The following is a 461,373-nucleotide window of genomic DNA, read 5'->3' on the forward strand; positions in this document are numbered from 1 at the left end:
TCTGGATGTACATCTCTATCCCGAAAACGTTCTTCCCGGAACAGGATACCGGAGTGCTGATGGGCGGCATTCAGGCTGACCAGAGCATCTCGTTCCAGGCGATGCGCGGTAAATTGCAGGACTTTATGAAAATCATCCGCGAAGACAAAGCGGTGGATAATGTCACCGGGTTTACCGGCGGCTCACGCGTGAACAGCGGGATGATGTTTATTACCCTCAAGCCCCGGGATGTGCGCAACGAAACCGCGCAACAGGTTATCGACCGCCTGCGTCTGAAGCTTGCCAAAGAGCCGGGGGCCAATCTGTTTTTGATGGCCGTTCAGGATATCCGCGTGGGTGGACGTCAGGCCAATGCCAGCTATCAGTACACCCTGCTGTCTGACGACCTTGCCGCCCTGCGCGAATGGGAGCCAAAGATCCGCAAAGCGCTGGCGGCGCTGCCTGAACTGGCAGACGTGAACTCCGATCAGCAGGACAACGGCGCAGAGATGGATCTGACCTACGATCGTGAAACAATGTCACGGCTGGGCATTAACGTAGAAGCCGCTAACAGCCTGCTGAACAACGCCTTTGGTCAGCGTGAGATCTCCACCATTTACCAGCCGATGAACCAGTATAAGGTGGTGATGGAAGTGGATCCGCGTTACACCCAGGACATCAGCGCGCTGGACAAAATGTTTGTGATCAACAGCGATGGCAAGGCTATCCCGCTCTCTTACTTCGCCAGCTGGCAGCCCGCAAACGCCCCGCTCTCTGTTAACCATCAGGGGCTTTCCGCGGCCTCGACCATTTCGTTTAACCTGCCGACCGGGTCGTCGCTGTCTGAGGCGAGCGATGCCATCAACCGCACCATGACCCAGCTTGGCGTGCCGTCCACCGTGCGCGGCAGTTTTGCCGGCACGGCGCAGGTATTCCAGGAGACGATGAACTCACAGGTGATCCTGATCCTGGCGGCCATCGCCACGGTGTATATCGTGCTGGGGGTGTTGTATGAAAGTTACGTTCATCCGCTGACTATCCTCTCAACCCTGCCTTCAGCGGGTGTGGGGGCGCTGCTGGCACTGGAGCTGTTTGGTGCCCCTTTCAGCCTAATCGCGCTCATCGGTATCATGCTATTAATAGGCATTGTGAAGAAAAACGCCATTATGATGGTCGACTTTGCGCTGGTTGCGCAGCGCCAGGGCAATCTGAGCCCGGAAGAGGCTATTTTCCAGGCCTGCCTGCTGCGTTTTCGCCCGATCATGATGACCACGCTGGCGGCGCTGTTTGGCGCCCTGCCGCTGGTGATCTCCGGTGGCGACGGCTCAGAGCTGCGTCAGCCATTGGGGATAACGATTGTCGGTGGTCTGGTGATGAGCCAGTTGCTAACGCTCTATACCACCCCTGTGGTCTATCTCTTCTTTGACCGCCTGCGGGTGCGTTTTTCGCGTAAAAACAGAGAAACGGTAAACGGGTAAATGACAGAACTTCCCAAAAATGTCCGCTGGCAGTTATGGATTGTCGCCTTCGGCTTCTTTATGCAGTCGCTGGATACGACCATCGTTAATACCGCCCTCCCCTCTATGGCGAGAAGCCTGGGGGAGAGCCCGCTGCACATGCATATGGTGATCGTCGCTTACGTACTGACGGTTGCCGTCATGCTGCCTGCAAGCGGCTGGCTGGCGGATAAAGTGGGGGTGCGAAATATCTTTTTCACCGCCATCATCCTGTTTACCGCGGGCTCGCTGTTTTGCGCCCAGGCCAACACGCTCAATGAGCTGGTGATGGCCCGTGTCCTTCAAGGGGTTGGCGGGGCGATGATGGTGCCCGTCGGTCGGCTGACGGTGATGAAAATCGTCCCGCGCGAACAGTACATGGCGGCGATGACCTTCGTTACCCTGCCCGGCCAGGTCGGCCCGCTGCTCGGCCCTGCGCTGGGCGGTGTGCTGGTGGAATACGCCTCCTGGCACTGGATTTTCCTGATCAACCTGCCGGTGGGTATCGTGGGAGCTATCGCCACGCTGGTGCTGATGCCTAACTACACCATGCAGACCCGGCGCTTTGATTTCGTTGGCTTTATCCTGCTGGCCGCCGGTATGGCAACCCTGACCCTGGCGCTCGACGGGCAAAAAGGGCTGGGGATTTCCTCCCTGACGCTGGGCATTCTGGTCGCTATCGGCGTGATGTCCGTGCTGTGGTATCTGTACCATGCCCGGGATAACGATCAGGCGCTGTTCAGCCTGTCGCTGTTTAAAAATCCCACCTACCGTCTTGGCCTGTTTGGCAGTTTTGCCGGGCGCGTCGGCAGCGGCATGTTGCCGTTTATGACGCCAGTGTTTCTCCAGATTGGGATGGGCTTTTCGCCGTTCCACGCGGGCTTAATGATGATCCCGATGGTGCTTGGCAGCATGGGGATGAAACGCATTGTGGTGCAGGTGGTGAACCGCTTTGGCTACCGTCACGTGCTGGTCACAGCCACCCTGGGGCTGGCTATCATCAGCCTGCTGTTTATGGGTGTGGCGCTGATGGGCTGGTACTACGCACTGCCGCTGGTTCTGTTCTGCCAGGGCATTATCAACTCGATGCGCTTCTCGTCGATGAACACCCTGACGCTGAAAGACCTGCCGGACGAACTGGCCAGCAGCGGCAACAGCCTGCTGTCGATGATCATGCAGCTCTCCATGAGCGTGGGCGTTACCGTGGCGGGCCTGCTGCTCGGCATGTACGGACAGCACCATCTCAGCGTCGACACGCCGGTCGCGCATCAGGTGTTTTTATATACCTATCTCAGCATGGCGGTGATTATCGCCCTGCCCGCGTTTATCTTCGCCAGAGTACCGGACGATACCAGTAAGAACGTTGTTATTCGTCGTGGCAAAAGGAGTGCATCATGAAATTCTGGCGTCCCGGGATCACCGGAAAGCTGTTTGTGGCGATTTTTGCCACCTGTATCGTCCTGCTGGTCACGATGCACTGGGCGGTGCGGGTCAGCTTTGAGCGCGGTTTTATTGACTACATCAAGCACGGGAACGAACAGCGTTTACAGGGGCTGAGCGATGCGCTGGGCGATCAGTATGCCCTGCACGGCAACTGGCGTTTTCTGCGTAATAACGACCGTTTTGTTTTTCAGATCCTCCGCTCGCTTGAGCACGATACCGATGACGATCGTCCCGGCCCCGGGATGCCGCCGCACGGCTGGCGCACACAGTTCTGGGTCATAGACCAGGACATGCGCGTGCTCGTGGGCCCGCGTGCGCCCGTCCCGCCTGATGGCACAAAGCGCGCCATTACCGTGAATAACGCGACGGTCGGCTGGGTGATCGCCTCCCCGGTTGAACGTCTGACGCGCAACACGGATATCAACTTCGACAAGCAGCAGCGTCAGACCAGCTGGCTGATTGTCGCACTTTCGACGCTGCTTGCCGCGCTGGCCACCTTCCCGCTGGCACGCGGGCTGCTTGCACCGGTTAAACGGCTGGTAGAAGGCACGCACAAGCTGGCGGCCGGGGATTTCTCAACCCGCGTGGACACCCGCAGCCAGGACGAACTGGGCAAGCTGGCGCAGGACTTTAACCAGCTGGCCAGCACGCTTGAGAAAAACCAGCAGATGCGCCGTGATTTTATGGCCGATATTTCGCACGAGCTTCGCACGCCGCTGGCGGTCCTGCGCGGTGAGCTGGAAGCCATTCAGGACGGCGTGCGGCAGTTTACCCCGGAATCTGTCGCCTCTTTGCAGGCCGAAGTCGGCACGCTGACCAAGCTGGTGGACGATCTGCATCAGCTTTCGATGTCCGACGAAGGGGCACTGGCCTACCAGAAAGCGCCGATAGACGTGATTAACGTGCTGGAAGTCGCCAGCGGCGCCTTCCGCGAACGTTTTGCCAGCCGCAACCTGAAAATTGACCTCTCACTGCCGGACAGCGCCATCGTGTTTGGCGACCGCGACCGCCTGATGCAGTTGTTCAACAACCTGCTGGAAAACAGCCTGCGCTATACCGACAGCGGTGGCGGGCTGCATATCTCCGGCAAGCATGGAAACGGGCGCTTTGCCCTCACCTTTGCGGATTCCGCACCTGGCGTGCAGGATGCGCAGCTGGAAAGGCTGTTTGAGCGTTTTTATCGTACAGAAGGTTCGCGTAACCGCGCAAGCGGCGGCTCCGGGCTGGGGCTGGCGATTTGCGTCAACATCGTTGAAGCCCATAACGGCACAATCCGCGCCGCCCATTCGCCTTTTGGCGGGGTAAGCATTACAGTAGAGTTACCGCTGGAACGGGATATATCGAGAGAAGTATGACCGAGTTACCGATTGACGAAAACACACCACGTATTCTGATTGTGGAAGACGAGCCTAAGCTTGGGCAGTTGCTGATCGACTATTTACGTGCGGCCAGTTACGCCCCATCGCTTATCAGCCATGGCGATCAGGTGTTGGCCTATGTGCGCCAGACGCCGCCGGACCTGATCCTGCTGGATCTGATGCTGCCAGGCACCGACGGTCTGACGCTGTGCCGGGAAATTCGCCGTTTCTCTGACGTGCCTATCGTTATGGTGACCGCCAAAATCGAAGAGATCGACCGCCTTCTGGGCCTGGAAATCGGTGCCGACGATTACATCTGTAAGCCTTACAGCCCGCGAGAAGTGGTAGCCCGCGTGAAAACCATTCTCCGCCGCTGCAAACCGCATCGCGAATTGCAGGCGCTGGATGCCGAAAGCCCGCTGATTGTGGATGAAAGCCGCTTCCAGGCGAGCTGGCGCAGCAAGCTTTTGGATCTCACCCCCGCCGAGTTCCGCCTGCTGAAAACCCTCTCTCACGAGCCGGGAAAAGTGTTCTCCCGCGAGCAATTGCTGAATCATCTGTATGACGATTACCGCGTCGTCACCGACCGCACCATCGACAGCCACATCAAAAACCTGCGCCGCAAGCTGGAGGCGCTCGACGCCGACCAGTCATTTATTCGCGCGGTGTATGGTGTGGGCTACCGCTGGGAAGCGGATGCGTGCAGGATTGCCTGACTACATTCTTCTCATTCTGAGCCTCTCCCCTGCGGGGCGAGGGGCAAAAACTTTACCTCCCTGCCCCGCAGCGCTACAATGCCCGCCCTTAATGTGGGGGATCTCCCCTTACCGCTGCACCAGGTGTACGCGGATCTGACCTGTCATCAGAACGAGAACAAACATGTTTAAACCGGAACTCCTTTCCCCGGCGGGAACGCTGCAAAATATGCGTTACGCTTTCGCTTATGGTGCCGACGCTGTTTACGCGGGCCAGCCGCGCTACTCACTGCGCGTGCGCAACAACGAATTCAACCACGAGAACCTGCAGCTCGGCATCAATGAAGCACATGCCCTGGGCAAAAAATTCTACGTGGTGGTAAACATCGCGCCGCACAACGCCAAGCTGAAAACGTTCATCCGGGACCTCAAGCCGGTAGTGGATATGGGGCCAGACGCGCTGATTATGTCAGACCCGGGTTTAATCATGCTGGTTCGGGAGAACTTCCCGGAAATGGATATTCACCTCTCGGTGCAGGCTAACGCCGTCAACTGGGCAACGGTGAAATTCTGGAAACAGATGGGGCTGACCCGCGTCATCCTGTCTCGCGAGCTTTCGCTGGAAGAAATTGAAGAGATCCGCACCCAGGTGCCGGAAATGGAAATCGAAATTTTCGTTCACGGCGCACTCTGCATGGCCTACTCCGGCCGCTGCCTGCTCTCTGGCTATATCAACAAGCGCGACCCGAACCAGGGCACTTGCACCAATGCCTGCCGCTGGGAATACAACGTCCAGGAAGGCAAAGAGGATGACATCGGGAATATCGTGCACAAGCACGAGCCTATCCCGGTCACCAACGTCGAACCAACGCTCGGTATCGGCGCACCAACCGACAGCGTGTTTATGATTGAAGAGGCCAAACGTCCTGGCGAGTACATGACCGCCTTTGAAGACGAACACGGCACTTACATCATGAACTCCAAAGATCTGCGCGCAATCGCCCACGTTGAACGCCTGACCCAGATGGGCGTGCATTCGCTGAAAATCGAAGGCCGTACCAAGTCCTACTACTACTGCGCCCGTACTGCGCAGGTTTACCGCAAAGCCATCGACGATGCGGCGGCCGGTAAACCGTTCGACACGTCCCTGCTGGAAACGCTGGAAGGCCTGGCACACCGCGGTTATACCGAAGGCTTCCTGCGCCGTCACACCCACGACGACTACCAGAACTACGAGCACGGCTACTCGATCTCTGAGCGCCAGCAGTTTGTCGGCGATTTCACCGGCGAGCGCAAAGGCCCGCTGGCTGCGGTTGCCGTGAAAAACAAATTCACCAAAGGCGACAGCCTGGAACTGATGACCCCGCAGGGCAACATGAACTTCCGCCTGGAGCATCTGGAAAACAAGAAAGGCGAAGCGATTGAGGTGGCCCCGGGTGACGGTCACGTTGTCTGGCTGCCTGTCCCGGAAGAGGTGGATCTGGAATTTGCGCTGCTGATGCGTAATTTCGACGGAGAAAGCACCCGTAATCCGCACAACAAATAGTTAATAATGGGTATTTTTTCAGGTTGGGATGATTCTTAGAATCGGATCACATACCGCTTCGTTCAATACGGGTATTATCCACAGCGCTGAAAAACATAACCCATAAATGCTAGCTGTACCAGGAACCACCTCCTTAGCCTGCGTAATCTCCCTTACGCGGGCTTATTTTTTTCCTTTCGTCCTGTTCTTACCCGCTTTTTTCCTCCCTGAGATACACTTCTGATAAAGCAAAAAAGGGAGCAATGCGGATGGCAACCTATCCAGCCAGTTTATTAATTCTGAACGGCAAGAGTGCCGGTAACGATATCCTGCGTCAGGCCGTTGTTAACCTGCGAAACGACGGCGCCTGTATTCACGTTCGTGTCACGTGGGAAAAAGGCGATGCCGCCCGGTATATTGCCGAGGCGTGCGAGCTTGGCGTGGACACCGTGATATCCGGCGGTGGCGACGGGACCATCAACGAAATTGCCACCGCGCTGATTCATCTTGAGACGGCCCAGCGCCCGGCCATGGGCATTTTGCCGCTCGGAACGGCAAACGATTTTGCCACCAGCGCCGGGATCCCGGAGGATTTGGCGAAAGCGCTCCAGCTGGCCATTCTTGGAAAAGCCACTGCTGTGGATATCGCTCTGGTGAATGATAAGACCTGTTTTATCAATATGGCGACGGGAGGATTTGGTACGCGGATCACCAGTGAAACACCGGAAAAACTGAAAGCGGCGCTTGGCGGTGTCTCTTATCTGATCCACGGCCTGATGCGGATGGACACCCTGAAACCGGATCGCTGCGAAATCACCGGAGATGATTTTCACTGGCAAGGGGATGCGCTGGTGATCGGTATCGGCAACGGGCGTCAGGCAGGCGGCGGGCAGCAACTGTGCCCGGGAGCGCTGATTAACGACGGTCTGTTAGAACTGCGTATTTTCACCGGCGACGGGCTATTGCCTGCGCTGTTCACCACGCTTACTCAGCCGCAGGAAAGCCCGAATATTATCGACGGTCAATCGGCCTGGTTTGAGGTGAAAGCCCCGCACGGCATGACCTTTAACCTCGACGGCGAGCCGTTGAGCGGAGAGCGGTTCCGCATCGAAGTTTTGCCTGGCGCGCTACAGTGCCGGTTGCCGCCGGACTGTCAGCTTTTGCGCTGATGGTTTGCCGGGTGGCGCTGCGCTTACCCGGCCTACGCGTTCGGTAATGTAGGCCGGGTAAGGCGTCGCCGCCACCCGGCTAAAGACCGCCCAAACCTAATACACCGCCACCTCCCGCGCCATCTCGCGGCTGTACTGCTGGCTGGCATTCACCAGCATCCGCGTATAGTCGGTTTGGGCCTGCCCGGCCACCAGCTCGTCCACGGTCAGGCTTTCGAGGATTTTACCGTACTGCATCACCGCCACCTTCTGACACAAATGTGCAATAACGCCTAAATCGTGCGTCACCATCAGGTAGGTCAAATTCGACTCCCGCTGCAACTCCGCCAGCAGATTCAGGATCTCCGCCTGGACCGACACGTCCAGCGCCGAGGTTGGTTCGTCCAGCAACAGCACCTGCGGCTCCAGAATCAGCGCTCTGGCTATCGCCACCCGCTGGCGCTGCCCGCCGGAAAGCTGATGCGGATAACGGTCGCGAAAGGCCCGGTTTAACCCCACCTTATCCAGCAACGTATGAATACGTCTGTCGCGATCTTTTATGCCGTGGATCTGCAGCGGCTCTTCCAGAATATCGCCAATGGTATGACGCGGATGGAGCGAGCCGTACGGATCCTGAAACACCATCTGCACCCGCCGACAGCGTTCCTGGCTGATACGTTTTTCCAGCGGCTTACCGTCAATCGCCAGCTCGCCGTCCCAGTGAGTGAACAGCCCGGCCAGGCATTTGAGTACCGTGGTTTTACCCGAACCGGACTCCCCTACCAGACCGTAAATCTCGCCCTCTTTCACGCTAATATTTACGTCATCCAGCACCTGATTTCGCTTCTCTCCCTCGCCGAATGCCAGGTTGAGGTGTTTAATCTCGATCATCTCTGCTCCTTACTCGGTGAGCCAGCTGGCCTGACGCTGCAGGACCGGCAGCGTCGGGCGGCGATGGTTGATTTCCGGCAGCGCGCTGATTAAGCCCTGCGTATAAGGGTGCTGCGCATTGTGCAAATCTTTCGCCGCAATGGACTCCACCACGCGCCCGGCGTACATCACCAGCACCCGGTCGCAGAAACTGCGCACCAGGTTGATGTCGTGGCTGATAAAAATCAGCCCCAGACCGCGGGACTGCACCAGATCGTCTAGCAAACCCAGCACCTGCAAGCGCACCGACACGTCCAGCGCCGAGGTCGGTTCGTCGGCAATGACCAGCTCCGGGTCAGTTATCAGCATCATCGCAATCATGATGCGCTGCCCCTGCCCGCCGGAAATCTCATGCGGATAGAGGTGATACACACGCTCCGGCTGACGAATACGCACCACGTCGAGCATCTCCAGCACTTTGGCTTTCGCCTCCGCTTTACGCCCCGGATGGTGAGTCAGCCAGGCTTCAGCAATCTGGTCGCCCACGCACACCACCGGGTTGAGCGAGTATTTCGGGTCCTGCATGATCATCGAGATCCGCTTGCCACGAATGGCGCGCATTTGCGCCTCACTCACGCTCCGCAAATCGACATCGCCAAACTGCATCCGCGTAGCACTGATTTGCGCTTTCGCCGGATGCAGGCGCAGCAGTGCCCGCCCGACGGTGGATTTCCCGGAACCGGATTCGCCGACAATCGCCAGCTTTTCACGCCCGAGCTGGAAAGAGACACCGCGCACGGCGTGAGTCACTGCCCCGCCGTTGATAAAATCGACGTGGAGATCGCGCACGTCGAGCAAAGGGTTATTCGCTGCGAGGATCGAGGATGTCACGTAAGCCATCTCCTAAGAAGTTAAACGCCAGGCTGTTAATCAGAATTGCCAGCCCCGGAATAGTCACCACCCACCAGCACTCCATCATGTAGGTGCGGCCGCTTGAAATCATCGCCCCCCACTCTGGCTCCGGCGGCTGTGCGCCAAGGCCGAGGAAACCCAGCCCTGCCGCGGTCAGGATGATCCCCGCCATGTTCATGGTGATACGGATAATCACCGACGGCAGGCACAGCGGCACGATATGGCGCCACAACACGCGTACCGATGAAGCCCCCTGCAAACGCACGGCGGAGATAAAATCAGCCTGCCGCAGGGAAAGCGTTTCGGCACGCGCCAGGCGGGCAATCGGCGGCCAGGCGGTCAGCGTAATGGCGATAACCACGTGCTCCAGCCCGGGCCCGAGCGCCGCCACAAACGCCAGCGCCAGCACCAGGCTTGGGAAGGAGATAAAAATATCGGTGACGCGCATCAGCACCGCATCCACCTTGCCGCCAAAATAGCCAGCGGCCACACCCAGCAGTAGCCCCAGCGGCCCCACGGTGACGGAGACCAGCAGCACGATATAGAGCGTGATGCGCGAGCCATACACCAGGCGGCTGAAGATATCGCGGCCAAACTCGTCGGTGCCGAACCAGTGCTGCGCATTCGGTGCAACCAGCGCATTGTTCAGGTCCTGCACCAGCGGGTTATAGGGCGCAATCAGCGGCGCAAAAGCTGCGACAATCAACAGCAGCAGGATAATGCCGCCGCCAATAGCGGTGAGCGGATTGCGCGCCATTTTGCCGATAAAACCAGCGGCACGGGCAAACGCGCGTTTGATACGCTGGCGGCCTTCAGACTGCCCGGCTCCCAGCGGCGTATCCAGAGAAACGGTCATGATTTCGTCCTCGGGTCAAAGAGTTGATAAAGCATGTCGGAGAGCAGGTTGAGCATCACAAAGATAATGCCCACCAGCAGCACGCAGCCCATTACCGCATTCATATCGCCGAGCAGCAGGCTGCCGGTGAGATACGAGCCAAAGCCTGGCCAGGAGAAGACGGTTTCAATCAGCACCGCCCCTTCCAGCAGCGAGCCGTAGGCCAGCGCGACAACCGTCAGCAACTGTACGAGGATGTTGCGAAACGCGTGATTCCAGATGACCTGGCGCTCGGTTAAGCCTTTTACCCGCGCGGTGATGATGAACTCCTGCGACAGCTGCGCCAGCATAAAGCTGCGGGTCATACGGCTGATGTAGGCCAGCGAGTGAAAACCGAGCAGCGAAGCCGGCAATACCAGGTGGTTAATGGCGTTCCAGAACACCGCACTGTTTCCGGCCAGCAACGCATCGATGGTCATCAGCCCGGTGCGACGCGGAACTACCCCGTCCAGCCCCAGATCCAGACGCCCTGCACCGCCTACCCAGCCAAGCCAGGCGTAGAACAGCAGCAGGCCCATCATCCCCACCCAGAAAATCGGCGTGGAGTAACCTGCCAGGCTGATGATACGCACCACGTAATCGGAAATGCTGTTGCGACGCGCCGCCGCCAGCACGCCCAGCGGGATGCCAAGACCTGCGCCGACGATAATCGCCATCGTTGCCAGCTCCAGCGTGGCCGGGAAGACGCGCAGGATATCTGCCGTCACCGGTTTGCCGGTCAGCAACGCATTGCCTAAATCACCGTGCAGCAGGTTATTCAGGTAAATGCCAAACTGGGTCAGCAATGATTTATCAAACCCCAGCTGGTGATACACCTGCTGATAGGTGCTGTGGTCGGCATCCGGGCCGACTATCGCCAGCACCGGATCGACAGGCATTACGCGGCCGATGAAAAAGGTCAACAGCAGCAGGCCAAACAGCGTAATGACGACCTGCGTCAGCCGTTTTGAGAAGCGCCGGGTACGGGAGCCGGGCGCGAGGATCGCCACACTCATTGTTCACCTCCGGTTTTGTAGACTTCACGCAGGAAGGTGGTGGCCGACGGGTGCGACTGGAAGTTTTTCACCTCGTTGCGCACCACCACGGAATCCACCATTTGTGAGAGCGGGATCATCGCCGGGATCAGCGCGTCGTAACGCACCTGGATCTGCTGGTAATCGGCTACCTGTTTTTGCGGATCGCGCTCCAGCAGAGCTTTATCGATCATCTCGTTGAGCGGTTTATCGTAGAAACTGGTGCGCCAGCCCTGGAAATTGGTCAGCCGGGCTTCATCGCTGTTGTCCGGGTTGTAGACCAGCGCGCGCAGGCTGGAGTGCGGATGTGGCTCAACCCCGCTGCCGCCGCGCCCCACCAGCATGTCGAACTTACGCTCGCGCATGGCACCGTAAATCTGGTTGCCGGTGCCGGTGATGATTTTGGCGTTGATCCCCGCCTGCATCAGGGTGGACTGCACGGCGATGGCAATATTGAGGAACGGCTGATCCGCCAGCACGCGCAGGGTGGTATCGAATCCGTTCGGGTAACCCGCCTCTGCCAGCAGCTTTTTGGCGCGCGGAATATCAAGCCTGTAGCCAGGGTCCGGCAGCGTGGACGGCATCCCCGCTTTGATCGGACGCTGGTGTAGCACGCCGTAACCTGGCATCAGCGCTTTATTGATGCCCTGATAGTCAATCAGATAGCGCACGGCCTCGCGCACTTTGGCGTTGGCGAAATGCGCCTCTTTCATGCTCATCGCCACATAGTAGACCGTGCCTTTCTGTACCGCTTCAACGGTGAGCTGCGGGTCTTTACGCAGGGCATTGATGTCCGCCACCGCCATGTTGTTGGCAATGTCGAGGTCGCCTTTTTCAATCATCAGACGCAGGGTTTGCGACTCCTGAAAATGGCGCAATACCACGCGGCTCATCTTTGGCTCGTCACGCCAGTAGTGCGGGTTACGCTGCATCCTCAGCACATCTTTCGCCTGCCAGGTTTCCAGCATAAACGGGCCAGAGCCTGCTTCGTTGGTGGTGAGCCAGCGGTTGCCCCAGTCGTTGTTGGCGGCGTGCTGCTGCACGGTTTTGCTGTCGAGCACGCCCAGGTTACCCAGTGCGCCAAGGGAGTAGATCACCAGCTGCGGGTCATTGGCTTTAGGCAGGACGATTTGTACGGTGTAATCATCCGGGGCGCTGACCTGTTTATCGATATTTTTCTTGCTGAAACCGTAGGACTTCCACACCGATGCCTGGGCAAGGTTAAGGTGCAGCAGGCGGCGCATCGACCAGACCACATCTTCCGCCGTCAGCGGATTGCCGGAGTGGAATTTCACGTCGTCGCGCAGGTGGAAAGTCAGGGTTTTACCGTCCGGGGCAATATCCCAGGACTTCGCCAGCGCCGGCCTGACGTTGGTGAGTTCGTTCGGATCCAGCTCTACCAGGGAATCGTAGAGGTTAACCACAATGCCGACCACTTCGTTACCGGTCATTGCCGCCGGGTCAAGCGTCAGCAGGTTGTTCATATTCATACCGATGATGAGCTGGTCTGGCGGCGTTTTTGCGTACGCCGCGCCGCTCCCCATCATCAGCGCGAGCGCGAGTAAACACGCTCCGGCCAAGGGAGTTCGTTTCATGTATATATCGCCTGTAGGGTACGTTTTTATCTGTCAGTCGTGGCTGACGGTATTGGCTTCGATATATGCAAAATTAATGTCTTCGCCCAGTCCCGGGCGGGTCGGCAGGCTGACCATGCCGTTTTCATCCATCGGGTCGACCAGGCTGTTGAGGTACGCCGCCGGTTCGTCGTAGTCGAGGAACGGGTGCAGCAGGCCACGCTCGTACCAGCGGCAGTTTTTGATTGCGCCGATCACCGCCAGGCTTGCCGCGCCGTTACCGTGAACTTCGCAGTCCATCCCGAACGACTCGGCCAGATGCGCCACTTTCAGGGTTGGGGAGATGCCGCCCACGCCGTTTGCCCCGGCACGCAGGATGTCGCACGCCCCGGCTTTGACCCAGTCCGCACGGCTGTGGTGTTTTCCGCCCAGGCTTTCCGGCCCGATAATCGGGATCGACAGGTTTTCCGCCAGCCATACGTAGGAGGCCATGCTCTCTTCTTCCATTGGCTCTTCAAACCAGGCGAAGTTGAGTTTTTCCAGCTCTTTACCGATGTAGAGCGCTTCCGCACGGCTGTACCAGTGGTACCCGTCGATCATCAGGTCAATATCCGGGCCGACGGCTTCACGCACAGCAGCACAGGCTTTGACGTCCATTTTCGGGTTTGGGGCGAAGGAAACCGGCGGCATCCAGGTGTGCAGCTTGATGGCCTTATACCCACGTGCCACCAGCTTTTCGGCAAAACTGGCGTACTCTTCCGGAGTCGACAACCCACCGGGCAGATCGTCGCCGCACATGGTGCTGCCATAGGCCGGGACTTTGTCACGGTAGCCTCCCAGCAATTTCCAGACCGGCACGTTGAGTTTGCGACCAATGAGATCCCACAGCGCCTGTTCTACGAAGCCCAGCGCACGCTCGGTCAGCTGATGTGCACTGCCGCGCTGCCAGTGCGCCAGATCCTGCCAGATGCGTTCGCGGTTGAACGCGTCCTGCCCGACCAGCACTTTGCGAAAGAAGGTATTGACCACAAAGGGACGCACCACTTCCGGCGGCGCGAAGGAGTACCCTTTGGTGCCATCGTCTGCCGTGATGGTCAGCATCGCCATTTTGGCCATGCTTTCCGGCCCCGGATGCGAATGCCCGGCGCTGTCGGAAACCCGACGCGTCGGGTACTGGAAGACGGTGACGTTTACAGATTCTATTTTCATTATCAGTCCTTAACACTACAGAGGTTCAGAGCGATTTTGTAATTTGAAAAGCTGTTTCGAAACTAACTTTAAGCGCAAAATTCGTCCGCTGCCTTAGACAAATTCCGCTAAGCATCGGCCATTTTTTGTGCATATGCACGGGAAGGAGTGACAGTTTTCACAAAAGGGATCTGAAATGTGATGTCGATCGGGACGGGTGTTTGAATGAAATGAAATGTTATTTCGAATTGAGTTGGATGGTGTCTGATGCCCTCATGCCAGCCCTCTCCCTGTGAGAGAGGGCGAAGTCAGAGATTATGCTATGGTCACTTTGCTATCCAGATACACATCCTGAACCGCATTAATCAGCTTCACGCCGTCGGCCATCGATTTCTTAAACGCCTTACGGCCGAGGATCAGCCCCATGCCACCCGCGCGTTTATTAATAACCGCTGTACGTACCGCGTCTGACAGATCCGTTTCACCGCCTGCCGCACCGCCGGAGTTAATCAGCCCTGCGCGGCCCATATAGCAGTTCGCCAGCTGGTAGCGCACAAGATCGATCGGATTATCGGTGGTCAGTTTGCTGTAAACACGGTCGTCGGTATAACCGAAATTCACCGCCTTATAGCCGCCGTTATTCTCGGCCATTTTCTGCTTCACGATATCTGCGCCAATGGTCGCCGCCAGATGGTTTGCCTGGCCGGTCAGGTCGGCGGAGACGTGGTAATCCACACCGTCTTTCTTGAACGCGTTGTTTCGCAGATAGGCCCACAGCACGGTCACCATTCCCAGCTCATGCGCACGCTCAAAGGCGGCTGAAATCTCTTCAATCTGACGACGAGACTGCTCAGAGCCAAAATAGATGGTCGCTCCAACCGCCACCGCCCCCATGTTGAAGGCCTGCTCAACGCTGGCATACAGCGTCTGGTCATATTCGGTTGGGTAGCTCAGGGTTTCGTTGTGGTTCAACTTCACCAGGAAAGGAATGCGGTGCGCGTAACGGCGGGACACCGAGGCCAGCACGCCGTAAGTCGACGCGACACAGTTGCAGCCCGCTTCAATCGCCAGCTCTACAATGTTCTTCGGGTCGAAATAGAGCGGATTCGCCGCGAAGGATGCCCCCGCAGAGTGCTCAACGCCCTGGTCAACCGGCAGAATGGACAGATACCCGGTTCCGCCCAGACGCCCGGTGTTGTAGAGCGTCTGCATGTTTCGCAGAACGGCTGGCGGGCGGTTGTTGTCTATCATCACGCGGTCGACATAGTCGTGACCGGGCAGATAGAGATGGTCGGCTGGAATGGTCATACAACGATGCTGTAAAAGGCTGTCGGCGTCTTTGCCAAGCAACTGCGCAATATCAGTCATAGTGATGCTCCCGTAATTCCGACGTCGTGTCGGTGAGTGATATCCAGACCCACATTTTTGCGGGCAGACTAAGCCTGGTACTGACTTAACAGATTTTCCACCAGCCGGGATTTTTTTCAGCACAATCTGCTGGCTCGATTCGTGTACAACAAAAATGTTACATCGATCAAACAATCACCACAAAGGTATTTAAAAGGTATTATTGAATGGTATGTTAAAGGAGTACCCTCTCTGACATGCAGGATTAAACAATGAAAACGAAAGTCCAACTGTCATTCATGATGTTTGTTGAATGGTTTATCTGGGGCGCGTGGTTTGTGCCGCTGTGGCTGTGGCTGAGTAAAAGCGGCTTTAGCGCCGGGGAAATCGGCTGGTCTTATGCCTGTACCGCGATCGCCGCGATCCTCTCGCCGATCCTTGTCGGCTCACTGACCGACCGCTTCTTTGCCGCCCAGAAAGTGCTGGCGGTGCTGATGTTTGCCGGTGCCGTACTGATGTACTTCGCCGCGCAGCAAACCCAGTTCGCCACCTTCTTCCCGCTGCTGCTGGCATATTCCCTGACCTATATGCCCACTATCGCCCTGACCAACAGTATCGCCTTCTCTAACGTGGACGATGTTGAGGCCGATTTCCCGCGTATCCGCGTGATGGGCACTATCGGCTGGATCGCCTCCGGCCTGGCCTGCGGTTTTCTGCCGCAGATGATGGGCTATAACGATATCTCGGACACCAATATCCCGCTGCTGATGACCGCCGCCAGCTCCGCGCTGCTCGGCGTGTTTGCGCTGTTCCTGCCGAATACGCCACCGAAGAGCACCGGCAAACTGGACATCAAAGTGATGCTGGGGCTTGATGCGCTGATCCTGCTGCGCGACAAGAACTTCCTGGTGTTCTTCTGCTGCTCGTTCCTGTTCGCCATGCCGCTGGCGTTTTACTACATCTTCGCCAACGGTTATCTCACCGAAGTGGGCATGAAAAACGCCACCGGCTGGATGACGCTTGGCCAGTTCTCTGAAATCTTCTTTATGCTGGCGCTGCCGTTCTTCACCAAACGCTTTGGTATTAAGAAGGTATTGCTGCTGGGGCTTATCACCGCCGCCATCCGCTACGGCTTCTTTGTTTACGGCGGCGCAGAGCAATACTTCACTTACGCCCTGCTGTTCCTCGGCATTCTGCTGCACGGGGTGAGCTATGACTTCTATTACGTGACCGCGTACATCTATGTCGATAAAAAAGCGCCCGCGCATATGCGTACTGCCGCACAGGGCTTGATCACGCTGTGCTGTCAGGGCTTTGGTAGCCTGCTGGGTTACCGCCTGGGCGGCGTGATGATGGAAAAAATGTTCGCATACAAAGAGCCGGTGAACGGGCTGACCTTCAACTGGGCCGGAATGTGGGCATTTGGTGGGATCATGATTGCCGTGATCGCCGTGATGTTTATGCTGTTTTTCCGCGAATCGGATAAAGAGATCACCGCAATTGAGGTGGTTGATGGCGATACCGCGCTGACACAAGGGGAAGTTAAATGAAACACGAACGTGTTCTCGGTGCTCTTTACGGGCAGGCGTTAGGGGATGCGATGGGGATGCCATCGGAACTGTGGCCAAGAAGTCGTGTGAAAGCCCACTTCGGCTGGATAGACCGCTTCTTACCGGGGCCGGCCGAGAACAACGCGGCCTGCTATTTTGACCGGGCAGAGTTTACCGATGACACCTCAATGGCGCTGTGCCTGGCCGATGCGATTATCGAATGCGACGGGCAGATCAATGCGGATGTCATCGGCAGACATATTCTGCACTGGGCCGAATCATTCGACGCGTTTAACAAAAACGTACTTGGCCCAACGTCCAAAATCGCGCTGAATGCCATCCGCGATGGTAAACCGGTGAGTGCGCTTGAGAACAACGGCGTAACCAACGGCGCGGCCATGCGCGCATCCCCGCTAGGATGTTTGCTGCCCGCCACCCGTCTTGAACACTTTGTCGAACAGGTAGCGCTGGCCTCCAGCCCCACGCATAAATCTGACCTCGCGATTGCCGGGGCGGTGGTGATTGCCTGGGCGATTTCACGCGCCATCGACGGCGAGCGCTGGCAGAACATCGTTGATGCCCTGCCCGGTATCGCCCGTTACGCTCAGGAAGCGAAGCCCACCACATTCAGCGCTTCTCTGGCCGCGCGTATCGAACTGGCACTACACACCGTGCGTAATGCAAAAGGGATCGAATCCGCCAGCGAGCAGGTTTATCAACTCGTCGGTGCAGGCACCAGTACCATTGAATCGGTTCCGGCTGCCATTGCGATGGTTGAACTGGCAGGAACCGATCCGAATCGCTGCGCCATTTTATGTGCCAACCTGGGCGGTGATACTGACACCATCGGGGCGATGGCAACGGCCATCTGCGGCGCGCTGCATGGCGTGCAGGCGATTGATCCGGCGCTTAAGGATGAACTCGATGCCGTTAACCAGCTCGACTTTGGTCATTACTGCGCAAAATTACTGCACTACCGGGAGCAAAGGGAGGGCGTATGACGTCAGATTTTGCCCGTCACCTTGAGACATTACAGGCTACACGCCCGGTAACGGTGCTGGGTGCGGCAGTGATTGACGTCATTGCTGATGCCTACGCCCTGCCGTGGCGCGGGTGTGATATCGAGCTCAAACAGCAGGGCGTGAACATTGGTGGCTGTGCGCTGAACATTGCCATTGCGCTGAAACGGCTTGGCATTACCGCGCAAAACGCATTGCCCGTCGGCCACGGCGTATGGGCGGACATCATCCGTAACGCAATGGCAAAACAGGATCTGCACAGTGCGGTGGAAGCCGAAACGGGCGACAACGGCTGGTGTCTGGCGCTGGTCGAGCCTGACGGGGAACGCACGTTTATGTCGTTCAGCGGCGTGGAAAACCAGTGGCAACAACCCTGGCTGGATGCGCTCGACGTACCGCCCGCAAGCCTGGTGTATTTATCCGGCTACCAGCTGGCGTCACCCTGCGGCGAGCTGCTCACGACATGGCTGGAAGGTCTGCACAACGTGACGGCGTTTATCGACTTTGGCCCGCGCATTGCCGATATCCCCGATACGCTGATGGCGCGCATTATGGCGTGTCAGCCTATTGTGTCGCTTAATCGCCAGGAGGCAGAGATTGCCGCCGAAAGGTTTGGCATGGATCCGGAGTCATTAGGCGCGCACTGGCAAAAGCGGTTCGCCTCTGCGCTGATCGTGCGTCACGATAAAGACGGCGCAGGGTATTTTAACGGGGACGATAGCGGGTATGTTCCGGCCTTCCCTGCCACGGTGGTGGACACCATCGGCGCAGGCGATAGCCATGCGGGCGGTACGCTTGCCGGGCTGGCGGCGGGATGGAGCCTGGCCGATGCGGTGCAGCTTGGCAACGCGGTCGCAGCGTGGGTGGTCAGCCATCGGGGCGGTGATTGCGCCCCTACGCGGGACGCGTTACTCCTCGCACACAAAGACGTATAGATCGCTTCGGCAATAGCTGATGCTGTACTCAATGGGCCGGTGTTGTTGGTCAAGCGCAACCTGCTTTATCACCAGCACCGGTATTTTATCGTCCATTTTGATATGTGCCTGAAATTCGCTGTCCGGCATCCGGGCGCTGACGCGGGAACGGGTGCGCTGCGGGAAAATATTCTGGCTGCGGAAATAATCGTACAGCGAAATACCAATCGCATCCGGGTCGTGAATTAATCCTGCCGGAACCCAGGACTCCTCAATCGACACGGCGTCATCATCCACGTAACGAATACGCTTAAGTAAGAAGACATCGCTTTGCGGCGCAAGTGACAGCTGGCTGGCGACCTCTTCCGGACATTTCACCACTCGCTTATTGACCCACAGCGTATTGGGCTTTTTCCCGCGTAACACCACCTGCTGAGAAAATCCGCGCGCCTCTTTGAGGGAATATTCAAAGATATTATTAATTTGCGTGCCGTAACCCCGGGCGCGCGTGACCACGCCCTCTTCTTCCAGCGCTTGCATCGCCTTACGCACAGTGATGCGCGACACCCCGGTCAGCTGGCTCAGATCGCGTTCGCCCGGCAAAATATTCCCGTGCTCCAGCACGCCGCTGCGCACGGCATTTTTGACCGTTTCGGCAAACTTAAGGTACAGCGGCGTGTTGTCCGGCGCGGCGATCCGTTCGTTAAGCTGCTCGATTAACCGGGTATGCGCTTGTTCCATCTGTGTTTTCTCAGGCGTGGTGTTTACTGCCAGTATACGGCTTACCACCATGCATGAAAATGATGAACCGGCCCAATACCGTGACCCACTTCCAGAGTATCGGCTTTTGCCAGCGCCGCAGAGAGCCAGGTTTTGGCTTCCTGCACCGTATCTGCCCAGGAATTATGTCGCGGGCGCAGCGCCGCCAGCGCCGCCGAGAGCGTACAGCCCGTACCGTGCGTGTTTTTGGTCTGCACCCGCGGCGCGGTAAAACGCATTTCCCCGTCGCGGGTAAAGAGCCAGTCCGGGCTTTCAACATCATCGAGATGGCCGCCTTTCATCAGTACCGCGCCGCAGCCCATGGCCAGCAGCGCGCTGCCCTGCTCTTTCATTTCGCGTTCATTACGCGCGTGCGGCGCATCCAGCAGCGCTGCGGCTTCTGGCAGGTTTGGCGTGATCAGCGCCACCTGCGGCAGCAGTTTTTGTCGCAGCGTCTCGACAGCAGAAACAGGCAGCAACGGATCGCCGCTTTTGGCCAGCATCACGGTATCAAGCACCACGTTTTGTATCTGGTAACGTTTAAGCCGCTCAGCCACCGCTTCAACAATATCTGTCTCCGCCAGCATCCCGATTTTTGTGGTGTCGATGCGCACATCGCTGAACACCGAGTCCAGCTGTGCTGCGACAAAATCAGGCTCAATGCGATAAACCGACTGCACGCCACGCGTGTTTTGCGCCACCAGAGCAGTGATCACCGAGCAGCCATAGGCCCCCAGCGCCGAGAAGGTTTTCAGATCGGCCTGAATACCCGCGCCGCCGCTTGGGTCAGTGCCGGCAATGGTCAGTGCATTAATCCGCTTCATGCCTGTTCCTCCAGGGTGTAAAGCGCATCGAGAAACGCACTGGCAAAGCTGCCGGGACCGCGGGAATGTTGAATGGCGACCGTTCCTGCGCGCTTCATAAACCCACAGGCTGCTGCCACGTTATCCAGCCGGTCACCCGGCAATGAACAGCTGGCAGCCACCACCGCCGAAAGCGCGCATCCGGTTCCCACAACGCGTGTCATCAGCGGATCACCCCCTGTAACCGTATGGGTTCGCAGCCCGTCAGTGACGTAATCGACTTCCCCTGTGACCGCCACGATGGCGTTGGTCTGTCGCGCCAGCGCCTGCGCCGCGGGCAGTGCGCTTGCGGCCGTATCGGTGGTATCAACGCCACGGCCACCGGCGCTCATTCCGGCAAGCGCCAGAATTTCCGAGGCATTACCGCGAATAGCAGCAGGTTTGAGCGCGAGGATTTGATGGCAAAAACGGGTGCGGAACGTGAGCGCGCCGACCGCAACCGGATCCAGCGTCCAGGGTTTACCTGCGGCAACGGCACTCTCTATCGCCCGGCGCATCGACTGCGCGCGCGGGGCGGTCAGTGTGCCGACATTAATCAGCAGCGCGTCTGCAAAGGCGGCGAACTGTTCAGCTTCTTCCTCTTCAATGACCATCGCCGGAGAGGCGCCAAGCGCCAGCAGCACATTAGCGGTAAAGGTTTGCACGACATCGTTGGTCATGCAGTGCGTGAGCGGGGAACGGGTTCGGAACTGATGTAAAACGTGTAAGTCGAGCAGGTCAGGCTGCATGATTTCGCTCCTGCCTTGCGTGAAGAAGCGATGACCGGGAAGGCATCTGACTTCCCTACGCTGGCATTATCCAGATCAGGTAATACGGGTATTTCTCAGCCTTCACAAAGAAGGGCACCCCGAGTCAAATTACACAAAATGCTGTAACAGGGGCAGACTAAGGTAAGCGACACGTAATAGCAAGCCCTGTCCCTTTCGGCTCCCTCAGTGATACCAACGCTAAACAATCAAATTTTTATCCATTATTTTTTGCTGCAACTATATTTAAATGCATACATTTAATGTTATTGATTTATGAGTAATTAAACGTTCAGCCTGATTTACCCCGCTTGTACGCCACTCACCAATACCCATCAAAAACAACATGTTATGGATGTAGCATTTATATAATCATGGGCTTATCTAATAGTGACAAAGGTGATCTACATCAAAATGGAGACCGTCCTGATATTGGATAGTTGTCCTCCGTTATCAGTGTTGCTACTAAAGAAACACACACTCAAACAGGTTCTACGATAATTTATAATATTTACGACGTTCCTTACTCGTCATATTGATATTAATTCGATGAAATTAATCATATATAGCGCAATAGTGTCTTTATGCCTGGTTGCGACGGGCATTTTTATTGGCGTGATTTATTTTACGCAAATAAACCAGTGCTTATAGCGGCCAGGTAAATAAACGAATTGATTCTGTGTCGTTTTCAATAATCAAGGTCATATAATGAAAAAGTTAGTGATGATAGCCGTGACCCTTTCAACGCTGGCGGGTTGTACAACCCAGGCGGATCGGATGGCGAAATGCGAAGCGCAGGGCATCAGCCGCGATACCTGCTACCTTGCCGAGCAAAACCGGACGGCAGCGGTAAACGCAGCGGCTGAAAAGCAAGCGATGGAGAATGCCGCCGCAGCAGTACAACATGCGCAAGAAGCTAAGGTCCACGATCCCCTGCGTGAAGCGTCGTTTTCCTCGAACGAACTGAATGCCACTCTTTCGAATGGCTTTTTTAGCGCAACGGTAAATGGTAAAAAAGCGACCGTTAAACGCCTGAATGCTAATTTTTATGAAATACATGGTAACGGATTTGTTATATCCATTAGCCTTGATGAGAACGGTATTACGGATGCTTCGTGGAATAAAGCCAAAGGACGCGAGCACGGACTTTTGCAGGTGACACAGAAATAACGAAGCGGAGGAGGCATTAAGCCTCCTTTTCCGGCAAAAAAAGGCACGATTTGTAACACTCTATCCCCGACTTTTACAGTCACGACGAAGTCAGCGTAACATGCTGTTTTTATTAATCAGAATTCACTACTTTCTTTCTCAAAACGAGGATATTCCTCCCCCTGAGCGCCATGTAACAAAACAGTAAACAAATTAACCATTGAGCCCCGTGGCAAAAGGCTCTATATTGGCGGCGTTTTTTCCAGGCCCCCATCTGTTTTTTAACTTTTTATTCAATCGTGGCGCATAACGAAGCTGCGGTTGTAGGAGTGATATGATGACGGATAAAGTCCGTATTGACACCGTAGATGCCCATAAAAGCAACGAAACCTATCTGGCCCGTCAGGCCGAGTTTGAATCTAACGTCAGGAGTTATCCGCGCAAGCTGCCTTTAGCTATCACTAAAGCAGACGGCGTGTGGATCACCGATGCAGATAATAAAGAATACCTTGACTGTTTAGCAGGCGCAGGCACCCTTGCGCTTGGCCATAACCACCCTGATGTGCTGAAAAGCATCCAAAATGTCATTACCAGCGGCTTGCCGTTACATACATTGGATCTGACTACGCCGTTGAAAGACGCGTTCTCCGAATATCTGCTGTCTCTGCTGCCTGGTCAGGGCAAAGAGTATTGCCTGCAGTTCACCGGCCCATCTGGCGCCGATGCTGTTGAAGCAGCACTGAAACTGGCGAAAAAAGTCACCGGCCGTAGCGGTATCATCAGCTTCTCTGGTGGTTACCACGGTATGACCCACGGCGCACTGTCCGTGACCGGCAACCTGTCTCCGAAAGAAGCGGTTGACGGCATGATGCCAGAAGTTCAGTTCATGCCTTACCCGCACCAGTACCGTTGCCCACTGGGTATCGGCGGTGAAGCGGGCGTGAAAGCGCTAACTTACTACTTCGATAACCTGATCAACGATGTAGAAAGCGGCGTGCGCAAACCTGCTGCCGTTATTCTGGAAGCGGTTCAGGGCGAAGGCGGCGTGAACCCGGCTCCGGCTGAGTGGTTGCAGCGCATCCGTAAAGTGACTCAGGAACACGGAATTCTGCTGATCCTCGACGAAGTTCAGGCAGGCTTTGCCCGTACCGGTAAATTCTTCGCCTTCGAACACGCAGGCATCGAGCCAGACATCATCGTGATGTCCAAAGCTGTAGGTGGCGGTCTGCCACTGGCCGTGCTCGGTATCAAAAAGCAGTTCGACGCATGGGCTCCAGGTCACCACACCGGTACTTTCCGCGGCAACCAGCTGGCGATGGCAACCGGTCTGACGACGCTGAAAATCCTCAAAGACCAGAACATCGCGGGCAAAGTGGCTGCGCAAGGCGAATGGCTGAAAGCACAGCTGGCTGAGCTGCAAAAACGTTATCCGGTAATCGGTCACGTTCGTGGTCTGGGCATGATGATCGGTATCGAGATCGTTAAGCCACACGAAGCGGCTGACCACATGGGTTGCTACCCGGGTGATGGCGAGCTGTCTGCGTTGATTCAGAAGAAGTGCTTCGAAGCCGGTCTGATTCTGGAACGTGGCGGTCGTAACGGCATTGTGCTGCGTCTGCTGCCTTCTCTGCTGATCAGCGATGAAGAGCTGAAGATCTTCCTGGATAAATTCGAGCAGGCACTGCTTGCTGCGGGCGTTCGCCCGGCGTAACCGGAGTTATTGATTACGATGTCTGATTCAAACCCAATTTTGTTCTCCTCTGCGCAGAGCATTGAAGCTTACCAGCAGGCGATTGAACAAAGCACTCAGGCTGTGATGCAGTGGCTGAAACAGCCTGAGATGTATCAGGGCAAAACGGTCGCGGAACTGCGCGACCGTATTAAGCTGGATTTCAACCCGAAGGGGTTGGGCAACGACGCGGCGATTGAACGTGCCGTTGAGTTCTTCCTGAAAGACAGTTTGTCCGTTCATCACCCGCAGTGTGTTGCGCACCTGCATTGCCCAAGCCTGGTGGTAAGCCAGGCAGCGGAAGTGCTGATTAACGCAACTAACCAGAGTATGGACTCCTGGGATCAAAGCCCGTCCGCAACCATCATCGAAATCAAACTGATCGAATGGCTGCGTACCCGCGTGGGTTATCAGGCTGGCGACGCAGGTGTCTTCACCAGCGGCGGCACCCAGAGCAACCTGATGGGGCTGATGCTGGCACGTGATGCGTTCTTTGCGCGTCTGGGCCACTCTGTCCAGCAAGATGGTCTGGTTGGCGATCTGCGTAAAATTCGCGTGCTGTGCTCCGAAAACGCGCATTTCTCCGTGCAGAAAAACATGGCGCTGATGGGCCTGGGTTACCAGTCCGTGGTGCAGGTGAAAACTGACGAATTCTCCCGTATGGATCTGAGCGATCTGGCGGCGAAAATTGAGCAGTGCAACGCCAACGGCGAACAGATCCTGGCGATTGTCGCGACAGCAGGTACGACCGATGCCGGTGCTATCGATCCGCTGCGCGCGATTGCTGAGCTGGCGGCGAAGCAGAATATCTGGGTACACGTTGATGCGGCCTGGGGCGGCGCGCTGCTGATGTCTGAGCAGTATCGTCACTATCTGGACGGCATCGAGCTGGTGGATTCCATTACCCTGGACTTCCACAAGCAGTTCTTCCAGACCATCAGCTGCGGCGCGTTCCTGCTGAAAGAAGCGCGTCACTATGAGCTGATGCGCTATCAGGCGGCGTACCTGAACTCTGAGTTCGACGAAGAAGCTGGCGTGCCTAACCTGGTATCCAAGTCTCTGCAAACCACGCGTCGTTTCGATGCGCTGAAACTGTGGATGAGCCTGGAAGCACTGGGTCAGGAGCAATACGCTGCGATCATCGATCACGGTGTAACCCTGGCACAGCAGGTTGCTGCGTATGTGAAAGAGCAGTCAGCTCTTGAACTGGTGATGCAACCTCAGCTGGCAAGCGTGCTGTTCCGCTTCCGTCCGCAGATGCAGATGGATGACGCGGGCATTGCGCTGCTGAACCAGAAAATCGGCGATGCGCTGCTGGAATCCGGCCGTGCCAACGTCGGTGTCACCGAGCATAACGGCGTCACCTGCCTGAAGCTGACTCTGCTGAACCCAACCGTGACGCTGGAGGACATCAAAGTCCTGCTGTCTCTGGTTGAGCGTACTGCGCAGGAAGTTCTGGCGAAGTAATATTGCTAACGGGTGCGGGCATTCGCCCTCACCCGTTTCTTCTTACCTACCCTTTATCTGTTTCCCGCCCTGCGTTTTTTCCCTTTCACGTAAGTGACCTTCTCATCATCATCGCCATGCAGGTTGTAGCCAGCGCTGTAATAACTCACCGCCGATCTCACCACGTCATTGACGATAACGCCCTTAATATTCACGTTCATTTTTTGCAGTCGTCGCGTGCAGGCAAGCATCTCTTTCACACTGGTGACGTTATAGCGCGCCACTAACAGCGTCGATGCGGCAAGGCTGCCAACCAGTGCCGCATCCGTCACTGCCAGGACAGGCGGTGTATCAACAATCACCATGTCATAGCGTTCACTGGCCCACTGGATAAATTTACGAAAGCGTTCGTGCATCAGTAGTTCCGCAGGATTTGGCGGGATCTGCCCGCAAGTCACCACGTCAAATTTCCCATTTTCATAGGTCTGGATGGCCTGCTGGAACGACACTTTCCCGGACAGGACTTCGGATAATCCCGCATCATTTTTCAGCGGGAAAATGTTGTGAACATAGCCCTTGCGCATGTCGGCATCCACCAGCAATACCTTCTCCCCCACCTGAGCCACCAGTGCCGCCAGGGTGGTGCTGACCAGCGTCTTGCCGCAGTTTTGCGTCGGCCCGCTGAACATCAGAATGTTGTTTTCAGCATCCATCATCGCAAAGTGCAGGCTGGTTCGCAGCCCACGCACCGCCTCAACGAAAATATCCAGCGGTCTGTCGATGGGTAAAAATGGCACGTTGGTGGTTTTGTGTTTCTCGGCAGCGCCAAAGAGATGCATTTTCGGGATCCGGGTTTTATCCCGCAACCAGGATGAACGAGGCAGAGTGGCATAGACGTTAATACCATGCGCCTCCAGCAACTCCGGGGAATCTATCCCTTTCTTAAAAACCGCCCTGGCCATTACCGAACCGGCCGACAGGATCAGGCCCGTCAGCGTTGAAAGGACCACTATCAACAGCTTACGCGGCTGAACAGGCTCAGGAGACATGAGCGCCTCATCGATAATGCGCACATTGCCTATCGTACTTGAGCGGGAGATATTCAGCTCCTGCTGGCGAGTCAACAGCTGCTGATAAATAGCACGGCCTGAATCGACGTCCCGGCTAAGACGCAATATCTCTTGCTGCATTGCGGGCATTTCCGTAACACGCCGGCTCAGGCGGGTGCGATCCTCCTCCAGCGTGTGTCGTTTTTCACGCAGGGCGCGGTAGCTGGGGTGGTCTTTCTTGAAGTGCTGCGAAATTTCCGCCTCGCGGAAGGTCAGTTCATTGAGCTGATTATCCACATTCACTATCTGCTCGAGCACCGACTTTGCCTCAAGGCTCAGGTCAACTGAGTCGCGCTGCTGGCGATAAGTGTTCAGGCGCTTTTCTGCCTGCTCCAGCTCCCCACGCACGCTGGGCAGCTGTCGTTGCAGGAAATCCAGACTTTGCGAATCCTGGGCTGCCTGGCGGGCGATATTCTGCTGAAGATAGTTTTCGGCAATGCTTTTCAGAGTCCGGGTGATAAGCTCCGGGCTGGTGCCCGTCAGGCTCAGGCTCAGAATGCCGGTGTCTTTTCCCATCTCCTTTACGTTAAAACGCTTGCTCAGATCATTAATGGTTTGCGGCAAAGAGAGCTGTTTTACCTGAAAGCGCGTGCCCACCGGGGCGTTTACTTCGCTGACCAGAAGCGAGACACCCGCCATTTTCAGCAGCCTCCCTGTGGTTCCCTGAGCACGGAACCCCGCGCCTTCGACCCGAAAACGGTTTTGGCCTTCCACAATGACAGCCAGGCTGTTGTCACCGGTGTGATGAGCCGGGAATTGCAGAACTGTCAGGCTCAGTACGCCAGGTTTTTCACCGGTAAGCCTGGCCCAGCCGTTGCCCACTAGCGGGAAGCGTGACTGAGTGACCTGATAACGTAAACCGAGATCGTCGATGGTTTTTCCAAGGATCATCCGTGACTTTAACAGCTGTATTTCCGCCATTGCGTCTGGCATATAGCCTGGTGTCAGCTGGTTAAGGGACTTCAGCAGGCTGTTTTGTTGTTTATCCTCAATCTGGATCAGAGCATCAGCACTGTACAGCGGCGTTGAAAACAGCGCGTAAGTCACCCCAATAAAAGCAAAGCACAGGGTGACAAAAATAATGCACAGGCGATGGTCAAACAGTTCGGCGAAAAGACGCCCCAAATCCAGCTGCTGGATCTCAGTAGATTCGCCCCAGGCATATTCATTTTTCGATAACATAGGTGAGTCCTTTACCTGTTGAGCCGTCTGGCCCACTCCTGACTTGCCCTGACCAGCAGGTCAAAAACGTATTCAAATGCATCCTGACTTTTACCGTAGGGATCGGGTATTTCTTTGTTATCAAGCCACCGCCCAAACAGCAGGCTTTTGCCTCGTATTTCGGGGGCCATCGCTGAGATATGATTTATCTGCCCGCTCTCCATCGCCAGGATCAGGTCGGACTGGCGCAGCATCGTGTGCGTCAATTGACGCGCCACGTGCCCCTGAAGCGAAACACCGTACTGGCGGATCATATCCGCCGCGCGGCTGTCAGCAGCCTGACCTTCAAGGCCATAAATGCCGGCGGACTCAATGCGGATAACGGGCAGATATTTTTGCAGCAGACGCTCCCCTGTCGGCGAGCGGCAGATGTTGCCAGTGCACACGACCAATATCGACTGGATAATCATTGCGGCCATGACCTGATATAACGGACCGTTTCGGTCAGATCGTGAACACCGCTAATCGTTGGCACCAGCTGGCTGACGATGCGATTCCAGCGCGAAAGCGGAGCCGTGGTGACATAGACAATATCGTAGGGTTCCAGCTGAAATTCCGCGCTCAGAACCATTGCTGACGCATCCCGTGCGTTCAGCTGATACACCCTGGCTATTTTCTCTTTGTCGCTGGCCGGTAATACGGAACGAATGACAAAGATCCCACTGGCATCCGCCATATTCTGATTTAACCCACCGGCATTTCCTAACGCCTCGGCAAGGGTCATGCCACTGCGATCCATTTTGAGGGTGCTCTGTTTAACCACCTCTCCCATAACGAAGACCTTCAGAGCATCGTTACGGGGAATAAACAGAATATCGCCCGGCAGCAACAGGTGATTCTGTGTTAAATCGCCATGCTGCATCAGCGCATACAGCGAAATGGACGCGTCTTTACCGTCATGGGTTAACACCACGTGGCGCCAGTCAGCATCAGCAGACAAACCGCCCGCTGCGTTCACCGCATCCATCACGGTCAGCGGGATGTTGGTGATCGGCTGCTGTCCTGATTTCACCACTTCGCCGGTGACATAGGCTTTTTGCGAGCGGAACGCGGCAATGCTGACATCCACCTGCGGGCTTTCAATCACCTGCTCCAGGCGAGCGGTAATACCGTCGCGCACCTCTGCTATCGTTTTACCTGCTACCGACATTTTCCCCACGTACGGGTAAAACAGCGTACCGTCAGCCCCAACCCAGTTGCCGGTATCGCTGGCGCTACGGTACTGCCCGGCAGGCGTTGTTAGCTCGGGGTGATCCCAGACGGTAATCATCAGTACATCCCCCGGGCCAATACGGTATTCCCACCGACTGAGCTGTTCATCGAGTCCAGGATTAGTCTGTGATTTCAGCGGTACGCTACGAAGGCTTTCAATAACTGACGGTGTAAGAGGATAAATATCGACTCTTTTATTCAGATCAAATTCTTCGTCAACAACCGCGGGTTTATTTTTTCCGAAAGTATTTAAATGCTGCCCAGGCGCCATCTGGCAGCCCGCTATAAAGACGGCCGATATAAGCAAGACAATTCGACTTATTTTCATTTTTATATTGATAACAGATATGGGTTAATCGCCTGAATTATTTAGGAAATAAATATTAAATAACCGGCGAGTGATTAAGCCTGCATCCTAAGTTAGAGGATGTACTAATACAAGAATTGCGTCCGGCAATAATAGAAATTCAGAAAGCGACCCGAAATACTATCCAAAAAACAGGCAGGAAATAGAAAATAACAGAACGGCCGCGGGGAAAATAAGCAGAGTATGGCTGAGGACGGAATGTTCATTCGACTGAGTACCTGTGCGATCGCACCACTCGTTCTGATAAAGACAAAACACAACCATTTGTTACATTTTTTCTTAAACGAGCCACACCGCCAGTCATAAGATACACTGTTTCTGGCTGGTTAAGGAACCACAGGCCAGATTATCGCTAAATGAAACATCGGAGAAACAATGTCGAAAGGTAAATTACTGCTTCTGGGCGCATTGATGTCAGTTGCAGGTATCGCGTTTTCCGCACCCGAAGCGGCAGCAGCTCCTGCGGGCATCCAGGCATACGCAGAACAAGAGTTCATTGCCGATTTCACGAAATTCAAGATCGGTGACACCGCGCCTGCGCTGTACCAGACACCGGAATACACCATCAAACAGTATCAACTGCGTAACCTTCCGGCACCGGATGCAGGCACGCACTGGACCTATATGGGCGAGAATTATGTTCTGATCGGTGATGCCGATGGCAAAATCTATAAAGCGTACAATGGAGATATTTTCTATCACCGCTGATGCAATAACGATCCGCCCGTGGCAGGAAAGCGACCGGCCTTTCCTGCGCACACTATACCTTCACGCGCGTCGCGATGCCTGGCCGTGGTTAAACCGTTCGGAGTGGCAGCTCGAAGACTTTGACGCGGCAACCCGCGACGAAGAGATTTGGGTCGCCGAACAGAACGGCCACCGCCTGGGCTTTGCCTCTGTCTGGACGAACGATAACTTTCTGCACAACCTGTTTGTTGACCCGCAGTACCAGAGCCTGGGTGTGGGACGATTGCTGCTGGAGCAGGTGCAAAAGACGTTTACCAGCACCGGGGCATTAAAGTGTCTGGTGAAAAATGAACGGGCTATCGCGTTTTACCAGCGCCACGGCTGGCATATTGAGGCTTCGGGGGATTCTCCGGACGGAGAGTATTTCTTGATGCACTACCGGCTTGGGTAAAGTCAGGTGGCGCTTCGCTTACCTGACCTACAAAACCGTATTTCGTAGGCCGGGTAAGCGAAGCGCCACCCGGCACTAAAGCAAAGAGGATTTACACCGCGCGGAAGGCAATTTCACCCGGAATGACTTCACCCTGCCAGTAGAGTTGCGCCGCAACGCGTCCCGCCAGCTGGCGATACATATCAGCAAACTCACTTTCAGGGCGGCTCACGACCGTCGGTTTACCGCTGTCCAGATCTTCACGCAGCGTAATGTGCAGCGGCATCTGGCCAAGCAACTGGGTGTGATACTGCTCAGCCAGTTTCTCTGCGCCGCCGGTGCCAAAGATTGGCTCGTGATGCCCGCATTTGCTGCAAATATGCATACTCATGTTCTCGACAATACCGAGCACTGGCACCTCTACTTTCTCGAACATGACGATGCCTTTTTTGGCATCAATCAGCGCGATATCCTGCGGCGTGGTTACCACAACGGCGCCGGTAACCGGAATGTTCTGCGCCAGGGTGAGCTGAATGTCGCCCGTACCCGGTGGCATATCCAGGACCAGGTAATCCAGATCGGGCCACATGGTTTCCTGCAACATCTGCATCAGCGCTTTGCTGGCCATCGGGCCACGCCAGACCATCGCGTTATCGTCGGTCACCAGATAACCAATCGAGTTGGTTGCCAGGCCGTGCGCCATAATTGGCGCCATGTGCGTACCATCTGGCGAGGTTGGACGTTGGTTTTCTGCACCCAGCATGTTGGGAATCGACGGACCGTAGATATCGGCATCCAGAATACCGACTTTTGCCCCTTCGGCAGCCAGCGCCAGCGCCAGGTTTACCGCAGTGGAGGATTTACCCACCCCACCCTTACCAGAGCTCACCGCGATGATATTCTTCACACCATTCACGCCCGGATGGTTTTTCACCCGCTTGAGCGTGGCAATGCTGTGGGTCAGCTTCCAGTCAATGGCTTTCGCACCGGTGATGCGCAGCAGATCAGAGCTGCACTCCTCTTTTAACGTATCGAAGGCACTGGTGAACACGAACGGCATTTGCAGTTCGATATGCAACGTGTCATCCAGCCAGGCGACATGATGCAGCGCTTTCAGCGTAGTGAGATTGTGCTTCAGGGTTGGATGCTGAAAATTAGCCAGTATCCCGGCAACCATTGCTCGTAAGACTTCCGGTGATTTGGCCTGGGATTGCGAACTCATCCCGACTCCTTTGTTCTTGTGAATAAGACCTTAGTTGAACAAGTTTACCTGAAAGGCCGCGGTTTGTGCTTACTTAATAATGCCCCATTTGGTAATATCAAAAACCCTTTTCACAGTTAAAAGAAGTAATGACTACTATGACTCAAGTCGCGAAAAAAATTCTGGTAACGTGCGCACTGCCGTACGCCAACGGCTCAATCCACCTCGGCCACATGCTGGAGCATATCCAGGCTGATGTCTGGGTCCGTTACCAGCGAATGCGCGGCCATCAGGTCAACTTCATCTGCGCGGACGATGCCCACGGCACGCCAATTATGCTGAAAGCACAGCAACTGGGTGTTTCTCCAGAGCAGATGATTGCCGAAATGAGTCAGGAGCATCAGACTGATTTTGCTGGCTTTGACATCAGCTACGACAACTACCACTCCACGCACAGCGACGAGAACCGTGAGCTGTCGGAGCTTATCTACACGCGTCTGAAAGAGAACGGTTTTATTAAAAACCGCACCATCTCTCAGCTGTACGATCCAGAAAAAGGCATGTTCCTGCCGGATCGTTTCGTGAAAGGCACCTGCCCGAAATGTAAATCACCAGACCAGTATGGCGATAACTGCGAAGTGTGTGGCGCAACCTACAGCCCAACCGAGCTTATCGAGCCAAAATCTGTGGTGTCAGGTGCTACGCCGGTGATGCGTGATTCCGAGCACTTCTTCTTCGACCTGCCATCCTTCAGTGAAATGCTGCAAGCCTGGACCCGCAGCGGTGCGTTGCAGGAGCAGGTTGCCAACAAAATGCAAGAGTGGTTCGAGTCTGGTTTGCAGCAGTGGGATATCTCCCGCGATGCGCCGTACTTCGGTTTTGAAATCCCGAACGCGCCGGGCAAATATTTCTACGTCTGGCTGGATGCGCCAATTGGCTACATGGGCTCGTTCAAGAACCTGTGCGACAAGCGCGGCGACAGCGTCAGCTTTGACGAATACTGGAAGAAAGACTCTGATGCCGAGCTGTATCACTTCATCGGCAAAGACATCGTGTATTTCCACAGCCTGTTCTGGCCGGCAATGCTGGAAGGCAGTAACTTCCGCAAGCCAACCAACCTGTTCGTGCACGGTTATGTGACGGTCAACGGCGCGAAGATGTCCAAATCTCGTGGTACCTTCATTAAAGCCAGCACCTGGCTGAACCACTTCGACGCGGACAGCCTGCGCTATTACTACACCGCAAAACTCTCTTCACGCATCGACGATATCGACCTGAATCTGGAAGATTTCGTGCAGCGTGTGAACGCAGACATCGTGAACAAAGTGGTGAACCTGGCTTCCCGTAACGCGGGCTTTATCGCCAAACGCTTTGACGGCGTGCTTTCTGCCGAACTGGCCGATCCTGAGCTGTATATAACCTTCACCGATGCCGCCGCTGCGATTGGCGAAGCCTGGGAAAGCCGTGAATTCGGTAAAGCGATTCGTGAAATCATGGCGCTGGCCGATGTTGCCAACCGCTATGTGGACGAGCAGGCTCCGTGGGTTGTCGCAAAACAGGAAGGCCGTGACGCCGATCTGCAGGCCATCTGCACCATGGGTCTGAACATGTTCCGCGTGCTGATGACCTGGCTGAAACCGGTTCTGCCGCAGCTTTCTGCCCGTGCAGAAGCGTTCCTGAACACTGAGCTGACCTGGGATGCGATTGCTCAGCCGCTGCTTAGCCACAAAGTGAACACCTTCAAGGCACTGTATAACCGCATTGAGATGAAACAGGTTGAAGCGCTGGTTGAAGCGTCTAAAGAAGAAGTGAAAGCCGCTGCTGCACCGGTTACCGGCCCGCTGGCTGACGATCCGATTCAGGAAACCATCACCTTTGATGATTTCGCAAAAGTTGATCTGCGCGTTGCGCTGATTGAAAACGCGGAATTTGTCGATGGCTCCGATAAACTGCTGCGTCTGACGCTGGATCTGGGCGGCGAGAAGCGTAACGTCTTCTCTGGCATCCGTTCTGCGTATCCTGACCCGCAGGTACTGATTGGTCGCCAGACCGTGATGGTTGCTAACCTGGCACCGCGTAAAATGCGCTTTGGCATCTCCGAAGGCATGGTAATGGCCGCAGGTCCTGGCGGGAAAGATATCTTCCTGTTAAGCCCTGATGAAGGCGCGAAGCCTGGTCAGCAGGTGAAATAATAAAAAAGCCGGAGATAATTTCCGGCTTTTTTTTGGTCTTTTTACCAGGCACCCGGCCTGCAATCTACGCTTTTTTCGCGTGCTCGCGCACCGTCAACCCGCGTAAAAAATAACGCATAAACTGGTCGCCGCACTCGCGGTAATTTTTATGATCCGGGGCGCGCATCATGGCGGTGATCTCCGGCATCGACACGCGGAATTTCTGCTCGGTCATGATCGCCAGAATATCGTCGGTTTTCAGTGAAAACGCGATACGCAGCTTTTTCAGCGCCGTGTTATTGTTCACACGGCGCTCCAGCGCCAGCTCAGGCGCAGACTCATCTTTGCCGCGCTTATGGTAGATAAGGCCGTTCAGGAAACCAGACAGAATGATGTCCGGGCAACGCACGAAGCCCTCTTCATCTTCTTTGGTCATCCAGGTGTCAAAACCGGCTGACGTGGATTCCATATCGGCCAGCGCAAGAATGCGCACCATATCGTTGTTGTTTGCTTTCAGGGTGTAGCGCAGGCTACGGAGTATATCGTTACTGAGCATAGAGCCTTCGAATGTCGATGATGCAATGGCGCGCAGTGTACCAGCTTTACAGGCCAATCGCCTCTTTCAAACTTTTCAGATAGCGACGGCTCACCGGCACGGTTTGCCCGGCGCGCAATACCAGCTCTGCCTGGCCGTTATCTTCCAGGCGGATCTCTTTCAGGTGCGCCATGTTCACCAGATACTGACGATGGCAGCGAATCAACGGCGTGCGGCTTTCCAGGGTGCGCAGAGTCAGCTCGGTAAAGCCTTCGTTACCTTCGGCGCTGGTGACAAATACGCCGCTCAAACGGCTACTGACAAAAGCCACATCGTCCATTTGCAGCAGATAAATTCGGCTGTGCCCGGTGCAGGGAATAAACTTCAGCGGCTGCTGGTTTTCCGGTAGCAGGGTTACATCCTGCACGGTACGCTCCTGGCGCAGGCGGGTAAGCGTCTTTTCCAGCCTTTTTTCTTCTATCGGTTTGAGCAGATAATCAAAGGCATGTTCTTCAAAGGCTTTGACGGCGTATTCGTCAAACGCCGTCAAAAACACAATGTACGGGCGGTGTTCCGGGTCAAGCATCCCGACCATCTCCAGCCCACTGATACGTGGCATCTGGATATCCAGAAACAGCACGTCCGGGCGCAGTTTATGTACGGCCCCAATCGCTTCAATGGCGTTAGCACACTCACCAACGATCTCGATATCGCTTTGCTCCTGCAACAGAATGCGCAGGTTTTCCCGTGCTAACGGCTCATCATCAACAATCAGCACTTTCAACATGCGTTTTCCTCCAGCGGTAATCGTAAAGTAATGCGGGTAAATCGGTCCGGCTCACAGGCGACGGTAATGCCGCACGCATCGCCGAAGTGAGCACGCAGGCGTTTATCCACCAGGCTCATCCCCAACCCGCCAGAGGCAGTTGGCTGATAGAGCCCGGCGTTATCTTCAATATCCAGCACCAGATGGTGATTAAAACGGCTCGCCGCTATGCTTATCTCCCCGATGCCCAGCAGCTGTGACGTGCCGTGCTTGATGGCATTTTCCACGATAGGTTGCAGGGTAAAGGCAGGAAGATGCTGATACGCCAGCTCATCCGGCACGGATAACGACACGTGCAGCCGCGACTGAAAACGCGCTTGCTCGATTTGCAGATAGGCGTTCACATGCTCAATTTCATCGGCCAGGGTGACAATTTCCGAAGGGCGTTTGAGGTTCTTACGGAAAAATGTCGATAAATACTGCACCAGCTGCGCGGCCTGGTCGCTGTCACGGCGAATCACCGCTTTTAGCGTATTCAGGGCATTAAACAGGAAGTGCGGGTTCACCTGCGCATGGAGAAGTTTGATCTCCGACTGGGTTAACAGCGCCTTTTGTCGCTCGTATTGCCCGGCCAGGATCTGCGCCGAAAGCAGCTGTGCAATCCCCTCCCCCAGCGTGCGGTTGATTGAGCTGAACAGCCGGTTTTTCGCCTCGTACAGCTTGATGGTTCCCATTACATGCTGGTTTTCACCACGCAGCGGGATCACCAGAGTGGAACCCAGTTTGCAGTGAGGATGCAGCGAGCAGCGATACGGCACTTCGTTACCATCGGCATACACCACTTCGCCGGTTTCAATAGCGCGCAGCGTATAAGCGGATGAAATCGGTTTGCCTGGCAGGTGATGGTCGTCCCCTGTTCCGGTAAACGCCAGCAACCGCTCGCGGTCGGTTATCGCCACCGCGCCAATATCCAGCTCTTTATAAAGAACCTGCGCCACCTTCATGCTGTTTTCTTCGTTAAACCCCTGGCGAAGAATACCTTCCGTAGAGGCGGCCACCTTGAGGGCGGTCGCGGAAAACGCCGAGGTGTATTTTTCAAACATCGCGCGCTTGTCCAGCAGGATGCGCATAAAGAGCGCCGCACCCACGGTGTTCGTCACCATCATCGGGGCGGCGATACTGCCCACCAGATGCAGCGCATCTTCAAACGGACGGGCAATCAGCAGAATAATGGCCATCTGCGCCATTTCCGCAATGAAGGTAATAGCGCCCGCGGTAATGGGGCTAAAGACTTTATCCGGGCGACCGCGCTTGATCATGTAGCTGTGAACCAGGCCGCCGAGCAGCCCTTCGACGATCGTCGAGATCATGCAGCTTAGCGCCGTCATGCCGCCCATCGAATAACGATGCAGGCCGCCTGTTAACCCGACAAGGCCGCCAACGACAGGCCCCCCGAGCAGCCCGCCCATCACCGCACCGATGGCGCGCGTATTGGCGATCGAATCTTCGATATGAAGACCAAAGTAAGTCCCCATAATGCAGAAAATAGAGAAGGTAACGTAGCAGAGGAGCTTGTGCGGCAGACGTACGGTAACTTGCATCAGCGGGATGAACAGGCGCGTTTTACTCATCAACCAGGCGATGACCAGGAAAACACACATCTGCTGAAGCAGCAGCAACACCAGGTTAAACTCGTACATACTCGCAAACCGCACGTTCTAAAAACGCGTAACATACACTGATGTGGTTAAACTTTCTTTGAAGCGTACCGAAAAAGGTGTAATTCGTGTTCGGTATCACATCTTTTGCTGAACATAACCTAACCTCAGCATTATTTGTTCAAAAAGTCGCCAATCCTTCCTGGTTCACCAATCTGGGTCTACAGTTAAGCTGGGGACGCGTAAGCCAGGGGGCGAATATGGCGCTTTACACAATAGGTGAAGTGGCACTCCTTTGTGATATCAATCCCGTGACCCTACGGGCTTGGCAACGACGATACGGATTACTGAAACCGCAGAGAACAGACGGTGGTCACCGCCTGTTTAATGACGCGGATATCGACCGGATCCGCGAGATCAAAAGCTGGATCGACAACGGTGTTCAGGTTGGGAAAGTGAAATCGTTGCTCAGCCAGGACGATCCTGACACGCAGCATATCTGGCGCGAACAACAAGAAACCCTGCTGCGCCTGTTGCAGGCGGGGAATCTGCAACGCCTGCGTGTGTGGATTAAAGAGCAAGGTCGCGACTACCCTGCGCAAACCCTGATTACGCATCTTTTTATCCCGTTACGCCGCCGTCTGCAGTGCCAGCAGTCCACCTTGCAGGCGCTGCTGAGTATGCTGGATGGCGTACTGATCAATTACATTTCCGTTTGCCTTGCCTCGGCAAGAAACAAAAACGGAAAAGATGCGCTGGTCGTTGGCTGGAATGTGCACGATACCACCCGTCTGTGGCTGGAAGCGTGGATAGCCACCCAGCAGGGCTGGCGCGTGGATGTACTGGCGCACTCTCTGGCGCAGTTTCGCCCCGAATTTTTTGACGGGCAGACGCTGCTGGTCTGGTGTGGCGAAGTCCCGACAGCCTCGCAGCAACAGCTGCTGACGGAGTGGCGCGAGCACGGCTACCCGGTTTATTCGCTCGGTCCGAATGAGTCGTAACGGCATTTAATGGTTCATTAACAGCTGCGCTTCACCGTATAATTGCTCTGTTAACAACAGGAGCACATTTATGAAGGCAACTAAACTGGCCGTGATCACCCTTTTCGTCCTGATGGCCGTCAGCGGGATCGGCGGCGTTATGCTGGCAGGTTATTCGTTTATTGTTCGCGGCGGTGTCGGCTGAGGTAACTCGCCAGGCGCTCGAAACCGCGGTCAACCACAATGGCCGCGAGCGCAACCAGCACTGCTCCCTGAACAATATAAGCCGTATTAAATCCGCTTAAACCGATAATGATCGGCGTGCCCAGGGTGTTTGCCCCCACCGTGGAGGCAATTGTCGCGGTGCCGATATTGATAATCACGGATGTGCGGATCCCCGCAATTATGACCGGCGCGGCCAACGGCAGTTCAACGTTGCGCAGCCGCTGCCAGGCGCTCATTCCCATCCCTTCCGCCACACTCATCACCGATGCGGGCACGGCCGAAATCCCTGCAAGCGTCCCCTGTAAAATGGGCAGCACGCCATACAAAATCAGGGCAATAATTGCAGGCTCCTGACCAAAACCTATCACCGGAACGGCGATTGCCAGCACGGCCACGGGAGGAAATGTCTGGCCGATGGCGGCGATGGTTTCAACCAGCGGGCGAAACTCCCTGCCCGACGGACGCGTGACCACAATCCCGGCCCCCACGCCAAGCGCAATCGCCAGCACACTGGATACTGCCACCAGCCAGAAGTGCGCCAGCGTCAGATTAATAAAGCTTTCCTGCTGGTAGACCGGGCGCGGCAGCCCGGGAAAGAGCGCGCTGAACACCCCGGCGCTGTGCGGCATCAGGATTAACAGTGCGACAAAGAGCAGCACCAGCCAGATAAGCGGATCACGCATCCACTTCACGCGCCACCTCCCCCGCCAGCAGATCGCGAAAATGGAGCGTGCCGCAGGATTTCCCCTGCGCGTCTGCCACAGGCAGCACTTCACACTGCCGGGCAACAAAAACCGATAACGCATCGCGCAAGCTCATGTGTTCCAGCAATGGTTCACCGCCGGTCTGCGTCTCCTGCCGACGCATCGCCTCCCCGACGGTGCGCAGCGAAAGCAGGCGCACGCCCAGTTCGCTGCGGCCAAAAAACTCGCGCACAAAATCGTTCGCCGGACGCGTGAGGATCTCAAGCGGCGTGCCCTGCTGAATGACTTCGCCGCTGTCCATCAGGACCAGCCGGTCAGCAAGCTGAAGCGCCTCGTCGATATCGTGGGTCACGAGGATTATCGTTCGCCCCAGAATGCGGTGAATACGGGTCATCTCCGTCTGCAACGCGCTGCGCGTTACCGGATCCAGCGCACCGAAGGGTTCATCCATCAACAGCACCTGCGGATTGGCCGCCAGCGCCCGCGCCACGCCAACCCGCTGCTGCTGCCCGCCGGAAAGCTGATGCGGGTAACGCTCGCGCAGGGCTGGCTCTAACCCGAGCAGCGCCATCAGCTCATCCACACGCGCATTGATTTTTTGCCGCGACCATTTTTCCAGCTGCGGCACGGTGGCAATGTTCTGCGCCACCGTCCAGTGGGGAAACAGGCCAATGGACTGAATGGCGTATCCCATTCGTCTGCGAAGTTCGAGCACAGGCAGGCTGCGGATCTCTTCGCCGGCAAAACGGATCAGACCGCTGTCGTGCTCTACCAGCCGGTTGATCATCTTAAGCGTGGTGGATTTTCCCGAACCCGAGGTGCCAATCAGTACGGTAAATTCCCCCTCCTCAAAATGCAGATTCAGGTGGCTTACCGCCGGACGCCCCGCAAAGGTTTTACTTACATCGTGGAATTCAATCATTCTCCCTCCCCCTGAGCAGTGCGAGCCACAGGGCAAACAGCGCATCCACCACCACCGCCAGAGCAATCGCCGGAACAACGCCCAGCAGCACTAAATCCAGTGCGCTGCTGAGCAATCCCTGGAATACCAGTGCGCCAAACCCGCCTGCACCAATCAACGCCGCGATCACCGCCATCCCTACCGTCTGCACGGCCACCACCCGCAGGCTGCGCAACAGCAAGGGGAGCGCGATGGGCAGTTGTACCTTCCAGAAGCACTGACGCGCGCTCATCCCCATCGCCTGAGCGCTTTCCAGCACATCCGGCGCAACCTGGCTTAGCCCCGCCACCACACCGCGTACCAGCGGCAGTAGCGCATACAGCACCAGCGCAATCAGCGCCGGGGTTAATCCCGTACCGGCGATGCCTATTGATGAGAGCAGCGGGAATGATTTAACCAGGCCTGCCAGCGGTGCGATCAGCAGGCCAAACAGCGCCACCGACGGAATAGTCTGGATGACGTTCAGCAGTGCAAAGACCGAGCCCTGGCGCGCGGGATGGCGATAACACCACATCCCCAACGGCAGCCCCAGCAGCAACGCCGGGAACAGCGTCCCGAACAGAATCGTCAGATGCTGCGCCAGGGCATCATCGAAGATGTCCTGGCGGTTGGCATACTCTTTTAACAATGAGAGATTGTTCAGCGCACCGCTGAACAGCAGCAATAGCGGGATAAACCAGATCTGTGCATTAAGCCCCCAGCGCCAGACGGCGTGCGGCGTAAGACGACGAATGGCATCACTACTGGCCAGCAGACAAAGTGCAAGCCACAGCCACAGGCCGCTGCCCACAGAGGTTCGCGCCAGCGGGCTTTCGGCAGAAACCATCAGCGTTGCCGCAAGGCCTGCGCCCCAGAACAACACAATAAACAGCGCTTCGCAGAGGATAAGCGTCAGCCACTGGGCTGCACGTCCTTGCCAGAGCGATAACGCGATAACCGCGCCCAGCGCCCCCGCCAGCAGCAGCGGCGCAAATGACCAGACCTGCCAGAGCGCGCGCCCTTCACCTGACACCAGGCGGTTGGGCGCGACATTCACAAACGGCAGCGCAACGGCCGCGATGGCGACACAGGCCAGCATCAGCAGCACGCGGTTATGACATTTTATTGGCACAGCCCTGTCCTGTTACTTCACAAGCCCTTGTTGTTTCAGGAAGTCGGCAGCCACTTTTTTGGCATCCAGCCCCTCGACGGCAATACTGGCATTGAGCTGTTGCAGCGTTTTCTCATCCAGTTTTTCAAACACCGGCTTGAGCCACGCACCAATCTCCGGGTATGCCTTCAGCGTGGCTTCACGTACCACGGGCGTCGGCGCATAAATCGGCTGAACGCCTTTCGGATCGGTCAGGGTTTGCAGGCCAAGCGCCGCAACCGGGCCATCGGTCCCGTAGGCCATGGCGGCATTCACGCCAGAGGTTTGCTGCGCCGCCGCTTTGATGGTCACCGCCGTATCGCCCCCGGCCAGAGAGAGCAACTGGCTTTGATCAAGCTTAAAGTCGTAGGCTTTTTCAAACGCCGGAAGCGCGTCTGGCCGCTCGATAAACTCAGCGGAAGCGGCGAGCTTAAAGTCGCCCTTCTCTTTCAGGTAACGACTCAGATCATCAAGCGACGTCAGCTTGCCTTTTTCGGCAAGATCTTTGCGCACGGCGATGGTCCAGGTGTTGTTGGCAGGCGCTGGCGTCAGCCAGACCAGCTTGTTCTGATCAGCATCCAGCTTTTTGACCTTCTCATAGCCAGCCTGGGCATTTTTCCAGGCAGGATCGTTGTCATCTTTGAAGAAAAAGGCCCCGTTACCGGTGTATTCCGGGTAGATGTCCAGCTCGCCGGAGGTAATCGCTCCGCGCACAACGGGCGTTGTGCCAAGCTGTACTTTATTGACCGTTTTAACACCGTGGCTTTCCAGTACCTGTAAGATGATATTGCCAAGCAGCGCACCTTCGGTATCAATCTTAGAGCCGACTTTCACCGGCTCTGCCGCCTGTAGCGGCAGACTCAGCGCCGCCAGAAGTACCGCTGAGCCTGTGATCCCCTTTGCAATCGTCATTGGGCTTTCCTCATTATTTTGCCGCCTTTTTCATAGGCTTGAGAGAAAAGCGTAGTCTAAAAACCAGAATTCAGCCTTCTTCCGGTAAGGTCAGCGGCACGCTCAGCAGGCTGGCGGCAAAATAGAGAATGGCGATCACCCATAACGTGCCCTCCACACCAAGCGGGACAACGCAGAGCGTGACAATCAGCGGCCCGACAAAGTTGCTTAACCCGGAGCCCAGATTCAGGCAGGAGATGGCCGCCCCTTTGTTTTGGGGTAACAGAGAAGGGATCAGCGCGCTCAGCGGGCCAAATGCCCCAAGGCCAATGGCATATAACACCAGCGCCATAAACAGGGCCGTTTCACTGTTGCCAAACCACACCGGCGTGTAACAGACGGCAAGCATCGCCAGCCCGCACAGCGTGCCGGAGAACCAGACAACCGTCTTACGCCAGCCGATAGTGTCCCCCAGCCAGCCGAAGAAGTAGTTGGCGAAGATATTGACCACGTTCACCAGCCCCCAGATGGCCAGCCACTGGGCGATGCTGAAACCAAAGCGCGGCAGGTAGACCGGCATCAGGATCACCAGCGAAAACTTGCCGATGTCATTGATGGTTTTGACGATTACCGCAAGGCGCATTTTGGGCTCGCGTACCAGCACCAGTAATCCTTCCGCCAGCGCCGCGCCAAGCCTGCCATCGCGTTGCCACTGCGGGCGGTCGCGGTTGAGCACCAGCGCGCAAAACGCCCCCAGCACCACAAATACAAAGCCGCTAAGCAGCGTGGCGGTTTCGCCGATCACAGGCAACATCACACCGGAATACCACGGCCCGACAATGGTCATCCCCACGCCGAAGGCAATCCAGAACCAGGAGACCGCGCGGCCAAGAATGCCCGGCTCGCAGCGCTGGTTGACCCACACCAGAAACGAGTAGGCAAACAGAGGATACGCCACGCCGCGCAGGGCATAGCTCGCCACCATCAGCGGGTAATGTCCCTGCGGCAGTGCCCAGCCGATAAAAGGGATGGAGCCGATAAAGTAAATCAGCGTAGCGGCCCACATCAGACGCCGCAGCCCGAGCACACCCGCGCCAATGCCGGAGAACCACGACACCAGCGCCACACACAGGCCAAAAACCGATGAAAGCAGGCTGATATGCACCGCATCAAAACCCCGATGCTGTAACAAAGAGGCGAGCCAGCTTTGTTCGATAGTCGCCCCGGTAATAAACAGGAAAATGCCCAAAAACCCCCAGCACAACTCACGGGGCAGCCCTAACCGGGCCCAGATCCCCTGCTGGATAATCATACTGTGTTCTGTCATGTCAGTTCATCTTAAGCAGGCCGGGTGCTGGCCCGGCCAAATCAGGAATTCAGGCGTTTTCCAGTTGCCCGGCCAGTTTGCGGGCAAGCATCCGCTTGCGATTGAGGTAGCCGACGGTGTTTTCACCCCAGCAATGTTCGTATGGCATCCCGGTCAGGCTTTCGATCACCGCCCGGTTTTCCGCGCTCACGGTGGCTTTGCTGCCGCCCTGTTTCAGACGCGCGACTTCTTCATTCAGAATGGCGTGCGTGCGGCTGTTTACCCTGAACTGGAAGGCAGACCAGATCCCCCACAGGGTGAGGACGACCGGCAGAGCAATCATGATAATCATGATCATGCTGATCGCTGACTGCGGCTGAGAGCTCTGCCCGGAAACGAAGCCTGACATCTGCAACGCCACCCCGACCAGGAAGATAGAGAGCGCCTGAGACGCTTTGCGCAGCAGGCTCATAAACCCGGCAAAGATCCCCTCACGACGATTCCCGGTGAGGATCTCATCCACATCGGCCACAAAGGTGTAGTTGTTCCACGGAATGGCATAAATCCCGCCGCGCGCCAGACCAGCCACCGCAGCGCCCGCATACAGAATGGTCATTCCCCCCACGCCGCTGATGTATGCCGAAACAAACAGGGCAAAAGCGACCAGCGCCATAGTGGCCTGAGTGGCAAAAGCCCGGGAAGGCGAGAAGCGCAGCGTCAGCCAGGTGGCGATACCAACGCCAAAGAATTGCAGGCCGTTGATCACCCCCAGCAGGTTAGAGGCCATCACGGATGAGGTCATCATCGCGAAGACCACAAAATAGGTGAACACCGAGTTGAAGATGTCCTGCGCGACGGAGCCGCCAAGGTACATGCCCAGATGCGAACGGAAGGTTTTTATCTTAAGCGTTGAGACAAAATCGTAGTAGATATGGAAGATGCGGGTCCCGAATGGCTCTTTTTCCTCGTCTTCCGCATGGTGCTCGTTTTGCTGAATTTCTTCCAGCGAACGCTCCCAGGTGCCGAAATAGACAAAGAACAGCACTATCATGAACGACACAGTGAAAATGGCCCCGGTGTAGAAAAAGGAATCCGAAGAGTCCTGGCCGAAGTAACCCACCAGCCGCCCGGGCAGAAATGCCGCCGCAAACCCGGCCAGCTGGGCAATGTACATGCGGGCGCTGGTCAGTTTTGAGCGCTTTTTGAAATCAGAGGTCATCTCCGCCGACAGGGTGTCGTACGGGATGATTATCATGGTGTAGACGATTTCGAAGAGGATATAGAACAGCAGATACATCCAGTAGTTAAACCCTTCAACCCACAGCAGGCTGTAGACCGACACCAGCGGAATACTGGCCAGCAGGAAGAAACGGCGGCGGCCAAACCGACGTCCGAGCCGGGTTTTATGGAAGTTATCGGAAACGTAACCGATAACCGGGCACATAATCACATCGACAATCCTTGCCACTGCAAACAGCGACCCCGCCTGGATAGGCGTCAGGCCGCAAAATGTGGTCAGGAAGAACAAAAGCCAGGCGCTGACAAGCGTAAAGGCCCCAGAACCAATCACATCCGCCAGCCCGTAACAGACGTAGTTACGCAGCTTTATTTCACGTATTTTTTTTATCATTTTTGTCCCCTGAATTTACCGTGTTAAACCCGGATTTCCTCAGCATCCCAACCCGCAGGCAGCGGTGAAGGACGCGTTATGTGTAAATCACGTAATTGCAGCCGGCTGACACCGCTGGCGAAAATCGCAGGTAGCCCTTGCGGATAGCGCTCTACACCGTGGGCGCGCCCGGTAGTGGGGTTCACCTTATAGGCGTTATCCAGCCCCATTCCGGTGGGTCGTTCCGGGTTGCACGGTGGGCGCACGTCGTAGCAGCCCTGCTCGTCTGATGGCCCGCAAATTTGGTTGAAGGTCACTCCGCTGAAGGTGATACCGGAAATGGCATCAGGTATTTCGCTGTGAAGATTGATGGCGCCCTCGCCCACGCCATTCAGGCCGGAGAAGGTGATTTGGCTGATATTGCCGGGCCGGACATCCGGCGCGCGGTAACGCAGGGAGACAAAGACCGGATCGGCTTTCCCCCAGTGACAGGGATCGCCGTGGCGGCAGTCAAACAGGATATTGCTAAAGACCATCTGGCTGAACACGCCGCCATCGCGGGAGACCAGGCCGATGCCGCGATTGGATTCAAAAATCACGCAGTTATTGACGGCGATATTGCGGATATCGGCGTGAGTTTCAGTCCCGACTTTAATCGCGCAACTTTTAGAGCGAATAATGCAGTTATTCACCGTGACGTTATAAATCGCCTGCTGGAGTTCAGGCGCTTTGGCCGTTGTTTTCAGGCAGATGCCGTCATCGGCAGCGCTGAAGTAGCTGTCACTGATGTGCACATGCTGGCAGCTGTCGATATCCAGCGCGTCGGTGTTGGAGAGCGTCAGGTCGTTATCGATGGTGAGATTACGGATAAAGACGTGGTTGCAGCTCACCAGATGAGCGGTCCACATGGGTGAGTCATACAGGGTGATGTCACTGATACGCACCTGCTCGCAGCTTTCGAACACCACCAGACGAGGACGGTGGTTTTTCGGCTGGCGATACCCCTGCGCATCCGCCTGCGGTTCAAACCAGGCGGTGGCATTCCCGTCAATACAGCCCGCCCCGCTCAGCGTCACGCCGCGCGCGTCACGGGCGTATATCAGCGCCATGTGCGAAAGCTCCGCCATGCTTTGCGTCACCGCTGCCTGGTAATCCTCTTCGCGATGGCTGGCAAGCAGCCGTGCGCCTGCTTCCAGATGCAGCGTGATGTGTGAGGACAATACCAGGGTTCCGGTCAGATAGATGCCTGGCGTGACCACCAGCGTGCCACCCCCGGACATCGCCAGCTCGTCGAGTAAACCCTGTAGGATCGCCGTCACGAGCGATGCCCCGGTACGGTCCAGTTCGACGTTTTCTAATGTGAGATTCATGTCGTTACCTGTCTGCGTTGTTTTAACAGGCATTAAACGGGGATTTCAGCGTGTGCTCCCTGCGCATTCAGCGGGAATTTATATGAACAGTGAAGGTCATCACGCCTGTCTGAGGGCATTGCCGGTACTTTTGACGTTGTTCACGTTTTCGCCCGGGGCGCAAAAAAGAAGTGTGAAAACTTTCACATTTCAGGGGCGCAGAGCGGGGAAAAAAGCGGAGTTTGAGGTTTTTTGTCGCGAGAAGTAAGAAAAGTTGTGTTGTGGATCACGGAACAGCAGGAATGAGAGGACGGTAGGGTTGCCAGCGCGGGTGAATACCCGCTCCCTCCAAAGGAGAGAGCGGGCGGGAAAATTTACTGCAATTCAAACTCGCCTTTATTCACGCGAGCGGAATCCACCCCGATAAACACATTGAATTTGCCCGGCTCAGCATCGTACTTCATCTGCTGGTTCCAGAACTTCAGTGCATCCACATCGATCGGGAAGCTGACGGTTTTGGTTTCACCCGGTTTCAGGTTCACCTTATCAAAGCCGCGCAGCTGTTTCACCGGACGGCTCATGGAGGCGGTGACATCCTGAACGTACATCTGAATAACCGTTGCCCCTTCACGTTTGCCGGTGTTGGTCACCTCCACGCTGGCGGTCACTTTGCCGTCACGCTTCAGTGCTGGCGCAGACATTTTCACGTCAGAAACCCTGAAAGTGGTGTAGCTCAGGCCATAACCAAACGGATACAGCGGGCCGTTAGCTTCATCGAAGTAGCGCGAGGTGTACTTGTTCGGCTTGTCGGCATTGTACGGACGACCGGTGTTCAGGTGGCTGTAGTAAACCGGGATCTGCCCAACCGATCGCGGGAAGGACATCGGCAGCTTGCCTGACGGGTTGTAATCGCCAAACAGCACGTCAGCAATAGCGTTACCGCCTTCGGTACCGGCAAACCAGGTTTCCAGAATGGCGTCGGCCTGCTGATCTTCTTTCACCAGCGCCAGCGGACGGCCGTTCATCAGCACCAGCACCAGCGGTTTACCGGTGGCTTTCAGCGCCGCAATCAGGTCGCGCTGACTTTGCGGAATGGTGATGTCGGTACGGCTGGACGCTTCATGCGCCATCCCCTGCGCTTCGCCGACCACGGCCACCACCACGTCGGACTGCTTCGCAGCGGCCACGGCTTCGTCGATCATCTCTTTCGGCGAGCGAGGATCAACTTTCACCGCCTCTTCGTACTGATTCAGGAAGGTGACGATATCTTTATCGTTAGTGACGTTCGCCCCTTTGGCGTACACCACTTTACCGTTGTCACCGATGGCGTTTTTAATGCCGGTCAGAACGGTCACGGACTGATCGGCCACACCGGCCGCAGACCAGCTGCCCATCACATCACGCTTGCTGTCGGCCAGCGGGCCAACCACGGCAATAGTGCCGGATTTTTTCAGCGGCAGCGTTTCCAGACGGTTTTTCAGCAGCACCAGGCTTTCGCGCGCCACGTCACGCGCTTCTTTGCGGTGTAGGCGGCTTTCAGCGTTGGTATCCACCGGGTCGGAATCTTTCGGCCCCAGGTGGCTGTACGGGTCGTTAAACAGCCCCATGTCATATTTCACGTTCAGCACGTGGCGGGTGGCGTCGTCCAGCTCTGCCATCGTCACTTTACCGCTCTTCACCAGCCCCGGCAGGTATTTGCTGTAATACTCGTCGCTCATACTCATGTTGATGCCGGACTTGAGCGCTACGCGCACCGCATCTTCAGGGTCAGACGCCGTACCGTGCTTGATCAGTTCTTTAATCGCGCCGTGGTCAGACACCGTGATGCCTTTAAAGCCCCACTGGTCGCGCAGCACGTCTTTCAGCAGCCAGGCGTCAGAGGTAGCAGGCGTGCCGTTGAGCGAGTTCAGCGCCACCATCACCGCGCCGCTGCCCGCATCCAGACCCGCTTTGTACGGCGGCATATAGTCGTTGAACAGGCGCTGCGAGCTCATGTCGACGGTGTTGTACTCTTTCCCGCCTTCAACTGCGCCGTAAGCCGCGAAGTGCTTGACGCTGGTCATGACCGAATAGCGATCCGCCGGGCTCTTGCCCTGCATCGCTTCAACCATGGTTTTGCCCATCGTCGAGGTCAGATAAGTATCTTCACCAAACCCTTCAGAGGCACGACCCCAGCGCGGATCGCGCGAGACATCCACCATCGGCGCCCAGGTCATGTTCAGGCCGTCATCCGCCGCTTCATAGGCAGAAATACGCCCGACGGTGTTAACCGCGTCGAGGTTAAAGGAGGAGGCTAAGCCCAGGCTAATCGGGAAGACGGTACGCTGGCCGTGCAGCACGTCATAGGCGAAGAACAGCGGGATTTTCAGGCGGCTGAGTTCCATCACCTGATCCTGCATTTTGCGGATATCCTGGCGGGTGACGGTGTTAAAGATCGCCCCGACCTGGCTATCTTTAATCATTTCGCGGATGGCCTCTTTCGGGTTATCCGGGCCAACGCTGATAAGACGAAGCTGACCGATTTTTTCATCGACCGTCATCTTCTTGAGCAATTCAGTGACAAATGCATCACGAGCTTCCGGCGTTAGCGGGTGATTGCCAAACAAATCATCTGCCAGTGCAGGCTGTAACGCCAGACTGACGGCGACCCCTACAGAACAAAGCCATTTCATGTTGTTTTACTCTCTCATCAATAACCGCCGGAAGATCTCGGCCAAACCGTGCGAAAAGCGCAGTTTGCCACAAACCCTCTGAACCTTGCAGGGTTATTCTCTGATTTTTCTCATGAATACTAGACCGCTTAACAGTTTATCGCGCTATGCTTTACAGCGAGAAATTTGCCCCACCACAAGGAGTGGAAGATGTCTTCTGTTCGAACCTACGATAACAATACTTTTATTACCGAACTGTCGCGCCTGGTTGGTCACTCTCACCTGCTCACCGAGCCGGCCAAAACGGCCCGCTACCGCAAGGGATTTCGTTCCGGTCAGGGCGATGCGCTGGCGGTGGTCTTCCCCGGCACGCTGCTGGAACTGTGGCGAGTGCTAAGCGTCTGCGTGGATGCCGACAAGATTATACTGATGCAGGCGGCCAACACCGGCCTGACCGAAGGCTCGACGCCAAACGGCAACGATTACGATCGCGACATCGTGATCATCAGCACCCTGCGCCTGGACAAACTGCACCTGCTGGACAAAGGCGAACAGGTCCTCGCCTTCCCTGGCACCACGCTTTACTCGCTGGAAAAAGCCCTGAAACCGCTGGGACGCGAACCGCATTCGGTGATTGGTTCCTCCTGCATTGGCGCTTCAGTTATTGGCGGCATCTGTAATAACTCCGGCGGCTCGCTGGTGCAGCGCGGTCCCGCGTATACCGAGATGTCGCTGTATGCCCGTATCGATGAAAACGGCAAGCTGACGCTGGTTAACCATCTGGGGATTGATCTGGGTGTGACCCCGGAACAGATCCTCAGCAAGCTCGATGATGACCGTGTAAAAGACGCCGACGTTCAGCATGACGGCCGCCATGCACACGATCATGACTACGTAACGCGCGTGCGTGATATCGACGCCGATACGCCAGCGCGCTATAACGCTGACCCGGACAGGCTGTTTGAGTCTTCCGGCTGTGCAGGCAAACTGGCGGTGTTTGCGGTGCGTCTGGACACCTTCCCGGCAGAGAAAAAACAGCAGGTGTTTTATATCGGCACCAATCAGCCGGACGTGCTGACCGAAATTCGTCGTCATATTCTGGGGGAATTCACCCACCTGCCGGTTGCCGGCGAGTATATGCACCGGGATATTTACGACATCGCCGAGCGCTACGGGAAAGACACCTTCCTGATGATCGACAAACTCGGCACCGACAAAATGCCGTTCTTCTTCACCATGAAGGGCCGCACCGATGCAATGCTCGATAAAGTGTCGCTGTTCAAGCCCCACTTCACCGACCGTTTTATGCAGAAACTGGGCAACGTCTTCCCGGCGCATTTACCGGAGCGGATGAAAACCTGGCGTGATAAATACGAGCACCACCTGCTGCTGAAAATGGCCGGGGACGGTATCGAAGAGGCGCAAACCTGGCTGACGGAGTTCTTCAAAACCGCCGAGGGTGATTTCTTTGCCTGTACGCCAGAAGAAGGCAGCAAAGCCTTCCTGCACCGTTTTGCCGCCGCGGGCGCGGCGATCCGTTATCAGGCGGTTCATGCCGAAGAGGTGGAAGACATTCTGGCGCTGGATATTGCCCTGCGTCGTAACGACACCGAATGGTATGAGCATCTGCCGCCGGAAATTGACAGCAAGCTGGTGCATAAGCTCTATTACGGCCACTTTATGTGTTATGTCTTCCATCAGGATTACATTGTCAAAAAAGGGGTGGACGCGCATGAGCTGAAGGAGCAAATGCTCGCCCTGTTACATGAGCGTGGCGCGCAATATCCGGCCGAACACAACGTCGGGCATCTGTATAAAGCACCAGAAACGTTAACGCGCTTTTATCGCGAGAATGACCCAACAAACAGTATGAATCCCGGCATTGGTAAAACCACGCGGCATAAACACTGGAAAGAGCAGACTGAAACCGTGGATCCTGATACACAAAACATTGATTAATCTGTACAGCCATTTTTAAGAGATTGTTAAGCGTTCCTCAATCGTACTAGAGTAAACGACCGACGCCGGAGAAACGTTTCTCCGGCTTTTTATGACGAGGAGCAAGCACATCATGTCGGCCGTCGATATTTTATCCGAAACCGAAGTTGAAGTGCGCGATGCCCTACCCGACGATGTGCACGCTATCTCGGCAATCTATGCCTGGCATGTACTCCACGGACGCGCGTCGTTCGAGGAAGTTCCCCCTGCGATTGACGAAATGCGCCAGCGAATGAAAAGTGTTGCTGACAGCGGTCTGCCGTGGCTGGTCGCGCTGTATCGCGGCATTGTGGTGGGTTATTGCTATGCCACCCCTTATCGTCCACGTCAGGCCTACCGATATACCCTTGAAGAATCTATCTATGTGGATGCCAGCACCACTGGTCGCGGTTTTGGCACGGCGCTGATGGACGCTCTGATCGCGCGTTGTGAAGAGGGACCATGGCGGCAAATGATCGCCGTTGTCGGCGACGGAAATAACAACCCTGGCTCGTTGCGATTGCATAAAAAGCATGGCTTCGAAGTGGTCGGGCAGTTGCGCAGCGTGGGTTATAAAAAAGGTGACTGGCGGGATACGATTATTATGCAGCGGTCACTGAACGATGGTGACTGGACGCTGCCGGAATAAGCCGCTGTTGCCCGGTGGCGCTACGCTTACCGTGCCTACGGTTTTGTAGGCCGGGTAAGGCGAAGCCGCCACCCGGCACAGACAAACGACTCAGTCGTTTTGCGCGGTAGCCATCTGTTCAGCTTTTTGCTTTTTGTAGCTCAGCGCCGCAGCCGGCACCGGTTGCACTTTCCCGGTTTCAATCCAGGTACGCAAGCGGCTTGCATCCGCGAAGTGGGTATATTTGCCAAAGGCATCCATCACCACCAGCGCCACCGGTTTACCGTTAAACACGGTACGCATCACCAGACAGTGACCCGCCGCATTGGTAAAGCCCGTTTTGGTTAACTGGATATTCCAGTTTTCGCGATACACCAGATGGTTAGTATTACGGAACGGCAGCGTGTACGCAGGATTTGTAAAGGTTGCCATCTCTTCACGCGTAGTGCTGAGCTGGCCAATCAGCGGATACTGTTTGCTGGCAATCAGCAGCTTCGTCAAATCACGTGCGGTAGAGACGTTGTGAATCGACAGCCCGGTAGGCTCAACATAATGGGTGTTGGTCATGCCAAGCGATTTGGCTTTTGCATTCATTGCGCGAATAAACGCGTCATAACCGCCCGGATAATGGTGAGCCAGGCTCGCCGCCGCGCGGTTTTCAGAGGACATCAGCGCCAGCAGCAGCATATTCTTACGGCTGATTTCGCTGTTCAGACGCACGCGAGAATAAATCCCTTTCATTTCTGGCGTCTGGCTAATGTCTACCTTCAGTTTTTCATCCAGCGGCAGTCGTGCATCAAGCACCACCATCGCGGTCATTAATTTGGTGATTGACGCAATCGGGCGCACCAGATCCGGGTGGCTGGAGTAGATCACCTGGTTGGTGTTCAGATCAACAATCATCGCGCTGCCGGAGGCAATTTCCGGTTGTGCAGCGGTGGTCACTGCGGGCGTTTTGGCTAACGCTGGCACAGCAACAGGTGCGCCAAAAATCAGCGCAAGGCTAAGTAAAGAAACTCGGAATTTCAGCATGGTGAGACTTCTGATAATTATTCACGCACGTAATGACGTACACCGCCTGTGTTGAAGGATAAGCACAGGCTGGCTTCGGCATCATAGCGGTCACCGTGCTTTGTCGCCAGCGAAGAATCATGAACAGATGCTGCATTGCTGGCATTTACGCCAGCAATGCAGTGAACTTAAAAGAGACGATATCCATAACCCCAAAGAATAACTGTCAGGGCAAGTAAGGCTTCCAGCACCAGCACACCAATCGCCAGTGTTGAACTGGAGAAGCTAAGCCCCTCTTCTTTGTTGATATTCAGGAAGGTTGGAACCCCCAGATACAGCAGATAACCTGTGTAAAAGAGAGCAATAGTACCGATCAGTGCGCACAGCCAGACCAGTGGATAGAGCGCAACAATACCGCTTAAGAACAGCGGAGTCGCGACATATCCGGCAAAGACCATACAGTGTGCCAGCGACGGGCGTTGTGGATAGTTACGCGCCATCCAGTGAATGACCCGCCCCATGACGGCCACCCCCGCCAGCATGACGCCGTAGAACAGGACGGCAAGATACAGCCCGGTAAACCAGTTAAGCTTCACAACGGTGCCATCACCGAAGTTCCAGCCAATTTGCGTGGTACCTATAAATGCGCAGATCACCGGCACTGCCGCCATCAGCAGCACATGGTGCGTGTAGTGATGCGCAACCGTTTCGTTCTCGCTTCTTATCACGTGCATTTCACGGTCGGGATGGGAAAAGAGTCCCCAGACATGGTTCATAGCGCCCCCTTGTTGTCGGCCCGTCAGCGATACTTCAAGTATAATGCAGGCTTCAGATTATTTTATGTACAACGCTAAAAATGCCGCTTCGGGCAATCTGCTTTCATTGCGCCATTATTGATTCATGGGGTGTATGATTAATGCAGATACTGGCAGGGAGACTACGCTGACTCTATGGATATCAATGGTCTAATTGAACAGTACGGCTACGCAGCGCTGGTGATAGGCAGCGTGGCCGAAGGTGAAACCATCACGCTGCTTGGCGGTGTGATCGCGCATCAGGGGTTGTTGCGTTTCCCGCTGGTGGTGGCTGCCGTGGCACTGGGCGGCATGATTGGCGATCAGCTGCTCTATTTTCTGGGGCTGCGCTTCGGGCCTGCCCTGCTGCAACGATTTTCAAAACACCGTAAGAAAATCCGCCGCGCCCAGCGGCTCATTCAGCGTCATCCGTACCTGTTTGTGATTGGCACGCGCTTTATGTACGGCTTTCGCATTATCGGGCCGATCCTGATTGGCGCCAGCCGTCTGCCGCCTAAAATTTTCCTGCCGTTAAATATTCTTGGCGCCATCGCCTGGGCGTTGATTTTTACCACGCTGGGCTATCTCGGCGGTGAGGTCATTGGCCCGTGGCTGCACAACCTTGATCAGCACGTTAAGCACTGGGCATGGCTGATTCTGGTGGTTGGGGCGGTGATTGCCGTGCGCATCTGGCTCAAACGCCGCGACGATAAGCGGGAGTGAAAATGAGCTCCCGCCACGCCCGTTACCCGTGGTGATAGCCCCCGCCCAGCGCGGAGGTCAGCTGGAGCGATGCGTCCAGGTACTGCCCTTTCAGGGTCAGCCCGGCAATTTTTTCCTGTAGCGCGGGAATTTTGGCCTCGCTGACGCGTGAACCGGCAATTAACCCGGCGCTAAAGCGCGCCTGAGCAAGGTTCACCACCCGTGCAGCATCGCGTTCCACTTTCTGCTGCTGCTGATTTTTGCTGGCCAGCGTTTCAACTTCACTGGCGGTTCGCGCCACCTGATTCACCGCATCCACGACGGCTTTGTTGTAATCGGCAACGCTCAGGTTGTTTTGCGCCTGGGCAATATCCAGCTGTGCATTCAGCCGGCCGCTATCGAAGATAGGCAGCGTAAACCCGGCCGTGACGCCCATCTGCTGTGCAGAGTGGCGGAACAGGTCGCTCAGGTGCAGGGCATCCTGTTGCAGGAAGGCCATCAGGTTGAAGTCCGGGTAGAACGCCGCTTTGGCGGCATCAACATTGCTCATGGACGCTTCAATGTACCAGTGTGCTTCCTGAAGATCCGGGCGACGCGCCAGCAGCTCATAACCCAGCGTTGTCGGTAACGCGGCCTCAACCGCAGGTAAATCATGGTGGGCCAGTTTCACCGACGACGAGTTGGTCAGCGCCTGTAATCTCGCCTCAATGACTTTCATCTTGCCGCTCACTTCGGCAATACGCTCATCAGTTTTGCTGGCGTTAATATCTGTCTCCACCCCTTCGATGGATGACGTGATCCCGTGCTGATAAAGCTCTTTATCCGCTGAGATAATCGAATTTTGTTCCTGCCTGATGTCGCTTAACACGGTGTTGATCGCCGACTCGGTTTGCCACTCCCAGTAAAGCCGTGCCACGCTGCTGGCCAGCAGTTGCCGGGTCTGTTCCAGCTCGGCTTTCTGAGCGTTAATTTTACCGATACGCGCCTCAACGAGATCGCGGTTTTTACCCCACAGATCCAGGTCCCAGCCCGCCGTCACGCCAAAGGTGCCGTTGGTATACCACGGGCCGGTCGTACCCGCTGCCGGGTCGGTTATCGCGAAGGGCCCCATTAACCCTTCGGCAGACATTTTTTGCCGTTCAACATCTGCGGATATATCGATCTGCGGGCCATCGGCGGCCATGGCGGCTTTAGCCTGCGCTTCCGCAAGCGTAATGCGCTGCCGGGCGATTTGCATATCTGGCGCATCGTTCAGGGCTTTCGTAATCAGCGCGTTAAGCTGCGGATCGCCATAAGCTGTCCACCATTCGCTTTTCGGCCAGTCGGTATGGCTCAGCTGTGTTGCCACCGAGGCGTTTACCGCTTGTGTTCCGATGGGGGCTACCGTGGAATGTTGCGGTGCGCAGGCGGTAAGAATAAATAAAAGAGGAGCACTCAGAGATATAAAAAGAGACGGTTTCATTACGCCATTCACTCAAAAAATAAAGGCGCAAATTACCCCTGTAAAACTTCTTTTTTTTAGGAAACTGTGGCAATCCGTAATTTGTTATACAAATTCACGTTTAGAAAAATATTCAGCGCACGAATTAATTAAATATATTTTATATCCAAACTAATTATTAACCCGACAGAAATAAAACCTGCCGGGTTAATAACAATTATCTTACACTTTCAGTGACGCACCTTTTGTGGCAATCACTTCTTTATACCAGTGGAAACTTTTCTTACGGCTGCGCGCCAGCGTCCCGTTTCCGCTATCGTCACGGTCGACATAAATAAAGCCGTAACGTTTAGACAGTTCTGCTTTCGAGGCACTCACCAGGTCGATTGGCCCCCAGCTGGTATAGCCCATGACCTCTACGCCATCGTCAATCGCCTCGCGCACCTGGACCAGGTGATCGTTGAGATAGCTGATACGGTAGTCGTCCTGCACCACGCCGTCGGCATCTGGTTTATCTTTCGCACCCAGACCGTTTTCCACAATGAACAGCGGCTTCTGATAGCGATCCCACAGCACGTTCAGCAGGGTGCGCAGGCCAACCGGGTCAATCTGCCAGCCCCACTCGGAGCTTGCGAGGTGCGGGTTTGGCACCATGCTCAGGATATTGCCGCGCGCCTGCTGGTTCAGCGCTTCATCGGTGGTCACACAGCCGGTCATGTAGTAGCTGAACGAGATGAAATCGATGGTCGATTTCAGCGCATCGCGATCCGCATCGGTAATCTCCAGCTGAATGCCATTATCACGGAAGAAACGCAGCATGTAGCCCGGATAGGCGCCACGGCACTGCACATCGCCGAAGAACTGCCAGGCGCGGTTTTCCTGAAGCGCTTCCAGCACATCTTCTGGTTTACAGGTCAGCGGATACATCAGGCCGCCCAGCAGCATGTTGCCAATTCTGGCGTCAGGGATAATGTCATGGCAGGCTTTTACCGCCAGCGCGCTGGCCACCAGTTGATGGTGGATAGCCTGATACACCTCACCTTTACTGCTGGTTTCCGGCAGGCCAACACCGGTCATCGGCGCGTGCAGAGACATGTTGATCTCGTTGAAGGTCAGCCACAGCTTGACCTTCTCTTTGTAACGCGAAAACACAGTGCGGGCGTAACGTTCGAAGAAACCAATGACCTGACGGCTGCCCCAGCCGCCATACTGCTTCACCAGTCCCCACGGCATTTCATAGTGCGACAGCGTAACCAGCGGTGTGATGTTGTGCGCGGCCAGTTCGTCGAACAGCTTGTCGTAAAACGCCAGGCCCGCTTCATTTGGCTGTTGTTCATCCCCGTTCGGGAAGATACGCGTCCAGGCAATCGAGACACGCAGGCAGCTAAAGCCCATCTCGGCAAACAGGGCGATGTCTTCCGGGTAGCGGTGATAGAAATCGATCGCCACATCTTTAATGCCGTTGTCACCCGCCACACGCTCCACTACCGGGCCAAACACCCCCTGCGGCTGGACGTCAGAGGTGGACAACCCTTTGCCATCAGTCAGGTAAGCACCTTCTACCTGATTCGCGGCTACCGCGCCGCCCCATAAAAAATCATCCGGGAAAGTTTTCATCACGTTCTCCTGTTATTGATGGCTTACGCTGAGTAACGGGGTTCCGGCGTTGACGGACGTCGCCGCCACGGTCACCACTTCACGGTACTCGTCGCTGTTACTGATAATAATCGGGGTCGCCAGATCGTATCCGGCATCAAGAATGGCCTGACGATCAAACTCCAGCAGCAGGTCGCCCGGTTGTACTTTGTCTCCCACCTTCACGTGGGCAGTAAACGGCTTGCCGTCAAGTTTCACGGTGTCGATCCCCACGTGGATCAACACTTCAATGCCACTTTCACTGAGCAGACCGATGGCATGTTTGGTCTGGAACAGCGAGGCCACTTCACCGGCAAATGGCGCAATCACCTTGTTATCCGCCGGAATAATCGCCGCACCGTTGCCCAGCAGGCCGCTGGCAAAGGTGGCATCCGGCACCTGGTCCAGCGCCAGCACGGTACCGGTCATCGGCGACAGCACATCGTTTTCACCCACGCTCGCCGGTACGGCCGTTTCCGGCGCGGTACGCCCTGGCATTCCCGCCACCAGCGTCAGACCGCAGCTCAGCACCAGTGCCACAACGGTACCGATAATGCCGCCCCAAAGGGTTGCATCCACGCCACCTGGCGGGATCATCTGCGCGATGGTAAAGATATTGGCGAAGCCGAACGAATAGACATGGGTATCGCTAAATCCAACAATCGCCCCGCCAATCGCCCCGGCCACACAGCCAAAGATAAACGGGCGACGTAGCGGCAGGTTAACGCCATACACCGCCGGTTCGGTAATCCCGAAAATCCCTGCCGTCACGGATGACCCCGCCAGCATTTTCTGGCGTGCATCACGGGTACGCAGGAAGATGCCGAGCGCCGCGCCTACCTGCCCGAACACCGCAGGCAACAGCATCGGCAGCATGGAGTCGTGACCCAGCACGGCCAGGTTGTTGATCATCAGCGGCACCAGCCCCCAGTGCAGACCGAAGATCACGCAGACCTGCCACAGCGCGCCCATAGCCGCGCCCGCCAGCCACGGCGCCAGCACGTAAATCCACTGGTAGCCGTTCGCCAGCATCTGGCTCAGCCAGGTCGCCAGCGGGCCAATCACCAGGAAGGTCAGAGGCACGGTAATGCCTAAGCAGATCAGCGGCGCGAAGAAGTTTTTCATCGACGGCGGCAGAAGCTTCGTGCTCTGTTTTTCCAGCCAGCAGCTCACCCAGGCTGCGAGGATAATCGGGATAACCGACGAACTGTAATTGAACCAGGTCACCGGAATACCGAGGAATGCATCAGCCACCGCACCCGGCTGCTGGCTGGCGGTAAACGCCGAGATCATCAGTGGGTGTGTCAGTGCGCCACCAATCACCATGGTAATAAACGGGTTGCCGCCAAACTTCTTCCCTGCGGTGTAGCCCAGCACCAGCGGGAAGAAGAAGAACAGTGCGTCACTGGCCGCAAACCAGATTTTATAGGTCCCGCTGTCTGTTGTGAGCCAGCCGCACACCACCGCCAGAGCCAGCAGACCTTTCAGGATCCCCGATGCCGCCAGGATGCCGATAAACGGCGTGAAAATCCCGGAGACGATGTCAATCAGACGTCCCAGCAGGTTACCCTTTTCACCCTTATCTTCCACGACCGGCGTATCATCCGTCAGCCCTGCTTCGCTACGCACCGCTTTCCAGACGCTGTTCACATGGTTGCCAATCACCACCTGAAACTGGCCGCCGCTTTCGACAACCATAATCACGCCCGGATTTTTCTTCAGCCCTTCGGCGTTCGCTTTTTGATTGTCTTTCAGTTTGAAGCGCAGTCGGGTGGCGCAATGCACCAGACTGACAATGTTCTCTTTTCCGCCAACGTGGCCGAGAATATCCTTCGCTAAAGCCTGGTATTCCATCTCGATTTCCTTACATCTGATGCCCGCAGGCACCTGTTGACTGAGTATAAAAATAAAAAAACCCGAGAACGTCCTCCTTTCGAAGGCCGCGCTCAGGTTTTGCCTGCGTTATGCAGTAACAATCCAGATTTTGAGGCTTAACGCCCCTCTTTTCTCACCCGTTCAATATGAATGGCGAGGAACATAATTTCTTCGGTTGTCAGCTCACGCTGATAACTTTTCTGCAAATGCTGCGCGATTTTCTCGGCGCACTTCCAGGCTTTTGCGTAGTTGTCTTTCACCGCCGTATGCAGTGATACATCATCGTCTTCCACCACGGTGCGGGTGAGCATCCGCTGAGCAAAGAACTTCAGATGAGTCACAAAACGCTGATAGCTTAACGACTCTTCGTCGTACTCCAGATGCAGCTGGTATTTCACCAGTTGCAGGATCTCCTGCATGACCCGGGTAACGTGCATCACTTCCGGCATTTCGCTGTTCAGCTGCGCGGTCACCAGATGCAGCGCGATAAACCCGGCCTCATCCTCCGCCAGTTCGACATTCAGGCGTTTGGCGATAATGGCCCGCGCCTCCTGCCCCAGTTCGAACTCTTTTGGATACAGGCGTTTAATATCCCACAGCAGCACGTTTTTGATTGCCAGCCCTTTCTTTTGCCGTTCAATCGCAAAGTAGCAGTGGTCGGTTAAGGTGATATACAAACTGTCCTGCAATTTCCCTAACCGCTGCGCGGCCAGCCCAATAATGCGGTCACAGGTGGTCATCACTTCCAGCGGGATCTGGCTCAGCAGTTCCCCCAGTCGACGCACCAGTTCGTCACTTTGCAGCGCGAACACTTTTTCGACAAGCGCAGTATCCAGCTCTTCACCGACGCGTTTCTGGAAGGCCAGTCCTCGGCCCATCACAACCTGTTCGCGCCCGCGTTCATCCTGAACAACCACCACATTATTATTAAGAATTTTGGCGATTTTCATCGGAACCCCAGAAACAAAAAAACCTGACCTCCGGCAGATGCCAGAAAATCAGGTTTTGCCTGCCTAAGCAGTAACAATCCAGTTCTGGCACTCTATCAGTTTCATTCGTAGCCTCAATGTGTCACGAGCAAAAACGTGACGCAGATCGTACTTGCTACGCTTTAATCAGAAGGTCACGACGGTTTTCAGCTCGGTTACCCATGCATCCTGAGTGCGGGCAACCCCGCCCGGATGGTGCCAGTACTGAATACCCGGCTGCAGCTCCAGCCAGGATACCGGGCGGAAGCGGTAATAGAATTCACCGTTCACCGAGTGACCCGGAACCGGGTGATACGCCGGATCGTTATAGTCAGAAACACCGCTCAGGGAATTCAGATAGCGCTGGTTACGCGCGTACTGGCTGCTCATATCAATCCAGGTCAGACCAAAGCCAATCCAGTCATCCGGGCGGGCGTCAAACAGCCCACGGTAGCGCAGCGAGGCGGCGTAGACCTGGTGCATATAGTTACTGCTTTGGTCGGCAAGGCTCATGCTGACAGAGGTGCTGAGGCCGCGATTAGGATCGTCCTGATGCCGCGTCAGCTGTTGGTTCAGCCCGGCATACATAAACCATGTCCGGTTGTGCTCTTCGTAGCCTTGCGGGTCACTTGCCCCTGCACCACCCGATTTTCCGCGATAGAGGTCAGCCTGCGGCGCATTGGTAAATACTACTCCCAGGTTGTACGCCCCCGGCAGGCCGTTAATCAGCGGACGGGCTTCGATTTCAACCGGCAGTAAGACGCCCTGGCTGCCTTTCGTCGACCAGCTCCAGGCGTGGTTACGGCTGGAGGCATCCGGGTTTTGCTCCATCACGCCGCCTTTTAAGGTGACGGTTGGCGTCACTTTATACTCAAGTGTGGTGCCCCAGGTGTGGACGTTCCAGTTGTTCCAGGTCAGCGAGTTGGCCGATTTCCCGCCGCACTGGGAGAGCATCTGGAAGTCGCACGGGATGATTTGGTCGAAGGTTTGCACCTTGTTCATCATCCCGATACGCCAGGTCAGGCGGCGGTCGTCGAAGCTACGGGCAAAGGTTAGCCAGCCCAGACGGGTAATGGATTGCCCTCCCCAGCTCTCCTGGGTCAGGTCGTTAAAGTTAACGCGCGGATCCTGCACACGTTTGGTGGTGAGATCGTCATTGTGGTTACGGTTGACGATATTCCCTTCAATACGTGCATCCGGGATACCGGTCCAGCGCTCCAGATCCTGATTGAAGGTCAACGCAAACTGGTCAATGTAGGCCACATGGGAGTCGTGGTTGTATCCCCCGCCGCCATTCCAGGCGATTTCATTCAGATACCCCAGGTTGTAGGTAAACCCGTTGTCATTGAGGATCTTACGAATGCCGAGCATATCGCCCAGGATCGGGTCGGGCGGCGCTTCAAAACCTAACACCGTCCCGTTCCACTCCTGCGCCATCGACAAAGGAGAAACCGTCAATAAGGCAAGTGCGCACAGCTTATAGTGAATATTTTTATATGCCATAATTAAACCTGTGATTGAGTATTTAGTGCGTAACCGGTCGCAGGCAATTTATATATCGCCTGTCATCATTAAATTTATTTTGGTAATAGCAGTCCGTGCAGTTATTCAATAACCACAAATGTCGCCCTGCTTTATTTCTTCGTTTCGCGTTAAGGCAAATGTCTCTCCTGCGTAAATGACAGGCAAAAAAAAACCTAAGCGCTCCACAGCGATGAGTGCCGTGGAACGCTTAGGTTTTGCCTGTTAACCAGTAACAATCCTGCGTTGAAAACAGTGGCACCTTAACACCCTCGTGCCACATTGAAAACCGGATTTGTTTTATATTTTAAAAAAGTGTGAGCAAATTAACGCTTATTATTTTGACTGAATGACGCGCGCAATATCGGCCGATGTCTGTAACGTGCGGATCTCCTGGAATAATCCCAGCGCCTCAGAATATTCTTTACGCAAATAGCTCAGCCACTGTTTAATTCGCGCGACGTGATACAAACCGGTATCCCCCTGCTTTTCCAGGCGGGTATATTTTTGCAGTAAGGTGACGACATCCCGCCAGGCCATGCGCGGCTCGTTGTATTTCACTACCCTGCTGAGGTTGGGCACGTTAAGGGCGCCGCGACCAATCATCACCGCATCACAACCGGTCTCTTTCAGACAGGCCTGCGCGCTGGCGTAATCCCAGATTTCGCCGTTGGCGATAACGGGAATGGTAAGTCGTTTGCGGATCTCGCCAATTGCCTGCCAGTTGATGCGTTCGGCTTTATAGCCATCTTCTTTGGTACGGCCATGTACCACCAGTTCGCTAGCCCCGGCCTGCTGCACCGCATCGGCAATTTCGAACTGCCGTGCATCACTGTCCCAGCCCAGACGCACTTTTACCGTCACCGGCAGATGCGTGGGCACGGCTTCACGCATGGCTTTCGCGCCACGGTAAATCAGCTCCGGATCTTTGAGCAAGGTTGCCCCGCCGCCGCTACCGTTCACCAGCTTAGACGGGCAGCCGCAGTTGAGATCAACCCCATACGAGCCCAGCTCAACCGCGCGGACGGCGTTTTCCGCCAGCCATTCAGGGTACTGACCCAACAGCTGAATACGCACCAGCGTGCCGGAGGTGGTACGGCTCTGACGATGCAGCTCCGGGCAGAGTCGGTAGAATGATTTTGCTGGCAGCAACATATCGACCACGCGCAAAAACTCCGTCACGCAGAGATCGTAATCGTTCACCTCGGTCAGAAGCTCGCGCACAAGAGAGTCGAGCACGCCTTCCATTGGGGCCAGTAAAACACGCATATCAGTACCTGTGAAAAAAGACGCGCTATGGTAGCCGCTCTCTATAGCGCTGGGAAGCCCTTCTGCTCAGGAAGAAATTCCCCGGGCGTAGCCCCCATAACCGAACGAAACGCCGCAGCGAATGCCGCCGGGCCGGAAAACCCCAGTTTCCAGGCCACCTGCTTTACCGGCATGGCGTTGGCCAGGAGATCGAGCGAGGCACAAATCCTTGCACGCTGGCGCCAGACGCGGAAGCTGAATCCGGTATCTTTGATAAACAGCCGCGTAAAAGTGCGCTCTGACATCGTCGCCCGTTCCGCCAGCTGTTCCATCGGCACAGTCCAGAGATCGCCGGCAATGATGTCACGGGCAACCCGGTGCAATCGCTCATCGACCGGCATCGGTAGCTCCGCTGAAATGTGCTGCGTTTCACTGAGGATCTCCAGCAGTAAAACGGCCATACTGCGCTGGCTCGTTGGCCGGTACTCCGCGCTGAACAACCCGGCAATCAGCTCCTTAAACAGCGGCGTTGCCATGATCACGTGAACCTCGTCTCTGCGCATAAACGGCTCGCAGCGAGCGATAAGCGTGGGGCTGAACCACACCGCGCGCAGTTCCGTGGCGGACAACACGCTGTAGGTATGTTCCTGAAAAGGCGGGATCCACAATGCGCGCTGCGGGGGGATCACCCAGCGTTTGCTGCCCGTTTCCACCAGCATGACCCCTTTGGTGGCAAACAGCAGCTGGCCTTGCGGATGATGATGCGGGGGATCCACTTCGCCACGCGCATAGCGAATCGCCCCTCTCGACCAGCCGATGGCATCGTCGTGAATTGGCGTTCTGTCTATAATGGTTGGCATTTCGCAATCCTCCCTTCCCGTTAAGATGCTGCTTGTACACTTAACCTGAAGGATACGCAATGCACATCCATTTTATTATTCACGAGCATTTCGAAGCGCCCGGCGCTTATGAGATCTGGGGTAAACAGCATGGTCACACCCTGACCTGCTCCAGAGTCTATAAAGAGGAGCCCTTGCCGGAAAAGCTGGACGACATCGATATGCTTATCGTGATGGGCGGACCGCAGTCGCCAGCAACCACGCTTCAGGAGTGCCCGTGGTTTGACGCCAGGGCAGAGATGGCCGTCATTCGCCGCGCCATTCAGGCAGGTAAAATGGTGATTGGTGTTTGTCTCGGCTCCCAGCTTATCGGCGAGGCTCTGGGGGCCACGTTCAGCCACAGCCCGGAAAAAGAGATCGGTAAGTTTCCCATTACCCTCACTGAGGCGGGTAAAGCAAACCCGCTGTTCGCCGGGTTTGGCAGCAAACTGGCGGTGGGCCACTGGCATAACGATATGCCAGGGTTAATGCCACAGGCGAAAATCCTGGCGTACAGCGAAGGTTGTCCGCGCCAGATAGTGGAGTACAGCGAGCGGGTTTACGGTTTCCAGTGTCACCCGGAGCTGACGCCAGAGGTGGTTGAACTGCTTATCGCGCATTCGCAAAGCGACTTACGCCAGGCGGGGGAATTGCGCTTTGTAGAAACGCCTGAACAATTACGCTCGCATGACTACCAGGAAATGAATCAGGCGTTGTTTTCGTTTCTGGATAAGCTCACCGCCCGCTACGGGGGTTAATCCGGGATCGTCTCGTCAGGGCGCAGCGTCAGCACTTCAAAGCCATCGGCTGTAACGGCAATGGTATGCTCCCACTGGGCCGACAGTTTTTTATCGCGGGTGACCACCGTCCAGCCATCTTTTTTGGTTTTGATCCGGCTGTCGCCCTGATTCACCATCGGCTCAATGGTAAACACCATTCCCTCTTTCAGCACCGCGCCTTCACCCGGTTTGCCGTAGTGCAGTACCTGCGGATCTTCGTGCATCTCTTTGCCCACGCCGTGTCCGCAATATTCGCGCACCACACTATAGCCATTGCCTTCAACATGTGACTGAATAGCGTGTCCAATGTCCCCAAGCGTTGCGCCAGGTTTCACCGCCTTGATCCCTTTCCACATCGCTTCATAGGTTTTTTTCACCAGCCGACGCGCCAGCGGTGACACGTCACCAATCAGGTACATTTTGCTGGAGTCGGCAATCAGGCCGCCTTTCTCAAGGGTGATATCCACGTTAACGATCGACCCGCTTTTCAGGTGCTCCGACTCTTTCGGGATCCCGTGGCAAACAACCTCGTTCACTGAGGTGTTCAGCACGTATGGAAAGTCATACTGCCCTTTACTGGCCGGGCGAGAGTGCAGCTCATTGACAATAAAATCTTCCACCCGGTTGTTGATTGCCATTGTCGTGACGCCGGGCTGGATAAATCCGTCTAACATGGTAAACACGGAGGCGAGCAGTTCACCGGCATGGCGCTGTGTTGCCAGCTCGTCAGCGGTTTTAATGATTATTGACGGCATTGATCACCTCCAGCAGACGGTCGGATCCTGATTTCAGCATCATCATCTTAATTTGTTGGTAGTTAAGTTCAGGATAGAGTTCGCACAGCATCCCCAGACGGAGCCAGTATTCGGCCTGTGCGTTCACCGAACGCGACATAGCCTTGCTGGCATCACGGATGTCGTCATGCAGCAGGTCAGATATTTTTACGATTCCCATTTATACATACCGTAACGATTCATATATGAAACATATATTCTCATTTAACCGGCGCGCTGTCCATTTGTGGAAATGCCCGACGTTCCATTCAGGAATGTCTGGTATGCTCAAAATTCATGATGTGATCCGTGGCACATTTCTGGGTTTAATTGTATGATGAATGCGTTTCATCAAGGACTTTCACCATGAGCAAATCATTGAATATCATCTGGCAGTACTTGCGCGCATTCGTCCTGATTTACGCCTGTCTCTACGCCGGGATTTTCCTCGCGTCGCTGCTCCCTATCACCATTCCTGGCAGCATTATCGGAATGCTGATCCTGTTTGTGCTGCTGGCGCTGCAAATCCTGCCGGCAAAATGGGTCAACCCGGGCTGCTTCGTACTCATCCGCTATATGGCCCTGCTGTTCGTACCTATCGGTGTCGGGGTGATGCAGTACTTTGATTTGCTCAAAGCGCAGTTCGGCCCCATTGTGGTGTCTTGCACGATAAGCACGCTGGTGGTTTTCCTGGTAGTCAGCTGGAGTTCGCATCTGGTTCATGGCGAACGTAAAGTGGTTGGGGAGAAAACAAAAAAATGATGGCCAATATCTGGTGGTCGCTGCCGTTAACGCTGGTTGTGTTTTTCGCCGCGCGTAAGCTTGCCGTACGTTTTAAGATGCCATTGCTTAACCCGTTGCTGGTCGCAATGGTGGTGATTATTCCTTTTCTGCTGCTGACGGGTATCCCGTACGAACGCTATTTCGCGGGCAGCAAAATTTTAAACGACCTGCTGCAACCTGCCGTCGTCGCCCTTGCCTTTCCTTTATATGAACAGTTACACCAGATCCGCGCGCGCTGGAAATCCATCATCACCATCTGTTTTGTCGGCAGCCTGGTGGCGATGATCACCGGGACATCCGTCGCACTGCTAATGGGGGCATCTCCGCAAATTGCTGCCTCAATCCTGCCGAAATCCGTCACCACGCCTATCGCGATGGCCGTGGGTGGCAGCATCGGCGGCATTCCAGCCATCAGCGCCATGTGCGTCATTTTCGTCGGTATCCTTGGCGCCGTATTTGGCCACAGCCTGTTAAATGCCATGCGTATTCGCACCAAAGCGGCCCGTGGTCTGGCGATGGGGACAGCGTCGCACGCTCTGGGTACCGCGCGTTGCGCTGAACTGGACTACCAGGAAGGCGCATTCAGCTCGCTGGCACTGGTGATCTGCGGGATTATCACCTCCCTGATTGCTCCGTTCGTCTTCCCGATTATTCTGGCCGTTGTGGGCTAAAATTTGCGATACGTCGCGCAAATTTTATTTTGTTTTCATAAGTTGCATACATAATGAGAAGTGGATCACATATTAAGCCCTAACGGCTCCGTACACTACCGATCCATTAACCTTTATGAGGCATCGCCATGCATCCACGTTTTCAAGCCGCTTTCGCCCAGCTTGCAGAGAATTTGCAGTCAGCCCTGGCCCCGGTTCTGGCGGATGAGCATTTCCCCGCCCTGCTGACGGCAGAGCACGTCACGACGCTCAAACAGGCGACGGGGCTGGACGAAGACGCGCTGGCTTTCGCACTGTTGCCGCTGGCTGCCGCCTGTGCCCGCGCCGATCTCTCCCACTTCAACGTTGGTGCCATTGCACGCGGCGTGAGCGGAACCTGGTATTTCGGCGGGAATATGGAATTCCTCGGCGCGACCATGCAGCAAACGGTTCACGCAGAGCAGAGCGCCATCAGCCACGCCTGGCTTCGCGGCGAAACAGCGCTGAGCGCCATTACCGTTAACTACACCCCGTGTGGCCACTGTCGCCAGTTTATGAATGAACTGAACAGCGGGCTGCAACTGCGTATCAACCTGCCGGGCCGTGCACCGCACACGCTGGGGGATTACCTGCCAGACGCCTTTGGCCCGAAAGATCTGGATATCAAAACCCTGCTGATGGACGAGCAGGATCATGGCTTTGCGCTTTCCGGTGATGCACTGAGCGAAGCGGCAATTACTGCCGCCAATAAAAGCCATACCCCGTACAGCAAATCTCCAAGCGGCGTGGCGCTTCAGTGCCGTGATGGCCGCATCTTTAGCGGCAGCTACGCTGAGAATGCGGCATTCAACCCAACGCTGCCGCCTCTGCAAGGCGCACTGAACCTGCTGAGCCTGAACGGGTACGATTACCCTGATATCCAGCGCGCGATTCTGGCAGAAATTGCCGATGCGCCGCTGATCCAGTGGGATGCAACCGCCGCCACGCTGAAAGCGCTCGGCTGTACCACCATTGACCGCGTACTGCTGGCGTAATACTGAGTGCGGGCAGAAATGCCCGCCCATCTGATGAAAAACCCCTCAGTTGAACCGCTGTTTCTTGCTCTTACCGGACGGGTAAAGTAGCCTGAGTGAAATCTCATCTGCGGAACGAGCCATCTGTATGTTAAAGCGCGTTTTTTACAGCCTGTCTGTCCTGGTCGGCATACTGCTGTTGACTGCGCTTGGTCTCGACCGCTGGATGAGCTGGAAAACCGCCCCCTACATCTTTGATGACCTGCAAGACCTCCCTTACCGTCAGGTAGGCGTGGTGCTTGGCACCGCCAAGTACTATCGCACTGGCGTTATCAATCAGTATTACCGTTACCGTATTCAGGGCGCGCTGAACGCCTACAACAGCGGCAAAGTGAATTACCTGCTGCTTAGCGGTGATAACGCTCTGCAAAGCTACAACGAGCCGGTTACGATGCGTAAGGATTTGATTGCTGCTGGCGTTGATCCGGCGGATATCGTGCTCGACTACGCCGGTTTCCGTACCCTCGACTCTATCGTGCGGACCCGCAAGGTTTTCGACACTAACGACTTCATCATCATTACCCAGCGTTTCCACTGTGAACGCGCGCTGTTTATCGCGCTGCATATGGGTATTCAGGCCCAGTGTTATGCCGTGCCATCACCAAAAGATATGCTTAGCGTGCGCGTGCGTGAATTCGGTGCCCGTTTTGGTGCGCTGGCTGACCTGTACATATTCAAACGCGAACCGCGCTTCCTGGGCCCGCTGGTGCCAATCCCGGCGATGCACGAAGTACCGGAAGATGCGCAGGGTTACCCGGCGGTCACGCCAGAGCAACTGCTGGATATGCAGAAAAAAGAGAAAAAGTAGCCCTCTTTTATTCTTTCTTTACGCCACGAGCCTCTCTTTTTATCCCGCCTTTACGCCCGCCCTTTTAAGCTGAGTTCACTGCCGTTACGGCTTCATTGAAGAATGACTATGAACTCAATAATGAATGCTTTTTTCCTGAAAAATATCCGCCAGTACTTCAACTTTCCGGGGTTATCTCTTCCGGGGACACATAATTCCGGCCTCTATTTCGATGAGAAAATGGCTGCCATGACGCGCACGTTTTCGGTGGAAGTGGCGGATTATCTGGAGCGTTATCCGCAGACAAAACACATTGACGTTTACCTGAACGATATCAATGGCATTATGCGCGGTAAGCGGCTTTCAGTGGATAACATGCTGAGTCTCGGGAACGGCTGCTATTTTCCCCTCTCGGTCTATTCGATGGATCAGAAAGGGAAGATTGCCGCACCGCTTGATGATGAGCCAGACCGGTTATGCGTTCCGGTTGCCGGTTCCCTGCGCCCTTCGTTACACGATCCGCAGCACAGCGCGCAGATCCTGCTGACGATGAAAGACAGTAACGGGGAAAGCTGCCCGTTTGAACCCCGCGTGATATTGCAGAACGTCCTCGAACGCTTCCACCAGCACGGGCTTTTCCCGGTGATTGCGCCGGAAGTTGAGTTCTATCTGACAGGGAAAGGCGCTCAGGATCCGCACAATCAAGGCTGTTTTCAAATGGACACCTCAACAGCACACGCGGCGCTGTTTGATGAGCTGGAACAGCTGGCACAAAGCCAGCATATCCCACTCACCGGGATCGTAGCTGAGGCTGAATCTGGTCAGTTCGAACTGAACCTCAGGCACAGTCATCGGGTGGTTGAGACGTGCGATAACGTGCTGGGATTGCGCCGTTTGACCCGCTTTGTCGCCGAAAAAAACGGTCTTCAGGCCAGCTTTATGGCTAAACCCTTTAGCCTTCTGTCAGGCAGCGGTCTGCATTTCCATTTCAGTCTGAATAATATTCATGGCGAAAACGTGTTTGCTTCACCCGCTGAGGAACTCAATGGCATGATGCGTTTATGTATCGCAGGCCAGCTGGCGCTGATGCCCGCATCCATCGCCATCTTTGCTCCAGGTGTTAACGGGTTTCGCCGTTTGCGTAAAAACCTGACCGAGCCATTATTCAACTCCTGGGGCTATAACACCCGCTCTGCCGCGCTACGCATCCCCTGCTCGGACGAAGGCAATCGTCGTATTGAATATCGGCTGGCGGGTGCAGATGCCAATCCCTATCTGGCGGTCGCGACCATCCTGACGGGTATGCTGTATGGACTGGAAAACATCGATGAGCAAGATTTGCCTGAAGCGCAACATGATGAGCCTGTACTCCCGCTTTTCCAGCAGCACGCTATCGAGGCATTTTCCGGCAACCAATATTTGATTGATAGCCTGGGCGAGGCCTTTTCACAACAGTGGATTGCCTGCAAACTTTCTGAACTCGAAGGGTTTGAACGTATCGTCACCGAACAAGAACTGACGCTTGCGTAAAATAAAAAAGCCCGCTCAGAGAGCGGGCCAGATAATGCAGAGCGTGTTTATTTCTTACGGGCGTATTTCAGTGAATCCAGCGCGACCGCGAAGATAATGATTGCGCCTTTGATGATGTACTGCCAGTACGGGTTCACGCCGATATAGGTCAGACCGTAGTTGATAACGGTGAAGATAATTACACCGGTTACCACGCCGAGAACCGTACCCACGCCGCCGCTGAAGGAAACGCCGCCGACCACGCACGCTGCAATCGCATCCAGTTCGTACATGAAGCCGAGGTTGTTGGTTGCAGAGCCGATACGGCCCGCTTCCAGCATCCCGCCGAAGGCGTAGAACACACCAGACAGGGCATAAATCATCAGCAGGTTCAGCGCCACGTTTACGCCAGAGACTTTCGCCGCTTCCGGGTTACCGCCGATTGCAAAGATGTTCTTACCGAAACGGGTTTTGTTCCACAGGACCCAGACGAAGGCCACCGCAATCAACGCATAGAAGGTGATATACGACAGACGGAAGCTGCCCAGCGCGATAAACCCTTGCGTAAAGGTCGAGAAGCCGCTGTCGAAGCCTGAAATTGGGGACGCACCCACAAAGTCGTAGTACAGGGAGTTGATACCGTAAACGATGATCATCGTACCTAAGGTAGTGATGAATGGCGTTACGTTCAGATAAGCGATGATGATGCCGTTAATCAGGCCAATGATTGCACCGATGGCACACACAATCAGGATCACCACGAAAATCGGCATGGTTGCCATTTCCGGGAACACTTTGTTGGCGTTTTCCATCGACTGCAACATAGTAGCGGCGATAACCGCGGCAAGGCCAACCTGACGCCCTGCGGAAAGGTCAGTACCCTGGGTCACAATCAGACCTGCCACGCCGAGTGCGATAATAATACGCACGGAAGACTGGGTCAGAATGTTACTCAAGTTCAGCAGGCTTAAGAACGTAGGGTCCTGGAAAATGATAATGGCCAGTAACACTAAAAGAACAACGTAAATACCGCCGTCTTTCAGATAAGTGAGAAAACTTTTTTTATTTAACGCACTCATGAGGAGCCCCTGATCTTAAAGGTGCAAAGACGCAAGACGGAGAATTTCGTTTTGCGTTGTCGTTTTGGTGTCAACAATACCGGCAACGAGACCATTGCTCATAACCAGAATACGATCTGTGATCCCTAACAATTCCGGCATTTCGGAAGAAATAATAATGATCCCTTTATTCTTTTTAGCCAGCTCAGCAATCAGCTGATAAATCTCAAACTTTGCACCCACATCGATACCGCGGGTTGGTTCATCCAGCATCAGAATTTCTGGCTGGGTTAATAACCAACGACCGATAATCACTTTCTGCTGGTTACCACCTGACAGAGAGCCGATTTGTGTACGGTGGCCCGGCGTTTTAACACGCATGGAGTCAATAACCCACTGGGTATCACTCTTCATGCGGGAATTATCCAGCAGACCGACTTTGTTCTTATAATTACGAATATTAGAAATTAACGAGTTAAAGTTAATATCCAGATAAGCGTAAATACCGGTAGAACGACGTTCTTCCGTCACCAGCGCAAAACCATGGTTAATGGCTTCGTTAGCGTTGTGGTTGTTAATTTTTTTACCGTGCAGCGTAATGGTGCCGTCGGCTTTTTCGCGAATACCAAACAGGGTTTCGACGATATCGGTACGTTTAGCACCGACCAGCCCTGCGATCCCCAGAATTTCGCCTTTATGCAGGTCGAAGGAGACATCGCGAATGGACGGTTGACGCAGCGAGGTCAGGTTACGCACCTCAAGGATCACTTCACCCGGCTTGTTCTCACGGTCCGGGAAACGCTGGTTCAGCGAACGGCCAACCATCATGGCGATGATCTTGTCCATGTCCAGCCCTTCGAGCGGTTGAGTGGCAATCCACTGGCCGTCACGCAGAATGGTGATTTCATCGCACAGCTGGAAGATTTCTTCCATTTTGTGCGAGATATAGACAATACCGCAGCCACGATCTTTGAGTTTACGAATAATGGTAAAAAGGTGGTTAACCTCTTTTTCCGTTAATGACGATGTCGGTTCATCCATGATGACGATTTTTGCATCATAGGAGAATGCTTTTGCAATTTCGATCATCTGCATCTGGGAGACCGATAATGTACCGACGCGGGCGCGCGGATCGATATCAATATCCAGCTCATCGAAAATGGCTTTGGTGTCGCGATACATTTTATCCTGATCGACAAATACACCTTTGGTTGGATAACGACCCAACCACATATTATCCATTACCGAACGTTGCAGTACCAGGTTCAATTCCTGGTGAACCATCGAGATACCATTTTCCAGTGCTTCTTTAGCCGAATGGAAATCGATCTCTTTCCCCTGAAAAAGAATGCTGCCAGAATCTTTTTGATAGATCCCAAAAAGACATTTTAATAATGTTGATTTACCTGCACCGTTTTCACCCATCAAAGCATGAATAGAGTGAGGACGAACTTTTAAATTAACATTATCGAGTGCCTTAACACCGGGAAAAGACTTGTTGACACCGGTCATTTCCAACAAGTATTCACCGGACGACTGAGTATTTGTGCTGACCATAATTATACCTTGTTGGCCTCGCATATCGCGTTATAAAAGGGCGCAACGAATTGCGCCCAGTGGAGACAGTACTAATTACTTATTTACCGATAAACTCAGCCAGGTTGGACTGGTCTACGCCCACGTATGGAACGCGAACGATTTTGTTTTCAATCTTCCAGTTGGTGCCATCAGCTGCACCTTTACCGTCGGCCAGGTTTTTCGCCAGATCGAAGGTGGCTTTCGCCTGGTTGTTAGCATCGTTCAGAACGGTACCGGCCATTGCGCCAGATTTAACCAGCGCCAGTGCTTCTGGCAGGGCATCCACACCGAACACAGGAATGGAAGATTTGTTGTGTGCTTTCAGCGCTTCTACTGCACCCATTGCCATCGCATCGTTGTTGGCGATAACCACTTCGATTTTGTTAGCGTTCGGGCCAGACAGCCACGCGTCCATCTTATCTTTCGCCTGAGCGGTATCCCACATTGCGGTATCTAACGCCAGCTGCTGAGTTTTCAGGCCTTTTTCGTTCAGTTCTTTGATAACGTAAGTGGTACGTGCTTCAGCATCCGGGTGGCCTGGTTCGCCTTTCAGCAGAACGAACTGGATCTGACCGTCTTTGTTCAGGTCCCAGTTAGGGTTTGCCGCCCAGTGTTTAGCAATCAGATCGCCCTGGATAATACCGGACTCTTTGGAGTCAGTACCCACGTAAAACGCTTTGTCATAGCTGTCCAGCGCTTTACGAGAAGGTTCTTTGTTGAAGAAAACGATTGGCACATTCTGGCCACGCGCTTTCTCGATAACTGTGCCTGCCGCAGCTGGGTCAACCAGGTTGATTGCCAGTGCTTTCACGCCTTTCGCCAGCAGTACGTCGATCTGATCGTTCTGCTTGGACTGGTCGTTCTGGGAGTCATTCATCAGCAACTGAACGTCTGGCGCTGCTTTAGCATCTTTCTCGATAGCTTTACGAACAACAGACATGAAGTTGTCGTCGTATTTGTAGATTGTCACACCAATACGGGTATCCGCAGCGTGCGCTGTTGCACCAAAAAGCATACTTGCCATAACAGCAGACAGAGTCAACACCTTCTTATTCATGGTATCTCCGGTTTTTTTATGCAGGGTAGTTCTTGTGAATAACGGTCGGCGGGCAGGTGTTAAGAAAACGTTACTGACAGCCGAAGTTCACTTATAAAATTTCTATCTTCCGTGTTCGGTAACGCTCCAGAAATGCGTTTTATTGGTTGTTTGCGGCACTTTGGCTATAGTGAAAGTGATTAATCACCGTTACATAGCGTTTCAGCTCCTAAAACGCTGACATCATAGTAAGCGCCTTGTTAAGATACTGTGAATTTACTCACAGATTGAAAACGGTTACATCGACCTGCGTAATCAGTTAGTGATCGGAACCACAGTTTGTCGAATAGATACCGAATGGCGACGCACTAAAGTCGGCATGAAACAGTGTGTTGCTCCCGGATCCAGCTGCCCTGCCGCGCCTTGTAACGCCAGCTCAGTCGCCAGTTTTGCCATTGAGGCAATCGGGTATCGCACCGTGGTCAGTTGCGGATCGGTGTAACGGGCAATCGGGATATCGTCAAAGCCAATCAGCGACAAATGCTGTGGCACCGCAATACCGTTGTCTTTCAGCGCCGTAAGCGCACCCGCCGCCATGTTATCGTTGTAGGTAAAGACCGCTGAAAGCTGAAGATTGCGCCCCAGCAGTTCCACCATCGCGGCTTCCCCACCCTGCATATCCGGCGAGCCCGTGCCCACCCAGCTTTCCAGAGGCGTAATGCCGTGTTCTTTCAGCGCCCGCTGCCACCCTTCACGGCGCATCGCATCGTCTTCAATATGATGGCTGGACGCCAGAAAGCCGATACGCTGATGGCCATTGTTAATCAGCATCCGCGTGGCCATCATGGCACCGCTGATGTTATCCAGCCCGACACAACGGTGGGCGTAACCCGGCACAATTCGGTTGATTAGCACCATGCCAGGGATCTGTTCCATAAACCCGGCCAGCTCCTCATCACTCAAGGCTTTTGAGTGAACAATCAAGGCGTTACATCGCTGGCGGATCAGAACTTCAATCGCATGACGCTCTTTTTCAGCCTCGTGGTAGCTGTTGCCTATCAGCACATACTTCTGGTGCTGCTGTGCGACAACGTCGACCGCTTTGACCAGTGCGCCGAAGAAGGAGTCCGATACGTCCATCACCACCACACCAATAGTGTCGCTGACCTGGGTAGCTAACGCCTGGGCATTGGCATTCGGCCTGTATCCCAGCTGCGTGACGGCTTTCATCACGGCTTCACGGGTTTCAGGGCTGACCAGCGCGCTGTTGTTCAGCACGCGCGAGACAGTAGCAACAGAAACGCCCGCCAGGCGGGCGACGTCACGAATGGTGATCATATTCACCATCCTTAATAGGATTGCAGCAACTCACAGACACCCCCTGTGTTAAGCAAGGTGGCTATTTTGGCAGCGAGAGAAAGGGGACTACGTGAAGAAGCTCACACGGATGAAAACGCTTACATCCGTTTTGTTAATGATTGTGATCCAGATCGTTATCTGGATGTATTACTCAATGATACACCCGAAGCATGTGCGGTTAATTGCCGCCATAGCCATTCCAGTGGTCCCTGGCGGAAATAACGCAGCCAGATAACCGAAAACGCCACATTCACGACCCAGACCGGAATAACAAACGCCAGCAGTTCGAGTCGGTCGAATTTCATAAACAGACCAAAACGATAGAAAAGCGTGGTGCAAATCAGCGTTTGCAGAATGTAATTGCTCAGCGCCATTCGCCCAACACAGGCAACAGCACTCACTAACCAGAAGCGGCACAGCTGTGGCCAGAAGCCGTAAATCAGCGCCGCATAGCCAATGGTCTGGAACGGTGCGCCAAGCTCGCGTGGCACCTGAAGCAGAAAGGCGCACCAGCGGTAATTCCAGTCGAGATGCCACTGCATCACGATGGCCGGAACGTTAATCAGCACGCCAATGGCTACCAGTCCGGCCCCGACACGACGATAATGACGAAGGCTGAATTCGCCTTTCAGCCAGCCCGTACGCATCAGCGAGGCCCCCATCAGCATCATTCCCGCCAGCTGCCAGCCGTACTGTGCACCCAGCGCCAGAAGATTGTCGCCGAGCATATCTGCCCGGTTGCTAATGGCTTCCGCGCCGCCTTTCAGCTTCCAGAACTGTTCATACTGGAGGTTAGCCGCATCCGGGATCCACGACCGATTGGTGGCGTCGCCCGAAATCATCCCCAGCAGGATCAGCACGCCAATGCCCATGAGATACAGCATCACGCCGGTGTTAAAGAGGCTTTTCACGCTGTGCGCATCGCGGATCAGTCGCCAGCAGATTAAGCCGACTAACCCATAAGCCAGCAGAATATCGCCGTCCCAGAAAAGCAGGCCGTGGATAAAACCCAGGATCACTAACAGAGTCAGACGTGACTGTATCCAGCGCGTACCGCGCTTTAACAGCAACTGAAGACCAGCACCAAACAGCAGTGCGAAGAGGGTAAGGAATTTAACCTGGGCGAAAAGATCGAGGAACGCCCATGTCCAGGCATCGCTACGGGTGATGTCGCCGTACCACGCCGGGTTGAGATAAGCGGCCTTTGGCAAACCAAAGGCGCTGATATTGAGCAGCAGGATACCGAGAATGGCGACGCCGCGAACAAAATCGAGCGTGACATTTCGCTCCATGTACCCTGCCCTGCCTGATTAGTTGTGGTGACGTACCGCGCGCAGGAACTCCTGGCGAGTATTCTGGCTGGATTTAAACAGGCCGCCCAGAGACGTGGTCGTGGTCGCGCTGGTTGCATCGCGAACGCCGCGCGCTTTCACGCAATAGTGAACCGCATCGATAGACACCGCTACGTTATTGGTCCCCAGCAGCGTTTGCAGCGCAGTAAGGATCTGTTGCGTCAGACGCTCCTGTACCTGCGGGCGCTGCGCAAAGAAACGCACAATACGGTTAATCTTAGACAGACCAATCACCGTATCTTTCGGAATGTAGGCCACGGTGGCTTTACCGTCGATGGTGACGAAGTGATGTTCGCAGGTGCTGGTCAGCGTAATGTCGCGAACCGTTACCATCTCATCAACCTTCATCTTGTTTTCGATAACGGTGATTTTCGGGAAGTTAGCGTAGTCCAGACCTGAGAAGATCTCATCGACATACATTTTCGCGATGCGGTGAGGGGTTTCCATCAGGCTGTCATCGCTCAGGTCGAGGTTCAGCAGTTGCATAATCTCGGTCATATGGCCGGAAATCAGACGTTTACGTGTTTCATTGTCCATCTCCTGAACGGGTGGACGCAGAGGCGTTTCAAGGCCGCGCGCAAGCAGGGCTTCATGAACCAGGGCAGCTTCTTTACTGAGTGATGACATTTATTTTCTCCCGCAGGTGTGGCTGTCTTCTGCCCTCGTTGTGGCAAAAGTGTGCGCTCATTGTGCGTGAGGCGGCGCACATAATCCAGTATTCACGACGATAATTATTGCAATTGCTGTTGCCTTTCAGCCTGACGGTTCCAGACTAACGCGCCGCCAATAAACAGCGCAATACCAGCAAGCCCTAACGCAGGCTCCAGCTGATGCAAAAACCAGGTCGATAATGCCGAGGTCACGGGGCCAATGAGTTGTCCAACAGCATAGCCCGTGGTGAGCAACCCTGCCATGTAGCGCGTATGCTGAGGCGCCAGTTCCCGGCCATATAAAAGGGAAAGCTGAACGGCGCACAGGAACCCGCCGCCCACCAGCAATCCGCCCAGCAATAAGCCCGCGATACCCGGCACCAGCCAGGCCGCCAGCACGCCGACACCCTGCAACCACAGCACAATGGCCAGCCTGCGGTTAGAAGATGAGAAGTGACGCAACATAATGCTGAGCCCAATCCCCACCACGGATGCCGCGCCAAAGAGCGGCCAGACAAACTGCGCAAACAGGCTGCCCGGGAAACGCGCGACCGCCATTTGCGATAAAAATGTCGCAGGCAGGATATACCCAAAGCCCGCCAGGCTATAGCTCCAGACCAGACGCCGCAGATTGGTGGTCAGGACCAGCGGTTCAGGCGCCGTCTCAGGGCGGTGAAGCTGACCGCCACGGGGAAGATAGCGCGCCACCAGCGTCACCAGGATCAGCGCCAGTACGCCATAAATCTGCCATGCGGCACCCGCCGGGATCGCCCTGCTCTGGATGTAGACCGCCAGCAAACCGCTAAGCGCGATACCCGCGCCCGGCCCGGCAAACACCGCCGCACTCAGCCCCGGTTTGCCCAGATATCCCAGCCGCTCGTTGGTCCACGCCGCAATCAGCACCATTGACCAGCCGCTCATACAGCCGATGGCAAACCGCATTACGCCGTGAACTATGGCGTTATCCGCAACCGCTGAGAGCAGGGTCAGCGCAACCGCACCGGTGATCCCGACCCAGAGTCGCGCTTCCACAAAACGATGCGCTCGCATGGCATCCCAGGCCCCGGCCAGATAGCCGAGGTAGTTCATCGCCGCCACCAGCCCGGCGCTCGTCAGCGTAAGTTGTCCGTCCGCAATCATCAGCGGCACCTGCGGAGTGAAGGCGAAGCGCCCAATCCCCATCGCAACGACCAGAACGACAAATCCGCTGAGCGCAATACGCAGCGCCATGACCACTCCAATTGTTAAAAATAAGTTAATTTATGATGCAGTATCTTGCTGCTAAGCGGAAGTGAAAGTTACTCACAGGTAAATGAAAACTCTGTATTATGGGTTTAATGAATACCACTTCGTATAAGGAGCCTTGCATGGAACTGCTCGAAGAGCACCGTTGTTTTGAAGGTCGACAGCAGCGCTGGCGGCACGACTCCACCGTACTGAACTGCGCCATGACGTTCAGCATTTTCCTGCCACCTGCAGAAGAGGGAGCGAAACCACCCGTTCTGTTCTGGCTGTCGGGTTTAACCTGTAACGACGAAAACTTCACCACCAAAGCGGGTGCGCAGCGCATTGCCGCTGAACTGGGCATTGTCCTGGTAATGCCGGACACCAGCCCGCGCGGTGATGATGTTGCCGATGACGCCGGATACGACTTAGGTAAAGGCGCAGGCTTCTATCTGAACGCCACTGAGCAGCCTTGGGCCAGCCATTACCGCATGTATGATTATGTCCGTGACGAGCTGCCGGCCTTGATTCAGGCCGAGTTTGCGGTCAGCGATCGTTGCGCGATCAGCGGTCATTCTATGGGCGGACACGGCGCGCTGATCATGGCGCTGAAAAATCCAGGTAAGTTCACCAGCGTTTCAGCATTTGCACCCATTGTGAACCCAACGCACGTGCCGTGGGGGCAGAAAGCCTTTACGCAGTATCTGGGGAATGATGCCGAAAAATGGCAGGCATGGGATAGCTGTGCACTACTGCTGGCAAGCAATGCTGAAGATGCGATCCCGACGCTTATCGATCAGGGTGATGCCGATCAGTTCCTGGCCGGACAGCTACAGCCTGCGGTGTTTGCTGAAGCAGCACGCCAGAAAGGCTGGCCGCTGACGCTGCGTATTCAGCCGGGATACGATCACAGCTATTACTTTATTGCGTCCTTTATTGAGGATCATCTCCGCTTCCATGCGGAGCATTTGTTCGGGTAAGTGCGGCCTTTCATGCCCGGTGGCGCTTCGCTTACCGGGCCTACGGGTTTGTGCTGTTTTGTAGGCCGGGTAAGGCGCAGCCACCACCCGGTACATTACCGCATCAGAACTTATAATCCACGCCCACAAAGTAACGGCGGCCATCTTCCGTGTAGCTGTAATCGTCACGGCTCAGGTCTTTATCCAGCAGGTTCTGCACGCCGGCACGCAGCTTCACGCTTTTCGTTGCCTGCCATGCCGCACCGGTGTTCCAGATAACATAACCACCCGGCGTTGCTTCGCCCGACGTCAGCGCACGCTTCTCACCGGTGTAGTTCCCCTGGACATAGAACGACCAGTCCTGCGTTGCCTTCCAGTCGACGGTACCATTGGCGGTGTGGAACGGCAGTTCGGACAACGGTTTGTTACCGCCGTTGCTGATATCACGGCCATCGTTATAGGTGTAGTTCAGCGTCACTTTCCAGTCTTCTGCCACCGGGAACTTCAGCTCGGTTTCTACCCCACGGATGCGGGCCTTATTGACGTTGTAATAACGGAAAATAGGTTCGCCGTCGGCGTTCAGCCCGACATAGTTCGGGTAGCTCTGAGCCTGATTGACGTTAGCCGTACGGCTGATGCTGATCCGGTCATCCACGTCGTTCTGGAACGTGGTAATGCTGGCCTGCACGCCTTCTAACCAGCCCTCTTCTCCGCTGTAGTACAGCCCGAGCTCGAAGCTTTCGCTGGTTTCCGGTTTCAGATCCGGGTTACCGATAATTTCACAGGCACCACGGCATGAACCCGTCACCCAGTCCGGGCTAAGTTGCAGCAGCGATGGCGCTTTAAATGCGGTTGCCCAGCCCCCTTTCACCGTAACAGTATCGGTCGCGTTGTAGACCAGATAGGCACGCGGGCTCCAGTGATCGCCGTAGGTTTCATGGTCATCCATACGGATGCCGGTGGTCAGCGCCAGCGGTTCAAAGATGCGCCATTCGTCTTCCAGGAAGAGCGCATACTGGCTCGCAGATGTCGCACTGCTGGAGCCGCCCGTCAGGTTGACCGGATCTTTCAGCTTGTCGTGACGCCACTCCCCGCCAAAGGTCAGAAGCTGGTTGATCTCAGACAGCGGCAACACGTATTTACCGTCAACGGAATTGCTTTCGGAGGTGATAGTGCCTGTGTTCCCCGGGTTCTTGTTATCCACTTTTTCGCCGTAGAATTTGAGCTCGCTATTGCCCATCCCCCAGCGGCCATTGTGGCTCAGGGAGTAGTTCTGGCGCTCCAGGCGGTTCTGGTCCAGCGAGTCGGAGTCACGATCCTGGCGATCGAAACCATAGCCCGCGGTAAAGTCATGATTTTCATTTGGCGTCCAGGCGAACTCAACGTTGGCATCCCGGCTGGTGAAGCCCTCAATACGCGGCGTTTCCCCGGAGGCAGTCGTGGAAGATTCTTGCTGGTCGTCTTTTTCACGCTTAGACAGGCTTCCGTAGGCTTTCAGCCCCAGAACGCCGTCCACCAGCGGACCGCTGGTATAGAACTGGCCGTTGTAGGTGTCGCCACGATCGCGGTGTTCCTGAATGGTGGAGTCCGCACTCAGGGTTCCGGTCCATTTCTGGCCGATTTTTTTGGTGATGATGTTCACCACCCCGCCCAGGGCGTCGGAGCCGTACAGCGAAGACATCGGCCCACGCACCACTTCGATGCGCTCGATGGCATCCACCGGTACCCAGTTCAGGTCAAAATCGTTGTGACGGAAAACCGCATTGCGGGAGTTCACGCGTTTTCCGTCGACCAGGATCAGCGTGTAGCTGCTGTCCAGGCCACGGATGCTGACCCCTTTACGGTTATCCCCTTCGTTGGTGAGCTGTACGCCTGGCACGTCCTGTAACACATCTTTCAGGTTCTGGACGGGTTTACGCTGCAAATCTTCCTGAGTAATGACGCTGATACTGGCCGGGGCGTCTTTCAGGTTTTGCTCGGTAGCGGCGGCCGTCACCACCATTGTGTCGCCGGATTCGGCTGCGATGACAGGCAGTGCCAGGGACATTGCGGACGCACAAAGTCCTCCCCTGACGAAGGGATTCAACCTAAACATTCCATATCTCCATGAGGTAAATACAACTAAATCAAATAATTATTGCTCGCAATGCCTTGCTGCCCGCCCGCATCTCCGGCTGGTCGGGTTCCTGCTTATTTTTCCGTAACGATAAAGCAAACGATAACTATTATCAATTTAATTGTTAAGAAATATATCTGTTCTTCATAATGTGGAGATAAAAAAACCCGCTCAGTTGAGCGGGTTAAAAAGAGAGGAAGTGCGATTATTTTTTAAATCGTTCCGGGAAATCCATTTCGCTGTAGCGAACGAATTGGGTGCCTTTCGTCAGTTTGTAACCAAACCAGATGACCAGGAACAGCGGGATACCAATGTACGTGGCCGTTACTGCGCCCCAGTCAATGGTGTCCGCAAGGAAGGCTTCATAGTTCTGACCAAGAGTAATAATCAGGCACAGAATGAAGGCGAAAATCGGCCCCAGCGGGAAGAAACCTGAGCGATACGGCAGGTTGTTAATGTCATGACCTTGCATCACATACCCGCGACGGAAGCGGTAATGGCTGATAGCAATCCCCAGCCAGGCAATGAAGCCCGTCATACCGGAGGTGTTAAGCAGCCACAGGTAGACCGTCTGGTTGCCGAACATCGAGGTCAGGAAGCACAGGCCCGCAATCACAGTAGTCGCATACAGCGCGTTACGCGGTACGCCGCCACGGGACAATTTCGCGAAGATGCGCGGCGCTTTACCGTCGCACGCCAGGGTATAGAGCATACGGGTTGAGGCGTACATACCTGAGTTACCCGCAGACAGCACCGCGGTCAGGATAACGGCGTTCATCACCGCAGCCGCAGAGAGCAGACCCGCGTGCTGGAAGACCAGCGTAAACGGACTCACGCTGATGTCTTTCACATCATTACGCAGCAGGCTCGGATCGGTATAAGGAATGATCAGGCTGATAATCAGGATGGCGAACACATAGAACAGCAGGATACGCCAGAACACCTGACGCACCGCGCGTGGAATGTTCTTCTCTGGATCTTCAGATTCACCTGCGGCGATACCGATAAGCTCTGTCCCCTGGAAGGAGAAGCCAACAATCATCGCCACGCCAATCATCGCTGAAAGCCCGCCCGCGAACGGCGCATCGCCAATCGACCAGTTGCTCCAGCCCGCAGGTTCAGCACCTTTGAAAATACCGACGATCATTGCCACACCGACAACGATAAAGATAATGACGGTCGCCACTTTGATCAGAGAGAACCAGTATTCTGCTTCACCAAAACCGCGAACAGAGATGTAGTTCAGCAGGAAGATCACGCACAGGAAGAGTGCGCTCCAGATCCAGCCCGGCGTATCCGGGAACCACCAGTTCATGACCAGCTGTGCAGCCACCAGGTCAACGGCGATGGTCACCGCCCAGTTGTACCAGTAGTTCCAGCCCAGCGCGAAGCCAAAGCCTTCTTCAACGTATTTTTGACCGTAGGTTGAAAACGAACCCGACACTGGCATGTATGCCGCCAGTTCGCCCAGACTGGTCATCAGGAAGTACACCATCAGGCCAATCAGGATATAAGAAAAGAGTGCCCCACCCGGGCCTGCCGCGGAAATCGTTGCGCCAGAGGCAACGAAAAGACCTGTACCGATAGAACCGCCGATAGCGATCATCGTCAGGTGACGCGCCTTAAGTTCGCGGCGTAGCGCGGGCGCTTCTGTGGTTTTAATTTCTGAAACCATGTGAAAATGCTGTCCATTTAATAAATGAGGCGCGATTGTAACAGACGATAAGCGTTCCTTCTGGCAGAAATACCCAGTTATAAGAGAGCTTCATGACTCAGCCTGGATTATAAGTAACGCAAAAAAAGGCAGGATAAAAAGAGGCCCATCCCCGGCCCGCAAAGCGCCACCGGGGAGAGAAATTCAGATTTCGCAGTAACGCAGAAAACGCTGGAGCGAGCTGGAAAGATGCTTCTGGCGATGATGAATGCACCACAGGGTTCGTACCAGTTTAGGCAGCGGCACCGGAATTTCGACCAGGGTGCCGGATTCAAGCTGTTCGGCAATCACCCTGCGGGAGAGACAGCTTATTCCTAATCCGTGGCGCACCGCGTGTTTGATGGCCTCGGAATTCCCCAGCTCCATTCCCAGCTGAAACTGCGGCAGATGGGATAACAGCAGATAATCAACAATTTCACGCGTCCCGGAGCCGTGTTCACGTAAGATCCACTGCGCCTGAGCCAGACGATCCAGGGTTACCTCTCCTTCAAATAAAGAAGAAGCAGGAGACGCAAAGACCACCAGTTCATCTTCCAGCCAGGGTTCAGCAATCACATCCACGTTATGACAAGGCCCTTCGATAAGACCGATGTCCACGCGAAAATCGATCACCGCATTAATGACGTCCTGGCTGTTTCCCACGCTCATCTCCAGAGGCAAGGTGGGGAAATCACGACGATAGCGGGCAATCACTTCCGGGAGGATGTAGTTACCGATCGTACTGCTGGCGTAAACGCGGATCGCGCCGTTGTCTTCGCGGAACAGCTGCTCGATTTCTGTCGCCTGTTCCAGCAAGGCCAGCGCGCGCGGGTAAAGCAGACGGCCGTGTTCGTTTACCACCAGGCGCTTCCCTACCCTGTCGAAGAGCTGAACGCCGAGCTGCCCTTCAAGATCGGTCAACGCTGCACTGACCGCAGACTGAGACAAAGCCAGCATCTGCGAGGCCTGGGTAGTTGACCCGCTTTTCAGCACCTCGGCAAAAACTTCCAGCTGACGCAATGTAATGTGCATGGTTGCTTACCACTTATAAAGATTAATTATAAATATATAATCAATTTTATTTTTAAGCCAGGCCGCCGTAACCTTTTAGCCAGAGAAAGGAGAAGGTTATGACAGAACTCACCCTACAGAATCATCGTACAGTGTGGCACTTCGTGCCCGGTCTTGCGCTCAGTGCCGTTATCACGGGCGTGGCATTATGGGGCGGCAGTATTCCGGCGGTTGCTGGCGCAGGTTTCAGCGCATTAACGCTGGCCATTTTGCTGGGTATGGTCGTCGGGAATACCGTCTACCCGCATATCTGGAAATCCTGTGATGGCGGCGTTATCTTCGCCAAGCAACATCTGCTGCGCCTGGGGATCATCCTGTATGGCTTCCGCCTGACCTTTTCGCAGATTGCGGATGTCGGCGTCAGCGGTATCGCCATCGATGTGCTCACGCTGACCAGTACCTTTTTACTGGCCTGCTTTATCGGGCAGAAAGTCTTCGGGCTGGATAAACAAACCAGCTGGCTTATCGGTGCGGGCAGCAGTATTTGCGGTGCCGCCGCCGTGCTGGCAACCGAGCCAGTAGTTAAGGCTGAATCCAGCAAAGTGACCGTGGCCGTGGCGACCGTTGTCATCTTCGGTACGCTGGCGATATTCCTCTACCCGGCCATGTATCCGCTGGTTGCCCACTGGTTTACACCTGAAACCTACGGCATCTACATTGGTTCAACCATGCATGAGGTTGCACAGGTTGTGGCCGCGGGTCATGCCATTAACCCGGATGCAGAAAACGCGGCGGTGATTGCCAAGATGCTGCGCGTAATGATGCTGGCACCGTTCCTGATTATCCTGGCGGCACGTGTTAAACAGCTGGCTCCGGCGGGCAACAGCCAGAAAAGCAAAATCACGATCCCGTGGTTCGCCATTCTGTTCATTGTGGTGGCGGTGTTTAACTCCTTCCATCTGTTGCCTAAAGCCGTGGTTGATATGCTGGTTACGCTGGATACGGTTTTACTGGCGATGGCAATGGCTGCGTTGGGTGTCACCACCCACGTCAGCGCGCTGAAAAAAGCCGGTGCTAAACCGCTGCTGATGGCGCTGGTTCTCTTTATCTGGCTGATTGTGGGCGGCGGTGCAATTAACCTGGTCGTTCACAGTTTGATGGCATAAACCACCTCGTCCTTCTCCTGTTAACCCGCTATCATAAGCATTTCGGGTTAACAGGAGTTCTTGTATGAAATATGTTGGAGCGCACGTAAGCGCTGCCGGTGGCCTTGCGAATGCCGCCATTCGTGCTGCTGAAATCGACGCGACCGCTTTCGCTCTGTTCACCAAGAACCAGCGCCAGTGGCGCGCCGCCCCGCTCACCCGTGACGTCATTGATGATTTCAAAGCCGCCTGCGAGAAATATCACTTCGGGCCGGGCCAGATCCTTCCCCACGACAGCTATCTGATTAACCTCGGTCATCCGGTTGAAGAAGCGCTGGAGAAATCCCGTGAAGCCTTCCTCGATGAAGTGCAGCGCTGCGAACAGCTTGGCCTGACGCTGCTGAACTTCCACCCGGGCAGCCACCTGACGCAAATAGATGAAGATGCCTGCCTGGCGCGGATTGCAGAATCCATCAACATTACGCTGGATAAAACCAAAGGCGTGACGGCGGTTATCGAAAATACCGCCGGTCAGGGCAGTAACCTCGGGTTTAAGTTCGAGCATCTGGCGGCTATCATCGACGGCGTGGAAGACAAGACCCGTGTGGGCGTGTGTATTGATACCTGCCACGCTTTCGCCGCCGGTTACGATCTGCGCACTCCCGAAGAGACCAAAAAGACCTTCGACGAATTCGAGCGCATTGTCGGCTTTAAATACCTGCGCGGGATGCACTTAAACGATGCCAAAAGCGCCTTTGGCAGCCGCGTTGACCGCCATCACAGTCTGGGCGAAGGCAATATCGGTCATGACGCTTTCCGCTTTATCATGCAGGACGCCCGGTTTGATGGTATCCCGATGGTGCTGGAAACCATTAACCCGGATATCTGGGCAGAAGAGATTGCCTGGCTGAAAGCACAGCAGACTGATAAGGCGGTTGCGTAATAATGAACGACAGAGAGAAGCAGATACTCAAGATCCTGCGTCGTAATCCTCTTATCCAGCAAAACGAGATCGCCGATATTTTGCAGATCAGCCGATCACGCGTAGCGGCACATATCATGGATTTGATGCGCAAGGGGATGATCAAAGGGAAAGGCTACATCCTGACCGAGCAAGAGTACTGTGTGGTGGTCGGCGCGATTAACATGGATATTCGCGGCGTGGCGGATATCCATTATCCGCAGGCAGCGTCAAACCCCGGGAACATCCAATGTTCGGCGGGCGGCGTGGGTCGCAACATTGCGCATAACCTGGCCCTGCTGGGTCGCGATGTGCATTTGATCTCCGCCGTAGGCAGCGATTTTTACGGCGAAACCCTGCTGGAGCAGACCCGCCAGGCCGGGGTGAATATCTCCAGTTGCATCCGTCTGCACGGGCATAACACCTCTACCTATCTCTCCATTGCCAACCAGCAGGAAGAAACGGTTCTGGCGATTAACGATACCCATATTCTGGAAAAACTGACCCCGCAACTGCTGAACGGATCCCGGGATCTTATCCGCCATGCCGGAGTCGTGCTGGCTGACTGCAACCTGACGGCTGAAGCTATCGAGTGGGTATTTACTATCGCCGACGATATCCCGGTCTTTATTGATACCGTTTCTGAATTTAAAGCAGAAAAAATCAGGACCTGGTATTCGCGGATCCACACCCTGAAACCAACGCAAAAAGAGCTGGAGATCCTGTGGGGCCAGCCCATCCACTCCGATGCCGACCGCATAAAAGCGGTAACTGCGCTGCATCAGCAGGGTGTTGAGCACATTTATGTGTGCCTGAAAGATGAGTCGGTCTTTTGCAGCAAGAAAAATGGCGAGCAGTTCCTGCTCACGCCCCCTGCACACACGGTGGTGGACAGTTTTGGCGCCGATGATGGCTTTATGGCCGGGCTTATCTACAGCTATCTGGAAGGGAGCGATTTTCGCGACAGCGCACACTTCGCCATGGCCTGTGCCGCGTTATCGCGCGCCAGCGTCAGTATTAACAACCCAACGCTTTCCGCGGATAACGCTGTTTATCTGCTGCAAACCGCCCAGGCGTGATGCCCGGGCGGTTTCGTTACAAACCAATAAAGAACCCGGCAATAGTGGCGCTCATCAGGTTAGAGAGCGTTGCTGCTGCCAGGGCGCGCATTCCGAGCTGGGCAATTTCCGGCGCGCGTTGCGGCGCAATGGCGGAAAATGCCCCCACCACCACACCAATAGAGCCAAAGTTGGCGAAGCCACACAGCGCAAATGAAATAATCGCAATCGTTTTAACATCCAGCGCCCCCGCCGTTTGCAGGTATGGCGAAAGGTTGAGATAGGCCACGAACTCGTTAATCGCCAGCTTTTGACCAATCAGGCTGCCGGCAAGCGTGGCATCGCTCCAGTCCACGCCCATAATCCAGGCCAGCGGCGCCAGCATGTAACCGAAGATCCCTTCCAGAGTGGCATGGCCGTAACCAAACCAGCCGCCCACGCCACCGATAATGCCGTTAATCAGCGCAATAATCGCCACAAACGCCATCACCACGGTCGCCACGCCAGCGGCAATTTTTAACCCGGTCATCGCCCCGCTTGCCGCGGCTTCGATAATGCTTTTAGGCGGTGATTCGGTGAATGACAGATTCTCAAAAGAGACGTTCGACGCTTCCGTGGCCGGGCTCAGTATGCGGGCAAACAAAATCCCGCCCGGGATCGCCATCAGCGAGGCCGCCAGCAGATAATCAATCGGTACACCCATTCCGGCGTAACCTATCATCATCGATCCGGCAATCGAGGCCATTCCGCTGCAAATCGCGGTAAACAGCTCATTGCGGTTGAGGCGATCGATAAAAGGTTTCACGATAGCCGGGATCTCGTTTTGCCCGAGAAATATCGTGGTGACCGCCACAAAAGATTCAATCTTGCTGATGTTCAGCGCTTTCTGAAAAATCCCGCCAAGAACACGGATGAGCAGTCCCATCACGCCAATGTAATAGAGCAAACTGATAAGCGCGGTGACGAAGATAATGGCAGGCAGCACGCGGAAGGCAAAGATAAAGCCGGCGCCGTCAAACAGCACATCCATCTTAGGCCCTACCAACGAGCCAAAAATAAAGGCGCTTCCCGCATCGCTATAGGACATCACCTTATGAACGCCGAACGCAGCCTGCTCTACCAGCCATTTCCCCGGTGGAAAATAGAGCATGATTCCGCCGATAGCGATTTGTAGCACCAGCGCCGCCCCCACGGTTCGCAGGCTGATGCGCTTTTTATTGACTGACAACAGGAAAGCAATTGCCAGTAATACCACCATTCCCACAACACTTCTCATTATGTCCATTGTGAATTCCCTTCATGCCAGGAAACCCGGCGCTATCGCCAGGTTTTGGTATGTTTGCAATTCGTGGGCGACCGCTTTCTGCCCGCGCGGTGTTATCAGGCGAGGCGTTGATATTCTTTCGCTATCTCGCAGGCCAGCACGGCGTTATTAAAGACCAGCTGAATGTTGGATTTCAGGCTGTCGCCACCGGTCAGGTCAGCGACGCGCGCCAGCAGGAACGGCGTGCTGTCTTTGCCCACAATGCCCTGCTCTTGCGCTTCCTGTACGGCCTGGTCGATCGCCGCATTGATTTTCCCTTCCGCCATCGCAAACTGCTCCGGGATCGGGTTTGCCACCACCAGACCGCCTTTCAGCCCGGCCTGCCATTTCACCGCCATCGCGCGCGCAATTTCTTCGGCGCTGTCCAGGCGAATGCTCACCTCAAACGGGCTGGTACGGCAGAAAAAGGCCGGGAGTGCTTTGGTCTGATAGCCAATAAGCGGCACGCCGAAGGTTTCTAAATATTCGGTGGTTAATCCCAGGTCGAGAATAGATTTTGCCCCGGCACAGACGACCGTGACATTGGTATGCGCCAGCTCCTGAAGATCGGCAGAAATATCAAAGGTGTGTTCCGCACCACGGTGCACACCACCAATCCCGCCGGTGGCAAAGACTTTAATTCCGGCCAGAGCAGCAATAATCATGGTTGAGGCCACGGTTGTTGCGCCATTTTTTTTCGCGGCGACCACAAAAGGTAAATCGCGACGGCTGACTTTTGTCACGCTATGCCCTTCGCGGCCTAATAATTCAATTTCTTCTTTGCTCAGGCCAACTTTCATCACGCCGTTAATAATAGCGATAGTTGCCGGAACCGCGCCGTGATTACGAATAGTCTGTTCGACTTCAATTGCCGTTTGCGCATTCTGCGGGAATGGCATCCCGTGAGAAATAATAGTCGACTCCAGCGCGACAATCGGTTTTTTATTCTGGATAGCTTCCTGCACTTCGGGTGAAATTTGTAATAATTCAGCGTTCAGCATTAATTCAGACATTCTGCGTTCTCCACTAAGGATGTAACATTTTCAACAGACAAATCAGGGTTATTGGTATATTCACAGGCCAGCGCCATGGATGAGCAACCCTGTGCAAATCGAACGGAGTCAATAAAAGGCATTCCATCCACCCAGCAGGAAACCAGCCCCGCCATCATGGCATCCCCGGCGCCGGTAACATTTATTACCTGCGTTTTAACCGGTAACGACCAGCCGCTTTCACCGTTGGCATGGCTGTAATACACGCCGTCGCCGCCCATGCTCAGCACCAGACGCGTTAACCCGTTGTCATGAAACCAGGCGGCGACCTTTGCCACATCATCCCGGCCGGAAAGCGTGATACCGCTTAGGGTTTCGGCCTCCAGACGGTTAGGTTTCAGGGTGTGTATTTTGTTAAGCCGCCCGCGAATTTTGACGCACTTCCAGGCAGATACCGGGTCAACAAAGACCGGCGCATCACCTGAATTTTCCAGCAGCCATGCCAGGGTTTCTTCGCTGATATTACAGTCCGCAATAATCGCCGCGGCACTGCGAATAAAATCCAGATGTTTTTCTAAAAACGCGACTGATATCTGTTCCGATATCGTCATATCATTAATTGCCACCAGCATTTCGCCGGTATTATCGAGCAAGGATAAATAACACGAGGTATTTTCACCCGGTACCAGAAAACATTTATCGACATGCACGCCATATTGCCGGGTTTGAGCCAGTAATGACTGCCCGTAAAAATCATCACCCACCGCCGTCAGAAGCCAGGAGTTTTTCCCGAGCAACGCCAGATTATGTGCAATATTCCGCCCCACGCCGCCAGGGGTAAACTTTATTTTCCCGGGATTGGAATCTGCATAATTCAATGAAGCATGTGAATACCCGGCCACATCCATATTTGCCGAACCGATCGTAACGATGTATTCCTTTCCACGCATAGCACATCCTCTGGCAATAAAACGCCATAACAATGAGTTCGTTAAGAATAATTGTCGTAACCGACACTACGATTTAGATCATGTGTTCACATATGAACATGTGTTTATAATATGCATGTTTTTGGCAAAGTAAATCCGCCTGCAAGTGCGAAAGCGAATAGATATGAACAGAGTCACATTTTTTTATAGATACAATTCAGGCGGGGAAACAAAGTTGAGAAGTGAGGCACAAAACGAGGACATAAAAAAAGGGCAGAGAAATCTCTGCCCTTGCGAAGTTGAGTGGGATCAGGCAACTTTTGCCACGGATTCCACTTCCGGACGTTTCAGCACTGCATAAGACACACCAGCCACCAGCGTACCGGCAATGATCGCCATCAGATAACCCAGAACCGGGGTGATAGCGCCTGGGATCAGCAGAACAAACAGACCGCCGTGTGGTGCCATCAGTTTCGCGCCAATCGCCATGGAGATTGCACCTGTCACTGCGCCACCGACGATACAGCATGGCAGTACACGCATCGGATCGCGCGCTGCGAACGGGATTGCACCTTCAGTGATGAAGCACAGACCCAGCACCAGTGCGGCTTTGCCACCTTCCTGCTGCGCTTTATCGAACTTACGACGTGCAATGATGGTCGCCAGACCCAGTGCCAGAGGAGGCACCATACCCGCAGCCATAATCGCCGCCATCGGAGCGTAGGTCTGTGTACTCAGCAGGCCCACACCAAAGGCGTATGCCGCTTTGTTCACCGGCCCACCCATGTCGGTACACATCATACCGCCGAGGATCGCACCCAGCAGAACCGCGTTCGCCGTACCCATCGTTTGCAGCCAGTGGGTCAGACCCGCCAGGATGCCGGCAACCGGCTTACCAATCAGGTAGATCATCGCCAGACCCACCACCAGGCTGGAGATCAGCGGGATGATCAGGATAGGCTTCAGCGCTTCCATACTCTGTGGCAGCTTCAGCTTAGAGCTAATCAGCTTCGCGACGTAACCCGCCAGGAAGCCCGCAATGATACCGCCAATAAAGCCGGAACCGGTGCTCACCGCCAGCATACCGCCGATAAGACCCGGCGTCAGACCCGGACGGTCAGCAATGGAGAAGGCGATAAAACCTGCCAGTACCGGTACCATCAATGCGAACGCGGAGCCGCCGCCGATCTGCATTAACGCAGCCGCCAGCGTGCCTTCTTCTTTAAACGCGGTAATACCAAACGCGAAGGAGAGCGCGATACACAGACCGCCTGCCACCACCATCGGCAGCATGTAAGACACGCCGGTCAACAGGTGACGGTAAGCACCCGCAGACTCTTTCTTACCTTCAGTCGCACTCTGCGTTGCGCCAGTCGCCTGATAAGGTTTTGCTTCCACCAGCGCTTTGTCAAACTCCTGGGCGGTCTTTTTCAGCGCCAGGCCGGTAGAGGTACGGTACATTGGCTTACCGGCAAACTTCGCCAGATCCACTTCGATGTCGGCCGCGACAATCACCAGATCGGCTTCAGCCACCTCTTCCGGGGTGATCGCATTGCCCGCACCAACCGAGCCGCGGGTTTCAACTTTTACCCACCAGCCGCGTTTTTTGGCTTCGGTTTCAATGGCTTCAGCAGCCATAAAGGTATGTGCAACTCCCGTCGGGCACGCGGTAACGGCGACAACGCGTTTCGGACCAGAGGCAGCAACCGGAGTAGCCGCAACAGGTGCGCTGTAAACAGACGCATGACCTTTCGCTTCACTCAGGAACAGCTCCGGGTGCGCCACCGCGCGATTGATATCGCCCAGCCACACTTTTTTGCCGTTCAGCGCGCTATCCGCCGGGATTTTATCGCCAAGAACAACCGCCAGTTCGGCATCGCCCGGGTTATCGATAAATTCCAGATGTGCTTTGCTTGCCGCCGCTCCCAGCAGGGTCTTCGCCATGTAGGCGCGAGCCTGTCCAAGACCGGAGTCAATAATCAGCAGCGTTTTCATTATTCCTCTCCTGCTGTTAGTTAAAAGGTTTTAAGTCAACGCGCGCCATCATCGCGGCTAACTGGGTACGATCGGTAATACCGACATTGCTCTGACTCACGGCCAGGGCAGCAACGGCGGTGGCAAGACGTAAAGTATGTTCACTGGATTCGCGCATCAGCAGGCCATAGATCAGGCCACCAACCATTGAATCCCCTGCACCAACGGTACTCACAACTTCAACCGATGGTGGTTTGGCGATCCATTCGCCAGACGCGTTAACCCACAACGCCCCTTCTGCACCCAGAGAAATCACCACGTGAGCGATACCCTGTTCGCGCAGCGCATGTGCAGCTTCAATCACATCTTTTAATTCTGGCAGCTTACGACCAGCCCAGATCTCCAGTTCACGGCGATTTGGTTTAACCAGCCACGGCGCAGCTTTAAGACCCGCAACCAGCGCATCGCGGCTGCTGTCGAAAATAATGCACGGGCACTGGCTGCGCAGGCGTGTCATCCAGTCGGTGAACGCTTCCGGGCTGACGCCGGACGGCAGGCTGCCGCTGACGCACACCATGTCGAACTGGCCAAGCCAGGTCAGGGAATCATTAACAAAACGCTCCCAGTCAGCCGGGGTCACTTCAAAGCCGGAGAAGTTCAGGTCGGTCACTTCACCGTCTTTCTCCGTCAGCTTGACGTTGATACGGGTACGGCCCTGCACAACCTGGAAACGGTTGGCAATACCCAGCTCGCTGAACAGCTGCTGGAAACCATCCTGGTTATCTTTGCCGAGGAATCCACCCACCGTGACATCAATACCGAGATCCTTGAGCACTTTCGCGACGTTAATCCCTTTGCCTGCTGCATGAAGGCCAGTGGTACGCACGAGGTTTACTTCGCCGCGCTCAATCTCCGGGCAAAACCCCACCAGGTCGTATGCCGGGTTCAGCGTAATAGTCGCAACACGTCTGCTCATTATGCGCCCTCCCCAAGACCGGCCGCGATGGCATCGCCAATCGCTTTCAGCGCCTGTTCAGCATCAGCACCCTGTGCGGTGAAACGCAGGCGGTGGCCTTTTTTCACACCCAGAGCAACCACTTTCATCAGGCTACGGCCATTGGCCGGTTTACCCGTGCCATCAAGGTTCGCTACGGTAATTTCACTGTCAAATTGTTTGATAGTATTTACCAGCATAGTGCCCGGACGCGCGTGCAGGCCGTGTTCGTTACGCACCACGAATTCAGCATTCAGCACATCGTCAGTCAGCGCATCGTCGCTGGTCAGCAGCGCCAGAACGGTCGCCGCATCGGCGTTCAGCAGTTTTTCAGCTTTGTTATTCAGCAGCAGATCGCCCAGACGCTTCAGCACAGAAACCGGCTGGTCATCCGTCATGGCGACAGTCACCAGCATCGCGGCACGTTCGCCGTCCACGTCAAAGGCGTTTGCTGCACGGCTCACGGCGATCGCGCTGCGCAGGTTGCCTTCAGCACTGTCGTTCAGCCAGATACCCTGGCCCAGATTCAGCGGTTTATCGTTGATCACGTGCGCGACAAATGCCGCGTCAGCAGCGCCTGCCTCTTTAAGACGACCAGCGTTCAGCGCCTGCAAGGTCACCAGATCGGTGGCAGCCACATCCAGCGTCAGCGTTTCATTATCCAGTTTCAGCGCTTCGCTCTGTTTTTCACCCATCAGCAATGCACGCAGCTCTTCAGCCGTGGTTGCTGATTTCAGCTGTTCTGCAACAGAGTCATCGCTCAGCACGTGCGTCAGCTGACGCAGCAAACCTAAGTGCTCGTCGCTGCTGGCGGCGATGCCGATAGCCACGTAAGCCACCTGGCCGTCACCCCACAGCACGCCCTGAGGGAACTGATAAACCTGAACACCGGTTTTCAGCACCTGGTCGCGGGTGTCGGTTGTACCGTGCGGAATGGCGATGCCATTGCCGAGGAAAGTAGAGGTCTGCTGCTCGCGCGCCAGCATCCCGTTAACGTAGCCGTCAGCAACGTTGCCTGCCTGTACGAGTGCATCGGCAACCTGGCGAATGGCCTCTTCTTTATTCCCGGCCTGAGCGCCCGGGTGAATATCCTGAACAGATAACTGGAACATGGTTCTCCTCTCCTGCTGAACTTGAATCGTTTCAGCTTAAATGAGAAAAAATGCGCTAACCTGCTCCGTCAGTTAAAACAAGATAGCGCTGAAACGTTTCAAGAAGTCTTGCTCTTTCTGCAAGGTGTTGCAAGGAAAGTTACATTTCTCGTTTCAGAATTTAGAGATGCAGCACATTTCTTCTTCGTTCAGCTGAAACTTGCTGACGTTCAGCAATCCAGTTTCAGCTAAGGTCAGCCTGAACCTGTAAGTTGAAATGCCATTTTGATTTTTTGTGGTGAAATTGACCACACCATCTGTTTATTTTCTGACAAGCGGCGTACACTCCGCGTCTCTCATGCAATCACTGATATAGAAACATGCATAACACCCCCGCTGCCGCCTCACCAAAGCCTTTTGATTTGACGTCAACGGCGTTTTTGATTGTTGCCTTCCTCACCGGGATCGCCGGTGCGTTACAAACACCAACGCTAAGTTTGTTTCTGACTAACGAAGTCCATGCCCGCCCGGCGATGGTCGGCTTCTTCTTTACCGGAAGCGCCATCATCGGCATCCTGGTCAGCCAGTTTCTGGCCGGGCGTTCGGATCGAAAAGGCGACCGCAAAAGCCTTATCGTCTTCTGCTGCTTATTAGGTGTCTTTGCCTGTGTCCTCTTTGCCTGGAACCGTAACTACTTCATTTTGCTGTTCGTGGGCGTGTTCCTGAGCAGCTTCGGCTCCACCGCCAACCCGCAAATGTTTGCCCTCGCCCGCGAGCACGCCGACCGCACCGGGCGTGAAGCCGTCATGTTCAGCTCGATTCTTCGTGCGCAGGTGTCCCTGGCCTGGGTGATTGGCCCGCCGCTGGCCTATGCACTGGCGATGGGCTTTGGTTTTACGGTGATGTATCTGAGCGCGGCGGTGGCCTTTGTGGTGTGTGGCGCGATGGTGTGGTTTTTCCTGCCATCGATGCGTAAAGAGCCCAAAGTGGCTACCGGCGCACTGGAAGCCCCCCGCCGTAACCGCCGCGACGCACTGTTGCTCTTTATTATCTGCACCTTAATGTGGGGCACTAACAGCCTCTACATTATCAATATGCCGCTGTTTATTATTGATGAGCTGCATCTGCCGGAGAAACTGGCCGGGATCATGATGGGTACAGCCGCAGGTCTGGAAATCCCCACTATGCTGATTGCGGGTTATTACGCAAAGCGCTTCGGAAAACGTTTTTTGATGCGCATAGCAGCAGTGGCAGGGTTGCTGTTCTATATTGGGATGCTGACCGTTCACACGCCAGCGTTGCTGCTTGCTTTACAGCTGCTGAACGCGATTTATATCGGGATCCTCGCCGGGATTGGGATGCTTTACTTTCAGGATCTCATGCCGGGTCAGGCGGGTTCAGCAACAACCCTTTATACCAATACCACCCGCGTGGGCTGGATTATTGCCGGTTCGATGGCCGGGGTCGTTGCCGAAATCTGGAACTATCACACGGTGTTCTGGATTGCGCTGGTGATGTGCACGCTGACGATTGGCTGCCTGACGCGCATTAAGGATGTTTAGGGCGCCGTGAGCGATTCCAGCTCCAGAAGATAGGTCATCGCCTGCGCACGGGAGTTACCGCACATCTCAGCCGACGGCATCAGCCCGGAACACACTTTTGGGCGCAGGGGTGAACCAAAAATCATACACAGGTTGTTTTCAGAAAGCTGAATACAGCGTGTATTAGCAGGCTTGCCATCCGGCATCCCTGGAATGGGGCTTGAAATGGACGGTGCGGTGCAACACGCGCCACAGTCTGGACGGCAATCCATAAATGTTCTCTTTCAGGGACGGATACCCGCACAATCGGGCGTGGCGCGCACAGTAACACCTTTTGCGTATTGATAGCAAAAGCCACGAAATCCTCTTGCCTGAAAGGCCGCGCGCGAGTAATTTGGCGCGATATTTTTTACCTCCCGTAAACAGGATTACTGCAATGCCAAGAGCGAACGAAATTAAGAAAGGTATGGTACTGAATTACAACGGCAAACTGCTGATTGTGAAAGATATCGATATTCAGGCACCTAGCGCCCGTGGAGCAGCAACGCTGTACAAAATGCGTTTCGCCGATGTTCGTACCGGCCTGAAGGTAGAAGAGCGCTTTAAAGGTGACGATATCGTGGATACCGTGACCCTGACCCGTCGTTATGTTGATTTCTCTTACATCGACGGCAACGAATACGTGTTCATGGATAAAGAAGACTACACCCCGTACATCTTCACCAAAGATCAGATTGAAGAAGAGCTGCTGTTCATTCCTGAAGGCGGGATGCCGGATATGCAGGTTCTGACCTGGGATGGCGTGCTGCTGGCGCTTGAACTGCCGCAGACCGTAGACCTGGAAATCGTTGAAACGGCACCGGGCATCAAAGGCGCTTCAGCAAGTGCACGTAACAAACCAGCCACTTTGACCACCGGTCTGGTGGTACAGGTTCCTGAATACCTGTCCGCTGGCGAGAAGATCCGTATCCATATCGAAGAAAAACGTTATATGGGTCGCGCGGATTAATTACGCTTTTCGTTTTGTTGCCCGGTGGCGCTTCGCTTACCGGGCCTACAAAAAAACCGGCCAACAGGCCGGTTTTTTTTATGTGTGATTTTGTAGGCCGGGTAAGGCGAAGCCGCCACCCGGCAATACCGATTACAACAGCTCAGGATACTTCGTCATCTTCAGTGCCAGCTCAACGCCGCGCACTTCTGCCATCCCTTTCAGTCGGCCAATTGCGGAATAGCCTGGGTTGGTTTTCTTGCGCAGGTCATCCAGCATCTGATGACCATGGTCAGGGCGGAACGGAATAGGACGTAAATCACCCGCATGTTTACGGCGCTTTTCTTCCGCCAGGATAGCGTCAACCACCGCCACCATGTTCACGTCACCGCCCAGGTGTGCAGCTTCGTGGAAGGTTTTCGGGTTATCTTCACGGCACGTTGCACGCAGGTGGGTGAAGTGAATACGATCGCCGAAGGTTTCAATCATCCGCACCAGGTCGTTATCCGCACGCACGCCGTATGAACCGGTACACATGGTAAAGCCGTTGTAGATGCTGTTTACCGTCTCTTTCAGCCACTGCATATCTTCAATGGTGGAAACAATACGCGGCAGGCCGAGAATAGGACGCGGAGGATCGTCCGGGTGAACCGCCAGGCGCACGCCCGCCTCTTCCGCTACCGGCACAATGGCCCGCAGGAAGTGCGCCATGTTTTCGCGCAGCTGGTTCTTATCTATATTGCCGTACTCCGCCAGACGCGCGCGGAATTGATCCAGCGTGTAGCCTTCTTCGGCACCCGGCAGGCCAGCGATAATGTTGCGGGTCAGTTTTTCGACATCAGCATCACTCGCGGCGTTAAACCATGCCAGCGCCTGCTGCTGCTCTTCTGCGGTGTAATCCGCAGCCGCACCTTCGCGCTTCAGAATATGTAATTCAAATGCCGCGAACGCAATCTGATCAAAGCGCAGCGCTTTTGAGCCGTCCGGCAAAGTGTATTCCAGGTCGGTACGCGTCCAGTCCAGAATCGGCATAAAGTTATAGCAAACTGTGTCAATACCGCAGACAGCCAGGTTACGAATGCTTTGCTGATAGTTAGCGATCCAGGTTTCACATTCGCCTGAATGCGTTTTGATATCTTCGTGGACCGGAATACTTTCAACAACAGACCAGGTTAAGCCCTTTTCAGCCAGCTGTGCCTGACGCTTTTTGATTTCGTCTACCGGCCAGACCTGGCCGTTAGGGATATGATGCAGCGCGGTAACGACACCCGTTGCGCCAGCCTGACGCACATCATCAAGAGAAACCGGATCGTTCGGCCCGTACCAACGCCAGGTTTGTTCCATTGCCTCACCCTCTCAAGTTGTTATACCAATATGTGTTAATGCAATGACGACTACCATACATGTTTAATGAGAAGGGTCAATACACCGCGACACATTGATTGATCAAACTCACAGAACAGGGATATTTACGGCTCACCAATTTAATTTGTTGTCATATAACTTTACACTGCCATTGTTAATTAATGGTTAATCAGGTGTGTACTTAATGAAGACTATTGCCTCCGCCTCGCTTCCTGCCCACGTCCAGCAGCCACGCTACGATCGCCAGCAGTTACGCTCTCGTATCGTTCACTTTGGGTTTGGTGCTTTTCACCGCGCGCATCAGGCGTTATTGACCGATCGCGTTCTGAATGCGAAAGGAGGCGACTGGGGGATTTGTGAGATAAGCCTCTTCAGCGGCGATGTGCTGATGAGCCAGCTGCGCGCGCAAGACCACCAGTTTACCGTGATGGAAAAAGGGGCAAACGGAAATCAGCCGATCGTTGTCGGTGCCGTTCATGAATGCCTGAACGCAAAACTGGATTCGCTGGCCGCCATCATTGAAAAGTTTTGTGAGCCACAGGTGGCGATTGTTTCACTCACCATCACGGAGAAAGGCTACTGCATTGACCCGGCAACCGGGAAACTGGATCTGAACAATGCCCGCATTATTCACGATCTGGAAACGCCTTGCGAACCGCATTCCGCGCCAGGGATCCTGGTGGAAGCCCTGCACAGACGTCGTGAGCGTGGCTTGCCGCCGTTTACCGTGCTTTCCTGCGATAACATCCCGGACAACGGCCATGTCGTGAAAAATGCGGTACTGGGGATGGCCCAGAAGCGCTCAGCCGAGCTTGCTGAGTGGATTAGCGCGCATGTCAGTTTCCCGGGCACGATGGTCGACAGAATTGTCCCTGCCGCTACGGAAGCTTCGCTTTCAGAAATCACACAAGCGCTGGGTGTTGAAGATCCCTGCGCCATCAGCTGCGAACCCTTTATCCAGTGGATCGTCGAAGATAACTTTGTCGCCGGGCGCCCGGAGTGGGAAGTGGCTGGCGTGCAGATGGTGCAGGACGTTTTACCCTGGGAACAGATGAAACTGCGGATGCTGAACGGCAGTCACTCTTTCCTGGCCTACCTGGGTTATCTTGCCGGATACGCGCATATCAGCGACTGTATGCAGGACGCCAGCTTCCGCACAGCTGCACGCAGGCTGATGCTGGACGAGCAGGCCCCTACGCTGCGTATCACTGACGTGGACCTCACGGCGTACGCCGATAGCCTGATTGACCGTTTTGCCAATCCGGCGTTACAGCACCGCACCTGGCAAATCGCCATGGACGGTAGCCAGAAACTGCCACAGCGGATGCTGGAGGGTATTCGTGTTCATCTGGAACGTGGCAGCGCGTGGCCCCTTCTGGCGTTAGGTGTTGCGGGCTGGATCCGTTATGTCAGCGGTGTGGATGACAGCGGCAACGCCATTGATGTACGCGATCCGCTCAGCGATAAGATCCGCGAAATTGTCGATGCCAGCAGCGAGGATGAGCGCGTCAACGCCCTGCTGACGCTGAATGAAATCTTCGGCCAGGATCTGCCGCAATCACCGCTGTTTGTTGACGCGGTGAACCAGGCTTACCAGCGTATTGCCCTACGTGGTGCACGCCAGGCTGTTATCGAAACGTTAAATATTTAGCGATAATTGCGCTTAACGCGAACGGAAAGGTTCTCCGTTCGCCTTTCCCCCTTCTCATTACGCTCTTTTTTCGTCAGGATGATGTACATAGCATCACACTGATTTCTGGAGCGCACGTGACCAAAACCAACCTTATCACCGGCTTTCTCGGCAGCGGTAAAACCACCTCAATTCTGCATTTGCTGGCCAATAAAGACCCGGCAGAAAAATGGGCCGTTCTGGTCAATGAATTTGGCGAGGTCGGTATCGATGGCGCATTGCTGGCAGACAGCGGCGCGTTGATCAAAGAGATCCCCGGCGGATGCATGTGTTGTGTGAATGGTTTACCTATGCAGGTTGGGCTGAACACCCTGCTGCGCCAGGGCAAGCCAGACCGTCTGCTGATTGAACCGACCGGACTCGGCCACCCAAAACAAATTCTCGATTTACTGACCGCGCCTGTGTACGAGCCGTGGATCGACCTGCGGGCCACGCTGTGCCTGCTTGATCCTCGTCAGTTGCTGGATGAGCGCGCCGTTAACAATGAAAACTTCCGCGATCAGCTTGCCTGCGCCGATATTATCGTCGCCAATAAAGAAGATCGTGCAACCGCCGAAAGCCATGCGGCATTTGATACCTGGTGGCAACATTTTGGCGGTGAGCGCCAGCGTGTTTACAGCACGCAGGGCAAGATTGACAACGCCCTGCTCGACCTTCCCCGCCTTAATCAGGCTGAACTGCCTGCCAGCGCAGCACATAGCCACAGCCAAAGCGCTAAACAGGGTCTGGCGGCACTGAGTCTGCCTGAACATCAGCGCTGGCGTCGTAACCTGAACAGCGGCCAGGGTCATCAGGCCTGCGGCTGGATTTTCGATGCCGATACGATTTTCGACACCATTGGGATCCTGGAGTGGGCAAGACTTGCCCCGGTGGATCGCGTGAAAGGGATCATGCGTACCCAGGATGGCCTGGTTCGCATCAACCGTCAGGGAGAGGATTTCTTCATTGAAACGCAAAATGTTGCGCCGCCAGATAGCCGGATAGAGTTAATTAGTGCGGTTAACACCGACTGGAACGCCTTGCAGTCCAGCCTGTTGAAGCTTCGTTTAAGTTCGGGCGGCTAACGTTGCCCCTGATTTAACTGTAAGCTGAATTGTGATGACGACTCGATTTCCCCTGATTTTATTGCTTAACGCTGCCGGCCTGGCGCTCTTTTTCTCCTGGTATCTGCCAGCGGATCACGGTTTCTGGTTCCCGCTGGACTCCGCTGTCTTCCACTTCTTTAACGAAGAGTTAGTGAAGAGCCAGGCATTTCTGTGGCTGGTAGCCCTCACCAACAATCGTGCTTTCGACGGCTGTTCGCTACTGGCGATGGGCGGTCTGATGCTCTCTTTCTGGCTGAAAGAAGATAAGTCAGGACGCCGCCGTATTCTGATTATTGGTCTGGTGATGTTACTGCTGGCGGTGGCGATTAATCAGCTGGCGTCCAACATTATTCCCGTGAAACGCTCAAGCCCAACGCTCTTTTTCAACAATATTCATCGCGTCAGCGAATTGTTGTCTGTGCCGACAAAAGATGCGTCTAAAGACAGTTTCCCGGGCGATCATGGAATGATGTTGCTTATTTTTTCCGCAATCATGCTTCGTTATTTCGGTCAAAAAGCGTTCGCCATAGCCCTGATTATTTTTGTGGTTTTTGCCTTCCCACGGGTAATGATCGGCGCTCACTGGTTCACTGATATTGCCGTTGGCTCCCTTTCCGTTGCGCTTATAGCGCTGCCGTGGTGCCTGATGACCCCCTTGAGCGACTGGATAATAGCGCTATTTGATCGCTATCTGCCGTGTCGAATACAACAAGTTAAAAACAAATAATTAACCTAAATTCAGGTTATCCATCAGGGATCATTTTCGATCCCTGATGCATTTTCACCCATCCCCTACCGGTTCTGTCATAATCTCGTAATACTATTCGTGATATAAATGAGTGTGTTGCACGGTTTTTAACCTAAACTGGCGGCATTTTGAGCAATTCCGTTTATTCACTTTCTGTATCACAATTTCTTATAAAAAAACGGTTATTTTTGCTCGCAATGCCCCTGCCAATCGGTTACTCTCGAACTCGCTTTGCCCCATAGAGACAATTATTTTCAGGGTGAATAATTTTGTGCGTTGTGCCACAAATCTGACCAGAAAGAATTGTCTCATTGTGAACAGATAATTAGTCTCGTCACGGTTGGCATTTTTATAACGATATTTATCGTTAAGGACTTCAAGGGAAAATAAACAAAATGGTCAAATCTCAACCGATTTTGAGATATATCTTACGGGGGATCCCGGCGATTGCAGTTGCGGTACTGCTTTCAGCATGTAGTACATCTAACACCGCGAAGAATATGCATCCTGAGACGCGTGTTGTGGGAATGGAAGATTCCTCTTCACTGCAAGCCTCTCAGGATGAATTTGAGAATATGGTTCGTAACCTGGACGTAAAGTCCCGAATTATGGATCAGTATGCTAGCTGGAAAGGCGTGCGCTATCGTCTGGGCGGCAGCACCAAAACAGGTATCGATTGTTCCGGTTTCGTACAGCGTACTTTCCGCGAACAGTTTGGGTTAGATCTTCCGCGTTCAACATATGAACAGCAGGAGATGGGTAAGTCGATTTCTCGTACCAAACTGCGTACAGGTGATTTAGTCCTGTTCCGTGCAGGCTCTACGGGTCGACATGTTGGCATCTACATTGGTAACGACCAGTTTGTACATGCCTCCACCAGCAGTGGTGTGACCATTTCCAGTATGAATGAACCTTACTGGAAGAAGCGCTACAACGAAGCGCGACGCGTTCTGACCCGCAGTTAATCTGTCATGTTGCCGGTTATCCCTTGGCTGGTAACACGATAAAAAAAAGCACTGCTTCGGCAGTGCTTTTTTTTGCCCGTCACTCGTAATTCACTTAACGCTGTACCAGACTATAGTCTTGTAAATACGTAAGTTTGGCCGTCCTGATGGCACTCACGGCAATCCAGGAACAACGACGTCTATGTTCACCCGCTATCTGTCCAGTAACCGCAAGATCCTTACCGTCAGCATTCTCGCCGGTTTCTTCATTGCCCTGCTCCTGGGGACATTGCAGTTTTTCTGGAGCTACCATAAGCGGGAAGTCAGATTCGATACCTTAATTACGGATTTGAGCGTTTACATGGCGAGCTATTTCGAAGAGCTAAAAACCTCTATTGATACGCTCCAGCCACTCACCCTGAATAACTGCCACGACGTTAGCGCGGAATTAACCTCCCGCGCCGCCTTTAGCATCAACGTCCGCGCTTTTTTGCTGGTCAGGGATAAAAAGGCGTTCTGCTCTTCTGCGACCGGGCCGATGGACGTCCCGCTGGAAGAGTTAATACCTGAGCTGCACATCAACAAGCCACTCGATATGGTGCTGTTGCCTGGCACGCCTATGCTGCCTAATAAGCCCGCCATTGCTATCTGGTATCGAAATCCACTGGTGAAAGACGGTGGAGTCTTTACGTCAGTCAATATCAATCTGACCCCTTACCTGCTCTATACTGCGCGCCAGGACGAGTTTGCAGGCATTGCGGTGATTATTGGCGACCAGGCGTTGTCCACGATGTCTGGCTCTCTGCTCAAGGCAAACGACCTTCATGAACCCCCTTCCCGCACCGCCACACTGAAAGATTTTCCCCTCACCATCAACCTGTATGCAGAACAGTGGACAACAGATGAGCTGCTGTTTGCACTCTTTTTCGGGCTGGTGTGCGGGATTGCGGCCGGGTCGCTCAGTTACTATATCCTGACGATCCGCCTGAACCCGGGTAAAGAAATTTTAACCGCCATTAAGCGTGGCCAGTTTTATGTGGTCTACCAGCCGGTGGTGGATGCCAAAGAGCTCAAAATGCGCGGCGTTGAAGTGCTGATGCGCTGGAAGCACCCGACAATGGGAGAGATCCCACCCGATGCCTTTATCAATTTTGCCGAAGCGCAAAAATTGATTGTTCCTCTCACGCTCCATCTGTTTGATCTGATCATCCAGGATGCCCCGGTTTTACAGACTGTGTTGCCGCCGGGGGCAAAACTGGGGATTAACATCGCGCCAGGACACCTGCACGCCGACAGCTTTAAAGAGGATATGCGCGCCTTCAACGCAGCCCTGCCGCCGGATCATTTCCAGACCGTACTGGAAATTACCGAACGCGATATGATTCAGCAGCGTGAAGCCAACCAGCTCTTCGAATGGCTTCACAACGAAGGGTTTGAAATTGCGATTGATGATTTTGGCACTGGCCACAGCGCGCTGATTTATCTGGAACGTTTCACAATGGACTATCTCAAGATCGATCGGGGTTTTGTGAACGCGATTGGTACTGAAACCGTCACCTCTCCGGTGCTTGACGCTGTTTTGACGCTTGCCAGACGCCTGAATATGTCCACCGTAGCAGAAGGTGTAGAAACGCCCGAACAGGCCGCCTGGCTGCGTGAGCACGGGGTGAATTTCCTGCAAGGTTACTGGATAAGTCGCCCGATGCCGCTGGCGCAATTCAGAAAATGGCAGCCGGACATGCACCCTGACCGTGAATAATTTCACAACGGTGGCGGCGTCACTTATTATTCAGCTTAACTACGTGCGCCGACGCACATAAGTCAGAATAAAAGAGGGAACCGCCGCAAGATGTTAATGCGCTCCGTGTTGCTGTTGCTGGCATTCGTCAGTTTTTCCGGTCAGTCGGAAACCATTAAAGAAAACTACGCATTTGCCGTGCTTGGTGAGCCTAAGTACGCCATTAACTTTAATCACTTTGATTACGTCAATCCTGCGGCGCCAAAAGGCGGGAAAGTGACGCTCTCGGCAACCGGGACGTTTGATAACTTTAACCGCTTCGCGTTACGTGGCGTGGCGGCTGCGCGTACTGAATCGCTGTACGACACGCTCTTCGTCACCTCTGACGACGAGCCTGGTAGCTATTATCCGCTGGTAGCAGACAACGTCCGCTACGCCGATAACTTCTCCTGGGCGGAAATATCGATTAACCCTCAGGCGCGTTTCCATGACGGCTCGCATGTGCAGGCAAGCGATGTGGCCTTCACGTTTCATAAGTTTATGACCGAAGGTGTTCCGCAGTTCCGCCTGGTGTATAAAGGCGCAACGGTTAAAGCCATCGCCCCGCTGACTGTGCGCATCGAACTGAGTGAGCCGAATAAAGAGAACATGCTCAGCCTGTTCTCACTGCCCGTCATGCCAGAGTCTTTCTGGAAAAACCACAAACTTAGCGACCCCTTATCCACACCGCCGCTGGCGGGCGGGCCTTATCGCATTACGGACTGGAGCATGGGGCAATATGTGGTCTATTCCCGCGTCAAAGACTACTGGGCTGCAAATCTGCCCGTAAACCGTGGCCGCTGGAACTTCGATACCCTTCGCTATGATTACTATCTCGACGACAACGTGGCGTTCGAAGCCTTTAAAGCCGGTGCCTTCGATTTACGCGTGGAGAACAGTGCCAAAAACTGGGCCACTCGCTATATCGGTAAAAACTTCGCCAACGGGTATATCGTCAAAGACGAACATAAAAATGAGTCTGCGCAAGATACGCGCTGGCTGGCGTTCAATATCCAGCGCCCTGTCTTTACGGATCGCCGGGTTCGCGAGGCCATTACCCTGGCATTTGATTTTGAATGGATGAACAAAGCGCTGTTTTACGGCGCCTACAGCCGCGCTAACAGCTATTTCCAGAATACCGAATATGCCGCGCGCAATTACCCGGACGCCGATGAACTCACCCTGCTGGCTCCACTGAAAGCGGAGATCCCGCCAGAGGTGTTTACCAGCGTGTTTCAGCCACCGACATCCGACGGTAAGGGCTTTGATCGCGAAAACCTGCTGAAAGCCAGCAAACTGCTGGATGACGCAGGTTGGGTTCTGAAAGATCAGAAACGGATCAATACACAAACAGGTAAACCGCTGAGCTTTGAGCTGTTGCTCTCTTCGGGCGGAAATGACCAGTGGGTGCTGCCGTTTAAACAGAATCTTGCCAGACTTGGCATCACCATGAACATTCGTCAGGTCGATAACGCGCAAATAACCAACCGGATGCGCAGCCGCGATTACGATATGATGCAGCGTCTGTGGTCCGCCCAGCCGTGGCCAAGCTCTGACCTGCAAATCTCGTGGGCCTCCAGCTACATCAATTCGTCCTATAACGCGCCCGGCGTGAAAAGCCCGGCTATCGATGCGCTGATCGCTAAAATCGTGGCGGCGCAGGGAGATAAGACCAAACTGCTACCTTTAGGGCGCGCCCTCGACAGAGTGTTAACCTGGAATTATTACATGCTGCCGATGTGGTATATGGGCGAAGACCGCGTGGCACAATGGAACAAATTCTCACAGCCCGCCATACGCCCCATTTACTCTCTGGGATTCGATAACTGGTGGTATGACGTTAATAAAGCCGCCAAACTGCCCGCAGAGCGGCGTTAAGGAACCAACATGGGTGCTTATCTGATACGCCGCTTATTGCTGGTTATCCCTACGCTGTGGGCGATTATCACCATTAACTTTTTTATCGTGCAAATTGCCCCAGGCGGCCCGGTTGATCAGGCGATTGCCGCCATTGAGTTTGGCAATAACAGCGGGATGCCCGGCGGCGGCGGTGAAAACCTGAGCGCCAGCCACGCCAGAACCGGGACAGGCAACATCAGCGAAAGCCACTACCGGGGCGGGCGCGGGCTTGATCCCGAAGTGATAGCCGAGATAACCCACCGCTACGGTTTTGATAAACCCATACACGAGCGTTATTTCAAAATGCTCTGGGACTATGTGCGTTTCGACTTTGGCGACAGCCTGTTTCGCAGCGCCTCCGTCCTGACGCTGATTAAGCAAAGCCTGCCTGTCTCCATAACGCTCGGCCTGTGGGGTACGCTGATTATCTATCTGGTGTCGATTCCGCTTGGGATCCGCAAGGCGGTTTACAACGGCAGTCGGTTCGATATCTGGAGCAGCACATTTATTATCATTGGTTACGCCATACCGGCGTTCCTGTTCGCGGTGTTGCTGATTGTCTTTTTTGCCGGTGGCAGTTACTTCGATGTCTTCCCGCTGCGCGGATTAGTGTCAGCCGATTTCAGCACCCTGCCGTGGTATAAAAAAATCACGGATTATTTCTGGCACATCACGCTGCCCGTCCTCGCCACGGTGATTGGCGGATTTGCGGCGCTGACCATGCTCACCAAAAACGCCTTTATGGATGAGATCCGCAAACAGTATGTGGTGACCGCGCGCGCAAAAGGCGTGGGTGAGAAGCAGATTATGTGGAAGCACGTGTTCCGCAACGCCATGCTGCTGGTGATTGCCGGATTTCCTGCCACGTTCATCAGTATGTTTTTTACCGGTTCGCTGCTGATAGAAGTCATGTTCTCGTTAAACGGCCTGGGCCTGCTGGGTTATGAGGCTACCGTCTCGCGCGATTACCCGGTGATGTTTGGCACACTCTATATTTTCACCCTGATTGGCCTGCTGCTGAATATCATCAGTGATATCAGCTATACGCTGGTTGATCCCCGAATCGATTTTGAGGGTCGCTGATGCCGCGTTTAAGTCCCGTCAATCAGGCCCGCTGGGCCCGTTTTCGCCACAACCGCCGCGGCTACTGGTCGCTGTGGATTTTTGCCGTGATCTTTATCTTCAGCATGTGTTCTGAACTGATTGCTAACGATAAACCGCTGCTGGTGCACATTAATGACCGCTGGTATGTCCCCGTACTGGCGAACTACAGCGAAAGCGATTTTGGCGGCCCTTTCGCCACGCCGGCGGAGTATCAGGATCCGTGGCTTCGCGAACACATAGACCAACACGGCTGGGCGATCTGGGCCCCTGTCCGCTTTGGTGCGAACAGCATTAACTATGCGACATCCGCCCCCTTCCCGTCGCCCCCGTCCAGGCAAAACTGGCTGGGAACCGATGCAAACGGCGGCGATGTGCTGGCGCGCATCCTTTACGGGACACGTATCTCTCTGCTTTTCGGGCTGATGCTGACGCTTTTCTCAAGCGTGATGGGCGTTGTGGCCGGTGCGGTTCAGGGTTATTACGGCGGAAAGATTGACCTCTGGGGCCAGCGCGTGATCGAGGTCTGGTCCGGGATGCCGACGCTGTTTTTAATTATCCTGCTCTCAAGCGTGGTACAGCCAAACTTCTGGTGGCTGCTGGCCATTACGGTGCTTTTTGGCTGGATGGCGCTGGTGGGCGTGGTTCGCGCCGAATTTTTACGTACCCGTAATTTCGATTATATCCGCGCCGCACAGGCGCTGGGGGTCAGCGACCGGGGGATCATCTTCCGCCATATGCTCCCCAATGCCGTGGTGGCTACCCTCACCTTCCTGCCCTTTATTTTGTGCAGCTCCATTACCACCCTGACGTCGCTCGATTTTCTCGGGTTCGGCTTGCCGCTTGGGTCGCCTTCGCTTGGTGAATTGTTGCTGCAAGGCAAGAATAACCTACAGGCGCCCTGGCTTGGCATAACGGCATTTCTGTCGGTAGCGGTGTTGCTCTCGCTGCTGATTTTTATTGGCGAAGCCGTGCGCGATGCCTTTGATCCCAACAAGGCGGTATAAGATGACGCCCCCCATTCTCAGTATCGATAATCTGTCGATTGCGTTTTCGAATCAGGGTGAAACACGCACCGTGGTCAGCGATTTGTCGCTGCGCATCCACGCGGGTGAAACCCTGGCGCTTGTGGGTGAGTCGGGCTCCGGTAAGAGTGTTTCCGCCCTTTCCGTGCTGCGTTTACTGCCCTCACCGCCGGTGAGTTATCCGCAGGGCGATATCCTGTTTCAGGGTAAGTCGCTGCTACATGCTGACGAGCACGCGCTGCGTGGCATTCGCGGGAATAAGATTGCCATGATCTTTCAGGAGCCGATGGTATCCCTTAATCCGCTGCATACCCTGGAAAAACAGCTGTATGAGGTTTTGTCGCTGCACCGGGGAATGCGTAAAGAGGCGGCGCGGGGCGAGATCCTGGATTGTCTTGAACGCACAGGTATTCGCCATGCGGCAAAACGGCTGAGCGATTTCCCGCATCAGCTTTCAGGGGGAGAGCGCCAGCGCGTGATGATTGCGATGGCCCTGCTGACGCGCCCGGAGCTGCTGATTGCCGACGAGCCCACCACCGCGCTGGACGTAACCGTACAGGCGCAAATCCTTCAGCTTCTGCGCGAGCTGAAAGATGAGCTGAATATGAGCCTGCTGTTCATCACGCATAATCTCAGCACTGTGAAAAAACTGGCAGACAGCGTTGCGGTGATGCAAAACGGGCGCTGCGTTGAGCAAAACACCGCCCGGACGCTCCTGAACGCCCCTCAGCACCCTTACACCCAACGTCTGCTTGATAGCGAGCCTTCCGGCGACCCGGTCCCGCTTGCTGCGAACGCAACGCCCTTGCTGAGCGTGGCCGATCTGGCCGTATCATTCCCGATACGCAAAGGCATATTGCGGCGCATTGTGGATGAAAATCCGGTGCTAAAAAACATCAGCTTTTCCCTGCGGCCAGGAGAAACGCTGGGGCTTGTCGGTGAATCGGGCTCGGGTAAAAGTACCACCGGCCTGGCGCTGCTGCGTTTAATCGCCTCTCAGGGGACAATCCAGTTTGACGGGATGCCGTTACACAGCTGGAATCGCCGCCAGATGCTGCCCGTTCGCCCGCGAATGCAGGTAGTGTTCCAGGATCCCAACTCCTCGCTTAATCCTCGCCTGAGCGTTTTGCAAATCATCGAAGAAGGTCTTCGCGTTCACCGCCCGGCCCTCACGCCGCAACAGCGCGAAGAAGAGGTGATAAGGGTCATGGAAGAAGTCGGGCTGGAGCCCCAGGCGCGGCATCGCTACCCGGCGGAGTTCTCTGGCGGGCAGCGTCAGCGTATCGCCATCGCCCGCGCGCTGATCCTCAAGCCTGAACTGATCATTCTGGATGAACCCACGTCTTCACTGGACAGAACCGTACAGGCGCAGATCTTAGCGCTTCTGAAGGGCTTACAGGAAAAGCACCAGCTGGCCTATATCTTTATCAGCCACGATTTACAGGTAGTCCGTGCGTTATGCCATCAGGTGATTGTGTTGCGGCAGGGAGAAGTGGTGGAGCAAGGAGAGTGCCAGCGCGTGTTCGCTGCGCCGACGCAGAGCTACACGCGCCAGCTGTTAGCCTTAGGCTAGCGCTTAGAAAGGATATTGCCCGGAAAAAGGCTCTGCAATCGCTACACCGAAGTTTTTCAGACGGCAGGTGGCGGCGAATTCGTCCTGGCTTTTAACAAACAGGCACGGTTCACCTTCACACTCCAGCACTGAACTGTCGACTTCGATATCCGTCAGCGCCTGGCTCAGGCGTTCCATTACCGGCCATGCGCTTTCATCGCTTGGGCTCAGCAGTTTGAGCGCGACCAGACAATTCTCGCACCCGGCTACGTTTTGCGGAATCGGTTCAACTTTCGAACCTGCAAAACCCGCCGACCAGCGATAGCTCTGGGGCAAGCGGTGGACAATGGAGAGTTGTAATGTATTCACGTTCGTTCCCCGGAAGCAAAATTTACTTCACAATTTATTTACATTCATAGTAACACATCATCGCTAACCTGCCCTGTTTTTGATAAGAAAACGCTTACAGCCGCAGTTTGCGGGCATTAGCATCTTATTTATCCGGGCTTTTTTATGGGAGTTACAGGTTCGCGTCGGCGCTATATGTACCCGTTTCTGCGATCTAACTCAACCTTTTTAAATACAATGATGTGACTTTTTACATAAATAGATTTTACATAAAAGAAACAAACACGGGGTAAACGAACGGAGGTTTGGTTGATATGCATCAACAAAAAGGCCCGAAACGGGCCTGATGTGTGCGCTAGTTGGCCGTTTTTCGCGGCCGGCTGGCGTAGAGATAAAACAGAATGGAGCTGGTCGCACAGAACGCGATAGCCCACAGCATTGGCCAGGCAGTGTTAAACGTTGCCATCGACAGCATCGCCCCCACGATAGCACCAATGCCAAAGCGGAACGTCCCGGCAAGGGATGATGCCGTCCCTGCCATATGAGGGAACTCATCAAGAATAACGGCCATCGCGTTTGAGGAGATCATCGACACACAGCCCACAAAGGCCGCAACGCCCAGCACCAGCGCCCAGAAACCGATCCCCAGGAACGCACTCACCACCAGCCAGATAGCCATCACAAACTGGATCCAAAGCCCGGCACGGAACATGTTCAGCGCCCCAACCCGCCGGACAAAACGGCTGTTGATAATGGTCAGGATAAACAGGAACACGATATTCAGCGCAAAGTAATAGCCAAAATGCTGCGGTGAAACGTGGTTAAGCTCGATGTAAACAAACGGCCCGGCGCTCAGGAAAGAGAACATCCCGGCGAAGCTGAAACCACTTGCCAGCATATAGCTCAGCACCCGCTTGTGGCGGAACAGCGAAGCAAAGTTACCCAGCGTGGTGCGGATGTGGAATTTCTGTCGACGCTCAACGGGCAGTGTTTCATCGATGAAGAAGAAAATCATCGCCGATGCCAGCAGCGCCGCAAGCGCCAGGATCCAGAAAATCGCGTGCCAGCTAAACCACACCAGCACTGCCCCACCCGCCATCGGCGCAATCAGCGGAGCAATGGTGGTGACCAGCATGACAAACGACATCATGCGGGAGAACTCTTCTTTCGGATACACATCGCGCATCAGGGCGTTAATCACCACGCTGGCTGCCGCCGCTGCAAGCCCGTGGAAAAAGCGCATAACTATCAGATGATCGATGGTTTGCGCCAGAGCACAGGCCACTGCCGCGCCCGCAAACACCAGCGTGCCACCCAGAATGACCGGCTTACGGCCAAGACTGTCGGCCATTGGCCCATATAACAGCTGCCCAATCGCAAAGCCAAGAATATAGGTACTGAGCGTCATCTGCGCGCTGCCCGCCGGTACACCAAACTGCGCGGAAATGACCGGTAGCGCAGGCAGATACATATCGATGGACAATGGCATCAGCATGGCCAGCAGGCCAAGGATGAAAACAATTTTGAAAGACGAGTGTGGCCTGGTGGTCACAGAGTTCTCCTGAAATTAGCGCGAAGGTAAGCCTACGCTGGCGATTTCTTCTTCCGTCAGTGGGCGGTATTCACCTGGCTCAAGTGCCGGGTCGAGTTCAATCGCACCAATACGCTCACGGTGTAAGCCCACAACATGATTTCCCACAGCAGCAAACATGCGCTTCACCTGATGGTAGCGCCCTTCGCTGATGGTCAGACGCACTTCGGTCGGAGCGATCACTTCCAGGACCGCCGGTTTCGTCAGGTCTTTCTCATTATGCAGCTGAACGCCTTTCGCGAATTGTTCTGCTGTGTCATCGGACACCGGCGATTCCAGCGTCACCAGGTAGGTTTTTTCACAATGATGGCGCGGGGAGGTAATGCGATGTGACCACTGACCGTCGTCGGTCATCAGCACCAGTCCGGTGGTGTCGATATCAAGACGCCCTGCCGCATGAAGCTTATGCGCCACCGGCTCGTCGAGGAAATAAAGGATCGTCGGATGATCGGGATCATCCGTGGAACAGACATAACCTTCCGGTTTGTTCAGCATGAAATAGCGTGGGCCATTTTGCTGCATCAGCGGGTTACCGTCGTACTCCACCTGATGTTCAGGCTGAAGTTTGAAGGACGTGTCTTTTACAATGTCGCCATCCACGGTAACGCGGCTGGCGCGAATTTCACGCCCGGCAATAGCGCGGCTAACGCCGAGTTGCTGAGCGATAAACTTATCAAGTCGCATGAAGTCTTTTTAGCCTTAATGGTGCTGGAAGTCGGACGACGCGTCCGAAAAAAGAAGCAGTCAAGAACGGTTCAGTATAATGGTCTGGTTGCGCCACTCAAGGGAAAAAGTTTCGTGGCATACTATGAATGAGTTAACTAATCAGAGAACCCATGACTTTTACACTTCGCCCCTATCAGCAGGAAGCCGTTGACGCCACCCTCTCCTGGTTTCGCAAACATACAGAGCCGGCTGCCATTGTGCTCCCGACCGGGGCTGGAAAAAGCCTGGTAATTGCCGAGCTGGCGCGCCTGGCGCGTGGCCGCGTGCTGGTGCTGGCACACGTCAAAGAGCTGGTAGCGCAAAACCACGCCAAATATTGTGCGCTGGGTCTGGAGGCGGATATTTTCGCCGCCGGGCTTAAACGCAAAGAGAGCCACGGCAAAGTGGTGTTTGGCAGCGTGCAGTCGGTGGCGCGTAATCTGGAACATTTTCGCGGCGAATTCTCGCTGCTGATTGTCGATGAGTGTCACCGCATCAGCGATGATGACGACAGTCAGTATCAGCAAATCCTTTCTCACCTGAAAGAGGTGAACCCTCACCTGCGCCTGCTCGGCCTGACCGCCACGCCGTTTCGTCTGGGCAAAGGCTGGATTTATCACTTTCATTATCACGGGATGGTTCGCGGGGATGAGAAAGCGCTGTTCCGCGATTGCATCTATGAACTCCCGCTGCGCTATATGATTAAACATGGCTATCTGACGCCGCCCGAACGTCTGGACATGCCCGTGGTACAGTACGATTTCAGCCGCTTGCAGGCGCAGAGCAACGGCTTATTCAGCGAAGCCGACCTCAACCATGAGCTGAAAAAACAGCAGCGTATTACCCCGCATATCATCAGCCAGATTGAAGAATTCGCTCAGACGCGCAAAGGGGTAATGATCTTTGCCGCCACCGTTGAGCACGCCAGGGAGATAACCGGGTTACTTCCGTCAGGGGACGTTGCGCTCATTACCGGCGAAACCCCAGGCCCCGAACGTGACGCGCTGATTAACGCGTTCAAGGAACAGCAGTTCCGTTATCTGGTTAACGTCTCGGTGTTAACCACCGGGTTTGATGCGCCGCATGTCGATCTGATTGCCATTTTACGCCCCACCGAATCCGTCAGCCTGTATCAGCAAATTGTCGGGCGCGGCCTGCGCCTGGCACCGGGTAAAACCGATTGCCTGATTCTGGATTACGCCGGGAATCCGCACGATCTCTATTCCCCGGAAGTGGGTACCCCAAAAGGGAAAAGTGACAACGTGCCGGTTCAGGTCTTTTGCCCGGCCTGTGGTTTCGCCAATACGTTCTGGGGCAAAACCACCGCCGACGGCACGCTGATTGAACATTTCGGCCGCCGCTGCCAGGGCTGGTTTGAAGATGACGAAGGCCACCGTGAACAGTGCGATTTTCGTTTCCGTTTTAAAAACTGCCCACAGTGTAATGCCGAAAACGATATTGCCGCCCGACGATGCCGGGAATGTGACACGATTCTGGTCGACCCAGACGATATGCTGAAGGCCGCGCTGAAGCTAAAAGATGCGCTGGTGCTGCGCTGTTCCGGTATGGCGTTACAACCGGGAGCAGATGAAAAAGGCGAGTGGCTGAAAATTACCTATTACGACGAAGATGGGGCCGACGTCAGCGAGCGATTCAGGGTGCACACGCCGGCCCAGAGAACGGCCTTTGAACAACTTTTCATCCGCCCACATACCCGCACGCCGGGCGTGCCTCTGCGCTGGATAACGGTGGCCGATATCGTGCATCAGCAGGTGCTGTTGCGCCATCCAGATTTTGTCGTCGCCCGTAAGAAAGGCCAGTTCTGGCAGGTGCGTGAAAAGGTCTTTGACTATGAGGGACGCTTTCGCCGGGCAAATGAACTGCGCTAGTGCGGGATCTCGCTGTAGTTCATGGCGTTCAGATCATCCAGCAGCCCGGGGCCTGTGGGCTGCCATCCCAACCGTTTTTGCGTCCATACGCCGCTGGCACGAAGATCAAGCGTGGCGAAGGCAGCAAACCAGCCAAACCAGGCCGCGGCCTGTTCCTTTGAGACTGAGAGCGTCGGTAACGCCATTCCTGCGGCGACTGCATCGGCAATCGCCCGGGATGAAATCGCCTCTTCAGCCACCGCGTGATAGCGTTCCCCGCGCGTCCCTTTCTCCAGCACAGCGCAGTAAAGCCTGGCAACATCATCCACATGAGCGGCTGACCAGCAGTTTGTCCCTTCGTCAATCCAGGCCGCAGCGCCTTTTTCCCGACACAGCTGGATGTAATATGAAATCAGCCCCTGCCGACGCGTGTCATGCACCTGCGGCAGACGAACGACACGAACATCAACGCCTTTTTCCAGCGCCACCTGCCCTGCCAGTTCAGAGGCGATGCGCGGGTTAGGATGGCTGAGGTTGAAAATAGCCTCCGTCGCAGGCTGGCCGTTTTCCGGGTCACCCATTCCGGTACCTGACGTAATGATCAATGGCCGTTCAGATCCTTCAAGCGTTCTACTTAAGGTCGTGATGACCTGTCTGTCTTTTTCACAGCTGGCGACAAAGCGGCTGAAGTCGTGATCAAAGGCGGTGTGGATCACCGCGTCCGCCTTTTCCACGGCAGGCAGCAGCGTGTCAGGATCATCTATCGTACCGCGCTGTACCTCGATACCTGCCGCGCGTAACCGCTCTGCGCTTTCCGCGGACCGCGCAAGACCAATCACCTGGTGCCCGCTGCGTTTAAGTTCGTCTGCGATACGTGAACCAATAAATCCCGTTGCTCCGGTTAAAAAGAGACGCATAACTTACCTCCTGATGAATGTCACAGGCAGGGTAATGCGGCATCTGATACTATAAAAGTAGTGACATTATCGTAGTATAATCATTAACAGGGTAATCATGTCTGATGAGGATCATAACGCGCCAGGCGCGTTTCTGAAGGCCTGTCGGTTGCGCCTTGACCCCGCCTCTTTTGGCTTTGTGACCGGACGTCGACGTACGCCGGGATTACGCCGCGAAGAGGTGGCACAGCTTGCCAGTATCAGCCCGACCTGGTACACGTGGCTTGAGCAGGGCCGTGGCGGCGCGCCGTCGAAAGAGGTTCTGAACCGTATTGCTTCTGGTTTACGTTTAACCGCTCCCGAGCGGGATCACCTCTTTATTCTTGCGTTTGGACACCCTCCCGAAAATCACTTTCGCGGGCCCGATACCGTCACCCCTCGCCTTCAGCGTGTGCTGGATGCCATGACCGATAGCCCGGCGATTATTAAAACTGTCACCTGGGATGTCATTGCCTGGAACCGTGCCGCCGCTGCGGTGCTCACCGATTACGGCGCCCTGCCCCGGGAACAACGCAATATACTGCGTCTGATGTTTAGCGATAGCCGGGCGCGATCTATCCAGGCAGAGTGGGAAAGCGTGGCGAGCGTGGTGGTGAATGCGTTTCGCGCCGACGTTGCTCGCGCGGGGCGTTCCCGGGAGACTGAGCGGTTGATTGAAGAGCTTTCTCTTGCCAGCCCGGAATTTGCTGCGCTGTGGCGTCGCAACGACGTTGCCGGACATGCCGAAGGGATAAAACATCTTCATCATCCGCAACTTGAGGATATTGCACTGGAATTTTCGACATTTATCGTTGATGGACGACCAGACTTAACCATGATGGTTTTTAACCCCGCAGACGGTCAGAGCCAGCAGCGGATCCGCCAGTGGCTGAATACGCATCCGGCAGCATGACTGTACGTTTTGATTGCCCCACGGAAGATTGGGGGCTATAATGCCGCCCGCTTTTGCATCCGCAAAGCAGAACACTCACCTGCTGCTGGGTCGCCTGTAGTAGGGTTTTAAAATACAGAGAGAAATCAATGTTTACTATCGAAGCAGAAGTACGTAGCGTTCAGGGTAAGGGTGCGAGCCGCCGCCTGCGTACCGCTAACAAGTTCCCGGCTATCGTTTACGGTGGCGAAGCTGCTCCAGTTGCAATCGAACTGGACCACGACAAAGTATGGAACATGCAGACCAAAGCTGAATTCTACGGCGAAGTTCTGACCATCGTTGTTGGCGGTAAAGAAGAAAAAGTGAAAGTTCAGGCTGTTCAGCGTCACCCGTTCAAGCCAAAACTGACTCACATCGACTTCGTTCGCGCGTAATCGCAAACTTGTCGAAAAAAAAGCCCCGCTTCCGCGGGGTTTTTTTATGGCTGCTATTTACCACCAGAGGTGCGGCGTTGCAGTTGATCGCGCAGGTTCGGTGGCGTCCCTTTGATGGTCAGTGTGTCGGTCGCCGGATCCCAGAAAATGCGTTCCCCAAGCAGCATGGCATCAAAGTTAACCGTTAAGCCGCCGCCGCTACCGGCGAATTTGGTTAACTGACGCAGCGTGCTGCGGTCTGCCGGGAAGCTCTCTTCCAGCTCATAACCTTTATCAGCCGTAAATTCCTGGAAGCTCACTTCACTCACGCCCGCCAGCTCTTTGGAAAGCGACTCCAGCTCAATCTCTTCGCCCGCCTGCAGCTGTTCGTTGCAATAGCTGTAAACCTGCTGACGCACGTTCTGACGTTCTGATTTATCAAGCTGAGCTTCAGCGGTGAAGTCATCCACTGCCTGCAACAGACCTTTATTCTGTGCTTTGGCGTTCAGGCCTTCGCTGGCGCCCAGGAAGTCCATAAAGAAATCCGCCACTTTACGGCCGACACGTCCTTTCAGGAAGGTCAGATAGCGGGTGGATTCCGGGTTGGTTTCCCATTCGGTCAGATCGATACGCGCGACGATATCGGCATGGTTAATGTCCAGATAGTGCGTAGAGCTGATATCCAGCTGCTCATTGACGCGCATACTGCTTAAATTGTTCAGCACGGTTACCAGCAGATACTCAACCGCCAGATAGCGGTACTGGCAGAACAGAACGATGCCGCCATCAGCGAACGGGTATTTTGCCAGCTCATCACGCAGACGCCCGGTTGCCGCCCGGCTGAATGCCAGAAAATCTTCTTCGCCCTGGCGTTGCAGGCGCAGGCTATCCGCCAGTTCGCTCTCTTCGCTGAACAGGCCATAGGCTTTATTTTTAGCGCTATACACGCGATGCAATTCCGCCATCATTTCAACAACGGTAGGCGTTGGTTCAAGTAACGAATCGCGCAGCACCACTTCAAGGGTTTGCTCATCACGCTTGATAAGCTGGTGCAAGGCAATCTGGTTGATATCCAGACTCATGATAAACTCTCCTTTTAGACCGGGCGGTATTCAACCACCACCAACGCATGTGTGCAACAAGAGAAAAAAGGGGAAAAAAAGCTGCTCCTACGGTAATATGTTGCCCTTTCATCAACAAACTGATTTTGATTTATGCCACAACATTCCCGCTACAGTGACGAACACGTTGAACAACTGCTCAGTGAGCTGGTCAACGTACTGGAAAAACATAAAACGCCGACCGATCTTTCCCTGATGGTGTTGGGAAATATGGTTACCAACCTTATCAATACCAGCGTTGCTCCGGCTCAGCGTCAGGCGATCGCCAAATCTTTCGCCCAGGCTTTGCAGTCATCCGTTAGCGACGATCAGGCCCATTAAGGGAAACGAACAACAGTTTATGGTGACGAATCGTCAGCGCTACCGTGAAAAAGTCTCCCAGATGGTTAGCTGGGGGCACTGGTTTGCCCTGTTCAACATTCTGTTGGCCATGGTACTTGGCTGCCGTTATCTGTTTGTGGCGGACTGGCCAACCACGCTGACCGGGCGTATTTACTCCTGGATGAGCGTTGTCGGTCACTTTAGTTTTCTGGTTTTCGCCACCTATCTGCTGATTCTGTTCCCCCTGACGTTTATCGTCATGTCGCAGCGCCTGATGCGGTTCTTATCCGCCATCCTTGCGACGGCGGGCATGACGTTATTGCTTATCGACAGCGAAGTCTTTACCCGTTTCCACCTCCATCTCAACCCTATCGTCTGGGAACTGGTGATTAACCCGGACCAGAACGAAACCGCGCGTGACTGGCAGCTGATGTTTATCAGCGTGCCGGTGATCCTGCTGATTGAGATGCTGTTCGCCACCTGGAGCTGGCAAAAGCTCCGCAGCCTGACGCGGCGTCGCCATTACGCGAAGCCCGTTGCGGCGCTCTTTTTTGTCTCATTTATTGGTTCGCACATCATGTATATCTGGGCCGATGCGAACTTCTATCGCCCTATTACCATGCAGCGCGCTAACCTGCCGCTCTCTTATCCGATGACGGCACGTCGTTTCCTTGAAAAACACGGTCTGCTGGATGCGCAGGAGTATCAGCGTCGTCTGGTTGAGCAAGGCAACCCTGAAGCGGTCACCGTTCAGTATCCGCTGAGCGATCTGCGTTACCGGGATATGGGCCGTGGTCAAAACGTACTGCTGATAACCGTCGATGGCCTGAACTACTCGCGTTACGAAAAGCAGATGCCTGCGCTCGCCGAGTTCGCTGATAAGAACGTGACGTTCACGCAGCATATGAGTTCCGGCAACTCAACCGATGCAGGTATTTTTGGCCTGTTCTACGGCATTTCGGCTGGTTACATGGACGGCGTGCTTTCGGCACGCGTTCCTGCGGCACTAATTACCGGACTTAACCAGCAGGGTTACCAGTTGGGGCTGTTCTCTTCGGATGGCTTTAACAGCTCGCTGTATCGCCAGGCGCTGTTGTCTGATTTCTCACTGCCTGCCGCGCAGAGTCAGTCTGATGAACAGACCGCTAATCAGTGGGTGAACTGGCTTCAGCGTTATGCTCAGGAAGATAACCGCTGGTTCTCCTGGGTTGCGTTTAACGGCACCACACTTGATGACAGCAACCAGAAAGGCTTTGCTCGCCGTTATAGCCGCGCAGCGGGTGACGTTGATGCACAAATTCGCCGGGTGCTGGACGCACTGCGTGAATCCGGCAAGCTGGATAACACCGTGGTCATTATTACAGCCGGCCGCGGCATCCCACTGGGTGATGAGTCGAAAAGCATGGTCTGGTCGCGCCCTAACCTGCATGTTCCGCTGGTCATCCACTGGCCGGGAACGCCGGCACAGCGCATCAATATGCTTACCGATCATAAAGACGTGATGACCACCCTGATGCAACGTCTGCTGCACGTAAGCACCCCGGCGAATGAGTACTCGCAAGGACAGGATCTGTTCAGCGCCACTCGCCGCCACAACTGGGTGACCGCTGCAGGGAATAATACGCTGGTGGTGACCACGCCGGAGCTGACGCTGGTGTTGAACAGTAACGGCAATTACCAGACGTATAATCTGCAAGGTGAAAAATTGCATGACCAGAAACCGCAGCTTAGCCTGCTTCTGCAAGTGCTGACGGATGAGAAACGGTTCATCGCTAACTGATTAATTATAAACCAGTTAGAGCCTGACTCCCTTGCATTCAAAAAGGAATCGAGTAGTATTCTTTTTACGCGTCGGCACGTAGCGCAGCCTGGTAGCGCACCGTCATGGGGTGTCGGGGGTCGGAGGTTCAAATCCTCTCGTGCCGACCAAAAACACCTGAAAACCAGCCATATGGCTGGTTTTTTTATTGCACGTCATCCGGCGTTTTCATCAGGTAGCAGAGTGTCAGCAGACAGATAACCGCTCCGGTATAAAACGTATATTCCGCGCCCCACGTTTCCCAGATAACCCCGGCCACTACGCTTGCAATCAATAACCCAACGCCGCTGACCATACTGAAAATACCGTACGCCGTGCCGCGCAGATCCGCTGGTGCGGTTTTCGCAATCATTGCCGCAAGCAGTCCCTGCGTCATTCCCATGTGCACGCCCCAGAGCGCGACGCCCAGGATGATACCAGTCCAGTGGGTTGTGAACGCCAGTACGATATCCGCAGCGATTAACACCACCAGCCCCCACTGCAACAGGCGGGTATGACTCATCGCATCGGATAACTTGCCAAACGGATAGGCAGAAAGGAAATAGAGCAGGTTCATGGCAACCATGACCAGCGGGATAAGGGCCAGCGGTACGCCCGACTGCTGCGCCCGAAGCACCAGAAAGGCTTCACTGAAACGCGCAAGGGTGAAGACGGCCCCTAATCCGATGACCCACCAGCAGCCTTTACCCAGTCGCTTAAGATTCTCTTTTTTTACCGGATTGCTACGTTTGTGCTCAACCGGCGTTTTGGGTTCATGCAGCCCAAAGAACAGCAGCGCAACCGCGAGCACACCGGGGATCACCGCAACCCAGAAAATAGCGCGGAAATCATCATTCCACAGCAGCATTAACCCTACGGCCAGCAACGGCCCGAGAAAAGCGCCGACCGTGTCCATTGACTGGCGCAGGCCAAACGCGGCACCACGCAGTTCAGGTGGCGTAACATCTGCGACCAGTGCATCTCGCGGTGCACCGCGAATCCCCTTCCCTACACGGTCGATTAATCGTGCGCCTAAGATCATGCCGGACGACGAGGCTATCGCAAACAACGGCTTACTTAACGCCCCCAGCCCATAACCCAGCACGGCTAACCCTTTTCTTTTTCCGATATAATCGCTGATCGCTCCGGAAAAGATTTTGATAAATAACGCGGTGGCTTCTGCCAGCCCTTCAATCAGGCCGATAAAAATCACGCTGGCACCAAGCGTGGTCACCATAAACAGCGGCAACAGGCTGTGGATAATCTCCGATGAGATATCCATCAACATACTGACACCACCCACAACCCAGACTCCCTTTGGGATCCGGCTAAGCGTTGCAAACCGGGATAGCATTAACGTCTCCTGTTTTCTGTAGAACAATCATAGCGTTCGCAACAGGTTAACCTGGAAATGAGAATAAATATCGTTAAAAGACATGACGGCATAAAAAAAGCCAACCCGCAGGCTGGCTTTAGTATAGCGAATGGCGGCTTAATGCTTTTCGCGGTCACCCAGGAAATAGATCCCCAACGGGATGGCGAGCAGAACGGTAAACACCAGGCTGTAAACGCAGATCATCGCTGATTGCAGCACATACATGCTGGTCGTCCACTCGGAAAGTGGGATGTTATACTGCTCGATAACACCGACAATGGTTGCCCGCCCGACGCCTGCGGCAGCAATCATAAACACAACGAGCAGTGCCAGTAAAAACTTCCGGCCTTCAGGTGTTTTCAGTTTTGCGCGAACCATGTCTCTCTTTCCTTTACAGATGAACAACATTATTTAGCGCTAACACTAACACGATCTCCCGTCCGACTCCATTCCAGAATTAACAACCACAAAAACTCTTAAAATGCAGTTTATTAATCCAAAACCAATGAAAATATAAGTAAATACATCCATTCATTCACCGGCATTATGCTAATCTGGACAGGATCGTTTTGACATAAAGGAATGACTGTGAAAAACGCACCTAAATTTGCCATTGCCCTCCTCGCCGCAGCGTGCGTCAGCACCAGCGCTTTTGCCAGTGAAACCTCAAAAGAGCAGCCTCTGGAAAAAGTCGCGCCTTATCCGCAAGCGGAAAAAGGCATGAAGCGTCAGGTGATCCAATTACCGGTTCAGCAGGATGAAGCGAATTTCAAAGTGGAACTGTTGATTGGACAGACGCTGGAAGTGGACTGCAACCAGCATCGCCTGGGCGGCCAGCTGGAAAGCAAAACCCTGGAAGGCTGGGGTTACGACTACTACGTCTTTGATAAAGTCACCTCTCCGGTATCGACCATGATGGCCTGCCCGGACGGTAAAAAAGAGAAGAAATTTGTGACCGCGTATCTGGGTGATAACAGTCTGCTGCGCTACAACAGCAAGCTGCCAATTGTGGTCTATACGCCTGAAAACATCGACGTGAAATATCGGGTGTGGAAGGCAGATGAAACTATCGGACAAGCGGTAGTACGTTGATAAAAAGCCGGGTAATCATTACCCGGCTTTTTATTTTACAGCGCGATATCCGCAACCGGTTTGTTTTCCGCCTGAGGCTTCAGCTCTGCCTTCGGTGCCGCTTCAGCTGCCTGTGGCTTAACATATTGCAGTTGCAGAACGTGACTGGTGTATTCCAGCTCTTGCTCCGTTGCTGCTACGTTGCCGTTCAGCTTAGTACCGTAAGACGGGATAATGGTTTTCAGTTTCGCCTGCCATTCCGGGCTGGCGACTTTATCTTTAAACACTTTTTCCATCAGGTGCAGCATAATTGGCGCAGCAGTAGACGCTCCCGGGGAAGCCCCCAGCAGGGCTGCGATGGAGCCATCTTTATCGCTCACCACTTCAGTACCCAGACGCAATACGCCGCCTTCTTTCGGATCACGCTTGATGATCTGCACGCGCTGACCCGCCTGCCACAGACGCCAGTCTTCTTTCTTCGCCTGCGGATAGTACTCTTTCAGCGCCGCGAAACGATCGTCGTCAGAGAGCATGACCTGGCTAATCAGGTATTTCACCAGATCGAAGTTATCCAGACCCACATCAACCATCGGTTTGAAGTTGGATGTAGTGGTCGCGCTCAGCAGATCGAACAGAGAACCGTTTTTCAGGAATTTAGTCGAGAAGGTCGCGAATGGCCCGAACAGCACGACGCGTTTACCGTCAAGAATGCGGGTATCGATGTGCGGAACGGACATCGGCGGCGCCCCTACAGAAGCCTGACCGTACACTTTCGCCAGATGACGGTTCACCACTTCCGGGTTATCCGACACCAGGAACTGCCCGCCAACCGGGAAGCCCGCATAGTCGTCAGCTTCCGGAATGCCTGACTCCTGAAGCAGTTTCAGCGCTGCACCGCCCGCGCCGATAAAGACAAACTTCGCTTTAATCACATGTTCAGCGTCGTTGTTTTTCAGATCGGCAACCGTCACGCTCCAGCTGTTATCCGCGTTACGCTTGAAGCCGCGCACTTCGGTGCTCAGTTGCAGGTTGAAGTTCTCTTTTTTCTTCAGAGAGCCCACCAGCTGACGGGTAATTTCGCCGTAGTTGACGTCCGTACCGATTTCAGTGCGGGTTGCTGCTACTTTCTGGTTTGGATCACGGCCTTCCATGACCAGCGGAGCCCACTCTTTAATCTGCGCGTGGTCTTCTGAATACTTCATGCCGCGGAACAGCGTGCTCTGCTGTAAAGCCGCGTAACGCGCGCGCAGGAAGTTGACGTTCTGATCGCCCCACACAAAGCTCATGTGCGGTACGGTATTGATGAAGGAGTGCGGATCGTGCATCACGCCGCTGTTCACCTGGTGTGACCAGAACTGACGGGAGATCTGGAAAGCTTCGTTGATCTCTACCGCCTTCTCGATACTAATGGAACCGTCCTTTTTCTGCGGCGTGTAGTTCAGTTCCATGAGTGCCGAGTGCCCGGTCCCGGCGTTGTTCCAGCCGTTAGAGCTCTCCTGAGCCACGCCATCAAGACGTTCGACCATGGTCATCGACCAGTCTGGCTGTAATTCTTGCAGATAGGTTCCCAGCGTGGCACTCATGATGCCACCACCAATTAAAAGGACGTCCGTTTCCTGCTCTTTTGGCGCGGCGGCATTCGCCACCATTGAGACAGCATTCAGTCCCATAGCCACAGAGAAGAGCATGGCAGTCATTTTTTTCATAATTTATGCCTTAGAGTAATAGTGCTTTATGCGTGGAAATTGCAGGTGAAAAAAGCTGCGGGGGGAACGGTAACAACTTTTAAATATTGTTTAAAGGTTACGAAATTATTGTAATTGTGAAATTTAATGATGGATTGTTTGTAGGGGATTGGGGGTTCGACTGGCAACGCGCTTTTTTTCTGGCTACTATGCTGCACTTTGTGATCGCGCGCACGGAAGCCTGCCCTAACCTGCGAACTGTTATGTCATTACCACACTCTTCTTTGCCCGATGAGGGCCGTATTGCTGTTGTACTGCGCTCCCCGTCGCTCTTCATCCGTGAAACACTGGCCGGGGTGATTACCGCGCTGGCACTGATCCCTGAAGTTATCTCCTTCTCAGTGGTTGCGGGTGTGGATCCCAAAGTCAGCCTGATTGCCTCTGTAGTGCTTTGTCTTGCCCTCTCGGTTCTCGGCGGTCGCCCTGCTATGGTAACGGCCGCAGCGGGCTCTGTGGCGCTGGTCATCGGCCCGATGGTGCATCAGCACGGCGTGCAGTACATTTTGCCGGCGGTGATTATGGCGGGAGCGATCCAGATCCTGTTTGGCGTGCTCGGGATGGCGCGGTTGATGCGTTTTATTCCGCAGTCGGTGATGACCGGCTTCGTTAACGCCCTTGGGATTTTGATTTTCTTTGCCCAGGTGCCCCATTTCTGGAGCAGAAGCCCGCTGATTGTTGGCCTGTTCGTGCTGACGCTGCTGATTGTGTTGTGGGTTCCGCGCTATATAAAAAGCATTCCCTCTCCGCTGATTGCCATTGTGGTCTTAACCCTGTTCACGGTAACCACCGGGCAAATCCTGCCGACCGTGGGTGATGAAGGCTCAATGAGTGGTGGTCTTCCCGGGCTGACTCAGCTGCTTGTCCCCCTGAATCTGGAAACCCTGAGCATTATCTGGCCCTGTGCGTTAAGTATCGCGTTTGTCGGCCTGCTGGAATCATTGCTGACGGCAAAACTGGTGGATGAACTGACGGTTACACCATCGGGCAAGCGCCGCGAAAGCATTGGCCTGGGCATCGGTAATATCATGGCCGGTCTTTACGGGGGCATTGCCGGTTGCGCCATGATCGGGCAAACCATCGTCAACGTGGAAATGGGTAAAGGCCGTAGCCGCATTTCGACCCTTGCCGCAGGCGTTGTGTTGCTGGTGCTGGTCACCGCGCTGAGCGAAGTGATGGCTAAAATCCCGATGGCCGTTCTGGCCGGGATTATGGCGATTGTCGCCATCAAAACCTTCAGCTGGCACAGCATTCAGCCCGCAACGGTGAAAGGTGCGCCCATCGCTGAAACGGTAGTGATGCTGGTCACCGTAGCCGCGACGGTATCGACCGGTAATCTGGCGATTGGCGTCCTCGGCGGGATTATTGTGATGGCGCTCCTCCCTGCGCGTATTAAGCGCAGGCACGAACTTACATCAGAAAAATCGTCGCCAGCCCAAGAAAAATAAAGAAACCGCCGGTATCGGTGATGGCGGTGATCATGACGCTCGACCCCACCGCGGGGTCGCGCCCAAGACGGGTCATCGTCATAGGGATAATCACGCCCATCATGGCGGCCATCAGCAGGTTAAGCACCATCGCCAGCATCATCACACCGCCCAACGCCATATCGCTGTACAACCACCATGTTATCCCGCCCATGATACCGCCCCACACCAGGCCGTTAATCAGCGCCACCCCCATTTCCCTGAAGATGAGAAACGCAAAGTTGCCGGGCTGAATGTTTTCCAGCGCCAGGGCACGAACAATCATGGTAATGGTCTGGTTTCCGGTGTTTCCGCCAATCCCGGCGACAATAGGCATCAGAGAGGCCAGCGCCACCAGTTGCGAAATCGTGTGTTCAAAGCCGTCAATCACGCGGGAGGCGATAAACGCAGTACAGAGGTTAATGGCAAGCCATGCCCAGCGGGTTTTAACCGCCTTACCTACCGAGGCATGTACGTCATCTTCCGCACTCAGACCCCCGAGGGCGCGCAGGTCGTTATCGGTTTCTTCGTAAACCACGTCAACAATCTCATCGATGGTCAGACGCCCCATCAGTTTACCCACGGAATCCACCACCGCCGCACTGACCAGGTCGTCACGTTCGAAGGTTCGCGCCGCTTTTTCGGCGTCATCTTCAGGTGAGAAGACCATAGGCTCAGTTTCCATCACCTCACTCACCCGTCGCTGCGCACTGTTCAGCAGAATGGTTTTCAGCTCGAGTTCACCCAACAACGTTTTATCGCGCGAGGTCACAAACAGCTTATCGGTGTTGTCGGGCATCTTGCCCAGACGGCGCAGATAGCGCTGCACCGCCCCAAGCGTCACGTCCGGGCGTACCGTGATGACGCCAAACTCCATAATCGCGCCGACGCTGTTTTTCTCGTAATGCATCACCTGGCGTACGCGGGCACGTTCATCGGCTGGCAGTGACGCCAGCAGGCGACCGGTCAGGTTTCGCGGCAGGTGCTGAACAAGGTAAATCTGCTCGTCGATATCCAGGGTCTGCACGGCATCGAGGATATCCCGGTCACTCATCTCATCAATGAGGTCATCCCAGACGTTTTCGGAGGCTTCCAGCAATACCTGACCACGTTCGTGATCTTCAACCAGGCGCCACAGGGCGTGACGCTCTTCGGAGGGGAGTGCTTCAAGGGTATCCGCCAGGTCGGGCGGCGGAAGATGAGCAACCAGCGCACCTACCTCAGCAATATCGTCGGATAAGGTGCCGACATCATATTGCTCAGCCAGGGTCAGTTTGCCTAATAACGCTGAAGTGACCGCTTTATCGGTCGTGAGAAGCCAGATGAGACGCGCACGCTCCTGGTCGCGCAGCCTTGCGCTGTTTTTGTTTATTACCGACATCAATCATTAATCCATGAAATGAGATGACATCAAGCATAGCGCGGGGATATGTAAATAAGAATAAACAACGGGACAAGGTGGGCAAAAAAGCAGCGAGGAAATATAAAAAACAGGCCGGGTAAGGCGGAGCCGCCACCCGGCACACAAACTCTTACGCCGTACGCGCCACCGCATCACGGGACGCGGCATCGCGCTCTTCACCGATCAGCTCACTCAGCTGTCCATCCCGCATCTCCAGCAGACGATCGGCGTGAATGAAGTAGTGATCGTCATGGCTGATAGCAAAGATGGTTTTGCCCATCTCCTGCATCAACGGCAACAGCACCTGATAAAACTCGCGGCGGAAATGCGGATCCTGATCGGCGGCCCACTCATCCAGCAGGATAATGTCACGCTCTTCCGCCAGCGCCAGCAGCAGCGCAACGCGTTTTTTCTGCCCTTTGGACAGCTTGAGGTTCAGGATCTTGCCCTCTTTCAGCTCCAGCTTATGCGACATTTGCAGATGCGAAAGCCACTTCTCTACCAGCGCCGGATCCGCCAGTTGCCCCTCTGGCCCCAGCAGTTGCTCAAATAGCCAGACATCGGTGAACACCGCTGAAAACAGCTTGCGATAGTCCTCCGGTTTCTCTGCGTTCAGCGCCTTGCCATCCAGCAGGATCTCGCCAGATTGCGGCTGGTAAAGCCCCGTGAGCAGCATTGCCAGCGTGGATTTCCCGCTGCCGTTACCGCCAATCAGGAACAGCATCTCACCCCGGTGAATGGTGAGATTAACCGGGCCAACAGAAAATGCATTGTCCTGGTAGCGGAACGTCACATTACGCAGTTCCAGCGTTTTCCAGTCCGGGAACGCCTGTGGACGCGGGAACTCGGCCTTAAACGGCGCGAGGTCGAATTTCTTCAGTTTGTTGAAGGCCACCTGGGCGCTGAGCAGCGTCGGCAGTGCCCCTACGGCAGAAAGCAATGGCGTGCGTAAAAACAGCAGCGTCAGCGAGTAGGTCGCCGCCACATTGGTGTCAGCCCATCCCAGGCTGTTTGCCATCCAGAACACCAGACCAATGGCACCCAGCATCATGATGTTTGACCAGTTCACCGCGCTCAGGTGGAAGGTATCCGCCCGGATAATATGATGACGATACTCGCGGGCATCAGGGATATAGAGGTGATTAAAGATATGCTCGGCACGCTCGCGGTTCAGCGTCAGCTCTTTGCGCCCTTCCAGCACCGTCTGATAATCGTTATAGAGCTTATCTTCCGTTTCACGCAGCACCGCCATGTGCTTATAAACGCGCGCCACCAGCAGATAGCCGCCCCAGATGGTGACCACAATCCAAAGCGCAGTCACCGCCAGCATTTTGGTTGAGAGCCAGGCAAGATAAGCCGCCGAGCCAAAAGTCAAAATAATCCCCTGCACCAGCTCCGGCAGACGCACGAACGCGATGGTGATAGCACGCACATCGCTGGTCAGCCCCGCCAGCAGAGAAGCACTGCCGAGCTGCTCGACGCGCTCTACCTGAGTGTCCAGAATTCGCTTGATAAACTCGCTACGCAGGCGATAAACAAAGTGGTGGCCAAGCGTGGTTAACGCCAGCTGGGAGCCTAACGTCACGGCCATCAACAGCAACAGCAAGCCCAGAAACTCTGGCAGCACCGACAAAGATGTGTCGACCATTTCGATCAGTCGAACATTGATGAACGCGATCAGGCCAATACCTAACGCCGCGCTGGCCAGGCTTAATGCCATCACCGCCATAAAAGGCCAGCGGTACTGACGCCAGACAAGAAGAAGTAGTTGCATACGGAGCAATCCAGGCAATAAAAATCAGCCAGCAGTGTAAACTGCCCTGCGCGCACATCAAGAATAATTCTTATTTTTATTCGCTATACGCTGCCTGACGGAAGGTCAGGTTATAGCGGAACGCTTGCGCCTGCGGATGAAAACCCGGTTTCAGCTGCTGAATACCGTGGTAGTAGAGCCGTGATTCCCCACCCCACACCACCACGTCGCCGTGCTCCAGCATCACGCGTTTCAGCGGGTCGTTACGCCGCAGCCCGCCAAACTGAAAGACTGCCGGCAGCCCTAAAGAGACCGAGACAATGGGCGCCCGTAAATCCGGCTCATCTTTATCCTGATGCAACGAGAGTTTCGCGCCGACGGCGTAGCGGTTAATCAGGCAGGCATCCGGGGTAAAATCGGCATAACCCGCAGTCACGGCAGCATCGTGACACAACGCCTGAAACGCATCGGGCATGGCGGGCCACGGGTTACCCGTTATGGGGTCCACCGGGGCATACAGATAGCCGCGATCGTCCGTCGTCCAGCCTAACCTGCCGCAGTTAGTCATCGCCACTGACATGGTATAGCCGCCCGGCGTCACCATATGGCGAAACGGCGAGCGTGCCGCGACGGCGTTTATACCGTCAAACAGCGCCGCCGCGCGGGAGAGCGCAAAACGGCGCAGGATCACCGCGCCCGGCGCCAGCGGCTCTTGCCAGGGTTCAGCCCCGGCGAACAGATCGAGCATTATCCCTCCCGGTTTTTCGCTTCACGTTGTAGCAACAGCGCCTTGCGCGCAGTGCCCCAGCGGTAGCCTGAAAGTGCGCCATCGTTACGCACCACCCGATGACAGGGGATAACGATCGCCAGCTTATTGGCAGCACATGCTCCGGCAACGGCGCGCACGGCGGCGGGTTTCCCGATGATTTTCGCCACCTGCTGATAGCTTGCCGTTTCCCCGCAGGGGATGGCGCGCAACGCCTGCCAGACCTGCTGCTGGAAAGCCGTGCCGCGAATATCCAGCGGTAACGTTAAAGGGGTATTTTGGTTGTCGAGGCTTTCGATAACCTGGCTAACCCGCAGCGCAAAAGCGCCGTCCGCAGTCTCGGGCCGGGCATGGGGAAACAGTGAATGCAGCTCATCCGTTAACATCGCGTCGTCGTCACCCAGCAAAATAGCGCAGATCCCCCGCTCGCTCTCTGCCACCAGGCAGCGACCGAAGGTGCAGTTGCTTAGCGCGTAATGCACCGCAACGTCACCTTTACGGTACTGTTTTGCCGTCATACCCAACGCGCTATCGGCTTTACGATAATAACTGCTGCTGTCAGGAAAACCTGCGGCCAGCACGGCATCGGTAATTTTATCGCCCTGTGCCAGCGCACTGCGCAGACGGCGGTCGCGCGCGGCCTGCTGCCAGGCTTTGGGCGTCATGCCGGTGATGGATTTAAACAGACGATGGAAATGGAATGGACTCATCGCTACCTGCTGCGCAAGCAATTCGAGGGTAATGGACGAGTCCTGTTCCAGCAGACGGCAGGCCTGTTCGACTTTTGCCAGTTTCTGCTCCTGCGGGTCGCGTTTATCCGGCATACAGCGCTTACAGGGGCGAAAGCCATCCTGCCCGGCATGTTGCGCATCAGGATAAAATCGAACATTTTTTCGCAGCGCGTGGCGAGCCCGGCAGGACGGGCGGCAAAAGATGCCGGTCGTTTGCACGGCAAAGACAAACTGATTATCAGCGCGCGGATCGCGGGCGAGCACGGCCTGCCAGCGATCCTCATCGGTTTTAAAGGTCAGGTTTTTCATCATCGGCTCCTCTTACAAGCATACTCATACCTTGCCTGAGCGCCACCGGACAAAAACCCGCAACCTTGCTTTTTAATTTTTTTCGCTCACGAGGAAGCTTTCAAACTGCGGGGAGCTCCAGGTTTTAAACCCATCGCCCTCTTTGGTTATCATGTACACCGCAAGGCCTTCCTGACGAACCACCTCTTTAGCCTTTTCCGGGCCAAGAACCATTAACCCGGTGTCCCAGGCATCGGCTTCCAGGGCGGTCGGGGCGATCACCGTCACGGACACCAGATTGTGCTCGATCGGACGACCTGTTTGCGGATCGATAACATGTGAAATACGTTTGCCGTCCAGCTCGTAATAGTTACGGTAGCTGCCGGACGTACTGATCCCGTGGCCGTTGATATCCACAATCGCCTGCACGGCGTTTTGCTGATCGGTCGGTTTTTGAATGGCCACGCGCCACGCTTTGCCAGTCGCATTCATTCCCCGGCTGACTAAGGCGCCGCCGACAGAGACCAGATAACGCGAAATCCCTTCCTGGGTCATCAGTGCGGCCAGGTGATCGGCGGCATAGCCCTCTCCTACCGTTGAGAGATCGACAAACAAGTCAGGAATGTCTTTTTGCAGATACTGCTGCCCGTACTGATGAATCACCGTCAAATGCTGCAAACCTGTACGGGCGCGCGCATCATCAATAGCCGCCTGATCGGGTGTCGTCACCGGCTGTTTATTCGGACCAAATCCCCACAGATTAACCAGCGGTCCGACTGTCACATCCATAGCGCCGTTTGTTTTGTAACCCACGCGCATCGCCTCGGTCACGATATCAGCCATGGCTTCACTTACCGGCCAGAGCGAGGTGCTTTTCGACAGATTAAAGCGCATCAGCGCGGAGTCGTTTTTGTATGTGGAAAGCAGCTGATCGTCGGCATCCAGCTGTGCCTGAATTTTTCCACGCAGATCGTCGGCACGTGCACTGTCGAGGTGCATCACGCTGACACGCCAGAAGGTGCCCATCGTTTTGCCTTCAAGGACCGTTGCCGCAGGGGTGTCTTTTTGGGCCACCGGGGGGGTGGAAGAGTCACATGCTGTCAGGAAAAAAAGGGTAGCCAGAAAGCTGGCGCGTAAAAAAGTCATGTCCATTCATTATTATCCTCATGCCAGGCCGGCAAGAGTACACCAAAACGGGGCATTTGTAAGACCCCAAAAAATGTATGAAAAAAGGGGCCAGATGGCCCCTTTGTAATACTGAGAAGCGATTAGAACTGGTAAACCAGACCCAGCGCTACGATGTCATCAGTACCGATACCAGCCTGTTTGGTGAAGTTGTTGTCATCCAGCAGGTTGATTTTGTAGTCCACGTAGGTAGACATGTTTTTGTTGAAGTAGTAAGTCGCACCAACATCAACATATTTCAGCAGATCTTGATCGCCGTAACCTTCGATGTCCTTACCTTTAGACTGGAGGTAAGCCACGGAAGGACGCAGGCCGAAGTCGAACTGGTACTGAGCAACCACTTCGAAGTTCTGCGCTTTGTTAGCAAAGCCATAAATGTCGCTGCTGCTCTGAGAGTTACCAAAACGGGTTGCGTTATAGGTCTGAGAGTACTGCGCGGCCAGATAGATGTTGTTCGCATCATATTTCAGACCACCAGAGTAGACTTCAGCGTGATCGCCGTTGCCCAGTGCTGCGGTGTTGTTCTGATCGTAAGTACGTTTGGAAGAAGACATTGCACCACCGATGCTGAAGCCTTCACCCAGGTTGTAGGTCAGGGACGCGCCGTAACCGTCACCGTTCTGTTTCAGGGTGCTACGACCGGTGTTGTTCTCGCCGTCTACGCTGCCGTTTTTGCCCTGATATTGCAGTGCAAAGTTCAGGCCATCGACCAGACCGAAGAAGTCCTGGTTACGGTAGGTTGCTACGCCGTTAGCACGGGATTGCAGGAAGTTATCTGCACCGTAGGTGTCGCCGCCGAATTCTGGCAGAACGTCAGTCCAGGAGGTCACGTCGTAGATAACGCCGTAGTTACGACCGTAATCGAAAGAACCCGCATCAGCGAATTTCAGACCTGCGAATGCAACACGCGTCCAGGACTGGTTGTCGCTTTCAGAGGTGTTACCCTGAATCTGGTATTCCCATTGGCCGTAACCGGTCAGTTGATCGTTAACCTGAGTTTCGCCTTTGAAGCCGATACGCATGTAGGTCTGGTCGCCGTCGTTACCTTTGTCGTCGGAGAAATAGTGCAGACCGTCGACTTTACCGTACAGATCTAATTTGTTGCCGTCTTTGTTATAAATTTCAGCCGCATTTGCTGCGCCTGCTACCAGCAGTGCTGGTACCAGGAGGGACAGTACTTTAACTTTCATGTTATTAACCCTCTGTTATATGCCTTATTATTACCACTGCTTACTGATTAACCCTCTTAACCAGTCGGCAATTTCATTCTCCTTAAAATTACAGAATAATCCAACGGGAATATGATACGAAAACTTTGAAGATGTTTCATTTTTCACCCAAGATGTTTCATTTTGTAAATTAAGGGGAACTTTTACAAAGCACGAAGAGCTTAAAAATATAGCACGTATAATCAAACGAAAAACTTCACCATGTAAAATCAAGATGTTACATTGAAAAATGTTACAGCACTGAATGACAAAACAAAAACCAGCAAAATCACTAAAATAACTCTCGCTATCATCATTAACTTTATTTATTACCGTCATTCAGTTTTGAATGTCTGTTTATCCCTAATTGAACCGGATGCCGAGCATTCGGTTTTTTTTTACCTTTCTTTACGTAATTATATTTTCGTTGTGCTACCGACCGGAAATCATAACGACTATTAATTAAATTCAGCCGAAATCATCTCCCCGTATTCGCGATTGCTGAAAAGCATAATTTCTTGTTAATTCGTGCTATTTCCTGAACTTCGTCGTTCCTTATTTGTACAAACACTCGCAAGCTGTACACCTTTAACGCAATGTGGTGCAGGGATAATCGCCACGGAAAAAGTCATCTATTCACAGGCTACGGCGCTGGAAATTCAGTTATTACCCTTTATACTGCCCTATCCCCTTAAAGCGCGGCCATCACGGGTTAACATATCAATGAGTCAGTCTGAAACCACCGCCCCGAGCAAATTCTCCCTTCTTCCCGGGAGCATCACCCGTTTCTTTCTTCTGTTGATCGTCGTGCTGTTAGTCACGATGGGGGTGATGGTTCAGAGTGCGGTTAATGCCTGGCTGAAGGATAAAAGCTATCAGATAGTGGATATCACCCATGCGGTGCATAAGCGCATCGATACATGGCGTTACGCCACCTGGCAGATTTACGACAATATTGCCGCTGCGCCTGCAACGTCATCCGGGGAAGGGTTACAGGAAACGCGCCTGAAGCAGGACGTTTACTACCTGGAAAAACCGCAGCGTAAAACAGAAGCGCTCATTTTCGGCTCGCACGACAGCGCAACGCTTGAGATGACCCAGCGCATCTCCTCGTACCTTGATACCCTTTGGGGTGCAGAAACAGTGCCATGGTCGATGTATTATCTGAATGGTCAGGACAACAGTATGATCCTGATTTCGACCTTACCGCTCAAAGATCTCTCCTCCGGGTTTAAAGAAACCGCGGTGGGCAGCATTGTGGATTCCCGTCGTGCGGAAATGCTGCAACAGGCTAACGCACTTGATGAACGCGAGAGTTTCTCTTCATTACGCCGCCTTGCCTGGCAGAACGGTCACTACTTTACGCTTCGTACCACCTTCAATCAGCCAGGCCACCTGGCAACCGTGGTGGCATTTGATCTGCCGATCAACGACTTGATCCCACCGGATATGCCGCTGGACAGCTTCCGTCTGGATCCCGATAACAACACGCAAAACATGCGCACGCCGCCGGATAAAGAAGGTGCTGAAAGTGTCGCTATCTCTTTTAACGGCTCGAAGATAGAGATAGCCTCCTCGCTGAACTCGACCGGGATGCGCCTGGTGTGGCAAGTGCCGTTTGGCACCCTGCTGCTCGATACGCTGCAAAACATTTTATTGCCGCTGCTGCTGAACATTGGTCTGCTGGCGCTGGCGCTGTTTGGTTACAGCACTTTCCGTTTCCAGCCTGGGCGTCAGAGCGAAGCCGCGTCTGCCCCGGCGGGAACCAGTAATGAACTGCGCGTATTGCGGGCGTTGAACGAAGAGATTATTTCCGTTCTGCCGCTTGGGGTGCTGGTTCACGATCAAGAGGCGAACCGCACGGTGATGAGCAATAAGATTGCCGATCATCTGCTGCCGCATCTTAATCTGCAAAACATCACCACCATGGCAGATCAGCACCAGGGCGTGATTCAGGCCACCATCAATAATGAACTGTATGAAATCCGCCAGTTCCGCAGCCAGGTCGCTTCCCGCACGCAAATTTTTATTATCCGCGACCAGGATCGTGAAGTGCTGGTCAACAAGAAGCTCAAACAGGCGCAGCGACTTTACGAGAAAAACCAGCAGGGTCGTGCGGCATTTATGCAGAATATTGGCGAGGCCTTTAAACGCCCATTGAAATCCCTCGCGAGCGGTGTTGCCAGCATCAACACGCCTGAAGGCCATCAGATAGCCAGCCAGGCGGATTCACTGGTTCGCCTGGTGGATGAAATTCAGCTGGCGAATATGCTGGAAAATGACAACTGGAAAGGAAGCTCCACCCTCTTCTCTATTCAGGATTTGATCGACGAAGTGGTGCCTGAGGTGTTGCCGGTCATTAAACGCAAAGGGCTACAACTGCTGATCAACAACCACTTGCCAGCCAATGACGAACGCCACGGCGATCGGGAAGCGCTGCGCCGTATTCTGCTGATGCTGATTCAGTATTCCGTGACCACCACCCAGATTGGCAAAGTGACGCTGGAGGTCAGCACCGACGAATCGGCTGACGATCGTCTTACGTTCCGTATTCTGGATACCGGAGAAGGCGTCACCACGAGTGAAATCGATAACCTGCACTTCCCATTCCTGAACGATACCCAGAGCGATCGCTACGGCAAAGCCAATGCCCTGACCTTCTGGTTGTGCGATCAGCTGGCACGCAAACTTGGCGGGCACCTGAATATCAAAGCCCGCGAGTCGCTCGGCACCCGCTATTCTCTGCACGTGAAAATGGCGGCAAATCCGCAAGAAGAAGATGAAGAACGCCTGCTGGATGAAGTGACGGTGATGGTAGATGTGACCTCAAATGAGATCCGCAATATCGTGGTTCGTCAGTTAGAAAACTGGGGAGCGGAGTGCATCACGCCTGATGAAAGGCTCACGAGTCAAGAATTTGATCTGTTTTTAACAGATAATCCGTCTAATCTTACAGCCTCCGGCTTGCTTTTAAGCGATGATGAGCCAGGCGTGCGAAAAATCGGCCCAGGCCAGATGCGCGTCAACTTTAATATGAGCAATGCTATGCAGGAAGCTGTACTACAACTAATAGAAGAACAGCTGGCGCAAGAAGAGATCCTGGAGTCCCCTTTGGGCGGCGACGAAAATGCCGAACTCCATGCCAGTGGCTACTATTCACTCTTTGTTGATACAGTACCAGATGATGTTAAGCGGTTGTATACTGAGTCCGCTGCAAATGATTTTGCAGCGCTGGCGCAGACAGCACACCGGCTTAAAGGGGTGTTTGCCATGCTTAATCTGGTTCCCGGCAAGCAGTTATGTGAAACGCTGGAACATCTAATTCGTGAGAAAGATGCCTCTGGCATTGAAAAATATATCAGCGACATTGACGCCTACGTCAAAAGCTTGCTGTAGCAAGGTAGCCTAATACATGAACAATATGAACGTAATTATTGCCGATGACCATCCGATTGTACTGTTCGGTATTCGCAAATCACTTGAACAGATCGAGTGGGTGAATGTAGTCGGTGAATTTGAAGACTCCACAGCACTGATCAATAACCTCCCAAAGCTTGATGCACACGTGCTCATTACCGATCTCTCCATGCCGGGCGATAAATACGGTGATGGGATCACGCTCATCAAATACATTAAACGCCACTTCCCGGATATCTCGATTATCGTTCTGACCATGAACAACAACCCGGCGATTTTAAGCGCCGTGCTGGATCTGGATATCGAAGGGATTGTGCTGAAACAAGGCGCGCCGACCGACCTGCCTAAAGCGCTGGCCGCGTTGCAGAAAGGCAAGAAATTCACCCCTGAAAGCGTTTCCCGTCTGCTGGAGAAAATCAGCGCGGGTGGCTACGGTGACAAACGTCTGTCGCCAAAAGAGAGTGAAGTTCTGCGCCTGTTCGCCGAAGGTTTCCTGGTGACCGAGATTGCCAAGAAGCTGAACCGCAGTATTAAAACCATCAGTAGCCAGAAGAAATCAGCGATGATGAAACTGGGTGTTGATAACGATATTGCACTGCTGAACTATCTTTCCTCCGTTACGCTGAGCGCGACGGACAAGGATTGATCCTCACTGTAAATGCCGGGTGGCGCTCTCGCTAACCCGGCCTACAGACCCCGCAGGCCCGCGCAAGCGCAGCGCCGCCGGGCAAATAAAAAAGGCCCTTACGGGCCTTTTTTATATCCGGGTTTTTCTTACCCGCTCGGCATAAATTGACAGCGTCTGCCTGAGCACGTCCAGCGTCACCGGTTTCGACAGGCAGCTGTCCATGCCGGATTCCAGACAGCGCTGCTTCTCTTCCGCCAGCGCGTTTGCCGTCACCCCTACCACCGGCAGCGTCAGGCCAAGCTGGCGAATACGCTGCGTCAGGCGATAACCGTCCATGTTCGGCATGTTGACGTCACTCAGCACGATATCGATGTGGTTTTTACTCAGGACATTCAGGGCGTCCACGCCGTCATTGGCGGTTTTACACTGGTAACCCAGCGAGCCCAGCTGGTCAGCCAGCAGGCGGCGGTTAATAGGGTGATCGTCCACCACCAGAATCATCATATCGTCGTTCTCAGACGCCAGAGATTCCGGTGACGGCAGCGCCGCAGCGCCTTCGCTGTCTTCCAGCTGGACACTGTATATGCGCGCCAGCAGCCCCAGAATTTCATGCGGCGTGGCGACACTGTGGATCCATTCTCCCGGCGCGCGTTCAAGCGGGATGCCGATATGACGACGGCAGAACGTGACCACGCCCCTCCCCGTCCAGGCCTGCTCCAGCTCGTCATCGGTGACCAGCATATCGTCAGCGTCCGGCGTTTGCCCCTCATAACGCGACACCCGCATCCCGCTGTTGCTCAGCAACGAGACAAGGAAATCATGCAGCGAGGCGTTGTGAACCGCCAGCCAGCAGCGTTTGCCGTTCAGCCCGTCCAGCGTGGATTTCACCGGATACTGTGCCGAATAGAGCGGAATACGAATGGTGAACTGACTCCCCATACCCGGCTCAGTGTCGACGGAGATATCGCCGTCCATCATGCTGATCAGTTTTTCACAAATCGCCAGCCCCAGCCCTGTGCCCTGGAAATTACGCTGTACACCGGTGCCGACCTGGAAGAACGGGTCAAACAGGCGAACCACTTCCTTCGCCGGGATCCCCACGCCCGTATCGCGCACGCGGATGCTCAGGTAATCCCCTGCCCGGCTGACGTGCAGCACAATGCACCCGATGTCGGTAAACTTAATGGCATTGCTCAGCAGGTTAGAAATCACCTGTTGCAAACGCATCGGGTCGCCCTGTAGCGTCAGCGGCACATCCGGTTCGATAAAGCAGTAAAGCCCAAGCTGTTTGCGCACCACCAGCGGCATATAGTTGGCGCTGATGTGGTTCATCACTTCACGCGGGGAGAACTCGCGCGGCTCAATTTTCAGCTGCTCAGACTCAATTTTAGAGAAGTCGAGGATATCGCTGATGATTTTCAGCAGCAGACTCGACGAGTTGTTCATCGCCGTCACCAGGCGCTCAACGCCGTTTGGCAGCTCTTTGGTTTGCAGAAGATCGAGGTTACCGATGATCCCGTACAGCGGGGTACGCAGCTCGTGGCTGACTGTCGCAAGGAACATGGATTTCGACTGGCTGGCCTGCTCTGCCGCCTGGGCCATTTCCTGCAGCGACTCTTCCATTTTCACGCGGGCAGAGACATCCACCAGCACACAAATCGCCACGTTTTCATTGCGATAACGGGAATGGACGAAACTGATTTGCAGGTTGGTATGGGTGCTGGTCAGCACATCCACAAAGTTAACCTGCTGCCCGCAGATAATCTGCGTCAGCCGCTGCCTGTCTTCATGCGTCAGCATGTTCAGGTAGTTATGCGCCAGCTCGTTACTGAGGATGTTCGTTCCATCCTGGGTGCGCAGAATACAGATGCCCACCGGAGCGGAAGCAACAATCTTACGGTTAAATTGCTCGTGCTCTTCCAGCCTTTGCGCGTCATTTTCCGCCGGGATAAAGATTTTCCGCTCGTACATTCGCGCCAGCGTAAACAGCGCAATCCCGACCAGCACATTAAGAATGATAGCGTTAAGGATAAGGATGCGGATCCGCTCAAGCACCATATCGACCGGCACGGAGTAAACAATGCTGAGCGAAGACGGCGGTAAACTTTTCTTCAGCACCAGCTCACGGAAACCGGACGTGTAGCCAAACCATGAACGTTCCTGCATCCAGTGGTAATCGACTTTTAAACGATTTTCCGGCCCGGTCAGGGAAATCAGGGTGTGACCATTTTCATCCAGAACGGTCACGCCCATCGGCAGGCTGCCTGGGGTGAAGAAGTTCTCCATACGAATGGTTTGTTCAATACCCAGCAGGGCCTGTAAGCGATTCCCCAGATAAACCGGCGTCAGGGCATAGAAATAACCCACTCCCATACGCGGGCCCTGGCTTATCCAGAAAAGATTGTTGCCGCGCTCGTCCTGCGGCGCATTACGGTACTTCACGATCCGCTCATGCAGGCTTTTCAGGGCGTCATCACGTTCAACCGGAACATCCCGCAGGCCGAAATCAGCCATGCACAGGTTATCGCTGCCTATCAGGAACACGCGATTAAGATCGTAGGCGGCGGAAAAATTATCGCGCCAGTAGCGCATAAACCAGGCCAGTGATTCCAGTGAACCCCGCCAGGTGCTGCCCATTGCAGAGCAGTCAGAGTCCGGAAACAACGGTTCGAAGTCCGGCACTTCCGTTTTGTCATTACGCCCGCGCGTGGCAAGCACCCCGTTTTCCGCCGTCAGGCGATTTTCAGCGATGTACTTCAGCTCTTTCATCACATCCGAGGTGCGCTGAATATAACGCTGGGCCTGATCGGAACTGAGATTGAACTCCTGGCGGATCTCAGATTCTTTCTGGTGTAGCGCGTTAACGATGTAAAACACCGAGAACAGTGCCACCAGCAACCAAAGCAATAGCGCCAACGCCCGAAACAGATAGCGAGAAACTTTTAGCGTGGTACGAAAGGAAACGAGGTATTTCAAGGGGGCGAGGCTCCGCCGTCGGGGTCAAAAAGAATGTGGTTTAAGGTAGCGGTAAACGCGCCTTGTCGCAACGTTCACTTGTCTGCATCTGAAAAAGAAAAGGGCCGGAATCCGGCCCTTTTTGCATCAGAAGACATTACTCGTCAGCGTCATCCGCTGCATCATCGTCGGTGTCGGCTTCTGGCGCGATTTCATCGTCGCCTTCTGCTGCGCTTCCGTCGATAGAGTCGAGCTCTTCGTCATCCACTGGCTCTGCCACACGTTGCAGACCCACTACGTTTTCATCTTCCGCCGTACGGATGAGGATAACGCCCTGGGTGTTACGGCCAACCACGCTGATCTCGGAAACACGGGTACGCACCAGCGTACCAGCATCGGTGATCATCATGATCTGGTCGGTATCATCTACCTGAACCGCGCCCACAACGGAACCATTGCGCTCGGTCACTTTGATAGAGATAACGCCCTGCGTGCCACGAGACTTGGTCGGATATTCCGTTTCCGCGGTACGTTTACCGTAGCCGTTCTGCGTCACGGTCAGGATTGCACCTTCACCGCGCGGAACGATCAGGGAAACCACGGAGTCTTCACCCGCCAGTTTGATCCCGCGAACACCGGTCGCAGTACGACCCATCGCACGTACTGCGTTCTCTTTAAAGCGCACTACTTTACCGGCGGCAGAGAACAGCATCACTTCATCGGAACCGGAGGTCAGATCCACGCCAATCAGTTCATCGCCTTCGTTCAGATTCACGGCGATAATACCGGCAGAACGCGGACGGCTGAACTCGGTCAGCGCCGTTTTCTTCACGGTGCCGCTGGCGGTCGCCATAAAGACGTTCACGCCTTCCGCATACTCACGTACTGGCAGAATGGCGGTGATACGCTCGTTCGCTTCCAGCGGCAGCAGGTTAACGATAGGACGACCACGCGCGCCACGGCTCGCTTCTGGCAGCTGATACACTTTCATCCAGTACAAACGGCCACGGCTTGAGAAGCAGAGGATCGTGTCATGGGTGTTGGCCACCAGCAGGCGGTCGATAAAGTCTTCTTCTTTAATACGTGCCGCAGATTTACCTTTACCACCACGACGCTGTGCTTCGTAGTCGGTCAACGGCTGATACTTCACATAGCCCTGGTGAGACAGGGTAACAACAACGTCTTCCTGGTTGATCAGGTCTTCGATGTTGATGTCCGCAGTATTCGCGGTGATTTCGGTGCGACGCTCATCGCCAAACTGATCGCGGATCAGCTCCAGCTCTTCACGGATCACTTCCATCAGACGATCTGCGCTACCCAGGATATGCAGCAGCTCAGCGATCTGCTCCAGCAGCTCTTTGTACTCGTCGAGCAGTTTTTCATGCTCAAGGCCGGTCAGTTTCTGCAAACGCAGATCCAGAATGGCCTGCGCCTGCTGTTCAGTCAGGTAATACTGACCGTCACGTACGCCAAACTCTGGCTCCAGCCACTCAGGACGCGCAGCGTCATCGCCGGCACGTTCCAGCATTGCCGCCACGTTACCCAGATCCCACGGACGCGCAATCAGGGAAGCTTTCGCTTCAGCTGGCGTCGGCGCGCGACGGATCAGCTCGATGATTGGGTCGATGTTCGCCAGAGCAACGGCCAGTGCTTCCAGGATATGAGCACGGTCGCGGGCTTTGCGCAGTTCAAAGATAGTACGGCGAGTCACCACTTCACGGCGGTGACGCACGAACGCGCTCAGGATCTCTTTCAGGTTCATGATCTTCGGCTGACCATGGTGCAGTGCAACCATGTTGATACCGAAGGAAACCTGGAGCTGAGTCTGGGAATACAGGTTGTTCAGCACAACCTCGCCCACCGCGTCGCGTTTGATTTCAATCACGATGCGCATCCCGTCTTTGTCAGACTCGTCACGCAGCGCGCTGATACCTTCAACACGTTTCTCTTTTACCAGCTCGGCGATTTTTTCAATCAAACGAGCTTTGTTCACCTGATACGGGATCTCATGAACGATGATCGTTTCACGACCCGTTTTCGCGTCCGCTTCCACTTCAGCGCGGGCACGGATATAAATCTTGCCGCGACCGGTGCGGTACGCTTCTTCGATACCACGACGACCGTTGATGATCGCCGCCGTCGGGAAGTCCGGACCCGGGATGTGTTCCATCAGCCCTTCAATGCTGATGTCTTCATCTTCGATATAGGCCAGGCAGCCGTTGATCACTTCCGTGATGTTGTGCGGCGGAATGTTGGTTGCCATACCTACGGCGATACCGGACGAACCGTTCACTAGCAGGTTAGGGATTTTCGTTGGCATAACGTCAGGGATTTTTTCCGTGCCGTCATAGTTATCAACGAAATCAACCGTCTCTTTTTCCAGGTCGGCCATCAGTTCATGCGCAATTTTCGCCAGACGGATTTCCGTATAACGCATTGCCGCGGCGGAGTCGCCGTCGATAGAACCAAAGTTACCCTGACCATCTACCAGCATGTAACGCAGCGAGAATGGCTGCGCCATACGGACGATAGTGTCGTACACCGCGGAATCACCATGGGGATGGTATTTACCGATTACGTCACCAACGACACGGGCAGATTTTTTGTAGGCTTTATTCCAGTCATTGCCCAATACGTTCATGGCGTATAGTACGCGACGGTGTACCGGCTTAAGGCCATCGCGGACGTCCGGCAGCGCACGGCCAACAATGACCGACATCGCATAGTCCAGATAGGAGCTCTTCAGCTCTTCCTCGATGTTGACCGGTGTAATTTCTCTCGCAAGGTCGCTCATCTAACCGCTATCCCTCTACTGTATCCCGGATTCAAAGGTCGCAAATTATAACACACCCACAGGGTTATAAACCAATTTGGTTTATTATCCTGATATACTGCCCCGTCTTTAAATTACGGAGTAAAAGCGTCCATGAATGCCGAAAAATCCCCGGTGGCTCACAACGTTGACCATGAAGAGATTGCCAAATTCGAAGCGGTGGCGTCCCGCTGGTGGGATCTCGAAGGTGAGTTTAAACCTTTGCACCGTATTAACCCGCTGCGTCTGGGCTATATCGCGGAGCGTTCCGGCGGTCTGTTCGGGAAGAAAGTCCTCGACGTAGGCTGTGGCGGCGGCATCCTGGCGGAAAGCATGGCACGCGAAGGGGGAACCGTTACTGGCCTTGACATGGGGTTTGAACCTTTGCAGGTTGCACGCTTACACGCGCTGGAGTCCGGTGTGCAGGTTGAGTATGTGCAAGAAACCGTCGAGGAACATGCGGCGAAGTACGCCCATCAGTACGATGTAGTGACCTGTATGGAGATGCTCGAACACGTACCGGACCCGCAGTCGGTAGTGAATGCCTGCGCAAAACTGGTTAAGCCTGGCGGCCAGGTGTTCTTCTCTACCATTAACCGCAACGGTAAAGCCTGGCTGATGGCCGTGGTCGGTGCAGAATATGTCCTGCGCATGGTGCCGAAAGGGACGCATGACGTGAAGAAATTCATCAAGCCTGCTGAATTACTGGGCTGGGTGGATCAGACATGGCTCAAAGAGCAGCACATCACGGGTCTGCATTACAATCCATTAACAGACAAATTCAAGCTCGCCCCGGGTGTTGATGTTAACTATATGTTGCACACAACAGCCAAAAATGACTAACGTCATCAAATAATCTTATAAAGATTGCGCGACATCATGTTGCGCAATTTTGACCTCTCGTCGAAGAAATCAGCACTCGATCAAATTTTGAATTTTTTTTCTAAATTATTGACATGTCTTCCAGGCCTTACGGTACGAGGACTTAGGCTTTTTTACCCTTTCACAACCTCAATTTAACGTCAAAATCAACCCTTGTGCTGAAATGATTCGATACTAGAATACTCACCATATAGCGTTTCTCTTATCGCAAACCCCCTATATGTAGTATTTATCCACAGAGTTAGTCACAAGGCGGCCCTGTGGATAAACGGGGGATATTTTTTTATTTCACGGACAGGTAAAAACCCACATGAATCAGAGTCTGCTGGTGACAAAACGCGACGGTACTACCGAGCGTATCAATCTGGACAAAATCCATCGAGTTCTCGACTGGGCAGCAGAAGGACTGAACAACGTATCTATCTCCCAGGTTGAACTGCGTTCCCATATCCAGTTCTACGACGGCATCAAAACGTCTGATATCCATGAAACCATCATCAAGGCAGCGGCGGATCTGATCTCCCGTGAAGCACCGGATTATCAGTACCTGGCTGCACGCCTGGCCATTTTCCACCTGCGTAAAAAAGCCTACGGCCAGTTTGAGCCGCCTAAGCTGTACGATCACGTAGTGAAAATGGTCGAGCTGGGCAAATACGACACGCATCTGCTGGAAGACTACACGGAAGAAGAGTTCGAGCAGATGAACGGGTTTATCGATCACTGGCGCGATATGAACTTCTCCTACGCGGCGGTGAAACAGCTTGAAGGCAAATACCTGGTTCAGAACCGTGTAACCGGCGAAATCTACGAGAGCGCCCAGTTCCTCTATATTCTGGTTGCTGCCTGCCTGTTCTCTAACTATCCGCGTGATACCCGTCTGGAATACGTGAAGCGTTTCTACGACGCGGTGTCGACGTTCAAGATTTCTCTGCCAACGCCAATCATGTCTGGCGTGCGCACCCCTACCCGTCAGTTCAGCTCCTGCGTACTGATCGAGTGTGGCGACAGCCTGGATTCCATCAACGCCACCTCCAGCGCCATTGTGAAATACGTCTCCCAGCGTGCCGGTATCGGTATTAACGCCGGTCGTATTCGCGCCCTGGGTAGCCCAATTCGCGGCGGTGAAGCGTTCCACACCGGCTGTATCCCGTTCTATAAGCACTTCCAGACGGCAGTAAAATCCTGCTCTCAGGGCGGTGTGCGTGGTGGTGCTGCAACCCTGTTCTACCCAATGTGGCACCTGGAAGTTGAAAGCCTGCTGGTACTGAAAAACAACCGTGGTGTTGAAGGCAACCGCGTGCGCCACATGGACTACGGCGTGCAGATCAACAAACTGATGTACACCCGTCTGCTGAAAGGTGAAGAGATCACCCTGTTCAGCCCGTCTGACGTCCCGGGCCTGTACGATACCTTCTTCGCCGATCAGGATGAGTTTGAGCGTCTGTACACCAAATACGAAAAAGACGACAGCATCCGTAAACAGCGTGTGAAAGCGGTAGACCTGTTCTCTCTGATGATGCAGGAACGTGCCTCTACTGGCCGTATCTATATTCAGAACGTTGACCACTGCAACACTCACAGCCCGTTCGACCCGGCTGTTGCACCAGTGCGCCAGTCTAACCTGTGCCTGGAAATCGCCCTGCCAACTAAACCGCTGGACGATGTAAACGACGAAAACGGTGAAATTGCGCTGTGTACGCTGTCTGCGTTCAACCTGGGTGCCATTAAGAGCCTGGACGAGCTGGAAGAGCTGGCCGTGCTGGCTGTACGCGCACTCGACGCCCTGCTGGATTACCAGGATTACCCAATCCCGGCGGCAAAACGTGGCGCGATGGGTCGTCGTACCCTGGGTATTGGCGTGATCAACTTCGCCTACTGGCTGGCGAAAAACGGCAAGCGTTACTCTGACGGCAGCGCCAACAATCTGACCCACCAGACATTTGAAGCTATTCAGTATTACCTGATGAAAGCCTCCAACGAGCTGGCGAAAGAGCAAGGCGCGTGCCCGTGGTTTAACGAAACTACCTACGCCAAAGGCATCATGCCGATCGACACCTATAAGAAAGACCTGGACGGGATTGTCAGCGAACCGCTGCACCTCGACTGGGAAGGTTTGCGCGAATCCATCAAGGCGCACGGCCTGCGTAACTCCACGCTCTCTGCCCTGATGCCGTCTGAGACCTCTTCGCAGATCTCTAACGCCACCAACGGTATTGAGCCACCGCGCGGTCACGTCAGCATCAAAGCATCGAAAGACGGCGTGCTGCGTCAGGTGGTGCCGGATTACGAAACGCTGGGTAACAACTACGAGCTGCTGTGGGAAATGCCAAACAACGATGGCTACCTGCAACTGGTTGGGATCATGCAGAAGTTTATCGACCAGTCGATCTCTGCCAATACCAACTATGACCCGACGCGCTTCCCGTCTGGCAAGGTTCCGATGCAGCAACTGCTGAAAGACCTGCTCACCGCCTATAAATTTGGCGTGAAAACCCTGTACTATCACAACACCCGTGATGGTGCGGAAGACGCCCAGGATGACCTGGCACCGTCAATTCAGGACGATGGCTGCGAAAGCGGCGCATGTAAGATCTAATGTAAATGCCGGGTGGCGCTTCGCTTACCCGGCCTACGGTTTTGTCGGCCCCGCCGACAAAATCTCTCACAGGACACATTCATGGCATATACCACCTTTTCACAGACGAAAAACGACCAGCTCAAAGAGCCGATGTTCTTCGGCCAGCCGGTCAACGTGGCACGCTACGATCAGCAAAAATATGACATCTTCGAAAAGCTGATCGAAAAGCAACTCTCCTTCTTCTGGCGCCCGGAAGAAGTTGACGTTTCCCGCGATCGTATTGATTTCCAGGCGCTGCCGGATCACGAAAAGCATATCTTCATCAGCAACCTGAAGTACCAGACGCTGCTGGACTCCATTCAGGGTCGTAGCCCGAACGTGGCGCTGCTGCCGCTGATCTCGATTCCGGAACTGGAAACCTGGGTGGAAACCTGGGCGTTCTCAGAGACGATCCACTCCCGCTCTTACACCCATATCATCCGCAATATCGTGAACGATCCGGCGGTGGTGTTTGACGATATCGTCACCAACGAGCAGATCCAGAAACGTGCGGAAGGTATTGCGCACTACTACGACGAGCTGATCGAGATGACCAGCTACTGGCATCTGCTGGGTGAAGGCACGCACAACGTGAACGGCAAAACCATTACCGTGAACCTGCGCGCGCTGAAAAAACAGCTGTACCTGTGCCTGATGAGCGTGAACGCGCTGGAAGCCATTCGCTTCTACGTGAGCTTCGCCTGCTCCTTCGCCTTTGCCGAGCGCAAGCTGATGGAAGGTAACGCTAAAATCATCCGTCTGATCGCCCGTGACGAAGCCCTGCACCTGACCGGCACTCAGCATATGCTGAACCTTCTGCGCAGCGGCGTGGACGATCCGGAAATGGCGGAAATCGCCGAAGAGTGCAAACAGGAATGCTACGACCTGTTCGTGCTGGCCGCGCAGCAGGAGAAAGAGTGGGCAGATTACCTGTTCCGCGACGGCTCCATGATCGGCCTGAACAAAGACATTCTGTGCCAGTACGTTGAGTACATTACCAACATCCGTATGCAGGCTGTTGGCCTTGATCTGCCGTTCCAGACCCGCTCCAACCCGATCCCGTGGATCAATACCTGGCTGGTGTCCGATAACGTGCAGGTTGCGCCGCAGGAAGTGGAAGTGAGTTCTTATCTGGTGGGTCAGATAGACGCAGAAGTCGATACTGACGACCTGAGCAACTTCCAGCTCTGATGACACGCGTAACGCTCCGTCTTTCTGGTACAGAAGTACTGTGCCAGGAAGAGCACCCTTCTCTGCTGGTGGCGCTTGAAGCACATCAGGTTGAGGTAGAGTACCAGTGTCGTGCCGGGTACTGCGGCTCCTGCCGCTGCCGCCTGGTCGCAGGCCAGGTTGACTGGCTGACCGAACCGCTGGCCTTTATCAACGAAGGGGAAATTTTGCCCTGCTGCTGCCGGGCAAAAGGCGATATCGAAATCGAGATGTGATGGTGTCGGGTGGCGCTTCGCTTACCCGGCCTACAAAACCGCAGTTCGTAGGCCGGGTAAGGCGCAGCCGCCACCCGGCAATTTCAGCGCTTATCCTTCAAAAAACCTACCGCTTTATCCGGGAAATCCGTAAACAACCCGTCCACACCCGCCTGGTTATACAACACGTCGTACAGCTGATTCACATCCGTCGCATACTCTGGCAACTGATCTGCCCGCACCGTATACGGATGCACCTGCATCTTGCTGGCGTGTGCTTCTTTCACCATCGCCGTCAGCTTCACGTGGCCCGGCACTGAACCTTCTGCCACCAGCATATGGTAATCCGGCCCGATGCCGTCGGCGTACTGCGCAATCTGCTTCATCGCGCCCGGCGTAAACATCCAGTCGTAGTTGTAGTTCACCCACTTCCCGTCAGGCTGTTTCTCCTGGGTTTCATTCCAGTCGGTATAGGCAATCAGCTGCACCAGGCTGAGGTTCATCCCCATCTTTGGCTCCAGCTCGGTTTTAATGCGCTTCAGTTCAGCGGCATCAAAACATTGCAGATAGACTTTGTCCTGCTTGCTGGTGTAACCGTACTTCTTCAGTACCTCCAGCGTTCTGGCAGCAATGTCCTTCCCTTCCTGATGATGGAACCACGGCGCTTTGATTTCCGGGTAGATACCAATGTTTTTGCCCGTCGAGTGGTTCAGCCCCTGAACAAACTCGATCTCCTCTTCAAAGGTATGAATGCGGAAATCAGATTTGCCCATCGGGAAACGTCCCGGATAGACCTGCACTTTCTTGCCGTTTTCAATCTCAAAGCCTTCGGTAAATTTCAGCGAACGAATCTCCGCCAGCGTGAAGTCGATGGCGTAATAGCGCCCGTCCTTACGCGCACGCTGTGGGAAACGTTCGGCCACGTCCGTTACGCGGTCAAGATAGTGATCATGCAGGACGACCAGTTGGTCGTCTTTGGTCATCACCAGATCCTGCTCCAGATAATCCGCGCCCTGCGCATAGGCCATCGCTTTCGCCGGGAGTGTGTGTTCCGGCAAATAGCCGCTCGCACCACGGTGGGCAATCACGATTTTATCTGCCGCCAGTGCGGAACCGGTCATCAGGCCTGCCAGCAGCAGGCCACTTGCTAAGTGCGTTAATTTCATCGCAGTGCTCCTTATCCACGACGCGCCAGCACGTCGGCGTGGTGACGTTTTTCACCGATCATCACAACAATCAGCAGCAGAACAGCCAGCACGCTACCGCCAATCATCACCATAAAGCCGCCGTCCCAGCCGAAGAAGTCAACGGTATAGCCCACAATAGCGCTCGCCGCGACCGAGCCGCCCAGATAACCAAACAGACCGGTGAAGCCCGCAGCCGTCCCTGCCGCTTTTTTCGGTGCCAGCTCCAGCGCATGAAGACCAATCAACATCACCGGACCGTAAATCAGGAAGCCGATCACAATCATACAGGCCATATCCACACCCGGGTTGCCCGGTGGGTTGAGCCAGTAAACCACGGTGGCGATGGTCACCAGGGTCATAAAGAACACGCCTGTCGCACCACGGTTGCCACGGAACACTTTGTCCGACATCCAGCCACACAGCAGCGTGCCAGGGATCCCGGCGTATTCATACAGGAAGTAAGCCCAGGAGGATTTATCCAGCGCGAAGTGCTTCACCTCTTTCAGGTAGGTTGGCGACCAGTCGAGAATGCCGTAACGCAGCAGATAGACAAACACGTTCGCCACCGCGATGTACCACAGCAGTTTGTTGGGCAGCACGTATTTCATGAAGATCTGCTTTGCGGTCAGTTCTTCTTCGTGTTGTTCGCTGTAATCATCAGGGTAGTCGTTTTTATACTCTTCAATCGGCGGCAGGCCGCAGGACTGCGGCGTATCGCGCATCAGCGCGAAGGCGATAATCGCCACCAGAATGGCGCCAAAGGCAGGCATGTAGAGCGCAGCTTTCCAGTCGTTAAACCAGGCCATCCCCAGCAGGAACAACAGCGGCGGAATACCGCCCCCCACGTTATGCGCGCAGTTCCACACCGACACGATGCCGCCACGCTCTTTCTGCGACCACCAGTGCACCATGGTACGTCCGCACGGCGGCCACCCCATCCCCTGGAACCAGCCGCACAGAAACAACAGCACAAACATAACGGCAATGCTGGAGGTCGCCCACGGCACAAAGCCCATAAACAACATCACCGCTGCCGCCAGAATCAGACCGGCAGGCAGGAACACGCGCGGATTCGAGCGATCCGACACCGAACCCATGATGAATTTAGAAAAACCGTAGGCAATTGAAATCCCGGACAGCGCGAACCCCAGATCGCCGCGTGAAAAGCCCTGCTCCACCAGATACGGCATGGCGAGCGCAAAGTTCTTACGTACCAGATAGTAAGCCGCGTACCCGAAGAAAATCCCGAGGAAGATTTGCCAACGCAGACGGCGGTAAAGCGGATCGATTTCTGCCTCTGGCAGACGCGCCCGATGCGGCGCAGGTTTGAAGATACTGAGCATGACAGCCTCCGTGGCCATATTTGAATTTTCAGAGGGTTATCTACCCCCTAACTCCAGAGAGGCGGCGATGTTAAAAAATCACAGTGATTGTTACTGTGAAACAACGCACATATTGTTACAGAAATATGACAGGATGCGCAAAAAAGCGCATGAAATCACGTTTCACTTTCGTATTTTGCTCGATTATGTTCGAAATCAAACAAACCACAGAATTGATGTGGCTAAATGGTAAAAAAACGAACATGAGGGAAGACAATGACAATTCACGATCCCCGCTATAGCGATGTGATTATCATTGGCGGTGGGGCAACCGGTGCCGGTATCGCACGCGACTGCGCCCTGCGAGGGTTAAACGTCACGCTGCTGGAGCGCCACGATATTGCAACCGGCGCAACCGGGCGCAATCATGGTCTGTTGCACAGCGGCGCGCGGTATGCGGTCACAGACGGTGAATCTGCGCGCGAGTGTATTGCCGAAAACCAGATCCTCAAACGTATCGCCCGTCATTGTATTGAACCGACCGATGGCCTGTTCATCACCCTTCCCGAAGATGATCTCGCGTTCCAGCACACCTTTATTACGGCCTGTACCGCCGCGGGTATTCACGCCGAAGCGATAGATCCCGCACTGGCACGCCGCATTGAGCCTTCTGTAAACCCGGCGCTGATGGGTGCCGTTAAAGTCCCTGACGGCACCGTGGACCCGTTTCGTCTCACGGCCGCCAATATTCTGGATGCCCGTGAGCATGGCGCCCGCATCCTGACCGGGCATGAAGTCACCGGGCTTATCCGCAAGGGAGATACCGTGTGCGGCGTGCGGGTGTTTGACCCGCAATATAATGAATACAGCGAGCTGTATGCGCCAGTAGTGGTCAATGCGGCGGGGATCTGGGGGCAGCGCATTGCAGAATACGCCGACTTATCCATCCGCATGTTCCCGGCGAAAGGCTCGCTGCTGATCCTCGATCACCGCATCAATAACCATGTCATTAACCGCTGCCGTAAACCATCTGACGCCGATATCCTGGTGCCGGGCGACACTATCTCGTTGATTGGTACCACCTCAACCCACGTTGACTACAGCGAGATTGATTACAACCGGGTGACCGCCGAAGAGGTTGATATTCTGCTGCGCGAAGGGGAAAAGCTGGCCCCGGTAATGGCTCACACCCGAATTCTTCGGGCTTATGCGGGTGTACGCCCGCTGGTTGCCAGCGATAACGATCCCTGCGGGCGTAACGTCAGCCGTGGCATTGTGTTGCTCGATCACGCTGAGCGCGACGGCATGGAAGGGTTTATCACCATCACTGGCGGTAAACTGATGACCTACCGTCTGATGGCGCAGTGGGCCACTGACGCCGTGTGTCGCAAACTGGGCAATACCGAACCCTGCATGACCGCAGAGAAGCCCCTCCCCGGATCACAGCAATCTACCGAAAAAACGCTGCAAAAAATCATCTCACTACCCGCGCCGCTGCGTGGCTCAGCGGTCTATCGCCACGGTGACCGCACACCAGCGTGGCTCGGCGAGGGGCGACTTAGCCGAAGCCTGGTGTGCGAGTGCGAGGCGGTGACCGCAGGTGAAGTGCAGTATGCCGTTGAAAATCTGACGGTGAATAACCTGCTCGATTTACGCCGCCGTACGCGCGTCGGCATGGGGACCTGTCAGGGCGAGCTGTGCGCCTGCCGCGCGGCCGGGCTTCTGCAACGTTTTCACGCCACCACCTCAACCCAGTCGCTTGCTCAGCTCAGCGATTTTTTAAACGAACGCTGGAAAGGTATTCAGCCTGTTGCCTGGGGCGATGCCCTGCGTGAAAGCGAATTCACCCGCTGGGTCTACCAGGGGCTTTGCGGTCTGGAGAAGGAACAACACGATGAAATTTGATACGGTTATCGTCGGCGGCGGTCTGGCCGGTGTGCTTTGCGGTATCCGGCTGACACAGCAGGGTCTGCGCTGTGCGATTATTACGCGCGGCCAAAGTGCCCTGCACTTCTCTTCAGGCTCTCTGGATCTGCTGGGCACGCTGCCTGACGGTTCGCCGGTCGACGCGCCGCTAAAAGCCCTTGATTATCTGCCCCCTGAACATCCTTATTCCCTGGTCGGCGCGCAACATGTTGCCCGTTTTGCCCATCAAACCGAAACCCTGCTGGCGGCCTGCGGCGCACGCTTACAGGGCAGCGCGCAATTCAACCACCAGCGGGTGACGCCGCTCGGCACGCTGCGTAGCGCCTGGCTTAGCCCGGAAGAGGTTCCGGTCGCCCCCTTTAAAGCCAGACACGTGCTGGTAGTGGGCATCAGCGGTTTTCTCGATTTTCAGCCGCACCTTGCTGCGGCCTCGCTGAACCAGCAGGGTATCAGCGCCGACACGGCGGAAATCGAGCTTCCTGAACTGGATGTTCTGCGGGAAAACCCAAGCGAATTTCGGGCGGTCAACATCGCCCGACTGCTTGATAACGAAGACAAATGGCCGCTGCTGTCTGAAGCGCTAAAACCGCTCTGCGAAAAGTACGACGCCCTGTTTATGCCCGCCTGCTTTGGCTTAACAGACAACCGGCTCTGGCGCTGGCTGTCGGATCGTCTTACATGCTCTGTCGGTTTACTCCCCACACTGCCTCCGTCGGTACCCGGCATTCGCCTGCATAACCAGCTACAACGCCAGTTCATCGCCCAGGGCGGGATCTGGATGGCGGGAGATGAGGTGAAAAATATCACCCTGACCGAGGGCGCTGTCAGTGAGATCTGGACCCGAAACCATGCTGATATTCCCCTGCGCACCCGTTTTGCAGTGCTCGCCAGCGGAAGCTTTTTCAGCAATGGGCTGTTAAGCAGCCGCACCGGCATCCGCGAGGCCATTCTGGGGCTGGACGTCCGGCAAAGCACGTCCCGTGCCGACTGGTATCAGAGCGATTTCTTCACCCCTCAGCCCTGGCAGCAGTTCGGCGTTATTGTCGATAACACCCTGCGCCCGCAGCTGGCAGGCGCGTCCATCGATAATCTCTACGCCATCGGCTCTATTCTGGGCGGCTACGATCCCATCGCTCAGGGCTGTGGCGGCGGTGTATGTGCCATCACGGCGCTCAGTGTTGCAGAACAGATTTGCCAGCGCGCGGAGGCAGAACAATGAACAACACCCACTTTGAAAGCTGCATTAAATGCACGGTCTGTACCACGGTTTGCCCGGTAAGCGGCGTTAACCCTGCCTATCCGGGGCCAAAGCAGGCCGGGCCGGACGGCGAACGCCTGCGTCTGAAAGATGGCGCACTGTACGACGAAGCACTGAAGTACTGTATCAACTGTAAGCGGTGTGAAGTGGCCTGCCCGTCAGATGTCAAAATTGGCGATATCATTCAGCGGGCGCGGGCGCGCTACAGCCGCCAAAAGCCCACGCTGCGCGATGCCATTCTCAGCCATACTGACCTGATGGGCAGTGTCTCAACGCCTTTCGCTCCGCTGGTGAATGCCGCCACATCCCTCAAACCGGTGCGCCAGCTGCTGGATGCCACGCTTAAGATCGATCATCACCGTAGCCTGCCGAAATATTCCCACGGCACGTTCCGGCGCTGGTACAAATCCGTGGCAGCAGAACAGGCACAGTTTGCCGAACAGGTGGCCTTCTTCCACGGTTGCTTCGTGAATTACAACCATCCGCAGCTGGGAAAAGATCTGCTGAAAGTGCTGAATGCGATGGGCACCGGCGTGCAGCTGCTGAGCAAAGAGAAATGCTGTGGCGTACCCTTGATTGCCAACGGTTTTACCGATAAAGCGCGTAAGCAGGCCAAAAGCAATGTCACGTCGCTGCGCGAGGCGATTATCGACAAAGGTATTCCGGTGCTGGCGACCTCTTCCACCTGTACTTTTACACTGCGCGATGAGTATCCGCACGTGCTGGATGTGGATAACAGCGGCCTGCGTGAACACATTGAGCTGGCAACCCGTTTTCTGTGGCGCAAGCTCGATAGCGGGCAGACCCTGCCGCTGGGCAAATTGCCGCTGAAAGTGGTCTATCACACTCCCTGTCACATGGAAAAAATGGGCTGGTCACTCTACACGCTCGAACTGTTGCGCCTGATCCCAGGGCTGGAGCTGACGGTGCTGGATTCACGTTGCTGTGGTATCGCGGGAACCTACGGTTTCAAAAGTGAAAACTACGCAACATCGCAGGCGATTGGGGAGCCCTTGTTCCGCCAGATTGAAGAGAGCGGTGCGGATTTGGTGGTGACCGACTGCGAAACCTGTAAATGGCAGATTGAGATGTCCACCAGCAAACGTTGCGAACACCCTATCACCTTGCTGGCGAAGGCACTGGGGTAATCAGTGCCGGGGTGAATGCACCCCGGCAAAGGCGTTACCCGATAAACATCGACTCGACAACGTTGATCCAGCCGTGTTCGCTGGCTACCTCTTTTCCGTTCAGCCAGCGGCGCAGCATGTTCAGCGCCATCATGGCGCACACCTCCTGACGCACGGCTAAACTGTGGCGGGTAATGCTCATTCTCACCCGCAGCGCGTGCGTCCCTTCCGGGGTAGCGAGCGCAAAGTTAAGGTGGTCATCGTCAATCCCGCCGATGGCAAGCGCCAGCCCGGCAAAATGATTCACCCTGCGCTCAGATGCCCAGTGTGCCGTTTGCGCCAGCGTCTCTTGCTGGAACGGCACAACCTCGCTGGCCAGCAGCGGTGCTTCGGCTCTGGAAAGCTGCAATGCCAGCAATCCGCCGGTGAACTGTTCACTTAAGGTGACGCTCAACTGACGGGATTGCAGACTGCGGGCAATTTGCGCAGGCAGCCCTTCCGTCCCTTCAAATATCAGGCTTTCACCCGCCACGCGCTGTACTTCCGGCCACAGCGCCAGCATGGCCGCTTTTTGCGTTGCCGGCCCCGTCAGTTTGAGCTCGATAATCGGCATTGAGGAGCGGTAGCCCATCGACACGCCAGGCGGCAGTTGCAGGTGATCCAGGCTTTGCGCCAGATCGCTTTCAGAGCGGCCAAAAGTGGTCAGGCGCAGGCACAGCGGCGGTTCAGGCAGCGTAAAACGCTCGCGCAGGCGCGGCAGAATTTGCTGCTCCACCATCACTTTAAATTCAGATGGGACGCCCGGGGTGAAGAACATCAGGCAACGGTTCAGTTTGATGGCGAATCCGCAGGCGGTGCCTACCGGATTATCGACCAGTTCGGCGCTGGCGGGAATTTCAGCCTGCTTGCGATTGCTCGGGGCCATGACTCTGCCGCGTTCGGTGAAGAAGCGCTCCATCTGGGCGAGCCACTCTTCGTGCATCACCAGACCTTCACCTTTGGCCGTGGCGGCGGCCAGCGCACTTAAATCATCACTGGTGGGGCCAAGCCCGCCGTTCACGATCAGTACATCGGCGTGTTCACTGCGTTCGCGCAGAATATTCACCAGTGACTCAAGATTGTCGCCCACCGTATTGCGGCGCGTTAACGGTAATCCTTGCTCAAAGAATAAATCGGCCAGCCAGGCAGCATTGGTGTCAATAATTTGTCCATGCAGCACTTCGTCGCCAGTGGATAACATTTCCACGCTTATCATTGTGTTCTCCCACTTCTATGGTCAAAACACTATAGCGCAATGAGGATGGGTGGGAAGAGAAACTGGCGCGGCAGAACACCGCGCCGAAGAGATTAGAAGCCTGCGCTGACACCCACATACGGGCCATCGGCCAGGGCGTTGTCGCGATTGCCATCTTTACCGGCCAGATTCAGGTAACGGTAGCCTGCTTCGATCGTGATCGGACGCATGATCGTCCAGCGCGCACCGGCGTTGGCTTCTTCATAGCTATCAATGCCGCTGGAAAGCGAATCCGGGGAGTAGTAGTACTCGCCGAACAGGCCGAAGCTGTCGCCAATTTTCCACTGCAAACCACCGCCGACTGCCGCCGCATAGCCTTCATCACCGTCATTTGGATTGGTGTAAACGCCTTTGCCGCCTACGGTCGCCAGGAATGGCCCCAGGGGAATATTCAGACCCAGGCCGAGGCTTGCCGCATCGCCGTCGTCGTCGTTATGCGTCCAGCCGCCGGTCATTGCCAGGCCGGAGCTTTCCGTGCCCAGGCCAAAGCCCAGGTGAGTATAATCCTGACCCGCCGAGCCGTTAAAGCTGATGGCGTTAGCCGCCGCAGAAACAAAAATAAGGCCGCTCAGGCCAAGTAATGCCACTTTTTTCATTGTCGTGATCCCACACCGTTTAATTAGAGATGTCCCAAAACCGCGAGATTTTAACCCGAGTCTCTCAGGGATCAAGCACTCTGCGTGCGCCAGACAAGAAGATTGTAACTATTTGATACTCCGGCAGGTACGGCTATCCCTTTAAGGTTGCATTGACCCACTGCTGCAATGCACGACGCGAAACCTTAATGCCGCCATTTTTGAGCTCCGCAGGCAACGCCAGCCAGCGCACGGGCTGCTGGAAACGCGCGAGCTTGTCTCTGATCCAGTCAGGGAAAAGCGTAATATCCGTGCCCGGCTCGCATTCCACTACCGCCACCGGACGCTGGCCAAACTCGGCATCATCCAGCGGGACAACAAATACCTGGCTTATCTGCGGATGGGTAGCGATAACGCGCTCCAGGGATTCCGGCTGAACCCCTTCGCCACCGCTGAAAAAGAGATTATCCATACGCCCAAGAATGGTCAGGACGCCGTTATGCAACTCTCCGCGATCGCGGGTGGCAAACCAGCCCTGGTCGTTGGTGAGCGGGATCAGCGCACCGTCTCGCCAGTAGCCTGCGGCCATACTCTGCGCCTTGATCCAGACTTCACCTTCCACGACCTGCACATCTCTGCCCGGCAGCGCAACACCGACATCCGGCTCACCGTCCGCCTCTTTGGCACACACCGTTGAGGCAAATTCGGTCAGGCCGTAGCCGCAAAAGGTGCGGATCCCCTGCTCCCGCGCCTTGTGTGTCAGCTCGACAGGGATTGCCGCCCCGCCGAGTAAGACGGCTTTCAGGGCAATATAATGCGGAACATTGAGCAGACGCCAGAGCTGTGTGGGCACCAGCGACGCATGGGTGCAGCCCTGCAAAGCCTGCTCCAGCGGCTGTTTTTCACACACGGTTAAACGCGCTCCCGAAAGCAGCCAGCGCCACAAAATCCCCTGACCGGAAACATGAAAAAGCGGCAGCGACAGTAGCCAGTCATCCTCATCACCATAGGGCATTAACGACAACACGCCACGCGCGCTGGCAAGATGGGCAGCGCAGGTGTGCACTGCCGCTTTAGGTAATCCGGTGGAGCCAGACGTGAGCGTCATGGACGCCAGACGCTCAGGCTGCCACATCACCGCATCACCGCCAGACCGTTCTTCCATGCGCAGTGGCGGAAGTCCATCATAGGTTGCGTCCAGCACCAGCGCAAAGCGAAGCGTCATCTGCGGGATCAACACATCCAGCAGCGGGCGCGGCAACTGTGGATTAACAGGCAGGATACGGGCGCCGCATTGCAGCAGCGCCAGCCACGCCAGTAACGTCTGCGGATGGTTATGGGCGAGCAGCATGACGCCATCACCCTCTTGCACCCCTTGCTGATGAAACCCGGCGGCAAGGCTATCGATGCGCGCGCACAACATCGCCCAGCTGAGGACGCTGTCATCCAGGCGCAGCGCCGGTTTGTCCGCAAGCTGCGTACGCCAGTGCCGCCACGGCCAGTCGGGGAAACTCATCGCAACGGCTCCAGCACCTCAACCCCCAGACACGGCAGCGTACTGCCTGGCCACTGGCGGATAAGCTGCGCCTGCATCAGGTTTAGCGTGTCCAGCCCGGGTACGGTGTGAGGCGTTAACCACGCGGCAATGCGCGCCAGTTGCGTCAGCCCAAGGCTGGATTCAATCGACGAACTGATCACCGCCGTCATTCCAAGAGCATGTGCCGCAGAAACCTGCTCGCGCACTTTTTCCAGGCTACCGGTCAGCATGGGTTTAATCACCACCGCACTGACGCCCGGCTCCGCCGCAAACACAAAATCCGGCTCGCGCAGGCTTTCATCCCAGGCGATCGCGATCCCCGTATCCAGGGCAAAGGCGCGCGAATCGTCACGGGTTTTACACGGCTCTTCCAGAAAGGCGATACGGTCGCGATACGCCGGATTGACGTACTTCGCAAACTGCTGCGCCTTGAGCGGTGTCCAGGCGCGATTGGCATCCAGACGCAGACGCAAATCGGGGATGGCTTCCAGCAGCAGGTTGGCCACCATTCCGTCACGCACCGCTTCGTACAGTCCGACTTTTATTTTCGCCACTTTCTCGCCAGGCATGGCCGAGAGGAGCGCAAACAGTTCATCAGGATCGCCAGTACACAGGGGTGCTGCGCGGTAATCTGCTTCGGCAGGCAGACTGCCGTCAAGCTCTGCCAGCGCGCAGCTTATCCCGAACGCCACAGAAGGCACGTCAGGCAACGCGGGATCAGCTCCCGCACGCCATTCGTTCGCCCAGGCCATTAACGCTGCCTGAGCCTTATCCAGCGACTCCAGGCTAAAGCCCGGCAGCGGTGACACTTCTCCCCACCCGTGCTGGTCGCCCTGCTGTAAGTACACGAAAAATCCGTCACGGGTTTTTAACCGCCGTTCACGCAGCACCACGCCCGCGTCCATGGGTATCTGCCAGCGGTAAACCTGCGCGCGACGCATTATGGATTCCGTTTGTATTTGCTGAAGTCTGGCTGGCGTTTTTCGTTAAACGCGTTGCGTCCTTCCTGACCTTCTTCGGTCATGTAGAACAGCATGGTGGCGTTACCCGCCAGCTCCTGCAAACCAGCCTGGCCATCGCAGTCGGCGTTCAGTGCGGCCTTCAGGCAGCGCAGCGCCATTGGGCTGTTTTGCAGCATCTCGCGACACCAGCGCACTGTCTCTTTTTCGAGGTCAGCGATTGGCACAACGGTGTTAACCAGCCCCATATCCAGCGCTTCCTGAGCATTGTACTGACGGCACAGGAACCAGATCTCACGGGCTTTTTTCTGCCCAACGATGCGCGCCATATAGGATGCGCCCCAGCCGCCGTCGAAGGAGCCGACTTTCGGACCGGTCTGGCCGAAGATGGCGTTTTCAGCGGCAATGGTCAGGTCACACATCATGTGCAGCACGTGGCCGCCACCGATGGAATAACCGGCCACCATCGCGACAACCGGTTTCGGGCAGGTACGGATCTGACGCTGGAAATCGAGCACGTTCAGGTGATGCGTGCCTGCATCATCCTGATATCCGCCGTAGTCACCACGCACTTTCTGATCGCCACCGGAGCAGAATGCTTTGTCACCTTCGCCGGTCAGAACGATCACCCCGATGTTATCGTCATAGCGCGCATCGGCCAGCGCCTGAATCATCTCTTTGACGGTCAGCGGACGGAACGCGTTACGCACCTGCGGGCGGTTAATGGTGATTTTGGCAATGCCGTCAGCGGATTTGTGGTAACGAATGTCGGTATAACCTTCGGAGCAGTCTTGCCATTCAACCGGCGCATAGAGCATTTGTTCATCAGGATAGATCATAGAGAGTCCTTTATTCGAAGACGCAGTATCTGAGCCAGACTCGCGGCAACCGCGGCCGGGTTTTCCCGGTGGGCGTTGTGTCCGGCATTAGGGATCACATGGCAAACGGCATCCAGTTCTCGCGCGATGGCGGCAAACTTTTCATCACGTTCACCATATAAATAGTGAAAAGGGACATCGCAGGCGCGAAGTGCCGCGCGCAAATCGGGCTGGGCAGCAAGCGAGGTCGCCTCAAGCATATCCGCCAGCGGTGCACCGCGGTTCTGGCGGCGCAGCATAATCAGGTCATGACGTTGTGCATCCGTCAGGGACGCAAAGACAGGCTGTTGATACCAGTCGGCAAAAACAGACTCGAGCGGCTGCTGGCGAAAACGCATTGCCCAGCTCTCGTCGGACTGGCGTCGGGCAGTGCGTTCTTCGGCATTTTGCAGCCCCGGATGCCCGCCTTCGACAATCAAACCATCCAGCCCCGTCGGTTGCTGAGCCGCATGGAACATCGCAATGCGGCCGCCGAGAGAGTACCCCACCAGCCAGTAGTTAAGTATGTTGTAACTAAGAAGGGTGCTTTCCAGTAACGCGTTAACCGCTTCAAAATCAGCAACAGAGAGATGCGCCGATCCCCCGTGTCCGGGCAGATCAAGATACAGCCGGGGAGCGTCGCTCAGCGCTCCCCCAACGACCTGCCACTCGCGGTTATCGCCGGAAAAACCGTGCAAAAAGACCAGCCAGGGCGTTCCTGGCTTTCCGGCCTGCTGCACACCTGCAAGGATCACAGGTGGCTTACCTGTGCCAGCAGGCTTTGCAGCTGCTGTGCCCCGGCAGAATCATTCACCACCAGTTCAATCAGCGTGGCACCAGGCTGACGCCATGCGCTGCTCAGCGCGGTTTCCAGCTCTGACCAATTTTCCGGGCGGTGATATTTCAGGCTGAACATCGCCGCCGCATGTTCAAACTGCACATTCTGTGGCATCAGATAGAACTGTTCGCGCTCACTCTGTGGCGTGGGCAGTAACGAGAAAATCTGCCCGCCATTGTTATTCACCACAATCAGCACAAACGGAGCCGAAGCCCGGCGCAACAACGCCAGCGCGTTGAGATCGTAAAGTGCAGAGAGATCGCCCACCACCGCCAGGGTCGATTTCGCGCTGGCGCGTTGTACGCCCGCCGCCGTTGAGATAAGCCCGTCAATACCGCTTGCGCCACGGTTGCTGTACACCGGGTATCCGGCAGGCAGCTGAGAGAAAGCATCTATCAGGCGCACCACCAGGCTATTACCGACAAACAGCTGTCCCTGCTCTGGCAGATACTGACGAATACGATGGGCAAGCCCGGCTTCGCCGAAGCTTTCGCACTGAGAATGAGTTAACTCCCACGCCTGGCGCGAAAGCTCGGGGATGTCCACCGCCCAGGGTTTACGTTTTTCTGCGGGGTGAAGTTCCAGCCAGGCATCAATACTGCTGACCAGACGACGACCGCGATGGTGCGCCGGGTCGAGCCGCCCTTCCAGCGGATCCACCAGCCAGTACTCTTCCGGCTCGCAGGTGGCCTGCCACTGCAGGACGCGTTTTCCCGTGAGGCTTGAGCCAATCTGGACGACAATTTGCGCTTGCGCTAACTCGGTGACGGCTTTCGCGTTACCCAGCCAGAGATCGGCGCACGGCAACGGCTGCCCTGTTTGTGAAAGGACATCGCCAATCAGCGGCCAGCCGAGGGTTTGCGCCCATTCAGCCACCTGCCGCCCTTCTGCTGCGCTCATGCGCCCGGCAATTACCACACCGCGCTTTTGCCGCCAGAAGAACCAGTCGCGCTGCTTCGCGCTTTCAAGATGAGTCTGTTCACGCAGCCAGGTTTTTTCGCTGTTCCACCAGTCGCCAAGCGTCTGTTGCCAGTCAAGCCCTGTGTCATCCAGCTCGCCATACAGCGGCTCGGCAAACGGACAGTTGATATGCAACGCCCCACCGCGCAGCGAGCTCATCGCATGATCGAGCGTCGATACCAGCCAGCTTGCCGGGATGTCCTGAGTTGGACGCGGCAAGGAAATACTCTGCGAAGGATGGGACGCAAAAATGCCCGGCTGACGAATAGCCTGATTCGCGCCGCAATCGATAAGCTCTGGCGGGCGGTCAGCGGTCAGCAGGATCAATTTTTCACCGGTTAACCCGGCTTCAATAATGGCAGGATAGAGGTTAGCCACCGCCGTACCGGATGTGACAATTACCGCCACGGGTTCTTTGCTGACTTTTGCCAGCCCCAGCGCCAGATGACCTAAACCACGCTCATCAAAATGGGTGTGATGGATAAACGTCCGGTTTTCAGCCGCCGCAAGGGTCAGCGGCGTAGAGCGGGAACCGGGTGCAATACACACGTGCCTGACACCATGGCGGGTCAGGGCTTCAAGGATCACCGTCGCCCAGCGTCGGTTAAAAGAACTTACTGACATGAGATTGTCCGGTATCAATATTGCGACACAGTATAAATAATAGAAAAAGATGGAATTTTGATATGAATCGGGAATGCGCGACTCAGTATTAATCCCTAAGGAGCAGAGTGCGCAACCCTGCGGCTTTATTTTCTATCTCCAGCCACTCTTGCTCCGGGTCAGAGCCGCTAACAATTCCGGCCCCGGCGTACAGCCTTAGCGCGTCGTTGTGCAGCCGTGCAGAGCGGAGCGCCACACAAAACTCACTTTGTCCGGGTGATAAATACCCGGCAGATCCGGCATACCACTCTCTGTCGAACGGTTCGTTATTTTCGATAAATTCACGCGCCGCCTGACGCGGTAACCCCGCCACGGCGGCGGTCGGTTGCAGGACGTGCAGGCATTGCTCGTCATCGGTATGTTTTAGCGCAGTCCAGATGCATCGACGCAAATGCTGCACCTTACGCAGACGTACAATCTGCGCGGGCAGAACCTCCAGCGTTTGGGTGTGATGTTGCAGACGCTGGCAGATATCCTCTACCACCAGCATATTTTCGCGCTGATTTTTGTCGTCATTCATCAGCCATTCGCCCAGCCGCTGGGCCTGTTTATCTTCAGCATGGCTGGCTACCGTCCCGGCCAGCGCCTCGGTGCGCAGCAGTGCGCCACGGCGTCGCCACAAACGTTCAGGCGTGGAGCCCAGAAACGCGTTGCTGGCATCAAACACCATGCAGAAATGATAGCAATGTAAATTCAGTGCACGGCTGGCGGCCATCAGCGCGATGGCGTTAACGGGCTGGTTAAACTGCACGTCTGTCGCCCGGGCGAGCACCACCTTGTCAAAATCGCCGTGCGCAATAGTCTGCGTTGCCAGGCGGACAAGGCGCAGCCATTCGGGTTTGTCGGGCTGATGCGTCTCTCTGAGAGCCTGAAGCGCCAGAGCGGGGATCGGCCGGGTTTCACCCAACCGCTGTAAAAAGTCTAGCGCCTGACGCGCATCATCCTGAAGGGAAATGGCACTCCACAGATGCAGGCGTAATGTGGCTATTCCCGCATTACGTAACCACAGCAGGCGCGGCAAAAACAGGCTGCCCTGCTCCGGGTTAAAGGCATTGAGCCCGCAGATGCGGGTGGTGTCCGGCGCATTACAGGCGTTTAAAAACTGTGATGCCAGGGCCAGAGAAGAAAAATGTGCGACGGCGCCCAGCGCGGCCAGCTCTTCATCGCCGTTACGTTGTTGCCAGTAGAATTGGGGATAACACACCTGGGAGCCAAGCCAGGCCAGGGGATCAAAGGCATCATTTAGCGGGAAAGAGACATCGAAATGACGTAAACCGGGCGTAGCCGGTAGTGCTTGCGCAAGCTGGTCACGCAGACGTTCCAGCGCGATGAAAATCGATTGCACGCGAACCTCTCCCTGTTAAAACCCCACATTATACGGGGTACTGATAATAAATAGCAGTACCCACGTATAGGGAGTGGTTTAGCGTCTGCATCAACCTCTTAACGACGCGCCAGCAGCAGCCCTAACACCAGCCCCGCCGCAGCGCCAACGCCGATGCCGTGCCAGGGTTTTTCATGCACATAGTCATCGGTACGATATACCGCACGTTTAGCGCGGTAGTAGTAGGTATCGGAAGCCTGACTGACGCGGGACTGCACGTCACGCAATGCCTGCTCAGCACGCTCTTTCAGCTCGATATACTTCTGATCGGCGGGGTCGCCCGAAGAACGTAACACCTCTTCCAGCGTTTCGCTCAGTAAAGCCAGGTCGTCGTCGATACGGGTCTCCCAGGAATGAAAAGACATATTTTTCTCCATGTTAGTACACCAGTCCGCTAACTATAGACAACGACACCCCATTACGCCTGTTTCGTTTCTCGCGCCATGCCGATATGCGCAATGCCGTCTTCGTCATACACATCCGTCACCGGAGCGAACCCGAAGTGCGCATAGAATGACTGAAGATGCGCCTGGGCGCCAAGGTATAACGCCTTGTCTGGCCACTGTTTTTCGCAGGCAGCCAGCGTTTGTTCCATCAGGCGATAGCCGAGCTTTTCGCCACGCGCGCTGCCGCTGATGATGACGCGGCCAATCACTACCGGCTCAAGTTCGTCTTCGCTTTTCAGAATCCTCGCATACGCGACCAGTTCGTTATCTTTCCAGCCCAGAATGTGACGGTTTTCCCCTACCAGGTCATCGCCGTCGATGTCCTGGTAGGGGCAGGTTTGTTCAACAACGAATACTTCGCAGCGCAATTTCAGCAGCGCATACAGAGAAAAGGTCGTCAGCTCGCTATGGTGTAAATCTTGCCACTGGATCATGTCAGGCTCCTTCTTAGTGTTCATCACGTTATACTAAACCCCTCCCCATTCAGCAAAGGGCCTGACTGTGTTATGGAACTGATTTTTCTGGGTACTTCCGCCGGCGTGCCAACCCGCTCACGAAATGTAACGGCCATGCTGCTGGATTTGCAGCATCCCACCCGTGGCGGGCTGTGGTTGTTTGACTGTGGCGAAGGCACGCAGCATCAGCTATTACACACGACTTATCATCCCGGTAAGCTCGATAAAATCTTCATTACCCATCTGCACGGGGATCATCTGTTTGGCCTGCCAGGCCTGCTGTGCAGCCGCTCGATGGCAGGGAATGCCAATCCCCTGACCATTTATGGCCCTGCGGGGATCGCGGAATTTGTTGAAACCACGCTGCGTCTGAGCGGCTCGTGGACCGACTATCCGCTGGAGGTCATTGAGATCACCGATGGGCTGGTCTTCGATGATGGCGCTTACCGGGTCATTGCCCGGCCGCTAAACCACCCGGTTGAGTGTTATGGCTATCGCATTGAAGAGCATGATAAACAGGGCACGCTTAACGCCGCGGCGCTGATTGCCGATGGTGTGCGCCCTGGGCCATTGTTCCAGCGGCTGAAGCAGGGCGAGAGCGTAGAGCTTGAAGACGGGCGGGTGATAAACGGGCAGGATTATCTTTCGGCCCCCCTGCCTGGCAAGACGCTGGCAATTTTTGGCGATACCGCGCCGTGCCCTGGTGCACATGAGCTTGCTCAGGGTGTTGATGTGATGGTGCATGAAGCCACGCTCGAAACGGCAATGGAAGAGAAAGCCAACAGCCGCGGCCATAGCTCTACCCGCCAGGCCGCCCGGCTTGCGCTGGACGCGGGTGTCAGGAAGCTTATCGTGACGCACGTCAGCTCTCGTTACGACGCCCACGGCTGTGAAAATCTGCTGGCGGAGTGCCGCGAGGTGTTTGCAAACTGCGAGCTGGCGGAAGATTTCACTCAGGTCAGCGTTTAGTCCTTCATTTTTCCCTCAGGATGCCGATAACGATTAAAAGGTCAGCATTTCACTTGAGGGTAGAATGGATAATTTCCAGAAAGATATTGATGACAGGGCGAACCTGACCCTGTCGAACCGTTTTGAGCTGTTGCTGTTCCGTCTTGGCACCTCTCTGAATGAAAACAAATCCGAGCTGTTTGGCATTAACGTCTTTAAGCTGCGTGAAATTGTGCCGATGCCGGAATTCACCAAACCCGCGGGAATGAAATCACCTCTGATGGGGATGGTGAATATTCGCGACCAGGTGATCCCGGTGATCGACCTGGCTGCCGTCGCGGGCTGCAAACCTACAACCGGGCTGAACATTCTGCTGATTACGGAATATGCCCGCAGCGTGCAGGCCTTTGCTGTGGAATCGGTCGAGAATATTATGCGTCTGGACTGGAAACAGGTGCACGCGGCGGAAACCGCCGTCAGCGGGCGTTACATCACCAGCATTGCCTGTCTTGATGAGAAGACCGATACCAACGATCTGGCGATGGTGCTGGACGTTGAGCAGATCCTGTATGACATCACCCCGGCGAACCACGACCTGCACGCCACCAATCTGCAAACCACGAAATTCAACATCAAGCCTGGCGCGGTGGCTATCGTGGCGGAAGATTCAAAAGTGGCGCGCTCTATGCTGGAGAAAGGCTTGCAGGCAATGGAGATCCCGGCGCAGCTGCATATCACCGGCAAAGACGCATGGGAAAAAATTGGCGTTCTCGCAGCCCTGGCGCAGGCTGAAGGTGTGCCGATCACCGATAAAATCGCCCTGGTGCTGACCGACCTCGAAATGCCGGAGATGGATGGTTTTACGCTGACGCGTAAAATCAAAACCGATCCGTTCCTGAAGGACATCCCGGTAGTGATCCACTCTTCCTTGTCCGGCAACGCGAACGAAGACCATATTCGCAAGGTGAAGGCCGACGGGTATGTGGCGAAGTTTGAGCTTAACGAGTTGTCGTCAGTTATCGAAGAAGTGCTGGAGCGTTCGGTGAAGAAGATTGACGGGCCGTTGATCAGTCGTAAGCAACTGGCATAGCCGGGTGGCGCTCTTTGCGGGCTGATGCTCTCACCCCGGCCCTCTCCCACGGGGAGAGGGAGAAAACCATAAAAAAACCCGCCGAGGCGGGTTTTTTGTTTTTACCTTGCTTACATCAGCGGCATCGCGTGCTGCACGATGGTGATCAGCGGCTGCGGATAGATACCGAAGATCAGCACCAGCAGTGCGGAGATCAGTACCACAATACCACCGGCGCTGTACTGCCAGTTGGTTGGGGCATCACGGTTGAGCTGCTGAGGGGCACTCAGGTACAGGCTCACAGCCACGCGCAGGTAGTAGTACAGACCAATCGCGGAACCAATCACCACACCGGCGGTCAGCCACCACAGGCCTGCCTGCACACCGACTGCCAGTACGTAGAACTTACCGATAAAGCCCAGCGTCATCGGAATACCGGCCAGGGACAGCATCATCACGGTCATCACCGCAGACAGAATCGGACGGTGCCAGAACAGACCACGGTAAGAGAACAGGGAATCTGCATCCGGGCCACGGTACGGGCTGGACATCAGGCTCACCACGCCGAACGCGCCGAGGCTGCTGAACAGATAACCGGCCAGATACACGCCTACGGTTTCCATCGACATCTCACCGCTTTGCAGCGCAATCAGTGCCACCAGCAGGTAGCCCAGATGGGAGATAGACGAGTAGCCCAGCAGACGTTTGATATTGGTCTGGCTCAGCGCCATCAGGTTACCGAAGATGATGGAAACGAACGCGATAATGCCGAGCACCACGCGAACCGCTTCGCTATCACCCACTGGTGCGTACAGGAACAGACGCATCACCACACCGAAGATAGCGATTTTGCTCGCCGTCGCCAGGAAGGTCGATACCGGAGCCGGAGCACCCTGGTATACGTCTGGCGTCCACAGGTGGAACGGAACCAGAGACAGTTTAAAGCCGAGGCCAACAATCATCATGCCCAGACCCGCCAGCAGCAGCGGCTCGTGCAGCATCCCGTCGCCGAGGCTCTTGCCGAGCGCGACGAAAGAGAGGTTACCGGACTGTGCGTACAGCAGCGCAATACCAAACAGCAGGAACGATGACGCCGCCGCTGAAAGAATGGTGTATTTGATACTCGCTTCCAGTGAACGCTTCTGACGGAAGGCGTAACCAATCAGGCCGAACAGCGGCAGAGAGATAAGCTCAATACCGAGGAACAGCGCGGCCAGGTGGTTCGCGTTCGCCAGCAGAATGCCGCCCAGTGCGGCAATCAGTACCAGCAGGTAAAACTCTTCTTTGTTGTCGTTGTAGCCTTCAAGCCACGGGTACGCAAAGGTGCAGGTTGCCAGGCTCGCCAGCAGAACCAGCCCTGTATACAGCATGGCGTAACCGTCAACACGCATCAGCGGGGTGACATCCATCGCGCCCGCCTGGCCAACAAACCAGAGGGAAACCAACGCAGCGTTCAGACCCAGAACGGACAGGGTCGCATTCAGGAAGTGATTGCGTCGCCACGCAATGGAGAGCATCACAACCACCACCGTCAATCCGACGATCAGCAGCGGTAGCAGCGCGATCAGTTGTTGTGGAGTTATTGTCATGGCGAATTACGGCCTTGTAGTAGAAGCAGAATTAACAAACCACTGCTGGATGTTACCCATCGCGGAATGCGAGGTATCCAGAATCGGCTGTGGATAGAAGCCCAACAGCACCAGCAGTACGACCAGCAGCAGGATGATGAACAGCTCACGCAGCGACATCCCAGGCAGTTCTTGCGCAGCAATCTCACTCTTCGCTTTACCGAAGTAAGCGCGGTGCAGCATCGCCAGTGAGTACACAGAAGCGAACACCAGACCGAATGTAGAGACAACGGTAATCACCGGAACCACTTTGAAGCTGCCGAACAGAATCATAAATTCGCCGACGAAGTTACCGGTACCTGGCATCCCCAGGGTGGCAACCGCGAAGAACATGGACAGCGCTGGCAGCCATTTAATTTTGCTCCACAGGCCGCCCATCATACGCATATCGCGGGTGTGCAGACGTTCGTACAGCTGGCCACACAGGATGAAGAGGCCGGCTGCGGACAGACCGTGCGCAATCATCTGGATAACCGCGCCCTGGTACGCCAGCTGGCTGCCGGTGTAGATAGCAATCAGCACGAAGCCCATGTGGGAAACGGAGGTGTAAGCAATCAGACGCTTGATGTCATACTGCGTAAACGCCATCCAGGCACCGTAGAAGATACCAATCACACCCAGCCACATGGCAATCGGTGCGAACTCAGCGGAGGCGTTCGGGAACAGTGGCAGTGCGAAACGCAGCAGACCGTAGGCCGCGGTTTTCAGCAAGATGCCCGCCAGGTCAACGGAACCCGCCGTTGGTGCCTGGGAGTGTGCATCTGGCAGCCAGCCGTGCAGCGGAACTACCGGCATTTTCACCGCGAAGGCGATGAAGAAGCCCAGCATCAGCAGATATTCAACGCCGTGAGACATTGGCGTTTTCAGCAGATCCTGATAGTTGAAGGTCCAGATACCGGTCGCGTTGTGGTGAACAAACACCAGCGCCAGGATCGCAATCAGCATCACCAGACCACTCGCCTGGGTATAGATGAAGAACTTGGTTGCCGCCGTGATACGCGTTTTACCGTCGGATGCCTTGTGGCCCCACAGCGCGATCAGGAAGTACATCGGCACCAGCATCATCTCCCAGAAGAAGAAGAACAGGAACATGTCGATGGCAAGGAACACGCCGATAACGCCGCCCAGGATCCACATCAGGTTCAGGTGGAAGAAGCCCTGGTATTTTTCGATTTCTCGCCAGGAGCAAAGTACCGCCAGAACGCCGAGCAGACCGGTCAGCACTACCATCAGCAGCGACAGACCATCAATGGCCAGGTGGATAGTAATGCCAAAACGTGGGATCCACGGCAGAACGAACTCAGACTGCCACTGCGGAATACCCGCAGACTGCGTCAGAGAGTAGCCACCCTGCAACCACAGTTGCAGACCAAGTGCGAGCGTCAATCCCATGGTGATCAGCGCGATCCAGCGCGGCATCTTCACGCCAAAGCGTTCAGTCTGCCAGCACAGGAAGCCGCCGATGAAGGGAATTAATATTAGCCAGGGTAGTAACATGGCGATTTTTATTCCTTGTTAAAGTCCCTAAGGGACCGATTTTCAACAAATTCGACAAAATTCACGCGTTAGTGCGGTCTGTGGTGTCGGGTGGCGCTCACGCTTACCCGACCTACGGTCTCGTAGGCCCGGTAAGCGCAGCGCCACCGGGCAAAACCACTATCGCAATACCATCAGCAGCGCCAGTACGACAACCGCACCGATGCTCATGGACGCCACATACCAGCGCAGGTAACCGTTCTCGCTGAACAGCAGGCCTTTACCTGCAAAGCGGGACAGGATCGCCGGGATATTCATCATGCTGTTCAGTGGATCGCGTTTCACCAGCCACGCAACGCCCAGGAACGGCTTGACGAAAATCATGTCGTACAGCCAGTCGAAGCCCCACGCGTTGTACCACCAGGTGCCCAGCAGACGACCTGGCGCACTGTTGGCAACAGAAGTTACCAGCGTACGTTTACCCAGCCACAGCCATGCAGCAATCAGGATGCCCGCGATAGCGACCACACCAGAGGTGATTTCAAGCGTCAGAACGCGACCGTGCTCAAGCTCGGTGGTGTCTGGCAGTACGCCCTGCAACGGTGGCACAATCATCGCGCCAACGAAGGTGGACAGTACCAGCAGCACAATCAGCGGCAGGTGGTGGGTAATCCCCTTCCCTGCGTGAGCGTGAATTTGTTCTTTACCGTGGAATACGATGAAAATCATACGGAAGGTATACAGAGAGGTCATGAACGCACCGACCAGACCTGCAACCATCAGATTGATATGACCATTCGCCATGGCACCCGCAAGGATTTCGTCCTTACTGAAGAAGCCCGCGGTAATCAGCGGCAGTGCCGCCAGCGCCGCGCCGCCCACCAGGAAGCAAACATATACCAGCGGGATGGACTTACGCAGTCCGCCCATTTTGAAGATGTTCTGCTCGTGGTGGCAGGCCAGGATCACGGAACCGGATGAGAGGAACAGCAGCGCTTTAAAGAAGGCGTGCGTCATCAGGTGGAAAATCGCCGCGTCCCATGCCTGAACGCCCAGCGCCAGGAACATGTAACCAATCTGGCTCATAGTGGAATACGCGAGAACGCGTTTGATGTCAGTCTGAACCAGCGCCGCAAAGCCTGCCAGCACCAGCGTGACCGCACCCACAATACCCACAAGATGCAGAATTTCCGGAGTCATCAGGAACAGACCGTGGGTACGCGCAATCAGGTAAACACCCGCGGTAACCATGGTCGCTGCGTGGATCAGCGCGGAGACAGGGGTTGGACCCGCCATCGCGTCTGCCAGCCATGTCTGCAACGGCAGCTGAGCGGATTTACCCACAGCACCACCCAGCAGCATCAGCGTTGCCCACCACAGCATGTTGTTGCCTGCTTCGAAGTGAGCCGGCGCCAGTTCCACCATTTCGCGGAAGTTCAGCGTGCCCAGTTCGTTGTAGAGAATGAACAGCGCGAAGGCGAGGAACACGTCACCCACACGGGTCACGACGAACGCTTTCATGGCCGCTGCGCCATTCTTCGGATCGGTGTAGTAGAAACCGATCAGCAGGTAAGAACACAGACCCACGCCTTCCCAGCCCAGATACATCAGCAGCAGGTTATCGGCCAGCACCAGAACGACCATGCTGGCGATAAACAGGTTGGTGTAGGCGAAGAAGCGGGAGTAACCCTCTTCACCACGCATATACCAGGAGGCGAACATGTGGATCAGGAAGCCCACGCCGGTGACCACGGAGAGCATGGTCAGAGACAGACCATCCAGCACCAGGTTGAAACCGATGTTGAAATCGCCGACCGACATCCAGGTCCACAGCGGTACGCTGAAAGGCTGGCGGCCGTTGTTGAAGAAATCGATACCCGCGTACGCAGTTACCAGCGCCGCCAGACCGATAGAGCCAATGCCCACGGTAGCAGACAGATTCTCAGACCAGCGGCCACGAGAAAACGCCAGCAGCACGAAGCCAATCAGCGGAAAAATAATGGTTAAGGCAAGCATGTTCATCCACGCAACTCACTTACTGAATCGATGTTCAGGTTCTGGCGGCGACGATGGAGCTGCAGCAACAGCGCCAGGCCAATACTCGCTTCGGCAGCCGCGAGGCTGATGGCGAGAATGTACATCACCTGACCATCGGTCTGGCCCCAGTAGCTACCGGCGACCACGAAGGCCAGCGCGGAAGCGTTAATCATGATTTCCAGGCCGATCAGCATAAACAGCAGATTGCGGCGGATAACCAGACCGGTCAGACCCAGAACGAATAAAATCGCAGCGAGGATCAGTCCATGTGTTAAGGGGATCATGCGCGTTCCTCCGTTTTTCTTTTCGCGCGGTCGTCAGTACGGTTGCTCAGCACCTCGCCGGCACGCTCTTCGCGGCCAACGTGGAAGGCAACAACCAGGCCTGCCAGCAGCAGCATTGAGGCCAGTTCAACCGCCAGAACGTACGGGCCAAACAGGGAAATACCCACGGCTTTCGCGCTGATTGGCGTGCCGTCGATACCCTGGTCGTTCACGCCCAGGATGGCGTAAACGATCACCGCCAGCATGATGGCCGACAGAATTGCCGGGCCAATCCACACCTGCGGTTTTAACCACTGACGTTCCTGCTCAATTTCAGAGCCGCCCAGGTTCAGCATCATCACCACGAAGACGAACAGCACCATGATGGCCCCGGCGTAGACGATGATTTCCAGCGCACCGGCAAAGTGCGCGCCCAGCGCAAAGAACACCCCAGAAATAGCCAGCAGCGAAATGATTAAATAGAGCAGCGCATGCACCGGGTTGGTGTGCGTAATCACTCGCAGCGTAGCCAGGATGGCGATAAGGCCACAGATATAAAAAGCGAATTCCATTGCCCTCTCCTTACGGTAACAGGCTCTTGACGTCGATAGGCTTGGCTTCGTTCTCTGCTTCGCCCTTATCTTTGCCGTCGATTGCCATACCCGCCATCCGGTAGAAGTTATATTCCGGGTATTTGCCCGGACCGGAAATCAGCAGATCCTCTTTCTCGTACACCAGATCCTGACGCTTATACTCACCCAGCTCAAAGTCTGGAGTCAGCTGAATCGCCGTGGTTGGGCACGCTTCTTCACACAGGCCACAGAAGATGCAGCGTGAGAAGTTGATGCGGAAGAACTCAGGATACCAGCGGCCGTCTACCGTCTCGGCTTTTTGCAGAGAGATACAGCCTACCGGGCACGCTACCGCACACAGGTTACAGGCAACGCAGCGCTCGGAACCGTCCGGATCGCGCGTCAGCACGATACGGCCACGGTAGCGCGGCGGCAGATATACCGGCTCTTCCGGGTACATCTGGGTTTCGCGTTTGGCAAACGCGTGCAGGCCGATCATCCAGATACTGCGCAGCTGGGTGCCGGTGCCTACCAATAATTCTTTTAAGGTCATGGTCTAAAGCCCCTTATGGCTGCTGCCAGAGAATGACAGCTGCCGTTACCAACAAGTTGACGAGCGTCAGCGGCAGGCACACTTTCCAGCCGAAAGACATTACCTGGTCATAACGAGGACGCGGTAATGACGCACGAATCAAAATGAACATCATCATGAAGAACGCGGTTTTCAGCGCGAACCAGATGAACGGCGGTAAGAACGGGCCATGCCAGCCACCAAAGAACAGCGTTACCATCAACGCGGAAATGGTGACGATACCGATGTACTCGCCCACGAAGAACAGACCGAATTTCATACCGGAATATTCAATGTGGTAACCGTCGGCCAGTTCCTGTTCGGCTTCTGGCTGGTCAAACGGGTGACGGTGACACACCGCCACGCCCGCGATAGCAAAGGTAACAAAACCAAAGAACTGCGGGATAACGTTCCAGATATCGGCCTGGTTGTTGACGATGTCGGTCATGTTGAATGAACCGGCCTGCGCCACCACGCCCATCAGGGAGAGACCCAGGAATACTTCGTAGCTCAGCGTCTGCGCGGAAGCACGCATCGCACCCAGCAGGGAGTATTTGTTGTTACTGGACCAGCCTGCGAACAGTACCGCGTAAACCGCGAGGCCTGCCATCATCAGGAAGAACAGAATGCCGATGTTCAGGTCAGCCACAACCCAGGTCGGGCTGACAGGAACGATAGCAAATGCCAGCAGCAGCGAGGTAAAGGCGATCATCGGTGCCAGAGTAAAGATCACGCGATCCGAGAAGCGCGGGATCCAGTCCTCTTTAAAGAACATCTTGATCATGTCCGCGACCAGCTGGAGTGAACCACCCCAGCCCACGCGGTTCGGTCCGTAACGATTCTGGAACAGACCGAGCAGACGACGTTCACCAAAGCTCATGAACGCGCCGCAGGTGACGACCACCAGCAGAATCACAACCGCTTTCAGAATGCTCAGCAGGATGTCGATAAGATCCGGCGTTAACCAACTCATGCTTTTGCCTCCTGCAAGTTATCAAGACGCGCGCCTGCCAGTACCGGAGCGATGCCAGGCATCCCCATCGGCAGACCCACCTGCCCTGCTGTCAGACCTTCAGAGATAATCAGCGGCAGGCTGATGGTCTGGCCATCGTAGCTAAAGGCAATGTTCGCGCCCGCATTCACGCCAAGCTTCGCGGCGTCTGCCGGGTTGAGCTTGATGTAAGGCTGCGGCATACGTTGCTGGAATACCGGAGAACGCTGGGACATTTCGTCGCTACCAAACAGATGGTAGTACGGCGCAATACGCCAGTTGCCATCCTGAGCCTGGAAGCTTGCCGGTACGGCGCTGAAGAAATCCAGACCGGTTTCGGAGGCTTCAATCAGACGTACACCCGGATCACCGTGACGCAGGGAGCCGCCCACTTCTGCCTGGAACTTGTTCCATGCCTGTGGGGAGTTCCAGCCCGGAGCCCATGCGAACGGAACCTGAGAGCGCGGCGCAGACGGCTGGTTGTTCCCTTCCATAGAGAAGGCGAACATGGTGTCTTTGTCCTGTGGCTGACGAGGTTCATGCACGCTGATGTTGGCACGCATAGCGGTACGACCGCTGTAACGGTGTGGTTCACGCGACAGTTTCTGGCCGCGAATACGGAAGCTTGCGTCAGGTGCAGCATCTTTGATGCCCGCCAGCTGAGGCAGTTTTTCCACCACCGCGTCGATAACGTGGTCAAGCTGCGTCCAGTCCACTTCACGGCTTTGCACGGTGCTGTGCAGGGAGTGCAGCCAGCGCCAGCTTTCCAGCATGATGGTGTTGCTGTCGTAGTACGCCGGGTCATAAACCTGGAAGAAGCGCTGTGCGCGGCCTTCGTTGTTAATCACCGTACCGTCACTTTCTGCGAAGCTTGCCGCAGAGAGCACCAGGTGTGCTTTATCCATAATCGCGGTACGCTGATGGTCAATCACCATCACCAGCGGCGCTTTTGCCAGCGCAGCGTCAACGCGTGACGCAGAGGCATGACGATGCAGGTCGTTCTCAAGCACGATAACCGCGTCAGCAGCACCGGTTTCCAGTTCGCTTAACGCTGCGTCCAGAGAGCCGCCGCCAATCATACCCAGGCCAATGCTGTTCACCGCACGGGCAATCATGGTCACGCCAACGTCAGAACCGCGGCCTTTCAGGGCTTTGGCAACGTTTGCTGCAGCCTGAACGATCTCGGCGCTACCGGCATTAGTACCGGAAATAATCAGCGGTTTCTTCGCACCCGCCAGCGCCTGAACAATCACGTCAACCTTGTTTTGCAGGTCGCGATCCAGTTCAACGGCCGGAGAGTTGTTGTCCAGCGCGTGTGCAATCGCAAAGCCAAGACGAGCCTGGTCTTCAACCGGTGCGCGGTAGGTCCACGCGGCGATATCATCCAGACGGGTGTCATCAATGCAGGTTACAAACAGAGGATGCTTCGCGCGCTGACCGATGTTCAGGATTGCCGCAATCTGCCAGTCAGCCACTTTCTGGGCTGCCGCCATTTCACGTGCTTTACCTTTCACCGCCTGGCGAACAGCCAGAGCCGCACGAGCGCCGGTCTGAGTCAGGTCTTCACCCAGCACCAGAACTGCATCATAGGATTCGATTTCGCGTAGTGCAGGCGTATGAATACCGCCTTCGCGCAGCACTTTCAGCACCAGTTGCAAACGTTCCTGCTCGCCCTGGGCGATACCGGTGTAGAAGTTTTCAGCCCCGACCAGTTCACGCAGCGCGAAGTTACTTTCAACGCTGGCACGTGGGGAGCCGATACCGATCACTTTCTTCGACTGGCGCAGAATATCTGCCGCACCCTGCATCGCTTGTTCGGCGTTCAGGGTGATCAGGTCATCGCCACGGCGCTGAACCGGCTGACGCGGACGGTCTTTCAGGTTCACATAGCCATAACCGAAACGACCACGGTCGCACAGGAAGTAGTGGTTAACGGTACCGTTATAGCGGTTTTCGATACGACGCAGTTCGCCGTAACGTTCACCCGGGCTGGTATTACAGCCGAGAGAGCACTGCTGGCAGATGCTTGGTGCAAACTGCATGTCCCATTTACGGTTGTAGCGCTCGGAGTGAGTTTTATCCGTGAATACGCCGGTCGGGCAGATTTCTACCAGGTTGCCGGAGAATTCGCTTTCAAGCACTCCGTCTTCCGGACGACCGAAGTAGACGTTGTCATGTGCGCCATATACGCCCAGATCCTGACCGTCTGCATAGTCTTTGTAGTAACGCACGCAGCGGTAACAGGCGATGCAGCGGTTCATTTCGTGAGAGATGAACGGCCCCAGATCCTGATTGCGGTGGGTACGTTTGGTAAAGCGATAGCGACGGAAGCTGTGACCGGTCATAACGGTCATATCCTGAAGGTGGCAGTTACCGCCCTCTTCACAGACCGGACAGTCGTGTGGGTGGTTGGTCATCAACCATTCCACCACGCTTTCGCGGAACTGTTTGGCTTCTTCATCGTCAATCGAAATAAAGGTGCCTTCGGTGGCTGGCGTCATACAGGACATCACCAGGCGACCACGCGTGTCTTCCGCGTTTTGATATTGCTTCACCGCACACTGGCGGCAAGCACCGACGCTGCCCAGCGCCGGATGCCAGCAAAAGTACGGAATATCAAGGCCGAGCGACAGACAAGCTTCCAGCAGGTTGTCCGCCCCGTTGACCTCGTATTCTTTGCCGTCTACATGAATCGTAGCCATTAGCATGCTTCCAGTTGGCTCAGATTAGCTCTGAGCGTTAATCAAAATTCTGTCTTTACCAGCGCGCTTTCAACAGGTTCGGCTGAATACCATTAATTGAATGGGTATTGCTGAACGGCTGCTTGATGCCTGCTTCGAATTCGTCGCGGAAATATTTAATCGCGCTCTGCAATGGCTCTACAGCACCCGGTGCGTGGGCACAGAAGGTTTTACCAGGGCCCAGGAATCGACACAGTTGCTCAAGTGTCTCGATATCGCCAGGCTGGCCTTCGCCACGTTCAATAGCACGCAGGATCTTCACGCTCCACGGCAGACCATCACGGCACGGTGTACACCAGCCGCAGGACTCGCGGGCGAAGAACTCTTCCAGGTTACGTACCAGCGATACCATGCCGATCTCGTGGTCGACGGCCATCGCCAGCGCCGTACCCAGACGGCTGCCTGCTTTACCAATGCTTTCGAATTCCATTGGCAGATCAAGATGAGCCTCGGTCAGGAAGTCGGTCCCTGCCCCGCCTGGCTGCCAGGCTTTGAATTTCAGCCCGTCACGCATCCCGCCTGCATAGTCTTCAAGAATTTCGCGCGCGGTCGTACCAAATGGCAGCTCCCAGACACCCGGGTTCTTCACGCGGCCAGAGAAGCCCATCAGCTTGGTACCTGCATCCTTACTTGAAGAGATGCCCTGATACCACTCTACGCCGTTGGCGAGGATTGCCGGAACGTTACACAGGGTTTCGACGTTGTTAACACAGGTCGGTTTACCCCATACGCCGGAGCTTGCCGGGAACGGTGGCTTGGAACGCGGGTTCGCACGACGGCCTTCAAGGGAGTTAATCAGCGCGGTTTCTTCACCGCAGATGTAACGCCCTGCACCGGTATGCACGAACAGTTCGAAGTCAAAACCGGTGCCCAGAATATTTTTACCCAGCAGACCCGCTTCGGTCGCTTCGGCAATCGCGCGGCGCAGGTTTTCTGCGGCTTCGATGTACTCACCGCGCAGGAAGATGTAGCCACGGTATGCTTTCAGCGCAAACGCGGAGATCAACATGCCTTCCACCAGCAGGTGCGGCAGTTGTTCCATCAGCAGGCGGTCTTTATAGGTGCCAGGTTCCATTTCATCGGCGTTACACAGCAGGTAACGGATGTTCATGGATTCGTCTTTTGGCATCAGGCTCCACTTCAGACCGGTGGAGAAGCCCGCACCGCCGCGCCCTTTCAGGCCAGCGTCTTTTACCGCATTAACGATTTCGTCCGGCGCCATGCCACCCAGGGCTTTACGCGCACCGGCATAGCCGTTTTTGCTTTCGTATTCTTCAAGCCATACCGGCTGTTTGTCATCGCGCAGACGCCAGGTCAGCGGATGAGTTTCAGCAGTACGAATTACAGTTTTCATTTGTACTGCTCCAGCAGATCAGGAATGGCTTCCGGCGTCAGATGGCTGTGAGTGTCCTCATCAATCATCATGGTCGGCCCCTTGTCGCAGTTACCCAGGCAGCAGGTTGGCAGCAGGGTAAAACGACCGTCGAACGTGGTCTGGCCCGGTTTGATATCGAGTTTTTTCTCAATAGCAGCCTGAATCCCCTGATAGCCCGTAATGTGACAAACCACGCTGTCACAGTAGCGGATCACGTGGCGGCCAACCGGCTGGCGGAAGATCTGGCTATAGAACGTTGCCACACCTTCTACGTCACTTGCCGGAATACCCAGCACTTTTGCGATCTCGTAGATCGCCCCATCCGGCACCCAACCACGCTGTTTCTGTACGATTTTCAGCGCTTCAATGGACGCCGCACGCGGGTCTTCGTAGTGGTGCATCTCGTGCTCAATGGCGGCACGTTCTGCTTCACTCAGCTCAAAAGCCTCGGTCTGTGGTTGTTGATTTTCGTGCATAATTAGCGGTCCACATCTGACATAACAAAATCGATACTACCCAGATACACAATCAGGTCAGAGACCAGACTGCCGCGGATAGCGGCCGGGATCTGCTGCAAGTGCGCGAAGCTTGGCGTACGCACACGGGTACGGTAGCTCATGGTGCTACCGTCGCTGGTCAGGTAGTAACTGTTGATACCCTTGGTCGCTTCGATCATCTGGAAGGATTCCTGCGCCGGCATGACCGGGCCCCAGGAAACCTGCAGGAAGTGCGTGATCAGGGTTTCGATATGTTGCAGCGTGCGCTCTTTCGGTGGCGGCGTCGTCAGCGGGTGATCCGCTTTGAACGGGCCTTCCGGCATGTTGTTGAGGCACTGCTCAAGGATGCGCAGACTCTGGCGCAGCTCTTCCACTTTCAGCATCACACGGGTGTAGCAGTCGGAAACGCCGCCGCCAACCGGGACTTCAAAGTCAAAGTTCTCGTAGCCAGAGTAAGGACGGGCTTTACGCACGTCGAAATCAATACCGGTCGCACGCAGACCAGCCCCTGTTGTACCCCACTCCAGCGCTTCTTTAGCACCGTAAGCAGCAACGCCCTGGGAACGGCCTTTCAGGATGGTGTTACGCAGCGCGGCTTTCTCGTAAGAGGCCAGACGTTTTGGCATCCAGTCGAGGAATTCACGCAGCAGACGGTCCCAGCCGCGCGGCAGATCGTGTGCCACACCGCCGATACGGAACCAGGCCGGGTGCATACGGAAACCGGTAATCGCTTCTACCAGATCGTAGATTTTCTGACGGTCGGTAAAAGCGAAGAAGACCGGGGTCATCGCGCCAACGTCCTGAATGAACGTGGAGATGTAAAGCAGGTGGCTGTTAATACGGAACAGTTCAGACAGCATTACGCGGATGACGTTAACGCGATCCGGCGTGGTGATGCCTGCCAGTTTCTCAACGGCCAGCACGTATGGCATTTCGTTTACGCAGCCGCCGAGGTACTCGATACGGTCGGTATACGGAATGTAGCTGTGCCAGGACTGACGCTCACCCATCTTCTCAGCACCACGGTGGTGGTAACCGATATCCGGTACGCAGTCGACAATCTCTTCGCCATCGAGTTGAAGAATAATACGGAATGCACCGTGCGCAGACGGGTGGTTTGGACCGAGGTTAAGGAACATGAAGTCCTCATTTTCGGTACCGCGCTTCATGCCCCAGTCTTCCGGCTTGAAGGTCAGTGCTTCCATCTCCAGATCCTGCTTGGCTTTGGTCAGCTCAAACGGGTCGAATTCAGTTGCACGCGCCGGGTAGTCTTTACGCAGCGGGTGGCCGGTCCAGGTCTGCGGCATCATGATGCGCGTCAGATGTGGGTGGCCATCAAAGGTCATGCCGAACATTTCCCAGGTTTCACGCTCATACCAGTTGGCGTTCGGGAAAAGTTTAGTGATCGTCGGCAGATGCATGTCGTTTTCAGACAATGCCACCTTGAGCATGATATCCGTGTTGCGGTCTATTGAGATCAGGTGGTAGAAAACGGAAAAATCCGCAGCAGGGAGACCCTGGCGGTGGGTACGCAGACGTTCATCCATGCCGTGTAAGTCAAACAGCATGACGTATGGTTTTGGCAATTTCTTGAGGAAATCGACGACTTCCAGTAATTGTTCACGCTTCACCCAAACAACGGGTACCCCGGTGCGGGTGGCCTGAACAGTAAAGGCATCCGGCCCAAAACGGTTGCGCAGCTCGCCAATGACCGGGTCATCCAGATGATCCCGGGTTTGCCATGCGGCTTCTTGCGCGGTTAAGTCGGTCATATTGTTCACCATTGCAAATGGTCCGTGGTGACTGTCAAGCCTGGCTTCGCGCTATTTGAGTAGTGATATGCGAAGGTGTTCTCCAGGCCCACAGGCGCAAATTAAATTTCGTCAGGCGTACGCAGGTTGGTGACTGCAATACGTTCACCGCGTTTACGCTCGCGCTCAGACTGCATGTTGGCGCGATACACACCCTGATCGCCAACAACCCAGGAGAGTGGGCGGCGTTCTTTACCGATGGACTCCTGCAACAGCATCAGAGCCTGCATATAAGCTTCCGGACGTGGCGGACAACCCGGGATATACACATCCACCGGAATGAACTTATCAACGCCCTGCACAACGGAATAAATGTCGTACATACCGCCTGAGTTTGCACATGCGCCCATGGAGATAACCCATTTTGGCTCCAGCATCTGGTCATAAAGACGCTGAATGACAGGTGCCATTTTGGTAAAGCATGTACCGGCTACCACCATCAGGTCGGCCTGACGTGGGGAAGCACGCAGTACCTCTGCCCCAAAACGCGCAACGTCATGCACCGCAGTGAATGACGTCACCATTTCAACGTAGCAGCAAGAAAGGCCAAAGTTGTATGGCCAGATGGAGTTCTTACGACCCCAGTTGACCATATCGTGCATGGCGTGCTCGAGCTTGCCCATGTACACGCTTTTATTGACTTCTTGCTCCAGGGGGTCGGTTACGATCTCCTGTTTTTGCAGGGGGTAACGGTCATTCTCACCGTTAGGATCTATGCGGGTGAGCGTATAATCCATCTTATTGCCTCGCTGTTACTGCTGACGATTAGAGATACTGTTTTCCGGGTTGATGTGTTCACGGCGTGAACGCACAGGTGTCCAGTCCAGCGCGCCAATACGCACCAGATAAACCAGACCGGCCAGTAACACTAAAATGAAAATTGCGGCCTCGACAAAGCCCACCCAACCACTTTCGCGGATGGAGGTAGACCATGCGAAAAGGTAAAGCGCTTCCACGTCGAAGATGACGAAGAACATGGCTACCAGGTAGAACTTGGCAGACAGGCGTAAGCGAGCGGAACCTACTGAATCAATACCTGATTCGAAAGGTGTGTTTTTGTGCCTTGCGCGGGCGCGACCGCCCAGGAACCAGCCGCCGACTAACATCAGGCAGCACAGGCCAATGGCTACAATAAGAAAGATTGCGAATGCCCAGTGATGAGCGATGACTTCTGTGGATGTTGACATACTCATTGCTTACTCATCAAAAGTGATACCTACGACACTGCTCTTGCTGGCAGATGGGCATCACATCGATTCATGGGGAGGAACAAATAACCTTACACTAACTGTCGGAAATGAGGCGTAGACAGCAAAATGATGTGGTTTTTTACTCCTTTCTATAACCTTTTGTCAACTTTAACAAAGGTTTCTTCACATTAAATTACATCGAGCGATTCTCATTAACATTTCATGCCCTTTAACCCTGGTGGGTACCTGACTTTACGTCAAATGCATGTTGTTGAATCGTGTCCGTTTTGGAAGTAAAAAAAATAACCCTCCTATTTTGACAGGATTCGCCAACGATTCCTCCCCCCAAATAGGAGTATTTTCTTGATCTGAGACACGCTTTTGTTAATTCAATCAAAAAAACGGCAACATATTTCCCGTTTTTTTAACATGAGCACCCCAGAAAGGAACTGAGAACAGAAATTGTCTAAATTTTAAACCAATCACATCAACAGAATGATTATTAACGTTTATTTACCTAAACCTTAGTCAGGTGAAGGTTATTTTTGTCAAAAAAAAACCACTCCGTGAGAAAATCACGCGAGTGGCCTTTTTTTACACTTACATTTTGTTACCAGAAATTTGAGCTATTGATCACTCAAAATCCCCTTCAACCATCATAGAGTCGCCCCCCTCTTCGGGAGTAACATGCTCATATTGCCAGGGGTTGTGGTAATTCTCCATGGCCTCAAACACGACCTTCGCCAGCTCGTTATTGCTGGACGCATTGTGGCAGAGCAGGTATTCCGTCTCCGGCAGCACGGGAAGACCATCGGTTTTACCCAATACGCGAAGATCCGGGCTCATCATCTCTACCGGACGCGCCGTTACACCAAGCCCCGCTTTCACGGCGGCACGCACTGCTGGCAAGGTCGATGCCACATAAGCCAGACGCCACGGGATATTGGCTTCATTCAGCGCAGAAATCACCATATCGCGGAACGGGCTTGGATCATCGAGCAAGACCAGCGGAATAGCCTCACCTTTTTGCAGGACATATTCAGCTGCGCAATACCAATGCGTTGGTGAGGTCCGTAACGTCAGACAATCAAATTGCCCGGGACGGTGCGTAGTCACCACCAAATCAACTTCATTCCCCTTCAACATATCCACCATAAAGGCGTTACGTTTTACGCTAACATCCAGCGCAAGTTTCGGATAAACCGAACTAATTCGATTGAGAAGGAACGGCAATATGGTATCAGCGGATTCATCAGATGCGCCTAATGTTAGCACCCCCTGAAGGTTGCTAAACATTAATGACATACATGCTTCATCATTAAAGCGAAGTATTTTCCTGGCATAACCTAAAAGCTGAATACCGTGCTCAGTTAATAGCTTATTACGCCCATGGCGTGCAAAAAGCTCTTTACCGACCAGTTGCTCCAGCCTTTGCATCTGTTGGCTCACGGCTGACTGGGTACGGCATACTGCGGCAGCAGCTGCTGCAAAAGTGTTGAGATCGGCGACCGCAACAAACGTTCTCAGCAGATCGAGGTCGAGATTCATTATCGGACGATTTGCATTTATCATATCTATTCACTTACAGGTTGCTCGTGCGGAGCTGCCCGGGTTGAAGCTGTGTGTAACAGTTAAACAATTCCTTCTGAAGGATTTCCCTCGCATCCCGGCCCGGCAGACTGCCTGACAGATAGTTATTGTGCTGCTGTAAACCAACAGTCAGAAATCACGTTTCATGACGTTATTTTTATTCTCTTAAACGTTCAGGATATTTCGATGTTTGCAGGTTTATGTAAATTCCATTAAAGGAAACGCACATTTTCTGCCATCTTGATCGCAGCGCTGTTAACGTAGCAAGAAGTGGTTTACACATTCCGGCCAGAGATAACTCTAACAATAACAATCAATTATATAAGAAAAGTTGATTCAGATAGGCAATACATGAGTATCTCTCATCTACTCTCCTGAAAGACATCTTAACCCAAATCCACTTTATTTATAAGTATTATTGCAATATTCAGGATTTAACAGGGTTGATAAGCAACTTAACTAATTTTATTAAAATTAACGAAAGTTGCATTTTCATCGGTAATAATAAATAAATTTTAATTTAGATTAAGGTTATTCATTAATAACACTTAACATTAAATTTACATGGACAACTTTTAACCCAGTTAATCAATATAATGCGCAACACCCCTAAAACTCAGGTTTTACGAAAAGTCACGCGGGGCAACTGCTCGCCTGCTCCCCGCCTTGCGGGTCTGAGCTTTATTTATTTCAGCATAAAATGCAACAAAATAAGACCCATAAAGCACAATAAACCTAATTCCACATTGCAGACGTTACTTTAAGGCAGGTAAATCGTTTGTGAATAGCGGAATAGATTACAAAGAATTTACCCCGTTGTGCAAAATCTTCTTCTGTACGCCCTTCAAAACGAAGCGAGGTGGGAGTACATTGTTCCGTGCTGACTTCCACGGCAGGGAGTGGCAATAATAGCGAAAAGGTTAAAGGTTCATGTCCCCTATCGAAAAATCCAGCAAACTAGATAACGTCTGTTACGACATTCGCGGCCCGGTTCTCAAAGAGGCAAAACGTCTCGAAGAAGAAGGCAACAAGGTTCTGAAGCTCAACATTGGTAACCCCGCGCCATTTGGTTTTGAAGCGCCGGATGAAATCCTGGTTGATGTGATCCGCAACCTGCCTACTGCGCAAGGTTATTGCGATTCCAAAGGACTCTACTCAGCACGTAAAGCCATCATGCAGCATTATCAGGCCCGTGGGATGCGTGATGTCACCGTGGAAGATATCTATATCGGTAACGGCGTTTCCGAACTGATCGTGCAGGCGATGCAGGCACTGCTGAACAGCGGTGATGAAATGCTGGTACCGGCACCGGATTACCCACTTTGGACGGCTGCTGTCTCGCTGTCCAGCGGTAAAGCGGTGCACTACCTGTGCGACGAATCCTCAGACTGGTTCCCGGATCTGGATGATATCCGCGCCAAAATCACCCCTCGTACGCGCGGGATCGTGATTATCAACCCGAACAACCCAACGGGTGCGGTGTACTCCAGAGAACTGCTGATGGAGATCGTAGAGATCGCCCGCCAGCACAACCTGATCATTTTCGCTGACGAAATCTACGACAAGATCCTGTACGACGCAGCGCAGCACCACTCTATCGCCGCACTGGCGCCAGACCTGCTGACCGTCACCTTCAACGGCCTGTCAAAAACCTACCGCGTGGCGGGCTTCCGTCAGGGCTGGATGGTACTGAACGGCCCGAAAAAGCACGCGAAAGGCTATATCGAAGGGCTGGAAATGCTGGCCTCTATGCGCTTGTGCGCAAACGTCCCGGCGCAGCACGCGATCCAGACGGCGCTAGGCGGTTACCAGAGCATCAGCGAATTTATTGTCCCTGGCGGGCGCCTGTATGAACAGCGCAACCGTGCATGGGAGCTCATTAACGACATTCCGGGTGTGTCCTGCGTGAAGCCGAACGGCGCGCTCTATATGTTCCCGAAAATTGATGCGAAGCGCTTCAATATTCATGACGATCAGAAAATGGTGCTCGATTTCCTGCTTCAGGAGAAAGTTCTGCTGGTTCAGGGTACTGCGTTTAACTGGCCGTGGCCGGATCACGTGCGCATCGTTACCCTGCCGCGTGAAGATGACCTGGAAATGGCTATCAGCCGCTTCGGGCGCTTCCTCTCGGGTTATCATCAGTAACGTTGGCTTTCTGCCGGGTGGCGCTGCGCTTACCCGGCCTACAACACCTTCAGATTTGCATCTTCCCTCCCCTCCCCGCACAATGAAGCCTGTCGCTGTGAAGACAAAAGGTAACCTATGAGTCAGAGTCATTTCTTTGCCCACCTCTCCCGCCTTAAGCTCATCAACCGCTGGCCGCTGATGCGCAATGTGCGTACTGAGAATGTGTCAGAGCACAGTTTGCAGGTGGCGATGGTCGCCCACGCGCTGGCCGCCATTAAAAACCGTAAATTTAACGGACAGGTCAACGCAGAACGCATTGCCCTGCTGGCGATGTACCACGATGCGTCAGAAGTTCTGACGGGGGATTTACCCACTCCGGTGAAATATTTCAATTCGCAGATTGCTCAGGAATATAAGGCCATCGAGAAGATTGCCCAGCAGAAGCTGATCGACATGGTGCCGGAAGAGTTACGTGATATCTTCGAGCCGCTTATCGATGAGCACAGCTACACCGAAGACGAGAAATCGCTGGTGAAGCAGGCAGATGCGCTGTGCGCCTATCTGAAATGTCTGGAAGAGCTATCCGCGGGGAACAACGAATTTCTTCTGGCAAAAACGCGTCTGGAAAAAACGCTCGAAGCCCGCCGCAGCGATGAGATGGATTATTTTATGCAGGTGTTTGTGCCAAGCTTCCATTTATCGCTGGACGAAATTAGCCAGGATTCGCCGTTGTAATTTTTGCCGGGTGGCGGCTTCGCCTTACCCGGCCTGTGTTTCTGCGCTCGCGCTAAAATGGGAATAAAACCGGAATTAACACCACGCACACCACCATCACCAGCACCGTGAAGGGAACCCCAATCTTCACAAAATCACTGAATTTATAGTTCCCCGGCCCCAGCACCAGCGTGTTAACCGGTGAAGAAACGGGGGTCATGAACGCCGCCGATGCAGCCATCGCCACCATCATGGCAAATGGATAAGGGGAGACGCCCATTGATTTTGCCATCGCCAGAGCAATAGGCGCCATTAATACGGCAGTTGCGGTGTTCGAGATAAACAAGCCAATTGCGGCGCACATGACAAACAAGCACACCATCATCAAGTAAGGCCCGTAGCCCCCACCAACGTCCATCAGCCCTTTCACAATCAAATCCACACCACCGGTTTTTTGCAGCGCCAGCGCAAAGGGCATCATCCCGACGATAAGAATAATGCTAGGCCAGTGAACGGCTTTGTAGGCACTTTCCGCATCGATGCAACGGAATTTGCCCATCAACAGACAAGCAATAATTGCCGCCACCGGATTGGGGATCTCATCGGTCAGCATCAGGGCGACCATCAGCACCAGGCAAAAAATCGCATGAGGTGCCTGGCTGTGAGCCGGAGAGGCATCGCTCTCTTCAACCGGCATGTTGAGCACCACAAAATCACGGCCTTTTTGTCCCAGCTGGCTAATCAGCTTCCAGTTACCTACCACCAGGAAGATATCCCCCAGCAGAATAGGTTCATCGACCACGGCACCCTCAAGCGCCACGCCGTCACGCTTCAGGCCAACCACATTCAGGCCGTAGCGGGTACGAAAGCCAATTTCACGCACGGTTTTACCCAACAGTTCCGATTCCGGGATAAGAGAGACTTCCGCCATGCCCACATCCAGCGCCTGATCCGAAAAGTACTCGCCGCGCAGAACCATAGGCTCAAGCAGTTGCTCGCTGCAAAACTCGCGCAGGTCGACGTCTGCCGTGGACATATCAATCAGCAAAACGTCGCGCGCACGGAATTCTGATACCCCGTTAACGTTAACAATCACCCGACGAAAGCGACGCCAGCGCTCCACACCGATAACGTTCGCACCGTAGCGCTCGCGCAGCCTGAGGTCATCCAGCCGCTGCCCTACCATCGGTGAACCCGGGCGGATCGCCAGGCGGCGGGCGCGGCCAGTCAGGCGATACTCTTTAATCAAATCGCGGAAGGTGCGCCGCTTCCAGCCGTCTTTCGATTTATCCTGTTTTTCGCCCTTCAGCGCAAAACGGGTTAGCAGCATGTAGATAACGCCCAGCACCAGAATCACCAGTCCGAGCGGGGTGACGCTGAAAAAGCTAAACCCCTGCAACCCTTCGCGGATTAACTCACTGTTGACCACCAGGTTTGGCGGCGTGGCCACCAGCGTCATCATGCCGCTGATTAGCCCGGCAAAGCTCAGGGGCATCATCAGACGTGACGGCGAGGTCTGCATTCGCATAGAGACACTGAGGACGACCGGAATAAAAATGGCCACCACGCCGGTAGAGCTCATAAACGCGCCCAGCCCGGCTACGGTCACCATCAGGTAGACCAGCATTTTAGTTTCACTGTTGCCCGCGACCTTGACCAGCCACGCCCCCATAATGGTCGCCACTCCGGTACGCACCAGGCCATCGCCGATAATAAACAGGGCCGCAATCAGAATGACGTTAGGGTCGCTAAACCCGGAGAAAGCTTCAGGCAGCGTGAGCGTGCCGCTCAATACAAAGGCAACAATCACAAACAAGGCGACGGCATCCATGCGCACCTTGCCTGTGGCAAAGAGAATAATGGCGATTAAAAGCAGGCTGAGGACCCAAATCAGTTCACCGTTCACAACATATCCTTGTCTGAGGGAGCAGAAGAAAAGAGTGCCATAAAAAAGCCCCAACAAAGTGGGGCTAAATCATGGGATTACATTTTCAGCGAGACAGTTACAATTCCGTCTGGCGACTTAGAAACTGCAATCGCCGTCAGCGAACTGAGGACAAAATCGACGTCGTCCAGCCGGGGAGAGTCCGCCGGTACGTTAACCGCGATAACGTGGCTACCGGCATTCAAACCTGCCAGAACACCGGCCGCAGCATCTTCCACCACGACACAGTCTGCGGGTGCAAGCCCCAGTAACTCCGCGCCCAGTAAGAATGCGTCAGGCTCTGGTTTGCCGCGCTTAACGCGCTCTGCGGTGATAAACACTTCAGGCTTCGGTAAACCTGCCGCTTTATGACGCGCATGAGCAACCGGGATTGAACCGGACGTCACGATAGCCCACGGGATGTGCGCTTCGTTCAGATGCTCAAGCAGTTCACGCGCACCAGGCAGTGCAACGATCCCGTCAGTATCCGTCGCTTCAATTTGCTCAAGATAGTTGAACTCCGCCTGAATCTCTTCCTCAGAACTCCCCGCCAGGAAGTGGCGCAATGAGGTAATGGCCTGTTTGCCATGGATGAAATTCAATACTTCCTGGTGGTCTATGCCATGCCTGTCGGCCCAATGGCACCAGGAGCGCTCCACAACCGGCAGCGAATCCACCAGCGTACCGTCCAGATCAAACAGAAAACCTTTACACTGCACATCCACCTCCGTCAGGCATTAATGACTTGTTGAATTTCGTTGCTGCTTAAATGGTACTGGCGCGGGCAGGAGTGCCAGACGCTCAACATACGCTGGTATTTTTCCCACATTGGGGTCTGCGCATTAAAGCCGTGCGTGCCTGCATCAAAGTGGGTATAGCGCCCTTCTGTGTTCACCATAAAGCGCACATAGCTGAGATAACGCGCTTCGGTTGCGGCATCAAAGCCGAGGAACGTCACGCGACGCTCATCGATGGACTGCTGATCTTTGAGATTGGCCCAGGACACGTGCAGCGCGTGATACATCTCCATGATGTCGATCACGATGCGGCAGGTTTCTTCTTTAAGCTCGCCGAACTCGCGATCCAGTTCGCGCATTTGCAAACCAAACCCGCGTTCAACGATAGTCTGCAAGCGGCTGTAGCGCTCAGCGTTGTCGGGATCAAGCATAGTCATCATCTTGTACTGGTTAGACAAAATCAGACGTTGAGCATGGGTCATTTCCATCTTTCGACTCCTGTAGCGCATTGCACTGTAAAAAAAAGACACGGTAACTGTTTGTTACTGTGCCTTCTTTTATTAGTCGTTTCGATGATCAATCACAAATCATCGAGGAATGTTTTATCAAGTTGTTTAAATGCCCGCTTGAGGGTATCGGCCAGCGCCTGATAATCCGGTTTACCTTCTACCGGTGCCAACGCCTGCCCTGCCTCTTCAAGTTTTCCGCGCACTTCATAAAACCAGTGTAAAATTGTTGGTGGCAACGGCGTGACTGAACGTTTACCTAACCACCACAGGCCCTGCATCGGCAGGCTTAGCGCGAACAGCGCGGTAGCAACGGCTGGCCCAAGCTGACCACCCAGTGCGATTTGCCAGCACAGGGTAAAGATAGCCACTGGCGGCATAAAACGAATCGCATAGCGCGTGGCGCGGATCACGCGATTCTCAACGAACATTGGCGCAAGGCGCTTTTCCATGGGCCACGTCTTTGCGTAATGCTGGCCCCGACGAAACAGACTGAAAAAGCTCACGGAGGGGATCTCAGGTGTCGACATGGCTGTACCTCAACTTCACATATAAAAATTAAAATTTTCGTGCAAAACCACAACAAGCTATGACAACGTTCAAAATATTTTGTCATCGCTACCCAGTATCGGGTATTCTGTGCCAGCCTCATAGGGCCTTAGACGAGAATCGTTAACTCGTCAAATTATCGCATATTATGCCATTGTCTGAAAAATGTTCAAAATGGCATAAAATCATATGTATTTCTTCCATCATGCCAGAATGTTCGTTCGGCATGATGTTAATCATAAATGTCTGGGTCCGATTGCGTTACGCTTCACGACTCACTGACGTTTTTTTAGCCACGTATCAATAATAGGTACTTCCATGTCGAGTAAGTTAGTACTGGTTCTGAACTGCGGTAGCTCCTCACTGAAATTCGCCATCATCGATGCGCTCAACGGTGACGAGTACCTCTCTGGTTTGGCCGAATGTTTCCACCTGCCAGAAGCACGTATCAAGTGGAAGATGGACGGCAGCAAACAAGAAGCGGCTTTAGGTGCAGGCGCCGCTCACAGTGAAGCGCTGAACTTTATCGTTAACACTATTCTGGCACAAAAACCAGAACTGTCTGCTCAGCTGACTGCGATTGGTCACCGTATCGTCCACGGCGGCGAAAAATACACCAGTTCCGTTGTGATCGACGAATCTGTGATCCAGGGCATCAAAGACTCTGCATCCTTCGCACCGCTGCACAACCCAGCTCACCTGATCGGTATCGCTGAAGCACTGAAATCCTTCCCGAATCTGAAAGACAAAAACGTGGCCGTGTTCGACACCGCGTTCCATCAGACTATGCCGGAAGAATCTTACCTCTATGCCCTGCCGTACAGCCTGTACAAAGAGCACGGCGTTCGTCGTTACGGCGCGCACGGCACCAGCCACTTCTATGTGACTCAGGAAGCGGCAAAAGTGCTGAACAAGCCAGTTGAAGAGCTGAACATCATCACCTGCCACCTCGGCAACGGTGGTTCTGTTTCTGCTATCCGCAACGGTAAATGTGTTGATACCTCCATGGGTCTGACCCCTCTGGAAGGCCTGGTGATGGGTACGCGTTCCGGTGATATCGACCCGGCGATTATCTTCCACCTGCACGACACCCTGGGCATGAGCGTTGATCAGATCAACAAGATGCTGACCAAAGAGTCAGGCCTGCTGGGTCTGACCGAAGTGACCAGCGACTGCCGTTATGTTGAAGACAACTACGCAGATAAAGAAGACGCTAAACGTGCAATGGACGTTTACTGCCACCGTCTGGCTAAGTACATCGGTTCTTACACTGCACTGATGGACGGCCGTCTGGATGCGGTTATCTTCACCGGTGGTATCGGTGAGAACGCAGCAATGGTCCGTGAACTGTCCCTGGGTAAACTGGGCGTTCTGGGCTTCGACGTTGATCACGAACGTAACCTGGCTGCCCGCTTCGGTAAGTCTGGTTTCATCAACAAAGAAGGCACCCGCCCTGCTATCGTTATTCCAACTAACGAAGAGCTGGTCATCGCGCAAGACGCGAGCCGTCTGACTGCCTGATTCCACACCGCCAGCTAAGCTGGCGGTGCTGTTTTGTAGCCCGCCCAATTTCGGCGGTAACGAAAGAGGATAAACCGTGTCCCGTACTATTATGCTGATCCCTACCGGAACCAGCGTCGGCCTGACCAGCGTCAGCCTTGGCGTTATCCGTGCTATGGAACGCAAAGGCGTTCGTCTGAGCGTCTTTAAGCCAATCGCCCAGCCACGTGCCGGTGGCGATGCGCCAGACCAGACCACCACCATCGTGCGTAAGAACTCCAATCTGCCAGCGGCTGAACCGCTGAAGATGAGCCACGTTGAATCTCTGCTCTCCAGCAACCAGAAAGACGTGCTGATGGAAGAGATCATCGCCAACTACCACGCGAACACTCAGGACGCAGAAGTGGTTCTGGTTGAAGGCCTGGTTCCTACCCGTAAACATCAGTTTGCCCAGTCTCTGAACTTTGAGATTGCGAAAACGCTGAACGCAGAAATCGTCTTCGTGATGTCCCAGGGTACTGATACCCAGGAACAGCTGAAAGAACGTATTGAGCTGACTCGCAGCAGCTTCGGCGGCGCGAAAAACACCAACATCACCGGCGTTATCGTTAACAAACTGAACGCTCCGGTTGATGAGCAGGGCCGTACTCGTCCTGACCTGTCCGAAATCTTCGACGACTCTTCCAAAGCGAAAGTGGTTAAAGTGGATGCGGCTCAACTTCAGGAAGCGAGCCCGCTGCCAGTTCTGGGCGCAGTGCCATGGAGCTTTGATCTGATTGCGACCCGTGCAATCGATATGGCCCGTCACCTGAACGCAACCGTGGTTAACGAAGGCGACATCAACACTCGCCGCGTGAAGTCTGTTACCTTCTGTGCGCGCAGCATTCCGCACATGCTGGAACACTTCCGTGCAGGTTCCCTGCTGGTGACCTCTGCTGACCGTCCTGACGTACTGGTTGCCGCGTGTCTGGCCGCGATGAACGGCGTGGAAATCGGTGCCATCCTGCTGACCGGTGCTTACGAAATGGACCCACGCGTAAGCAAGCTCTGCGAGCGTGCTTTCGCCACTGGCCTGCCAGTATTCATGGTGAACACCAACACCTGGCAGACCTCTCTGAGCCTGCAAAGCTTCAACCTGGAAGTGCCGGTTGATGACCACGAGCGTATCGAGAAAGTTCAGGAATACGTGGCAAGCTACATCAACGCAGACTGGATCGAATCCCTGACTGCGACCTCCGAGCGCAGCCGTCGTCTGTCTCCTCCGGCATTCCGTTATCAGCTGACCGAGCTGGCGCGTAAAGCGGGCAAACGTGTTGTTCTGCCAGAAGGCGATGAACCACGTACCGTTAAAGCAGCTGCCATCTGTGCAGAGCGCGGTATCGCGACCTGTGTGCTGCTGGGTAACCCGGAAGAGATCAACCGCGTAGCGGCCTCTCAGGGCGTTGAGCTGGGTACAGGCATTGAAATCGTCGATCCAGAAGTGGTTCGCGAAAGCTATGTTGCACGTCTGGTTGAGCTGCGTAAGAGCAAGGGCATGACCGAAGCCGTTGCGCGTGAGCAGCTGGAAGACAACGTTGTGCTGGGTACGCTGATGCTGGAACAGGACGAAGTTGACGGCCTGGTTTCTGGTGCAGTTCACACCACTGCAAACACCATTCGCCCGCCATTGCAGTTGATCAAAACTGCACCGGGCAGCTCTCTGGTGTCTTCTGTGTTCTTCATGCTGCTGCCTGAACAGGTTTATGTTTACGGTGACTGCGCGATCAACCCGGATCCAACCGCAGAACAGCTGGCTGAAATCGCGATCCAGTCTGCTGACTCCGCGATTGCATTCGGTATCGAACCACGCGTGGCGATGCTCTCCTACTCCACCGGTACTTCTGGTGCAGGTAGCGATGTAGAGAAAGTTCGCGAAGCGACTCGTCTGGCACAGGAAAAACGTCCTGACCTGATGATCGACGGCCCACTGCAATACGACGCCGCCGTTATGGCAGACGTTGCGAAATCTAAAGCGCCGAACTCTCCGGTTGCAGGTCGCGCTACCGTGTTCATCTTCCCGGATCTGAACACCGGTAACACCACCTACAAAGCGGTACAGCGTTCAGCTGACCTGATCTCCATCGGGCCAATGCTGCAGGGTATGCGCAAACCTGTGAACGACCTGTCTCGTGGCGCGCTGGTAGACGATATCGTCTACACCATCGCTCTGACCGCGATCCAGTCTTCACAGCAGCAGTAATTAGGACCGTAGGCCCGGTAAGCGTTAGCGCCACCGGGCAACAAAAAGGCGACCACATGGTCGCCTTTTTTATTACAGCAGCTCTCTCGCCGCCGACACAATGTCATGTGCCGTCAGGCCGTACTCTTTTTGCAGGAAATCCTGCGTACCCACCTGGCCGTAACGCTCCTTCACGCCCACGCGCCGCATCGGCACCGGACAGGTCTCCACCAGCACCTCCGCGACGGCTGAACCCAGCCCGTTATGGATGCTGTGGTTTTCGCAGGTGACGATACGCCCGGTTTTCTCGGCATAATTCTTCACTAACATGCGATCAATCGGCTTCAGGGTAAACATGTCGATGACCGCAGCGCTCACCCCTTCCTGCTCAAGCTGACGCGCAGCTTCCAGCGCTTCTGCCACCATAATACCGTTAGCAATCAGGGTAATGTCGGTTCCTTCGCGCAGCACGTTGCCTTTACCGATGGTGAACGTCGAGCCAGGCGCATAGACGCTCGGCGCCTGTTTGCGGATGGTGCGCACCCAGTAAAAGCCTTCGAGGTCGATAAGCTGGCGCAGCACGTCTTCAAACATCACCGCATCAGTCACTTCCAGCACCACCGAATGGGCCAGGCCACGCACAATGCCCATATCCTCGAACGACATGTGCGTGCCGCCGTTGTGACAGGCCGTCACGCCCGCGTCAGATGCAATAACTTTCACGTTGTTGCGCTGGTAATCCAGGGACATAAACAGCTGGTCAAAACAGCGACGGCTGGCGAACGCGGTAAAGGTATGCACGAAGGGTTTACGCCCGGTGAGAGACAACCCTGCCGCCGTACCAATAACGTTCGCCTCCATGATGCCGCAGTTGATCACCTGCTGCGGGTAATCACGCGCCACACCATCCATTGCCATAGAGCTCATCAGATCTGCTTCCAGGGCGATGATTTTGCTCCCGGCCTCAATCTGATTTGCCACAAAACCGGCGTAGACTTTACGCATCTCTACGGCATCTTTTTGTCCTGCGGGTGCAACCTTAATCATGTGAAGCCTCCAGTTGGCGGATTGTCTCGTTGAGTGCCGCTTTGCTCTCTTCGGTCAATCGCAGGTGGTGCGAATTGCTGAGCTGCTCCAGATACGGCACCCCCTGCCCTTTAATGCTGTCGAGGATCACCACCCGCGGACGTGCATCGGCTTCCGGTATCAGGGATGTCACCTCCAGTAGCGCCGGGATGTCATCGCCTTTTACCGTCACCACGTCATAGCCAAAGGAGCGGAACTTTCCTTCCAGGTCGAAAGCGCTGATGATTTCGTCCAGCTCGCCATCAAGCTGCTGTTTGTTCCAGTCGACGAACACCGTCAGGTTGTTCAGGCGATGGTGGGCGATAAACTGGAAGGCTTCCCAGCACTGTCCCTCGTTCAGCTCGCCGTCACCGACGATGCAGAAGACCCGGTTTGGCCTGCCTGCCAGCTTGTGCGACAGCGCCATACCGCCCGCAATGGAGATACCCTGTCCCAGCGAGCCGGTGGTGGCATCCACGCCGCGCGTTTTCAGGCGGTCCGGGTGGCTTGGCAGCCGCGTACCGTTTTGGTTGAGCGTGCTCAGCTCTGCAACCGGGAAGTAGCCCTTGATCGCCAGCGTGCTGTAGAGCGCCGGACCCGCGTGCCCTTTCGACAGCACAAAGTAGTCTCGCTCTGGCCAGTCCGGATCGGCCGGGTCAATTTTCATTACCGCGCCGTACAGGACGGCCAGCGTTTCGACCACCGACATACTGCCGCCATAGTGGCCAAAACCCAGCTGCGTCAGTGATTTCAGGGTTTCAACGCGGATATCACGCGCCAGTTGGGTGACTTCAGTTACATTCATGATTTGGCTCCGGTGTTTTCCTGCGCATTACCGCCCGCAGATTTGTTTTTAGCGAACACGTTGTACGCCACCAGCAGCGCGAACAACGCAACAACAAGCCCGGTGATCGTCATTGGCGACAGGAAGCGTGCGAGGTTGCCCAGCACAATCCCGACCGCGCCGAAGTCAGCGTCGGAGAACGTAGTGTTGGCAAAACCAATCGCTCCCAGAACCGGCAGCAGCAGTACAGGCAAGAAGGTGATCAGCAGGCCGTTGGCAAACGCGCCGATCATTGCCCCGCGGCGTCCGCCGGTGGCGTTACCAAACACGCCCGCCGTTGCGCCGGTGAAGAAGTGCGGTACCACGCCCGGGAGGATCAGCACCCAGCTGAACTGACCGCAGATGAACAGCCCAACCAGACCACCGAGGAAGCTGAACAGAAAGCCGATCAGCACCGCGTTTGGCGCATACGGGTAGACCACCGGGCAGTCCAGCGCCGGGCGCGCATTCGGCACCAGTTTTTCCGAGAAGCCGGTAAAGGCCGGGACGATTTCCGCCAGAATCAGTCGCACACCTTGCAGGATAATGAACACACCCGCCGCAAAGGTAATCGCCATGATGATGGCGTACACCAGGTAGTTCTGGCCGCCGCTGAAGGTTGCTTCTACATATTCACGCCCGGCACTGACTGCCATGATCAGGTAGATAATCATCATGGTCAGGGAGATAGAAATGGAGCTGTCACGCAGGAAGCTGAGGTTCTTCGGCAGGTTCATCTCTTCGGTTGAACGCGAACCTTTGCCGAACTTGCTGCCAATCCAGCCTGAAAGCACATAGCCAAGCGTGCCAAAGTGGCCGAAGGCGATCTCATCGTTGCCGGTAATACGCTTCATGTAACGCTGCGCCAGCGCCGGGAAGAACGCCATGATCAAGCCCAGGATCAGCGAGCCGGTGAACACCAGGCCGACACCTTCAAACCCAGCAACCGTCAGGATCACGCCAATCATGCACGCCATATAGAAGGTGTGGTGTCCGGTCAGGAAGATGTACTTCAGGCGGGTGAATCGCGCGACAATAATATTCGCCACCATCCCGAAAGCCATAATCAATGCCGTGGATGCACCGTATTTCTCCAGCGCAATAGAGACAATGGCTTCGTTATTAGGGATGATGCCCTGAATAGTGAAGGCATGTTCAAACATTCCGCCTAATGGATTTAACGAGCCCACCAGTACCGTTGCGCCGCCGCCCAGAACAATAAAACCCAGAATGGTTTTAATTGTGCCTTTAACGACATCGGAAAATGCTTTTTTCTGCGCAACCAGACCAATTAACGCAATTAAGCCAACCAGCACCGAAGGGACTTTTAATATATCAACAACGAAATTCAGCGTTTCAAGGATAAACATATCCACCTCGCCTGATCAGGGTTTATTGTTTCGCGAACCAGGCACGCAGTTGCGTTTCGAGTTCGTTGATATCGATGATGTTATTGATCACCACCAGTTGGCTTTGCGGCACGCTGGCACTGGCCGCAATGTCTTTTGCCATCACAAACAGATCGGCGGCGCCCGGCGTGGCGGATGAGAGATCGGAGTGTTCAACCTCTGCGTCAATTTCCAGTTTTTTAAGCACCTTTTTAATATTCATTTCGACCATAAAACTACTGCCCAGGCCAGAACCGCAAATAGCCATGATTTTCATTGTTATCCCCTTTTTTGAGTAGAGTACGCCCCATCACGCTTTCGCGTAATGTTGTGACTTATCGGTTTAAAGTAATTAAATCAGAAGCGGTCGATAATCTTTTTAATATCCTCCAGCGTATTCACCTGATGCAGTTCAGTCATATCCTCGTCGCTGGAAAATAACTCCGCCAGCGCCGATATCATTTCAATATGGCTATGTTTATCGGGGGCAGCCAGCATCACGATCACATCAACGGGATCGAATTCTCCGGCGCCAAAAGACACTCCATGTTTCAGTTTTAATAATGACAGTCCAGGTCCTTTTGCCCCCTCTTCTGGTCGCGCATGTGGCATAGCCAGCCCTGGTGCCAGCACATAATAGGGCCCGAGCTTATGGTGCTGCTCAACGATTGCCGTCACATACTCCGGCGCGATCACCTGCATGTCGAGCAACGGTTTTGCACACAGCTCCAGCGCCTGAGGCCAGCTTTCTACGCTGTCCTGAAGGGTAATGGTTGTATCATATATCCAGCTTTTGAGCACTTTGCTCTCCCGGTGTTACGCAAAAGATGAGCAAACTTTATTCAACACCTGAATACTTGACTGCGATCATGATCACAAAGATAGCGCTACCAATCACTAACATTCAGAATTGTGATAGCGCTATCAAATTGTAATCAATGTGTGAAATCACAGAAAATAAAGGGATTTAAGGCGTATACTGCCTGTCACGTGAAGCGAAGGATGAAATGAGTCGCGACTGGTCAGCAGGAAGGTGTATGTCTCTAACCCGAAAACGACGTAGTACCGGTAAAGTGACACTTGCCGATGTTGCACAACTTGCTGGTGTGGGCACGATGACCGTGTCCCGTGCATTACGCACACCCGAACAGGTTTCCGATAAACTACGTGAGAAAATTGAAGCCGCTGTGCAGGAGCTGGGGTATATGCCCAATCTGGCCGCCAGCGCGCTGGCATCGGCCTCCTCATGGACGATAGCGATGGTTGTTCCCAATCTTTCCGAAGCGGGTTGCTCGGAAATGTTTGCCGGTTTACAGCAGGTACTGCAACCCGCGGGCTACCAGATAATGCTGGCAGAATCTCAGCATCGTCTTGAACAAGAAGAGAAATTGCTCGAAACCTTGCTGGCGTCAAACATAGCCGCCGCAATTTTACTCAGCGTAGAACATACTGATACCGTGCGCCACTGGCTGAAAAATGCCTCCATTCCGGTGATGGAAATGGGGGCAATGCGTGCCGATCCTATCGATATGAATATCGGGATCGACAACGTGGCCGCCATGTATGAGCTGACGGAGATGCTTATCCAGCGTGGCTACCAGAACATCGGTCTGCTGTGCGCCAATCAGGAGCAGTGGATTTTCCAGCAGCATTTGCAGGGCTGGTACAAAGCCATGCTGCGCCACCATATGTCGCCTAATCGGGTGATTAATGCCGCCATGCCACCTAATTTCTCAACCGGCGCGGCACAACTGCCTGAGTTTTTACTGGCCTGGCCTGAGCTGGATGCGCTGGTGTGCGTCTCGGATGAGCTGGCCTGCGGAGCGTTGTACGAATGTCAGCGTCGCCGCATCAAAGTGCCGGACGAGCTGGCGGTGGTCGGGTTTGGTGATAGCGATGTGAGCCGGGTCTGTCAGCCACCGCTGACCACAATGGCCGTGCCACATCGTAAGATTGGTATTGAAGCGGGAAAAGCGCTGCTGGAACGTCTTAATGACGGAGACTGGAGCGATCATAAACCTATCGCCTCCAGCCTGTGTTTGCGCGAGAGCTGCTGAGGCTTATTCAGCCTCTTCCTGTTTCTCGGGTTTTGCGGATTCGTTGTTGGCATTGCGGCTCATCCACAGCGCCAGCGCTTTTAACGAATCTGGGGTGAATTCGTCGCAGCGTGCGGTGATCTCTTCCGGGGTCATCCAGCTTACTTCGCTGACTTCTTCTTCCTGAAGCGCAAACGGCCCGTGGGATACGCAGCTGAACAGCCCGCCCCAGACGCGGCAATTTTCGTCTTCAAAATAGAACTGACCGTGCTCGGCAAACGGCACGCCCGCAATACCTAACTCTTCTTCGGCTTCACGACGGGCTGACTCCAGCAACACTTCGTCTGCCTGAACGACGCCGCCCGCAGTGGCATCCAGCATCCCGGGGAGGAAATCTTTGGTGTCCGTGCGACGTTGTACCAGGATTTTGCCCATACCATCATGAACCACGATATAGGTCGCACGGTGGCGCAGACGCTCTGCACGCATCTGCGCGCGGCTTGACTGCGCGATCACTTCATTGTCTTCGTTGACAATGTCTACCCACTCTGTACTTGCCAAATGACTCTGCTCCACCATCGGGAAACCTTTTCGTCTGAGCGCTCTTACGGCGCGTTTGCAGTTGAGGTGTAACTTACGGATTAATCGTTACCTGCGCAATAACTTGCTGATCATTAAGTGCGATAACGCTTAACGTATTCTCATCCAACATGCCGTAGCTCGCCGGATATCCGCCTTTCGGAATGCTCACCGAACCGGGGTTAAAGTGATAAATCTCCCCACGTTTTTCCGCTACCGGAATATGAGTATGACCATAAACCAGGACATCGCCAGCGGCGAGCGCGGGGAGATTGTCCGGGCTAAAAAGATGACCGTGAGTCAAAAAAAGACGGCATTTTTCCAGCAGAACCTGCTGCCAGGGTGCCGTCATGGGGAAATGCAGCAACATCTGGTCAACTTCGCTGTCGCAATTACCGCGAACCGCAATAATACGCCCAGCAACCGTGTTGAGCTTCTCAGCCACCTGCGCCGGGGCATACCCTTCCGGTAGCGCATTGCGCGGGCCATGGTTTAACACATCGCCCAGAATAACCAGCCACTGCGCCCGGCTTTGTGCGAACAGAGACAACACTTGCTCTGTTGCGGGCAGCGACCCGTGAATATCCGACGCAAACATAAGTTTCATCAGCCACTCCTCAGGAAAACAGACTGCCCTATCATACCTGAAGCCTCAGGTCTTATCAGCCCGCACGCTTAGCGGAGAGTGCCACAAAGCGCTGTACTGACGCACGCTGCCACTGGAATGTCGCATAATCCACCAGCAACTGAGGAACCTCGTCGCCGTTGAGGATAAGCCGGTTCAACATCAGCGCCAGGTCGACATCGGCAATGCACCATTCGCCAAACAGATTCGGATTACCGTGGGCCAGCAGCGACGATGCGGTATCAATGAGTTTACGCGCGCTGGCAAGACCTTCCTCACTGAGCGCAGGTTTTTTCACCCCGGCAAAGACCACATCGGTGGAGCGCTCCACACGGATCGGCACCAGATCGCTGCGTAACCATGCCTGGATCTGACGCGCCCGCGCACGCTTCTGGAGATCGTGCGGGTAGATGCGTTCCCACTCTGGCGGCGCAAACCGATCTTCCAGGTATTCCGCAATCGCCGACGATTCGCTGAGCTCGAACCCGTCAATTTCCAGCACCGGCACGCGGCGAGTCAGCGTGTAGCCCTGCCATTCTGGTTTCAGGTGGGCGCCACTGTTCAAATCAACGGTTTTAAGCGTAAACGACAGGCCTTTTTCGGCCAATGCGACGTACGCGCTCATCACATATGGGGAAAAGAAATCGGCATCGGACCACAACGCAATTGCAGGTTGGTTCATAATTTCCTCATCGACAGACTGGTTTTCACTCAACATATAATCTCTTTGCTTCCCTGTCACTTGATGAAAACTCACGATTTACAACAAGCACCTATACTCGTTTTTATCGCCCGGCACTTTGTCATAACAGGAGTTGAGAATGATAGACCTCTACTATGCCCCTACCGCGAATGGTCATAAGGTCACCCTCTTTCTGGAAGAAGCAAACCTGGACTACCGGATCATCCGCGTCGATATCAGCAAGGGCGACCAGTTCAGACCGGATTTTCTGGCCATCTCCCCCAATAACAAAATTCCTGCCATCGTCGATAACGCGCCAGCAGACGGCGGCAGACCGCTTAGCCTGTTTGAATCGGGCGAGATATTGCTGTATCTGGCAGAGAAAACCGGCAAACTTCTCAGCGGTGAATTGCGTGAACGCCACCACACACTGCAATGGTTGTTCTGGCAATCGAGCGGGCTCGGGCCCATGCTGGGGCAAAATCACCATTTTAATGCCTTCGCGCCGCAGCTCATCCCCTACGCGATAGAGCGCTATCAGGTTGAGACACAAAGACTTTATGGCGTGATGAATCGTCGACTGGAAAAATCCCCCTGGCTCGGTGGCGATCATTTCAGCATTGCCGATATTGCCTGTTGGCCGTGGATAAATACCCACGAACGGCACCGGATTGACTTAGCCACCTACCCGGCGGTGAATAACTGGTTCGAGCGCATCCGCACGCGCCCGGCCACCGAGCGCGCCCTGCAAAAAGCGCAGCAGATTTAAACACCTGCCCCTCTTGGGCAGGTGTTATATCCTCATGTATCATAGAAGAAATAATGACACGGAGAAGACCTGCAATGTCGCAACATGACGCTATTATTCGCATCAAAAACTTACGCTTACGCACCTTCATCGGTATCAAGGAAGAAGAGATCGCCAACCGCCAGGATATCGTCATCAATGTGGCTATCCACTACCCGGCCGACAAAGCCCGCGCCAGCGAAGACATCAACGACGCGCTGAACTATCGCACCATTACCAAAAGCATCATCCAGTACGTTGAGAACAACCGCTTCTCTTTGCTGGAAAAATTAACTCAGGATGTGCTCGATATCGCACGCGAACATCATTGGGTCACTTATGCTGAAGTAGAGATCGATAAACTTCACGCCCTGCGTTACGCCGACTCTGTCTCCATGACGTTAAGCTGGCAACGCCAGGCGTAAACCTGGAGGTTGTATGAAGATTCTGCTGACTGGCGGCACTGGTCTGATTGGAAGCCATCTCATTCCTCGCCTGCAAGCGTTACACCACGAGATAACCGTTGTCACCCGCAGCCCGGAAAAAGCGCGTCAGGTGCTGGGAACAGGGGTCAACATATGGAAAAGTCTGGCAGAACAGCAGAATCTTGACGGCTTCGACGCCGTGATCAACCTTGCCGGCGAACCCATCGCCGACAAACGCTGGACGGAAGAGCAAAAACAGCTGCTGTGCAGCAGCCGGTGGAACATCACCGAAAAGCTGGTGGAGCTTTTCCGCAACAGCCATACCCCGCCAGCCGTGTTTATTTCAGGCTCCGCTGCCGGTTATTACGGCGATCTGGGTGAAGTGGTGGTGACCGAAGAGGAACCACCGCATAACGAATTTACCCATAAACTCTGCGCCCAGTGGGAACGCATCGCCTGCACCGCGCAGAGCGATAACACCCGCGTATGCCTGCTGCGCACCGGCGTGGTGCTGGCGCCAAAAGGCGGCATTCTGGCGAAGATGCTTCCCCCCTTTCGGCTCGGCCTGGGTGGGCCTATCGGTAATGGCCGTCAGTATCTTGCCTGGATCCATATCGACGATATGGTAAACGGCATTCTCTGGCTGCTGGATAACGATCTGCGCGGGCCGTTCAATATGGTGTCGCCCTATCCGGTACGTAATGAACAGTTTGCTCATGCGCTGGGTCATGCGCTGCATCGCCCGGCGATATTGCGCGTGCCTGCCACGGTAATCCGGTTAATGATGGGCGAAGCGTCTGTGCTGGTGCTCGGCGGGCAGCGCGCACTGCCAAAAAGGCTGGAAGCGTCGGGATTTGCGTTCCGCTGGTACGACTTAGAAGAGGCGCTAGGGGATGTGGTACGGTGAATGTGCTACAGTGATACGCCATGTTCCGATGATATGGCGTAACAATGGCAACCATCACCACACCCCGGCTTCACCTGGCTCCTTTCGAACCCTCTGACTGGGCGTTCTTTCGCACCCTGCGGGAAGACCGCGCCATCATGCGCTATATGGCTGCCATCGCCCCGGAAAAAGAGACGCGTCGCGTATTCGCGGCTCGCCTGACCGCACCGCATGTTTTTGTGATCCGTATGCATGATGATGATACCCCGCTTGGCGATATCGGCCTGCAAATCAGCGCGGTAAACCGTGAGGAAGCAGATATTGGTTATACGGTGGTGCCCGCGGCGCAGGGAAAAGGGATCGCCAGCGAAGCGCTTCGTGCGATGTGTGAGTACGCATTTAACCAGACGGGCGTGAAGGCGGTTAACGCCTATGTGCTGGCGGATAACGGCGGGTCGGTGCGGGTGTTAGAAAAAGCGGGTTTTGTGCGTACACAGGTACTGGAAAAGGCGTATGAGATTGACGGGGTTCGGTATGACGACTGGGTGTACCGGCTGGAGTGTGGTGCGCTCTGAATGCCGGGCGGCACTGCGTTTGCCCGGCATACGGGTTTTGTAGGCCCGGTAAGCGCAGCGCCACCGGGCAATAAACTACTTCAACGACCCTTTCAGGAACTGCTGCAAACGCGGGCTTTGCGGGTTCGCTAACACCTCATCCGGGTGTCCTTGCTCTTCGATTTTCCCCTGATGCAGGAAAATAACATGGTTCGAGACGTTACGGGCAAAGCCCATTTCGTGCGTCACCACCACCATCGTTTTACCCTCTTCGGCCAGCTTCTGCATAATGCGCAGCACTTCGCCAACCAGTTCAGGATCCAGCGCGGAAGTCGGTTCATCGAACAGCAGCACTTCCGGCTCCATTGCCAGCGCGCGGGCAATGGAAACACGCTGCTGCTGACCGCCTGACAAGTGCACCGGGTATTTCATCTGCTGGCGCTCATCGATACCCACTTTCGCCAGGTATTTGATCGCGCGTTCGCGTGCTTCCTGTTTGCTTAAGCCCAGCACCTGAACCGGCGCTTCCATCACGTTCTCCAGCACCGTCATGTGGCTCCAGAGGTTAAAGTGCTGGAACACCATCGTCAGGCGGGTACGCAGCAGGCGCAGTTGATTTTTATCCGCCACTTTCAGCTGGCCGTCTTTATCCCGCACCAGGTTGATGTTCTGGCCGCTCACCACGATAGAGCCTTCGCTCGGCTTTTCGAGGAAGTTAATGCAGCGCAGGAAGGTACTTTTACCCGAGCCAGATGAGCCGATAATACTGATCACATCGCCCGCATTAGCCTGTAGCGACACCCCTTTCAGCACTTCATGTTCGCCGTAGCGTTTGTGCAAGTCGATAACGTTTAGTTTGTTCTCAGCCATCATAATTCTCAGTGCGTCGAAGAAGGTTTTATATGCTGCAACCAGCGTTTTTCAGCCTTGCGGAACAGGCTAATCAGGACATACGAAATAATCAAATAGAGTACTGCCGCAATGCCAAACGCGGTAAACGGCTGATAGGTCGCGGAGTTAATATCACGGGCAATTTTGAGCAGATCCGGCACGGTGGCCGTAAACGCCAGTGCTGTCGAGTGCAGCATCAAAATCACTTCGTTGCTGTATGCCGGCAGCGCGATGCGCAGTGCCGATGGCAAAATAATGCAACGGTAAAGCTTCACGGAAGAGAACCCGTAGGCACGCGCGGCTTCGATTTCACCGTACGGTACTGAGCGAATAGCACCGGCGAAAATCTCGGTGGTATAGGCGCAGGTATTCAGCGTTAAGGCCAGCACTGTACAGTTCAGACCGCTACGGAAGAAGGCATTCAGCATCTCAGTGCCTTTGACTATCTCCAGGGTGTACATACCGGAGTAAAACACCAGCAGCTGCACATACAGCGGTGTGCCGCGAAAGACATAGGTAAACAGCCAGATAGGGAAGCGGATAAATTTGTTGTTCGACACGCGGCCAATGGCCATAAAGATCGCCAGAATGCCGCCCATCACCACCGACGAAATCAGCAGCCACAGAGTTATCGCCACACCGGTAAAGCGATAGCCATCTGTCCACAGCAGTGATTTCCAGTATTCCTGAATAATCTCAATCACAGGTCAGCCCTCTTCACACCCACGGAGTAGCGACGTTCGAGCAGAAGCAGCACACCATTGGAGACGGTCGTAAAGACCAGATAGATAACGCCACAGACCACGGCAAAGTAGAACGGCTCCCAGGTACTCTTACCCGCAAGCTGCGTCGCTTTAACCACGTCTTCCAGGCCGAGCAGAGAAACCAGCGCGGTCGCCTTGAGAATAACCTGCCAGTTGTTGCCGATGCCCGGCAGCGCGTAGCGCATCATGGCCGGGAACATGATCCGGCGAAATGTTTGTGAGGAGGTAAAACCAAACGCGGTCGCCGCTTCAATGTGCCCTTTCGGCACGGCCATATAAGCACCGCGGAAGGTTTCCGTGAAGTACGCGCCGTAGATAAAGCCGAGGGTAATAATACCGGCCACCATTGGGTCGATATCAATTTGCTCCATGCCGATGGCGTCTGTCAGGCTATTCAGTGCAATCTGGAGGCCGTAAAAAATCAGCAGCATCAACACCAGATCAGGAACACCGCGAATCAGCGTGGTATAGCCTTCAAACAGCAGCGCCAGAGGTCTGCTTGCCGAAAGCTTTGCCCCCGCACCCGCCAGGCCTATCAGCACCGCCAGCACCACGGAGCTGATAGCCAGCTCAAGGGTGACCAGCGCGCCTTGTAAAATAACGCCAGAAAATCCGTACAGCATACCGCGTGCCCTGTCGTATCGTGAGTAGTGAAACCGTGTCTTTTCCCCTCCCTTATCGGGAGGGGGCGCACGTTATATGACGGGGTGATTAGCCGCCGTACACGTTGAAATCAAAGTATTTTTTCGCCAGTTTTTCGTAAGTACCGTCAGCACGCATTTCTGCAAACGCTTTGTTCAGTGCTTCACGCAGTTCGTTGTCTTCTTTGCGCAGACCCATGCCGGTGCCCACACCAAAGAGTTTCACATCCTTAATGGACGGACCGCCGAACTTGTAATCTTTACCTACAGGCTGTTTCAGGAAGCCTTCGCTTGCGGCGACTTCATCCTGGAATGCGGCATCAATACGGCCAGCCGTCAGGTCAGCGTAGATATTTTCCTGGCCCTGATAAGAGACAATTTCAATCCCTTTTGGCGCCCAGTGCTCGTTACCGTAGGTTTCCTGAGTGGTCCCCTGCAACACGCCCACGCGTTTGCCTTTCAGTGATTCAATCGTTGGCTGGATATCAGACGCTTTTGCCACCACCAGGCGAGAATCCGCAGCGTAGAGTTTGTCCGTGAAGGCAATTTCCTGCTGGCGTTTTTCGGTGATAGAAAGAGAGGACATGATCACGTCGATTTTTTTCGCTTTCAGCGACGGGATCAGCGCATCCAGTGGGTTCTCAACGTAGGTACATTGCGCTTTGATACGTTTGCACAGTTCGTTGGCCAGATCGATGTCAAAACCGACCAGTTCCCCTTTTGCATTCTTCGATTCGAACGGGGCATAGGTTGGATCAGTACCAATACGAATTTTCTGCGGAATGGCAGCGAAAGCCGCGGTTGTGCTGGAAACGGCCAACACCAGAGAAAGTGACAATATCAGTTTTTTCATATCTATCCTCAACAGACTGGATTCTTACGGGATTTTTTACTACGACGGGGTGGCCCTAATGTGCCATTAATCGCCTCCGCAAGGCAAAAGATAATGCCCCATCAGTGGGATTTTTTGCATCATGAGTGCTTAAGTATGCATTAACAGGCCAATAACTGACCGCCAATGCACCATAATGGTTCACCGACACCCGTAAAGCACCACGGCAGCCCCCTGCCATGGTGCATTCCCGTCACAGCGATTAGTCGCCGTATACGTTGAAGTCGAAGTATTTCTTCGCCAGTTTGTCGTAGGTACCGTCTTTACGCAGCTCGGCAAAGGCTTTGTCGAACGCCGCTTTCAGCTCGGTATCGTCTTTACGCAGGCCAATACCGGTGCCGTCACCAAAGTATTTTTTGTCTTTTACAGACGGGCCAGCAAATGCGTAATCTTTACCCGCAGGCTGTTTCAGGAAGCCTTCGCTTGCGGCCACTTCGTCCTGGAACGCCGCATCCAGACGGCCTGCCGCTAGGTCAGAGTAGATCAGGTCCTGGTTCTGGTAAGCCACCACGTCCACGCCCTTCTCACGCCAGTTTGCATTGGCGAAGCCTTCCTGGGTTGAACCCTGAAGCACGCCCACATGCTTGCCTTTCAGCGAGTCGATGGTCGGCTGGATTGGGGAGCCTTTCGCGGCAATTAGACGGGAGTCTGCGGCGTAGAGCTTGTCAGAGAAGGCAATCTCCTGCTGACGTTTTTCGGTGATGGAAAGAGAGGAGATAATGGCGTCAATTTTCTTGGCTTTCAGTGACGGGATCAGCGCGTCGAAGTCACTGCCCACCCATGTGCATTTAACCGCAATGCGTTTGCACATCTCATTTCCCAGATCGATATCAAACCCAACGAAATCGCCTTTCGCATCCTTGGACGAGAATGGCGCGTAGGTTGCGTCTGTACCGATACGAACTGTCTGTGGAAGTGCCGCGTAGCTACCTGCTGCCGCACTTAACCCCACGAGCAAAGACAGAGCCAAAACCGTCTTCTTCATACATTTACCCTCAAGTACCGTGATTTTATTATGTATTGTGTTGTGTGTTGTGTTGCAGGCTTCTCTTGCAGGTCTTATGCCACATTGCCGTCTGGTCAAAAATTCGACGTTAAATATGTTAATAAAACGTTGCGATATTGCCTTAATGGTGAAAGATAGCAGGTCTGCCGAACGAACCGGAAAGAGAAAAAGGGAAAAAACGAATTAAATGTTGAGGATATGATCGCGGTTGCAGTTTTGCCCTGAAACAGGGCAACTTGTCTTTTCATGCACGCTGCTGGTGCACAGATTCAGGCACCTTGCCAGCGGGTGAAAAGGTCCTCGGGCAGGTCGATATCAAACTGATCCAGCACGCGGTTAACCGTCTGATTAATCACATCATCCAGCGACTGCGGGCGATGATAGAACGCCGGAACAGGCGGCATAATGACGGCACCCAGCTCTGCCGCCTGGGTCATTAAGCGCAGATGCCCCAGGTGCAGCGGCGTTTCACGCACGCATAATACCAGCGGGCGGCGCTCTTTCAGCACCACATCTGCCGCGCGCGTCACCAGCGTGTCGGTATAGCTGTTCACGATGCCGGAAAGGGTTTTAATGGAGCACGGCAAAATCACCATTCCTGCCGTTTTAAACGAACCCGACGAGATGCTGGCCGCGATATCACGGGCATCATGAACCACATCAGCCAGAGACTGAACATCGCGCAGGGAGAAATCGGTTTCGAGGGAGAGCGTCTGACGCGCCGCCTGGCTCATCACCAGATGGGTTTCCACTTCTGCCACGTCACGCAGTACCTGCAACAGACGAACGCCGTAAATCGCGCCGCTGGCTCCGCTTATCCCTACTATGAGTCGTTTCACTAAAATGGCCTCTTTCGCATAATGGCGCAAACTTTGCCGGATTAACGTGCCGGGTGCAACAGCGCGTGCGATGCTTCGCTGCCGGAGCTTTCACGAATGACAAGGCGCACAGGCTGGAGCAAGTTTCTTTCGCCCTCTTCATTCAGCAAAAGGCGAAACGCATCCCGGCCAAGCTCCCGCTTATCAATCGCCACCGTGGTCAGCGGAGGATGCGCCCATGCCGCGGCATCTATATCGTCGAAGCCGACAATCGCCAGTTCCTCCGGAACATTCAGCCCTTTTTGCGCGCATACACGCATCGCCACCAGCGCGGCAACGTCGTTATAAGCAAAGATAGCATCCGGTGGACGAGGCAAGGCGAGAAGATGATGCATCCCCTCAACCAGCGCCTGTTCAATGTCTTTTACCGGCGGCACTTCAACCCGATACTCCGGGGGTAACGTCAGCCCGGCATCAAATAAGGCCTGCTGGTAACCTTCCACACGCTGGCGAATGCTGTAATGGTGTAAAGAGTGCCCCAGAAAAGCAATCCGTTTTCTGCCCTGCTGGATAAGATGCCGCGTCGCCACAAAACCACCGTGGAAATTATCCGGGTTCACGCAGGGGAAGTCCGGCGCCCACAGATCGACCAGGGCCGCGGGAAGCGCTATTTTGTGGATCTCGCGTAATACCTCAGGCTCCATATAACCGGCACAAATCAGAGCATCGGGCTGATGCAGGTTAACTATCTCACTGACGGAATCATCCGGCCCGACGGGCTGGAAGCTCATGGCAACGTCATTTTCCCGGCACGCATCGGCAACACCCAGCATGACAGACGAATAAAAGGGTAAGGCGCTGGCAATATTGTGCTGCTTGTGGAGTAAAAACAGCAGGCGCTTAATTCGCCCGTTACGTAAACGACTGAAGTCATAACCTTCAGCTTCGGCAATGGACAGAATACGCTGGCGAGTCTCTTCACTCAGGCCTGGTTGCCCTTTCAGGGCGCGCGATACCGCCGCAATCGACACGCCGCTTGCCGTAGCAATGTCCTTAATTCGGGTCTTTTTTACCATTTTTTACGGTTTACCTTTCAGTCGCCCTGCCCCGTTCACCCAATACATCTTACTCACTCCTGCAACAAAACCCCACGTCAAATCGCTTTTCCGCGCCATAGAGCGATCCAAATCACTATAAATAATTTATTTTTAGTAAAAACCACGATCAATTTCACATTGAGTACACATCGCCATATACCGAAATGCCAGGCCAGATCTATGCTCATCTGCGTTTAATTTTTACGAAAAAAGTCAGAGAAATGTCGTAATGGCTTGCTAAACAATCGCTAACTGCTACTGCATATGGGATGAGTTATGGCTACTGTCGATGATCTGGATAGTGATGTACCACGCGCTGTTGATGCAGGAGAAACCCTCTCGACCCGCGAAAAAATTGGCTACGGATTAGGGGATGCAGGCGGGCACTGTATCTCGGATTTGATCAGCGGTTTTTTACTTTTTTTCTATACCGACGTGTTTGGTCTTAGCCCGGCGATTGTCGGGGCGATGTTCTTCGTACTGCGTATTTTCGATGCCGTCTCCGACCCGGTGATGGGCATTATCGCCGACCGCACCCGCAGCCGCTGGGGTCGTTTCCGCCCCTGGCAACTGTGGACTGCCGTACCGCTTGGCGTTATTGGCATTCTGACCTTTACCGTGCCGGATATGGGGCCGAACGCGAAAATCGCCTGGGCCTTTGGTACCTATTTCCTGCTCTCCATTGGCTACACCGCCAACAACGTGCCTTACTGCGCGCTGATTAACGCGATTACCAACCGCCACGATCAGGTGATGTCCTGCCAGTCATGGCGTTTCGTGTTAAGCGGTATTGCCGGTTTTCTGGTGGCGGTTGGCCTGCCCTGGATGGTGGAGTACTTCGGTCAGGGCAATCTGGCTAAAGGGTATCAGTACGGCGTGACCGTGCTGTGCACCATTGGGGTGGTGATGTTTTTGCTGTGCTTCTTCTGGGTGAAAGAGCGCGTGCCGCTGTCGCTGGCAGGCAATTTTACCCTGCGCGAGCATTTACAGGGGCTGCGTAAAAACGATCAGCTGCTGATGATGCTGGTGATGTCTTTCCTGCTGGTCAACATCCTGTGCATTCGCGGCGGCGGGTATATGTATTTTATCTCCTACGTGCTCCAGGGCAGCGCGGGATATATGTCGCTGTTCTTTGGGATCCTTACCGTGGCCGGGATTGCCGGTGCGGTCATTGTTAACCCGCTCTCCCGCCACGTGGATATGGTGCGTCTGTATTTCTGGACCAACCTGGTGCTGGTCGCTTTCGGGATTGGCATGTACTTCCTCCCAATCGGGCCGCAATACCAGACGCTGTGGCTGGTGTGCATTGCCATTAACAGCGTGATCCAGGGCTTCACCCTGCCGCTGCACTTCTCAATTATGGCCTTCGCGGATGACTACGGCGAATGGAAAACGGGCGTGCGCTCCTCCGGGATGAACTTCGCCTTCAACCTCTTTTTCATCAAGCTCTCCTGGGCCTCTTCCGGCGGCATAATCAGCCTGATCCTGATTATGGTGGCCTATCAGCCAGGGCTGGGTAATCAGACTCCGGCCTCCGTTCACGGCATCACCCTGCTGCAAAGCCTGGTTCCGGCGCTGTTCCACTTTGTGCTGGCCATGTGCCTGCTGAAGTGCCGCCTCAACGGCCCAATGATGAAACGGATTTCAACCGATCTTCACCAACGACATTCACACATTTCCTGAGGTAAACATGATGCAGTCTGATGTGATTGAAGCCGATCTGAATCGAATCACCGTTACCGACCCTTTTTTAGGGGAATATCAACGCCTCATCCGCGACGTCGTGATCCCTTATCAGTGGCAAGCCCTGAATGACGCTCTCCCGGAGGCAGAGCCCAGCCACGCGCTGGCCAACTACCGTATCGCCGCCGGGCTGGAGCACGGTGAGTTTTATGGCATGGTCTTTCAGGACAGTGACGTCACCAAATGGCTGGAAGCGGTTGCCTGGTCTTTACGCCAGAAGCCGGACCCACAGCTTGAAAAAACCGCCGATAAGGTAATCGAACTGCTGGCGCAGGCCCAGTGCGAAGATGGCTATCTGAACACATGGTATACCGTGAAGGAGCCTGGTCAGCGCTGGACCAACCTGGCCGAATGCCACGAACTTTACTGTGCCGGACATCTGTTCGAAGCGGCGGTCGCGTTCTTTAACGCCACCGGCAAGCGCCGCCTGCTTGAAATCGCCTGCCGTTTTGCCGATCACATCGACTCGGTGTTCGGCCCGGGTCCCGGTCAGCTTCGCGGTTATCCAGGGCACCCGGAAATCGAACTGGCGCTGATGCGCTTGTATGAAATTACCTGCGAGCCACGCTATCAGGCGCTGGCCTGTTTCTTTGTCGAAGAGCGCGGTCAGCAGCCGCACTATTACGATATTGAGTTTGAAAAACGCGGCGGCACGCGTCACTGGGTCGGCTGGGGCGATACCTGGCCGGGGATGATCAAAGACAAAAGCTATACCCACGCGCATAAGCCGCTCAGCGAGCAACATGAAGCCGTAGGCCATGCGGTACGTTCGGTGTACCTGATGGCAGGCCTCGCGCATATCGCGCGCATCACGCACGATGAAGACAAGCGCCAGAGCTGCCTGCGCATCTGGAACAATATGGTCCAGCGGCGGATGTATATCACCGGCGGTATCGGTTCACAGGGGATCGGGGAAGCCTTTACCAGCGACTACGACCTTCCAAACGACACCGCCTACGGTGAAAGCTGTGCCTCAATCGGCCTGATGATGTTTGCCCGCCGGATGCTGGAAATGGAAGGCGATGCACACTATGCCGATGTCATGGAGCGGGCATTCTACAATACCGTATTGGGCGGCATGGCCCTGGACGGTAAGCACTTCTTTTACGTTAACCCACTGGAAACCTACCCGAAAAGCATTCCGCACAACCACATCTATGACCATATCAAACCGGTTCGTCAGCGCTGGTTCGGGTGCGCCTGCTGCCCGCCCAATATTGCGCGCACGTTAGTGGCTATCGGCCATTACATTTACACCCCTCGCCCGGATGCGCTGTTCATCAACTTCTATGCCGGTAGCGAGGCGCAATTTACGGTAAATACCCAGACGCTGGCGCTCAACATTGAGGGGAACTACCCGTGGGATGAAAACGTGACGATTCGTTTTAGCCATCCCGGGGCCGTGGCGCATACGCTGGCGCTGCGCCTGCCAGAATGGTGTGCAGACCCGCAGGTACGGGTCAACGGCGAAGCGCCCCAGGGTGAAAACATCAAAGGCTATCTGCACCTGCACCGCACATGGCAGGAAAGTGACGTCATTACGCTACATCTGCCAATGACCATCCGTCGCGTCTACGCCAACCCGCTGGTACGCCACGCGGCCGGTAAAGTGGCGATCCAGCGCGGGCCGCTGGTCTACTGCCTGGAAGAGGCGGATAACGGCGCAGAATTGCATAACCTGAGTTTGCCGCAAACAAGCGCATTTCTCGAGATGCCGGGCACAGGCGTGCTGAAAGGCAAGGTGTTGCTGCAAACAGAAGGATTGCGTGTTCTGACGGCGCAGGAAGAAAAACCGCTGTACAGCTTTGATACACGCCAGACGGCGGTGGCAAAGCAGACGCTGACGTTTATCCCGTGGTTTAGCTGGGCGAACAGGGGGAAAGGAGAAATGCGAATCTGGGTGAATGAGGTCGGTTAAAAAATCGAAGGGCGGCATCAGCGCCGCCCTTCAGGTTTATCAACCTTCGTTGTGCATCTCTAAGCTTTCGAGATCGTTTTGCAGCTGGACGGCTTTCGCATCGTCGTTGCGCAGCGAATCAAGGTAGTCGAGATACTGCTGGTCAACGTCTTTGGTCACATACACACCGTTGAACACGGAACATTCGAACTGCTGAATATCCGGGTTCTCGGCGCGCACGGCGTCAATCAGATCGTTCAGATCCTGGAAAATCAGGCCGTCGGCACCGATAATCTGGCGAATTTCGTCCACTTCGCGGCCGTGAGCAATCAGCTCATTGGCGGTTGGCATATCGATGCCATACACGTTCGGGAAGCGAATTTCCGGTGCCGCAGAGGCCAGGTACACTTTCTTCGCACCGGCTTCACGCGCCATCTCGATAATCTGCTCAGACGTGGTACCACGCACGATGGAGTCATCCACCAGCAGCACGTTCTTGTCACGGAACTCAGCGCGGTTGGCGTTCAGCTTACGGCGCACAGATTTACGGCGCAGCTGCTGGCCCGGCATGATGAAGGTACGGCCAACGTAGCGGTTTTTCACAAACCCCTGACGGTATGGCTTATCCAGAATGCGGGCGATTTCCAGTGCGATATCGCAGGAGGTTTCCGGGATTGGAATAACCACGTCGATATCCAGATCGTCCCACTCGCGGGCAATCTTCTCACCCAGTTTGGTTCCCATGTTCACGCGTGCGCTGTACACGGAAATCTTGTCGATGAAGGAGTCAGGACGCGCGAAATAGACGTATTCGAACAGGCAAGGGTTGCTGACCGGGTTGTCGGCACACTGGCGGGTAAACAGCTGGCCCTTCTCAGTAATGTAAACCGCTTCGCCTGGCGCTACATCACGCAGGAACTCAAAGCCCAGGGTATCCAGCGCCACGCTTTCAGAAGCAACCATATACTCAGTACGGCCATCGCCAAGATCGCGCTTGCCAAGCACCAGCGGACGGATACCGTTTGGATCGCGGAAGGCAACCATTCCGTGCCCGATAATCATCGCCACACAGGCATACGCGCCACGGATCTGGCGGTTAGTCGCGGCAACGGCGGCAAAGATGTTGTCTGCTTCCAGCGGATAATGGCGGAAGTTATCCAGCTCACTGGCGAAGATATTGAGCAGGATTTCAGAATCAGAGGTGGTGTTAATGTGGCGACGTTTCTCTTCGAACAGCTTTTTACGCAGCTCATGGGCGTTGGTCAGGTTGCCGTTGTGAGCAAGCGTGATGCCATACGGTGAGTTAACGTAGAAAGGCTGAGCCTCGGAGGCGCTGGAGCTGCCAGCAGTAGGATAACGAACGTGACCAATCCCCATATTACCTTGCAGACGCTGCATATGGCGGGCTTCAAACACATCGTTCACCAGGCCGTTGGCCTTACGTAAACGGAAGCAGTTGTTTGCATCAATGGTGATGATACCCGCAGCATCCTGACCACGGTGTTGAAGCACCGTTAACGCGTCATAAATAGATTGGTTTACCGGCATGAAACCGGCGATACCGACAATACCGCACATTCGTCTTTTCCTCGTTAAGCCCTGGGCAAGAAACTCGACGAGCTTTGCAGATAGTCAAAGAACCATCTGATGATGAAGCTGAACTCAGGAATGAGCTGCGATTTCTGCCAGTCTTCGCTTTTTGAGAACCCGGTAAAGGTATCAAGGAAGAACAGTATCGCGGCCACAATCAGCACGCCTCGCAACGCCCCGAAACAGATCCCGAGCACCCTGTCCGTTCCTGACAGACCGGTTTTCTCGACCAGCTGACCTATCACGTAATTCACGATAGCGCCGACTAACAGCGTCGCGATAAACAATACCGCGATGGCGATTCCGTTTCGGACCAGTTCATCTTCAAAGCCCGTGAACCAGACAGACAGGTAAGTGTAGTAATGACTGGCAACAAAGAAAGCACAACCCCATGTCACCAGCGATAACGCTTCACGTACAAAGCCACGGATCAGGCTAACCAGACAGGAAAAACCAATCACCGCAATGATGGCGTAATCAATCCAGACCATATGTGTCCCACGATTAAACGCCCTGTCATCCAGTTCGGGGCGAATTCTAACAGAAAAAGAAAACGTTTGCGTAGGGATTTCCTTCCCGCGCGTAAATAAAAAAGGCGCTGAAAAAATGTTCAACGCCACAGGCTTTTTACGTCTCTGCGGACGTATGTTTCCATCCCCCCTGAAGGGAGAGGGAAAGATCAGTTCGCGCTGTAATTCATCACCACACCGCTCAGACCAGAGATTTGCTTCAGTTCACCAAGCGAACCTTTCAGCTTATCTTTAGACGCTTCGGGTCCCACAAGAATACGGGTGATTTTACCCTGTACAGGCGTGGAAGGTGAAGTGTAAACCCGATAACCCGCACCGCGCAGTTTACCCACTACCTCATTGACTTTATCGGCATTTTTTAGCGCACCGAGCTGCACAACGTAGGCTTTACCGGTTGGGGCAGCATCCTGCTGGGCCGGTTTTGCCGGAGGCGGCGTTTCTGACGCAGCCGCCAGCTGATCGGCGGTTTTATCACGCTGCGGTTTTGGCTGTGGTTTCTCGACAGGTTTCGGTTTTTCAACAGACTTAGGCTGTTCAACCGGAACAGGCACAGGATCGATTTCACTGTTGGTGTTCACTGCCAGACGAGAAGGATCGAGCGACGGTGCCGCAGCATCCCCTGCCCGCACCTCTTCAGCCGCACCTTCCGGGGGCTGAGCAGGCAGAGCCTGCGTGGCAGCTGGAGACATATCAGGCTCGTCACGATCGCCTGGTTTAGGGACCAGCGGGATTGCCGCAAATTCGTCCTGATAATGCTTTTTCTGCCCGTCGAGCAACCCGGGGAGAATAATCACCCCCAGCGCAACCAGCACAATGGTTCCTGTTAAACGGTTCTGAAACTTACTCGCCACCGGTTCTCCCCGCGTCCATCACTTCCATGACATGTGCTACGGTGTGGAACGACCCACACACCAGCACGGTATCTTCTGGGTTAGCATCTGCCATCGCAGCTTCCCAGGCCAGCGCCACGCTTTTATAGATTTCACCTTTGCCGAGATGTTCCATCAACTGTTCGGCAGTGGCACCGCGTGGCCCCTCCAGTGGAGCACAATACCAGCAATCGACCACAGTCTCCATGCAGGCCAGCGTGCCAGCGATATCTTTATCATGAAGCATACCGATAACCGCCAGCACGCGCCCGGTTTTTGGTAACGATTTAAGACGTCCGGCAAGATATGCCGCCGCATGGGGGTTGTGCGCCACATCCAGGATCAGGCGCGGTGACTCGCTGACGATCTGGAAACGCCCGGGCAGAATCGCATTCTGAATGCCATCACGAATTGCCTGTTCGCTGACGTTCAGCCCACTGGCGCGCAGCGCTGCCAGTGCGGTTGCCGCGTTAGGCTGCGGCACCTGCGGCAACGGCAGGTTTTCCAGCACGCCCTGAGCATCGCTGAAACGCCAGCCGTTTTCCTGTACCGCATACTGCCAGTCAACGCCGCGACGCAGCAGCACAGCGCCCTTCTCTTTCGCAACATCAGCAATGGTGTGCGGCATATCCGGCTCGCCGACCACAGCAGGCCTGCTGGCGCGGAAGATACCCGCTTTCTCGCGGCCAATGCTTTCTCTGTCAGGCCCCAGCCAGTCGGTATGATCCAGGGCAATACTGGTCACCACGGAGACATCCGCGTCCACCATATTGGTGGCATCAAGACGCCCGCCCAGGCCAACTTCCAGGATCACGACATCCAGCTGTGTCTGCTTAAACAGCCACAATGCGGAAAGCGTACCGTATTCAAAATAGGTTAATGAGATCTCACCGCGCGCGGCTTCGATTTCCGCAAACGAAGCGGTATGGGCAGATTCCGGCAGTTCGCTGTTCTGCACGCGTACGCGCTCGGTGTAACGCACCAGATGCGGAGAGCTGTAAACGCCAACCTTAAAGCCCGCAGCCATCAGCATCGATTCCAGCGTGCGGCAGGTGGTGCCTTTACCGTTAGTTCCCGCAACGGTAAACACGAACGGTGCGGGTTTTAACACGCCCAGACGCGCGGCGACCTGGCTTACGCGCTCAAGTCCCATATCGATGGTTTTACTGTGCAGGTTTTCCAGATAAGAAAGCCACGCGGCCAGGGGCGACGTGGCTTGGGGAATGCTTTTATTTTCCATGATGCCCGGTTGTCATTAACGATTAGAAAGAAAAAGGGCAGCGCCAACCGGCCCTGCCCTTTTCAGTTATCAGGCCTCGGGTTCCTGATCCGGTACCACCACGCCTTCGCGCGGCTCATCCGGGTCAGGCGCTGGCAGATTCATCAGCTTCGCCAGGATGCTTGCCAGTTTCAGGCGCATTTCCGGGCGGCGAACGATCATGTCGATAGCGCCTTTCTCGATAAGGAATTCACTGCGCTGGAATCCCGGCGGCAGTTTTTCACGTACAGTTTGTTCGATAACGCGAGGGCCCGCAAAGCCGATCAGCGCTTTTGGCTCAGCGATGTTCAGATCGCCCAGCATTGCGAAGCTTGCAGAGACGCCACCCATAGTTGGGTCGGTCAGCACGGAAATGTACGGCAGACCGCGTTCCTGCATTTTCGCCAGCGCAGCAGAGGTTTTCGCCATCTGCATCAGGGACATCAGCGCTTCCTGCATACGCGCACCGCCAGAGGCGGAGAAGCAGATCAGCGGGCAGTTGTCTTCCAGCGCCTGCTCAACAGCACGCACGAAACGCGCACCCACTACGGAGCCCATTGAGCCGCCCATAAAGGAGAACTCAAACGCTGCGGCAACGACCGGCATCTCGTGCAGAGTGCCTTTCATTACGATCAGCGCGTCTTTCTCGCCAGTCTCTTTCTGAGCAGAGGCCAGACGATCTTTGTATTTTTTGGAATCGCGGAACTTCAGCACGTCTTTCGGCTCGAGTTCGCTACCCAGTTCTACCAGAGAACCTTCGTCCAGCAGGCTATGCAGGCGGTTACGCGCCGACATGCGCATGTGGTGGTCACACTTAGGACACACCTCAAGATTGCGTTCCAGCTCCGCGCGGTACAGAACCTGGCCGCAGCTATCACACTTCGTCCACACCCCTTCTGGAATACTCGCTTTACGAGTCGGGGTTATGTTGCTTTTAATTCGTTCAATCCAGCTCATTGATAACCTTTCTGCCTGAACCTGGTCGGATGCCAGTTTTGCTATAAGAGGCGAATAATGCCATTTTTGCCTCCAACAGACCATGAATGTTGCACATTAAAACATAACAGCCCGAAACTTTGGACAAAAAAGTGGTCGAACCGCGAATGCGCATTTACTTCGCTTGTTTTGCCACCGCGCGTCTGTGGCGAATAATTTCGATAACGCCTGGCAGGATTGAGAGCACAATAATGGCTACAATCAGCAACTTAAGGTTTTCCTGCACCACCGGGAGGTCACCAAACAGATAACCTGCATAGGTAAACAGCAGTACCCACAGCAGTGCGCCAACAACGTTGTACGCCGCAAAGTGACGATAGGACATATGGCCCATTCCCGCCACAAAGGGGGCAAAAGTACGAACAATTGGCACAAAGCGCGCAAGGATAATGGTTTTGCCGCCGTGACGTTCGTAGAACGCGTGCGTCTTGTCTAAGTAGCTGCGGCGGAAAATCTTCGAGTCAGGGTTGCTGAATAATCGCTCACCAAATACCCGACCAATGGTGTAGTTGAGGGCATCACCCACAATTGCCGCTATCACCATCAGCACCACCATCATATGAACATTCAGATCGTTTGTTGGCAGTGCCGATAACGCCCCTGCAACGAACAGCAGCGAATCGCCTGGCAGGAACGGGGTAACGACCAGACCGGTTTCACAGAACAGGATCAGGAACAGAATGGCATATACCCACACGCCATATTGTGCGACGAGCTCCGCCAGATGAACATCGATATGCAGAATGAAATCAATCAGAAAACGTATTACGTCCATATTATCTAAGCCTTAATTGCACCTTGTTTAGTCCGCTAAAAATAGCGGGCCCATTGGCGGTTTAGGAAGGTCAAACCGTTCCGGATAATCGACTGATACCAGATACAGCCCTTCTGCTCTCGCCGTTGCTGCCGCAAGCGTTCTGTCCTTCACTGCCAGCAGTTCTGCAATCCAGCTCTCCGGCTGGTGTCCGGCGCCCACTTCCATCAGGCTGCCAACAATATTCCTGACCATATGATGTACAAAGGCATTGGCTTTGATATCTACCACCACATATGCGCCATAACGAGTGACGTTAATGTGCATGACGTTACGCCACGGCGTACGGGACTGACACTGCACCGCACGAAACGACGTAAAATCATTTTCACCAATCAGAGACTGCGCCGCACGGTGCATACGCTCTGCATCAAGCGGTTCATAAAAATGGGTCACGCCCTGGCTTAACACCGCAGGACGCAGGCGCTGATTATAGATGACGTAGCGGTAACGGCGCGCAGTGGCGCTGAAACGCGCATGAAAATCATCCGGCACAGCTTTAACCCAACGAACCGCAATGTCTCCAGGTAAATTCGCATTTACCCCCAGCGTCCAGGCCGCGTCTTTACGCACCGCGGTGGTTTCGAAATGAACCACCTGCCCGGTGCCGTGAACACCGGCGTCCGTGCGGCCAGCGCACAGGACGTTGATCGGCTCATTCGCCACCTGAGAGAGCGCTTTCTCCAGCTTTTCCTGGACGCTGCGCACTTCATTCTGACGCTGCCAGCCATAGTATTTACTGCCATCGTATTCGATACCGAGGGCAATTTTATGAACTGGCTTTTGTTCCACTTCCGACATTAGTACAGGTACTCCTGCACCAGTTTTTCAGCAATTTTTACCGCCATCAGCGCGCCGCCAAAGCGCACGTTATCGGCAACGGACCAGAACTGAACCTGCTCCGGCATCCCGTAGTCGTTACGCACACAGCCAACGGAAAGATGTGCGCTACCGGTGGCATCACCAACCTGGGTCGGGAATTCGCTCTCTTCAGACAGCACGATATCGTCACCACGACCAAACGCATCGCGTGCCTCTTCTGCTGCCAGCGGACGCAGGGCTTCGAAACTCACCATCTGCGCATGGCCATAGAACACAGGTGACTGCACCACGTTTGCGGAGATCATCAGGCCATCGTCCTGCATAATTTTGCGGGTTTCATCGACGATACGGCGTTCTTCGCGCACTGAGCCTTCACGGTCTGGCAGCAGCGGCAGCATGTTGAATGCCAGCTGACGACCAAAGAAATCGTCTTCGTCAATCGGGATGCCGTTCAGCAGCTTCGCACTCTGCCCCGCCAGCGCATCAACGGCTTTTTTGCCGTGGGCGGAGGCTGACAGCAGGCTGGTCACGGTGATGCGCGACAGGCCGCCATCGTCGATCAGCGGTTTCAGCGCGGTAAGCAGCTGGCTGGTCAGGCTGTTCGGCACCGCGATGATATTGCGGTTACGGTAGTCAGCCAGCACAAACGGGTTCACATCCGGTACCACCAGCGGAACATCCGGCTCCATTGCGAACAGGCCGCTCAGGTCAATCACCAGACAGCCGGAGTTGGTTGCGTCTTCAATGTAGGACGCGGTGGCTTCAACGCCGGCGGCGAAAAAGGCCAGTTGCGCCTGCGTCCAGTCGAATTCGGCCGCATCCTGAACCATGACGGATTTACCAGCAAAACGCAGATGTTCGCCTGCGCTGTCGGTACGCGCCAGGGCGAAAATATCTCCCACCGGGAACTGACGTTCAGCAAGAGTTTCAAGCAGGGCTTCGCCCACGGCGCCAGTGGCACCTAAAATGGCAATGTTCCAGCCTTCAGACATGGTGGTTTACTCCAGAAATAAAAAAGCGTCCCTGTCGGAGTATCCGACAGGGAGCATTAAGAAGACATTAACGCGCCGGGTTATGTGTGGCGTTAAAACCCAGGTTATGCAGCATCGTCGCCGCCGCTGCGTCATCGCACATCACATACAGGGAAGACCATTCACGGCGCTCAAGATAATTCTTGCGCAGCTTGTCAAACTCACCCGGAATACCTGCGACCTTTCGCAGCAGCGCGTCATCGCGGCGCACATCATACACCAAATGCACCAGTCTTTTCAGCGTAGCCTCATCAAGCGGGCCATGCAGCGTGATGCGGCCAAATTCCGGTGCAGGCAGCAACATATCCAGTGCGACCTGCTGCGGTTTGCCAATAAAGGCGCTGTAGGCTTCAAAGACCTGCGTGGTACCACGCGCTTTGCCTTCAAGGGTATAGCCAGCAATGTGCGCAGTGGCCACATCGACTCTGTTGAGCAGCTCAACATTCAGTTCCGGCTCAGGCTCCCACACGTCCAGTACGACGCTCAGCGCCTGCCCTTCTTCCAGGCATTTCAGTAGCGCCGCATTATCGACAACCGGGCCACGGCAGGCATTTATCAGAATAGTGCCAGGCTTCAAACGGCGGATTAGGGTTTCATCGGCCAGATGCAGCGATTTATACGGGCCATCTTTGAACAGTGGCGTATGGAAGGTAATGACATCGCACTGCGCGACCAGTTCGTCGAGCGTGCGGAAATCGCCCTCGTCGCCCTTATCTTTACGCGGCGGGTCGCAAAGCAGCGTGCGAATGCCCAGCGCTTCAAGGCGTTTTTGCAGACGACCGCCAACGTTGCCCACTCCCACAATCCCCACCGTGCGGTCTTTCAGCGCAAAACCATCGCGCTCGGCCAGCATCAGGAGCGAGGAGAAAACATATTCCACTACGGCAATGGCATTGCAGCCCGGTGCGGCAGAGAAACCAATCCCCGCCTGGCTGAGCCATTGGTCATCCACATGATCGGTCCCTGCCGTTGCCGTCCCGACAAATTTCACCGCTTTGCCGGAAAGTAACGACTCATTTACTTTGGTCACCGAACGCACCATCAGCGCGTCAGCATCATCCAGCTCGTTGACTGGAATTGGGCGACCCGGGACAGCCTTAACCTCACCCAGGCGGCTGAACAGCTCACGGGCGTAAGGCATATTTTCATCAACGAGGATTTTCACGTCTGAGTACCTGTTTGAGAGGAAGAAAACCTGCCAAGTGTGCCATAATCTTGCCGCCAGGCATACACGAAACCCTGGTTTACGCAGAGTTTTGACTTTAAGGATTTTTGACGATGCAGCCCATTTCAGGTACGCCGCCGCGCCCTCCCGGCGAAGGTCCCGTAACCCCCAATATCGCAGGCGAACAACCGCTATCCACGCAACAGCGTACCGTGCTGGAGCGCCTGATAACACGCCTGATCGCCCTCACTTCGCAGCAAAACGCAGAGGTATGGGCCGGGGTGAAGCATGATTTAGGGATACGAAACGACGCGCCGCTCCAGTCGCGCCACTTCCCTGCTGCAGAGCAAAACCTGAATCAGCGCCTGAATTCGGCACAACTTAACCACAATACTCGCCAGATTATTGCGCAGTTGACTGAGCTGTTGGGCCAGGGCAATAACCGCCAGGCGGCGAGCGATTTCATTCGCCAGCAGTACGGACAGACTGCGCTCAGTCAGCTCACACCAGAACAGTTAAAGACCGTGCTGACGCTTTTGCAAACCAATCAGCTTGCTATCCCTCAACCGCAGCAGCGTCCGGCAACCGAGCGTCCACTGTTGCCCGCAGAGCACAATACGCTTAAGCAGATGGTGACCAAACTGGCGGCCGCAACGGGCGAACCGACGAAGCTTATCTGGCAATCCATGCTGGAACTTTCTGGCGTGAAAGCCGGAGAGATGATCCCGGCAAAACAGTTTACCCATCTGGTTACCTGGCTCCAGGCGCGTCAGACGCTCAGCACCCAGAGCGCCCCGACGTTGCATACGCTACAGGCGGCCCTTAAACAACCGCTTGAGCCGCATGAGTTTGAAGTGATTCGGGATTACGCCCAGCAGACCTGGCAGGCAACGCCGCAAACGGTACTGACCACGCCGCAGGTGCAGGATTTGCTGAATCAGATCTTTGTCCGCCGCGCAGAACGCGAAGGCGGTATACCGGAAGCGCGAAACATTCAGCCGATCTACAGCCCGCTATTTGCGCCGGTAGTGGAGACGTTCAGAACCTTGTCAGCCCGCCCTGGATTGATGTTTATTGCGCTGTTAATAGCACTGGCGATTTTCTGGCTGGTTGCTTAAAACTGCCGGGTGGCGGCTACGCCTTACCCGGCCTACGATTCGCGCGGTTCCAGGCCCGGTAAGCGAAGCGCTACCGGGCATAAAACTACGACCTACGAAACGCCACCAGCGTCACCACGATCCCAACAACCGCGGACACCGCGCCAGCCAGGAAGACGGACGGATAACCAAAGGATGTGGCAAGCACTCCCGCCAGTGGCCCAGTCACCCCGTAGGAGATATCCTGAAACGCGGCATAACCGCCAAGAGCAGTCCCTCGGACCTGCGGCTGAACACGTTTAACCACCTCAACGCCGAGCGCCGGGAAAATAAGCGAGCAACCGCAGCCGGTCAAGGCCGCGCCGAGCAGAGCAACAGACGCCACAGGCGCCTGCCAGAGCATGACCAGACCGATGGCCTCAATCACCAGCGATGCCACCGCCACCTTCACCCCACCGAAGCGATCCGGCATCCAGCCGAACAGCACGCGCATCAGTACGAACGCGCCACCAAAGGCCGTCAGGGTAAAACCGGCCATCGCCCAGCCACGGCTCATAAAGTAAAGCGAGACGAATGTGCCTATCACCGCAAAACCTACACCCTGCAAGGCAAGGCCCAGCCCGGGTTGCCAGATTGTCCCGACCACACTCCACAGGGACGGGCGATCACCTTTATGCGCCGGCACTTTACGCACCGAACCGTTAAACGCCCACGCCAGAAGTGGCAGCGCCATAGTCGTACCCGCCAGCGCCGCAAAACCAAAGTGACTGTGGATCAGCAGCCCTAACGGTGCCCCCGCAGCCAGGGCGCCATAAATGGCCATTCCGTTCCAGGACATCACTTTACCCGAACGCGTGGGGCCAACCAGCCCCATTCCCCAGGTCAGGGTGCCAGTCAGGAGCTGACTTTCACCAAACCCCAGAATCAGGCGCCCCACAATCAGCAGCGCAAATTTATACATGGGCTCCACAGGCAGGAGTGCCGCCAGTAGCCATGCGCCACCGGCCAGCCCGCAGGCGAACATGCCCTGTAGCGCAGAACGTTTAGCCCCGTGCTGATCGGCCAGACGCCCGGCATAACCACGCGTTAATACCGTGGCTAAAAACTGGATACCGACGGCAATGCCGACCATGGTGTTGCCATAGCCCAGTTCCTGATGAACAAACAGCGGGATCACCGGCAGCGGCAGGCCGACGGTCATGTAGGTAAGAAATACCGCAAAAGCGATGCGGAACAGCGAGGTGTTCCCGGACGTGGCGTTTATATCTGATGTAGCGGCCGTCATGCATAACTCCGAATTCAGGCATAAAAAAAGGGAGCCATCAGGCTCCCTTCTACTATACATTCAAACGCTTATGCTTTCAGCTTACGCATCACCAGGGTGGCGTTGGTGCCGCCGAAACCAAAGCTGTTGGACATCACGGTAGTCAGTGTCGCTTCAGTTGGTTTGGTTACGATGTTCAGACCAGCAGCCTGCTCGTCCAGCTCTTCCACGTTGATGCTTGGGGCGATAAAGCCGTTTTCCAGCATCAGCAGAGAGTAGATAGCTTCCTGCACGCCAGCCGCACCCAGAGAGTGACCGGTCATCGCTTTAGTTGCAGAAATTGCCGGGCTGTTGTCGCCGAATACTTCACGGATTGCACCCAGCTCTTTCACGTCGCCTACCGGAGTAGAAGTCCCGTGGGAGTTCAGGTAGTCGATTGGGGTATCAATGCCGTGCATTGCCATCTTCATGCAGCGCACTGCGCCTTCACCAGATGGAGCAACCATGTCAGCGCCGTCAGACGTTGCGCCGTAACCAACGATCTCAGCATAGATGTGAGCCCCACGTGCCAGAGCGTGTTCCAGCTCTTCAACCACAACCATACCGCCACCGCCAGCGATAACGAAACCGTCACGGTTCGCATCATAGGTACGGGAAGCTTTGTCTGGCGTTTCGTTGTATTTGGTGGACAGTGCGCCCATCGCATCGAACTCACAGGCCATTTCCCAGCCCAGCTCTTCGCCGCCGCCAGCAAATACGATGTCCTGTTTGCCCAACTGGATCTGCTCAACCGCATTACCGATACAGTGTGCGGAAGTCGCACAAGCAGAGCTGATAGAGTAGTTCACGCCGTGGATTTTGAACGGCGTTGCCAGGCACGCGGAAACCGCAGAACCCATCGCTTTGGTCACAACGTAAGGACCCACAGCTTTCAGGCCACGCGGGCTACGCATCGCGTCAGCACCAAATACCTGGGCTTTAGAAGAACCACCTGAGCCTGCAATCAGACCAACACGTGGGTTGTTCTGATAAACGTCTTCGCTCAGACCGGCGTCAGCAATGGCTTCCTTCATAGAAAGATAGGCGTAAATAGAGGCATCGTTCATGAAACGAACCACTTTACGGTCGATCAAACCGGTGGTGTCCAGTTTGACGTTACCCCATACGTGGCTACGCATTCCCGAATCTTTAAACTCTTCAGAGAAAGTGATCCCGGAGCGTCCTTCACGCAGAGATGCCAGGACTTCCTGCTGGTTATTACCGATGCTGGAAACGATGCCCAGGCCAGTAATCACTGCACGTTTCATTCAATACCTCTGTAAGTCGCACTATATTAAGTTTCGAGTCGCACAATAGCGTACACTTGTACGCCGAACAAGTCCGATCAGCCAATTTCTGCGGAAATTTGCGCCGATGGGCTCACATCGTTAAGATCGTGCCACTGCCTGCCAGACGAGTAACTTACGTGAAACAAAACGCTATACAACCCGCCAACCTCGAATTCAATGCTGAGGGTACACCTGTTTCCCGAGATTTTGATGACGTCTATTTTTCTAATGATAATGGACTGGAGGAGACCCGATATGTTTTCCTCGGCGGAAACCAGCTTCCCGACCGCTTCCCTTCGCATCCGCGTAGCCAGTTTGTGGTGGCGGAAAGTGGTTTTGGTACCGGGCTTAATTTCCTCACCCTCTGGCAGACGTTTGACCGGTTTCACGCGACGCATCCTGAGGCTACGCTACAAAGATTACATTTCATCAGTTTCGAAAAATTTCCGCTGACCGCACACGATCTGACGCTCGCGCATCAGCACTGGCCGGAGCTGGCTCCCTGGGCTGAGCAGCTTCAGGCGCAGTGGCCACCGGCCGTTGGCGGCTGTCATCGCCTGTGGCTCGACGGCGGGCGCGTGACGCTGGATTTATGGCTTGGCGATATTAACGATCTGACCGACAGACTCGACGATACGCAAAATCAGAAAGTCGACGCCTGGTTCCTGGACGGGTTCGCCCCCGCCAAAAATCCGGACATGTGGAGCCAGCATCTGTTTATGGCAATGGCACGGCTGGCACGCCCTGGTGCAACGCTTGCTACTTTCACCTCTGCGGGTTTTGTCCGGCGCGGGTTACAGGAAGCGGGCTTTACCATGCAGAAAACCAAAGGGTTTGGCCGCAAACGCGAAATGCTGACGGGCGTGATGGAGCAAACTCTCGACCAACCCGCTCAGGCACCCTGGTATGCCCGTCGCGCCAGCGCATCCCGCGAGACGGCAATTATTGGCGGGGGTATTGCCAGCGCCCTGCTCTCTCTCGCGCTTGTGCAGCGGGGCTGGAAAGTGACGCTTTACTGCGCTGACGACGCCCCGGCGACAGGCGCATCGGGTAACCGTCAGGGCGCGCTCTACCCGCTGCTGAGCGCACACGATCCGGCGCTGAGTCAGTTCTTCCCGGCAGCATTTACCTTTGCCCGTCGCCTGTACGACAACCTGCCGGTGTCGTTCGATCATGACTGGTGCGGCGTCACACAGCTCGGCTGGGATGAAAAGAGCCAGCAGAAGATCGCGCAAATGCTCTCGCTGGGATTACCCCCTGAGATAGCCCGCCCGGTAACGGCACAGCAGGTTCTGGAAACCACCGGCCTTGAAACCGGCTGCGATGGCATCCAGTATCCGCATGGCGGCTGGCTATGCCCGGCCGAACTGACGGCGGCGGCAATCGATCTTGCCCGGTCACGGGGGTTGACGGTGCACTACTCCCATGAGGTTGCATCATTGAGCCGTGACGACGAGCAATGGTCCCTGCACTTTACCCAGGGTGACCACACGCAACATGCCAGCGTGGTGCTGGCGAACGGACACCACATCAGCCAGTTTACCCAGACGGAAAACCTGCCGCTCTATCCGGTCGGCGGTCAGGTCAGCCATATTCCCGCAGCGCCTGAACTGGGCAAACTGCGCCAGGTACTGTGCTATGACGGCTATCTGACGCCGCAAAACCCGTCTAACGGGCATCACTGCATCGGAGCCAGCTATCATCGTGGCACGACAGAGATGCACTACAGCGAAGAAGACCAACGCCAGAATCGTCAGCGCCTGATTGACTGCTTCCCGCAGGCTGACTGGGCGAAAGAGGTAGACATCAGCGCCGGTGAAGCGCGCTGCGGCGTACGCTGCGCCACCCGCGATCATCTGCCAATGGTGGGCAATGTGCCGGACTTTGAAGCAACGCTTGAGACCTACCAGGATCTTGCTGAAAACAGAGAAAGTGCAGTCAGTGCACCGGTATATCCAGAGCTGTTTATGCTGGGCGGACTGGGATCCCGCGGGCTGTGTTCTGCGCCACTGCTGGCAGAAGTGCTGGCCGCGCAGATGAGCGATGAGCCGATTCCGCTGGACGGAGTTACGCTGGCGGGGCTCAATCCAAACCGGCTGTGGGTACGAAAACTGCTGAAGGGGAAGATGGTTAAGTAGGGTGCGGTCTGGCGCCCTCTCCCACAGATTCGTAGGCCCGGTAAGCGCAGCGCCACCGGGCGAAAAACGATGACTTAGCGTTTAGCCTGCTGGAACAGATTGTCCCACATCCCCAACACTAAGGTCTGGTCACGCGGGGAGAGTTCACCGGCCTGAATCGCTTTCTCCAGGCTACGGGTTACTTCCTGGTGCACAGCTTCAGCAGAGTGATCGTCCCCTGCTTCCAGCTCAGCAACCGCCAGCGTCAGGTGACCACGCAGATAACCGCTGGCGAACAGCTCATCATCACTGGCGTGTTCCACCATGTCATCAATTAACGCCAGAATGCGTGATTCAAATTCTGCGATCATCTTATTTCCTCAGTTAAAGATCTTCCGGCCACGGGAAGCATTCCGCCGTCATCTCCGGCGTGTGGTAATAATTCTGTAAAGCCCTGATCAGGGTCGCCGGACGTGCCGGGATCCCTTTTTCAAGATATTCCATCACCTGCGCATGAACGCGGCGCTGGAAGACAATACGGTCAGGCTCGAAGTCGCCTTCGAGGTTGTCACAGCTGACGTTAAACGGGAATCCTGCCGCTACACACAGCAACCATTCCAGTGCCTGCGGTTTCACTTCTACATCTTCAAACTGCCCCTGCGTCGCGGCGTCGCGTCCGTCCGGGCAGTACCAGTAGCCGAAGTCCACCAGCTCACGACGCGCTTTCCCCGCAATACACCAGTGCGAGATCTCGTGCATCCCGCTGGCATAAAAGCCGTGCGCAAACACAATGCGGTTGTACGGAACCTCTGCATCAGCAGGAAGATAGATCGGTTCGTCGTCGCCTTTAATCAGACGGGTATTAAATTCAGCGGCAAAACAGCCGTCAAAAATCTCAATCAGCTGTTCGTAATTATGCTTACTGTCCATTAGTTCATCCCCAACCAGTGGAGGATCTCCTGTCCATGGCTATCATAAAGAAGCTTGGCACTCATCACCGCCGACACCACAACAATCATCGGACGGATCAGCTTCTGCCCTTTGCTTAACACCAGACGCGAGCCTGCGCGCGCGCCCAAAAATTGCCCCGCCATCATCACAAACCCGGTTGCCCAGATAACCTTTCCGCCAATGATAAACAGCAACAAGCCGCCTACGTTGGAGGTCGCATTAAGCACTTTGGCATGAGCGGTGGATTTGGCGAGGTTAAACCCCGCCAGCGTCACAAACGCCAGCGCGTAAAACGAGCCTGCGCCTGGCCCGAAGAAGCCATCGTAAAAACCGACGCAGCCACCGGCAATCAGGGCAAACGGCAGGCCGTGCAGACGACGCTGACGGTCTTCTTCACCGAGTTTTGGCATCAGCAAAAAGTACAGACCAATACAGATAACCAGGATGGGCAGGATCTGGCGCAGAATGTCGGACTGCACGTGCTGAACCAGCAGCGCGCCAGACGTAGAGCCGATAAAGGTCATCAGGATATTCAGTTTCTGATCGGCAAGATTAACCACCTTGCGGCGGATAAAATAGAGCGATGCAGACAGAGAGCCGCCGCAGGCCTGGAGCTTATTGGTTGCCAGTGCCTGTGCAGGGTTCATGCCTGCGGCCAGCAGGGCCGGGACCGTCAGTAAACCGCCCCCACCCGCCAGCGCATCGATAAACCCGGCGAGCATCGCAACAAAAAAGAGCACCGCCAGCAGCAGCGGTGACACCATAAACAGATCGACGAAATTATCCATTAAAGTACATGCTCATCCAGTAGCGCCTGACAGGAAGGCGGCAACGGAGGCGGTGTCTTCTTCTCAGGCTTAGAGGTTCCAGGTTTTGCAGGTTCAAACCAGCTTTGCAGTTCCGCGCCACAGCCATCGCCTGGCGGCGGTAACGGCTGATCTTCGCATTCAAGACTGTTTGCCGGGCAACGCAGACGGACGTGCATATGCGCACGATGCTGGAACCACGGGCGCACTTTGCGCAGCCAGTCACGATCGGTGCCGGCATCCAGGCAGAGCTGTTGCTTAATGGCCGGGTTTACAAAAATCCGCGTGACGTCGTTATCTTTCGCCGCCAGCTTAATCATGCTGGAGACATCCTGTGACCAAAGCGAGGGCACCACGTTTTTACCGCTGCTCGCGACCAGATCCAGCGCCTGCGGTTTCAGCAGTTGTGCGGAGCTCCAGCGCGCTTTCGGCAGTTGCAGGAAGATATCGACATCCAGTCCGGTCTGGTGGCTGGCGTGTCCACCGTTGAAGCGGCCACCGGCAGGCATTCCCATATCGCCGATGAGCATGGTTCCCAGCCCCAGATTGTGCACCTGGTTGCCCAGACGCTGAATAAACAGCACCAGGTCCGGGTGGCCAAAATAGCGGCGCTGGTCAGTACGCATCACCTGATAGGTGTCTGATTGCAGCGGCAACTCTTGTGCGCCAACAATACAACCGTTCGAAAACGCACCGATAGACTGTGCACTTCCCGCCACCGGATGGGTGATTTTTTGCCACGGCGTGGCGGCCAGACTGGCTCCACTGGCGAGTAACGCCAGCAGAGCAATTGCGGTTTTTTTCATGTTTACCAGCGTGGAATGGTGGTCGTCACATCCGCATTCTGCGCGCGCTGGCGCAGGAAGTGATCCATCAGCACGATCGCCAGCATCGCTTCAGCGATCGGCACTGCGCGGATCCCCACGCACGGATCGTGACGGCCTTTGGTGATCATCTCGACTTCTTCACCAGAGCGGTTAATCGTATGCCCCGGAACGGTAATGCTGGAGGTCGGTTTCAGCGCGATGTTGGCGACAATCTGTTGCCCGCTGCTGATCCCGCCGAGAATACCGCCCGCGTGATTGCTCTGGAAACCGTCTTTCGTAATTTCGTCGCGGTTCTGGCTGCCACGCAGGGCTACCACGCCAAAACCGTCGCCAATCTCAACGCCTTTCACCGCATTGATGCTCATCATTGCGTGAGCGATATCAGCGTCAAGACGGTCAAAGACCGGCTCGCCCCAGCCTGCGGGAACACCATCAGCCACGACGGTCACTTTGGCACCGATGGAGTCGCCCTCTTTTTTCAGGCCACGCATCAGTTCGTCCAGAGCTTCCAGCTTATCGGCATCGGCGCAGAAGAATGGGTTTTGTTCAACCTGCTCCCAGTCTTTGATCGCCAGAGGAATGTCGCCCATCTGGGTCAGGCAACCGCGGATAACGACGCCAAATTTTTGTGCCAGGTATTTTTTCGCAATGGCGCCTGCGGCTACGCGCATCGCGGTTTCACGCGCGGAAGAACGACCGCCGCCGCGATAATCACGAAAACCGTATTTTTGCTCGTAGGTGTAGTCGGCGTGGCCCGGACGGAATACGTCTTTGATGGCGCCGTAGTCCTGGGAACGCTGATCGGTGTTTTCAATCAGCAAGCCAATGCTGGTGCCGGTGGTACGGCCTTCAAACACGCCAGAAAGAATTTTTACCTGGTCCGGCTCGCGACGCTGCGTGGTGTAGCGAGAGGTGCCCGGGCGACGACGGTCGAGGTCGTGCTGTAAATCGGCTTCGGTCAGTTCGATGCCCGGCGGTACGCCATCAACGATACAACCCAGTGCCAGCCCGTGCGACTCACCAAAGGTGGTCACGCGGAATAATTGTCCAATACTGTTTCCTGCCATCACGGCTCCGATGTCGTTATTTGTGTTTGAGCGTTGTGAAACGGGCCGAAGCCCGCTGGATTAATCTTTATAGATGCTGAAGTGTTCGCGCGCGTCGAGCAGCTGCGCTTTGGTCAGCATAAAGACACCGTCACCACCGTTGTCGAACTCGAGCCAGGTGAACGGCACATCCGGGTACTGCTCTATCAGATGTACCATGCTGTTGCCCACTTCACAAATCAGAACGCCGTCGTCGGTCAGGTAATCCGGCGCACAGGCCAGAATGCGGCGGGTCAGCTTCAGGCCGTCAGAGCCTGATGCCAGGCCCAGCTCCGGCTCATGGCGATATTCGTTTGGCAGATCGGACATGTCTTCTGCATCGACGTACGGCGGATTGGTGACAATCAGATCGTACTGCAGCGCAGGCAGGTCACGGAACAGATCGGAGCGGATCGGCGTCACATGATGGATAAGCCCATGCTCTTCAATGTTGTGCTCGGTCACGGCCAGCGCATCGGTAGAGATATCCACGGCATCCACTTCCGCTTCCGGGAAGGCATAAGCGCAGGCAATAGCGATACAGCCGCTGCCGGTACACATGTCCAGAATATGCTGCGGCTGGTGATTAATCAGGCCATCAAAGTGGTTATTAATCAGCTCACCAATTGGCGAGCGCGGCACCAGAACACGTTCATCAACATAGAATTCGTGGCCGCAGAACCAGGCTTTGTTGGTCAGATAGGCAACCGGGATGCGTTCGTTAACGCGACGGATCACGCGCTCAACGATGCGATGCTTTTCGCTGGAGGTGAGGCGCGCGCTGCGCATGTCTTCAGGGATATCCAGCGGCAGATAGAGGGACGGCAGCACCAGCTGAACAGCCTCATCCCACGGGTTATCGGTACCGTGACCGTACCAGATATTCGCGGCGCTGAAGCGGCTAACCGACCAGCGCAACATGTCCTGTATGGTATGCAGCTCGTTTACTGCTTCATCGACAAATATTTTATCCACTCTTTCCTCCAGGGCACGCTCGCATAATTTTCGGCGGCTAGTTTGCCATGAAGACGGCGATAAATCAGCAATGACGCTTACTGCTTGAGGTTAAAAAATGCGTTTAGTCAGGTACACTATTGGAAATAAGAGATGAGACAGGCTAATGAAAAAGAAAACAACGCTCAGCCAGGAGGATCAGTCGCTCTTCCGTCAGCTCATGACCGGAACGCGTCAAATCAAGCAGGACACCATTGTCCAGCGCCCGATGCGCAAGAAAGTGACCGAAGTACCGGTTAAACGTTTATTGCAGGAACAGGCTGATAACAGCCACTATTTTTCGGACGAGTTTCAGCCGCTGCTGAATACCCAGGGCGCAGTGAAATATGTGCGTGAAGACGTTAGCCACTTTGAACTGAAAAAATTACGTCGGGGAGATTATTCACCGGAACTGTTTCTCGATCTGCACGGGTTAACCCAGATGCAGGCGAAACAAGAGCTGGGAGCATTAATTGCCGCGTGCCGTCGGGAGCATGTGTTTTGCGCCTGCGTGATGCACGGCCACGGTAAACATATCCTCAAGCAGCAAACGCCGTTATGGCTTGCCCAACACCCACACGTGATGGCATTTCATCAGGCACCAAAAGAGTACGGCGGAGACGCCGCATTACTGGTGTTGATTGAAGTGGAAGAGTGGCAGCCGCCGGAACTGCCCTGACAGACTGGCGGGTAGCCCCGCCAGAAAGCACGTCAGGTCAGATAGCTTTCGCCATCTTCAGATTGCACGGACTCATTTGCCAGTTAAAGACCCCTTTGCCCGTTTCGTCGAGGGTGACGTTAGCAATGGCAGAAGTCGTAAACATCGGTGGCGTTTCGCCCGGGCACAGTTCAGATACCAGATAGCCAACCAGAGGCAGGTGGGAAATGACCAGCGCAGAGGAGACGCCCTCATTGCACAGCGCCTGAAGATACGCGCTCACAAGGCCAACATCGCCGCACGGCGTAAGTTCTGGGAGAACATCAACGTTGGACGGCAGGATCATACACTCACCCACCACGTCCAGGGTCTGTTCTGCACGCAGGAACGGACTCACCAGAACACGTTCGATATCCACTTTTTGACCTTCAAGCCAGGTAGCCATTTGACGGGATTCGTCGCAGCCACAGAGAGTCAAAGGACGTACTGAGTCACTGGCGGCATCGAGTGCCGCGTCGCCGTGACGCATGATAAAAACTTGCATATTGCACCGCTTTTGTTAACCAGAATCACCAGCGCTGACTACCCGGGATGACGCTACAGAGGTAGAAAACCTGGTGGCCGGGCATTGTGCCTGATCCATTCGGTGAATGAAACGCTGTTTTTTACCTCAATGGCGTAAGTATAGTCAATCTCTGTTTACAAATTCGCCAAAACAGGTTCACTCAACTCAGGATTTACCCTTCTTTGACCTCAACTTACGAGGCCAGTTTCCCTTGCAGACCAAAAAGTTTGGCCGCGTTCTGCCATTTGCAATAATTCGTCACAGGGTGTAAACCGCGGACCATATTGCGTGGCAAGGCGTTGCAGAGTGGCAACCACTTCACCCGCTCCCAGTGTATCCATATAACGGAACGGGCCGCCAAGGAACGGCGGGAAACCGATACCAAAAACAGCACCTATGTCGCCATCTCGTGCGCTTTTGATTACCTGCTCGCCAAAGCAGCGCGCTGCTTCGTTAAGCATCATCATCACACAGCGTTCAGCACACTGAACCGCCGACAGTTTTCCCTGCCCGGTTGCTGAAATAAGCCCATAAACCGAAGGGTCGACCTGTTTCTTGCTTTTACGCCCTTTCTGCGCGTAAAGATAGAAACCGCGTTCATTTTTTCTGCCTTTGCGATCGTCCTTCAAAATTGCTGAAACAATGTTTGCAGGCGGGCTAAAACGATCTCCATATGCAGCTTCCAGCACAGGTATAATTTTAGTGCCGGTATCTATTCCTACCTCATCCAAAAGTTGGATTGGGCCAACCGGGAAACCAAACTTAACCAGCGCCTCGTCAACATGTTCGATCTTCTCCCCTTCCGTCAGTAGCCGCATCGCCTCATTTATGTAAGGCGCAAGAATACGGTTAACGTAGAAACCGGCTTTATCGGCCACCACAACCGGGGTCTTGCCCTGCATTTTGGCAAGCTTCACGACGGTGGCGATGGTCTGCGGGCTGGTCGTGGCGTGTGGAATCACTTCCACCAGCGGCATTTTTTCGACCGGGCTAAAGAAATGCAGGCCAATCACCTGTTCAGGGCGAGCAGCGTGCGCCGCAATATCACCAATCGGTAGCGACGAGGTGTTAGAGGCAAAAATGGTATGGGGTGCGCAATACTGCTCGACATCCGCCACCATCTTTTGCTTAAGCGCTAAATCTTCAAATACCGCCTCAATAACAAGGTCACGATGGGCAAAACCACTGTAGTTAGTCGCCCCCGAAATCAGTGCCAGCGTTTTGTCTCGCTCACTTGCCTTTATATGGCGGCGTTTGACCTTTTGATCAAGCTGCTGCCAGCTGTATTGCAGCGCATGATTAATCCCTTTCGGATTGATGTCTTTGATACGCACGGGCAATTTGCCCTTGCTGGCGGTCACAAAGGCGATACCACCGCCCATCAGCCCACCACCCAGCACGCCCACAGCGCGCAAAGATGCAGGCTCAGCGTCACTGCCAGGATCTTTTTTCACATCGGTGCTGGCAAAGAAGATGCTGCGCAATGCCTGAGACTGTGGCGTCATCGCCAGTTCACCGAAGGCTTTTGCCTCAGCGGCATATCCGCTGCTGCTGCCGTGCGCCAGACCGGTTTCAATCACTTCCAGAATGCGTGTGGTTGCCGGATAGTTGCCCTTCGTTTTTTGCGCTGTTTTCTTACCGACCATACTGAAAAGCAGCGCACGCCCAAGCGGACCCGCCAGGATACGCTCACGTACCGGCAGATGCCGTTTGGCCTGGCGCCCTTTAAGCGCCCGTTCAACAGCGGCTTCCAGCAATATCGAATGCGGCACAACCTCATCCACCAGACCCGTTTTCAGCGCCTGACGCGCGCGAAGCTGCTTGCCGGTTAAGATCATCTCCAGCGATGTACTCACGCCGACCAGGCGCGGCAAACGCTGCGTGCCACCCGATCCCGGTAACAGCCCAAGCTGCACTTCGGGTAAACCTAAAACAGTTTTCGCATCGTCGGTACATATCCGGCTGTGACAGGCCAGGGCAAGTTCCAGCCCGCCACCAAGACACGCCCCGTGAATAGCCGCAATCACCGGAACAGACAATGCGTGGATCTCGGCCATCACCTGCTGCCCCTGCCGCGCCAGCTCTTCGGCCTCCAGGGCATTATTCGCGCGGGCGATCATGTTGATATCCGCCCCGGCAATAAAGTTATCCGGCTTGGCCGAAATAAAGACCAGCCCACGAAGCTCTTTATTTTCGCGGATCTGCTTTAACATCGCCCGCACCTGAACACCGAACTCGGCCTTCAGGGTATTCATCTTTTCACCGGGGACATCAATCGTGACTACAGCGACGTTATCGGGGCGAATATTGAGCGTGAATGCCGATGTCATGTCCATTATTCTGCCTCCAGTACCATTGCCGCACCCAACCCACCCGCCGCACAGGCGGTAACTAGCCCAAATCCACCGCCGCGACGACGCAGTTCGTGTAATGTCTGGGTGATCATTCGTGCGCCCGTGGCGGCGAAAGGATGGCCGTAAGCAATAGAACCACCCAGCACGTTAAATTTGCTTTCGTCCACTTCGCCGGTGGCGTTTGTCCGACCCAGAACCTCGCGCGCAAATCTGTCGCTTGCCAGAAGCTGCACGTTCGCCAGGGTTTGTGCGGCAAAGGCTTCATGCATATCAATGAGCGTCAAATCCGCGAGCGTTAATCCGGCGCGCTCCAGTGCCAGCGGCGTAGACCAGGCCGGGCCTAACAGCATGTCCTGCCAGATATCAATGGCGGTGAACGCATAGCTGCGCAGATAGCCCAGGGGTTTTATGCCCAGCTCTCTGGCGCGAGATTCGGTCATCAGCATCACGGCGGCGGCACCATCCGTCAGTGGCGTGCTGTTGGCTGCGGTGACGGTGCCATGTTTGCGATCAAATGCCGGGCGGAGTTTCGCGTAATCCGCCAGCGTCGACGTGCCGCGAATATTGTTATCTTCCGCAAGCGGTTCGCGGTAAGGCGGGATATACGCGGTCATCACCTCGTCGGCCAGCTTGCCCTCAGACCAGGCTTTTGCGGCCAGTTGGTGTGAACGGTGGGCCAGTGCATCCTGCTGCTCACGCGTGATGCCGTAGGTTTTCGCCATCTGCTCGGCGGTATCGCCCATGCGCAGACCGGTCGAATACTCCGCCACGGCGGGCGGTACAGGCATCAGATCGCGTAAACGCAGGCGCGAGAAGAGTTTGAGGCGCTGCCCGGTAGTACGGGCTTTATTGACGTCTACCAGAATGCGGGCCAGCTTTTTACTAACTCCGATCGGCAGTACGGAAGAGGAGTCGGCACCGCCGGCAATGCCAGCACGGATAGTACCGGCCATCAGGCTTTCTGCCACGTTAGCGACCGCCTGGAAACTGGTGGCGCACGCACGGCTCACGCTATAAGCATCGGTATGCACATTCATGCCTGTCCCCAGGACAATTTCCCGCGCAATGTTGGGTGCTTCCGGCATCTGCACGACCTGGCCGAAAACCAGCTGTTCAATGACCTCAGGCGGTATTTCGCTGCGAGCCAGCATCTCCCCCACCACCATTTTTCCCAGATCGACCGCCGGGATGCCGTGAAACGCCGTTGCCTGACGCGCAAACGGCGTACGCAACCCGCTGACAATGGCGATGCGGTCACCTTGTCGGGTGATAAGCGGTAATGCCTGACTCATAACACTCCCCTGTAAAATTCATGCTCAACGCAAAGTGGTCTGACCTGATAACAGTCTTAACCATTTTTTTACATTCAGCCAATCGGGGAAACGAAAAAGTGCGAGCTAAAACACAGAGAAGAAAAAGAAAATGCCCCTGCATGGCAGAGGCATTTGTGCGGTATGTTACCGGGTGGCGGCGTTGCCTTACCCGACCTACGCGTTCGCAGGCCTGTGCAAGCAAAGTGCCGCCGGGCAAAAAGGATTAACGCAGGCCCAGCTGGAAGATCAGCGTTTCTGCTTCACAGGCGAACACAAAGTCGATATCCAGCTGCACGCCGCCTTCAACTTCTGTGAAGGTTGATTTGATGTCGCACGGTTCGGACTCAACATCGCGCGCACGCTTAGTCAGCGCAGCCAGGGTTTCTTCAGCGTCGGTACGGTTAGTGAACACACGGCTGTAGGAAGCGGTGCAATCGGTGTTGTCCATGATGGTACCAACATCCATACAGCAGCAAACCGGGGTTTCATCAGCACTGCATTTACTCATAGTAGCTTTCCTCTGTATTCGCGCCGGGCGCGAGATAAACACGTTGCCGATATTTTACGCCCCGATGACCGGGTGCTCCAGCCGTTAATGGCGCAAAATGGGATAAGTGACCAATATCACGCTTAAAAATGATCTAAGACAAAAATCACCCTTTCGGGTGAGCCGGGATGGTCACATTTTTGCCAACCAGATCCCGTTTCAAGAAACATATTGGAAAAACTTAATAAACAAACTTGCAACATTACATCTGGTCAGACCTATACTCACGCCACTGGTCTGATTTGTATGTCTTAACACAGACCCTACACTTCGCGCTCCTGTTACGGTATGTAACAATTTTTGCATAAAAATAACTCAATGAGGTTATGGTCATGAGCCAGAAAACCCTGTTCAAAAAAACTGCGTTAGCAGTTGCAGTGGCAATCGTCTCAACGTCCGCCTGGTCAGCGGGCTTCCAGCTTAACGAATTTTCTTCCTCTGGCCTTGGCCGTGCGTATTCCGGGGAAGGTGCAATCGCTGATGATGCAGGTAACGCGAGTCGTAACCCTGCACTTATCACGATGTTTGATCGTCCTACCTTCTCTATCGGTGCGGTTTACATCGACCCTGATGTTAACGTCACCGGCAAATCCAGCTTAACCGGACAAAGTGCCAACCAGGACAACATTGCGCCAACAGCCTGGGTTCCTAACATGCACTTTGTTATGCCAATCAACGATCAGTTCGGTTGGGGTGCATCTGTAACCTCCAACTATGGTCTGGCAACAGAATTTGGCGAAAACTACGGTGCCGGTATTTATGGCGGTAAAACCGACCTGCAAACCGTTAACCTGAACCTGAGCGGTGCCTACCGTCTGGATAGCAACTGGAGCTTCGGTTTAGGCGTAGATGCCGTTTACGCAAAAGCGAAGATCGAGCGTTATGCCGGCTCTCTGGGCCCACTTCTGGCAGGGCAGCTCAATGGCAGAGTTCCTCCTTCTTATCTGGACGGGATCAGCTCCCCGGATGACCAGATCGCCCACCTGAAAGGTGACGAGTGGGGCTTCGGCTGGAACGCGGGTATCCTGTATGAACTGGATAAAAACAACCGTTGGGGTCTGACCTACCGTTCGGAAGTGAAAATTGACTTCGACGGCGACTACAAAAGCTCCATCAACCCGAACCTGAGCACCATTCTGGGTAATATGGGTCTGACGGGCCTTCCGGCGGGTACCGGCGGGCGAACCGAGAACGGTTCTCTGTCACTGCATCTGCCAGAAATGTGGGAAATCTCCGGTTATAACCGTGTAGCACCACAGTGGGCTATCCACTATAGCCTGACCTACACCAGCTGGAGCCAGTTCCAGGAGCTGAAAGCCACCGGTGATAACGGCCAGACGCTGTTCTATAAAGATGAAAGCTTCAAAGATGCTTATCGTATCGCGCTGGGTACAACCTACTACTACGATAAGAACTGGACTTTCCGTACCGGTATCGCATTTGATGATAGCCCGGTTCCGGCCGACAAGCGTTCTATCTCTATCCCGGATCAGGACCGTCTGTGGCTGAGCGCCGGTGCGACTTACGCATTTAACGATGACGCGTCCATCGACGTTGGCGCATCTTATATGCACGGTCAGAACGTGAACTTCACCGAAGGTGAAGGCGCGGCGGCTTACACCTTCCACTCAGAAGGTAAAGCCTGGCTGTTCGGTACCAACTTCAACTACAAGTTCTAATCGCACAGAGATCAAAAAAGGTGAGCATTGCTCACCTTTTTTATTTACTGCGAATCGATATCTTTTAATTCGTTTTCGATTGCCTTCGCGTTTGGATTCTCTTCCGGTTTCAGCTTGCCGCCATTGGCAATAAAATCGTGATTCTGGAAGTACGCTTCACGCACCATGATGTACGGATCGGAGGACTGGCGCAGCAGACCGTCGGAATCCAGCAACTGAGCACGCGTTTCAATCCCTTCCAGCGTCCATTTCCCTACCGACAGCGGCCAGGTCAGCCAGGACAGCACCGGATACAGCGTATCGACCATATCGCCGCCATCATCACGCACAGTAAAGCTGCCGTAGAATGGTAACTGCACATACGGACCGTAACCCACGCCATAGCTGCCCAGCGTACTACCAAAGCGGTGCGGTTGTTCACGTTGCAGTTTCTGGTTCGCCATACCTGCAACATCAATAAAGCCGCCCATACCCAACAGGGTGTTCAGGAAGAAGCGGGTGAAGTGCACCATACCCTGGTACGGATCGCCTTGCAGGAAGTAGTTCACCATCACCGCAGGCTCTTCCAGGTTACTGGTGAAGTTGCTCAACCCGTTTCGGGCAGGCTGTGGAACATAATCGCGCCACGCAACCGCCACCGGACGAACCACATAGGGATCCAGCACGTTGTAGTTGAAGTTGTACATGGTGCGGTTAAACCCTTCTAAAGGATCAGAGCGCCCAGTTTGCTCGCCCGAGCTTGCACAGCCCACAAGCAACGTAGTGCCCAGCGCAAGCGCCGACAGCCGAAGTTTCATAAATATCTCCCTGTTCAGTATGGCTATCGTTGATTGCCATCCGTAACGGAGCGTCTGACGCCCCGTCTGTAAACGTGCAAGTGATTGTAACAGCACGCTTACCGATGTCCACGCACACAATTACGGGCAGTAATCACCGTCACTCTAATCTCAGCATAGCCTGGCTTTTTGATTTCGTTTCGCTGGCAATTTTATATTGGCTTTGAAAGAGATGTATCACCTTTGTTGCCATTGTCAGGAATTTAAGAGCATCCCCACAGGTAAACCATAAAAAATCGCTACCCTTAACAGAAAGATTCTTATCCGGAGCGGCTATGAAAGAGATTGGCGAAGAAAAAATCGGTGAGCAGAATGGCGACCATGAAGTCGAGAGTGAGGAAAAGCGTCGCGGTGAGAAGATAGAAGTCGATGAAGACCGTCTGCCTTCCCGGGCGATGGCCATCCACGAACATATTCGCCAGGACGGGGAAAAAGAGCTGGAGCGGGATGCCATGGCCCTGCTGTGGTCAGCCATCGCCGCAGGTTTATCGATGGGCGCATCGCTGCTGGCGAAAGGGATTTTTCATGTTCATCTGGCGGATGTGCCCGGCGGTTTTTTACTGGAAAACCTCGGGTACACGTTCGGCTTTGTAATCGTCATTATGGCGCGCCAGCAACTGTTTACGGAGAACACCGTTACGGCCGTGCTCCCGGTGATGCATAGCCCTACCTCCGGGAATGCCATCCTGCTGTTGCGCTTGTGGAGCGTGGTGTTACTGGGAAATCTTATCGGCACGGGTGTCGCGGCCTGGGCCTTTGAGTACATGCCAATTTTTGATGAAGCCACCCGGGATGCGTTTGTGAAAATCGGTATGGATATAATGAAAAACACCCCTGCTGAGATGTTTGCTAATGCGATTATCTCCGGCTGGATTATCGCCACAATGGTCTGGATGTTTCCCTCAGCGGGCAGTGCGAAAATTGTGGTGATTATCCTGATGACCTGGCTTATCGCGCTCGCAGACACCACGCACATTGTGGTGGGTAGCGTGGAAGTTCTTTATCTGGTCTTTAGCGGCACGCTGCACTGGAGCCATTTTTTATGGCCTTTCGCCCTCCCGACGCTGGCAGGCAATATCTGCGGTGGGACGTTTATTTTTGCCCTGCTGAGCCACGCGCAAATCCGCAATGACATGTCCAACAAGCGCAAAGCCGAGCTTAAGGCTCGGGAAGATAATGAAAAATCGGCAAAAAAAATGGACTGAATGGCGACTCTTTGAGCAGTCAGGCGGCGATGAGCTTAACGCAAAGTGTAAATAAGGCTATACTCGTGCCGCTTCGTCCCCTTAGTTAAACGGATATAACGAGCCCCTCCTAAGGGCTAGTTGCAGGTTCGATTCCTGCAGGGGACACTTCTGCTTCCCGTCCAAACATCCTTCCCCCGTCACGGTGCTTTCCACAACTCCACACAATTTCGCCCGCGTCGTTTTGCGCCGTACAGCGCTTCATCCGCCGCCTGAATCAGGCGTTCGTAATCAGGATGTCCATTGAACATCGCCGCGCCAATGGAAAGAGAAAGCGGGATCGGCTCACCCGTGGGCGCGTTTACCTTAATTTTCTCCACGCGCCGGCGGATCCGCTCGGCAATGCGTAGCGTATCAGCCTCGGTTATTTCGGTCAGCACAATGAGGAACTCGTCGCCGCCATAGCGAAAAACGTAATCGCAGGTGCGGACATTATCGTAAAACGCTCCCGCCACTTTGCGCAGTATCTCATCCCCCGTGTTGTGTCCCCAGGTATCATTGATCTGCTTGAACTTATCAACATCGATAAGCAGCGTAGAGAGCGGCGTACCGGCGCGGCTGGCGTGAATCACTTCGCGTTTAAAAATGGTTGGCAGGAAACGTCTGTTCAGCAGTCGCGTCAGAACGTCCATCCCCACTTCGTGGCGCGATACTTCGTCAAACAGCTCGCGCAGCAGCGTAACAATCTGAGAAAGAGTTTCCCGGGTTTGCTGCAAGAATTTGATTCGGCGAGACTTATTATTGAGCGCCTGTTCCGACTGGCGGATTTCATAGAATGTCTGGTCAAACTCCTGGATCAGGCGGGAGATATGGCCCGCCTCAGCAATTCCGCTGAAGTAATGGCGTCCTTTGTGGTTAAACCAAAGCCCGAAGTCAGACCGCCCGAGTGGTCGGCTGTTGCCCATACTGGAATCCAGCATCACTTTATAAAGAAGAGTCATCTCCCAGGTCAACAGTGCGGCGGTCTGGCGTTCTTTCTCTTCTTCAGCATTCTCCATCAACGAGAATATCCGGTAGTTTTCGTCCTCTTTCGCAGCGCTGTTCTCACTGAAAACATAGGCACGTGACATCACCTCCATCGCCAGATCGATGCTGTTGATGGCGTAATGGTAAATGCCCAGCTTCAATTCAGATGAATGCGGGCTGCTGTTAATCACCGGCAACAGCAGCTTTTTCAGTACCCGAAACCCCATCTCAACCAGATCAACAGAAATACCAATACGGGCATGAACATCGGCCGCGCGCTGCTGCGCTCGCATCTGCTCCTCAACTTGCTCTGTCGTGCAGGAGAGAACATCAATAAGCCAACGGCGAAGTGCTTCACGCAGCTGTTTTTCCACTTGCTCTGTGGTTAAAAACTCAGCGACGTTAGGATCTGCCAGAACAATGCTATAGAACTCCCTGCTCAGTATTAACGCGTGTTCACTGGCTATGTCCGTTGCAAGCTGATGCACCCGAGGGTCAGTGTCATTAATAAGCTGGATCCACTCGTCCCTCACTGTTTGCAGATAAGTTTCCATATTTCTGGCCTCTCAGGGTAAGTCGTGACCGAAATCCGGTATCGCAGTAGCGCTCAGGTTTGTTTTGATTATTAGACAGGAATGCCTTCCCCACCAATATCGCCTTCACTTACACTCTTCAGCACTTTCCAGAAACCGTTACTGAACTCACCTCAGGCGACTTAAATGAAACAAATCACCGTCAGCGATTTGAAGCAACAAAGTGAAGCGGCTGCAAACTCCCCCCGCTTACGTGCCCACCGCAATTTTCATCCGGAGCTGAGCGACCCCGTACAGCGTCTGGCCATTGCGATGGAGCCAGGCACTTACGTGCGTCCTCATCGTCACCCGCATACCTTTGAGCTGCTCATCCCACTCAGCGGACGGTTTGTGGTATTGAATTTTGACGACAATGGAAACGTGACGCGCCGCGTTGTGTTAGGCGAAGAGTGTATGGCGCTGGAGATGGATGCCGGAACCTGGCACGCAGTGCTCTCGCTGGATAATGGCGGAGTGATCTTTGAAGTTAAACACGGTGGCTATCAGCCGGTTGCCGCTGAAGATTTCGCCGCCTGGGCACCCGCAGAAGGCGAAGCCGGAACCGCGGAACTGATGGAATGGTATAAACACGTACAACCCGGTGAACGCGCGTTTAACCAATAATCCCGCAACAATAAATAGCCCGCATGAATCTGAAATTTATGTTACTGCGGGCTATCTTATGAACAAAAAATGCGCCCCATGCCCAGCTAAATCAAGCACGTCCAGAATTGCCGCTTTTTTAATCAAAAACGAGTAATAGCACATATCGTATAACGGTGCTACATTACGCCGCCAGCCAACATCGGCAGTGGACAGGTGACGCCGTAAAGATCGGTAAAGCCTGCAACCATCACCTCAATATATGGTCTTATCGGCACGACGTATCGCGATGTCTGCGCTACCTTTACTGGCTTCACATAGGTTTCACTATTTTGTCTCAATCCAAATTTGAACGCGCGTTTTTACATCCGCGTTACTGGTTTACCTGGTTTGGTCTTGGCGTCCTCTGGCTGTTGGTTCAACTTCCTTATCCTGTACTTCGTTTACTGGGTTCGAAACTGGGCAGCGCATCACGTCACTTCCTTAAGCGTCGTGAATCTATCGCCCGCAAGAATATTGAGCTTTGCTTCCCTCAGTACAATGAGCACGAACGCGAAAAACTCATTTCCGAAAACTTCAAATCCATTGGGATGGCGTTGCTTGAAACGGGTATGGCCTGGTTCTGGCCCGACGAGCGTGTCCGCAAATGGTTTGACGTTGAAGGTCTGGAAAACCTGAAACGCGCACAGGCGCAGAACCGTGGCGTAATGGTGGTGGGTGTACACTTTATGTCGCTGGAGCTGGGTGGCCGCGTGATGGGTCTTTGCCAGCCAATGATGGCAACCTACCGTCCGCACAACAACGCGCTGATGGAGTGGGTACAAACTCGCGGTCGTATGCGTTCCAATAAAGCGATGATCAGCCGTAATAACCTGCGTGGCATGGTGGGGGCACTGAAGAAAGGCGAAGCCGTCTGGTTTGCCCCCGATCAGGATTACGGGCGTAAAGGCAGCAGCTTTGCTCCATTCTTTGCGGTTAAAAACGTTGCGACCACCAACGGTACATTCGTGATTTCACGTCTGTCAGGCTCTGCCATGTTGACCGTGACGATGGTGAGAAAAGCGGATAAGTCGGGCTATCGTCTACACATTTCCCCGGAAATGGCTAACTACCCGGAAAATGAATGCGAAGCCGCCGTGTTTATCAACAAAGTGATCGAAAAAGAGATCATGCGTGCACCTGAGCAATATCTGTGGATGCACCGCCGCTTTAAAACCCGCCCGCTTGGCGAATCCTCGCTCTATATCTAAGCCTTTTTGAAGGTTAGTTTCGCTAAGAAACTAACCTTTTCAATCACCTGTAATTACGCTGAGTAACTGTTTTTTTCCTACGTCGCTCAACGGGAATTTATTGCGTGTTGAAATCAAACTGTCGCCGTTCCACGACACTCGTAAGTATCGGAAATTATTTAAAAAAATCCCTCTTGTCACCCCCCATATTTAGGCGTACATTAGCGCCGTCTGGCAACAGGAAAGCACAGAATTCTGAGCTGAAGTTAGCGGCTTTGTGAGCAGCCCCATTTCAGTTCTCTAACATCAGGTGGACTCTGTTTTTCAATGCGTACCATAAGATACGCGGAGCGATGAAACGTGAAATATTTCTTTATGGGCATTTCGGTGATTGTTTTAGTCTGGGCCGGAACCTTTGCTCTCATGATCTAGCAAAGTGAATGCAGTCAAAAAAAACAGGAGCCATTGGCTCCTGTTTTTTTATGTCATCACAACGTGGCTTACTCGCTGCCGCTCTTCGATGCCAGCAGCCCATCCGCACGGAACATGCTCTTAATCCCTCTCACCGCCTGACGAATGCGATCGCTGTTTTCTATCAGCGCAAAACGCACGTGTGTATCGCCATACTCACCAAAGCCAACGCCCGGGGATACACAGACTTTCGCGTCGTGCAGCATCTTTTTGGCAAACTCCAGCGACCCCATAGCCGCATACGGTTCAGGGATCTTCGCCCAGACATACATTGACGCCTTCGGCATTTCTACCATCCAGCCCGCCTCATGCAGGCCTTTGACCAGTACATCGCGGCGGCGTTTATACTGCGCGGCAATATCTTTCACACACTGCTGATCGCCTTCCAGCGCGGCAATCGCCGCCACCTGCAACGGGGTAAAAGTACCGTAGTCGTGGTAGCTCTTAATGCGTGCCAGGGCACTCACCAGCGTTTTGTTACCGACCATAAAGCCAATACGCCAGCCGGCCATATTGTAGCTTTTGGAAAGGGTGAAGAACTCGACTGCCACATCACGTGCGCCAGGCACCTGCATAATTGAAGGCGCTTTCCAGCCGTCATACACAATATCGGCATAGGCTAAATCGTGAACCACCAGCACGTCGTAACGTTTTGCCAGGGCGACCACTTTCTCAAAGAAGTCGAGTTCAACGCACTGCGCCGTTGGGTTTGACGGGAAACCGAGGATCATCATCTTCGGTTTCGGATAGCTTTCGCGGATAGCGCGTTCGAGCTCGTTGAAGAAGTCTACGCCTTCCACCAGTGGCACAGAGCGAACCTGCGCACCGGCAATAACGGCCCCGTAAATGTGAATGGGATAGCTCGGGTTTGGCACCAGAACAGTGTCACCGTGATCCAGGGTTGCCAGCATCAGGTGCGCCAGCCCCTCTTTCGAACCGATGGTCACAATGGCTTCGCTTTCAGGATCGATATCGACCTGATAGCGATCCTGATACCAACGGGAGATCGCACGACGTAAACGAGGAATACCGCGGGAAGTCGAGTAGCCATGCGTATCAGGACGCTGGGCAACCGTACATAATTTTTCGACAATATGCGGTGGTGTAGGGCCGTCAGGGTTACCCATGCTGAAATCGATAATGTCTTCGCCGCGCCGACGCGCAGCCATTTTCAGTTCAGCAGTGATATTGAAAACATAAGGGGGTAAACGATCGATACGCGTAAAACGGCGTTCAGGACTGGAGTCAGCCATAAGTTCCTCAGATTCACGTTAGCGCCCGGACCGTCCGAGCGACGCTGCCACGTATGTGGCGTGTTTAGAAAATAACCTGAAAAAAAACGTGCTGTCGAGAGGGAAAATAAAAAAAATATTTCGCGCTAAAACGGGAATGCTGCTGTGCGTAAAAGCGGAACAGCAAAGTCTAAATACGCATATTTAATACCTGTTATTTAACACAATGATATCAAATACGTTACCTTGATCCTGCCACAGGCAATAAACCCGGCACGATTCAGGGATCTCTAATCAATCCCCTTTGTAAATTATGGCCTTTCCCCATTTGATAAAGGAAATGGATAGCTGGTCATTAGGTGCCAGGTTTTTTATCATAGTTTTTTCCCGATTTCCCAGGTTCACCCGTGCACGAAATATTCAATATGCTCCTGGCGGTTTTTGACCGCGCGGCATTAATGCTGATCTGCCTGTTCTTCCTGATCCGCATTCGCCTGTTCCGCGAGCTTTTACATAAGTCCGCCCACTCGCCCAAAGAGCTACTGGCCGTCACGGCCATCTTCTCGATGTTTGCGCTGTTCAGCACCTGGTCCGGCGTCCCGGTTGAAGGCTCGCTGGTTAACGTGCGCATCATCGCCGTCATGTCCGGCGGGATTTTATTTGGCCCGTGGGTGGGGATTATCACTGGCCTCATCGCAGGGACACATCGTTACCTGATTGATATTGGCGGCGTCACCGCCATTCCCTGCTTTATCACCAGTATTATCGCCGGGGTGCTTTCCGGCTGTATCAACCGCAAAATCCCGAAAAAACAGCACTGGCGCGCGGGGATCATCGCCGGCATGGCGTGTGAAACACTAACCATGATCCTGGTAGTCGCCTGGGCGCCCACCACGGATCTGGGGCTGGATATTGTCTCGAAAATCGGTATTCCGATGATTCTGGGTAGCGTCTGCATCGGCTTTATCGTGCTGCTGGTGCAGAGTGTTGAAGGAGAGAAAGAAGCCAGCGCGGCGCGTCAGGCTAAGCTGGCGCTTGATATTGCCAACAAAACGCTGCCGTTGTTCCGTCATGTCAATGCCGAGTCATTGCGTCAGGTCTGCGATATTATCCGCCGCGATATTCACGCCGATGCCGTCGCGATAACCAATATCGATCACGTGCTGGCCTATGTGGGCGTGGGTGAGCACAACTATCGCGACAACGATGACACCGTTAGCCCCACCACCCGACAGGCGATTAACTACGGAAAAATCATCATTAAAAACAATGATGAAGCCTACAGAACCCCTGAAATTCACTCCATGCTGGTGATCCCGCTGTGGGAGAAAGGCGTGGTGACCGGCACGCTGAAAATTTATTACTGCCATGCGCACCAGATAACCTCCTCACTTCAGGAGATGGCTATCGGCCTGTCGCAAATCATTTCGACCCAGCTTGAAGTCTCCCGCGCCGAGCAACTGCGCGAAATGGCAAATAAGGCAGAGCTGCGCGCGCTGCAAAGTAAAATTAATCCCCATTTCCTGTTTAACGCGTTGAACGCTATCTCCTCGTCCATTCGCCTGAATCCAGACACCGCGCGCCAGCTGATTTTTAATCTGTCACGCTACCTACGCTACAACATCGAACTGAAGGACGATGAGCAGATCGACATCAAAAAAGAGCTGTATCAGATTAAAGATTACATCGCCATTGAGCAGGCGCGCTTTGGTGACAAGCTGACGGTCATCTACGATATCGATGAAGAGGTTAACTGTGTGATCCCAAGCCTGCTGATCCAGCCACTGGTCGAAAATGCCATTGTTCACGGTATTCAGCCGTGTAAAGGCAAAGGCGTGGTGACCATCAGCGTGGCAGAGAGCGGAAACCGCGTCCGCATTTCCGTGCGCGATACCGGCCACGGCATCGATCCCAAAGTGATTGAGCGCGTTGAATCCAACGAAATGCCCGGCAATAAGATTGGGTTACTGAACGTGCATCACCGCGTCAAACTGCTGTATGGCGATGGGCTGCACATTCACCGTCTTGAGCCAGGCACTGAAATCGCTTTTTACGTCCCGAATGAACGCTCACCCGTTCATGCGCCGACATCCCTGTTGCCGTAGGCAGGAGTAACGGATGAAAGTCATCATCGTAGAAGATGAATTTCTGGCTCAACAAGAGCTGAGCTGGCTGATAAAAACCCACAGCCAGATGGAGATCGTGGGCACCTTTGAAGATGGCCTCGACGTGCTGAAATTTTTGCAGCACAACCGGGTCGACGCGATTTTTCTGGATATCAATATCCCTTCGCTGGACGGCGTGTTGCTGGCGCAGAACATCAATCAGTTCGCCCATAAACCGTTTATTGTGTTTGTTACCGCCTGGAAAGAGCACGCGGTAGAAGCCTTTGAACTGGAAGCGTTTGACTACATTCTCAAACCTTACCAGGAGTCGCGAATTGTGAGCATGTTGCAAAAGCTGGAGGCGGCATGGCAGCAGCAGGCGGCGCCCGTGAACACAAGCCCGGCAACGCGTGAAAATGACACCATTAATCTGGTCAAGGATGAGCGGATAATCGTGACGCCGATAGACGATATCTACTATGCCGAAGCGCATGAGAAGATGACGTTTGTCTATACCCGGCGCGAATCGTACGTGATGGCGATGAACATCACCGAGTTTTGCAGCAAACTGCCGGCCGCGCACTTTTTCCGCTGCCACCGTTCGTTTTGCGTGAATTTAAATAAGATCCGTGAGATCGAACCCTGGTTTAACAACACCTATATTTTGCGTCTGAAAGATCTTGATTTTCAGGTGCCGGTAAGCCGCAGCAAAGTGAAAGAATTTCGCCAGCTCATGCACCTGTAAGGGGTGTCCCCTCTCCCACCGGAGAGGGTAACACGGTTTACAGCACCTGGCCGAGAACCTGACGCAAGTGCGCACCAGAGCCCAGCAGGCCTGGGTTATCGTGCACAATCAGGTACACCGGAATGTCCTGAACGTAGCTTCTGAAACGACCTTTGTCTTCAAACCCACCGCGGAAGCCAGAGGCTTTAAAGAAATCGAGGAAACGCGGCACGATGCCGCCTGCGATAAACACACCGCCAAAGGTGCTGAGGTTCAGCGCCAGGTTGCCGCCAAAACGCCCCATGATGACGCAGAACAGCGACAGCGCACGACGACAATCGATGCAGGTATCCGCCAGCGCGCGTTCGGTGACATCTTTCGGTTGCAGGTTTTCAGGCAGACGACCGTCAGACTTCACAATCGCACGATAGAGATTCACCAGCCCCGGGCCGGAAAGCACACGCTCAGCGGACACATGGCCAATCTCGGCACGCAGCTCTTCAAGAATAATCCCCTCTTCTTCGCTGTTTGGCGCAAAATCAACGTGGCCACCCTCACCCGGCAGGCTGACCCAGCGTTTATCAACGTGCACCAGATGTGACACCCCCAGGCCGGTGCCTGCGCCATAGACGGCAATCGGTTTGTCTTCGACTGGGGCGGTGCCGCCAAACTGAATCAGGTGTTCTGGCTTTAACATCGGGATCGCCATCGAAACCGCAGTAAAGTCATTAATGATTTCCAGATGCGAAAAACCGAGGTTCTTTTTCATTTCAGCGATAGAGAATGCCCAGGTATGGTTGGTCATGGCCACCCAGTCGCCGGTAATCGGGCAGGCAATGGCAATACAACCGTCCTCAACGCTTATCCTATGCTCATCAAGATAGACGCGAACCACGGCCTCAAGGCTTGGATAATCCAGCCCTGAATAGGTCTTCGCCTGAGAAATCTCACCGGTGTTTACATCACAGAGGGCAAGACGTGCGTTGGTCCCCCCCACGTCACCTACTAAAGCATACTTTGTCATTCTTCTACTGCTCCGCTAAAGTCAGAATAAATCTTTGGGACACTGTAAATTCAAGGCTGGATAACAACAACGACCTGAAGGCAGCCGCCCCAGGATTATCGATCTTCGTCACAGAATAACTTTACCGTTTCAGCATCTTTTGCACTATTGCCACAAAGTTGTTTGTGCAAAGTAACACCATACGTTTTGTACAAGGAAATCATCATGCTCCACCCGCGAGCCAGAACCATGCTGCTATTGGCTATCCCGGCGCTCATCATTGGTATTTTCTCAAGCCTTGTGCTCATCGTCGTGATGAAGGTCGCGTCGGTGCTGCAAACGATGTTATGGACTGCTATTCCGGCAAAATTGGGGATCAGCTTCGATTCACCCGTGTGGATAGTAGTGATGCTGACGCTCACCGGTATTGCGGTAGGCCTGGTGATTCGGTTTAGCCCGGGACATGCGGGGCCCGATCCGGCTCTGGAGCCGTTAATTAGCGCGCCCGTCAGCCCATCAGCGTTACCGGGGCTTATCATTGCGCTGATTATCGGCCTTGCGGGCGGCGTTAGTCTGGGGCCGGAACATCCCATTATGGCAGTGAATATTGCTCTGGCGGTGTTTCTTGGCTCGCGTATTCTTCCCCGTGTTGGCGTGCTGGACTGGACGATCCTCGCCTCTGCAGGCACCATTGGCGCGTTGTTTGGTACTCCCGTTGCCGCAGCGCTGATTTTCTCTCAGACGCTCAGCGGCAATAGCGATGTGCCTCTCTGGGACAGACTCTTCGCTCCGCTGATGGCGGCCGCCGCAGGCGCGCTGACCACCAGTCTGTTTTTCCACCCGCATTTTTCGCTCTCGCTGCCCCACTACGGGCAAATGCAGATTGCCGATATTTTCAGTGGCGCCATCGTGGTTGCCATCGCAATTGCGCTGGGGATGGTGGCGGTATGGTGCCTTCCACGCCTGCACCGCCTGATGCATAAGCTTAAACACCCGGTGCTGATGCTGGGCGTCGGTGGTCTTATTCTTGGTATTCTGGGCGCTATCGGTGGGCCGGTAACGCTGTTTAAAGGTCTGGATGAGATGCAGCAGCTGGCCTTCAGCCAGGTGTTTAGCGTGTCAGATTATCTGCTGTTTGCGCTGGTGAAACTGGCCGCGCTGGTTGTGGCGGCGGCGTGCGGTTTTCGCGGCGGGCGTATCTTCCCGGCGGTGTTTATCGGCGTGGCGCTGGGGCTGATGCTGCACGAGCATGTGGATGCGGTTCCGGCGGCGATTACGGTGTCGTGTTCCATTCTGGGGCTGGTTCTGGTCGTGACGCGCGATGCGTGGCTAAGCCTGTTTATGGCCGCCGTGGTGGTACCGGATGCCACACTTATCCCACTGTTATGTATCGTGATGTTGCCCGCCTGGCTCCTGCTGGCGGGCAAACCGATGATGATGGCCTGGCGAAACGACAAATAATCAGGCTCTGTTGCGCGCCTCCAGGGCTTTGGTGATGGCACCAAGCAGCGGCGGGATATCAGCTTTCGGTAGCATGACCTCAATCAGCGAAAGCCTCTCGTGGTGCGCGACTTTTTCCAGTACATCCGCCAGTTGTTCCACTTCGCTCACTCTCCAGCACTCGGCCTGTGGATTCAGGCTGAGCGCCTGCGGGATCTGCGTCCAGTTCCACAGGGCAATATCGTTGTACCGTTGCTCTGGTCCGTGGATCGCCCTTTCCACCGTATAACCTTCGTTGTTCAGCACCAGGATTATCGGCCGCTGTTTATCGCGCAGCATAGAGCCCATCTCCTGGATGGTCAGCTGTGCGGCACCATCGCCCGTAAGCACAATCACGCGGCGCTGAGGGCACGCCGTCTGAGCGCCAAACGCCGCTGCCAGTGTGTATCCAATCGATCCCCAGAGCGGCTGAACGATAAAATTCACATCTGATGGTAAGCGCAGCGCGAATGCACCAAAAGCAGAGGTCCCCTGGTCGGCCAGGATGATGTCACCGGGCCGGATAAAGGTTTGCAGGGTGCTCCAGAAACTTTCCTGCGTCAGTTCACTGTCCTGATCCGCCGGTGAAAATATATGATGCGTAGCAGGCGCAACCGGCCCGGTAATGTGCTGTTTGCAAATCTCGGCCAGCGTTTCTATCGCCTGGATCATCGGGATGCCGGTAAACCAGATATCGCCCACGCGGGATGCATGAGGCTGAACTTCAATGGTTTGCGCCGGGGTAAGCTGATGGGTAAATCCGGCGGTCAGCGTATCGGTAAAACGCGTGCCGATGCACAGGACCGTATCCGCGCCTTCAATGGCTTCTTTCGCGGCATCAGCACTTGCCGACCCACTGTAGGTACCGTAAAAGCCCGGCTGACGCTCATCAAAGATCCCCTTACCCATCAGCATGGTTGCGTGGGCCATCGGTACCTCTTTCACCCACTTCTGAAGTGCGTGCTTAAGCCCGTGGCGCAGGACCAGAAAATCGGCCAGCAGAGCCGTTCGTTTGCTGCCGGCGATCCGGTTCAGGGCAGCCTCACGAAATGCTTTCAGACAGCCATTATCCGCATGAGCAGGCTTATAGGTGAGAGCGGTTACAGGCGGGGTGGCTGCTTTTTTTGCCACATCGGCGGGCAACATCAGATAGCCAGGACGGCGCTCACGCAGCATGGTGGTGAGGACCCGGTCTATTTCATAGCAGGCATTTTGTTCGGTAAGGATCGCCTGTGCGACGGTGACAGGCTCACTCATATGGTAAAAATGACGGAAATCTCCATCACCCAGAGTGTGGTGTAACAGCTCGCCTCGTTGCTGAGAAGCCATGCCCGGCGCCCCCACAATGTGCAACACCGGAACATACTCAGCAAAGCTGCCAGCAATGCCGTTCATGGCGCTTAACTCACCGACGCCAAACGTCGTCAGCAGCGCGGCAAAGCCCTTACATCGGGCATAGCCGTCGGCGGCGTAAGATGCATTCAGCTCATTTGCACAGCCCACCCAGCAGATATCGGGGCTGTCTATCACGTGGTCGAGAAACTGCAAATTATAGTCGCCTGGCACGCCAAACAGATGATCGGCTCCACAATCTGTAAGACGGTCCAGCAGGTAATCGGCGACGCAGTATGGGGTACGCATGACAGGTATCCTTCTTATGTTGACCTCACTTTGAGTATTAAAGAAGCGTGATGGCTGTCCAGAATTGGCAATAAGATGGGCATGGAAAGAATGCTTTACAAAAAAGGCTGCGTTATGCTCTTTTTCTTCACGCGAATGTAAACGTATACACGCATTTTTCTTTACAGCACCAGGGGTCACGAGAATGGGTTATCAGCCTGACAAAAATCGTTATCAGACAATGCAGTACCGCCGTTGCGGCCAAACTGGGCTTAAGTTACCGGCCATCTCTCTGGGGCTTTGGCATAACTTTGGTGACACCACGCTCATTGAAAACAGCCGTCAACTTTTACAGCGGGCTTTCGATTTGGGTATTACCCATTTTGATCTTGCCAACAACTACGGCCCCCCTCCTGGCTCAGCCGAGCGCAATTTCGGGCGTATATTGCAGGAAGATTTTCTGCCCTGGCGTGACGAGTTAATTATTTCCACCAAAGCGGGCTACACCATGTGGGACGGCCCTTACGGCGACTGGGGCTCACGCAAATATCTGATCTCAAGTCTTGATCAGAGCCTTAAGCGTATGGGGCTTGAATACGTCGATATCTTCTATCACCACCGTCCTGATCCTGAAACGCCACTTCAGGAGACAATGAAAGCGCTTGACCACATAGTGCGCCAGGGGAAAGCCCTGTACGTTGGGTTATCCAACTACCCGGCGGAACTGGCACGTAAAGCGATTGATATGCTTAACGATCTCGGCACGCCTTGTGTTATCCACCAGCCTAAATACTCCATGTTTGAGCGCGCGCCGGAAGCGGGATTGCTGGACGTCCTGAAAGAGAAAGGTGTCGGGTGTATTCCCTTCTCGCCGCTGGCGGGTGGGCAACTGACTAACCGCTATCTGCACGGTATTCCGCAGGACTCACGTGCGGCCAGTGGCAGCCAGTTCCTTAACCCTGACCAGTTAACCGAAGAAAAACGGTTAAAGGTTGTCGCGCTGAACGCACTGGCGGAAAGCCGCGGCCAGAAACTGTCGCAAATGGCTCTGGCGTGGGTATTGCGCCACGATGCCGTAACGTCCGTACTGATTGGCGCGAGTAAAACGTCGCAAATTGATGATGCGGTCGGGATGCTCGGGAATCGCCAGTTCTCCGCACAAGAGTTGTCCACCATCGACGACATTCTGAACCGGTCAAATTAAAACCATTTTTAGCAAAACGTGCTCTCATTTGTGATTTAGGAGTTGAGGCGATGAAACGGGGCTTTACCGCCCCGTAATATTGCGTTAACAGGCCGCACGACGGCCCCGATCGTGAAGGAGAAGAGTATGTTCAGGTCACTGATTCTGGCTGCGGTTTTAATGGCTGCGGCGCCGCTGGTTGCAAATGCGGGCGAAATCACCCTGTTGCCATCAGTAAAATTACAAATTGGCGATCGCGATAATTACGGTAACTACTGGGACGGTGGCGGCTGGCGCGACCGTGATTACTGGCATCGTCATTATGAATGGCGCAGAGATCGCTGGTGGAAACATGATAATGGTCGCCATCGTGGCTGGGATAACCGGAAAGCCTACGAGCGCGGCTATCGCGAAGGGTGGAACGACCGCGACGATCGTCGCGGCGGATGGGGACGCGGCCACGGCCATGGTCACCACCACTAAAACAGAAAGGAGCCTATTGGCTCCTTTCTTGTTTCTATAACCCCAATAGTGTCCCGACCAATAACCACAGATTGAGTGCCACCACCACAACCACAATGGCCCAGCCTGCGCGTTTCACAAGCGTGGTGTTCACCAGATCGCCCATCAGGGATTTATTGCTGGTAAAAATCAGCAGCGGAACCAGCGCCAGTGCAATACCAAAGCTCAGCAATACCTGGCTCATGACCAGAATACGCGTCGGATCAAGCCCCATCAGGATCACGATAAAGGATGGCAGCATGGTGACGGAACGGCGCACCCACAGCGGGATATGAAAGCGCACGAACCCCTGCATGACTACCTGCCCTGCCAGGGTGCCGACCACGGTCGAAGACAGACCCGCAGCAACCAGGCTCAACCCAAATACGGTGGCCGCGGCATGGCTCAGCAAGGGTTCCAGCGTCAGATAGGCCTCATCAAGATCGGCAATACCCGTGTGCCCGTTAAAATGAAACGCGGCGGCGGCGGTTGCCATCATCGCCAGATTCACAAACCCTGCAATCGTCATCGCGATACCGACATCCCATTTGGTCGCAGAATACCGCTGCTGGCGCGTGCCACCGTGCAGGTGCTGCGTTAATGAAGAGTGAAGGTAAATCACGTGTGGCATGATAGTGGCACCCAGAACCCCCGCGGCCAGGAATACCGCTTCAGAGGTTGGCAGGCTTGGGATAACCATCCCTTTACTAAGCTGCGCCAGATCAGGCTGTGAGAAAATTAACTCCACAATATAAGCCGCGGCCACAAACAGCAGCAGGCCGCCAATCACTTTTTCGAGCGGCTTCTGCCCACGGCGCTGCAACATCAGGATAAGGAAAGTGGCAATCCCGGTCAGCACCGCACCCTGTAACAGAGAAACGCCGAGTATCAGCTTGAACCCGATAGCCGCCCCGATAAACTCAGCCAGATCCGTTGCCATCGCAATGATTTCGGCCTGGATCCAGTAAAGCCAGACGGCCGGACGCGGATAGTGGTCACGGATCTGTTCGGCCAGGTTTTTACCCGTGGCAATCCCGAGCTTCGCGGAGAGCATCTGAATCAGCATTGCCATCAGGTTTGCCCAGACGACAACCCACAGCAGCTTATAGCCGAAGCTCGCCCCGGCCTGAATATTGGTCGCAAAATTACCCGGATCGATATAGCCAATGGCAGCAATGAACGCAGGTCCCATTAATGCGAACCGCAACTTGCGCGCTGCTCTGCCACTGCTACCCTCTACGCGACTGTTTGTCATTTCTGCCTCTGGAAATATAGCCTTTGCTATGTTTAATGCTAACAAAATGAGAATGATTATCAAGATCATTTAAAACGTTTTGTGTGATTTCTCTGATAGCTTTGAACAATAGATGGGCAGGTTTGCTGGAGCGGCCTCACAGAATGTGAAATCGCGCAGTCTTTTGTGAAGCGTAGCACACAAACTTAACTTTTCACTCATTTACCTAACATAACAAAAATGTATTGTTGATCACTATTTTTGAGACTCGTCACAGGATGTGACTATAGTGTGGCTTTGATCTCGTTTTCTTTACGCTTGTTACATAGAATGTGCACGGAAATTAAACCTGCCTCAAATTTGGAGCAAATATGGACCGCGTCCTTCACTTTGTCCTGGCACTCGTTGTCGTTACTGCGCTTGCGTTGCTGGTCAGCCATGACCGCAAAAAAATCCGCATCCGCTATGTTGTTCAGCTTCTCGTTATTGAAGTTTTACTCGCGTGGTTCTTCCTGAACTCCAACGTGGGGCTTGGCTTCGTGAAAGGCTTCTCCGAAATGTTCGAAAAACTGCTCGGATTCGCCAACGAAGGGACTAACTTTGTCTTCGGTAAAATGAACGACGAAGGCCTGGCTTTCTTCTTCCTGAAAGTACTGTGCCCTATCGTCTTCATCTCTGCGCTGATTGGTATCCTGCAACACATCCGTGTTCTGCCGATCGTTATCCGCGCAATTGGTACTGTGCTGTCTAAAGTCAACGGTATGGGCAAACTGGAATCCTTCAACGCAGTAAGTTCCCTGATCCTGGGTCAGTCTGAGAACTTCATCGCGTATAAAGACATTCTGGGCAAAATGTCCCGCAACCGTATGTACACCATGGCAGCCACAGCGATGTCTACCGTTTCCATGTCTATCGTGGGCGCGTACATGACAATGCTGGAACCAAAATACGTTGTTGCAGCTCTGGTTCTGAACATGTTCAGCACCTTTATCGTGCTGTCCCTGATCAACCCATACCGCGTTGAAGAAGGCGAAGAGAACCTCCAGATGGCAAATCTGCATGAAGGTCAGAGCTTCTTCGAAATGTTGGGTGAATACATTCTGGCAGGTTTCAAAGTTGCGATTATCGTTGCGGCAATGCTGATCGGCTTTATCGCGCTGATTTCTGCACTGAACGCACTGTTCGCTGCGGTCCTGGGTATTTCCTTCCAGGGCATTCTGGGCTACATCTTCTATCCGGTTGCCTGGGTAATGGGTGTTCCGGCAAGCGAAGCATTGCAGGTTGGTAGCATCATGGCCACCAAACTGGTTTCCAACGAATTCGTTGCGATGATGGATCTCCAGAAAATTGCCGGCACGCTCTCTCCGCGCGCTGAAGGCATTATCTCTGTGTTCCTGGTCTCCTTCGCCAACTTCTCTTCTATCGGCATCATCGCGGGTGCGATTAAAGGTCTGAACGAAGAGCAAGGTAACGTGGTTTCTCGCTTCGGTCTGAAACTGGTTTACGGTTCTACCCTGGTGAGCGTACTGTCTGCTTCTATCGCAGCACTGGTACTGTAAATCCAGACCAAAACAAAACCGGGAGCCTGTGCTCCCGGTTTTTTTATGCCTGTAGTTCGCTAAGCGGCACAGGTTTGCCCAGCAGGTATCCCTGCATATAGTCCACGCCAAAGCGGAGCAACATCTCTCGCTGTTCCGGCGTTTCAACGAATTCAGCAACCACACACAACGACTTCGTTTTCGCCAGATTGCAAATTGACTGCACAATCATCGCATCCATGCTGTCGCTACAGATGTCTTTTACGAAACAGCCGTCAATCTTGATGATATCGGCCTGAAGGCGCTTGAGGCGCTCGTAATTGGCATACCCTGTGCCAAAGTCATCAATCGCAATACGGAAACCGCAATCCCTTAGTTGCTGAATGTTCTTGATGCTGGTTCCTGAATTCGAGAATGCCTGCTCTTCGGTTATCTCAATCACAACAGCGTGAGGCGGAACCCGATAGTGTTCGAAGAGCTTGATAATCTCGTTCGCAACCTCTTTTTGCATCAGCGTCAACGGCATGAGGTTAACGGAAAACCGGGTTTTGTCATGTGATACCGGGTTATCACGCAGCCATGCCAGTAAGTTCTCAACCACGCTCAAATCGAACCGATGGCTCAGGTTGAACTGGGCAATCAGCGGGATAAAACGGTCAGGCGTAATAATTTCGCCATCACTCTCAAGCCGGGTCAGGATCTCGTGATAGCCCTTTCCGGCAGCATTCTGGATCGGCTGGGCGTACAAACGGATACCGCCCGCGTCGAGCGCACGTTTGATACGCCCTAACATCAACACTCTGTCGGTGGTTTGCCCTGAAACGGTTTCAATGCTGTTGGTCAGTGCCAGCACATTGTGCGTTGCACAGGACTGTTCAGAGAGCCAGCTCAGCTGCCCCAGGGTGTGATGGAGATTTTCACCGTTTTCAATCTCGCCCCAGGATGCGCCAAACTCGATATCCAGCCCGGTGTTGTTCCAGAAGATTTTACGGCTGTTCAATTGATCAACCATATGCTGCAAGCGCTCAGCCGTTCCTGGCCCTAGCAGAACCAGCACCAGTTCACTGCCGGGTAGCTGGAACAGTTGTTCATCTTTCTGCATCAGCGGCCGGAGGGAGGTCGTAATCATACGCTTGCAATGCACGCGCATGAGAATGCCGTAGTGGCGGCTCAGGAACTCGAGGTTGTCCATCCGCAGGCAGCAGATTTTCGCATCAGGATGAAGATGCAGGTAATCCTCAAGCGCACGAATGTTGGGTAGACCAGTAAGCGGGTCGGTTAATGCCCTCTTCTGCCAGCCTTGTTTCATCCATTCACTGCGTCGATAAATCCTCGACATATAGAGCAAACAAATAGCAAAAGAGATCAGTACCGACAGGATAAATGAGAGGGAGTATCCCGATTCCACCCCGTTGAGGAAGTTATAATTGTACGTCAGCAGTAACAGTGCCGACGTCGCCCACAGCAGTGAGATAAGCGCGTAGCTCAGGCGGCTGATCCCAAGCGTAAAGAGGATAAAGATGACGGGCATTAAATATCCCGCAATTATCGGTGACTCCAGAGGAGCGCACAAAACTGCAACAATAAACACCAAAACCATTAGCCAAATTACTATATAAATAGGTTGTTTATTCAGGAGTAATGGTTTAAGACTTTGTCGCCAGAATGATGCAGCATACCGGGGACTAATTATCATTCTTAAGGGATAGTAAAACATCATTGTAAATATGAGCGCGGCACATATCAGGCTCTGAATATCAACAACGTTATAAATTGCAGTGCCTTCGCCGAAGAAAGTAGAGATAGTCACCGGGAAATCAAATAAATAGCCCGCCAGATACATCGATAGCTTAATGCCTATCGGCACCATAAAACCAAGCCAGAATATACGTATACCGATGTACTTATTGGGCACACTGTGGCGCCAGCGCTTGCCCAGCACCAGACGGATCACGCCACAAGCGGCAAAGACGGAGAAAGTCTGGCAAAAAAGCAAAACTAAATGTTGTAGCGGCGCTAAATTAATATTGTAAATATTAGCAGCAGTAAAACTTAACAGGATGGGAATAATTGCGCGGCGGCCAAACAATAAAATCACAGCCAGCATTACACTTAATGGTAACCATGCCAAATAAACATCATGACCGTTAACTATTGCTCGCGGTGAGATATAACGAGAAAACGGCACCGCAATCAGACAAAGCAGTAACGCAATCATAAATATCTTTACATTATTGACATTTTTACTTTTCATTAAAGTGAATAAACTATTTTCCGCTATTATTCATTGACCGGACGGATAATAGGTTTATTAATTGCGCGAAGCAAGATCAAGTCCATAATTAGACCGTGTTCTTAAGCTGGATTGAGGTGAGGTATAGGAAAACACCATTACTTGCAACAAAATCCGTGCACAGGTGTTACAAAAGCATAAAAAAACCCCCGTCTTTCGACGAGGATTTAAATTTTGGTGGAGCTAAGCGGGATCGAACCGCTGACCTCTTGCATGCCATGCAAGCGCTCTCCCAGCTGAGCTATAGCCCCACATGTTACTTTACAAACCGCACTCTGTTGGGTTCAGAGTTTGGTGGAGCTAAGCGGGATCGAACCGCTGACCTCTTGCATGCCATGCAAGCGCTCTCCCAGCTGAGCTATAGCCCCATCGTAAAGCTGTCATGTTGACGGGCGGCATAATATGAATTTAGCTTCGGAGTGTCAACGGCAAAATCGATCGCTTTGAATCAATCGCCGAAAAATCATGCAAATGAATCACTTTGCGTACCTGCTCGCAGTCAGGAGTTAAGCCTGTCACGTTTTCACGTAAAACGGTGCTATAAAATGAACCACTAATTAACCCTACTAATATTCAGGCAATTGCATGATCAAGGAACGAATGACGCCAGAAGAGTTAGCCCTGCTCACTGGCTATAGCCGCCAGACCATCAATAAATGGGTTCGTAAAGAGGGTTGGATTACATCGCCAAAACCAGGAGTACAGGGTGGCAAGGCGCGGCTGGTGCATGTCAATGAGCAAGTTCGGGACTTTATTCACAGCGCCCGCCGGGCGTCCGACGCACCTGATATGCCAGAAAACCATGACCGTTCGCTCCACACGTTACTTCTGACGCTGGCAAATGAAATGACGCCGGATGAGCAAAAGCAGCTGACATCTCTGTTACTGCGGGAAGGGATTACCGGATTGTTGCAACGTTTAGGGATACGCGATCAGAGCTGATATGAAAAGATTACGCAGTAAAATGACGACCGAAGAGCTGGCCGATAGTTTGGGTGTTGCCCGGCAAACAGTTAATCGCTGGATTCGGCAGCAAGGATGGAAAACGGAAGGCATTAATGGGGTAAAAGGCGGACGCGCACGGTTGATTCATATTGATGCCCGTGTTCGCGAGCATATCATGAGCATTCCGGCCATCCGTAACCGCCAGGCTATCTATCAACTGGCAGAAGCGCCCTCGTTATACGGGGAATCTAAATCGTCTGGCTTACTTCCTCAAATCATCGACTCTCTTGAGAATTTAACGCTGATTGAGCAAGAGCGACTTCAGACGTTACTGACCCGGGAAGGCCTTCAGGGATTTCTTACCCGCCTCGGCATTACTGAATTGCACGCATAAAAAACGGCAGGTTTCCCTGCCGTTATTCTTACCTTTTGCGCAATTACTGCTGGCTTTCACGCTCAGCAATAAAGCCCAGTGCTTTGTTAATACGCGCAACGCTGCGTGTTTTACCAATAGCATGAACGGTGACATCCAGTGCAGGTGACTGGCCAGCGCCGGTTACTGCCACGCGCAGCGGCATCCCCACTTTACCCATGCCCACTTCCAGCTCATCGGCAGTCGCCTGAATAGCGTGGTGAACATTTTCAGCGGTCCACTCGGTAATCGCCGCCAGTTTGTCGCGCACGACTTCCAGTGGCTGACGCGCAACCGGACGCAGGTGTTTCTTGGCTGCATCGGCATCAAACTCGTCGAACTCCTCATAGAAGTAACGGCAGCTTTCGGCAATCTCTTTCAGCGTTTTGCAACGCTCGCCAAGCAGTTTCACCAGTTCCGCCAGCTCAGGGCCAGTGCGGGTATCGATGTTTGCCTGTTCGATGTGCCATTGCAGGTAAGTCGCAACGTACTCTGGCTGCATGGTGTTGATGTAGTGGTGGTTCAGCCACAGCAGTTTATCGGTGTTGAACGCACTGGCGGATTTGCTGACTGCGCCCAGAGAGAACAGATTGATCATCTCTTCACGGCTGAAGATCTCCTGGTCACCGCTGGACCAGCCCAGGCGAACCAGGTAGTTCAGCAGCGCTTCTGGCAGATAACCGTCATCACGGTACTGCATTACGCTAACCGCACCATGACGTTTAGACAGTTTTTTACCGTCGTCACCGTTGATCATGGAAACGTGCGCATACACTGGTACAGGCGCATTCAGTGCTTTCAGGATGTTGATCTGACGTGGGGTGTTGTTGATATGGTCTTCACCACGGATAACGTGGGTGATTTCCATATCCCAGTCATCTACCACAACGCAGAAGTTATAGGTTGGTGAGCCGTCGGTACGACGGATGATCAGGTCATCCAGCTCCTGGTTGCTGAATTCGATCGGGCCACGGATCTGATCGTCAAAGATAACAGAACCTTCCTGCGGGTTGGCAAAACGCACAACACACGGCTCATCCGCAGCATGTTCGCTGTGGTCATGGCGGCAACGGCCGTCGTAACGTGGTTTTTCGCCATTTGCCATCTGCTCTTCGCGCAGGGCATCCAGACGTTCTTTAGAGCAGTAGCATTTATATGCCGTGCCAGCGACCAGCATTTCATCAATCACAGCATTATAGCGGTCAAAACGTTTGGTCTGGAAATACGGGCCTTCATCCCATTCCAGATTCAGCCAGTTCATCCCATCCATAATGGCTTCGATTGCTTCCGGCGTTGAGCGCTCAAGATCGGTGTCTTCAATACGCAGCACAAACTCACCTTTGTTGTGGCGTGCGAAAAGCCAGGAATAGAGAGCAGTACGGGCACCACCGACGTGCAGATAGCCTGTCGGGCTCGGCGCGAAGCGAGTTTTGATTTTCATGAAATGGCCTTACGTTATAAAGATGCCGGCAATCGGCAAATCCCGGGGAAAAAACAATGGGCAATATTCTATCACTGTGGGGCGATTCCTCAATGTTGTTCCCTGAATCGGGCTTGAGTTTGCTGTTTTTGTTTAGAAATCATGCGCCGCCGCCCGTTTTGCGATCGTTTTGTTTAATTTTACGACGAACGAATAAAAACTTTAGAAAATGCGTTGACTCATTTTCAACTCTCCCTATAATGCGACTCCACACAGCGGGGGTGATTAGCTCAGTTGGTAGAGCATCTCCTTTACACGGAGGGGGTCGGCGGTTCGAGCCCGTCATCACCCACCATCTACTTCATGTAGACTCGCAGTGTAGATAAGAATTGAGAATGGGCGATTAGCTCAGTTGGTAGAGCATCTCCTTTACACGGAGGGGGTCGGCGGTTCGAGCCCGTCATCGCCCACCATTCTCACCTTATCGATAGCAGTTCCGAAATGGGCGATTAGCTCAGTTGGTAGAGCATCTCCTTTACACGGAGGGGGTCGGCGGTTCGAGCCCGTCATCGCCCACCATTTCGGGTCGTTAGCTCAGTTGGTAGAGCAGTTGACTTTTAATCAATTGGTCGCAGGTTCGAATCCTGCACGACCCACCAATGTAAAAAAGCGCCCTAAAGGCGCTTTTTTGCTTTCTGCGATTTGAACGATTCGAACCTGCCGCAGGTTCGAGCCGAACAGCGGAGCCGTTTACGGCGACGACCCGAAGGGCGAGCGAAGCGAGTCATCCTGCACGACCCACCAATGTAAAAAAGCGCCCTAAAGGCGCTTTTTTGCTTTCTGCTATTTGAACGATTCGAACCTGCGATTCTGGCCTAAAGCACATTGCCTGATGGCGCTGCGCTTATCAGGACTACAAAATACACATTCTTTATCCTTCAACCAGTGTGGTGACTAATCTCTCGATCGCCGGTGTTGCCTGCTTCTCGTCATACACCACGTATAAATCTGCCGGTATACGCTCTTTCAACGGGCGAAATACCACGCCGGGCCACTGCATTTGTGCGTAACTGTCTGCCGCAAGCGTAATTCCCATGCCCATACTGACCATCGCCAGCACCGTCTGCGGCTCAACGGCCTCACGGACAATCATTGGCGAGAATCCCGCCTGCTGACACACACGCTGCAGAAAAGCCCAGTCTGAATGCGCAGACGGCATGGTGACAAAATACTCATTTTGCAGCTCAGAAAGTGAGATAGACGTGCTGGCAACTAACCGGTGATCTTCCGGCATCGCCACCAGAAATGCAGCGTCACGCAGACGAATACCGGTAAACCCCGGGGCAGGCTCCGTGGCCATGCGCCAGATCCCGACATCCAGCTCACGCCGTTCAAGCAATGCCATCTGCATCACCGGTGATTTCTCGCGAAAAACCACGTCCACGTTCGGGTGCTCTTTTAAAAACGTTCGCATTACTGAACGCACTTCACTCCACATTGCCGTTCCCACAATACCAAGCTCGATGCGCCCTGCCTCACCGCGACCAATCTGTTCGACCCGGGCCAGCGCCTGATTTGCACTGGTCAGCAGCCGACGTGATTCCTCCATCAGAACTTTCCCGGCATGGGTTAATGCAACGCTCCGGGAATGGCGAATAAACAGCAGCGTACCGAGCTGGCTTTCCAGCTCTTTGATATGCAGGCTTAACGGAGGCTGCGACATATTCAGGCGAGCCGCCGCCCGCCCAAAATGCAGCTCTTCCGCCACGGCCAGGAAATAGCGCAGGAGTTTAAGGTCGGTTCGGTAGACGCGTTCCATCAAAGCATATCCCGGAGATAACACTGAATACCTCACCTTAAATCTTTTCGCGTCAGGAACAACCCGTTTTAATGCGTCGCTGTGCGCAACGCGTTGTTTTTACCCGCGTGTCGGTAGTTAAAACACAGGAAAAACACCACGGCCAGAATCAGCGCGTAAGCCGCAAATACCAGCCAGATGGTCTGCCAGTCTTTCACACCATCAACGGAGAAATAGTCCACCGCCATCCCGCTCAGGATCGACCCCACGTATGCTCCAACGCCATTTACCATGGTCATAAATAAGCCCTGCGCACTGGCACGGATGTCCGGCGTCACCTCTTGCTCCACAAATACCGAGCCCGAGATGTTGAAGAAATCAAAGGCGCAACCGTAGACAATCATCGACAACATCAGCAAAACAAATCCCACCGCAGACGGGTCGCCAAAAGCAAACAGCCCGAAACGCAGCATCCAGGCCACCATGCTCATCAGCATCACGGTTTTAATACCAAAGCGTTTCAGGAAAAACGGGATTGTCAGGATGAAGAAAACTTCAGACATCTGCGAGACGGAGAGCAATATCGACGGATATTTAACGATAAAGCTGTCTGCATACTCCGGGTTGCGCGCAAAATCATGCAGGAAAGGGCTGCCGAAGGTATTGGTGATTTGCAGCACCGCGCCCAGCAGCATCGCGAACAAGAAAAAGATGGCCATCCGCGGCTGTCTGAACAACACAAAAGCATTCAGGCCCAGTTTGCTTGCAAGCGTCGGGGCTGATTTGCTCTTCACTACCGGGATCTTAGGTAATGTCAGGGAATACAGAGCAAGCACCAGGGAGGCCCCCGCAGCGATGTAGAGCTGGACATTACTGAGTTCAACACCCATCAGGCTGATTGCCCACATCGCCACAATAAAGCCCACCGTGCCGTACACACGTACAGGTGGAAAATGGCTCACCGTATCCAGCCCGGCCTGTTCAAGACAGGAATAAGAGAGCGTATTCGATAACGCAATTGTGGGCATAAACGCCATCGCATTAACCAGCATCACCCAGAACATCAGGCCGGGTTCGTTGACATGCGCGGCATAGCAGAGTGCAACCGCGCACACAAGATGGCAAATCATATAGGCCCGGTCTGCGCGCAGCCATTTGTCGGCAATGATGCCCACCAGGGATGGCATAACGATCGCCGCAAGCCCTTTGGAGCTATAAACCAGCCCCACGTCTGAGCCGGTAAAATGTAGGGTATTAATCATGTAGGAGCCCAGCGTAACCAGCCAGCTCCCCCAGATAAAATATTGCATAAAGGACATCATCTTTAATCGGGTCGTGATGTTCATAACCTGTTCCTTTTCGCAGGGTGTGGCCCTGTTCAGGGCCACTTATTTTTATCAGGCGATTTTGCGCAGGAAGCCGCAGATAAGATTGATGAAATTCTGCCGCGAGAGTTCTGCTGCCGCCAGCGTCTGCTCATGGGACAGTTTCACATCGCCCAGCCCTTCAGCCAGATTGGTAATAGCCGACACAGCCACCACTTTCAGATCACAGTGGCGCGCAGAAATCACTTCCGGGACCACCGACATACCCACGACATCACCGCCGATAATCTGCATCATGCGGATCTCTGCTGCCGTTTCGAAATTCGGCCCCGGGTAAGATACAAAAACGCCCTCACTCAGCGGGAAGCCCTCTTCAGCCGCGACCGTTTGCAGCACGGCGCGGTACTCTGCGTCATAGGCATTAGCCAGGGTGAAAAAGCGATCGCCGAAACGCTCATCGTTTAACCCGACCATCGGCGTGCCGGGCATGGTGTTGATGTGATCATTCAGGGCAACAAGGCTACCAGGCCCGACTTCCGGGCGCAGAGAGCCTGCCGCATTAGTACAAAACAGCAGTTCGCAGCCCAGCAGTTTAAAGGTGCGGATAGCGTCGGTCATGATGGTCATGCCACGACCTTCATAGAAATGACCGCGTCCTTTCATACAGACCACGGGAACACCGGCAAGATGGCCTAATATCAGTTCCCCCGCGTGCCCATGTACGGTACTGACCGGGAAACCGGGTAATTTCTCATACGAGATAGCCACGGCATCTTCAATTTGTTCTGCCAGCGCGCCCAGGCCAGAGCCCAGGATAAAAGCAACGCGTGGGGTGAAATTCGGTTTGTGGGCGCGAATGATATCCGCACAGTACCAGGGATTATTTGAGAGGGTCATAGAGGCTCCATCAGGACAAAGATTGCGATAGCAGATCGCATGACCTTTGTCTTATATCTGGAGCCCAGGGGGGATCACCAATACACTTTTGCAGGGTTATCAATACTGTTTCAGTATCAATATCTTCTGCCCCATCGCCCGGCGGACCTCAAGCTATCGCCTGCGGTGCCGATATCCCTTATTTATGGCGAAAAGGAACTCAATATGACAACCCTCAAGGCAGTATCTCTGTCAGCGATGGAAATCGGCAGCACTGATAATAGCTCCGGTGGTAATGACATTGCTTCTCAAATTTCTCGTCTGGCCAAACAGATAACCAAAGTCACCCAGCAGTTAAAAGAGGTGGCATCGGGTGACGGCACCGCCGAAGAAAAACAAAAGCAGCAGGAGCTGCTTGAGTCGCAAATGGCGATGCTACAGGCTCAGATGGAGGCGCTTCAGCGCCAGCAAGCCGAAGAATCCGCGCCGAAGCAGGGCCCGGTTCAGCAGGCCGTTGAAGAAGGTGTGAATAAACCGTCCGCAGAGCACCAGATTGATATCTACATCTGATAATCGTTTGGGTTAAACAGTGGGTCGCGTATCCGTGCTTCGGTTAATTGCTGAGCCTGCATACGCACCACTTCCCAGATTGCCAGCGCCGCACCGGAGATAGAACGATTTTTACGCCTGACCAGCATAAGTTTACGGTCGATAGCCGGTGTAAACCGTTTTACTGTCAGACGGCTTCCCTGAGGCAGCGGCAGCGCAAGTGCGGGTAACACGCTAATGCCTATCCCCGCTTCAACCATCGGAAACAGCGTGGCAGGATGACCGATCTCCTGCACTATCCTTGCATTGACCCTCTGCTCAGCAAGCGCAGCATCAATCAGCGGGCGACTACCCGATGCGTAATCCTGAAGCACAAGATCCGCTCCTTCCAGCGCCTGCCATGTTACCTCCGGCAATGATGCCAACGGATCGTCGTCACGACATAACAGTAAAAACGGTTCCGAAAGCACAACTTCGCTTTCAAGATCGCTCACAGCGCCGGGATCGATAACGATCCCAAAATCCACCTCCCCCTGGCGGATACTCTCCAGCACCCACTGCTGCGGACGGTCATGAAGCACAAAATCGATCTCCGGGTAGAGATGATTACTTTCGGCAATGCACTGCGGAATAAGATGCGCAGATATCGTCTGACTCGCCGCGACGCGCACAGTGCCGGAAAGTTGTTGCCCGAGCCGGCCCACATCCCGCAGCGTGGAATTCAGCTCGTCCAGTAACCTTTCCAGCCGGGAAGCCAGCTGCTGGCCGGCATCGGTGAGCACCACTTCGCGCGTGGTTCGGTCGAGCAGCCGCACACCGGTCTGTATCTCAAGCTCTTTCACACTATGGCTGACCGCCGACTGGCTCAAGCCGATTATTTCTCCTGCCCGGCTAAAGCTACGGGCATGTGCTACGGTCACAAATACACGAAGCTGACGTAAGGAATAATTCATCTGTTCTTTTCATGAATGGATGCAATAAATCAATTTTATTTCTCAAACAGAAAAAAGCACAATAGCGAAATCTGTTTTCAGGAGTCACTATGAAACTCTTTCGTATCCTTGATCCGTTTACGCTTACCCTTATCGTCACCGTCTTACTGGCCTCTTTTTTCCCGGCACGCGGCGGCTTCGTCCCGTTCTTTGAAGGGTTAACGACCGCAGCGATCGCCCTGCTATTCTTTATGCATGGGGCCAAGCTTTCCCGCGAAGCCATTATCGCTGGCGGTAGCCACTGGCGGCTCCACCTGTGGGTGATGTGCAGCACCTTCATTTTGTTCCCGATCCTTGGCGTGCTGTTTGCCTGGTGGGCGCCTGTGAATGTCGACCCGGCGCTGTATACCGGTTTCCTGTATCTGTGCATTCTGCCCGCTACCGTTCAGTCCGCTATTGCGTTTACCTCGCTTGCTGGCGGCAACGTCGCCGCGGCAGTTTGTTCGGCCTCTGCATCCAGCCTGCTGGGGATTTTTGTCTCCCCGCTGCTGGTTGGTCTGCTGATGAATATGCACGGTGCGGAAGGTAACCTGGAACAGGTGGGTAAAATCTGTTTGCAGCTGCTGCTGCCGTTTGTGCTTGGGCATCTTTCCCGTCCGTGGACTGGCGCATTTGTGGCGAAGCACAAGAAATGGATCTCGAAAACCGACCAGACGTCGATTCTGCTGGTGGTCTATTCCGCGTTCAGTGAAGCCGTTGTGAACGGCATCTGGCACAAGGTTGGCGTGGGGTCGTTGCTGTTTATCGTTGTTGTCAGCATTGTGCTGCTGGCGATTGTGATTGTCGTCAACACCGTCGTCGCCCGCAAATGCGGCTTCAATAAAGCGGATGAAATCACGATTGTCTTCTGCGGTTCGAAAAAGAGTCTGGCGAACGGTATCCCGATGGCCAACATCCTGTTCCCGACATCAGTGATTGGGATGATGGTGCTGCCGCTGATGATTTTCCATCAGATTCAGCTCATGGTCTGTGCTGTGCTGGCGCGTCGCTACAAGCGTCAGGCAGAAAAGCAGGCGCAGGAAGAAACCCGCGCCGCGAAAGCTTAAGGGCGTTTCAGGGGCTGAACCAATTGCGTCAGCCCCTCGGTTTTGATCAGTAATGTGATGGACATCAGCTCCCCCAGCCGCCCGGCCGGAAATTGATCCTTGCGGGCAAACCACAGCAGATACTCTTCCGGCAAATCAATCAGCCTGCGGCCTTTGTACTTGCCGAACGGCATCTCGGTATTGGCGATATCAATGAGCTGTTCTTTTTCCACATTACTCTCCTAACAGGCGCAGCATTTCGGCTTCGTCGATAACCGCAATGCCCAGTTCCTGCGCTTTGGCAAGTTTTGAACCCGCCGCTTCACCCGCAATCACCAGGTCGGTTTTCTTCGACACGCTACCCGCCACTTTCGCCCCCAGCGCCACCAGACGCGCTTTGGCATCATCTCGCGATAACTGGCTCAGGCTCCCGGTCAGTACGACCGTTTTACCAGCGAACGGGCTGTCTATCTCTTCTGCATTTACCACCACCGGCGCAGGCCATTTAATGCCCTCTTCCAGCAGTTTGCCGATCACCTCACGGTTACTCTCTTCGGCAAAGAAGTTAAAGACGTGCGTGGCGACAACAATGCCGACATCCGGGACTTTTTGCAGTTCGTCGAGAGTCGCTTTTTCCAGCGCCTCCAGCGTACCAAAATAGGCTGCCAGCCCTGCCGCTGTCGCCTCGCCCACTTCACGAATGCCCAGTGCATAGAGGAAGCGCGCAAAGGTGGTTTCTTTCGCTGCTTCCAGCGCATTCACCACGTTTTGCGCCGACTTCGGCCCCATGCGGTCAAGGCCGGTCAGCTTACCTGCCGTCAGCTTAAACAGATCCGCTGGCGTGTGGACATACTCTTTCTCGACCAGCTGATCGATAATTTTATCACCCATGCCGTCAACGTCCATCGCCCGCCGGGAGACGAAGTGCTTCAGTGACTCTTTACGCTGAGCGCCGCAAATTAATCCGCCGGTACAACGCGCCACCGCTTCGCCTTCCACACGCTCAACGTCCGATCCACATACCGGACAATGGGTTGGAAATTCAATGGCGCGGGTATCGTCAGGACGCTCTGATTCGACAACGTTCACCACCTGCGGGATCACATCCCCCGCACGGCGGATAACCACTTTGTCACCAATCCGCAGACCCAGACGCTCAATCTCATCGGCGTTGTGCAGCGTGGCATTACTGACCAGCACGCCGGCAACCTGAACCGGCTCAAGGCGTGCAACAGGCGTAATCGCCCCGGTACGGCCCACCTGGAACTCCACATCGCGGACAAAGGTCATCTGTTCCTGCGCCGGGAACTTAAAGGCTACCGCCCAGCGCGGCGCACGGGCCACAAAGCCGAGTTGTTCCTGCAATTCTAGTGAGTTGACCTTAATCACCACACCGTCGATATCAAAGCCGAGCGTTGGTCGATCTTCTTCAACCTTGTGATAAAACGCCAGCACCGCCTCGGGGGAATCGCAAAGCTGCACGCGATTGCTCACCGGCAATCCCCACTCCCTGAATTGCAGCAGACGCCCCAGATGGGTATCCGGCAGTTCTCCGCCTTCCAGAATCCCCACGCCATAGCAGAAGAAAGTAAGCGGTCGCTTCGCGGTGATACGGGAGTCCAGTTGGCGCAGAGAGCCTGCGGCTGCGTTACGCGGGTTTGCAAAGACTTTGCCCCCGGTGCGACGCGCTTCTTCGTTGATCTTTTCGAAGCCAGCCTGCGGCAGGAACACCTCGCCGCGCACTTCCAGACGGGCCGGAATGTTCTCGCCGCGCAGCTTTAACGGGATGGCACGGATGGTACGGACGTTGGTGGTGATGTCCTCACCGGTTGTACCGTCACCACGGGTGGCAGCACGCACCAGCACGCCGTTTTCATAGAGAATGCTGACGGCAAGACCATCAAGCTTGAGCTCGCAGCACCAGCTCAGGGTATCGCTGCTTTTCAGCCTGTCCTGCACGCGCTTGTTGAACGCCAGGAAGCTCTCTTCATCAAAAACGTTATCCAGCGACAACATGGGTACTTCATGGCGTACCTGGCTGAACGCGCCCAGCGGCGCAGCGCCCACGCGCTGGGTGGGGGAATCTGGCGTAATACGCTCAGGGTGCTGCGCTTCCAGATCGCGCAGCTCGCGCATCAGGCGATCGTACTCCGCATCCGGGATCTCCGGTGCGTCCATAACATGATACAGATATTCATGATGGCGAAGCGTGGTTCGCAGTTGAGTCAGTTGTTGTTCGATTGAGTCCATATCGCACCATCAATGAGAAAAAACCCCCGACATGCGGGGGTTGAGGAGGAGTTGAAGTGAACGCGGAAATTACGCGTTGGCTTCCTTAACTTCGCGGATGCGGTCCTGATACTCGCGCAGTTTCTGCGGCGTCATCATGCGACGCTGGTCGTCGAGCACCACACCACCCACTTCGTCAGCAATGTGCTGAGCAGACTGGAGCATCAGCTTAAAGTTTTGCAGTTCGTCACCGTAAGACGGCACCTGCATAAAGATGGTCACGCCTGGCGTCACGAAATCACCGGTCATTTCCGGATCAAACGTACCTGGGTTCACCATGTTAGCCAGGCTGAACAGCGCAGGGCCGCTACCGTCAGGGCTCAGGTGACGATGGAAAATATTCATATCGCCAAACTTGAAGCCAGCCTGTTGAATGCTGTTAAGCAGCACATCACCATTCAGATGGCTGCCATGATGTGCGGCCACGTTCATGATGATAACGGCTTCTTTACGCTGCGGTTTTTCAACTACTGGGGCTTCTTCAACAACAGGTTCAGGCTCAACGAGCGGAGCAGGCGCTGGCGCAGGTTGCGGCGCAGGCTGCACATGAACAGGCTGCTGCGGTTGCTGTACCGGCTGCTGAGGCTGTTGCACAGGTTGCTGTTGAACCGGCTGCGGTGCAGCAGGCTGCTGATGGACAGGCTGTTGCGGCGGCTGGCGTACCGGCTCTTCCACAGGCTGCGGCGCGTGCTGGCGCGGCTGTGCAGAAGCGTACGGCGGTTGATACTGGTGCTGCGCGGCGCGAGGTGCTTCATGCTCCCCATGGCCTGCGCCGGGCGCAGTATTGACCCGATGAACGCGAACTTCACCCACGCCGTCGTCTTCGCTATCGTCGATGTCGTCTTCACCGTCATCTTCGTCACGACTGGACTTCATGCGCTTCAGTGGGCGATCGCGAAACATAGAAGAACGTTCTTTACGGCTGGTCCAGAAACCATGTACCAGTAAAGCGATTATGGCGATCGCGCCAACAATGATTAATATCAGACGCAAATCCTGCATCATTATATTCTCTGTTGTTCTAACACCTTGCCACCACGGCAAACATTTACTCACTAAGAGTATTTGCCGTTGACGTCAAGTGCAAGTGCGTGCAGAGCATTCACAGCATAAAGATGAGTTAAATCGTGCTTTTTGCTGTTTTTTCGAACATTTCCGAACTGGTCATTGGTCCGTAACTGGATAATATAGTCGTGCAATTCCACTGGTTGTGAAAAAAGGAGTACAGCCTGGTCATGGTTTCAACATCAACATCCGCCTCTCGCAGCGGCGTTTACTATTTTTCTCAGGGCTGGAAACTCGTTTCTCTGCCGGGCATCCGCCGTTTCGTGATTTTGCCTCTATTAATCAACATCCTTCTGATGGGTGGCGCGTTCTGGTGGCTGTTCACGAAACTAGAAAGCTGGGTCCCTGCCATCATGGGACACGTCCCGGACTGGCTACAGTGGTTAAGCTATTTGCTGTGGCCAATTGTTGTCATTTCGGTACTGCTGGTATTTGGCTACTTCTTCTCGACGATTGCCAACTGGATAGCCGCGCCTTTTAACGGCCTGCTGGCAGAACAATTAGAAGCGCGTCTTACCGGCGCCACACCGCCAGATACCGGCGTACTGGGAGTAATGAAAGATATTCCGCGCATCATGAAGCGCGAGTGGCAGAAGTTCGCCTGGTATCTGCCGCGCGCGATTGTGCTGCTTATCCTTTATTTTGTGCCTGGCATCGGCCAGACGGTGGCCCCGGTACTGTGGTTCCTGTTCAGCGCCTGGATGCTGGCAATCCAGTACTGTGATTACCCGTTCGATAATCACAAAGTGCCGTTTAAAGAGATGCGCACTGCCCTGCGCACCCAGAAAGTTGCCAACATGCAGTTCGGCGCACTGACCAGCCTGTTTACCATGATCCCGGTTCTCAACCTGTTCATCATGCCGGTGGCCGTCTGCGGCGCAACGACGATGTGGGTAGACTGCTACCGTGCTAAACATGCGTTATGGAAGTAATGCAAAAATGTGTAAACAAGGGGTGGCTTATGCCACCCCTTATTCCATACTGGATGGCATTATTTCTCATCAGCATATAGATATGCGAATTCCTTACTTCCCCATACTTATTCAACAGGTATGCTGGGTCGGTATCCCAATTTCATACAGTTAAGGACAGGCCATGAGTAAGATTTATGAAGACAACTCGCTGACTATCGGTCATACGCCCCTGGTTCGACTGAACCGTATCGGTAATGGACGCATTCTGGCGAAGGTCGAATCACGTAACCCAAGCTTCAGCGTAAAATGCCGTATCGGTGCAAACATGATTTGGGATGCTGAAAAACGTGGCGTTCTGAAGCCTGGCGTTGAACTGGTTGAGCCAACCAGCGGCAACACCGGTATTGCACTGGCCTACGTTGCAGCCGCGCGCGGCTACAAGCTGACGCTGACCATGCCTGAGACCATGAGTATTGAACGTCGCAAGCTACTGAAAGCGCTGGGTGCAAACCTGGTTCTGACCGAAGGCGCTAAAGGGATGAAAGGTGCCATCCAGAAAGCCGAAGAAATTGTTGCCAGCGACCCAGCGAAATATCTGCTGCTTCAGCAGTTTAGCAACCCAGCCAACCCTGAAATTCACGAAAAAACCACCGGCCCGGAAATCTGGGAAGATACTGACGGTCAGGTCGATGTATTCATCTCTGGCGTAGGTACCGGCGGTACGCTGACCGGTGTTAGCCGCTATATTAAAGGCACAAAAGGTAAAAAAGACCTGATTACCGTTGCCGTAGAGCCAACTGACTCCCCTGTTATTGCCCAGGCGCTGGCGGGTGAAGAGCTCAAACCAGGCCCACATAAAATCCAGGGTATCGGCGCTGGTTTTATTCCAGGTAACCTGGATCTGAAACTGATCGATAAAGTTGTCGCTATCACCAACGAAGAAGCCATCTCTACCGCCCGTCGTCTGATGGACGAAGAAGGTATTCTGGCCGGTATCTCTTCCGGTGCAGCTGTAGCCGCTGCACTCAAACTTCAGGAAGATGAAACCTTTACCAATAAGAATATTGTGGTTATCCTTCCTTCCTCGGGTGAGCGTTACTTAAGCACTGCACTGTTTGCCGACCTCTTCACTGAGAAAGAGCTGCAACAGTAATGCCAGCATGTTAAAAACGCGTAAAAAAGCACCTTTCTGGGTGCTTTTTTGTGGCCTGCTTCAAACTTTTACCCCTCCTGGCATTGATTCACCTCGTTGGGTCTGGTATTTAAACCAGCAATTATTTTGATGCGTGAAATTAATCAGTGAACGAAATAGCCTTGCTGAATCGATTTTATGATTTGGTTCAAGTCTTGCTTTCACTGCATAATGTTTAATGACGATCGAAACGTCAGCGCTAACAATACAGGCTAAAGTTCAGTCGCCAGGCTAGACTTTAGTTCCACAACACTAAACCTATAAGTTGGGGAAATACAATGTTCCAGCAAGAAGTTACCATTACCGCTCCGAACGGTCTGCACACCCGCCCTGCTGCTCAGTTTGTTAAAGAAGCGAAAGGCTTCACTTCTGAAATCACTGTGACTTCCAACGGCAAAAGCGCTAGCGCAAAAAGCCTGTTCAAACTGCAAACTCTGGGCCTGACTCAAGGCACCGTAGTCACCATCTCTGCGGAAGGTGAAGACGAGCAGAAAGCAGTTGAGCATCTGGTAAAACTGATGGCTGAGCTCGAGTAAGTTTCCGGGTTCTTTTAAATATCAGTCACAAGTAAGGTAGGGTTATGATTTCAGGCATTTTAGCATCCCCGGGTATCGCTTTCGGCAAAGCACTGCTGCTGAAAGAAGACGAAATCGTCATTGACCGGAAAAAAATTTCTGCCGACAAGGTTGATCAGGAAGTTGAACGTTTTCTGAGCGGTCGTGCCAAGGCATCTGCGCAACTGGAAGCGATCAAAACTAAAGCTGGCGAAACTTTCGGTGAAGAAAAAGAAGCCATCTTCGAAGGGCACATCATGTTGCTCGAAGATGAGGAGCTGGAGCAGGAAATCATAGCCCTGATTAAAGATAAAGGCATGACGGCCGATGCGGCTGCACATGAAGTTATCGAAGGTCAGGCGACTGCCCTGGAAGAACTGGATGACGAATACCTGAAAGAGCGTGCGGCTGACGTACGTGACATCGGTAAGCGCCTGCTGCGCAACATCCTGGGTCTGGCCATCATCGATCTGAGCTCAATTCAGGACGAAGTTATCCTGGTTGCCGCTGACCTGACGCCATCTGAAACCGCACAGCTGAACCTGAACAAGGTGCTGGGTTTCATCACTGACGCAGGCGGACGCACCTCCCACACCTCTATCATGGCGCGTTCTCTGGAACTGCCAGCCATCGTGGGCACCGGTAGCGTTACCGCTCAGGTGAAAAACGACGACTATCTGATTCTGGATGCCGTAAACAACCTGGTTTACGTCAACCCAACAAACGAAGAGATCGAGCAACTGCGTGCCGTTCAGGAGCAGGTTGCCACCGAGAAAGCGGAACTCGCTAAACTGAAAGACCTGCCAGCCATTACGCTGGACGGCCATCAGGTTGAAGTGTGCGCGAACATCGGTACCGTACGTGACGTTGATGGCGCTGAGCGCAACGGTGCGGAAGGTGTAGGTCTGTATCGTACTGAATTCCTGTTCATGGACCGCGACGCGCTGCCAACTGAAGAAGAACAGTTTGCTGCGTACAAAGCTGTTGCTGAAGCCTGTGGCTCTCAGGCAGTTATCGTCCGTACTATGGACATCGGTGGCGACAAAGAGCTGCCGTACATGAACTTCCCGAAAGAAGAGAACCCGTTCCTGGGCTGGCGTGCCGTGCGTATCGCCATGGATCGTAAAGAGATCCTGCGTGACCAGGTTCGCGCTATCCTGCGTGCTTCCGCTTTCGGTAAACTGCGCATCATGTTCCCGATGATCATCTCTGTTGAAGAAGTGCGTGCACTGAAGAAAGAGATCGAAATCTACAAACAGGAACTGCGTGACGAAGGTAAAGCTTTTGATGAAGCAATCGAAGTTGGCGTAATGGTGGAAACACCAGCTGCGGCCACAATTGCGCGTCATTTAGCCAAAGAAGTTGATTTCTTTAGTATCGGTACCAATGATTTAACGCAGTACACCCTGGCAGTTGACCGTGGTAATGATATGATTTCACATCTCTACCAGCCAATGTCACCGTCCGTACTGACGCTTATTAAGCAAGTTATTGATGCTTCTCATGCAGAAGGTAAATGGACTGGCATGTGTGGTGAGCTTGCAGGCGACGAACGTGCTACACTTCTGTTGCTGGGTATGGGTCTGGACGAATTCTCTATGAGCGCCATTTCCATCCCGCGCATTAAGAAGATTATCCGTAACACGAACTTCGAAGATGCGAAGGTATTAGCAGAGCAAGCTCTTGCTCAACCGACAACGGACGAGTTAATGACGCTGGTTAACAAGTTCATTGAAGAAAAAACAATCTGCTAATCCACGAGATGCGGCCCAATTTACTGCTTAGGAGAAGATCATGGGTTTGTTCGATAAACTGAAATCTCTGGTTTCTGATGATAAGAAAGACTCCGGAACTATTGAGATTGTTGCTCCGCTCTCCGGCGAGATCGTCAACATCGAAGACGTGCCGGATGTAGTGTTTGCTGAGAAAATCGTTGGTGATGGCATTGCTATCAAACCAACTGGCAACAAAATGGTTGCTCCAGTTGACGGCACCATCGGTAAAATTTTTGAAACCAACCATGCGTTCTCTATCGAATCTGATAGCGGTATCGAACTGTTCGTTCACTTCGGTATCGACACCGTTGAACTGAAAGGCGAAGGCTTCAAACGTATCGCGGAAGAAGGCCAGCGCGTTAAAGTTGGCGACCCGGTGATTGAATTCGATCTGCCACTGCTGGAAGAGAAAGCCAAGTCTACCCTGACTCCGGTTGTTATCTCCAACATGGACGAAATCAAAGAACTGATCAAACTGTCTGGCAGCGTTACCGTGGGTGAAACCCCGGTTATCCGCATCAAGAAGTAATTCTTGCCGCACAGAAAAATGGCGCCTTCGGGCGCCATTTTTGTTTATGCAGGTAAGATAAGCTCGTCGTACCCTTTCGACTGCGTATAAGTCATCACGTCCGTGACGCGATCGCCCGCACGGCGAATGGCGTCAGCCACCGTTTTGCCCTCGGCAATACCGCTCACCAGCTCAGAGCAGAACAGGTCGCCCGTGCCTTTCAGGTCGGTCTCTACACGCGGGTGCGCACTGACCGTCACGCTCTCTTTAGTCACCAGCACAACATGAATGTTCTCTGGGTCGTCAGCTACCGGAGCACTGGTGATAGCCACCCATTTCAGCGTCTCTGACAACAGCCCCTGGGCTGCCTCAATTGCGCTTTCAGGCGTCCGGCACGGTTTACCGCTTAAGATTTCAAGCTCAAAGACATTTGGCGTGATGCCCTGTGCCAGCGGCAGCAGATGCTGCCGATAGGCGTCCGGAATGTCGGGTTTAACATAGATACCGCTGTCGGTATCCCCAATCACCGGGTCGACCAGCACCAGTAAATCAGGATGCCGCACCTTGATGGCCTTGAGCCACTGGGCCAGCAGCGCAATCTGGCTGGCGCTGCCCATATAGCCGGTGGTAACCGCTTTTAACTCGCGCAGGATATCACGCTCTTCCAGCGCTTTAAGATAGCCGCTAAACCATTCGTCAGGGATCACGCCGCCGTAGAAGGTGTCGTAGTGCGGCGTGTTGCTGAACAGGACCGTCGGCACGGCGGTGACGTTTAGCTGATGCGTTCTGATGTTCGGCACCGCAATGCTGTTACCCACGCTGCCGTACACTACCTGTGACTGCACCGCGACAATATCGGTTTGCTGCGCCCGGGATGTGTCCCGAAATAAAACCATCTCCATGATGCTTAAATCCCCGCCCCCTGCGAATAACTCTCTTCACCAAAGACACCGATAGAGAGATAACGATCTCCGCGATCGCAGATAATCGCCACCACTACTGCGCCCGGATTTGCCTGTGCAACCCGGATCGCGCCCGCTACCGCGCCGCCCGAACTGACACCGCAGAAGATACCTTCACGAACAGCCAGCTCACGCATGGTATTTTCCGCCTCGCGCTGGTGAATATCCAGTACCTGATCCACAAGCTGTGCGTTAAAAATCCCCGGCATGTATTCAGCAGGCCAGCGGCGAATACCGGGAATACTGCTCCCCTCTTCCGGTTGCAGGCCAACAATGGTGACGGGTTTCGCCTGCTCACGCAGAAAACGGGAAACCCCCGTAATGGTGCCGGTGGTACCCATGCTGGAGACAAAATGGCTGATGCGCCCGTCGGTTTGCTGCCAGATTTCCGGGCCGGTGGTGGTGTAGTGCGCGTACGGGTTGTCCGGGTTGTTGAACTGATCGAGCAGCTTCCCTTCGCCGCGTTCGGCCATCTCCAGCGCTAAGTCACGCGCTCCTTCCATCCCCTGCTCTTTGGTCACCAGAATCAGTTCCGCGCCGTAAGCCCGCATAGCAGCGCGACGCTCCTGGCTCATGTTATCCGGCATCAGCAGCTTCATGCGATAACCTTTCAGCGCGGCGATCATCGCCAGGGCGATCCCCGTGTTGCCGCTGGTTGCTTCAATCAGCACGTCGCCGGGCTTAATCTCACCGCGTTTTTCCGCCTGGACAATCATCGACAATGCCGCTCTGTCCTTAACGGAGCCCGCCGGGTTATTGCCTTCGAGTTTGACCCAGATTTCGCTGCCGTTGTCAGGCCCCATGCGCTGAAGTTTGACCAGAGGTGTGTTGCCGATGGTATGTTCTAATGTACTCATGTTCGCTGCCCAATAAAAAGCCCGGTGGCGCTTTCGCTTACCGGGCCTACAGAGAGCATGATTGTAGGCCGGGTAAGCGCAGCGCCACCCGGCAAAACTACGTGACCTTAACCTATCAGGCTGACTCCGCCAGAGCAATATCCTCGCGCGTTTCAATACGCTCGTTTCCGTGGTAAATCCGCGCATGTTGCAAGCCAACAAACAGGCGCTCGCCCCGGAATGGCGGCTCTTCATCACGCATAACCACGGTCAGCGGTTCGGTGTACCAGCCCAGAGGTTGTACTACCAATTGGGTGTAGTGACCTTTAGGGCTAGCTTCCAGCACCTGCACCGGCAGCGGTGAGTCGAGACTGGTGCGACGGCTCACATCCACTTCCCACGGGCGCAGGAACAGGTCGACCGGCCCCTGATGCGCAGAGGTATAGCCCAGCGGCCAGCGGTGCGCACCCACGTGGAATTGCCCCCCGCGAATGGTGCCCTGCAAACGGTTCACTTCGCCCATAAATTCCAGCACGAAACGGGTCGCCGGTTCACGCCAGAGATGTTCTGGTTCATCAACCTGCTCAATGTTCCCCTGGCTCATCACCACCACGCGGTCGGCCACTTCCATTGCCTCTTCCTGGTCGTGGGTCACGAAGACGCTGGTGAACTGAAGCTCTTCATGCAGCTGACGCAGCCAGCGACGCAGCTCTTTACGCACCTGCGCATCAAGCGCGCCAAACGGCTCATCCAGCAGCAGGATCTGTGGCTCTACAGCCAGCGCACGCGCCAGCGCCACACGCTGCTTCTGCCCGCCAGACAGCTGAGCCGGGAAGCGATCGGCCAGATGGGCAAGCTGCACCATCTCAAGCAACCTGGTAACTTTCGCCTTAATAGTGGCAGCGTCCGGGCGTTCACGGCGTGGCAGCACGGTCAGGCCGAAAGCGATGTTATCGAACACCGTCATATGGCGGAACAGCGCGTAATGCTGGAACACAAACCCCACCTTACGGTCGCGGGCGTGAAGACGGCTCACGTCGGTGCCGTGGAAACGGATGTGCCCGCTGGACTGATGCTCGAGCCCGGCGATAATTCGCAGCAATGTGGTTTTACCGGAGCCAGACGGCCCCAGCAGCGCCACCATTTGTCCGGAAGGGATATCCAGCGAGATATCATTCAGCACCTGGGTGCGACCAAAAGACTTCTTAATATTGGCAATCTCAATGCTCATGATTTCCCTCCTGATGCAGACGTTTTTCCTGATTCTCTAAACGCCACTGCACCACACTCTTCAAAAACAGGGTCAAAATAGCCATCAGCGTCAGTAACGCTGCGGCGGTAAAGGAACCGACGGTGTTGTAGTCTTGCTCCAGTAATTCGATTTGCAACGGCAGCGACAGGGTTTCGCCGCGGATCGAGCCGGATACCACCGACACCGCGCCAAACTCGCCAATCGCACGGGCATTGGTCAGCACCACGCCGTAAAGCAACGCCCAGCGGATGTTAGGCAGCGTCACGCGGCGGAACATCTGCCAGCCAGACGCGCCCAGCAGCACCGCGGCTTCGTCTTCGTTGCTCCCCTGGCTTAACATCACCGGCACCAGTTCGCGTACCACAAACGGACAGGTTACAAAGATGGTGACCAGTACCATGCCCGGCCAGGCGAACATGATCTGCAGGTTGTGCTCATCCAGCCAGCCGCCAAGCGGGCCGTTGGAACCGTAAAAAAGCAGGTAAATCAGACCGGCAACAACAGGCGACACGGCAAACGGGATATCCAGCAGGGTCAGCAACAGCTGACGTCCCGGGAAGTTGAACCGCGTCACCAGCCAGGCAAGCAGCGTACCGAACACCAGGTTGACTGGCACAGTGATAAGCGCAATCAGCACGGTTAGCCAGATGGCGTGCAGCATATCCGGGTTGGCAAGATTTTCCAGCGCAGGCATCAGCCCCTGGCTGAATGCCTTGACGAAGATATAGACCATTGGCACAACAAGAATGAAGGCTGACACCAGCACGCCGGTACCAATCAAAAACCATTTGCCCCAGTTAATGCGGGGCGCATCGTAACGCTTCAATTGAGTAACTTCCGCCATCAGTGACCTACCACACGTCGACCAAAGCGACTTTGCAGAGTGTTAATCGAGTACAGCAGCAGCAGCGACGCGGCAAGGATCACCGACGCAATGGCGCTTGCAGCCGGATAATCAAACTCCTGCAAACGAATAAAAATCATCAGCGACGTGACTTCCGTCTTCCACGCGATGTTCCCGGCGATGAAGATCACCGCGCCAAATTCGCCGAGGCTGCGGGTAAACGACAGCGCGATACCCGCCATCAGCGCCGGAGACAACTCCGGCAGTACCACTTTGCGGAAGCTCTGCCAGCGCGTAGCGCCCAGCGTTTCAGCCGCTTCTTCGTATTCAGGACCCAACTCTTCCAGCACAGGCTGAACGGTACGCACCACAAAAGGAATACTGGTAAAGGCCATCGCCACGGCAATACCCAGCCAGGTGTAGGTCACTTTGATATCAAACTTCGCCAGCCATTCGCCGTAAAAACCGTTCAAGGAAAAGAGCGATGCCAGGGTTAAACCGGCTACCGCCGTCGGCAGGGCAAAGGGCAAATCCATTAACGCGTCGAGCAATGTACGACCCGGGAAACGGTAGCGGGTTAAGATCCACGCCATCAGCAGGCCGAACACGCCGTTGAAAATCGAGGCCACAAACGCCGACAACAGCGTCACCTTATAGGCTGCCACCACCTGAGGGTTGGTGATCACTTCCCAGTACTGCGACCAGCTCATCTGCGCGAGCTGCATCACCAGCGCGCTCAGCGGCAACAACAGGATCAGGCAGACGTACAGCAGGCTGGTCCCGAGGCTCAAGGTAAAGCCCGGCAGCACGCGTTTAGTCGATACTGCAAACATTACTTACGCCCCGCCGCCAGCAACTTGTCTAACTCACCGCCACTGGCAAAATGTGTTTTCATCACATCAGGCCAGGAGCCGAAATGGTCTTCCACGCGGAACAGCTCGGTCTGCGGGAATTTGTCCTTCAGTTTGTTCATCACTTCCGGGTTATTCACGCGGTAGTAATAATCAGTAATAACGGTCTGCGCCTGCGGGCTGTACAGATAGTTGAGGTAGGCTTTCGCCGCTTTCTCTGTACCGTTGGCTGCAACGTTTTTATCCACCCATGCCACCGGGAACTCGGCCAGAATGTTGGTTTTCGGGATAACAACTTCAAAGCCCTGCGCTTCGTACTGCTTACGGATGTTGTTCACTTCCGATTCAAAGCTAATCAACACATCGCCCAGACCGCGCTCCGCGAAGGTAGTGGTCGCACCGCGACCGCCGGTATCAAACACTTCGACGTTTTTCAGGAACTGGGTCATGAACTGCCCGGTTTTGGCTTTATCGTTACCGTCAGCTTTGTCCGCTGCGCCCCACGCCGCCAGATAGGTATAACGCGCGTTGCCGGAGGTTTTCGGATTCGGGAAAATCAGTTTTACGTCAGAACGCACCAGGTCGTTCCAGTCGTGAATATTTTTCGGGTTGCCCTTACGCACCAGGAAACCCATGGTGGAGTAGAACGGTGAGCTGTTATTCGGCAGACGGCTCTGCCAGTCCGCCGGGAGCAGCTTGCCTTTGTCATGCAGGATCTGCACGTCCGTCACCTGGTTGTAGGTCACTACGTCCGCTTTCAGGCCCTGAAGGATCGCCAGCGCCTGCTTGGACGAGCCCGCATGAGATTGTTTGATGGTCAGCTTGTCGCCGTTATTCTCTTTCGCCCACTGCTGTTCAAACGGTGGGTTCAGGGCGGCAAACAGCTCGCGGGACACATCATAAGAACTGTTCAACAGCTCTGTTGCCTGCGCCTGTGCCACCAGCAGTAAACCTGCCAGCGCCAGAGATCCTTTTTTCAGTACAGTAACGGCCATTGAGCACCCTTATAAATGTGATGACTATCTAATGGTCATAATATTTATAACGAGTACGAAAGGAGTAACGGTTTTATATACCGTTTGGTGATTTACAAGCAGAAAAGAGAATAAGGGTGCGGGGAAAATTGCCGGGTTGCGCTAACGCTTACCCGGCCTGGGTATGAAAAGCGGTTTTACAATGCCAGCAGGCGCTCCACGGATGGCGCGAAGTAATAGCCGCCGGTTACCGGTTTGGTGAAACGCAGCATGGCGTCGCGCTTGCCGTCGGTATCACCAAACATGCTCAGCAGTTGCTGTTCGATATTGTACAGACGTGCGCAGTACGCGCAGAAGTACAGGCCATGCGTGCCGCTTGCCGTGCCGTATGGCAGGCTCTGGCGAACAATTTTCAGGCCTTTGCCGTCCTCTTTCAGATCAACACGGGTCAGGTGAGAGGTAACGGGACGGTCATCGCCGTCGATCTCTTCGTTGGCTTCTTTGGTACGCCCGATCATCATCTCCTGGTCGTGCACGCTCATGCGGTTAAGCTGCCTGAGGTTGTGCTCCCAGCGCTGCACGAACACATAGCTGCCGCCTGCGTCCACACCGTCTTTGATCACCGCTACTTCACGGCGCGTCTCTTCACCCGCCGGGTTTTCAGTACCGTCGACAAAGCCGCTCAGATCGCGCTCTTCTACCCAACGGAAACCGTGCACTTCTTCCTGCACGTCGATGCTGTCGCCAAACGCTGCTACCGCCGCCTGCGCAACAGAGAAGTTAACGTCGTGACGCAAAGAGAGAATGTGAATCAGCACATCGTACTGGGTCGCTGGCGCAAGACCTTTACCGTAAGGGATAAAGTCTTTCAGCTCTTCAGCTCCTTCGCCGCCGCTCAGCTGACGCCAGACGTTATTACCGAAGGCAACAACCGCGCCCAGGTGGGCGTCGGGGAATTTGGCCTGGAAGGAGGCCAGTTGATCAACGAATACTTTGCTGGCCGCACGCAGGGCATCCACGTCCCCTTTTACATTGGCTTCAATCCAAATCGCCGCGCGGCAATGTTCTGGCAAAATGCCACTCTGAACCTGAGACATCGCTCCTCCTGAAATAAAGATGCCACGACAACGTGGCATTCATGGCGGCTATTATACCTGGATTTCAGCGGGGCGGTTTGTTCAGACGCAAATTACTGCTTCCAGATAATTTTGCTCACTTTCCAGTTTTTCAACGTATCGTCAGACGGCATTAACCCTTCCGGGCCGCTCCAGGTGCCGGTAAAGAGGTAACTGATGTGCGCGCTGCCTTCTGCTTTACACTCCACCGCCACGCTGTCGTCGGATGGCACGCTGGTGCAGTTGCCGAAAGCCTGTTTGTAGAGCTCGCTAAATGGCGTACCGACTTTCACACCGCTTGCGGTCGGGATATCTTCGTCCAGTACCGCAACGCGGTTTACCGTGCCTTTATCACCGTTAATCACCAGCGCCAGCGTGTCGCCTTTCAGCGCTTCGAAATAGTGCACGATGGTGCCATTTTCCGTTTTCATGCCGCTACGCAGGCGATAGTCACTGCTCAGCGCAGACTGAATAGCGTCCTGATCCAGTGCCGTCGACGCGGTGATTTTGCCCACGCCCTGCTCGGTCACTTCTGTTGAAGAACCAAACCAGTTCCACGGATACGCGGCCGACCAGTTAATTGAGGAGAGCGTTGAGCAGCCGGTTAATGCCAGCGGGAGAGCGCATAAAAGTAAACGCAGCGATTTCATTGAAACGTCCTTACTTGTTAAATCAACGCTTGTTGGAGTGCAGCATCGGCAAAAAGTGCCGCTTAATCTTTCTCGGGCGTAAAACAGGCGCGAAGACGGGGGTTAGTTAACAGCCACATCAGCGCCACGATATCCGCCACCAGCAACCCAATCCCCAGCCCGGCGAGCGGCTCGCCATAGAGCCAGAGTACGGGCTGCCAGCACAGCAGCGCAATTTGCGCCGCAATCAGCAACCAGCGAAGCGCCTGCCAGAGTCGCGGGATAAGATGGCGTCGCCCGCTGCACAGAAATGCCACGACCGCCGGCACGCCCGGCAACAATCCCAGCCAGAAGGCATCGTGATCGGGGTAAAATAGCGTCAGCAGCGTATCGCCCTGCCCGCGTGATGCCGCGGCCATAACAAACAACACCCAGGTACGTGCCTGCAACAGCAAAACGCACCAGAACAAAAACGGCAGCCTGACACGCCCTTGCGCATCATAGTCTGCCGGGTGTATCTCAGTACTCTTCATCTTCTATCAGGCGCTTACCTAAATTCAACACATCAGAATGCTCGTAACCCAGGCGCTCATACATGCCTAGCACCACGTCGTTGTCTTCCCGCACCATGATCTGAATTTTCGGGCAGCCGCGGGCAATCAATTTCTTTTCCAGGCGATTGAGCAGCGCATTGGCGATGCCACGACCGCGGTATTCCGGGTGCACGCCCAGATAATATGCAGAGCCGCGATGACCATCGTAACCGCCCATCACCGTACCAACGACTTCGCCGTTCACTTCGGCAACCAGGAACAGACTGACGTCGTGGTTCACCTTACGTTCAATGTCCATTTCCGGGTCATTCCACGGACGCAACAGATCGCAGCGCTCCCAAAGGGTGACCACCTCTTCGAAATCTTCCTGGCGAAAAACGCGTATCTCCATGGTATTAACCGCCTTTTCAGGTTTAAAAACAGTGATTATGGCGCGAACGCCGTCAATAGCCAATAACCGGCGAAAATCCCACTAAAATTTGGCATAATGTCACTCTGTCACGTATTGAAATGAAAAGTAAAACAATTCTCAACAAGGACTGTCGTAACGTGAAACGCGATACGATATAACACCAGGACCCCAATTTTTTACAATTCAGGCCGCATGAGCACATTCAAACCATTAAAAGCACTCACATCGCGTCGTCAGGTTCTCAAAGCGGGGCTGGCGGCCTTAACGTTAACGGGCATCGCTTCACAGGCGCAGGCAAAAGAAGAGACCGCGCTGAAAACCAGTAACGGACACAGCAAGCCAAAAGCGAAAAAAGCGGGCGGGAAGCGCATTGTCATGCTCGACCCGGGCCACGGTGGTATTGATACCGGCGCCATCGGTAAAAATGGCTCTAAAGAAAAACATGTCGTACTGGCGATTGCAAAAAATGTGCGATCGATTTTACGCAGCAACGGCATTGACGCCCGTCTGACGCGCTCTGGTGACACCTTTATCCCACTCTACGATCGCGTAGAGATTGCCCATAAGCACGGCGCGGATCTGTTTATGTCGATTCACGCTGACGGTTTTACTAATCCCTCTGCGGCCGGAGCGTCGGTGTTTGCGCTCTCTAACCGTGGTGCCAGTAGCGCCATGGCGAAATATCTCTCAGACCGCGAAAACCGCGCGGATGAAGTCGCCGGGAAAAAAGCCACTGACAAAGACCACCTGCTGCAACAGGTGCTGTTCGATTTAGTCCAGACCGACACCATTAAAAACAGCCTGACGCTCGGGTCGCACATTCTGAAAAAGATTAAGCCCGTCCACCGTCTGCACAGTAGTGGCACAGAACAAGCCGCATTTGTGGTGCTGAAATCACCGTCAATTCCGTCGGTGCTGGTCGAAACGTCCTTTATTACTAACCCGGACGAAGAGCGTCTGCTGGGCACCACGGCGTTTCGCCAGAAAATCGCCAACGCGATCGCCTCCGGGATCATCAGTTATTTCAACTGGTTCGATAACCAGAAAGCGCACTCCAGGAAACGTTAATGAAACCCAATGCTGAGCGGGTAAAAGAATTTCTGCTGCACCTGCAGGATGAGATTTGCCAGAAACTGGCTGCCGTTGACGGCGGTGAATTCCAGGAAGATAACTGGCAGCGAGAAGCCGGTGGCGGCGGGCGAAGCCGCGTGTTGCGTAACGGCAGCATCTTTGAACAGGCGGGCGTCAATTTTTCTCATGTTCACGGTGATGCCATGCCCGCTTCCGCCACGGCACATCGCCCTGAACTGGCTGGCCGTAGCTTTGAAGCGATGGGCGTTTCTCTGGTGGTGCATCCGCTTAACCCCTTTGTCCCGACCAGCCACGCTAACGTGCGCTTTTTCATTGCCGAAAAACCCGGTGCCGACCCGGTGTGGTGGTTTGGCGGTGGTTTCGACTTAACACCATTCTACGGGTTTGAAGAGGACGCCGTGCACTGGCATACCACCGCACGCGACCTGTGCCTGCCGTTTGGTGAAGACGTTTACCCGAAATACAAAAAGTGGTGCGATGACTACTTCTACATCAAGCATCGCGACGAGCAGCGCGGCATTGGCGGGTTGTTCTTTGACGATCTGAACACCCCTGATTTTGACACCGCGTTCCGCTTTATGCAGGCCGTCGGCCAGGGTTATACCGATGCCTATCTGCCGATTGTCGAACGCCGCAAAAACACCGACTACGGCGTGCGCGAGCGCGAGTTCCAGCTCTATCGCCGCGGGCGTTATGTGGAATTCAACCTGGTATGGGATCGCGGTACGCTGTTTGGCCTGCAAACGGGCGGACGCACGGAGTCGATTTTAATGTCGATGCCGCCGCTGGTGCGCTGGGAGTACAGCTTTGAGCCAAAAGAAGGCAGCCCGGAGGCCGCCTTGCGTGAGTTTATTCAGGTTCGGGACTGGGTTTAAACCCGCCCCTCTCCCCATGTACACTTTGTAGGTCGGGTAAGCGAACGCGCCACCCGACACCACAATTACAGAGGCTGCGTCTGCGCCTCAACCACGGCCAGCGCTACCATGTTCACGATACGACGCACGGACGCAATCGGTGTTAACACATGCACCGGTTTCGCCACGCCCATCAGTACCGGCCCTACGGTCACCCCTTCAGAGCTGGAAACGCGCAGCAGGTTGTAGCTGATTCGCGCCGCTTCCACGTTTGGCATAATCAGTACGTTTGCCGAGCCTTTCAGCGGGCTGTCCGGCATCCGCTCGTTACGGATGCTCTCCACCAGCGCCGCATCGCCGTGCATCTCACCGTCAATCATCAGCTCCGGCGCACGCTCGCGCACCAGCTCCAGTGTCTGACGCATTTTGCACGCCGCCGGGGATTTAGATGAACCGAAGTTGGAGTGCGACAGCAGCGCCACTTTTGGCTCAATGCCAAAGCGGCGTACGGTTTCAGCCGCCATCACGGTGATCTCCGCCAGCTGTTCCGGGGTTGGATCGTCGTTGACGTAGGTGTCGGCAATAAAGGTGTTACCGCTTGGCAGAAGCAGTGCGTTCATTGCCCCGGCGGTATGTACCCCTTCGCGATAACCGAAGATCTCCTGCACGACGCTGAAATGCTCGTGGTAATCACCGATAGTGCCGCAAATAAGCGCGTCGGCCTCACCGCGATGCACCATGATGGCCCCGATCACCGTCGTATTGCTGATAACCGCCCGCTGCGCCTGCTCCTGGGTGATGCCGCGGCGCTTCATGATGGCGTAGTACTCGTTCCAGTACTCTTTAAAGCGTGGATCGGATTCGTTGTTTACGATTTCAAAATCCACACCCGGCTTGATTTGCAGGCCCAGTTTCTGAATACGCATTTCGATAACGCTCGGGCGGCCAATCAGGATTGGCTTCGCCAGACCCAGTGAGATCAGCTCCTGCGTGGCGTGCAGCACGCGCGCCTCTTCCCCTTCAGCCAGCACCACGCGTTTCGCATCCGCACGTGCCTGAGAGAAGATCGGTTTCATGAACAGGTTGGTTTTGTAGACAAACTCAGTGAGTTTATCAACGTAAGCATCGAAATCCTTAATCGGACGCGTTGCCACACCGGAATCCATCGCCGCTTTCGCCACGGCAGGGGCGATTTTCACAATCAGGCGCGGGTCGAACGGTTTTGGAATGATGTAATCCGGGCCAAAGCTCAGATCCTGGTCGCCGTAAGCCGAAGCCACAACTTCGCTCTGTTCAGCATGAGCCAGCTCAGCAATGGCGTGAACGGCAGCCAGTTTCATCTCTTCGTTAATCGCCGTGGCACCCACATCCAGAGCGCCACGGAAGATGAACGGGAAGCACAGCACGTTATTCACCTGGTTCGGGTAGTCGGAGCGCCCGGTACAGATAATGGCATCTTCACGCACCGCTTTCGCCAGCGGCGGCAGAATTTCCGGTTCCGGGTTAGCCAGGGCCAGGATCATTGGCGCGCGCGCCATCTTCTGCACCATCTCCTGAGTCAGCACTTTCGGGCCAGAACAGCCAAGGAAGATATCCGCACCGTCAATCACATCATCCAGGGTGCGCTTGCCGTCGTCGTCCACCGCGTAGGCCGCTTTGGTTTCGGCCATGTTTGGCTCGCGGTCTTTGTAGATAACGCCTTTGGAGTCGCAGACCACAATGTTGTGCTTCTGCATCCCGAGCGCCACCAGCAGGTTCATACAGGCAATGGCTGCGGCGCCCGCACCGGACACCACCATGCGCACGTCAGAAAGATTTTTTTCTACCACCCGCAGGCCGTTCAGAATGGCCGCGGTGCTGATAATCGCCGTACCGTGCTGGTCATCGTGGAACACGGGAATGTTCATTCGTTCACGCAGTTTCTGCTCAATGTAGAAACATTCCGGCGCTTTGATGTCTTCCAGGTTGATACCGCCAAACGTTGGCTCAAGTGCCGCCACCACGTTGATGAATTTATCGGGGTCGAGCTCATCGACTTCGATATCGAACACGTCGATACCGGCGAATTTCTTGAACAGTACCCCTTTCCCTTCCATTACCGGCTTACCGGCCAGCGCGCCGATGTTACCTAAGCCCAGCACCGCCGTGCCGTTAGAGATAACCGCAACCAGGTTACCGCGCGCCGTGTATTTGTAGGCCGCCAGCGGATCTTTTTCGATTTCAAGGCATGGTGCGGCAACGCCTGGCGAATAGGCCAGCGCCAGATCGCGCTGGGTCGCCAGCGGCTTGGTAGGGGAAACCTGGATTTTGCCCGGAACAGGAAACTCATGAAAATCGAGGGCACTCTGTTTTAACTGATCGTCCATCTTATCGTTCCTTTCACGTATCGTTCATAAAGGGTGGCGTAATAACTCTCCTGATGCTCACCCAGGAATGCCGGCTAGTATCGCCAATGCAGGCGCGACAAACTTTGAAGGCTGCCAAACTCTCACCATCAGAAAGCAAAAATTGTTATCAATTTATAACGATCATGTTACCCGTCGCAGAAAGCAATGCCTCCCTCGTCTGCTATGCTTTTTTGTTAAGTACCTCTCGTATTTCGCAGAAGTGTGAACTAACGCACTCATCTAACTCTTTTATTCCAAAGGAGTAATTTTCAATGAACCAATTAGACGGCATCAAACAATTCACCACCGTCGTCGCCGACAGTGGTGATATTGAATCCATTCGCCATTATCAGCCTGAAGATGCGACCACCAACCCTTCACTGCTGCTGAAGGCAGCCGGGCTTGCGCATTACAGCCACCTGATCGATGACGCCATCGCCTACGGCAAGCAGCGCGGTAAAACCCAGGAGCAGCATGTTGCCGAAGCCAGCGATAAGCTGGCGGTGAACTTCGGCGTGGAGATCCTGAAAAGCGTCCCGGGCCGGGTTTCAACCGAGGTGGACGCGCGCCTCTCTTTTGACCAGCAAAAAAGTATCGCCAAGGCCCGCAGGCTGGTTGAGCTGTATCAGGAGCAAGGCATCGATAAATCACGCATTCTCATTAAGCTGGCCTCCACCTGGGAAGGCATTCGCGCGGCAGAAGTGCTGGAAAAAGAGGGGATCAACTGCAACCTGACGCTGCTCTTTTCCTTTGCTCAGGCGCGTGCCTGCGCTGAGGCCGGTGTATTTCTGGTCTCGCCGTTTGTCGGGCGTATCTATGACTGGTATCAGTCCAGACAGCCGCTGGATCCGTACATCGTTGAGGAAGATCCCGGCGTGAAGTCCGTGCGTAATATCTACGACTATTTTAAACAACACCGCTACGAAACCATTGTCATGGGCGCCAGTTTCCGCCGCACCGAGCAGATCCTCGCGCTGGCAGGCTGCGACCGCCTGACCATTTCACCGGCTCTGCTGAAAGAGCTTCAGGAAAAAGAAGAACCCGTCGTCCGTAAGCTGATACCGACGTCAACCCTGTTACCGAAACCAAAAGCAATGACGGAAGCGGAGTTCCGCTGGGAGCACAATCAGGACGCAATGGCCGTCGACAAGCTGGCGGAAGGCATCCGTCTGTTTGCCGTTGACCAGCGCAAACTTGAAGATCTGCTCGCCGCCAAACTTTAACCTTGCCATGGAGTGAATTATGTCCCGTAAAGAGCTCGCCAATGCCATTCGCGCCCTCAGCATGGATGCCGTGCAAAAAGCCAATTCCGGCCACCCTGGCGCCCCCATGGGCATGGCAGATATTGCCGAAGTGTTGTGGAATGACTTTCTGAAACACAACCCCAATGACCCTACCTGGGCCGACAGAGACCGCTTTATTCTCTCCAACGGCCACGCGTCGATGCTGCTCTACAGCCTGCTGCATTTGTCCGGCTACAACCTGCCACTCGAGGAGCTGAAAAACTTCCGCCAGCTGCACTCAAAAACGCCAGGCCACCCGGAGCTCGGCTATACGCCAGGCGTAGAAACCACCACCGGCCCGCTCGGCCAGGGGTTAGCGAATGCCGTGGGACTGGCGATTGCGGAACGCACGCTGGGCGCGCAGTTTAATCAGCCAGGGCATGACATTGTCGATCACTACACCTATGTGTTTATGGGCGACGGCTGTCTGATGGAGGGCATCTCGCATGAAGCCTGTTCGCTGGCGGGCACGCTGGGTCTCGGCAAGCTGATCGGCTTTTACGATCACAACGGCATTTCTATCGACGGCGAGACCGAAGGCTGGTTTACCGACGACACGGCAAAACGCTTCGAGGCATACCACTGGCATGTGGTGCATGAAATTGACGGCCACGATCCGGAGGCGGTGAAAAAAGCGATCCTCGAAGCCCAGAGCGTGAAGGATAAACCGTCGCTGATTATCTGCCGCACGATCATTGGTTTCGGCTCCCCAAATAAAGCCGGGAAAGAAGAGGCGCACGGTGCCGCGCTGGGCGAAGAGGAAGTGGCGCTCACCCGGAAAAAACTGGGCTGGAAATACCCGGCATTCGAAATCCCAAAAGAGATCTACCACGCCTGGGATGCCCGTGAGGCCGGGGAAAAAGAACAGCACGCCTGGAACGACAAATTTGCCGCCTATAATCAGGCGCACCCGGACCTGGCTCGCGAGTTTTCCCGCCGCATGAGTGGCGGATTACCGGACGACTGGGAAGCCAAAACCCAGGCATTAATCGAAAATCTGCAAGCCAACCCGGCTAAAATTGCCACCCGTAAAGCATCACAAAACACCCTCAACGCCATTGGCCCCATTCTGCCTGAACTGCTTGGCGGCTCTGCGGATCTGGCGCCCAGCAACCTGACAATCTGGTCGGGCTCTAAATCGCTGAAAGAAGATATCTCCGGGAATTACATTCACTACGGCGTGCGTGAGTTTGGAATGACGGCGATTGCCAACGGCATCGCCCATCACGGCGGATTTGTGCCCTACACCGCCACCTTCCTGATGTTTGTGGAGTATGCCCGCAATGCGGCGCGTATGGCGGCGCTGATGAAGGCACGGCAGATCATGGTCTACACCCATGATTCCATCGGTCTTGGCGAAGACGGGCCAACGCACCAGGCGGTTGAACAACTGGCCAGCCTGCGCCTGACGCCAAACTTCAGCACCTGGCGTCCGTGCGATCAGGTTGAAGCAGCGGTGGGCTGGAAGCTGGCCGTGGAGCGCCACAACGGACCAACGGCGCTGATTTTGTCGCGGCAGAATCTGGCGCAAATTGAGCGCACGCCGGAGCAGGTGAAAAACATCGCGCGCGGCGGGTACATTTTGAAAGACAGCGGCGGCAAGCCCGATGTTATTCTGATTGCGACAGGCTCAGAAATTGAAATCACGGTTAAAGCCGCAGAGAAACTGACCGCCGAAGGACATGCGGTGCGCGTGGTTTCCCTGCCCTCAACGGATATTTTTGATGCCCAGGATGAGGCATATCGCGAATCGGTTCTGCCATCGAATGTGGCCGCCCGCGTGGCTGTCGAAGCCGGGATCGCCGACTACTGGTACAAATATGTCGGGCTGAAAGGGGCAATTGTCGGGATGCACGGCTATGGCGAATCGGCCCCGGCCGACAAACTGTTCCCCTATTTCGGCTTTACCGTTGAGAACGTGGTGGAGAAAGCGTTGAGCATTATTTAATACTCAAGCTATACAGGCCGGGTAAGGCGTAGCTGCCGCCCGGCTTTTTTTCACACCACTCTTACCCCTGCCGGCATCACCCGCTCCGGCGTTAACAACACGCTCTCGCTGGCGTCATCGGTTTCTGCGCACAGTAACATGCACTCGGACGTTTCACCGCGCATTTTGGCTTTCGCCAGGTTGCACAGCACCACCACCGTTTTCCCCATCAGCTCTTCTTCGCTGTAATACGGCACCAGACTGGTGACGGTTTGCAGCGTTTTACCGCCCACCTCAATCTGCGCGATGTAGAGTTTATCGGCGTTGGCATGGCGTTTAACGTCAACAATGGTCCCGACGCGGATCTCAAGCTTTGCAAAATCATCGTATGCTACCGTTTCCATATTTTCTCCTTGGTAAAATTTTACTAAATACTAGCACGGTATTTACGATCAACAACAGGCGGGATATTTACTAAAAACGGATGCATGTGCGAACGCATCCTTTACAATGGGCACATTACGTGGGGAATAAGGAAAAACATGGCAACGCTCAAAGATATTGCAACAGAAGCGGGTGTCTCGCTGGCGACGGTATCCCGGGTATTAAACGACGACCCAACGCTCAATGTAAAAGAAGAGACAAAACACCGTATTCTGGAGATTGCCGAAAAGCTGGAATACAAAAGCAGCACCTCCCGCAAGATGCAGTCAGGTGCCGTGGGTCAGCAGCATATTCTGGCGCTTTACAGCTATCTGCAAGAGCTGGAAATCAACGATCCATACTACCTTGCTATTCGCCACGGCATCGAAACTCAGTGTGAAAAGCTCGGCGTTGAGCTGACCAATTGCTACGCCAATGCCACGCTGCCAGAGACGAAAAAACTCACCGGCGTGCTGATTGTCGGTAAACCCTCCCCCGCCGTGCGCCGCGCCGCCACCGCGCTGAGCGACAACATCTGCTTTATTGATTTTCACGAACCGGGCAGCGAGTACGATGCGGTTGATATCGATCTTTCGCGCATCAGCAAGCAAATTGTCGACTTCTTTATCCAGCAAGACGTTGACCGCATTGGGTTTATTGGCGGCGAAGATGAGCCTGGCAAAGCCGATATCCGTGAAGCGGCGTTCGTGGAATACGGGCGTCTGAAAGGCGTGGTGTCTGAAGACGATATCTGGCGCGGCGGTTTTTCCAGTTCATCCGGCTATGAACTGGCGAAAAAAATGCTCTCTCAGGAAAGCTGGCCTTCTGCGCTGTTTGTAGCGTCTGACTCCATTGCCATTGGGGTTTTGCGCGCCATTCATGAGAAAGGGCTGGCCATCCCGCAGGATATCTCGCTGATTAGCGTGAACGATATCCCGACCGCCCGCTTCACTTTCCCGCCGCTTTCCACCGTGCGTATTCATTCCGAAATGATGGGCAGCCAGGGCGTAAACCTGCTACTGGAAAAATCCCGTGATGGCCGCGCCCTGCCGCTTCAGGTCTTTGTTCCGAGCGTGCTCAAACTGCGCGGCACCACACGCTAATTCCCCGCTTTTCGTCCTGCCCCACACGCTGCCGGGTTCGCCCGGCAGAGATTTATTTCGTGATCGAGTTAAAGCAAATAGGTTTTACTGATTTTATTTAGTAAAACTTTTACTAAAATACTCAGCAATGATGTTTTGCCCCACAGGGAGATAACATGAATCGCTGGGAAAATATTCAACTCACGCATGAGAACCGGCTTGCGCCGCGTGCGTACTTCTTTTCGTATAACGATGTTGCGCAGGCACGCACCTTTGCCCGTGAAGCCAGCAACCATTTCTTATCCTTAAGCGGCCAGTGGAATTTTCGCTTCTTCACCAACCCGCTGCTGGTACCTGAAAACTTTACCTGTGAATATATGGCCGACTGGGGCGCGATCGCCGTACCAGCCATGTGGCAGATGGAAGGCCACGGCCAGCTGCAATATACCGATGAAGGTTTCCCCTTCCCGGTTGATGTGCCCTGGGTGCCCACCGATAACCCGACCGGCGCGTATCAGCGCTTTTTCACCCTGTCTGACGGCTGGCAGGACAAACAGACCCTGATTAAATTCGACGGCGTAGAAACCTATTTTGAGGTTTACGTTAACGGCCGCTATATCGGCTTTAGCAAAGGCAGCCGGCTGACCGCCGAGTTCGACATCAGCAATGCGGTGGTGACCGGGCAAAACCTGCTGTGCGTGCGCGTTATGCAGTGGGCAGACTCAACCTACATTGAAGATCAGGATATGTGGTGGACGGCGGGCATTTTCCGCGATGTCTATCTGGTCGGCAAAAATCCGGCGCACGTGCAGGACTTCACGGTCAAAACCACATTTGATGATAACTACCAGGACGCAACCCTCTCCTGCCAGCTTGCGCTGGAAAACCTCGCCACGCAGCCGGTTAATGTGTCGCTGGAATATGCCCTCTATGACGGTGACCTGGCCTTGCACCAGGGCACAACCCACAGCCTTACGCTCTCCCGCACAGCGGAAACGGGGTTTAGCATCGCGGTTAAGCAACCACAGCAGTGGTCAGCGGAATCACCCTACCTGTATCACCTGGTGATCACACTGAAAGATGAGCAGGGGCAAACGCTGGAAGTGATCCCTCAGCGCATCGGTTTTCGTGATATCTCCGTGCGAAATGGCCTGTTTTACGTCAACAACCACTACCTGAAGCTACACGGCGTCAACCGCCACGACAACGATCACCAGAAAGGCCGCGCGGTGGGGATGGATCGTGTCGAGCGCGATATCGTCCTGATGAAGCAGCACAACATCAACTCGGTGCGAACCGCCCACTACCCGAACGATCCGCGCTTCTATGAGCTGTGCGATATCTATGGCCTGTTTGTGATGGCAGAAACGGATGTTGAATCCCACGGTTTTGCCAACGTAGGTGATTTGAGCCGCATCACGGACGATCCGGTGTGGGAGCCTGTTTACGTCGAGCGCATCGTGCGCCACATCCACGCCCAGAAAAACCACCCGTCCATTATCATCTGGTCGCTCGGCAACGAGTCCGGCTATGGCTGTAATATCCGCGCGATGGCGCGTGCAGCAAAAGCGCTGGACGACACCCGCCTGCTTCACTACGAGGAAGATCGCGATGCCGAAGTGGTGGATATTATTTCCACCATGTATACCCGCGTGCCGCTGATGAATCTGTTTGGCGAATTCCCGCACCCAAAACCCCGCATCATCTGCGAATACGCACATGCAATGGGTAACGGCCCTGGCGGGTTGACCGAATACCAGACCGTGTTCGATCGCCACGATTGTATCCAGGGGCACTATGTCTGGGAGTGGTGCGACCACGGTATTCAGGCAACCGATGCCAGCGGCAGGACGTTCTACGCCTACGGTGGCGACTTCGGCGATTACCCGAACAACTACAATTTCTGCCTCGACGGGCTTATCTATTCAGATCAAACCCCGGGGCCGGGCCTGCGTGAGTACAAACAGGTTATCGCGCCAGTGAAACTGGCCTGGCACAACGGCGCGCTGCGGGTTGAAAACAAACTGTGGTTCACCAACCTGGATGACTACAGCCTGCATCTCGAGGTGCGCGCAGAGGGAGAAACGCTGCACAGCCAGCAGCTGAGCCTGGCCGGGATTGCCCCGAACAGCACGCACATCCTGGCCGTTGCGTTGCCGGAGCTGGATGAACGGGAAGCTTTTCTCACCGCTCTCGTTCGCAAGAACAGCCGCACGCTGTACAGCGAGGCCGGGCATGAAATCGCTACCTACCAGTTCCCGCTAAAAGCGCGTACCGCCAGCGCAATGCCATTTATCGATCGCAACGCCACCCCGCTGAAGCTTGAAGAGGATCGTCTGAGCTGCACAGTTACCGGTCATAACTTCCGCGTGAGCTTCTCAAAACTGACCGGAAAGCTCAGCGCCTGGCAGGTTAACGGGGAAGAGAAACTGACCCGCGAACCGAAGATTAACTTCTTCAAGCCGATGATTGATAACCACAAACAAGAGTACGAAGGACTGTGGCAGCCCAATCATCTGCACATCTTACAGGAGCATCTTCGCGGCTTTGAAGTAGACGCCTGCGACAGCGAAGTGGTGATCACCACCCGTACGTTGATTGCACCACCGGTATTCGATTTTGGGATGCGCTGCACCTACCGCTGGCGGGTGGCGGCAGACGGGCAGATTAACGTCGAGCTGAGCGGCGAGCGCTACGGTGACTACCCGCACATCATTCCGTGCATCGGCGTCACCCTCGGTATCAACGGAGCGTTCGACCAGGTGACCTGGTATGGCCGTGGCCCGGGCGAAAACTACCCGGACAGCCAGCAGGCCAGCACCATCGATCTGTGGCACGCCACGGTGGATGAGATGTTTGAAAATTATCCCTTCCCGCAGAACAACGGCAACCGTCAGCAGGTGCGCTGGGCATCCCTGGCGAACCGTCAGGGCAGCGGCGTGCTGGTCGTTCCCGAGCAGCCGATTCACTTCAGCGCATGGCACTACACCCCGGAGAACATTCACGCGGCACAACACTGCAATGAACTGCAACGCAGCGATGACATCACCCTGAATCTTGACCACCAGCTGTTGGGGTTAGGTTCAAATTCCTGGGGCAGCGAAGTGCTGGACTCCTGGCGCGTCTGGTTCAGGCCGTTTAGCTACGGATTTACCCTGCTGCCGCTGGCGGGCGGGCAAACCACTTCACGCTTACTGGCGCAGCATCAGTTTGGCGCAGGTTTCTTTTCGACGAATTCGCACAACGAGGCAGACCAATGATCGTTCTCGATAGCCTGGAACAGTTTCAGCAGCTTTATCGCGCAGGCCGCAAATGGCAACGCTGCGTGGAGGCCATTAATAACATCGACAACATCCCGGCAGGCGTTGCCCACTCGATTGGGGATTCGCTGGCCTACCGTGTGACCCGCGATACCACCACGGACGCATTGTTCGTGAGGCATCGTCGCTATTTCGAGGTGCATTACTACCTGCAAGGGAGACAAAAGATTGAGTATGCTCCCCGGCAAGAGCTCCAGCCCGTTGAATGCTATCGCGACGACACTGACCGCGAGTACCTGAAGGGTGTCGGCAAGACCCAACAGGTGCACGAAGGACAACTCGTCATCTGTGAAAACCATGAAGCCTACCGCTTCATCAGTGAAGAGCCGGTAAAAAAAGTGGTCCTCAATGTGACCATTGAAGACGGTTACTTCCATAACAAATAAAAAACACGAGCGGTGCCAACGCAGCACCGCTATCCTCCTCGTACCCGGAGAAACGTTATGTCTGAAACAACCAAGCGTAATACCATCGGCAAATTCGGCCTGCTGTCGCTGACGTTTGCCGCCGTTTTTAGTTTTAACAACGTTATCAACAACAATATCGAACTGGGGCTCGCTTCGGCCCCGATGTTCTTTTTAGCGACCCTGTTCTACTTCATTCCGTTTTGTTTAATCATCGCGGAATTTGTGTCGCTGAATAAAAACTCCGAAGCTGGGGTTTATGCCTGGGTGAAAAGTTCGCTTGGCGGACGCTGGGCATTTATCACCGCCTATACCTACTGGTTTGTTAACCTGTTCTTTTTCACCTCATTATTACCGCGTGTTATCGCTTACGCCTCTTACGCTTTTCTGGGATATGAGTACATTCTTACGCCGTTTGCCACCACGGTACTGAGCATGGTGCTCTTCGCCTTCTCAACCTGGGTGTCCACCAACGGGGCGAAAATGCTGGGGCCCATTACCTCTGTGACCTCCACGCTGATGTTGCTGCTGACCCTCTCCTATATCCTGCTGGCCGGTGCGGCGCTGATGGGCGGCGTGCAACCTGCCGACCCGATTACCGTCGATGCGATGATCCCGCATTTCAACTGGGCATTCCTCGGCATTACCACCTGGATATTTATGGCCGCCGGTGGCGCTGAGTCCGTTGCGGTATACGTTAACGACGTGAAGGGCGGCTCAAAATCTTTCGTTAAGGTCATCATCCTGGCGGGGATCTTTATCGGCGTGCTGTACTCCATCTCTTCGGTACTGATTAACGTCTTTATCAGCAGCAAGGAGCTGAAATTTACCGGTGGTTCAGTGCAGGTGTTTCACGGTCTGGCGGTGTGGTTTGGTCTGCCAGAAGTGCTGATGAACCGTTTTGTGGGCCTGGTCTCTTTTACCGCAATGTTTGGCTCGCTGCTGATGTGGACGGCAACGCCGGTTAAAATCTTCTTCTCTGAAATCCCAACCGGTATTTTTGGCCCGAAAACCGTCGCCCTGAACCAGAATGGCGTACCGGCTCGCGCGGCCTGGATACAGTTTCTGATTGTCATCCCGCTGATGATTATCCCGACTATGGGCTCGAACACCGCGCAGGATCTGATGAACACCGTCATTAATATGACCGCCGCGGCTTCTATGCTGCCACCGCTGTTCATCATGCTGGCGTATCTGAACCTGCGGCGTAAGCTCGATCATCTGCCGCGCGATTTCAAAATGGGCTCACGCACCACGGGCATGGTGGTGGTATCGATGCTGATTGTTATTTTCGCCATCGGCTTCGTCGCCTCAACCTTCCCGACCGGCGGCAATATTCTGACGATTATTTTCTATAACGTCGGCGGTATTGTTTTATTCCTCGGCTTTGCCTGGTGGAAATACAGCAAATACGTAAAGGGATTATCAAAAGAACAACAAGAAGTTGAAGCATCTCCCGCATCAAATATTACCTGATGCAGCAGGCAGGGTTTTTATTTCTTTGGGATGAGTTTATGAAAATTAAAGCAAATTATGCTGGGGCACTCGCTGCCCTCTCTTTCTGCTGCCCGTCATTTGCCGCAGAGGACGCGCGACCGGCAGAGCACGATGACACCAAAACGCCGCAGATAAGTTCTCCGTCATACCGCTTTTATGGCGAACTGGGTGTCGGCGGATATATGGATCTGGAAGGTAAGGAAAAACACAAATACAGTGACGGGACCTATATTGAGGGCGGTCTGGAAATAAAACAGGGCAACTGGTTTGGGCTGATTTACGGCGAAGGCTGGACGGTACAGGCCGACAGCCAGGGCAATGCCTGGGTCCCCGATCACAGCTGGGGCGGTTTTGAAGGCGGGCTTAACCGTTTATACGGCGGTTATAAAACCAATAACGATACCGAAATCATGCTCAGCGTGCGACAAGACTCCTCGCTTGATGACCTGCAATGGTGGGGCGATTTCACGCCGGACATGGGATATGTGATCCCCAATACCCGCGACATCATGTACGCCCTCAAGGTGCAGAATCGTTCGGGTAACCTGCGTTACAGCGTGACCGCCACGCCTGCGGGGCACCATGACGAAAGCAAGGCCTGGCTGCATTTTGGCAAATACGATCGCTATGACGATAAATACACCTACCCGGCAATGGCGAACGGCTATATCCAGTATGACATCGTCAAGGACGTCACCTGGATGAACGGACTGGAACTCACCGACGGTACAGGTCAGCTCTTTCTGACCGGGATTCTGTCCCCTAACCTGGCTGCTCGCGCCTGGCACCATACCGGACGCGCCAGCGGCAAGGACACCTCCGGTACGGAATCGGGGTACATGGTCAGCGCCATGGTAGAGGCGCTTAAGGGGGTCTATCTCTCCACCGCCTACAGCTACGCACGGCATCGCCCGGACAATGCTGCCGACGAAACCACCTCGTTTATGCAGTTTGGTATCTGGTACGAATACGGCGGGGGGCGCTTCGCCACCGCTGCCGATAGCCGCTTCTATATGAAAAATGCCTCTGGTGATCCGAGAGACCGGATCTTCCTGATGCAATATTTCTACTGGTAAAAAGGGAACCGCCGCCAATGAAAATATCGACCTGTCTGACCCCGCTGGCCTGCGCGCTCGCGTTGAGTTTCTCCGCGCACGCCGCCACGGCCGACGCGTTTAAAAATGTCATAAACCGAACCGGCGCGCCGGCATACATGCACGATTTCGATGATGACGACCACCAGCGTTTTAACCCCTTTTTCGATTTGGGTGCCTGGCATGGTCATCTGTTGCCGGACGGGCCGCAGACCCAGGGAGGATTTCCCGGCGTAGCGCTGCTCACCGAAGAGTACATCAACTTTATGGCGACCAATTTTGACCGCCTGAGCGTCTGGCAAAACGGCAAAAAAGTGGACTTTACGCTTGAGGCTTACAGCCTTCCCGGCGCGCTGGTGCAAAAACTGACCGCCAAAGATGTGCAGATTGAGATGACGCTGCGCTTTGCTTCTTCGCGTACCTCGCTACTGGAAACCCGAATCACCAGCAGCACCCCGCTCGACCTGGTGTGGGACGGCGAACTGTTGGAAAAGCTGGAAGCCAAAAGTGGCAAGCCGCTCTCAGATAAAACCATCGACGGCGCGTTCCCGGATTATCATCGCCAGATTGTGCCGACCCGCGATGGGCTAAAAGTCACCTTCGGCAAAGTGCGTTCCACCTGGGATCTGCTCACCTCCGGCAGTTCGGAATATCAGATCCATAAATCGATAGCCACGCAGACCAGCGTGGACGGTCACCGCTTTATCAGCAAGGCGCACATTTCCGGCAGCACCACGCTCTACACCACCTACTCCCATCTGCTGAATGCCGATGAAGTGCAACGCGAACAGCCGCAAATTCGCGACATTCTGGCGCGCCCCGCCGTCTTTATGAGCGCCTCCAAAACGCGCTGGGAAACATATCTGCAAAAGGGGTTAAGCAATCCGAACGCTACGCCAGAGCAGACTCGCGTGGCGGTCAAAACTATTGAAACTCTCAATGGCAACTGGCGCTCACCGGGCGGCGCAGTGCGCTACAACACGGTCACGCCGTCCGTGACCGGGCGCTGGTTCTCAGGCAACCAGACCTGGCCGTGGGATACCTGGAAGCAGGCCTTTGCCATGTCGCACTTCAACCCGGATATCGCCAAAGAGAACATTCGCGCGGTCTTCTCCTGGCAAATCAAACCGGACGATCCGGTGCGCCCGCAGGACGCCGGTTTTGTGCCCGATCTCATTGCCTGGAACCTGAGCCCGGAACGCGGCGGCGATGGCGGCAACTGGAACGAACGCAATACCAAACCGAGCCTGGCGGCATGGTCGGTGATGGAGGTTTATAACGTCACACACGATAAAGCCTGGCTTGCCGAAATGTACCCAAAACTGACGGCGTATCATGACTGGTGGCTGCGTAACCGGGATCATAACGGCAACGGCGTGCCGGAATATGGCGCAACCCGGGACAAAGCCCATAACACCCCTGGCGGTGAGATACTGTTTATGGTCAAAAAAGGCCAGAAAGAAGAGTCGCTTTCAGGCCTCGATAAGTACGAAAAGGTGGTCAGCAGCGGCCATTACGACAGTCTTGAAATTCCGGCACAGGTGGCCGCGTCCTGGGAATCCGGGCGCGATGACGCCGCCGTATTCGGCTTCATTGATAAAGAACAGCTGGATGCGTATGTGAAAAACGGCGGGAAACGCAGCGACTGGACGGTGAAATTCGCAGAGAACCGCAGTAAAGAAGGGACTCTGCTGGGCTATTCACTGTTGCAGGAGTCTGTCGATCAGGCGAGCTATATGTACAGCGACAATCACTATCTGGCGCAAATGGCGACTGTGCTGGGCAAAACCCAGGACGCAACCCACTACCGCCAGCTGGCAGATAAGCTCGCGAACTATATCAATACCTGCATGTTCGACGCCGCCAGCGGCTTTTACTATGACATTCGTATCGAAGACAAACCGCTGGCAAACGGCTGTGCGGGGAAACCTATCGTCGAGCGTGGTAAAGGGCCGGAAGGCTGGTCACCGCTGTTTAACGGCGCAGCCACGCAGCAACAGGCGGATGCCGTGGTGAAAGTGATGCTGGATGAAAAGGAGTTCAACACTTACGTGCCGCTCGGGACTGCCGCGCTGACAAACCCGGCGTTCGGCCCGGATATTTACTGGCGTGGCCGCGTCTGGGTAGATCAGTTCTGGTTTGGCTTAAAAGGGATGGAGCGCTACGGTTATCGCCAGCAGGCGCAGCATCTGGCACAGGCGTTCTTTAATCATGCAAAAGGGCTCACGTCCGACGGCCCGATTCAGGAAAACTACAATCCGCTGACCGGAGCGCAGCAAGGCGCACCTAACTTCTCGTGGAGCGCGGCGCATCTGTACATGCTGTATAACGACTTTTTCCGTAAAGATTAACGCGTGATCCAGAGCGTGGGCCAGGCGTCTGGCCCATGCCAGTTATCGCAGCTTGGCTCTTCTGCATACCGTACCAGGCGAAAACGCTGGCCGTCAAAGCGCCAGCGGGTCTGAATGCCGCAATCTGCAATCCCCCGCCCTAACGCCAGCGTGCTCAGCTCACGGGTTTTCTCGTCAAAGCTGGCGTTCATCAGCTCCATTTCACTGCTGTCGCTCGAGGGCGTAAACGGCAGTCGCAGCCTGACGCTTCTGGCAGCAAAGGGCTTTTTACGTGACACCAGCCAGGCGAGGTCGACGGTGTTATAGGCCCCGGCTTCGCAGCTGATCATCAACAATGCTTTGTCATCGGTTAACGCCGTTACCCGCACTTCCCGGCGATTAGGATCAAGCGAGCACTGGCTGTTGTTCATCCGCCAGGTGCCATAATCCAGCAGATCGTTGAGTTCATCATGGGAAAGCGGTGTCGGGGTAGGGTTCACGACCGCCACCTCTTTCAGGGCGGGCGCAGGCGGCACGCTTAACGGCGGCTCACCGCCTTTTTTAATCCACGCGGTTTCACTGCCCACGCGCTTTTGCTGGGCATCAATAAACAGCAGCGCGGCCTTCAGCCCGTCCAGAGAGATAATCTGTATTCCCCCTTTCAGGGTCAGCGCTTTGCCTTCCTGAATGCTTTTCAAAAAGGCGGTGATGGTTGTGGCATCATCCGTCATTAAATGCCACGCAGTCACCTGCCAGTGCAGTGGTTCCAGCTTTAACGGGGCATTATCCAGCAGAAGGCGCGGCGCGATGTCAGGCTCTTTAACCGACGGGGAATCAAGCCCTCCCAGGTCGATACGCAGCGTGGCGTCTGTTTTCGCACCGGCACTGCGGCTGAGCGTCATCACCAGGCCATGATGTTCACCGGTATTGCGTGCAACGCAGAAGTTTTGGTTGTTACAGGTCACCTGCCAGTCAGAAAAAGACTGCTGTGCAGGCGCAGCCCACACCAGAGGCGTGCGTAGCACGCAACATAACGAGAGAATAAAAACGCAGTAGCGCATGGATGGCACAATCCCGGAAACAAAAACGCAAATCTGGGCAGTATCTTCGTGTTACAACCTGGCGGGCTCAATCGGATTTATCGGATAGATTTATCTGAAACTCATCAGACTACCGTTCGAAAGCACCGCTCATTAACCCGGTTGTTTGCAAATACTGCAATAAGATCACCGCTTTACCGTCCTTGATCTCCCCTGAGCGCAGCATTGTTAATGCCTGAGAAAAAGGGATTTCCAGTACTTCGATATCTTCGTCATCCACACCGCCGCCCCGGTGAGTGCGCTGCGCATCGCTGTATTCCGCAATAAAGAAGTGCACTAATTCCGTTACGCCGCCTGGCGACATAAATAACTCAAAGACTTTTTTCACTTCGCCCACTTCAAAGCCCGTCTCTTCAATGGCCTCTTTGCGGATACAGACTTCCGGCTCGTCGTCATCAAGCAGACCAGCACAGGTTTCAATGAGCCGTCCGTCCGGGTTGCCGTTTACCCATGTCGCAACACGGAACTGGCGAATCAACACTACGCTCTGTTTTTCACGGTTATACAGCAGGATGGTCGCCCCGTTACCGCGATCGTAGACCTCACGCTTGTGACGGATCACCTCACCGTTTTTACGTGTTAAATCATAGGTGATGTTACGCAGGACAAAGTAATTTTCAGAAAGGATTTTGTCTTTGATAACGTCTATTTTCAGGGTCATACGGGCTCCACGGCGCAAGGAATGTGCTTATACTACGCCGCGAAACCCGCTTTGTCGCCCGCCTGATTTAGTGCGTTTTGGGCGCGCGAATCCCAAGCCAGTCCATCATGCCCTGCGCCGCATGGCGCCCTTCCGCCATCGCGGTAACCACCAGATCCGCACCGCGCACCGCATCGCCGCCAGCGAAAATTTGCGGGTTGGTTGTCTGGTAGCGATAAGGACTGTCAACAGAAGCCACAATCCGCCCCCAGTCGTCGGTGTTAACCCCCTGGGCCTGTAACCACGGCATGGCGTGCGGGTTAAAGCCAAACGCCATAATGACCGCATCCGCGGGCATTACGAACTCACTACCCGCCACCGGAACCGGCCGACGACGCCCCTGAGCATCAGGCTCGCCCAGTTCAGTACGCAGCATTCGGATCCCGTTCACTTGTCCGTTCTTCGCCAGCGTCAGCTCAACCGGTTGCACGTTAAATTCAAACTCTGCGCCCTCTTCCTTCGCGTTTTTCACCTCTTTTTTCGAGCCAGGCATATTGGCCTCATCGCGGCGGTACGCGCAGGTCACTTTCGCCGCACCATGACGTAATGCAGTACGCACGCAGTCCATCGCCGTATCGCCCCCGCCAAGCACCACCACGTTCAGCCCCTGTGTGTTGATGTACGGTTCGGCGGCTGTCGGCTCAAGCCCCATCACCTGGCGCGTGTTGGCCACTAAAAACGGCAGCGCATCGTACACACCAGGCGCATCCTCATGCGGGATCCCCGCTTTCATCGAACGATAGGTGCCAACGCCGATAAACAGGGCATCGTAGTCACTCAGCAACTGAGCCATCGACACGTCTTTGCCCACCTCGCAGTTCAGCTCGAAGTGGATCCCCATGGCGGTAAAGATCTCCCGACGGCGTGCCAGCAGTGATTTGTCCAGCTTGAAGGCCGGGATGCCGAAGGTCAGTAATCCGCCGATTTCCGGGTGTCGGTCATACACGGTGACGTTCACCCCATGGCGCACCAGCACGTCTGCACAGGCAAGCCCGGCGGGGCCCGCGCCAATAATGGCAATGCGTTTATCTACCGGAACGACCCCAGTCATGTCCGGAGTCCAGCCCATGGCCAGCGCCTGATCGGAGATATAGCGTTCGATATTGCCAATCGTCACCGCCCCGGATCCATCCCGCACGGTGCAGGCGCCTTCACATAATCGGTCCTGCGGGCAGACGCGGCCGGTGATTTCAGGTAAACAGTTGGTCTGATGAGAAAGCGCCACCGCACCAGCGATGTCCCCCTCTTTCACGCGCTCAATCCACTGAGGGATATGGTTATGCAGCGGGCATGTCCATTCGCAGATACTGTGTTCGCCGCATTTCAGGCAGCGTGAGGCCTCACGATGCGCCTGCTCTGCCCGGAATGGCAGGTAGATCTCATTAAAATGGCAGGCGCGCGCTTCAGGGCTGAGCTTGTCCGGCTCGCCGCGGGGTGGCAGGGCCTGCATCTGTTGCATTTTTGTTGGTGGCGTTTGGCGCTGTGCCGCCTCGCTATGCCAGGGCTGTGCTTCGAGCCTTGCGGTGCGCAGGCGGCGTGATTTCGCCAGATTATCCAGTACCCCGGGCGTGGCGAGCGTCAGAACATCCGCCGGGCAATTTTCGATGCAGGCCGGGCCTTGCGGGCGCTGTACACAGAGGTCGCACTTGTGGGCCGTGGCCTTCACGCTACCGTTGTTCAGCGGCGTAACGATGATTTCCATCGTGCCAAACGGGCAGGCCACCACGCAGGCTTTGCAACCAATGCATTTTTGTTGATTCACCTGTACGCTGTCATGGTTTTTGCTGATCGCACCGTTAGGGCAGCTCTGCGCGCAGGGCGCATTCTCACAATGATGGCAGGTGATGGGGCTTGTTCTGGCACCGGAGCGGAGTACCGTAATGCGGGGATGAAAATGGCGCTCGCTCAGGACATGTTGCTCGCCGTTGTGCGCCATGACACAGGCGACTTCGCAAGCACGACATCCGATACATTGCTGGCTGTTGGCCATAATAAAACGATTCATAACTACACCTGTTTTGGCTTCAATAACCTTATTCTTTATATGAATATTGTATTTACCGAGTGCGGTGTTATCAGGCAATGTTCAAATGCCCAGGAAGCCAAACTATTTACAGTGAACCTGTGGCAGATCAATTTATTTCATTCGGGATGAAATTGCGTTTCATCTGATTACCTTTATTTTCAGGAAGCTGTTTTGTGACCGTTAAACGACCTGTTTCCAGAAGCCTGGCTCGGGCTTTTTTTTCGATAGTGTTGTTGTCCGTTTTCACCAGCGCCATCGCGCTGCTGACGCTTGCCAGCAGTCAGCGTGACGCCGAGGCCATTAACATTGCGGGCTCACTGCGAATGCAGAGCTATCGCCTGGGCTACGAAATGCAGCGGGCAAGCCCGGAGCTGCAAAAACACCGTCAGTCCTGGCAACAAACGCTGAGTGCGCCCGCGCTGCAAAAGCTCGACCGCTGGTACGTGCCGGACAACGTTAAACAACGCTACCAACAGTTGCATCTTGCCTGGCAAGAGATGGACCGGCAGATAGCAAACGGGGACACCGCCTGGTATCAGACGCATATTCAGGACTTTGTCGGCCGTATCGACGCCTTTGTGCTGGCGCTTCAGCACTATACGGAACACAAGATCCAGCTGGTTATCCTGATTTCGCTTGCCGGTGGGCTGGGTATTTTACTGCTCGCCCTCATTACCCTGCGGGGCATCCGCCGTCAGGTTGTGGCACCGCTGAACCATCTGGTTGAGGCGAGTGAACGTATTGAACAGGGCGATTTCAGTACCCCTGTCTCTAATACCCACCTGCCTAATGAGCTGGGCCAATTATCCCGCGCGTTCAACCATATGTCGGCAGAGCTGCACTCGCTGTATCGTTCTCTGGAACACTCGGTTGCGGAAAAAACCCAACATCTTAATGAAGCCCACCAGCAGCTCGAAATGTTATTTAAGTGTTCACAGGCACTGAATACCGGCCAGATAGACAGCCACTGCTTCCGCCATATTTTGCAGATTGTGCATGAGTACACGCAGATGAGTTATCTGGAGCTGCGCACCAGCGACGACTGGCAGCTTTGCGAAGGCAGTGAGCAGGAGGCACTTAAGATGCAAAATCTGCCGGTGCTGATGCAGGATACCCTTTACGGCGAGCTGCGCTGGCAAAGCGAAACCGGGGCGGTTCTGGTACCGCTGATGAAAAGCGTGGCCACGATGCTGGGGCGCGGGCTTTACTTCAACCAGGCGCAAAAACATTATCAACAGCTGCTGTTAATGGAGGAGCGCGCCACCATCGCTCGCGAGCTGCACGATTCGCTGGCGCAGGTGCTCTCTTATTTACGTATCCAGCTGACGTTGCTCAGGCACGCCGTGCCGGAAGAGAACGCCCCGGCGCAAACCATTATTTCTGACTTTTCCCGCGAGCTAAACAATGCGTGGCATCAGCTGCGCGAGCTGCTTACCACCTTCCGCCTGACGCTTAACCACGCCAACCTGCCGGGGGCGTTACAGGAGTCGCTGGATAGCTTACAAAGCCAGACGCAGGCCAGACTGATCCTCGACTGCCGTCTGTCTTCGCTGGCGCTGGATGCGCAAAAACAGGTGCACCTGTTACAGATAGTCCGTGAGGCGGTGCTGAATGCCATTAAACATGCCCAGGCGAGCGAGATAACCGTCAGCTGTGTGACCGCCACTGACGGTACGCACAGCGTGAATATTCGCGATAACGGGATTGGTATTGGCGAGGCAAGCGAGCCGCCAGGACACTACGGGCTGAACATTATGCGCGAACGCGCAGGCAGGCTGGGCGGCACCCTGCACTTTTCTCAGCCGCCGAATGGCGGAACCCAGGTCAGCGTAACATTCAGAACGCCGATGAGCCTTGCGGGTAAATAACGGTAAATTAAAGACTATTGTCACTCTCATGCCACTGTCATGCGTGATACTTGCCGTTACGCCTGCGGGGAGCAACGCTGTAAAAGGGCATGATAATTTACAATATCTCCTTTATTTCTCCACGTTTGGCTCTCGCCTTACCGCTAGAGTGATGCGGGCAATATACAATAATGACGTGCTGCAAAAAGAGGTCACATTTTCATGGCGAATTTCTTTATCGATCGCCCCATTTTTGCCTGGGTGCTGGCAATTATTTTGTGTCTGACTGGCGTCCTGGCAATTACTTCACTTCCTGTTGAGCAATATCCCGATCTGGCACCGCCAAACGTACGTATCACGGCAAACTACCCTGGTGCGTCGGCACAGACGCTGGAAAATACCGTGACGCAGGTCGTCGAGCAGAACATGACCGGTCTCGATAACCTGATGTACATGTCCTCACAAAGTAGCGCCACCGGGCAGGCGACGGTCACCCTGAGTTTTACCGCCGGTACGGACCCGGATGAAGCCGTCCAGCAGGTACAAAACCAGCTGCAATCGGCCATGCGTAAGCTGCCTCAGGCAGTTCAGAACCAGGGGGTCACGGTACGTAAAACCGGTGATACCAACATTCTGACCATTGCGTTTGTCTCCACCGATGGTTCAATGGATAAGCAGGATATTGCGGACTACGTTGCCAGTAATATTCAGGATCCTATTAGCCGTATCAACGGGGTCGGCGATATCGATGCCTACGGCTCGCAATATTCCATGCGCATCTGGCTGGATCCCAACAAGCTGAACAGCTTCCAGATGACCGCGACAGACGTCACCGACGCCATCAAATCCCAGAACGCCCAAATCGCCGTCGGGCAACTGGGCGGAACCCCTTCTGTTGATAAGCAGGCGCTGAACGCCACCATCAACTCGCAGTCGCTGCTGCAAACGCCTGACCAGTTCCGCAATATTACGCTGCGCGTGAATCAGGACGGCTCTGAAGTACGCCTGGGGGATGTCGCCACGGTAGAAATGGGGGCGGAAAAGTATGACTACCTGAGCCGCTTTAACGGCAATCAGGCGTCCGGCCTGGGGATTAAACTGGCGTCCGGGGCGAACGAAATGGCCACCGCGAAGCTGGTACTGGATCGTCTGGACGAGCTTTCGCAGTATTTCCCGCACGGGCTGGAGTACAAAGTCGCCTACGAAACAACTTCCTTCGTGAAGGCCTCAATTGAGGACGTGGTGAAAACCCTGCTCGAAGCCATCGCGCTGGTGTTCCTGGTGATGTATCTGTTCCTGCAAAACTTCCGCGCCACGCTTATCCCGACCATTGCAGTGCCGGTGGTGCTGCTGGGTACTTTCGCGGTGCTTTACACGTTTGGCTACAGTATCAACACCCTGACCATGTTTGCGATGGTGCTGGCGATAGGCCTGCTGGTGGATGACGCCATCGTGGTGGTCGAAAACGTCGAGCGAATCATGAGTGAGGAAGGGCTTTCGCCGCGTGACGCCACGCGTAAATCGATGGGACAAATTCAGGGCGCGCTGGTGGGTATCGCGATGGTGCTCTCGGCGGTATTCATTCCGATGGCGTTCTTTGGCGGCACAACCGGTGCAATTTATCGCCAGTTCTCCATCACCATCGTTTCGGCAATGGTGCTTTCGGTGCTGGTGGCGATGATCCTCACCCCGGCCTTATGCTCCACGATCCTCAAACCGCTGCATAAAGGTGAACATCACGGCCAGAAAGGTTTCTTCGGCTGGTTTAACCGCATGTTTAACCGTAACGCGGCACGTTATGAAGCAGGTGTTGGCCGGGTGCTGCACCGAAGCCTGCGCTGGATGATGATTTACGTGGTGCTGCTGGGCGGAATGGTCTGGCTGTTCCTGCATCTGCCCACGTCATTCCTGCCGATGGAAGACCGCGGTATGTTCACCACATCCGTGCAGCTGCCCAGCGGGGCAACACAACAGCAGACGCTGAAAGTGGTCGAAAAGGTTGAGCACTACTTCTTCACCAAAGAGAAAGACAACGTGGTGTCGGTGTTTTCAACCGTCGGCTCCGGGCCTGGCGGCAACGGTCAAAACGTGGCGCGCATGTTCGTGCGCCTGAAAGACTGGGATGAGCGCGACACGAAAACGGGCACGTCGTTTGCCATTATCGAACGCGCCACCAAAGCGTTTAATAAAATTAAGGAAGCGCGCGTCTTTGCCAGCAGCCCACCGGCCATCAGCGGGCTGGGTAGCTCCGCCGGGTTTGATATGGAGCTTCAGGACCATGCCGGTGCCGGACACACGGCCTTAATGGCCGCGCGTGACCAGTTGCTTGAACTGGCAGGTAAAGACGCCACCCTGACCCGTGTTCGTCATAACGGCCTTGATGACAGCCCGCAGCTCCAGGTCGATATTGACCAGCGTAAGGCGCAGGCGTTGGGTGTTTCCATCGACGATATTAACGACACGCTGCAAACGGCGTGGGGTTCCAGCTACGTGAACGACTTTATGGACAGAGGACGTGTGAAAAAGGTTTACGTCCAGTCCGATGCGCAGTTCCGAATGTTGCCGGATGATATCAACCGCTGGTTTGTGCGTAACAATGCCGGCAGCATGGTGCCCTTCTCTGCTTTCTCCAGCTCGCACTGGGAAAGTGGCTCTCCGCGCCTGGAGCGTTACGATGGTTATTCGGCGGTAGAAATAGTCGGTGAAGCCGCACCGGGCGTCAGTACAGGGACCGCGATGGACACCATGGAAAAACTGGTGCAGCAGCTCCCGAGCGGGTTTGGTCTTGAGTGGACGGCGATGTCTTACCAGGAAAGGCTCTCTGGTGCCCAGGCCCCTGCCCTTTATGCACTCTCGCTGCTGGTGGTCTTCCTCTGCCTGGCCGCTCTCTATGAAAGCTGGTCTGTGCCGTTCTCCGTCATGCTGGTTGTACCGCTTGGCGTGATTGGTGCCCTGCTGGCAACCTGGATGCGCGGGCTGGAAAACGATGTCTACTTCCAGGTCGGGTTGCTCACCGTGATTGGCTTGTCCGCGAAAAACGCCATTCTGATTGTTGAGTTTGCCAACGAGATGAATGCCAAAGGCCACGATCTGATGTCGGCCACGCTGCACGCCTGCCGTCAGCGTTTACGCCCGATCCTGATGACGTCACTGGCGTTTGTGTTCGGCGTCTTGCCGATGGCGACCAGCTCAGGCGCAGGCTCCAGCAGCCAACATGCGGTCGGGACAGGCGTGATGGGCGGCATGATTTCAGCCACCATCCTGGCCATCTATTTTGTTCCGCTGTTCTTTGTGCTGGTGCGTCGGCGCTTCCCGCTGAAGGCGCGTCCTGAATAACGCAATGTAACCTACCTGAAATAATTCGGGTTGTATGGCGGGCAGTGTGCAGATCATGCCATATGAAAGGTATAAAAAAGGCGGCTCTTAAGGCCGCCTTTTTATTGTGTGATTAATTCACACTATGGTTATTTTAGTTATTTTAGTGCTCTTGCAATTTCTGCTGAAAGTCATTTACGAAGCATACCTTCGATAAAATCTTTCCAGTTCCCCAGTTCACGTTCAATCATAACTACCTCTCTTATTATTATGCGCATTCTACGTAAACCCATCATCACTGTGAAGACATTTTAACCAATTACTGTGATAAGCCCCGCTTCTCATCAGGACTTAGGCTAAATATGAGCGCAGAGCCTTAAATTTTATGTGACCAATAGCAATATTTTGAAATAACCATACGGGCGGGTGAGAATTAAATTAATCGCTGACTTTATTAGGAATTTAAATAATATGGACATCTATGCTTAAATGATGAAAGAATATTCAGCTTACAGGTGTGAGTTGAATTAAGAAGAATTGTAAATCAGCGATATCCTGAATGTGTTATATTCCATTTAAGGATATATCTTCGAAATAATTGAACGTTTACTCATCATAAGAACAAAAGGATTCAACATGGTTGTGATGTACGGCATTAAAAATTGCGACACCATCAAAAAAGCACGCCGCTGGCTGGAAACCCACGGTGTGGAGTATCGTTTTCATGATTACCGCGCCGACGGTCTTGATGCAGAATTTCTGCATACCGCCATCGGTGAACTGGGCTGGGAAGCACTGCTGAATACCCGGGGCACCACCTGGAGAAAACTGGACGAATCGCTGCGTGCCAGTATCAACGATGCGACCAGCGCGGCCAAACTAATGCTGGAAATGCCAGCAATTATCAAACGCCCATTGCTCTGCGCGCCCGGGCAGCCTATGCTGCTGGGCTTTAGTGATTCTCTTTATCAGACTTTTTTCGTTGAGGTGTAGTCTATGTCATGCCCGGTCATTGAGCTGACTCAGCAGCTTATTCGCCGTCCTTCCCTCAGCCCGGACGACGCAGGTTGTCAGGCATTAATGATTGAGCGCCTGCGTGCGATCGGTTTTACCGTCGAACGTATGGATTTTGGCGATACGCAGAACTTCTGGGCCTGGCGCGGCCAGGGTGAAACGCTGGCCTTTGCCGGGCATACCGATGTGGTACCCGCCGGGGATGCAGACCGCTGGATCAACCCACCGTTCGAACCGACTATCCGCGACGGAATGCTGTTTGGCCGTGGCGCGGCAGACATGAAAGGCTCGCTGGCGGCAATGGTCGTTGCAGCAGAGCGCTTTGTTGCCCAGCACCCGAACCATAAAAACCGCCTCGCGTTTCTGATCACCTCTGACGAAGAAGCCAGCGCGCACAATGGTACCGTGAAGGTCGTTGAAGCGCTGATGGCGCGTAACGAGCGCCTGGATTACTGCCTGGTGGGTGAGCCATCCAGCACCGAAGTGGTCGGTGATGTGGTGAAAAATGGCCGTCGTGGCTCGCTGACCTGTAATCTGACCATTCATGGCGTCCAGGGGCATGTTGCTTATCCGCACCTTGCTGACAACCCTGTTCACCGTGCCGCGCCGATGCTGAATGAGCTGGTCGCGATTGAGTGGGATAAAGGCAATGAATTCTTCCCGCCGACCAGTATGCAGATTGCCAACGTGCAGGCTGGCACGGGCAGCAACAACGTCATTCCGGGTGATTTTTACGTGCAGTTCAACTTCCGCTTCAGCACCGAGTTGACCGACGAGATGATCAAAGCCCGCGTCGTGGCGCTGCTGGAAAAATATTCACTGCGCTACACCGTCGACTGGTGGCTTTCGGGTCAGCCATTCCTGACGCAGCGCGGGAAACTGGTGGATGCGGTGGTGAACGCTATCGCGCACTATAATGAAATAAAGCCACAACTGTTGACGACCGGCGGAACATCCGACGGGCGCTTTATCGCCCGGATGGGTGCGCAGGTTGTAGAACTGGGCCCGGTGAATGCCACCATTCATAAAATTAATGAATGTGTAAATGCGGCAGATTTGCAGCTGTTGGCCCGCATGTATCAACGTATCATGGAGCAACTCGTCGCCTGACGATTGCTCTGAGAAGGAATAGCGAATGGACTGGCTGGCAAAATATTGGTGGATCCTGGTGTTGGTTTTTTTGGTCGGCGTGTTACTCAACGTCATTAAAGATCTGAAACGTGTTGACCATAAAAAGTTCCTTGCTAACAAGCCGGAACTCCCGCCACACCGTGATTTTAACGACAAATGGGATGATGACGACAACTGGCCGAACAAAGACCAGAAGAAGTAATCCTCTCAATCTCAGCGCTCTCCCTTGTGGGCAGAGCGCTGAATTTCATCACATAAACTCGACTATATCGTCGTCATTCGGCTTACCGCCGCTCAGCGCTTCATCGAAGTAGTGCTTCGGCACGGTATAGCGCAAATGGTCGAGCGCAAACTGCATACTGCGATCGTCAATAGCGTGGCCCAGATCATCAACGATATCCAGCGTCACATCACCGCCACCGCGGATCAGGGCTTCCTGCGCGGCTACCGCATGAGAAAGCTCAATCACCCGGTCTTCGCCACCGTGAATAAGGTGGATAGTGGTCTGTGTGGTGGCGCTTTGCGGTAAGGTGGCAAAGCGGCCGTTAAAGGCGATCACACGGGATACCAGTCCTGGCTGCGCTTTGACGCTCTCAAGGGACATAATCGACCCCTGAGAGAAACCGATAAGCGCAGTGGCCTCAGCGCCCACACCGCTCTCTTGCTGCCAGTAGCGAACCGTTTCAATAAAGGTTGGCATAATGGCATCAATACGCGCCTGACGATTCTCCTCGGTCACGCCCTGCACGGAGAACCACTGCCGTCCGTTCGGGCCGCACGGCTCAACACCGCCGACACTGATAATCATCGCGTCCGGGAAAAGCGGCGCGAACCAGCTGCCAATCTGACCCATATTGGCGGCATTATCACCCACACCATGAAACAGAAGCAGTAGCTGTTTAGCCGGTTTGTCAGGACGTTGAACAACAAAATGGTCGTGTTTCATGGCGGTCTCCTTAATTGATGACCTGGATTCTACGCCTCTCGGGGGTAATGACCATGCCACTTTACTGAAGAAGTCATTGAAAAAATTGCCATTGCAAAACGTCGCGCTTCAGCCGCTGGCAGCGCCCGGAGTCCAGATATTCCAGCATCTGCGCCGTTTCAGCGCGAAGCGTGACCAGTAGCGCTTTTCGCCCGCTGAGCGCCAGTTCAGCACTGAGCGTGGCATCATCCTTTCGCCCTTCGATTTTGCCGCGCAGCGCCGGGAGCGGGGCTTCAACCGTCAGCAACAGACGCGTTAAGGCGGCCACTGATGTGGAAAAGGGCCGATGGGCAAAGGCAAACCCTGCCAGCTCCAGCCAGTCGTCATCATTAAGGGTAGCTTCCCAGCGCTCTTCCACTGGGATCTGTTCCGCATTCCAGGCCGACAGCACGCGTGCATCCCGGCAAAGCCGTCGATGCGCCTTAGCGCAGAGCTGATGCCCCGCGTCGCTTAATGGCAGTAACGCCATCGCCGTATAACAGCCGCTGCTGGCCTCGCGGTGGCTGCCCATTCGTACCAGCACAAAACCGCACTGCTGCCAGAAATGCCAAAGTTCTTCGGTGTAGCCAAAACTGACCGACAGGTAATCCTGATGCGCGTGCTGTTTTGCACTGTGAATAAGCGCGTGTCCGATGCCTTCGCGCTGGCGAGCAGGGTGGACGGCAATTCGGGTGACCCGTCTGCCCATGAGCGTGGCAGCCAGAGGAGAGCCGCCATGTGCGGCAAGAGACTGGGCGACAAGGTTACCGCGTGGGCGCCGAAATCCCGCCCAGACGGCCTGGCTAAGCCCGATCGTTAACCCGCCCTCATCCACCAGCCACAACGCCCCGGCGATGGCATCATCGGTTTCTGCCACTGTAAAATGCTGACCCGGCGCGTCCATCATGCGGCGTAAATCAAGCGGAGAGGTACGGTAATGTGCCGCGCATAACAGTTCATACACGCTGGCGGTTAATTCCGGATGGCTTTCCCACGCCTGAGGCTCTAACGCCCTGATGCGCACCGCGCCTTTGGGAACACGATCAATAAGCGCGTCATCAAACAGCAAGGCTTTTGCGACGACTCGCTCCAGCGGGCAGCCTGCCGCCCAGCGGATCGGGGTGGATAACGTAAAGCGCTGCAACCCGCTAAACCGGGCGCAGAATTTCAGTAAAAAGCCCCTGCCCGTTCCTTCGTAGCCCTGAACGGTGGTAGTGAGCAATACGCGGGGGAAACGTCGCACCAGCTTTTCAAGGAGTGGACCCGGAATGGCTGCTGCTTCATCAACGATCAGCCAGTCGGCCTGAACGCGGGAGGCCAGCAGTGCATCCGGAGCCATAAAGCGATAGTTATCACCGGCAAAGCGGGCGATGACGTCCGTTGCCCCTTTGGCGGGCGCGGTCACAATGGCGCTACCGGCTATGCTGTTCAGGAGCATCCCCGCAAGGGCGGATTTCCCGCGCCCACGCGCTGCCGTGACGGCAGCAACACCCTCTTTCATCGCCAGAAGTTGTGTCAGGATCGCAGCCTGTTCACGCTGCGGCTCACCGTTAGCCGCAAGCCAGTCGTGCGACGGGGGAAGTGGGCTGAGATGCAATGGCAGGTGCTGCTGCCATAACACCACATCCGGGTCGGCCGCGATGACCCGGCTAAAATGATGAACAAAATGCGGGGTGGCGATGGGATCTGCGCTGTCGCTCCAGCGCAGAGAGTCGGCGTCTGACCGCTCTGCCCAGGTGGAAAGCGGCGACAGAAGTAATACCAGCAGGCTACCGGCACGTAACGTGCCGCTCAGCGCGGCAAAAGCCGATACGTCAAAGCCGCTGCGGGCATCAAAGATGGCATGAAGAAACTCCCGCCCCAGCAGCCCGCTTAACGCATCAGGCACGCTGTGCGGCTCAACCGGCGCATGTTGCCCCACCCACAGCCAGTCTCCCCGCAGCTGTTCGCGTAAGGCCAGCGCCTGCTCCTTCGTCCAGTTTTGGTCACCGCTCAGCACCACCAGGTGACGATGCCCCCGGCGCTGTAGCTGGCCAGTCAGACGTTCAAAAGGCATGTCTTACAGTGCTTTGCCGAAGGTATTACATTGCGCCGGATCGCCGCTGGCGAAACCGCGCTTAAACCAGGTGTAGCGCTGTTCGGATGTCCCGTGCGTGAAGCTGTCCGGCACGACACGGCCCTGGCTTTGCTGCTGGAGACGATCGTCGCCAATGGCCTGCGCGGCGTTTAACGCCTCTTCTAAATCACCTGCTTCCAGCACACCTTGCTGTTGCATACTGTGGCCCCAGACCCCCGCGAAGCAGTCTGCCTGCAACTCCATACGCACGGAGAGGCGGTTCACTTCCGCCTGAGAGGCATTTTGTTGCAGCTGGCGGACTTTCGGTTCAATTCCCAGCAGTTTTTGCACGTGATGCCCCACTTCGTGGGCAATGACATAGCCCTGGGCAAAATCGCCATCGGCGCCCAGCTTGCGTTTCATGTCATCGTAGAAAGAGAGGTCAATATAGACGGTGCTGTCAGCCGGGCAGTAGAAAGGCCCCATCACCGACTGGCCGGTGCCGCATCCGGTGCGTGTCGCACCGCGGTACATCACCAGTTTTGGCTGTTGATAGGTACGCCCCATCTTGTCGAAAAGCTGGCCCCAGGTATCTTCCGTGGTCGCCAGAATCACAGAGGTGAATTTAGCGGCTTCATCTTCATTCGGGCTGATGGAGCGCTGAGTTTGTTGCTGCTGTTGTAACGGTTCCCCGGTCATTAAACCGGTAAGATCGACGCCGTAATAGCCCGCAACCAGCACGATGACCAGCAAAATAATGCCGCCCTTCCCGCCCGGTAAACGGAAACCGGGGCCCCCCATCATCGGGCCACCGCCGCCGCTGCTGCGCCTGTCTTCTACATTGTCACTTTCACGACGCCCTTGCCAGCGCATAACCACCTCGAACTATTCCATTAACAATAGCTATGATCGTAGGCGGTTAACGGCAAGATTACCATAGGAAACAAAGGTAAGACGCCAAAGGATGCGTACATCCTTTGGCAGAGGCAGGGATTAGTCGAGCTTAACGCCTAAACGATGAGCAACCGCTTCATAGGCTTCAATCAGGCCACCCAGGCTCTGACGGAAACGGTCTTTGTCCATTTTATCCAGCGTTTCTTTGTCCCACAGACGGCTGCCGTCCGGAGAAAATTCATCGCCAAGCACCACTTCGCCTTTGAACAGACCGAATTCCAGTTTGAAGTCGACCAGGATCAGGCCAGCATCATCAAACAGTTTTTTCAGCACGTCGTTGGCTTTGTAGGTCAGCTCTTTCATGCGCGCCAGGTTCTCTTTGTTCACCCAGCCGAAGGTTTCGCAGTAAGAGTCGTTGACCATCGGGTCGTGCATTTCATCGTTTTTCAGGAACAGGTCGAACAACGGCGGGTTCAACTCGATACCTTCTTCAATGCCGAGACGCTTCACCAGGGAGCCCGCGGCACGGTTACGCACAACACACTCAACCGGCACCATATCCAGTTTTTTCACCAGACATTCCGTGTCGGACAGCAACGCTTCCATCTGAGTAGGAATGCCCGCTTCGGCCAGTTTGGTCATAATGAAATGGTTGAACTTGTTGTTTACCATGCCTTTACGGTCGAACTGCTCAATGCGCGCGCCATCCCCTGCTGACGTATCATTGCGGAATTCGAGCACCAACAGATCCGGGTTTTCCGTGCTGTATACGGTTTTCGCTTTGCCACGATACAACTCAGCTTGCTTCTGCATCTTCATTACTCCTGGTGTGATGATTTGTGTTCAAAACTGGGGATATTATGCCACGCACACGTTTGCGTAGCACTAAAATAAAAAGGGCTGGATTAACCAGCCCTCTTTTTTATTTGCTGAATGCAGCCTGGAAGACCGCGACCAGCGCATCATTCTGCGACTGGGTCAGCGTGTGACCTTTCGGATCAATAAACTGCAGACTACTGCGGTTATCGAGGTCACCTACCTGAATTTTGTAGTCGCCCGCGGCCAGATCTGGATCGTGTGCGCCCAGTTCCTGCCATGCGCTATCGGACAGCGGCTTGTAGGTTGCCGTCATGCTACCCGTTGAGCGGGTGCTGTCGGTCACTTTCATGCCCACTTTTTCAAGTGTTGCTGGCAGGCGCTGCCAGGTCTGGTTAAACGGTGCACGCACCACCAGCATTGGCAGACCGGTATCATCTGCGGCGCTTTGAACGTCGAAGGTTGCACCGTTGCGGCTCTGCGCGGCGTTAGCAGCGTCGGTCGCATTTTTGTCCAGCCCGGACGCGATAACGTTCAGCATTTCGGTGCTGTAACGCTGCATTGAGGAAGGATCGGCAACCGGCTTACCAGCCTGCTCCAGGTTCAGCAGTTTAACAGTAACAGCCTGCTGGTAACCCTGAGGTTTAACGGAGACTTGATAACGACCACGGTACTGCTGATCTTCATCCAGACGGTTCCAGTCAACCCAGTCAGTAGTTAACGTCTGACTGGCGTCATCGCGTTTCGCAATCGTGTAGTTCTTCGACTGAATCACGCTAACGACCTGCGGCCATAACGTATTGTTACGACCGTTTTCAACCATCAGAGAAGCCGTATCACCGGTAAACTGGGTACGAGCCCCGCTCACCAGAGCCAGAGGCTGAGCTGGCGGACGAATATCGAGCGCTTTACCGACCTGACCACTCCCGTTGGTCACGGGGATATTATAATCGCCGTTCTGAATCGGCAGGATCATTCCCGCGGGTGCGTGAAGTTCAGCAAGCGGTGTCGCTTCCAGATAGGATTCATCACCGCTCACCTGGCGCTTGTAGCGTGAATCTGAGCTACAGGCAGCGAGCAGCATAACAAGCGAAACACTCGCAACCTTCGCCAGGCGCGACTTCTGTACTGAATAAGCCATCAAATCTCCCTAAACTTTACAGCAAACCGGCATGTTTCAGCGCTGCTGCAACGATTTCGCGACCGTGGTCGGTAATCGGTGTCATTGGCAGACGCAACGTGTCGGTCGCTACAAGTCCCAATTCCTTACAAGCCCATTTCACTGGGATCGGATTGGGTTCGACAAATAATTTATTGTGCAACGGCATCAGACGCTGGTTAATCACGCGAGCTTCATCGAAATGACCGGCCGCAGCCAGTTTGCACATTTCGGCCATATCACGTGCCGCAACGTTAGCGGTTACGGAAATCACGCCATGGCCACCCAGCTGCATAAAGTCCAGCGAGGTCGCATCATCACCGCTCAGCAGGATAAAGTCATCTGAAACCAGCTCTTTGATCTGGTGAACACGACTTAAGTTCCCGGTCGCTTCTTTAATCCCGATAATATTTTTTACTTTCGAGAGGCGGCCAACTGTTTCCGGCAGCATATCGCACCCGGTACGGGACGGCACATTATACAGAATTTGTGGCAAGTCAGTATGTTCAGCGATGGCTTTGAAATGCTGGAACAGACCTTCCTGAGTAGGACGGTTGTAATATGGCGTTACCGTCAGACAGCCAACAATGCCGCTGTCGTTAAAACGTTTGGTCAGGCTGATAGCTTCTGCAGTTGCGTTAGCCCCCGTTCCTGCGATGACCGGAATACGTCCATCGGCCAGCTCCAGGGTCAGCATAACCACATCGCCGTGCTCTTCATGGCTCAGCGTTGCAGATTCACCGGTAGTCCCTACCGAAACGATCGCCGAGGTTCCATTGGCGACATGGTAATCAATGAGCTTCTTCATGCTTGACCGGCAGACATTACCTTTTTCATCCATCGGTGTAACAAGCGCGACAATACTTCCCGTGAACATGGGCCATCCTCTGTGCGAACAAGAGCCTCAATGTTACGTTTGGAACTGTAATAAAAGCAAGCGACCTGAGGCTCTCAGGCGGTTGTATGCATGTTTTTTTTATGCTTTCCTTAGGAAGACTTAACCAAGCAAAGGAAGAACGGGTTTGACAACCTCATCACAACATTACCTGGTTATCACTGCGCTGGGTGCTGACAGGCCGGGTATCGTGAATACCATCACCCGCCACGTAAGCAGTTGCGGCTGTAATATTGAAGACAGCCGCCTGGCGATGCTGGGCGAAGAGTTCACATTTATTATGTTGCTTTCCGGGACATGGAACGCCATTACGCTGATTGAATCCACCCTGCCGCTTAAAGGCGCGGAGCTGGATTTACTGATCGTGATGAAACGCACCACGGCTCGCCCGCGTCCTGCTATGCCTGCAACCGTGTGGGTGCAGGTTGAAGTCCCTGACTCACCGCATCTTATTGAACGCTTTACTGCGCTTTTTGACAGCCATCAGATGAACATTGCTGAGCTGGTTTCCCGTACCCAGACCGGCGATGACAGCGCACTTCCAATGCTGTTTATTCAGATTACTGCGCACTGCCCTGCCTCGCAGGATGCGTCAAATATCGAGCAAGCGTTTAAAGCCCTCTGTACAGAATTAAACGCGCAAGGCAGTATAAGCGTCGTCAATTATTCGCAGCATGAACAAGATGGAGTTGATTAATGAATCCACTGAAAGCCGGTGACATCGCACCGAAATTTAGCCTGCCGGACCAAGACGGCGAGCAAGTAAATTTAACCGACTTCCAGGGACAGCGTGTTCTGGTCTATTTCTACCCGAAAGCCATGACGCCGGGCTGTACCGTACAGGCCTGCGGTTTACGCGACAACATGGACGAGTTGAAAAAAGTCGGTGTGGAAGTGCTGGGGATCAGCACCGACAAACCAGAAAAGCTGTCACGTTTTGCTGAGAAAGAGCTGCTGAACTTCACGCTGCTTTCCGACGAGGAGCACCAGGTGTGCGAGCAGTTTGGTGTCTGGGGCGAGAAAACCTTTATGGGTAAAACCTACGACGGTATTCATCGCATCAGCTTCCTGGTCGACGCTGACGGTAAAGTTGAGCATGTGTTTGATGACTTCAAAACCAGCAATCACCACGACGTGGTGTTGAACTGGCTGAAAGAGAACGCGTGATAAACAGCAAAACGGCAACCCAGGTTGCCGTTTTTAGTGTGTAGGTCGGGTAAGGCGGAGCCGCCACCCGACAAAACCTACGTCTCGTCAATCGCTGGCACATCCGGCCACGCGTGAACCACCGCCTTAATCAGCGTCGCCAGCGGAATGGCAAAGAACACGCCCCAGAATCCCCACAGCCCGCCAAAAATCACCACCGATAAGATAATCACCAGCGGATGCAGGTTCACGGCCTCTGAGAACAGCACCGGCACCAGCAGATTGCCGTCCAGCCCCTGAATGATCAGGTAGACCGCGAAGCAGCTCCAGAACTCGGTGCCCAGACCAAACTGGAACAACGCCACACCCACCACCGGGATTGTCACCACAAAGGCGCCGATATACGGAATGAGCACCGAAAGCCCCACCAGCACCGCCAGCAGCAGTGAGTAGTTCAGACCGAAGATCAGGAAGCCAATCCAGGTCGCCACACCCACCACAATCATCTCCAGTACCTTGCCGCGAATGTAGTTGGTGATCTGCTGGTTCATCTCTTCCCAGACCTGCCCGGCCAGACCGCGATTACGTGGCAGAATGCGCCGCACCGCGTTCAGCATCTGATCTTTATCTTTGACCAGGAAGAAAACCATTAACGGAACCAGCACCAGATACACCGCCAGCGTCAGCAGCCCAACCAGGGACGCCAGGGAGTATTTCACCACGGAATCCCCCATCGTCATGATCCGGGCGCGCATATTTTCGGCCATTGCATCGATAATCCCGGCGTCCATCAACGCGGGATAACGGCGCGGTAGCGTGGCGGCAAAGTCGGAGAGCTTATTCAACATGCCAGGCATATCGCGGATCAGGTAAATGCCCTGCTGCCAGGCAACCGGCATCACCACAAAAGACATCAGCAACAGGATGCCGACAAACAACACCAGCACAATGCTGGTCGCCCAGCGACGGGAGCAGCCGATATTTTCCAGGCGCACCGTTGGCCATTCCAGCAGATACGCCAGAACGATGGCCACCAGCAGCGGAGCCAGCAGGCCGCTAAAGAAGAACAGAATACCGAATCCGGCAACCAGAATGACGAGCAAAGCAATGGCTTCCGGGTCGCTAAAACGACGCCGGTACCACTGCATTAACATTTCGAGCATACAACCCTTCCCTGAATCGAATGGCGGGAGTGAGAATGTGAATTGTATCTAACTGTCACAAAAAAGACTTTCGCTTTTTGTATCACTGTAACGATCCGCAAAAGCCTGATGAATGGGATTTTCTTCATGCGGCAACACGGCTACACTCGCAGGGCAGTGGTGATGAACGAAGTACGGGTTCGTCGGTCAAATTAGCACACCCAAAATACAGGACAGTGGTTATGTTCAGGCAGTTGAGAAAAACGCTGGTTGCGACACTTATCGCCGCACTGACAGTCGGTCAGGTCATGCCTGCTTTTGCCGACTCGGCCGATACCTTGCCGGATATGGGCACCTCAGCAGGAAGCACGCTCTCCATCGGGCAGGAGATGCAAATGGGTGACTACTACGTTCGCCAGTTGCGCGGCAGTGCTCCGCTCATTAATGACCCGCTGCTGGTGCAATACATCAACGGCCTGGGGATGCGACTTGTCGCGCACGCCAACTCGGTGAAAACCCCGTTCCACTTCTATTTAATCAATAACGACGAAATCAACGCCTTCGCCTTCTTTGGCGGCAACGTGGTGCTGCATTCGGCGTTATTCCGCTACTCCGATAACGAAAGCCAGCTCGCTTCGGTAATGGCGCACGAAATCTCCCACGTCACGCAGCGCCATCTGGCGCGCGCGATGGAAGACCAGAAACGTAATGCCCCGCTGACCTGGGTTGGCGCACTGGGCTCGATTCTGCTGGCAATGGCCAGCCCTCAGGCCGGGATGGCAGCGTTAACCGGTACGCTGGCCGGTACGCGCCAGGGCATGATCAGTTTTACTCAGCAGAACGAACAGGAAGCTGACCGCATCGGTATTCAGGTGTTGCAGCGTGCAGGGTTTGATCCGCAGGCCATGCCAACCTTCCTGGAAAAACTGCTCGATCAGGCACGGTATTCCACACGCCCACCTGAAATCTTGCTGACTCACCCCCTGCCGGAAAGCCGTCTGTCAGATGCGCGTAACCGCGCCAACCAGATGCGTCCGGTGGTGGTGCAGTCGTCGCAAGATTTCTATATGGCGAAAGTGAGAACGCTGGGGATGTATAAATCCGGGCGTAATATGCTCACCAGCGATCTGCTGGATGCGCTGGCTAAAGGCAACGTGCGCGAGAAAAATGCAGCGCAGTACGGCCAGGCGTTGCAGGCGATGGAAGCCGATAAATACGATGAAGCGCGCAAAGCGCTGCAACCTCTTCTGTCGGCAGACCCGAATAATCCGTGGTATCTCGACCTTGCCACTGATATCGATCTGGGACAGAAAAAAGCCACCGATGCCATTAATCGCCTGAAGGGTGCAAAAGATGTGCGCACCAACCCGGTACTGCAATTAAACCTGGCGAATGCTTACTTACAGGGCGGTCAGCCAAACGAAGCGGCGAACATTCTTAACCGCTACACCTTTAATAATAAAGACGACCAGAACGGCTGGGATTTACTGGCGCAAGCGGAAGCACAGCTGGGCAACCGCGATCAGGAGCTGGCGGCGCGTGCTGAAGGTTTTGCGCTGGTCGGCCGTCTCGATCAGGCAATTTCGCTGTTAAGCAGTGCCAGCTCGCAGGTTAAGCTCGGCAGCCTGCAACAGGCTCGCTACGATGCCCGAATCGATCAGCTGCGTGGTTTGCAGCAGCGCTTCAAGCCGTATGAAAAGATGTAATAAAGGAGAGATCAGGTCATGACAGACGCGGTAAAAATCTACCACAACCCTCGCTGCTCCAAGAGCCGCGACACCCTCAGCCTGCTGAAGTCTAATGGCGTGGATCCTGACGTGGTGCTGTATCTGGAAACACCGCCGGATGCGCAGACTATCCGCCAGCTGCTGCACATGCTGGGAATGGGTAGCGCAAGAGAACTGATGCGCCAGAAAGAAGACCTGTATAAGTCGCTCAATCTGGACGATTCGCATCTTACGGAGGACCAGCTGGTTCAGGCGATGGTTGAAAATCCAAAGCTGATTGAGCGCCCGATAGTCGTGGCTAACGGCCAGGCACGTATTGGTCGCCCGCCGGAAGACGTGCTCGAAATCCTCTAATCCTGACGCCGCAGTGCTTCGAGAAAAGCCTGCGGCGTACAATCCCCCAGCTTTTTCTGCGTTTTCCCCTGGTTGTAGAAATCACACATCTGGATCAAGAGCTGCCCGGCCGGTTCAACATTCACCCGCGGAATAATCTCCCCTAACGGAACCGCCACCTGCACGGCATTGTGTTTTACCGCATGGACCTTCACCGCGATATCACGCCCCGGCAGAGCGACGCCAAAACCAAAAGTCTCAAGAGATTGTATATCAGCCGGACAGGCATCCAGCAGCGCCTGCGCCCAGTTCGTCAGCAGCTGGGGTGAAATTCCGGCGTACAGACGGGCATAAAACCACCCGCTCACAGGCTCACGCGCCCACAGCAGATGTTGCTCTCCGCCGTCATCCATATGCAGTGATAACGGCTGATGGTGCAACGCCAGCTGTCGGGGCACAACACCGGCCTTTAATGCCTTTTTCCCCTGTAACGGTGCATTTCTGGCTTTTGCCGACGCGGGTTTCAGGTAGCGGTTCAGCGTGGCGCGTGAAACAGTAATCCCCAGCCCTTCATTGACCAGCAGGAGTAACTCATCCAGCGGTGCGCCAGTGGTATCGCGAAGGAGATTAACCAGTAAAACCTGCTCTTGTCTCATCGCTTTGTGTATCACTTTTGGCGTGGTGTGATTATCTGAAACCTGTTCACGATTGCGCCAGCGCCTGACGGTGGTCACAGAGATCCCAAGCTCGATGGCCAGATCCCTGTCGCTCTTATCAGACTGCTGAAGATAGCGACGAATACGCGGTGTGGTTGTGGCGTTGGCGTGCAGTTTGATTTCCATCGCGAGGATCCCAGTTAATTTTCTTATAACCAATCTTATGAGATTTATACTATCTCAGCGAATACAATGTGACCGATTTCACCTTTCAGCCACCCCGCTTCACTGATAATCCACAGACATAACATAAACAACACCACTCAATCTTGTACGGAGTTCACAATGAACAATGTTCTGGGATTTCTTGAAGCAAAACTGATGCCGCTGGCAGCGAAAACGGCACAGCAGCGTCATCTTGGGGCCATTCGCGGGGCCTACGTTTCATTCATGCCATTTATCATCGTTGGCTCGATACTGCTGGTGATCTCGTCGTTCCCGAATCAAACCTATCAGCACTTTATGGCGCAGGCCTTTGGTGAGAGCTGGAGCGCGATTATCGAAATCCCGTTCAATGCGGTGTTCTCGACCATGTCGTTGTTTATTAGCTTCCTGGTCGCCTTCCGCCTGGCCGAGCATTACGGCGAAGACCGCATCTCCTGCGGCATTCTGGCACTTGTGGCATTCCTGATCCTGACGCCTTTCATCAAGGTAGCCGAAAACGGTGGTATTACCGTGATGCCGGTAGAGTGGATAGGCAGTAAAGGGCTGTTTGTGGCGATGATCGGCTCGCTGCTGTGGACGGAACTGTTCTGCTGGCTGAAGCGCAAAAATCTGGTCATCAAAATGCCTGAGGGTGTACCGCCAGCGGTGCAGGAGTCGTTTGCGGCGCTGATCCCGGCGCTGCTGGTCATGATTCTGGTGCTGATTATCCGCATCGTCTTCGAAAACACTCACTACCACACCATTCACCAGTTTATTTACGAGGTCGTTGCCACGCCGGTGCGCCACTACGGCACGTCCTACTTTGGCGCGCTGATGACGGTATTCAGTATCACTATCCTGTGGTCAGTGGGCATTAACTCCGGCTCGATGATCAACGGCATTATTCGCCCGCTGTGGATGGAGAACCAGACCGATAACATCGCCGCTATTCAGGCTGGTACAACCCCGCCGCACATTATTACCGAACAGTTTTTTGACATGATCTGGATGGGTGGTGCAGGTGCAACCCTGTCGCTGGTGATAGCCATGCTGATTTTCGCCCGCAGTAAAAACATGCGCGAAGTGGCGCGTCTCGGTGCGGGCGCCTCGGTATTCAATATCAACGAGCCGATATTGTTTGGCCTGCCGGTTATCATGAACCCCATCATGCTTATCCCTTTCAATCTTGTCCCGCTGGTGCTGGTCACCGTGCAGTATGCGGCGATGAAACTCGGTGCGGTTGCCGTCACCACCGGGGTCTTTATCCCCTGGACGCTGCCTCCCGTTATCAGCGGTTTTATCGTCACCGGCCATCTCAGCGGCAGCGTCATGCAGCTTATTAACTTGCTGATTGGCGCCATGCTGTACCTGCCTTTCATGCGTATCGTGGATAAACAGTACCGCGCGGCGGAAGTTGCCACTCTTACGCAAACCGAAACCACGCTGGCTAAACAGGAGTAAAGCATGTGGGGAATTATCGCAACCTGGCGAATGGCGCTTGAAGGGGTAACGGAGTCTGCGTCTGCGCTGGCTGCGGGGAAACCGGTGGCAACAGCGGTAGTGGATGCTGTCGCTACCGTAGAGGACTTCCCGTTATATAAATCGGTCGGCTATGGCGGGCTGCCCACGGAGAATGGCGAGGTGGAACTCGACGCCGCGTACATGGATGGCGATTCGCTGGCCTTTGGCGCCGTGGGTAATCTGGTGGATATTGCCAACCCGGTGCGCGTTGCCCACGCATTAAGCCGCCAGCGCTATAACAGCCTGCTGGTTGGCCAGGGCGCACGCGAGTGGGCTCTGAGCCAGGGCTTTGCCGACAAAACCATGCTAACCGACCGCGCCATGCAGCATTACCGCAAACGCTGCCGCGAAACGCTGGATAAGGGCTTAAGCCCATACGATGGCCACGATACCGTCGGCATTATCGGCCTGGATAAACAGGGCTCGATGAGCGTGGCAACCTCCACCAGCGGCCTGTTTATGAAAAAACGTGGCCGCATTGGTGATTCGCCCATTATTGGCTCCGGCTTTTACTGTGACAGTGAAACCGGTGCCGCCACCGCCACCGGCGTGGGTGAAGATCTGATGAAAGGCTGCACCAGCTACGAAATTGTGCGCCGGATGGCGCAGGGAATGTCACCGCAACAGGCGGCAGACTCGGTGGTTTTTGAGCTGGAAGATAAGCTGATGTCTCGTTTTGGCCGCGTGGGGGATCTCTCCGTGGTCTGCATGAATAACAAAGGCGAATTCGGCGCAGCCACCAATATCAAAACCTTCTCGTTTGTGGTTGCCACCGCCCGCCAGCCGCTCACGGTGTTTCGCACCGAGCGGCTGCGGGAGAAAACCCATTATCACGCCGTCGATGATGAATGGATGCAGGCTTATGCCGCGCGTATTCGCGCCCCGATTGAGGAAGAATGATGATCACCTGGCAACTCATAACCACCCTTTCACAGGCTAAGCCGCACAGTCACCTGATAGCCTGTTCATCCTGTTCACACCTGCCGGACACGGCACTTATCGCCGAGATGCGTGAACAGAAAACTGTCGCTGATACCCGTTTTGGCTGTGCCCCGTTTTCCCGGATAACCCTGCTGCCAGAGGCTTTGTGGCACGACGTACTGACCGGGGGCTTACTTGCCGCACTGCGCCCCCTGTTCGCCCCCCCCGTCAGCCGTGAGGTGGTGCTTGATGTGACGAACATCCACGATACGGTGCTGGCGCAGGTGCTCCGGTTTCTCTTTAATAAGGCCCATTCCCTGAGCGATTTACAGCTGAAGAAAACCGACGACACCGCCGTCCGTCTTTGCCACATTACCGCCCTTTGTCGGTCGGAACAGCAGGCACGCCTGGAAACTTTCTTTCGCCAGCAGCAGTCCATTGCACAGGGCATGGTCGCCGCAAGACGCCTTGCCGATCTCCCTTCCGATCGTTGTACCCCACAGTTTATGGTCGAAGAGGCGCAGAAACTATGCGCAGCCTTCCCTGGCCTGCACTGCGAGGTGCTTGATGAACGGCAGATCGTGGCGCAAGGTCTGGGGCTGCTGCACGCCGTTGGTAAAGGCGCCACCTGCCCACCGCGCCTGCTGGTCATCCACTATAACGGCGTGCCAGACGGCCCGGTGCGTTGCTACGTGGGCAAAGGCATCACGTTTGATACCGGCGGCCTGTGGCTGAAAGAAGGCGCGGGTATGTACACCATGAAGTACGACATGTGCGGCGCGGCAAACGTGCTGGGGTTGATGCTCAGCGTTGCAGAGCTGGGCCTGCCCATTCGGATCATGGGCGTGCTGGCCCTGGCAGAGAATGCGATTGGCCCGGATGCCATGCAGCCCGGCACCGTGGCGACGGCCTGCAATGGGACCACGGTGGAAATCAACAATACCGATGCTGAAGGGCGACTGGTGCTGGCAGACGCTATCGCCTGGGCCAGCAAGCGCCATCCGCAGGCGTGCTATATTATTGATATAGCGACGTTAACCGGTGCGGTGGTAAAAGCGCTGGGATATGAGCTAAGTGGACTGATGACCCAGGATGAGCCATTACGCCATGCGCTCACCCGGGCAGGTCAACAGAGCGGCGATGAGGTGTGGTCGCTGCCGCTGGATGCGCGGCTGAAAAAGCAGACCGACAGTGCCATCGCCGATCTGTGCAACACGCCTACCAACAACGCAGCGATTAGCGCGTCGGCGGCCTGGCTACTGCACCATTTCTGCCCGCCGACGATCCCGTGGGCACATCTGGATATTAGCGGTACGGCGTTGTGGCGTGAAAATGGACGGAGTGTGGCATCGGGAAGGCCGATTCCGCTGCTCATGGAGCACTTGTTGGGGGATAGTGCCTGAATGTTATGCCGGGTGGCGGCTAGACCGTGGCGGGTTTTCGTAGGCCCGGTAAGCACAGCGCCACCGGGCGAGCAAACTCAAAGCTTGAGAATATCTTTCACAAACGGAATGGTCAGCTTACGCTGGGCGGTAATAGAGGCGCGATCGAGCTGATCGAGCGTATCAAACAGCGTGCGCATTTCGCGATCCAGTCGCTTGAGCAGGAAGCGACCCACGTCTTCCGGGAGTTCAAATCCACGCAGTCTTGCCCGCAGTTGCAGCGCCTGGAGTTTGTCTTCATCAGAGAGTGGCTGCAATTTGTAGATTTGCCCCCAGTCCAGGCGCGAAGCCAGATCCGGCAGCCCCAGATTGAGCTGACGCGGTGGACGATCGCCGGTGATCAGCAGCCGGGTTTTACCCGATTCCAGGATGCGGTTATAGAGATTAAACATCGCCATTTCCCACGGCTCATCTCCCGCGACGCATTCGATATTGTCGATGCAGACCAAAGAGAGGTGTTCCATTCCCTCCAGCACTTCGGGTACGAACCAGGTGCGCTTATCCAGCGGCACATAGCCTACTGCATCACCGCGCGCAGAAAGCTCCGCGCAGGCAGCGTGCAAAAGATGGCTGCGCCCCGCGCCTTCGCGTGACCAGATATAGATGTATCCGCTGTGTTCCTGGCGCAACACGTTTTGCAGTGCAGCCAGTAAAGAGGGGTTATCGCCCGGCCAGAAACTCGCGAAAGTTTCGTCGTCAGGTAGATAAAGTGGCAGAGAGAGCTGTGCCGGTCCGTTCAGAAATACCTCAACCAGATCTTACATAAAATCGGCAACGAGTTTAGCACGGAACCTGCAAGGTGAGAACCGGGCGGATCATCCGCCCGGTTTTGAGATCAATGTGGTGCTTTTTCGCTGTCGTCAGCATCCAGAACAACTTCTTCCGGGCGCAGAACGGAGATCAGTTTGAAGATCAGGCTCAGCGCCACACCCACGATGGTGGCCAGCGCCATGCCTTTCAGCTCTGCCGCACCAATGTGTACCTTCGCACCGCTCACGCCGATGATCAGGATAACAGAGGTCAGGATCAGGTTTTGTGCTTTGCTGTAATCCACTTTAGATTCAATCAGTACGCGAATACCGGATGCACCGATCACCCCGTACAGCAGCAGAGAAACACCGCCCATGACCGGAACCGGGATAATCTGAATAGCAGCGGCCAGCTTGCCCACACAGGAGAGCAGGATCGCGATAATCGCCGCACCACCGATAACCCAGGTGCTGTATACACGGGTGATCGCCATTACGCCGATGTTCTCACCGTAAGTGGTGTTAGGCGTAGAACCGAAGAAACCGGAGATAATCGTAGAAAGGCCGTTAGCAAACATTGAACGGTGCAGACCCGGGTCGCGGATCAGGTCACGCTTAACGATGTTAGCCGTCACCACCAGGTGACCCACGTGTTCAGCGATAACCACCAGCGCCGCAGGCAGAATGGTGAAAATAGCAAACCATTCGAAACGCGGCGTGTAGAAGGTTGGCAGCGCGAACCAGTGCGCCTGCGCGATAGGAGTGGTATCCACAACACCCATCACGAAGGAGAGCGCATAACCCGCCAGCACACCGATAAGGATCGGGATAATGGCCATAAATCCGCGGAACAGCACCGAGCCAAATACGGTCACACCCAGCGTTACCAGCGAGATGATGATGGTTTTGGAATCCGGTGACTGGCCGTCAGCAGGCAGCAGGCCCGCCATATTTGCCGCAACACCCGCCAGTTCAAGACCGATGACGGCAACGATTGCGCCCATCGCCGCAGGCGGGAACATCACATCCAGCCAGCCTGTACCCGCTTTTTTCACAATGAAGGAAACCAGACAGAACAGCACGCCGCACATGATAAAACCACCCAGCGCCACTTCATAACCTAACGGCAGCAGCAGCAACACTGGCGAGATAAAGGCAAAGCTCGACCCCAGATACGCCGGGATTTTGCCTTTACAGATAAAGAGGTAAAGCAGCGTACCGACACCGTTAAACAGCAGCACGGTAGCCGGGTTAATGTGAAACAGGATTGGCACCAGCACGGTTGCGCCAAACATGGCGAACAGGTGCTGCAAACTAAGCGGGATTGTCTGTAAAAGCGGCGGTCTTTCACTCACCCCGATAGCACGGCGCGTCATAGTGTTTTCCTCAAGTGTTGTTTGTTGTGGGACGTTTTATTCAAAAAAAAGCCGACTATCAAAGTCGGCTTTTCATTTGTTATTCGATTATTTAGTACCAAAAATCTTATCGCCGGCATCGCCAAGCCCCGGGATAATGTACCCGTGCTCGTTCAGCCCCTGGTCGATAGATGCGGTGTAAAGCTCAACATCCGGATGCGCTTTTTCCAGCGCCGCGATACCTTCAGGTGCCGCAACCAGAACCAGAACTTTAATGCTGCTGCAGCCCGCTTTTTTCAGCAGGTCGATGGTGGCGATCATAGAGCCGCCGGTCGCCAGCATAGGGTCAACAACCAGCGCCATACGCTCGTCGATGTTAGACACCAGCTTCTGGAAATACGGAACCGGCTCCAGCGTCTCTTCATTACGGTAAATACCGACTACGCTGATACGCGCGCTCGGAACGTGCTCCAGCACACCTTCCATCATGCCCAGACCCGCACGCAGGATTGGCACCACGGTAATTTTCTTACCTTTGATCTGCTCGACCTGAACCGGACCGTTCCAGCCTTCGATGGTCACTTTTTCAGTTGCCAGGTCAGAGGTTGCTTCGTAAGTCAGCAGGCTACCCACTTCCGATGCCAGTTCGCGAAAACGCTTCGTGCTGATGTCATGCTCACGCATCAGGCCCAGCTTGTGTTTAACGAGTGGGTGTTTCACTTCCACAATCTTCATTCTCTTTCTCCTCTGAGGTGGCAACCGCAAAAAAATCGCGGGATTATACCGCTTTTTTCGGATTGCGCCATACCCATCTTGCTTGATGTACATCAAGCAAAAACAAAAAAACCGGAGGTGAGACTCCGGCTTGGGTGCGGGGTTCTGCCCGGTGGCGCTGCGCTTACGCGGGCCTACGTGTAGTGTAGGTCGGGTAAGCGTTAGCGCCACCCGACAATTACAGGTTATCGCCGTTGCTCGCAATAACCTGCTGATACCACTCGAACGACTTCTTCTTACTGCGGTTCAGCGTACCGTTTCCTTCATTGTCTTTATCGACAAAGATAAAACCGTAGCGTTTTTTCATCTCGCCGGTACCGGCGGAAACCAGGTCGATACAGCCCCACGGGGTGTAACCCATCAGATCAACGCCGTCTTCCACCACCGCCTTTTTCATCTCGCTGATGTGCGCCGCAAGATAATCAATGCGGTACTGGTCGTTCACCGTACCGTCACTCTCCTGCACGTCGATTGCGCCGAAACCGTTCTCCACGATAAACAGCGGCAGCTGGTAGTGATCCCAGAACCAGTTCAGGGAATAACGCAGGCCAACCGGGTCAATCTGCCAGCCCCAGTCAGATTTTTGCACATACGGGTTAGAGACCAGGCTCTTGCTCTCGTCGTAATCCAGCTGCGGGTTATCTGCCGTGGCTTTAGTGGCGAATGACATGTAATAGCTGAAACCGATGTAATCCACGCAGCCTTGCTTCAGCGCGGCTTTATCTTCGGCGGTAATATCCAGCGCGAAGCCACGACGCTCAAAGTAGTTAAGCAGATGCTGCGGATACTTGCCGCGTACGTGCACATCGGTAAACCAGTAGCGACGGTGCATCGCATTCATCGCCATCATCATGTCGTCTGGCGCGCAGGTCAGCGGATAAATCGGACACATAGCAATCATGCAGCCAATCTGCAACGACGGGTTAATTTCGCGTCCGGCTTTTACGGCCAGCGCGCTGGCCACCAGCTCGTAGTGCGCCGCCTGGAACATCACCGGCTCGCGGTCTTCGCCCGGCTCGTACTTCAGCCCGGAGTTGGTAAACGGCGCGAAGTCTTCGTGGAAATTTGCCTGGTTGTTGATCTCGTTGAAGGTCATCCAGTACTTCACTTTATGCTGGTAGCGCTGGAAGACCACTTTTGAGAAACGCACAAAGAAATCAATCAGTTTGCGGTTACGCCAGCCGCCGTATTCAGTGACAAGATGGAAAGGCATCTCGAAGTGCGAGAGCGTGATGACCGGTTCTATGCCGTACTTCAGGCATTCGTCGAACAGGTCGTCGTAGAATTTCAGGCCAGCCTCGTTAGGCTCCAGCTCATCCCCTTTCGGGAAAATGCGCGTCCAGGCGATAGAAGTTCGGAAACATTTGAACCCCATTTCGGCAAAGAGTCGGATGTCTTCTTTATAGCGATGGTAGAAGTCGATGGCTTCATGGTTCGGGTAATTTTTTCCCTGCAATACGCCGTTGGTGATCTCACGCGGTACGCCGTGCGCGCCTGCGGTCATCACGTCGGCGACGCTAATGCCTTTGCCGCCCTCTTTCCAGCCGCCTTCCAGCTGATGTGCGGCAACCGCGCCGCCCCACAGAAAACCTTCTTTAAATCCTGGCATTCGCTTTCCCTCATTCAATGTTGCTGATTGCTGACGGATACTGCTGTCTGAAGTGGTAAACCGCGCCAATCAGGCCGGCGCTGTTGCCGTGGCTCACGACATCGACAATATCTGCGATGCCAAACCACGTAAGATGCGTGCGAAGTAAATCCATAAACCCGGGGCGCTCTGCGATACCGCCGCCGATAAAAATGGTGTGTGGATCGAAGACATTTGCCAGGTTGTAAAGCCCTGTCGCAATGCCGTTGAGGAAGTCATCGACCAGGCGATGGCAAACCACATCGCCCGCATCGTAACCATCAAAAATCGTCTCTCCAGTGACCTCCTCCAGCCCCAGGCCGTGATAGTCGGCATAGCGCTTGCGAAGCGTACGCAGGGTGCAGTTTTCATTCATGGAGTGACGGGAGACTTTTCTGGAGTCTGCGCGTTCGGTAAGCATGTAGCCGAATTCCCCGGCACGAAAACGTGCGCCGTGAACCAGCTGGCCGTTACAGAAAATCGCGCCGCCGATCCCGGTACCGATGGTCAGCACCAGAAAATTATCAGTCCCGGCCGCTTTCCCCTGCCAGCGTTCGGCCAGAAGCACGCAGTTAGCGTCATTTTCAACGGTGACCGGTAAACCCGTTTGCGCACTCAGCCACGCCTGCATCGCAAAGTTATCGAAGCGGCGGATCGCCCCGCCCATCTCGATGTATCCGGTATGGGGATTGACGTAGCCTGGCGCGCTGATGGCGATACCCTCAAGGTCCGGGTGTAACGCCACCCAATGCAGCATTTCTGAAAGGATGGCATCACCGTCGCTGTTCTTAATGGCGGCTTTATCTGTGTGCAACAACTCGCCCTGCGTTGTTGCGATGCCCATTTTTAATGCGGTGCCACCAATGTCGAATGCGGCAATATTCATGACGTTCATCCCTCCTGAATGAAACTGAAACCGGTTTCAGTTTCATGATGTTCATTCAGCAAACCGCTTGCAAGCAGATTCCCGAAACCGGTTTCATTTTCGTGAACGGAATCAAGTTTGAGCGTGAACATTCGCCACAGCAGTAAAAAAATCCCTGCTCACATTTCTGTTGCAGAATAGGCTCGCAAACGTTTGCCTGGACTGTTAGAATTGCGCCGATTTTTCTTACTAGCTATGCAATCGCGTGGGGACTTGAGCCGTGACCAACAAAACTTCTCTCAGCTACAAAGATGCCGGTGTTGATATTGACGCAGGTAATGCGCTGGTTGACCGAATCAAAGGTGTGGTGAAAAAAACCCGCCGCCCGGAAGTGATGGGTGGTCTGGGTGGATTCGGCGCACTGTGCGCGCTGCCGCAAAAATATCGTGAACCTGTTCTGGTCTCGGGTACTGACGGTGTAGGTACTAAACTGCGCCTGGCGATGGATCTTAAACGTCATGACACGATCGGTATCGATCTGGTGGCAATGTGCGTAAACGACCTGGTGGTACAGGGCGCAGAGCCGCTGTTCTTCCTTGACTACTACGCAACCGGCAAACTGGATGTGGATACCGCAGCCAGCGTGATCAACGGCATCGCCGAAGGTTGTCTGCAATCAGGCTGTTCACTGGTTGGTGGCGAAACGGCTGAAATGCCAGGGATGTACCACGGTGAAGATTATGACGTCGCTGGCTTCTGCGTCGGCGTGGTAGAAAAATCAGAAATTATCGACGGCAGCAAAGTGGCTGACGGCGATGTGCTGGTTGCGCTGGCTTCCAGCGGCCCGCATTCCAACGGTTATTCTCTGGTGCGTAAAATCCTTGAAGTCAGCGGTTGCGACCCACAAACCACTGAACTGGATGGCAAACCTCTGGCCGATCACCTGCTGGCACCGACCCGCATCTACGTGAAAAACGTGCTGGAACTTATCGAGAACGTCGACGTTCACGCGATTGCCCACCTGACCGGTGGCGGTTTCTGGGAAAACATTCCACGCGTACTGCCGGATAACACCCAGGCCGTGATCGACGAATCTTCCTGGCAGTGGCCGTCCGTATTTAACTGGCTGCAAACCGCAGGTAACGTCAGCTCTCATGAAATGTATCGCACCTTTAACTGCGGCGTGGGCATGGTCATCGCACTGCCTGCAAGCGAAGCTGATAAGGCCATTACCCTTCTGAATGAGAAAGGTGAAAACGCATGGAAAATCGGTATCATCAAAGCATCTGATTCCGAACAGCGTGTGGTCATTGAATGAAAAACATCGTGGTGCTCATTTCCGGTAACGGAAGCAATTTGCAGGCGGTCATTGACGCCTGCAAACAGAAGAAGATTAATGGCACCATACGTGCAGTTTTCAGCAACAAGGCCGATGCATTCGGCCTTGAGCGTGCCCGCGATGCAAATATCCCGGCGCACGCGCTGGAAGCCAGCCAGTTCTCGGGGCGTGAAGCCTTTGACCGCGAGCTGGTGCAAGAGATAGACGCCTACGCGCCGGATGTGGTGGTGCTGGCAGGATACATGCGTATTCTCAGCCCGGCGTTTGTTTCTCACTATTCCGGGCGTCTGCTCAATATCCACCCTTCTCTTCTGCCTAAATACCCGGGCCTGCATACCCATCGCCAGGTACTGGAAAATGGCGATGAAGAGCACGGAACGTCCGTACACTTCGTGACTGACGAACTCGACGGCGGGCCTGTTATTATACAGGCGAAGGTTCCTGTATTTGACGGCGACACCGAAGAGGATGTGACAGAGCGCGTGCAGACCCAGGAACACGCTATCTACCCGCTGGTAGTGAGCTGGTTTGTCGACGGGCGTCTGGATATGCGCGACGGCACGGCCTGGCTGGACGGCGTTCAGTTACCCCCGCAGGGCTATGCGGCGGAAGAGTAGTTTGTTATGTCGGGTGGCGCTACGCTTACCCGACCTACACATTGCATTACCCGATATTCCCTTCCCTCAACCCTCTAAAATCCCCCAGAAAAAAAATAACTGTCATACTTTTCTGGCACTGTTGGACATATCGTGGAAATGCTCGCCATAATAAGGACGAGACGGATTTACCACGTCCTGTGATTGAACTGGAGTGTGAGCTGTAATGGGTCAGGAAAAGTTATATATCGAGAAAGAGCTAAGCTGGTTAGCATTCAACGAGCGTGTCCTTCAGGAAGCGGCAGATAAAGCCAACCCGCTGATCGAGCGTATGCGTTTTTTGGGTATTTATTCCAACAACCTGGATGAATTCTATAAAGTTCGCTTTGCAGAACTGAAGCGCCGAATCATCATCAGTGAAGAGCAAGGCTTGAACTCGCACTCGCGGCATCTGCTTGGCAAAATCCAGGCCCGTGTGCTGAAAGCCGATCAGGAATTTGACGGTCTGTACAACGAACTGCTGCTGGAAATGGCACGCAACCAAATCTTCCTGATCAACGAACGTCAGCTTTCAGTTAACCAACAAAACTGGTTACGCCACTACTTCAAACAGTATCTGCGCCAGCACATTACCCCGATTCTGATTAACCGCGAAACCGACCTGGTACAGTTCCTGAAAGATGATTACACCTATCTGGCGGTTGAGATCATTCGCGGCGAATCTATTCGCTATGCGCTGCTGGAAATCCCGTCCGATAAGGTACCACGTTTTGTGAACCTGCCGCCGGAAACACCGCGCCGACGCAAGCCGATGATCCTGCTGGACAACATTCTGCGTTATTGCCTGGATGATATCTTCAAAGGCTTCTTCGATTACGATGCGTTAAACGCCTACTCGATGAAGATGACCCGTGACGCCGAATATGACCTGGTGCACGAGATGGAAGCCAGCCTGATGGAGCTGATGTCATCCAGCCTGAAACAGCGTCTGACGGCAGAGCCGGTGCGCTTCGTTTATCAGCGTGACATGCCAGACGCCATGGTTGAAATGCTGCGCGAAAAACTGACGATCTCCCGCTATGACTCCATCGTACCGGGTGGTCGCTACCACAACTTTAAAGACTTTATTGGCTTCCCGAACGTCGGCAAAGCCAACCTGGTCAACAAACCGCTGCCGCGTTTACGTCATATCTGGTTCGATAAATTCCGCAACGGTTTTGATGCCATCCGCGAACGCGATGTGCTGCTCTACTATCCGTACCACACGTTTGAACACGTGCTGGAACTGCTGCGCCAGGCCTCTTTCGACCCGAACGTACTGGCTATCAAGATCAACATCTACCGCGTGGCCAAAGATTCCCGCATCATTGATGCCATGATCCATGCTGCGCACAATGGTAAGAAAGTGACCGTGGTCGTTGAGTTGCAGGCGCGTTTCGACGAAGAAGCCAACATTCACTGGGCCCGTCGTCTGACGGAAGCGGGTGTGCACGTTATCTTCTCGGCCCCTGGTCTGAAAATTCACGCCAAGCTGTTCCTGATCTCCCGTAAAGAGGGTGACGACGTGGTGCGTTATGCCCATATCGGTACCGGTAACTTTAACGAGAAGACTGCACGAATTTATACTGACTACTCGCTCCTGACCGCCGATGCGCGCATCACCAACGAAGTGCGTCGGGTGTTTAACTTCATTGAGAACCCGTACCGCCCGGTCAGTTTCGATTATCTGCTGGTGTCGCCGCAGAACTCGCGCCGCCTGCTGTACGAGATGATCGACAAAGAGATCGCCAATGCGCAAAAAGGGTTGTCTTCCGGCATCACGCTGAAACTTAACAACCTGGTGGATAAAGGACTGGTCGACCGACTTTACGCTGCGTCCAGCTCGGGCGTACCGGTCAATCTGCTCATCCGCGGCATGTGTTCCCTGATCCCGGAACTGGAAGGTATCAGCGAAAATATCCGCGTAATCAGCATCGTTGACCGCTATCTGGAGCACGACAGGATCTACATTTTCGATAATGCGGGAGATAAACAAGTTTATCTTTCATCTGCGGACTGGATGACACGCAATATTGATTACAGAATTGAAGTAGCGGCTCCGCTGCTGGATCCCCGACTGAAGCAGCAGATCCTCGACATTATCGAGATTTTGTTTAGCGATACGGTGAAAGCACGCCATATCGATAAAGAACTCAGTAACCGCTATGTGCCGCGCGGCAACCGCCGCAAAGTGCGGTCACAGCTGGCGATTTACGACTATATCAAATCACTCGAGCAACCCGATTAACCTATGCCGATAAATGATCAGACTCCACGACCGCAGGAATTTGCCGCGGTCGATCTTGGCTCTAACAGTTTCCACATGGTCATCGCCCGTGAGGTGGATGGCGCGTTGCAGATAATCGGTCGTCTGAAGCAACGTGTACATCTGGCGGACGGTCTGGATGAGAGAAGTATGCTCAGCGAAGAAGCCATGGAGCGCGGCCTAAACTGCCTGTCTCTGTTCGCTGAACGCCTGCAAGGCTTTTCGCCCTCCAGCGTTTGTATCGTGGGAACACATACCTTGCGCCAGGCGCTGAACGCGCCGGAATTTCTTAAACGCGCTGAAAAAGTGATCCCCTACCCGATTGAAATCATCTCGGGTAATGAGGAAGCGCGTCTGATTTTCATGGGCGTGGAACACACGCAGCCCGAAAAAGGCCGCAAGCTGGTGATCGATATCGGCGGCGGCTCGACGGAGCTGGTAATTGGCGAAGACTTCGAACCCCGTCTGGTGGAAAGCCGCCGTATGGGGTGTGTCAGCTTCGCACAGATTTACTTCCCTGGCGGAGCCATCACCCGCGAAAACTTCCAGCGTGCGCGCATGGCAGCCATTCAAAAGCTGGAAACGCTCTCCTGGCAGTATCGCATTCAGGGCTGGAACGTCGCCCTTGGGGCATCCGGCAGCATCAAAGCGGCGCACGAAGTGCTGCTGGCGATGGGTGAAAAAGACGGTTTTATTACCCCGGAACGCCTGACCATGCTCACCGAAGAGGTGCTCAAGCATAAAAGCTTTAACGCGCTGAGCCTGCCCGGTCTTTCCGACGAACGTAAAGCGGTGTTTGTGCCGGGCCTGGCTATCCTGTGCGGCGTGTTTGACGCGCTGGCCATTAAGGAGCTACGTCTTTCCGATGGCGCTCTGCGTGAAGGTGTTCTGTATGAAATGGAGGGCCGCTTCCGTCATCAGGATATCCGCAGCCGCACGGCGCAAAGCCTGGCTAACCAGTACAACATTGACCGCGAACAGGCCAAACGCGTGCTGGACACCACGACCCAAATGTATGACCAGTGGCAAGAGCAGAATCCTAAGCTTGCGCATCCGCAGCTGGCCGCACTGCTGAAATGGGCCGCCATGTTGCATGAAGTAGGTCTGAATATTAATCACAGCGGAATGCATCGCCATTCGGCTTATATTCTGCAAAACAGTGATTTACCCGGCTTCAACCAGGAACAGCAGATCATGATGGCGACACTTGTGCGTTACCATCGCAAAGCCATTAAGCTCGACGAGCTGCCGCGCTTTACGCTGTTTAAGAAAAAGCAGTTCCTGCCGTTGATTCAGCTGCTGCGTTTAAGCGTGCTGCTGAATAACCAGCGCCAGGCGACCACCACACCGCCGACGCTGCGCCTGAAAACGGACGATCATCACTGGACGCTGAGCTTCCCGCATGACTGGTTTAGCCAGAATGCGCTGGTGCTGCTGGATCTGGAACGCGAGCAGCAGTACTGGGAAGCCGTGACCGGCTGGTTACTGAAAATTGAAGAAGAGAGTTCACCTGACGCGAACGTTGCGGCCTAGTGACTCAGGCGCTCTCACAGGGCGCCTTCTCTTCGAGTAATGATTCCAGCAGCACCGGTTTACCTATCAGATATCCCTGAACATAATCGATACCTAGCGCGTGCACCGCGCTACGTATCTCTTCGGTTTCCACATATTCCGCCACCACCAGCATTTTCTTCATCCGGGCCAGATGGCAAATTGACGCCACAATCTGATAATCCAGACTGTTGCTCACAATATTGCGAATAAAGCTGCCATCAATCTTCAGAATATCGGCATCAACGCTTTTCAGACGCGCATAGCTGGCGTATCCCGTACCGAAATCATCAATGGCAATACGCACGCCCATCTGCTGCAACTGCCTGAGAGTTTGCGCCGCCAGTGGCGAGTTGCCGAAGCTACTGCTTTCGGTGATTTCAAACACTAACTGCCAGGCTTCAACGCTGTACTTCCTCAGCAGGCGGCTGACCTCCAGCGGCAGTTGCGCCCGACACACCGTCGACGGTGCAAGGTTAATGGCAAAACGCTGGCCCGGCAGCCTGTCGCGATGCTCAGTGAGAAAACGCAGCGTACGTTCCAGTACCCACAGATCAACACGCGATGACAAACCAAACTCCTGAGCCACCGGCAGGAACTGATCGGGCGAAATAAGTTCACCCCGTTCATCGGGCATCCTTAGCAACACTTCATGGTAATGATCGCCGCGCAGTCCCCGCACCGGCTGGATCATCAGGGTAAACTCATCCTGCTCCAGCGCGCGCTGGAGCCGGTTCATCATCGCCACTTTGCCCTTCAGATCCCGCTGCAAATTCACGGCACCGCGCTGCTGAAGGTTTTCAGGATGGTTAGTTGATAGCGACAGGTCAGCAATGACCCCCAGTTCACCGAGAACAAGATAGAGATGATTGACCGGCGATCGGACAAAGCAGTAACTGACGCCCACCTGGGGCTGCAACGGCATTCCATCCCAGATAAACCGGAACTGTTTAATATGCTCATCCAGCGTGTCGATGCGCTGCTGATGTGACTCGGTATTCAGGCGTACGGCCAGATCGTAGCCGGTAAGATGGTAAACCCGCTCATTGGGCTGAAGCGTGCCATTAATCCACTCCGCCAGCTTTTGTTTGTACTGAATGCGCAGCAGCACGCCATAGTTACGCCCCAACACTTCCAGCTCAGGGATACGCAGCAAACAAAGCGCCGACCACGGATTTTTGGCCAGATCGCGCGACAACGCCCGCAGGTTTGGCATATGCACCACCGGGTCGAGTAGCGCCAGCCTGCGCGAGCGGATGTTAATGGCCCGCTGGCGTGTCGCCAGCATGGACATGTAAGTCACCACAAACGAAAAGACCAGATAGCTCGACGAGGTGATCGCCAGCTGCACGTCATATCCCTGGTGCAGCGGAATGTAGCGGTAATAGTAGTGAATAGACACCAGCAGCACCGGCGTCCAGATAATCGACATCAGCTTATAGCCAAACCGCATTGCGCCCCAGAGCATCACCGGCATCAGCAGCGACAAGGTGTAGTTAGTGCTGAAAATAGAGCTGTTTTCGTTCATCGGGACCAGCAGCAGAGAGAGCAAGCCGCCCAACATCACCGCCCAGATCAGGAACTCCATGACGCTGACTTTCTTATCTATCTGCCCACGTACCTGAGAGATCAACGCTCTGATGTAGCGCGGATTGCGGATCAGACGAATCAACAGATAGCTCAACGGTACGCCCGTCAGCCCGCTGACCAGCAGCGCCTGATAATTGATAAGCGTCCGGATATTCAGGGGATTCAGCCCCGCCATGCTCTGACGGCTCTCATACACCCCCAGATACACCGCGAACTGAAACAACGACAGAAACAGCGTGGCCGGGCAAATAACCTGCCAGAAAATGCGCTGCGCCATCAGGCGCACATCCCCATAGGCCGTCATATTACGTCTGGGGGTAAACACACGATACCCTCCCCAACTGAGCACCAGCGGGACGATAAAATGCAGAATACCTGCGCCGGTTTCAAACAGCCCAACCGAAGGGTAGTAGCGGAAAAAGAGCGCCAGAATAATCCCGGGGACCGCCGCCAGGCCAAAAAACAACATCATGGCCAGCAGGAAAAAGAGAGGGAGATAATAGAGCGCAGCCAGTCCATCACCCAGTTGCGAAAAGGTATTCACCACACTCAGCGACGGCAACAACAGGCTGGGTAAAATTAGCGGAAGCGCCCACCAGCGATCTTTGTTGTTTTTCAGGAAGAGGAGAATGTTCATAGATGCCCGATTAAAAACCCATTCGCTCCTGTGGGTAAATTAAGACAGGCATCCAACCTGACGAACATGCCCGCCAGTCAATCTCTGTGTGAGCATAAGGAGGAAGGATTTTAGTTCGAGGCTCAGGGAATCCGTTGACTTAAATCAAACTAATTTATTCGAATAATGCTTTCTTACGAAATTCAGCGCTAATTTTCTTTATTTTATCAAAGCAGTAAATGCATAAACCATGTTTAATAACATTAGTTAATGTAAACATTGACGGTTTTTTACACATCCCGGAATTGACCCCCTCTTCCCGCTGTGCCTTAATATCCGTATCGCCCAAAAGGGTATGCCCAGGATAAACACAGTGAGTCAGGCCACGCGTATGCACAAACGACATCGATTTAACACTCGGATGACCCGCATCATACTGCTTATTAGTTTTCTTTTTTTCTTTGGCCGCTTTGTTTATTCTTCCATTGGCGCCTGGTATCACCATCAGGACAAGATGCAATCCCAGCAAACCAGTTTGTCTGTCGAGACTTCCGAACGCTAATCCAGCGGCTTATTTTGCAGCATCCGTATAATGGCAGAGATCCCTTTGCTCAGGATTTTATCCTGGCGCATCACTACGGCCAGCTGACGATGCAAAACCGGTGTCAATGAATGCACGCTTAACCCTTCCCGATCGGCTGAGTTTTCCACCGCCATTCGCGGCACGATGCTGTATCCAAGCCCTGCACGCACCATACGTTTGATGGCCTCAATGCTCCCAAGCTGCATCACCGGCGCTATCGCGATCCCGCAGGCTTCAAACCAGCCGTCAATCAGCGCACGCGTACCGCTTCCCGATTCAAACGCAATCAGGGGCTGAGCGTGCAGCCCCCCTGGCGTCAGCACATCCCACGCGCCAGGCTGATCCTGCGAAACAATAAAGACAAACTCTTCGTTCATCACCGGCATGACTTCCAGCGCGCGCCCGCTGACAGGCAGCGTGACCAGCCCCATGTCCAGACGGTTTTCTTCAATCGCGCGGACGATATCGAGCGTGTTCCCGGTGGTGACACCCACCTTTAACAACGGATAGTCGCTTCGTAGCTGCTGCAACAGAGGGGGCAAAAGATGGATACAGGCCGTAGCCCCAGTCCCGAGCGTGATTGTACCGCTCACCTCGCGGTTAAACTCGCTGACGGAACGAATGGCCTCATCCACCACCTGTTCGATCCGCTCCCCGTGGCTCAGCAGCGCCAGTCCGGCGGCGGTGGCTTTAATGCCGCGCCCCGTGCGCTCAATTAATCGCGTCCGGAGAAATTGCTCGAGCTGGCGGATTTGCAGGCTAACCGCAGGCTGAGAAATGCCAAGCACATCCGCAGCGGCTGAAAAGCTGCCCCGCTGTACCACCAGGCGAAAAGTCGCCAGATTGCCCAGATTTAGCATCGTCATTCAAAGTTTCTCTTATACAGGTCATAAGGTCGCGAGCCTGCCTGCACAATACCGCGCCCGTTATGCTGAGGACAACTGCATTAACGGAATGAAAAATAATGGAAACACCTGTTCTGCCCCGACGCCTCTCTCTGACTGCCGGTTGTAATCAGCTCATTAACTGGGGCATCTCTTTTTATATGCCGGGCACCTTCGCGCAGGCGATTGCCCGCGACCGGGGATGGTCATCGCCGGAAATCTATCTTGGCCTGACTCTCGCCATGCTGATGATGGCCGCCGTCTCCCCTTTTGTCGCCCGCTTGCTGGCGCGCTTTGGCGGGCAACGGGTGGTGATGAGCGGGACCTTGCTGATCGCCGCAGGCTGTGTGGCAATGACATATACCTCTACCCTCGCGGGCTGGTATGCCGTCTGGCTCATCACCGGTATCGGAATGCGGCTCTCGCTGTATGACGCGCTTTTCGCCTCACTGGTAAACCTCTACGGCCAGCAGGCCCGGCGCACAATTTCCCGCGTCACCCTGGCCGGTGGTCTGGCATCCGCCGTATTTTGGCCCCTGGGCGATGCGCTGCTCAGGGTGATGAGCTGGCAGGATGCGCTTCTGGTCTATGCCCTTTTTGGCCTGCTGAGTGCCGTGCTTATCTGCCAGTTGCCTCACCACAAGCCTCTGGTTACTGCAAAAGCCAAAGCCTCTGTACCGGAAGATGACCCGCATAACGGATGGCTGTATGCGACATTTATCGCCCTTATCACTTTTGTCTCTAACGGGACTTCAACACACCTGCCGGAATTTATCGCCAGTTTTGGTCTACCGGTTGGCATTGGGATGCTGTGGGGATTTGGGCAAACTGGTGCACGGCTGATGGAAGTACTGGCGGGTACGCGCCTGACACCGTTCAGACTAACATTACTGACCTCGCTTGCCATGCCGGTCTGTTTTCTTGTCGGGTTGAGCGGGTCGATGTTCGCGTGGTGCGCCGCCGGATTTGTGCTGGGGTATGGTGCAATTAACGGGCTGGTGACGATAGTCAAAGCAACGCTGCCGCTGGAGCTGTTCAGTGCCGCAAGCTACGCCAGACGCACCGGATTATTGCTTATCCCGGGGCAGCTGATGGCGGCGGCGTCGCCCTTTGCCTATGCGTGGCTGAGTAAAACGCTCGGAATAACGGGCGCGATGTGGGTGTCGTTAAGCCTGACCCTGGCGATTGCTGCACTGGCCATCACGCTCGTGAGAAAGCAACGTCGTCAGGGCGTCCCTGCCCTGAGCGGTTAAACTACAAACCCGCCGTCAATCGTCAAACTCGCGCCCGTCATTTAGCCAGATCCCTCGCTGGCAAGCCATGCGGCAAATGTATCGCACTGTATCTCACCCACCAGGCTTACGCGGCGATACAAAAAGCCCATGAAGACAAACAGGCCTGATACATAAAAGTGGTCTCCTGTGTCTGTCGTCAGTTTTTACATTCACAGGAGACACTTGATGAAATATCACTATCTGTTACTCCCCTTTATCGCGCTCACCTCCCCTGGCTGGGCCGGACCATTAGATGGCCTCAGCGCCGCTGAGGTGAACGGCCCGGCGGCCGTTGCGCCGCTCGCACATCCACAACCGCCGGCAAAGCTGATTGTTGACCCGCCGCTTGCGGGCCCGCTAAGTAAAGGCGCGGTGTTTATTCAATACCGGGTCGAAAACCTGCGTATCGAGCCAGTATTCGGCCCGGAAGCGCTAAAGGTCACGCCGCGTATTGGCCACATTCACGTCGTTGTGGATGACGCGCCATGGCACTGGGCGGACACCAGCGGTGAGCCGGTGATCCTGGTCGGGCTACCCGCAGGTCAACATAAAGTGACCATCATCCTCGCCGATCCGACGCATAAACCCATCGACCACAAAACCATCTCGTTCACCGTACCGCCACATGCGGCAATTCATCACTTTTAAGGGGCTGAATATGAAAACATTGTCGATCTTAACGGCTGGCCTGCTGGCGCTTTCTGCCAGCGCATTTGCCGAAACCAAAACCAGCGTGGTGCTGGTTCATGGCGCCTTTGCCGATGGCAGTAGCTGGAATAAGGTCATCAACCAGTTGCAAAAACAGCACACGGAGGTCATTGCCGTGCAGCTGCCGTTAACGTCGCTGAAAGATGACGTGGCCGCCACGCAGCGTGCCATTGCTCGTGCGCAGGGTGATGTAGTGCTGGTCGGCCACTCCTGGGGCGGGACGGTGATTAGTGAAGCGGGCAACGATGCGCGGGTAAAATCGCTGGTTTACGTGGCGGCATTCGCGCCGGATTCCGGTCAGTCGACGGCGGATCTGGCAGGAAGCTTCCCTGCGCCGCCGGGCAGCGCGGGCATTGCTAAAACGGCGGACGGCTATTTATACCTGCCGACAGGAGCCGTAAGGAAGGACTTCGCGCCTGACGTGAAACCGGGTGAACAACAGAGCATTGCGGCCACGCAGGGGCCCATAAAGGGCGATGCGTTTGGCGAAAAGATCACTCGCGCCGCGTGGCGCACTAAGCCGAGCTGGTATGTGGTCAGCAAGAATGACCGTATGATCAACCCCGATCTTGAGCGTGCAATGGCGAAAGCGATCCATGCGAACACCACGGAAGTGGCGGCCAGCCACGTGTCGATGGTGAGCCAGCCGGACGCCATCGCCCGGACGATTGAGCAGGCGATTGAAGCAAAGTAATTTTTTGCGAATTGTAGGCCGGGTAAGCGCAGCGCCACCCGGCAAAAAACAGCCTCAGCGCCCGCCATCCGCGGGGTAATCGCGATTAATCCACGCGTGGTCATCTTCCCAGGTGAACATCCATTTGCGTACCGGCCCGGCCATCACGTTGAGGTAATAGCTGTCATACCCGGCCATCGTCGCCACCGGGTGATAGCCCTTCGGCACCATGACCACATCCCGGTTGTAGACCGCCATACACTCATCCAGCGACCGGTCGTCGGTATAGACACGCTGCATACAAAACCCCTGCTCCGGGTTGAGACGATGGTAGTACGTCTCCTCCAGATAGGTTTCGTCTGGCGGGTTATCCATGTCGTGCTTATGGCTCGGGTACGAGCTGGTGCACCCTTCGTTGGTCCAGACCTCCACTACCAGCAGGCTGTCGGCCGGTTTATCTTCCGGCAGAATGTTGTGCACGTAGCGCTGGTTATGCCCCTTGCCGCGCGCCTCACCGTCGATATCCTGCGGGGCAATCAGCCGCGTCGGATACGTGCCTTTACCGGGGGCGGCGCAGACCGCCAGCTCCAGCTTCGTCAGCGCCTTCACCTGCACTGCCTCCTGCGGGGTGACGTAAACCGCCCACGGTTTGATACGCTCGAACGGGCTCATCCGCTCGCCGATGTCGTTGAACTGCGCGGAAGGCGTGCTGATGGAGGCGCGTCCGGCCACCAGTACCAGACAGCGCTCTTCGCTGACGGCGGGCAGCGTCAGCTGCTGCCCCTCCTGTAGCTCATACGCCTCAAAGCCGACATACCCCCAGCCTGCGCTTTCTGGCGTGACGGACTGCGTGCGCCCCTCGCCGTTCGGCTGTTGCCAGCGTGATAACAGACGTGACATGTCACCTCCTCAAATAAGTCCGGCGTCGCGCGCCAGGCGGCTCAGATTGTTATACCCCAGACGGGCGTAAGTCAGCGGATGGGCAATCGCCGGATCCTGCTCGGCCTCCACCACCAGCCAGCCGTGATAGTCCTGCGCTTTCAGCAGCCGCATGATCGGCGGGTAATCCACGCAGCCGTCACCCGGCACGGTAAACACGCCGCTCAGCACCGCATCAAGGAAGCTGGTTTTACGGTTTTTCACGTCGGCCAGCACGTCGGCACGCACGTCTTTGCAGTGGACGTGGTTGATACGCGACGCCCAGCGTTGCGCCACCGCCAGCGGATCTGCCCCGGCGAAGGTCAGGTGGCCGGTATCCAGCAGTAACCCCACCGCGTCGCCTGTGTGGATCATCAGATTGTCCACGTCTTCGGCGGACTCAATGACCGTGCCCATATGGTGATGGTAAGCAATCTGCACGCCCTGCTGCTGCGTATAGCGGGCAAATTCGGTGAGCTTCTCGCCATACTCTTTCCAGCGCGCCTGCGGGAAGCGTGGGCGCAGATGCACCGGGGTCTGCTGCTCGCCGTGAATGCAGCCGCTCACTTCCGCAAAGACCAGCACCTTCGCCCCCAGCTCGCGCAGCAGCGTCAGGTGGGACTGCACGGCGGCGATTTCTTCCTCCACGCTGCGCTCCAGCAGGCGGCCGGAGTACCAGCCAGAGACCAGTTGCAGGTCATGGCGCTGCAAAATGGGGCCAAGCAGGCGCGCTTCGCGGGGGAATTTGTTACCCAGCTCGAAACCGGCAAAACCGGCCTCTTTCCCTTCGCTCAGGCAAGTCTCCAGCGATGTCTCCGCGCCAAGAGAAGGCAGATCGTCGTTAGTCCATGTCAGCGGGTTAATGCCCAGTTGTACACTCATTGTCGTCTCCATTATGCGTGTCCGCGCTCGCGCCACCAGGCGATAAGCTGCAGGTAGTTGTCCCGAATGCGCGCCACCAGCTGCGCATCGTCAATATCGTGTTTCAGCCACGCGCGAGAGGCATCGCCAAACAGCGTGCGTCCCACGGCGAAACCTTTAACCAGCGCCTGCCCCGCTGCGGCTTTGAAGTCTGCACGCAGCTGTTCTGCCGGGGCGTCCAGGCCGAGGATCACCACCCCGCGGCAGTGCGGGTCGCGGCGTTCGATAATCTCGCTCAGCGCCGTCCAGCCGTCGGCGGAGAGCGGCGGCAGTTTCCACCAGTCGGGGTAAATACCGAGGTTGTAGAAGCGGGAGATGGCGCGCAGGTAGAGCTCGTCGCTGCGTGGCATAGTCGCGGGCAATATCACCTCCAGCAGCAGCTCGTGTCCGGACTGGCAGCAGGCGTGGTAAACCTCGGCGATTTTCTGCTCCTGCTCCAGGCGCAGGCCGTGGGCATCTTCCGGATGGAAAAAGACCAGACACTTCACCACGTGCTCCTGCGGCCAGCTGATAAGCTGGGTGCCGATGTTGCCATGCTCCATCTCCAGCGGCCGCGAGCCCGGCAGTTCAATGGGGCGACCAATCCACCAGCCTTCGCCGGTTATCGCGTTCAGCGCGTCCTGACCAAAGGTGCCGTCACACAGCAGACCGGCTTTGCCCTCCAGCCCGGCGCGGCTCGCCGCCTCGCGGCTGGCCTGCAGGATCAGCTGCTTCAGTGCCGGAATGCGCTTAAGCGACGCGCCGCACTGCAGCGCCATCTCTTCCAGCTGGCTGCGGTGGTCGAAGGCCATCACGCACAGCTCCGGCCACTCGCGGCGGCGGGTGGTGACGCGATGGAGATGGTTAAGACGCGGGTCGAGATCCGGGCGCGAAACGAGGGCGGCGCGGGAAAGATAATCATCCAGCTCAATTTTGCTCGGCATCGCCGGGGCGCAACCGTGGCGCGAGACCACCAGCGCGCCGCAGGCGTTGGCGTAGCGGCACGCCTGCTCCCAGCCTTCGTCGTTCAGGTAGCCGCGCAGCAGGCCGGACATAAACGCGTCCCCCGCGCCAAGGACGTTCAGCACCTCCACGCGCACGCCGGTCACCGTCAGGCCATCGTCCAGCCGTAGCGGGATGGCGTCGCTATAGACCGAACAGCCGAGCGCGCCGCGTTTGCAGACCAGAGTTGCCTCACTGACGGCACGCACCTGGCCCAGCGCCTGAAGGGTATCCGTGCTGCCGCCCGCAATGTGAAACTCCTCTTCGGTACCGACAATGACGTCGAAAAGATGCAGCACCTCCTGCAATTCGCGGGTGACCTGATCGGCGGCGATAAAGCGCGTTTCGCCATCGCCTAAGGAGGTCAGCCCCCACAGTACCGGACGATAATCGATGTCCAGCACCGTGCGCACGCCGTGACGACGAGCATAGCCCAGCGCCGTCAGCACCGCCTCGCGGGTCTGCGGATGAGAAAGATGCGTCCCGGTGATGGCAAGACAACGTGCGGAGGCAATGTAGCTTTCGTCCACATCGCTGGCGGTAATCGCCATATCCGCGCAGTTATCGCGATAAAAAATCAGAGGAAAAGTGTCCCGGTCTTTAATGCCGAGTAGCACCAGCGCCGTGAGGCGGTTTTTATCGGTTATCAGATGGCTGGTATCGCAGCCCACCTGGTTGAGCTCTTCCCGCAGGAAGCGGCCCATATGTTCATCGCCAACCCGTGCCAGCATCGACGAGCGTAACCCCTGGCGCGCGGTGCCGTACGCCACGTTGCCGGAAGAACCACCGAGATATTTGGCGAAGCTCGACACATCTTCCAGGCGGGCACCAATCTGCTGACTGTAGAGGTCTACCGCCACGCGGCCCATGCATATCACATCAAACTGCTTTTCCACATTGATACCTCATCAGACAATGTCGTTCACGTTCAGCCAGCGGCCCTGCAGGTGTGAGAGTGCAATCGCGTCCAGCACGCGAGACACCTTCCAGCCCTCTTCAAAGTCCGGCCACATCGGCGCGTCGGCGGCGATCCCGTCTACCAGGTCGCGCACCTCCACCGTTTTTTGATCGTTAAAGCCAATCCCGTGCCCCGCGCCCATGCAGAACGCGGCGTAGTCCGGGTGTGCCGGGCCGACGAGCAGCGTGCGGAACCCCTGGCGGTTCACCGGATCGTCATGCAGATAGAGCTTCAGCTCGGCCATGCGCTCCTGGGTGAAACTGATGGCGCCTTTTGTCCCGGTGATCACATACGAGAGCCCCATCTTGCGGCCGCAGGCGACGCGGGAGGTCTCAATAACGCCCTGTGCCCCGCCCGCGAAGCGCACCATCGCGTGGGCCTGATCCTCGTTTTCGACGGCGATCATCTCTGACGATCCGGTCTTTGCCGGGCGCGCCGGGACCACGATCTTCAGATCGCCGCAGACCTGCTCGATATCCCCCACCAGGTACTGCGCCATATTGACGATATGGGCTGCCAGATCGCCCAGCGCACCCAGCCCGGCGGTCTCTTTAAAGCAGTGCCAGTGAATGGGCGACAGCGGGTCGGCCATATAGTCTTCGTTGTGGGTGCCGTAGAAGTGGATCACCTCGCCAATCTCGCCGCGGGCGATAATCTCCTTCGCCAGCTGCGCCGTCGGGTTCTTCATGTAGTTGAATCCCACCAGCGTTTTCACCCCGGCCCGCTTCGCGGCGTCGACCATCTCGCGCGCGTCGTGGGCGTTAAGCGCCAGCGGTTTCTCCGAATAAACGTGCTTGCCGTGGCGGATCGCCTCCAGCGCCATCTCTTTATGCAGATGGTTAGGCGAACAAATATCCACCACGTCAATGGCCGGATCGGCCACCAGCGCCCGCCAGTCTCCGGTTGAACGGTTAAAGCCAAATGCCTGCGCCCGCTCTGCCGCCAGCGTAGGGTTCACCTCGGCCACCATCTCGCGCACCAGCTTGCCACGCAGGTTGAATACCGTCGGGGCCTGGGCATAGGCGATGGCATGTGCCTTGCCGATATACCCGGTGCCAATCAATCCAATACGAACCTCTTTCATCATGATCCTCACAGTGCGCCGCGACGGCTCTTGGCGTAGGTATCAAACGCCACCGCCAGAACGATAATTAATCCGGTGATAATTTGCTGGTAGTAGGCCGAGACGTTCATCAGCACCAGGCCGTTAATCAGAATGCCCATGATGATGGAGCCGATAATGGTGCCGCCGATACGCCCGTAACCGCCCATCAACGAGGTGCCGCCAATCACCACCGAAGCGATGACGCGCAGCTCAAAGGAGATCCCGGCGACCGCCTCGGCGCTCCCCAGACGCGCGCTCAGAATGAAGCCCGCCAGCCCTGCCAGACAGCCAATCAACACATACACGCTGACCAGCACGCGCTTGACGTTCACCCCCGCCAGGCGTGCCGCCTCCGGGTTACCGCCAATGGCGTAGACGAAGCGACCCCAGCGGGTTTTATGCAGCGCCAGATACCCGCCGATGGCAACGATGGCGAAGATCCAGATAGGAATGGAGATGCCGAGCAACTCCCCGCGTCCCCACCAGCGGTAGCCAGGGTCGAAACCGGCAATCGGCGCGCCGTCGTTAATCACCAGCGTCAGGCCGCGCCAGATGGTCATCCCACCGAGGGTGACGATGAACGGCGGCAGGCGCAGGCGAGTCACGCCCAGACCGTGCAGGAAGCCAATCGCCGTACCCATGGCCAGACAAATCCCCAGCCCAATCAGCCAGCTCATGCCGCCCCAGGCGTTCGGGTCGACGGTAGTGAAGTTGTCGCCCTTAATCACGTACGCCGCGGTCATGGCGCACACCGCCAGAATGGAGCCCACGGAGAGGTCGATCCCAGCGGTCAGGATAACGAAGGTCATCCCCACGGCCATGATCCCGTAGATGGAGACTTCGGTCAGGATGTTGAAAATATTGCGCTCAGAGAAAAAATTGCTGTTCTGCGACTGGAAGAAGATCAGCAGCAGGATCATGAAAATCAGTACCCCGAAGCGCTCGAAGAAGGCGATGGGATCGATGCGTCCGGCGCGTTTAGCCGGGGCCTGCGTTTTAGAAATCATCTGCGTCATGAGAAACTCCGTTATGCCGCGTTCAGGGCGTTGTGGTTGATGGCCATCATCGTCATCAGCCGTTCTTCGTTAGCGTCGTCACCGTGGATCTCACCGGTCACCCGGCCTTCACTGAGCGTGATGATCCGGTCAGACACTGCCATCACTTCAGGCAGATCGGAGGAGATCACGATCACCGCCACGCCCTTTTTCGCCATATCAAACAGCACCTGGTGCACTTCTGATTTGGTCCCCACGTCGATGCCGCGCGTCGGCTCATCGACGATCAGCACCCGTGGGTTGAGCGCCATGCAGCGCGCGAGGATCACTTTTTGCTGGTTGCCGCCGGAGAGCTTGCGCACCTCCTGCGCGCTGTTGACCATTTTGATCTGCAGCGCCTGGCGGTAGGACTCAATCAGATCGTCCTCTTTGCGGGTGTTCACGAACCAGCGCCATTGCAGGAGCGACGAAAGGCAAGAAAGCGACAGGTTGTCGCGAATCGACAGCCCCAGCACCGCCCCCTCTTTTTTACGATCTTCCGGCACCAGCGCCACGCCCTGATCAAGGGCATACAGCGGGTCGCGCGGCTGATACGGCACGCCGTCCAGCTCAAAGCTCCCCGAGGTAAACGCATCAGCGCCAAACAGGCAGCGAGCCACTTCGGTACGTCCCGCGCCCACCAGCCCGGCAATGCCCAGGACCTCCCCGGCGTGGACGTGGAAGCTGATGTCGTGCAGGGCGATGCCATGCGGATCCAGCGGCGGCTTTTCTCGGCTCAGCCCCTTCACCGCCAGGCGCACGGGTTTGTCTTCATGATGGGTTTCGCTGGCAGGGCGGCGATTAAAGGCCACGTCGCGCCCGACCATCAGGCGGATCAGCTGTTCGACGTTGGTCTCTGCCACCGCGCCGGTGCCGGTGAAACGGCCGTCCTGGAAAACAGTGAAGCGATCGCAGAGCTGGAAAACCTCGTGCAGACGGTGGGTAACGTAAATAATGCTCACGCCGCGGTTTTTAAGCTCCCGCACCACGCGGTGCAGGCTTTCCACCTCGCTGTCGCTCAGCGCTGCGGAAGGTTCGTCCATAATGATTAACCGGGCGTTGAGGGTCAGCGCCCGGGCGATCTCCACCATCTGCTGCTGGGCGACGCTCAGGCGGGCGACAGGCGTGGTCGGCGCAACGTTCAGCTGCAGGTAATCGAGAATGACCTGCGCCTCCTGGTTTACCGCCTTTTCGTCGACGATCAGGTTACGTTTACGCGGTTCGCGCCCGAGAAACATGTTTTCCGCGACGGTCATGTTGGGCAGCAGGTTGAATTCCTGATAGATGGTAATAATGCCCTTGTTCTGGCGCTCCACCGGGGAGTCGTCCACCGGCAGCGTTTCGCCGTTGAACCAGATATCCCCGCGCGTTTGCGGCTGCGCGCCCGCGAGCGCCTTCAGCAGCGTTGATTTTCCTGCCCCATTTTCCCCCAGCAGGGCGTGAATTTCGCCGCTGCCGACGGTCAGCTGAGCGCTGCTCAGCGCCCAGACGCCGGAAAAGCTTTTTGCCAGGTCGGTCACTTTCAGTAAGGGTTGCGACATCAGTCTGCTCCTCCTCATGATGAGCCGCCAAAGGCGGCTCGGGACATATTAGTTACCGGCCTCACCGATACGCTCAGCCTGCTGCAGGTTCTCTTTGGTGATCAGCGTCGGCGGATAGTCGGCCCCGGTGATGGCTTTTTTCTCGCGCACGTTGGCCACCAGTTGGCTCATCGCCGTCTGCACCGCAAAGCCCGGGCGCTGATCCGCCGTTACCGCCAGCCAGCCGTCGCGCACACGAGCCAGTGCTTCAGGAACGGCATCAAAACCGGTGACCAGAATTTCGCCCGGTTTCACGCCCTGGCTCTGAAGGGCTTCAATCGCGCCCAGCGCCATATCGTCGTTGGCGGAGAGGATCACCTGCGGACGTTTCGGCAGCGAAGGCAGCACGCTTTCCACAATGCGCATCCCTTCTGAACGCATCCAGTTTCCGGTCTGATCGGCGACGATCTTGTACTTATCCCCGCCCGCCTTCAGGCTGTCGCGGATCCCTTTGGTGCGTTCAATATTGGAAGAGGAGCCCGGCTGACCGGTAAGGAGAATGATGTCCGCGCCGTTCGGGAATTTGGTTTTAACGAAGTCGCCAACCGCCTGGCCGCCCTTGTAGTTGTTGGCGCCGAAATGCGGCACTTTCTTCTGGCTATCGACGGAGCGGTCGAGGGTGACAATCGGCAGTTTCGCATCCTGAATTTCATCCACCGCGCTGGAGACCGCATTCACGTCATTCGGGGAGACGATAAAGCCCTGCGCCCCGCGGGTGATGGCGTTTTCCAGGTCAGCCACCTGCTTCGGTGAGCTGCCTTGCCCGTCCAGCACCTGAAGCTTAACGCCCATCTCTTTTGCGGCTTTCACCGCCGTGCGCTGCATGTGAACTTCAAACGGCATGGCCAGGTTTGGCGTACTGAAAACAATTTGCTCGTTTTCGGCGAGGGCAGCCCCGGACGTCATGGCGATGAGGGCGGCTACGATCAGTTTTTTCATTATTATGTCTCTCTGTGTAGGGTTGTTGTGTTTAGAGGACGATCTCGCGCTGGCTACGCAGCGACTCCAGCGCTTTATCCGCAAGGTACAGCGCACGTTCACCATCATCGCCGCTGCAATCAGGCACCGCTTCGCCGCGCAGGACCGCAACAAAGTGTTCCCATTCCGCGACGTAAGCGGATTTGTAGCGTTGCAGGAAGAAGTGTTCCGGCAGCGCGCTGGTGCAGCCCTGTTGGCCGTAGTGCTGCACCTGGTTTTCAAGAATGTTGCCCGCGCACAGCAGCCCTTCGGAGCCGTGCAGCTCCAGGCGCTGGTCGTAGCCGTAAGATGAACGGCGGCTGTTAACGATGGTCGCCATCGCGCCGGAGGCATATTTCAGAACGATAAACGCGGTATCGATATCCCCCGCCTCGCCAATCGCCGGATCCACCAGATTACTGCCCTGGGCATACACCGACACCGGCTCTTCGCCCATGATGAAGCGTGCCATGTCAAAGTCATGAATGGTCATATCGCGGAACATGCCGCCGGAAACGCGCACGTACTCAGCAGGCGGCGGGGACGGGTCGCGGGAGATGATCAGCAGCGATTCCGGCTTGCCGATGCGCCCGGCCTGGGCGTCGGTTTTCACGCGGCGGAACTGCGGATCAAAGCGACGGTTAAAGCCGATGAACAGTGGTACGTCATATTCTTTGACCACTTTCAGGCAGTCGCGCACGCGGGCGAGGTCGAGGTGTACCGGCTTTTCACAGAAGATGGCCTTGCCGTGGCGGGCGGCCATTTCAATCAGGTCCGCGTGGGTATCGGTCGCGGAAGCGATCAGCACGGCATGAACGTTAGGGTCAGTCATCGCCTCATCCAGGCTCTGCTGGCGGGCCTGATACTGCGCGGCGAGGCGGGTGGCAAATTCCTGATTCGGGTCAACCACGGACCAGAGCGTGGTCGCGCCGTGGCTGGCGATGTTAGCTGCATGTACCTGGCCGATTCGGCCAGCGCCCAGTAAAGCAATGTTAAACATAACGGCTCCCGGTGTTGGTGAATGCTGTGAACTAACGACTCTATAAATAAAACATTTATTTCATTTTTATAAATAGTGAAAATTATGTTTTTGAGTGCGAGTTAACACTTTTGAGATGAATGAGATAAATTCTGTTATCAATCTCACAACATAGAAGGGAGGACATATCCCCCTCACCCCGGCCCTCTCCCTCAGGGAGAGGGCGGAAAAACTGCACCGAACCGTCCCCTCTCCCGGTGGGAGAGGGTTAGGGTGAGGGGGAAGAAGAAAAATGAAATGAAAATTTCGTTACGGCGGGAAAACTTAATACTGCCGGGCTTTTTTCACCTGCGCCTGCGTTAGCAGAGCAGCTTCGCGCACGGCAGATGACTCTGCCACCTGCGCATCGCCGGTTCGCCACCACGCGGCGTAATCGTGGGTCATGGTTTTCGGCAGCACTTTGATGTCCAGCAGCGTCGGGCCCGGATGCGCGCGTGACGCCTCCAGCGCCGCCAGCAGACTTTGCTCATCATTTACCCGCCACGCGCGGCAGCCGTAGCTTTCCGCGTTTTGCGCAAAGTCGACCTTCACCAGCGGTCCGTCAAGCCGCCCGGTTTTTGGGTTTCGCTGGCGGTTTTCCGTGCCAAAGCTGCCCATCCCGTGCCCCATTTGCAGGTTGTTAATGCAGCCGAAGCTGGCGTTATCAAACAACAAAATGGTGACCTTAATGCCCTCCTGCACCGCGGTTTGCAGTTCGGAGTGCAGCATCATGTAGGAGCCGTCCCCCACCATGGCGTACACCGGCTGCTCTGGCCTGGCGAGCCTGGCACCAATGGCGGCCGCAATCTCGTAACCCATGCAGGAGTAGCCGTACTCCAGGTGATAGCTGTCCGGCGTTTTGACCTGCCAGAGACGCTGTAAATCTCCCGGCAGCGAACCGGCCGCGCCCACCACGATGGCGTTATCTTCAATATGCTGGTTGATCAGCCCCAGCACCCGCGTCTGGGTCAGGCGGGTGTTAAGCGTCTCGCCGTATTCCGCCAGCTGCGAGTCCAGGTGCCCCGCCACTTCGGGTGTATCTGCCGGATGCCACTGGCGATCCCACAGACGGCGGCACTCATCGCACCAGGCTGATTGCGCCTGGGCGATCTCTTCTCCCCAACCGCTGCGGTAATCCCCGAGCGCGCGGGTCAAGGCCTGCAGCCCGGTCTGGGCATCGGCAACCAGCGCGGTGGCGTCCAGCTTCAGGGCGTCAAACTCGGCCACGTTCAGCAGCAGGAATTCGACGTCCGGATGGGAAAAGAGCGCCTTGGAGCCGGTGGTAAAGTCGGTCAGGCGCGTGCCGACGCCAATCACTAAATCCGCCTGTGGCGCGAGCTGGTTGGCGGCCATTCCCCCCGTCACCCCTACGCCGCCCAGGTTAAGTGGGTGGTCACTTACCATCGCCCCCTTCCCGGCCTGGGTTTCGGCAAACGGCAGTTGCAGCGTCTCGACAAATTCACGAAACGCCTCATGCGCGCCGGAGTAACGTACGCCGCCGCCGCACACCACCAGCGGACGACGCTTGCGGGCGATCAGCGCCCGCGCCTGCGCCAGACGCTGCGGATCAGGCGGACGACGTTCGATGTGATGCACGCGACGCGCGAAGAAGCTCAGGGGATAATCCCAGGCTTCGCCCTGCACGTCCTGCGGCAGGCAGATGGTCACCGCCCCGGTATTGGCGGGGTCAGTAAGCGTTCGCATCGCACTTAACATGGCACTCATCAGCTGCTCCGGCCGGTTGATGCGGTCCCAGTAGCGGGATACCGGGCGGAAGCAGTCGTTGGTGCTGATGCTGAGATCGTGATATTGCTCGATCTGCTGCAGCACCGGGTCCGGCTGGCGGCTGGCGTAGATATCTCCTGGCAGCAGCAGCAGCGGGATGCGGTTCGCCGTAGCGGTTGCCGCGGCGGTCACCATATTGGCGGCGCCCGGCCCGACCGAAGAGGTAACGGCAAAAATACGCTGACGCCGGTGCTGTTTGGCGAATCCCGTCGCCATATGGGCGATGCCCTGCTCGTTGCAGCCCTGCATCACCTGCAGATGGCCCGGATCCTGCTCCAGCGCCTGGCCAATACCGAGCACGTTGCCGTGCCCAAATATGGTGGCCACGCCCTCCACGAAGGGCGTTTCGTTGCCGTCAACGCTGACGTACTGTTGATTCAGGAACCGGACCAGCGCCTGGGCCATGGTCATACGTTCGGTTTGCATAAAACCTCCTGTCAGCCCAGCGTCGGCATGGAGAACGCAGCGACTGTCTCCTGCTGCATTTCCGGCCAGCGCGCGGTGATGGTTTTCATTCGGGTGTAGAAGCGCACACCGTCGTTGCCGTGGACGTTGAGCGCACCAAAAATCGAGCGCTTCCAGCCGCCAAAACTGTGGAATGCCATCGGTACCGGGATCGGCACGTTGACCCCCACCATGCCCGCCTGCACCTCTTCGCAGAAGCGGCGTGCGCAGCCGCCGTCGCGGGTGAAGATCGCCGAGCCATTACCATATTCATGGCGGTTAATCAGATCCACCGCGCTGGCGTAATCTGCTACACGCACCACAGAAAGCACCGGGCCGAAAATTTCTTCTTTATAGATGGTCATCTCCGGGGTGACGTTATCGAACAGCGTCGGCCCGACGAAGTAGCCCTGCTCGTGCCCTTTCACGCTGAAGCCGCGACCGTCCACGCGAAGTTTCGCCCCCTGCGCTTCCCCGCTGTCGATATAGCCCAGCACCTTGCTGCGGTGCGCGGAGGAGATAAGCGGCCCCATTTCGTTTTCCGGCGTCTGGTCCAGACCCGGCCCAACGCGCAGCGCGGCAATCTGTTTTTCCAGCCGGGCGCAGAGGTCATCGGCAGTTTTATCGCCCACCGCCACCACCACCGAGAGCGCCATGCAACGTTCCCCCGCTGCGCCGAAGCCTGCGCCCATAATGGCGTTGGCCGCCATCTCCATGTCTGCATCCGGCATTAAAATGCAGTGGTTTTTCGCGCCGCCCAGCGCCTGGCAGCGCTTACCGTGAGCGGATGCGGTCTGGTATATGTATTCCGCAATTGGCGTGGAGCCGACAAAACTCACCGCCTGCACGCGCGGGTCGGTCAGGAGAACGTCAACGGACTCCTTATCGCCCTGCACCACGTTAAACACGCCGTCCGGCAGGCCGGCCTCTTTCAGCAGCTGCGCCAGCGCCAGTGCCAGCGAAGGGTCTTTTTCCGACGGTTTCAGCACGAAGGTGTTGCCGGTCGCCAGCGCAATCGGGAACATCCACATCGGCACCATCGCCGGGAAGTTAAACGGCGTGATCCCAACGCAGACCCCAAGCGGCTGCATCAGCGAGTGGCTGTCGACGCCGGTACCGACGTTCGCCGAGTGTTCGCCCTTTTGCAGATGCGGGATGCCGCAGGCAAATTCCACCACCTCCAGGCCGCGGGTCAGTTCACCCACCGCATCGGAGAAGACTTTGCCGTGCTCTTCGCTGATGAGGCGGGCCAGTCGCTCCATGTTCTCTTCCAGCAGCGCCTTGAAGCGGAACATCACACGCGCGCGCTTAAGCGGAGCCTGACGCGCCCACGCCGGAAACGCCTGCTGCGCGGCGGCAATGGCCTGTTCGGTTTCCTGTGCCGTACTCATCACCACCTGGCGGATCTGCTCGCCAGTGGCCGGGTTGAAGATCGCCTGAACGCGCTGGCCTGAACCGGTGACACATTCGCCGTGAATAAAATTCGCTACCGTCTCCATCCTTAACCTCTCGCTGTTGATACGTGACTGTGACCTGAACACTGTGTACAGAACACTATATATGAAACAAATATTCCATTTTAAGTTGAAATAAAATAAATGATGATTATTGTGATCAAGGATGGATTTTTATGTTAACAGCCAACAACACTGACGCAGCGTGCGCTATTAAGGCATTTCAGGCGAGGAAATGACTGAAGCTTCTGTTTCATTTTTGCTGCCAGATGGATGGCCGACATTTAAAAGACGCGGTTTTGCGTTTAGAATCATATGACTGTATTTGGGGGATAACATGACGACAGCAACCAGCCTGAACGAACTGCAGCAGCAAATCCGCGATCGCTACGATAGCCTGAGCAAGAGGCTGCAGCAGGTCTCCCGCTATGTACTGGATAACACTAACAGCGTGGCCTTTGATACGGTTGCCGTCATTGCCGAGCGCGCCGACGTGCCGCCGTCGACGCTGATCCGCTTTGCCAACGCCTTTGACTTCACCGGCTTCAACGAAATGAAACAGCTGTTTCGTATGAATCTGGTGGAAGAAACCGCCAGCTACAGCGACCGCGCCCGGCTGTTCCGCGAAATGGAGAGCGAGGCCGTGCCGGAAACGCCGCTCGATATCCTGCAAGAGTTCGCCCGTTCAAACGCGCAGGCGCTGCAGCAGCTGGCCGCCCGCGCCGAACCGGAAATGCTGGAGCGCGCGGTACAGCTGCTGGCCGACGCCGATACCATCTACATCGCCGGTTTACGCCGCTCCTTTAGCGTCGCTGCCTATCTGACCTACGCTCTGAGCCACCTGGAGTGCCGCCCTATTCTGCTCGACGGCATGGGCGGGATGCTGCGCGAGCAGATCAGCCGCATTAAAGCGCGGGACATTGTGGTGTCGATCAGCTTCTCGCCGTACGCGGAAGAGACGGTGATGGTCAGCGAAACTGCCGCCAGCGTCGGCGCGCGACAGATTGTGATTACCGACAGCCAGATTAGCCCGCTGGCGACGTTCAGCGATCTCTGTTTTGTGGTGAAAGAGGCGCAGGTGGATGCGTTCCGGTCTCAGTCGGCAACGCTGTGCCTGGTGCAGTCGCTGGTGGTAGCGCTGGCGTATCGGCTGGGTGAGGGGAAGTGAGGAAATAAAAAACCCCCTGCGCAGGCAGAGGGTTTTGGGGTTAGATCAGAGGGGGATTATTCCCACTCAATCGTAGCCGGTGGCTTACCGCTGATGTCATACACCACGCGGGAAATACCGTTAACTTCGTTGATGATGCGGTTGGACACGCGGCCCAGGAAGTCGTACGGCAGGTGCGCCCAGTGTGCAGTCATGAAGTCGATGGTTTCCACCGCACGCAGGGAAACAACCCAGTCGTACTTACGGCCATCGCCCATCACGCCTACAGAACGAACCGGCAGGAACACGGTGAACGCCTGGCTCACTTTGTTGTACAGGTCAGCTTTGTGCAGCTCTTCGATGAAGATAGCATCCGCACGACGCAGCAGGTCGCAGTACTCTTTCTTCACTTCGCCCAGCACACGCACGCCCAGACCTGGACCCGGGAACGGGTGACGGTAGAGCATATCGTACGGCAGACCCAGCTCCAGACCGATCTTACGCACTTCATCTTTGAACAGCTCACGCAGCGGTTCAACCAGACCCATCTTCATCTCTTTCGGCAGGCCGCCCACGTTGTGGTGAGATTTGATGACGTGTGCTTTACCGGTTGCAGAGGCAGCAGATTCAATAACGTCAGGGTAGATAGTGCCCTGTGCAAGCCATTTAACATCTTCAAGCTTCAGCGCTTCTTCGTCGAACACTTCTACGAAGACGCGGCCAATGATTTTACGTTTGGCTTCTGGATCGTTTTCACCTTCCAGCGCATCGAGGAAGCGCTTCTCGCCTTCCACGTGAACGATGTTCAGACCGAAGTGGTCACCGAACATGTCCATAACCTGCTGAGCTTCGTTCAGACGCAGCAGACCGTTGTCCACGAATACGCAGGTCAGGTTTTTGCCGATAGCACGGTGCAGCAGCATCGCGGTCACGGAGGAGTCAACGCCACCGGACAGGCCGAGGATCACTTTGTCATCGCCAACCTGCTGGCGAATACGCTCAACGGCGTCGTCGATGATTTTTGCCGGAGTCCACAGGGCTTCACACTGGCAGATGTCACGTACGAAGCGTTCCAGCATCCGCATCCCCTGACGGGTGTGGGTCACTTCCGGGTGGAACTGTACGCCGTAGAAGCGTTTTTCTTCGTTCGCCATAATCGCGAACGGGCAGCTTTCGGTGCTGGCAACGGTCACGAAATCAGCCGGGATAGCGGTCACTTTGTCGCCGTGACTCATCCACACATCCAGCAGCGGTTTGCCGTCTGCGGTCAGGGAGTCTTCGATACCGCGCACCAGCGCGCTGTCGGTAACCACTTCAACCTGCGCATAGCCGAACTCACGCTCGTTAGAACCTTCAACGTGGCCGCCCAGCTGCATTGCCATGGTCTGCATCCCGTAGCACACGCCGAATACCGGAACGCCTGCTTCGAACACGTACTGCGGTGCGCGCGGGCTGTTCTCTTCGGTGGTGCTTTCCGGGCCGCCGGACAGGATGATGCCGCTTGGGTTGAATTCGCGAATCTGTGCTTCCGTGACATCCCACGCCCACAGTTCACAGTAAACGCCCAGTTCACGCACGCGGCGCGCCACCAGTTGAGTGTACTGAGAACCGAAGTCGAGGATGAGAATGCGATGTTTATGAATGTTTTCCGTCATTGACGCTAATTCCGAGGCAAGTGAAACAGATTAAATAAATCGCCCGACACAAGGTCGGGCGAAGAAAATCAGGAGCCCAGACGATAGTTCGGGGACTCTTTGGTGATCGTCACGTCGTGAACGTGGCTTTCCTGGATACCCGCACCGCTGATACGTACGAATTCCGCTTTGGTACGCAGCAGGTCAATGGTACCACAGCCGGTCAGACCCATACAGGAGCGCAGGCCGCCCATCTGCTGGTGAATGATCTCTTTCAGACGGCCTTTATAGGCAACGCGACCTTCGATACCTTCCGGTACCAGTTTGTCAGCGGCGTTATCGGTCTGGAAGTAACGGTCAGAAGAGCCTTTGGACATCGCGCCCAGGGAGCCCATACCGCGGTAAGATTTGTAAGAACGACCCTGGAAGAGTTCGATTTCACCCGGGGATTCTTCAGTACCGGCCAGCATGGAGCCTACCATCACGGCAGCAGCGCCAGCGGCGATGGCTTTAGCGATGTCGCCAGAGAAGCGGATGCCGCCATCAGCGATAACCGGAACACCGGTGCCTTCCAGCGCTTCAACCGCGTCAGAAACGGCGGTGATCTGCGGAACGCCCACGCCGGTCACGATACGGGTAGTACAGATGGAGCCAGGGCCAATACCCACTTTCACCGCGCTGCAACCGGCTTCAGCCAGAGCACGAGCGCCTGCGCCAGTCGCCACGTTACCGCCGATGATTTGCAGGTCAGGGTATTTCGCACGGGTGTCACGGATACGTTGCAGAACGCCTTCGGAATGGCCGTGAGAGGAGTCAATCAGCAGCACGTCAACGCCTGCCGCAACCAGCGCATCAACACGCTCTTCGTTGCCAGCACCCGCGCCAACCGCAGCACCTACGCGCAGACGGCCATGCTCGTCTTTACAGGCGTTTGGTTTACGTTCTGCTTTCTGGAAGTCTTTAACGGTGATCATGCCACGCAGGTGGAAGTTCGCATCCACAACCAGCGCTTTCTCAACGCGTTTTTCGTGCATTTTCGCGAAGACCACTTCACGCGTTTCGCCTTCACGAACGGTCACCAGACGCTCTTTCGGCGTCATGTAAACGCTGACAGGCTGGTTCAGGTCGGTCACGAAACGCACGTCACGACCGGTAATGATACCGACCAGTTCGTTGGCTTCAGTCACAACCGGGTAACCGGCAAAGCCGTTACGTTCGGTCAGGGCTTTAACTTCGTGCAGCGTGGTGGTTGGCAGAACGGTCTGTGGGTCGGTGACGATACCGGATTCATGTTTCTTCACGCGGCGAACTTCTTCAGCCTGACGCTCGATAGACATGTTTTTGTGAATAAAGCCAATGCCACCTTCCTGTGCCAGGGCGATAGCCAGGCGCGCTTCAGTCACGGTGTCCATTGCCGCAGAGAGCATAGGAATGTTCAGGCGAATGGTTTTAGTCAACTGCGTGCTGAGGTCGGCAGTATTCGGCAGAACGGTGGAATGAGCGGGAACAAGGAGGACGTCGTCAAACGTCAGTGCTTCTTTAGCGATACGTAGCATGGGCAATATCTCTGACCTGGGTGGTTAAATATTGCCGTGGCATTATACAGAGCGTAACCGATTGCATCCACACTTTTTTATAAAAAATACTTGCGATCCCCTCTCAGCAGGTTACTATCGACTGAATAACTTGCTGATTTAGAATTTGATCCCGCTCACATGTTATCCTCTCAAGCCCCCTCAATTTTTACTGTCAGCCGCCTAAATCAAACGGTTCGTTTACTGCTTGAGCAGGAAATGGGGCAGGTCTGGATCAGCGGTGAAATCTCGAACTTCACCCAACCGTCATCCGGCCACTGGTACTTTACGCTAAAAGACGATACCGCCCAGGTACGCTGTGCGATGTTCCGCAACAGCAATCGTCGCGTTACCTTCCGCCCGCAGCATGGTCAGCAGGTTCTGGTTCGCGCCAATATCACCCTGTATGAACCACGCGGTGACTATCAGATTATTGTTGAGAGTATGCAGCCTGCGGGTGAAGGCTTACTGCAACAAAAATACGAACAGTTAAAAGCCAAACTCTCCGCAGAGGGGCTGTTCGACCAGCAGTTCAAAAAACCACTGCCCTCACCTGCGCACTGCGTGGGCGTCATCACCTCTAAGACCGGCGCAGCCCTGCACGATATTTTGCACGTGCTTAAGCGCCGTGATCCTTCCCTGCCCGTCATCATCTACCCGACAGCCGTTCAGGGTGACGATGCGCCGGCGCAAATCGTCCGCGCAATAGAGCTGGCCAACGCGCGTCAGGAGTGTGACGTGCTGATCGTCGGTCGCGGCGGCGGTTCGCTGGAAGACTTGTGGAGCTTTAACGACGAGCGGGTGGCGCGGGCCATCTTTGCCAGCCTTATCCCGGTGGTGAGCGCCGTCGGGCACGAAACAGACGTGACCATCGCTGATTTTGTGGCGGATCTGCGCGCACCAACGCCGTCAGCGGCGGCAGAAGTGGTGAGCCGCAATCAGCTGGAGTTACTGCGCCAGCTTCAGAACGGGCAGCAGCGTCTTGAAATGGCGATGGATTATTTCCTCGCGAATCGCACCCGCCGCTTTACGCAGCTTCATCATCGCCTGCAACAGCAGCACCCTCAGCTGCGTCTGGCGCGTCAGCAGACCGTGCTGGATCGCCTGCGTCAGCGGATGAACTTTGCGCTGGATAATCAGCTTAAGCGCGCGGTATCACGCCAGCAGCGTGTGACCCAGCGCCTGAACCAGCAGAACCCGCAGCCGAAAATTTATCGCGCGCAAACGCGGATTCAGCAGCTGGAGTTTCGTCTGGCAGAGAACCTGCGTGCACGGCTGAGCAGCACCCGTGAACGCTTTGGGAATGCCGTAACCCATCTTGAGGCCGTCAGCCCGCTCTCTACGCTGGCGCGTGGCTACAGCGTGACAACCGCAACGGATGGCAAAGTGCTGAAGCAGACCAGACAAGTGAAAGCCGGTGATGTGCTCACCACCCGCCTGTCAGATGGCTGGGTGGAAAGCGAAGTGAAAGGAGTGACCGCTGCGAAAAAAACGCGGAAGAAAAAGCCGGATTAAACCGGCACAAATTCCACACGTTTTTTAGAGATCAACCCGTGGCCGTTCTGGCAGAAATAATCCACTGCACCGCAGGCTTTTAGCACCTGGAGCGGCTTATGGCACTCCGGGCAGCGCGCTTCCAGCGCAATATCGTTGTTACACTGTTCACAGTGCGCCACACCGTTCTGTGGCTCCAGCTCTGCATGACAATCCGGGCAGATAATCGACATAGTGACTCCTTTGGCCAGGTATTCATTACTGCGTTAATTTTATCACGATGCGCTTAATGAAGGCCACGCAGCTGTTGCTGTAATGTCAGCAGCAGCTCAACCTCTTCAATCCTGCGTTGCGTTGTGCGGGGTACTTCCTGCGGATTGCGTCCGAACAGACTTTGTGACCCCAGAATATGCCCGGCCAGGCAGTGCTCATAGATAGAGCCTGGCACCTGCCAGCGCTGAATGTCCGCGCCATCAATATGCTCCAGAACATCTTCTGCACCGCGTCTGTCGTGGCTGATGATGCGCCCGTCGCACAGATAAATCCGCAGCCCTTTTTGCCCGCCAGACGGCCCGGCATATTTGTTTAGCCAGAGATCGACCGGCACGCCGCTGATCTGCCCCTGAAGGTGTGCCTCGCCCTCTGCGGTGGTCAAATCCCCTTTCCCGATACCCCGCCCCAGGCGGTCCTTCGCGGCCACCACCTGCAAGGTCATATCGCCCTTTCCCCCCAGATAACGCAAGGTTTCACGCATCATCGCCAGCACATGCGTGCCGATATCCAGGATAACGCCATCCGGGTGGCGAAGTGTGCGTGTATCCGGCTCGCCGGTGGCAAAGTTCAGCGCAATGGGCTCACCCGCCGCGTTAAATCCACTCGGCTCCTGAAGAAATCCTTCGATACTGACAATATCAGCCACGGTATCGACCAGCCCATGCTGCACGGTACCGAGACGCGCCATCCAGTGATCGAGCGCCAGCACGCGGCTAGCCGCACCGGGCAAGGCCAGCAGTGTTTTCAGTTTTTCGATTTGGGCAAGCGTTGCGACGATAGGTTTTTCGACCACAATACGCGGGACCGGGGAAGCCAGCGCCTGCTCAAGCACCTCAAGATGGTGCAGAGAAGCCGTGGTGATAAACAGGGTGTCGAGAGGTTGGGTGAGGAGTTCAGAAAGTGATGTGCATCGCGTCACGCCGTCGGGCTGTTTTGCGGGGTCAACATCAAACCCCAGACACTGTAGCGAGTCGCTAAAGCGAAGTCGTAAAGCAGGCAGGTATGCCGTTTCAACTACGGAGCCAAGTCCAACAAACCCTAACAGCATGTGCTTACCTCGTTGAGTAAATTGCCGGGGCATTACGCCTGCCCCGGCAACATCGAGGTTTTATCAGGCGTCAGCGGCCGGTTTAGTCTGGGTATTTTCCAGCATCCGGCGTACCGGAACAATGAGCACAATCAGTACCGCGGCACAAATCAGCAGTGCGACAGAACAGCGGGCAAACAGATCCGGCAGCATATTAAGCTGATCGGCCTTCACATGCCCGCCAATCAGGCCAGCCGCCAGGTTGCCCAGCGCGCTTGCGCAGAACCACAGGCCCATCATCTGACCACGCATTCTTTCCGGTGCCAGCAGCGTCATGGTCGCCAGACCAATCGGGCTTAAGCACAGCTCGCCCAGCGTCAGCATCAGAATACTGCCTACCAGCCAGAACGGAGAAACCCCTGCCCCGCCGTTAGCCAGCACATTCTGCGCGGCCAGCATCATCAGGCCAAAGCCCGCTGCGGCACACAGAATACCGATAACGAATTTGGTGATGCTGCTCGGGCGAATGTTCATGCTCGCAAGCTTCGGCCATGCCCAGCTAAATACCGGTGCCAGAATGATGATAAACAGGGCGTTGACTGACTGGAACCACACCGCCGGGATCTCAAAATCGCCGATCATGCGGTTAGTGTAGTCGTTAGCAAACAGGTTGAACGAGGTTGGCTTTTGCTCAAATGCAGACCAGAAGAATGCAGCAGAAACCAGCAAGATGAAACACACCAGCAGTCTGGCGCGCTCTTTACGGTTGAGGCCGGCAAAAACAAACAGATAGATGAAGTACAGAGCAACAGACGCGGCAATGACGTAAACCAGCGTACTGGCAACCGCTACCGGGTTAATGACAATTACACCCTGCGCAATCAGCGTCACAACAATAGCCACACCCACGGCCAGCGCCAGCAGCCAGGCACCCACGCCTTTTCGCTTCACGACCGGGCTGTTCCAGGTGGAATCCAGGCCAACTTCACTGTCATAACGTTTCATGGATGGAACGGCAAACACGCGGAAGATAACCAGCGCCACCAGCATCCCGATACCACCGATACCAAAGCCCCAGTGCCAGCCGTGGGTTTTAATCAGCCAGCCGGAGATCAGCGGAGCAATGAACGACCCCATGTTGATGCCCATATAAAACAGCGAAAAACCGCCGTCACGGCGTGCATCGCCTTTTTTATACAGGGTCCCGACCATCACCGAGATACAGGTTTTAAACAGGCCAGAGCCGAGCACAATAAACATCAGGCCGATGAAGAACAGGTTATTCCCCATCACAGCAGACAGTGCGATCGACAGGTGGCCAAGGGCGATCAGAATAGAGCCGTACCAGACGGCTTTTTGCTGGCCGAGCCAGTTATCTGCCAGCCAGCCGCCCGGCAGCGCAGCGAGGTACATCGCACCGGCAAAAATCCCCACGATGGCAGACGCGTTCTCACGTGCCAGCCCCATGCCGCCGTCATAAACGGTTGCCGCCATAAACAGAATGAGTAACGGGCGGATACCGTAAAACGAGAAGCGCTCCCACATTTCAGTAAAGAACAGTGAGCCAAGCGGATACGGATGGCCGAAGAACGTTCGGCTTTCTTTTTGATTAACAGAGGATTGCATAATTCTCCCGAGAAGGTATGTCGTCGTGCTTGTAAACACCGCAAAACACGCCGACCAGTTATATATCTGGCCGATTTTTTGCCTGCGGCGAAGAGTTATTTAACCATTTGATAACCTGGTGCCAGTTTTGTCTAGTACCAACAGCAGGCCTTTAAGATGAAAGTTCGACAATCGTCTACTTTCTCAGATTTAAAATTGGCTAATAACGAATAGTGATTGACATCACACAGAGAAACATACGACAGGTTCAGACGAAAAAAAACCCGCGAAATACGCGGGTTATATGAAAGCAGGCAATGATTATTTGCTTTTCTTGATGTGCTTAATCAAACGCTTACGCTTACGCATCTGGTTTGGCGTCAGGGTATTGCGCTTGTTGGCAAACGGGTTATCCCCTTCCTTGAACTGGATACGGATAGGTGTGCCCATCACATCCAGCGATTTACGGAAGTAGTTCATCAGATAACGTTTGTAGGAATCCGGCAGATCTTTCACCTGGTTACCGTGGATAACCACGATTGGCGGGTTATAACCACCGGCGTGAGCGTATTTCAGCTTCACGCGACGACCACGCACCAGCGGCGGCTGATGGTCTTCTGCTGCCATATTCATGATACGGGTCAGCATCGCAGTACTCTGACGACGGGTAGAGCTGTCATAGGCTTCGCGAACGGAATCAAACAGGTTACCCACGCCGCTACCGTGTAGCGCAGAGATAAAGTGCACACGCGCGAAGTCGATAAAGCCCAGACGGAAGTCCAGCGTCTCTTTCACCTGCTCGCGCACTTCATTGCTCAGGCCGTCCCACTTGTTGACGACGATAACCAGTGAGCGACCGCTGTTGAGGATAAAGCCCAGCAGCGACAGATCCTGATCGGAGATCCCTTCGCGCGCATCGATAACCAGCAGCACCACGTTGGCATCTTCGATTGCCTGTAGGGTTTTGATAACGGAGAATTTTTCCACCACATCGGTGATTTTCCCACGTTTACGCACACCGGCAGTATCGATAAGTACGTACTCACGTTCATCGCGCTGCATCGGGATGTAGATACTGTCACGCGTGGTGCCAGGCATGTCGTAAACGACCACGCGCTCTTCACCCAGAATACGGTTAGTAAGCGTAGACTTACCTACGTTTGGGCGGCCCACAATCGCCAGCTTAATAGGCAGATCCTGCGGGTTGAATGCCTCTTCAGGCTCTTCTTCTTCGCCCTCTTCACCTTCTTCGAACTGCGCCCAGTATTCGGCGTCTTCGTCCACTTCTTCCGGCGGGTTCACTTCGTCAACCCACGGCAGCAGAACGGTTTCGAGCAGGCTGGTCACGCCACGGCCATGAGAAGCGGCGATTGGGTAGATATCACCCAGACCTAAAGACCAGAAATCAGCAACAGCCTGATCGGCATCGATGCCGTCAGTTTTGTTGGCCACCAGGAAGGTTGGCTTTTCACGCGCGCGCAGATGTTTAGCGATAGCGGAGTCCGCTGGCATCAGGCCTGCACGAGCATCGACCATAAACAGAACAACGTCTGCTTCTTCGATAGCCAGCAGAGACTGTTCCGCCATACGGGTTTCGACGCCGTCTTCAGTTCCATCAATACCGCCGGTATCGATGCAGATGAACTCACGTCCTTCCACTTCTGCACGACCGTACTTACGGTCACGCGTCAGCCCCGGGAAATCCGCAACCAGCGCATCACGGGTGCGTGTTAAACGGTTAAAAAGAGTGGATTTTCCAACGTTAGGGCGCCCGACAAGCGCGACCACAGGTACCATGTTTGAAGCCTCATAAAATTCAAAATCACGTCGCTTTCGCGGCGTTTTTAAAAAAGTCAAAACGGCCCCTGAATTAACAGGAGCCGTTTAGTATACAACAACCGCTGAGTAATTAACGCGTGATCGCGTACAGCGTGCCGTCTTTTGCCTGGATCAGCAGTTTGCCATCAGCCACAACTGGTTCGGTCAGGAAGCCAGAGCTGTCAACTTTTTGCTGAGCAGTGAAGCGACCCGTTTCTGGGTCAATCCAGTGCATATAACCTTCGCTATCACCCACAACCAGGCTGCCGTTATACAGCGCCGGTGCCGTCAGCAGACGGTGCAGCAGATCGCTTTGCGTCCACAGCGTTACGCCACCTTCGGTGTTCAGTGCCAGCAGGCGATCGTTCTGATCAACCATATAAATACGGTTGCCATCAACGATGAAATCATTCACAGAGCCCAGCTCACGTTTCCACATGATCTGGCCGCTACGCAGGTCCAGCGCGGTCAGGTTACCATTATAAGCCAGCGCGTAAACCACGCCATTGACGATAACTGGCGTTGTGTCCACGTCGCTCAGGCGGTCAATTTCAGTTGAACCGGTTGCCTGAGAGATACGCTGCTGCCAAATCATCTGGCCCTGCTGCATCAGTACCGCACTGACACGACCATTGTCGCCGCCAACAATCGCCGCGCCAAAAGCAGATGCCGGAGCAGATTCACCGCGCAAAGACAGTGAAGGCATATCCAGGTTTACCGTCCATTTCACCAGACCGTCGGCTTCGTTCAGCGCCTGCAACTGGCCGTTGCTGGTGTGGATCAGAACCAGACCATCGCTCACAACCGGGCGGGACAGCGATTCGCCAGCCACCGTGGTTTGCCATGCGATTGAGCCATCACTGGTGTTCAGCGCGTAAACCTGCGCTTTTTCACTGCCCACATAGACGTGGCCGCCAGCAACCGTCAGGCCGCCAGAGAGCAGTGCAGGCTTACGGGAGAACCAGCCATCTTTTTCCGCCAGGTTAACGGACCACACTTCTTTTCCGTCATCGGAATTAAGTGCTTTTACCGTGCCTTTACGGTCAGCCGCATAGACAACACTGTCAGCAAATGCCGGGTGCAGGTTGGAATAAAATTCACCAATACCGTCACCGACGGAAGAGCTCCACGCGGTTGACGGGGTAAACTGGTTTTCAACCGTCGGCAGCGGGGACATTTTTACAACATCTTCTTCGCCACTGAACAGTGAACAGCCACTCAATAACGTAACAGAAAGCAGTCCTGGCAGAAGTAATTTACGCAATTGCATCGGGTCCCTCTCAGACGGACAAATTATTTATTTTCATCTGCATCATTTCGCTCAGCGCAGGTGAAGCTTTGCTATCTACGCCAGCTTGCCACGCTTTACGCGCGCCCTCTTTGTCACCTTTGCTCAGCAGTGCTTCACCGCGCAGGTCGGCAACAATGGCCGCAAAGCCTTCACCTTTGATGGTATCGAGCGTTTTCAGCGCATCATCGGCTTTTTTCTGCTGAACCTGGATACGCGCCAGACGCATGTTGATGACCGCTTTCAGGTTCTCATCACTCGCCGCAGCAAGGCCTTGTGACAGCTGTGCTACCGCTTTATCCAGCTCATTTTTATCAACAAACTGCTGCGCGACTTCCAGTGCGGCCAGCGCACCGTAGGTGTTTTTGTTTTCAGCAGAAAATTTCTCGGCAGCGGTCAGCGTTTGCGGCTGATCGGCACGGATAGCGCTGATGGTGTTTTCATACGCCAGAGAAGCGCCACGCGCGGAATCAGCCTGATGACCGTTCCAGTAACGCCAGCCCATTAACGCACCCACACCCAAAATTACCCCAACAGCCAGTGCTTTACCGTTTTCAGCAAAGAAGCGTTTAATCGCATCAACCTGGTCGTTTTCGTTCTCGTAAATTTCCACGCAGTTCTTCTCCTTAGGAAGTCAAAGCGCGCAAGTGCGCCGCAACGCCATCCTGCGTTACCGTTGTTTGCTCACCAGAGCGCAGGTCTTTAACCACCACTTCGCCGTTAGCCACTTCAGACTCACCCAGCACCAGTGCAACACTTGCGCCCCACTTATCGGCACGAGCAAACTGTTTTTTGAAGTTGCCGCCGCCATGGTTGGTCATCAGCTTAACGCCCGGCAGTTCATCACGAACGCGTTCGGCAAGCTGCATTGCCGCAGACTGCGTATCCGCGCCTGAGGCCACCAGGTATATATCGACAACGGAATCTGCTTTAAATTCCGGATTAACTGCCTGAACCAGCAAAACAAGTCGCTCAAGGCCCATTGCAAAACCAACGGCAGGTGCCGCACGGCCACCAAGCTGTTCAACCAGACCGTCATAACGACCGCCTGCGCATACGGTTCCCTGTGAGCCGAGGCTGCTCGTTACCCACTCGAAAACGGTACGGTTGTAATAATCCAGACCGCGCACCAGACGCTGGTTGACGGTATAAGCAATGCCTGCTGCTTCCAGCAGTTTGCACAGACCCGCGAAGTGCTCGCGAGAATCATCGTCCAGGTAATCACCCAGCGCAGGTGCATCGTTCAACAGCGCCTGAACTTCCGGGTTTTTAGAATCAAGAACACGCAGCGGGTTGCTGTACATGCGACGTTTGCAGTCTTCGTCCAGCGACTCTTTATGCTGTTCCAGGAACGCAACCAGCGCATCGCGGTAGTTCGCACGTGCTTCCAGAGAACCGATAGAGTTCAGCTCCAGAGAAACGTGCTCAGAAATACCGAGCGCGCGCCACCAGCGAGCAGTCAGCATAATCAGTTCGGCATCGATGTCCGGACCTTGCAGACCAAAGACTTCAACACCTAACTGGTTGAACTGGCGGTAACGACCTTTCTGTGGACGTTCGTGGCGGAACATCGGGCCGATGTACCACAGGCGCTGCTCCTGATTGTACAGGAGACCATGTTCGATGCCGGCGCGTACGCAGCCCGCCGTACCTTCCGGACGCAGTGTCAGGCTGTCGCCGTTGCGGTCCTCAAAGGTGTACATCTCTTTTTCAACCACGTCGGTCACTTCGCCGATCGCGCGTTTGAATAACGGGGTCTGCTCTACAATCGGCAAACGGATTTCGCTGTAACCGTAGCTGCCGAGCACCTGTTTCAGTGTGCCTTCAATGCGCTGCCAGATGGCGGTTTCGCCAGGCAGATAATCGTTCATGCCGCGGATGGCTTGAATGTTTTTTGCCACGTTTATTCTCTTTCTATATACAAAAAAGAACCCAAAGAATGGGTTCAATCATACATGGGAAGCGAGCGGCTTCCCATCACGTTATTTTTCAACCTGCTGGATGCTGATACGCTGCGCTTCATCCATCATCGTGGCTTTGGCGCGAATGCGGGCTTCAAGCTGGTCGATCATGTCGCTATTATCCAGACGATCTTTACGAATACCATCTTCATAGAGACCACTTTTCTTGTTACCACCGGTTACGCCAAGCGTTGACACGAGCGCTTCACCTGGACCATTCACCACACAACCGATAATGGACACATCCATCGGGGTGATAATGTCTTCCAGACGCTGCTCAAGGGCATTCACCGTACCGATCACGTCAAACTCCTGACGCGAACAGGTTGGGCAGGCAATAAAGTTGATCCCACGCGCGCGGATACGCAGTGATTTCAGGATATCGAAACCGACTTTGATCTCTTCAACCGGATCGGCTGCCAGAGAGACACGCAGGGTGTCGCCGATCCCTTCCGAGAGCAGCAGCCCCAGACCGATCGCCGATTTTACGGAACCGCTACGCAGGCCACCAGCTTCGGTGATCCCCAGGTGTAGTGGCTGATCGATCTGCTTGGCCAGCAGACGGTAAGATTCCACCGCCAGGAAAACATCAGAAGCTTTCACGCTGACTTTGAACTGATCGAAGTTAAGACGATCCAGATGATCCACATGGCGCATAGCCGATTCAAGCAGCGCCTGCGGCGTTGGCTCGCCATACTTTTCTTGCAGATCTTTTTCCAGAGAACCGGCGTTTACACCGATACGGATTGGAATATTTTTGTCACGCGCGCAGTCCACCACCATGCGGATACGTTCTTCGTTACCGATGTTACCTGGGTTGATGCGCAGGCAGTCAACGCCATATTCGGCGACTTTGAGTGCAATACGGTAGTCGAAGTGAATATCTGCAACCAGCGGGACACTGACCTGTTGTTTGATCAGTTTGAACGCCTCGGCGGCATCCATGGTTGGCACGGAAACGCGGACAATGTCCGCGCCGACGCGTTCTAATGCTTTGATTTGATTGACCGTGGCTTCCACATCCGTGGTGCGCGTGTTGGTCATCGACTGGACGGCGATAGGAGCCCCATCGCCGATTGGCACATTCCCAACGTAAATCCGTTTCGATTTTCTACGTTGAATCGGAGCCTGGTTATGCATGAAAAATCTCCCGCGTTGCCCGTCTGTTACTGTGCTGCTGATTGTTCGGCATTAACGGTAAGACGCGCAACCTGGTTAGTTCTGATAAAGCGGCTCAGATCGACAGGTTTACCCTGGTACTGGATCTGTACCGCTGCCGGAGCGCCGATTTTAAGTTTGTAAGGTGCCTGGCCCGTCAGGTTTAACGTGCCATCTTTACGCTGTAAGCCGCTGAAAAGTTTTTTACCGGTTGCATCGGTCACTTCTAACCAGCAATCGGCCGAGAAGTTCATCACCAGCGCATTCGGGTCGGCCGCAGCATTCGCTACGCCCGCCTGGTCGGTTGGCAGTGGCTGAGCCGCGCTATCCGCAGGTGCAGGTGCCGCTGGCGTGGTTGCCGCGGTATCAACATTCGCCTGAGAAGGGGCCACAACGGTATTATTTGATGCTGGCGCAGCGGGATTAGCTGCTGGCGCTTGTGCCTGAGCCGGGTCGGTTGCAGGTGTATCTGTTGCAGCAGTTTGCGGGTCGTTAGACGTTGCCGCATTGTCAGTGTTCAGCGGCACGTTCTGTGCGTTATCGCTGCCTGCGTTGTTCAGCTCGGCGGAAGATTGATCGGCCATGGTGGTGATCTCTTCCTGCTGCGCTTTGTGGTTTTGCCACCACCATGCGCCCGTCAGGCCAATCACCACAAACAGCACCAGCCAGGTAAAGCTCATCAACCAGCCATCACGTTTTTTACGACGTTTCCCCAACGAGAAGGTCTGCATCGGCGCAACTTTTGCTGCACGCACCGGCGCCTGCTTCTCGATCATAGGCAGTAATTCTTCTTCGGGGATATGCACCAGTTTTGCGTAAGAGCGGATATAACCACGCAGAAATGTTGAAGCCAGATCGGCAGGCGCCTTATCTTCTTCAATATCGCGAACCGTGGAAACCTTCAGGCACAAGCGTTCTGCAACAGCTTGCTGGCTGAGTCCGAGTTGTTCACGGGCGTTGCGAAGACGAACGCCAGTGGAGAGTGCTTCATGTTGGTCGTGAGTGGCTTCAGTATTCATTCGCTACAACTACTGGTACGTGAAAAATAAGGGTTCAGGTGCCGGTGAGTCACAATGCCACCCGCACCGCGAAACTTCTGGTCAGTTAACCTCGAACAGACAGTATAAGACTGTCAGCCCGTAGATGACAGTACAGCTCTGCCTGCGCAGCCAAACTGTTTTTAGGCCGTTACATACTGCCCGAAAGTCGCATGAAACGCACCGTAATTATTAATCAATCATCACGAATATGACTGATTATTCAGTAAGATTATGCGTCACGGCGACGATGATGCGCCGTGACTGCATAATAATCAAACAGCTTTCACCGCGATTGTCTCACCCTGCATACGTTTACGCAGTGTGCGTTTCGTACGGTCAATCACATCACCTGCCAGCTGTCCGCACGCGGCATCAATGTCATCACCACGTGTTTTACGCACGATAGTGGTGAAACCGTACTCCATCAGTACTTTGGAGAAACGATCGATACGGCTGTTTGAGCTGCGGCCATACGGCGCGCCCGGGAACGGGTTCCATGGAATCAGGTTAATCTTGCACGGCGTATCTTTCAGCAGCTCAGCCAGTTCGTGTGCATGTTCGGTACCGTCGTTCACGTGATCCAGCATCACGTATTCGATGGTTACGCGCCCCTGGTTCGCATTGGATTTCTCAAGGTAACGGCGAACACCGGCGAGGAAGGTTTCGATATTGTACTTTTTGTTGATCGGCACAATTTCGTCACGAATCGCATCGTTTGGCGCGTGCAGGGAAATTGCCAGCGCAACGTCAATCATGTCGCCGAGCTTATCCAGCGCAGGTACAACACCTGAGGTAGACAGGGTCACTCGACGCTTGGACAGACCAAAACCGAAATCATCCAGCATGATTTCCATCGCCGGTACGACGTTGGTCAGGTTCAGCAGGGGTTCACCCATGCCCATCATCACCACGTTGGTGATGGGACGCGTGCCCGTCACTTTTGCTGCGCCCACGATTTTAGCCGCACGCCACACCTGGCCGATAATTTCGGACACGCGCAGGTTACGGTTAAAGCCTTGCTGAGCCGTAGAGCAGAATTTGCACTCAAGCGCACAACCGACCTGAGAAGAGACGCACAGCGTGGCGCGGTCATCTTCCGGGATATACACGGTTTCAACGCGCTGATCGCCTACGGCGATAGCCCATTTGATGGTGCCATCGGCAGAGCGCTGTTCTTCTACCACTTCCGGCGCACGAATTTCGGCTACTTCTTTAAGCTTATTGCGCAGCACCTTGTTGATGTCAGTCATGTCATCAAAGTTGTCGCTGCAATAGTGGTACATCCATTTCATGACCTGGTCGGCACGAAACGGCTTCTCGCCCATCTCTTTAAAGAATTCGCGCATCTGCTGACGGTTCAGATCCAACAGGTTGATTTTTCCATTTTTATTTGGAACCGCAGGAATGACGACTTCGGAGGTATTCACTAGTTCAGACATAATTTTTTCCGGCCTCGTTGTTACACGTTATGGCCCGTGGAGGGTTAAAAAGAAACGCCCCGGAAAGCATCTGCTCGTCCGGGGCGTTGCATTGTACAAAGTCTGGCGCAGGGATGCCACGTCTGCACGCGGCATTTACGAAAATAATGTGTAAACGAAACCGTTAAATTAACGGGTACGTGGACACACTTCGCCTTCAGCGAAGAAGAAAGCGATTTCGCGCGCAGCAGATTCTACGGAGTCAGAACCGTGGGTGCCGTTCTCGGTGAAGCTGTCAGCGTAGTCAGCGCGCAGAGTACCTGCCAGCGCGTTATCCGGGTTGGTTGCGCCCAGCAGATCGCGGTGACGCTGTACTGCGTTTTCGCCTTCCAGTACGGAAACGACGATTGGGCCAGAAGTCATGAACTCAACCAGGCCGTCGAAGAATGGGCGACCTTCGTGCTCAGCATAGAAACCGCGAGCCTGTTCAACGCTCAGGTGCAGCATTTTGGTGCCAACGATTTTGAACCCTGCAGATTCAAAGCGAGCGAAGATGCTGCCAATAACGTTTTTTGCCACCGCGTTTGGTTTGATGATGGAAAAAGTACGTTCAATAGCCATGATAACCTCTGTCAAATGTTCTGTTGTTTTGCATACCGGAGTATGGTGTGGCGCGGATTATAATGAGCAATAGCGCCATTGCCTACGGTTCTAAGTAACATTTTTTTAAAATAAGATGAGTTTTAGCAACAGCTCACATCTAAAGGCCACTATTTTGCTACTGAAGCGTAAAGTTCACCGTTGTTACCTGACCTGCATCATCCATTACCAGTAACTGATAATCACCTGACTTATCAAGCTGTAAAGTGTAAACCCTTCCTTTCACATCCAGCGGTTCACCGTTTAAAAACCACCAGCGTTCGCCGCTACTGCCACTGGCCTGGAGAGGCAGCGACACACGCGCTTCACCCGGCAGACGCTTGATAACGGCCCCTTCACGCACGCCAGAGAGGATAAGCGGTGCTGGCGAATCCTGTGCTAACGGCGGACAAACCGCAGACGCTGCGGGGCTCCTTGCCGCCCGCCGCTCGGCTGCCGGAAGCCAGGGTTCCAGCGGCAGCGGCCACACGTCCACGACCTTCTCTGTGGCATCCGGGCAATCCGCGGCAACACGCTTGCCCTCTTTATTCAGCCAGATGGGGAAGCGGATACCGCGAACGCCTTCCTGCTCCGGCAGCAGCAGCGTAGGCGGCTCGCTGCCATCCAGTAGCCAGGTCGAAAGGCGACGACGGCAGTTCTCGCTACCTTCCGACAGCGACTGCCCGCCTGGCCAGCAGATAACACCGCGCCCAACCGATGCCGGACGTGGATCGCGCGGCAGACGCGCTTCAGCAATCGTTGAGCGAGACTGAAGCATGTTATTAACCTGATTGAGCAATGGCACCGCACTCGCGAAGCCAAACTGCCCCGCCACTGGCGTGCCGTCCGGCCGGCCGGTCCAGATCCCAATGATATAGCGGGCGTTAAGACCAATGGCCCAGGCATCCCGATAGCCATAGCTGGTGCCGGTTTTCCAGGCGAGCGGCACCACCTGTGGCAGTGTGCCATCCGGCAGAGGTTGTGCCTCGTTCGCCAGGATCCGGCGAATAATCCACGCCGCACCCGGTGACAACAAAGGGCGTTCCAGAAGCGGGTCTCCTGGCCGGACACGCAGTTTTGCCGCTTTGCCGTGACGGGCAAACGCACTGTAGGCAGCCGTAATATCCGCGAGCCGTGCTCCTGCCCCCCCCAGGATGAGCGATAAATTGGGCTGAGCACCCGCAGGCAGAATAAGCGGAAGTCCGGCATTGCTGAGCATTCCGGCAAAACGTTTTGGCCCGTAGGCTTCCAGTACCTGCACCGCCGGGAGGTTCAGCGATCGCACCAGCGCTTCGCTCATACTGACGGGCCCATGAAATCCGCTATCGAAATTACCGGGTCGATAATCCCCGGTGCGGCGCGGCACATCCTGTAGCAGTGACGCAGGATGGATCAGCCCCTCGTCCAGCGCCATGCCATAGATAAAGGGCTTGAGCACCGAACCCGGCGATCGGATCGCATTGACCATGTCCACATGGCTGAACCGGCTGTCATCGTTGATATCCACGGAGCCTACCCAGCCGCGCACTTTCATATCGGTATGATCGACGACGATCATCGCCAGTGAGCTTCTTTCCGGCAGGCGCGCCTTCCAGTTCAGCGCCAGCTCCTCAAGCTGTCGCTGCAATGACGCATCCAGCGTGGTGACGATTTTGTTGTCCCGGCTTTTGCCGAGCATCATCCGTGAAAAAAGCGGCGCCAGCTGCGGCATTTGCCGTGGTGCCAGCCAGACGGCCTCTTCACGGGACTCTTTAACCTGCTGTGCTGACCAGACGCCCTGAGTCACCATTCTGTCGAGCACTTTATTGCGCGCGGCTTCAGCACGCTCCGGCCATCTGTCAGGGCGTAACCGGCTTGGCGCCTGGGGTAAAACGGCCAGCAGCGCGGCTTCCGAATAGCTTAGCTGCGAGGGCGGTTTGCCAAGATAAGTCCAGCTGGCCGCACCCACGCCCTGCAACGTGCCGCCAAAGGGCGCACGGTTCAGATAGAGCGTCAGAATATCGCGTTTTGAGAGATGCCATTCGAGCTGGACCGCCCGCCAGAGCTGGCGGATTTTACCGCCAAAGGTACGCGGATGCGGGTCGAGTAATCGTGCAACCTGCATGGTGAGCGTGCTTCCCCCGGACACCACTTTGCCGGAGCTCAGATCCTGCCAGGCCGCACGCAGCACGGAAAAAGGGTTAACGCCGGGATGGTCCCAGAACCAGCGGTCTTCATACTGGATCAGGGCGTCGAGATAGCGCGGAGAAACTTCTTCAATGGTCACCGGATAACGCCAGATCCCTTCGCTGTCGGCAAAGCGCCACAGTGGCGTCCCCTGCTCATCCACCACCACGCGCGCGGGGTTGACCTCTTTGAGCGGTAACGGCCACAGGCGGTCGGCGGCAATGATCAGCCCCCATAAAACGAGAAGCGCTCCCGCGAGCTGAAGCCAGCGGGAGCGTGTCAGACGAGCTATCTGCATGTTATGGAACAACAATCAGCGGGCCACTTGCCGCACCTGTTGCCCGCCACTGCGGAACGTACATGGATTCCACCATCGGGGCCGGTACCTGATAGGTCCCAGGCGTTACGGCACGCGCCAGATAAACCAGCGTTACCGGCTGGCCGTCACTGACCGGAACCGCCGCCACAAAGCGATCGTCGCGGAACTCCATATGCTGAATATCCGCCTGCTGCATCAGCGTCAGCAGGTTCTGCACCTCGCTTCCGCTGTCCTGCAGGCTGGCGCTGCTGTTTGCCAGATTCTGATTCTCCAGCTCCAGCCCTGCCGGGAGCAAATCAACCACCAGCGCATCCGGGACGTTCTGGCTGGCTTTCACATCAAGCCATACCAGCACCAGCTCACCACTTTTCAGCGAAGAGAGCGATTTGGTGCTGCCATCGGTGGCCAGAATATGCCGTTCGATCTGCAATACGTTAGATGACGGCTGAGGCGCATATTCCGGGTATCCGCTGCTATCAAGGCGGATCCAGAGCGGCGTCGTGCCGGTGTTGGTCACCTGCAGCGCACCGAGCTGGTCACCATTGACGTTTTGCACCTGCGCATTGTCGCCGCTGAGTGGTTTGTCAGCCAGGCTGGTCGTGGCCTGCCAGGCGCCAGCAAGCGTTGGCAATGCACGGCCAGCGAGGAATAGCGCATTGCTCTCCTGAGTGGAGAGCCAGCGCTGGCTAAAGGCCTGTTCAGAAAGCGTGTTCAGCAGAGTGTTTTGCGCATCCGGCAGCAGTTTGTATTCTTCCAGCAGGGAGAGCATCAGTGCGTTGTCGCGAAGCGCGCTGCCGTAATCGGCCATCCAGTTTTTACTATCGTTACGCGGCGTTTTGATGGACAGATCCAGCGCCTGCTGGCTGCGTGGCGCATCCCCCATCAGTTTTAACGCCATGCCGAGCTGCATCAGCGGTAAGCCAGAAGCCGCCTGACTATGACGATCCCAGATTTCCCGCAGTGCGCCGAGCGGTGCTTTTTGCTGACGTGCCAGCACCAGCGCGGCATAAGACTGAACCGCAAATTTGCTGGCCTGAGTATCGTCGCTGTAGCGAATTGACATCATGCCCGGGTCCTGCAAATAGCGCAGCAGGCGGTTATTGGCGTTATTGATGGCATCGGCCGGAACGCTGTAGCCCTGCTCGCCAGCACGCACCAGGAAGTCGGTCACATAGGCGGTGAGCCAGTACTCCTCCTGGCCATTTTTATCCCAGAGCGCAAAGCCGCCGTTATCGCGCTGCATTTGCAACAGACGAGATATCCCGATGTCGATCGCAGCACGACGCTTATCATCGCTATCCCCTTTAATGCCCAGCGCCGTCAGCTGTGCGGCGTTGGTATAAAGCGACGGGAACAGGCCACTGGTCGTCTGCTCAAGACAACCGTACGGATACGCCTGCAATTCACGAATATAGCGCGCCAGATTCAGCGGTGGCTTACCGCTAAGCAGCAGCTGCCCCTGCAAGGTCGCAGGAGATAACCCATTGATATGTTGCGCAGGTGCAGTCCAGGATTCACCCGGGTTGAGCATTGCTCCCGTATTTACCGTCTGGGCCGGGAACGCCGGACGAACGCCGATTTTCCAGCTTTTTTGCTGCGGTGCGAAGGTTTCACCCGGAAGCGTAAGCCCTGTTACCTGAGCGGTAATTTCACCGTCGCCATAACCCGCGAGCGCCCTAACCGGGATAAAGAGGGTGGTTCGCACGCCTGGTGCCAGCTTAACCGGCTGCGGCTGCGCGCTTTCCAGGCTCAGCAAGCCGGATGCCGTTAAGGCAACGTTCAGGGTCTGCGGCTGATCGGTCAGGTTTGTCACATCCAGCGTTAACCTTGAGGTATCGCCGCTGGCCAGGAAGCGTGGTGTGTTCAGTTCAGCGATAACTGGCGCCGCGACAATCACTTTGCTTTCGCTGCTGCCAAAGTCGTCTTCCGTCCATGCCTGCGCCATCAGACGTAATTCGCCGTTGAAATCACCAATCGGCATCGTAATGGTCCCTTCGCCGTTGGCATCAAGCTCTACGGGTTGCGCCTGCTGGGCGATAATGGTGACGTGGTTCACCGGCGGTTTACCGCCGCGTTTCAGTTCATCACCATCACCACCAAAACGCAGCGCCGCCATGCGGCCCTGGCCTTCGATAACCTGGCCGTAGATATCATAAATATCGGCCCCATAACGCTTCTGCCCAAAGAATGCCTGCCACGGATCGGGCGTGACGTAATCCGTAATGCTCAGCACGCCGCTGTCCACCGCAGAAACCAGAACGTTAACTTTCTGCGGTACTGCGCCCTCTTTCACGCTGGCTTTCACTTTCACTGACAGCGTCTGATTTGGGCGCATTTTTTGCGGAGTATCGAGCGCAATATTCAGGCGACGATTTTCGTCACCCATTGGAAGGTGCAGTAATCCAACAGCACGTTTTGGCGTGGCCGATTTAGATTTATCACCCGGACGCACCACCAGCGTGCTGAGATACAGATCGTGACGTTTCCAGGCTTTATCCACCGGGATCGCCAGATCAAGCCCGTTGGCCGGAACATCGATTTCTTTCCACCACAGCGGCCCTTCGCTGGATTCAATCATCGCGTAGCCTTTGCCTGCGGCAGGTGCAGCAATGTGCAGGTTGATGGTGTCGCCTGGCTGGTAAGATGGTTTATCCAGCTTCAGCGTCACGCGGTCAGGACGCGCCGCGCCGGTACCATCGCTGTTATCCTGCCAGCTGTAGCCTGCCCAGAAACGCACGCTACTGACCGTATCATCCGGGGCTTTGACCTCCAGACGATAAGAACCCCACTCCACCGGGAAGGTCACTTTACCGGTCTGATCAGCGGCAATATCGAGGGATTGCTCACCTTCAACCAGATCTTTTTGATCAAACTGAGACTGCCATCCGTCCGTTTCGGACCAGTTCCAGAAGTAATCCCGACGTTCGCGGATAAGCCGCACCTGTAGCCCTGAAACCGCTTTTTTCGCTCCGCTGGCATCGGCATAGACGATATCAAAACCGGCGTTGCTGTTTTCATCCACAATAGGCTGATTGACGGTGGTGTCTGTGCGGTAGTCATATACCGCTTTGCTGGCAAACTCCGGGCGGATCCCCGGCAGGGTTTGCGCTGGCCAGATGGCCTGCTCTGCGCGACGCGTCACCGGACGGCCGCCGGATTCCAGCAGGCTGGCTTGCAGGATCACCTGTAAAGGCGAGTGCGCCTCCTTCCACTGGCTTTCCGCTGATACCTCACCCCGGCCCTGATCGTTAAGCGTGAGTTGCACTTCATCCAGGCTACGGGTCAGGTTCTCTTCCGCGATATCGCCAAACTGGAAGCCCGGCAGCGCCGACACGGCCTCACGCAGAGGACGCAGGAATAACTGCCCTTGCAGGCTGTTTCCGTTGGCGGGCGCGCCATACAGGTAATAGCCTGTCACATTAAACCTGACGTCATCAGCCGGGGACACCGGCGTTTTTTGCCCTGACAGATTTAACGCCATTCGCTCCGGCATAAAATCTTCGACGTGGAAATCCCACATCCGTTGCAGGTTATCGCCGGTATTGGCGCGGATATGCCACATACCGGTTTGCGCCCCGCTGTCCAGCGGATAGGTAAAGCGGTACAGACCGTTTTCCGGCTGAACCACCAGAGTACGGGCAACTTGTCCGTCCGGGCGCAGCACATCAAGTTTCACCGGTTGTGCAGGCAGTGGCTTACCGTCACTGTCACGCAGCAGGCCGTTGAGAATAACGGTTTCACCCGGGCGATAGAGATCGCGCGGGCCAAACATGAAGAACTGTTTGCTGTAACCCGGCGCGCCTGCGATATCAAATTCAGCCAGATCCAGCGCCGGAAGTTTCAGGTCGAGCAGCGTGGTTTGCCCGTCTTTGCGCGCCAGTATTAATGCGGCTTCTTTATCGGTCTCCAGCCTCGCGTGGCCGTCAGCATCGCTGGTGCCCTGTGCCAGCGTCTGACCTTTATCATTGAGTAATGCGACCTCAATACCGGCCTGCGCCGCGCCGTTTTCCAGGCTCTGGGTAAAGATATCGAGGCGATTATGATAACGGTGAGCGGACAGACCAATGTCGCTCAGGGTAAAGAGGGTTGCCGCATTGCTGTAGTTGTAATGTCCCGCCTGGTTCATCACGGCGATATACACACCGGACTGTTGCAGCGGTTTGATATCGCTCAGGGGCAGCAGCAGTTTTTCCCGCGTGTTTCGCGCCGGGTTGAGATCAAAACGGCCGGTATAAACCAGGTCAGCCATTTTGAGCAGATTGTCAGACTCCCAGTTGGTAAGCGAGTTACGGTATTCCCACTGGCTGACCAACGACGCCAGGGATTCAGGCTTCACGCGGTAGAAGTTAACATCCACGTTGTTGACGTTGAGCGCCATCACCGGCAGCCCTTCTACCACTTTTCCTGGCAGCAGCGAGCCGCGGCTGGCGAAACCGACCGTCGGTTCAACATCCCGGGTGGTGATCGCTTTTTCGTAATCGATGCCAAAGGTGGCTTTGTTCAGCGCCAGCAGGTCGCGTTCGACGGTAATCACCAGATTGCGGTTCGGCTCGAGGTGGCGCAGACGTAGCTCTTTCAGGTTGGGTGCCAGCTCCCAGGCACCATCGACTTTGCCGCTTTTCTTGTCCACCACGTGCACCGTCTTTGCAAAATCCTGGTCGGGATTGAGCGGGACAGAGAATGTCAGAACTAACGTAGCCGCTCCATCGAGCTGGATTTCAGACGCATCCAGTAAGGTAAGAGGTTTACCCTGACTGGCAGAGGCCAGCTTCGCCAGCTGCGCGCTATCGGGTTTTGCCGGGGTGTTCTCTTTCGATGAACTGGCGGTTGCAGGTGCCGGGGCCGAAGCCTGTGGTTTATCGTCGCTGTTATCACAGCCGACAAGCGTAAAAGCGGTAAGCAGCGCGAGAGAGAGCGCAGCTAAACGAAACGGTTTCATCCTTTATCCCTGGCCCATCGAGCCTGTTGATCGTCATCCGGTTAAGTATTATCCGCAAGTTTCATTAATACAAAAAGTCTAAATTGAGATTCTGGAAAGCACCTCGTAAAGAGTTGATACCTCACAACCGGTGCTGCAATGCCGATCACACCCTCAAACGTCACATGTTACCTTTCGCGTCATTTGTTTTTAAAACAAGCAGATAGCTGGATGAACCCTCCATTTGCCTGCTAGTTTAAGGCCCAAGACGCACACCGAGTGCGCGGTTCAATAAGAGAGATAGCCATGAAACGAGCCGTGAACGCCCTACAAAATTTCGGAAAATCACTGTACGGACCGGTACTTATCTTACCGATTGTCGGCCTTTTTATCGCCCTGGGTAACGTGCTGGGTAACGGCAACCTGGCAGACTATCTGCCATTCCTCGGCCACCCGTTAATCCAGAGCCTGGGGCAACTTATCGCCAAATCTGCCGTATCAGTGCTGGTTAACCTGGCGTTGGTCTTTGCCGTGGGTATCCCCATTGGCCTGGCGACCCGTGATAAAGGCTACGCCGCCCTGATTGGTCTGGTGACCTTTGTGGTGTTTATCAATGCCATGAACGTCACGCTGCAGTTGCAGGGCGAGCTTGCTCCGGCAGACCAGATGAAAGCGGCCGGACAAGCCATGGTGCTGGGGGTTCAGGTACTGGAGATGGGCGTCTTTGCCGGGATCCTGACCGGCGCGCTGTCGGGATACCTGTACAACAAATACGCCGGCGTACAGTTTAACGGCGCGATGGCGATTTACTCCGGCCACTGTTTTGTCGCCATTGTGATGCTTCCCGTTTCCATGCTCCTCGGCGTGGTGATGAGTGAACTCTGGCCATTTGCCCAACATGGCATTAGCGCCCTGGCGCTGGTGATAAAAGACTCTGGTCCGTTCGGTGTGGCCATTTACGGTTTCCTGGAGCGCATTCTGGTGCCAACCGGTTTGCATCATCTGGTTTACACGCCGTTCCTGTATACCGAACTGGGTGGCACGCAAGAGGTCTGCGGTGCCACCTACCAGGGTGCGCGCAATATCTACTTTGCCGAGATGGCTTGCCCGCAGGTGAAACAGCTCAGCAGCACGGTAGTGTGGGACGCCCGCGGCATCAGCAAAATGTTCGGCATGCCTGCGGCGGCGCTGGCGATGTATATGACCGCAAAGCCAGAACGCAAGGCTGCGGCAAAAGCGATTCTTATCCCGGCAGCACTGACCTCTCTTCTGGTGGGGGTGACCGAGCCGATTGAGTTCTCGTTCCTGTTTGTTGCCCCGCTGCTGTTCGTGGTGCACGCGGTGCTGACCGGCATCGGCATGATGCTCTTCTCGCTGTTTGGCGTTCATGCGATTGGCGCTAACGGGATTATCGACTTCATCCTCTACAACCTGCCGCTCGGCACGGAAAAGTCCAACTGGCCGATGTACATCGTGGTCGGGCTGATTATGTTTGCCCTCTATTTCGTGGTGTTCCGCGTCCTGATCCTGCGCTTCAACATGAAGACGCCCGGCCGTGAGGATGACGATCGGGAGACGCGCCTCTACAGCAAGCAGGAGTACCAGGCGAAAGGCAATAACGACGGGCTGGGCGAGTCCATCGTGGTGGGCCTGGGCGGCCGGGAAAATATTGAAGTGGTGGATAACTGCTACACCCGCTTACGCGTCACGGTGAAGGATGTCGCCATCATCGACGAACCGCGCCTCAAGGCGACCGGCGCGAAAGGGATTATCAAACAAGGTAACAACGTTCAGGTGGTCTACGGGCTGCATGTCAAAAAAATGCGAGAAGCCGTTGAGACGTTTCTCTGAAAGGAGCTAAAGATGTTTACACCCCCATTCATTCTGTCGCTTGCCGGCGGCGGCAGCACCTATACGCCGGGTATTGTGAAAAGCCTGATGGTTCGCCTGCAGGATTTCCCGCTGGCAGAGATTCGCCTCTACGACATTGACGATGCGCGTCAGAACACCATTGCGCCGGTGGTGGAGAAGGTTATTCGCGACCACAGTCAGAGCATTAAATTTACTGTCACCAGCGACCCGGAAGTAGCCTTCAGCGGCGCACACTTTGTCTTCGCCCAGATGCGCGTCGGCCAGTACAAGATGCGCGAGCAGGATGAGAAGATCCCATTGCGTCATGGCGTGGTCGGCCAGGAAACCTGTGGACCCGGCGGGCTGGCGTACGGGCTGCGCACGATCCTGCCGATGGTCGAGCTTATCGATCTGGTCGATCGCTACGCGCACGAGAAAGCCTGGATCGTGAACTACTCCAACCCGGCGGCGATCGTCGCGGAAGGCGTGCGTCGCCTGCGGCCAAATGCGCGGGTGCTGAACATCTGCGATATGCCGGTGGCTGCCATGCGTAATATGGGGGCAATTCTGGGCGTCGATCGCCACAAGCTGGAGGTCGACTATTTCGGTCTGAACCACTTCGGCTGGTTTACCCGCGTGCTGGTGGATGGCGAAGACAAGCTGCCGGAGCTGCGTCGACATATCGCGAAGTTTGGCCTGCTGACGGAAGATGCCGCGAAAACCGATCCGCAGCATTCGGATCCTTCGTGGGTAAAAACCTGGCGCAACATCAAACCGATTATGGACAACTTCCCGGAGTATCTGCCGAACCCGTATCTGCAGTACTACCTGATGCCGAACCAGATTGTCGAGCACCAGAACCCGGACTATACCCGCGCCAATGAAGTGATGGACGGGCGCGAGAAAAAGCTGTTCGCCGCCGCCGAAGAGTACAAGCGCACCGGGATCCTGCCAGATGCCTTCCATGTGGGCGTCCACGGTGAATTCATTGTTGATGTTGCCTGCTCGCTGGCCTTCAACCTGCGCCAACGCCATCTGGTGATGGTGGAAAACCGCGGGGCGATTACTAACCTGCCGTACGATGCCGTGGTGGAAGTACCAGCCTATATCACCTCTGAAGGACCAGAGCCAATACGCGTGGGTCAGGTGCCGCTGTTCCACCAGACGTTGCTGCAACAGCAGCTGGCTTCAGAACAGCTGCTGGTGGAAGCCACTATAGAGGGCAACTATGAAAAAGCGCTGCAGGCATTCACCCTGAACCGTACCGTGCCCACGATGGAACATGCAAAAGCGATTCTCGATGAGATGATAGAGGCTAACCGTGATTACTGGCCTGCACTGCAAAAAGCCTGGAATAACGGCGAAGCGGTGAAAAAATAAGGCGTTGCTCGCGAGTTGAACGTGGTGTGCTTGTCGGTGTCAGAAAAAACACCGACAATCCTTTTTTACGGAAAAGAATGGAGGCAACCCATGTCCACCTCATATTTCGTCGCCGCCGACTGGCTGATTGAGCACGGCGACGATCCGGAAGTTCAAATTATTGACGCGCGTATGGCCCCGCCAGGGCAAGAGCATCGCGACGTGCCCGGTGAATACCGTGCCGGACATCTGCCTGGCGCGGTATTTTTTGATATCGAAGCCCTCTCCGATCACACCTCTCCCCTGCCGCACATGCTGCCGCGCCCGGAAGCATTTTCCGTGGCGATGCGCGAGCTGGGCGTCAGCAAAGACAAACACCTCGTTGTTTACGATGAGGGTAACCTCTTCTCCGCCCCGCGGGCGTGGTGGATGCTGAAAAACTTCGGCGTGGAAAAAGTGTCGATTCTGGCGGGCGGGCTTGCGGGCTGGAAGCGCGACGAGCTGCCGCTCCAGCTGGGTGACGTGACGTTGCCGGAAGGCGAATTCGATGCCACGTTCGACGCGCACGTGGTGAAACGCCTGACCGATGTGCTGGTCGTGAGCCATGAAAAAACGGCGCAAATCGTCGATGCCCGTCCTGCTCCACGCTTTAATGCCGAAGCGGATGAACCGCGTCCGGGGCTGAAGCGCGGACATATTCCGGGCGCGCTGAACGTGCCGTGGGGCGATCTGGTGTTTGAGGGCGAGCTGAAAACCACCGACGAGCTGCGCGCCATTTTTGACCGTGCAGGCGTGGATTTACATCGTCCGATTATTGCCAGCTGTGGCTCCGGCGTAACGGCCTGCGTAGTGATCCTGGCGCTCGCCACGCTTGGCGCAGCCGATGTGACGCTCTATGACGGCGCCTGGAGCGAATGGGGTGCGCGAGACGATCTGCCTGTCGAACCCGCGAAATAATGGATAACCGCCTGACAACGCTCTTAACGCGCGGGGAGTCATTGACCCGTGCGGAGTATCGCGTGCTCGCCCACCTCACGGAACATCCGCTGCTGGTGGGGAATATCACGGTGCGCGAGCTGGCGCAGGCGACATTTGTTTCGACCGCCACTATCATGCGTCTGTGCCAGAAGCTGGGATTTAGCGGTTTTAGCGAGTTTATCTGGCATTGCAAACAGCTTCTTTCAGACACGCCACACATTACTGCGCAAAGGAATGACCTCCCGGAATTACCTGCCCTGTTCAGCCAGTTTATTGCGAATTATCAGCAGACATTCCAGTGGGTTACGCAAGAAAAACGCCAGCAGTTTGCCGGCCTGTTGCGCCAGAAAGAAAGTTTTTTTCTCTATGGTGCCGGGTTTTCTTATCTTTTTGCCGAGTACCTCACCAAGAAATTGCAGGTGTTGGGCAAAACGGCCTTTATTTCCGGGCCCGGCGACAGCAGAAATATTTTTCTGAGTAACGCAGCTCGTTATCAGGTGTTTATTGCCGTCTCGCGCAGTGGCGAAACGGAACAGGTGCTGGATAAAGCGCGGATTGCCAAAAACGTCGGCATGACAATCGTCGCGTTTACCCGCGCCTCGGCCAATACGCTGGCGGGGATGGCGGACGTGCACTTTGCCCTCTATGACGAAGCGGTACACTTCGCCGCCGAAGCCGCTGGCGTGACATCGTTCGAGTCTAATCTGGTGCTGTTGATGGATTTACTGCTGTTGGAAGCAACGGGGTGAGTGCTCACCCCAGTGCTATCAGATAATGCGATTGGTTTTCAGATCGCGCAGGAAACCGCCCCAGCGACGTTCATAGAACGGTGTGATGTGTTCTGTAATAAAGTGGCTGATGCCCTTCTCACCTTTCACAACGCGGCAGATATCAATCGGTTCATCACCAGGCAGTGTATCAGTGGCTACATTCCCGGCCGCCTGAATGATCTCGTCGATTTCACCGTCGGCTTCAATACCAATCAGCAGGATCGGCTGCTCGTCCGCGCTCTCTTTGATGGAGCACAGGAACGCGCGTTTTACCGGTTTGATGGTTTTGAACAGCGTGGTCAGGGAGTCAATCATCTGTGCTGGCGGTTCCGCCACTTCAGACAACAGCAGCGTTTCGCCACCTTCAATCACTTCCTGCGTGCTGAGCGGGTTGCCCTCTTCACCAATCAGATGGCTGATTTCGCGCGGGGTGAACTCTTTCCCGGTCGGCAGTTTAGCGTTCAGGAACAGCGTCTGGCCCAGCGTCATTTCGAACAGCGTACGCACCGGCATCACCACAAACGCCTGCTCGTCTTCAACCGCTTCCTGGAGTGCTTCAAGAGAGGTGAAGAACGGGATAACAGAGGTGCCATCGTCTTTCTCCCAGTGCAGCAGATCCAGTGCACTGTCTTCCACAACCTGCTCACCTTCCGCTGCCGTGCCTGGCACCCAGACGGTGGATTCCAGCAAGGTGCGGAAAAATGCCGGACGATGCGCGGGCTCGGTCGCCGCCTGTTCCAGCAGGGTTTCTAATTCATTTTTGGTTTCGGACATAGTTTCGCTACTTCAAAAAACGCCGGGTGGCGCTTCGCTTACCCGGCCTACAAACCGTAGGCCCGTGCAAGCGCAGCGCCGCCGGGCAATATGATGACTCCGAAGGCGCGCGTAAGCGTAGCGCCACCCGGCAAAAAAGATTACTCAGCCGTCAGCAGGTTCGCCACGGTACGCACACCCAGACCGGTCGCACCCGCAGACCACTGCTCAACTGCCGCTTTACGGTACGTTGCGGAGCAGTCGATGTGCAGCCAGCCTTCGTGGTAGTTCTCAACGAAGTGAGACAGGAAGCCCGCGGCGGTGCTTGCACCTGCCGGGTACGCCGCGCTCGCGGTGTTGTTCAGCTCGGCAAAGTTAGACGGCAGCTGGCTGCGGTGGAACTCGGCCAGCGGCAGACGCCAGAACGGCTCGTTCTCTGCGGCAGCGCTTGCCAGCAGGCGAGCAGCCAGTTTGTCGTCGAAGCTGAACAGCGCATGGTAGTCGTTGCCCAGGGCAGTTTTCGCCGCACCGGTCAGCGTTGCCATATCGATAATCAGCTCTGGCTTCTGAGCAGAGGCGTCGATTAGGCCATCGGCCAGCACCAGACGGCCTTCCGCATCGGTGTTCATCACTTCGACGTTTTTGCCGTTGCGGTAGCGAATGATGTCGCCCAGCTTGAAAGCATTGCCGCTTACCATGTTGTCCGCGCAGCACAGGTACAGTTTCACGCGCTTGTTCAGACCACGGGTGATAGCAAACGCCAGTGCGCCGGTAATGGTGGCTGCGCCGCCCATATCGGACTTCATGGAATCCATGAACGCGCTCTGCTTCAGGCTGTAACCGCCGGTATCGAAGGTAATACCTTTACCGACCAGGCAGGCAAAGACAGGTGCCGTTTTGTCGCCGGTTGGGTTGTAATCCAGCGCCAGCAGTACAGGAGGACGCTCAGAGCCGCGGCCCACGGTGTGAATACCCATGTAGTTCTGCTCGCGCAGATCTTCGCCTTTGGTGATGCGGTAAGACATTTTGTCACCCGCCACGCCGCACAGCAGGTCAACCGCGCGCTGTGCCAGCTGCTCCGGGCCTAATTCTTCAGCCGGGGCGTTGATGGTGTCACGCACCCAGTCAATAATGGTCAGACGGCTTTCCAGCTCTTTCTGGCCGGCTTCATCGAGGTTCGCCCACTCAATTTTACGGGTGCCTTTCGGGCCTTTGTAACCCGCCCAGAACGCCCAGCTGCGATCGGTATCCCAGCCTTCGCCGTCCAGAGAAACATGTTTAATGCCCAGGCCGTCAATTTTACGCGCGGCGCGCTGGATCAGGCCGGTGTCATCTTTGCCCGTCAGGTGCAGGGTAATGCCGTCGTTGTTGATGCTCCAGGTGGCTTTCTCGCCCCAGCGTGCGTCAGCAGGCTGTGTGGTGAGCGTAATCTTCATCGCTTCGGTCATTTTATTTATCCTTATTAGCAAACGGGCCGCCTGAAGGCAGCCCGTTAAGTGATTTACTCTGCTTCATCTAACCAGACTAACAGAATCGCCTCCAGAATTTTTTCATTGGATGCGTTTGGATCGTCGTCAAAATCCTCTAAATCGCAGATCCACTGGTGCATGTCGGTGAATCGTACGGTCTTTGGATCGAGATCCGGGTTCGCGTCGTAGAGCGCTTCGCCGATTTCACGGCTGTCTGTCCACTTCAGTCCCATATTAATGCTCGCGTGCGTGGTTGATGGTGTAGCGTGGGAATTCCACGACCAGATCTTCGTCGGTCACCAGCGCCTGGCAGCTTAAACGGCTGTCTGGCTCCAGACCCCATGCTTTATCCAGCATGTCGTCTTCGTCTTCGGTGCTCTCAGCAAGAGAATCAAAACCTTCACGCACTACGCAGTGACACGTGGTGCAGGCACAGGATTTTTCACAGGCGTGTTCCACTTCGATACCGTTACGCAGGGCAACATCGAGAATGGTTTCACCGGTATTCGCTTCCAGAACCGCGCCATCCGGACAGAGGTCCGCATGAGGCAAAATAACAATCTTTGGCATATTAAACCTCGTCCACGGACTGGCCTTTCAGCGCGACGCGGACAGATTTGTCCATGCGGCGAGCGGCGAAGTCCTGGGTTTGTTTATCAACGTTTTTAATGGCTTCTTCTATTGCATCAGCGTCATCGCCTTGCGCTACGGCACGTAAGTGTGCGGCAGCTTCGTCGATCACCTGACGCTCAGCGGCGCTTAACAGCGCGGCATCGGCAGCGAGTGCGCCAACCAGGCTTTCCAGCACGCGTGCGGCTTCAACTTTTTGTTCAGCCAGCATTCGCGCCTTCACGTCTTGTTCGGCGTAGCTCATTGAATCCTGAATCATGGTGGCGATTTCGCCATCGGTCAGGCCGTAAGACGGCTTCACCTGAATGGACGATTCAACACCGGTCGATTTTTCCATCGCCGTGACGCTCAGCAGGCCATCTGCATCTACCTGGAAGGTCACGCGAATGTGCGCCCCGCCCGCAGGCAGCGCCGGAATACCGCGCAGCGCAAAGCGAGCCAGAGAACGGCAGTCCTGCACCAGTTCGCGTTCGCCCTGCATCACATGGATGGACATCGCGGTCTGGCCGTCTTTGAAGGTGGTGAACTCCTGCGCGCGCGCCACCGGAATGGTGGTGTTACGCGGGATCACTTTCTCTACCAGACCGCCCATGGTTTCCAGCCCCAGGGAGAGCGGAATGACGTCCAGCAGCAGCATTTCGCTGTCCGGCTTGTTGCCGACCAGAATATCAGCCTGAATTGCGGCGCCCACAGCGACCACTTTGTCCGGGTCGATGGAGGTCAGCGGCGTGCGGCCAAAGAATTCACCCACGCGTTCGCGCACCAGCGGCACGCGTGTGGAGCCACCCACCATAACCACTTCAAGTACTTCTTCCGCTTCGACGCCCGCGTCTTTCAGCGCGCGGCGGCAGGCCAGAAGCGTGCGTTTTACCAGCGAGGTAATCAGATCATTAAACTGTTCACGGGTGATGTCACCCTGCCAGCCCGCAACATTTACGGTAACAGTCTGGGCGTCGCTCAGTGCAATTTTGGCGTCAACCGCCGCATCCAGCAGTTCACGCTGCACGCGCGCATCGCTACGATCGGTAATGCCCGCCTGCTCGCGAATGTGATCCGCCAGCAGATGATCGAAATCATCACCACCAAGCGCAGAGTCACCACCGGTGGCCAGCACTTCAAATACACCGCGGCTTAAGCGCAGGATCGAGATATCAAACGTCCCTCCGCCCAGATCGTAAACTGCGATCACCCCTTCCTGACCGGAGTCCAGGCCATAGGCAATGGCAGCGGCCGTCGGTTCGTTCAGCAGGCGCAGTACGTGAAGGCCCGCCAGACGCGCGGCATCTTTGGTGCCCTGGCGCTGTGCATCGTCAAAATAGGCGGGAACGGTGATCACCACGCCGTCCAGTTCGCCTTCAAGCGTGGCTGTGGCGCGAGCCGCCAGCGCTTTGAGGATGTCTGCAGACACACGAATCGGGTTCAGTAAACCCGCAGTGGTGGCGATCATTGGCAAGCCATTTTCACTTGCCTGGAACTGATAAGGCAGGTGCGGGTAGCGGCTCTGGATATCTGCCAGAGAGCGGCCCATCATGCGCTTAACAGAAATGATGGTGTTGGCCGGATCGCGCGCAGCGTTAGTGCGTGCATCGTAGCCGACCGTGTGGCCCTGCTGATGATAGTGGACCACAGATGGCAGCAAATGGCGGCCGTCAGCGTCTGCCAGCGTTTCCGCCTGGCCGCTACGCACGGTCGCCACGAGAGAATTGGTGGTGCCTAAATCAATGCCCACCGCCAGACGACGCTGGTGCGGTGCAGCACTTAAACCAGGCTCACTAATTTGTAATAAGGCCATGTTGAGCTTCCAGAATCAAAAATCGAGCAGCTTTTCTTCGAGTTGTTCAGCGCTGCTTCGCAGTTTATCGAGAAAACGGAGCTTGCGTACTGTGTCCGCCGCTACGTCCCATGTCTCGTTATTCAATTGTTCAACCATCTGCTGATGGCGAGTATCAAACATCTCTTTGACACGTTTGATAAAGCGCGCCAGCCGGGTTTCGTCTTTCGCCTGTTCTATCTCATCCAGCTCTTCACGCAGCTCCAGCTGTTCCATCAGGAATGCGGTATCGCGCACGGTGTGCTGTTCGCTCGCCAGATCAAATCCGTGAAGGGAGAGTAAGTACTCTGCGCGGGTTAACGGATTACGCAGCGTCTGCCAGGCCTGATTGATGGTCGCAGATTGAGAAACGGCCGCCAATTGCTCTGACTGAGTACCACTGGCAAATTTATCCGGATGGTACTGACGTTGCAGATCCTGAAAACGGACCGTCAGGGCCGGAATATCGACAGTGTACTGAGCGGGTAATCCGAAGAGGGTGAAGTAATCCATAACAATCTCAGGGGTAGCCGATTAAAACAAACCCCACGCACAGATTCCTGCGGTGGGGTTCATCGGATGACGCACGATCAAACGTGGAAGCTTTCGCCGCAACCGCACTCGTCTTTTACGTTCGGGTTCGTGAATTTGAACCCTTCGTTCAGGCCTTCTTTTACAAAGTCCAGCTGAGTGCCATTGAGGAATTGCAGGCTCTTGCCATCGACCACCACCTTCACGCCCTTGTCTTCAAACACGGTGTCGTCAGACGCCGGTTCATCAACAAACTCCAGTACGTAAGCCATACCAGAACAGCCGGAGGTACGTACGCCCAGTCGCAGGCCATAGCCTTTACCACGGTTCGCCAGGAAGGCGCTTACTCGCGCGGCAGCGCTGTCGCTAAGGGTAATCGACATACTCAAACCTCAATTATTTTGCTTCACGTTTGCTTTTGTAATCCGCAATAGCGGCTTTGATCGCGTCTTCTGCCAGGATAGAGCAGTGAATTTTCACCGGCGGCAGTTCAAGTTCGTCAGCAATATCGGTGTTTTTGATTGCCTGTGCTTCGTCCAGAGACTTGCCCTTAACCCACTCGGTCACAAGTGAGCTGGACGCAATAGCAGAACCGCAGCCATAGGTCTTGAAGCGCGCGTCTTCAATGATACCTTCATTGTTGACTTTAATCTGCAACTTCATCACATCGCCACACGCCGGTGCACCGACCATGCCGCTACCTACGGATTCATCGCTGTTGTCAAAAGAGCCAACGTTGCGTGGGTTCTCGTAATGATCAATAACTTTTTCGCTGTATGCCATGATTGAATTCTCCTTATGTACCGATTAGTGATGTGACCATTCAATGCTGTTCAGATCCACGCCCTGTTTGAACATTTCCCACAGTGGAGAAAGGTCACGCAGACGGCCGATGGAGTTGCGAACCAGCTTGATGGTGTAGTCAATCTCTTCTTCGGTAGTGAAACGACCTAAAGAGAAACGGATAGAGCTGTGTGCCAGCTCGTCGGTCATCCCCAGTGCGCGCAGCACGTAGGATGGCTCCAGGCTTGCAGAGGTACATGCAGAGCCAGAAGAAACAGCCAGGTCTTTCAGCGCCATGATCAGCGATTCGCCTTCAACATAGTTGAAGCTCACGTTGAGGATGTTTGGTGCGCCCTGCTCGAGATCGCCGTTCAGATACACTTCTTCCATATCTTTCACGCCGTCCCACAGACGGTTACGCAGAGTGCGCAGACGCGCCATCTCGGTTTCCATCTCTTCTTTCGCAATACGGTACGCTTCGCCCATGCCCACGATCTGGTGAACAGGCAGAGTACCGGAACGCATTCCACGCTCGTGACCGCCGCCGTGCATCTGTGCTTCGATGCGAATACGTGGCTTACGACGAACGTACAGTGCGCCAATACCTTTCGGGCCATAGATTTTGTGGCCAGAGAAGGACATCAGGTCCACTTTCAGCTGGCTCAGGTCGATAGGCAGTTTGCCCACGCTCTGAGTCGCATCAACGTGATAGATGATGCCGCGCGCACGGCACATTTCGCCGATGGTCGCGATATCCTGCACGACGCCGATTTCGTTGTTCACGTGCATGATGGAAACCAGAATGGTGTCTTCACGCATTGCCGCTTCGAGCTCTTTCAGGTCGATGATACCGTTGCTCTGTGGCGCAAGGTAAGTAACTTCATACCCTTCACGCTCCAGCTGACGACAGGTATCCAGCACGGCTTTGTGTTCGGTTTTGCTGGTGATAACGTGCTTGCCTTTTTTCTGATAGAAGTTGGCTGCACCTTTGATCGCCAGGTTGTCGGATTCGGTTGCACCGGAGGTGAATACGATTTCACGCGGATCGGCACCCACCAGGTCAGCAATCTGATTACGGGCGATATCTACCGCCTCTTCAGCATGCCAGCCAAAACGGTGTGAACGGGAAGCTGGGTTACCAAAGTTTCCGTCCAGGGTCAGACACTGCATCATTTTCTCGGCAACACGCGGGTCCACCGGCGTGGTTGCGGAGTAGTCGAGATAAATCGGTAATTTCATTGCTCTATAAACTCCGTACATCGCTTCAATGCAAGGAATCAGGCAACCGGCTGGATGTACGACCGAGTACACGGGGTGTTTCCACCCCGGCCTGATTCTGAAATACTTATTTTTTTATTACGCGCGCAGTTTAACGTCGATGGCGTCTTGCGCGCGGGTGCTGCGTTGTGATTCATGGCTATGCTGACGACCAGACACATCCAGAACTTCCTGGTTATTCACTAGCTCACCGAGAGTGATGTTGTTCAGGAAGCCGGTCAGACGGTCGCTCAGATCGCGCCACAGCGCGTGGGTCAGGCACTTATCGCCGCCCTGGCAGCCACCTTTACCCTGGCAACGGGTCGCATCAACGGATTCGTCAACTGCGCTAATCACTTCGCCTACCGCAATACTGCCCGCGTCTTTACCCAGCAGATATCCGCCGCCTGGGCCACGAACGCTGGAAACCAGTCCATTTTTACGCAGTCTGGAGAACAGCTGTTCCAGATAAGAGAGGGAGATCCCTTGTCGTTCAGAAATATCAGCCAACGGAACCGGGCCCGCTTCGGAGTTGAGCGCAACGTCCAGCATCGCGGTCACGGCATAACGCCCTTTAGATGTCAGTCTCATGTCTTACTTAACCTCAAACTCGCCCCTGCCCGGGGTTTTTTATTGTAAAATGGGGGTATTGCATAGCAGGGCCAAGTCTGACATTCCTGACTAAATTGGTCAACTATTTACTTGACTGTTTTAGTCAGGTATTTAACCTTCCGTGCCGTTTTGTCGGGTGGGGGGGGGGGGGGGGGGGGCGGGCGCTGGGGGGGGGGGGGGGGGGGGGGGGGCGCGGGGGGGGGGGGGGGGGGGGCCCCCCCCCCCCCCCCCCCCCCCACCCGGCGAACAGACGACACTACTCTTTATTCTTCTGCTCAATCGACGCCAGGATCCCGCGCAGGATGTTCAGCTCCTGACTTTCCGGGCGCGCGCGGGTGAACATACGGCGCAGCTTGTTCATCACCTGGCCCGGGTGGCCTTCACGGATAAAGCCGGTTGAGAGCAGCGTCTGCTCCAGGTGACCGTAGAAACGCTCAAGGTCGTCCACCAGCGGGTAAGCCGCCTCTTCTTTCTGTTCTACCGGTTTCTCCTGCGTTGCCAGCCAGGCCATGCGCACTTCGTAGGCAATGACCTGTACCGCCATCGCCAGGTTCAGCGAGCTGTATTCCGGGTTCGCGGCAATCGCCACGTGATAATGACATTTTTGCAGTTCGTCGTTGGTCAGGCCCACGCGTTCACGACCAAACACCAGCGCAACTGGCGCCTGTTCAGCTTCCGCCACGCTTTTCAGACCGCATTCACGCGGGTCCAGCATTGGCCATGGCAGCGTACGCGAGCGCGCACTGGTGCCGACCACCAGGCTACAACCTGCCAGGGCTTCGTCGAGGGTATCAACAATCTGAGCATTACCGATAACGTCACTGGCACCGGCCGCCAGAGCGATTGCCTGGGAGTCGGGTTTGACCAGAGGGTTTACCAGCCACAGATTGGTTAAACCCATGGTTTTCATTGCGCGGGCAACAGAGCCCATATTGCCGGTATGCGATGTTTCGACCAGCACGATTCGAATATTTTGCAGCATAGTTTTTGGTGTCTGAATTCAGTGTCTGAAGAATATTCGGGCATATTATCATAATCGGGAGACATAATCCGATCCCGCTGCTATACTCTGCGCCGATTTTCATGTTCTTTAACATCCAGTGAGAGAGACCGATGCATCCGATGCTGACCATCGCCGTGCGCGCAGCGCGCAAGGCGGGTAATGTAATTGCCAAACACTACGAAACTCCAGACTCCGTAGAAACCAGCCAGAAAGGCAGCAATGATTTCGTGACTAACGTCGATAAAGCCGCAGAAGCGATTATTATCGAAACAATCCGCAAATCTTACCCACAGCACACCATCATCACCGAAGAAAGCGGTGAACATGAAGGTACCGATCAGGATGTTCAATGGGTTATCGATCCACTGGATGGCACCACCAACTTCGTAAAACGCCTGCCGCACTTCTCTGTGTCTATCGCAGTACGCATTAAAGGCCGTACTGAAGTCGCCGTTGTCTACGATCCAATGCGTAACGAACTGTTCACCGCAACCCGCGGCCAGGGCGCTCAGCTGAACGGCTACCGTCTGCGTTGCAGCAATGCACGTGACCTGGACGGCACCATTCTGGCGACCGGCTTCCCGTTCAAGGCGAAGCAGCACGCAACGACCTATATGAATATCCTGGGCAAACTGTTCACCGAGTGTGCTGATTTCCGTCGCACCGGTTCTGCTGCGCTGGATCTGGCCTACGTTGCGACCGGTCGTGTTGACGGTTACTTCGAACTGGCACTGAAGCCGTGGGACTTTGCTGCGGGCGAGCTGATCGCGCGTGAAGCAGGTGCACTGGTGTGTGATTTCACCGGCGGCCACAACTACATGACCACCGGCAACATCGTTGCAGGTAACCCACGCGTTGTTAAAGCCATGCTGGCAAACATGCGTGACGAACTGAGCGACGCGCTGAAGCGTTAATTCAGTATCAGGGTGCGGGCACCAGCCCGCCCCTGTTAAAACGGCCGCAATCCCCTTCCCACCGGCACAGCACTCATCCACATCGTTACCGCCGCAACCAGCAAAATAACCCCACCGGCCAGCGCAAGCGTTGTCCAGCCAACCTGTCGCCATAATACCGGCGTTTTATTGCCGCTCAGTTTGACCGCCAGTTGACGGAAACTGTGGACCAGCAACGCCAGTGAAGAGATGGTCAAAGATGTCCCTGCCGCCATCGCCAGCGCGGAGATCATTCCCCAGCCAAACACCCCGATAACCTTACTGAACAACAGCACCATGATTGCTCCCGAACACGGGCGCATTCCCATCGAGAGAACAATCATCAACCGTGCGCGCCAGTCGTCGCCATTTTGCAGCTGTTCCTGGGTCGGCAAATGCTGATGCCCGCAACCGCAGTGAGCATCGTGAACATGATGCGGCGTAAAGGATTTGAACGTTGGTTTTTGCAGTAAGGCACGCAATTTTTTCAGCGCCCGCCAGCAGAGGATCAGCCCCAGCACGCCTACCAGCGCGTAGCTCCCTTTCTCCAGCCAGAAACTGCTCAAATGTAACTGACGCGCCGGGAGTTGCAGAAGCGACAGCACAACCACCACCAGCACAATCGCCATAAGCCCCTGTAGCAGCGAGGAGGCCAGCGTCAGGCCAATACTCGATTTCAGCTTTGAGGGATGCGTGGCAAGCCAGGTGGTAATCACAATTTTGCCGTGTCCGGGGCCAAGTGCGTGCAGAACGCCATACAGAAAGCTGAAAATCAGCAGCGATCCGCCCGCCTGAGTGGGGTTATCCGCCACAGCTTTTAGCAGCCCGCTCATCTGCTGGTTAACATCACGCTGCCAGAGGATGCTTTTCATCATCACCTGTGGCCATGCTTGCCACAGCCAAAACGCACCGCCTACGGCCAACACCAGAAACAGGGCCAGCGGCCAAAGCTGCAACCAGCGGCGGGGTTTTCTGACCGGGGAAGAGATCACTGACATTGCAACGTCACCTGCTGTGCAAACTGTTTACCCAGCTCCATATCCTCTGGCGGAGCATCTGCCTTATCGAGAGATACGGCAAAGTTAAGCGTTTCTTCACTGGGTTTCGGGGTGTGAACCGCCAGCGTACAACGTTTTTGTAGCTCAGCGGGCAGATGTGCATCGCTGTCTTCGGCATAACTCATATCGACGTAATAGCTTGGGTCAAAAGTTGAAAAGGTATACTTTTGCCCCGCCAGCGGCTGGGGTTGCGCCAGCGGCAGCACAAACGTCAGCACCGCCTGATGCCCTTCACGCGACATCCCGTATTCCGTTGGGCGATTAAGGAATTTGACCTTCTGGCCGTTATGCCAGAACTCGGTGAAATAGTGCTGACCCAGCACATTTGCCATCACTTCCGCCGCCAGTTTTTTCCAGACTTCATCGCCGGGTTTGGCGTTTCCGGCATCATAAAGCAGGTCAGCAGAGGTGATTTCGTCCATCGTCCAGCGCATTTTAAGGCCGCTAAGCTGCGTCCCGTCTGTCACCAGCGTGGTTTTCAGGCTGATAAAACTGTGAGGATGTGCGCTGACGGTAAAAGTGAAAACCGCCAAAAATAACGCCAGAGCACTTTGTTTAACTATTTGCATCAATTCCTCACGTCAAAAATTCTGTGATGTTCGCCTGCAATCCTGAAGGAAAGCGTTCCCGTTGCGCTTTATTGCCGGCATCCTTTAGCTATTCTTACCAAACACTCACACTGGATACCCGACAGATGATGACGACGCTTGAGATACCATCTGTGCTTTCCAGTTCGCAGCGCCGCTGCCAGGTGCTTTTGATGCTTTACCTGCCAGATGCTGCCGTCACCGCGCAGAGCATTACAGCTGCCAACGGGGTAGACGACACCATCGCACGGCAAGATATAGCCGAGACGCGCGATGAAATCCAGCGCTATCATCGGCTTGATATCGTCACGCATCATGACGGCAGCTACCGAATTGAGGGCACCGCACTGAACCAGCGTTTATGCCTGCTGCACTGGCTGCGCAGGGCGCTCAGGCTTTGCCCACAGTTTGTGTCTCACCAGTTTACTCCGGCATTAAAAACCGCACTTAAACGGCACGGCATTGCCCGCCCACTGTACGATGACACCAACCTGCGCGCGCTGATTAACTTCTGTTCGCGCAGGCTACAGCGCCAGTTCGAATGCCGGGATGTGCAGTTTTTACAGCTCTTTTTGCAATATTGTCTGATTCAACATCATCAGGGTAATACGCCGCACTTCACCCACGTCCAGCGCAACTGGGCGCAGTCCAGGGGTGAGTATTTTACGGCGCAGGAGATTGTTCGCCACTGGAAACGTCGTGTACCCGCCGCGCCGCACATCGATGAGCAACTGTTTTTGTCGCTGCTGTTCATGATGCTGCGCACCCCCGATCCGGTTATGGACAAGCACCAGCAGGACCAGCGTTTGCGCCGCACCATTGTCCGCATGATTGCGCGCTTTCGGGCGCAGACCGGGATGAATTTCAGCGACGAGCAAGGGCTGACCGATCAGCTTTATATCCACCTTGCTCAGGCGCTTGACCGCTCTTTGTTTGATATCGGCATCGATAACAGCCTGCCGGAAGAGATCCATCGTCTTTACCCGCGCCTGCTGCGCACAACCAAAGAGTCGCTGTTTGAGCTGGAAGCGGAATTCGGGCTGCGTTTTTCCGAGGAAGAGATGAGCCTGGTGGCGGTGATTTTTGGTGCCTGGCTGATGCAGGAGAACGATCTGCACGAAAAACAGGTCGTGCTGTTAACGGGGGATGATAAAGAGTGCGAGGCGTTAATTGAGCAACAGCTTCGGGAACTGACGCTGCTGCCGCTCAATATTCGCTATCTGACGTTACAGGCTTTTCAGAAGGAGGGAGCACCGCGTGAAGCCTCACTGGTTATCACTCCCTACCCCACGGCGCTGCCGTTGTTCTCACCGCCGCTGATCCATGCCGTTGAGACACTCAATGCGCAGCAGCAAGAACATATTCGCGCCATGCTGGAGTCGTAATCAGACCCGTGCCGCCACTTTTGGACGTACCACCATTGCGGGCAGCGCAACGAGTGCCATGACCCAGAATACGCCGTGGCCGAGCTGCTGATACAGGAAGCCCGCAAATACCGTCATCACGGCAATACTGCCGCCCATCGCGACGGCTGAATAGACCGCCTGCAAGCGAATAACATCCCCACCTTCCCGGGCTGAGATATAGCGCATGGCAGCCAGATGGCACACCGTGAAGGTGCCACAGTGCAGGATTTGCGCCACGATAAGCCACGGCAGTTCTGTCGTCCAGCCCATAATGCCCCAGCGCGCCACACCACAGACGGCAGAAAGCAGCAGCAGGTCGCGAGCGCCAAAGCGACGGAACAGTTTTTTGCTCAGGGCAAAGATAATCACCTCAGCAACCACGCCAAGCGACCAGAGATACCCCACGGCTGAAGCCGAGTACCCTGCCCCCTGCCAGTAAATCGCGCTAAAACCGTAATAGGCTGCATGTGCTCCCTGAAGCAGACACACGCACGCCAGAAAACGCCAGCTTTGGACAACCAACGCCCGCCAGGCTGGCCAGCCTGCGCTCTCCTGATGGCGGCTTTCGCCCTGCGGCATCACGGAAGGGCGCAATAACATACCCAGCAGCATCGAGGCGATCCCGACGCTCAACAGCGCCAGAATGGCGCGATAGTCGTAGAGACTGACCAGCTTGCCCACCAGTGCCGAACCAATGACAAAGGCAATCGATCCCCACAGGCGTACGCGGCCATAATCCATGGTTATCTGTTTTTGCCAGGTATTCGCCAGCGCATCCGTCAGCGGCACCAGCGGAGAGAAGAACAGGTTGAAGCCCACCATCACTACCATCAACCAGGCAAACTGATGACTGACCCAGAAGCAAGTCATAAAGACCAGCGTCAGCAGCGCCAGGATACGGACAGCTTTAATCAGTAAGGAGGGATCGCTGACGCGTGGCGCAATTAACAGACTTCCCAGAAAACGCGCAACCAGCCCGGCGCCCAGCAACACGCCAATGGTTTCCGGCGTAAGGTCAATCCCTTTGAGCCAGACGCTCCAGAAAGGCAGGAAAATACCGTAGCTAAAAAAGTAGGTGAAATAGCTGAGCGCCAGCCAGCGTGTGGAATGCAAAACCATGAATTCCTCCTGAAATGGAGGCGATAGTCTGTCGTTAAATGTAAGCCAGCGCAAGTGACTATTAACAAGCAAATAACACCCACACTTCACAGGGCTTAGAGGGCGCAATGATCTCTATTTTATCGCCCCGGGTCACCATGCTGAACGGTGAAAAATGAATATCATCCTTACGGCTGATTTATGAAGAAAAGCTGAATGGCAGGCTGCCGGTTTGTGTATTAGTTTTAAATCAGGTCCCACCGAAAAAAGAGCCTGCTATGAACTCTCTACGTTATTTTGATTTCGGCCAGTCTCGTCACTTGTTGTTGCTGATTGCCCGTATCGCGATTGTTGTGCTGTTTATTATTTTTGGCTTTCCGAAAATGACCGGCTTTAGCGGCACGGTGCAATATATGACATCCCTTGGCGCGCCAGCGCCCATGCTGGCAGCCATTATCGCAGTGGTGATGGAGGTCCCCGCGGCTATTCTTATCGTGCTGGGCTTTTTCACCCGCCCTATTGCCGTGCTCTTTATTTTCTACACGCTGGGAACGGCGGTGATTGGCCACCATTACTGGAGTTTGACCGGTGATGCTGTAGTGCCAAATATGATTAACTTCTACAAGAACGTCAGTATTGCTGGCGCGTTTATTTTGCTGGCGATAACCGGGCCTGGCGCAATATCCCTCGACAGGCGTTAAACAAAAAAAGGCCGCAATCGCGGCCTTTTTTATTTCTGCAAAGCAGGATAATTATGCGTAAACCGGGAAACGTGCGCAGATATCCAGAACTTTACCTTTAACGCGCTCGATAACCGCTTCGTCGTTGATATTGTCCAGAACGTCACACATCCAGCCAGCCAGCTCTGTCACTTCCGCTTCTTTAAAGCCACGGCGAGTCACAGCCGGAGAACCGATACGGATACCGGAGGTCACAAACGGGCTCTTCGGATCGTTTGGTACGCTGTTTTTATTCACGGTGATGTTAGCGCGGCCCAGGGCAGCGTCAGCTTCTTTACCGGTCAGGTTTTTATCAACCAGATCCAGCAGGAACAGGTGGTTTTCAGTACCGCCAGAAACCACTTTGTAGCCACGGTTCAGGAACACTTCCACCATCGCTTTAGCGTTTTTAGCAACCTGCTGCTGATAAACCTTGAACTCAGGCTCCATCGCTTCTTTCAGCGCAACCGCTTTACCCGCGATGACGTGCATCAGTGGGCCGCCCTGCGCGCTTGGGAACACAGCAGAGTTCAGTTTTTTGTACAGCTCTTCATCACCGCCCTTCGCCAGGATCAGGCCGCCACGCGGACCCGCCAGGGTTTTGTGGGTGGTGGTGGTCACGACATGAGCATGCGGAACCGGGTTCGGGTAAACGTCTGCGGCAATCAGACCGGCAACGTGCGCCATATCCACGAACAGATATGCACCGATGCTGTCAGCGATTTCACGCATTTTTGCCCAGTCAACCACGCCAGAGTATGCAGAGAAGCCGCCGATGATCATCTTCGGCTTGTGCTCTTTGGCCTGCTTCGCCATGTCTTCGTAATCAATTTTACCGGACTCATCGATACCGTAAGGAATGATGTTGTACAGCTTGCCAGAGAAGTTAACCGGGGAACCGTGAGTCAGGTGACCGCCTTGCGCCAGGTTCATACCCAGAACGGTATCACCCGGTTGCAGCAGTGCGGTGTAAACAGCGAAGTTAGCCTGAGAGCCTGAGTGCGGCTGCACGTTAGCGTAGTCTGCGCCAAACAGCGCTTTTGCGCGGTCGATAGCCAGCTGCTCAACGATATCAACGTATTCGCAACCGCCGTAGTAGCGCTTGCCCGGGTAACCTTCAGCATATTTGTTGGTCAGCTGAGAACCCTGCGCCTGCATAACGCGCGGGCTGGTGTAGTTTTCGGAGGCGATCAGTTCGATGTGCTCTTCCTGACGTACTTTTTCCTGCTCCATAGCCTGCCACAGTTCGGCATCATAATCGGCAATGTTCATTTCACGCTTTAACATCCGCATCTCCTGACTCAGCTAACAATAAAATTTTGGCCTGAAAAGGCAGTCCTGTTGGACGACGGGCAACAGTATAACTGATTAGTTCTGCGATAACAGGTCTTGACAAACGATTTTACGCAAACGTTTTCCTCCACGCCACGCAAGGGTTTGAGGAATAAAGCTCTCACCATTTTCAACGGATTTCTTTTCAGGTTTGTGATGCATATTTTTCACGATGCAAAGAACCATTTACAACGCAGGGGTATTTTTTATAAGATGCATTTAAAATACATTATTAAAGTAACATCTAAAGGAAGCTGCTATGCTCGACGCTCAAACCATCGCTACCGTTAAGGCTACTATTCCCCTGCTGGTTGAAACCGGTCCTAAACTTACCGCCCATTTCTACGATCGTATGTTCACGCATAACCCGGAGCTCAAAGAGATTTTCAACATGAGCAACCAGCGTAACGGCGATCAGCGCGAAGCGTTGTTTAACGCCATCGCCGCGTATGCCAGCAATATCGAAAACCTGGCGGCACTGCTGCCTGCGGTAGAGAAAATTGCGCAGAAACATACCAGCTTCCAGATCAAACCAGAGCAGTACAACATCGTTGGCGGTCACCTGCTGGCAACGCTCGATGAGATGTTCAGCCCGGGTCAGGAAGTGCTGGACGCATGGGGTAAAGCCTACGGCGTGCTGGCAAACGTCTTTATTAACCGCGAAGCACAGATCTACAGTGAAAACGCCAGTAAAAACGGCGGCTGGGAAGGCACTCGCGCATTCCGTATTGTCGAAAAAACGCCACGCAGCGCGCTGATTACCAGCTTTGAATTTGAACCTGTGGATGGCAAGCCGGTGGCAGAATATCAGCCGGGCCAGTATCTGGGCGTGTGGCTGAAACCCGAAGGTTTCCCGCACCAGGAGATCCGCCAGTACTCTCTGACCCGTAAGCCTGACGGTAAAGGCTACCGCATTGCCGTGAAACGCGAAGACGGCGGCCAGGTCTCGACCTGGCTGCACAACGAAGCCAGTGTCGGTGATGTGGTACATCTGGCCGCACCGGCAGGTGATTTCTTTATGGCCGTTGACGCCAATACCCCGGTGACGCTTATCTCCGCAGGTGTTGGTCAAACACCAATGCTGGCGATGCTGGATACACTGGCGGAAGCTCACCACAGCGCGCAGGTGAACTGGTTCCACGCTGCGGAAAATGGCGACGTTCATGCCTTTGCGGATGAAGTGAAAACGCTGGCGGCAGATCTGCCACGCTTTAGCGCACACACCTGGTATCGTCTGCCAACCGATGCCGATCGTGCAGCTGCGCGTTTCGACAGCGAAGGTTTGATTGATTTAAGCCAGCATGAAGGGGCGTTCAGCGCACCGGATATGCAGTTCTATGTGTGTGGCCCGGTGGCGTTTATGCAGTATGCCGCGAAGCAGCTGGTAGACCTGGGTGTGAATAAAGACAGCATTCATTACGAGTGTTTCGGGCCGCATAAAGTGCTGTAATCGCCCGGCGGCGCTTCGCTTGCACGGGCCTACGAAGGGTTTTGTAGGCCGGGTAAGCGCAGCGCCACCCGGCAAGAATGTTAAATCGCCGCGTCGTCTTCTTCACCGGTACGGATACGGATCACGCGCGCCACGTCAAAGACGAAAATTTTACCGTCGCCAATTTTGCCCGTCTGCGCCGTGCGGATAATGGTATCCACACACGTATCCACGATGTCATCGCTCACCACGATTTCGATTTTCACTTTTGGCAGAAAGTCGACCATGTACTCTGCACCACGGTACAGTTCGGTGTGGCCTTTCTGGCGACCAAAACCTTTCACCTCTGTTACGGTCATCCCGGTGATGCCGACTTCAGCCAGCGCTTCACGTACATCATCCAGTTTGAAAGGTTTAATAATCGCATCAATCTTTTTCATGGTGGGTCCTTAAACTCTTGCCAGTAAGCTGCCTCGTAATCGGTTGCTCACAGTATCATATTCATTCGGCTTTTGCGGTACTACTCTTTAAAATCGTTCGCTTCCAGCTCGTGCCGCGACAGCAGTTTGTAGAATTCGGTGCGGTTACGCCCCGCCATGCGCGCCGCATGGGTTACGTTGCCTTTGGTAATTTGCAGCAGCTTACGCAAATAATTCAGCTCAAACTGGTTACGCGCTTCCGCGAAAGTCGGCAGTGCCGTATTTTCCCCTTCGAGCGCCTGCTCCACCAGCGCATCGCTGATCACCGGCGACGAGGTGAGTGCCACACACTGCTCGATAACGTTGACCAACTGACGCACGTTCCCCGGCCAGCTGGCGGTCATCAGGCGTTTCATGGCATCGGTAGAAAAGGCACGGACGAAGGGTTTATGGCGATCGGCAGACTGGCGCAGCAAATGGTTCGCCAGCAGCGGAATATCTTCCGCACGCTCGGCAAGCGCGGGGATTTTCAGGTTCACGACGTTCAGACGGTAGTAAAGGTCTTCACGGAACTCGTTACGCGCCATCACTTTCGGCAAATCACGGTGGGTCGCTGAAATGATACGCACGTTGATGTCGATATCGCGGTTACTGCCCAGCGGGCGCACTTTGCGTTCCTGCAACACGCGCAGCAGTTTGACCTGCAACGGCGCAGGCATATCGCCAATTTCATCAAGGAATAGCGTGCCGCCTTCTGCGGCCTGGAACAGCCCTTCCCTGCTGCTCACTGCGCCGGTAAAGGCCCCGCGCGCGTGACCAAACAGCTCAGACTCCAGCAGCTGTTCCGGCAGTGCGCCACAGTTAATGGCGATAAAGGCATTCTTGCTGCGCGGGCTGGCATTGTGGATAGCCTGCGCCAGGATCTCTTTCCCGGTTCCGCTCTGGCCGTTAATCAGCACGCTGACGTCAGACTGCGCCACCATCCTTGCCTGTTCGAGCAGGCGTAACATCACGGGGCTGCGGGTCACGATAGATTCCCGCCAGGCTTCATCACCAGATGGTGCGGCGTGTTCAAGCGCGCTGTCGATAGCTTTATAAAGCGCGTCTTTATCGACGGGTTTGGTCAGAAAACTGAATACGCCCTGCTGCGTGGCAGCGACCGCATCGGGGATAGAGCCGTGGGCGGTGAGGATGATAACCGGCATCCCTGGCTGCTGCTTCTGGATCTCCGCAAACAGCTGCATCCCGTCCATTTCGTCCATGCGCAAATCGCTAATCACCAGGTCTATCTTTTCGCGACTGAGCACTTTCAGCCCTTCCTGCCCGCTTTCGGCGGTGACCACGCTATAGCCTTCGCTGACCAGACGCATTCCCAGCAGTTTTAACAATCCAGGGTCGTCGTCCACCAGCAAGAGATGGGCAGGTTTGCGGCTTGTCATGGCTTCACATCCTCTTGTTTCGTGTCGCTATCCTGATCCGGCGAGGTGGATGGCGAACTCCCCTTTGATCCATCAGGCAGGTAGTTGCTCGCCGGTTTACGCGTCGAAAGCTGTCTTTCGATGTCGGTCAGGTTTTCAAGCTTGCGCGTGGTGGTATCAAGCTGAGCGCGTAAATAATCCTGCTGCTGGCGCAGCGTATCGAGTTCAGCATCGCTGGACTGCTGCAATTTACTGTAGCGTGAGCGCTCCTCAGCCAGCTGAAGTTGCTGTACCTGCCCGTCCCGCCAGAGCTGATAGACCGGGCGCACCTGCGCCGGAATACTGGCTGCCAGCCCGTCCAGGCGTGAGGTATTAGCACGACGTTCTACAGGCGTAATTTTGGCATCAGCCAGTAAAATGGCGCGTTTAAACGCGTCCTGCCAGGTGTCATCGTCCCACATCGCCGCCCGGGCGCGTGCCGTTGTCGGTGCAAGGCGCTGCGAGCAATCTATGCCGCGCAACCAGAACAGCGGATTTGTTTCAACATCATGTCCCGATAAATTCCAGATATCGTCACATCCCGTTGTCAGAAAATCGGCCAGCTGATTCTCTGGCCATCTTGCATCCTGTTTATCACTGATGGCACTCGTTGGTGCATGGGAAACGCAGCCTGCCAGCAGAAGACATGGCAGACCCAGGCGTAATTTTTTGCTGGAAAACACCGCGCGCACTGCGCGGGAAAAGACGTGTGACATACTCACCAGACATAGATTCATTGTATTGATTTTTCCGGCCCAAGAGGCAGTTCGATACGAAAGCACACATCCGAGCGTTCGTCACTGGCGATATTGAGCTCACCCTGCATTCGCCGTATGCAGTCGCGGGCAATACTCAGCCCCAAACCGCTTCCTTTAACCGCACCTTTTCGCTGATGGCTCCCCTGGAAAAAGGGTTCGAAAATCATCGCTTTTTCATCATCAGGGATCGGGGTTCCCGTATTGGCTACGTCAATAAACACGCGCGAGCCATTGGTGTAGCTGCGGATATAAATGTTACCGGATTCAGTACCATAGTGCACCGCATTGGAATAAAGATTATCCAGCACGCTCATTAACAACATCGGCTCGGCAAAACAGACTGACTCGCCAAGCTCCACTTCGGTATGCATCATTTTAGCTCTTGCTGGCAGGCTGTGTGCGGAGATAACCATATCCACTAACGGCTCAATCGCGACTTTCTCCAGAACCACCGCGCCATCAGCCAGTTTGCGGTTGTAATCCAGCAGTTGCTCGATAAGCTTTTGCAAATTACGGCTGCTGGCATCCAGGATCTCGACTATCTCTTTTTGTTCGACGGTTAATGGCCCTGCGACCTCGTCAGCCAGCAGCTCTGTGCCTTCGCGCATACTGGCGAGCGGTGTTTTGAGTTCATGGGAAATATGGCGTAAAAACTGATGACGCTGAGATTCGAGCCATGCCAGGCGCTCGGAAAGCCAGATGATCCGCTGCCCGACAGAGCGTAATTCGCGCGGCCCCTTAAACGCGACGGTATCACCCAGCGATTTCCCCTCGCCCAGGCGATTGATCATGCGCTGGATCCCCTTCACCGGGCCGATGATCATACGGGTAAACAGCAGTACCAGCCCCAGGCTGACCAAAAACAGCACCAGCGCCTGCCAGCCAAAGAACTGGCCTCGTTCGGCAATTTCTTGTTGCAGCTGCTGCCCGCGGGAATAAATCACCGTTCGTGTCGCCTGAACCATGTCCGTGTTGGCGCTGGCAAAGGCCTCAAGGCGCGCGGCGGCAGAGGCTGCCGGGCCACTGTTGTGACACTGAAGCTGAGCCAGATCGTTAAGATCCTGACGCAGCGCCTGATACAGCTTGTCGTCAGGCAGGACACCTGCGTGGGCATCCAGCATTTCGCTGTAGCGCTTACGTTGATTTTGATACACCTTTTCCAGCGTGCGATCGTCCAGAACGCAGTACTGACGATAGCTACGCTCCATCTCCAGCGCCGCGTTGGTCATCGCTTCACTGCGTCTTGCATCGACCAGCGTGGTTCGGTTGGTCAGCGCTGCCTGGGCGCTTAATGCATTGAGGCTTTGCCATGCCTGCCACGCCAGCACCAGCAGAGGCAGCAGGATCAGCAAAAACGCCATCATCACGAGTTGTCGCAAGGAACGAGGGAAAACAGGCCAGCGTTTCAACACATTACTCTCTTCATGTTGGTTTCAGGAGAGCGTAACTGAGTCTGCCCTTCAGATACAACAAAGCCGGGTAAAAACCCGGCTTTGTTATGGAATGAGGCGGTGCCTAACTCGACGTTTCGCCCTGGCCTGATAAGCAATGCTTTTATCAGTAGTTGGACGGCAGGCACCTTTTTGTGCGTCATTCGAAGTTTATGTAGCACGTCCCGAAGGGGCTGACATAAGAGGGTGAATGAGCCACTGGTTATTATTATGCAACAGCCGTGCCAGAATGCAAAACAAAATATTAACTTATTGAAATATATATCTTTAACTCGTTTTGCCTGTTAATTATCGGTTGAATGATTTCCAGGCTAAGTGTCGCTATTAAGCAACACCTTAACGGGAACCTTAATTGCCATATATAAATCAATCAGTTAAATGTCTCCTTTTGGAGACAGGCAAATCACAGGATTGTCGCGATTTTGCGACAGACATAAAAAAACCCGGCGGCGTTCACGCCTGCCGGGCCTGTAAGGGCAAAAACGTAGGCCGGGCAAACGTAGTGCCGCCCGGCAGAACCGATTACCCCAACTGTTTACGCGCGTTGCGGAAAATGCGCATCCACGGGCTGTCTTCGCCCCAGTTTTCCGGGTGCCACGAGTTGCTCACCGTGCGGAATACGCGTTCCGGGTGTGGCATCATGATGGTCACACGGCCGTTTTCAGTGGTGACAGCGGTGATACCGTTCGCTGAGCCGTTTGGGTTAGCCGGGTAGGTTTGCGTGACTTTGCCGAAGTTATCAACGAAGCGCAGCGCCACCAGACCTTTGCTTTCCAGCTCAGCAAGGTGTGCTGCGTTACGTACTTCGATTTGTCCTTCACCGTGAGAAACCGCAATTGGCATCTGCGAGCCCACCATTCCCTGCAACAGCAGAGACGGGCTTTGCGTGACTTCTACCAGGCTGAAACGCGCTTCAAAGCGGTCGGACTGGTTACGCACAAAGCGCGGCCAGGCTTCGCTGCCCGGGATCAGTTCACGCAGGTTAGACATCATCTGGCAGCCGTTACATACGCCCAGTGCCAGCGTCTGCGGACGGTGGAAGAAGGTTTCGAATTCATCACGCACACGATTGTTGAACAGAATGGACTTCGCCCAGCCTTCACCCGCGCCCAGCACGTCACCGTAAGAGAAGCCGCCGCACGCCACCAGCGCCTGGAAATCCTCAAGACCGGTACGACCTGCCAGCAGGTCACTCATGTGCACGTCAATGGCATCAAAGCCTGCACGGTGGAAGGCAGCCGCCATCTCAACGTGGGAGTTAACGCCCTGCTCACGCAGCACGGCCACTTTAGGACGCGCGCCGGTCGCAATGTACGGTGCAGCAATGTCTTCGTTGATGTCGAAGGAGAGCTTCACGTTCAGGCCAGGATCGTTGTCGTTGGCCTTCGCGTCGTGTTCCTGATCGGCACATTCCGGGTTGTCACGCAGGCGCTGCATCTGCCAGGTGGTTTCTGCCCACCACATACGCAGGGTCGTGCGGCTTTCGCTGAACACCACGTGGCCGTCAGCTTCAATCACGAAGCGGTCGCCCTGCACGGCTTTACCCAGATAATGCACGCAGTCGGCCAGACCGTGCTGTGCCAGTACAGCTTCAACGGCGTCGCGATCCGCGGCACGAACCTGAATCACAGCACCCAGCTCTTCGTTGAACAGCGCAGCCAGGCGGTCTTCGCCCAGCGTGGCAATGTTTGCTTCCACACCGCAGTGGCCGGTAAAGGCCATTTCCGCCAGGGTAACCAGCAGCCCGCCGTCTGAACGGTCGTGGTAGGCCAGCAGTTTGCGCTGAGCAACCAGCGCCTGAATGGCGTCGTAGAAACCTTTTAACTGTGCCACGTCACGCACATCGGCAGGTTTGTCACCCAGCTGACGGTAAACCTGTGCCAGCGCGGTTGCACCCAGTGCGTTGTGGCCTTTACCCAGGTCAATCAACAGCAGGGCGTTGTCTTCGGTCGCCAGCTGCGGGGTGATGGTATGACGCACATCTTCCACGCGGGCAAATGCGGTGATCACCAGTGACAGCGGAGACGTCATCTCGCGCTGCTCGCTGCCTTCCTGCCAGCGGGTTTTCATCGACATGGAGTCTTTACCCACCGGTATGGTCAGGCCGAGCGCAGGACACAGCTCTTCACCTACCGCTTTCACCGCTTCATACAGACCCGCGTCTTCACCCGGGTGGCCAGCCGCCGCCATCCAGTTAGCCGACAATTTAATACGCTTGATGTCGCCAATCTGGGTTGCCGCGATGTTGGTCAGCGCTTCACCCACCGCCAGACGGGCAGATGCAGCGAAGTCCAGCAGTGCCACTGGAGTACGTTCACCCAGCGCCATTGCTTCACCGTAATAGCTGTCGAGACTCGCGGTGGTCACGGCGCAGTTCGCCACCGGGATCTGCCACGGGCCAACCATCTGATCGCGCGACACCATACCGGTTACGGTACGGTCGCCGATGGTGACCAGGAAGGTTTTCTCTGCCACAGCCGGCAGGTGCAGAACGCGGTTAACCGCTTCGGCAACGGTAATGTCCTGACGATCCAGCGCTTTGCCTGCCGCTTTACGGGTCTGCACATCGCGGGTCATCTTCGGCGTTTTGCCCAGCAGCACGTCCAGAGGCAGATCGATTGGCTGATTGTCGAAGTGAGTGTCACTTAAAGAGAGATGCTGCTCTTCGGTGGCTTCACCGATAACGGCATAAGGTGCGCGCTCGCGGCGGCACAGCTCGTCAAACAGCGGCAGCTGGTCAGCGGCAACCGCCAGCACGTAACGTTCCTGAGATTCGTTACACCAGATTTCCAGCGGGCTCATGCCTGGCTCATCGCTCAGGATGTCGCGCAGGTTAAAGCGGCCGCCACGACCACCGTCGCTGACCAGCTCCGGCATGGCGTTAGACAAACCGCCCGCGCCCACGTCGTGAATAAAGAGGATTGGGTTGGCATCGCCAAGCTGCCAGCAGCGGTCGATCACTTCCTGGCAACGACGCTCCATTTCCGGGTTGTCGCGCTGCACAGAAGCGAAGTCGAGATCCGCATCAGACTGACCGGAGGCCATTGAAGAGGCCGCTCCGCCGCCCAGGCCGATGTTCATCGCCGGGCCACCCAGTACGATCAGCTTCGCACCAACGACGATCTCGCCTTTTTGCACGTGATCGGCACGAATGTTGCCGATCCCGCCAGCCAGCATGATCGGCTTGTGGTAGCCGCGCAGCTCTTCGCCGTTGTGGCTGTCCACTTTCTCTTCGTAGGTACGGAAGTAACCGTTCAGTGCCGGACGACCAAATTCGTTGTTGAACGCTGCACCGCCCAGAGGGCCTTCGGTCATGATATCCAGCGCGGTCACAATGCGCTCTGGCTTACCGAAATCTTCTTCCCACGGCTGTTCAAAGCCCGGGATACGCAGGTTGGAAACAGAGAAGCCCACCAGGCCGGCTTTCGGTTTTGCACCACGTCCGGTTGCGCCTTCATCGCGGATTTCACCGCCAGAGCCCGTTGCCGCACCCGGCCACGGAGAGATCGCCGTCGGGTGGTTGTGGGTTTCGACTTTCATCAGGATATGCGCAGGCTCCTGGTGGAAGTCATAGCGCCCTGCTTCGCGGTCGGCGAAGAAGCGGCCCACCTCGGAACCTTCCATCACCGCGGCGTTGTCTTTATAGGCAGACAACACATGGTCAGGAGTTTGTTCCATGGTGTTTTTGATCATTTTGAACAGCGACTTCGGCTGTTGTTCGCCGTCGATTACCCAGTCAGCGTTGAAGATTTTGTGGCGACAGTGTTCAGAGTTAGCCTGCGCGAACATGTAGAGTTCGATGTCGTTCGGGTTACGGTTCAGCTTAACGAACGCATCCTGCAGGTAATCAATCTCATCTTCTGCCAGTGCCAGGCCGAGACGCAGGTTGGCGTCAATCAGCGCCTGACGGCCCTGCCCCAGCAGGTCCACGCTCTGAACGGGCGCAGGCTGATGGTGAGAGAAGAGCTTCTGCGCGTCGTCCAGAGAGGTAAACACGCTCTCCATCATGCGGTCGTGAAGTTCAGCGGCAACGGCCTGCCATTGTTCGGCCGTCAGCGTAGAGGCTTCCACATAGTAAGCCACACCACGTTCCAGACGGTTAATCTGGCTCAGACCGCAGTTGTGGGCAATGTCGGTGGCTTTAGAAGACCAGGGGGAGATGGTACCAGGGCGAGGCGTTGCCAGGATTAATTTGCCGGTTGGCGTATGGCTGCTCAGACTCGGGCCATACTTGAGCAGGCGTTCCAGCTGTACTCGCTCCTCTGCATTCAGGGGTGCATTCAGGTCAGCAAAATGGACATACTCAGCGTAAATATTGCTTACCGGAAGGTCGGCTGCCTGAAAACGTGCCAGCAGTTTGTTGATACGGAAGGCAGACAGTGCAGGCGAACCACGCAGAATTTCCATCATAAGTCTCTCGTCTTCGAAGCGCCGGGGCGCTTACAGTGTGCGCAAGGGGGAAAACGGGCGTCATTATAGAGAATCCTGAGCGCCGACGAAACCGTTTGCGTCGAAATAAAATCGACAGAGACATTTAACAATAGATGTGACCTCTCTCTCTAATTTGTTGCCAACTGGCGTAAGTTTGCGCAAAATGCCGCACATTCAATGACAAACCTTATTCTTAACATGGCTACAGCACACTGAGGCACCCGGCGTCGCAGAGAATTAACTAATTGAAAAAATTAAAGATTAATTATCTGCTCATCGGCATAGTTACCTTGCTGCTGGCAGTGGCCCTCTGGCCTTCTATCCCCTGGTTCGGCAAAGCCGAAAACCGTATCGCCGCGATCAAAGAGCGGGGGGAGTTGCGCGTCAGTACCCTGAGCTCCCCGCTGATTTACGGCGACATCAACGGTAAAACCATTGGCCTGGATTATGAACTGGCCCAGCAGTTCGCTGATTATCTTGGCGTGAAGCTCAAAATTACCGTTCGCCAGAATATCAGCCAGCTGTTTGATGACCTGGATAACGACGATGCCGATATCCTGGCCGCCGGGCTGGTGTATAACAGCGAGCGCAGCAAGAACTATCAACCCGGGCCAACCTACTATTCGGTTTCACAGCAGCTGGTTTACCGCGTGGGAAACCCGCGCCCGCGTTCCCTTGCCTCCATTAATGAGCAGCAGCTTGCTATTGCCCCAAGCCATGTGGTGATTGACGATCTGCGCACACTCAAAGAAAAGAAATACCCGGACCTCAGCTGGACGGTAGATCCTAAGCTTGGTACTACTGCGCTGCTGGAGCAGGTCAAAGATAAAAAGCTGGCTTACACCATTGCTGACTCCGTGGCCATCAGCCTTTTCCAGCGCGTACATCCGGAAATCGCCGTGGCGCTTGATGTAACCGATGAACAGCCTGTCACCTGGTTTAGCCAGCTCGATGACGATCAAACCCTGTCCGCCGCCATGCTCGATTTCTTTAATTCGATCAATGAAGACGGGACCCTGGCGCGCCTTGAAGAGAAATATCTTGGCCACGGTGAAGACTTTGATTATGTCGATACCCGGAGTTTTCTGCGCGCGGTAGATAGCGTGCTGCCAGACCTGCAACCTTTGTTCGAGAAGTACGCCCAGGAGATTGACTGGCGGCTGCTGGCGGCGATTTCTTATCAGGAATCCCACTGGGACACTCAGGCCACCTCGCCAACCGGCGTGCGTGGTTTAATGATGCTGACCAAAAATACCGCGCAGAGCCTTGGCATTAGCGACCGGACCGATGCGGAACAGAGCATAAGCGGTGGCGCACAGTATTTGCAGGATATGATGACCAAAGTGCCGGAGACGGTGCCGGAAGAAGAGCGTATCTGGTTTGCGCTGGCGGCCTATAACATGGGCTACGCACATATGCTTGATGCGCGTGCGCTGACGGCAAAAACAAAAGGCAACCCGGATAGCTGGTCGGATGTAAAACAGCGGCTGCCGTTACTGAGCCAAAAACCCTGGTACAACAAGCTGACCTATGGTTACGCGCGCGGGCATGAGGCTTACGCCTATGTGGAAAACATCCGTAAGTATCAGATTAGCCTGGTAGGCTATTTGCTTGAAAAAGAAAAAGAAGCGGTAGAGGCAAAACAGCTGGCGCAGAGCTATCCGGTGGTATTGCCGAACGAAGTTAATCGTCCGACGGCTTCAATTCTGCCTTTTGTTGCTTTTTCTGCTGCCGGCGCATTCGAAAGAAGTCACTTAGTAGCCCCGAACACTCTGGTGCAAGCACCCCGCCGATAGTCTTGACCTGATGGTTCATGCCCGGATGACCCAGCACATCCATCAGTGAACCTGCCGCACCGGTTTTTTCATCCCGCGCGCCAAACACCAGGGTGCCAATACGGCTGTGCACCATGGCCCCGGAGCACATAACACAGGGCTCAAGGGTGACATACAGCGTGGTATCCAGCAGACGGTAGTTTTGCAGCACCAGCCCCCCCTGGCGTAACGCCATAATTTCAGCATGAGCCGTGGGATCGTGGCGGCCAATAGGACGGTTCCACCCTTCTCCAATCACCTGGTTGTTATGAACAAGAACCGCACCCACGGGCACTTCGCCCTCTTCCCAGGCGCGTTGGGCCAGCGTCAGCGCATGGCGCATCCAGTATTCATGATTATGTTCGGGATTGGACAACGTAAGATACTCCAGTCTAAAGCGGGCGGCATTATACACACCACTTCCGCATAAGACTATTCGAGTTGCTGAAGTTCACCAGCCGGGGTGACACGCCAGCGGTGCTGGCAGAAATAGAGCAGCGGGTTATCCTGCTTGCTGTCGCTGTAGCCACTGTAGAGGCGAAGCGGCGTGCCGATCCGCTTTTCTAACTGTACCACCTTTTCGTGCCCCAGGCAGCGCATAGTCAGCACCCAGCCGCCGTAACCGCGGGCGATTTGAGTGGCGATAAGATTAACCCGCGGCAGCCAGGGTGTATCGGCGTAGACCTGTTCCACCAGCGGCTGCGGCGAACCGGTAATCAGCCAGATATCCGCATCATTTTCAGCGAGGTATCGTGTCAGCCTTTCCTGTACAACCGGAAACGCGATCACATGACCGCGAAACCAGTGGGCAAAATCCACTTCAAGCTGTTTAAGCCGCGCTTCGCTGTGGCCGAATGTGCAGCCCCACAACAGCAGGCTCATCGGCCAACGCGCAGCGCGCCCTTTAATCAGCAATGCCAGGCCAACAGCCGGTAAGAGAGGCAGTACGAGCAGTGCATTCAGCGGCTGACGCCGTAGCAGGTAGCGCATAAACGTACCAAACATATCCTGCTGATGCAGCGTTCCGTCCAGGTCAAAAAAGACAACGCGACGCTCGTGATTAGCCAAACCTTACTCCTCTGGATCGTTGAATCCTAACAGCCAGGTAAACAAGAACCCGGCGATCACCGCTACCAGATAGCCTAACAGATAGAGCATGACTTTTCCGGTCACGATGGTTAACGCCAGCGGCAAACCGGAAATGCCAAAGGTGATAACCGTTGCCACTTTCCAGTAGCTGATGAGCGCGCCCCCTACAGCACCGCCCAGACATGCCCCGAGGAAAGGCTTCCCGAGCGGCAGGGTTACACCGAAGATCAGCGGCTCACCAATGCCCAGCAATCCGACCGGCAGCGCCCCTTTAATCACTTTCTTCAGACGTGTATTACGGGTCTTCATCAGCACCGCAATAGCCGCGCCGACCTGCCCGACGCCCGCCATCGACAGGATCGGCAGCAAGGCGTTGTAACCATGCGCTTGTACCAGCTCAACATGGATGGGCACCAGACCCTGATGCAAGCCGGTTAACACCAGCGGCAGGAACGTCCCTGACAGTACTGCGCCCACCAGCAAACCGCCCCGGTCGATAGCCAAAGAGGCACCGTGGGCGATGGCTTCTGAAATCCAGCCGCCGAGCGGTTGCAGTGCAACAATCGCCACGCTGCCGGTAATTAAAGTGGTGAGCAGTGGATTAAGGATAAGCTCAATCGAGCCCGGCAGCAGGGTACGCAGCTTTTTCTCAATCCAGCACATCAGGATGACCACCAGCAGCACGGCGATAACGCCGCCGCGCCCGGGCTGGAGTGCCTCGCCAAACAGGGTAATCTGCGCCAGCTGCGGACTGGAGAGGATCCCGGCCATTACGCCCCCCATTGCCAGCGAGCCACCAAATACTTTTGCGGTGTTGACCCCCACCAGAATATTCATAATGGCAAACACAGCGCTGCCGAAAATCGCCAGAATACCCAGTAAGTTCGGATATTGGGTGGCAAAGTCACCCACGATATCCGGGCGCTTAAGGATATTGATGATCCCGGTGATCAAACCGGAGGCAATAAAGGCCGGAATCAGTGGAATAAAGACGTTTGCCAGCTGTCGCAGCGCATCGCTCATTGGAGCTTTGTATTTTGCCTTTGCCTGCGCTTTGGTGCGTTCAGCATCGTCAAACGAGGCGGTTGCTTCACCTCCCATCAGCGCCCGCATGGCATCGACCACCTGCGCGGCTTTACCCGGGCCGACAATCAGCTGGTGCTGCTGCCCCTGTTTGACGTACCCGCTTACCCCGGAAAGCTGCTTCAGGCGCGGCAGGTCAAGCTGCTCGTCGTCATGCACCTCAACACGCACACGCGTCATGCAGTTTTCCAGACGCTGAATATTTTTTTCCCCGCCAATCCCCTGCAAAATACCGCTGGCGAGCGCTGCCGTTTTTTCCATACACGCCTCTGTTTTAGTTTTCTAAAGCCGCCCGTAAAAACCCATGATGCGTATCGAGTTTTGCTCTCGCAGCGGTTGCATCCAGCCCGCTTAAAATCATCAGAATGGCGGGTTTCACATCATAATCCGTCTGTCTGAGGACGGACTCCGCCTCTTCGCGGCTTGCGCCCGTGGCTTCCACCACCATCCGGCAGGCTCGATCGATAAGTTTGATATTGGTGGCTTTCATATCCACCATCAGGTTTTGGTACACCTTGCCAAACTTGACCATCGCGCCGGTTGAAATCATGTTGAGCACCAGCTTTTGTGCCGTGCCGGATTTCAGACGCGTGGAGCCGGTAAGCGCCTCAGGCCCGACGACCGGGGAAATAGCAATGGCGGCGACCTGCGCAATCGGCGAACCAGGGTTGCACGAGATAGCAACCGTGGTGCAGCCGGTCTGGTTAGCATATTCCAGCCCGCCGATGACATACGGCGTGCGCCCGGATGCTGCCAGCCCAACGACCAGATCCCGCTCGCTCAGGTTCAGCGCTTTCAGGTCATCTTCCCCGAGCTGTTTGTTGTCTTCTGCGCCCTCTACGGCTTTCAGAAGCGCGCCCGGGCCACCGGCGATAAGCCCGATAACCAGCCCATGCGGTACACCGAACGTTGGCGGACATTCAGAGGCATCAAGCACGCCAAGACGCCCGCTGGTTCCCGCGCCCATATAGATGATGCGACCACCCGCTTTCAGTGCACTGGCTGCCGCGTCGACAGCTTTTGCCACTTCCGGTAATGTCTCTTTCACTGCCTGCGCGACCAGCGTATCCTGTTGATTAAAACGGTTAACCAGCTCCAGCGTGGAGAGTGCGTCCAGATCCATGGTCTGCGGGTTGCGCGTTTCAGAAACAAGTGAGCCAAGATTCATCTTTTGTACCTCAAGAATTTTTAATTCATAATAATCACACTATAATGGAATATAAAATTCATTCAGGCGAGCAAATTTCTTTATTTGCAGCAGCAATCACATTTTCGCCAGGAGAACGTATGAACTGTTTAATTCGCATCCGCCAGCGTTACGCAGGCTTTGCCCAGAGCGATAAAAAGCTGGCGGATTACCTGCTGACGCAGCCCGATCACGCCCGCCATCTCAGCTCGCAGCAGCTGGCAAGCGAAGCGGGAGTGAGCCAGTCCAGCGTAGTGAAATTTGCCCAGAAGATTGGCTTTAAAGGTTTCCCGGCTTTAAAACTGGCTATCAGCGAAGCGCTGGTAAGCAATCCCAACCCGCAGTCTATGCCGGTGCACAACCAGATCCGGGGTGATGACCCGATGCGTCTGGTGGGGGAAAAACTGATCAAAGAGAATGTGGCAGCAATGCACGCCACGCTCGACGTCAATACAGAAGAGAAATTGCTGGAAAGCGTGGCGATGCTGCGTAACGCGCGGCGGATCATTTTGACCGGGATTGGCGCGTCGGGCCTGGTGGCGCGTAACTTTGGCTGGAAGCTCACCAAAATAGGTTACAACGGCATTGTCGAGCTTGATATGCACGCCCTGCTTGCTACGGTGCAGGCGATGGAGCCTGACGATTTGCTGGTCGCTCTCTCCTATTCCGGCGAACGCCGCGAGATCAACATGGCTACCGATGAGGCCCTGCGCGTTGGCGGGAAAATACTGGCGATCACGGGTTTTACCCCTAATGCCCTGCAACAACGGGCAACACGCTGTTTGTATACCATTGCGGAAGAGCAGGCGACGCGCAGCGCGGCTATCTCATCCACCAGCGCCCAAATGATGCTGACGGATCTTCTGTTTATGGCGCTGGTTCAGCAGGATCTGGAGCACGCTCCGGAACGTATTCGCCACAGCGAGGAGCTGGTAAAAAAATTGGTTTGAACAGGGAATGCGCATATAATGCCCGCCCTGTTTGTGTTGTTTCTGAGAAATTCCTGATGGCGCTGTTAATCACCAAAAAATGCATCAATTGCGATATGTGCGAACCCGAATGCCCAAACGAGGCGATTTCGATGGGTGACAGCATTTATGAGATTAACAGCGACCGCTGCACGGAATGTATCGGCCACTACGAAACGCCGACCTGCCAGAAAGTGTGCCCAATCCCCAATACGATCCTCAAAGATCCGGCACACGTTGAAAGCGAAGAGCAGCTTTGGGACAAGTTTGTCCTGATGCACCACGCGGACAAACTGTAAGGGCCGGTCTCTAACTTTCGATAATCACCGTCGCGCTGGCGTAGTGGCGTTCATCCGCGATTGTCACGTGCATATGCGCCACGCCGAGTTTCTCGGCCAGCTTCTGTGCTTCGCCCCATAAACGCAGACGCGGTTTACCCAGTTCATCGTTAAACACTTCAAACTGATTAAACGCCAGACCGTTGCGAATGCCCGTACCAAAGGCTTTGGCGGCCGCTTCTTTCACCGCAAAACGCTTTGCCAGAAAACGCACCGGCTGCTGATGCGCTTCCCAGATGGCCCATTCGTTATCGCTTAACACGCGTCGTGCAAGGCGATCGCCGCTACGGGCGATCACCGCTTCAATGCGGGCTATTTCGACGATATCCGTGCCTAAGCCCAGAATAGCCATTACTTGCGCGCTTCCAGCATCAGGCGTTTCATCTCTGCTACCGCCTCTTTCAGGCCGCTCATCACCGCACGACCAATAATGGCGTGACCGATGTTCAGCTCATGCATTTCTGGCAATGCTGCGATGGCTTTGACGTTGTGATAGGTCAGGCCGTGACCCGCGTTAACTTTAAGGCCCAGACCTGCCGCATAGGTGGCAGCTTTAGCGATGCGCTCCAGCTCTTTAGCCTGGGTGGCATCGTCTTCAGCATCTGCATAGCAGCCGGTATGGATTTCGATGTACGGCGCGCCCACGTCAGCAGCGGCTTTAATCTGCCCGAAATCGGCGTCGATAAACAGCGAAACCAGAATACCCGCGTCCGCCAGGCGTTTGCAGGCATCACGCATTTTGTCGAACTGGCCTGCCACATCCAGCCCACCTTCGGTGGTCACTTCCTGACGTTTTTCCGGCACCAGGCAGCAGAAATGCGGTTTGGTGTCGCAGGCAATGGTCAGCATCTCTTCCGTGACGGCCATTTCCAGATTCATGCGGGTATCCAGCGTCTGACGCAAAATGCGCACGTCACGGTCGGTGATGTGGCGGCGGTCTTCACGCAGGTGAACGGTAATGCCGTCAGCGCCAGCCTGCTCAGCAATAAATGCCGCCTGAACCGGATCAGGATACGCCGTGCCGCGTGCATTACGCAGCGTGGCAATGTGATCAATGTTGACGCCTAACAGTAATTCAGCCATGACAATCCTCGGTTTTCTTGTGTTTCTACGATCTAACGTTTCGGCATAAACTGCCTGAATAATTCGCGGCTCTTTAAGGGCTTACCACCAAGATACGGCTTGAGTGCAATTCGGGTAAAGCGTTTTGCCGCGCGCAGGGTATCGGCATCCGGGAACTCGCGTTCATACAGCGCCCTGAGCTGCCGCCCGGTAAATGTACTGTTATCGATGACGATACTGGCGATAAAGCCCTTTTCCTCGCGATAACGGTACGTCATCGTATCGTCAACCTGCTCGCCGCTACCTGCGCAGTGCAGAAAATCCACGCCGTAGCCAAGATGCCCCAGCAGCGCCAGCTCGAAACGACGCAGCGCCGGTTCCGGCGTGCCGGTTGCGCCAGCAAGTGCCTGGATACAGTGCAGATAATCAAAGAAAAGTTCAGAGAAGCGAGTCTCATGTTCAAGAACGCGCGAGATGAGTTCATTGACATAAAGGCCGCTATAAAGCGTGATACCAGACAGAGGGAGCGCCAGGGAGACGGCTTCAGCGCTGCGCAGGGTTTTCACTTCCCCTCGCCCACCAAAACGGACCAGCAGCGGTGTGAAAGGCTGTAATGCGCCTTTCAGATTAGAACGTTTGGAACGTGCGCCTTTAGCAACAAGGCGCACGCGACCCGACTCTTCCGTGAAGACGTCCAGCATAAGGCTGGTTTCGCTCCAGGGACGACTATGCAGAACGAAGGCACGTTGCCATCCTTCCATCATACTCGTCGTCTTGGGTTACTGGTCTTCGCCGTAACCGAGGCTGCGCAGAGCACGCTCATCATCGGCCCAGCCAGATTTCACTTTCACCCACAGTTCCAGGTGAACCGGTGCTTCGAACATGTCCATCATGTCTTTACGGGCTTCAATACCGATGGTTTTGATCTTGGCACCTTTGTTACCAATCACCATCTTCTTCTGCCCTTCACGCTCAACGAGGATCAGGCCGTTGATGTCATAGCCACCGCGCTCGTTGCTCTGGAAACGTTCGATTTCAACGGTCACAGAATACGGCAGTTCCGCGCCCAGGAAACGCATCAGCTTTTCGCGGATGATCTCAGACGCCATAAAGCGCTGGGAGCGATCGGTGACGTACTCTTCCGGGAAGTGATGGATCGCTTCTGGCAGATGCTTACGCACGATGCCGGCGATGGTATCGACATTCAGACCAGTCTCTGCTGACAGCGGTACGATGTCGAGGAAGTTCATCTGGCTACCCAGCCACTGCAGATGCGGCAGCAGGTCAGCTTTTTCCTGTACGTTATCCACTTTGTTGACGGCCAGAATAACCGGCGTTTTGCCATCGCGCAGTTTGTTCAACACCATTTCGTCGTCCGGCGTCCAGCGGGTGCCTTCCACAACGAAAATCACCAGCTCAACATCACCGATCGAGCTGCTCGCGGCTTTGTTCATCAGGCGGTTGATGGCACGCTTCTCTTCCATGTGCAGGCCCGGGGTATCGACATAAATTGCCTGATACGCGCCTTCAGTATGGATACCGACGATGCGGTGACGCGTGGTCTGCGCCTTACGCGAGGTGATAGAAATCTTCTGCCCAAGCAGATTATTCAACAGGGTGGATTTACCAACGTTCGGACGTCCGACGATGGCAATAAATCCGCAATAGGTTTTGTCGATGCTCATTCCAGCTCCAGCATTTTTAACGCCTGTTCGGCGGCAGCCTGTTCAGCCTTGCGTCGGCTAGAACCTGTGCCAACCACCGGTTCACTCAGGCCACTGACCTGGCAATGGATGGTAAATTCCTGATCGTGTGCTTCGCCACGCACCTGCACCACCAGATAGGATGGCAACGGGAGATGACGACCCTGCAAATATTCCTGCAAACGCGTTTTCGGATCTTTTTGTTTATCGCCCGGACTGATTTCGTCCAGACGGGTCTGATACCAGTTCAGGATCAGCTTTTCTACGGTCTGGATATCGCTGTCCAGGAAAACGCCACCGATTAATGCTTCGACCGTATCTGCGAGAATAGATTCACGGCGGAAACCACCGCTTTTGAGCTCACCCGGCCCAAGACGCAGACATTCGCCCAGTTCAAATTCGCGTGCGATTTCCGCAAGGGTATTACCCCGTACCAGCGTGGCGCGCATCCGGCTCATATCACCTTCGTCCACACGCGGGAAACGGTGATAAAGCGCATTAGCAATCACAAAACTTAAAATAGAGTCGCCTAAAAACTCAAGACGCTCGTTATGTTTGCTGCTGGCACTGCGGTGGGTTAATGCCTGTTGCAACAACTCCTGATGCTGAAAAGTGTAGCCCAGCTTTCGTTGAAGCCGATTAATTACGATGGGGTTCATGCGATACCAATAAATGAATGCGTCAAAAATGCAGCACACGAAACCGACCTGAGAAAACCAACGCGGTTTCGTGTGCCGTGGCACCCTTAAAGGGCCAACCTTAAACTTCGGGGGAATATTCTATACACAACGACAGGGGATGTCGTTAGTTCGAAGAGATTTATCGCTTAAATAATTCACGTAGCCACCAATTCAAGTGGCTACGCGTTCAATTATTGAGAATTAATGGATCCCGCCAATACGACTCAGGCGAACGCCGGTCGGCCATTCGCCTTCCTGCTTCTCAAAACTCATCCAGATAGCTGTCGCTTTACCCACCAGATTGGCTTCCGGCACAAAGCCCCAGTAACGGCTGTCCGCTGAGTTATCGCGGTTATCACCCATCATGAAGTAATGTCCAGGAGGAACAATCCAGCTTGCCAGTTGCTGACCCGGTTGTTTGTAGTACATACCCAGTTGATCCTGCGCAATTGGCACGGTCAGAATACGGTGGGTAACATCACCCAGCGTCTCTTTGCGCTCAACCAGACGAATGCCGTTATCTTTGCTTTCACCTTTCGGAACCTGGAAGAAACCGCTGGTCGCTTCACCGCCGTTACGGCGAGCAAAGGTCTGCACAAAATCGCTTGGCTCAACGTTTGAGTAAGTGATTGGCAGCGCGTTTTCACACGCCGTTCCGGAGCTACAGCCTGGCTGTACGGTCACTTCTTTCGCCACCGGATCGTAAGAGACCCGGTCACCCGGCAGGCCTACCGCACGCTTGATGTAATCAAGGCGCGGGTCTTCCGGATATTTAAAGACAACGATGTCGCCACGTTTCGGATGACCCGTTTCGATCAGCGTTTTCTGGTAGATAGGATCTTTAATGCCGTAGGCAAACTTCTCTACCAGAATAAAATCACCAATCAACAGTGTTGGCATCATTGAACCAGACGGGATCTGGAAAGGTTCGTAAATGAACGAACGAACAACCAGAACAATCGCCAGCACCGGAAACACCGATGCACCGGTTTCCAGCCAGCCCGGTTTCGGGCCAACTTTCTTCAGGGTCTTCGCATCGAGCCCGTCGCCAGTGGCTGCCTGTGCGGCAGCCTGACGTTCACGACGTTTTGGGGCGAAAATAAACTTATCCAGACACCACAACAGACCTGTCACCAGGGTAGCAATGACCAGGATCAGGGCAAACATGTTCGCCATGCCAACTCCTTAAGGGTTATTTGCCGTCTTTACCAACGTGAAGGATGGCAAGGAATGCTTCCTGCGGCAGCTCAACGTTACCGACCTGCTTCATACGCTTCTTACCTTCTTTCTGCTTCTGGAGCAGCTTTTTCTTACGGCTCACGTCACCGCCATAGCATTTAGCCAGGACGTTTTTACGCAGCTGTTTCACGGTAGAACGCGCAATAATGTGGTTACCGATTGCGGCCTGGATCGCGATGTCGAACTGCTGACGCGGGATCAGCTCTTTCATCTTCTCAACCAGCTCACGGCCACGGTATGGCGCGTTGTCGTTGTGGGTGATCAGCGCCAGCGCATCAACACGCTCGCTGTTGATCAGCACGTCCACACGTACCATGTTGGATGCCTGGAAGCGTTTGAAGTTGTAATCCAGCGACGCATAGCCGCGAGAGGTAGACTTCAGACGGTCGAAGAAGTCGAGCACCACTTCTGCCATCGGGATTTCGTAGGTCAGCGCAACCTGGTTACCGTGGTAAACCATGTTGGTCTGCACGCCACGCTTCTCGATACACAGGGTGATCACGTTGCCGAGGAACTCCTGCGGCAGCAACATGTGACACTCTGCAATTGGCTCGCGCAGTTCATAAATATTGTTCAGCGGCGGCAGCTTGGACGGGCTATCGACGTAGATAACTTCTTTCGATGTGGTCTCTACTTCATAAACTACGGTCGGCGCAGTGGTGATCAGATCCAGATCGTATTCACGCTCAAGACGTTCCTGAATGATCTCCATGTGCAGCAGGCCGAGGAAGCCGCAGCGGAAGCCGAAGCCCAGCGCCGTTGAGCTTTCTGGTTCATAGAACAGGGAAGCATCGTTAAGGCTCAGTTTACCGAGCGCATCACGGAAGTTTTCGTAGTCATCAGAGCTGACAGGGAACAGACCCGCGTATACCTGCGGCTTCACTTTTTTGAAGCCAGGCAGCGCTTTATCCGCCGGATTACGTGCCAGCGTCAGCGTATCGCCTACTGGCGCGCCGAGGATGTCTTTAATTGCACACACCAGCCAGCCTACCTCGCCGCATTTCAGCTCGGTACGGTCAACCTGTTTTGGCGTGAAGATACCCAGACGGTCAGCGTTATAGACCTGCCCGGTGCTCATCACCTTAATTTTGTCGCCTTTACGCATGGTGCCGTTTTTAATACGGACCAGCGACACAACGCCCAGGTAGTTATCAAACCAGGAGTCGATGATCAGCGCCTGCAACGGGGCATCCGGGTCACCTTCCGGCGGCGGAATATCACGCACCAGACGTTCCAGCACATCGGGAACGCCGACGCCGGTTTTCGCCGAGCAGCGCACTGCATCGGTGGCGTCGATACCGACGATGTCTTCAATCTCTTCCGCTACGCGCTCAGGATCGGCGGCCGGCAGGTCGATCTTATTCAGAACCGGCACAACCTCGAGATCCATCTCCATTGCGGTGTAGCAGTTCGCCAGGGTCTGGGCTTCAACGCCCTGCCCGGCATCGACCACCAGCAGCGCACCCTCACAGGCAGCCAGCGAGCGTGAAACTTCATAGGAGAAGTCAACGTGGCCAGGTGTGTCGATAAAGTTCAGTTGATAGGTTTCGCCATCAGACGCTTTATAGTCGAGCGTCACGCTCTGCGCTTTAATGGTGATACCGCGTTCGCGTTCCAGGTCCATGGAGTCCAGAACCTGGGCTGCCATTTCACGATCAGACAGGCCACCGCAAATCTGGATAATACGGTCAGACAGCGTCGACTTACCGTGGTCAATGTGAGCAATGATCGAAAAGTTACGTATGTTCTTCATATAGTTAAATAATTATGCCTTACGAATTCCTGGAGGCCGCTGTTCTTAGCCTGACGTTTTTCAGTGCGAAAACGCAGCATTCTACACTACATCCCCGTAACCTGGAAATGCACTTAGAGCCAAGCATAGCGTGAAGAAACAGCGTTTTCTTATCAGAGATGTAAATAATGATAAAGCCCGGTGAAATCACCGGGCTTCAGAAGAGAGCGTTTCAACACGAAGCTGGTCTGGTGCCAGCGCCACGTTCAGAATAACGGGCTGCCATTCTTCGCGTGCTGCAAGCTTATGGGAAAATCCCCGGGCCAGTAAAAAGCCGCCAACGCCACCCAGTGCTGCGCCGCACATTGCGGCCAGGTCGGTGCCAAAAAGCATCTGGAACACACCGCCCATCACGAACAAGCCCACCAGCGGGGAGAGGTATACCAGCATGGCAGAAGTGAGCAAACTGCCTTCGGTGATACCCAGTTCGACTTTCTGCCCTTCCACCAGCGGTTGTTCACTCGGTACGGAGATGGTGTGCGAAGTCTGCGGCCCAAGCTTGTTCAGTACACGGCTTCCGCACCCGGCTCTGGATGCACAGCTGTTGCACGAGGCTTTTACATCACAGCTGACCAGCGCAATGCCATCTGCCCACGAAATGACCGTGGCCCACTCTTTAATCATTGTGCTGCCTTGAATTTAATGCTGTCGGAAATGCGCTTCGCTGTTTGCGGCGGCAATTCACCCACAATCGTAATTTCTGCGTTATCTCGCACCGTGGTGCTGACTGTCCGGCGACCGGTACGGAGCATTTGCTCAGAACTGTTTGCCGTTGCGCGGTTGATATTCACCGAGAAACTGAACAACCCATCGGAGTAGAGTCGCGATTCCACCGGTGTTTCAATGGTCGGCAACTGACGGCGGCTGCTGGAGACTTCGCTAAAGCCCTGTGGGATCCAGGAAGGTACCCAGTTGAAGTTAACCGAGTCGCCTGCAGGCACAGACAGAAGCGGTGGCAGGCTGGCTTTTGCCAGATTCAGCATACTGTTGCCAACCTGGTTGTTGACGGTAAAGGAGATAACCCGGAACTGCTCCAGGGTCTCGCCATCACGATCGAGCAAGTCCACACGCATCGGCAGCTTGGTTTCTGCGTCAATCCAGACAATGTAGCTGTATCGTGTGCCATCACGCGCAACCACGCGGATCACTTCACACAGACGGTCAGCAATACGCGTACGCCCTACCGAAATAAAATCGTAGAAAGGCGCAAGACGCTTAAAGTCTGTATAGATAAGCGATGGAAGGGAATCAACGATGTAGTCGCCATTAAGCGTGAAAGGCTCAAGACCCGGTTCGAAATAGCTGATTTCGTTACCGCGCTGAACAACTTCCCGACGCGGGCCATCCATCTGTAAAAGCTGGGCAAGCGGCTGTTTATCAAGGCGGGCATGGCGATAGCGTAATGACTCGACACCCTGCTTATTGATGCTGATAAATGCCAACTCGTAATTGAGTGACTGGCTGGCCAGATTCATTTGCTGCAACAACGCCCCGGATGAAACATCAGCCGAGGCGTTTGCACAGAAGAACAGGCTACCCGCCATCAGAGACATGGCGAACCAAAGTTGCTTCATTACTGCGATTGCGTTCCTAAAGTTTGGTTACCTGGCACTTGCACAGCGGCTTGCTGGGTTTGTGCCTGCTCAAACTGAAGCTGTTCAGAGTGCAGGCGACGCTGCAACTCATAATCCTGCAACATCGCATTAATGCGACGGCGCTGCTCTTGTACCTGCTGTTGCTGACCGCCGCTTGCGGAAGCATCTGCCGGTACGCCCAGGCTAACCGGGCTGGCTTTACCCATCATCGGCAGTGTATTAAACACTGGCGCTTCAGGCTGCTGATTGGCTTCAGACTGAGTATTATAGTGCTGGACGCCAACGATAACTGCAAGCGATACACATGCAGCCACACCCATTTGGGTAAGTTGACTGGCCCACGGACGCACCTTTTGCCAGAACGGCATTTTCTGCCACTGGTGAGGTGCAGGTTGAGCTTCAGGAATCAGCGGAGTGGTCTGATGAACAGGCTCGTTCTCAATCGCCGCCATCACGCGTGCTGAGATATCGAAATGGAGAGCCTCTCCGGTATCACCACGCAGGGTGTCACGGATGAGATGATAACTCGCCCAGGTCTCTTGCATTTCGGGAGAATGAGACAGCTCGTTGAGCAGCTCACTATCCAGCGTTTCACCATCCATTAAAGCGGAAAGTTTTTCTTTCTGCATGCCTAATACCTTTTTCAGTATCCCGCTATCGTCAACGCCTGATAAGCGGTTGAACTTTATTATCAATAGCTTCTCGCGCACGGAAGATTCGTGAACGTACCGTGCCGACCGGACAATCCATGATAGCGGCTATCTCTTCATAGCTCAGACCATCAAGCTCCCGCAACGTAATTGCCATGCGTAAATCTTCCGGGAGCGACTCGATCGTGCGAAAAACGATTTGTCTCAGTTCTTCTGACAACATTAAGTTCTCAGGGTTCGAAATTTCTTTCAATGCGCCGCCACTTTCGAAGTTTTCGGCGTCGATTGCGTCCACATCACTGGAAGGTGGACGACGGCCCTGAGCGACCAGATAATTCTTTGCTGTATTAACTGCAATACGATACAGCCAGGTATAAAAAGCACTATCTCCCCGGAAAGAATCCAGCGCACGATAGGCCTTAATAAAAGACTCTTGTACCACATCAGGGACGTCCCCTGACGGTACATAGCGGGAAACCAGACTCGCCACCTTATGCTGGTAGCGAACCACCAGAAGGTTAAAGGCTTTCTGATCTCCCTTCTGGACCCGTTCAACCAGGACCTGGTCCGTTAACTGCTCGCTCATCCGAGGTAATGTCTCCCCAAACCTAAATTCCACGCGTTATCGAAACGCCACTCTAAAAACACTGCACTTTTGAGCAAGCACCGAGTTAGAGTGTCTGTTCTTCAATAAGTTCCGTAACGCCTTTGTTTTTGTTCATCGCGCCGCAGACCGTTCATTTTCTATCATTATATGTCCGTTCACGATACGTACGCACTTTCTGACAAGAAACTGCCTGTTTACCGTCAGAAGAGTAACGCAACACAGGCTTTATTTCACCACAAAATCTGAAGCTAACGATCTGCTTCGCAAAATATTTTCATACATTTACCCGCTTTTGAGCCCTGATATTGAGTTTAGCCATTGCAACATTATTTAAAAAAAACGTGCGACATCTCGCATTCGGGTGCTATTCTGGCCAAACAATGTTTAGTAAATTAAACAAACATCATGAACACAACACCAGAACTGACGTGTGACGTACTGATAATTGGCAGCGGTGCTGCCGGGTTATCTTTGGCGCTTCGCCTGGCTAAAAATCAGAAAGTTATCGTACTGAGTAAAGGGCCAATGAGCGAAGGCTCAACCTTTTATGCCCAGGGCGGTATTGCCGCCGTGTTTGATGAGACAGACAGTATCGCTTCGCATGTGGAAGATACGCTGATTGCCGGGGCGGGGATCGTGGATACTCACGCTGCCGAGTTTGTCGCCAGCAACGCACGCCACTGCGTTCAGTGGCTCATCGATCAGGGTGTGTTATTCGATACGCAGATCCAGCCAAACGGTGAAGAGAGTTATCACCTTACCCGTGAAGGCGGACACAGCCACCGACGCATCCTCCACGCAGCGGATGCAACCGGTAAAGAAGTTGAAACCACGCTGGTCAGTAAAGCACTGAGCCATCCGAATATTCAGGTACTGGAACGCAGTAATGCGGTCGACCTTATTATTTCCGATAAGATTGGGCTGCCAGGCACGCGCCGCGTAGTGGGCGCCTGGGTCTGGAACCGTAATAAAGAGAAAGTCGAAACCTGCCAGGCTAAAGCCGTTGTATTGGCAACAGGCGGCGCATCCAAAGTTTATCAATACACCACGAACCCGGACATCGCCTCGGGTGATGGCATCGCCATGGCCTGGCGAGCAGGTTGCCGGGTAGCGAATCTGGAATTTAACCAGTTCCATCCGACTGCCTTGTTCCACCCGCAGGCGCGTAACTTCTTACTGACTGAAGCCCTGCGCGGCGAAGGCGCGTACCTGAAGCGCCCGGACGGTTCGCGTTTTATGCCGGACTTTGATGCCAGAGGCGAACTTGCCCCGCGTGATATCGTTGCGCGCGCCATCGACCACGAGATGAAGCGTCTTGGTGTTGATTGTATGTATCTGGACATCAGCCATAAACCGGCTGATTTCATTCGCCAGCACTTCCCGATGATTTACGAAAAGCTGCTGAGCCTGGGAATTGATCTCACCCGCGAGCCGGTTCCCATTGTTCCCGCGGCACACTATACCTGTGGCGGCGTCATGGTTGACGATCACGGTCGTACCGACGTTGACGGCCTGTATGCCATTGGCGAAGTGAGCTACACGGGGCTGCACGGAGCAAACCGCATGGCGTCTAACTCGCTGCTCGAATGCCTGGTCTACGGGTGGTCTGCATCAGAAGATATTATTAAGCGAATGCCTTACGCTCGCCCAACGGCGCACTTACCCGCATGGGATGAGAGCCGCGTTGAAAACCCGGATGAGCTTGTTGTCATCCAGCATAACTGGCACGAGTTAAGGCTATTTATGTGGGACTACGTGGGGATTGTGCGTACAACCAAGCGCCTTGAACGTGCTCTGCGACGCATCACCATGCTGCAACAGGAAATCGACGAGTACTACGCAAACTTCCGCGTGTCCAATAACCTGCTGGAATTGCGTAACCTGGTGCAGGTAGCTGAGCTGATTGTGCGCTGTGCCATGATGCGTAAAGAGAGCCGCGGATTGCACTACACCCTGGATTACCCGGACCAGCTAGCCGAATCAGGCCCGTCGGTATTATCCCCGGGTGCTCACATAAACAAGTAAAATGCCTGGGTCAGGGCAGTGTAATCTTCGGAATAACGCTGGTCTGGCCCACGGATAACCATCCGGTCATTAAAACACTCGCCCTCTTTTGGTGATAGTGCCAGCAACACCCGGTGAGGCAAGCGCCCTTCTGTATCTGAAATATCAGTGCGCAGGCGCAAGTTCCAGCCGATTTCCCGGGCAATTTCAATAAAGGTATTACCGGTGTTTTCTGGCAATACGACGCAGAAAAATCCCTCTTCAGAGATCAACTCAGCGGCACTGGTTAATAACGCGCGGTGATCGAGCGAACCGGTATAGCGGGCCTGCTCACGCTCCGGCGTGCCGCACTCTACGCCGGATTCATAGTAAGGTGGGTTGCTGACAATAAGGTCATAACGGGCAGTCTGCTCGGGTGCCCAGGTAAGTACATCGGCACATTCCACTTTTACGCGTTCAGCCCAGGGGGATTCAGCGGCATTTTCACTTGCCTGCACAGCGGCTTGTGCATCAAGCTCAACGGCATCAATGGTGACATGTTGCTCGGTACGCTGCGCCAGCATCAACGCCAGAAGCCCGCTTCCTGTACCAATATCAAGTATACGCTTAACGCCAGCAACAGGCGCCCAGGATCCCAGCAGGATCCCGTCTGTGCCGACTTTCATCGCACAACGATCGTGGGCAATAAAGAACTGTTTAAATGTGAAACCATCGCGGCGCAATTGCGCTTTGAGTTGAGACATGTCAGGGCAACCTTCTAAGTGAAACTGGAGTAGCATAGGGGAAAGCGAAGTGGTCGCAAAGCGATATCCATACAAACAGATGAAGATTACAGCCGTAACGTCTATAATCAGCGCCCCACACAGAGGTAGAACATGACTGTAACGACTTTTTCCGAACTTGAACTCGATGAAAGCCTGCTCAATGCATTAGAGAGCAAAGGCTTTACACGCCCGACCGCCATTCAGGCCGCGGCCATTCCGCCTGCGCTTGAGGGCCGCGATGTGCTCGGTTCTGCGCCAACCGGCACGGGGAAAACAGCAGCCTACTTGCTGCCTGTCTTGCAGCATTTGCTCGATTTCCCACGCAAAAAATCAGGCCCGCCGCGTATTTTGATCCTGACGCCTACACGTGAACTGGCGATGCAGGTTGCCGAACACGCGCGTGAACTGGCGGCGAACACCCATCTTGATATCGCCACCATCACTGGCGGCGTTGCGTATATGAACCACGCCGAAGTGTTCAGCGAAAACCAGGATATCGTGGTAGCCACGACCGGCCGCCTGCTGCAGTACATTAAAGAAGAGAACTTTGACTGCCGTGCGGTTGAAACACTGATCCTTGATGAAGCCGACCGGATGCTGGACATGGGCTTTGCGCAGGATATCGAACATATCGCGGGTGAAACTCGCTGGCGTAACCAGACCATGCTGTTCTCTGCCACCCTTGAAGGGGAAGCGATTAAAGACTTCGCAGAGCGCCTGTTAGAAGATCCGGTGGAGGTATCTGCAACCCCTTCCACCCGTGAGCGCAAGAAGATCCACCAGTGGTACTACCGCGCAGATGATCTGCAACACAAAGTTGAGCTGCTCAAGCATTTGCTGAAGCAAGAAGATGCGACTCGCACCATCGTCTTCGTGCGTAAGCGCGAGCGTGTGCACGAGCTGGCTGAAATGCTGCGTAATGCAGGGATCAACAACTGCTATCTTGAAGGCGAGATGGCGCAGGTTAAGCGTACCGAAGGCATCAAGCGTCTGACCGATGGTCGCGTAAACGTGCTGGTTGCCACCGACGTTGCTGCACGCGGGATCGACATTCCGGATGTCAGCCATGTGATTAACTTCGATATGCCACGCAGCGGTGACACTTATCTGCACCGCATCGGCCGTACCGGTCGTGCAGGCCGCAAAGGTATCGCTATTTCTCTGGTCGAAGCACATGACTTCCTGCTGCTGCAGAAAATTGGCCGCTATGTTGATGAGCCGCTGAAGGCTCGCGTTATCAGTGAGCTTCGTCCGACCACACGTGCCCCGAGCGAAAAAATGACGGGTAAACCGTCCAAGAAAGCGCTCGCCAAACGTGCTGAGAAGAAAGAGAAAGAAAAAGAGAAGCCGCGCGTTAAACAACGCCACCGCGATACCAAGAACATTGGTAAGCGCCGTAAGCCAAGTACTGCTGCGCCAGATTCGCAAACTGAAGAGTAAAAAAAAGCCGGGTTATCACCCGGCTTTTTTCATTCTGCTTCCGTGCAGCTCCCGTGACAAAAAGCCTTACAGGCTTTCAGTAAAGGTACGCGCGATAACGTCGCGTTGCTGCTCTGGAGTCAGAGAGTTGAAACGTACTGCATAACCAGACACACGAATGGTCAGCTGTGGATATTTTTCCGGGTGCTCAACGGCATCCATCAACGTTTCACGACGCAGTACGTTAACGTTCAGGTGCTGACCACCTTCCACGCGGACTTCCGGTTTCACTTCCATTGGAATTTCACGGTATTCGATGTCGCCCAGTTTGCTTACTGGAACGATTTCATCTTCTGCAAAACCTGCTTTAGCTACTACACAGCGTGCTTCGCCTTTCTCGCTGTCCAGCAGCCAGAAAGAGTTGAGCAGGTCGTCATTTGCAGCTTTAGTAATCTGGATACCTGTAATCATGTGATGCCTCCCTTAGGCTACATTAACTGGTGTCGGCCTGTTCAGGCCAATTGGTAAAACCATTGTTGCTTGCGTGTATATATATCACTCAGCCCCCCGTGATTTATTGATTTAAATCAACAAAAACACCAACCACATAAAGAGTGTGGTTTGATTTTATTGCTTTAGATCAATTTAACCACCTTACCAATTCAACCTAAACTGCATAGTTTCAAATTAAATTTAAGGACTTAGGACGTTTTTCCGCGAGGAATTTTGATCACCAGGGTTTAACGGGTAAGCTAGGCGCAGATGAGATTCGCAGGAGAGCGAGATGACAACCCCTTTAACATGGCACGACGTGCTGGCCGAAGAAAAACAGCAGCCCTATTTTATTAATACCCTCAGCACCGTCGCGACAGAGCGGCAATCTGGCCAGACGATTTATCCGCCGCAGAAAGATGTCTTCAACGCTTTCCGCTATACCGAACTGAGCGATGTAAAGGTGGTTATCCTCGGTCAGGATCCTTACCACGGGCCAGGGCAAGCACATGGTCTGGCATTTTCCGTGCGTCCTGGCATTGCCATTCCGCCTTCTCTTTTGAATATGTATAAAGAGCTTGAAGGTACCCTTCCCGGCTTTACCCGGCCAACACACGGTTATCTGGAAAGCTGGGCGCATCAGGGTGTTCTGTTATTAAATACCGTATTAACCGTGCGCGCAGGCCAGGCCCACTCTCACGCCAGCCTGGGCTGGGAAACTTTTACGGATAAAGTGATAAGCCTTATTAATGAACATCGTGAAGGCGTGGTGTTTTTACTGTGGGGATCTCATGCGCAGAAAAAAGGGGCGATTATTGACCCGCAGCGTCATCACGTGTTGAAAGCGCCGCATCCGTCACCGCTGTCTGCGCATCGCGGTTTCTTTGGCAGTAATCATTTTGTTCTGGCGAACGAATGGCTGGAAAAGCGTGGCGAGACGCCGATTGACTGGATGCCCGTATTACCGGCAGAAAGCGAGTAGTTTGATGCAGTATGCCCGGCTCACCGGGCATACCACCGAAGATTAAGGCTTATGCCTTATTCTGACGCCACCATTCAGCCAGCAGTACGCCGGTTGCAACGGAAACGTTGAGACTTTCAACATTACCGGTACCGTCGATAGACACGCTCAGATCGGCGCTCGACAGTGCTGCATCAGACAGACCATCACGCTCCTGACCCAGCACCAGCACCATCTTACGCGGCAGCGTCGCTTTAAACAGCGGCGTACCGGCGTGGCTTGAAGTGGTCACAATGGCATAGCCTGCTTTGCGGAACTGCTCAATGGCATCCAGAACGCTATCACCGGTGATCGGCTGAACGTGCTCAGCACCGCCTTCTGCGGTACGGATTGCCGCACCGGACTCCAGCAGCGCTGCGTCCTGCAACAGCACGCCTTTCACGCCAAAGTGCGCGCAGCTACGCATCATCGCACCCAGGTTATGCGGGTTGCCCACATCTTCCAGCGCCAGAACGCAGTCATCTGCTTCAGCCTGGCTCACCCACTGCTGAACAGTCGTTCCGTTACGTTTTTTGATCAGGAAGCAAACGCCACCGTGATGTTCGGTACCGGATGCTTTGGTCAGCTCGGCATCATCAACCACATGGTAGGCTTTACGGTTCGCCGCCATCCAGCGCAGCGCTTCTTTAAAGCGTGGCGTTACGCTCTGAATAAACCAGGCACGAACGATACACTCCGGACGGCTCTGGAACAGAGCCTGGCACGCATTCTCACCGTACACGCGGGTCTCTTCCGCACGCTGACGGCGCAGTACTTCAGGGTCGATAAAGCTTTTACCGCTGATACCGCCGTGATCGGCTTTTTCTGGGGTCTCGTCGCCAGGGGCACGAGAAACGGTACGCCACGGGGACGAGCCATCACGTGAGAAATCATCACGTGGACGGTCATCGCGTTTGCGATCGTCACGCTTACGGTCATCACGTTTGCGGTCATCACCGCGGTTATTTCTGTCATCGCGGGCGGGGCGACGGCCACCGTCTGCACGAGAAGACGCCGGACGCCCGCCACCTTTTCCGGTACGCGGATTTTGGGTGCGTTTATCAGAATCCTCATCACTGCGGACATACATCACTTTGACCTTGCCGCTTTTGTTCTTTAATTCGTCGTTCATGCTTTTCTCCACCAGCGCTGCGCGAAGCGCGCAGATTACCCGATGTGCAAGCTCATAGCCATTATTTCGTACAAAAGCCTGCGACTATTGTTCTCATTGAATAAAACGCATTGTCGTTTCAAACAGGCTCATTGATAATATGTAACATATTAGAAACAAAATCGGCGTTCTGCCGCTCTGTCCCACAGCTCTATCAGAGGTTAGTTATGAATACCGTATGTGCCAACTGTCAGGCTCTCAACCGCATTCCCGAAGACCGGATTGATGATGGTGCGAAGTGCGGGCGTTGCGGTCACGAATTGTTTGATGGCGATGTGATTAACGCGACGGATGCTACGCTGGACAAACTCCTCAAGGATGATCTGCCCGTGGTGGTTGATTTCTGGGCGCCATGGTGTGGCCCGTGCCGGAGCTTTGCGCCAATCTTTGAAGATGTTGCCGAAGAGCGCAGTGGTAAAATGCGTTTCGTGAAAGTGAACACCGAAGCGGAACGCGAACTGAGTGCTCGCTTCCGTATCCGCAGCATCCCGACCATTATGATTTTCAAAAATGGCGAAGTGATCGACATGCTCAACGGCGCAGTCCCTAAGGCTCCATTTGAGAGCTGGCTGAACGAATCCGTGTAACAATCACGGGGCACATCTTGTGCCCCGTACTTCCCTCTGCGAAAATGGTGTTTTTCCTGCATTTCGCCCATGACTGATAACGCTGTTCTTCAATTACGCGCTGAACGCCTTGCGCGTGCAACCCGCCCTTTTCTCGCTCGTGGCAACCGTATCCGCCGCTGTCAGCGCTGCCTGCTGCCGCTCAAGGTGTGCCTGTGCGAAACCCTCGCCCCTGCTGAGGCGCAAAGCCGTTTTTGCCTGGTCATGTTCGATACTGAACCCATGAAGCCCAGCAATACGGGCAGGCTGATTGCGGATATTCTGCCGGATACAACGGCATTTCAGTGGTCACGTACCGAACCGCCTCAGGCGCTGCTCGATCTGGTTGCCAGCGATGACTATCAGCCGATGGTCGTTTTCCCGGCCTCTTATGCAGGAGAGAGCCGTCAGGTGCTGGCTGCACCGCCTTCAGGTAAGCCGCCGCTTTTCATTATGCTGGATGGCACCTGGACGGAAGCACGAAAAATGTTCCGCAAAAGTCCTTATCTTGACGCGCTGCCGGTGATTTCAGTCGATCTGTCACGCGTATCTGCCTACCGGTTGCGTGAAGCGCACGCAGAGGGACAATATTGCACCGCAGAAGTCGCCATTGCGCTGTTAGACCTTGCCGGGGATACCTCAGCGGCAACTGCGCTGGGCGGCCATTTTTCCCGTTTTCGCGAGCGCTATCTGGCAGGAAAAACCATTCATAAGGGCACTGTCACAGCAGACGAAGCAGAAAGCGTTTAAAATCATCAGGTCACTCGTATCTACTGGAGACTTGCATGAGTCAGCGAGGCCTGGAAGCGTTACTGCGCCCTAAATCCATTGCCGTTATTGGTGCGTCGATGAAGCCTGATCGTGCAGGTTATCTGATGATGCGTAATTTACTGGCCGGTGGATTTAATGGCCCCGTGTTACCGGTTACGCCCTCCTGGAAAGCGGTTCAGGGCGTACTGGCATGGCCCGATGTGCAAAGCCTGCCTTTTGTGCCGGATCTTGCCGTGCTGTGTACAAACGCGAAACGTAACCTGGACCTGCTTGAGTCACTTGGCCAGAAAGGGTGTAAAACCTGCATTATCCTCTCTTCTCCTCCTGAACAGCAGCCTGAGCTTCTGGCCTGCGCCAGCCGGTATCAGATGCGCATTCTCGGCCCAAACAGTCTCGGTTTACTGGCGCCCTGGCAGGGCCTGAATGCCAGTTTTTCACCCGTCCCGATTCGCAAAGGTAAGCTGGCGTTTATTTCCCAGTCAGCGGCTGTATCAAATACCATCCTCGACTGGGCACAGCAGCGCGAGATGGGATTTTCCTACTTCATCGCACTGGGTGATAGCCTGGATATTGATGTCGATGAGCTGCTGGATTTCCTGGCCAGAGACAGCAAAACCAGCGCGATTTTGCTTTACCTTGAACATTTAAGCGATGCCCGCCGTTTTGTCTCAGCAGCCCGTAGCGCATCGCGCAATAAACCGATTCTGGTCATCAAAAGTGGCCGTAGCCCTGCCGCACAACGGCTTCTGCACTCACATTCAGGCATGGATCCTGCGTGGGATGCCGCCATTCAGCGTGCAGGTTTGCTGCGCGTTCAGGATACGCATGAGCTTTTTTCCGCGGTTGAAACGCTGAGCCATATGCGCCCGTTGCGCGGTGAGAAATTAATGATAGTCAGCAATGGTGCAGCGCCTGCCGCGCTGGCTCTGGACGAACTGTGGCTACGTAACGGCAAACTGGCGACGCTCAGTGAGGAGACGCTCCAGCGCCTGCGTGACGCACTGCCGACAAGCGTTTCGCCCGGTAATCCGCTGGATTTGCGCGATGATGCCAGCAGCGAGCGTTACATCAAAGCCATTTCTATCTTGCTGGATAGCCAGGATTTCGATGCGCTGATGATCATTCATTCGCCAAGTGCCGCGGCCCCCGGCAGCGAAAGTGCGCGAGGGCTTATCGAGGAGGTTCGACATCATCCTCGCGGGAAATATGTCACGCTGTTAACCAACTGGTGTGGCGAGTTTTCATCGCAGGAAGCACGGCGGCTGTTTAGCGAAGCCGGGCTCCCGACCTATCGCACCCCGGAAGGGACCATCACCGCGTTTATGCATATGGTGGAATATCGTCGTAACCAGAAGCAGCTGCGTGAAACCCCTGCGTTACCGGGTAATCTCGCGGCGAATACCGTTGATGTGCGCAGGTTGTTGCAACAGGCCATTGAGGAGGGTGCAACGTCGCTGGACACCCATGAAGTGCAGCCGATCCTCGGCAGTTATGGGATCCACACCCTACCCACCTGGATTGCCAGCGACAGCGCAGAAGCCGTTCATATCGCCGAGCAAATCGGCTACCCGGTTGCGCTGAAACTGCGTTCACCGGATATCCCGCATAAGTCTGATATTCAGGGCGTGATGTTGTATTTACGCACTGCAGCAGAAGTCCAGCAGGCCGCAGACGCCATTTTCGATCGGGTAAAAATGGCCTGGCCGCAGGCGAGGATCCACGGTTTACTGGTGCAAAGTATGGCTAACCGCGCTGGCGCCCAGGAATTGCGGGTGGTGGTTGAACATGACCCGGTCTTTGGCCCGCTGATTATGCTGGGTGAAGGCGGTGTGGAATGGCGACCTGAAGAGCAGGCAGTGGTCGCCCTGCCACCACTGAACATGAATCTGGCGCGCTATCTGGTTATTCAGGCCATTAAAAGCAAGAAAATCCGCGGGCGTAGTGCGCTGCGCCCGCTGGACATCGCCGGGCTAAGCCAGTTTTTAGTGCAGGTTTCTAACCTGATTGTTGATTGTGCTGAAATTCAGCGCCTGGATATTCATCCGCTGCTGGCTTCTGGCAATGAATTTACCGCCCTGGACGTCACGCTGGATATTGCTCCCTTTAAAGGTGACAGCGAAAGCAGGCTGGCCATCCGACCTTACCCGCTGCAACTTGAAGAATGGGTGGAAATGAAGAACGGCGAACGCGTGCTGTTCCGCCCTATTCTGCCAGAAGACGAACCGCAGCTGCGGGTGTTTATCTCGCAAGTAACGAAAGAGGATCTCTACTATCGCTACTTCAGTGAAATCAACGAATTTACCCATGAAGATTTAGCCAACATGACCCAGATCGACTACGATCGTGAAATGGCATTTGTTGCTGTTCGTCGTGTTGAAGCAGAGGAAGAGATCCTGGGTGTTACGCGGGCGATCTCTGATCCTGATAACGTCGATGCGGAGTTTGCCGTGCTGGTACGTTCCGATCTGAAAGGGCTGGGTCTGGGCAGGCGCCTGCTGGAAAAACTCATCAGTTATACGCGCGATCACGGATTGTTACGCCTGAATGGCATTACTATGCCTAACAATCGTGGCATGGTCACTCTGGCGCGAAAACTTGGTTTTGACGTTGATATCCAACTTGAGGAAGGGATTGTTTCCCTCACCCTCAGTCTGAAATCGGCGGATAAACAAGAGTAACCTACTGGAAATGTTAACCACTTTGGATGGTACTGGTGGTATCATTGTCCGCTTATGTTGTTTGCCTGGTACAGACAACCCTTCAATGAACAGAGAAGAAACGCACTGTGATGTTGTCAAAATTTAAGCGTAATAAACATCAACAACACCTTGCTCAACTACCGAAGATTTCTCAGTCAGTTGATGATGTAGAGTTCTTTTACGCTCCCGCTCATTTTCGGGAGACGCTTCTGGAAAAGATTGCCAGCGCCACGCGACGCATTTGCATTGTGGCTCTTTATCTCGAACAAGATGAAGGTGGCCGCGGGATCCTGAACGCGCTTTATGAAGCAAAACGGCTTCGTCCGGAACTGGATGTACGCGTGCTGGTTGACTGGCACCGTGCACAACGCGGCCGTATTGGCGCCGCGGCGTCTAACACCAACGCAGACTGGTATTGCCGAACTGCCCAGGAAAACCCGGGAATTGATATCCCGGTATACGGCGTTCCCGTTAATACGCGCGAAGCGCTTGGCGTACTCCATTTCAAAGGTTTCATCATCGACGACAGCGTGCTGTATAGCGGCGCGAGCCTGAATGATGTTTACCTTCACCAGCTCGATAAATATCGTTACGACCGCTACCATCTGATTCGTAATCCGCAGATGGCGGACATCATGTTCAACTGGGTTGATAAGAATCTGGTACATGGACGTGGCGTGAATCGTCTGGATAATCCTCACCGTCCTAAGAGCCCGGAAATTAAAAACGACGTTCGTCTCTTCCGTCAGGAATTACGTGACGCGATTTATCATTTTCAGGGTGATGCAAACAATGAGCAGTTATCTGTCACGCCGCTGGTTGGGCTGGGTAAGTCGAGCCTGCTGAATAAGACCATCTTCCATCTGATGCCGTGTGCCGATCAGAAACTCACGATCTGTACCCCTTACTTCAACCTGCCGGCTGTGCTGGTGCGTAACATTATTCAGCTGTTGCGTGATGGTAAGAAGGTCGAAATCATCGTGGGCGACAAAACGGCGAACGACTTTTTTATCCCGGAAGATCAGCCGTTCAAAATCATCGGTGCATTGCCTTATCTCTATGAGATTAACCTGCGCCGTTTCCTGAGTCGTTTACAGTACTATGTCAACACTGACCAGCTGGTCGTGCGACTGTGGAAAGATGAAGACAATACCTATCACCTGAAAGGGATGTGGGTAGATGATGAGTGGATGCTGCTGACGGGTAATAACCTGAACCCGCGCGCCTGGCGCCTGGATCTGGAAAATGCCATTCTGATCCACGATCCGCAGCACGAACTGGCCGCGAAACGTGAGCGCGAACTGGATTTGATTCGCACGCATACCACTGTGGTACGTCACTATCGCGATCTGCAAAGCATTGCTGATTATCCGGTAAAAGTCCGCAAGCTCATCCGTCGTTTGCGTCGGATCCGAATCGACCGCCTTATTAGCCGTATTCTGTAACACGAGGCCCTGTCAACGACAGGGCTTTTTTTATGGAGCTCACTGTGCGTATTCCTCTGCTGCTAACCATCCTCTGTCTGACAGGATGTAGCCATATGGCTAACGATAGCTGGTCTGGTCAGGACAAGGCTCAGCACTTTATCGCCTCCGCAATGTTGTCCGCTGCGGGCAATGAATATGCACAACATCAGGGTTACAGCCGGGATCGTAGCGCAGCGATTGGCTTCATGTTCTCTGTAAGCCTGGGGGCATCCAAAGAATTATGGGATAGCCGCCCGGCAGGGAGCGGCTGGAGCTGGAAAGATTTCGCATGGGATGTCGCCGGGGCAACCACCGGCTATGCCGTGTGGCAGATGGCGCATTATTAAAGGCGGATCCCCTTCCCTTTACGGTGCAGCATCAGAGAAACAATAAAGGCCAGCGCCCCCATAACGGTGACATACCAGAAGAAGGTCGTTTCGCTTCCCCACGATTTGAGCGACAGCGCGACATATTCAGCTGAACCCCCAAACAGTGCGTTAGCGACTGCATAAGAGAGACCAACCCCCAGAGCACGCACCTGCGCCGGGAACATTTCCGCTTTTAATATCCCGCTGATAGAGGTGTAGAAACTGACTATTACCATTGCCAGCATAACGAGGGCAAAAGCTGCATAAGGCGAGGAGACATGCTGAAGCGCGGACAAAATGGGCACGGTACATAACGCAGACATTCCGCCAAAAATCAGCATCGACGTGCGCCGACCAATCTTATCAGAGAACGCACCAATCACCGGTTGTATCAGCATAAAGACAAACAGCGCCACGGTCATCACCACACTGGCGATGTTAGCGTGCATTCCCGTTGTGTTCACCAGGTACTTTTGCATATAGGTGGTGAAGGTGTAAAAGCTCAGCGAGCCCCCGGCGGTGAAGCCCAGCACCATCAGAAATGCTTTGCGGTTACGCCATAAGCCTTTGAATGAACCTGCTTCTTTTAACGCCCTGACTTCCTGCTGCGATGTTTCATCTAACTGTCGACGCAGCCAAAGCGCAACGATCGCCAGCGCGGCCCCCATAGCAAAGGGGATCCGCCATCCCCAGGTGTGCAGCTGTTCATCTGTCAGGATCTGCTGAAGGATCACTACCACAAGGATCGCCAAAAGTTGGCCGCCGATGAGAGTGACATACTGGAAAGATGCGTAGAATCCTTTACGACCTTCAAGCGCAATTTCACTCATGTAAGTCGCGCTGGTGCCGTATTCCCCCCCAACCGATAACCCCTGGAATAAGCGAGCCAGTAACAGCAGTGCCGGTGCCCATGTACCAATCGCCTCGTAACCCGGTAAGCAGGCAATTACCAGTGAACCAAAGCACATCATGCATACCGAGATAAGCATTGAGACTTTACGACCACGACGATCCGCGATTCGGCCGAAGAGCCAGCCACCAATTGGGCGCATCAGGAACCCAGCGGCAAAAACGCCCGCAGTTTGTAGTAACTGTGTTGTTGTATTGCCGGATGGAAAGAAAATATGAGCGAAGTAGAGCGAACAGAACGAATAGACGTAGAAGTCGAACCATTCAACCAGATTCCCTGAAGAGGCGCTGACGATTGCCCATACCCTTCGGCGGGTATCACTGTTAACCAGCGTCCCGTGTGATGTGATGTTTTCTGTCATTATGATTATGCTCCTGCCATCTACAGCGGCGTGTTGAGTCTAAGAGACTCAATTGCTTCGTAAATGAAATGTTATAATTTTGTTATAAATTGCATTGCGATGGAGATCACATATTTCATTAGCAGGATAAGGGATTAGGAGAAAGGCCAGAAAGGGGGATCGTGCGGTCACATTGCCGGGTGGCAACTTCGCCTTACCCGGCCTGCAAAAAACGGTGGTTCGTAAACGCAAAGAGGCCATCCTTTCGGATGGCCTCTCTACTTATTTGATGCCTGGCAGTTCCCTACTCTCACATGGGGAGACCCCACACTACCATCGGCGCTACGGCGTTTCACTTCTGAGTTCGGCATGGGGTCAGGTGGGACCACCGCGCTAAAGCCGCCAGGCAAATTCTGTTAAATCTGTATCAAAACTGAAATTTGAATATGTCGTCTCTTCGCCGAAACAGCTTCGGCGTTGTAAGGTTAAGCCTCACGGTTCATTAGTATCGGTTAGCTCAACGTATCGCTACGCTTACACACCCGACCTATCAACGTCGTCGTCTTCAACGTTCCTTCAGGACCCTTAAAGGGTCAGGGAGAACTCATCTCGGGGCAAGTTTCGTGCTTAGATGCTTTCAGCACTTATCTTTTCCGCATTTAGCTACCGGGCAATGCCATTGGCATGACAACCCGAACACCAGTGATGCGTCCACTCCGGTCCTCTCGTACTAGGAGCAGCCCCCCTCAATTCTCCAGCGCCCACGGCAGATAGGGACCGAACTGTCTCACGACGTTCTAAACCCAGCTCGCGTACCACTTTAAACGGCGAACAGCCGTACCCTTGGGACCTACTTCAGCCCCAGGATGTGATGAGCCGACATCGAGGTGCCAAACACCGCCGTCGATATGAACTCTTGGGCGGTATCAGCCTGTTATCCCCGGAGTACCTTTTATCCGTTGAGCGATGGCCCTTCCATTCAGAACCACCGGATCACTATGACCTGCTTTCGCACCTGCTCGAGCCGTCACTCTCGCAGTCAAGCTAGCTTATGCCATTGCACTAACCTCCTGATGTCCGACCAGGATTAGCTAACCTTCGTGCTCCTCCGTTACTCTTTGGGAGGAGACCGCCCCAGTCAAACTACCCACCAGACACTGTCCGCAACCCGGATTACGGGTCTACGTTAGAACACCAGCCATTAAAGGGTGGTATTTCAAGGATGGCTCCATGCAGACTGGCGTCCACACTTCAAAGCCTCCCACCTATCCTACACATCAAGGACCAGTGTTCAGTGTCAAGCTATAGTAAAGGTTCACGGGGTCTTTCCGTCTTGCCGCGGGTACACTGCATCTTCACAGCGAGTTCAATTTCACTGAGTCTCGGGTGGAGACAGCCTGGCCATCATTACGCCATTCGTGCAGGTCGGAACTTACCCGACAAGGAATTTCGCTACCTTAGGACCGTTATAGTTACGGCCGCCGTTTACCGGGGCTTCGATCAAGAGCTTCGCGTTGCCGCTAACCCCATCAATTAACCTTCCGGCACCGGGCAGGCGTCACACCGTATACGTCCACTTTCGTGTTTGCACAGTGCTGTGTTTTTAATAAACAGTTGCAGCCAGCTGGTATCTTCGACTGATTTCAGCTCCACCCGCAGGGGCTTCACCTACATATCAGCGTGCCTTCTCCCGAAGTTACGGCACCATTTTGCCTAGTTCCTTCACCCGAGTTCTCTCAAGCGCCTTGGTATTCTCTACCTGACCACCTGTGTCGGTTTGGGGTACGATTTGATGTTACCTGATGCTTAGAGGCTTTTCCTGGAAGCAGGGCATTTGTTACTTCAGCACCGTAGTGCCTCGTCATCACACCTCAGCGTTAAAAAGAGTCCGGATTTACCTAAACTCTCCGCCTACATGCTTAAACCGGGACAACCGTCGCCCGGCTAACATAGCCTTCTCCGTCCCCCCTTCGCAGTAACACCAAGTACAGGAATATTAACCTGTTTCCCATCGACTACGCCTTTCGGCCTCGCCTTAGGGGTCGACTCACCCTGCCCCGATTAACGTTGGACAGGAACCCTTGGTCTTCCGGCGTGCGGGCTTTTCACCCGCATTATCGTTACTTATGTCAGCATTCGCACTTCTGATACCTCCAGCAACCCTCACAGGCCACCTTCAACGGCTTACAGAACGCTCCCCTACCCAACAACACATAGTGTCGCTGCCGCAGCTTCGGTGCATGGTTTAGCCCCGTTACATCTTCCGCGCAGGCCGACTCGACCAGTGAGCTATTACGCTTTCTTTAAATGATGGCTGCTTCTAAGCCAACATCCTGGCTGTCTGTGCCTTCCCACATCGTTTCCCACTTAACCATGACTTTGGGACCTTAGCTGGCGGTCTGGGTTGTTTCCCTCTTCACGACGGACGTTAGCACCCGCCGTGTGTCTCCCGTGATAACATTCTTCGGTATTCGTAGTTTGCATCGGGTTGGTAAGCCGGGATGGCCCCCTAGCCGAAACAGTGCTCTACCCCCGAAGATGAGTTCACGAGGCGCTACCTAAATAGCTTTCGGGGAGAACCAGCTATCTCCCGGTTTGATTGGCCTTTCACCCCCAGCCACAAGTCATCCGCTAATTTTTCAACATTAGTCGGTTCGGTCCTCCAGTTAGTGTTACCCAACCTTCAACCTGCCCATGGCTAGATCACCGGGTTTCGGGTCTATACCCTGCAACTTAACGCCCAGTTAAGACTCGGTTTCCCTTCGGCTCCCCTATACGGTTAACCTTGCTACAGAATATAAGTCGCTGACCCATTATACAAAAGGTACGCAGTCACACCACGAAGGTGCTCCCACTGCTTGTACGTACACGGTTTCAGGTTCTTTTTCACTCCCCTCGCCGGGGTTCTTTTCGCCTTTCCCTCACGGTACTGGTTCACTATCGGTCAGTCAGGAGTATTTAGCCTTGGAGGATGGTCCCCCCATATTCAGACAGGATACCACGTGTCCCGCCCTACTCTTCGAGTTCACAGCAAGTGTGCTTTCGTGTACGGGGCTATCACCCTGTATCGCCGGACTTTCCAGACCGTTCCACTAACACACAAGCTGATTCAGACTCTGGGCTGCTCCCCGTTCGCTCGCCGCTACTGGGGGAATCTCGGTTGATTTCTTTTCCTCGGGGTACTTAGATGTTTCAGTTCCCCCGGTTCGCCTCGTTAACCTATGTATTCAGTTAACGATAGTGTGTCGGAACACACTGGGTTTCCCCATTCGGACATCGCCGGGTCAAAGGTTCATATCACCTCGCCGGCGCTTTTCGCAGATTAGCACGTCCTTCATCGCCTCTGACTGCCAGGGCATCCACCGTGTACGCTTAGTCGCTTAACCTCACAACCCGAAGATGTTTCTTTCGATTCATCATCGACTTGCGAAAATTTGAGAGACTCGAACACACCATTAAGATGTGTCGTTTCAATTTTCAGCTTGATCCAGATTTTTAAAGAGCAAATATCTCAAATGTGACTCACTGAGTCAGTTTTGAGATATATCGGCAGGTGACTTTCACTCACAAACCAGCAAGTGGCGTCCCCTAGGGGATTCGAACCCCTGTTACCGCCGTGAAAGGGCGGTGTCCTGGGCCTCTAGACGAAGGGGACACTGAAGTCTGCTTCGGCAAGACGCCTTGCTATTTACTTTTCATCAGACAATCTGTGTGAGCACTACAAAGGCAGGTTCTTTAAGGTAAGGAGGTGATCCAACCGCAGGTTCCCCTACGGTTACCTTGTTACGACTTCACCCCAGTCATGAATCACAAAGTGGTAAGCGCCCTCCCGAAGGTTAAGCTACCTACTTCTTTTGCAACCCACTCCCATGGTGTGACGGGCGGTGTGTACAAGGCCCGGGAACGTATTCACCGTAGCATTCTGATCTACGATTACTAGCGATTCCGACTTCATGGAGTCGAGTTGCAGACTCCAATCCGGACTACGACATACTTTATGAGGTCCGCTTGCTCTCGCGAGGTCGCTTCTCTTTGTATATGCCATTGTAGCACGTGTGTAGCCCTACTCGTAAGGGCCATGATGACTTGACGTCATCCCCACCTTCCTCCAGTTTATCACTGGCAGTCTCCTTTGAGTTCCCGGCCGGACCGCTGGCAACAAAGGATAAGGGTTGCGCTCGTTGCGGGACTTAACCCAACATTTCACAACACGAGCTGACGACAGCCATGCAGCACCTGTCTCAGAGTTCCCGAAGGCACCAATCCATCTCTGGAAAGTTCTCTGGATGTCAAGAGTAGGTAAGGTTCTTCGCGTTGCATCGAATTAAACCACATGCTCCACCGCTTGTGCGGGCCCCCGTCAATTCATTTGAGTTTTAACCTTGCGGCCGTACTCCCCAGGCGGTCGATTTAACGCGTTAGCTCCGGAAGCCACTCCTCAAGGGAACAACCTCCAAATCGACATCGTTTACGGCGTGGACTACCAGGGTATCTAATCCTGTTTGCTCCCCACGCTTTCGCACCTGAGCGTCAGTCTTTGTCCAGGGGGCCGCCTTCGCCACCGGTATTCCTCCAGATCTCTACGCATTTCACCGCTACACCTGGAATTCTACCCCCCTCTACAAGACTCTAGCCTGCCAGTTTCGAATGCAGTTCCCAGGTTGAGCCCGGGGATTTCACATCCGACTTGACAGACCGCCTGCGTGCGCTTTACGCCCAGTAATTCCGATTAACGCTTGCACCCTCCGTATTACCGCGGCTGCTGGCACGGAGTTAGCCGGTGCTTCTTCTGCGAGTAACGTCAATCACCAAGGTTATTAACCTTAATGCCTTCCTCCTCGCTGAAAGTACTTTACAACCCGAAGGCCTTCTTCATACACGCGGCATGGCTGCATCAGGCTTGCGCCCATTGTGCAATATTCCCCACTGCTGCCTCCCGTAGGAGTCTGGACCGTGTCTCAGTTCCAGTGTGGCTGGTCATCCTCTCAGACCAGCTAGGGATCGTCGCCTAGGTGAGCCATTACCCCACCTACTAGCTAATCCCATCTGGGCACATCTGATGGCAAGAGGCCCGAAGGTCCCCCTCTTTGGTCTTGCGACGTTATGCGGTATTAGCTACCGTTTCCAGTAGTTATCCCCCTCCATCAGGCAGTTTCCCAGACATTACTCACCCGTCCGCCGCTCGTCACCCAGGAGCAAGCTCCCTGTGTTACCGCTCGACTTGCATGTGTTAGGCCTGCCGCCAGCGTTCAATCTGAGCCATGATCAAACTCTTCAATTTAAAAGTTTGATGCTCAATGAATTAAACTTCGTAATGAATTACGTGTTCACTCGTTGAGACTTGGTATTCATTTATCGTCCGAGGACGTTAAGAATCCATGTCACTTTGAGTGCCCACACAGATTGTCTGATAAATTGTTAAAGAGCAGTGCCGCTTCGTTTTCGCTGCGGCGCGGGGTGTGCATATTACGCTTTCCCGCTACAGAGTCAAGCTTTTATTTTCGCTTTTCTCCGGGATTCTTCAGCGGCTTTCGCCGGAGAACCCTGCTGACCCGGCGGCTTGCTTGCCGTTGTTCCGTGTCAGTGGAGGCGCATTATAGGGAGTTATTCTGAAGCTGCAAGTGCAAAGTGAAAATTATTTACTGACCGCTCACTTTCCAGGCAAAATACACCCCAGACGTTCATTTTCGCCTGGTTTTTAAACAAAAACGAGCCGCGAGCGGCCCGTTTTTGATGTTTTGTGACTTACTGCACTGCCACAATTCGATCGTCATTCACTTCCAGACGAATCACTTTCCCTGGAATCAGCTCTCCGGAAAGGATTTGCTGGGCCAGTGGGTTTTCGATCTGCTGCTGGATAGCACGTTTCAGAGGACGTGCACCATAAACAGGATCGTAGCCATTCTCACTAAGCAGTTTCAGCGCGTCATCAGAGATGTGGATTTCATATCCACGCTCTTCCAGACGTTTATAAAGACGCTGGAGCTGGATCTGCGCAATAGAAGCAATGTGTTTTTCACCCAACGGGTGGAATACCACGACTTCATCGATACGGTTAATGAACTCAGGGCGGAAGCTGTGGCTCACAACCCCCAGTACCAGATCCTTCATATGACCGTAGTCCAGTTCACCAAAACGTTCCTGAATCAAATCAGAACCCAGGTTCGACGTCATGATCACCACGGTATTGCGGAAATCGACGGTTCTCCCCTGCCCATCGGTGAGTCGTCCATCATCCAGAACCTGCAACAGAATGTTGAACACATCCGGGTGCGCTTTCTCCACTTCATCCAGAAGAATGACGGAGTAAGGACGACGACGTACCGCTTCAGTCAGATAGCCACCTTCTTCATAGCCAACGTATCCCGGAGGCGCACCCACCAGACGTGAAACCGAGTGTTTTTCCATAAACTCAGACATATCGATACGGATCATCGCGTCATCGCTATCAAACATAAAGTTAGCCAGCGCTTTGCAGAGCTCTGTTTTACCCACACCCGTTGGGCCAAGGAACAGGAATGAACCAATCGGACGATTTGGATCAGACAAGCCCGCGCGGCTACGGCGAATGGCATTCGATACCGCCTCAACGGCTTCATCCTGGCCAATCACCCGGTGGTGCAAGTCCTGCTCCATCCGCAGCAGTTTTTCACGTTCACTTTCCATCATGCGAGCGACCGGGATACCCGTCCAGCGCGCCAGCACTTCAGCAATTTCCGCATCGGTCACTTTGTTACGCAGCAGACGCATGGTTTTGCCTTCTGCCTGCGTTGCAGCTTCCAGCTGTTTTTCCAGCTCCGGAATTTTACCGTACTGAAGTTCAGACATCCGCCCCAGGTCACCTACCCGGCGAGCCTGTTCAATGGCGATTTTTGCCTGCTCCAGTTCTGCCTTAATCGTCTGAGTCCCCGAAAGCGATGCTTTCTCCGCTTTCCACTCTTCTTCTAACTCAGAATACTGGCGCTCTTTGTCGTCCAGTTCCTCGTTAAGCATATCCAGGCGTTTCTTACTGGCTTCATCAGACTCTTTCTTCAGCGCCTGCTGTTCCAGCTTGAGTTGAATGATTCGACGATCGAGTCTGTCCAGCTCTTCTGGTTTCGAGTCAATCTGCATACGAATACTCGACGCAGCTTCATCAATAAGGTCGATTGCTTTATCCGGCAGCTGGCGATCGGAGATATAACGGTGCGAAAGCGTCGCCGCTGCAACAATGGCCGGGTCGGTGATCTGCACATGGTGGTGCAACTCATAACGCTCTTTCAGGCCACGCAAAATCGCAATGGTGTCTTCGACCGTGGGCTCAGCCACGAACACTTTCTGGAAACGACGCTCAAGGGCAGCATCTTTTTCAATATACTGACGATACTCATCAAGCGTTGTCGCACCGACGCAGTGAAGTTCACCACGCGCCAGCGCAGGTTTCAGCATGTTCCCGGCATCCATTGCGCCATCCGCTTTACCGGCACCGACCATCGTGTGCAGCTCGTCAATAAACAGAATGACGTTGCCTTCCTGTTTTGCCAGGTCGTTAAGCACGCCTTTCAGACGTTCTTCGAATTCACCGCGGTATTTCGCCCCGGCCACCAGCGCGCCCATATCCAGAGCCAGCACACGGCGACCTTTCAGGCCTTCCGGTACTTCTCCATTTACAATACGTTGCGCCAGCCCTTCAACAATGGCGGTTTTACCGACACCCGGCTCACCAATCAGCACAGGGTTGTTTTTGGTACGGCGTTGCAGTACCTGGATGGTACGGCGAATTTCTTCATCACGGCCAATCACCGGGTCAAGCTTGCCCTGCTCGGCACGCTCGGTCAGATCGACGGTGAATTTTTTCAAAGCCTGACGTTGGTCTTCGGCTCCCTGATCGTTCACGCTTTCACCTCCGCGCATTTTTTCAATCGCCTGAGTCACGTTGGCGGTTGTTGCTCCGGCAGTTTTAAGCAGGTCGGTCAAAGTACCGCGTGATTCAAGCACCGCCAGAACAAACAGTTCCGACGATATAAAGTTGTCGCCACGTTTTTGCGCCAGCTTGTCGCAAAGATTCAGTACACGCACCAGCTCCTGGGACGGCTGAACATCACCGCCCGTTCCTTCCACCTGCGGCAAACGGCTCAATTCCTGATCGATGGCCGTGCGTAACTGGCCAGCATTAATACCGGCGGACGTTAATAATGGACGTACCGAACCCCCTTCCTGATTCAGCAAGGCGCTCATTAGATGAAGAGGTTCGATGAATTGGTTGTCGTGCCCCAGTGCGAGGGACTGGGCATCGGCGAGTGCAAGCTGGAATTTATTAGTAAGACGATCCAGACGCATAACTCCTCCCATAACAGGTCAAATTTGCTACTGGAGATTAAATGAGGTCATCCCTCAATTATTCAAGGTTAATGACCTGAATTATGTGAAAAGAAAACGGCACGTACCGGATCGTCTTGATTCCTTAGGTTATATCAGCCAAATAAAACTTGCCATACGACCCGTCGTCTTGTCGCGGCGATAAGAGAAAAAATCACCCTTTTCGGTGAACGTACAGCGATCGCCACCGAAGATTTGCGTAATTCCCACGCGATGCAGACGTTGACGCGCAAGCTGATAAATATCGGCCAGATATTTTTCACCCACCGACTGAAACGCGGTGACGGCTTGCGGATCTTTATCCATAAAGGCTTCTCGTACCTCAGGCCCGACTTCAAAGGCGCGAGGGCCAATTGCCGGGCCAAGCCAGGCAATAATGTTGGCAGGGTTATCGGCGAAACAGGCGACTGTCTCCTCCAGAACCCCTTCGCACAGGCCACGCCATCCTGCGTGCGCGGCCGCGACTTCGGTTCCAGCCTGGTTACAGAAGAGAACCGGCAGGCAATCGGCGGTCATAACGGCACACACTGTCCCGGGAGTATTACTGTAAGAAGCATCGGCACGTTTAGAAACATAGGGTTCACCCGTCAGTTTCAGTACGTCCTTGCCGTGCACCTGTTCGAGCCAGACGGGTTTTGACGGTAAGTTTCCGGCCGCAAACATCCGCTTGCGGTTTTCCTCAACATGTTCAAGAACATCACCGCAATGCGCGCCGAGATTTAATGACTCCCACGCACCCTGGCTTACCCCGCCGACGCGGGTCGAACTACAGGCGGCCACGCCCTCAGGCAGTGGCCACTCCGGGACAATCAGTTTGGTCATAACCAGTCCACCTGGTCCTTATGCTCTTCAAAATCAGCGCGTAATGCTTCGATAAGCTCCACCATATCCTGTGGGATAGGCGCGTGCCATTCCATCTGGATGCCGGTGATCGGATGGTAAAGACGCAGCATTGTTGCGTGCAGTGCCTGGCGGTCAAACTTACGCAGGACGCTGATGAACTCATCAGATGCACCTTTCGGCGGACGCGGACGGCCACCGTAAACCTGGTCACCCACCAGCGGATGAGTGATGTGTGCCATATGGACACGGATCTGGTGCGTACGACCCGTTTCAAGGCGCAGACGCAGGCGCGTATGGATACGGAAATGTTCCATAATGCGGTAGTGCGTTACCGCCGGTTTCCCCATTGGGTGCACCGACATATGCGTACGTTTGGTTGGGTGGCGGCTGATTGGTTCTTCTACCGTGCCGCCCGAGGTCATATGACCAATCGCGACCGCTTCATATTCACGGGTAATTTCACGCAGCTGCAACGATTCCACCAGACGTGTCTGGGCAGGAATAGTTTTCGCCACCACCATCAGCCCCGTGGTGTCTTTATCCAGACGGTGAACGATACCTGCGCGCGGTACGTCAGCAATTGGCGGGTAATAATGGAGGAGCGCGTTTAATACTGTACCATCAGGATTACCGGCACCTGGATGAACAACCAGATCGCGCGGTTTGTTGATAACCAGAATGTCATCATCTTCGTAGACGATCTCCAGCGGGATATCCTGCGGTTCAAAACGCACTTCTTCTTCGATTTCAGCATTGATGGCGACAGCTTCCCCACCTAACACTTTCTCTTTTGGTTTGTCCCAGACTTTGCCGTTTACCATCACGCGCTGGTCAAGGATCCATTCTTTTATGCGTGAACGCGAATAATCAGGGAACAATTCGGCCAAAGCCTGATCTAAGCGTTGACCGAGCTGATTTTCGGAGACTGTTGCGGTGAGTTCTACTCGTTGTGCCATAAACTGCTTCTTCGTTTAACGTTGGGTTTTACGGCTTTGCCGTTTAATATAGTGTGCTATTGTAGCTGGTCTTAATCGGGAGCAGGAACAGAGTTTCTCCCGGACAAACATTTGAGGAAAGTCAAAACGTCATGACGCGCATGAAATATCTGGTGGCAGCGGCCACGTTGAGCCTGGCTTTGGTGGGCTGCTCCGGTTCAAATGAACAGGTCCCTGACAATCCGCCGAATGAAATCTATGCGACTGCACAACAAAAGTTGCAGGACGGTAACTGGAAACAGGCGATAACGCAACTGGAAGCGCTGGATAATCGCTATCCATTTGGTCCGTATTCGCAGCAGGTACAGTTAGATCTCATCTACGCTTACTATAAAAATGCCGATCTGCCGCTGGCTCAGGCGACTATCGATCGCTTCATGCGTCTGAATCCGACTCATCCTAACATCGATTATGTCATGTATATGCGCGGACTGACCAACATGGCTCTGGATGACAGTGCTCTGCAAGGTTTCTTTGGTGTTGATCGTTCCGACCGCGATCCTCAACATGCGCGTGACGCCTTTAACGACTTCTCCAGGCTGGTACGCGGTTATCCAAACAGCCAGTATATTACCGATGCCACTAAGCGTCTGGTATTCCTGAAAGATCGTCTGGCTAAGTATGAATACTCCGTTGCTGAATACTACACCCGCCGTGGCGCATGGGTTGCCGTGGTTAACCGTGTAGAAGGAATGCTGCGCGATTACCCTGATACGCAAGCCACGCGTGACGGCCTGAAGCTGATGGAAAACGCATACCGTCAGATGCAGATGAACGCGCAGGCTGAAAAAGTTGCGAAAATCATCGCCGCAAACAGCAGCAATACCTGACTTTCCGCTTAAAGCAAAACGGCAGCCCAGTGGCTGCCGTTTTTTTATTCGTTTCTGTCATAAGCTGAAGCGGTTTAGCTTCAACACATCCTATCAACTATGGCCTCAATTTCTGAGTTCGACAAGGTAAAAATCGCCTCTTCCTGTCCTGCCTCACAAAAAAGATTCCCTGACAAAAACCGACAAAATAACGTGATCTAAATCACACATTTTGACATTAGGACAGGTATGCTGGAATCACCAAGACGGAAAGACAAGAGGTAAAATTTATGACAATGAACATTACCAGTAAACAAATGGAAATTACTCCGGCAATTCGCCAGCACGTCGCAGACCGTCTCGCCAAACTGGATAAATGGCAAACTCATTTGATTAATCCACATATCATCCTGTCCAAGGAGCCACAGGGTTTCATCGCTGACGCAACTATCAATACTCCAAACGGCCATCTGGTCGCCAGCGCTAAACACGAGGATATGTACACCGCAATTAACGATTTGATCAACAAGCTGGAACGGCAGCTCAATAAAGTGCAACACAAAGGCGAAGCCCGTCGCGCCACAACATCGGTGAAAGACGCCAGCCTCGCGGAAGAAGTTGAAGAAGAGTAATCCTTTAAATTGAGTGTACCGCCAACGCGCCTTCGGGCGCGTTTTTTATTGACAGGGTGAAAACAGTGCAGGTACTTTAACGGTATCAATCACAGGATGACTCAATGAAACTAACGCCGTTTTTCTTCGCATTCTTTTTTACCTTCCCCTGAATGGGAGGCGTTTCGTCGTGTGATAAAGAATGCGAAGACGAACAACAAGGCCTCCCAAACCGGGGGGCCTTTTTTATTGATAACGATAAAATGAGACAGGCAACACTATGACACCGGAAAACCCGTTACTGGATCTGCGAGTAAAAATCAGCGCGCTGGATGAAAAATTACTGGCACTGCTGGCAGAACGCCGCTTACTCGCTGTCGAAGTGGGCAAAGCCAAGCTGGACTCCCACCGCCCCGTGCGTGATATCGACCGTGAGCGTGATCTGCTGGAGCGCCTGATTCAGCTTGGAAAAGCGCACCACCTGGATGCCCACTACATTACCCGTCTGTTCCAGCTTATCATCGAAGATTCCGTTCTGACCCAACAAGCGCTGTTACAGCAGCACCTGAACAAAACCAATCCGCACTCTGCCCGTATCGCGTTTCTGGGCCCGAAAGGTTCGTATTCGCACCTGGCGGCACGTCAGTATGCAGCCCGCCATTTCGAAGAGTTTATTGAAAGTGGATGCGCAAAGTTTGCCGACATTTTCAATCAGGTTGAAACCGGCCAGGCCGATTACGCCGTAGTCCCGATTGAAAATACCAGCTCCGGCGCCATCAATGATGTCTACGACCTGCTGCAACACACCAGCCTGTCGCTGGTTGGCGAGCTGACCATTCCAATTGACCACTGTGTTCTGGTTTCAGGCTCTACTGACCTGAGCAAAATCGACACGGTGTACAGCCATCCGCAGCCGTTCCAGCAATGCAGCCAGTTCCTGAACCGCTATCCGAACTGGAAAATTGAGTACACCGAAAGTACCTCTGCGGCGATGGAAAAAGTCGCGCAGGCAAATTCCCCGACCGTTGCCGCACTGGGCAGCGAAGCGGGTGGCGCGCTGTACGGATTGCAGGTTCTGGAACGTAACCTCGCCAACCAGACGCAAAACATCACGCGCTTTGTGGTACTGGCGCGCAAAGCCATTAATGTGTCCGATCAGGTCCCGGCAAAAACCACGCTGTTGATGGCCACCGGCCAGCAGGCAGGTGCGCTGGTTGAAGCCCTGCTGGTGCTGCGTAATCACAATCTGATCATGACCAAGCTGGAATCGCGTCCGATCCACGGCAATCCGTGGGAAGAGATGTTCTATCTTGATGTTCAGGCCAATCTGGAATCTGCATCCATGCAGAAAGCCCTGCGTGAGCTGGGTGACATCACCCGCTCAATGAAAGTGCTTGGCTGCTATCCGAGTGAAAACGTGGTTCCGGTCGACCCGGCTTAACGTTCGATAAAGCGGCTTTTCTTCATCCCTGCCACACTGACGGGCAGGGTGAAGATGGCCCCGGAAAGCGGATATTGCGCTGTCTCAG

At 54.8% G+C, this 461,373-nt stretch carries 398 protein-coding genes, 9 tRNA genes, 3 rRNA genes, 2 pseudogenes, 1 riboswitch and 1 other annotated feature (2 of these 414 running past the window's edge); of the genes and pseudogenes, 155 read left to right on the forward strand and 257 right to left on the reverse strand.

Features of this window, described 5'->3' with window-relative positions; all coding sequences use genetic code 11:
* The 6 genes from mdtC to yegS form a co-directional block, all read left to right on the forward strand.
* A protein-coding gene (mdtC, locus tag N1249_RS14405) for a multidrug efflux RND transporter permease subunit MdtC (RefSeq protein WP_259830342.1) crosses the window boundary here: on the forward strand, window positions 1-1,457 show its final stretch. Its footprint begins 1,621 nt before the window's first position; the window shows 1,457 of its 3,078 coding nt (coding positions 1,622-3,078); its start codon lies beyond the left edge, outside the window; it ends in the stop codon at window positions 1,455-1,457.
* Entirely contained in the window at window positions 1,458-2,873 is a 1,416-nt protein-coding gene (locus N1249_RS14410; protein WP_259830351.1) for an MFS transporter, read from the forward strand.
* Window positions 2,870-4,273 (forward strand): two-component system sensor histidine kinase BaeS, encoded by a 1,404-nt coding sequence (gene baeS, locus N1249_RS14415; protein ID WP_166716210.1) that lies wholly within the window; start codon window positions 2,870-2,872, stop codon window positions 4,271-4,273. Before N1249_RS14410 ends, baeS begins: the two co-directional genes overlap by 4 nt.
* Entirely contained in the window at window positions 4,270-4,992 is a 723-nt protein-coding gene (gene baeR, locus N1249_RS14420) for a two-component system response regulator BaeR (RefSeq protein WP_014070964.1), read from the forward strand. The genes baeS and baeR overlap by 4 nt, the downstream gene beginning before the upstream one ends.
* A gap of 163 nt (window positions 4,993-5,155) precedes the next feature.
* Complete coding sequence (gene yegQ / locus N1249_RS14425) at window positions 5,156-6,517, forward strand: tRNA 5-hydroxyuridine modification protein YegQ (RefSeq protein ID WP_259830356.1); 1,362 nt, start codon at window positions 5,156-5,158, stop codon at window positions 6,515-6,517.
* Between the two features lie 248 nt (window positions 6,518-6,765).
* A complete protein-coding gene (gene yegS, locus N1249_RS14430; RefSeq protein WP_259830357.1) occupies window positions 6,766-7,665 on the forward strand; it encodes a lipid kinase YegS in 900 nt (299 codons plus the stop codon).
* A 96-nt stretch (window positions 7,666-7,761) separates the two neighbouring features.
* On the opposite strand, the gene N1249_RS14435 is transcribed toward yegS, so the two are convergent.
* The 7 genes from N1249_RS14435 to fbaB form a co-directional block, all read right to left on the reverse strand.
* On the reverse strand, window positions 7,762-8,535 hold the full coding sequence (locus tag N1249_RS14435) for an ABC transporter ATP-binding protein (RefSeq protein ID WP_259830359.1): 774 nt from the start codon (window positions 8,533-8,535) through the stop codon (window positions 7,762-7,764).
* Window positions 8,536-8,544: 9 nt separating this feature from the next.
* Window positions 8,545-9,405: an ABC transporter ATP-binding protein gene (locus N1249_RS14440; RefSeq protein ID WP_259830360.1), complete on the reverse strand. Its 861-nt coding sequence runs from the start codon at window positions 9,403-9,405 to the stop codon at window positions 8,545-8,547.
* Window positions 9,377-10,282, reverse strand: a complete 906-nt coding sequence (locus N1249_RS14445) for an ABC transporter permease (protein WP_259830362.1) — start codon at window positions 10,280-10,282, stop codon at window positions 9,377-9,379. Before N1249_RS14445 ends, N1249_RS14440 begins: the two co-directional genes overlap by 29 nt.
* Window positions 10,279-11,316 (reverse strand): ABC transporter permease, encoded by a 1,038-nt coding sequence (locus tag N1249_RS14450; RefSeq protein ID WP_259830364.1) that lies wholly within the window; start codon window positions 11,314-11,316, stop codon window positions 10,279-10,281. The genes N1249_RS14445 and N1249_RS14450 overlap by 4 nt, the downstream gene beginning before the upstream one ends.
* A complete protein-coding gene (locus N1249_RS14455; protein WP_259830366.1) occupies window positions 11,313-12,929 on the reverse strand; it encodes an ABC transporter substrate-binding protein in 1,617 nt (538 codons plus the stop codon). The genes N1249_RS14450 and N1249_RS14455 overlap by 4 nt, the downstream gene beginning before the upstream one ends.
* Before the next feature lie 33 nt (window positions 12,930-12,962).
* Window positions 12,963-14,117 carry a mandelate racemase family protein gene (locus N1249_RS14460; RefSeq protein WP_259830368.1) on the reverse strand — a complete coding sequence of 385 codons (1,155 nt, stop codon included), beginning with the start codon at window positions 14,115-14,117 and terminating at the stop codon, window positions 12,963-12,965.
* A 294-nt stretch (window positions 14,118-14,411) separates the two neighbouring features.
* Complete coding sequence (gene fbaB / locus N1249_RS14465; RefSeq protein ID WP_014070977.1) at window positions 14,412-15,464, reverse strand: class I fructose-bisphosphate aldolase; 1,053 nt, start codon at window positions 15,462-15,464, stop codon at window positions 14,412-14,414.
* Between the two features lie 251 nt (window positions 15,465-15,715).
* Between fbaB and N1249_RS14470 the strand changes: the two genes are divergently transcribed.
* The 3 genes from N1249_RS14470 to N1249_RS14480 are packed head-to-tail and all read left to right on the forward strand — an operon-like array spanning window position 15,716 to window position 18,947.
* Window positions 15,716-16,993, forward strand: coding sequence for a nucleoside permease (locus N1249_RS14470; RefSeq protein WP_014070978.1), 1,278 nt, complete (start codon window positions 15,716-15,718; stop codon window positions 16,991-16,993).
* Window positions 16,990-17,994, forward strand: coding sequence for an ADP-ribosylglycohydrolase family protein (locus N1249_RS14475; protein WP_259830372.1), 1,005 nt, complete (start codon window positions 16,990-16,992; stop codon window positions 17,992-17,994). Before N1249_RS14470 ends, N1249_RS14475 begins: the two co-directional genes overlap by 4 nt.
* On the forward strand, window positions 17,991-18,947 hold the full coding sequence (locus N1249_RS14480) for a PfkB family carbohydrate kinase (RefSeq protein ID WP_259830374.1): 957 nt from the start codon (window positions 17,991-17,993) through the stop codon (window positions 18,945-18,947). Before N1249_RS14475 ends, N1249_RS14480 begins: the two co-directional genes overlap by 4 nt.
* Here the strand turns inward: N1249_RS14480 and N1249_RS14485 are convergent.
* From N1249_RS14485 to thiM, 3 genes are read right to left on the reverse strand one after another with little or no spacing between them, the layout of a single operon-like run.
* Window positions 18,921-19,667 carry a GntR family transcriptional regulator gene (locus N1249_RS14485; RefSeq protein WP_259830376.1) on the reverse strand — a complete coding sequence of 249 codons (747 nt, stop codon included), beginning with the start codon at window positions 19,665-19,667 and terminating at the stop codon, window positions 18,921-18,923. The two genes, N1249_RS14480 and N1249_RS14485, sit on opposite strands and share 27 nt — an antisense overlap.
* 41 nt (window positions 19,668-19,708) lie before the next feature.
* A complete protein-coding gene (gene thiD / locus N1249_RS14490) occupies window positions 19,709-20,509 on the reverse strand; it encodes a bifunctional hydroxymethylpyrimidine kinase/phosphomethylpyrimidine kinase (protein WP_259830383.1) in 801 nt (266 codons plus the stop codon).
* Window positions 20,506-21,276, reverse strand: a complete 771-nt coding sequence (gene thiM / locus N1249_RS14495) for a hydroxyethylthiazole kinase (RefSeq protein ID WP_259830385.1) — start codon at window positions 21,274-21,276, stop codon at window positions 20,506-20,508. The genes thiD and thiM overlap by 4 nt, the downstream gene beginning before the upstream one ends.
* Window positions 21,277-21,311: 35 nt before the next feature.
* Window positions 21,312-21,408, reverse strand: a riboswitch (TPP riboswitch).
* Window positions 21,409-22,002: 594 nt separating this feature from the next.
* Here thiM and N1249_RS14500 point away from each other — a divergent pair.
* The 3 genes from N1249_RS14500 to N1249_RS14510 all read left to right on the forward strand — a co-directional run bounded on the left by N1249_RS14500 (window position 22,003) and on the right by N1249_RS14510 (window position 25,639).
* Window positions 22,003-22,464 carry a hypothetical protein gene (locus N1249_RS14500; protein ID WP_259830387.1) on the forward strand — a complete coding sequence of 154 codons (462 nt, stop codon included), beginning with the start codon at window positions 22,003-22,005 and terminating at the stop codon, window positions 22,462-22,464.
* Between the two features lie 313 nt (window positions 22,465-22,777).
* Window positions 22,778-24,154 (forward strand): diaminobutyrate--2-oxoglutarate transaminase, encoded by a 1,377-nt coding sequence (locus tag N1249_RS14505; protein WP_166716243.1) that lies wholly within the window; start codon window positions 22,778-22,780, stop codon window positions 24,152-24,154.
* Between the two features lie 18 nt (window positions 24,155-24,172).
* Window positions 24,173-25,639, forward strand: coding sequence for an aspartate aminotransferase family protein (locus N1249_RS14510; RefSeq protein WP_259830389.1), 1,467 nt, complete (start codon window positions 24,173-24,175; stop codon window positions 25,637-25,639).
* 53 nt (window positions 25,640-25,692) lie between these two features.
* Here the strand turns inward: N1249_RS14510 and N1249_RS14515 are convergent, their stop codons facing one another.
* From N1249_RS14515 to N1249_RS14525, 3 genes are read right to left on the reverse strand one after another with little or no spacing between them, the layout of a single operon-like run.
* A complete protein-coding gene (locus tag N1249_RS14515; RefSeq protein ID WP_259830391.1) occupies window positions 25,693-27,909 on the reverse strand; it encodes a polysaccharide biosynthesis tyrosine autokinase in 2,217 nt (738 codons plus the stop codon).
* A gap of 11 nt (window positions 27,910-27,920) precedes the next feature.
* Window positions 27,921-28,367, reverse strand: a complete 447-nt coding sequence (locus N1249_RS14520) for a protein tyrosine phosphatase (protein WP_259830394.1) — start codon at window positions 28,365-28,367, stop codon at window positions 27,921-27,923.
* On the reverse strand, window positions 28,355-29,494 hold the full coding sequence (locus N1249_RS14525; RefSeq protein WP_409193180.1) for a polysaccharide export protein: 1,140 nt from the start codon (window positions 29,492-29,494) through the stop codon (window positions 28,355-28,357). Before N1249_RS14525 ends, N1249_RS14520 begins: the two co-directional genes overlap by 13 nt.
* A 408-nt stretch (window positions 29,495-29,902) precedes the next feature.
* On the opposite strand from N1249_RS14525, the gene N1249_RS14530 reads away from it, so the two are divergent.
* Together N1249_RS14530 and N1249_RS14535 are read left to right on the forward strand one after the other, a co-directional pair.
* Window positions 29,903-30,235, forward strand: coding sequence for an RcnB family protein (locus tag N1249_RS14530; RefSeq protein ID WP_182061725.1), 333 nt, complete (start codon window positions 29,903-29,905; stop codon window positions 30,233-30,235).
* The gene (locus tag N1249_RS14535) at window positions 30,210-30,665 is read left to right on the forward strand and encodes a GNAT family N-acetyltransferase (protein ID WP_259830400.1); all 456 of its coding nucleotides are present in this window, start codon (window positions 30,210-30,212) and stop codon (window positions 30,663-30,665) included. The genes N1249_RS14530 and N1249_RS14535 overlap by 26 nt, the downstream gene beginning before the upstream one ends.
* Window positions 30,666-30,756: 91 nt before the next feature.
* On the opposite strand, the gene apbC is transcribed toward N1249_RS14535, so the two are convergent.
* Window positions 30,757-31,866, reverse strand: coding sequence for an iron-sulfur cluster carrier protein ApbC (apbC, locus tag N1249_RS14540; protein ID WP_259830406.1), 1,110 nt, complete (start codon window positions 31,864-31,866; stop codon window positions 30,757-30,759).
* Between the two features lie 137 nt (window positions 31,867-32,003).
* On the opposite strand from apbC, the gene metG reads away from it, so the two are divergent.
* Window positions 32,004-34,037 carry a methionine--tRNA ligase gene (gene metG / locus N1249_RS14545; RefSeq protein ID WP_259830410.1) on the forward strand — a complete coding sequence of 678 codons (2,034 nt, stop codon included), beginning with the start codon at window positions 32,004-32,006 and terminating at the stop codon, window positions 34,035-34,037.
* A 64-nt stretch (window positions 34,038-34,101) separates the two neighbouring features.
* Here the strand turns inward: metG and N1249_RS14550 are convergent, their stop codons facing one another.
* Genes N1249_RS14550 through N1249_RS14560 form a run of 3 tightly spaced genes read right to left on the reverse strand, consistent with a single transcriptional unit; the run spans window position 34,102 to window position 37,017 of the window.
* The gene (locus N1249_RS14550; RefSeq protein WP_014070994.1) at window positions 34,102-34,572 is read right to left on the reverse strand and encodes a DUF1456 family protein; all 471 of its coding nucleotides are present in this window, start codon (window positions 34,570-34,572) and stop codon (window positions 34,102-34,104) included.
* Between the two features lie 46 nt (window positions 34,573-34,618).
* Window positions 34,619-35,338 carry a two-component system response regulator BtsR gene (btsR, locus tag N1249_RS14555; RefSeq protein WP_259830412.1) on the reverse strand — a complete coding sequence of 240 codons (720 nt, stop codon included), beginning with the start codon at window positions 35,336-35,338 and terminating at the stop codon, window positions 34,619-34,621.
* On the reverse strand, window positions 35,332-37,017 hold the full coding sequence (locus tag N1249_RS14560; protein WP_259830414.1) for a sensor histidine kinase: 1,686 nt from the start codon (window positions 37,015-37,017) through the stop codon (window positions 35,332-35,334). Before N1249_RS14560 ends, btsR begins: the two co-directional genes overlap by 7 nt.
* Before the next feature lie 218 nt (window positions 37,018-37,235).
* Here N1249_RS14560 and mlrA point away from each other — a divergent pair, with 218 nt between their 5' ends.
* Together mlrA and N1249_RS14570 are read left to right on the forward strand one after the other, a co-directional pair.
* The gene (gene mlrA / locus N1249_RS14565; protein WP_259830416.1) at window positions 37,236-37,976 is read left to right on the forward strand and encodes an HTH-type transcriptional regulator MlrA; all 741 of its coding nucleotides are present in this window, start codon (window positions 37,236-37,238) and stop codon (window positions 37,974-37,976) included.
* A 70-nt stretch (window positions 37,977-38,046) separates the two neighbouring features.
* Window positions 38,047-38,160 carry a protein YohO gene (locus tag N1249_RS14570; RefSeq protein WP_010433613.1) on the forward strand — a complete coding sequence of 38 codons (114 nt, stop codon included), beginning with the start codon at window positions 38,047-38,049 and terminating at the stop codon, window positions 38,158-38,160.
* On the opposite strand, the gene N1249_RS14575 is transcribed toward N1249_RS14570, so the two are convergent.
* From N1249_RS14575 to bglX, 8 genes are all read right to left on the reverse strand, one after another.
* Window positions 38,135-38,872, reverse strand: coding sequence for an ABC transporter permease (locus tag N1249_RS14575; protein WP_259830423.1), 738 nt, complete (start codon window positions 38,870-38,872; stop codon window positions 38,135-38,137). The two genes, N1249_RS14570 and N1249_RS14575, sit on opposite strands and share 26 nt — an antisense overlap.
* Window positions 38,856-39,806 carry an ABC transporter ATP-binding protein gene (locus N1249_RS14580; protein WP_259830425.1) on the reverse strand — a complete coding sequence of 317 codons (951 nt, stop codon included), beginning with the start codon at window positions 39,804-39,806 and terminating at the stop codon, window positions 38,856-38,858. Before N1249_RS14580 ends, N1249_RS14575 begins: the two co-directional genes overlap by 17 nt.
* On the reverse strand, window positions 39,799-40,956 hold the full coding sequence (locus N1249_RS14585; RefSeq protein ID WP_311202493.1) for an ABC transporter permease: 1,158 nt from the start codon (window positions 40,954-40,956) through the stop codon (window positions 39,799-39,801). The genes N1249_RS14580 and N1249_RS14585 overlap by 8 nt, the downstream gene beginning before the upstream one ends.
* Window positions 40,957-40,968: 12 nt before the next feature.
* On the reverse strand, window positions 40,969-41,886 hold the full coding sequence (locus N1249_RS14590) for an ABC transporter substrate-binding protein (protein WP_259830427.1): 918 nt from the start codon (window positions 41,884-41,886) through the stop codon (window positions 40,969-40,971).
* Window positions 41,887-41,956: 70 nt separating this feature from the next.
* Entirely contained in the window at window positions 41,957-43,192 is a 1,236-nt protein-coding gene (locus N1249_RS14595) for an MFS transporter (RefSeq protein ID WP_259830429.1), read from the reverse strand.
* A 49-nt stretch (window positions 43,193-43,241) separates the two neighbouring features.
* Complete coding sequence (locus N1249_RS14600; RefSeq protein WP_166716268.1) at window positions 43,242-44,801, reverse strand: MFS transporter; 1,560 nt, start codon at window positions 44,799-44,801, stop codon at window positions 43,242-43,244.
* Window positions 44,802-44,824: 23 nt separating this feature from the next.
* On the reverse strand, window positions 44,825-46,150 hold the full coding sequence (locus N1249_RS14605; protein WP_259830431.1) for a glycoside hydrolase family 28 protein: 1,326 nt from the start codon (window positions 46,148-46,150) through the stop codon (window positions 44,825-44,827).
* 353 nt (window positions 46,151-46,503) lie between these two features.
* Window positions 46,504-48,801, reverse strand: a complete 2,298-nt coding sequence (bglX, locus tag N1249_RS14610; protein WP_259830436.1) for a beta-glucosidase BglX — start codon at window positions 48,799-48,801, stop codon at window positions 46,504-46,506.
* Between the two features lie 189 nt (window positions 48,802-48,990).
* Here bglX and dld point away from each other — a divergent pair, with 189 nt between their 5' ends.
* Entirely contained in the window at window positions 48,991-50,739 is a 1,749-nt protein-coding gene (dld, locus tag N1249_RS14615) for a D-lactate dehydrogenase (protein WP_259830438.1), read from the forward strand.
* Between the two features lie 112 nt (window positions 50,740-50,851).
* Window positions 50,852-51,406 carry a GNAT family N-acetyltransferase gene (locus N1249_RS14620; RefSeq protein ID WP_217188436.1) on the forward strand — a complete coding sequence of 185 codons (555 nt, stop codon included), beginning with the start codon at window positions 50,852-50,854 and terminating at the stop codon, window positions 51,404-51,406.
* Between the two features lie 90 nt (window positions 51,407-51,496).
* Here the strand turns inward: N1249_RS14620 and pbpG are convergent, their stop codons facing one another.
* Together pbpG and N1249_RS14630 are read right to left on the reverse strand one after the other, a co-directional pair.
* A complete protein-coding gene (gene pbpG, locus N1249_RS14625; RefSeq protein WP_259830444.1) occupies window positions 51,497-52,417 on the reverse strand; it encodes a D-alanyl-D-alanine endopeptidase in 921 nt (306 codons plus the stop codon).
* A 167-nt stretch (window positions 52,418-52,584) separates the two neighbouring features.
* Window positions 52,585-53,172: a Yip1 family protein gene (locus N1249_RS14630; protein WP_259830446.1), complete on the reverse strand. Its 588-nt coding sequence runs from the start codon at window positions 53,170-53,172 to the stop codon at window positions 52,585-52,587.
* Window positions 53,173-53,346: 174 nt separating this feature from the next.
* Between N1249_RS14630 and N1249_RS14635 the strand changes: the two genes are divergently transcribed.
* Window positions 53,347-53,913, forward strand: a complete 567-nt coding sequence (locus tag N1249_RS14635) for a DedA family protein (protein ID WP_257273516.1) — start codon at window positions 53,347-53,349, stop codon at window positions 53,911-53,913.
* A 22-nt stretch (window positions 53,914-53,935) separates the two neighbouring features.
* Here N1249_RS14635 and mdtQ read toward each other — a convergent pair whose 3' ends face one another.
* From mdtQ to N1249_RS14670, 7 genes and pseudogenes are all read right to left on the reverse strand, one after another.
* Window positions 53,936-55,354, reverse strand: coding sequence for a multidrug resistance outer membrane protein MdtQ (gene mdtQ / locus N1249_RS14640; RefSeq protein ID WP_259830453.1), 1,419 nt, complete (start codon window positions 55,352-55,354; stop codon window positions 53,936-53,938).
* 201 nt (window positions 55,355-55,555) lie between these two features.
* Window positions 55,556-56,950, reverse strand: a complete 1,395-nt coding sequence (locus N1249_RS14645; RefSeq protein ID WP_259830455.1) for a glycoside hydrolase family 1 protein — start codon at window positions 56,948-56,950, stop codon at window positions 55,556-55,558.
* 12 nt (window positions 56,951-56,962) lie between these two features.
* A pseudogene (gene bglF, locus N1249_RS14650) lies at window positions 56,963-58,934 on the reverse strand (PTS beta-glucoside transporter subunit IIABC).
* Between the two features lie 25 nt (window positions 58,935-58,959).
* Window positions 58,960-59,793 (reverse strand): transcriptional antiterminator BglG, encoded by an 834-nt coding sequence (gene bglG / locus N1249_RS14655; protein WP_014071014.1) that lies wholly within the window; start codon window positions 59,791-59,793, stop codon window positions 58,960-58,962.
* Window positions 59,794-59,958: 165 nt separating this feature from the next.
* Window positions 59,959-61,314 (reverse strand): carbohydrate porin, encoded by a 1,356-nt coding sequence (locus N1249_RS14660; protein WP_409193145.1) that lies wholly within the window; start codon window positions 61,312-61,314, stop codon window positions 59,959-59,961.
* A gap of 354 nt (window positions 61,315-61,668) precedes the next feature.
* The gene (dusC, locus tag N1249_RS14665; protein WP_259830458.1) at window positions 61,669-62,601 is read right to left on the reverse strand and encodes a tRNA dihydrouridine(16) synthase DusC; all 933 of its coding nucleotides are present in this window, start codon (window positions 62,599-62,601) and stop codon (window positions 61,669-61,671) included.
* A gap of 41 nt (window positions 62,602-62,642) precedes the next feature.
* Entirely contained in the window at window positions 62,643-63,440 is a 798-nt protein-coding gene (locus N1249_RS14670) for a helix-turn-helix domain-containing protein (RefSeq protein WP_259830460.1), read from the reverse strand.
* A 59-nt stretch (window positions 63,441-63,499) separates the two neighbouring features.
* Between N1249_RS14670 and N1249_RS14675 the strand changes: the two genes are divergently transcribed.
* Entirely contained in the window at window positions 63,500-64,216 is a 717-nt protein-coding gene (locus N1249_RS14675) for a type 1 glutamine amidotransferase (RefSeq protein WP_259830462.1), read from the forward strand.
* Here N1249_RS14675 and map read toward each other — a convergent pair.
* Both map and N1249_RS14685 read right to left on the reverse strand, forming a co-directional pair.
* Window positions 64,213-64,992, reverse strand: a complete 780-nt coding sequence (gene map, locus N1249_RS14680) for a type I methionyl aminopeptidase (RefSeq protein WP_259830467.1) — start codon at window positions 64,990-64,992, stop codon at window positions 64,213-64,215. The genes N1249_RS14675 and map overlap by 4 nt on opposite strands.
* Entirely contained in the window at window positions 64,973-65,191 is a 219-nt protein-coding gene (locus N1249_RS14685; protein WP_014071020.1) for a ParD-like family protein, read from the reverse strand. Before N1249_RS14685 ends, map begins: the two co-directional genes overlap by 20 nt.
* Before the next feature lie 185 nt (window positions 65,192-65,376).
* On the opposite strand from N1249_RS14685, the gene N1249_RS14690 reads away from it, so the two are divergent.
* The 5 genes from N1249_RS14690 to N1249_RS14710 all read left to right on the forward strand — a co-directional run bounded on the left by N1249_RS14690 (window position 65,377) and on the right by N1249_RS14710 (window position 69,833).
* Window positions 65,377-65,772 carry a CidA/LrgA family protein gene (locus N1249_RS14690; protein WP_182061752.1) on the forward strand — a complete coding sequence of 132 codons (396 nt, stop codon included), beginning with the start codon at window positions 65,377-65,379 and terminating at the stop codon, window positions 65,770-65,772.
* Complete coding sequence (locus N1249_RS14695) at window positions 65,769-66,464, forward strand: CidB/LrgB family autolysis modulator (RefSeq protein ID WP_259830470.1); 696 nt, start codon at window positions 65,769-65,771, stop codon at window positions 66,462-66,464. Before N1249_RS14690 ends, N1249_RS14695 begins: the two co-directional genes overlap by 4 nt.
* Before the next feature lie 128 nt (window positions 66,465-66,592).
* Complete coding sequence (gene cdd / locus N1249_RS14700; RefSeq protein WP_259830472.1) at window positions 66,593-67,477, forward strand: cytidine deaminase; 885 nt, start codon at window positions 66,593-66,595, stop codon at window positions 67,475-67,477.
* A 127-nt stretch (window positions 67,478-67,604) separates the two neighbouring features.
* A complete protein-coding gene (gene sanA, locus N1249_RS14705) occupies window positions 67,605-68,324 on the forward strand; it encodes an outer membrane permeability protein SanA (protein WP_182061755.1) in 720 nt (239 codons plus the stop codon).
* 120 nt (window positions 68,325-68,444) lie between these two features.
* Complete coding sequence (locus tag N1249_RS14710; RefSeq protein ID WP_259830474.1) at window positions 68,445-69,833, forward strand: glutamine synthetase family protein; 1,389 nt, start codon at window positions 68,445-68,447, stop codon at window positions 69,831-69,833.
* Window positions 69,834-69,880: 47 nt separating this feature from the next.
* Here the strand turns inward: N1249_RS14710 and mglC are convergent, their stop codons facing one another.
* The 7 genes from mglC to N1249_RS14745 all read right to left on the reverse strand — a co-directional run bounded on the left by mglC (window position 69,881) and on the right by N1249_RS14745 (window position 78,075).
* On the reverse strand, window positions 69,881-70,891 hold the full coding sequence (gene mglC, locus N1249_RS14715; protein WP_014071026.1) for a galactose/methyl galactoside ABC transporter permease MglC: 1,011 nt from the start codon (window positions 70,889-70,891) through the stop codon (window positions 69,881-69,883).
* Window positions 70,892-70,906: 15 nt separating this feature from the next.
* Window positions 70,907-72,427 carry a galactose/methyl galactoside ABC transporter ATP-binding protein MglA gene (gene mglA, locus N1249_RS14720; protein ID WP_014071027.1) on the reverse strand — a complete coding sequence of 507 codons (1,521 nt, stop codon included), beginning with the start codon at window positions 72,425-72,427 and terminating at the stop codon, window positions 70,907-70,909.
* A 79-nt stretch (window positions 72,428-72,506) separates the two neighbouring features.
* Window positions 72,507-73,505: a galactose/glucose ABC transporter substrate-binding protein MglB gene (gene mglB, locus N1249_RS14725; protein ID WP_259830482.1), complete on the reverse strand. Its 999-nt coding sequence runs from the start codon at window positions 73,503-73,505 to the stop codon at window positions 72,507-72,509.
* A gap of 294 nt (window positions 73,506-73,799) precedes the next feature.
* Complete coding sequence (galS, locus tag N1249_RS14730; RefSeq protein ID WP_259830484.1) at window positions 73,800-74,822, reverse strand: HTH-type transcriptional regulator GalS; 1,023 nt, start codon at window positions 74,820-74,822, stop codon at window positions 73,800-73,802.
* Between the two features lie 155 nt (window positions 74,823-74,977).
* Window positions 74,978-76,135 (reverse strand): DUF418 domain-containing protein YeiB, encoded by a 1,158-nt coding sequence (gene yeiB / locus N1249_RS14735; protein WP_259830491.1) that lies wholly within the window; start codon window positions 76,133-76,135, stop codon window positions 74,978-74,980.
* Window positions 76,136-76,153: 18 nt separating this feature from the next.
* Window positions 76,154-76,822 (reverse strand): GTP cyclohydrolase I FolE, encoded by a 669-nt coding sequence (gene folE / locus N1249_RS14740; protein ID WP_014071031.1) that lies wholly within the window; start codon window positions 76,820-76,822, stop codon window positions 76,154-76,156.
* 104 nt (window positions 76,823-76,926) lie between these two features.
* On the reverse strand, window positions 76,927-78,075 hold the full coding sequence (locus tag N1249_RS14745; RefSeq protein ID WP_259830494.1) for an MFS transporter: 1,149 nt from the start codon (window positions 78,073-78,075) through the stop codon (window positions 76,927-76,929).
* A 137-nt stretch (window positions 78,076-78,212) separates the two neighbouring features.
* Between N1249_RS14745 and fghA the strand changes: the two genes are divergently transcribed.
* Complete coding sequence (gene fghA / locus N1249_RS14750) at window positions 78,213-79,049, forward strand: S-formylglutathione hydrolase (protein WP_259830495.1); 837 nt, start codon at window positions 78,213-78,215, stop codon at window positions 79,047-79,049.
* Window positions 79,050-79,152: 103 nt separating this feature from the next.
* Here the strand turns inward: fghA and cirA are convergent, their stop codons facing one another.
* The 3 genes from cirA to yieE all read right to left on the reverse strand — a co-directional run bounded on the left by cirA (window position 79,153) and on the right by yieE (window position 83,869).
* A complete protein-coding gene (gene cirA, locus N1249_RS14755) occupies window positions 79,153-81,123 on the reverse strand; it encodes a catecholate siderophore receptor CirA (protein ID WP_259830497.1) in 1,971 nt (656 codons plus the stop codon).
* Window positions 81,124-81,349: 226 nt separating this feature from the next.
* Complete coding sequence (locus N1249_RS14760; RefSeq protein ID WP_014071035.1) at window positions 81,350-82,819, reverse strand: amino acid permease; 1,470 nt, start codon at window positions 82,817-82,819, stop codon at window positions 81,350-81,352.
* Between the two features lie 183 nt (window positions 82,820-83,002).
* Window positions 83,003-83,869, reverse strand: a complete 867-nt coding sequence (gene yieE / locus N1249_RS14765) for a DNA-binding transcriptional regulator YeiE (RefSeq protein WP_259830499.1) — start codon at window positions 83,867-83,869, stop codon at window positions 83,003-83,005.
* Window positions 83,870-83,967: 98 nt separating this feature from the next.
* On the opposite strand from yieE, the gene N1249_RS14770 reads away from it, so the two are divergent.
* The 3 genes from N1249_RS14770 to N1249_RS14780 all read left to right on the forward strand — a co-directional run bounded on the left by N1249_RS14770 (window position 83,968) and on the right by N1249_RS14780 (window position 87,033).
* Window positions 83,968-85,014 (forward strand): YeiH family protein, encoded by a 1,047-nt coding sequence (locus N1249_RS14770; protein WP_259830506.1) that lies wholly within the window; start codon window positions 83,968-83,970, stop codon window positions 85,012-85,014.
* Window positions 85,015-85,078: 64 nt separating this feature from the next.
* Window positions 85,079-85,936, forward strand: a complete 858-nt coding sequence (gene nfo, locus N1249_RS14775; RefSeq protein WP_259830508.1) for a deoxyribonuclease IV — start codon at window positions 85,079-85,081, stop codon at window positions 85,934-85,936.
* Between the two features lie 2 nt (window positions 85,937-85,938).
* Window positions 85,939-87,033 carry a sugar kinase gene (locus N1249_RS14780; protein WP_259830510.1) on the forward strand — a complete coding sequence of 365 codons (1,095 nt, stop codon included), beginning with the start codon at window positions 85,939-85,941 and terminating at the stop codon, window positions 87,031-87,033.
* A 16-nt stretch (window positions 87,034-87,049) separates the two neighbouring features.
* On the opposite strand, the gene N1249_RS14785 is transcribed toward N1249_RS14780, so the two are convergent.
* The 6 genes from N1249_RS14785 to fruB all read right to left on the reverse strand — a co-directional run bounded on the left by N1249_RS14785 (window position 87,050) and on the right by fruB (window position 94,316).
* A complete protein-coding gene (locus N1249_RS14785) occupies window positions 87,050-88,297 on the reverse strand; it encodes a NupC/NupG family nucleoside CNT transporter (RefSeq protein ID WP_259830516.1) in 1,248 nt (415 codons plus the stop codon).
* Window positions 88,298-88,392: 95 nt separating this feature from the next.
* Window positions 88,393-89,328: a pseudouridine-5'-phosphate glycosidase gene (locus N1249_RS14790; RefSeq protein WP_259830518.1), complete on the reverse strand. Its 936-nt coding sequence runs from the start codon at window positions 89,326-89,328 to the stop codon at window positions 88,393-88,395.
* A complete protein-coding gene (locus tag N1249_RS14795; protein ID WP_259830521.1) occupies window positions 89,316-90,257 on the reverse strand; it encodes a pseudouridine kinase in 942 nt (313 codons plus the stop codon). Before N1249_RS14795 ends, N1249_RS14790 begins: the two co-directional genes overlap by 13 nt.
* A gap of 288 nt (window positions 90,258-90,545) precedes the next feature.
* Window positions 90,546-92,231: a PTS fructose transporter subunit IIBC gene (fruA, locus tag N1249_RS14800; RefSeq protein WP_259830530.1), complete on the reverse strand. Its 1,686-nt coding sequence runs from the start codon at window positions 92,229-92,231 to the stop codon at window positions 90,546-90,548.
* 16 nt (window positions 92,232-92,247) lie between these two features.
* Window positions 92,248-93,186 (reverse strand): 1-phosphofructokinase, encoded by a 939-nt coding sequence (gene fruK / locus N1249_RS14805; protein ID WP_014071044.1) that lies wholly within the window; start codon window positions 93,184-93,186, stop codon window positions 92,248-92,250.
* On the reverse strand, window positions 93,186-94,316 hold the full coding sequence (gene fruB / locus N1249_RS14810) for a fused PTS fructose transporter subunit IIA/HPr protein (protein ID WP_259830532.1): 1,131 nt from the start codon (window positions 94,314-94,316) through the stop codon (window positions 93,186-93,188). The genes fruK and fruB overlap by 1 nt, the downstream gene beginning before the upstream one ends.
* A 359-nt stretch (window positions 94,317-94,675) precedes the next feature.
* Between fruB and setB the strand changes: the two genes are divergently transcribed.
* Window positions 94,676-95,857 (forward strand): sugar efflux transporter SetB, encoded by a 1,182-nt coding sequence (gene setB, locus N1249_RS14815; protein WP_014071046.1) that lies wholly within the window; start codon window positions 94,676-94,678, stop codon window positions 95,855-95,857.
* On the opposite strand, the gene N1249_RS14820 is transcribed toward setB, so the two are convergent.
* Window positions 95,854-96,108, reverse strand: a complete 255-nt coding sequence (locus tag N1249_RS14820; RefSeq protein ID WP_259830534.1) for a YkgJ family cysteine cluster protein — start codon at window positions 96,106-96,108, stop codon at window positions 95,854-95,856. The genes setB and N1249_RS14820 overlap by 4 nt on opposite strands.
* Window positions 96,109-96,272: 164 nt before the next feature.
* Here N1249_RS14820 and yeiP point away from each other — a divergent pair, with 164 nt between their 5' ends.
* Complete coding sequence (yeiP, locus tag N1249_RS14825; RefSeq protein ID WP_008500940.1) at window positions 96,273-96,845, forward strand: elongation factor P-like protein YeiP; 573 nt, start codon at window positions 96,273-96,275, stop codon at window positions 96,843-96,845.
* A 132-nt stretch (window positions 96,846-96,977) separates the two neighbouring features.
* Here yeiP and uxuA read toward each other — a convergent pair whose 3' ends face one another.
* On the reverse strand, window positions 96,978-98,168 hold the full coding sequence (gene uxuA / locus N1249_RS14830; protein ID WP_259830537.1) for a mannonate dehydratase: 1,191 nt from the start codon (window positions 98,166-98,168) through the stop codon (window positions 96,978-96,980).
* Between the two features lie 205 nt (window positions 98,169-98,373).
* On the opposite strand from uxuA, the gene N1249_RS14835 reads away from it, so the two are divergent.
* The 9 genes from N1249_RS14835 to yejF all read left to right on the forward strand — a co-directional run bounded on the left by N1249_RS14835 (window position 98,374) and on the right by yejF (window position 110,031).
* On the forward strand, window positions 98,374-99,840 hold the full coding sequence (locus N1249_RS14835) for a mannitol dehydrogenase family protein (RefSeq protein ID WP_259830539.1): 1,467 nt from the start codon (window positions 98,374-98,376) through the stop codon (window positions 99,838-99,840).
* 116 nt (window positions 99,841-99,956) lie between these two features.
* Window positions 99,957-100,943, forward strand: a complete 987-nt coding sequence (locus N1249_RS14840) for a GTP-binding protein (RefSeq protein WP_259830541.1) — start codon at window positions 99,957-99,959, stop codon at window positions 100,941-100,943.
* A gap of 34 nt (window positions 100,944-100,977) precedes the next feature.
* Window positions 100,978-101,691, forward strand: a complete 714-nt coding sequence (locus tag N1249_RS14845) for a phosphatase PAP2 family protein (protein WP_259830547.1) — start codon at window positions 100,978-100,980, stop codon at window positions 101,689-101,691.
* 416 nt (window positions 101,692-102,107) lie between these two features.
* A complete protein-coding gene (mepS, locus tag N1249_RS14850) occupies window positions 102,108-102,677 on the forward strand; it encodes a bifunctional murein DD-endopeptidase/murein LD-carboxypeptidase (RefSeq protein ID WP_014071052.1) in 570 nt (189 codons plus the stop codon).
* A 181-nt stretch (window positions 102,678-102,858) separates the two neighbouring features.
* On the forward strand, window positions 102,859-104,415 hold the full coding sequence (locus N1249_RS14855) for a cyclic di-GMP phosphodiesterase (protein WP_259830549.1): 1,557 nt from the start codon (window positions 102,859-102,861) through the stop codon (window positions 104,413-104,415).
* Between the two features lie 90 nt (window positions 104,416-104,505).
* Entirely contained in the window at window positions 104,506-106,311 is a 1,806-nt protein-coding gene (locus tag N1249_RS14860) for an extracellular solute-binding protein (RefSeq protein WP_259830552.1), read from the forward strand.
* A gap of 9 nt (window positions 106,312-106,320) precedes the next feature.
* The gene (locus tag N1249_RS14865) at window positions 106,321-107,415 is read left to right on the forward strand and encodes a microcin C ABC transporter permease YejB (RefSeq protein ID WP_259830554.1); all 1,095 of its coding nucleotides are present in this window, start codon (window positions 106,321-106,323) and stop codon (window positions 107,413-107,415) included.
* Window positions 107,415-108,440 carry an ABC transporter permease gene (locus tag N1249_RS14870; RefSeq protein WP_259830556.1) on the forward strand — a complete coding sequence of 342 codons (1,026 nt, stop codon included), beginning with the start codon at window positions 107,415-107,417 and terminating at the stop codon, window positions 108,438-108,440. Before N1249_RS14865 ends, N1249_RS14870 begins: the two co-directional genes overlap by 1 nt.
* 1 nt (window position 108,441) lies before the next feature.
* The gene (gene yejF / locus N1249_RS14875; RefSeq protein ID WP_259830561.1) at window positions 108,442-110,031 is read left to right on the forward strand and encodes a microcin C ABC transporter ATP-binding protein YejF; all 1,590 of its coding nucleotides are present in this window, start codon (window positions 108,442-108,444) and stop codon (window positions 110,029-110,031) included.
* A gap of 3 nt (window positions 110,032-110,034) precedes the next feature.
* Here yejF and N1249_RS14880 read toward each other — a convergent pair whose 3' ends face one another.
* The 3 genes from N1249_RS14880 to rsuA all read right to left on the reverse strand — a co-directional run bounded on the left by N1249_RS14880 (window position 110,035) and on the right by rsuA (window position 112,633).
* Window positions 110,035-110,379 carry a YejG family protein gene (locus tag N1249_RS14880; protein WP_014071058.1) on the reverse strand — a complete coding sequence of 115 codons (345 nt, stop codon included), beginning with the start codon at window positions 110,377-110,379 and terminating at the stop codon, window positions 110,035-110,037.
* Window positions 110,380-110,713: 334 nt separating this feature from the next.
* Window positions 110,714-111,910 carry a Bcr/CflA family multidrug efflux MFS transporter gene (locus N1249_RS14885; protein ID WP_259830563.1) on the reverse strand — a complete coding sequence of 399 codons (1,197 nt, stop codon included), beginning with the start codon at window positions 111,908-111,910 and terminating at the stop codon, window positions 110,714-110,716.
* A 15-nt stretch (window positions 111,911-111,925) separates the two neighbouring features.
* A complete protein-coding gene (gene rsuA, locus N1249_RS14890; RefSeq protein ID WP_259830573.1) occupies window positions 111,926-112,633 on the reverse strand; it encodes a 16S rRNA pseudouridine(516) synthase RsuA in 708 nt (235 codons plus the stop codon).
* A gap of 152 nt (window positions 112,634-112,785) precedes the next feature.
* On the opposite strand from rsuA, the gene N1249_RS14895 reads away from it, so the two are divergent.
* Window positions 112,786-114,543 (forward strand): DEAD/DEAH box helicase, encoded by a 1,758-nt coding sequence (locus N1249_RS14895; RefSeq protein ID WP_259830575.1) that lies wholly within the window; start codon window positions 112,786-112,788, stop codon window positions 114,541-114,543.
* Here the strand turns inward: N1249_RS14895 and N1249_RS14900 are convergent.
* Entirely contained in the window at window positions 114,540-115,439 is a 900-nt protein-coding gene (locus N1249_RS14900; RefSeq protein WP_259830577.1) for an SDR family oxidoreductase, read from the reverse strand. The two genes, N1249_RS14895 and N1249_RS14900, sit on opposite strands and share 4 nt — an antisense overlap.
* 97 nt (window positions 115,440-115,536) lie before the next feature.
* Between N1249_RS14900 and N1249_RS14905 the strand changes: the two genes are divergently transcribed.
* Complete coding sequence (locus N1249_RS14905; protein WP_259830579.1) at window positions 115,537-116,370, forward strand: helix-turn-helix transcriptional regulator; 834 nt, start codon at window positions 115,537-115,539, stop codon at window positions 116,368-116,370.
* 128 nt (window positions 116,371-116,498) lie between these two features.
* Window positions 116,499-116,783: a 50S ribosomal protein L25 gene (rplY, locus tag N1249_RS14910; RefSeq protein ID WP_259830582.1), complete on the forward strand. Its 285-nt coding sequence runs from the start codon at window positions 116,499-116,501 to the stop codon at window positions 116,781-116,783.
* Between the two features lie 53 nt (window positions 116,784-116,836).
* Here rplY and yejK read toward each other — a convergent pair whose 3' ends face one another.
* Window positions 116,837-117,844 carry a nucleoid-associated protein YejK gene (gene yejK, locus N1249_RS14915; protein ID WP_014071063.1) on the reverse strand — a complete coding sequence of 336 codons (1,008 nt, stop codon included), beginning with the start codon at window positions 117,842-117,844 and terminating at the stop codon, window positions 116,837-116,839.
* 132 nt (window positions 117,845-117,976) lie between these two features.
* Here yejK and N1249_RS14920 point away from each other — a divergent pair, with 132 nt between their 5' ends.
* From N1249_RS14920 to N1249_RS14930, 3 genes are all read left to right on the forward strand, one after another.
* The gene (locus N1249_RS14920) at window positions 117,977-118,204 is read left to right on the forward strand and encodes a YejL family protein (protein ID WP_001135586.1); all 228 of its coding nucleotides are present in this window, start codon (window positions 117,977-117,979) and stop codon (window positions 118,202-118,204) included.
* A gap of 19 nt (window positions 118,205-118,223) precedes the next feature.
* The gene (gene yejM, locus N1249_RS14925; RefSeq protein WP_259830590.1) at window positions 118,224-119,984 is read left to right on the forward strand and encodes an LPS biosynthesis-modulating metalloenzyme YejM; all 1,761 of its coding nucleotides are present in this window, start codon (window positions 118,224-118,226) and stop codon (window positions 119,982-119,984) included.
* A 72-nt stretch (window positions 119,985-120,056) separates the two neighbouring features.
* Window positions 120,057-120,133: transfer RNA gene (locus N1249_RS14930), tRNA-Pro, on the forward strand.
* A 35-nt stretch (window positions 120,134-120,168) separates the two neighbouring features.
* On the opposite strand, the gene N1249_RS14935 is transcribed toward N1249_RS14930, so the two are convergent.
* Window positions 120,169-121,356 carry an MFS transporter gene (locus N1249_RS14935; protein ID WP_259830597.1) on the reverse strand — a complete coding sequence of 396 codons (1,188 nt, stop codon included), beginning with the start codon at window positions 121,354-121,356 and terminating at the stop codon, window positions 120,169-120,171.
* Window positions 121,357-121,494: 138 nt separating this feature from the next.
* A complete protein-coding gene (locus tag N1249_RS14940) occupies window positions 121,495-121,755 on the reverse strand; it encodes a DUF2534 family protein (RefSeq protein WP_014071065.1) in 261 nt (86 codons plus the stop codon).
* A 204-nt stretch (window positions 121,756-121,959) separates the two neighbouring features.
* Here N1249_RS14940 and eco point away from each other — a divergent pair, with 204 nt between their 5' ends.
* Window positions 121,960-122,469, forward strand: coding sequence for a serine protease inhibitor ecotin (eco, locus tag N1249_RS14945; RefSeq protein WP_041162094.1), 510 nt, complete (start codon window positions 121,960-121,962; stop codon window positions 122,467-122,469).
* 35 nt (window positions 122,470-122,504) lie between these two features.
* Here the strand turns inward: eco and mqo are convergent, their stop codons facing one another.
* Window positions 122,505-124,154: a malate dehydrogenase (quinone) gene (mqo, locus tag N1249_RS14950; protein ID WP_259830607.1), complete on the reverse strand. Its 1,650-nt coding sequence runs from the start codon at window positions 124,152-124,154 to the stop codon at window positions 122,505-122,507.
* 188 nt (window positions 124,155-124,342) lie between these two features.
* On the opposite strand from mqo, the gene N1249_RS14955 reads away from it, so the two are divergent.
* Entirely contained in the window at window positions 124,343-125,638 is a 1,296-nt protein-coding gene (locus N1249_RS14955) for a SulP family inorganic anion transporter (protein ID WP_259830609.1), read from the forward strand.
* On the opposite strand, the gene mgtE is transcribed toward N1249_RS14955, so the two are convergent.
* From mgtE to N1249_RS14985, 6 genes are all read right to left on the reverse strand, one after another.
* On the reverse strand, window positions 125,601-127,037 hold the full coding sequence (gene mgtE, locus N1249_RS14960) for a magnesium transporter (RefSeq protein ID WP_217187480.1): 1,437 nt from the start codon (window positions 127,035-127,037) through the stop codon (window positions 125,601-125,603). The two genes, N1249_RS14955 and mgtE, sit on opposite strands and share 38 nt — an antisense overlap.
* Before the next feature lie 151 nt (window positions 127,038-127,188).
* Window positions 127,189-128,832: a multidrug ABC transporter permease/ATP-binding protein gene (locus N1249_RS14965; protein ID WP_259830611.1), complete on the reverse strand. Its 1,644-nt coding sequence runs from the start codon at window positions 128,830-128,832 to the stop codon at window positions 127,189-127,191.
* A gap of 76 nt (window positions 128,833-128,908) precedes the next feature.
* Entirely contained in the window at window positions 128,909-129,559 is a 651-nt protein-coding gene (alkB, locus tag N1249_RS14970) for a DNA oxidative demethylase AlkB (RefSeq protein ID WP_259830613.1), read from the reverse strand.
* A complete protein-coding gene (gene ada, locus N1249_RS14975) occupies window positions 129,559-130,617 on the reverse strand; it encodes a bifunctional DNA-binding transcriptional regulator/O6-methylguanine-DNA methyltransferase Ada (RefSeq protein ID WP_259838136.1) in 1,059 nt (352 codons plus the stop codon). Before ada ends, alkB begins: the two co-directional genes overlap by 1 nt.
* A gap of 72 nt (window positions 130,618-130,689) precedes the next feature.
* Window positions 130,690-131,748 carry an FAD:protein FMN transferase ApbE gene (apbE, locus tag N1249_RS14980; RefSeq protein ID WP_259830615.1) on the reverse strand — a complete coding sequence of 353 codons (1,059 nt, stop codon included), beginning with the start codon at window positions 131,746-131,748 and terminating at the stop codon, window positions 130,690-130,692.
* Between the two features lie 116 nt (window positions 131,749-131,864).
* Entirely contained in the window at window positions 131,865-132,971 is a 1,107-nt protein-coding gene (locus tag N1249_RS14985; protein WP_217187476.1) for a porin OmpC, read from the reverse strand.
* Window positions 132,972-133,712: 741 nt separating this feature from the next.
* Here N1249_RS14985 and rcsD point away from each other — a divergent pair.
* Window positions 133,713-136,385 carry a phosphotransferase RcsD gene (rcsD, locus tag N1249_RS14990; RefSeq protein WP_259830617.1) on the forward strand — a complete coding sequence of 891 codons (2,673 nt, stop codon included), beginning with the start codon at window positions 133,713-133,715 and terminating at the stop codon, window positions 136,383-136,385.
* Between the two features lie 16 nt (window positions 136,386-136,401).
* Window positions 136,402-137,052 (forward strand): response regulator transcription factor RcsB, encoded by a 651-nt coding sequence (gene rcsB / locus N1249_RS14995; protein WP_003859405.1) that lies wholly within the window; start codon window positions 136,402-136,404, stop codon window positions 137,050-137,052.
* 111 nt (window positions 137,053-137,163) lie between these two features.
* Here rcsB and rcsC read toward each other — a convergent pair whose 3' ends face one another.
* The gene (gene rcsC / locus N1249_RS15000; RefSeq protein WP_259830618.1) at window positions 137,164-140,010 is read right to left on the reverse strand and encodes a two-component system sensor histidine kinase RcsC; all 2,847 of its coding nucleotides are present in this window, start codon (window positions 140,008-140,010) and stop codon (window positions 137,164-137,166) included.
* Window positions 140,011-140,146: 136 nt separating this feature from the next.
* Window positions 140,147-142,783 carry a DNA topoisomerase (ATP-hydrolyzing) subunit A gene (gene gyrA, locus N1249_RS15005; RefSeq protein WP_014071077.1) on the reverse strand — a complete coding sequence of 879 codons (2,637 nt, stop codon included), beginning with the start codon at window positions 142,781-142,783 and terminating at the stop codon, window positions 140,147-140,149.
* 132 nt (window positions 142,784-142,915) lie between these two features.
* On the opposite strand from gyrA, the gene ubiG reads away from it, so the two are divergent.
* From ubiG to yfaE, 4 genes are all read left to right on the forward strand, one after another.
* Entirely contained in the window at window positions 142,916-143,644 is a 729-nt protein-coding gene (gene ubiG / locus N1249_RS15010) for a bifunctional 2-polyprenyl-6-hydroxyphenol methylase/3-demethylubiquinol 3-O-methyltransferase UbiG (protein ID WP_259830619.1), read from the forward strand.
* 349 nt (window positions 143,645-143,993) lie between these two features.
* On the forward strand, window positions 143,994-146,279 hold the full coding sequence (nrdA, locus tag N1249_RS15015) for a class 1a ribonucleoside-diphosphate reductase subunit alpha (protein WP_259830620.1): 2,286 nt from the start codon (window positions 143,994-143,996) through the stop codon (window positions 146,277-146,279).
* Window positions 146,280-146,360: 81 nt separating this feature from the next.
* A complete protein-coding gene (nrdB, locus tag N1249_RS15020; RefSeq protein ID WP_259830621.1) occupies window positions 146,361-147,491 on the forward strand; it encodes a class Ia ribonucleoside-diphosphate reductase subunit beta in 1,131 nt (376 codons plus the stop codon).
* Window positions 147,491-147,745, forward strand: a complete 255-nt coding sequence (gene yfaE, locus N1249_RS15025; protein ID WP_014071081.1) for a class I ribonucleotide reductase maintenance protein YfaE — start codon at window positions 147,491-147,493, stop codon at window positions 147,743-147,745. Before nrdB ends, yfaE begins: the two co-directional genes overlap by 1 nt.
* Window positions 147,746-147,828: 83 nt before the next feature.
* Here yfaE and glpQ read toward each other — a convergent pair whose 3' ends face one another.
* The gene (gene glpQ, locus N1249_RS15030) at window positions 147,829-148,890 is read right to left on the reverse strand and encodes a glycerophosphodiester phosphodiesterase (protein WP_259830624.1); all 1,062 of its coding nucleotides are present in this window, start codon (window positions 148,888-148,890) and stop codon (window positions 147,829-147,831) included.
* 11 nt (window positions 148,891-148,901) lie between these two features.
* Window positions 148,902-150,254, reverse strand: coding sequence for a glycerol-3-phosphate transporter (glpT, locus tag N1249_RS15035; RefSeq protein ID WP_259830626.1), 1,353 nt, complete (start codon window positions 150,252-150,254; stop codon window positions 148,902-148,904).
* Window positions 150,255-150,509: 255 nt separating this feature from the next.
* Between glpT and glpA the strand changes: the two genes are divergently transcribed.
* Genes glpA through glpC form a run of 3 tightly spaced genes read left to right on the forward strand, consistent with a single transcriptional unit; the run spans window position 150,510 to window position 154,565 of the window.
* Window positions 150,510-152,138, forward strand: a complete 1,629-nt coding sequence (glpA, locus tag N1249_RS15040; protein ID WP_259830628.1) for an anaerobic glycerol-3-phosphate dehydrogenase subunit A — start codon at window positions 150,510-150,512, stop codon at window positions 152,136-152,138.
* Window positions 152,128-153,378 (forward strand): glycerol-3-phosphate dehydrogenase subunit GlpB, encoded by a 1,251-nt coding sequence (glpB, locus tag N1249_RS15045; RefSeq protein WP_259830630.1) that lies wholly within the window; start codon window positions 152,128-152,130, stop codon window positions 153,376-153,378. The genes glpA and glpB overlap by 11 nt, the downstream gene beginning before the upstream one ends.
* A complete protein-coding gene (gene glpC / locus N1249_RS15050) occupies window positions 153,375-154,565 on the forward strand; it encodes an anaerobic glycerol-3-phosphate dehydrogenase subunit GlpC (RefSeq protein ID WP_259830632.1) in 1,191 nt (396 codons plus the stop codon). The genes glpB and glpC overlap by 4 nt, the downstream gene beginning before the upstream one ends.
* A gap of 34 nt (window positions 154,566-154,599) precedes the next feature.
* On the opposite strand, the gene N1249_RS15055 is transcribed toward glpC, so the two are convergent.
* The 10 genes from N1249_RS15055 to N1249_RS15100 form a co-directional block, all read right to left on the reverse strand.
* Window positions 154,600-155,799 carry a nicotinamide mononucleotide deamidase-related protein YfaY gene (locus N1249_RS15055; RefSeq protein ID WP_259830634.1) on the reverse strand — a complete coding sequence of 400 codons (1,200 nt, stop codon included), beginning with the start codon at window positions 155,797-155,799 and terminating at the stop codon, window positions 154,600-154,602.
* Window positions 155,800-155,891: 92 nt separating this feature from the next.
* A complete protein-coding gene (locus N1249_RS15060) occupies window positions 155,892-156,434 on the reverse strand; it encodes a YfaZ family protein (protein ID WP_259830635.1) in 543 nt (180 codons plus the stop codon).
* Between the two features lie 133 nt (window positions 156,435-156,567).
* Window positions 156,568-157,929, reverse strand: a complete 1,362-nt coding sequence (menE, locus tag N1249_RS15065) for an o-succinylbenzoate--CoA ligase (RefSeq protein ID WP_259830637.1) — start codon at window positions 157,927-157,929, stop codon at window positions 156,568-156,570.
* A complete protein-coding gene (gene menC, locus N1249_RS15070) occupies window positions 157,926-158,891 on the reverse strand; it encodes an o-succinylbenzoate synthase (RefSeq protein ID WP_259830638.1) in 966 nt (321 codons plus the stop codon). Before menC ends, menE begins: the two co-directional genes overlap by 4 nt.
* Window positions 158,891-159,748: a 1,4-dihydroxy-2-naphthoyl-CoA synthase gene (menB, locus tag N1249_RS15075; RefSeq protein WP_014071092.1), complete on the reverse strand. Its 858-nt coding sequence runs from the start codon at window positions 159,746-159,748 to the stop codon at window positions 158,891-158,893. The genes menC and menB overlap by 1 nt, the downstream gene beginning before the upstream one ends.
* The gene (gene menH / locus N1249_RS15080) at window positions 159,745-160,521 is read right to left on the reverse strand and encodes a 2-succinyl-6-hydroxy-2,4-cyclohexadiene-1-carboxylate synthase (RefSeq protein ID WP_259830644.1); all 777 of its coding nucleotides are present in this window, start codon (window positions 160,519-160,521) and stop codon (window positions 159,745-159,747) included. Before menH ends, menB begins: the two co-directional genes overlap by 4 nt.
* Complete coding sequence (menD, locus tag N1249_RS15085) at window positions 160,518-162,188, reverse strand: 2-succinyl-5-enolpyruvyl-6-hydroxy-3-cyclohexene-1-carboxylic-acid synthase (RefSeq protein ID WP_259830646.1); 1,671 nt, start codon at window positions 162,186-162,188, stop codon at window positions 160,518-160,520. Before menD ends, menH begins: the two co-directional genes overlap by 4 nt.
* Before the next feature lie 88 nt (window positions 162,189-162,276).
* Window positions 162,277-163,572, reverse strand: coding sequence for an isochorismate synthase MenF (gene menF / locus N1249_RS15090; protein ID WP_259830647.1), 1,296 nt, complete (start codon window positions 163,570-163,572; stop codon window positions 162,277-162,279).
* 98 nt (window positions 163,573-163,670) lie between these two features.
* The gene (elaB, locus tag N1249_RS15095) at window positions 163,671-163,976 is read right to left on the reverse strand and encodes a stress response protein ElaB (protein ID WP_014071096.1); all 306 of its coding nucleotides are present in this window, start codon (window positions 163,974-163,976) and stop codon (window positions 163,671-163,673) included.
* Between the two features lie 53 nt (window positions 163,977-164,029).
* Window positions 164,030-164,491 (reverse strand): GNAT family N-acetyltransferase, encoded by a 462-nt coding sequence (locus tag N1249_RS15100; RefSeq protein ID WP_014071097.1) that lies wholly within the window; start codon window positions 164,489-164,491, stop codon window positions 164,030-164,032.
* Between the two features lie 72 nt (window positions 164,492-164,563).
* Between N1249_RS15100 and rnz the strand changes: the two genes are divergently transcribed.
* Both rnz and N1249_RS15110 read left to right on the forward strand, forming a co-directional pair.
* Entirely contained in the window at window positions 164,564-165,481 is a 918-nt protein-coding gene (gene rnz, locus N1249_RS15105; RefSeq protein ID WP_259830649.1) for a ribonuclease Z, read from the forward strand.
* A gap of 64 nt (window positions 165,482-165,545) precedes the next feature.
* The gene (locus N1249_RS15110; protein ID WP_259830651.1) at window positions 165,546-166,550 is read left to right on the forward strand and encodes a chemotaxis protein; all 1,005 of its coding nucleotides are present in this window, start codon (window positions 165,546-165,548) and stop codon (window positions 166,548-166,550) included.
* A 110-nt stretch (window positions 166,551-166,660) separates the two neighbouring features.
* Here the strand turns inward: N1249_RS15110 and nuoN are convergent, their stop codons facing one another.
* The 14 genes from nuoN to lrhA all read right to left on the reverse strand — a co-directional run bounded on the left by nuoN (window position 166,661) and on the right by lrhA (window position 183,253).
* Window positions 166,661-168,118, reverse strand: coding sequence for an NADH-quinone oxidoreductase subunit NuoN (gene nuoN, locus N1249_RS15115; RefSeq protein ID WP_014071100.1), 1,458 nt, complete (start codon window positions 168,116-168,118; stop codon window positions 166,661-166,663).
* 6 nt (window positions 168,119-168,124) lie between these two features.
* A complete protein-coding gene (gene nuoM, locus N1249_RS15120; RefSeq protein ID WP_014071101.1) occupies window positions 168,125-169,654 on the reverse strand; it encodes an NADH-quinone oxidoreductase subunit M in 1,530 nt (509 codons plus the stop codon).
* A gap of 159 nt (window positions 169,655-169,813) precedes the next feature.
* A complete protein-coding gene (nuoL, locus tag N1249_RS15125) occupies window positions 169,814-171,655 on the reverse strand; it encodes an NADH-quinone oxidoreductase subunit L (RefSeq protein ID WP_259830653.1) in 1,842 nt (613 codons plus the stop codon).
* Window positions 171,652-171,954 carry an NADH-quinone oxidoreductase subunit NuoK gene (nuoK, locus tag N1249_RS15130; protein WP_003861496.1) on the reverse strand — a complete coding sequence of 101 codons (303 nt, stop codon included), beginning with the start codon at window positions 171,952-171,954 and terminating at the stop codon, window positions 171,652-171,654. Before nuoK ends, nuoL begins: the two co-directional genes overlap by 4 nt.
* Entirely contained in the window at window positions 171,951-172,505 is a 555-nt protein-coding gene (nuoJ, locus tag N1249_RS15135; RefSeq protein WP_259830654.1) for an NADH-quinone oxidoreductase subunit J, read from the reverse strand. Before nuoJ ends, nuoK begins: the two co-directional genes overlap by 4 nt.
* Window positions 172,506-172,515: 10 nt before the next feature.
* Entirely contained in the window at window positions 172,516-173,058 is a 543-nt protein-coding gene (gene nuoI, locus N1249_RS15140; protein WP_014071104.1) for an NADH-quinone oxidoreductase subunit NuoI, read from the reverse strand.
* A 13-nt stretch (window positions 173,059-173,071) separates the two neighbouring features.
* A complete protein-coding gene (gene nuoH / locus N1249_RS15145; protein ID WP_006176509.1) occupies window positions 173,072-174,049 on the reverse strand; it encodes an NADH-quinone oxidoreductase subunit NuoH in 978 nt (325 codons plus the stop codon).
* Window positions 174,046-176,769 (reverse strand): NADH-quinone oxidoreductase subunit NuoG, encoded by a 2,724-nt coding sequence (gene nuoG / locus N1249_RS15150; RefSeq protein ID WP_259830658.1) that lies wholly within the window; start codon window positions 176,767-176,769, stop codon window positions 174,046-174,048. The genes nuoH and nuoG overlap by 4 nt, the downstream gene beginning before the upstream one ends.
* A gap of 55 nt (window positions 176,770-176,824) precedes the next feature.
* A complete protein-coding gene (gene nuoF, locus N1249_RS15155) occupies window positions 176,825-178,162 on the reverse strand; it encodes an NADH-quinone oxidoreductase subunit NuoF (protein ID WP_014071106.1) in 1,338 nt (445 codons plus the stop codon).
* Complete coding sequence (nuoE, locus tag N1249_RS15160; protein ID WP_014071107.1) at window positions 178,159-178,659, reverse strand: NADH-quinone oxidoreductase subunit NuoE; 501 nt, start codon at window positions 178,657-178,659, stop codon at window positions 178,159-178,161. Before nuoE ends, nuoF begins: the two co-directional genes overlap by 4 nt.
* A 2-nt stretch (window positions 178,660-178,661) precedes the next feature.
* A complete protein-coding gene (gene nuoC, locus N1249_RS15165; RefSeq protein ID WP_014071108.1) occupies window positions 178,662-180,464 on the reverse strand; it encodes an NADH-quinone oxidoreductase subunit C/D in 1,803 nt (600 codons plus the stop codon).
* An 89-nt stretch (window positions 180,465-180,553) separates the two neighbouring features.
* A complete protein-coding gene (gene nuoB / locus N1249_RS15170; RefSeq protein WP_003861482.1) occupies window positions 180,554-181,228 on the reverse strand; it encodes an NADH-quinone oxidoreductase subunit NuoB in 675 nt (224 codons plus the stop codon).
* 15 nt (window positions 181,229-181,243) lie between these two features.
* Window positions 181,244-181,684 carry an NADH-quinone oxidoreductase subunit NuoA gene (gene nuoA, locus N1249_RS15175; RefSeq protein WP_014071109.1) on the reverse strand — a complete coding sequence of 147 codons (441 nt, stop codon included), beginning with the start codon at window positions 181,682-181,684 and terminating at the stop codon, window positions 181,244-181,246.
* A 630-nt stretch (window positions 181,685-182,314) separates the two neighbouring features.
* The gene (lrhA, locus tag N1249_RS15180) at window positions 182,315-183,253 is read right to left on the reverse strand and encodes a transcriptional regulator LrhA (protein ID WP_259830660.1); all 939 of its coding nucleotides are present in this window, start codon (window positions 183,251-183,253) and stop codon (window positions 182,315-182,317) included.
* A 948-nt stretch (window positions 183,254-184,201) separates the two neighbouring features.
* On the opposite strand from lrhA, the gene alaA reads away from it, so the two are divergent.
* Together alaA and yfbR are read left to right on the forward strand one after the other, a co-directional pair.
* Window positions 184,202-185,416 carry an alanine transaminase AlaA gene (gene alaA, locus N1249_RS15185; protein ID WP_259830662.1) on the forward strand — a complete coding sequence of 405 codons (1,215 nt, stop codon included), beginning with the start codon at window positions 184,202-184,204 and terminating at the stop codon, window positions 185,414-185,416.
* 117 nt (window positions 185,417-185,533) lie between these two features.
* On the forward strand, window positions 185,534-186,133 hold the full coding sequence (gene yfbR / locus N1249_RS15190) for a 5'-deoxynucleotidase (protein ID WP_014071111.1): 600 nt from the start codon (window positions 185,534-185,536) through the stop codon (window positions 186,131-186,133).
* A gap of 52 nt (window positions 186,134-186,185) precedes the next feature.
* Here the strand turns inward: yfbR and N1249_RS15195 are convergent, their stop codons facing one another.
* The 4 genes from N1249_RS15195 to yfbV all read right to left on the reverse strand — a co-directional run bounded on the left by N1249_RS15195 (window position 186,186) and on the right by yfbV (window position 189,809).
* Window positions 186,186-188,018 (reverse strand): SLC13 family permease, encoded by a 1,833-nt coding sequence (locus N1249_RS15195; protein WP_259830669.1) that lies wholly within the window; start codon window positions 188,016-188,018, stop codon window positions 186,186-186,188.
* Window positions 188,019-188,095: 77 nt separating this feature from the next.
* Window positions 188,096-188,755, reverse strand: a complete 660-nt coding sequence (locus N1249_RS15200) for a sugar phosphatase (protein WP_259830678.1) — start codon at window positions 188,753-188,755, stop codon at window positions 188,096-188,098.
* A gap of 11 nt (window positions 188,756-188,766) precedes the next feature.
* The gene (locus N1249_RS15205) at window positions 188,767-189,261 is read right to left on the reverse strand and encodes a YfbU family protein (RefSeq protein WP_259830680.1); all 495 of its coding nucleotides are present in this window, start codon (window positions 189,259-189,261) and stop codon (window positions 188,767-188,769) included.
* A 92-nt stretch (window positions 189,262-189,353) separates the two neighbouring features.
* Window positions 189,354-189,809 (reverse strand): terminus macrodomain insulation protein YfbV, encoded by a 456-nt coding sequence (gene yfbV / locus N1249_RS15210; RefSeq protein WP_014071115.1) that lies wholly within the window; start codon window positions 189,807-189,809, stop codon window positions 189,354-189,356.
* 337 nt (window positions 189,810-190,146) lie between these two features.
* On the opposite strand from yfbV, the gene ackA reads away from it, so the two are divergent.
* Together ackA and pta are read left to right on the forward strand one after the other, a co-directional pair.
* Complete coding sequence (gene ackA / locus N1249_RS15215; RefSeq protein WP_014071116.1) at window positions 190,147-191,349, forward strand: acetate kinase; 1,203 nt, start codon at window positions 190,147-190,149, stop codon at window positions 191,347-191,349.
* Window positions 191,350-191,425: 76 nt separating this feature from the next.
* On the forward strand, window positions 191,426-193,567 hold the full coding sequence (gene pta, locus N1249_RS15220; protein ID WP_259830683.1) for a phosphate acetyltransferase: 2,142 nt from the start codon (window positions 191,426-191,428) through the stop codon (window positions 193,565-193,567).
* A 72-nt stretch (window positions 193,568-193,639) separates the two neighbouring features.
* On the opposite strand, the gene N1249_RS15225 is transcribed toward pta, so the two are convergent.
* The 5 genes from N1249_RS15225 to N1249_RS15245 form a co-directional block, all read right to left on the reverse strand.
* Window positions 193,640-194,593 carry a transketolase family protein gene (locus tag N1249_RS15225; protein ID WP_259830685.1) on the reverse strand — a complete coding sequence of 318 codons (954 nt, stop codon included), beginning with the start codon at window positions 194,591-194,593 and terminating at the stop codon, window positions 193,640-193,642.
* Window positions 194,586-195,416: a transketolase gene (locus tag N1249_RS15230; RefSeq protein WP_259830688.1), complete on the reverse strand. Its 831-nt coding sequence runs from the start codon at window positions 195,414-195,416 to the stop codon at window positions 194,586-194,588. The genes N1249_RS15225 and N1249_RS15230 overlap by 8 nt, the downstream gene beginning before the upstream one ends.
* On the reverse strand, window positions 195,413-196,804 hold the full coding sequence (locus N1249_RS15235) for a PTS ascorbate transporter subunit IIC (RefSeq protein WP_259830689.1): 1,392 nt from the start codon (window positions 196,802-196,804) through the stop codon (window positions 195,413-195,415). Before N1249_RS15235 ends, N1249_RS15230 begins: the two co-directional genes overlap by 4 nt.
* A 22-nt stretch (window positions 196,805-196,826) precedes the next feature.
* Window positions 196,827-197,099: a PTS sugar transporter subunit IIB gene (locus N1249_RS15240; RefSeq protein ID WP_259830690.1), complete on the reverse strand. Its 273-nt coding sequence runs from the start codon at window positions 197,097-197,099 to the stop codon at window positions 196,827-196,829.
* An 80-nt stretch (window positions 197,100-197,179) separates the two neighbouring features.
* Window positions 197,180-197,623, reverse strand: coding sequence for a PTS sugar transporter subunit IIA (locus tag N1249_RS15245; protein WP_259830692.1), 444 nt, complete (start codon window positions 197,621-197,623; stop codon window positions 197,180-197,182).
* Window positions 197,624-197,859: 236 nt separating this feature from the next.
* Here N1249_RS15245 and N1249_RS15250 point away from each other — a divergent pair, with 236 nt between their 5' ends.
* On the forward strand, window positions 197,860-198,879 hold the full coding sequence (locus N1249_RS15250) for a LacI family DNA-binding transcriptional regulator (RefSeq protein WP_259830694.1): 1,020 nt from the start codon (window positions 197,860-197,862) through the stop codon (window positions 198,877-198,879).
* A gap of 3 nt (window positions 198,880-198,882) precedes the next feature.
* On the opposite strand, the gene yfcD is transcribed toward N1249_RS15250, so the two are convergent.
* Genes yfcD through yfcF form a run of 3 tightly spaced genes read right to left on the reverse strand, consistent with a single transcriptional unit; the run spans window position 198,883 to window position 200,744 of the window.
* Window positions 198,883-199,437 (reverse strand): NUDIX hydrolase YfcD, encoded by a 555-nt coding sequence (yfcD, locus tag N1249_RS15255; RefSeq protein ID WP_182061875.1) that lies wholly within the window; start codon window positions 199,435-199,437, stop codon window positions 198,883-198,885.
* A gap of 55 nt (window positions 199,438-199,492) precedes the next feature.
* Complete coding sequence (gene yfcE / locus N1249_RS15260; protein ID WP_014071125.1) at window positions 199,493-200,044, reverse strand: phosphodiesterase; 552 nt, start codon at window positions 200,042-200,044, stop codon at window positions 199,493-199,495.
* A 55-nt stretch (window positions 200,045-200,099) separates the two neighbouring features.
* The gene (gene yfcF, locus N1249_RS15265) at window positions 200,100-200,744 is read right to left on the reverse strand and encodes a glutathione transferase (RefSeq protein ID WP_166716425.1); all 645 of its coding nucleotides are present in this window, start codon (window positions 200,742-200,744) and stop codon (window positions 200,100-200,102) included.
* A gap of 139 nt (window positions 200,745-200,883) precedes the next feature.
* On the opposite strand from yfcF, the gene yfcG reads away from it, so the two are divergent.
* The 4 genes from yfcG to N1249_RS15285 all read left to right on the forward strand — a co-directional run bounded on the left by yfcG (window position 200,884) and on the right by N1249_RS15285 (window position 203,417).
* Entirely contained in the window at window positions 200,884-201,513 is a 630-nt protein-coding gene (gene yfcG / locus N1249_RS15270) for a GSH-dependent disulfide bond oxidoreductase (RefSeq protein WP_259830696.1), read from the forward strand.
* A gap of 74 nt (window positions 201,514-201,587) precedes the next feature.
* On the forward strand, window positions 201,588-201,956 hold the full coding sequence (gene folX / locus N1249_RS15275) for a dihydroneopterin triphosphate 2'-epimerase (RefSeq protein WP_182061879.1): 369 nt from the start codon (window positions 201,588-201,590) through the stop codon (window positions 201,954-201,956).
* Between the two features lie 13 nt (window positions 201,957-201,969).
* The gene (locus N1249_RS15280; RefSeq protein WP_259830699.1) at window positions 201,970-202,863 is read left to right on the forward strand and encodes a TIGR01777 family oxidoreductase; all 894 of its coding nucleotides are present in this window, start codon (window positions 201,970-201,972) and stop codon (window positions 202,861-202,863) included.
* Between the two features lie 44 nt (window positions 202,864-202,907).
* Complete coding sequence (locus tag N1249_RS15285; RefSeq protein ID WP_259830701.1) at window positions 202,908-203,417, forward strand: GNAT family N-acetyltransferase; 510 nt, start codon at window positions 202,908-202,910, stop codon at window positions 203,415-203,417.
* A 75-nt stretch (window positions 203,418-203,492) separates the two neighbouring features.
* On the opposite strand, the gene hisP is transcribed toward N1249_RS15285, so the two are convergent.
* The 7 genes from hisP to N1249_RS15320 all read right to left on the reverse strand — a co-directional run bounded on the left by hisP (window position 203,493) and on the right by N1249_RS15320 (window position 209,484).
* Window positions 203,493-204,266: a histidine ABC transporter ATP-binding protein HisP gene (gene hisP / locus N1249_RS15290; RefSeq protein ID WP_014071131.1), complete on the reverse strand. Its 774-nt coding sequence runs from the start codon at window positions 204,264-204,266 to the stop codon at window positions 203,493-203,495.
* Between the two features lie 8 nt (window positions 204,267-204,274).
* The gene (locus N1249_RS15295) at window positions 204,275-204,991 is read right to left on the reverse strand and encodes an ABC transporter permease (protein ID WP_259830703.1); all 717 of its coding nucleotides are present in this window, start codon (window positions 204,989-204,991) and stop codon (window positions 204,275-204,277) included.
* Window positions 204,988-205,674, reverse strand: a complete 687-nt coding sequence (locus tag N1249_RS15300; RefSeq protein WP_166716434.1) for a histidine ABC transporter permease HisQ — start codon at window positions 205,672-205,674, stop codon at window positions 204,988-204,990. The genes N1249_RS15295 and N1249_RS15300 overlap by 4 nt, the downstream gene beginning before the upstream one ends.
* A gap of 88 nt (window positions 205,675-205,762) precedes the next feature.
* Window positions 205,763-206,545 (reverse strand): histidine ABC transporter substrate-binding protein HisJ, encoded by a 783-nt coding sequence (hisJ, locus tag N1249_RS15305; protein ID WP_014071134.1) that lies wholly within the window; start codon window positions 206,543-206,545, stop codon window positions 205,763-205,765.
* A gap of 241 nt (window positions 206,546-206,786) precedes the next feature.
* Complete coding sequence (gene argT, locus N1249_RS15310; protein WP_014071135.1) at window positions 206,787-207,569, reverse strand: lysine/arginine/ornithine ABC transporter substrate-binding protein ArgT; 783 nt, start codon at window positions 207,567-207,569, stop codon at window positions 206,787-206,789.
* Between the two features lie 290 nt (window positions 207,570-207,859).
* Complete coding sequence (locus tag N1249_RS15315; protein ID WP_259830709.1) at window positions 207,860-208,429, reverse strand: UbiX family flavin prenyltransferase; 570 nt, start codon at window positions 208,427-208,429, stop codon at window positions 207,860-207,862.
* 41 nt (window positions 208,430-208,470) lie between these two features.
* Window positions 208,471-209,484, reverse strand: coding sequence for a LacI family DNA-binding transcriptional regulator (locus tag N1249_RS15320; protein WP_259830711.1), 1,014 nt, complete (start codon window positions 209,482-209,484; stop codon window positions 208,471-208,473).
* Between the two features lie 297 nt (window positions 209,485-209,781).
* On the opposite strand from N1249_RS15320, the gene N1249_RS15325 reads away from it, so the two are divergent.
* On the forward strand, window positions 209,782-211,188 hold the full coding sequence (locus tag N1249_RS15325) for an MFS transporter (RefSeq protein ID WP_259830718.1): 1,407 nt from the start codon (window positions 209,782-209,784) through the stop codon (window positions 211,186-211,188).
* Between the two features lie 7 nt (window positions 211,189-211,195).
* On the forward strand, window positions 211,196-213,166 hold the full coding sequence (locus tag N1249_RS15330) for a glycoside hydrolase family 127 protein (protein ID WP_259830726.1): 1,971 nt from the start codon (window positions 211,196-211,198) through the stop codon (window positions 213,164-213,166).
* 39 nt (window positions 213,167-213,205) lie between these two features.
* Here the strand turns inward: N1249_RS15330 and purF are convergent, their stop codons facing one another.
* From purF to pdxB, 9 genes are all read right to left on the reverse strand, one after another.
* Window positions 213,206-214,723, reverse strand: coding sequence for an amidophosphoribosyltransferase (purF, locus tag N1249_RS15335; protein ID WP_014171028.1), 1,518 nt, complete (start codon window positions 214,721-214,723; stop codon window positions 213,206-213,208).
* Window positions 214,724-214,737: 14 nt separating this feature from the next.
* Complete coding sequence (gene cvpA / locus N1249_RS15340; protein WP_014071138.1) at window positions 214,738-215,226, reverse strand: colicin V production protein; 489 nt, start codon at window positions 215,224-215,226, stop codon at window positions 214,738-214,740.
* 188 nt (window positions 215,227-215,414) lie between these two features.
* Window positions 215,415-216,116: a cell division protein DedD gene (dedD, locus tag N1249_RS15345; protein ID WP_259830729.1), complete on the reverse strand. Its 702-nt coding sequence runs from the start codon at window positions 216,114-216,116 to the stop codon at window positions 215,415-215,417.
* Window positions 216,106-217,374, reverse strand: a complete 1,269-nt coding sequence (folC, locus tag N1249_RS15350; protein ID WP_259830731.1) for a bifunctional tetrahydrofolate synthase/dihydrofolate synthase — start codon at window positions 217,372-217,374, stop codon at window positions 216,106-216,108. Before folC ends, dedD begins: the two co-directional genes overlap by 11 nt.
* A gap of 69 nt (window positions 217,375-217,443) precedes the next feature.
* On the reverse strand, window positions 217,444-218,349 hold the full coding sequence (gene accD / locus N1249_RS15355; RefSeq protein WP_259830733.1) for an acetyl-CoA carboxylase, carboxyltransferase subunit beta: 906 nt from the start codon (window positions 218,347-218,349) through the stop codon (window positions 217,444-217,446).
* A 154-nt stretch (window positions 218,350-218,503) separates the two neighbouring features.
* Window positions 218,504-219,163 (reverse strand): DedA family protein, encoded by a 660-nt coding sequence (locus N1249_RS15360; RefSeq protein WP_259830735.1) that lies wholly within the window; start codon window positions 219,161-219,163, stop codon window positions 218,504-218,506.
* A gap of 27 nt (window positions 219,164-219,190) precedes the next feature.
* Entirely contained in the window at window positions 219,191-220,003 is an 813-nt protein-coding gene (gene truA / locus N1249_RS15365; RefSeq protein WP_259830744.1) for a tRNA pseudouridine(38-40) synthase TruA, read from the reverse strand.
* Entirely contained in the window at window positions 220,003-221,016 is a 1,014-nt protein-coding gene (locus N1249_RS15370; protein ID WP_259830745.1) for an aspartate-semialdehyde dehydrogenase, read from the reverse strand. Before N1249_RS15370 ends, truA begins: the two co-directional genes overlap by 1 nt.
* A gap of 67 nt (window positions 221,017-221,083) precedes the next feature.
* Window positions 221,084-222,220, reverse strand: a complete 1,137-nt coding sequence (gene pdxB / locus N1249_RS15375; RefSeq protein WP_259830747.1) for a 4-phosphoerythronate dehydrogenase PdxB — start codon at window positions 222,218-222,220, stop codon at window positions 221,084-221,086.
* A 113-nt stretch (window positions 222,221-222,333) separates the two neighbouring features.
* Between pdxB and flk the strand changes: the two genes are divergently transcribed.
* Window positions 222,334-223,338, forward strand: coding sequence for a flagella biosynthesis regulator Flk (gene flk / locus N1249_RS15380; RefSeq protein WP_259830749.1), 1,005 nt, complete (start codon window positions 222,334-222,336; stop codon window positions 223,336-223,338).
* Between the two features lie 85 nt (window positions 223,339-223,423).
* Here flk and N1249_RS15385 read toward each other — a convergent pair whose 3' ends face one another.
* Entirely contained in the window at window positions 223,424-224,602 is a 1,179-nt protein-coding gene (locus N1249_RS15385; RefSeq protein ID WP_259830751.1) for an MFS transporter, read from the reverse strand.
* Between the two features lie 68 nt (window positions 224,603-224,670).
* The gene (gene fabB, locus N1249_RS15390; protein ID WP_259830760.1) at window positions 224,671-225,888 is read right to left on the reverse strand and encodes a beta-ketoacyl-ACP synthase I; all 1,218 of its coding nucleotides are present in this window, start codon (window positions 225,886-225,888) and stop codon (window positions 224,671-224,673) included.
* Between the two features lie 158 nt (window positions 225,889-226,046).
* Between fabB and mnmC the strand changes: the two genes are divergently transcribed.
* Window positions 226,047-228,047, forward strand: coding sequence for a bifunctional tRNA (5-methylaminomethyl-2-thiouridine)(34)-methyltransferase MnmD/FAD-dependent 5-carboxymethylaminomethyl-2-thiouridine(34) oxidoreductase MnmC (gene mnmC / locus N1249_RS15395; protein ID WP_259830762.1), 2,001 nt, complete (start codon window positions 226,047-226,049; stop codon window positions 228,045-228,047).
* A gap of 74 nt (window positions 228,048-228,121) precedes the next feature.
* Here the strand turns inward: mnmC and N1249_RS15400 are convergent, their stop codons facing one another.
* From N1249_RS15400 to prmB, 6 genes are read right to left on the reverse strand one after another with little or no spacing between them, the layout of a single operon-like run.
* Complete coding sequence (locus N1249_RS15400) at window positions 228,122-228,397, reverse strand: YfcL family protein (protein ID WP_259830764.1); 276 nt, start codon at window positions 228,395-228,397, stop codon at window positions 228,122-228,124.
* Window positions 228,398-228,410: 13 nt separating this feature from the next.
* Window positions 228,411-228,956: an elongation factor P hydroxylase gene (locus N1249_RS15405; protein ID WP_259830766.1), complete on the reverse strand. Its 546-nt coding sequence runs from the start codon at window positions 228,954-228,956 to the stop codon at window positions 228,411-228,413.
* Complete coding sequence (locus N1249_RS15410; RefSeq protein ID WP_259830768.1) at window positions 228,956-229,765, reverse strand: sulfite exporter TauE/SafE family protein; 810 nt, start codon at window positions 229,763-229,765, stop codon at window positions 228,956-228,958. Before N1249_RS15410 ends, N1249_RS15405 begins: the two co-directional genes overlap by 1 nt.
* A complete protein-coding gene (gene mepA, locus N1249_RS15415) occupies window positions 229,765-230,589 on the reverse strand; it encodes a penicillin-insensitive murein endopeptidase (RefSeq protein WP_014071152.1) in 825 nt (274 codons plus the stop codon). The genes N1249_RS15410 and mepA overlap by 1 nt, the downstream gene beginning before the upstream one ends.
* A gap of 2 nt (window positions 230,590-230,591) precedes the next feature.
* Complete coding sequence (aroC, locus tag N1249_RS15420) at window positions 230,592-231,677, reverse strand: chorismate synthase (RefSeq protein WP_014071153.1); 1,086 nt, start codon at window positions 231,675-231,677, stop codon at window positions 230,592-230,594.
* A gap of 60 nt (window positions 231,678-231,737) precedes the next feature.
* Window positions 231,738-232,670, reverse strand: coding sequence for a 50S ribosomal protein L3 N(5)-glutamine methyltransferase (prmB, locus tag N1249_RS15425; protein WP_041162095.1), 933 nt, complete (start codon window positions 232,668-232,670; stop codon window positions 231,738-231,740).
* Window positions 232,671-232,815: 145 nt separating this feature from the next.
* On the opposite strand from prmB, the gene smrB reads away from it, so the two are divergent.
* On the forward strand, window positions 232,816-233,367 hold the full coding sequence (smrB, locus tag N1249_RS15430; protein WP_014071154.1) for an endonuclease SmrB: 552 nt from the start codon (window positions 232,816-232,818) through the stop codon (window positions 233,365-233,367).
* A gap of 37 nt (window positions 233,368-233,404) precedes the next feature.
* On the opposite strand, the gene sixA is transcribed toward smrB, so the two are convergent.
* The 4 genes from sixA to N1249_RS15450 all read right to left on the reverse strand — a co-directional run bounded on the left by sixA (window position 233,405) and on the right by N1249_RS15450 (window position 238,086).
* Complete coding sequence (gene sixA, locus N1249_RS15435; protein ID WP_259830788.1) at window positions 233,405-233,890, reverse strand: phosphohistidine phosphatase SixA; 486 nt, start codon at window positions 233,888-233,890, stop codon at window positions 233,405-233,407.
* Between the two features lie 209 nt (window positions 233,891-234,099).
* A complete protein-coding gene (gene fadJ, locus N1249_RS15440; protein WP_259830791.1) occupies window positions 234,100-236,247 on the reverse strand; it encodes a fatty acid oxidation complex subunit alpha FadJ in 2,148 nt (715 codons plus the stop codon).
* Complete coding sequence (gene fadI, locus N1249_RS15445; RefSeq protein ID WP_259830792.1) at window positions 236,247-237,557, reverse strand: acetyl-CoA C-acyltransferase FadI; 1,311 nt, start codon at window positions 237,555-237,557, stop codon at window positions 236,247-236,249. The genes fadJ and fadI overlap by 1 nt, the downstream gene beginning before the upstream one ends.
* Before the next feature lie 244 nt (window positions 237,558-237,801).
* Window positions 237,802-238,086, reverse strand: coding sequence for a YfcZ/YiiS family protein (locus tag N1249_RS15450; RefSeq protein ID WP_014071158.1), 285 nt, complete (start codon window positions 238,084-238,086; stop codon window positions 237,802-237,804).
* A 371-nt stretch (window positions 238,087-238,457) separates the two neighbouring features.
* Between N1249_RS15450 and fadL the strand changes: the two genes are divergently transcribed.
* Window positions 238,458-239,804, forward strand: coding sequence for a long-chain fatty acid transporter FadL (gene fadL / locus N1249_RS15455; protein ID WP_259830795.1), 1,347 nt, complete (start codon window positions 238,458-238,460; stop codon window positions 239,802-239,804).
* Window positions 239,805-239,848: 44 nt separating this feature from the next.
* Here fadL and mlaA read toward each other — a convergent pair whose 3' ends face one another.
* Entirely contained in the window at window positions 239,849-240,601 is a 753-nt protein-coding gene (gene mlaA, locus N1249_RS15460; RefSeq protein ID WP_259830797.1) for a phospholipid-binding lipoprotein MlaA, read from the reverse strand.
* A gap of 314 nt (window positions 240,602-240,915) precedes the next feature.
* On the opposite strand from mlaA, the gene N1249_RS15465 reads away from it, so the two are divergent.
* Together N1249_RS15465 and N1249_RS15470 are read left to right on the forward strand one after the other, a co-directional pair.
* Window positions 240,916-241,845 (forward strand): formate/nitrite transporter family protein, encoded by a 930-nt coding sequence (locus tag N1249_RS15465; RefSeq protein WP_259830799.1) that lies wholly within the window; start codon window positions 240,916-240,918, stop codon window positions 241,843-241,845.
* A 75-nt stretch (window positions 241,846-241,920) separates the two neighbouring features.
* Window positions 241,921-241,992, forward strand: a tRNA-Arg gene (locus N1249_RS15470).
* 32 nt (window positions 241,993-242,024) lie between these two features.
* On the opposite strand, the gene N1249_RS15475 is transcribed toward N1249_RS15470, so the two are convergent.
* Window positions 242,025-243,404, reverse strand: a complete 1,380-nt coding sequence (locus tag N1249_RS15475) for a diguanylate cyclase (protein ID WP_259830801.1) — start codon at window positions 243,402-243,404, stop codon at window positions 242,025-242,027.
* 165 nt (window positions 243,405-243,569) lie between these two features.
* Between N1249_RS15475 and N1249_RS15480 the strand changes: the two genes are divergently transcribed.
* The 3 genes from N1249_RS15480 to ypdK all read left to right on the forward strand — a co-directional run bounded on the left by N1249_RS15480 (window position 243,570) and on the right by ypdK (window position 245,686).
* A complete protein-coding gene (locus N1249_RS15480; RefSeq protein ID WP_259830803.1) occupies window positions 243,570-244,046 on the forward strand; it encodes a WbuC family cupin fold metalloprotein in 477 nt (158 codons plus the stop codon).
* A gap of 308 nt (window positions 244,047-244,354) precedes the next feature.
* Window positions 244,355-245,275 carry a kdo(2)-lipid IV(A) palmitoleoyltransferase gene (lpxP, locus tag N1249_RS15485; protein ID WP_259838138.1) on the forward strand — a complete coding sequence of 307 codons (921 nt, stop codon included), beginning with the start codon at window positions 244,355-244,357 and terminating at the stop codon, window positions 245,273-245,275.
* 339 nt (window positions 245,276-245,614) lie between these two features.
* Window positions 245,615-245,686 carry a membrane protein YpdK gene (gene ypdK, locus N1249_RS15490; RefSeq protein WP_099458937.1) on the forward strand — a complete coding sequence of 24 codons (72 nt, stop codon included), beginning with the start codon at window positions 245,615-245,617 and terminating at the stop codon, window positions 245,684-245,686.
* A gap of 68 nt (window positions 245,687-245,754) precedes the next feature.
* On the opposite strand, the gene alaC is transcribed toward ypdK, so the two are convergent.
* Window positions 245,755-246,978 (reverse strand): alanine transaminase, encoded by a 1,224-nt coding sequence (alaC, locus tag N1249_RS15495; protein ID WP_259830817.1) that lies wholly within the window; start codon window positions 246,976-246,978, stop codon window positions 245,755-245,757.
* 386 nt (window positions 246,979-247,364) lie between these two features.
* Between alaC and N1249_RS15500 the strand changes: the two genes are divergently transcribed.
* Together N1249_RS15500 and N1249_RS15505 are read left to right on the forward strand one after the other, a co-directional pair.
* On the forward strand, window positions 247,365-249,062 hold the full coding sequence (locus N1249_RS15500) for a sensor histidine kinase (RefSeq protein WP_259830819.1): 1,698 nt from the start codon (window positions 247,365-247,367) through the stop codon (window positions 249,060-249,062).
* Between the two features lie 13 nt (window positions 249,063-249,075).
* Window positions 249,076-249,807: a LytTR family DNA-binding domain-containing protein gene (locus N1249_RS15505; protein ID WP_166716470.1), complete on the forward strand. Its 732-nt coding sequence runs from the start codon at window positions 249,076-249,078 to the stop codon at window positions 249,805-249,807.
* A 37-nt stretch (window positions 249,808-249,844) separates the two neighbouring features.
* Here N1249_RS15505 and glk read toward each other — a convergent pair whose 3' ends face one another.
* The gene (gene glk, locus N1249_RS15510; RefSeq protein ID WP_259830821.1) at window positions 249,845-250,810 is read right to left on the reverse strand and encodes a glucokinase; all 966 of its coding nucleotides are present in this window, start codon (window positions 250,808-250,810) and stop codon (window positions 249,845-249,847) included.
* 204 nt (window positions 250,811-251,014) lie between these two features.
* Between glk and N1249_RS15515 the strand changes: the two genes are divergently transcribed.
* Window positions 251,015-252,250: an ion channel protein gene (locus tag N1249_RS15515; protein ID WP_259830823.1), complete on the forward strand. Its 1,236-nt coding sequence runs from the start codon at window positions 251,015-251,017 to the stop codon at window positions 252,248-252,250.
* Here the strand turns inward: N1249_RS15515 and ipdC are convergent, their stop codons facing one another.
* Complete coding sequence (ipdC, locus tag N1249_RS15520) at window positions 252,251-253,909, reverse strand: indolepyruvate decarboxylase (RefSeq protein WP_259830825.1); 1,659 nt, start codon at window positions 253,907-253,909, stop codon at window positions 252,251-252,253.
* A gap of 184 nt (window positions 253,910-254,093) precedes the next feature.
* Between ipdC and N1249_RS15525 the strand changes: the two genes are divergently transcribed.
* Window positions 254,094-255,092, forward strand: coding sequence for an aldo/keto reductase (locus N1249_RS15525; protein ID WP_259830827.1), 999 nt, complete (start codon window positions 254,094-254,096; stop codon window positions 255,090-255,092).
* A gap of 126 nt (window positions 255,093-255,218) precedes the next feature.
* Window positions 255,219-255,554: a DUF2502 domain-containing protein YpeC gene (gene ypeC / locus N1249_RS15530; protein ID WP_259830828.1), complete on the forward strand. Its 336-nt coding sequence runs from the start codon at window positions 255,219-255,221 to the stop codon at window positions 255,552-255,554.
* 34 nt (window positions 255,555-255,588) lie between these two features.
* Here ypeC and N1249_RS15535 read toward each other — a convergent pair whose 3' ends face one another.
* Complete coding sequence (locus N1249_RS15535) at window positions 255,589-256,827, reverse strand: Nramp family divalent metal transporter (protein WP_259830830.1); 1,239 nt, start codon at window positions 256,825-256,827, stop codon at window positions 255,589-255,591.
* 350 nt (window positions 256,828-257,177) lie between these two features.
* Between N1249_RS15535 and N1249_RS15540 the strand changes: the two genes are divergently transcribed.
* Window positions 257,178-258,365, forward strand: coding sequence for a NupC/NupG family nucleoside CNT transporter (locus tag N1249_RS15540; protein WP_217187425.1), 1,188 nt, complete (start codon window positions 257,178-257,180; stop codon window positions 258,363-258,365).
* A 43-nt stretch (window positions 258,366-258,408) separates the two neighbouring features.
* On the opposite strand, the gene N1249_RS15545 is transcribed toward N1249_RS15540, so the two are convergent.
* From N1249_RS15545 to N1249_RS15555, 3 genes are all read right to left on the reverse strand, one after another.
* Window positions 258,409-260,598 (reverse strand): EAL domain-containing protein, encoded by a 2,190-nt coding sequence (locus tag N1249_RS15545; RefSeq protein ID WP_409193146.1) that lies wholly within the window; start codon window positions 260,596-260,598, stop codon window positions 258,409-258,411.
* Window positions 260,599-260,812: 214 nt separating this feature from the next.
* Window positions 260,813-260,888: transfer RNA gene (locus tag N1249_RS15550), tRNA-Ala, on the reverse strand.
* Window positions 260,889-260,929: 41 nt separating this feature from the next.
* Window positions 260,930-261,005 (reverse strand) — tRNA-Ala (locus tag N1249_RS15555).
* Window positions 261,006-261,222: 217 nt separating this feature from the next.
* On the opposite strand from N1249_RS15555, the gene N1249_RS15560 reads away from it, so the two are divergent.
* Window positions 261,223-261,579, forward strand: a complete 357-nt coding sequence (locus tag N1249_RS15560; protein ID WP_259830835.1) for a YfeC-like transcriptional regulator — start codon at window positions 261,223-261,225, stop codon at window positions 261,577-261,579.
* Between the two features lies 1 nt (window position 261,580).
* Window positions 261,581-261,976, forward strand: a complete 396-nt coding sequence (locus N1249_RS15565) for a YfeC-like transcriptional regulator (protein WP_259830837.1) — start codon at window positions 261,581-261,583, stop codon at window positions 261,974-261,976.
* A 43-nt stretch (window positions 261,977-262,019) separates the two neighbouring features.
* Here the strand turns inward: N1249_RS15565 and gltX are convergent, their stop codons facing one another.
* A complete protein-coding gene (gene gltX / locus N1249_RS15570) occupies window positions 262,020-263,435 on the reverse strand; it encodes a glutamate--tRNA ligase (protein ID WP_014071236.1) in 1,416 nt (471 codons plus the stop codon).
* Window positions 263,436-263,693: 258 nt separating this feature from the next.
* Here gltX and N1249_RS15575 point away from each other — a divergent pair.
* The 4 genes from N1249_RS15575 (at window position 263,694) to N1249_RS15590 (ending at window position 264,073) form a co-directional block, all read left to right on the forward strand.
* Window positions 263,694-263,769, forward strand: a tRNA-Val gene (locus tag N1249_RS15575).
* Between the two features lie 42 nt (window positions 263,770-263,811).
* Window positions 263,812-263,887 (forward strand) — tRNA-Val (locus N1249_RS15580).
* Between the two features lie 30 nt (window positions 263,888-263,917).
* Window positions 263,918-263,993, forward strand: a tRNA-Val gene (locus tag N1249_RS15585).
* A 4-nt stretch (window positions 263,994-263,997) separates the two neighbouring features.
* Window positions 263,998-264,073, forward strand: a tRNA-Lys gene (locus N1249_RS15590).
* Window positions 264,074-264,345: 272 nt separating this feature from the next.
* Here the strand turns inward: N1249_RS15590 and N1249_RS15595 are convergent.
* From N1249_RS15595 to xapA, 3 genes are all read right to left on the reverse strand, one after another.
* Window positions 264,346-265,233, reverse strand: a complete 888-nt coding sequence (locus tag N1249_RS15595; protein ID WP_259830840.1) for a LysR family transcriptional regulator — start codon at window positions 265,231-265,233, stop codon at window positions 264,346-264,348.
* A gap of 68 nt (window positions 265,234-265,301) precedes the next feature.
* Window positions 265,302-266,558 (reverse strand): nucleoside permease, encoded by a 1,257-nt coding sequence (locus tag N1249_RS15600; protein ID WP_259830842.1) that lies wholly within the window; start codon window positions 266,556-266,558, stop codon window positions 265,302-265,304.
* A gap of 51 nt (window positions 266,559-266,609) precedes the next feature.
* Window positions 266,610-267,434, reverse strand: a complete 825-nt coding sequence (gene xapA, locus N1249_RS15605) for a xanthosine phosphorylase (protein ID WP_259830844.1) — start codon at window positions 267,432-267,434, stop codon at window positions 266,610-266,612.
* Between the two features lie 204 nt (window positions 267,435-267,638).
* Here xapA and N1249_RS15610 point away from each other — a divergent pair, with 204 nt between their 5' ends.
* Complete coding sequence (locus N1249_RS15610) at window positions 267,639-267,983, forward strand: FlxA-like family protein (RefSeq protein ID WP_259830846.1); 345 nt, start codon at window positions 267,639-267,641, stop codon at window positions 267,981-267,983.
* On the opposite strand, the gene N1249_RS15615 is transcribed toward N1249_RS15610, so the two are convergent.
* Window positions 267,974-268,915, reverse strand: a complete 942-nt coding sequence (locus N1249_RS15615; protein WP_259830848.1) for a LysR family transcriptional regulator — start codon at window positions 268,913-268,915, stop codon at window positions 267,974-267,976. The two genes, N1249_RS15610 and N1249_RS15615, sit on opposite strands and share 10 nt — an antisense overlap.
* Window positions 268,916-269,004: 89 nt before the next feature.
* Between N1249_RS15615 and N1249_RS15620 the strand changes: the two genes are divergently transcribed.
* On the forward strand, window positions 269,005-270,000 hold the full coding sequence (locus N1249_RS15620; protein WP_259830850.1) for a bile acid:sodium symporter family protein: 996 nt from the start codon (window positions 269,005-269,007) through the stop codon (window positions 269,998-270,000).
* On the opposite strand, the gene N1249_RS15625 is transcribed toward N1249_RS15620, so the two are convergent.
* The 3 genes from N1249_RS15625 to zipA form a co-directional block, all read right to left on the reverse strand.
* Window positions 269,997-270,212 carry a DUF3820 family protein gene (locus N1249_RS15625; protein ID WP_014071243.1) on the reverse strand — a complete coding sequence of 72 codons (216 nt, stop codon included), beginning with the start codon at window positions 270,210-270,212 and terminating at the stop codon, window positions 269,997-269,999. The genes N1249_RS15620 and N1249_RS15625 overlap by 4 nt on opposite strands.
* Before the next feature lies 1 nt (window position 270,213).
* Window positions 270,214-272,229 carry an NAD-dependent DNA ligase LigA gene (gene ligA, locus N1249_RS15630; protein ID WP_259830852.1) on the reverse strand — a complete coding sequence of 672 codons (2,016 nt, stop codon included), beginning with the start codon at window positions 272,227-272,229 and terminating at the stop codon, window positions 270,214-270,216.
* 69 nt (window positions 272,230-272,298) lie between these two features.
* Entirely contained in the window at window positions 272,299-273,273 is a 975-nt protein-coding gene (zipA, locus tag N1249_RS15635) for a cell division protein ZipA (RefSeq protein ID WP_259830854.1), read from the reverse strand.
* Between the two features lie 230 nt (window positions 273,274-273,503).
* On the opposite strand from zipA, the gene cysZ reads away from it, so the two are divergent.
* From cysZ to crr, 5 genes are all read left to right on the forward strand, one after another.
* Window positions 273,504-274,265, forward strand: coding sequence for a sulfate transporter CysZ (gene cysZ, locus N1249_RS15640; protein ID WP_259830856.1), 762 nt, complete (start codon window positions 273,504-273,506; stop codon window positions 274,263-274,265).
* A gap of 163 nt (window positions 274,266-274,428) precedes the next feature.
* Complete coding sequence (gene cysK, locus N1249_RS15645) at window positions 274,429-275,400, forward strand: cysteine synthase A (RefSeq protein WP_006176601.1); 972 nt, start codon at window positions 274,429-274,431, stop codon at window positions 275,398-275,400.
* A 317-nt stretch (window positions 275,401-275,717) separates the two neighbouring features.
* Window positions 275,718-275,975 (forward strand): phosphocarrier protein Hpr, encoded by a 258-nt coding sequence (gene ptsH, locus N1249_RS15650; RefSeq protein WP_000487600.1) that lies wholly within the window; start codon window positions 275,718-275,720, stop codon window positions 275,973-275,975.
* 44 nt (window positions 275,976-276,019) lie between these two features.
* Entirely contained in the window at window positions 276,020-277,747 is a 1,728-nt protein-coding gene (gene ptsI / locus N1249_RS15655; protein ID WP_014071248.1) for a phosphoenolpyruvate-protein phosphotransferase PtsI, read from the forward strand.
* 40 nt (window positions 277,748-277,787) lie between these two features.
* Complete coding sequence (crr, locus tag N1249_RS15660) at window positions 277,788-278,297, forward strand: PTS glucose transporter subunit IIA (RefSeq protein ID WP_003861316.1); 510 nt, start codon at window positions 277,788-277,790, stop codon at window positions 278,295-278,297.
* A gap of 44 nt (window positions 278,298-278,341) precedes the next feature.
* On the opposite strand, the gene pdxK is transcribed toward crr, so the two are convergent.
* The 10 genes from pdxK to N1249_RS15710 form a co-directional block, all read right to left on the reverse strand.
* On the reverse strand, window positions 278,342-279,178 hold the full coding sequence (pdxK, locus tag N1249_RS15665) for a pyridoxine/pyridoxal/pyridoxamine kinase (RefSeq protein ID WP_259830859.1): 837 nt from the start codon (window positions 279,176-279,178) through the stop codon (window positions 278,342-278,344).
* A gap of 5 nt (window positions 279,179-279,183) precedes the next feature.
* Window positions 279,184-280,095, reverse strand: coding sequence for a cysteine synthase CysM (gene cysM / locus N1249_RS15670; protein WP_259830861.1), 912 nt, complete (start codon window positions 280,093-280,095; stop codon window positions 279,184-279,186).
* A gap of 115 nt (window positions 280,096-280,210) precedes the next feature.
* Window positions 280,211-281,305: a sulfate/thiosulfate ABC transporter ATP-binding protein CysA gene (gene cysA / locus N1249_RS15675; RefSeq protein ID WP_259830863.1), complete on the reverse strand. Its 1,095-nt coding sequence runs from the start codon at window positions 281,303-281,305 to the stop codon at window positions 280,211-280,213.
* The gene (cysW, locus tag N1249_RS15680) at window positions 281,295-282,170 is read right to left on the reverse strand and encodes a sulfate/thiosulfate ABC transporter permease CysW (protein ID WP_259830865.1); all 876 of its coding nucleotides are present in this window, start codon (window positions 282,168-282,170) and stop codon (window positions 281,295-281,297) included. The genes cysA and cysW overlap by 11 nt, the downstream gene beginning before the upstream one ends.
* On the reverse strand, window positions 282,170-283,003 hold the full coding sequence (cysT, locus tag N1249_RS15685) for a sulfate/thiosulfate ABC transporter permease CysT (protein ID WP_259830867.1): 834 nt from the start codon (window positions 283,001-283,003) through the stop codon (window positions 282,170-282,172). Before cysT ends, cysW begins: the two co-directional genes overlap by 1 nt.
* Window positions 283,003-284,016: a sulfate ABC transporter substrate-binding protein gene (locus N1249_RS15690; protein WP_259830869.1), complete on the reverse strand. Its 1,014-nt coding sequence runs from the start codon at window positions 284,014-284,016 to the stop codon at window positions 283,003-283,005. Before N1249_RS15690 ends, cysT begins: the two co-directional genes overlap by 1 nt.
* 176 nt (window positions 284,017-284,192) lie before the next feature.
* Window positions 284,193-285,092 (reverse strand): Dyp-type peroxidase, encoded by a 900-nt coding sequence (locus N1249_RS15695; RefSeq protein ID WP_259830871.1) that lies wholly within the window; start codon window positions 285,090-285,092, stop codon window positions 284,193-284,195.
* Between the two features lie 92 nt (window positions 285,093-285,184).
* A complete protein-coding gene (locus tag N1249_RS15700) occupies window positions 285,185-285,760 on the reverse strand; it encodes an RpoE-regulated lipoprotein (protein WP_259830872.1) in 576 nt (191 codons plus the stop codon).
* A 62-nt stretch (window positions 285,761-285,822) separates the two neighbouring features.
* The gene (locus tag N1249_RS15705) at window positions 285,823-286,272 is read right to left on the reverse strand and encodes a DUF2919 domain-containing protein (RefSeq protein WP_259830874.1); all 450 of its coding nucleotides are present in this window, start codon (window positions 286,270-286,272) and stop codon (window positions 285,823-285,825) included.
* The gene (locus tag N1249_RS15710; protein WP_259830876.1) at window positions 286,259-286,684 is read right to left on the reverse strand and encodes a GNAT family acetyltransferase; all 426 of its coding nucleotides are present in this window, start codon (window positions 286,682-286,684) and stop codon (window positions 286,259-286,261) included. The genes N1249_RS15705 and N1249_RS15710 overlap by 14 nt, the downstream gene beginning before the upstream one ends.
* A gap of 213 nt (window positions 286,685-286,897) precedes the next feature.
* On the opposite strand from N1249_RS15710, the gene amiA reads away from it, so the two are divergent.
* Together amiA and hemF are read left to right on the forward strand one after the other, a co-directional pair.
* Entirely contained in the window at window positions 286,898-287,773 is an 876-nt protein-coding gene (gene amiA, locus N1249_RS15715) for an N-acetylmuramoyl-L-alanine amidase AmiA (protein WP_259830878.1), read from the forward strand.
* The gene (gene hemF, locus N1249_RS15720; RefSeq protein WP_182061954.1) at window positions 287,773-288,672 is read left to right on the forward strand and encodes an oxygen-dependent coproporphyrinogen oxidase; all 900 of its coding nucleotides are present in this window, start codon (window positions 287,773-287,775) and stop codon (window positions 288,670-288,672) included. The genes amiA and hemF overlap by 1 nt, the downstream gene beginning before the upstream one ends.
* 65 nt (window positions 288,673-288,737) lie before the next feature.
* Here the strand turns inward: hemF and maeB are convergent, their stop codons facing one another.
* On the reverse strand, window positions 288,738-291,017 hold the full coding sequence (gene maeB / locus N1249_RS15725) for an NADP-dependent oxaloacetate-decarboxylating malate dehydrogenase (protein WP_259830881.1): 2,280 nt from the start codon (window positions 291,015-291,017) through the stop codon (window positions 288,738-288,740).
* 293 nt (window positions 291,018-291,310) lie between these two features.
* Between maeB and tal the strand changes: the two genes are divergently transcribed.
* Both tal and tkt read left to right on the forward strand, forming a co-directional pair.
* Entirely contained in the window at window positions 291,311-292,261 is a 951-nt protein-coding gene (gene tal, locus N1249_RS15730) for a transaldolase (protein ID WP_259830882.1), read from the forward strand.
* A 19-nt stretch (window positions 292,262-292,280) separates the two neighbouring features.
* On the forward strand, window positions 292,281-294,269 hold the full coding sequence (gene tkt, locus N1249_RS15735; protein WP_259830884.1) for a transketolase: 1,989 nt from the start codon (window positions 292,281-292,283) through the stop codon (window positions 294,267-294,269).
* Between the two features lie 50 nt (window positions 294,270-294,319).
* Here tkt and N1249_RS15740 read toward each other — a convergent pair whose 3' ends face one another.
* A complete protein-coding gene (locus N1249_RS15740) occupies window positions 294,320-294,652 on the reverse strand; it encodes a tRNA-binding protein (protein WP_259830886.1) in 333 nt (110 codons plus the stop codon).
* A 138-nt stretch (window positions 294,653-294,790) separates the two neighbouring features.
* Here N1249_RS15740 and ebgR point away from each other — a divergent pair, with 138 nt between their 5' ends.
* The 6 genes from ebgR (at window position 294,791) to ygjK (ending at window position 304,419) form a co-directional block, all read left to right on the forward strand.
* Window positions 294,791-295,774, forward strand: coding sequence for a transcriptional regulator EbgR (gene ebgR / locus N1249_RS15745; protein ID WP_259830888.1), 984 nt, complete (start codon window positions 294,791-294,793; stop codon window positions 295,772-295,774).
* Window positions 295,775-295,929: 155 nt separating this feature from the next.
* A complete protein-coding gene (gene ebgA / locus N1249_RS15750) occupies window positions 295,930-299,013 on the forward strand; it encodes a beta-galactosidase subunit alpha (protein ID WP_259830890.1) in 3,084 nt (1,027 codons plus the stop codon).
* The gene (locus N1249_RS15755) at window positions 299,010-299,459 is read left to right on the forward strand and encodes a beta-galactosidase subunit beta (RefSeq protein WP_014071267.1); all 450 of its coding nucleotides are present in this window, start codon (window positions 299,010-299,012) and stop codon (window positions 299,457-299,459) included. The genes ebgA and N1249_RS15755 overlap by 4 nt, the downstream gene beginning before the upstream one ends.
* Window positions 299,460-299,516: 57 nt before the next feature.
* Complete coding sequence (locus tag N1249_RS15760) at window positions 299,517-300,953, forward strand: amino acid permease (RefSeq protein ID WP_217187401.1); 1,437 nt, start codon at window positions 299,517-299,519, stop codon at window positions 300,951-300,953.
* 38 nt (window positions 300,954-300,991) lie between these two features.
* Complete coding sequence (gene ygjJ, locus N1249_RS15765) at window positions 300,992-302,050, forward strand: protein YgjJ (protein WP_259830893.1); 1,059 nt, start codon at window positions 300,992-300,994, stop codon at window positions 302,048-302,050.
* A gap of 17 nt (window positions 302,051-302,067) precedes the next feature.
* Window positions 302,068-304,419 carry an alpha-glucosidase gene (gene ygjK, locus N1249_RS15770; protein WP_259830895.1) on the forward strand — a complete coding sequence of 784 codons (2,352 nt, stop codon included), beginning with the start codon at window positions 302,068-302,070 and terminating at the stop codon, window positions 304,417-304,419.
* On the opposite strand, the gene N1249_RS15775 is transcribed toward ygjK, so the two are convergent.
* From N1249_RS15775 to aegA, 3 genes are all read right to left on the reverse strand, one after another.
* Window positions 304,416-305,459 carry a DUF1176 domain-containing protein gene (locus N1249_RS15775; protein WP_259830897.1) on the reverse strand — a complete coding sequence of 348 codons (1,044 nt, stop codon included), beginning with the start codon at window positions 305,457-305,459 and terminating at the stop codon, window positions 304,416-304,418. The two genes, ygjK and N1249_RS15775, sit on opposite strands and share 4 nt — an antisense overlap.
* Before the next feature lie 109 nt (window positions 305,460-305,568).
* Entirely contained in the window at window positions 305,569-306,159 is a 591-nt protein-coding gene (gene nudK / locus N1249_RS15780) for a GDP-mannose pyrophosphatase NudK (RefSeq protein WP_166716553.1), read from the reverse strand.
* Between the two features lie 67 nt (window positions 306,160-306,226).
* Window positions 306,227-308,203 (reverse strand): formate-dependent uric acid utilization protein AegA, encoded by a 1,977-nt coding sequence (gene aegA, locus N1249_RS15785; protein WP_311202494.1) that lies wholly within the window; start codon window positions 308,201-308,203, stop codon window positions 306,227-306,229.
* A 194-nt stretch (window positions 308,204-308,397) separates the two neighbouring features.
* Between aegA and narQ the strand changes: the two genes are divergently transcribed.
* Together narQ and acrD are read left to right on the forward strand one after the other, a co-directional pair.
* Window positions 308,398-310,092, forward strand: coding sequence for a nitrate/nitrite two-component system sensor histidine kinase NarQ (narQ, locus tag N1249_RS15790; RefSeq protein WP_259830903.1), 1,695 nt, complete (start codon window positions 308,398-308,400; stop codon window positions 310,090-310,092).
* 201 nt (window positions 310,093-310,293) lie between these two features.
* Window positions 310,294-313,407 (forward strand): multidrug efflux RND transporter permease AcrD, encoded by a 3,114-nt coding sequence (gene acrD, locus N1249_RS15795; RefSeq protein ID WP_259830904.1) that lies wholly within the window; start codon window positions 310,294-310,296, stop codon window positions 313,405-313,407.
* 170 nt (window positions 313,408-313,577) lie between these two features.
* Here acrD and ypfM read toward each other — a convergent pair whose 3' ends face one another.
* On the reverse strand, window positions 313,578-313,637 hold the full coding sequence (gene ypfM / locus N1249_RS15800; RefSeq protein WP_015572204.1) for a protein YpfM: 60 nt from the start codon (window positions 313,635-313,637) through the stop codon (window positions 313,578-313,580).
* A 385-nt stretch (window positions 313,638-314,022) separates the two neighbouring features.
* On the opposite strand from ypfM, the gene N1249_RS15805 reads away from it, so the two are divergent.
* The 3 genes from N1249_RS15805 to N1249_RS15815 are packed head-to-tail and all read left to right on the forward strand — an operon-like array spanning window position 314,023 to window position 315,733.
* Complete coding sequence (locus N1249_RS15805; protein WP_259830912.1) at window positions 314,023-314,379, forward strand: ArsC family reductase; 357 nt, start codon at window positions 314,023-314,025, stop codon at window positions 314,377-314,379.
* A gap of 3 nt (window positions 314,380-314,382) precedes the next feature.
* Window positions 314,383-315,510: a succinyl-diaminopimelate desuccinylase gene (dapE, locus tag N1249_RS15810; RefSeq protein ID WP_259830914.1), complete on the forward strand. Its 1,128-nt coding sequence runs from the start codon at window positions 314,383-314,385 to the stop codon at window positions 315,508-315,510.
* Window positions 315,511-315,535: 25 nt separating this feature from the next.
* Window positions 315,536-315,733, forward strand: coding sequence for a YpfN family protein (locus tag N1249_RS15815; RefSeq protein ID WP_014071278.1), 198 nt, complete (start codon window positions 315,536-315,538; stop codon window positions 315,731-315,733).
* 48 nt (window positions 315,734-315,781) lie between these two features.
* On the opposite strand, the gene ypfH is transcribed toward N1249_RS15815, so the two are convergent.
* The 6 genes from ypfH to dapA all read right to left on the reverse strand — a co-directional run bounded on the left by ypfH (window position 315,782) and on the right by dapA (window position 322,297).
* Window positions 315,782-316,477 carry an esterase gene (gene ypfH / locus N1249_RS15820; protein ID WP_217187393.1) on the reverse strand — a complete coding sequence of 232 codons (696 nt, stop codon included), beginning with the start codon at window positions 316,475-316,477 and terminating at the stop codon, window positions 315,782-315,784.
* A gap of 73 nt (window positions 316,478-316,550) precedes the next feature.
* Window positions 316,551-318,551, reverse strand: coding sequence for a tRNA(Met) cytidine acetyltransferase TmcA (locus tag N1249_RS15825; RefSeq protein ID WP_259830917.1), 2,001 nt, complete (start codon window positions 318,549-318,551; stop codon window positions 316,551-316,553).
* Between the two features lie 3 nt (window positions 318,552-318,554).
* Window positions 318,555-319,424: a neutral zinc metallopeptidase gene (locus tag N1249_RS15830; protein ID WP_259830919.1), complete on the reverse strand. Its 870-nt coding sequence runs from the start codon at window positions 319,422-319,424 to the stop codon at window positions 318,555-318,557.
* Window positions 319,425-319,544: 120 nt separating this feature from the next.
* A complete protein-coding gene (gene purC, locus N1249_RS15835; RefSeq protein ID WP_259830921.1) occupies window positions 319,545-320,258 on the reverse strand; it encodes a phosphoribosylaminoimidazolesuccinocarboxamide synthase in 714 nt (237 codons plus the stop codon).
* A 109-nt stretch (window positions 320,259-320,367) separates the two neighbouring features.
* Window positions 320,368-321,402: an outer membrane protein assembly factor BamC gene (gene bamC / locus N1249_RS15840; RefSeq protein WP_259830923.1), complete on the reverse strand. Its 1,035-nt coding sequence runs from the start codon at window positions 321,400-321,402 to the stop codon at window positions 320,368-320,370.
* Window positions 321,403-321,418: 16 nt separating this feature from the next.
* A complete protein-coding gene (gene dapA / locus N1249_RS15845) occupies window positions 321,419-322,297 on the reverse strand; it encodes a 4-hydroxy-tetrahydrodipicolinate synthase (RefSeq protein ID WP_014071284.1) in 879 nt (292 codons plus the stop codon).
* 145 nt (window positions 322,298-322,442) lie between these two features.
* Between dapA and N1249_RS15850 the strand changes: the two genes are divergently transcribed.
* Together N1249_RS15850 and bcp are read left to right on the forward strand one after the other, a co-directional pair.
* Window positions 322,443-323,012, forward strand: a complete 570-nt coding sequence (locus tag N1249_RS15850; RefSeq protein WP_014071285.1) for a glycine cleavage system transcriptional repressor — start codon at window positions 322,443-322,445, stop codon at window positions 323,010-323,012.
* Window positions 323,012-323,482: a thioredoxin-dependent thiol peroxidase gene (bcp, locus tag N1249_RS15855; protein WP_166716574.1), complete on the forward strand. Its 471-nt coding sequence runs from the start codon at window positions 323,012-323,014 to the stop codon at window positions 323,480-323,482. Before N1249_RS15850 ends, bcp begins: the two co-directional genes overlap by 1 nt.
* A gap of 77 nt (window positions 323,483-323,559) precedes the next feature.
* On the opposite strand, the gene N1249_RS15860 is transcribed toward bcp, so the two are convergent.
* On the reverse strand, window positions 323,560-324,624 hold the full coding sequence (locus N1249_RS15860) for an AI-2E family transporter (protein WP_259830933.1): 1,065 nt from the start codon (window positions 324,622-324,624) through the stop codon (window positions 323,560-323,562).
* A gap of 221 nt (window positions 324,625-324,845) precedes the next feature.
* Between N1249_RS15860 and bepA the strand changes: the two genes are divergently transcribed.
* Together bepA and arsC are read left to right on the forward strand one after the other, a co-directional pair.
* Window positions 324,846-326,309 carry a beta-barrel assembly-enhancing protease gene (gene bepA, locus N1249_RS15865; RefSeq protein WP_217187389.1) on the forward strand — a complete coding sequence of 488 codons (1,464 nt, stop codon included), beginning with the start codon at window positions 324,846-324,848 and terminating at the stop codon, window positions 326,307-326,309.
* An 18-nt stretch (window positions 326,310-326,327) separates the two neighbouring features.
* The gene (gene arsC / locus N1249_RS15870) at window positions 326,328-326,684 is read left to right on the forward strand and encodes an arsenate reductase (glutaredoxin) (protein ID WP_014071290.1); all 357 of its coding nucleotides are present in this window, start codon (window positions 326,328-326,330) and stop codon (window positions 326,682-326,684) included.
* On the opposite strand, the gene N1249_RS15875 is transcribed toward arsC, so the two are convergent.
* Window positions 326,681-327,505: an XRE family transcriptional regulator gene (locus tag N1249_RS15875; protein WP_259830956.1), complete on the reverse strand. Its 825-nt coding sequence runs from the start codon at window positions 327,503-327,505 to the stop codon at window positions 326,681-326,683. The two genes, arsC and N1249_RS15875, sit on opposite strands and share 4 nt — an antisense overlap.
* Window positions 327,506-327,664: 159 nt before the next feature.
* Between N1249_RS15875 and celB the strand changes: the two genes are divergently transcribed.
* Genes celB through N1249_RS15890 form a run of 3 tightly spaced genes read left to right on the forward strand, consistent with a single transcriptional unit; the run spans window position 327,665 to window position 331,368 of the window.
* Window positions 327,665-328,984, forward strand: a complete 1,320-nt coding sequence (gene celB / locus N1249_RS15880) for a PTS cellobiose transporter subunit IIC (RefSeq protein WP_259830957.1) — start codon at window positions 327,665-327,667, stop codon at window positions 328,982-328,984.
* A 3-nt stretch (window positions 328,985-328,987) separates the two neighbouring features.
* The gene (locus tag N1249_RS15885) at window positions 328,988-329,944 is read left to right on the forward strand and encodes a N(4)-(beta-N-acetylglucosaminyl)-L-asparaginase (protein ID WP_259830959.1); all 957 of its coding nucleotides are present in this window, start codon (window positions 328,988-328,990) and stop codon (window positions 329,942-329,944) included.
* Window positions 329,944-331,368 carry a M17 family metallopeptidase gene (locus N1249_RS15890; protein ID WP_259838149.1) on the forward strand — a complete coding sequence of 475 codons (1,425 nt, stop codon included), beginning with the start codon at window positions 329,944-329,946 and terminating at the stop codon, window positions 331,366-331,368. Before N1249_RS15885 ends, N1249_RS15890 begins: the two co-directional genes overlap by 1 nt.
* A gap of 77 nt (window positions 331,369-331,445) precedes the next feature.
* Here N1249_RS15890 and N1249_RS15895 read toward each other — a convergent pair whose 3' ends face one another.
* The 5 genes from N1249_RS15895 to bglK all read right to left on the reverse strand — a co-directional run bounded on the left by N1249_RS15895 (window position 331,446) and on the right by bglK (window position 336,798).
* Entirely contained in the window at window positions 331,446-332,147 is a 702-nt protein-coding gene (locus tag N1249_RS15895; RefSeq protein WP_217187534.1) for a DnaA inactivator Hda, read from the reverse strand.
* Window positions 332,148-332,242: 95 nt separating this feature from the next.
* Window positions 332,243-333,532 (reverse strand): uracil permease, encoded by a 1,290-nt coding sequence (uraA, locus tag N1249_RS15900; RefSeq protein ID WP_014071295.1) that lies wholly within the window; start codon window positions 333,530-333,532, stop codon window positions 332,243-332,245.
* An 87-nt stretch (window positions 333,533-333,619) separates the two neighbouring features.
* A complete protein-coding gene (gene upp, locus N1249_RS15905) occupies window positions 333,620-334,246 on the reverse strand; it encodes a uracil phosphoribosyltransferase (protein WP_014071296.1) in 627 nt (208 codons plus the stop codon).
* Between the two features lie 217 nt (window positions 334,247-334,463).
* Window positions 334,464-335,894 carry a 6-phospho-beta-glucosidase gene (locus N1249_RS15910; protein ID WP_259830969.1) on the reverse strand — a complete coding sequence of 477 codons (1,431 nt, stop codon included), beginning with the start codon at window positions 335,892-335,894 and terminating at the stop codon, window positions 334,464-334,466.
* A 10-nt stretch (window positions 335,895-335,904) separates the two neighbouring features.
* On the reverse strand, window positions 335,905-336,798 hold the full coding sequence (gene bglK / locus N1249_RS15915) for a beta-glucoside kinase BglK (protein WP_259830976.1): 894 nt from the start codon (window positions 336,796-336,798) through the stop codon (window positions 335,905-335,907).
* 259 nt (window positions 336,799-337,057) lie between these two features.
* Between bglK and purM the strand changes: the two genes are divergently transcribed.
* The 4 genes from purM (at window position 337,058) to ppx (ending at window position 342,550) form a co-directional block, all read left to right on the forward strand.
* Complete coding sequence (purM, locus tag N1249_RS15920) at window positions 337,058-338,095, forward strand: phosphoribosylformylglycinamidine cyclo-ligase (RefSeq protein ID WP_259830978.1); 1,038 nt, start codon at window positions 337,058-337,060, stop codon at window positions 338,093-338,095.
* A complete protein-coding gene (purN, locus tag N1249_RS15925; protein ID WP_259830980.1) occupies window positions 338,092-338,733 on the forward strand; it encodes a phosphoribosylglycinamide formyltransferase in 642 nt (213 codons plus the stop codon). Before purM ends, purN begins: the two co-directional genes overlap by 4 nt.
* Before the next feature lie 205 nt (window positions 338,734-338,938).
* The gene (ppk1, locus tag N1249_RS15930) at window positions 338,939-340,999 is read left to right on the forward strand and encodes a polyphosphate kinase 1 (RefSeq protein ID WP_259830990.1); all 2,061 of its coding nucleotides are present in this window, start codon (window positions 338,939-338,941) and stop codon (window positions 340,997-340,999) included.
* A gap of 3 nt (window positions 341,000-341,002) precedes the next feature.
* Window positions 341,003-342,550, forward strand: a complete 1,548-nt coding sequence (ppx, locus tag N1249_RS15935) for an exopolyphosphatase (protein WP_259830991.1) — start codon at window positions 341,003-341,005, stop codon at window positions 342,548-342,550.
* A 4-nt stretch (window positions 342,551-342,554) separates the two neighbouring features.
* On the opposite strand, the gene N1249_RS15940 is transcribed toward ppx, so the two are convergent.
* Window positions 342,555-344,795, reverse strand: coding sequence for a sensor domain-containing phosphodiesterase (locus tag N1249_RS15940; RefSeq protein WP_259830993.1), 2,241 nt, complete (start codon window positions 344,793-344,795; stop codon window positions 342,555-342,557).
* Between the two features lie 352 nt (window positions 344,796-345,147).
* Between N1249_RS15940 and N1249_RS15945 the strand changes: the two genes are divergently transcribed.
* Window positions 345,148-345,336 (forward strand): YfgG family protein, encoded by a 189-nt coding sequence (locus tag N1249_RS15945; protein ID WP_041162103.1) that lies wholly within the window; start codon window positions 345,148-345,150, stop codon window positions 345,334-345,336.
* Here the strand turns inward: N1249_RS15945 and N1249_RS15950 are convergent.
* Window positions 345,333-346,223: a LysR family transcriptional regulator gene (locus N1249_RS15950; protein WP_259830995.1), complete on the reverse strand. Its 891-nt coding sequence runs from the start codon at window positions 346,221-346,223 to the stop codon at window positions 345,333-345,335. The two genes, N1249_RS15945 and N1249_RS15950, sit on opposite strands and share 4 nt — an antisense overlap.
* 98 nt (window positions 346,224-346,321) lie before the next feature.
* On the opposite strand from N1249_RS15950, the gene N1249_RS15955 reads away from it, so the two are divergent.
* From N1249_RS15955 to N1249_RS15965, 3 genes are all read left to right on the forward strand, one after another.
* Window positions 346,322-347,494 (forward strand): MFS transporter, encoded by a 1,173-nt coding sequence (locus tag N1249_RS15955; RefSeq protein ID WP_259830997.1) that lies wholly within the window; start codon window positions 346,322-346,324, stop codon window positions 347,492-347,494.
* A 207-nt stretch (window positions 347,495-347,701) separates the two neighbouring features.
* On the forward strand, window positions 347,702-348,163 hold the full coding sequence (locus tag N1249_RS15960; RefSeq protein ID WP_259830998.1) for a DUF6130 family protein: 462 nt from the start codon (window positions 347,702-347,704) through the stop codon (window positions 348,161-348,163).
* A gap of 10 nt (window positions 348,164-348,173) precedes the next feature.
* Complete coding sequence (locus tag N1249_RS15965) at window positions 348,174-348,917, forward strand: alpha/beta fold hydrolase (protein WP_259831000.1); 744 nt, start codon at window positions 348,174-348,176, stop codon at window positions 348,915-348,917.
* A gap of 54 nt (window positions 348,918-348,971) precedes the next feature.
* Here N1249_RS15965 and iolB read toward each other — a convergent pair whose 3' ends face one another.
* The 10 genes from iolB to N1249_RS16015 form a co-directional block, all read right to left on the reverse strand.
* A complete protein-coding gene (gene iolB / locus N1249_RS15970; protein WP_259831002.1) occupies window positions 348,972-349,796 on the reverse strand; it encodes a 5-deoxy-glucuronate isomerase in 825 nt (274 codons plus the stop codon).
* Window positions 349,797-349,805: 9 nt separating this feature from the next.
* On the reverse strand, window positions 349,806-350,696 hold the full coding sequence (iolE, locus tag N1249_RS15975) for a myo-inosose-2 dehydratase (RefSeq protein WP_259831004.1): 891 nt from the start codon (window positions 350,694-350,696) through the stop codon (window positions 349,806-349,808).
* An 11-nt stretch (window positions 350,697-350,707) separates the two neighbouring features.
* Entirely contained in the window at window positions 350,708-352,612 is a 1,905-nt protein-coding gene (gene iolC, locus N1249_RS15980; protein ID WP_259831006.1) for a bifunctional 5-dehydro-2-deoxygluconokinase/5-dehydro-2-deoxyphosphogluconate aldolase, read from the reverse strand.
* A 12-nt stretch (window positions 352,613-352,624) separates the two neighbouring features.
* Complete coding sequence (locus tag N1249_RS15985) at window positions 352,625-353,758, reverse strand: Gfo/Idh/MocA family protein (RefSeq protein ID WP_259838153.1); 1,134 nt, start codon at window positions 353,756-353,758, stop codon at window positions 352,625-352,627.
* Between the two features lie 8 nt (window positions 353,759-353,766).
* The gene (locus tag N1249_RS15990; protein WP_014071313.1) at window positions 353,767-354,795 is read right to left on the reverse strand and encodes an ABC transporter permease; all 1,029 of its coding nucleotides are present in this window, start codon (window positions 354,793-354,795) and stop codon (window positions 353,767-353,769) included.
* An 11-nt stretch (window positions 354,796-354,806) separates the two neighbouring features.
* Window positions 354,807-356,354, reverse strand: a complete 1,548-nt coding sequence (locus tag N1249_RS15995; RefSeq protein WP_080328437.1) for a sugar ABC transporter ATP-binding protein — start codon at window positions 356,352-356,354, stop codon at window positions 354,807-354,809.
* Between the two features lie 48 nt (window positions 356,355-356,402).
* Complete coding sequence (locus N1249_RS16000; protein ID WP_023333011.1) at window positions 356,403-357,332, reverse strand: sugar ABC transporter substrate-binding protein; 930 nt, start codon at window positions 357,330-357,332, stop codon at window positions 356,403-356,405.
* A 31-nt stretch (window positions 357,333-357,363) separates the two neighbouring features.
* On the reverse strand, window positions 357,364-358,350 hold the full coding sequence (gene iolG / locus N1249_RS16005; protein ID WP_259831017.1) for an inositol 2-dehydrogenase: 987 nt from the start codon (window positions 358,348-358,350) through the stop codon (window positions 357,364-357,366).
* A gap of 303 nt (window positions 358,351-358,653) precedes the next feature.
* Window positions 358,654-360,579, reverse strand: coding sequence for a 3D-(3,5/4)-trihydroxycyclohexane-1,2-dione acylhydrolase (decyclizing) (iolD, locus tag N1249_RS16010; protein ID WP_259831018.1), 1,926 nt, complete (start codon window positions 360,577-360,579; stop codon window positions 358,654-358,656).
* A gap of 11 nt (window positions 360,580-360,590) precedes the next feature.
* The gene (locus N1249_RS16015; RefSeq protein ID WP_259831028.1) at window positions 360,591-362,096 is read right to left on the reverse strand and encodes a CoA-acylating methylmalonate-semialdehyde dehydrogenase; all 1,506 of its coding nucleotides are present in this window, start codon (window positions 362,094-362,096) and stop codon (window positions 360,591-360,593) included.
* Window positions 362,097-362,388: 292 nt separating this feature from the next.
* On the opposite strand from N1249_RS16015, the gene N1249_RS16020 reads away from it, so the two are divergent.
* On the forward strand, window positions 362,389-363,219 hold the full coding sequence (locus tag N1249_RS16020) for a MurR/RpiR family transcriptional regulator (RefSeq protein WP_008502123.1): 831 nt from the start codon (window positions 362,389-362,391) through the stop codon (window positions 363,217-363,219).
* A gap of 56 nt (window positions 363,220-363,275) precedes the next feature.
* Here N1249_RS16020 and guaA read toward each other — a convergent pair whose 3' ends face one another.
* Entirely contained in the window at window positions 363,276-364,853 is a 1,578-nt protein-coding gene (guaA, locus tag N1249_RS16025) for a glutamine-hydrolyzing GMP synthase (RefSeq protein ID WP_014071320.1), read from the reverse strand.
* Between the two features lie 68 nt (window positions 364,854-364,921).
* Complete coding sequence (gene guaB, locus N1249_RS16030; protein WP_014071321.1) at window positions 364,922-366,388, reverse strand: IMP dehydrogenase; 1,467 nt, start codon at window positions 366,386-366,388, stop codon at window positions 364,922-364,924.
* Window positions 366,389-366,547: 159 nt separating this feature from the next.
* Between guaB and xseA the strand changes: the two genes are divergently transcribed.
* Window positions 366,548-367,921, forward strand: a complete 1,374-nt coding sequence (gene xseA / locus N1249_RS16035; protein WP_259831032.1) for an exodeoxyribonuclease VII large subunit — start codon at window positions 366,548-366,550, stop codon at window positions 367,919-367,921.
* Here xseA and N1249_RS16040 read toward each other — a convergent pair.
* From N1249_RS16040 to N1249_RS16100, 13 genes are all read right to left on the reverse strand, one after another.
* On the reverse strand, window positions 367,918-368,133 hold the full coding sequence (locus N1249_RS16040) for a zinc ribbon domain-containing protein (RefSeq protein WP_014071323.1): 216 nt from the start codon (window positions 368,131-368,133) through the stop codon (window positions 367,918-367,920). The genes xseA and N1249_RS16040 overlap by 4 nt on opposite strands.
* Window positions 368,134-368,186: 53 nt before the next feature.
* Complete coding sequence (locus N1249_RS16045; RefSeq protein ID WP_259831034.1) at window positions 368,187-369,221, reverse strand: Gfo/Idh/MocA family oxidoreductase; 1,035 nt, start codon at window positions 369,219-369,221, stop codon at window positions 368,187-368,189.
* 63 nt (window positions 369,222-369,284) lie between these two features.
* Window positions 369,285-370,826 (reverse strand): peptide MFS transporter, encoded by a 1,542-nt coding sequence (locus tag N1249_RS16050; RefSeq protein WP_259831044.1) that lies wholly within the window; start codon window positions 370,824-370,826, stop codon window positions 369,285-369,287.
* 300 nt (window positions 370,827-371,126) lie between these two features.
* A complete protein-coding gene (gene der / locus N1249_RS16055) occupies window positions 371,127-372,602 on the reverse strand; it encodes a ribosome biogenesis GTPase Der (RefSeq protein WP_259831046.1) in 1,476 nt (491 codons plus the stop codon).
* Between the two features lie 112 nt (window positions 372,603-372,714).
* Window positions 372,715-373,893, reverse strand: coding sequence for an outer membrane protein assembly factor BamB (bamB, locus tag N1249_RS16060; RefSeq protein WP_014071330.1), 1,179 nt, complete (start codon window positions 373,891-373,893; stop codon window positions 372,715-372,717).
* 10 nt (window positions 373,894-373,903) lie between these two features.
* Window positions 373,904-374,524 carry a YfgM family protein gene (locus N1249_RS16065; RefSeq protein ID WP_259831048.1) on the reverse strand — a complete coding sequence of 207 codons (621 nt, stop codon included), beginning with the start codon at window positions 374,522-374,524 and terminating at the stop codon, window positions 373,904-373,906.
* A 13-nt stretch (window positions 374,525-374,537) separates the two neighbouring features.
* Entirely contained in the window at window positions 374,538-375,812 is a 1,275-nt protein-coding gene (hisS, locus tag N1249_RS16070; protein WP_217187362.1) for a histidine--tRNA ligase, read from the reverse strand.
* Window positions 375,813-375,893: 81 nt separating this feature from the next.
* Window positions 375,894-377,012, reverse strand: a complete 1,119-nt coding sequence (gene ispG, locus N1249_RS16075; protein WP_014071333.1) for a flavodoxin-dependent (E)-4-hydroxy-3-methylbut-2-enyl-diphosphate synthase — start codon at window positions 377,010-377,012, stop codon at window positions 375,894-375,896.
* Between the two features lie 26 nt (window positions 377,013-377,038).
* Window positions 377,039-378,049, reverse strand: coding sequence for a cytoskeleton protein RodZ (gene rodZ, locus N1249_RS16080; RefSeq protein ID WP_259831050.1), 1,011 nt, complete (start codon window positions 378,047-378,049; stop codon window positions 377,039-377,041).
* A 293-nt stretch (window positions 378,050-378,342) separates the two neighbouring features.
* Window positions 378,343-379,509, reverse strand: a complete 1,167-nt coding sequence (locus tag N1249_RS16085) for a bifunctional tRNA (adenosine(37)-C2)-methyltransferase TrmG/ribosomal RNA large subunit methyltransferase RlmN (protein ID WP_014071335.1) — start codon at window positions 379,507-379,509, stop codon at window positions 378,343-378,345.
* 168 nt (window positions 379,510-379,677) lie between these two features.
* The gene (ndk, locus tag N1249_RS16090) at window positions 379,678-380,109 is read right to left on the reverse strand and encodes a nucleoside-diphosphate kinase (RefSeq protein WP_014071336.1); all 432 of its coding nucleotides are present in this window, start codon (window positions 380,107-380,109) and stop codon (window positions 379,678-379,680) included.
* A gap of 157 nt (window positions 380,110-380,266) precedes the next feature.
* Window positions 380,267-382,591, reverse strand: a complete 2,325-nt coding sequence (gene pbpC, locus N1249_RS16095; RefSeq protein WP_259831055.1) for a peptidoglycan glycosyltransferase PbpC — start codon at window positions 382,589-382,591, stop codon at window positions 380,267-380,269.
* Between the two features lies 1 nt (window position 382,592).
* Window positions 382,593-387,551: an alpha-2-macroglobulin gene (locus N1249_RS16100; protein ID WP_259831057.1), complete on the reverse strand. Its 4,959-nt coding sequence runs from the start codon at window positions 387,549-387,551 to the stop codon at window positions 382,593-382,595.
* 285 nt (window positions 387,552-387,836) lie between these two features.
* On the opposite strand from N1249_RS16100, the gene N1249_RS16105 reads away from it, so the two are divergent.
* The 4 genes from N1249_RS16105 to N1249_RS16120 all read left to right on the forward strand — a co-directional run bounded on the left by N1249_RS16105 (window position 387,837) and on the right by N1249_RS16120 (window position 392,467).
* Entirely contained in the window at window positions 387,837-389,381 is a 1,545-nt protein-coding gene (locus tag N1249_RS16105; RefSeq protein WP_259831059.1) for a PTS transporter subunit EIIC, read from the forward strand.
* Between the two features lie 12 nt (window positions 389,382-389,393).
* Window positions 389,394-390,761 carry a 6-phospho-alpha-glucosidase gene (locus N1249_RS16110; RefSeq protein WP_259831061.1) on the forward strand — a complete coding sequence of 456 codons (1,368 nt, stop codon included), beginning with the start codon at window positions 389,394-389,396 and terminating at the stop codon, window positions 390,759-390,761.
* A gap of 90 nt (window positions 390,762-390,851) precedes the next feature.
* Window positions 390,852-391,697 carry a 3-mercaptopyruvate sulfurtransferase gene (gene sseA / locus N1249_RS16115; RefSeq protein WP_259831063.1) on the forward strand — a complete coding sequence of 282 codons (846 nt, stop codon included), beginning with the start codon at window positions 390,852-390,854 and terminating at the stop codon, window positions 391,695-391,697.
* Window positions 391,697-392,467, forward strand: a complete 771-nt coding sequence (locus N1249_RS16120; protein WP_259831065.1) for a MurR/RpiR family transcriptional regulator — start codon at window positions 391,697-391,699, stop codon at window positions 392,465-392,467. Before sseA ends, N1249_RS16120 begins: the two co-directional genes overlap by 1 nt.
* A gap of 18 nt (window positions 392,468-392,485) precedes the next feature.
* Here the strand turns inward: N1249_RS16120 and sseB are convergent, their stop codons facing one another.
* The 11 genes from sseB to trmJ form a co-directional block, all read right to left on the reverse strand.
* Window positions 392,486-393,262, reverse strand: a complete 777-nt coding sequence (gene sseB / locus N1249_RS16125) for an enhanced serine sensitivity protein SseB (protein ID WP_259831069.1) — start codon at window positions 393,260-393,262, stop codon at window positions 392,486-392,488.
* 140 nt (window positions 393,263-393,402) lie between these two features.
* Entirely contained in the window at window positions 393,403-394,689 is a 1,287-nt protein-coding gene (pepB, locus tag N1249_RS16130; protein ID WP_259831071.1) for an aminopeptidase PepB, read from the reverse strand.
* A 53-nt stretch (window positions 394,690-394,742) separates the two neighbouring features.
* Window positions 394,743-394,943, reverse strand: coding sequence for a Fe-S cluster assembly protein IscX (gene iscX, locus N1249_RS16135; protein ID WP_003860650.1), 201 nt, complete (start codon window positions 394,941-394,943; stop codon window positions 394,743-394,745).
* A gap of 1 nt (window position 394,944) precedes the next feature.
* A complete protein-coding gene (fdx, locus tag N1249_RS16140; protein ID WP_217187352.1) occupies window positions 394,945-395,280 on the reverse strand; it encodes an ISC system 2Fe-2S type ferredoxin in 336 nt (111 codons plus the stop codon).
* Between the two features lies 1 nt (window position 395,281).
* Window positions 395,282-397,132 (reverse strand): Fe-S protein assembly chaperone HscA, encoded by a 1,851-nt coding sequence (gene hscA / locus N1249_RS16145; protein WP_259831073.1) that lies wholly within the window; start codon window positions 397,130-397,132, stop codon window positions 395,282-395,284.
* A gap of 15 nt (window positions 397,133-397,147) precedes the next feature.
* Window positions 397,148-397,663 (reverse strand): co-chaperone HscB, encoded by a 516-nt coding sequence (gene hscB / locus N1249_RS16150; protein WP_259831075.1) that lies wholly within the window; start codon window positions 397,661-397,663, stop codon window positions 397,148-397,150.
* Window positions 397,664-397,740: 77 nt separating this feature from the next.
* Window positions 397,741-398,064, reverse strand: a complete 324-nt coding sequence (gene iscA / locus N1249_RS16155) for an iron-sulfur cluster assembly protein IscA (RefSeq protein ID WP_014071348.1) — start codon at window positions 398,062-398,064, stop codon at window positions 397,741-397,743.
* A 13-nt stretch (window positions 398,065-398,077) separates the two neighbouring features.
* Window positions 398,078-398,464 carry a Fe-S cluster assembly scaffold IscU gene (iscU, locus tag N1249_RS16160; RefSeq protein ID WP_005120408.1) on the reverse strand — a complete coding sequence of 129 codons (387 nt, stop codon included), beginning with the start codon at window positions 398,462-398,464 and terminating at the stop codon, window positions 398,078-398,080.
* Window positions 398,465-398,488: 24 nt separating this feature from the next.
* Window positions 398,489-399,703 (reverse strand): cysteine desulfurase, encoded by a 1,215-nt coding sequence (gene iscS, locus N1249_RS16165; protein ID WP_014071349.1) that lies wholly within the window; start codon window positions 399,701-399,703, stop codon window positions 398,489-398,491.
* Window positions 399,704-399,820: 117 nt separating this feature from the next.
* Entirely contained in the window at window positions 399,821-400,312 is a 492-nt protein-coding gene (gene iscR, locus N1249_RS16170; RefSeq protein ID WP_006176693.1) for a Fe-S cluster assembly transcriptional regulator IscR, read from the reverse strand.
* A 277-nt stretch (window positions 400,313-400,589) separates the two neighbouring features.
* Entirely contained in the window at window positions 400,590-401,315 is a 726-nt protein-coding gene (gene trmJ, locus N1249_RS16175; RefSeq protein ID WP_166716652.1) for a tRNA (cytosine(32)/uridine(32)-2'-O)-methyltransferase TrmJ, read from the reverse strand.
* A 131-nt stretch (window positions 401,316-401,446) separates the two neighbouring features.
* Between trmJ and suhB the strand changes: the two genes are divergently transcribed.
* On the forward strand, window positions 401,447-402,250 hold the full coding sequence (suhB, locus tag N1249_RS16180; protein ID WP_014071352.1) for an inositol-1-monophosphatase: 804 nt from the start codon (window positions 401,447-401,449) through the stop codon (window positions 402,248-402,250).
* Between the two features lie 35 nt (window positions 402,251-402,285).
* Here suhB and N1249_RS16185 read toward each other — a convergent pair whose 3' ends face one another.
* Together N1249_RS16185 and N1249_RS16190 are read right to left on the reverse strand one after the other, a co-directional pair.
* Complete coding sequence (locus N1249_RS16185) at window positions 402,286-403,266, reverse strand: nickel/cobalt transporter (RefSeq protein WP_259831095.1); 981 nt, start codon at window positions 403,264-403,266, stop codon at window positions 402,286-402,288.
* A complete protein-coding gene (locus tag N1249_RS16190; RefSeq protein WP_259831097.1) occupies window positions 403,257-403,895 on the reverse strand; it encodes a DUF1007 family protein in 639 nt (212 codons plus the stop codon). Before N1249_RS16190 ends, N1249_RS16185 begins: the two co-directional genes overlap by 10 nt.
* 125 nt (window positions 403,896-404,020) lie before the next feature.
* Between N1249_RS16190 and csiE the strand changes: the two genes are divergently transcribed.
* Window positions 404,021-405,298 (forward strand): stationary phase inducible protein CsiE, encoded by a 1,278-nt coding sequence (gene csiE / locus N1249_RS16195; RefSeq protein ID WP_259831098.1) that lies wholly within the window; start codon window positions 404,021-404,023, stop codon window positions 405,296-405,298.
* Here csiE and N1249_RS16200 read toward each other — a convergent pair whose 3' ends face one another.
* The gene (locus N1249_RS16200; protein WP_259831100.1) at window positions 405,299-406,438 is read right to left on the reverse strand and encodes a 3-phenylpropionate MFS transporter; all 1,140 of its coding nucleotides are present in this window, start codon (window positions 406,436-406,438) and stop codon (window positions 405,299-405,301) included.
* Window positions 406,439-406,695: 257 nt separating this feature from the next.
* Here N1249_RS16200 and N1249_RS16205 point away from each other — a divergent pair, with 257 nt between their 5' ends.
* Window positions 406,696-407,118 carry a DoxX family protein gene (locus tag N1249_RS16205; protein ID WP_259831102.1) on the forward strand — a complete coding sequence of 141 codons (423 nt, stop codon included), beginning with the start codon at window positions 406,696-406,698 and terminating at the stop codon, window positions 407,116-407,118.
* A gap of 51 nt (window positions 407,119-407,169) precedes the next feature.
* Here N1249_RS16205 and glyA read toward each other — a convergent pair whose 3' ends face one another.
* On the reverse strand, window positions 407,170-408,423 hold the full coding sequence (gene glyA / locus N1249_RS16210; RefSeq protein WP_259831104.1) for a serine hydroxymethyltransferase: 1,254 nt from the start codon (window positions 408,421-408,423) through the stop codon (window positions 407,170-407,172).
* A 304-nt stretch (window positions 408,424-408,727) separates the two neighbouring features.
* Here glyA and hmpA point away from each other — a divergent pair, with 304 nt between their 5' ends.
* Entirely contained in the window at window positions 408,728-409,918 is a 1,191-nt protein-coding gene (hmpA, locus tag N1249_RS16215; protein WP_259831109.1) for an NO-inducible flavohemoprotein, read from the forward strand.
* A gap of 80 nt (window positions 409,919-409,998) precedes the next feature.
* Here hmpA and glnB read toward each other — a convergent pair whose 3' ends face one another.
* From glnB to purL, 5 genes are all read right to left on the reverse strand, one after another.
* A complete protein-coding gene (gene glnB, locus N1249_RS16220) occupies window positions 409,999-410,337 on the reverse strand; it encodes a nitrogen regulatory protein P-II (protein ID WP_003860685.1) in 339 nt (112 codons plus the stop codon).
* Between the two features lie 80 nt (window positions 410,338-410,417).
* Entirely contained in the window at window positions 410,418-411,755 is a 1,338-nt protein-coding gene (gene glrR, locus N1249_RS16225) for a two-component system response regulator GlrR (protein WP_259831112.1), read from the reverse strand.
* Window positions 411,752-412,510: a two-component system QseEF-associated lipoprotein QseG gene (qseG, locus tag N1249_RS16230; RefSeq protein ID WP_259831117.1), complete on the reverse strand. Its 759-nt coding sequence runs from the start codon at window positions 412,508-412,510 to the stop codon at window positions 411,752-411,754. Before qseG ends, glrR begins: the two co-directional genes overlap by 4 nt.
* Window positions 412,507-413,940 carry a two component system sensor histidine kinase QseE/GlrK gene (gene qseE / locus N1249_RS16235; protein ID WP_259838155.1) on the reverse strand — a complete coding sequence of 478 codons (1,434 nt, stop codon included), beginning with the start codon at window positions 413,938-413,940 and terminating at the stop codon, window positions 412,507-412,509. Before qseE ends, qseG begins: the two co-directional genes overlap by 4 nt.
* A 564-nt stretch (window positions 413,941-414,504) precedes the next feature.
* Window positions 414,505-418,392 (reverse strand): phosphoribosylformylglycinamidine synthase, encoded by a 3,888-nt coding sequence (gene purL, locus N1249_RS16240; RefSeq protein ID WP_259831119.1) that lies wholly within the window; start codon window positions 418,390-418,392, stop codon window positions 414,505-414,507.
* Between the two features lie 35 nt (window positions 418,393-418,427).
* On the opposite strand from purL, the pseudogene N1249_RS23285 reads away from it, so the two are divergent.
* Together N1249_RS23285 and mltF are read left to right on the forward strand one after the other, a co-directional pair.
* Window positions 418,428-418,505 (forward strand): annotated as a pseudogene (locus N1249_RS23285) (hypothetical protein); the annotation flags it as partial.
* Between the two features lie 153 nt (window positions 418,506-418,658).
* Complete coding sequence (gene mltF / locus N1249_RS16245; RefSeq protein ID WP_259831120.1) at window positions 418,659-420,209, forward strand: membrane-bound lytic murein transglycosylase MltF; 1,551 nt, start codon at window positions 418,659-418,661, stop codon at window positions 420,207-420,209.
* Here the strand turns inward: mltF and tadA are convergent.
* From tadA to murQ, 4 genes are read right to left on the reverse strand one after another with little or no spacing between them, the layout of a single operon-like run.
* Window positions 420,097-420,603, reverse strand: coding sequence for a tRNA adenosine(34) deaminase TadA (gene tadA / locus N1249_RS16250; protein ID WP_041162105.1), 507 nt, complete (start codon window positions 420,601-420,603; stop codon window positions 420,097-420,099). The two genes, mltF and tadA, sit on opposite strands and share 113 nt — an antisense overlap.
* Before the next feature lie 56 nt (window positions 420,604-420,659).
* Entirely contained in the window at window positions 420,660-421,295 is a 636-nt protein-coding gene (gene yfhb / locus N1249_RS16255; protein ID WP_259831122.1) for a phosphatidylglycerophosphatase C, read from the reverse strand.
* A gap of 3 nt (window positions 421,296-421,298) precedes the next feature.
* The gene (locus tag N1249_RS16260; protein WP_259831124.1) at window positions 421,299-422,660 is read right to left on the reverse strand and encodes a PTS transporter subunit EIIC; all 1,362 of its coding nucleotides are present in this window, start codon (window positions 422,658-422,660) and stop codon (window positions 421,299-421,301) included.
* A gap of 13 nt (window positions 422,661-422,673) precedes the next feature.
* A complete protein-coding gene (gene murQ / locus N1249_RS16265; RefSeq protein WP_259831126.1) occupies window positions 422,674-423,567 on the reverse strand; it encodes an N-acetylmuramic acid 6-phosphate etherase in 894 nt (297 codons plus the stop codon).
* A 119-nt stretch (window positions 423,568-423,686) separates the two neighbouring features.
* On the opposite strand from murQ, the gene N1249_RS16270 reads away from it, so the two are divergent.
* Window positions 423,687-424,535 carry a MurR/RpiR family transcriptional regulator gene (locus N1249_RS16270; RefSeq protein WP_259831128.1) on the forward strand — a complete coding sequence of 283 codons (849 nt, stop codon included), beginning with the start codon at window positions 423,687-423,689 and terminating at the stop codon, window positions 424,533-424,535.
* Between the two features lie 56 nt (window positions 424,536-424,591).
* Window positions 424,592-424,852 (forward strand): YfhL family 4Fe-4S dicluster ferredoxin, encoded by a 261-nt coding sequence (locus N1249_RS16275; protein WP_014071370.1) that lies wholly within the window; start codon window positions 424,592-424,594, stop codon window positions 424,850-424,852.
* 10 nt (window positions 424,853-424,862) lie between these two features.
* Here N1249_RS16275 and acpS read toward each other — a convergent pair whose 3' ends face one another.
* The 12 genes from acpS to rseD form a co-directional block, all read right to left on the reverse strand.
* Window positions 424,863-425,243 (reverse strand): holo-ACP synthase, encoded by a 381-nt coding sequence (gene acpS / locus N1249_RS16280; RefSeq protein ID WP_166716663.1) that lies wholly within the window; start codon window positions 425,241-425,243, stop codon window positions 424,863-424,865.
* A complete protein-coding gene (gene pdxJ / locus N1249_RS16285) occupies window positions 425,243-425,974 on the reverse strand; it encodes a pyridoxine 5'-phosphate synthase (RefSeq protein WP_259831132.1) in 732 nt (243 codons plus the stop codon). The genes acpS and pdxJ overlap by 1 nt, the downstream gene beginning before the upstream one ends.
* A 32-nt stretch (window positions 425,975-426,006) precedes the next feature.
* Window positions 426,007-426,714, reverse strand: coding sequence for a DNA repair protein RecO (recO, locus tag N1249_RS16290; RefSeq protein WP_041162269.1), 708 nt, complete (start codon window positions 426,712-426,714; stop codon window positions 426,007-426,009).
* Between the two features lie 18 nt (window positions 426,715-426,732).
* The gene (gene era, locus N1249_RS16295; RefSeq protein ID WP_259831133.1) at window positions 426,733-427,638 is read right to left on the reverse strand and encodes a GTPase Era; all 906 of its coding nucleotides are present in this window, start codon (window positions 427,636-427,638) and stop codon (window positions 426,733-426,735) included.
* Window positions 427,635-428,315, reverse strand: coding sequence for a ribonuclease III (gene rnc, locus N1249_RS16300; RefSeq protein WP_014071376.1), 681 nt, complete (start codon window positions 428,313-428,315; stop codon window positions 427,635-427,637). Before rnc ends, era begins: the two co-directional genes overlap by 4 nt.
* A 222-nt stretch (window positions 428,316-428,537) precedes the next feature.
* Window positions 428,538-429,512, reverse strand: coding sequence for a signal peptidase I (gene lepB / locus N1249_RS16305; protein WP_014071377.1), 975 nt, complete (start codon window positions 429,510-429,512; stop codon window positions 428,538-428,540).
* Between the two features lie 16 nt (window positions 429,513-429,528).
* Window positions 429,529-431,328 carry a translation elongation factor 4 gene (gene lepA, locus N1249_RS16310; protein ID WP_259831134.1) on the reverse strand — a complete coding sequence of 600 codons (1,800 nt, stop codon included), beginning with the start codon at window positions 431,326-431,328 and terminating at the stop codon, window positions 429,529-429,531.
* Window positions 431,329-431,514: 186 nt separating this feature from the next.
* Window positions 431,515-431,991 (reverse strand): SoxR-reducing system protein RseC, encoded by a 477-nt coding sequence (gene rseC / locus N1249_RS16315; RefSeq protein ID WP_014071379.1) that lies wholly within the window; start codon window positions 431,989-431,991, stop codon window positions 431,515-431,517.
* The gene (gene rseB / locus N1249_RS16320; protein ID WP_014071380.1) at window positions 431,988-432,941 is read right to left on the reverse strand and encodes a sigma-E factor regulatory protein RseB; all 954 of its coding nucleotides are present in this window, start codon (window positions 432,939-432,941) and stop codon (window positions 431,988-431,990) included. Before rseB ends, rseC begins: the two co-directional genes overlap by 4 nt.
* Entirely contained in the window at window positions 432,941-433,591 is a 651-nt protein-coding gene (rseA, locus tag N1249_RS16325) for an anti-sigma-E factor RseA (protein WP_014071381.1), read from the reverse strand. The genes rseB and rseA overlap by 1 nt, the downstream gene beginning before the upstream one ends.
* 31 nt (window positions 433,592-433,622) lie before the next feature.
* Window positions 433,623-434,198, reverse strand: a complete 576-nt coding sequence (gene rpoE / locus N1249_RS16330) for an RNA polymerase sigma factor RpoE (protein ID WP_006176728.1) — start codon at window positions 434,196-434,198, stop codon at window positions 433,623-433,625.
* Entirely contained in the window at window positions 434,195-434,260 is a 66-nt protein-coding gene (rseD, locus tag N1249_RS16335) for a rpoE leader peptide RseD (protein ID WP_224955222.1), read from the reverse strand. The genes rpoE and rseD overlap by 4 nt, the downstream gene beginning before the upstream one ends.
* Before the next feature lie 364 nt (window positions 434,261-434,624).
* On the opposite strand from rseD, the gene nadB reads away from it, so the two are divergent.
* Entirely contained in the window at window positions 434,625-436,244 is a 1,620-nt protein-coding gene (gene nadB, locus N1249_RS16340; RefSeq protein ID WP_259831144.1) for an L-aspartate oxidase, read from the forward strand.
* Here the strand turns inward: nadB and trmN are convergent.
* Complete coding sequence (trmN, locus tag N1249_RS16345; RefSeq protein ID WP_259831146.1) at window positions 436,229-436,966, reverse strand: tRNA(1)(Val) (adenine(37)-N(6))-methyltransferase TrmN; 738 nt, start codon at window positions 436,964-436,966, stop codon at window positions 436,229-436,231. The two genes, nadB and trmN, sit on opposite strands and share 16 nt — an antisense overlap.
* A 132-nt stretch (window positions 436,967-437,098) precedes the next feature.
* Between trmN and srmB the strand changes: the two genes are divergently transcribed.
* Window positions 437,099-438,427, forward strand: a complete 1,329-nt coding sequence (gene srmB / locus N1249_RS16350; RefSeq protein ID WP_259831148.1) for an ATP-dependent RNA helicase SrmB — start codon at window positions 437,099-437,101, stop codon at window positions 438,425-438,427.
* 66 nt (window positions 438,428-438,493) lie between these two features.
* Here srmB and grcA read toward each other — a convergent pair whose 3' ends face one another.
* The gene (grcA, locus tag N1249_RS16355; RefSeq protein ID WP_014071384.1) at window positions 438,494-438,877 is read right to left on the reverse strand and encodes an autonomous glycyl radical cofactor GrcA; all 384 of its coding nucleotides are present in this window, start codon (window positions 438,875-438,877) and stop codon (window positions 438,494-438,496) included.
* A 313-nt stretch (window positions 438,878-439,190) separates the two neighbouring features.
* Between grcA and ung the strand changes: the two genes are divergently transcribed.
* Window positions 439,191-439,880 carry a uracil-DNA glycosylase gene (gene ung, locus N1249_RS16360; RefSeq protein ID WP_014071385.1) on the forward strand — a complete coding sequence of 230 codons (690 nt, stop codon included), beginning with the start codon at window positions 439,191-439,193 and terminating at the stop codon, window positions 439,878-439,880.
* A gap of 49 nt (window positions 439,881-439,929) precedes the next feature.
* Here ung and N1249_RS16365 read toward each other — a convergent pair whose 3' ends face one another.
* Window positions 439,930-441,030: a tRNA/rRNA methyltransferase gene (locus N1249_RS16365; RefSeq protein ID WP_259831157.1), complete on the reverse strand. Its 1,101-nt coding sequence runs from the start codon at window positions 441,028-441,030 to the stop codon at window positions 439,930-439,932.
* 206 nt (window positions 441,031-441,236) lie between these two features.
* On the opposite strand from N1249_RS16365, the gene trxC reads away from it, so the two are divergent.
* From trxC to N1249_RS16395, 5 genes are all read left to right on the forward strand, one after another.
* Window positions 441,237-441,656, forward strand: coding sequence for a thioredoxin TrxC (trxC, locus tag N1249_RS16370; RefSeq protein ID WP_259831158.1), 420 nt, complete (start codon window positions 441,237-441,239; stop codon window positions 441,654-441,656).
* A 69-nt stretch (window positions 441,657-441,725) separates the two neighbouring features.
* Window positions 441,726-442,424 (forward strand): tRNA-uridine aminocarboxypropyltransferase, encoded by a 699-nt coding sequence (tapT, locus tag N1249_RS16375; RefSeq protein WP_259831159.1) that lies wholly within the window; start codon window positions 441,726-441,728, stop codon window positions 442,422-442,424.
* Between the two features lie 35 nt (window positions 442,425-442,459).
* Window positions 442,460-445,123, forward strand: coding sequence for a bifunctional acetate--CoA ligase family protein/GNAT family N-acetyltransferase (locus tag N1249_RS16380; protein ID WP_259831160.1), 2,664 nt, complete (start codon window positions 442,460-442,462; stop codon window positions 445,121-445,123).
* A 110-nt stretch (window positions 445,124-445,233) separates the two neighbouring features.
* Window positions 445,234-446,589: a CDP-diacylglycerol--serine O-phosphatidyltransferase gene (pssA, locus tag N1249_RS16390; RefSeq protein WP_166716704.1), complete on the forward strand. Its 1,356-nt coding sequence runs from the start codon at window positions 445,234-445,236 to the stop codon at window positions 446,587-446,589.
* 32 nt (window positions 446,590-446,621) lie between these two features.
* Complete coding sequence (locus N1249_RS16395) at window positions 446,622-446,957, forward strand: YfiM family lipoprotein (RefSeq protein WP_409193147.1); 336 nt, start codon at window positions 446,622-446,624, stop codon at window positions 446,955-446,957.
* Here N1249_RS16395 and N1249_RS16400 read toward each other — a convergent pair.
* The 8 genes from N1249_RS16400 to rluD all read right to left on the reverse strand — a co-directional run bounded on the left by N1249_RS16400 (window position 446,954) and on the right by rluD (window position 458,385).
* The gene (locus N1249_RS16400; protein WP_259831162.1) at window positions 446,954-448,249 is read right to left on the reverse strand and encodes an MFS transporter; all 1,296 of its coding nucleotides are present in this window, start codon (window positions 448,247-448,249) and stop codon (window positions 446,954-446,956) included. The two genes, N1249_RS16395 and N1249_RS16400, sit on opposite strands and share 4 nt — an antisense overlap.
* A 270-nt stretch (window positions 448,250-448,519) precedes the next feature.
* Window positions 448,520-448,635, reverse strand: a 5S ribosomal RNA gene (rrf, locus tag N1249_RS16405).
* Between the two features lie 74 nt (window positions 448,636-448,709).
* Window positions 448,710-451,614, reverse strand: a 23S ribosomal RNA gene (locus tag N1249_RS16410).
* Window positions 451,615-451,807: 193 nt separating this feature from the next.
* Window positions 451,808-451,883: transfer RNA gene (locus tag N1249_RS16415), tRNA-Glu, on the reverse strand.
* Window positions 451,884-451,969: 86 nt separating this feature from the next.
* Window positions 451,970-453,509: ribosomal RNA gene (locus N1249_RS16420) — 16S ribosomal RNA — on the reverse strand.
* The 16S, 23S and 5S rRNA genes sit together here with 1 tRNA gene alongside, the layout of an rRNA operon.
* 464 nt (window positions 453,510-453,973) lie before the next feature.
* Window positions 453,974-456,547 carry an ATP-dependent chaperone ClpB gene (gene clpB, locus N1249_RS16425; protein WP_259831164.1) on the reverse strand — a complete coding sequence of 858 codons (2,574 nt, stop codon included), beginning with the start codon at window positions 456,545-456,547 and terminating at the stop codon, window positions 453,974-453,976.
* A gap of 129 nt (window positions 456,548-456,676) precedes the next feature.
* Complete coding sequence (yfiH, locus tag N1249_RS16430) at window positions 456,677-457,408, reverse strand: purine nucleoside phosphorylase YfiH (RefSeq protein ID WP_259831177.1); 732 nt, start codon at window positions 457,406-457,408, stop codon at window positions 456,677-456,679.
* On the reverse strand, window positions 457,405-458,385 hold the full coding sequence (gene rluD, locus N1249_RS16435; protein WP_259831179.1) for a 23S rRNA pseudouridine(1911/1915/1917) synthase RluD: 981 nt from the start codon (window positions 458,383-458,385) through the stop codon (window positions 457,405-457,407). The genes yfiH and rluD overlap by 4 nt, the downstream gene beginning before the upstream one ends.
* Window positions 458,386-458,516: 131 nt before the next feature.
* Here rluD and bamD point away from each other — a divergent pair, with 131 nt between their 5' ends.
* The 4 genes from bamD (at window position 458,517) to pheA (ending at window position 461,285) form a co-directional block, all read left to right on the forward strand.
* Window positions 458,517-459,254 carry an outer membrane protein assembly factor BamD gene (gene bamD / locus N1249_RS16440; RefSeq protein ID WP_259831181.1) on the forward strand — a complete coding sequence of 246 codons (738 nt, stop codon included), beginning with the start codon at window positions 458,517-458,519 and terminating at the stop codon, window positions 459,252-459,254.
* A 269-nt stretch (window positions 459,255-459,523) separates the two neighbouring features.
* Window positions 459,524-459,865 carry a ribosome-associated translation inhibitor RaiA gene (gene raiA, locus N1249_RS16445; RefSeq protein WP_014071397.1) on the forward strand — a complete coding sequence of 114 codons (342 nt, stop codon included), beginning with the start codon at window positions 459,524-459,526 and terminating at the stop codon, window positions 459,863-459,865.
* A gap of 103 nt (window positions 459,866-459,968) precedes the next feature.
* Window positions 459,969-460,094, forward strand: a sequence feature (Phe leader region).
* Window positions 459,970-460,017, forward strand: a complete 48-nt coding sequence (pheL, locus tag N1249_RS16450) for a pheA operon leader peptide PheL (RefSeq protein WP_100249759.1) — start codon at window positions 459,970-459,972, stop codon at window positions 460,015-460,017. It overlaps the preceding feature by 48 nt.
* Window positions 460,095-460,124: 30 nt before the next feature.
* Complete coding sequence (pheA, locus tag N1249_RS16455) at window positions 460,125-461,285, forward strand: bifunctional chorismate mutase/prephenate dehydratase (RefSeq protein WP_259831190.1); 1,161 nt, start codon at window positions 460,125-460,127, stop codon at window positions 461,283-461,285.
* Here the strand turns inward: pheA and N1249_RS16460 are convergent.
* Window positions 461,282-461,373, reverse strand: partial view of an SMP-30/gluconolactonase/LRE family protein gene (locus N1249_RS16460; protein ID WP_259831192.1) — the end only. It continues 781 nt past the right edge of the window; the window shows 92 of its 873 coding nt (coding positions 782-873); the start codon falls outside the window, past its right edge — the gene reads right to left on this strand; its stop codon occupies window positions 461,282-461,284. The two genes, pheA and N1249_RS16460, sit on opposite strands and share 4 nt — an antisense overlap.

Origin of the sequence: Enterobacter sp. CP102, assembly GCF_025152625.1 — a bacterium.
GTDB classification, from domain to species: Bacteria; Pseudomonadota; Gammaproteobacteria; order Enterobacterales; family Enterobacteriaceae; genus Enterobacter; species Enterobacter soli.

Bases quoted from the DNA above. Each gene is read 5' to 3' on its own strand.
- N1249_RS14410 (WP_259830351.1), top strand. From the start codon at position 1,458: ATGACAGAACTTCCCAAAAATGTCCGCTGGCAGTTATGGATTGTCGCC.
- baeS (WP_166716210.1), top strand. From the start codon at position 2,870: ATGAAATTCTGGCGTCCCGGGATCACCGGAAAGCTGTTTGTGGCGATT.
- baeR (WP_014070964.1), top strand. From the start codon at position 4,270: ATGACCGAGTTACCGATTGACGAAAACACACCACGTATTCTGATTGTG.
- yegQ (WP_259830356.1), top strand. From the start codon at position 5,156: ATGTTTAAACCGGAACTCCTTTCCCCGGCGGGAACGCTGCAAAATATG.
- yegS (WP_259830357.1), top strand. From the start codon at position 6,766: ATGGCAACCTATCCAGCCAGTTTATTAATTCTGAACGGCAAGAGTGCC.
- N1249_RS14435 (WP_259830359.1), bottom strand. From the start codon at position 8,535: ATGATCGAGATTAAACACCTCAACCTGGCATTCGGCGAGGGAGAGAAG.
- N1249_RS14445 (WP_259830362.1), bottom strand. From the start codon at position 10,282: ATGACCGTTTCTCTGGATACGCCGCTGGGAGCCGGGCAGTCTGAAGGC.
- N1249_RS14450 (WP_259830364.1), bottom strand. From the start codon at position 11,316: ATGAGTGTGGCGATCCTCGCGCCCGGCTCCCGTACCCGGCGCTTCTCA.
- N1249_RS14455 (WP_259830366.1), bottom strand. From the start codon at position 12,929: ATGAAACGAACTCCCTTGGCCGGAGCGTGTTTACTCGCGCTCGCGCTG.
- N1249_RS14460 (WP_259830368.1), bottom strand. From the start codon at position 14,117: ATGAAAATAGAATCTGTAAACGTCACCGTCTTCCAGTACCCGACGCGT.
- fbaB (WP_014070977.1), bottom strand. From the start codon at position 15,464: ATGACTGATATTGCGCAGTTGCTTGGCAAAGACGCCGACAGCCTTTTA.
- N1249_RS14470 (WP_014070978.1), top strand. From the start codon at position 15,716: ATGAAAACGAAAGTCCAACTGTCATTCATGATGTTTGTTGAATGGTTT.
- N1249_RS14475 (WP_259830372.1), top strand. From the start codon at position 16,990: ATGAAACACGAACGTGTTCTCGGTGCTCTTTACGGGCAGGCGTTAGGG.
- N1249_RS14480 (WP_259830374.1), top strand. From the start codon at position 17,991: ATGACGTCAGATTTTGCCCGTCACCTTGAGACATTACAGGCTACACGC.
- N1249_RS14485 (WP_259830376.1), bottom strand. From the start codon at position 19,667: ATGGAACAAGCGCATACCCGGTTAATCGAGCAGCTTAACGAACGGATC.
- thiD (WP_259830383.1), bottom strand. From the start codon at position 20,509: ATGAAGCGGATTAATGCACTGACCATTGCCGGCACTGACCCAAGCGGC.
- thiM (WP_259830385.1), bottom strand. From the start codon at position 21,276: ATGCAGCCTGACCTGCTCGACTTACACGTTTTACATCAGTTCCGAACC.
- N1249_RS14500 (WP_259830387.1), top strand. From the start codon at position 22,003: ATGAAAAAGTTAGTGATGATAGCCGTGACCCTTTCAACGCTGGCGGGT.
- N1249_RS14505 (WP_166716243.1), top strand. From the start codon at position 22,778: ATGATGACGGATAAAGTCCGTATTGACACCGTAGATGCCCATAAAAGC.
- N1249_RS14510 (WP_259830389.1), top strand. From the start codon at position 24,173: ATGTCTGATTCAAACCCAATTTTGTTCTCCTCTGCGCAGAGCATTGAA.
- N1249_RS14515 (WP_259830391.1), bottom strand. From the start codon at position 27,909: ATGTTATCGAAAAATGAATATGCCTGGGGCGAATCTACTGAGATCCAG.
- N1249_RS14520 (WP_259830394.1), bottom strand. From the start codon at position 28,367: ATGGCCGCAATGATTATCCAGTCGATATTGGTCGTGTGCACTGGCAAC.
- N1249_RS14530 (WP_182061725.1), top strand. From the start codon at position 29,903: ATGTCGAAAGGTAAATTACTGCTTCTGGGCGCATTGATGTCAGTTGCA.
- N1249_RS14535 (WP_259830400.1), top strand. From the start codon at position 30,210: ATGGAGATATTTTCTATCACCGCTGATGCAATAACGATCCGCCCGTGG.
- apbC (WP_259830406.1), bottom strand. From the start codon at position 31,866: ATGAGTTCGCAATCCCAGGCCAAATCACCGGAAGTCTTACGAGCAATG.
- metG (WP_259830410.1), top strand. From the start codon at position 32,004: ATGACTCAAGTCGCGAAAAAAATTCTGGTAACGTGCGCACTGCCGTAC.
- N1249_RS14550 (WP_014070994.1), bottom strand. From the start codon at position 34,572: ATGCTCAGTAACGATATACTCCGTAGCCTGCGCTACACCCTGAAAGCA.
- btsR (WP_259830412.1), bottom strand. From the start codon at position 35,338: ATGTTGAAAGTGCTGATTGTTGATGATGAGCCGTTAGCACGGGAAAAC.
- N1249_RS14560 (WP_259830414.1), bottom strand. From the start codon at position 37,017: ATGTACGAGTTTAACCTGGTGTTGCTGCTGCTTCAGCAGATGTGTGTT.
- mlrA (WP_259830416.1), top strand. From the start codon at position 37,236: ATGGCGCTTTACACAATAGGTGAAGTGGCACTCCTTTGTGATATCAAT.
- N1249_RS14570 (WP_010433613.1), top strand. From the start codon at position 38,047: ATGAAGGCAACTAAACTGGCCGTGATCACCCTTTTCGTCCTGATGGCC.
- N1249_RS14580 (WP_259830425.1), bottom strand. From the start codon at position 39,806: ATGATTGAATTCCACGATGTAAGTAAAACCTTTGCGGGGCGTCCGGCG.
- N1249_RS14590 (WP_259830427.1), bottom strand. From the start codon at position 41,886: ATGACGATTGCAAAGGGGATCACAGGCTCAGCGGTACTTCTGGCGGCG.
- N1249_RS14595 (WP_259830429.1), bottom strand. From the start codon at position 43,192: ATGACAGAACACAGTATGATTATCCAGCAGGGGATCTGGGCCCGGTTA.
- N1249_RS14600 (WP_166716268.1), bottom strand. From the start codon at position 44,801: ATGATAAAAAAAATACGTGAAATAAAGCTGCGTAACTACGTCTGTTAC.
- N1249_RS14605 (WP_259830431.1), bottom strand. From the start codon at position 46,150: ATGAATCTCACATTAGAAAACGTCGAACTGGACCGTACCGGGGCATCG.
- bglX (WP_259830436.1), bottom strand. From the start codon at position 48,801: ATGAAATGGCTTTGTTCTGTAGGGGTCGCCGTCAGTCTGGCGTTACAG.
- dld (WP_259830438.1), top strand. From the start codon at position 48,991: ATGTCTTCTGTTCGAACCTACGATAACAATACTTTTATTACCGAACTG.
- N1249_RS14620 (WP_217188436.1), top strand. From the start codon at position 50,852: ATGTCGGCCGTCGATATTTTATCCGAAACCGAAGTTGAAGTGCGCGAT.
- pbpG (WP_259830444.1), bottom strand. From the start codon at position 52,417: ATGCTGAAATTCCGAGTTTCTTTACTTAGCCTTGCGCTGATTTTTGGC.
- N1249_RS14630 (WP_259830446.1), bottom strand. From the start codon at position 53,172: ATGAACCATGTCTGGGGACTCTTTTCCCATCCCGACCGTGAAATGCAC.
- N1249_RS14635 (WP_257273516.1), top strand. From the start codon at position 53,347: ATGGATATCAATGGTCTAATTGAACAGTACGGCTACGCAGCGCTGGTG.
- mdtQ (WP_259830453.1), bottom strand. From the start codon at position 55,354: ATGAAACCGTCTCTTTTTATATCTCTGAGTGCTCCTCTTTTATTTATT.
- N1249_RS14645 (WP_259830455.1), bottom strand. From the start codon at position 56,950: ATGAAAACTTTCCCGGATGATTTTTTATGGGGCGGCGCGGTAGCCGCG.
- bglG (WP_014071014.1), bottom strand. From the start codon at position 59,793: ATGAAAATCGCCAAAATTCTTAATAATAATGTGGTGGTTGTTCAGGAT.
- N1249_RS14660 (WP_409193145.1), bottom strand. From the start codon at position 61,314: ATGGCATATAAAAATATTCACTATAAGCTGTGCGCACTTGCCTTATTG.
- dusC (WP_259830458.1), bottom strand. From the start codon at position 62,601: ATGCGTGTTTTACTGGCCCCAATGGAAGGCGTGCTCGACTCTCTTGTG.
- N1249_RS14670 (WP_259830460.1), bottom strand. From the start codon at position 63,440: ATGCCAACCATTATAGACAGAACGCCAATTCACGACGATGCCATCGGC.
- N1249_RS14675 (WP_259830462.1), top strand. From the start codon at position 63,500: ATGCACATCCATTTTATTATTCACGAGCATTTCGAAGCGCCCGGCGCT.
- map (WP_259830467.1), bottom strand. From the start codon at position 64,992: ATGCCGTCAATAATCATTAAAACCGCTGACGAGCTGGCAACACAGCGC.
- N1249_RS14685 (WP_014071020.1), bottom strand. From the start codon at position 65,191: ATGGGAATCGTAAAAATATCTGACCTGCTGCATGACGACATCCGTGAT.
- N1249_RS14690 (WP_182061752.1), top strand. From the start codon at position 65,377: ATGAGCAAATCATTGAATATCATCTGGCAGTACTTGCGCGCATTCGTC.
- N1249_RS14695 (WP_259830470.1), top strand. From the start codon at position 65,769: ATGATGGCCAATATCTGGTGGTCGCTGCCGTTAACGCTGGTTGTGTTT.
- cdd (WP_259830472.1), top strand. From the start codon at position 66,593: ATGCATCCACGTTTTCAAGCCGCTTTCGCCCAGCTTGCAGAGAATTTG.
- sanA (WP_182061755.1), top strand. From the start codon at position 67,605: ATGTTAAAGCGCGTTTTTTACAGCCTGTCTGTCCTGGTCGGCATACTG.
- N1249_RS14710 (WP_259830474.1), top strand. From the start codon at position 68,445: ATGAATGCTTTTTTCCTGAAAAATATCCGCCAGTACTTCAACTTTCCG.
- mglC (WP_014071026.1), bottom strand. From the start codon at position 70,891: ATGAGTGCGTTAAATAAAAAAAGTTTTCTCACTTATCTGAAAGACGGC.
- mglA (WP_014071027.1), bottom strand. From the start codon at position 72,427: ATGGTCAGCACAAATACTCAGTCGTCCGGTGAATACTTGTTGGAAATG.
- mglB (WP_259830482.1), bottom strand. From the start codon at position 73,505: ATGAATAAGAAGGTGTTGACTCTGTCTGCTGTTATGGCAAGTATGCTT.
- galS (WP_259830484.1), bottom strand. From the start codon at position 74,822: ATGATCACCATTCGTGACGTCGCCCGCCTGGCGGGCGTTTCTGTTGCT.
- yeiB (WP_259830491.1), bottom strand. From the start codon at position 76,135: ATGGAGCGAAATGTCACGCTCGATTTTGTTCGCGGCGTCGCCATTCTC.
- folE (WP_014071031.1), bottom strand. From the start codon at position 76,822: ATGTCATCACTCAGTAAAGAAGCTGCCCTGGTTCATGAAGCCCTGCTT.
- N1249_RS14745 (WP_259830494.1), bottom strand. From the start codon at position 78,075: ATGGCGCTGCGTATTGCGCTCAGCGGATTTGTCGTTCTGGTCGTTGCG.
- fghA (WP_259830495.1), top strand. From the start codon at position 78,213: ATGGAACTGCTCGAAGAGCACCGTTGTTTTGAAGGTCGACAGCAGCGC.
- cirA (WP_259830497.1), bottom strand. From the start codon at position 81,123: ATGTTTAGGTTGAATCCCTTCGTCAGGGGAGGACTTTGTGCGTCCGCA.
- N1249_RS14760 (WP_014071035.1), bottom strand. From the start codon at position 82,819: ATGGTTTCAGAAATTAAAACCACAGAAGCGCCCGCGCTACGCCGCGAA.
- yieE (WP_259830499.1), bottom strand. From the start codon at position 83,869: ATGCACATTACATTGCGTCAGCTGGAAGTTTTTGCCGAGGTGCTGAAA.
- N1249_RS14770 (WP_259830506.1), top strand. From the start codon at position 83,968: ATGACAGAACTCACCCTACAGAATCATCGTACAGTGTGGCACTTCGTG.
- nfo (WP_259830508.1), top strand. From the start codon at position 85,079: ATGAAATATGTTGGAGCGCACGTAAGCGCTGCCGGTGGCCTTGCGAAT.
- N1249_RS14780 (WP_259830510.1), top strand. From the start codon at position 85,939: ATGAACGACAGAGAGAAGCAGATACTCAAGATCCTGCGTCGTAATCCT.
- N1249_RS14785 (WP_259830516.1), bottom strand. From the start codon at position 88,297: ATGGACATAATGAGAAGTGTTGTGGGAATGGTGGTATTACTGGCAATT.
- N1249_RS14790 (WP_259830518.1), bottom strand. From the start codon at position 89,328: ATGTCTGAATTAATGCTGAACGCTGAATTATTACAAATTTCACCCGAA.
- N1249_RS14795 (WP_259830521.1), bottom strand. From the start codon at position 90,257: ATGCGTGGAAAGGAATACATCGTTACGATCGGTTCGGCAAATATGGAT.
- fruA (WP_259830530.1), bottom strand. From the start codon at position 92,231: ATGAAAACGCTGCTGATTATTGACTCCGGTCTTGGACAGGCTCGCGCC.
- fruK (WP_014071044.1), bottom strand. From the start codon at position 93,186: ATGAGCAGACGTGTTGCGACTATTACGCTGAACCCGGCATACGACCTG.
- fruB (WP_259830532.1), bottom strand. From the start codon at position 94,316: ATGTTCCAGTTATCTGTTCAGGATATTCACCCGGGCGCTCAGGCCGGG.
- setB (WP_014071046.1), top strand. From the start codon at position 94,676: ATGCATAACACCCCCGCTGCCGCCTCACCAAAGCCTTTTGATTTGACG.
- N1249_RS14820 (WP_259830534.1), bottom strand. From the start codon at position 96,108: ATGGATTGCCGTCCAGACTGTGGCGCGTGTTGCACCGCACCGTCCATT.
- yeiP (WP_008500940.1), top strand. From the start codon at position 96,273: ATGCCAAGAGCGAACGAAATTAAGAAAGGTATGGTACTGAATTACAAC.
- uxuA (WP_259830537.1), bottom strand. From the start codon at position 98,168: ATGGAACAAACCTGGCGTTGGTACGGGCCGAACGATCCGGTTTCTCTT.
- N1249_RS14835 (WP_259830539.1), top strand. From the start codon at position 98,374: ATGAAGACTATTGCCTCCGCCTCGCTTCCTGCCCACGTCCAGCAGCCA.
- N1249_RS14845 (WP_259830547.1), top strand. From the start codon at position 100,978: ATGACGACTCGATTTCCCCTGATTTTATTGCTTAACGCTGCCGGCCTG.
- mepS (WP_014071052.1), top strand. From the start codon at position 102,108: ATGGTCAAATCTCAACCGATTTTGAGATATATCTTACGGGGGATCCCG.
- N1249_RS14855 (WP_259830549.1), top strand. From the start codon at position 102,859: ATGTTCACCCGCTATCTGTCCAGTAACCGCAAGATCCTTACCGTCAGC.
- N1249_RS14860 (WP_259830552.1), top strand. From the start codon at position 104,506: ATGTTAATGCGCTCCGTGTTGCTGTTGCTGGCATTCGTCAGTTTTTCC.
- N1249_RS14865 (WP_259830554.1), top strand. From the start codon at position 106,321: ATGGGTGCTTATCTGATACGCCGCTTATTGCTGGTTATCCCTACGCTG.
- N1249_RS14870 (WP_259830556.1), top strand. From the start codon at position 107,415: ATGCCGCGTTTAAGTCCCGTCAATCAGGCCCGCTGGGCCCGTTTTCGC.
- yejF (WP_259830561.1), top strand. From the start codon at position 108,442: ATGACGCCCCCCATTCTCAGTATCGATAATCTGTCGATTGCGTTTTCG.
- rsuA (WP_259830573.1), bottom strand. From the start codon at position 112,633: ATGCGACTTGATAAGTTTATCGCTCAGCAACTCGGCGTTAGCCGCGCT.
- N1249_RS14895 (WP_259830575.1), top strand. From the start codon at position 112,786: ATGACTTTTACACTTCGCCCCTATCAGCAGGAAGCCGTTGACGCCACC.
- N1249_RS14900 (WP_259830577.1), bottom strand. From the start codon at position 115,439: ATGCGTCTCTTTTTAACCGGAGCAACGGGATTTATTGGTTCACGTATC.
- N1249_RS14905 (WP_259830579.1), top strand. From the start codon at position 115,537: ATGTCTGATGAGGATCATAACGCGCCAGGCGCGTTTCTGAAGGCCTGT.
- rplY (WP_259830582.1), top strand. From the start codon at position 116,499: ATGTTTACTATCGAAGCAGAAGTACGTAGCGTTCAGGGTAAGGGTGCG.
- yejK (WP_014071063.1), bottom strand. From the start codon at position 117,844: ATGAGTCTGGATATCAACCAGATTGCCTTGCACCAGCTTATCAAGCGT.
- N1249_RS14920 (WP_001135586.1), top strand. From the start codon at position 117,977: ATGCCACAACATTCCCGCTACAGTGACGAACACGTTGAACAACTGCTC.
- yejM (WP_259830590.1), top strand. From the start codon at position 118,224: ATGGTGACGAATCGTCAGCGCTACCGTGAAAAAGTCTCCCAGATGGTT.
- N1249_RS14935 (WP_259830597.1), bottom strand. From the start codon at position 121,356: ATGCTATCCCGGTTTGCAACGCTTAGCCGGATCCCAAAGGGAGTCTGG.
- N1249_RS14940 (WP_014071065.1), bottom strand. From the start codon at position 121,755: ATGGTTCGCGCAAAACTGAAAACACCTGAAGGCCGGAAGTTTTTACTG.
- eco (WP_041162094.1), top strand. From the start codon at position 121,960: ATGACTGTGAAAAACGCACCTAAATTTGCCATTGCCCTCCTCGCCGCA.
- mqo (WP_259830607.1), bottom strand. From the start codon at position 124,154: ATGAAAAAAATGACTGCCATGCTCTTCTCTGTGGCTATGGGACTGAAT.
- N1249_RS14955 (WP_259830609.1), top strand. From the start codon at position 124,343: ATGCTGCACTTTGTGATCGCGCGCACGGAAGCCTGCCCTAACCTGCGA.
- mgtE (WP_217187480.1), bottom strand. From the start codon at position 127,037: ATGTCGGTAATAAACAAAAACAGCGCAAGGCTGCGCGACCAGGAGCGT.
- N1249_RS14965 (WP_259830611.1), bottom strand. From the start codon at position 128,832: ATGCAACTACTTCTTCTTGTCTGGCGTCAGTACCGCTGGCCTTTTATG.
- alkB (WP_259830613.1), bottom strand. From the start codon at position 129,559: ATGCTCGATCTGTTCGCCGGGGCTGAACCCTGGCAAGAGCCGCTGGCG.
- ada (WP_259838136.1), bottom strand. From the start codon at position 130,617: ATGAAAAACCTGACCTTTAAAACCGATGAGGATCGCTGGCAGGCCGTG.
- apbE (WP_259830615.1), bottom strand. From the start codon at position 131,748: ATGGACATGACTTTTTTACGCGCCAGCTTTCTGGCTACCCTTTTTTTC.
- N1249_RS14985 (WP_217187476.1), bottom strand. From the start codon at position 132,971: ATGAAAGTTAAAGTACTGTCCCTCCTGGTACCAGCACTGCTGGTAGCA.
- rcsD (WP_259830617.1), top strand. From the start codon at position 133,713: ATGAGTCAGTCTGAAACCACCGCCCCGAGCAAATTCTCCCTTCTTCCC.
- rcsB (WP_003859405.1), top strand. From the start codon at position 136,402: ATGAACAATATGAACGTAATTATTGCCGATGACCATCCGATTGTACTG.
- gyrA (WP_014071077.1), bottom strand. From the start codon at position 142,783: ATGAGCGACCTTGCGAGAGAAATTACACCGGTCAACATCGAGGAAGAG.
- ubiG (WP_259830619.1), top strand. From the start codon at position 142,916: ATGAATGCCGAAAAATCCCCGGTGGCTCACAACGTTGACCATGAAGAG.
- nrdA (WP_259830620.1), top strand. From the start codon at position 143,994: ATGAATCAGAGTCTGCTGGTGACAAAACGCGACGGTACTACCGAGCGT.
- nrdB (WP_259830621.1), top strand. From the start codon at position 146,361: ATGGCATATACCACCTTTTCACAGACGAAAAACGACCAGCTCAAAGAG.
- yfaE (WP_014071081.1), top strand. From the start codon at position 147,491: ATGACACGCGTAACGCTCCGTCTTTCTGGTACAGAAGTACTGTGCCAG.
- glpQ (WP_259830624.1), bottom strand. From the start codon at position 148,890: ATGAAATTAACGCACTTAGCAAGTGGCCTGCTGCTGGCAGGCCTGATG.
- glpT (WP_259830626.1), bottom strand. From the start codon at position 150,254: ATGCTCAGTATCTTCAAACCTGCGCCGCATCGGGCGCGTCTGCCAGAG.
- glpA (WP_259830628.1), top strand. From the start codon at position 150,510: ATGACAATTCACGATCCCCGCTATAGCGATGTGATTATCATTGGCGGT.
- glpB (WP_259830630.1), top strand. From the start codon at position 152,128: ATGAAATTTGATACGGTTATCGTCGGCGGCGGTCTGGCCGGTGTGCTT.
- glpC (WP_259830632.1), top strand. From the start codon at position 153,375: ATGAACAACACCCACTTTGAAAGCTGCATTAAATGCACGGTCTGTACC.
- N1249_RS15055 (WP_259830634.1), bottom strand. From the start codon at position 155,799: ATGATAAGCGTGGAAATGTTATCCACTGGCGACGAAGTGCTGCATGGA.
- N1249_RS15060 (WP_259830635.1), bottom strand. From the start codon at position 156,434: ATGAAAAAAGTGGCATTACTTGGCCTGAGCGGCCTTATTTTTGTTTCT.
- menE (WP_259830637.1), bottom strand. From the start codon at position 157,929: ATGAGTTTCCCCGACTGGCCGTGGCGGCACTGGCGTACGCAGCTTGCG.
- menC (WP_259830638.1), bottom strand. From the start codon at position 158,891: ATGCGTCGCGCGCAGGTTTACCGCTGGCAGATACCCATGGACGCGGGC.
- menB (WP_014071092.1), bottom strand. From the start codon at position 159,748: ATGATCTATCCTGATGAACAAATGCTCTATGCGCCGGTTGAATGGCAA.
- menD (WP_259830646.1), bottom strand. From the start codon at position 162,188: ATGTCAGTAAGTTCTTTTAACCGACGCTGGGCGACGGTGATCCTTGAA.
- elaB (WP_014071096.1), bottom strand. From the start codon at position 163,976: ATGTCTTTTCATTCCTGGGAGACCCGTATCGACGACGACCTGGCTTTA.
- N1249_RS15100 (WP_014071097.1), bottom strand. From the start codon at position 164,491: ATGATCCAGTGGCAAGATTTACACCATAGCGAGCTGACGACCTTTTCT.
- rnz (WP_259830649.1), top strand. From the start codon at position 164,564: ATGGAACTGATTTTTCTGGGTACTTCCGCCGGCGTGCCAACCCGCTCA.
- N1249_RS15110 (WP_259830651.1), top strand. From the start codon at position 165,546: ATGGATAATTTCCAGAAAGATATTGATGACAGGGCGAACCTGACCCTG.
- nuoN (WP_014071100.1), bottom strand. From the start codon at position 168,118: ATGACAATAACTCCACAACAACTGATCGCGCTGCTACCGCTGCTGATC.
- nuoM (WP_014071101.1), bottom strand. From the start codon at position 169,654: ATGTTACTACCCTGGCTAATATTAATTCCCTTCATCGGCGGCTTCCTG.
- nuoL (WP_259830653.1), bottom strand. From the start codon at position 171,655: ATGAACATGCTTGCCTTAACCATTATTTTTCCGCTGATTGGCTTCGTG.
- nuoK (WP_003861496.1), bottom strand. From the start codon at position 171,954: ATGATCCCCTTAACACATGGACTGATCCTCGCTGCGATTTTATTCGTT.
- nuoJ (WP_259830654.1), bottom strand. From the start codon at position 172,505: ATGGAATTCGCTTTTTATATCTGTGGCCTTATCGCCATCCTGGCTACG.
- nuoI (WP_014071104.1), bottom strand. From the start codon at position 173,058: ATGACCTTAAAAGAATTATTGGTAGGCACCGGCACCCAGCTGCGCAGT.
- nuoH (WP_006176509.1), bottom strand. From the start codon at position 174,049: ATGAGTTGGTTAACGCCGGATCTTATCGACATCCTGCTGAGCATTCTG.
- nuoG (WP_259830658.1), bottom strand. From the start codon at position 176,769: ATGGCTACGATTCATGTAGACGGCAAAGAATACGAGGTCAACGGGGCG.
- nuoF (WP_014071106.1), bottom strand. From the start codon at position 178,162: ATGAAAACTGTAATTCGTACTGCTGAAACTCATCCGCTGACCTGGCGT.
- nuoE (WP_014071107.1), bottom strand. From the start codon at position 178,659: ATGCACGAAAATCAACAACCACAGACCGAGGCTTTTGAGCTGAGTGAA.
- nuoC (WP_014071108.1), bottom strand. From the start codon at position 180,464: ATGGTGAACAATATGACCGACTTAACCGCGCAAGAAGCCGCATGGCAA.
- nuoB (WP_003861482.1), bottom strand. From the start codon at position 181,228: ATGGATTATACGCTCACCCGCATAGATCCTAACGGTGAGAATGACCGT.
- nuoA (WP_014071109.1), bottom strand. From the start codon at position 181,684: ATGAGTATGTCAACATCCACAGAAGTCATCGCTCATCACTGGGCATTC.
- lrhA (WP_259830660.1), bottom strand. From the start codon at position 183,253: ATGATAAATGCAAATCGTCCGATAATGAATCTCGACCTCGATCTGCTG.
- alaA (WP_259830662.1), top strand. From the start codon at position 184,202: ATGTCCCCTATCGAAAAATCCAGCAAACTAGATAACGTCTGTTACGAC.
- yfbR (WP_014071111.1), top strand. From the start codon at position 185,534: ATGAGTCAGAGTCATTTCTTTGCCCACCTCTCCCGCCTTAAGCTCATC.
- N1249_RS15205 (WP_259830680.1), bottom strand. From the start codon at position 189,261: ATGGAAATGACCCATGCTCAACGTCTGATTTTGTCTAACCAGTACAAG.
- yfbV (WP_014071115.1), bottom strand. From the start codon at position 189,809: ATGTCGACACCTGAGATCCCCTCCGTGAGCTTTTTCAGTCTGTTTCGT.
- ackA (WP_014071116.1), top strand. From the start codon at position 190,147: ATGTCGAGTAAGTTAGTACTGGTTCTGAACTGCGGTAGCTCCTCACTG.
- N1249_RS15225 (WP_259830685.1), bottom strand. From the start codon at position 194,593: ATGATTAAGGTTGCACCCGCAGGACAAAAAGATGCCGTAGAGATGCGT.
- N1249_RS15230 (WP_259830688.1), bottom strand. From the start codon at position 195,416: ATGAATGTAACTGAAGTCACCCAACTGGCGCGTGATATCCGCGTTGAA.
- N1249_RS15235 (WP_259830689.1), bottom strand. From the start codon at position 196,804: ATGTTTATCCTTGAAACGCTGAATTTCGTTGTTGATATATTAAAAGTC.
- N1249_RS15240 (WP_259830690.1), bottom strand. From the start codon at position 197,099: ATGAAAATCATGGCTATTTGCGGTTCTGGCCTGGGCAGTAGTTTTATG.
- N1249_RS15250 (WP_259830694.1), top strand. From the start codon at position 197,860: ATGTCTCTAACCCGAAAACGACGTAGTACCGGTAAAGTGACACTTGCC.
- yfcD (WP_182061875.1), bottom strand. From the start codon at position 199,437: ATGGTGGAGCAGAGTCATTTGGCAAGTACAGAGTGGGTAGACATTGTC.
- yfcE (WP_014071125.1), bottom strand. From the start codon at position 200,044: ATGAAACTTATGTTTGCGTCGGATATTCACGGGTCGCTGCCCGCAACA.
- yfcF (WP_166716425.1), bottom strand. From the start codon at position 200,744: ATGAACCAACCTGCAATTGCGTTGTGGTCCGATGCCGATTTCTTTTCC.
- yfcG (WP_259830696.1), top strand. From the start codon at position 200,884: ATGATAGACCTCTACTATGCCCCTACCGCGAATGGTCATAAGGTCACC.
- folX (WP_182061879.1), top strand. From the start codon at position 201,588: ATGTCGCAACATGACGCTATTATTCGCATCAAAAACTTACGCTTACGC.
- N1249_RS15280 (WP_259830699.1), top strand. From the start codon at position 201,970: ATGAAGATTCTGCTGACTGGCGGCACTGGTCTGATTGGAAGCCATCTC.
- N1249_RS15285 (WP_259830701.1), top strand. From the start codon at position 202,908: ATGGCAACCATCACCACACCCCGGCTTCACCTGGCTCCTTTCGAACCC.
- hisP (WP_014071131.1), bottom strand. From the start codon at position 204,266: ATGGCTGAGAACAAACTAAACGTTATCGACTTGCACAAACGCTACGGC.
- N1249_RS15300 (WP_166716434.1), bottom strand. From the start codon at position 205,674: ATGCTGTACGGATTTTCTGGCGTTATTTTACAAGGCGCGCTGGTCACC.
- hisJ (WP_014071134.1), bottom strand. From the start codon at position 206,545: ATGAAAAAACTGATATTGTCACTTTCTCTGGTGTTGGCCGTTTCCAGC.
- argT (WP_014071135.1), bottom strand. From the start codon at position 207,569: ATGAAGAAGACGGTTTTGGCTCTGTCTTTGCTCGTGGGGTTAAGTGCG.
- N1249_RS15320 (WP_259830711.1), bottom strand. From the start codon at position 209,484: ATGGTAAAAAAGACCCGAATTAAGGACATTGCTACGGCAAGCGGCGTG.
- N1249_RS15325 (WP_259830718.1), top strand. From the start codon at position 209,782: ATGGCTACTGTCGATGATCTGGATAGTGATGTACCACGCGCTGTTGAT.
- N1249_RS15330 (WP_259830726.1), top strand. From the start codon at position 211,196: ATGATGCAGTCTGATGTGATTGAAGCCGATCTGAATCGAATCACCGTT.
- purF (WP_014171028.1), bottom strand. From the start codon at position 214,723: ATGTGCGGTATTGTCGGTATCGCCGGTTTCATGCCGGTAAACCAATCT.
- cvpA (WP_014071138.1), bottom strand. From the start codon at position 215,226: ATGGTCTGGATTGATTACGCCATCATTGCGGTGATTGGTTTTTCCTGT.
- folC (WP_259830731.1), bottom strand. From the start codon at position 217,374: ATGGAAAATAAAAGCATTCCCCAAGCCACGTCGCCCCTGGCCGCGTGG.
- accD (WP_259830733.1), bottom strand. From the start codon at position 218,349: ATGAGCTGGATTGAACGAATTAAAAGCAACATAACCCCGACTCGTAAA.
- N1249_RS15360 (WP_259830735.1), bottom strand. From the start codon at position 219,163: ATGGACGTAATACGTTTTCTGATTGATTTCATTCTGCATATCGATGTT.
- truA (WP_259830744.1), bottom strand. From the start codon at position 220,003: ATGTCGGAAGTGGAACAAAAGCCAGTTCATAAAATTGCCCTCGGTATC.
- N1249_RS15370 (WP_259830745.1), bottom strand. From the start codon at position 221,016: ATGTCTGAAGGCTGGAACATTGCCATTTTAGGTGCCACTGGCGCCGTG.
- flk (WP_259830749.1), top strand. From the start codon at position 222,334: ATGCAGCCCATTTCAGGTACGCCGCCGCGCCCTCCCGGCGAAGGTCCC.
- N1249_RS15385 (WP_259830751.1), bottom strand. From the start codon at position 224,602: ATGACGGCCGCTACATCAGATATAAACGCCACGTCCGGGAACACCTCG.
- fabB (WP_259830760.1), bottom strand. From the start codon at position 225,888: ATGAAACGTGCAGTGATTACTGGCCTGGGCATCGTTTCCAGCATCGGT.
- N1249_RS15400 (WP_259830764.1), bottom strand. From the start codon at position 228,397: ATGATCGCAGAATTTGAATCACGCATTCTGGCGTTAATTGATGACATG.
- N1249_RS15405 (WP_259830766.1), bottom strand. From the start codon at position 228,956: ATGGACAGTAAGCATAATTACGAACAGCTGATTGAGATTTTTGACGGC.
- N1249_RS15410 (WP_259830768.1), bottom strand. From the start codon at position 229,765: ATGGATAATTTCGTCGATCTGTTTATGGTGTCACCGCTGCTGCTGGCG.
- mepA (WP_014071152.1), bottom strand. From the start codon at position 230,589: ATGAAAAAAACCGCAATTGCTCTGCTGGCGTTACTCGCCAGTGGAGCC.
- aroC (WP_014071153.1), bottom strand. From the start codon at position 231,677: ATGGCAGGAAACAGTATTGGACAATTATTCCGCGTGACCACCTTTGGT.
- smrB (WP_014071154.1), top strand. From the start codon at position 232,816: ATGAAAAAGAAAACAACGCTCAGCCAGGAGGATCAGTCGCTCTTCCGT.
- sixA (WP_259830788.1), bottom strand. From the start codon at position 233,890: ATGCAAGTTTTTATCATGCGTCACGGCGACGCGGCACTCGATGCCGCC.
- fadJ (WP_259830791.1), bottom strand. From the start codon at position 236,247: ATGGACATGACATCGGCATTCACGCTCAATATTCGCCCCGATAACGTC.
- fadI (WP_259830792.1), bottom strand. From the start codon at position 237,557: ATGAGTCAGGCATTACCGCTTATCACCCGACAAGGTGACCGCATCGCC.
- N1249_RS15450 (WP_014071158.1), bottom strand. From the start codon at position 238,086: ATGAGTAAATGCAGTGCTGATGAAACCCCGGTTTGCTGCTGTATGGAT.
- fadL (WP_259830795.1), top strand. From the start codon at position 238,458: ATGAGCCAGAAAACCCTGTTCAAAAAAACTGCGTTAGCAGTTGCAGTG.
- mlaA (WP_259830797.1), bottom strand. From the start codon at position 240,601: ATGAAACTTCGGCTGTCGGCGCTTGCGCTGGGCACTACGTTGCTTGTG.
- N1249_RS15465 (WP_259830799.1), top strand. From the start codon at position 240,916: ATGAAAGAGATTGGCGAAGAAAAAATCGGTGAGCAGAATGGCGACCAT.
- N1249_RS15475 (WP_259830801.1), bottom strand. From the start codon at position 243,404: ATGGAAACTTATCTGCAAACAGTGAGGGACGAGTGGATCCAGCTTATT.
- N1249_RS15480 (WP_259830803.1), top strand. From the start codon at position 243,570: ATGAAACAAATCACCGTCAGCGATTTGAAGCAACAAAGTGAAGCGGCT.
- alaC (WP_259830817.1), bottom strand. From the start codon at position 246,978: ATGGCTGACTCCAGTCCTGAACGCCGTTTTACGCGTATCGATCGTTTA.
- N1249_RS15505 (WP_166716470.1), top strand. From the start codon at position 249,076: ATGAAAGTCATCATCGTAGAAGATGAATTTCTGGCTCAACAAGAGCTG.
- glk (WP_259830821.1), bottom strand. From the start codon at position 250,810: ATGACAAAGTATGCTTTAGTAGGTGACGTGGGGGGGACCAACGCACGT.
- N1249_RS15515 (WP_259830823.1), top strand. From the start codon at position 251,015: ATGCTCCACCCGCGAGCCAGAACCATGCTGCTATTGGCTATCCCGGCG.
- ipdC (WP_259830825.1), bottom strand. From the start codon at position 253,909: ATGCGTACCCCATACTGCGTCGCCGATTACCTGCTGGACCGTCTTACA.
- N1249_RS15525 (WP_259830827.1), top strand. From the start codon at position 254,094: ATGGGTTATCAGCCTGACAAAAATCGTTATCAGACAATGCAGTACCGC.
- ypeC (WP_259830828.1), top strand. From the start codon at position 255,219: ATGTTCAGGTCACTGATTCTGGCTGCGGTTTTAATGGCTGCGGCGCCG.
- N1249_RS15535 (WP_259830830.1), bottom strand. From the start codon at position 256,827: ATGACAAACAGTCGCGTAGAGGGTAGCAGTGGCAGAGCAGCGCGCAAG.
- N1249_RS15540 (WP_217187425.1), top strand. From the start codon at position 257,178: ATGGACCGCGTCCTTCACTTTGTCCTGGCACTCGTTGTCGTTACTGCG.
- N1249_RS15545 (WP_409193146.1), bottom strand. From the start codon at position 260,598: ATGAAAAGTAAAAATGTCAATAATGTAAAGATATTTATGATTGCGTTA.
- N1249_RS15560 (WP_259830835.1), top strand. From the start codon at position 261,223: ATGATCAAGGAACGAATGACGCCAGAAGAGTTAGCCCTGCTCACTGGC.
- N1249_RS15565 (WP_259830837.1), top strand. From the start codon at position 261,581: ATGAAAAGATTACGCAGTAAAATGACGACCGAAGAGCTGGCCGATAGT.
- gltX (WP_014071236.1), bottom strand. From the start codon at position 263,435: ATGAAAATCAAAACTCGCTTCGCGCCGAGCCCGACAGGCTATCTGCAC.
- N1249_RS15595 (WP_259830840.1), bottom strand. From the start codon at position 265,233: ATGGAACGCGTCTACCGAACCGACCTTAAACTCCTGCGCTATTTCCTG.
- N1249_RS15600 (WP_259830842.1), bottom strand. From the start codon at position 266,558: ATGAACATCACGACCCGATTAAAGATGATGTCCTTTATGCAATATTTT.
- xapA (WP_259830844.1), bottom strand. From the start codon at position 267,434: ATGACCCTCTCAAATAATCCCTGGTACTGTGCGGATATCATTCGCGCC.
- N1249_RS15610 (WP_259830846.1), top strand. From the start codon at position 267,639: ATGACAACCCTCAAGGCAGTATCTCTGTCAGCGATGGAAATCGGCAGC.
- N1249_RS15615 (WP_259830848.1), bottom strand. From the start codon at position 268,915: ATGAATTATTCCTTACGTCAGCTTCGTGTATTTGTGACCGTAGCACAT.
- N1249_RS15620 (WP_259830850.1), top strand. From the start codon at position 269,005: ATGAAACTCTTTCGTATCCTTGATCCGTTTACGCTTACCCTTATCGTC.
- ligA (WP_259830852.1), bottom strand. From the start codon at position 272,229: ATGGACTCAATCGAACAACAACTGACTCAACTGCGAACCACGCTTCGC.
- zipA (WP_259830854.1), bottom strand. From the start codon at position 273,273: ATGATGCAGGATTTGCGTCTGATATTAATCATTGTTGGCGCGATCGCC.
- cysZ (WP_259830856.1), top strand. From the start codon at position 273,504: ATGGTTTCAACATCAACATCCGCCTCTCGCAGCGGCGTTTACTATTTT.
- cysK (WP_006176601.1), top strand. From the start codon at position 274,429: ATGAGTAAGATTTATGAAGACAACTCGCTGACTATCGGTCATACGCCC.
- ptsH (WP_000487600.1), top strand. From the start codon at position 275,718: ATGTTCCAGCAAGAAGTTACCATTACCGCTCCGAACGGTCTGCACACC.
- ptsI (WP_014071248.1), top strand. From the start codon at position 276,020: ATGATTTCAGGCATTTTAGCATCCCCGGGTATCGCTTTCGGCAAAGCA.
- crr (WP_003861316.1), top strand. From the start codon at position 277,788: ATGGGTTTGTTCGATAAACTGAAATCTCTGGTTTCTGATGATAAGAAA.
- pdxK (WP_259830859.1), bottom strand. From the start codon at position 279,178: ATGGAGATGGTTTTATTTCGGGACACATCCCGGGCGCAGCAAACCGAT.
- cysM (WP_259830861.1), bottom strand. From the start codon at position 280,095: ATGAGTACATTAGAACATACCATCGGCAACACACCTCTGGTCAAACTT.
- cysA (WP_259830863.1), bottom strand. From the start codon at position 281,305: ATGAGCATTGAGATTGCCAATATTAAGAAGTCTTTTGGTCGCACCCAG.
- cysW (WP_259830865.1), bottom strand. From the start codon at position 282,170: ATGGCGGAAGTTACTCAATTGAAGCGTTACGATGCGCCCCGCATTAAC.
- cysT (WP_259830867.1), bottom strand. From the start codon at position 283,003: ATGTTTGCAGTATCGACTAAACGCGTGCTGCCGGGCTTTACCTTGAGC.
- N1249_RS15690 (WP_259830869.1), bottom strand. From the start codon at position 284,016: ATGGCCGTTACTGTACTGAAAAAAGGATCTCTGGCGCTGGCAGGTTTA.
- N1249_RS15695 (WP_259830871.1), bottom strand. From the start codon at position 285,092: ATGTCTCAGGTTCAGAGTGGCATTTTGCCAGAACATTGCCGCGCGGCG.
- N1249_RS15700 (WP_259830872.1), bottom strand. From the start codon at position 285,760: ATGAAATCGCTGCGTTTACTTTTATGCGCTCTCCCGCTGGCATTAACC.
- N1249_RS15705 (WP_259830874.1), bottom strand. From the start codon at position 286,272: ATGAAGAGTACTGAGATACACCCGGCAGACTATGATGCGCAAGGGCGT.
- N1249_RS15710 (WP_259830876.1), bottom strand. From the start codon at position 286,684: ATGGAGATACGCGTTTTTCGCCAGGAAGATTTCGAAGAGGTGGTCACC.
- amiA (WP_259830878.1), top strand. From the start codon at position 286,898: ATGAGCACATTCAAACCATTAAAAGCACTCACATCGCGTCGTCAGGTT.
- hemF (WP_182061954.1), top strand. From the start codon at position 287,773: ATGAAACCCAATGCTGAGCGGGTAAAAGAATTTCTGCTGCACCTGCAG.
- maeB (WP_259830881.1), bottom strand. From the start codon at position 291,017: ATGGACGATCAGTTAAAACAGAGTGCCCTCGATTTTCATGAGTTTCCT.
- tal (WP_259830882.1), top strand. From the start codon at position 291,311: ATGAACCAATTAGACGGCATCAAACAATTCACCACCGTCGTCGCCGAC.
- tkt (WP_259830884.1), top strand. From the start codon at position 292,281: ATGTCCCGTAAAGAGCTCGCCAATGCCATTCGCGCCCTCAGCATGGAT.
- N1249_RS15740 (WP_259830886.1), bottom strand. From the start codon at position 294,652: ATGGAAACGGTAGCATACGATGATTTTGCAAAGCTTGAGATCCGCGTC.
- ebgR (WP_259830888.1), top strand. From the start codon at position 294,791: ATGGCAACGCTCAAAGATATTGCAACAGAAGCGGGTGTCTCGCTGGCG.
- ebgA (WP_259830890.1), top strand. From the start codon at position 295,930: ATGAATCGCTGGGAAAATATTCAACTCACGCATGAGAACCGGCTTGCG.
- N1249_RS15755 (WP_014071267.1), top strand. From the start codon at position 299,010: ATGATCGTTCTCGATAGCCTGGAACAGTTTCAGCAGCTTTATCGCGCA.
- N1249_RS15760 (WP_217187401.1), top strand. From the start codon at position 299,517: ATGTCTGAAACAACCAAGCGTAATACCATCGGCAAATTCGGCCTGCTG.
- ygjJ (WP_259830893.1), top strand. From the start codon at position 300,992: ATGAAAATTAAAGCAAATTATGCTGGGGCACTCGCTGCCCTCTCTTTC.
- ygjK (WP_259830895.1), top strand. From the start codon at position 302,068: ATGAAAATATCGACCTGTCTGACCCCGCTGGCCTGCGCGCTCGCGTTG.
- N1249_RS15775 (WP_259830897.1), bottom strand. From the start codon at position 305,459: ATGCGCTACTGCGTTTTTATTCTCTCGTTATGTTGCGTGCTACGCACG.
- nudK (WP_166716553.1), bottom strand. From the start codon at position 306,159: ATGACCCTGAAAATAGACGTTATCAAAGACAAAATCCTTTCTGAAAAT.
- aegA (WP_311202494.1), bottom strand. From the start codon at position 308,203: ATGAATCGTTTTATTATGGCCAACAGCCAGCAATGTATCGGATGTCGT.
- acrD (WP_259830904.1), top strand. From the start codon at position 310,294: ATGGCGAATTTCTTTATCGATCGCCCCATTTTTGCCTGGGTGCTGGCA.
- N1249_RS15805 (WP_259830912.1), top strand. From the start codon at position 314,023: ATGGTTGTGATGTACGGCATTAAAAATTGCGACACCATCAAAAAAGCA.
- dapE (WP_259830914.1), top strand. From the start codon at position 314,383: ATGTCATGCCCGGTCATTGAGCTGACTCAGCAGCTTATTCGCCGTCCT.
- N1249_RS15815 (WP_014071278.1), top strand. From the start codon at position 315,536: ATGGACTGGCTGGCAAAATATTGGTGGATCCTGGTGTTGGTTTTTTTG.
- ypfH (WP_217187393.1), bottom strand. From the start codon at position 316,477: ATGAAACACGACCATTTTGTTGTTCAACGTCCTGACAAACCGGCTAAA.
- N1249_RS15825 (WP_259830917.1), bottom strand. From the start codon at position 318,551: ATGCCTTTTGAACGTCTGACTGGCCAGCTACAGCGCCGGGGGCATCGT.
- N1249_RS15830 (WP_259830919.1), bottom strand. From the start codon at position 319,424: ATGCGCTGGCAAGGGCGTCGTGAAAGTGACAATGTAGAAGACAGGCGC.
- purC (WP_259830921.1), bottom strand. From the start codon at position 320,258: ATGCAGAAGCAAGCTGAGTTGTATCGTGGCAAAGCGAAAACCGTATAC.
- bamC (WP_259830923.1), bottom strand. From the start codon at position 321,402: ATGGCTTATTCAGTACAGAAGTCGCGCCTGGCGAAGGTTGCGAGTGTT.
- dapA (WP_014071284.1), bottom strand. From the start codon at position 322,297: ATGTTCACGGGAAGTATTGTCGCGCTTGTTACACCGATGGATGAAAAA.
- bcp (WP_166716574.1), top strand. From the start codon at position 323,012: ATGAATCCACTGAAAGCCGGTGACATCGCACCGAAATTTAGCCTGCCG.
- N1249_RS15860 (WP_259830933.1), bottom strand. From the start codon at position 324,624: ATGCTCGAAATGTTAATGCAGTGGTACCGGCGTCGTTTTAGCGACCCG.
- bepA (WP_217187389.1), top strand. From the start codon at position 324,846: ATGTTCAGGCAGTTGAGAAAAACGCTGGTTGCGACACTTATCGCCGCA.
- arsC (WP_014071290.1), top strand. From the start codon at position 326,328: ATGACAGACGCGGTAAAAATCTACCACAACCCTCGCTGCTCCAAGAGC.
- N1249_RS15875 (WP_259830956.1), bottom strand. From the start codon at position 327,505: ATGGAAATCAAACTGCACGCCAACGCCACAACCACACCGCGTATTCGT.
- celB (WP_259830957.1), top strand. From the start codon at position 327,665: ATGAACAATGTTCTGGGATTTCTTGAAGCAAAACTGATGCCGCTGGCA.
- N1249_RS15885 (WP_259830959.1), top strand. From the start codon at position 328,988: ATGTGGGGAATTATCGCAACCTGGCGAATGGCGCTTGAAGGGGTAACG.
- N1249_RS15890 (WP_259838149.1), top strand. From the start codon at position 329,944: ATGATCACCTGGCAACTCATAACCACCCTTTCACAGGCTAAGCCGCAC.
- uraA (WP_014071295.1), bottom strand. From the start codon at position 333,532: ATGACGCGCCGTGCTATCGGGGTGAGTGAAAGACCGCCGCTTTTACAG.
- upp (WP_014071296.1), bottom strand. From the start codon at position 334,246: ATGAAGATTGTGGAAGTGAAACACCCACTCGTTAAACACAAGCTGGGC.
- N1249_RS15910 (WP_259830969.1), bottom strand. From the start codon at position 335,894: ATGCCAGGATTTAAAGAAGGTTTTCTGTGGGGCGGCGCGGTTGCCGCA.
- bglK (WP_259830976.1), bottom strand. From the start codon at position 336,798: ATGAATATTGCCGCATTCGACATTGGTGGCACCGCATTAAAAATGGGC.
- purN (WP_259830980.1), top strand. From the start codon at position 338,092: ATGAAAAACATCGTGGTGCTCATTTCCGGTAACGGAAGCAATTTGCAG.
- ppk1 (WP_259830990.1), top strand. From the start codon at position 338,939: ATGGGTCAGGAAAAGTTATATATCGAGAAAGAGCTAAGCTGGTTAGCA.
- ppx (WP_259830991.1), top strand. From the start codon at position 341,003: ATGCCGATAAATGATCAGACTCCACGACCGCAGGAATTTGCCGCGGTC.
- N1249_RS15940 (WP_259830993.1), bottom strand. From the start codon at position 344,795: ATGAACATTCTCCTCTTCCTGAAAAACAACAAAGATCGCTGGTGGGCG.
- N1249_RS15950 (WP_259830995.1), bottom strand. From the start codon at position 346,223: ATGACGATGCTAAATCTGGGCAATCTGGCGACTTTTCGCCTGGTGGTA.
- N1249_RS15955 (WP_259830997.1), top strand. From the start codon at position 346,322: ATGGAAACACCTGTTCTGCCCCGACGCCTCTCTCTGACTGCCGGTTGT.
- N1249_RS15960 (WP_259830998.1), top strand. From the start codon at position 347,702: ATGAAATATCACTATCTGTTACTCCCCTTTATCGCGCTCACCTCCCCT.
- N1249_RS15965 (WP_259831000.1), top strand. From the start codon at position 348,174: ATGAAAACATTGTCGATCTTAACGGCTGGCCTGCTGGCGCTTTCTGCC.
- iolB (WP_259831002.1), bottom strand. From the start codon at position 349,796: ATGTCACGTCTGTTATCACGCTGGCAACAGCCGAACGGCGAGGGGCGC.
- iolE (WP_259831004.1), bottom strand. From the start codon at position 350,696: ATGAGTGTACAACTGGGCATTAACCCGCTGACATGGACTAACGACGAT.
- N1249_RS15985 (WP_259838153.1), bottom strand. From the start codon at position 353,758: ATGAAAGAGGTTCGTATTGGATTGATTGGCACCGGGTATATCGGCAAG.
- N1249_RS15990 (WP_014071313.1), bottom strand. From the start codon at position 354,795: ATGACGCAGATGATTTCTAAAACGCAGGCCCCGGCTAAACGCGCCGGA.
- N1249_RS15995 (WP_080328437.1), bottom strand. From the start codon at position 356,354: ATGTCGCAACCCTTACTGAAAGTGACCGACCTGGCAAAAAGCTTTTCC.
- N1249_RS16000 (WP_023333011.1), bottom strand. From the start codon at position 357,332: ATGAAAAAACTGATCGTAGCCGCCCTCATCGCCATGACGTCCGGGGCT.
- iolG (WP_259831017.1), bottom strand. From the start codon at position 358,350: ATGTTTAACATTGCTTTACTGGGCGCTGGCCGAATCGGCCAGGTACAT.
- iolD (WP_259831018.1), bottom strand. From the start codon at position 360,579: ATGCAAACCGAACGTATGACCATGGCCCAGGCGCTGGTCCGGTTCCTG.
- N1249_RS16015 (WP_259831028.1), bottom strand. From the start codon at position 362,096: ATGGAGACGGTAGCGAATTTTATTCACGGCGAATGTGTCACCGGTTCA.
- N1249_RS16020 (WP_008502123.1), top strand. From the start codon at position 362,389: ATGACGACAGCAACCAGCCTGAACGAACTGCAGCAGCAAATCCGCGAT.
- guaA (WP_014071320.1), bottom strand. From the start codon at position 364,853: ATGACGGAAAACATTCATAAACATCGCATTCTCATCCTCGACTTCGGT.
- guaB (WP_014071321.1), bottom strand. From the start codon at position 366,388: ATGCTACGTATCGCTAAAGAAGCACTGACGTTTGACGACGTCCTCCTT.
- xseA (WP_259831032.1), top strand. From the start codon at position 366,548: ATGTTATCCTCTCAAGCCCCCTCAATTTTTACTGTCAGCCGCCTAAAT.
- N1249_RS16040 (WP_014071323.1), bottom strand. From the start codon at position 368,133: ATGTCGATTATCTGCCCGGATTGTCATGCAGAGCTGGAGCCACAGAAC.
- N1249_RS16045 (WP_259831034.1), bottom strand. From the start codon at position 369,221: ATGCTGTTAGGGTTTGTTGGACTTGGCTCCGTAGTTGAAACGGCATAC.
- N1249_RS16050 (WP_259831044.1), bottom strand. From the start codon at position 370,826: ATGCAATCCTCTGTTAATCAAAAAGAAAGCCGAACGTTCTTCGGCCAT.
- der (WP_259831046.1), bottom strand. From the start codon at position 372,602: ATGGTACCTGTGGTCGCGCTTGTCGGGCGCCCTAACGTTGGAAAATCC.
- bamB (WP_014071330.1), bottom strand. From the start codon at position 373,893: ATGCAATTGCGTAAATTACTTCTGCCAGGACTGCTTTCTGTTACGTTA.
- ispG (WP_014071333.1), bottom strand. From the start codon at position 377,012: ATGCATAACCAGGCTCCGATTCAACGTAGAAAATCGAAACGGATTTAC.
- rodZ (WP_259831050.1), bottom strand. From the start codon at position 378,049: ATGAATACTGAAGCCACTCACGACCAACATGAAGCACTCTCCACTGGC.
- N1249_RS16085 (WP_014071335.1), bottom strand. From the start codon at position 379,509: ATGTCTGAACTAGTGAATACCTCCGAAGTCGTCATTCCTGCGGTTCCA.
- ndk (WP_014071336.1), bottom strand. From the start codon at position 380,109: ATGGCTATTGAACGTACTTTTTCCATCATCAAACCAAACGCGGTGGCA.
- pbpC (WP_259831055.1), bottom strand. From the start codon at position 382,591: ATGCAGATAGCTCGTCTGACACGCTCCCGCTGGCTTCAGCTCGCGGGA.
- N1249_RS16100 (WP_259831057.1), bottom strand. From the start codon at position 387,551: ATGAAACCGTTTCGTTTAGCTGCGCTCTCTCTCGCGCTGCTTACCGCT.
- N1249_RS16105 (WP_259831059.1), top strand. From the start codon at position 387,837: ATGAAACGAGCCGTGAACGCCCTACAAAATTTCGGAAAATCACTGTAC.
- N1249_RS16110 (WP_259831061.1), top strand. From the start codon at position 389,394: ATGTTTACACCCCCATTCATTCTGTCGCTTGCCGGCGGCGGCAGCACC.
- sseA (WP_259831063.1), top strand. From the start codon at position 390,852: ATGTCCACCTCATATTTCGTCGCCGCCGACTGGCTGATTGAGCACGGC.
- N1249_RS16120 (WP_259831065.1), top strand. From the start codon at position 391,697: ATGGATAACCGCCTGACAACGCTCTTAACGCGCGGGGAGTCATTGACC.
- sseB (WP_259831069.1), bottom strand. From the start codon at position 393,262: ATGTCCGAAACCAAAAATGAATTAGAAACCCTGCTGGAACAGGCGGCG.
- pepB (WP_259831071.1), bottom strand. From the start codon at position 394,689: ATGACCGAAGCGATGAAGATTACGCTCACCACACAGCCTGCTGACGCA.
- iscX (WP_003860650.1), bottom strand. From the start codon at position 394,943: ATGGGACTGAAGTGGACAGACAGCCGTGAAATCGGCGAAGCGCTCTAC.
- fdx (WP_217187352.1), bottom strand. From the start codon at position 395,280: ATGCCAAAGATTGTTATTTTGCCTCATGCGGACCTCTGTCCGGATGGC.
- hscA (WP_259831073.1), bottom strand. From the start codon at position 397,132: ATGGCCTTATTACAAATTAGTGAGCCTGGTTTAAGTGCTGCACCGCAC.
- hscB (WP_259831075.1), bottom strand. From the start codon at position 397,663: ATGGATTACTTCACCCTCTTCGGATTACCCGCTCAGTACACTGTCGAT.
- iscA (WP_014071348.1), bottom strand. From the start codon at position 398,064: ATGTCGATTACCCTTAGCGACAGCGCTGCCGCGCGAGTAAGCGCCTTC.
- iscU (WP_005120408.1), bottom strand. From the start codon at position 398,464: ATGGCATACAGCGAAAAAGTTATTGATCATTACGAGAACCCACGCAAC.
- iscS (WP_014071349.1), bottom strand. From the start codon at position 399,703: ATGAAATTACCGATTTATCTCGACTACTCCGCAACCACGCCGGTGGAC.
- iscR (WP_006176693.1), bottom strand. From the start codon at position 400,312: ATGAGACTGACATCTAAAGGGCGTTATGCCGTGACCGCGATGCTGGAC.
- trmJ (WP_166716652.1), bottom strand. From the start codon at position 401,315: ATGCTGCAAAATATTCGAATCGTGCTGGTCGAAACATCGCATACCGGC.
- suhB (WP_014071352.1), top strand. From the start codon at position 401,447: ATGCATCCGATGCTGACCATCGCCGTGCGCGCAGCGCGCAAGGCGGGT.
- N1249_RS16185 (WP_259831095.1), bottom strand. From the start codon at position 403,266: ATGTCAGTGATCTCTTCCCCGGTCAGAAAACCCCGCCGCTGGTTGCAG.
- N1249_RS16190 (WP_259831097.1), bottom strand. From the start codon at position 403,895: ATGCAAATAGTTAAACAAAGTGCTCTGGCGTTATTTTTGGCGGTTTTC.
- csiE (WP_259831098.1), top strand. From the start codon at position 404,021: ATGATGACGACGCTTGAGATACCATCTGTGCTTTCCAGTTCGCAGCGC.
- N1249_RS16200 (WP_259831100.1), bottom strand. From the start codon at position 406,438: ATGGTTTTGCATTCCACACGCTGGCTGGCGCTCAGCTATTTCACCTAC.
- N1249_RS16205 (WP_259831102.1), top strand. From the start codon at position 406,696: ATGAACTCTCTACGTTATTTTGATTTCGGCCAGTCTCGTCACTTGTTG.
- glyA (WP_259831104.1), bottom strand. From the start codon at position 408,423: ATGTTAAAGCGTGAAATGAACATTGCCGATTATGATGCCGAACTGTGG.
- hmpA (WP_259831109.1), top strand. From the start codon at position 408,728: ATGCTCGACGCTCAAACCATCGCTACCGTTAAGGCTACTATTCCCCTG.
- glnB (WP_003860685.1), bottom strand. From the start codon at position 410,337: ATGAAAAAGATTGATGCGATTATTAAACCTTTCAAACTGGATGATGTA.
- glrR (WP_259831112.1), bottom strand. From the start codon at position 411,755: ATGACAAGCCGCAAACCTGCCCATCTCTTGCTGGTGGACGACGACCCT.
- qseG (WP_259831117.1), bottom strand. From the start codon at position 412,510: ATGAATCTATGTCTGGTGAGTATGTCACACGTCTTTTCCCGCGCAGTG.
- purL (WP_259831119.1), bottom strand. From the start codon at position 418,392: ATGATGGAAATTCTGCGTGGTTCGCCTGCACTGTCTGCCTTCCGTATC.
- N1249_RS16260 (WP_259831124.1), bottom strand. From the start codon at position 422,660: ATGGAAAAAACGGCAGCGCTCGCCAGCGGTATTTTGCAGGGGATTGGC.
- murQ (WP_259831126.1), bottom strand. From the start codon at position 423,567: ATGAATCTTGGCTCACTTGTTTCTGAAACGCGCAACCCGCAGACCATG.
- N1249_RS16270 (WP_259831128.1), top strand. From the start codon at position 423,687: ATGAACTGTTTAATTCGCATCCGCCAGCGTTACGCAGGCTTTGCCCAG.
- N1249_RS16275 (WP_014071370.1), top strand. From the start codon at position 424,592: ATGGCGCTGTTAATCACCAAAAAATGCATCAATTGCGATATGTGCGAA.
- acpS (WP_166716663.1), bottom strand. From the start codon at position 425,243: ATGGCTATTCTGGGCTTAGGCACGGATATCGTCGAAATAGCCCGCATT.
- pdxJ (WP_259831132.1), bottom strand. From the start codon at position 425,974: ATGGCTGAATTACTGTTAGGCGTCAACATTGATCACATTGCCACGCTG.
- recO (WP_041162269.1), bottom strand. From the start codon at position 426,714: ATGGAAGGATGGCAACGTGCCTTCGTTCTGCATAGTCGTCCCTGGAGC.
- era (WP_259831133.1), bottom strand. From the start codon at position 427,638: ATGAGCATCGACAAAACCTATTGCGGATTTATTGCCATCGTCGGACGT.
- rnc (WP_014071376.1), bottom strand. From the start codon at position 428,315: ATGAACCCCATCGTAATTAATCGGCTTCAACGAAAGCTGGGCTACACT.
- lepB (WP_014071377.1), bottom strand. From the start codon at position 429,512: ATGGCGAACATGTTTGCCCTGATCCTGGTCATTGCTACCCTGGTGACA.
- lepA (WP_259831134.1), bottom strand. From the start codon at position 431,328: ATGAAGAACATACGTAACTTTTCGATCATTGCTCACATTGACCACGGT.
- rseC (WP_014071379.1), bottom strand. From the start codon at position 431,991: ATGATTAAAGAGTGGGCCACGGTCATTTCGTGGGCAGATGGCATTGCG.
- rseB (WP_014071380.1), bottom strand. From the start codon at position 432,941: ATGAAGCAACTTTGGTTCGCCATGTCTCTGATGGCGGGTAGCCTGTTC.
- rseA (WP_014071381.1), bottom strand. From the start codon at position 433,591: ATGCAGAAAGAAAAACTTTCCGCTTTAATGGATGGTGAAACGCTGGAT.
- rpoE (WP_006176728.1), bottom strand. From the start codon at position 434,198: ATGAGCGAGCAGTTAACGGACCAGGTCCTGGTTGAACGGGTCCAGAAG.
- nadB (WP_259831144.1), top strand. From the start codon at position 434,625: ATGAACACAACACCAGAACTGACGTGTGACGTACTGATAATTGGCAGC.
- trmN (WP_259831146.1), bottom strand. From the start codon at position 436,966: ATGTCTCAACTCAAAGCGCAATTGCGCCGCGATGGTTTCACATTTAAA.
- srmB (WP_259831148.1), top strand. From the start codon at position 437,099: ATGACTGTAACGACTTTTTCCGAACTTGAACTCGATGAAAGCCTGCTC.
- grcA (WP_014071384.1), bottom strand. From the start codon at position 438,877: ATGATTACAGGTATCCAGATTACTAAAGCTGCAAATGACGACCTGCTC.
- ung (WP_014071385.1), top strand. From the start codon at position 439,191: ATGACAACCCCTTTAACATGGCACGACGTGCTGGCCGAAGAAAAACAG.
- N1249_RS16365 (WP_259831157.1), bottom strand. From the start codon at position 441,030: ATGAACGACGAATTAAAGAACAAAAGCGGCAAGGTCAAAGTGATGTAT.
- trxC (WP_259831158.1), top strand. From the start codon at position 441,237: ATGAATACCGTATGTGCCAACTGTCAGGCTCTCAACCGCATTCCCGAA.
- tapT (WP_259831159.1), top strand. From the start codon at position 441,726: ATGACTGATAACGCTGTTCTTCAATTACGCGCTGAACGCCTTGCGCGT.
- N1249_RS16380 (WP_259831160.1), top strand. From the start codon at position 442,460: ATGAGTCAGCGAGGCCTGGAAGCGTTACTGCGCCCTAAATCCATTGCC.
- pssA (WP_166716704.1), top strand. From the start codon at position 445,234: ATGTTGTCAAAATTTAAGCGTAATAAACATCAACAACACCTTGCTCAA.
- N1249_RS16395 (WP_409193147.1), top strand. From the start codon at position 446,622: ATGGAGCTCACTGTGCGTATTCCTCTGCTGCTAACCATCCTCTGTCTG.
- N1249_RS16400 (WP_259831162.1), bottom strand. From the start codon at position 448,249: ATGACAGAAAACATCACATCACACGGGACGCTGGTTAACAGTGATACC.
- clpB (WP_259831164.1), bottom strand. From the start codon at position 456,547: ATGCGTCTGGATCGTCTTACTAATAAATTCCAGCTTGCACTCGCCGAT.
- yfiH (WP_259831177.1), bottom strand. From the start codon at position 457,408: ATGACCAAACTGATTGTCCCGGAGTGGCCACTGCCTGAGGGCGTGGCC.
- rluD (WP_259831179.1), bottom strand. From the start codon at position 458,385: ATGGCACAACGAGTAGAACTCACCGCAACAGTCTCCGAAAATCAGCTC.
- bamD (WP_259831181.1), top strand. From the start codon at position 458,517: ATGACGCGCATGAAATATCTGGTGGCAGCGGCCACGTTGAGCCTGGCT.
- raiA (WP_014071397.1), top strand. From the start codon at position 459,524: ATGACAATGAACATTACCAGTAAACAAATGGAAATTACTCCGGCAATT.
- pheA (WP_259831190.1), top strand. From the start codon at position 460,125: ATGACACCGGAAAACCCGTTACTGGATCTGCGAGTAAAAATCAGCGCG.